The 461,373-nt window shown below is 53.8% G+C and carries 460 protein-coding genes, 4 tRNA genes, 1 other RNA gene and 1 pseudogene (2 of these 466 running past the window's edge); 249 read left to right on the plus strand and 217 right to left on the minus strand.

What is annotated here, in order from left to right; genetic code table 11:
• The 3 genes in view from RAL91_RS24970 to RAL91_RS00330 are tightly spaced (each overlapping or abutting the next) and all read right to left on the minus strand, a layout consistent with a single transcriptional unit that may run on beyond the window.
• On the minus strand, positions 1-1,066 hold the 5' portion of the coding sequence (locus RAL91_RS24970; protein ID WP_371932467.1) for a phospholipase effector Tle1 domain-containing protein. It extends 29 nt beyond the left edge of the window; the window shows 1,066 of its 1,095 coding nt (coding positions 1-1,066); its start codon is at positions 1,064-1,066; its stop codon lies off the left edge, out of view.
• Complete coding sequence (locus tag RAL91_RS00325; RefSeq protein WP_306258987.1) at positions 997-1,662, minus strand: hypothetical protein; 666 nt, start codon at positions 1,660-1,662, stop codon at positions 997-999. The genes RAL91_RS24970 and RAL91_RS00325 overlap by 70 nt, the downstream gene beginning before the upstream one ends.
• Positions 1,643-1,837 carry a hypothetical protein gene (locus RAL91_RS00330; RefSeq protein WP_306258988.1) on the minus strand — a complete coding sequence of 65 codons (195 nt, stop codon included), beginning with the start codon at positions 1,835-1,837 and terminating at the stop codon, positions 1,643-1,645. Before RAL91_RS00330 ends, RAL91_RS00325 begins: the two co-directional genes overlap by 20 nt.
• A gap of 403 nt (positions 1,838-2,240) precedes the next feature.
• Between RAL91_RS00330 and efp the strand changes: the two genes are divergently transcribed.
• Positions 2,241-2,804, plus strand: coding sequence for an elongation factor P (gene efp / locus RAL91_RS00335; RefSeq protein WP_306258989.1), 564 nt, complete (start codon positions 2,241-2,243; stop codon positions 2,802-2,804).
• Between the two features lie 11 nt (positions 2,805-2,815).
• Positions 2,816-3,607, plus strand: a complete 792-nt coding sequence (locus RAL91_RS00340) for an inositol monophosphatase family protein (protein ID WP_306258990.1) — start codon at positions 2,816-2,818, stop codon at positions 3,605-3,607.
• A gap of 786 nt (positions 3,608-4,393) precedes the next feature.
• Here RAL91_RS00340 and RAL91_RS00345 read toward each other — a convergent pair.
• The gene (locus tag RAL91_RS00345) at positions 4,394-4,939 is read right to left on the minus strand and encodes a L,D-transpeptidase (protein ID WP_306258991.1); all 546 of its coding nucleotides are present in this window, start codon (positions 4,937-4,939) and stop codon (positions 4,394-4,396) included.
• Between the two features lie 193 nt (positions 4,940-5,132).
• On the opposite strand from RAL91_RS00345, the gene RAL91_RS00350 reads away from it, so the two are divergent.
• Positions 5,133-5,816, plus strand: coding sequence for a response regulator transcription factor (locus tag RAL91_RS00350; RefSeq protein ID WP_306258992.1), 684 nt, complete (start codon positions 5,133-5,135; stop codon positions 5,814-5,816).
• Between the two features lie 69 nt (positions 5,817-5,885).
• Positions 5,886-6,341: a cyclic nucleotide-binding domain-containing protein gene (locus RAL91_RS00355; protein ID WP_306258993.1), complete on the plus strand. Its 456-nt coding sequence runs from the start codon at positions 5,886-5,888 to the stop codon at positions 6,339-6,341.
• A 178-nt stretch (positions 6,342-6,519) separates the two neighbouring features.
• On the opposite strand, the gene RAL91_RS00360 is transcribed toward RAL91_RS00355, so the two are convergent.
• Complete coding sequence (locus tag RAL91_RS00360) at positions 6,520-6,990, minus strand: MarR family winged helix-turn-helix transcriptional regulator (RefSeq protein WP_306258994.1); 471 nt, start codon at positions 6,988-6,990, stop codon at positions 6,520-6,522.
• 113 nt (positions 6,991-7,103) lie between these two features.
• Between RAL91_RS00360 and hmgA the strand changes: the two genes are divergently transcribed.
• Entirely contained in the window at positions 7,104-8,450 is a 1,347-nt protein-coding gene (gene hmgA, locus RAL91_RS00365; protein WP_306258995.1) for a homogentisate 1,2-dioxygenase, read from the plus strand.
• A 45-nt stretch (positions 8,451-8,495) separates the two neighbouring features.
• Here the strand turns inward: hmgA and RAL91_RS00370 are convergent, their stop codons facing one another.
• Positions 8,496-9,050 (minus strand): DUF2585 family protein, encoded by a 555-nt coding sequence (locus RAL91_RS00370; RefSeq protein WP_306258996.1) that lies wholly within the window; start codon positions 9,048-9,050, stop codon positions 8,496-8,498.
• Between the two features lie 21 nt (positions 9,051-9,071).
• On the minus strand, positions 9,072-9,659 hold the full coding sequence (locus RAL91_RS00375; RefSeq protein ID WP_306258997.1) for a DUF2585 family protein: 588 nt from the start codon (positions 9,657-9,659) through the stop codon (positions 9,072-9,074).
• Between the two features lie 77 nt (positions 9,660-9,736).
• Here RAL91_RS00375 and RAL91_RS00380 point away from each other — a divergent pair, with 77 nt between their 5' ends.
• From RAL91_RS00380 to RAL91_RS00400, 5 genes are all read left to right on the plus strand, one after another.
• The gene (locus RAL91_RS00380) at positions 9,737-10,744 is read left to right on the plus strand and encodes a fumarylacetoacetate hydrolase family protein (RefSeq protein WP_306258998.1); all 1,008 of its coding nucleotides are present in this window, start codon (positions 9,737-9,739) and stop codon (positions 10,742-10,744) included.
• Positions 10,744-11,694 (plus strand): MBL fold metallo-hydrolase, encoded by a 951-nt coding sequence (locus RAL91_RS00385; protein ID WP_306258999.1) that lies wholly within the window; start codon positions 10,744-10,746, stop codon positions 11,692-11,694. The genes RAL91_RS00380 and RAL91_RS00385 overlap by 1 nt, the downstream gene beginning before the upstream one ends.
• A complete protein-coding gene (locus RAL91_RS00390) occupies positions 11,673-13,280 on the plus strand; it encodes an FAD-dependent oxidoreductase (protein WP_306259000.1) in 1,608 nt (535 codons plus the stop codon). Before RAL91_RS00385 ends, RAL91_RS00390 begins: the two co-directional genes overlap by 22 nt.
• Complete coding sequence (locus tag RAL91_RS00395) at positions 13,277-13,462, plus strand: DUF2783 domain-containing protein (RefSeq protein ID WP_306259001.1); 186 nt, start codon at positions 13,277-13,279, stop codon at positions 13,460-13,462. The genes RAL91_RS00390 and RAL91_RS00395 overlap by 4 nt, the downstream gene beginning before the upstream one ends.
• A 68-nt stretch (positions 13,463-13,530) precedes the next feature.
• Positions 13,531-14,499 carry a tyrosine recombinase XerC gene (locus RAL91_RS00400; RefSeq protein ID WP_306259002.1) on the plus strand — a complete coding sequence of 323 codons (969 nt, stop codon included), beginning with the start codon at positions 13,531-13,533 and terminating at the stop codon, positions 14,497-14,499.
• A gap of 134 nt (positions 14,500-14,633) precedes the next feature.
• Here RAL91_RS00400 and RAL91_RS00405 read toward each other — a convergent pair whose 3' ends face one another.
• The 6 genes from RAL91_RS00405 to RAL91_RS00430 all read right to left on the minus strand — a co-directional run bounded on the left by RAL91_RS00405 (position 14,634) and on the right by RAL91_RS00430 (position 22,731).
• A complete protein-coding gene (locus RAL91_RS00405; RefSeq protein WP_306259003.1) occupies positions 14,634-15,311 on the minus strand; it encodes an outer membrane lipoprotein carrier protein LolA in 678 nt (225 codons plus the stop codon).
• A 96-nt stretch (positions 15,312-15,407) separates the two neighbouring features.
• Positions 15,408-18,263 (minus strand): DNA translocase FtsK, encoded by a 2,856-nt coding sequence (locus RAL91_RS00410; protein ID WP_306259004.1) that lies wholly within the window; start codon positions 18,261-18,263, stop codon positions 15,408-15,410.
• On the minus strand, positions 18,256-19,593 hold the full coding sequence (locus RAL91_RS00415; RefSeq protein ID WP_306259005.1) for an aminotransferase class I/II-fold pyridoxal phosphate-dependent enzyme: 1,338 nt from the start codon (positions 19,591-19,593) through the stop codon (positions 18,256-18,258). The genes RAL91_RS00410 and RAL91_RS00415 overlap by 8 nt, the downstream gene beginning before the upstream one ends.
• A 190-nt stretch (positions 19,594-19,783) precedes the next feature.
• The gene (locus RAL91_RS00420; RefSeq protein ID WP_371932567.1) at positions 19,784-21,133 is read right to left on the minus strand and encodes an ammonium transporter; all 1,350 of its coding nucleotides are present in this window, start codon (positions 21,131-21,133) and stop codon (positions 19,784-19,786) included.
• 45 nt (positions 21,134-21,178) lie between these two features.
• Complete coding sequence (locus tag RAL91_RS00425) at positions 21,179-21,517, minus strand: P-II family nitrogen regulator (protein WP_306259007.1); 339 nt, start codon at positions 21,515-21,517, stop codon at positions 21,179-21,181.
• Between the two features lie 314 nt (positions 21,518-21,831).
• Positions 21,832-22,731: an acyl-CoA thioesterase II gene (locus tag RAL91_RS00430; RefSeq protein ID WP_306263116.1), complete on the minus strand. Its 900-nt coding sequence runs from the start codon at positions 22,729-22,731 to the stop codon at positions 21,832-21,834.
• A gap of 174 nt (positions 22,732-22,905) precedes the next feature.
• On the opposite strand from RAL91_RS00430, the gene RAL91_RS00435 reads away from it, so the two are divergent.
• From RAL91_RS00435 to RAL91_RS00460, 6 genes are all read left to right on the plus strand, one after another.
• Positions 22,906-24,204 (plus strand): ubiquinone biosynthesis hydroxylase, encoded by a 1,299-nt coding sequence (locus RAL91_RS00435; protein ID WP_306259008.1) that lies wholly within the window; start codon positions 22,906-22,908, stop codon positions 24,202-24,204.
• 4 nt (positions 24,205-24,208) lie between these two features.
• On the plus strand, positions 24,209-24,412 hold the full coding sequence (locus RAL91_RS00440; RefSeq protein WP_306259009.1) for a hypothetical protein: 204 nt from the start codon (positions 24,209-24,211) through the stop codon (positions 24,410-24,412).
• A 32-nt stretch (positions 24,413-24,444) separates the two neighbouring features.
• On the plus strand, positions 24,445-24,717 hold the full coding sequence (locus RAL91_RS24975; RefSeq protein WP_371932468.1) for a DUF3291 domain-containing protein: 273 nt from the start codon (positions 24,445-24,447) through the stop codon (positions 24,715-24,717).
• A gap of 282 nt (positions 24,718-24,999) precedes the next feature.
• Positions 25,000-27,129 (plus strand): S8 family peptidase, encoded by a 2,130-nt coding sequence (locus RAL91_RS00450; protein WP_306259011.1) that lies wholly within the window; start codon positions 25,000-25,002, stop codon positions 27,127-27,129.
• 12 nt (positions 27,130-27,141) lie between these two features.
• The gene (locus tag RAL91_RS00455) at positions 27,142-28,269 is read left to right on the plus strand and encodes a ComEC/Rec2 family competence protein (RefSeq protein WP_306259012.1); all 1,128 of its coding nucleotides are present in this window, start codon (positions 27,142-27,144) and stop codon (positions 28,267-28,269) included.
• Between the two features lie 174 nt (positions 28,270-28,443).
• Entirely contained in the window at positions 28,444-28,914 is a 471-nt protein-coding gene (locus RAL91_RS00460) for a DUF2867 domain-containing protein (protein ID WP_306259013.1), read from the plus strand.
• Positions 28,915-29,096: 182 nt separating this feature from the next.
• Here the strand turns inward: RAL91_RS00460 and RAL91_RS00465 are convergent, their stop codons facing one another.
• Positions 29,097-30,074, minus strand: a complete 978-nt coding sequence (locus RAL91_RS00465; RefSeq protein WP_306259014.1) for an alpha/beta fold hydrolase — start codon at positions 30,072-30,074, stop codon at positions 29,097-29,099.
• A 137-nt stretch (positions 30,075-30,211) separates the two neighbouring features.
• On the opposite strand from RAL91_RS00465, the gene RAL91_RS00470 reads away from it, so the two are divergent.
• Entirely contained in the window at positions 30,212-30,688 is a 477-nt protein-coding gene (locus RAL91_RS00470; RefSeq protein ID WP_306259015.1) for a MarR family winged helix-turn-helix transcriptional regulator, read from the plus strand.
• An 82-nt stretch (positions 30,689-30,770) separates the two neighbouring features.
• On the opposite strand, the gene RAL91_RS00475 is transcribed toward RAL91_RS00470, so the two are convergent.
• The 3 genes from RAL91_RS00475 to RAL91_RS00485 form a co-directional block, all read right to left on the minus strand.
• Entirely contained in the window at positions 30,771-31,133 is a 363-nt protein-coding gene (locus RAL91_RS00475; RefSeq protein ID WP_306259016.1) for a DUF6768 family protein, read from the minus strand.
• On the minus strand, positions 31,126-31,686 hold the full coding sequence (locus RAL91_RS00480) for an RNA polymerase sigma factor (protein ID WP_306259017.1): 561 nt from the start codon (positions 31,684-31,686) through the stop codon (positions 31,126-31,128). The genes RAL91_RS00475 and RAL91_RS00480 overlap by 8 nt, the downstream gene beginning before the upstream one ends.
• Before the next feature lie 71 nt (positions 31,687-31,757).
• Positions 31,758-32,213, minus strand: a complete 456-nt coding sequence (locus tag RAL91_RS00485) for a MarR family winged helix-turn-helix transcriptional regulator (RefSeq protein WP_306259018.1) — start codon at positions 32,211-32,213, stop codon at positions 31,758-31,760.
• Between the two features lie 97 nt (positions 32,214-32,310).
• Between RAL91_RS00485 and RAL91_RS00490 the strand changes: the two genes are divergently transcribed.
• From RAL91_RS00490 to RAL91_RS00505, 4 genes are all read left to right on the plus strand, one after another.
• Positions 32,311-32,838: a hypothetical protein gene (locus tag RAL91_RS00490; protein WP_306259019.1), complete on the plus strand. Its 528-nt coding sequence runs from the start codon at positions 32,311-32,313 to the stop codon at positions 32,836-32,838.
• Positions 32,839-32,864: 26 nt separating this feature from the next.
• Entirely contained in the window at positions 32,865-33,176 is a 312-nt protein-coding gene (locus RAL91_RS00495; protein WP_306259020.1) for a hypothetical protein, read from the plus strand.
• Between the two features lie 115 nt (positions 33,177-33,291).
• A complete protein-coding gene (locus tag RAL91_RS00500; RefSeq protein ID WP_306259021.1) occupies positions 33,292-34,488 on the plus strand; it encodes an NAD(P)/FAD-dependent oxidoreductase in 1,197 nt (398 codons plus the stop codon).
• 152 nt (positions 34,489-34,640) lie between these two features.
• Complete coding sequence (locus RAL91_RS00505; RefSeq protein ID WP_306259022.1) at positions 34,641-35,180, plus strand: flavodoxin domain-containing protein; 540 nt, start codon at positions 34,641-34,643, stop codon at positions 35,178-35,180.
• Between the two features lie 50 nt (positions 35,181-35,230).
• Here RAL91_RS00505 and RAL91_RS00510 read toward each other — a convergent pair whose 3' ends face one another.
• The 5 genes from RAL91_RS00510 to RAL91_RS00530 all read right to left on the minus strand — a co-directional run bounded on the left by RAL91_RS00510 (position 35,231) and on the right by RAL91_RS00530 (position 38,526).
• Entirely contained in the window at positions 35,231-35,836 is a 606-nt protein-coding gene (locus tag RAL91_RS00510) for a TetR/AcrR family transcriptional regulator (RefSeq protein WP_306259023.1), read from the minus strand.
• Between the two features lie 96 nt (positions 35,837-35,932).
• Entirely contained in the window at positions 35,933-36,109 is a 177-nt protein-coding gene (locus tag RAL91_RS00515; RefSeq protein ID WP_306259024.1) for a Trm112 family protein, read from the minus strand.
• Positions 36,110-36,119: 10 nt separating this feature from the next.
• Positions 36,120-36,791 carry an LON peptidase substrate-binding domain-containing protein gene (locus RAL91_RS00520; protein WP_371932568.1) on the minus strand — a complete coding sequence of 224 codons (672 nt, stop codon included), beginning with the start codon at positions 36,789-36,791 and terminating at the stop codon, positions 36,120-36,122.
• Positions 36,792-36,823: 32 nt separating this feature from the next.
• Positions 36,824-37,837 (minus strand): thioredoxin, encoded by a 1,014-nt coding sequence (trxA, locus tag RAL91_RS00525; RefSeq protein ID WP_306259026.1) that lies wholly within the window; start codon positions 37,835-37,837, stop codon positions 36,824-36,826.
• A 179-nt stretch (positions 37,838-38,016) separates the two neighbouring features.
• A complete protein-coding gene (locus tag RAL91_RS00530) occupies positions 38,017-38,526 on the minus strand; it encodes a prolyl-tRNA synthetase associated domain-containing protein (protein WP_306259027.1) in 510 nt (169 codons plus the stop codon).
• 294 nt (positions 38,527-38,820) lie between these two features.
• Between RAL91_RS00530 and RAL91_RS00535 the strand changes: the two genes are divergently transcribed.
• Positions 38,821-38,895 (plus strand) — tRNA-Gly (locus RAL91_RS00535).
• Between the two features lie 226 nt (positions 38,896-39,121).
• On the opposite strand, the gene RAL91_RS00540 is transcribed toward RAL91_RS00535, so the two are convergent.
• Positions 39,122-39,592: an ester cyclase gene (locus RAL91_RS00540; protein WP_306259028.1), complete on the minus strand. Its 471-nt coding sequence runs from the start codon at positions 39,590-39,592 to the stop codon at positions 39,122-39,124.
• 98 nt (positions 39,593-39,690) lie between these two features.
• Here RAL91_RS00540 and RAL91_RS00545 point away from each other — a divergent pair, with 98 nt between their 5' ends.
• Both RAL91_RS00545 and RAL91_RS00550 read left to right on the plus strand, forming a co-directional pair.
• A complete protein-coding gene (locus RAL91_RS00545) occupies positions 39,691-40,584 on the plus strand; it encodes a LysR family transcriptional regulator (RefSeq protein WP_306259029.1) in 894 nt (297 codons plus the stop codon).
• A 493-nt stretch (positions 40,585-41,077) separates the two neighbouring features.
• Positions 41,078-41,233 (plus strand): hypothetical protein, encoded by a 156-nt coding sequence (locus RAL91_RS00550; RefSeq protein ID WP_306259030.1) that lies wholly within the window; start codon positions 41,078-41,080, stop codon positions 41,231-41,233.
• Between the two features lie 26 nt (positions 41,234-41,259).
• Here RAL91_RS00550 and RAL91_RS00555 read toward each other — a convergent pair whose 3' ends face one another.
• Positions 41,260-41,973, minus strand: a complete 714-nt coding sequence (locus RAL91_RS00555; RefSeq protein ID WP_306259031.1) for a GntR family transcriptional regulator — start codon at positions 41,971-41,973, stop codon at positions 41,260-41,262.
• A gap of 293 nt (positions 41,974-42,266) precedes the next feature.
• Between RAL91_RS00555 and RAL91_RS00560 the strand changes: the two genes are divergently transcribed.
• From RAL91_RS00560 to RAL91_RS00585, 6 genes are all read left to right on the plus strand, one after another.
• Positions 42,267-43,433 carry a UxaA family hydrolase gene (locus tag RAL91_RS00560; RefSeq protein ID WP_306259032.1) on the plus strand — a complete coding sequence of 389 codons (1,167 nt, stop codon included), beginning with the start codon at positions 42,267-42,269 and terminating at the stop codon, positions 43,431-43,433.
• Positions 43,430-43,738: a UxaA family hydrolase gene (locus tag RAL91_RS00565; protein WP_306259033.1), complete on the plus strand. Its 309-nt coding sequence runs from the start codon at positions 43,430-43,432 to the stop codon at positions 43,736-43,738. Before RAL91_RS00560 ends, RAL91_RS00565 begins: the two co-directional genes overlap by 4 nt.
• On the plus strand, positions 43,735-45,225 hold the full coding sequence (locus tag RAL91_RS00570) for a sulfatase-like hydrolase/transferase (protein WP_306259034.1): 1,491 nt from the start codon (positions 43,735-43,737) through the stop codon (positions 45,223-45,225). Before RAL91_RS00565 ends, RAL91_RS00570 begins: the two co-directional genes overlap by 4 nt.
• Before the next feature lie 310 nt (positions 45,226-45,535).
• Positions 45,536-46,489, plus strand: coding sequence for a tripartite tricarboxylate transporter substrate binding protein (locus RAL91_RS00575; protein ID WP_306259035.1), 954 nt, complete (start codon positions 45,536-45,538; stop codon positions 46,487-46,489).
• A 98-nt stretch (positions 46,490-46,587) separates the two neighbouring features.
• Positions 46,588-48,117, plus strand: coding sequence for a tripartite tricarboxylate transporter permease (locus RAL91_RS00580; RefSeq protein ID WP_306259036.1), 1,530 nt, complete (start codon positions 46,588-46,590; stop codon positions 48,115-48,117).
• Positions 48,110-48,580: a tripartite tricarboxylate transporter TctB family protein gene (locus RAL91_RS00585; protein WP_306259037.1), complete on the plus strand. Its 471-nt coding sequence runs from the start codon at positions 48,110-48,112 to the stop codon at positions 48,578-48,580. The genes RAL91_RS00580 and RAL91_RS00585 overlap by 8 nt, the downstream gene beginning before the upstream one ends.
• 11 nt (positions 48,581-48,591) lie before the next feature.
• Here the strand turns inward: RAL91_RS00585 and RAL91_RS00590 are convergent, their stop codons facing one another.
• Positions 48,592-50,037: a TrkH family potassium uptake protein gene (locus tag RAL91_RS00590; RefSeq protein WP_306259038.1), complete on the minus strand. Its 1,446-nt coding sequence runs from the start codon at positions 50,035-50,037 to the stop codon at positions 48,592-48,594.
• Between the two features lie 232 nt (positions 50,038-50,269).
• On the opposite strand from RAL91_RS00590, the gene RAL91_RS00595 reads away from it, so the two are divergent.
• The 17 genes from RAL91_RS00595 to RAL91_RS00670 all read left to right on the plus strand — a co-directional run bounded on the left by RAL91_RS00595 (position 50,270) and on the right by RAL91_RS00670 (position 66,773).
• Positions 50,270-51,478 (plus strand): MHYT domain-containing protein, encoded by a 1,209-nt coding sequence (locus RAL91_RS00595; protein ID WP_306259039.1) that lies wholly within the window; start codon positions 50,270-50,272, stop codon positions 51,476-51,478.
• 137 nt (positions 51,479-51,615) lie between these two features.
• Complete coding sequence (locus RAL91_RS00600) at positions 51,616-52,470, plus strand: xanthine dehydrogenase family protein subunit M (protein WP_306259040.1); 855 nt, start codon at positions 51,616-51,618, stop codon at positions 52,468-52,470.
• An 11-nt stretch (positions 52,471-52,481) separates the two neighbouring features.
• Positions 52,482-52,976: a (2Fe-2S)-binding protein gene (locus tag RAL91_RS00605; protein WP_306259041.1), complete on the plus strand. Its 495-nt coding sequence runs from the start codon at positions 52,482-52,484 to the stop codon at positions 52,974-52,976.
• A complete protein-coding gene (locus RAL91_RS00610; protein ID WP_306259042.1) occupies positions 52,973-55,390 on the plus strand; it encodes an aerobic carbon-monoxide dehydrogenase large subunit in 2,418 nt (805 codons plus the stop codon). The genes RAL91_RS00605 and RAL91_RS00610 overlap by 4 nt, the downstream gene beginning before the upstream one ends.
• 51 nt (positions 55,391-55,441) lie before the next feature.
• Positions 55,442-56,317: a MoxR family ATPase gene (locus RAL91_RS00615; protein WP_306259043.1), complete on the plus strand. Its 876-nt coding sequence runs from the start codon at positions 55,442-55,444 to the stop codon at positions 56,315-56,317.
• Complete coding sequence (locus RAL91_RS00620) at positions 56,314-57,495, plus strand: VWA domain-containing protein (protein ID WP_306259044.1); 1,182 nt, start codon at positions 56,314-56,316, stop codon at positions 57,493-57,495. Before RAL91_RS00615 ends, RAL91_RS00620 begins: the two co-directional genes overlap by 4 nt.
• Complete coding sequence (locus tag RAL91_RS00625) at positions 57,492-58,295, plus strand: XdhC family protein (RefSeq protein WP_306259045.1); 804 nt, start codon at positions 57,492-57,494, stop codon at positions 58,293-58,295. The genes RAL91_RS00620 and RAL91_RS00625 overlap by 4 nt, the downstream gene beginning before the upstream one ends.
• Entirely contained in the window at positions 58,288-58,893 is a 606-nt protein-coding gene (locus tag RAL91_RS00630) for a nucleotidyltransferase family protein (RefSeq protein ID WP_306259046.1), read from the plus strand. The genes RAL91_RS00625 and RAL91_RS00630 overlap by 8 nt, the downstream gene beginning before the upstream one ends.
• A gap of 111 nt (positions 58,894-59,004) precedes the next feature.
• Entirely contained in the window at positions 59,005-59,454 is a 450-nt protein-coding gene (locus tag RAL91_RS00635; protein ID WP_306259047.1) for a CoxG family protein, read from the plus strand.
• An 88-nt stretch (positions 59,455-59,542) separates the two neighbouring features.
• A complete protein-coding gene (locus tag RAL91_RS24980) occupies positions 59,543-59,755 on the plus strand; it encodes an XdhC family protein (protein WP_371932469.1) in 213 nt (70 codons plus the stop codon).
• Between the two features lie 164 nt (positions 59,756-59,919).
• On the plus strand, positions 59,920-60,894 hold the full coding sequence (locus RAL91_RS00640; RefSeq protein ID WP_306259048.1) for a tripartite tricarboxylate transporter substrate binding protein: 975 nt from the start codon (positions 59,920-59,922) through the stop codon (positions 60,892-60,894).
• Positions 60,895-60,959: 65 nt separating this feature from the next.
• Entirely contained in the window at positions 60,960-61,427 is a 468-nt protein-coding gene (locus RAL91_RS00645) for a tripartite tricarboxylate transporter TctB family protein (protein WP_306259049.1), read from the plus strand.
• A gap of 5 nt (positions 61,428-61,432) precedes the next feature.
• Entirely contained in the window at positions 61,433-62,929 is a 1,497-nt protein-coding gene (locus RAL91_RS00650; RefSeq protein WP_306259050.1) for a tripartite tricarboxylate transporter permease, read from the plus strand.
• Between the two features lie 2 nt (positions 62,930-62,931).
• A complete protein-coding gene (locus tag RAL91_RS00655) occupies positions 62,932-64,107 on the plus strand; it encodes an L-rhamnonate dehydratase (protein WP_306259051.1) in 1,176 nt (391 codons plus the stop codon).
• 17 nt (positions 64,108-64,124) lie between these two features.
• Positions 64,125-65,036, plus strand: coding sequence for a dihydrodipicolinate synthase family protein (locus tag RAL91_RS00660; RefSeq protein ID WP_306259052.1), 912 nt, complete (start codon positions 64,125-64,127; stop codon positions 65,034-65,036).
• A 1-nt stretch (position 65,037) separates the two neighbouring features.
• Positions 65,038-65,748 (plus strand): GntR family transcriptional regulator, encoded by a 711-nt coding sequence (locus RAL91_RS00665; RefSeq protein WP_306259053.1) that lies wholly within the window; start codon positions 65,038-65,040, stop codon positions 65,746-65,748.
• Between the two features lie 14 nt (positions 65,749-65,762).
• Positions 65,763-66,773, plus strand: coding sequence for a 4-hydroxythreonine-4-phosphate dehydrogenase PdxA (locus tag RAL91_RS00670; RefSeq protein ID WP_306259054.1), 1,011 nt, complete (start codon positions 65,763-65,765; stop codon positions 66,771-66,773).
• A 63-nt stretch (positions 66,774-66,836) separates the two neighbouring features.
• Here the strand turns inward: RAL91_RS00670 and RAL91_RS00675 are convergent, their stop codons facing one another.
• The 13 genes from RAL91_RS00675 to RAL91_RS00735 all read right to left on the minus strand — a co-directional run bounded on the left by RAL91_RS00675 (position 66,837) and on the right by RAL91_RS00735 (position 80,392).
• Complete coding sequence (locus RAL91_RS00675; RefSeq protein ID WP_306259055.1) at positions 66,837-67,289, minus strand: DUF302 domain-containing protein; 453 nt, start codon at positions 67,287-67,289, stop codon at positions 66,837-66,839.
• Between the two features lie 138 nt (positions 67,290-67,427).
• Complete coding sequence (locus tag RAL91_RS00680; RefSeq protein WP_306259056.1) at positions 67,428-68,807, minus strand: HD-GYP domain-containing protein; 1,380 nt, start codon at positions 68,805-68,807, stop codon at positions 67,428-67,430.
• 125 nt (positions 68,808-68,932) lie between these two features.
• Positions 68,933-70,462 carry a sulfatase gene (locus RAL91_RS00685; RefSeq protein WP_306259057.1) on the minus strand — a complete coding sequence of 510 codons (1,530 nt, stop codon included), beginning with the start codon at positions 70,460-70,462 and terminating at the stop codon, positions 68,933-68,935.
• 33 nt (positions 70,463-70,495) lie between these two features.
• Positions 70,496-71,596, minus strand: a complete 1,101-nt coding sequence (locus RAL91_RS00690; RefSeq protein ID WP_306259058.1) for an ABC transporter ATP-binding protein — start codon at positions 71,594-71,596, stop codon at positions 70,496-70,498.
• A gap of 21 nt (positions 71,597-71,617) precedes the next feature.
• Complete coding sequence (locus RAL91_RS00695) at positions 71,618-72,442, minus strand: carbohydrate ABC transporter permease (RefSeq protein WP_306259059.1); 825 nt, start codon at positions 72,440-72,442, stop codon at positions 71,618-71,620.
• Between the two features lie 3 nt (positions 72,443-72,445).
• A complete protein-coding gene (locus RAL91_RS00700) occupies positions 72,446-73,336 on the minus strand; it encodes a carbohydrate ABC transporter permease (RefSeq protein ID WP_306259060.1) in 891 nt (296 codons plus the stop codon).
• 174 nt (positions 73,337-73,510) lie between these two features.
• Positions 73,511-74,779 carry an ABC transporter substrate-binding protein gene (locus tag RAL91_RS00705; RefSeq protein ID WP_306259061.1) on the minus strand — a complete coding sequence of 423 codons (1,269 nt, stop codon included), beginning with the start codon at positions 74,777-74,779 and terminating at the stop codon, positions 73,511-73,513.
• A gap of 52 nt (positions 74,780-74,831) precedes the next feature.
• On the minus strand, positions 74,832-75,617 hold the full coding sequence (locus RAL91_RS00710) for a helix-turn-helix domain-containing protein (protein WP_306259062.1): 786 nt from the start codon (positions 75,615-75,617) through the stop codon (positions 74,832-74,834).
• Positions 75,618-75,886: 269 nt separating this feature from the next.
• Positions 75,887-76,549 (minus strand): MarC family protein, encoded by a 663-nt coding sequence (locus tag RAL91_RS00715; RefSeq protein ID WP_306259063.1) that lies wholly within the window; start codon positions 76,547-76,549, stop codon positions 75,887-75,889.
• A gap of 442 nt (positions 76,550-76,991) precedes the next feature.
• Positions 76,992-77,315, minus strand: coding sequence for a hypothetical protein (locus RAL91_RS00720; RefSeq protein WP_306259064.1), 324 nt, complete (start codon positions 77,313-77,315; stop codon positions 76,992-76,994).
• A gap of 27 nt (positions 77,316-77,342) precedes the next feature.
• On the minus strand, positions 77,343-77,918 hold the full coding sequence (locus tag RAL91_RS00725; protein WP_306259065.1) for a TRAP transporter small permease: 576 nt from the start codon (positions 77,916-77,918) through the stop codon (positions 77,343-77,345).
• Positions 77,915-79,216, minus strand: coding sequence for a TRAP transporter large permease (locus RAL91_RS00730; RefSeq protein ID WP_306259066.1), 1,302 nt, complete (start codon positions 79,214-79,216; stop codon positions 77,915-77,917). The genes RAL91_RS00725 and RAL91_RS00730 overlap by 4 nt, the downstream gene beginning before the upstream one ends.
• 144 nt (positions 79,217-79,360) lie before the next feature.
• Positions 79,361-80,392 (minus strand): TRAP transporter substrate-binding protein, encoded by a 1,032-nt coding sequence (locus RAL91_RS00735; RefSeq protein WP_306259067.1) that lies wholly within the window; start codon positions 80,390-80,392, stop codon positions 79,361-79,363.
• A gap of 222 nt (positions 80,393-80,614) precedes the next feature.
• Here RAL91_RS00735 and RAL91_RS00740 point away from each other — a divergent pair, with 222 nt between their 5' ends.
• The 3 genes from RAL91_RS00740 (at position 80,615) to RAL91_RS00750 (ending at position 82,975) form a co-directional block, all read left to right on the plus strand.
• The gene (locus RAL91_RS00740) at positions 80,615-81,457 is read left to right on the plus strand and encodes an alpha/beta fold hydrolase (RefSeq protein ID WP_306259068.1); all 843 of its coding nucleotides are present in this window, start codon (positions 80,615-80,617) and stop codon (positions 81,455-81,457) included.
• Positions 81,457-81,789 carry an antibiotic biosynthesis monooxygenase gene (locus RAL91_RS00745; protein ID WP_306259069.1) on the plus strand — a complete coding sequence of 111 codons (333 nt, stop codon included), beginning with the start codon at positions 81,457-81,459 and terminating at the stop codon, positions 81,787-81,789. Before RAL91_RS00740 ends, RAL91_RS00745 begins: the two co-directional genes overlap by 1 nt.
• 163 nt (positions 81,790-81,952) lie before the next feature.
• Positions 81,953-82,975: a LacI family DNA-binding transcriptional regulator gene (locus tag RAL91_RS00750; RefSeq protein ID WP_306259070.1), complete on the plus strand. Its 1,023-nt coding sequence runs from the start codon at positions 81,953-81,955 to the stop codon at positions 82,973-82,975.
• Positions 82,976-83,121: 146 nt separating this feature from the next.
• Here RAL91_RS00750 and RAL91_RS00755 read toward each other — a convergent pair whose 3' ends face one another.
• Both RAL91_RS00755 and RAL91_RS00760 read right to left on the minus strand, forming a co-directional pair.
• Complete coding sequence (locus RAL91_RS00755) at positions 83,122-83,868, minus strand: SDR family oxidoreductase (RefSeq protein WP_306259071.1); 747 nt, start codon at positions 83,866-83,868, stop codon at positions 83,122-83,124.
• A 121-nt stretch (positions 83,869-83,989) separates the two neighbouring features.
• Entirely contained in the window at positions 83,990-85,003 is a 1,014-nt protein-coding gene (locus tag RAL91_RS00760; protein ID WP_306259072.1) for a ketopantoate reductase family protein, read from the minus strand.
• A gap of 211 nt (positions 85,004-85,214) precedes the next feature.
• Here RAL91_RS00760 and RAL91_RS00765 point away from each other — a divergent pair, with 211 nt between their 5' ends.
• The 6 genes from RAL91_RS00765 (at position 85,215) to RAL91_RS00790 (ending at position 91,927) form a co-directional block, all read left to right on the plus strand.
• Positions 85,215-86,810, plus strand: coding sequence for an ABC transporter substrate-binding protein (locus RAL91_RS00765; protein ID WP_306259073.1), 1,596 nt, complete (start codon positions 85,215-85,217; stop codon positions 86,808-86,810).
• A 75-nt stretch (positions 86,811-86,885) separates the two neighbouring features.
• On the plus strand, positions 86,886-87,806 hold the full coding sequence (locus RAL91_RS00770) for an ABC transporter permease (RefSeq protein ID WP_306259074.1): 921 nt from the start codon (positions 86,886-86,888) through the stop codon (positions 87,804-87,806).
• A gap of 15 nt (positions 87,807-87,821) precedes the next feature.
• Entirely contained in the window at positions 87,822-88,667 is an 846-nt protein-coding gene (locus tag RAL91_RS00775; RefSeq protein ID WP_306259075.1) for an ABC transporter permease, read from the plus strand.
• Between the two features lies 1 nt (position 88,668).
• A complete protein-coding gene (locus RAL91_RS00780; protein WP_306259076.1) occupies positions 88,669-89,661 on the plus strand; it encodes an ABC transporter ATP-binding protein in 993 nt (330 codons plus the stop codon).
• Positions 89,658-90,647, plus strand: a complete 990-nt coding sequence (locus RAL91_RS00785) for an ABC transporter ATP-binding protein (RefSeq protein WP_306259077.1) — start codon at positions 89,658-89,660, stop codon at positions 90,645-90,647. Before RAL91_RS00780 ends, RAL91_RS00785 begins: the two co-directional genes overlap by 4 nt.
• A gap of 224 nt (positions 90,648-90,871) precedes the next feature.
• Positions 90,872-91,927: a LacI family DNA-binding transcriptional regulator gene (locus RAL91_RS00790; RefSeq protein WP_306259078.1), complete on the plus strand. Its 1,056-nt coding sequence runs from the start codon at positions 90,872-90,874 to the stop codon at positions 91,925-91,927.
• Positions 91,928-92,004: 77 nt separating this feature from the next.
• On the opposite strand, the gene RAL91_RS00795 is transcribed toward RAL91_RS00790, so the two are convergent.
• From RAL91_RS00795 to ccoN, 9 genes are all read right to left on the minus strand, one after another.
• Positions 92,005-92,934 carry an aldo/keto reductase gene (locus RAL91_RS00795; protein WP_306259079.1) on the minus strand — a complete coding sequence of 310 codons (930 nt, stop codon included), beginning with the start codon at positions 92,932-92,934 and terminating at the stop codon, positions 92,005-92,007.
• Between the two features lie 436 nt (positions 92,935-93,370).
• Positions 93,371-93,520: a cbb3-type cytochrome oxidase assembly protein CcoS gene (ccoS, locus tag RAL91_RS00800; protein WP_306259080.1), complete on the minus strand. Its 150-nt coding sequence runs from the start codon at positions 93,518-93,520 to the stop codon at positions 93,371-93,373.
• On the minus strand, positions 93,517-95,847 hold the full coding sequence (locus RAL91_RS00805; RefSeq protein ID WP_306259081.1) for a heavy metal translocating P-type ATPase: 2,331 nt from the start codon (positions 95,845-95,847) through the stop codon (positions 93,517-93,519). The genes ccoS and RAL91_RS00805 overlap by 4 nt, the downstream gene beginning before the upstream one ends.
• Positions 95,831-96,313, minus strand: a complete 483-nt coding sequence (locus RAL91_RS00810) for a FixH family protein (protein WP_306259082.1) — start codon at positions 96,311-96,313, stop codon at positions 95,831-95,833. The genes RAL91_RS00805 and RAL91_RS00810 overlap by 17 nt, the downstream gene beginning before the upstream one ends.
• A gap of 8 nt (positions 96,314-96,321) precedes the next feature.
• Positions 96,322-97,851 carry a cytochrome c oxidase accessory protein CcoG gene (gene ccoG / locus RAL91_RS00815; protein WP_306259083.1) on the minus strand — a complete coding sequence of 510 codons (1,530 nt, stop codon included), beginning with the start codon at positions 97,849-97,851 and terminating at the stop codon, positions 96,322-96,324.
• A 172-nt stretch (positions 97,852-98,023) separates the two neighbouring features.
• Positions 98,024-98,896, minus strand: coding sequence for a cytochrome-c oxidase, cbb3-type subunit III (gene ccoP, locus RAL91_RS00820; protein WP_306259084.1), 873 nt, complete (start codon positions 98,894-98,896; stop codon positions 98,024-98,026).
• Complete coding sequence (locus RAL91_RS00825) at positions 98,883-99,056, minus strand: cbb3-type cytochrome c oxidase subunit 3 (protein ID WP_306259085.1); 174 nt, start codon at positions 99,054-99,056, stop codon at positions 98,883-98,885. The genes ccoP and RAL91_RS00825 overlap by 14 nt, the downstream gene beginning before the upstream one ends.
• Positions 99,057-99,065: 9 nt before the next feature.
• Positions 99,066-99,797: a cytochrome-c oxidase, cbb3-type subunit II gene (gene ccoO / locus RAL91_RS00830; protein WP_306259086.1), complete on the minus strand. Its 732-nt coding sequence runs from the start codon at positions 99,795-99,797 to the stop codon at positions 99,066-99,068.
• 11 nt (positions 99,798-99,808) lie between these two features.
• Positions 99,809-101,455, minus strand: a complete 1,647-nt coding sequence (ccoN, locus tag RAL91_RS00835) for a cytochrome-c oxidase, cbb3-type subunit I (protein ID WP_306259087.1) — start codon at positions 101,453-101,455, stop codon at positions 99,809-99,811.
• A gap of 176 nt (positions 101,456-101,631) precedes the next feature.
• On the opposite strand from ccoN, the gene RAL91_RS00840 reads away from it, so the two are divergent.
• Together RAL91_RS00840 and hemN are read left to right on the plus strand one after the other, a co-directional pair.
• A complete protein-coding gene (locus tag RAL91_RS00840; RefSeq protein ID WP_306259088.1) occupies positions 101,632-102,156 on the plus strand; it encodes a hemerythrin domain-containing protein in 525 nt (174 codons plus the stop codon).
• Positions 102,153-103,538 carry an oxygen-independent coproporphyrinogen III oxidase gene (gene hemN / locus RAL91_RS00845; RefSeq protein ID WP_306259089.1) on the plus strand — a complete coding sequence of 462 codons (1,386 nt, stop codon included), beginning with the start codon at positions 102,153-102,155 and terminating at the stop codon, positions 103,536-103,538. Before RAL91_RS00840 ends, hemN begins: the two co-directional genes overlap by 4 nt.
• Positions 103,539-103,553: 15 nt before the next feature.
• Here hemN and RAL91_RS00850 read toward each other — a convergent pair whose 3' ends face one another.
• Positions 103,554-104,291: a Crp/Fnr family transcriptional regulator gene (locus RAL91_RS00850; protein WP_306259090.1), complete on the minus strand. Its 738-nt coding sequence runs from the start codon at positions 104,289-104,291 to the stop codon at positions 103,554-103,556.
• Positions 104,292-104,491: 200 nt separating this feature from the next.
• Here RAL91_RS00850 and RAL91_RS00855 point away from each other — a divergent pair, with 200 nt between their 5' ends.
• Positions 104,492-105,181 (plus strand): GntR family transcriptional regulator, encoded by a 690-nt coding sequence (locus RAL91_RS00855; protein ID WP_306259091.1) that lies wholly within the window; start codon positions 104,492-104,494, stop codon positions 105,179-105,181.
• Positions 105,182-105,195: 14 nt separating this feature from the next.
• Here the strand turns inward: RAL91_RS00855 and RAL91_RS00860 are convergent, their stop codons facing one another.
• The 7 genes from RAL91_RS00860 to RAL91_RS00890 all read right to left on the minus strand — a co-directional run bounded on the left by RAL91_RS00860 (position 105,196) and on the right by RAL91_RS00890 (position 112,475).
• Positions 105,196-105,945 carry an SDR family NAD(P)-dependent oxidoreductase gene (locus RAL91_RS00860; protein WP_306259092.1) on the minus strand — a complete coding sequence of 250 codons (750 nt, stop codon included), beginning with the start codon at positions 105,943-105,945 and terminating at the stop codon, positions 105,196-105,198.
• A gap of 45 nt (positions 105,946-105,990) precedes the next feature.
• The gene (locus RAL91_RS00865) at positions 105,991-107,301 is read right to left on the minus strand and encodes a TRAP transporter large permease (protein ID WP_306259093.1); all 1,311 of its coding nucleotides are present in this window, start codon (positions 107,299-107,301) and stop codon (positions 105,991-105,993) included.
• Positions 107,298-107,825 (minus strand): TRAP transporter small permease, encoded by a 528-nt coding sequence (locus RAL91_RS00870; RefSeq protein WP_306259094.1) that lies wholly within the window; start codon positions 107,823-107,825, stop codon positions 107,298-107,300. Before RAL91_RS00870 ends, RAL91_RS00865 begins: the two co-directional genes overlap by 4 nt.
• A gap of 73 nt (positions 107,826-107,898) precedes the next feature.
• Complete coding sequence (locus RAL91_RS00875) at positions 107,899-108,900, minus strand: TRAP transporter substrate-binding protein (RefSeq protein ID WP_306259095.1); 1,002 nt, start codon at positions 108,898-108,900, stop codon at positions 107,899-107,901.
• 223 nt (positions 108,901-109,123) lie between these two features.
• Complete coding sequence (locus RAL91_RS00880; RefSeq protein WP_306259096.1) at positions 109,124-111,175, minus strand: VWA domain-containing protein; 2,052 nt, start codon at positions 111,173-111,175, stop codon at positions 109,124-109,126.
• The gene (locus tag RAL91_RS00885; protein ID WP_306259097.1) at positions 111,172-111,705 is read right to left on the minus strand and encodes an RNA polymerase sigma factor; all 534 of its coding nucleotides are present in this window, start codon (positions 111,703-111,705) and stop codon (positions 111,172-111,174) included. Before RAL91_RS00885 ends, RAL91_RS00880 begins: the two co-directional genes overlap by 4 nt.
• A 71-nt stretch (positions 111,706-111,776) precedes the next feature.
• Positions 111,777-112,475 (minus strand): DUF899 domain-containing protein, encoded by a 699-nt coding sequence (locus tag RAL91_RS00890; RefSeq protein WP_306259098.1) that lies wholly within the window; start codon positions 112,473-112,475, stop codon positions 111,777-111,779.
• Positions 112,476-112,694: 219 nt separating this feature from the next.
• Here RAL91_RS00890 and RAL91_RS00895 point away from each other — a divergent pair, with 219 nt between their 5' ends.
• The 6 genes from RAL91_RS00895 to RAL91_RS00920 all read left to right on the plus strand — a co-directional run bounded on the left by RAL91_RS00895 (position 112,695) and on the right by RAL91_RS00920 (position 116,301).
• A complete protein-coding gene (locus RAL91_RS00895; protein ID WP_306259099.1) occupies positions 112,695-113,069 on the plus strand; it encodes a YciI family protein in 375 nt (124 codons plus the stop codon).
• The gene (locus tag RAL91_RS00900) at positions 113,066-114,304 is read left to right on the plus strand and encodes an RNA polymerase sigma factor (protein WP_306259100.1); all 1,239 of its coding nucleotides are present in this window, start codon (positions 113,066-113,068) and stop codon (positions 114,302-114,304) included. The genes RAL91_RS00895 and RAL91_RS00900 overlap by 4 nt, the downstream gene beginning before the upstream one ends.
• A gap of 73 nt (positions 114,305-114,377) precedes the next feature.
• Positions 114,378-114,764, plus strand: a complete 387-nt coding sequence (locus RAL91_RS00905; RefSeq protein WP_306259101.1) for a VOC family protein — start codon at positions 114,378-114,380, stop codon at positions 114,762-114,764.
• A gap of 93 nt (positions 114,765-114,857) precedes the next feature.
• A complete protein-coding gene (locus tag RAL91_RS00910) occupies positions 114,858-115,253 on the plus strand; it encodes an MAPEG family protein (RefSeq protein ID WP_306259102.1) in 396 nt (131 codons plus the stop codon).
• 28 nt (positions 115,254-115,281) lie between these two features.
• Positions 115,282-115,623 (plus strand): TfoX/Sxy family protein, encoded by a 342-nt coding sequence (locus RAL91_RS00915; protein ID WP_306259103.1) that lies wholly within the window; start codon positions 115,282-115,284, stop codon positions 115,621-115,623.
• 18 nt (positions 115,624-115,641) lie between these two features.
• On the plus strand, positions 115,642-116,301 hold the full coding sequence (locus tag RAL91_RS00920) for a DUF2461 domain-containing protein (protein WP_306259104.1): 660 nt from the start codon (positions 115,642-115,644) through the stop codon (positions 116,299-116,301).
• Positions 116,302-116,982: 681 nt separating this feature from the next.
• Here RAL91_RS00920 and RAL91_RS00925 read toward each other — a convergent pair.
• Positions 116,983-117,549 carry a hypothetical protein gene (locus RAL91_RS00925; RefSeq protein WP_306259105.1) on the minus strand — a complete coding sequence of 189 codons (567 nt, stop codon included), beginning with the start codon at positions 117,547-117,549 and terminating at the stop codon, positions 116,983-116,985.
• A gap of 382 nt (positions 117,550-117,931) precedes the next feature.
• On the opposite strand from RAL91_RS00925, the gene RAL91_RS00930 reads away from it, so the two are divergent.
• On the plus strand, positions 117,932-118,723 hold the full coding sequence (locus tag RAL91_RS00930; protein ID WP_306259106.1) for a MipA/OmpV family protein: 792 nt from the start codon (positions 117,932-117,934) through the stop codon (positions 118,721-118,723).
• 67 nt (positions 118,724-118,790) lie between these two features.
• Here the strand turns inward: RAL91_RS00930 and RAL91_RS00935 are convergent, their stop codons facing one another.
• From RAL91_RS00935 to RAL91_RS00945, 3 genes are all read right to left on the minus strand, one after another.
• Entirely contained in the window at positions 118,791-119,879 is a 1,089-nt protein-coding gene (locus tag RAL91_RS00935) for a substrate-binding domain-containing protein (RefSeq protein WP_306259107.1), read from the minus strand.
• A gap of 124 nt (positions 119,880-120,003) precedes the next feature.
• Complete coding sequence (locus tag RAL91_RS00940) at positions 120,004-121,026, minus strand: ABC transporter permease (protein ID WP_306259108.1); 1,023 nt, start codon at positions 121,024-121,026, stop codon at positions 120,004-120,006.
• Positions 121,013-122,542 (minus strand): sugar ABC transporter ATP-binding protein, encoded by a 1,530-nt coding sequence (locus RAL91_RS00945; protein ID WP_306259109.1) that lies wholly within the window; start codon positions 122,540-122,542, stop codon positions 121,013-121,015. Before RAL91_RS00945 ends, RAL91_RS00940 begins: the two co-directional genes overlap by 14 nt.
• 138 nt (positions 122,543-122,680) lie before the next feature.
• Here RAL91_RS00945 and RAL91_RS00950 point away from each other — a divergent pair, with 138 nt between their 5' ends.
• Positions 122,681-123,709, plus strand: a complete 1,029-nt coding sequence (locus RAL91_RS00950) for a LacI family DNA-binding transcriptional regulator (RefSeq protein ID WP_306259110.1) — start codon at positions 122,681-122,683, stop codon at positions 123,707-123,709.
• Between the two features lie 21 nt (positions 123,710-123,730).
• Here the strand turns inward: RAL91_RS00950 and RAL91_RS00955 are convergent, their stop codons facing one another.
• Positions 123,731-124,633 (minus strand): SMP-30/gluconolactonase/LRE family protein, encoded by a 903-nt coding sequence (locus RAL91_RS00955; RefSeq protein ID WP_306259111.1) that lies wholly within the window; start codon positions 124,631-124,633, stop codon positions 123,731-123,733.
• An 81-nt stretch (positions 124,634-124,714) separates the two neighbouring features.
• On the opposite strand from RAL91_RS00955, the gene RAL91_RS00960 reads away from it, so the two are divergent.
• Entirely contained in the window at positions 124,715-125,143 is a 429-nt protein-coding gene (locus RAL91_RS00960) for a heme-binding protein (RefSeq protein ID WP_306259112.1), read from the plus strand.
• On the opposite strand, the gene RAL91_RS00965 is transcribed toward RAL91_RS00960, so the two are convergent.
• A complete protein-coding gene (locus tag RAL91_RS00965) occupies positions 125,140-126,180 on the minus strand; it encodes an L-idonate 5-dehydrogenase (protein WP_306259113.1) in 1,041 nt (346 codons plus the stop codon). The genes RAL91_RS00960 and RAL91_RS00965 overlap by 4 nt on opposite strands.
• A gap of 171 nt (positions 126,181-126,351) precedes the next feature.
• On the opposite strand from RAL91_RS00965, the gene RAL91_RS00970 reads away from it, so the two are divergent.
• The 4 genes from RAL91_RS00970 (at position 126,352) to RAL91_RS00985 (ending at position 128,937) form a co-directional block, all read left to right on the plus strand.
• Positions 126,352-127,119 (plus strand): SDR family oxidoreductase, encoded by a 768-nt coding sequence (locus RAL91_RS00970; RefSeq protein ID WP_306263118.1) that lies wholly within the window; start codon positions 126,352-126,354, stop codon positions 127,117-127,119.
• A 7-nt stretch (positions 127,120-127,126) separates the two neighbouring features.
• On the plus strand, positions 127,127-127,660 hold the full coding sequence (locus RAL91_RS00975) for a gluconokinase (protein WP_306259114.1): 534 nt from the start codon (positions 127,127-127,129) through the stop codon (positions 127,658-127,660).
• Position 127,661: 1 nt separating this feature from the next.
• The gene (locus RAL91_RS00980; protein WP_306259115.1) at positions 127,662-128,537 is read left to right on the plus strand and encodes an NAD(P)-dependent oxidoreductase; all 876 of its coding nucleotides are present in this window, start codon (positions 127,662-127,664) and stop codon (positions 128,535-128,537) included.
• 61 nt (positions 128,538-128,598) lie between these two features.
• Entirely contained in the window at positions 128,599-128,937 is a 339-nt protein-coding gene (locus RAL91_RS00985) for a hypothetical protein (RefSeq protein WP_306259116.1), read from the plus strand.
• A gap of 11 nt (positions 128,938-128,948) precedes the next feature.
• On the opposite strand, the gene RAL91_RS00990 is transcribed toward RAL91_RS00985, so the two are convergent.
• From RAL91_RS00990 to RAL91_RS01010, 5 genes are all read right to left on the minus strand, one after another.
• Positions 128,949-129,668 carry a cytochrome b561 domain-containing protein gene (locus tag RAL91_RS00990; protein WP_306259117.1) on the minus strand — a complete coding sequence of 240 codons (720 nt, stop codon included), beginning with the start codon at positions 129,666-129,668 and terminating at the stop codon, positions 128,949-128,951.
• Between the two features lie 3 nt (positions 129,669-129,671).
• Positions 129,672-130,544 (minus strand): carbohydrate ABC transporter permease, encoded by an 873-nt coding sequence (locus RAL91_RS00995; RefSeq protein ID WP_306259118.1) that lies wholly within the window; start codon positions 130,542-130,544, stop codon positions 129,672-129,674.
• The gene (locus RAL91_RS01000; protein WP_306259119.1) at positions 130,544-131,461 is read right to left on the minus strand and encodes a carbohydrate ABC transporter permease; all 918 of its coding nucleotides are present in this window, start codon (positions 131,459-131,461) and stop codon (positions 130,544-130,546) included. Before RAL91_RS01000 ends, RAL91_RS00995 begins: the two co-directional genes overlap by 1 nt.
• A gap of 101 nt (positions 131,462-131,562) precedes the next feature.
• Positions 131,563-132,891, minus strand: coding sequence for an extracellular solute-binding protein (locus RAL91_RS01005; RefSeq protein WP_306259120.1), 1,329 nt, complete (start codon positions 132,889-132,891; stop codon positions 131,563-131,565).
• A 32-nt stretch (positions 132,892-132,923) separates the two neighbouring features.
• Complete coding sequence (locus tag RAL91_RS01010; protein ID WP_306259121.1) at positions 132,924-134,006, minus strand: ABC transporter ATP-binding protein; 1,083 nt, start codon at positions 134,004-134,006, stop codon at positions 132,924-132,926.
• A 154-nt stretch (positions 134,007-134,160) separates the two neighbouring features.
• On the opposite strand from RAL91_RS01010, the gene RAL91_RS01015 reads away from it, so the two are divergent.
• The 5 genes from RAL91_RS01015 to RAL91_RS01035 all read left to right on the plus strand — a co-directional run bounded on the left by RAL91_RS01015 (position 134,161) and on the right by RAL91_RS01035 (position 139,866).
• Entirely contained in the window at positions 134,161-135,213 is a 1,053-nt protein-coding gene (locus RAL91_RS01015; RefSeq protein WP_306259122.1) for a LacI family DNA-binding transcriptional regulator, read from the plus strand.
• A 102-nt stretch (positions 135,214-135,315) separates the two neighbouring features.
• Positions 135,316-136,353 (plus strand): LacI family DNA-binding transcriptional regulator, encoded by a 1,038-nt coding sequence (locus RAL91_RS01020; RefSeq protein ID WP_306259123.1) that lies wholly within the window; start codon positions 135,316-135,318, stop codon positions 136,351-136,353.
• Between the two features lie 107 nt (positions 136,354-136,460).
• Positions 136,461-137,690, plus strand: coding sequence for a sodium:proton antiporter (locus tag RAL91_RS01025; RefSeq protein ID WP_306259124.1), 1,230 nt, complete (start codon positions 136,461-136,463; stop codon positions 137,688-137,690).
• Entirely contained in the window at positions 137,687-139,309 is a 1,623-nt protein-coding gene (locus RAL91_RS01030) for a glutamate synthase-related protein (protein ID WP_306259125.1), read from the plus strand. Before RAL91_RS01025 ends, RAL91_RS01030 begins: the two co-directional genes overlap by 4 nt.
• Before the next feature lie 188 nt (positions 139,310-139,497).
• Complete coding sequence (locus tag RAL91_RS01035; protein ID WP_306259126.1) at positions 139,498-139,866, plus strand: PRC-barrel domain-containing protein; 369 nt, start codon at positions 139,498-139,500, stop codon at positions 139,864-139,866.
• 124 nt (positions 139,867-139,990) lie between these two features.
• On the opposite strand, the gene RAL91_RS01040 is transcribed toward RAL91_RS01035, so the two are convergent.
• Entirely contained in the window at positions 139,991-140,239 is a 249-nt protein-coding gene (locus RAL91_RS01040) for a hypothetical protein (RefSeq protein ID WP_306259127.1), read from the minus strand.
• A 191-nt stretch (positions 140,240-140,430) separates the two neighbouring features.
• On the opposite strand from RAL91_RS01040, the gene RAL91_RS01045 reads away from it, so the two are divergent.
• The 6 genes from RAL91_RS01045 to RAL91_RS01065 all read left to right on the plus strand — a co-directional run bounded on the left by RAL91_RS01045 (position 140,431) and on the right by RAL91_RS01065 (position 144,882).
• Positions 140,431-140,943 carry a DUF992 domain-containing protein gene (locus RAL91_RS01045; protein WP_306259128.1) on the plus strand — a complete coding sequence of 171 codons (513 nt, stop codon included), beginning with the start codon at positions 140,431-140,433 and terminating at the stop codon, positions 140,941-140,943.
• 195 nt (positions 140,944-141,138) lie between these two features.
• Complete coding sequence (locus tag RAL91_RS01050; protein ID WP_306259129.1) at positions 141,139-141,825, plus strand: hypothetical protein; 687 nt, start codon at positions 141,139-141,141, stop codon at positions 141,823-141,825.
• Positions 141,826-141,889: 64 nt separating this feature from the next.
• Entirely contained in the window at positions 141,890-142,102 is a 213-nt protein-coding gene (locus RAL91_RS24985; RefSeq protein ID WP_371932470.1) for a DUF6855 family protein, read from the plus strand.
• Positions 142,103-142,213: 111 nt separating this feature from the next.
• Positions 142,214-143,662 (plus strand): sodium:alanine symporter family protein, encoded by a 1,449-nt coding sequence (locus RAL91_RS01055; RefSeq protein ID WP_306259130.1) that lies wholly within the window; start codon positions 142,214-142,216, stop codon positions 143,660-143,662.
• Between the two features lie 732 nt (positions 143,663-144,394).
• Complete coding sequence (locus RAL91_RS01060; RefSeq protein ID WP_306259131.1) at positions 144,395-144,679, plus strand: hypothetical protein; 285 nt, start codon at positions 144,395-144,397, stop codon at positions 144,677-144,679.
• Positions 144,676-144,882 carry a hypothetical protein gene (locus RAL91_RS01065; protein ID WP_306259132.1) on the plus strand — a complete coding sequence of 69 codons (207 nt, stop codon included), beginning with the start codon at positions 144,676-144,678 and terminating at the stop codon, positions 144,880-144,882. Before RAL91_RS01060 ends, RAL91_RS01065 begins: the two co-directional genes overlap by 4 nt.
• A gap of 16 nt (positions 144,883-144,898) precedes the next feature.
• On the opposite strand, the gene RAL91_RS01070 is transcribed toward RAL91_RS01065, so the two are convergent.
• Positions 144,899-145,396 carry a DUF1993 family protein gene (locus RAL91_RS01070; protein WP_306259133.1) on the minus strand — a complete coding sequence of 166 codons (498 nt, stop codon included), beginning with the start codon at positions 145,394-145,396 and terminating at the stop codon, positions 144,899-144,901.
• 401 nt (positions 145,397-145,797) lie between these two features.
• Between RAL91_RS01070 and RAL91_RS01075 the strand changes: the two genes are divergently transcribed.
• The 3 genes from RAL91_RS01075 (at position 145,798) to RAL91_RS01085 (ending at position 146,513) form a co-directional block, all read left to right on the plus strand.
• Complete coding sequence (locus RAL91_RS01075; protein ID WP_306259134.1) at positions 145,798-145,959, plus strand: hypothetical protein; 162 nt, start codon at positions 145,798-145,800, stop codon at positions 145,957-145,959.
• 115 nt (positions 145,960-146,074) lie between these two features.
• Positions 146,075-146,236: a hypothetical protein gene (locus RAL91_RS01080; RefSeq protein ID WP_306257934.1), complete on the plus strand. Its 162-nt coding sequence runs from the start codon at positions 146,075-146,077 to the stop codon at positions 146,234-146,236.
• Between the two features lie 115 nt (positions 146,237-146,351).
• Positions 146,352-146,513 carry a hypothetical protein gene (locus RAL91_RS01085; RefSeq protein ID WP_306257934.1) on the plus strand — a complete coding sequence of 54 codons (162 nt, stop codon included), beginning with the start codon at positions 146,352-146,354 and terminating at the stop codon, positions 146,511-146,513.
• 232 nt (positions 146,514-146,745) lie between these two features.
• Here the strand turns inward: RAL91_RS01085 and RAL91_RS01090 are convergent, their stop codons facing one another.
• The 5 genes from RAL91_RS01090 to RAL91_RS01110 form a co-directional block, all read right to left on the minus strand.
• Positions 146,746-148,068, minus strand: coding sequence for a TRAP transporter large permease (locus RAL91_RS01090; protein ID WP_306259135.1), 1,323 nt, complete (start codon positions 148,066-148,068; stop codon positions 146,746-146,748).
• Positions 148,065-148,577, minus strand: a complete 513-nt coding sequence (locus RAL91_RS01095; RefSeq protein WP_306259136.1) for a TRAP transporter small permease — start codon at positions 148,575-148,577, stop codon at positions 148,065-148,067. Before RAL91_RS01095 ends, RAL91_RS01090 begins: the two co-directional genes overlap by 4 nt.
• Before the next feature lie 2 nt (positions 148,578-148,579).
• Positions 148,580-149,851 carry a flavin-dependent oxidoreductase gene (locus RAL91_RS01100; protein WP_306259137.1) on the minus strand — a complete coding sequence of 424 codons (1,272 nt, stop codon included), beginning with the start codon at positions 149,849-149,851 and terminating at the stop codon, positions 148,580-148,582.
• Positions 149,852-149,906: 55 nt separating this feature from the next.
• Positions 149,907-150,959 carry a TRAP transporter substrate-binding protein gene (locus tag RAL91_RS01105; protein WP_306259138.1) on the minus strand — a complete coding sequence of 351 codons (1,053 nt, stop codon included), beginning with the start codon at positions 150,957-150,959 and terminating at the stop codon, positions 149,907-149,909.
• 249 nt (positions 150,960-151,208) lie between these two features.
• The gene (locus RAL91_RS01110) at positions 151,209-151,676 is read right to left on the minus strand and encodes an Lrp/AsnC family transcriptional regulator (protein WP_306259139.1); all 468 of its coding nucleotides are present in this window, start codon (positions 151,674-151,676) and stop codon (positions 151,209-151,211) included.
• Between the two features lie 113 nt (positions 151,677-151,789).
• Between RAL91_RS01110 and hppD the strand changes: the two genes are divergently transcribed.
• Positions 151,790-152,884 (plus strand): 4-hydroxyphenylpyruvate dioxygenase, encoded by a 1,095-nt coding sequence (gene hppD / locus RAL91_RS01115; RefSeq protein ID WP_306259140.1) that lies wholly within the window; start codon positions 151,790-151,792, stop codon positions 152,882-152,884.
• 154 nt (positions 152,885-153,038) lie between these two features.
• Positions 153,039-154,001, plus strand: a complete 963-nt coding sequence (locus tag RAL91_RS01120) for a hypothetical protein (RefSeq protein WP_306259141.1) — start codon at positions 153,039-153,041, stop codon at positions 153,999-154,001.
• 78 nt (positions 154,002-154,079) lie between these two features.
• Here the strand turns inward: RAL91_RS01120 and secA are convergent, their stop codons facing one another.
• On the minus strand, positions 154,080-156,764 hold the full coding sequence (gene secA / locus RAL91_RS01125) for a preprotein translocase subunit SecA (protein ID WP_306259142.1): 2,685 nt from the start codon (positions 156,762-156,764) through the stop codon (positions 154,080-154,082).
• Positions 156,765-157,064: 300 nt separating this feature from the next.
• Between secA and RAL91_RS01130 the strand changes: the two genes are divergently transcribed.
• The gene (locus RAL91_RS01130; protein WP_306259143.1) at positions 157,065-157,934 is read left to right on the plus strand and encodes a peptidylprolyl isomerase; all 870 of its coding nucleotides are present in this window, start codon (positions 157,065-157,067) and stop codon (positions 157,932-157,934) included.
• Positions 157,935-157,987: 53 nt separating this feature from the next.
• On the opposite strand, the gene RAL91_RS01135 is transcribed toward RAL91_RS01130, so the two are convergent.
• On the minus strand, positions 157,988-158,251 hold the full coding sequence (locus RAL91_RS01135) for a BolA family transcriptional regulator (RefSeq protein WP_306259144.1): 264 nt from the start codon (positions 158,249-158,251) through the stop codon (positions 157,988-157,990).
• 159 nt (positions 158,252-158,410) lie between these two features.
• Between RAL91_RS01135 and RAL91_RS01140 the strand changes: the two genes are divergently transcribed.
• The 4 genes from RAL91_RS01140 to RAL91_RS01155 all read left to right on the plus strand — a co-directional run bounded on the left by RAL91_RS01140 (position 158,411) and on the right by RAL91_RS01155 (position 163,150).
• Entirely contained in the window at positions 158,411-159,040 is a 630-nt protein-coding gene (locus RAL91_RS01140; protein ID WP_306259145.1) for a J domain-containing protein, read from the plus strand.
• A gap of 84 nt (positions 159,041-159,124) precedes the next feature.
• On the plus strand, positions 159,125-160,135 hold the full coding sequence (gene cobS, locus RAL91_RS01145) for a cobaltochelatase subunit CobS (protein WP_306259146.1): 1,011 nt from the start codon (positions 159,125-159,127) through the stop codon (positions 160,133-160,135).
• A gap of 5 nt (positions 160,136-160,140) precedes the next feature.
• On the plus strand, positions 160,141-162,039 hold the full coding sequence (gene cobT, locus RAL91_RS01150; RefSeq protein ID WP_306259147.1) for a cobaltochelatase subunit CobT: 1,899 nt from the start codon (positions 160,141-160,143) through the stop codon (positions 162,037-162,039).
• Positions 162,008-163,150 (plus strand): esterase-like activity of phytase family protein, encoded by a 1,143-nt coding sequence (locus RAL91_RS01155; RefSeq protein WP_306259148.1) that lies wholly within the window; start codon positions 162,008-162,010, stop codon positions 163,148-163,150. Before cobT ends, RAL91_RS01155 begins: the two co-directional genes overlap by 32 nt.
• On the opposite strand, the gene RAL91_RS01160 is transcribed toward RAL91_RS01155, so the two are convergent.
• Both RAL91_RS01160 and rpmB read right to left on the minus strand, forming a co-directional pair.
• Positions 163,104-163,763 carry a VUT family protein gene (locus tag RAL91_RS01160; RefSeq protein WP_306259149.1) on the minus strand — a complete coding sequence of 220 codons (660 nt, stop codon included), beginning with the start codon at positions 163,761-163,763 and terminating at the stop codon, positions 163,104-163,106. The two genes, RAL91_RS01155 and RAL91_RS01160, sit on opposite strands and share 47 nt — an antisense overlap.
• A gap of 108 nt (positions 163,764-163,871) precedes the next feature.
• Positions 163,872-164,162, minus strand: a complete 291-nt coding sequence (rpmB, locus tag RAL91_RS01165) for a 50S ribosomal protein L28 (protein WP_306259150.1) — start codon at positions 164,160-164,162, stop codon at positions 163,872-163,874.
• 968 nt (positions 164,163-165,130) lie between these two features.
• On the opposite strand from rpmB, the gene RAL91_RS01170 reads away from it, so the two are divergent.
• The 5 genes from RAL91_RS01170 to RAL91_RS01190 all read left to right on the plus strand — a co-directional run bounded on the left by RAL91_RS01170 (position 165,131) and on the right by RAL91_RS01190 (position 171,485).
• Entirely contained in the window at positions 165,131-168,346 is a 3,216-nt protein-coding gene (locus RAL91_RS01170; RefSeq protein ID WP_306263119.1) for a helicase-related protein, read from the plus strand.
• 12 nt (positions 168,347-168,358) lie between these two features.
• On the plus strand, positions 168,359-168,745 hold the full coding sequence (locus RAL91_RS01175) for an RNA-binding S4 domain-containing protein (protein WP_306259151.1): 387 nt from the start codon (positions 168,359-168,361) through the stop codon (positions 168,743-168,745).
• A gap of 96 nt (positions 168,746-168,841) precedes the next feature.
• Positions 168,842-169,180, plus strand: a complete 339-nt coding sequence (fdxA, locus tag RAL91_RS01180; protein WP_306259152.1) for a ferredoxin FdxA — start codon at positions 168,842-168,844, stop codon at positions 169,178-169,180.
• A 645-nt stretch (positions 169,181-169,825) separates the two neighbouring features.
• Positions 169,826-170,422 carry a CarD family transcriptional regulator gene (locus tag RAL91_RS01185; protein ID WP_306259153.1) on the plus strand — a complete coding sequence of 199 codons (597 nt, stop codon included), beginning with the start codon at positions 169,826-169,828 and terminating at the stop codon, positions 170,420-170,422.
• 196 nt (positions 170,423-170,618) lie between these two features.
• Positions 170,619-171,485: an RNA polymerase factor sigma-32 gene (locus RAL91_RS01190; protein WP_306259154.1), complete on the plus strand. Its 867-nt coding sequence runs from the start codon at positions 170,619-170,621 to the stop codon at positions 171,483-171,485.
• A 433-nt stretch (positions 171,486-171,918) separates the two neighbouring features.
• On the opposite strand, the gene RAL91_RS01195 is transcribed toward RAL91_RS01190, so the two are convergent.
• On the minus strand, positions 171,919-174,510 hold the full coding sequence (locus RAL91_RS01195) for an ABC transporter permease (protein WP_306259155.1): 2,592 nt from the start codon (positions 174,508-174,510) through the stop codon (positions 171,919-171,921).
• Positions 174,507-175,241 carry an ABC transporter ATP-binding protein gene (locus RAL91_RS01200; RefSeq protein ID WP_306263120.1) on the minus strand — a complete coding sequence of 245 codons (735 nt, stop codon included), beginning with the start codon at positions 175,239-175,241 and terminating at the stop codon, positions 174,507-174,509. The genes RAL91_RS01195 and RAL91_RS01200 overlap by 4 nt, the downstream gene beginning before the upstream one ends.
• Positions 175,242-175,315: 74 nt before the next feature.
• Between RAL91_RS01200 and RAL91_RS01205 the strand changes: the two genes are divergently transcribed.
• Both RAL91_RS01205 and RAL91_RS01210 read left to right on the plus strand, forming a co-directional pair.
• A complete protein-coding gene (locus RAL91_RS01205; protein ID WP_306259156.1) occupies positions 175,316-175,975 on the plus strand; it encodes an arylesterase in 660 nt (219 codons plus the stop codon).
• 51 nt (positions 175,976-176,026) lie between these two features.
• The gene (locus RAL91_RS01210) at positions 176,027-177,079 is read left to right on the plus strand and encodes an aldo/keto reductase (protein ID WP_306259157.1); all 1,053 of its coding nucleotides are present in this window, start codon (positions 176,027-176,029) and stop codon (positions 177,077-177,079) included.
• Between the two features lie 267 nt (positions 177,080-177,346).
• On the opposite strand, the gene RAL91_RS01215 is transcribed toward RAL91_RS01210, so the two are convergent.
• Entirely contained in the window at positions 177,347-177,733 is a 387-nt protein-coding gene (locus RAL91_RS01215; RefSeq protein ID WP_306259158.1) for a nuclear transport factor 2 family protein, read from the minus strand.
• A 27-nt stretch (positions 177,734-177,760) separates the two neighbouring features.
• Entirely contained in the window at positions 177,761-178,387 is a 627-nt protein-coding gene (locus tag RAL91_RS01220; protein WP_306259159.1) for an FMN-binding negative transcriptional regulator, read from the minus strand.
• Between the two features lie 151 nt (positions 178,388-178,538).
• Here RAL91_RS01220 and RAL91_RS01225 point away from each other — a divergent pair, with 151 nt between their 5' ends.
• The gene (locus RAL91_RS01225; protein ID WP_306259160.1) at positions 178,539-178,946 is read left to right on the plus strand and encodes a VOC family protein; all 408 of its coding nucleotides are present in this window, start codon (positions 178,539-178,541) and stop codon (positions 178,944-178,946) included.
• Between the two features lie 14 nt (positions 178,947-178,960).
• On the opposite strand, the gene RAL91_RS01230 is transcribed toward RAL91_RS01225, so the two are convergent.
• The 4 genes from RAL91_RS01230 to RAL91_RS01245 all read right to left on the minus strand — a co-directional run bounded on the left by RAL91_RS01230 (position 178,961) and on the right by RAL91_RS01245 (position 181,156).
• Positions 178,961-179,770 (minus strand): endonuclease/exonuclease/phosphatase family protein, encoded by an 810-nt coding sequence (locus tag RAL91_RS01230; RefSeq protein ID WP_306259161.1) that lies wholly within the window; start codon positions 179,768-179,770, stop codon positions 178,961-178,963.
• 48 nt (positions 179,771-179,818) lie between these two features.
• A complete protein-coding gene (locus RAL91_RS01235) occupies positions 179,819-180,127 on the minus strand; it encodes a cupin domain-containing protein (protein ID WP_306259162.1) in 309 nt (102 codons plus the stop codon).
• A 108-nt stretch (positions 180,128-180,235) separates the two neighbouring features.
• Positions 180,236-180,610, minus strand: coding sequence for a GFA family protein (locus RAL91_RS01240; RefSeq protein ID WP_306259163.1), 375 nt, complete (start codon positions 180,608-180,610; stop codon positions 180,236-180,238).
• Between the two features lie 69 nt (positions 180,611-180,679).
• Entirely contained in the window at positions 180,680-181,156 is a 477-nt protein-coding gene (locus tag RAL91_RS01245; RefSeq protein WP_306259164.1) for a MarR family winged helix-turn-helix transcriptional regulator, read from the minus strand.
• 125 nt (positions 181,157-181,281) lie between these two features.
• On the opposite strand from RAL91_RS01245, the gene RAL91_RS01250 reads away from it, so the two are divergent.
• Both RAL91_RS01250 and RAL91_RS01255 read left to right on the plus strand, forming a co-directional pair.
• On the plus strand, positions 181,282-181,506 hold the full coding sequence (locus RAL91_RS01250) for a hexameric tyrosine-coordinated heme protein (protein WP_306259165.1): 225 nt from the start codon (positions 181,282-181,284) through the stop codon (positions 181,504-181,506).
• Positions 181,507-181,689: 183 nt separating this feature from the next.
• Positions 181,690-182,235, plus strand: coding sequence for a peptidoglycan-binding protein (locus RAL91_RS01255; RefSeq protein WP_306259166.1), 546 nt, complete (start codon positions 181,690-181,692; stop codon positions 182,233-182,235).
• A gap of 114 nt (positions 182,236-182,349) precedes the next feature.
• On the opposite strand, the gene RAL91_RS01260 is transcribed toward RAL91_RS01255, so the two are convergent.
• Genes RAL91_RS01260 through RAL91_RS01275 form a run of 4 tightly spaced genes read right to left on the minus strand, consistent with a single transcriptional unit; the run spans position 182,350 to position 185,264 of the window.
• The gene (locus RAL91_RS01260) at positions 182,350-183,330 is read right to left on the minus strand and encodes an alpha/beta fold hydrolase (protein ID WP_371932569.1); all 981 of its coding nucleotides are present in this window, start codon (positions 183,328-183,330) and stop codon (positions 182,350-182,352) included.
• A gap of 50 nt (positions 183,331-183,380) precedes the next feature.
• Positions 183,381-184,010: a pyridoxamine 5'-phosphate oxidase family protein gene (locus tag RAL91_RS01265; RefSeq protein ID WP_306259168.1), complete on the minus strand. Its 630-nt coding sequence runs from the start codon at positions 184,008-184,010 to the stop codon at positions 183,381-183,383.
• Positions 184,011-184,044: 34 nt separating this feature from the next.
• Entirely contained in the window at positions 184,045-184,509 is a 465-nt protein-coding gene (locus RAL91_RS01270; protein ID WP_306259169.1) for a nuclear transport factor 2 family protein, read from the minus strand.
• The gene (locus RAL91_RS01275; RefSeq protein WP_306259170.1) at positions 184,506-185,264 is read right to left on the minus strand and encodes a sensor histidine kinase KdpD; all 759 of its coding nucleotides are present in this window, start codon (positions 185,262-185,264) and stop codon (positions 184,506-184,508) included. The genes RAL91_RS01270 and RAL91_RS01275 overlap by 4 nt, the downstream gene beginning before the upstream one ends.
• Positions 185,265-185,492: 228 nt before the next feature.
• Here RAL91_RS01275 and RAL91_RS01280 point away from each other — a divergent pair, with 228 nt between their 5' ends.
• The 4 genes from RAL91_RS01280 (at position 185,493) to RAL91_RS01295 (ending at position 188,589) form a co-directional block, all read left to right on the plus strand.
• On the plus strand, positions 185,493-186,059 hold the full coding sequence (locus RAL91_RS01280) for a TetR/AcrR family transcriptional regulator (protein ID WP_306259171.1): 567 nt from the start codon (positions 185,493-185,495) through the stop codon (positions 186,057-186,059).
• 235 nt (positions 186,060-186,294) lie between these two features.
• On the plus strand, positions 186,295-186,720 hold the full coding sequence (locus RAL91_RS01285) for a hypothetical protein (protein WP_306259172.1): 426 nt from the start codon (positions 186,295-186,297) through the stop codon (positions 186,718-186,720).
• A gap of 126 nt (positions 186,721-186,846) precedes the next feature.
• Positions 186,847-187,281, plus strand: coding sequence for a PAS domain-containing protein (locus RAL91_RS01290; RefSeq protein ID WP_306259173.1), 435 nt, complete (start codon positions 186,847-186,849; stop codon positions 187,279-187,281).
• A 387-nt stretch (positions 187,282-187,668) separates the two neighbouring features.
• Complete coding sequence (locus tag RAL91_RS01295) at positions 187,669-188,589, plus strand: diguanylate cyclase (RefSeq protein ID WP_306259174.1); 921 nt, start codon at positions 187,669-187,671, stop codon at positions 188,587-188,589.
• Positions 188,590-188,870: 281 nt separating this feature from the next.
• On the opposite strand, the gene RAL91_RS01300 is transcribed toward RAL91_RS01295, so the two are convergent.
• Positions 188,871-189,578 (minus strand): AbiV family abortive infection protein, encoded by a 708-nt coding sequence (locus tag RAL91_RS01300; RefSeq protein WP_306259175.1) that lies wholly within the window; start codon positions 189,576-189,578, stop codon positions 188,871-188,873.
• Between the two features lie 513 nt (positions 189,579-190,091).
• On the opposite strand from RAL91_RS01300, the gene RAL91_RS01305 reads away from it, so the two are divergent.
• The 3 genes from RAL91_RS01305 to RAL91_RS01315 all read left to right on the plus strand — a co-directional run bounded on the left by RAL91_RS01305 (position 190,092) and on the right by RAL91_RS01315 (position 191,775).
• Complete coding sequence (locus RAL91_RS01305; RefSeq protein ID WP_306259176.1) at positions 190,092-190,649, plus strand: recombinase family protein; 558 nt, start codon at positions 190,092-190,094, stop codon at positions 190,647-190,649.
• On the plus strand, positions 190,646-190,909 hold the full coding sequence (locus tag RAL91_RS01310) for a hypothetical protein (RefSeq protein WP_306259177.1): 264 nt from the start codon (positions 190,646-190,648) through the stop codon (positions 190,907-190,909). The genes RAL91_RS01305 and RAL91_RS01310 overlap by 4 nt, the downstream gene beginning before the upstream one ends.
• 305 nt (positions 190,910-191,214) lie before the next feature.
• Positions 191,215-191,775: a hypothetical protein gene (locus tag RAL91_RS01315; protein WP_306259178.1), complete on the plus strand. Its 561-nt coding sequence runs from the start codon at positions 191,215-191,217 to the stop codon at positions 191,773-191,775.
• A gap of 143 nt (positions 191,776-191,918) precedes the next feature.
• Here the strand turns inward: RAL91_RS01315 and RAL91_RS01320 are convergent, their stop codons facing one another.
• The 4 genes from RAL91_RS01320 to RAL91_RS01335 all read right to left on the minus strand — a co-directional run bounded on the left by RAL91_RS01320 (position 191,919) and on the right by RAL91_RS01335 (position 196,187).
• Positions 191,919-193,028, minus strand: coding sequence for an NAD(P)/FAD-dependent oxidoreductase (locus tag RAL91_RS01320; protein WP_306259179.1), 1,110 nt, complete (start codon positions 193,026-193,028; stop codon positions 191,919-191,921).
• Complete coding sequence (locus RAL91_RS01325) at positions 193,025-194,317, minus strand: HlyC/CorC family transporter (protein WP_306259180.1); 1,293 nt, start codon at positions 194,315-194,317, stop codon at positions 193,025-193,027. The genes RAL91_RS01320 and RAL91_RS01325 overlap by 4 nt, the downstream gene beginning before the upstream one ends.
• A gap of 135 nt (positions 194,318-194,452) precedes the next feature.
• Positions 194,453-195,586 (minus strand): 3-dehydroquinate synthase, encoded by a 1,134-nt coding sequence (gene aroB / locus RAL91_RS01330; protein ID WP_306259181.1) that lies wholly within the window; start codon positions 195,584-195,586, stop codon positions 194,453-194,455.
• Positions 195,579-196,187: a shikimate kinase gene (locus tag RAL91_RS01335; protein ID WP_306259182.1), complete on the minus strand. Its 609-nt coding sequence runs from the start codon at positions 196,185-196,187 to the stop codon at positions 195,579-195,581. The genes aroB and RAL91_RS01335 overlap by 8 nt, the downstream gene beginning before the upstream one ends.
• A gap of 148 nt (positions 196,188-196,335) precedes the next feature.
• Between RAL91_RS01335 and RAL91_RS01340 the strand changes: the two genes are divergently transcribed.
• The 3 genes from RAL91_RS01340 (at position 196,336) to RAL91_RS01350 (ending at position 198,520) form a co-directional block, all read left to right on the plus strand.
• Positions 196,336-196,476, plus strand: coding sequence for a hypothetical protein (locus tag RAL91_RS01340; protein WP_306259183.1), 141 nt, complete (start codon positions 196,336-196,338; stop codon positions 196,474-196,476).
• Positions 196,477-196,492: 16 nt separating this feature from the next.
• Entirely contained in the window at positions 196,493-197,503 is a 1,011-nt protein-coding gene (locus RAL91_RS01345; RefSeq protein ID WP_306259184.1) for a site-specific tyrosine recombinase XerD, read from the plus strand.
• A gap of 63 nt (positions 197,504-197,566) precedes the next feature.
• Positions 197,567-198,520: an acetyl-CoA carboxylase carboxyltransferase subunit alpha gene (locus RAL91_RS01350; RefSeq protein ID WP_306259185.1), complete on the plus strand. Its 954-nt coding sequence runs from the start codon at positions 197,567-197,569 to the stop codon at positions 198,518-198,520.
• A 16-nt stretch (positions 198,521-198,536) separates the two neighbouring features.
• On the opposite strand, the gene ruvC is transcribed toward RAL91_RS01350, so the two are convergent.
• The 5 genes from ruvC to ssrS all read right to left on the minus strand — a co-directional run bounded on the left by ruvC (position 198,537) and on the right by ssrS (position 201,601).
• Positions 198,537-199,040: a crossover junction endodeoxyribonuclease RuvC gene (gene ruvC, locus RAL91_RS01355; RefSeq protein WP_306259186.1), complete on the minus strand. Its 504-nt coding sequence runs from the start codon at positions 199,038-199,040 to the stop codon at positions 198,537-198,539.
• A 52-nt stretch (positions 199,041-199,092) separates the two neighbouring features.
• Positions 199,093-199,842, minus strand: coding sequence for a YebC/PmpR family DNA-binding transcriptional regulator (locus tag RAL91_RS01360; RefSeq protein WP_306259187.1), 750 nt, complete (start codon positions 199,840-199,842; stop codon positions 199,093-199,095).
• 132 nt (positions 199,843-199,974) lie between these two features.
• On the minus strand, positions 199,975-200,805 hold the full coding sequence (locus RAL91_RS01365) for a TIGR00282 family metallophosphoesterase (RefSeq protein WP_306259188.1): 831 nt from the start codon (positions 200,803-200,805) through the stop codon (positions 199,975-199,977).
• Positions 200,802-201,419 (minus strand): 5-formyltetrahydrofolate cyclo-ligase, encoded by a 618-nt coding sequence (locus tag RAL91_RS01370; protein ID WP_306259189.1) that lies wholly within the window; start codon positions 201,417-201,419, stop codon positions 200,802-200,804. Before RAL91_RS01370 ends, RAL91_RS01365 begins: the two co-directional genes overlap by 4 nt.
• A gap of 21 nt (positions 201,420-201,440) precedes the next feature.
• Positions 201,441-201,601, minus strand: a non-coding RNA gene (gene ssrS, locus RAL91_RS01375) — 6S RNA.
• A 185-nt stretch (positions 201,602-201,786) separates the two neighbouring features.
• Here ssrS and RAL91_RS01380 point away from each other — a divergent pair.
• From RAL91_RS01380 to RAL91_RS01410, 7 genes are all read left to right on the plus strand, one after another.
• On the plus strand, positions 201,787-202,629 hold the full coding sequence (locus RAL91_RS01380; RefSeq protein ID WP_306259190.1) for a ComF family protein: 843 nt from the start codon (positions 201,787-201,789) through the stop codon (positions 202,627-202,629).
• A 108-nt stretch (positions 202,630-202,737) separates the two neighbouring features.
• Entirely contained in the window at positions 202,738-202,998 is a 261-nt protein-coding gene (grxC, locus tag RAL91_RS01385) for a glutaredoxin 3 (protein ID WP_306259191.1), read from the plus strand.
• Positions 202,999-203,009: 11 nt separating this feature from the next.
• Complete coding sequence (locus RAL91_RS01390; protein ID WP_306259192.1) at positions 203,010-203,918, plus strand: carbon-nitrogen hydrolase family protein; 909 nt, start codon at positions 203,010-203,012, stop codon at positions 203,916-203,918.
• Entirely contained in the window at positions 203,915-204,532 is a 618-nt protein-coding gene (locus RAL91_RS01395; RefSeq protein ID WP_306259193.1) for a DUF1178 family protein, read from the plus strand. Before RAL91_RS01390 ends, RAL91_RS01395 begins: the two co-directional genes overlap by 4 nt.
• 268 nt (positions 204,533-204,800) lie before the next feature.
• The gene (locus RAL91_RS01400) at positions 204,801-205,811 is read left to right on the plus strand and encodes a flagellar motor protein MotA (RefSeq protein ID WP_306259194.1); all 1,011 of its coding nucleotides are present in this window, start codon (positions 204,801-204,803) and stop codon (positions 205,809-205,811) included.
• A 13-nt stretch (positions 205,812-205,824) separates the two neighbouring features.
• Complete coding sequence (locus RAL91_RS01405; protein ID WP_306259195.1) at positions 205,825-206,853, plus strand: peptidoglycan -binding protein; 1,029 nt, start codon at positions 205,825-205,827, stop codon at positions 206,851-206,853.
• A 1-nt stretch (position 206,854) separates the two neighbouring features.
• The gene (locus RAL91_RS01410; protein WP_306259196.1) at positions 206,855-207,310 is read left to right on the plus strand and encodes a hypothetical protein; all 456 of its coding nucleotides are present in this window, start codon (positions 206,855-206,857) and stop codon (positions 207,308-207,310) included.
• Between the two features lie 9 nt (positions 207,311-207,319).
• Here RAL91_RS01410 and RAL91_RS01415 read toward each other — a convergent pair whose 3' ends face one another.
• Entirely contained in the window at positions 207,320-209,158 is a 1,839-nt protein-coding gene (locus RAL91_RS01415) for an ABC transporter transmembrane domain-containing protein (RefSeq protein WP_306259197.1), read from the minus strand.
• A gap of 321 nt (positions 209,159-209,479) precedes the next feature.
• On the opposite strand from RAL91_RS01415, the gene rpmE reads away from it, so the two are divergent.
• Positions 209,480-209,704: a 50S ribosomal protein L31 gene (rpmE, locus tag RAL91_RS01420; protein ID WP_306259198.1), complete on the plus strand. Its 225-nt coding sequence runs from the start codon at positions 209,480-209,482 to the stop codon at positions 209,702-209,704.
• Positions 209,705-209,833: 129 nt separating this feature from the next.
• On the opposite strand, the gene RAL91_RS01425 is transcribed toward rpmE, so the two are convergent.
• From RAL91_RS01425 to RAL91_RS01435, 3 genes are all read right to left on the minus strand, one after another.
• Positions 209,834-210,385: a DUF1465 family protein gene (locus RAL91_RS01425; RefSeq protein WP_306259199.1), complete on the minus strand. Its 552-nt coding sequence runs from the start codon at positions 210,383-210,385 to the stop codon at positions 209,834-209,836.
• 488 nt (positions 210,386-210,873) lie between these two features.
• Positions 210,874-212,046, minus strand: coding sequence for a 4-hydroxybenzoate 3-monooxygenase (pobA, locus tag RAL91_RS01430; RefSeq protein ID WP_306259200.1), 1,173 nt, complete (start codon positions 212,044-212,046; stop codon positions 210,874-210,876).
• Between the two features lie 138 nt (positions 212,047-212,184).
• Positions 212,185-213,657 carry an alginate lyase family protein gene (locus RAL91_RS01435; RefSeq protein WP_306259201.1) on the minus strand — a complete coding sequence of 491 codons (1,473 nt, stop codon included), beginning with the start codon at positions 213,655-213,657 and terminating at the stop codon, positions 212,185-212,187.
• A gap of 292 nt (positions 213,658-213,949) precedes the next feature.
• On the opposite strand from RAL91_RS01435, the gene RAL91_RS01440 reads away from it, so the two are divergent.
• The 8 genes from RAL91_RS01440 to RAL91_RS01475 all read left to right on the plus strand — a co-directional run bounded on the left by RAL91_RS01440 (position 213,950) and on the right by RAL91_RS01475 (position 222,931).
• A complete protein-coding gene (locus RAL91_RS01440; protein WP_306259202.1) occupies positions 213,950-214,822 on the plus strand; it encodes a 3-keto-5-aminohexanoate cleavage protein in 873 nt (290 codons plus the stop codon).
• Positions 214,819-215,880: a dipeptidase gene (locus tag RAL91_RS01445; protein WP_306259203.1), complete on the plus strand. Its 1,062-nt coding sequence runs from the start codon at positions 214,819-214,821 to the stop codon at positions 215,878-215,880. The genes RAL91_RS01440 and RAL91_RS01445 overlap by 4 nt, the downstream gene beginning before the upstream one ends.
• A gap of 552 nt (positions 215,881-216,432) precedes the next feature.
• Positions 216,433-218,034, plus strand: a complete 1,602-nt coding sequence (locus tag RAL91_RS01450) for an ABC transporter substrate-binding protein (protein ID WP_306259204.1) — start codon at positions 216,433-216,435, stop codon at positions 218,032-218,034.
• Positions 218,035-218,046: 12 nt separating this feature from the next.
• Positions 218,047-219,102, plus strand: a complete 1,056-nt coding sequence (locus RAL91_RS01455) for an ABC transporter permease (protein WP_371932471.1) — start codon at positions 218,047-218,049, stop codon at positions 219,100-219,102.
• 7 nt (positions 219,103-219,109) lie between these two features.
• A complete protein-coding gene (gene nikC, locus RAL91_RS01460; protein WP_306259205.1) occupies positions 219,110-220,048 on the plus strand; it encodes a nickel transporter permease in 939 nt (312 codons plus the stop codon).
• Positions 220,045-220,917, plus strand: coding sequence for an ABC transporter ATP-binding protein (locus RAL91_RS01465; RefSeq protein ID WP_306259206.1), 873 nt, complete (start codon positions 220,045-220,047; stop codon positions 220,915-220,917). The genes nikC and RAL91_RS01465 overlap by 4 nt, the downstream gene beginning before the upstream one ends.
• Entirely contained in the window at positions 220,914-221,681 is a 768-nt protein-coding gene (locus RAL91_RS01470; protein ID WP_306259207.1) for an ABC transporter ATP-binding protein, read from the plus strand. Before RAL91_RS01465 ends, RAL91_RS01470 begins: the two co-directional genes overlap by 4 nt.
• Before the next feature lie 2 nt (positions 221,682-221,683).
• Complete coding sequence (locus RAL91_RS01475; protein ID WP_306259208.1) at positions 221,684-222,931, plus strand: FAD-binding oxidoreductase; 1,248 nt, start codon at positions 221,684-221,686, stop codon at positions 222,929-222,931.
• Positions 222,932-222,937: 6 nt separating this feature from the next.
• Here the strand turns inward: RAL91_RS01475 and RAL91_RS01480 are convergent, their stop codons facing one another.
• Entirely contained in the window at positions 222,938-223,513 is a 576-nt protein-coding gene (locus tag RAL91_RS01480; RefSeq protein ID WP_306259209.1) for a hypothetical protein, read from the minus strand.
• 91 nt (positions 223,514-223,604) lie between these two features.
• Between RAL91_RS01480 and RAL91_RS01485 the strand changes: the two genes are divergently transcribed.
• The 7 genes from RAL91_RS01485 (at position 223,605) to RAL91_RS01515 (ending at position 231,765) form a co-directional block, all read left to right on the plus strand.
• Positions 223,605-224,195 (plus strand): Crp/Fnr family transcriptional regulator, encoded by a 591-nt coding sequence (locus RAL91_RS01485; protein WP_306259210.1) that lies wholly within the window; start codon positions 223,605-223,607, stop codon positions 224,193-224,195.
• A gap of 4 nt (positions 224,196-224,199) precedes the next feature.
• Complete coding sequence (locus RAL91_RS01490; RefSeq protein WP_306259211.1) at positions 224,200-225,090, plus strand: NAD(P)-dependent oxidoreductase; 891 nt, start codon at positions 224,200-224,202, stop codon at positions 225,088-225,090.
• Positions 225,091-225,148: 58 nt separating this feature from the next.
• Positions 225,149-227,014, plus strand: a complete 1,866-nt coding sequence (locus tag RAL91_RS01495; protein WP_306259212.1) for an ATP-binding protein — start codon at positions 225,149-225,151, stop codon at positions 227,012-227,014.
• Complete coding sequence (locus RAL91_RS01500; protein WP_306259213.1) at positions 227,011-228,369, plus strand: sigma-54 dependent transcriptional regulator; 1,359 nt, start codon at positions 227,011-227,013, stop codon at positions 228,367-228,369. The genes RAL91_RS01495 and RAL91_RS01500 overlap by 4 nt, the downstream gene beginning before the upstream one ends.
• 250 nt (positions 228,370-228,619) lie before the next feature.
• Complete coding sequence (locus RAL91_RS01505; protein ID WP_306259214.1) at positions 228,620-229,624, plus strand: DctP family TRAP transporter solute-binding subunit; 1,005 nt, start codon at positions 228,620-228,622, stop codon at positions 229,622-229,624.
• A gap of 78 nt (positions 229,625-229,702) precedes the next feature.
• Complete coding sequence (locus tag RAL91_RS01510) at positions 229,703-230,371, plus strand: TRAP transporter small permease (RefSeq protein WP_306259215.1); 669 nt, start codon at positions 229,703-229,705, stop codon at positions 230,369-230,371.
• Entirely contained in the window at positions 230,371-231,765 is a 1,395-nt protein-coding gene (locus RAL91_RS01515) for a TRAP transporter large permease (RefSeq protein ID WP_306259216.1), read from the plus strand. Before RAL91_RS01510 ends, RAL91_RS01515 begins: the two co-directional genes overlap by 1 nt.
• A 444-nt stretch (positions 231,766-232,209) precedes the next feature.
• Here the strand turns inward: RAL91_RS01515 and RAL91_RS01520 are convergent, their stop codons facing one another.
• From RAL91_RS01520 to RAL91_RS01555, 8 genes are all read right to left on the minus strand, one after another.
• The gene (locus RAL91_RS01520; RefSeq protein ID WP_306259217.1) at positions 232,210-233,172 is read right to left on the minus strand and encodes a hypothetical protein; all 963 of its coding nucleotides are present in this window, start codon (positions 233,170-233,172) and stop codon (positions 232,210-232,212) included.
• Positions 233,173-233,284: 112 nt separating this feature from the next.
• Positions 233,285-234,031 (minus strand): SDR family oxidoreductase, encoded by a 747-nt coding sequence (locus RAL91_RS01525; protein ID WP_306259218.1) that lies wholly within the window; start codon positions 234,029-234,031, stop codon positions 233,285-233,287.
• 12 nt (positions 234,032-234,043) lie between these two features.
• The gene (locus RAL91_RS01530; protein ID WP_306259219.1) at positions 234,044-235,501 is read right to left on the minus strand and encodes an aldehyde dehydrogenase family protein; all 1,458 of its coding nucleotides are present in this window, start codon (positions 235,499-235,501) and stop codon (positions 234,044-234,046) included.
• The gene (locus RAL91_RS01535) at positions 235,498-237,135 is read right to left on the minus strand and encodes an ABC transporter ATP-binding protein (RefSeq protein WP_306259220.1); all 1,638 of its coding nucleotides are present in this window, start codon (positions 237,133-237,135) and stop codon (positions 235,498-235,500) included. Before RAL91_RS01535 ends, RAL91_RS01530 begins: the two co-directional genes overlap by 4 nt.
• Positions 237,132-238,001 (minus strand): ABC transporter permease, encoded by an 870-nt coding sequence (locus tag RAL91_RS01540; protein ID WP_306259221.1) that lies wholly within the window; start codon positions 237,999-238,001, stop codon positions 237,132-237,134. The genes RAL91_RS01535 and RAL91_RS01540 overlap by 4 nt, the downstream gene beginning before the upstream one ends.
• Positions 238,001-238,948 (minus strand): ABC transporter permease, encoded by a 948-nt coding sequence (locus tag RAL91_RS01545; RefSeq protein ID WP_306259222.1) that lies wholly within the window; start codon positions 238,946-238,948, stop codon positions 238,001-238,003. The genes RAL91_RS01540 and RAL91_RS01545 overlap by 1 nt, the downstream gene beginning before the upstream one ends.
• An 85-nt stretch (positions 238,949-239,033) precedes the next feature.
• Entirely contained in the window at positions 239,034-240,521 is a 1,488-nt protein-coding gene (locus tag RAL91_RS01550) for an ABC transporter substrate-binding protein (RefSeq protein WP_306259223.1), read from the minus strand.
• A gap of 18 nt (positions 240,522-240,539) precedes the next feature.
• The gene (locus tag RAL91_RS01555) at positions 240,540-241,832 is read right to left on the minus strand and encodes an acetylornithine deacetylase/succinyl-diaminopimelate desuccinylase family protein (RefSeq protein WP_306259224.1); all 1,293 of its coding nucleotides are present in this window, start codon (positions 241,830-241,832) and stop codon (positions 240,540-240,542) included.
• 121 nt (positions 241,833-241,953) lie between these two features.
• On the opposite strand from RAL91_RS01555, the gene RAL91_RS01560 reads away from it, so the two are divergent.
• Both RAL91_RS01560 and RAL91_RS01565 read left to right on the plus strand, forming a co-directional pair.
• Positions 241,954-242,502: a PAS and helix-turn-helix domain-containing protein gene (locus tag RAL91_RS01560; protein ID WP_306259225.1), complete on the plus strand. Its 549-nt coding sequence runs from the start codon at positions 241,954-241,956 to the stop codon at positions 242,500-242,502.
• A gap of 496 nt (positions 242,503-242,998) precedes the next feature.
• Complete coding sequence (locus RAL91_RS01565) at positions 242,999-245,104, plus strand: EAL domain-containing protein (protein WP_306259226.1); 2,106 nt, start codon at positions 242,999-243,001, stop codon at positions 245,102-245,104.
• A gap of 43 nt (positions 245,105-245,147) precedes the next feature.
• On the opposite strand, the gene RAL91_RS01570 is transcribed toward RAL91_RS01565, so the two are convergent.
• From RAL91_RS01570 to RAL91_RS01590, 5 genes are all read right to left on the minus strand, one after another.
• Positions 245,148-246,530, minus strand: coding sequence for a sulfatase-like hydrolase/transferase (locus tag RAL91_RS01570; RefSeq protein WP_306259227.1), 1,383 nt, complete (start codon positions 246,528-246,530; stop codon positions 245,148-245,150).
• A 3-nt stretch (positions 246,531-246,533) separates the two neighbouring features.
• Positions 246,534-247,631 carry an ABC transporter ATP-binding protein gene (locus RAL91_RS01575; RefSeq protein WP_306259228.1) on the minus strand — a complete coding sequence of 366 codons (1,098 nt, stop codon included), beginning with the start codon at positions 247,629-247,631 and terminating at the stop codon, positions 246,534-246,536.
• 18 nt (positions 247,632-247,649) lie between these two features.
• A complete protein-coding gene (locus RAL91_RS01580) occupies positions 247,650-248,528 on the minus strand; it encodes a carbohydrate ABC transporter permease (RefSeq protein ID WP_306259229.1) in 879 nt (292 codons plus the stop codon).
• Complete coding sequence (locus RAL91_RS01585; protein WP_306259230.1) at positions 248,525-249,439, minus strand: carbohydrate ABC transporter permease; 915 nt, start codon at positions 249,437-249,439, stop codon at positions 248,525-248,527. Before RAL91_RS01585 ends, RAL91_RS01580 begins: the two co-directional genes overlap by 4 nt.
• A gap of 63 nt (positions 249,440-249,502) precedes the next feature.
• Positions 249,503-250,774 carry an ABC transporter substrate-binding protein gene (locus RAL91_RS01590; protein WP_306259231.1) on the minus strand — a complete coding sequence of 424 codons (1,272 nt, stop codon included), beginning with the start codon at positions 250,772-250,774 and terminating at the stop codon, positions 249,503-249,505.
• A 171-nt stretch (positions 250,775-250,945) separates the two neighbouring features.
• Here RAL91_RS01590 and RAL91_RS01595 point away from each other — a divergent pair, with 171 nt between their 5' ends.
• On the plus strand, positions 250,946-251,977 hold the full coding sequence (locus tag RAL91_RS01595; protein ID WP_306259232.1) for a LacI family DNA-binding transcriptional regulator: 1,032 nt from the start codon (positions 250,946-250,948) through the stop codon (positions 251,975-251,977).
• A gap of 40 nt (positions 251,978-252,017) precedes the next feature.
• Here the strand turns inward: RAL91_RS01595 and RAL91_RS01600 are convergent, their stop codons facing one another.
• The 6 genes from RAL91_RS01600 to RAL91_RS01625 all read right to left on the minus strand — a co-directional run bounded on the left by RAL91_RS01600 (position 252,018) and on the right by RAL91_RS01625 (position 258,808).
• Positions 252,018-253,346 carry a TRAP transporter large permease gene (locus RAL91_RS01600; RefSeq protein WP_306259233.1) on the minus strand — a complete coding sequence of 443 codons (1,329 nt, stop codon included), beginning with the start codon at positions 253,344-253,346 and terminating at the stop codon, positions 252,018-252,020.
• Positions 253,343-253,909, minus strand: coding sequence for a TRAP transporter small permease subunit (locus RAL91_RS01605; protein WP_306259234.1), 567 nt, complete (start codon positions 253,907-253,909; stop codon positions 253,343-253,345). The genes RAL91_RS01600 and RAL91_RS01605 overlap by 4 nt, the downstream gene beginning before the upstream one ends.
• Positions 253,910-253,995: 86 nt before the next feature.
• The gene (locus RAL91_RS01610; protein ID WP_306259235.1) at positions 253,996-255,051 is read right to left on the minus strand and encodes a C4-dicarboxylate TRAP transporter substrate-binding protein; all 1,056 of its coding nucleotides are present in this window, start codon (positions 255,049-255,051) and stop codon (positions 253,996-253,998) included.
• Positions 255,052-255,099: 48 nt separating this feature from the next.
• Entirely contained in the window at positions 255,100-257,481 is a 2,382-nt protein-coding gene (locus RAL91_RS01615) for a xanthine dehydrogenase family protein molybdopterin-binding subunit (RefSeq protein WP_306259236.1), read from the minus strand.
• Positions 257,478-257,978, minus strand: a complete 501-nt coding sequence (locus RAL91_RS01620; RefSeq protein ID WP_306259237.1) for a (2Fe-2S)-binding protein — start codon at positions 257,976-257,978, stop codon at positions 257,478-257,480. The genes RAL91_RS01615 and RAL91_RS01620 overlap by 4 nt, the downstream gene beginning before the upstream one ends.
• Entirely contained in the window at positions 257,975-258,808 is an 834-nt protein-coding gene (locus RAL91_RS01625) for a xanthine dehydrogenase family protein subunit M (protein WP_306259238.1), read from the minus strand. Before RAL91_RS01625 ends, RAL91_RS01620 begins: the two co-directional genes overlap by 4 nt.
• 134 nt (positions 258,809-258,942) lie before the next feature.
• On the opposite strand from RAL91_RS01625, the gene RAL91_RS01630 reads away from it, so the two are divergent.
• On the plus strand, positions 258,943-259,569 hold the full coding sequence (locus RAL91_RS01630; RefSeq protein WP_306259239.1) for a TetR/AcrR family transcriptional regulator: 627 nt from the start codon (positions 258,943-258,945) through the stop codon (positions 259,567-259,569).
• Positions 259,570-259,779: 210 nt separating this feature from the next.
• On the opposite strand, the gene RAL91_RS01635 is transcribed toward RAL91_RS01630, so the two are convergent.
• Positions 259,780-260,268, minus strand: coding sequence for a GNAT family N-acetyltransferase (locus RAL91_RS01635; protein WP_306259240.1), 489 nt, complete (start codon positions 260,266-260,268; stop codon positions 259,780-259,782).
• Positions 260,269-260,349: 81 nt separating this feature from the next.
• Positions 260,350-261,354, minus strand: a complete 1,005-nt coding sequence (locus tag RAL91_RS01640; RefSeq protein WP_306259241.1) for a LacI family DNA-binding transcriptional regulator — start codon at positions 261,352-261,354, stop codon at positions 260,350-260,352.
• Between the two features lie 75 nt (positions 261,355-261,429).
• On the opposite strand from RAL91_RS01640, the gene RAL91_RS01645 reads away from it, so the two are divergent.
• The 10 genes from RAL91_RS01645 to RAL91_RS01690 all read left to right on the plus strand — a co-directional run bounded on the left by RAL91_RS01645 (position 261,430) and on the right by RAL91_RS01690 (position 273,381).
• Entirely contained in the window at positions 261,430-262,668 is a 1,239-nt protein-coding gene (locus RAL91_RS01645) for an FAD-dependent monooxygenase (protein ID WP_306259242.1), read from the plus strand.
• Between the two features lie 24 nt (positions 262,669-262,692).
• Complete coding sequence (locus tag RAL91_RS01650) at positions 262,693-263,781, plus strand: ABC transporter ATP-binding protein (protein ID WP_306259243.1); 1,089 nt, start codon at positions 262,693-262,695, stop codon at positions 263,779-263,781.
• 66 nt (positions 263,782-263,847) lie between these two features.
• Entirely contained in the window at positions 263,848-265,158 is a 1,311-nt protein-coding gene (locus tag RAL91_RS01655; protein WP_306259244.1) for an ABC transporter substrate-binding protein, read from the plus strand.
• 67 nt (positions 265,159-265,225) lie between these two features.
• On the plus strand, positions 265,226-266,155 hold the full coding sequence (locus tag RAL91_RS01660; protein ID WP_306259245.1) for a carbohydrate ABC transporter permease: 930 nt from the start codon (positions 265,226-265,228) through the stop codon (positions 266,153-266,155).
• Entirely contained in the window at positions 266,155-266,982 is an 828-nt protein-coding gene (locus RAL91_RS01665; protein WP_306259246.1) for a carbohydrate ABC transporter permease, read from the plus strand. The genes RAL91_RS01660 and RAL91_RS01665 overlap by 1 nt, the downstream gene beginning before the upstream one ends.
• Before the next feature lie 8 nt (positions 266,983-266,990).
• Entirely contained in the window at positions 266,991-267,692 is a 702-nt protein-coding gene (locus tag RAL91_RS01670; protein ID WP_306259247.1) for a cytochrome b561 domain-containing protein, read from the plus strand.
• Positions 267,693-268,165: 473 nt separating this feature from the next.
• The gene (locus RAL91_RS01675; RefSeq protein ID WP_306259248.1) at positions 268,166-269,194 is read left to right on the plus strand and encodes a M12 family metallopeptidase; all 1,029 of its coding nucleotides are present in this window, start codon (positions 268,166-268,168) and stop codon (positions 269,192-269,194) included.
• Positions 269,195-269,321: 127 nt separating this feature from the next.
• Entirely contained in the window at positions 269,322-271,034 is a 1,713-nt protein-coding gene (locus RAL91_RS01680; RefSeq protein WP_306259249.1) for a hypothetical protein, read from the plus strand.
• Entirely contained in the window at positions 271,034-272,326 is a 1,293-nt protein-coding gene (locus RAL91_RS01685) for a hypothetical protein (protein WP_306259250.1), read from the plus strand. Before RAL91_RS01680 ends, RAL91_RS01685 begins: the two co-directional genes overlap by 1 nt.
• A gap of 44 nt (positions 272,327-272,370) precedes the next feature.
• On the plus strand, positions 272,371-273,381 hold the full coding sequence (locus tag RAL91_RS01690; protein WP_306259251.1) for a patatin-like phospholipase family protein: 1,011 nt from the start codon (positions 272,371-272,373) through the stop codon (positions 273,379-273,381).
• A gap of 43 nt (positions 273,382-273,424) precedes the next feature.
• Here RAL91_RS01690 and RAL91_RS01695 read toward each other — a convergent pair whose 3' ends face one another.
• Positions 273,425-273,745 carry a DUF1801 domain-containing protein gene (locus tag RAL91_RS01695; protein WP_306259252.1) on the minus strand — a complete coding sequence of 107 codons (321 nt, stop codon included), beginning with the start codon at positions 273,743-273,745 and terminating at the stop codon, positions 273,425-273,427.
• An 87-nt stretch (positions 273,746-273,832) separates the two neighbouring features.
• The gene (locus tag RAL91_RS01700) at positions 273,833-274,753 is read right to left on the minus strand and encodes a kelch repeat-containing protein (RefSeq protein WP_306259253.1); all 921 of its coding nucleotides are present in this window, start codon (positions 274,751-274,753) and stop codon (positions 273,833-273,835) included.
• A gap of 202 nt (positions 274,754-274,955) precedes the next feature.
• Here RAL91_RS01700 and RAL91_RS01705 point away from each other — a divergent pair, with 202 nt between their 5' ends.
• Positions 274,956-275,633 (plus strand): response regulator, encoded by a 678-nt coding sequence (locus RAL91_RS01705; RefSeq protein WP_306259254.1) that lies wholly within the window; start codon positions 274,956-274,958, stop codon positions 275,631-275,633.
• Positions 275,620-277,014: a HAMP domain-containing sensor histidine kinase gene (locus tag RAL91_RS01710; RefSeq protein WP_306259255.1), complete on the plus strand. Its 1,395-nt coding sequence runs from the start codon at positions 275,620-275,622 to the stop codon at positions 277,012-277,014. Before RAL91_RS01705 ends, RAL91_RS01710 begins: the two co-directional genes overlap by 14 nt.
• On the opposite strand, the gene RAL91_RS01715 is transcribed toward RAL91_RS01710, so the two are convergent.
• On the minus strand, positions 276,966-277,364 hold the full coding sequence (locus RAL91_RS01715) for a diacylglycerol kinase (RefSeq protein WP_306259256.1): 399 nt from the start codon (positions 277,362-277,364) through the stop codon (positions 276,966-276,968). The genes RAL91_RS01710 and RAL91_RS01715 overlap by 49 nt on opposite strands.
• 11 nt (positions 277,365-277,375) lie before the next feature.
• Entirely contained in the window at positions 277,376-279,079 is a 1,704-nt protein-coding gene (locus RAL91_RS01720) for a phosphoethanolamine transferase (protein ID WP_306259257.1), read from the minus strand.
• Positions 279,080-279,328: 249 nt separating this feature from the next.
• Here RAL91_RS01720 and RAL91_RS01725 point away from each other — a divergent pair.
• The 3 genes from RAL91_RS01725 to RAL91_RS01735 all read left to right on the plus strand — a co-directional run bounded on the left by RAL91_RS01725 (position 279,329) and on the right by RAL91_RS01735 (position 281,715).
• Positions 279,329-279,405, plus strand: a tRNA-Arg gene (locus RAL91_RS01725).
• Positions 279,406-279,437: 32 nt separating this feature from the next.
• Positions 279,438-280,004 carry a CAP domain-containing protein gene (locus tag RAL91_RS01730; RefSeq protein WP_306259258.1) on the plus strand — a complete coding sequence of 189 codons (567 nt, stop codon included), beginning with the start codon at positions 279,438-279,440 and terminating at the stop codon, positions 280,002-280,004.
• A 31-nt stretch (positions 280,005-280,035) separates the two neighbouring features.
• Positions 280,036-281,715 carry an AMP-binding protein gene (locus RAL91_RS01735; protein WP_306259259.1) on the plus strand — a complete coding sequence of 560 codons (1,680 nt, stop codon included), beginning with the start codon at positions 280,036-280,038 and terminating at the stop codon, positions 281,713-281,715.
• Here the strand turns inward: RAL91_RS01735 and RAL91_RS01740 are convergent.
• Complete coding sequence (locus RAL91_RS01740; RefSeq protein ID WP_306259260.1) at positions 281,672-282,829, minus strand: GNAT family N-acetyltransferase; 1,158 nt, start codon at positions 282,827-282,829, stop codon at positions 281,672-281,674. The genes RAL91_RS01735 and RAL91_RS01740 overlap by 44 nt on opposite strands.
• Before the next feature lie 210 nt (positions 282,830-283,039).
• Between RAL91_RS01740 and leuD the strand changes: the two genes are divergently transcribed.
• The 4 genes from leuD (at position 283,040) to RAL91_RS01760 (ending at position 285,811) form a co-directional block, all read left to right on the plus strand.
• Complete coding sequence (leuD, locus tag RAL91_RS01745; protein ID WP_306259261.1) at positions 283,040-283,645, plus strand: 3-isopropylmalate dehydratase small subunit; 606 nt, start codon at positions 283,040-283,042, stop codon at positions 283,643-283,645.
• 38 nt (positions 283,646-283,683) lie between these two features.
• Positions 283,684-284,070, plus strand: coding sequence for a RidA family protein (locus RAL91_RS01750; protein ID WP_306262721.1), 387 nt, complete (start codon positions 283,684-283,686; stop codon positions 284,068-284,070).
• A gap of 139 nt (positions 284,071-284,209) precedes the next feature.
• Positions 284,210-285,334 carry a 3-isopropylmalate dehydrogenase gene (leuB, locus tag RAL91_RS01755; protein WP_306259262.1) on the plus strand — a complete coding sequence of 375 codons (1,125 nt, stop codon included), beginning with the start codon at positions 284,210-284,212 and terminating at the stop codon, positions 285,332-285,334.
• A 3-nt stretch (positions 285,335-285,337) separates the two neighbouring features.
• Positions 285,338-285,811 (plus strand): GNAT family N-acetyltransferase, encoded by a 474-nt coding sequence (locus RAL91_RS01760; protein WP_306259263.1) that lies wholly within the window; start codon positions 285,338-285,340, stop codon positions 285,809-285,811.
• Positions 285,812-285,838: 27 nt separating this feature from the next.
• On the opposite strand, the gene RAL91_RS01765 is transcribed toward RAL91_RS01760, so the two are convergent.
• Entirely contained in the window at positions 285,839-286,747 is a 909-nt protein-coding gene (locus RAL91_RS01765) for a DMT family transporter (protein WP_306259264.1), read from the minus strand.
• Between the two features lie 167 nt (positions 286,748-286,914).
• Here RAL91_RS01765 and RAL91_RS01770 point away from each other — a divergent pair.
• A pseudogene (locus RAL91_RS01770) lies at positions 286,915-287,557 on the plus strand (NAD(P)/FAD-dependent oxidoreductase); the annotation flags it as partial.
• An 80-nt stretch (positions 287,558-287,637) separates the two neighbouring features.
• On the opposite strand, the gene RAL91_RS01775 reads toward RAL91_RS01770, so the two are convergent.
• The 12 genes from RAL91_RS01775 to hemE form a co-directional block, all read right to left on the minus strand.
• Positions 287,638-288,357, minus strand: a complete 720-nt coding sequence (locus RAL91_RS01775; RefSeq protein WP_306259265.1) for a DUF2161 domain-containing phosphodiesterase — start codon at positions 288,355-288,357, stop codon at positions 287,638-287,640.
• A gap of 48 nt (positions 288,358-288,405) precedes the next feature.
• Positions 288,406-288,810 carry a hypothetical protein gene (locus RAL91_RS01780; protein WP_306259266.1) on the minus strand — a complete coding sequence of 135 codons (405 nt, stop codon included), beginning with the start codon at positions 288,808-288,810 and terminating at the stop codon, positions 288,406-288,408.
• A gap of 11 nt (positions 288,811-288,821) precedes the next feature.
• Positions 288,822-289,367, minus strand: a complete 546-nt coding sequence (locus RAL91_RS01785; RefSeq protein WP_306259267.1) for a GNAT family N-acetyltransferase — start codon at positions 289,365-289,367, stop codon at positions 288,822-288,824.
• 78 nt (positions 289,368-289,445) lie between these two features.
• Positions 289,446-290,219: a Bax inhibitor-1/YccA family protein gene (locus tag RAL91_RS01790; protein ID WP_306259268.1), complete on the minus strand. Its 774-nt coding sequence runs from the start codon at positions 290,217-290,219 to the stop codon at positions 289,446-289,448.
• A gap of 195 nt (positions 290,220-290,414) precedes the next feature.
• Positions 290,415-291,311 carry a ParB/RepB/Spo0J family partition protein gene (locus tag RAL91_RS01795; protein WP_306259269.1) on the minus strand — a complete coding sequence of 299 codons (897 nt, stop codon included), beginning with the start codon at positions 291,309-291,311 and terminating at the stop codon, positions 290,415-290,417.
• Between the two features lie 19 nt (positions 291,312-291,330).
• Positions 291,331-292,194, minus strand: a complete 864-nt coding sequence (locus RAL91_RS01800) for a ParA family protein (RefSeq protein WP_371932472.1) — start codon at positions 292,192-292,194, stop codon at positions 291,331-291,333.
• 62 nt (positions 292,195-292,256) lie between these two features.
• Complete coding sequence (gene rsmG / locus RAL91_RS01805; protein WP_306259270.1) at positions 292,257-292,913, minus strand: 16S rRNA (guanine(527)-N(7))-methyltransferase RsmG; 657 nt, start codon at positions 292,911-292,913, stop codon at positions 292,257-292,259.
• 27 nt (positions 292,914-292,940) lie between these two features.
• Positions 292,941-294,794 carry a tRNA uridine-5-carboxymethylaminomethyl(34) synthesis enzyme MnmG gene (gene mnmG, locus RAL91_RS01810; RefSeq protein ID WP_306259271.1) on the minus strand — a complete coding sequence of 618 codons (1,854 nt, stop codon included), beginning with the start codon at positions 294,792-294,794 and terminating at the stop codon, positions 292,941-292,943.
• Between the two features lie 90 nt (positions 294,795-294,884).
• Positions 294,885-296,255 (minus strand): tRNA uridine-5-carboxymethylaminomethyl(34) synthesis GTPase MnmE, encoded by a 1,371-nt coding sequence (gene mnmE, locus RAL91_RS01815; RefSeq protein WP_306259272.1) that lies wholly within the window; start codon positions 296,253-296,255, stop codon positions 294,885-294,887.
• 80 nt (positions 296,256-296,335) lie between these two features.
• On the minus strand, positions 296,336-297,601 hold the full coding sequence (gene rho, locus RAL91_RS01820) for a transcription termination factor Rho (protein WP_306259273.1): 1,266 nt from the start codon (positions 297,599-297,601) through the stop codon (positions 296,336-296,338).
• A gap of 299 nt (positions 297,602-297,900) precedes the next feature.
• Positions 297,901-298,329, minus strand: a complete 429-nt coding sequence (gene hemJ / locus RAL91_RS01825; RefSeq protein WP_306262725.1) for a protoporphyrinogen oxidase HemJ — start codon at positions 298,327-298,329, stop codon at positions 297,901-297,903.
• A gap of 8 nt (positions 298,330-298,337) precedes the next feature.
• Complete coding sequence (gene hemE, locus RAL91_RS01830; RefSeq protein WP_306259274.1) at positions 298,338-299,372, minus strand: uroporphyrinogen decarboxylase; 1,035 nt, start codon at positions 299,370-299,372, stop codon at positions 298,338-298,340.
• A 530-nt stretch (positions 299,373-299,902) separates the two neighbouring features.
• Here hemE and RAL91_RS01835 point away from each other — a divergent pair.
• The 7 genes from RAL91_RS01835 (at position 299,903) to RAL91_RS01865 (ending at position 308,760) form a co-directional block, all read left to right on the plus strand.
• Complete coding sequence (locus RAL91_RS01835) at positions 299,903-300,739, plus strand: pyruvate, water dikinase regulatory protein (RefSeq protein ID WP_306259275.1); 837 nt, start codon at positions 299,903-299,905, stop codon at positions 300,737-300,739.
• Positions 300,736-301,356: a Maf family nucleotide pyrophosphatase gene (locus RAL91_RS01840; protein ID WP_306259276.1), complete on the plus strand. Its 621-nt coding sequence runs from the start codon at positions 300,736-300,738 to the stop codon at positions 301,354-301,356. The genes RAL91_RS01835 and RAL91_RS01840 overlap by 4 nt, the downstream gene beginning before the upstream one ends.
• Before the next feature lie 18 nt (positions 301,357-301,374).
• The gene (locus tag RAL91_RS01845; protein ID WP_306259277.1) at positions 301,375-302,250 is read left to right on the plus strand and encodes a shikimate dehydrogenase; all 876 of its coding nucleotides are present in this window, start codon (positions 301,375-301,377) and stop codon (positions 302,248-302,250) included.
• Complete coding sequence (coaE, locus tag RAL91_RS01850; RefSeq protein WP_306259278.1) at positions 302,247-302,849, plus strand: dephospho-CoA kinase; 603 nt, start codon at positions 302,247-302,249, stop codon at positions 302,847-302,849. The genes RAL91_RS01845 and coaE overlap by 4 nt, the downstream gene beginning before the upstream one ends.
• A gap of 83 nt (positions 302,850-302,932) precedes the next feature.
• Entirely contained in the window at positions 302,933-303,664 is a 732-nt protein-coding gene (gene dnaQ / locus RAL91_RS01855; RefSeq protein WP_306259279.1) for a DNA polymerase III subunit epsilon, read from the plus strand.
• Positions 303,665-303,856: 192 nt separating this feature from the next.
• Positions 303,857-305,284 carry an efflux RND transporter periplasmic adaptor subunit gene (locus RAL91_RS01860; protein WP_306262727.1) on the plus strand — a complete coding sequence of 476 codons (1,428 nt, stop codon included), beginning with the start codon at positions 303,857-303,859 and terminating at the stop codon, positions 305,282-305,284.
• Positions 305,281-308,760 (plus strand): efflux RND transporter permease subunit, encoded by a 3,480-nt coding sequence (locus RAL91_RS01865; RefSeq protein ID WP_306259280.1) that lies wholly within the window; start codon positions 305,281-305,283, stop codon positions 308,758-308,760. The genes RAL91_RS01860 and RAL91_RS01865 overlap by 4 nt, the downstream gene beginning before the upstream one ends.
• On the opposite strand, the gene RAL91_RS01870 is transcribed toward RAL91_RS01865, so the two are convergent.
• The 5 genes from RAL91_RS01870 to RAL91_RS01890 form a co-directional block, all read right to left on the minus strand.
• Positions 308,732-310,306: a TrkH family potassium uptake protein gene (locus RAL91_RS01870; RefSeq protein WP_306259281.1), complete on the minus strand. Its 1,575-nt coding sequence runs from the start codon at positions 310,304-310,306 to the stop codon at positions 308,732-308,734. The two genes, RAL91_RS01865 and RAL91_RS01870, sit on opposite strands and share 29 nt — an antisense overlap.
• A gap of 118 nt (positions 310,307-310,424) precedes the next feature.
• A complete protein-coding gene (locus RAL91_RS01875; protein ID WP_306259282.1) occupies positions 310,425-311,402 on the minus strand; it encodes a GNAT family N-acetyltransferase in 978 nt (325 codons plus the stop codon).
• Positions 311,403-311,552: 150 nt separating this feature from the next.
• Positions 311,553-313,085 (minus strand): YifB family Mg chelatase-like AAA ATPase, encoded by a 1,533-nt coding sequence (locus RAL91_RS01880; RefSeq protein WP_306259283.1) that lies wholly within the window; start codon positions 313,083-313,085, stop codon positions 311,553-311,555.
• Between the two features lie 138 nt (positions 313,086-313,223).
• Positions 313,224-313,460, minus strand: coding sequence for an excalibur calcium-binding domain-containing protein (locus RAL91_RS01885; RefSeq protein ID WP_306262729.1), 237 nt, complete (start codon positions 313,458-313,460; stop codon positions 313,224-313,226).
• 407 nt (positions 313,461-313,867) lie between these two features.
• On the minus strand, positions 313,868-314,467 hold the full coding sequence (locus RAL91_RS01890; RefSeq protein ID WP_306259284.1) for a TetR/AcrR family transcriptional regulator: 600 nt from the start codon (positions 314,465-314,467) through the stop codon (positions 313,868-313,870).
• Positions 314,468-314,557: 90 nt separating this feature from the next.
• Between RAL91_RS01890 and RAL91_RS01895 the strand changes: the two genes are divergently transcribed.
• Entirely contained in the window at positions 314,558-315,064 is a 507-nt protein-coding gene (locus RAL91_RS01895) for a DUF1772 domain-containing protein (RefSeq protein WP_306259285.1), read from the plus strand.
• A gap of 12 nt (positions 315,065-315,076) precedes the next feature.
• Here the strand turns inward: RAL91_RS01895 and gshB are convergent, their stop codons facing one another.
• From gshB to rsmI, 3 genes are read right to left on the minus strand one after another with little or no spacing between them, the layout of a single operon-like run.
• Complete coding sequence (gene gshB, locus RAL91_RS01900; RefSeq protein ID WP_306259286.1) at positions 315,077-316,015, minus strand: glutathione synthase; 939 nt, start codon at positions 316,013-316,015, stop codon at positions 315,077-315,079.
• Between the two features lie 9 nt (positions 316,016-316,024).
• Entirely contained in the window at positions 316,025-316,402 is a 378-nt protein-coding gene (locus RAL91_RS01905; RefSeq protein WP_306259287.1) for a YraN family protein, read from the minus strand.
• The gene (rsmI, locus tag RAL91_RS01910) at positions 316,399-317,301 is read right to left on the minus strand and encodes a 16S rRNA (cytidine(1402)-2'-O)-methyltransferase (RefSeq protein WP_306259288.1); all 903 of its coding nucleotides are present in this window, start codon (positions 317,299-317,301) and stop codon (positions 316,399-316,401) included. Before rsmI ends, RAL91_RS01905 begins: the two co-directional genes overlap by 4 nt.
• Before the next feature lie 275 nt (positions 317,302-317,576).
• Here rsmI and RAL91_RS01915 point away from each other — a divergent pair, with 275 nt between their 5' ends.
• The gene (locus RAL91_RS01915; protein WP_306259289.1) at positions 317,577-318,788 is read left to right on the plus strand and encodes a penicillin-binding protein activator; all 1,212 of its coding nucleotides are present in this window, start codon (positions 317,577-317,579) and stop codon (positions 318,786-318,788) included.
• Between the two features lie 425 nt (positions 318,789-319,213).
• Here the strand turns inward: RAL91_RS01915 and RAL91_RS01920 are convergent, their stop codons facing one another.
• The 4 genes from RAL91_RS01920 to RAL91_RS01935 are packed head-to-tail and all read right to left on the minus strand — an operon-like array spanning position 319,214 to position 325,274.
• On the minus strand, positions 319,214-321,499 hold the full coding sequence (locus RAL91_RS01920; RefSeq protein ID WP_306259290.1) for a hypothetical protein: 2,286 nt from the start codon (positions 321,497-321,499) through the stop codon (positions 319,214-319,216).
• A 2-nt stretch (positions 321,500-321,501) separates the two neighbouring features.
• Entirely contained in the window at positions 321,502-321,861 is a 360-nt protein-coding gene (locus RAL91_RS01925; protein WP_306259291.1) for a hypothetical protein, read from the minus strand.
• A 53-nt stretch (positions 321,862-321,914) separates the two neighbouring features.
• Entirely contained in the window at positions 321,915-323,750 is a 1,836-nt protein-coding gene (locus RAL91_RS01930) for a hypothetical protein (protein ID WP_306259292.1), read from the minus strand.
• Positions 323,751-323,771: 21 nt separating this feature from the next.
• Complete coding sequence (locus RAL91_RS01935) at positions 323,772-325,274, minus strand: VWA domain-containing protein (RefSeq protein WP_306259293.1); 1,503 nt, start codon at positions 325,272-325,274, stop codon at positions 323,772-323,774.
• 96 nt (positions 325,275-325,370) lie between these two features.
• On the opposite strand from RAL91_RS01935, the gene RAL91_RS01940 reads away from it, so the two are divergent.
• Entirely contained in the window at positions 325,371-326,135 is a 765-nt protein-coding gene (locus tag RAL91_RS01940; protein ID WP_306259294.1) for a helix-turn-helix transcriptional regulator, read from the plus strand.
• Between the two features lie 11 nt (positions 326,136-326,146).
• Here RAL91_RS01940 and RAL91_RS01945 read toward each other — a convergent pair whose 3' ends face one another.
• The 5 genes from RAL91_RS01945 to RAL91_RS01965 all read right to left on the minus strand — a co-directional run bounded on the left by RAL91_RS01945 (position 326,147) and on the right by RAL91_RS01965 (position 331,567).
• Positions 326,147-327,580: a sulfatase gene (locus RAL91_RS01945; RefSeq protein WP_306259295.1), complete on the minus strand. Its 1,434-nt coding sequence runs from the start codon at positions 327,578-327,580 to the stop codon at positions 326,147-326,149.
• A 2-nt stretch (positions 327,581-327,582) separates the two neighbouring features.
• On the minus strand, positions 327,583-328,407 hold the full coding sequence (locus tag RAL91_RS01950) for a carbohydrate ABC transporter permease (protein ID WP_306259296.1): 825 nt from the start codon (positions 328,405-328,407) through the stop codon (positions 327,583-327,585).
• Positions 328,400-329,287, minus strand: coding sequence for a carbohydrate ABC transporter permease (locus RAL91_RS01955; protein WP_306259297.1), 888 nt, complete (start codon positions 329,285-329,287; stop codon positions 328,400-328,402). The genes RAL91_RS01950 and RAL91_RS01955 overlap by 8 nt, the downstream gene beginning before the upstream one ends.
• 156 nt (positions 329,288-329,443) lie before the next feature.
• Positions 329,444-330,730 carry a sugar ABC transporter substrate-binding protein gene (locus tag RAL91_RS01960; RefSeq protein ID WP_306259298.1) on the minus strand — a complete coding sequence of 429 codons (1,287 nt, stop codon included), beginning with the start codon at positions 330,728-330,730 and terminating at the stop codon, positions 329,444-329,446.
• A 30-nt stretch (positions 330,731-330,760) separates the two neighbouring features.
• Complete coding sequence (locus RAL91_RS01965; RefSeq protein WP_306259299.1) at positions 330,761-331,567, minus strand: helix-turn-helix domain-containing protein; 807 nt, start codon at positions 331,565-331,567, stop codon at positions 330,761-330,763.
• A gap of 119 nt (positions 331,568-331,686) precedes the next feature.
• On the opposite strand from RAL91_RS01965, the gene RAL91_RS01970 reads away from it, so the two are divergent.
• A complete protein-coding gene (locus tag RAL91_RS01970; RefSeq protein ID WP_306259300.1) occupies positions 331,687-332,754 on the plus strand; it encodes an ABC transporter ATP-binding protein in 1,068 nt (355 codons plus the stop codon).
• Between the two features lie 93 nt (positions 332,755-332,847).
• Here RAL91_RS01970 and hemW read toward each other — a convergent pair whose 3' ends face one another.
• From hemW to rph, 3 genes are read right to left on the minus strand one after another with little or no spacing between them, the layout of a single operon-like run.
• A complete protein-coding gene (gene hemW, locus RAL91_RS01975; protein WP_306259301.1) occupies positions 332,848-334,104 on the minus strand; it encodes a radical SAM family heme chaperone HemW in 1,257 nt (418 codons plus the stop codon).
• Positions 334,105-334,131: 27 nt separating this feature from the next.
• Positions 334,132-334,773, minus strand: a complete 642-nt coding sequence (gene rdgB / locus RAL91_RS01980) for an RdgB/HAM1 family non-canonical purine NTP pyrophosphatase (protein WP_306259302.1) — start codon at positions 334,771-334,773, stop codon at positions 334,132-334,134.
• On the minus strand, positions 334,774-335,487 hold the full coding sequence (gene rph, locus RAL91_RS01985; RefSeq protein WP_306259303.1) for a ribonuclease PH: 714 nt from the start codon (positions 335,485-335,487) through the stop codon (positions 334,774-334,776).
• A 205-nt stretch (positions 335,488-335,692) separates the two neighbouring features.
• Between rph and hrcA the strand changes: the two genes are divergently transcribed.
• Together hrcA and grpE are read left to right on the plus strand one after the other, a co-directional pair.
• Positions 335,693-336,766 (plus strand): heat-inducible transcriptional repressor HrcA, encoded by a 1,074-nt coding sequence (gene hrcA / locus RAL91_RS01990; RefSeq protein ID WP_306259304.1) that lies wholly within the window; start codon positions 335,693-335,695, stop codon positions 336,764-336,766.
• Between the two features lie 79 nt (positions 336,767-336,845).
• Complete coding sequence (grpE, locus tag RAL91_RS01995; protein WP_306259305.1) at positions 336,846-337,526, plus strand: nucleotide exchange factor GrpE; 681 nt, start codon at positions 336,846-336,848, stop codon at positions 337,524-337,526.
• Between the two features lie 18 nt (positions 337,527-337,544).
• Here the strand turns inward: grpE and RAL91_RS02000 are convergent, their stop codons facing one another.
• Positions 337,545-338,150, minus strand: a complete 606-nt coding sequence (locus tag RAL91_RS02000) for an alpha-ketoglutarate-dependent dioxygenase AlkB (protein WP_306259306.1) — start codon at positions 338,148-338,150, stop codon at positions 337,545-337,547.
• 318 nt (positions 338,151-338,468) lie between these two features.
• Between RAL91_RS02000 and dnaK the strand changes: the two genes are divergently transcribed.
• The 8 genes from dnaK (at position 338,469) to RAL91_RS02040 (ending at position 345,353) form a co-directional block, all read left to right on the plus strand.
• Positions 338,469-340,385, plus strand: a complete 1,917-nt coding sequence (gene dnaK / locus RAL91_RS02005) for a molecular chaperone DnaK (RefSeq protein ID WP_306259307.1) — start codon at positions 338,469-338,471, stop codon at positions 340,383-340,385.
• 65 nt (positions 340,386-340,450) lie between these two features.
• The gene (locus RAL91_RS02010; protein ID WP_306259308.1) at positions 340,451-341,323 is read left to right on the plus strand and encodes an FkbM family methyltransferase; all 873 of its coding nucleotides are present in this window, start codon (positions 340,451-340,453) and stop codon (positions 341,321-341,323) included.
• 7 nt (positions 341,324-341,330) lie between these two features.
• Positions 341,331-342,488, plus strand: a complete 1,158-nt coding sequence (gene dnaJ / locus RAL91_RS02015; protein WP_306259309.1) for a molecular chaperone DnaJ — start codon at positions 341,331-341,333, stop codon at positions 342,486-342,488.
• Between the two features lie 31 nt (positions 342,489-342,519).
• Complete coding sequence (locus RAL91_RS02020) at positions 342,520-343,206, plus strand: class I SAM-dependent methyltransferase (protein ID WP_306259310.1); 687 nt, start codon at positions 342,520-342,522, stop codon at positions 343,204-343,206.
• Positions 343,206-343,796, plus strand: a complete 591-nt coding sequence (locus RAL91_RS02025; RefSeq protein WP_306259311.1) for an NADPH-dependent FMN reductase — start codon at positions 343,206-343,208, stop codon at positions 343,794-343,796. Before RAL91_RS02020 ends, RAL91_RS02025 begins: the two co-directional genes overlap by 1 nt.
• Complete coding sequence (gene pyrF / locus RAL91_RS02030) at positions 343,797-344,522, plus strand: orotidine-5'-phosphate decarboxylase (protein WP_306259312.1); 726 nt, start codon at positions 343,797-343,799, stop codon at positions 344,520-344,522.
• Entirely contained in the window at positions 344,515-344,829 is a 315-nt protein-coding gene (locus RAL91_RS02035) for a DUF1330 domain-containing protein (RefSeq protein ID WP_306259313.1), read from the plus strand. Before pyrF ends, RAL91_RS02035 begins: the two co-directional genes overlap by 8 nt.
• Positions 344,826-345,353, plus strand: a complete 528-nt coding sequence (locus tag RAL91_RS02040) for a GNAT family N-acetyltransferase (protein WP_306259314.1) — start codon at positions 344,826-344,828, stop codon at positions 345,351-345,353. Before RAL91_RS02035 ends, RAL91_RS02040 begins: the two co-directional genes overlap by 4 nt.
• Here RAL91_RS02040 and RAL91_RS02045 read toward each other — a convergent pair.
• Positions 345,334-346,236, minus strand: a complete 903-nt coding sequence (locus RAL91_RS02045; protein ID WP_306259315.1) for a DMT family transporter — start codon at positions 346,234-346,236, stop codon at positions 345,334-345,336. The genes RAL91_RS02040 and RAL91_RS02045 overlap by 20 nt on opposite strands.
• Before the next feature lie 207 nt (positions 346,237-346,443).
• On the opposite strand from RAL91_RS02045, the gene RAL91_RS02050 reads away from it, so the two are divergent.
• Positions 346,444-347,100, plus strand: coding sequence for a transglycosylase domain-containing protein (locus tag RAL91_RS02050; protein WP_306259316.1), 657 nt, complete (start codon positions 346,444-346,446; stop codon positions 347,098-347,100).
• A gap of 142 nt (positions 347,101-347,242) precedes the next feature.
• Positions 347,243-348,250 (plus strand): penicillin-insensitive murein endopeptidase, encoded by a 1,008-nt coding sequence (mepA, locus tag RAL91_RS02055; RefSeq protein ID WP_306259317.1) that lies wholly within the window; start codon positions 347,243-347,245, stop codon positions 348,248-348,250.
• A 23-nt stretch (positions 348,251-348,273) separates the two neighbouring features.
• Here the strand turns inward: mepA and gatA are convergent, their stop codons facing one another.
• Together gatA and gatC are read right to left on the minus strand one after the other, a co-directional pair.
• On the minus strand, positions 348,274-349,755 hold the full coding sequence (gatA, locus tag RAL91_RS02060) for an Asp-tRNA(Asn)/Glu-tRNA(Gln) amidotransferase subunit GatA (RefSeq protein WP_306259318.1): 1,482 nt from the start codon (positions 349,753-349,755) through the stop codon (positions 348,274-348,276).
• Positions 349,756-349,760: 5 nt separating this feature from the next.
• Entirely contained in the window at positions 349,761-350,048 is a 288-nt protein-coding gene (gene gatC / locus RAL91_RS02065) for an Asp-tRNA(Asn)/Glu-tRNA(Gln) amidotransferase subunit GatC (RefSeq protein WP_306259319.1), read from the minus strand.
• A gap of 204 nt (positions 350,049-350,252) precedes the next feature.
• Here gatC and ruvX point away from each other — a divergent pair, with 204 nt between their 5' ends.
• From ruvX to pyrC, 4 genes are all read left to right on the plus strand, one after another.
• The gene (gene ruvX / locus RAL91_RS02070) at positions 350,253-350,714 is read left to right on the plus strand and encodes a Holliday junction resolvase RuvX (RefSeq protein ID WP_306262731.1); all 462 of its coding nucleotides are present in this window, start codon (positions 350,253-350,255) and stop codon (positions 350,712-350,714) included.
• Between the two features lie 5 nt (positions 350,715-350,719).
• Entirely contained in the window at positions 350,720-351,646 is a 927-nt protein-coding gene (locus RAL91_RS02075) for an AEC family transporter (RefSeq protein ID WP_306259320.1), read from the plus strand.
• A gap of 81 nt (positions 351,647-351,727) precedes the next feature.
• Entirely contained in the window at positions 351,728-352,690 is a 963-nt protein-coding gene (locus RAL91_RS02080) for an aspartate carbamoyltransferase catalytic subunit (RefSeq protein ID WP_306259321.1), read from the plus strand.
• 2 nt (positions 352,691-352,692) lie between these two features.
• Positions 352,693-354,015: a dihydroorotase gene (gene pyrC / locus RAL91_RS02085; protein ID WP_306259322.1), complete on the plus strand. Its 1,323-nt coding sequence runs from the start codon at positions 352,693-352,695 to the stop codon at positions 354,013-354,015.
• Here pyrC and RAL91_RS02090 read toward each other — a convergent pair.
• The 3 genes from RAL91_RS02090 to RAL91_RS02100 are packed head-to-tail and all read right to left on the minus strand — an operon-like array spanning position 354,001 to position 355,402.
• On the minus strand, positions 354,001-354,381 hold the full coding sequence (locus RAL91_RS02090; RefSeq protein ID WP_306259323.1) for an MmcQ/YjbR family DNA-binding protein: 381 nt from the start codon (positions 354,379-354,381) through the stop codon (positions 354,001-354,003). The genes pyrC and RAL91_RS02090 overlap by 15 nt on opposite strands.
• Positions 354,378-355,040 (minus strand): peptide-methionine (S)-S-oxide reductase MsrA, encoded by a 663-nt coding sequence (msrA, locus tag RAL91_RS02095; protein ID WP_306259324.1) that lies wholly within the window; start codon positions 355,038-355,040, stop codon positions 354,378-354,380. Before msrA ends, RAL91_RS02090 begins: the two co-directional genes overlap by 4 nt.
• A gap of 50 nt (positions 355,041-355,090) precedes the next feature.
• A complete protein-coding gene (locus tag RAL91_RS02100; protein WP_306259325.1) occupies positions 355,091-355,402 on the minus strand; it encodes a hypothetical protein in 312 nt (103 codons plus the stop codon).
• Between the two features lie 207 nt (positions 355,403-355,609).
• On the opposite strand from RAL91_RS02100, the gene RAL91_RS02105 reads away from it, so the two are divergent.
• A tRNA-Ser gene (locus RAL91_RS02105) sits at positions 355,610-355,699 on the plus strand.
• Positions 355,700-355,943: 244 nt separating this feature from the next.
• On the opposite strand, the gene RAL91_RS02110 is transcribed toward RAL91_RS02105, so the two are convergent.
• Together RAL91_RS02110 and RAL91_RS02115 are read right to left on the minus strand one after the other, a co-directional pair.
• Entirely contained in the window at positions 355,944-356,570 is a 627-nt protein-coding gene (locus RAL91_RS02110; RefSeq protein WP_306259326.1) for an SGNH/GDSL hydrolase family protein, read from the minus strand.
• A 181-nt stretch (positions 356,571-356,751) separates the two neighbouring features.
• On the minus strand, positions 356,752-357,801 hold the full coding sequence (locus RAL91_RS02115; RefSeq protein WP_306259327.1) for a LacI family DNA-binding transcriptional regulator: 1,050 nt from the start codon (positions 357,799-357,801) through the stop codon (positions 356,752-356,754).
• A gap of 384 nt (positions 357,802-358,185) precedes the next feature.
• Between RAL91_RS02115 and RAL91_RS02120 the strand changes: the two genes are divergently transcribed.
• The 3 genes from RAL91_RS02120 to RAL91_RS02130 are packed head-to-tail and all read left to right on the plus strand — an operon-like array spanning position 358,186 to position 360,971.
• Positions 358,186-358,695: a TRAP transporter small permease gene (locus RAL91_RS02120; RefSeq protein ID WP_306259328.1), complete on the plus strand. Its 510-nt coding sequence runs from the start codon at positions 358,186-358,188 to the stop codon at positions 358,693-358,695.
• Entirely contained in the window at positions 358,692-359,975 is a 1,284-nt protein-coding gene (locus RAL91_RS02125; protein ID WP_306259329.1) for a TRAP transporter large permease subunit, read from the plus strand. Before RAL91_RS02120 ends, RAL91_RS02125 begins: the two co-directional genes overlap by 4 nt.
• Before the next feature lie 18 nt (positions 359,976-359,993).
• The gene (locus RAL91_RS02130; RefSeq protein WP_306259330.1) at positions 359,994-360,971 is read left to right on the plus strand and encodes a DctP family TRAP transporter solute-binding subunit; all 978 of its coding nucleotides are present in this window, start codon (positions 359,994-359,996) and stop codon (positions 360,969-360,971) included.
• Positions 360,972-361,165: 194 nt separating this feature from the next.
• Here RAL91_RS02130 and RAL91_RS02135 read toward each other — a convergent pair whose 3' ends face one another.
• Positions 361,166-361,435 carry a hypothetical protein gene (locus RAL91_RS02135; protein ID WP_306259331.1) on the minus strand — a complete coding sequence of 90 codons (270 nt, stop codon included), beginning with the start codon at positions 361,433-361,435 and terminating at the stop codon, positions 361,166-361,168.
• A 561-nt stretch (positions 361,436-361,996) separates the two neighbouring features.
• Here RAL91_RS02135 and RAL91_RS02140 point away from each other — a divergent pair.
• The 11 genes from RAL91_RS02140 to RAL91_RS02190 all read left to right on the plus strand — a co-directional run bounded on the left by RAL91_RS02140 (position 361,997) and on the right by RAL91_RS02190 (position 372,429).
• On the plus strand, positions 361,997-362,470 hold the full coding sequence (locus RAL91_RS02140) for a ferritin-like domain-containing protein (RefSeq protein WP_306259332.1): 474 nt from the start codon (positions 361,997-361,999) through the stop codon (positions 362,468-362,470).
• 557 nt (positions 362,471-363,027) lie between these two features.
• Complete coding sequence (locus tag RAL91_RS02145) at positions 363,028-363,630, plus strand: RNA polymerase sigma factor (protein WP_306259333.1); 603 nt, start codon at positions 363,028-363,030, stop codon at positions 363,628-363,630.
• Positions 363,631-364,126: 496 nt separating this feature from the next.
• Positions 364,127-364,753, plus strand: coding sequence for an EF-hand domain-containing protein (locus tag RAL91_RS02150; RefSeq protein WP_306259334.1), 627 nt, complete (start codon positions 364,127-364,129; stop codon positions 364,751-364,753).
• Positions 364,754-364,897: 144 nt separating this feature from the next.
• Positions 364,898-365,257: a hypothetical protein gene (locus RAL91_RS02155; RefSeq protein WP_306259335.1), complete on the plus strand. Its 360-nt coding sequence runs from the start codon at positions 364,898-364,900 to the stop codon at positions 365,255-365,257.
• Between the two features lie 183 nt (positions 365,258-365,440).
• Positions 365,441-367,792, plus strand: coding sequence for a copper-translocating P-type ATPase (locus RAL91_RS02160; RefSeq protein ID WP_371932473.1), 2,352 nt, complete (start codon positions 365,441-365,443; stop codon positions 367,790-367,792).
• Between the two features lie 16 nt (positions 367,793-367,808).
• Complete coding sequence (locus tag RAL91_RS02165; RefSeq protein WP_306259336.1) at positions 367,809-368,111, plus strand: DUF2933 domain-containing protein; 303 nt, start codon at positions 367,809-367,811, stop codon at positions 368,109-368,111.
• Positions 368,108-368,782 (plus strand): isoprenylcysteine carboxylmethyltransferase family protein, encoded by a 675-nt coding sequence (locus RAL91_RS02170; RefSeq protein WP_306259337.1) that lies wholly within the window; start codon positions 368,108-368,110, stop codon positions 368,780-368,782. The genes RAL91_RS02165 and RAL91_RS02170 overlap by 4 nt, the downstream gene beginning before the upstream one ends.
• Before the next feature lie 162 nt (positions 368,783-368,944).
• The gene (locus RAL91_RS02175) at positions 368,945-370,261 is read left to right on the plus strand and encodes an APC family permease (RefSeq protein WP_306259338.1); all 1,317 of its coding nucleotides are present in this window, start codon (positions 368,945-368,947) and stop codon (positions 370,259-370,261) included.
• Between the two features lie 165 nt (positions 370,262-370,426).
• Positions 370,427-371,149, plus strand: a complete 723-nt coding sequence (locus tag RAL91_RS02180; RefSeq protein WP_306259339.1) for an EAL domain-containing protein — start codon at positions 370,427-370,429, stop codon at positions 371,147-371,149.
• A 423-nt stretch (positions 371,150-371,572) separates the two neighbouring features.
• Positions 371,573-371,743, plus strand: coding sequence for a CbtB domain-containing protein (locus RAL91_RS02185; protein ID WP_306259340.1), 171 nt, complete (start codon positions 371,573-371,575; stop codon positions 371,741-371,743).
• A gap of 2 nt (positions 371,744-371,745) precedes the next feature.
• Positions 371,746-372,429 carry a CbtA family protein gene (locus RAL91_RS02190; protein ID WP_306259341.1) on the plus strand — a complete coding sequence of 228 codons (684 nt, stop codon included), beginning with the start codon at positions 371,746-371,748 and terminating at the stop codon, positions 372,427-372,429.
• 193 nt (positions 372,430-372,622) lie between these two features.
• Here the strand turns inward: RAL91_RS02190 and RAL91_RS02195 are convergent, their stop codons facing one another.
• A complete protein-coding gene (locus tag RAL91_RS02195) occupies positions 372,623-373,366 on the minus strand; it encodes a glutaredoxin (RefSeq protein ID WP_306259342.1) in 744 nt (247 codons plus the stop codon).
• 2 nt (positions 373,367-373,368) lie between these two features.
• Positions 373,369-373,845 (minus strand): DUF305 domain-containing protein, encoded by a 477-nt coding sequence (locus RAL91_RS02200; protein WP_306259343.1) that lies wholly within the window; start codon positions 373,843-373,845, stop codon positions 373,369-373,371.
• 493 nt (positions 373,846-374,338) lie between these two features.
• Here RAL91_RS02200 and RAL91_RS02205 point away from each other — a divergent pair, with 493 nt between their 5' ends.
• The 15 genes from RAL91_RS02205 to RAL91_RS02270 all read left to right on the plus strand — a co-directional run bounded on the left by RAL91_RS02205 (position 374,339) and on the right by RAL91_RS02270 (position 383,853).
• Complete coding sequence (locus RAL91_RS02205; protein WP_306259344.1) at positions 374,339-374,542, plus strand: hypothetical protein; 204 nt, start codon at positions 374,339-374,341, stop codon at positions 374,540-374,542.
• On the plus strand, positions 374,520-374,915 hold the full coding sequence (cueR, locus tag RAL91_RS02210; RefSeq protein ID WP_306259345.1) for a Cu(I)-responsive transcriptional regulator: 396 nt from the start codon (positions 374,520-374,522) through the stop codon (positions 374,913-374,915). The genes RAL91_RS02205 and cueR overlap by 23 nt, the downstream gene beginning before the upstream one ends.
• Entirely contained in the window at positions 374,912-375,352 is a 441-nt protein-coding gene (locus RAL91_RS02215) for a c-type cytochrome (RefSeq protein ID WP_371932474.1), read from the plus strand. Before cueR ends, RAL91_RS02215 begins: the two co-directional genes overlap by 4 nt.
• A 30-nt stretch (positions 375,353-375,382) precedes the next feature.
• Positions 375,383-375,742 carry a copper resistance protein CopC gene (locus RAL91_RS02220; protein ID WP_306259346.1) on the plus strand — a complete coding sequence of 120 codons (360 nt, stop codon included), beginning with the start codon at positions 375,383-375,385 and terminating at the stop codon, positions 375,740-375,742.
• A gap of 6 nt (positions 375,743-375,748) precedes the next feature.
• Positions 375,749-376,660, plus strand: coding sequence for a copper resistance D family protein (locus RAL91_RS02225; protein ID WP_306259347.1), 912 nt, complete (start codon positions 375,749-375,751; stop codon positions 376,658-376,660).
• Positions 376,661-377,099: 439 nt separating this feature from the next.
• On the plus strand, positions 377,100-377,519 hold the full coding sequence (locus RAL91_RS02230) for a hypothetical protein (protein ID WP_306259348.1): 420 nt from the start codon (positions 377,100-377,102) through the stop codon (positions 377,517-377,519).
• Positions 377,520-377,582: 63 nt separating this feature from the next.
• Complete coding sequence (locus RAL91_RS02235; protein WP_306259349.1) at positions 377,583-378,137, plus strand: L,D-transpeptidase; 555 nt, start codon at positions 377,583-377,585, stop codon at positions 378,135-378,137.
• Positions 378,134-378,442, plus strand: a complete 309-nt coding sequence (locus RAL91_RS02240; protein WP_306259350.1) for a DUF2933 domain-containing protein — start codon at positions 378,134-378,136, stop codon at positions 378,440-378,442. The genes RAL91_RS02235 and RAL91_RS02240 overlap by 4 nt, the downstream gene beginning before the upstream one ends.
• 152 nt (positions 378,443-378,594) lie before the next feature.
• A complete protein-coding gene (locus RAL91_RS02245; RefSeq protein WP_306259351.1) occupies positions 378,595-378,927 on the plus strand; it encodes a DUF411 domain-containing protein in 333 nt (110 codons plus the stop codon).
• Positions 378,924-379,613 (plus strand): L,D-transpeptidase, encoded by a 690-nt coding sequence (locus RAL91_RS02250; RefSeq protein WP_306259352.1) that lies wholly within the window; start codon positions 378,924-378,926, stop codon positions 379,611-379,613. The genes RAL91_RS02245 and RAL91_RS02250 overlap by 4 nt, the downstream gene beginning before the upstream one ends.
• 45 nt (positions 379,614-379,658) lie before the next feature.
• Entirely contained in the window at positions 379,659-380,117 is a 459-nt protein-coding gene (locus RAL91_RS02255) for a cytochrome c (protein WP_306259353.1), read from the plus strand.
• 2 nt (positions 380,118-380,119) lie between these two features.
• A complete protein-coding gene (locus RAL91_RS24990; RefSeq protein ID WP_371932475.1) occupies positions 380,120-380,659 on the plus strand; it encodes a disulfide bond formation protein B in 540 nt (179 codons plus the stop codon).
• A 7-nt stretch (positions 380,660-380,666) separates the two neighbouring features.
• Positions 380,667-381,443: a DsbA family protein gene (locus RAL91_RS02260; RefSeq protein ID WP_306259354.1), complete on the plus strand. Its 777-nt coding sequence runs from the start codon at positions 380,667-380,669 to the stop codon at positions 381,441-381,443.
• 148 nt (positions 381,444-381,591) lie between these two features.
• Positions 381,592-382,260, plus strand: coding sequence for a TVP38/TMEM64 family protein (locus RAL91_RS02265; protein ID WP_306259355.1), 669 nt, complete (start codon positions 381,592-381,594; stop codon positions 382,258-382,260).
• Between the two features lie 105 nt (positions 382,261-382,365).
• Positions 382,366-383,853: a multicopper oxidase domain-containing protein gene (locus RAL91_RS02270; protein ID WP_306259356.1), complete on the plus strand. Its 1,488-nt coding sequence runs from the start codon at positions 382,366-382,368 to the stop codon at positions 383,851-383,853.
• A gap of 202 nt (positions 383,854-384,055) precedes the next feature.
• Here the strand turns inward: RAL91_RS02270 and RAL91_RS02275 are convergent, their stop codons facing one another.
• Positions 384,056-384,949: a LysR family transcriptional regulator gene (locus RAL91_RS02275; protein ID WP_306259357.1), complete on the minus strand. Its 894-nt coding sequence runs from the start codon at positions 384,947-384,949 to the stop codon at positions 384,056-384,058.
• Between the two features lie 143 nt (positions 384,950-385,092).
• Between RAL91_RS02275 and RAL91_RS02280 the strand changes: the two genes are divergently transcribed.
• The gene (locus tag RAL91_RS02280) at positions 385,093-385,989 is read left to right on the plus strand and encodes a sulfotransferase domain-containing protein (RefSeq protein ID WP_306259358.1); all 897 of its coding nucleotides are present in this window, start codon (positions 385,093-385,095) and stop codon (positions 385,987-385,989) included.
• Between the two features lie 66 nt (positions 385,990-386,055).
• Here the strand turns inward: RAL91_RS02280 and RAL91_RS02285 are convergent, their stop codons facing one another.
• The 3 genes from RAL91_RS02285 to RAL91_RS02295 all read right to left on the minus strand — a co-directional run bounded on the left by RAL91_RS02285 (position 386,056) and on the right by RAL91_RS02295 (position 388,140).
• Positions 386,056-387,522 carry a pyridoxal-dependent decarboxylase gene (locus RAL91_RS02285; RefSeq protein ID WP_306259359.1) on the minus strand — a complete coding sequence of 489 codons (1,467 nt, stop codon included), beginning with the start codon at positions 387,520-387,522 and terminating at the stop codon, positions 386,056-386,058.
• Positions 387,523-387,627: 105 nt separating this feature from the next.
• Entirely contained in the window at positions 387,628-387,771 is a 144-nt protein-coding gene (locus tag RAL91_RS02290; RefSeq protein WP_306259360.1) for a DUF5368 family protein, read from the minus strand.
• 3 nt (positions 387,772-387,774) lie between these two features.
• A complete protein-coding gene (locus RAL91_RS02295) occupies positions 387,775-388,140 on the minus strand; it encodes a hypothetical protein (protein WP_306259361.1) in 366 nt (121 codons plus the stop codon).
• A 282-nt stretch (positions 388,141-388,422) separates the two neighbouring features.
• Between RAL91_RS02295 and RAL91_RS02300 the strand changes: the two genes are divergently transcribed.
• From RAL91_RS02300 to RAL91_RS02320, 5 genes are all read left to right on the plus strand, one after another.
• On the plus strand, positions 388,423-389,247 hold the full coding sequence (locus tag RAL91_RS02300; protein WP_306259362.1) for an RDD family protein: 825 nt from the start codon (positions 388,423-388,425) through the stop codon (positions 389,245-389,247).
• A gap of 418 nt (positions 389,248-389,665) precedes the next feature.
• Positions 389,666-391,201 (plus strand): sulfatase, encoded by a 1,536-nt coding sequence (locus RAL91_RS02305; RefSeq protein ID WP_306259363.1) that lies wholly within the window; start codon positions 389,666-389,668, stop codon positions 391,199-391,201.
• Positions 391,202-391,271: 70 nt separating this feature from the next.
• Positions 391,272-392,204, plus strand: coding sequence for a tripartite tricarboxylate transporter substrate binding protein (locus tag RAL91_RS02310; protein ID WP_306259364.1), 933 nt, complete (start codon positions 391,272-391,274; stop codon positions 392,202-392,204).
• A 127-nt stretch (positions 392,205-392,331) separates the two neighbouring features.
• On the plus strand, positions 392,332-392,799 hold the full coding sequence (locus RAL91_RS02315; RefSeq protein ID WP_306259365.1) for a hypothetical protein: 468 nt from the start codon (positions 392,332-392,334) through the stop codon (positions 392,797-392,799).
• A gap of 4 nt (positions 392,800-392,803) precedes the next feature.
• Entirely contained in the window at positions 392,804-394,267 is a 1,464-nt protein-coding gene (locus tag RAL91_RS02320; protein ID WP_306259366.1) for a tripartite tricarboxylate transporter permease, read from the plus strand.
• Positions 394,268-394,279: 12 nt separating this feature from the next.
• On the opposite strand, the gene RAL91_RS02325 is transcribed toward RAL91_RS02320, so the two are convergent.
• Entirely contained in the window at positions 394,280-395,233 is a 954-nt protein-coding gene (locus RAL91_RS02325; RefSeq protein ID WP_306259367.1) for a LysR family transcriptional regulator, read from the minus strand.
• Between the two features lie 236 nt (positions 395,234-395,469).
• Here RAL91_RS02325 and RAL91_RS02330 point away from each other — a divergent pair, with 236 nt between their 5' ends.
• Positions 395,470-396,930, plus strand: coding sequence for a sulfatase (locus RAL91_RS02330; RefSeq protein ID WP_306259368.1), 1,461 nt, complete (start codon positions 395,470-395,472; stop codon positions 396,928-396,930).
• A gap of 45 nt (positions 396,931-396,975) precedes the next feature.
• On the opposite strand, the gene RAL91_RS02335 is transcribed toward RAL91_RS02330, so the two are convergent.
• From RAL91_RS02335 to RAL91_RS02375, 9 genes are all read right to left on the minus strand, one after another.
• Positions 396,976-398,403 (minus strand): mandelate racemase, encoded by a 1,428-nt coding sequence (locus RAL91_RS02335; RefSeq protein ID WP_306259369.1) that lies wholly within the window; start codon positions 398,401-398,403, stop codon positions 396,976-396,978.
• A complete protein-coding gene (locus RAL91_RS02340) occupies positions 398,400-399,245 on the minus strand; it encodes a sugar phosphate isomerase/epimerase (RefSeq protein WP_306259370.1) in 846 nt (281 codons plus the stop codon). Before RAL91_RS02340 ends, RAL91_RS02335 begins: the two co-directional genes overlap by 4 nt.
• Positions 399,246-399,255: 10 nt before the next feature.
• A complete protein-coding gene (locus tag RAL91_RS02345) occupies positions 399,256-400,785 on the minus strand; it encodes a tripartite tricarboxylate transporter permease (RefSeq protein WP_306259371.1) in 1,530 nt (509 codons plus the stop codon).
• Positions 400,782-401,330 (minus strand): tripartite tricarboxylate transporter TctB family protein, encoded by a 549-nt coding sequence (locus RAL91_RS02350; RefSeq protein WP_306259372.1) that lies wholly within the window; start codon positions 401,328-401,330, stop codon positions 400,782-400,784. Before RAL91_RS02350 ends, RAL91_RS02345 begins: the two co-directional genes overlap by 4 nt.
• A gap of 83 nt (positions 401,331-401,413) precedes the next feature.
• Positions 401,414-402,430 (minus strand): tripartite tricarboxylate transporter substrate binding protein, encoded by a 1,017-nt coding sequence (locus RAL91_RS02355; RefSeq protein WP_306259373.1) that lies wholly within the window; start codon positions 402,428-402,430, stop codon positions 401,414-401,416.
• Between the two features lie 149 nt (positions 402,431-402,579).
• The gene (locus tag RAL91_RS02360; RefSeq protein ID WP_306259374.1) at positions 402,580-403,641 is read right to left on the minus strand and encodes a dihydrodipicolinate synthase family protein; all 1,062 of its coding nucleotides are present in this window, start codon (positions 403,639-403,641) and stop codon (positions 402,580-402,582) included.
• 16 nt (positions 403,642-403,657) lie between these two features.
• Positions 403,658-404,701, minus strand: coding sequence for an NAD(P)-dependent oxidoreductase (locus RAL91_RS02365; RefSeq protein WP_306259375.1), 1,044 nt, complete (start codon positions 404,699-404,701; stop codon positions 403,658-403,660).
• Positions 404,702-404,797: 96 nt separating this feature from the next.
• Positions 404,798-405,460 carry a TetR/AcrR family transcriptional regulator gene (locus RAL91_RS02370; RefSeq protein ID WP_306259376.1) on the minus strand — a complete coding sequence of 221 codons (663 nt, stop codon included), beginning with the start codon at positions 405,458-405,460 and terminating at the stop codon, positions 404,798-404,800.
• Positions 405,461-405,559: 99 nt separating this feature from the next.
• The gene (locus RAL91_RS02375; protein ID WP_306259377.1) at positions 405,560-405,883 is read right to left on the minus strand and encodes a hypothetical protein; all 324 of its coding nucleotides are present in this window, start codon (positions 405,881-405,883) and stop codon (positions 405,560-405,562) included.
• Between the two features lie 1,220 nt (positions 405,884-407,103).
• Here RAL91_RS02375 and RAL91_RS02380 point away from each other — a divergent pair.
• Both RAL91_RS02380 and RAL91_RS02385 read left to right on the plus strand, forming a co-directional pair.
• Entirely contained in the window at positions 407,104-407,886 is a 783-nt protein-coding gene (locus RAL91_RS02380; RefSeq protein WP_306259378.1) for a glycosyltransferase family 2 protein, read from the plus strand.
• The gene (locus tag RAL91_RS02385; protein ID WP_306259379.1) at positions 407,879-409,036 is read left to right on the plus strand and encodes an iron-containing alcohol dehydrogenase; all 1,158 of its coding nucleotides are present in this window, start codon (positions 407,879-407,881) and stop codon (positions 409,034-409,036) included. The genes RAL91_RS02380 and RAL91_RS02385 overlap by 8 nt, the downstream gene beginning before the upstream one ends.
• A gap of 30 nt (positions 409,037-409,066) precedes the next feature.
• On the opposite strand, the gene RAL91_RS02390 is transcribed toward RAL91_RS02385, so the two are convergent.
• The 9 genes from RAL91_RS02390 to RAL91_RS02430 all read right to left on the minus strand — a co-directional run bounded on the left by RAL91_RS02390 (position 409,067) and on the right by RAL91_RS02430 (position 420,057).
• Positions 409,067-409,471 (minus strand): septal ring lytic transglycosylase RlpA family protein, encoded by a 405-nt coding sequence (locus RAL91_RS02390; protein WP_371932476.1) that lies wholly within the window; start codon positions 409,469-409,471, stop codon positions 409,067-409,069.
• A 74-nt stretch (positions 409,472-409,545) separates the two neighbouring features.
• The gene (gene gyrB, locus RAL91_RS02395) at positions 409,546-412,002 is read right to left on the minus strand and encodes a DNA topoisomerase (ATP-hydrolyzing) subunit B (protein WP_371932477.1); all 2,457 of its coding nucleotides are present in this window, start codon (positions 412,000-412,002) and stop codon (positions 409,546-409,548) included.
• A gap of 126 nt (positions 412,003-412,128) precedes the next feature.
• Positions 412,129-412,746 (minus strand): LysE family translocator, encoded by a 618-nt coding sequence (locus RAL91_RS02400; protein ID WP_306259380.1) that lies wholly within the window; start codon positions 412,744-412,746, stop codon positions 412,129-412,131.
• Positions 412,747-412,859: 113 nt separating this feature from the next.
• A complete protein-coding gene (gene recF / locus RAL91_RS02405; RefSeq protein WP_306259381.1) occupies positions 412,860-414,008 on the minus strand; it encodes a DNA replication/repair protein RecF in 1,149 nt (382 codons plus the stop codon).
• Positions 414,009-414,014: 6 nt separating this feature from the next.
• Positions 414,015-415,133 carry a DNA polymerase III subunit beta gene (gene dnaN, locus RAL91_RS02410; protein ID WP_306259382.1) on the minus strand — a complete coding sequence of 373 codons (1,119 nt, stop codon included), beginning with the start codon at positions 415,131-415,133 and terminating at the stop codon, positions 414,015-414,017.
• A gap of 243 nt (positions 415,134-415,376) precedes the next feature.
• Complete coding sequence (gene dnaA, locus RAL91_RS02415; RefSeq protein ID WP_306259383.1) at positions 415,377-417,224, minus strand: chromosomal replication initiator protein DnaA; 1,848 nt, start codon at positions 417,222-417,224, stop codon at positions 415,377-415,379.
• Between the two features lie 115 nt (positions 417,225-417,339).
• On the minus strand, positions 417,340-417,891 hold the full coding sequence (locus RAL91_RS02420; RefSeq protein WP_306259384.1) for a rhodanese-like domain-containing protein: 552 nt from the start codon (positions 417,889-417,891) through the stop codon (positions 417,340-417,342).
• 907 nt (positions 417,892-418,798) lie between these two features.
• On the minus strand, positions 418,799-419,065 hold the full coding sequence (gene rpsT, locus RAL91_RS02425) for a 30S ribosomal protein S20 (RefSeq protein ID WP_306259386.1): 267 nt from the start codon (positions 419,063-419,065) through the stop codon (positions 418,799-418,801).
• Positions 419,066-419,244: 179 nt separating this feature from the next.
• Positions 419,245-420,057: a carboxylesterase gene (locus RAL91_RS02430; protein ID WP_306259388.1), complete on the minus strand. Its 813-nt coding sequence runs from the start codon at positions 420,055-420,057 to the stop codon at positions 419,245-419,247.
• Between the two features lie 146 nt (positions 420,058-420,203).
• On the opposite strand from RAL91_RS02430, the gene RAL91_RS02435 reads away from it, so the two are divergent.
• Positions 420,204-421,409, plus strand: a complete 1,206-nt coding sequence (locus RAL91_RS02435; protein WP_306259390.1) for a glycosyltransferase family 4 protein — start codon at positions 420,204-420,206, stop codon at positions 421,407-421,409.
• 240 nt (positions 421,410-421,649) lie between these two features.
• The gene (gene infC / locus RAL91_RS02440; protein WP_306262741.1) at positions 421,650-422,186 is read left to right on the plus strand and encodes a translation initiation factor IF-3; all 537 of its coding nucleotides are present in this window, start codon (positions 421,650-421,652) and stop codon (positions 422,184-422,186) included.
• Between the two features lie 136 nt (positions 422,187-422,322).
• On the opposite strand, the gene glpK is transcribed toward infC, so the two are convergent.
• Positions 422,323-423,816, minus strand: a complete 1,494-nt coding sequence (glpK, locus tag RAL91_RS02445) for a glycerol kinase GlpK (protein WP_306259392.1) — start codon at positions 423,814-423,816, stop codon at positions 422,323-422,325.
• 41 nt (positions 423,817-423,857) lie between these two features.
• A complete protein-coding gene (locus RAL91_RS02450) occupies positions 423,858-425,693 on the minus strand; it encodes a long-chain-acyl-CoA synthetase (RefSeq protein WP_306259394.1) in 1,836 nt (611 codons plus the stop codon).
• Between the two features lie 188 nt (positions 425,694-425,881).
• Here RAL91_RS02450 and RAL91_RS02455 point away from each other — a divergent pair, with 188 nt between their 5' ends.
• The gene (locus RAL91_RS02455) at positions 425,882-426,151 is read left to right on the plus strand and encodes a sulfurtransferase TusA family protein (RefSeq protein ID WP_306259395.1); all 270 of its coding nucleotides are present in this window, start codon (positions 425,882-425,884) and stop codon (positions 426,149-426,151) included.
• 93 nt (positions 426,152-426,244) lie between these two features.
• On the opposite strand, the gene RAL91_RS02460 is transcribed toward RAL91_RS02455, so the two are convergent.
• On the minus strand, positions 426,245-427,558 hold the full coding sequence (locus RAL91_RS02460) for a D-alanyl-D-alanine carboxypeptidase family protein (RefSeq protein WP_306259397.1): 1,314 nt from the start codon (positions 427,556-427,558) through the stop codon (positions 426,245-426,247).
• A 552-nt stretch (positions 427,559-428,110) separates the two neighbouring features.
• Between RAL91_RS02460 and RAL91_RS02465 the strand changes: the two genes are divergently transcribed.
• The 3 genes from RAL91_RS02465 to RAL91_RS02475 all read left to right on the plus strand — a co-directional run bounded on the left by RAL91_RS02465 (position 428,111) and on the right by RAL91_RS02475 (position 431,221).
• Positions 428,111-429,136: a hypothetical protein gene (locus RAL91_RS02465; protein ID WP_306259399.1), complete on the plus strand. Its 1,026-nt coding sequence runs from the start codon at positions 428,111-428,113 to the stop codon at positions 429,134-429,136.
• Positions 429,137-429,331: 195 nt separating this feature from the next.
• Positions 429,332-430,198 carry a hypothetical protein gene (locus RAL91_RS02470; RefSeq protein ID WP_306259401.1) on the plus strand — a complete coding sequence of 289 codons (867 nt, stop codon included), beginning with the start codon at positions 429,332-429,334 and terminating at the stop codon, positions 430,196-430,198.
• Positions 430,199-430,462: 264 nt separating this feature from the next.
• Positions 430,463-431,221 (plus strand): sulfite exporter TauE/SafE family protein, encoded by a 759-nt coding sequence (locus tag RAL91_RS02475; protein WP_306259403.1) that lies wholly within the window; start codon positions 430,463-430,465, stop codon positions 431,219-431,221.
• A gap of 378 nt (positions 431,222-431,599) precedes the next feature.
• Here RAL91_RS02475 and RAL91_RS24995 read toward each other — a convergent pair whose 3' ends face one another.
• Positions 431,600-431,647, minus strand: a complete 48-nt coding sequence (locus RAL91_RS24995) for a hypothetical protein (RefSeq protein WP_371932517.1) — start codon at positions 431,645-431,647, stop codon at positions 431,600-431,602.
• A 644-nt stretch (positions 431,648-432,291) separates the two neighbouring features.
• Positions 432,292-433,323, minus strand: a complete 1,032-nt coding sequence (locus RAL91_RS02485; RefSeq protein WP_306259407.1) for a tripartite tricarboxylate transporter substrate-binding protein — start codon at positions 433,321-433,323, stop codon at positions 432,292-432,294.
• A 358-nt stretch (positions 433,324-433,681) separates the two neighbouring features.
• On the opposite strand from RAL91_RS02485, the gene RAL91_RS02490 reads away from it, so the two are divergent.
• Positions 433,682-434,089 carry a DUF1801 domain-containing protein gene (locus RAL91_RS02490; protein ID WP_306259409.1) on the plus strand — a complete coding sequence of 136 codons (408 nt, stop codon included), beginning with the start codon at positions 433,682-433,684 and terminating at the stop codon, positions 434,087-434,089.
• Positions 434,090-434,605: 516 nt separating this feature from the next.
• Here the strand turns inward: RAL91_RS02490 and RAL91_RS02495 are convergent.
• Positions 434,606-434,692: transfer RNA gene (locus RAL91_RS02495), tRNA-Leu, on the minus strand.
• Between the two features lie 147 nt (positions 434,693-434,839).
• Between RAL91_RS02495 and RAL91_RS02500 the strand changes: the two genes are divergently transcribed.
• Entirely contained in the window at positions 434,840-435,814 is a 975-nt protein-coding gene (locus RAL91_RS02500) for a complex I NDUFA9 subunit family protein (protein ID WP_306259411.1), read from the plus strand.
• Between the two features lie 78 nt (positions 435,815-435,892).
• Here RAL91_RS02500 and RAL91_RS02505 read toward each other — a convergent pair whose 3' ends face one another.
• Positions 435,893-436,696 (minus strand): undecaprenyl-diphosphate phosphatase, encoded by an 804-nt coding sequence (locus tag RAL91_RS02505; RefSeq protein ID WP_306259413.1) that lies wholly within the window; start codon positions 436,694-436,696, stop codon positions 435,893-435,895.
• A gap of 287 nt (positions 436,697-436,983) precedes the next feature.
• Between RAL91_RS02505 and RAL91_RS02510 the strand changes: the two genes are divergently transcribed.
• Entirely contained in the window at positions 436,984-437,673 is a 690-nt protein-coding gene (locus RAL91_RS02510; protein WP_306259415.1) for a glutathione S-transferase family protein, read from the plus strand.
• Between the two features lie 55 nt (positions 437,674-437,728).
• On the plus strand, positions 437,729-438,760 hold the full coding sequence (gene queG, locus RAL91_RS02515; RefSeq protein WP_306259417.1) for a tRNA epoxyqueuosine(34) reductase QueG: 1,032 nt from the start codon (positions 437,729-437,731) through the stop codon (positions 438,758-438,760).
• A 207-nt stretch (positions 438,761-438,967) separates the two neighbouring features.
• Here the strand turns inward: queG and RAL91_RS02520 are convergent, their stop codons facing one another.
• Together RAL91_RS02520 and RAL91_RS02525 are read right to left on the minus strand one after the other, a co-directional pair.
• Positions 438,968-439,960 (minus strand): aldo/keto reductase, encoded by a 993-nt coding sequence (locus RAL91_RS02520; RefSeq protein ID WP_306259419.1) that lies wholly within the window; start codon positions 439,958-439,960, stop codon positions 438,968-438,970.
• Positions 439,961-440,465: 505 nt separating this feature from the next.
• Positions 440,466-441,755, minus strand: a complete 1,290-nt coding sequence (locus tag RAL91_RS02525; RefSeq protein WP_306259421.1) for a hypothetical protein — start codon at positions 441,753-441,755, stop codon at positions 440,466-440,468.
• A 360-nt stretch (positions 441,756-442,115) separates the two neighbouring features.
• Here RAL91_RS02525 and RAL91_RS02530 point away from each other — a divergent pair, with 360 nt between their 5' ends.
• From RAL91_RS02530 to RAL91_RS02550, 5 genes are all read left to right on the plus strand, one after another.
• Entirely contained in the window at positions 442,116-442,988 is an 873-nt protein-coding gene (locus RAL91_RS02530) for a DUF930 domain-containing protein (RefSeq protein ID WP_306259423.1), read from the plus strand.
• 7 nt (positions 442,989-442,995) lie between these two features.
• Positions 442,996-443,691: an aspartate/glutamate racemase family protein gene (locus RAL91_RS02535; RefSeq protein ID WP_306259425.1), complete on the plus strand. Its 696-nt coding sequence runs from the start codon at positions 442,996-442,998 to the stop codon at positions 443,689-443,691.
• Between the two features lie 82 nt (positions 443,692-443,773).
• Positions 443,774-444,229 (plus strand): GNAT family N-acetyltransferase, encoded by a 456-nt coding sequence (locus tag RAL91_RS02540; RefSeq protein WP_306259426.1) that lies wholly within the window; start codon positions 443,774-443,776, stop codon positions 444,227-444,229.
• Positions 444,226-445,128, plus strand: a complete 903-nt coding sequence (locus RAL91_RS02545; protein WP_306259428.1) for an SDR family oxidoreductase — start codon at positions 444,226-444,228, stop codon at positions 445,126-445,128. Before RAL91_RS02540 ends, RAL91_RS02545 begins: the two co-directional genes overlap by 4 nt.
• Complete coding sequence (locus RAL91_RS02550) at positions 445,125-445,682, plus strand: hypothetical protein (RefSeq protein WP_306259430.1); 558 nt, start codon at positions 445,125-445,127, stop codon at positions 445,680-445,682. The genes RAL91_RS02545 and RAL91_RS02550 overlap by 4 nt, the downstream gene beginning before the upstream one ends.
• Before the next feature lie 274 nt (positions 445,683-445,956).
• On the opposite strand, the gene RAL91_RS02555 is transcribed toward RAL91_RS02550, so the two are convergent.
• The 5 genes from RAL91_RS02555 to RAL91_RS02575 all read right to left on the minus strand — a co-directional run bounded on the left by RAL91_RS02555 (position 445,957) and on the right by RAL91_RS02575 (position 451,740).
• The gene (locus tag RAL91_RS02555) at positions 445,957-446,379 is read right to left on the minus strand and encodes a VOC family protein (RefSeq protein ID WP_306259432.1); all 423 of its coding nucleotides are present in this window, start codon (positions 446,377-446,379) and stop codon (positions 445,957-445,959) included.
• Positions 446,380-446,381: 2 nt separating this feature from the next.
• Positions 446,382-447,494: a TRAP transporter substrate-binding protein gene (locus tag RAL91_RS02560; protein ID WP_306259434.1), complete on the minus strand. Its 1,113-nt coding sequence runs from the start codon at positions 447,492-447,494 to the stop codon at positions 446,382-446,384.
• Positions 447,495-447,587: 93 nt separating this feature from the next.
• Positions 447,588-448,400 (minus strand): YiiX/YebB-like N1pC/P60 family cysteine hydrolase, encoded by an 813-nt coding sequence (locus RAL91_RS02565; protein ID WP_306262743.1) that lies wholly within the window; start codon positions 448,398-448,400, stop codon positions 447,588-447,590.
• Positions 448,401-448,447: 47 nt separating this feature from the next.
• On the minus strand, positions 448,448-450,265 hold the full coding sequence (locus tag RAL91_RS02570; protein WP_306259436.1) for a heme biosynthesis HemY N-terminal domain-containing protein: 1,818 nt from the start codon (positions 450,263-450,265) through the stop codon (positions 448,448-448,450).
• A complete protein-coding gene (locus RAL91_RS02575; protein WP_306259438.1) occupies positions 450,262-451,740 on the minus strand; it encodes a hypothetical protein in 1,479 nt (492 codons plus the stop codon). The genes RAL91_RS02570 and RAL91_RS02575 overlap by 4 nt, the downstream gene beginning before the upstream one ends.
• Here RAL91_RS02575 and RAL91_RS02580 point away from each other — a divergent pair.
• Positions 451,739-452,413 (plus strand): hypothetical protein, encoded by a 675-nt coding sequence (locus RAL91_RS02580; protein WP_306259440.1) that lies wholly within the window; start codon positions 451,739-451,741, stop codon positions 452,411-452,413. The genes RAL91_RS02575 and RAL91_RS02580 overlap by 2 nt on opposite strands.
• A 60-nt stretch (positions 452,414-452,473) precedes the next feature.
• On the opposite strand, the gene RAL91_RS02585 is transcribed toward RAL91_RS02580, so the two are convergent.
• Both RAL91_RS02585 and hemC read right to left on the minus strand, forming a co-directional pair.
• Positions 452,474-453,277, minus strand: a complete 804-nt coding sequence (locus RAL91_RS02585; protein ID WP_306259442.1) for a uroporphyrinogen-III synthase — start codon at positions 453,275-453,277, stop codon at positions 452,474-452,476.
• A gap of 12 nt (positions 453,278-453,289) precedes the next feature.
• Entirely contained in the window at positions 453,290-454,294 is a 1,005-nt protein-coding gene (gene hemC / locus RAL91_RS02590) for a hydroxymethylbilane synthase (RefSeq protein WP_306259444.1), read from the minus strand.
• A 100-nt stretch (positions 454,295-454,394) separates the two neighbouring features.
• Between hemC and tsaD the strand changes: the two genes are divergently transcribed.
• The 5 genes from tsaD to acs all read left to right on the plus strand — a co-directional run bounded on the left by tsaD (position 454,395) and on the right by acs (position 459,412).
• Entirely contained in the window at positions 454,395-455,507 is a 1,113-nt protein-coding gene (tsaD, locus tag RAL91_RS02595) for a tRNA (adenosine(37)-N6)-threonylcarbamoyltransferase complex transferase subunit TsaD (protein ID WP_306259446.1), read from the plus strand.
• Positions 455,504-456,508 carry an NAD(P)H-dependent glycerol-3-phosphate dehydrogenase gene (locus RAL91_RS02600; RefSeq protein ID WP_306259448.1) on the plus strand — a complete coding sequence of 335 codons (1,005 nt, stop codon included), beginning with the start codon at positions 455,504-455,506 and terminating at the stop codon, positions 456,506-456,508. The genes tsaD and RAL91_RS02600 overlap by 4 nt, the downstream gene beginning before the upstream one ends.
• Before the next feature lie 19 nt (positions 456,509-456,527).
• Entirely contained in the window at positions 456,528-456,812 is a 285-nt protein-coding gene (locus tag RAL91_RS02605; protein ID WP_306259450.1) for a YciI family protein, read from the plus strand.
• A gap of 23 nt (positions 456,813-456,835) precedes the next feature.
• Complete coding sequence (locus tag RAL91_RS02610) at positions 456,836-457,249, plus strand: EVE domain-containing protein (RefSeq protein ID WP_306259452.1); 414 nt, start codon at positions 456,836-456,838, stop codon at positions 457,247-457,249.
• Positions 457,250-457,444: 195 nt separating this feature from the next.
• Positions 457,445-459,412: an acetate--CoA ligase gene (gene acs, locus RAL91_RS02615; RefSeq protein ID WP_306259454.1), complete on the plus strand. Its 1,968-nt coding sequence runs from the start codon at positions 457,445-457,447 to the stop codon at positions 459,410-459,412.
• A gap of 119 nt (positions 459,413-459,531) precedes the next feature.
• Here the strand turns inward: acs and RAL91_RS02620 are convergent, their stop codons facing one another.
• Positions 459,532-459,762 carry a DUF1674 domain-containing protein gene (locus tag RAL91_RS02620; protein ID WP_306262745.1) on the minus strand — a complete coding sequence of 77 codons (231 nt, stop codon included), beginning with the start codon at positions 459,760-459,762 and terminating at the stop codon, positions 459,532-459,534.
• A 92-nt stretch (positions 459,763-459,854) separates the two neighbouring features.
• On the opposite strand from RAL91_RS02620, the gene htpX reads away from it, so the two are divergent.
• Positions 459,855-460,763: a zinc metalloprotease HtpX gene (gene htpX, locus RAL91_RS02625; RefSeq protein ID WP_306259455.1), complete on the plus strand. Its 909-nt coding sequence runs from the start codon at positions 459,855-459,857 to the stop codon at positions 460,761-460,763.
• Positions 460,760-461,373, plus strand: partial view of an RsmB/NOP family class I SAM-dependent RNA methyltransferase gene (locus tag RAL91_RS02630; protein ID WP_306259456.1) — the 5' portion only. Its footprint extends 766 nt past the window's final position; 614 of the gene's 1,380 nt are visible here — the first part of the coding sequence; it begins with the start codon at positions 460,760-460,762; the stop codon falls past the right edge of the window. The genes htpX and RAL91_RS02630 overlap by 4 nt, the downstream gene beginning before the upstream one ends.

Here is a 461,373-nt window from a genome sequence, read left to right on the forward strand (position 1 = left end):
CTGGTAGTTGCTCAGAGAGTAAAGCCGTGTGCTCTGAATGCTTGCATGTCGGATGAGCAAGGTGCTGAATTAGGTTCCATTTTTGTGGCAATCGTCGGAAGCCAATCCCAAAAAATTTGCGAATTAGCTTCGTCAGTCCACCGTTTCTTTTGCTTTCTTTGGGATCGTTGGAACTGTTTATGCCAGAGAGAATTTTGTGCAATTCTGCTGCGGGAAATCGGAGTTCTATTTCGGCTTTTTCTGCCGAAACCATTAGTTCTTCAAGCGCGGTGGCAAGTGCATGCGCGCTAAGAGAACTGTCCGCACTGTCTCCACCGACATCCGAGTGCTCACCAGGAAACCAAACACACTTCCTTGTATTTAGCATGTTGAGAGTGCGAAATGATGCCGTTCTGTCACTTGTAGAGTCTGCGTTTCTCGCCGAAGTGGCCAATTCCAACTTACTTCTGGCCGTACTCGATGCTGAGTAGCTATCGGATGAAAAACGAAATCTTCGCTCTCCGTATGCAAGAAGCTCGACATAATTTTTAACCCTGGGCTCAAGAAAGGCCTCATGGTTTCTTACGAAAGATCTATGAAATCGCGGCTTTCCCACGACTGGGTCAAAGAGGCACAAAAACTCAATCTGAGCGTCTATCGCTCCATAAATCCCATACCTACGTGCCGCGGCAATGAAGCTTTCCTTCGAGGTGATACACATAGCTAGAGTCCTAGCGATCACGGCGCCTCGCGAATAACCAAAAATATATAGGCGATCGTCATTCTTGAGATCAAGTGCCAAGAGCGTTTCGAATAGGTCCAAAGCCTTGATCTCCAGATTTGGAGCAAAAACTTTGTCAATCGCTCTAGCACGACTGACTACTCCAACCCCGGACGCATAGTGACTTTCATACCCTGCAGCTCTAGATAGCGAGTGAAGCTTCCCTATATTAGTTTCACTAAATATTGTGCAATTGGTCCCGTCGGCAAGAACAAAAACTTTACGCAATCGGGGCCTCAAACTAGGATCAATGTCAAAGTAATAATGGCCGCCCAAGTAAACGTGACACAGCTTACCGATTTCCAAAGTTTAATCCGCGCCCGATAATGCTCAATCTCCAAACCGAACAGTATCTCTGCATCCATAAACGAAAAATAATTGTCGGTAATCTCATCCGTTAACTTGACGAGATCCTGATAATTCGATTTGCGCTCAGACATTTTGGAGCGAGACAAAATTACAAGCCCACGCGCTTGCTGCAAATGCTCAAGAAGCTTGCCATACTCGGGGAACTCTTTACGAATAGTTTCTGCGCCAAAGCGAGCATTGAGGTCGTCGGTTTTCTTTTGATAAAAATAGACAAGAGCATCTGAAATGTCGTGCTCCGCGTTGGTGATATATTGGTTTGCGGTGACAATCGCGTCATCGAGATTTGGGACGCCGTTTTCATCGGTAGGCGATGTATTTGACATAGCCGCCACGAGCATCCTGCCAGCGTAGCGAAGCTCATTAATTGCCGGTGTCACTGCAAGCTGACTGATTTGCTCTGCACGTTTCAGTTGTCCTTGAACGCCGTTCCATCTCTCCAAGAGAAAGTTGATCTTGGCTTGCTGGTCAGAATTTAGGCTCTGGGGCGCTGGTGGCATTTCATCTTCTATGGGATCACTTAAGTTCTGAACCACCGTCACCGACTTCCTCTAGTTGCAGCAGCACGCTACCACGGCTCAAAGAAGAAATGACACCTTTTGCGCGATTCCTATCGGCTTCCAAAACCTGCTGTTTAAGCTTCAAGCGCCTACGATCCATAGGTTTTCCAGACATTGCGAACGCGATATCATCCAAAAACTCTCTAATCATATCTAAATTTCCTACCGGCTTCGGTAGTACTGGCCCCTATCTATGAGTCCGAACAACGCCCAAAAGCCCACTTACCGCATTTGGCGGTAGGAAGTTGCAATGCTTTGCGACAGGATCGCTCTAATATGTTATCAATTGCTAAATGAAAAGCCCTATCACTCCCCCAAACAAGGTTTTTCTTTATCTCATTGTGCGAATCATATTGGTAAAAGTACAAAAAAATCAAGAGATAGTTAGTCGGCTCGCCAGAATTATCGTTAAAACCTGCATTGCGAACGGCAACTGAGGGCCGGACAATTTATATTACGGCCTCCCCACCAAACACCCCCACCCCTTGCAAAAACCCACCAAATGTGGTGCAGACGCCCTCAATCATTTGAAAACGCCACAAAAGACAAAAACCATGAAAATCAACGGTAATGAAATTCGCCCCGGCAATGTGATCGAGCATCAGAATACGATCTGGGCTGCGGTCAAGGTTCAGCATGTCAAACCCGGCAAGGGCGGCGCGTTTGCGCAGGTGGAACTGAAAAACCTGCTGGATGGCCGTAAGCTGAATGAGCGGTTCCGCTCGGCAGCAACGGTGGAGCGGATACGCCTGGAGCAGAAGGACTTTCAGTTCCTCTATGCGGAAGGCGATATGCTGGTGTTCATGGACACAACAACTTACGAGCAGTTGGAATTGCAGGCCGAATTTGTCGGCGACCGCGCCGTGTTCCTGCAGGACGGCATGCAGGTGACCGTGGAAATGTATGAAGAGCGCCCCATTGGTGTGGCATTGCCCGATCAGGTGACGCTGGAAGTGTCCGAAACCGAGCCCGCGCTCAAGGGTCAGACCATCTCATCCTCCTACAAACCAGCGATTATGGATAATGGTGCACGCGTTATGGTGCCGCCTTTCATCACCGTCGGTGAGCGCATTGTGGTGGATACCAATGAGCTGATTTATCTGCGACGCGGCGAGTAGGGTTTTCAGGCATGGCACGTAGTGCACTTCTAAACGTCATGGTTCAGGCCGCCACCAAGGCAGGCCGCAGCCTCACCCGCGATTTTGGCGAGGTGGAACAGCTTCAGGTTTCCGTCAAGGGACCGGGGGATTTTGTCTCCGCAGCCGACACAAAGGCTGAAGAGATCATTGTTGAATCCCTGCAGAAATCCCGTCCCGATTGGGGCTTTCTTCTGGAAGAAGGCGGCGAGATCAAAGGCAGCGATCCACTGCATCGCTGGATTGTCGATCCGCTGGACGGCACCACCAATTTCCTCCATTCACTGCCCATCTTTGCCGTTTCCATTGGCCTGGAGCGGCAGGGTCAGATGGTGGCCGGTGTGATTTATAACCCGATTACCGAAGAATTGTTTACCGCCGAAAAAGGCAGTGGCGCTTTCATGAATGACCGGCGCATGCGCGTCGCCGCCCGTCGCAAATTGGCCGATGCCGCGCTGTGTACCGCCATTCCTCATATTGGCAGCAAAACCCTGGGGCGCTATCTGGAAGAGGCGAAGATCGCCTGTGCCAATGCCGCCGCCGTGCGTGGCCTCGGCTCCGCAGCCGTGAGCCTGGCCTATGTGGCAGCAGGGCGACTGGACGGGTATTGGGAACATAATCTCAAACCATGGGATATGGCCGCAGGCATCGTGTTGATCCGCGAAGCGGGCGGATTTTTGAGCGATATATCAGGCGGTGACCGCATGATCGAAACCGGCGGCATTATTGCCGGCAATGAAACCATGCGCGAAGCCATCCGCAAAAACATCATTGAGCGGCCCTAGGTCCTTTTTGAAGTCATTGCGCAGGTTTGGCCGCACCGCAAATGGACCCTCGGAACAAGTCCGAGGGTGACGATGGGAGGGTGTTGCAACACCGGCACGAAACTGAATCTGCTGCGATCAGCTCATGCCACCGCTAAAACCATCAACTTGAGCGATCACCTCATGCCACCCGCACCCGTCATTCTCGGACTTGTTCCGAGAATCCAGGCAACGCACTAACCAATTCGCAGATTTGAAATCATCGCGCAGGTTTGGCCGCTCCGCCAGTGGACCCTCGGAACAAGTCCGAGGGTGACGATGGGGATGTGTCGGCCAGACTGATTGCACGCCAACACCACATACCACCCGCTCCCGTCATTCTCGGATTTATTCCGAGAATCCAGGCAACACATCAACCAATCCGCATTTTTGAAATCATCGCGTAGGTTTGGCCGCACCGCAAATGGACCCTCGGAACAAGTCCGAGGGCGACGATGGGGATGTGTCGGCCAGACTGATTGCACGCCAACACCTCATGCCACCCGCTCCCGTCATTCTCGGATTTATTCCGAGAATCCAGGCAACGCACTAACCAATTCGCAGATTTGAAATCATCGCGCAGGTTTGGCCGCTCCGCCAGTGGACCCTCGGAACAAGTCCGAGGGTGACGTTGGGAGGGTGTCGCAACACCGGCACGAAACTGCTGCGGTAATCTCACATCACCGCTCACGCTATTAATTTGAGCGATCACCTCATGCCACCCGCCACCGTCGTTCTCGGACTTGTTCCGAGAATCCAGGCAACGCCCTAACCAATGCGCATTTTTGAACCACGCCGCGCAAACTCAAGGGCGTGGCGCATGGTGGCGTGTGAAACCGCAATGCAGCCTTCTGTCGGGGTGAAGCCCGTCGCGGCAATGTGGAAGAAAATGGCACTGCCCCCGCCCGGCCTGCGCGGATGGATATTCTGGTCCAGCACTACAACCACATCATATACTTGATCATCCCGCCACAGCCTCTCATGACTGCCCGCAAAGGGCAGCGTTATAAGCTGGTTGTAGCGCGCATCACGCGGGTCGTCGCACCAGCCATCCAGCTCCAGCATCGGCCGCATCGGCAACTGGGTGATGGGCTTGGCCAGCCGGTCCGCCCGGTAAAACCCGCATAGCAGCGTGTAGGCCCCGGCAGGGCTGGCGCCATCGCCTTCGCGCTTTTGGGAGGTGATGCCACTGCGTCCCAGCGCGCAGCCAAAACTGCGCCCGCCAAACTGCAATTGTCCTGTTGTGGCAGCCCGGTGCATGCACCGCACCTGAAAATCATGCTGCTTCACAGGATCAGGATCGGAAACCGACATAGAAAACCCTTTCCACCCCTTCACGCACCCCTCACAACGATTTGACAAAATGTCACCGCATCCACAGGGCACGCTTGCTTGCGCCATATTTCAAACAATGTTCTAAGACTGTTAAGCTTTTAACTCAATCGGACGTTTAATTTCCAACAACGCCCGGCTAGTTTCCCTGCCATTTTCGGTGATGAGGCCCCTGATGAATGAACGTAAAATTCTGATCGTCGATGATGACACAGATCTGCGCGAAGCCCTTGTAGAGCAGCTTGCGCTTTATGAAGAGTTTGAGATTGCCGATGCCGACACAGCTGCCACCGGCATGGCCGCGGCACGCGATGGCCGGGTCGATCTGATGGTGATGGATGTGGGCCTTCCCGATATGGATGGCCGCGAGGCGGTTAAACTGCTGCGCAAAAACGGCTTTCGGGCCCCCATCATCATGCTGACCGGTCATGACACTGACGCCGACACGGTGCTGGGTCTGGAAGCGGGTGCTAATGATTATGTCACAAAACCTTTGCGGTTTGCCGTTCTGCTGGCACGCATTCGCGCCCAGTTGCGCCAGCATGAGCACAGCGAAGACGCCACATTCTCCATCGGCCCTTATAATTTCCGCCCAAGCGCAAAGCTGCTGACCACCGAAGGCGGTGAAAAAGTGCGCCTGACGGAAAAGGAAACGGCGATTTTGAAGTTTCTGCATCGGGCCGGTGACAAGGTTGTCACACGCGATGTCTTGCTTCACGAGGTCTGGGGCTATAATGCTGGAGTAACGACCCATACGCTGGAGACCCATATTTATCGCCTCCGCCAGAAGATCGAGGATGACCCGTCAAATGCGGAAATCCTTGTCACTCAGGACGGTGGCTATAAGCTGGTGCCATAAGGCTGGTGGGTTCGCAGGCAACACGCATTAGGCAATATGCATTAGTGTATACATTGGGAAAGACATGTTGTGACAATCGAGCGCGACATTGAGGCACTGCGTCAGGTAATGATGTTTTCAGAGCTGAACAGCGAGCAGTTGCGTCTGCTTGCCTTCAGCGCGGAATCCGTAAAACTGGCCCCCAAGGAAATCCTGTTTCAGGAAGGCGATGTCGCCGGCTCCGGCTTTGTTGTCACCGAAGGCGAAATTCAGCTTTTGCAGCGCAGTGACGGACGGTCGGTTTCTGTGGGCCGCCTTGGTCAGGGATCCGTGGTCAATGAGCTGGCTTTGATCAGCGAAACATTGCGCCCGGCAACAGCCATTGCCACCCAGGCCAGCGAAGTCATCAAAATCCGCCGCTCCCTGTTTGGCCGCTTTATCAATGAATATCCCGATATCGCTGTACGGCTGGAACAAAGCCTGCGCGGACGGCTGCAGGAAACCATCGGCCAGCTGAAACGTGCCCAGCAAAAGCTGAAATACTAGAATTCGGACTCAACGCCCCTCTGTGCGCTTCGCTCTGTGGATACTCGGAGCAAGTCCGAGTATGACGGCGGTTGGTGGTAGGAGATGTGAGCGTGAGATGATGCGGTGAAATCCGTCCAGCCAACACACTCCTATCGTCACCCTCGGACTTGTTCCGAGGGTCCACAGATCACCAAAATTACCGCTGCTCCAGATGATCTAAACCTGACATCAGCGCATTTGATGGTCCATTCCCCAGGGCCTGCAGTAAATCCGCCTCGAATTTCCTGGCTTCCTCAATCAGCGCTGCGTAAACGCGCCAGCCCTTTTTCGTCAGGGCCAGATGCTCAATGCGCCGGTCAGACCCATCGCTGGTACGAACCAGCCATCCGCGCTGCTCCAGAGAGGCAACCGCACGGCTGACCTTGGTTTTATGCATGGAGGAATGCTGCCCGATAAAGGTGGCCGTTACTGTGCCAAATTGGCCAATCGTCGCGAAAGCCCGCCATTCCGGCCGCGTCATGCCGGTGTGTTTCTTGTAAATATCAGCAAATTCACGGCTCATGATTTCCGCCGCCCGCGCCAGACGATAGGGCAAAAATTCTTCCAGCTTCAGAACCGCCTCAATTTCAGGTGCAGATTCCTGTTTTCGCATATCCTGTTTTACCATGACCGGTTCTCCCCCGCGCGCCGGTTGATAGTTACATTTTCAATTGTTACAAATGAAACTAATAAAATCAATTGCGTGCGCGCCATGGCGCGCCACCCAAAAGGGGATGGAAAATGTCGGACCAGACCGCGGATAAACCTGCCGCCGCATCAAACGCCGTCGGCTATATGCCGGGCTTTGGCAATGATTTTGAAACCGAAAGCCTGCCCGGTGCCTTGCCTCAGGGCCAGAACAGCCCCCAGACATGCGCTTATGGCCTCTATGCCGAGCAATTATCCGGCTCACCCTTCACCGCACCACGCGGCACCAATGAGCGCTCATGGCTCTATCGCATCCGCCCCAGCGTGCGCCACACCAGGGACTTTGTCGCGGTTGAGCGCCCGAGCTGGAAAACCGCGCCCATTCATCTCGATAAAGCACCACCCCTTGGCCAATATCGCTGGGATCCGGTGCCAATGCCGAACAAGCCCGTCAATTTTCTGGATGGCCTGCAAACCGTTACAACGGCAGGCGATGCGCAGGGCCAGTCCGGTATGGCGTCTCACATCTTTGTATGCAATGCGCCCATGGTGGATGATTATTTCTTCAACGCCGATGGGGAATTGCTGATTGTGCCGGAAATGGGTGCTTTGCGCATTTTCACCGAAATGGGCATCATGGATGTGGCCTCCGGCGAAATAGCCCTGTTGCCGCGTGGCATGTTCTTCAAGGTGGAACCGCTGACAAAGAGTTGCCGCGGCTATGTCTGCGAGAATTACGGTGCCAAATTCACCCTGCCGGATCGCGGCCCCATTGGCGCAAACTGTCTCGCCAATCCGCGTGATTTCAAAACCCCTGTCGCTGCCTATGAAGACAAGGAGACCCCCTGCCGCGTCCACGTTAAATGGTGCGGCTATTTCTATCAGACCGAGATCGACCATTCGCCACTGGATGTGGTGGCCTGGCACGGCAATTACACGCCTTACAAATACGATCTGGCCACCTTCTCACCGGTTGGGGCCATCCTGTTCGATCATCCGGACCCATCCATCTTTACCGTCCTCACAGCACCCTCAGGCGAAGAAGGTACTGCCAATATCGATTTCGTGATTTTCCCGCCGCGCTGGCTGGTGGCCGAACATTCCTTCCGTCCGCCCTGGTATCATCGCAACATCATGAGCGAATTCATGGGCCTTATCTGCGGCCAGTATGATGCCAAGGAAGAGGGCTTTGTGCCCGGTGGCTTCAGCCTGCACAATCTGATGCTGCCTCACGGACCGGATCTGGATGCCTTTGAAAAGGCTTCCAATGTGGACCTAAAGCCGGTCAGGCTGGATAACACCATGGCCTTCATGTTCGAAACCCGCTTCCCGCAGCAGGTCACCGATCTGGCCATGCAGATGCCAACACTGCAAAAGGATTACATTGATTGCTGGGCGGGCCTGAAAAAACATTTCAACGGCACCAAAGAGGGGTGCTGAGTGGTCCCGTGTGTTGTGGTGACATGCGTTGCAGGCGCGCAGCGATCAGCCGCCCATTTGCCAGGTTTTTACCGCTTCAACCGGCCACAGCAGCATCAGCACATTCAAAGCCAATCCGTCGCGGATGATCCACATGGTCACCGCTTCAAACACCAGCACCAAGATCACCGTGGCGGCAACCGGCAACCGCCGCGCCAGGTAGAACCCCAGCAACATGGCAAAAATATCGGAGACGGAATTCAGCACGGAATCGCCAAAATAATCCAGCGAAATGGTCACTTCGCGATAGCGTTGAATGACGTAATTCGTATTCTCGGCAATCTCCCAGGCAGCCTCCAGCGCAATCGCAATCAGCGCCTTGTTGCCAACAGACCCCTTGCGCCAGACCAGCCACAGCACGAAATAGAAAATCATGCCGTGGATCATGTGGGACGGCGTGTACCAGTCACTGATGTGCTGGGAACTTTCCGAACTAAGCGCATCCCCGTGCCACAATTTGATGGTGCCGCAACTGCAGATCGGCTCGCGCCCCATCAACAGCAATATGATGGCGGTACCGACAATCAGCCCCAAGCCAATCAGAACGTGTTTAGACCGCATCCAACTGAAACCCATCTGGCTCTATTGCCCCCACTGCCACGCGCGCACCGCATCCATCGGCCAGATCAGCATCAAGGTGCTGAGACCAAGACCATCGCGGATCAACAGCATCATGCTGCCTTCCAGCGCCAATGCAAGCACAAGTGTCGCATAGATCGGCAGATAGCGCGCCAGCACAAAGCCAGCCATCATGGCGAACAGGTCAAACACGGAATTGATGATACTGTCGCCCAGATAATGCTGCGACACGGTGACAATGCGAAACCGCTCAATGACAAAATTCGTGTTCTCGATAATCTCCCATCCCACCGCCGTCAGCGTACCAATGGCAAACCGCGTTTCCAATACCATATCAGGCCAGAAACGAGCCAGCAGCGCATAGGCCAGAATGCCGTGCAATATGTGGGAAAACGTATAGAAATCGGCCACATGCTGAGAATTCTCATAGCTGAAAACCTCATGCTGCCAAAGTTTTACAGTGCCGCAAAAACAAATCCAGTCACGGCCCATCCACAACAGCAGCAAAGCCATGGCCAGGGTAACAAGAAGCCCACCGATAATCACGGGACCCACAGCCAAATTCGTGTTTTTGAGAGAAGGCGTCGACAAATGCACAAAAGTCCCCGAACATCACCCCAAGAATTCCTTGCAGACCCTGCAAGATAATCAAGAAGGAAAAATGGCGAATGAAACTTGCCTCACTCAGAAATGACACGCGAGACGGGCAATTGGTGGTGGTCTCGAAAGACCTGACCAAATGTTCGGAGGTCAGTCACATAGCCGAAACACTTCAGGAGGCACTGGACAATTGGCCCGTGCTGGCGCCGCGCCTGCAACGCGTTGCCGATGGCGTTGAAACCGGTGCCCAACCCACACAGCGCTTTCGTGAGCATGATGCGCTCTCACCCCTCCCCCGCGCCTATCAATGGGCGGACGGTTCGGCCTATGTGAACCATGTGGAACTGGTGCGCAAAGCGCGCGGTGCAAACATGCCTCCCTCGTTCTGGGAAGACCCGTTGATGTATCAGGGCGGCTCGGATTCCTTCATCGCACCCCGCGACCCTATCAAGCTGGCCGATGAGGCTTACGGCATCGATATGGAAGGTGAGCTTGCCGTTATTGTTGATGATGTTCCCATGGGCTGCGACATCGCCACAGCCAGCGCAGCCATCCGCCTTATCATGCTGGTCAATGATGTGTCCCTGCGGGCCCTGATTCCCGACGAGTTGGGCAAGGGCTTTGGCTTCTTCCACTCCAAACCCTCCAGCGCTTTCTCTCCAGTTGCTGTCACACCCGAAGAATTGGGAGATGCCTGGGATGGCAGCAAGCTTCATCTGCCTCTGGATGTGGATTTGAATGGCGAGGCTTTTGGCCGCGCCAATGCCGGCATCGACATGACCTTCGATTTTGGCCAACTCATTGCCCATGCTGCCAAAACACGGCCCTTGGGCGCTGGCACCATCATCGGTTCAGGCACGGTCTCCAACAAGCTGAATGACGGGCCCGGCAAACCGGTTGCTGAAGGCGGCGTCGGCTATTCCTGCATTGCCGAAATCCGCATGATTGAAACCATCGAAGACGGCGCACCGGCCACGCCATTCATGCAGTTCGGCGACAGTGTGCGCATCGAAATGAAAGACAAGAATGGCCACTCCATTTTTGGTGCCATTGAACAAAGCGTGGAGAAAGCATAATGGCCAAGGCATTCGCATCTGCCGGAGATATGGCAGACAAGAAAATCTCCTTTTCCGAAATCGGTGAGGGTCTGTGGGCGTTCACCGCAGAAGGCGACCCGAATACCGGCGTCATCATCGGCGATGACAGTGTCATGATTGTCGACGCACAGGCCACACCGCGCATGGCGGCACAAGTCATCGAGAAAATTCGCACGGTCACTGATAAGCCCATCAGCCATGTGGTCCTGACCCACTATCATGCCGTGCGCGTGTTGGGCGCGTCAGGCTACAATGCAACAGACATCATCATGTCGGAAAAGGCCCGGTCGATGGTGGTGGAGCGCGGTCAGGAAGACTGGGATTCAGAATTTGCCCGCTTTCCGCGCCTGTTTCAGGGCCATGAAAGCATTCCCGGCCTCACATGGCCAACGCTCACATTCAATGACCGCATGACGGTCTATCTGGGCAAGCGCCGTGTTGATCTCATGTTTATGGGCCGCGCCCATACGGCAGGCGATATTGTGGCCTATGTCCCTGATCAAAATGTCATGTTCACCGGTGACATCGTGGAGTATCACTCCGCCTGCTATTGCGGCGATGGCCATTTCCATGACTGGCCGGGCACATTGCAGAAAATCCGCAACTGGGATCTGGACGCCATTGCGCCGGGCCGTGGCGATGCGCTGGTTGGCACAAAAATGGTCAATGCTGCGCTGGATTCCACCGCAGATTTTGTCACCTCGACCTATCGCAGTGTTGCACGCATTGCCCTGGCTGGCGGCTCCCTGAAAGAAGCGTTCGAGGCTTGCCGTGCCGCCTGCGACAGCAAATTCGGCGACTATGCAATCTATGAACATTGCCTGCCGTTCAATGTTGCCCGCGCCTATGATGAAGCACGCGACATCGACACACCACGCATCTGGACAGCGGACAGAGACCGGGAGATGTGGGAAAGCCTTCAGGGATAATGGCCTACAGCTACAAGACACAGCCCTATGTGCCACCCAAAGCCCTGACAGAGGCCGAACAGCGCCACAAGGTCGCCATCGTCGGTGCGGGGCCCATTGGCCTTGCCATGGCCATTGACCTGGCCCTACGCGGCATTCCAAGCGTCATCTTTGCGCAGGGTGACAGTGTATCGGTCGGGTCGCGTGCCATTTGCTGGGCCAAACGCACCTTGGAAATTTTCGACCGGCTGGGCGTTGGCGACCGCATGCTGGCAAAAGGCATCACCTGGAAAATCGGCCGCCTGTTTCATGGCGAAAAGGAAGTCTATAATTTTGATCTGCTGCCCGAAGAGGGTCACAAAATGCCGGCCTTCATCAACCTCCAGCAATATTACGTCGAGGACTATCTGATCGACCGGATTGCAGATTTCCCGGACCTGATTGATCTGCGTTGGCAAAATGATGTGGTGAGCCATGCAGACAAGGGCGACCATGTTGCCCTGCAGATCAGCACACCCGATGGCACCTATGAGGCGGAAGCTGATTATTATCTGGCTTGCGATGGCGCGCGCTCACCCACCCGCAAACGCATGGGGCTGCGCTTTACCGGCGAAACCTTTGAAGAACGCTTTCTGATTGCCGATGTGCACATGCCGCAAAGCCCGTTTGGCGACGGCCCGGCAGAACGCTGGTTCTGGTTCAAACCGCCCTTTCATCAGGGCCAGTCAGCACTGCTGCACAAACAACCGGACGATATTTACCGGATTGATTTGCAGCTAGGTTTTGATGCAGATCCTGAAGCGGAAAAACAACCAAATCGTGTGATACCGCGCATTCGTCAAATGGTTGGCGATCTGCCCTTCGAGCTGGACTGGGTGTCCGTCTATACCTTTACCTGCGCACGTCTGGAGCGCTTCCTTCATGGCCGTGTGATCTTTGTCGGCGACAGCGCGCACATCGTCTCGCCCTTCGGGGCCAGAGGCGGCAATGGCGGCATTCAGGATGTGGATAATCTGGGCTGGAAACTGGCCGCAATACTGCAGCAACGCGCCAGTGAGGATTTGCTGGAAAGCTACAATGAAGAGCGCACTTTCGGCTCTGATGAAAACATCCGAAATTCAGCCCGCGCGACCAATTTCATGACACCCAAAACGGATATGGAGCATATTTTCCGTGATGCCGTATTGGATCTGGCCGAAACAGAACCCTTTGCCCGCAAGCTGGTCAATTCAGGACGCCTGTCGACACCTTGTTCCTTGAATGGCCTCAACCTCCAGAGCAGTGCAAATGACGCTCTGATCGGCCAGGCCTGCCCGGACGCACCGCTTGGTGAGCGCAGCCAACCAAACTGGTTGCTCACAGAAGTCGCTCGAACAGAAATGAACGCCTTCAAGCTCCTGCTGCCATATGGGTGGACCTGTCCAGATATGCCAGACATAGCCGTGATCAACATCGGCAAGGCAAACCCGCACTATCAGAACCGGTTTGGCCAGTCAGCCATATTGCTGCGCCCGGATCAGCATGTGCTGGCACGATTTGCCACACAGGCCGATCTTGAAGCCAGCTTGCTACGCACTGTGAAAACCATATTGGACCGACAATCATGACTGGTACTCCGGATAACCTCAGCCCAAACAGTGATGATTTCTATGCGGCCTTGATGGAGGCCCATGAGGGATTAACCTTTGCGGACAGCCAGGCGCTTAACGCGCGTCTTGTGCTATTGCTTGCCAATGAAATTGGCGATTTGAAGCTGCTGAAGCAGCTTCTCGACACAGCAAAACCATAATGCGCGCCCTTAACAATTGGGCAAGCGGAACCGGTTAATATGGTAGCAATCAAAACACCGGAGCCAGCATGTCCCAGGCCCTCACATTTGCCAATCCAAAGCTGCTTGAGCACAGGCGGGCCTGGCTCAGTCATCTTGAAAACGGCAAGCGCCTCACCCCAAAGACAATTGAGGCCTATGAGCGCGATTCCCGTCAGTTTCTGACTTTCCTGTCGCAGCATCTGGGGGAAGCAGCCGACGTGCGGCATTTGGGGGATTTGAGAATTACCGATTTGCGCAGCTTTCTGGCGGCTCGGCGCGGCAGCGGCAGTGGCGCACGCTCTTTGGCCCGCAGCCTTGCTGGCATCCGCTCATTTTTTGCTTTTTTGCGCAAACAGCAGATTGTCGATGTAACCGCTGCAAATGCGCTGACGACCCCCAAACAGCCAAAAAGCCTGCCCCGTCCGGTAGGCGCTTCAGAAGCCAGCGCAATGCTGGACGAAGCGCTGGAGCCAAACGCAGAGTCCGAGGCGTGGGTCGGTGCCCGTGATGCCGCCGTTCTCAGCCTGCTCTATGGCTGTGGATTACGTATCTCTGAAGCTTTGGGCCTGTCGTTGAAAGATGTGGATGCCCTCAAAACCGGGCTGATGAAAGTCACTGGCAAAGGCGGCAAGGAACGTCTTGTACCCGTTCTGCCAGCCGTCATCGAAGCGGTCAGCCTTTACGGCTCGCTCTGCCCCTTCATCATTGCCCATGCTGACAATCCCGAAGCACCCCTGTTTTTCGGTGTGCGTGGCAAGCGACTGAACCCGCGCATTGTCCAAAAAGCTGTAGAGGATTTACGCATGCGGCTTGGTCTGCCCTCCAGCGCCACACCTCATGCCCTGCGCCATGCCTTCGCGACCCATTTGCTGGCAGGCGGCGGCGATCTGCGCACCATTCAGGAACTTTTGGGCCATGCCAGCCTGTCGACGACGCAAATCTATACACAGGTGGATACGCGGCATTTGCTGGCGGTTTACACCAAAGCGCATCCCCGCATGATTGCGGGCGAGTGAGGAACATTTCAGGTGGTTAAGGCAGAATTCACGGAACAAATCCGGGAACGACCACTGGTTTTGGGTCGAAAAACATTTCCACCATCGTCATCCTCGGACTTGTTCCGAGGATCCATAGCAACGCGTCAGAAACCCTACTGCCGCTCGGAAATCGCGATTCGACCATAGGGAATCTTGAACAGTTCTTTGTTCCAGTCCATGCCGCCCTTCAGATTATAGACGGTGACCGTCGTATCCAACCCTTGGGCATCGGTCACGGTCCATTGTCGCAATTCCTTGCTGGCACGGTCAAACAGCAATGTAACCCGGCCTTTGCCGAACATGCTTTCCTCGACCATTGTGACGGTCACAATATCAGCTTCAACCTTGATATCATTGACTTTGGAATCGTTGAGGAAATCCACCTTGTCGGACAGCAGAAACCGCAAAGGCGTTTTTGACAGAGGCCACAAATCCCAGGTTTGCAGGGCGCGATCATGAATCACCACCGATTTGCCATCCGACATGATTTGAATCTTGGATGGAGAATCGTAACGGAAGTGAATCTTTCCAGGCCGATCCAGCGCAAACACGCCCTCTGCCTTTTCACCGTTGGGACCAAACTGTACAAAATCGCCACCCATGGTCCGCATGCCGTTCAGACTTGCAGCAATGTCCTGCACCACTTGGCCATTTGTCTGCGCCCGCGCCGGCTGGATCATCGTAGCGAGTGCCAGCATGAGCACAAACCACAGGGAGAACAGGCCAAAAGCCGGTCGCACATTTGATGTCACAGCTTTGACCCTTGCGGCCTGCGATGATCTTTGAGTCATGTCACTTTCCAATCGACAATGTATTTCGCTCTTATGAGTCAGCTAGGAAGCTACTGTGGCAAAATCACGGCTGCCACAAAATGGGTCCAATCCGACTCACATGGTCTCTTCAGCATTGCCAACCAGAATATCACGTTTTCCCGCATGATTGGGCCCACTGATCACGCCTTCTTCTTCCATTTTTTCAATAATGGACGCAGCCCGGTTATATCCGATGGAGAGCCGTCTTTGCACATAGCTGGTTGAGGCCTTCTTGTCCCGCAGCACGATGGCAACCGCCTGATCATAAAGATCACCTTCACCGCCGTCGCCGCTGCCACCAGTCATGGCCTCCAGAACCGCAGAGGTTTCAACTTCATCTTCATTGGTAATGGCTTCCAGATACTCCGGCACGCCCTGGCTTTGCAGATGTGCGACCACCTCTTCAACTTCATTGTCACCAACGAATGGACCGTGGACACGTTGAATACGCCCGCCACCGGCCATGAACAACATGTCACCCATACCCAGAAGCTGTTCAGCACCCTGCTCTCCAAGAATGGTTCGGCTGTCGATCTTGGACGTCACCTGGAACGAAATCCGGGTCGGGAAATTGGCCTTGATCGTTCCTGTAATCACATCAACGGACGGTCGCTGTGTCGCCATAACCACATGAATACCGGCCGCACGCGCCATCTGCGCAAGCCGCTGGACGGTGCCTTCAATTTCCTTGCCGGCGACCATCATCAGATCTGCCATTTCGTCGATGATCACAACGATATATGGCATTGGCTCCAGTTTCAGCTCTTCCTGCTCGTAAATCGCTTCACCCGTCTCATGGTCAAAACCCGTCTGGACGGTACGGGTAATCACTTCGCGTTTTTTGGAGGCCTGTTTCACACGGCTGTTGAAGCCATCAATATTTCGCACGCCAAGCTTGGACATTTTCTTGTAGCGGTCTTCCATTTCCCGCACGGTCCATTTCAGCGCCACAACTGCCTTTTTCGGATCAGTCACAACAGGCGTCAGCAAATGCGGAATGCCGTCATAAACCGACAATTCCAGCATTTTCGGATCGATCATAATCAAACGACATTCTTCAGGCTGCATCCGGTACAGGATCGACAGGATCATGGTGTTGATCGCAACAGATTTACCAGACCCTGTTGTACCGGCCACCAGCACATGCGGCATCTTTGCCAGATCGGCAATAACGGCTTCACCGCCAATGGTTTTGCCAAGGCACAAGGCAAGCTTCGCCTTGGTTTTCTCAAAATCGGTGGAATCCAGCAATTCGCGTAAATACACGGTTTCACGCTTTGAATTTGGCAACTCGATACCAATGGCATTGCGGCCGGGGATTACAGCCACACGGGCAGCAATAGCGCTCATGGAGCGGGCAATATCATCCGCCAGCCCGATAACGCGGGAGGATTTGATGCCTGGTGCTGGCTCTAACTCATAGAGCGTGACAACGGGTCCCGGGCGAACATTGATGATTTCTCCGCGCACGCCAAAATCTTCCAGAACACCTTCCAGCAGCCTTGCATTTTGCTCCAGCGCATCTGTGTTCAAATTGGCAGCGGCACTTGTTTGCACTGGCTCGGACAGAAGATGCAAAGATGGCAATTCATAGTCAGCATTACCCAGCAAATCCGGTTGCGCTTCACGGCTGGCGCGGCGGCCGGGTTTGGGCTTGAGCTTGGGCGCGGTGACGCGGTTTTGAGGCGCAGCCTGTGCCCGCTGTACTGGTTCTCGCTGTGCAGGAGCGCGTTGCGCCGGGGTTGGTTCCGCAGCTGTGCGCTGCATTGGCACAGGGCGCACCTGGGTGGCCAACGGGTTGATCCTGACCTCTGGCTCTTGATAAGGCGCTTCGTTGGCCCGGGCTCCGTCCTGCTGATCATATTGATCAAGTTCGGCCTGCTGGTCTTCATAAGCCGCCCACTCACCATCTGCCCACTCACCGTCCGGCAAGTCTGCGTCCTGGTCCCAGGCTTCCTGCATCTGGTCTTCATGATACTGAGCGGTTTCCTGTGGAGCCGTTTGGTGAGCCGTGGACATGACTGGCTCATTGCGATGCGCCACGCGCACACGCGAATTGTTATTGTCAGCTGATTTTGAACGGGCTGATACGATCTTTCTCAACGACCGCGCGCCCAGTGCTTTCGTGCTCAGCGCCATATGGGTCAGCGCGCCAAAACCATAGGCCACCGCAGATCCAACCCCAAAACCGCGAGAAGCCGGTTCGTCAAATTCATCGAGTGGCGAATCCATATGCGGTGGCAAATCCGGCTCAGCCTGCGGCGAGACAGACCCAGCAGCAGAACGGCTCCAGGCGGTCAGAATAAAGCAGGCCAGACTGGCCACACCCAGGATCAGGGCCGTCAAATACCCAATCACACCTTTGAACAAATCTCCAAAGGCGGCAACGGGAAGCCAGATCATGACGTCCCCGACCACACCGCCAAGCCCCATCGGCAACGGCCAGTTGGACGTCACCGGAAGCGCGGACATGGTGCCGGCGGCAAATACCATTGCCAAAACCGTGTAGCAAAGACGGCGCTTGAAACGATAAAGACTTTGGCCAAACATCAGGCGCCAGCCCCAGATCGCCAGTATCAGCACAAGAAGAATGGAGCCAAGGCCAAAGAACTGCATGAACAGATCAGAGGCAATGGCACCTGCCGCACCCAACGCGTTTTGAACCGGCCCAGAGGCGGCAAAATTGAGGCTGGGATCCTGAACCGACCATGTCGCAAGAGCCGCCGCGGCAGCCGCCGCTCCGGCAATCAGAATCAGCCCGGTGGCTGCCGACAAATTACGCCCAAGCCAATAGCGAAAGCCGCGTCGCTGGGACATTGCCGGTGCCTGATTGGCATAGGCCAACTGGTCTGCAATCTGTTGATCGGCATCATAATCCACATAATTCAGTGGGCCGGCTGTGTGGGCTTGAAATGAAGCAGCATTACGCATGAGACTTACCTGTCTGCTTGGATCGATATTGTGATTTTGAAGTATTTTTCTTCGGCAATTGGTCAAGACACTGCCTGAACCGGATCATGGCAATTTCCGTCGTTGCCAGATCGTGAACCAGCGCCACGCGAATCCGTCCATCGGATCGATTGATGGGCCGGTTAGTCGGATGCAGATCGTCCCCGGTGCGCGCGCTGTCAGGCTCGTCTGCGGTCAGATACGCGCCTGGTACAACCCGCAAACCTGCGCTTTTCCAAAGGTGCAGCGCCATGTCTTCACCGCACATATAGGGGCTGCAATCTGCCCAAAGGAAAAACCCGCCATCGGGAATGTCCAGCGGCAGCGCATCGGATAGAATGGCCTTGGCGAGTTCAAATTTTTCATTATAGAGCCGCCGGTTTTCGGCTACATGGGCTTCATCTCCAAAGGCCCGCACCGCAACAGCCTGAAGCGGCATTGGTACTTGTGGTGCAGCCATGTTGCGAAACTTCGCGACATCGCTCACGAACTGCGCATCGCCCGCCATAAAGCCCACACGGAGCCCCGGCAAACTGGAGCGTTTTGACAGGGAATTGAAGCTGATAATATGACTGGCCGAACCTGTCAGCTTGGCCGCTTCCAGAATACCCTGGGGCGCCACGTCACGATAGATTTCCGAGTAGCATTCGTCAGCGAGAATCATGAAATCATGCTGCCGGGCCAGAGCGATCAAATCCTGCCAGTAGCTCAACGGCGCACAATTGCCTTGCGGATTGGCCGGCGAAGCGATGTACACTGCAATTGTCTCTTTCAGAACAGCGGACGACAGGGCAGAAAAGTCCGGTAGTCCGTCCAGACTGTCTGACGCTGATTCTGGCGGGCTGAGAAAGCGGCATCCCGCTGCCTGCGCCGCAGCTGCATAGGTCTGGTAAAACGGATTTGGCGAGAATACCACAGGTGCAGCCACAGACTTGCGGCGTTTGGCCTCGAAGAGCGCGTAAAACAGACCTTCCCGCGATCCGTTCAGCGGCAGGATCGCGTCCTCATCGATAAAACCGTCCAGCCCGTATCTGTTATCCAGCCATTGGCGCACAGCCTTGCGAAAGTCAGGTGTTCCCTTGATTGCGGGATAGCGGCCAAAATCATTCACATTTTCTGCAACAACCGGCGCAACAAAATCTGGAATAGCGTGTTTGGGCTCACCAACACCCAGATCGATTCTGGACTGTCCAGGCTCATGCCCGCTCAAAAGCGCAGTTAGTCGCTGAAACGGCGACCCTGGCAACACCAGAGACACCGCACCATCAACTTCACCATCACTTATAGACTTATCGGACTGGGCCGAACGCATGAAATAATACCCAAAATACGCAGAACTAGCCTGAATAGTAGGGGCTTTTGGTTAAGCGCTCTTTAACCAAAAGAAAAACCCGGATTGGGGACCAATTCGGGTTTCATGCTCTGCCAAAGGAAGGAGAAAGCAGCGCAGTTTTGAAATTGTCCGGCAAGCCAGGCTCGCCGGACAATTGAAGTCAGAAAGATCAGAGGCGTTGGCTGCCCTGACCAAATTCAGGATAGGCTTCGACACCAACTTCTGCCTTGTCCATACCCATGGTTTCTTCTTCTTCGGAAGGACGCAGACCGATTGTGGCTTTCAGGATAGCCCAGACAATGCCTGACGCTACGAAGGTGAAGACACCGATGGCGGCAACACCAATAAACTGGACACTATAAGTGGCATCGCTGTTGCTGAGCGGTACAATCATCGTACCCCAGATACCTGCCAGAAGGTGGACAGGGATCGCGCCGACAACATCATCGATTTTCATTTTGTCAAGCATTGGCACTGCAAACACAACAATCGCACCACCAACAGAACCGATGATGATTGACGTGAAGATGCCAGGCGCAAGTGGCTCAGCAGTAATCGATACCAGACCAGCCAGTGCACCGTTAAGTGCCATGGTCACATCGACCTTCTTGTAGATAATCTGTGTCAGGATAACCGCAGTCACAACACCGCCACAGGCGGCAAGATTGGTGTTGACGAAGATGCGGGAAATATCTGTCACATCACTAATTGTGCCCATCGCCAGCTGAGAGGCACCGTTAAAGCCGAACCAGCCGAGCCACAGAATGAAGGTACCAAGTGTTGCCAGCGGAATGGAGGAACCGGGCATAGGATGGACCTGGCCATTTGGACCGTATTTGCCAATACGTGCACCCAACAGGATCGCACCGGACAAAGCAGCCCAACCGCCAACAGAGTGAACCAGTGTGGAACCGGCAAAGTCGGAGAAACCCATGCCGTCGAGCCAACCAGCGCCCCATTCCCAGGAACCCGTGATCGGATACAGAATACCGGTCAGGATTGCCGTGAAAATAAGGAAAGGCCACAGTTTGATGCGCTCAGCCAGTGTACCGGACACGATGGAAGCGGTTGCTGCACAGAACACCATCTGGAAGAACCAGTCAGAGGCTCCCGAATAACCCGCACCCAGATCGCTGCCGCCAACCGGCTCGATCATTTTTGGCGAAGGTGTTCCGAAATATCCACCATCAACTCCAGAATACATCAAATTGTAACCGACGATCCAGAACATCAGGCCGGCAATTGAATAAAGTGAGATATTTTTGAGGCACTGCATGGAGACGTTTTTGCTGCGCACCATGCCAGCTTCCAGCATGGCAAAACCGGCGGCCATAAACATCACCAGGAAACCACCGATCAAAAACAGCAGAGTGTTGAAGATATAGGCTGTATCAGAGGCAAGAGCATATTCTACCGCCTCAGCAGCTTCGGGAGCCGCCGCGTCCTGACCAAAGGCCGCCCCTGCGCTAAGCGCCAGGACCCCAACAGCCAGGCCTGTTGTTCTAAAAGTTGAAGACATCATGTTACTTATTCCTTGGGACTTTTTCGTTAAACCACGCCAGCTCTACAGAGCTTCGGAGTCGCTCTCGCCGGTACGAATGCGCACCGCGCTATCAAGCGCATAAGAGAAAATTTTGCCGTCACCGATCTGGCCGGTTTTCGCAGCAGCCGCGATTGCGTCGATAGCCTGTTCAGCCACGTCGTTATTCACAGCCACTTCAATTTTCAGCTTGGGCAGAAAACTGACCGCGTATTCTGTGCCGCGATAAATTTCGGTATGGCCCTTTTGCCGTCCATACCCTTTGACTTCGGTCACCGTCAGACCCTGTACGCCGATGCCTGTCAGAGCATCGCGTACTTCATCGAGCTTGAACGGCTTGATGATTGCCATGATGATTTTCATATACTCACTTCCCGTTCTATTGTGTCGGTTGCTGCCTCAAAGGCTTTGGAACGCCTCAGTTGGTCGACACTTCTAATTCACGCTCCGAGCGACGCAGTGTGCGCGTCGGACAAAGCTCACGAACCAGATATTCAAACATCGTGCCAAAACGGGAAAACATGATGTATTTTTTGATAAGATACTGTTTTTATTTATTTTTTAGGAAGGATTAGATTGTCGAAAAACCATGAGATCGTAAACTTCCTCGCCGTTGCACAAACCGCAAGCACGAGTCACGCCTAAAAAAACAGCAGGAAGTCAGGGATGCATATATTTTAGGCAACCCTGCGTATCAGACCTTCCTGAGCAACAGATGCAATCAGGTCTCCACCTTTGCTGTAGAAGGTTCCACGGCAGAATCCTCGTGCATTGGAGGAGCTTGGACTGTCTTGAACGTAGAGCATCCAGTCATGCGCCTCAAAAGGGCGATGGAACCACATGGCATGGTCCAGGCTGGCCATTTGCAACCGACCGGCAAACATATTCAGGCCATGGGCAAACAGGGATGTGTCCAGCAATGTCATGTCAGACATATAGGCCAGGGCACATTTCTGCAGCGCCGGGTCATCCGGCATTGGGCTGCTGCTGCGCACCCATATCTGCTGCCGGGGTGGCAGTTTTTCACGGCTCACATAATGGGTCAGATCAATCGGTCGAAATTCAATCGGCCGATCCCGTTCCCAGTAGCGTTTGACCGGCTCTGGAACATTCGGTCGGCTCAGCATCATGGCCTTCATCTCGGCTTCACCCGGCAGCGTCTCTGGCCCGGGAACAGTGTCCATATCGATATCTATCTGATGCTCCAGCCCTTCTTCAGCGATCTGAAAGGAGGCGGACATTATAAAAATTTCCTTGCCATGCTGAAAAGCAACCACACGCCGTGTGCAAAAACTTTTCCCATCACGCACCCGCTCAACCTCGTAGAAGATGGGGATGGTGGGGTCACCCGGACGCAGGAAATAGCCGTGCAGTGAATGCAATTGTCGGCCCGTAACGGTCCGTGAGGCCGCCACCAGCGCCTGACCGATCACCTGTCCGCCATAAACCCGTTGCCAGCCATCCTTCGGGCTTTGCCCGCGATAGCGATCCGCCTCAATCTGCTCCAGATCAAGGATCGACATCATACGGTCAACAGCAGAGCCGTTTGTGCCATGCGTGTCTGACTTGCCGGTCATGCGTTCGTCCGATTCAGGTCCACTCATACAACGCTCCATTCGCAATTCTGAGTGCACATGTAACAACTGCCCGGCACCACGCCAATCCACCAAAGGAAAATCTGTGCCCTGCGTTGAAAGCCGTGCTAGAAAACCCATCTCTAGCAAGAGAATTATACAACGCGGAACTGCAACATGGCCCAGACAAAATCTGCTGATCTAACCGAAGAACAACTACAAAAACCCTTCGATGTAGTCATTGCGGGCGCCGGATATGCTGGCCTTGCCATGGCGCTGGCCCTGAAGACCTCCGTGCCGGAATTCAACGTTGCAATTGTTGACCCACGTGACCCGCGCCAGGCATCGAAGGACCAGCGCTCATCGGCCATAGCCGCTTCGGGCAGAAACCTGTTTCAGGCCCTTGGTATTTGGGATGAGATGCTTGCCTCCGCACAACCCGTCAACGAAATGATTGTGACTGACAGCGAAACGGGTGATGCCGTAAGGCCGGTCTTCCTGACCTTTGAAGGCCCTGATGATAGCGACGCCGCGAATAGTGAAGCGCCCGATGCAGCCGCGCCCTTCGCCCATATGGTGCCAAACCAGACAATGGTGCGCGCTTTGGCCAAAGCCGGCGCGCAGCACGGGCTGCATTTCCTGGCCCCTGATCGCGTGACCCATTTCAGCGAGACCGGCCCCTTTCAACAGTTGACGCTCGACAGTGGCAAGACCATCAAAACCCGGCTTTTGATCGCTGCCGATGGCGTGCGCTCTGCCCTGCGCGAACTCTCAGGCATCAAAACCGTCGGCTGGCAATATGGTCAAAGCGCCATTGTCTGCACCATTGGCCATACAGAACCGCATAATGGCCGGGCATGGGAGCATTTTCTGCCCGCCGGGCCTTTCGCCATCCTGCCATTGCCGTCAGACGGAGAGCAGCATCGCTCCTCACTGGTGTGGACGGAAGCCAACACGGACGCACAGCGCCTGGTAAAGGGAGACGAATTCACCTTCCGCATGGAGCTGGAGCGCCGCATTGGCCATGAGCTTGGCACTCTGTCGGTCCTCAGCCCGCGGCAATGCTTTCCATTGGGTCTGATGGTCGCCCGCGATTTTGTAAGACCACGTTTTGCCCTGCTGGGAGATGCCGCCCATGGCATCCATCCCATTGCCGGTCAGGGACTTAACCTTGGCCTGCGTGATGTCGCTGCCCTGTCAGAGACAATTGTCGACGCTGCCCGGCTGGGTCTGGACTTCGGCGCAGAAGATGTCCTGAAAACCTATGAACGCTGGCGCCGTGCCGATACGGTGCAAATGGCCGCCACCACCGACATTCTCAACCGCCTTTTCTCCAACAATCTGGCGCCGATACGTCTGGCACGCACCATCGGCCTTGGCCTGGTGGATCGCATGCCCGGCCTCAAAAAACGCTTCATCGGTGAGGCCGCAGGATTTTCTTCACAGCCCAAACTTCTGCGCGGTGAGCTGATCTAGACCTGTGACGCACCGCCTCGCTGCCTATAATTTTGGTATTTTCACGCAGCGGGCAGAACATTCTGCCAATGAAGGCTGGCGTCAGCGCCACGATCCTCTCATGGAACTGGTCGAAACAGCCCCCGGCTTCATTGCCCGCTCCGGTTACGAGGGCGAGCCGGGCCCCAAAAGCTGGGGCAAGCAGAGTGTTCCACGCTTTACCAAGTAGGCGGTGATGGTTGGTCACCAGCCACACTGTCTTTGTGGAAAAACCCGCAATCCCTTTTCAACTTCACCTATAAAGGTCTCCACCGCGAAGCGTTTGCGCTCGGCAAAACCTGGTTCAAACGCGGTGAATGGCCACCCTATGTCCTGTGGTGGGTCCAAAGCGACCACACACCAGAATGGACCGAAGGCGTCAAAAAGTTCGAGCACCTCCACGACCACGGCCCGACCCCAAATGCCTTCAATTTCAAACAGGCGTTTGATGCGCAGGGGCAACCAGCATCATTGCGGCAATCTGAACAAGAGTAGTAGAGCAGTTCACTTGGATCAGCTTGGATTATAGAGTTTTAACTCTTTATTTCAGTCATATCCCGGCTCCATATTCTGTTAACCAAGAACCTGAACAGCCAAACACAGCATGGTTATCCTTCTTTCCAAGTTTGAACATATGAAATATTTCGAGAATATTTCTTAAAATTAGTTTTGAATTCAGCTAATTAACAATTTCAATGATCTATAAATACTGAAAACAAAATTGGACTGTTTGCCTCTGGCATGCCAACATAATATTGTTATTGGCGGTAACCAGACATGATAATTAGTAACAAGACAGATTCCGAAAAGCGGTCAAGAGCACTTCATCTTCTTGAAGATGTACTGATTACTTTTGGCGCATCCGAAAGCACCGAGCTTTTCAGCGATACACCCATACGCATGTCGGTCTGGCTGGAATTTGCTGCCAATCCTGATTTTCGCCACCGATTACTCATCGAATTGAACAACCGGGTACGTGCGGAACAGGCAATTGCAGATTTGCGCAAGGCATATCGAGCCTATGATGAAGATAGTTCTCCACCTCTTATCGCTTTCGGAAACATCGTTCTGACGTCTGCCAATATGGATGACATGATTGCTGCGATTCTGCCGCAGACCTACTGGTTTCGAAAACTCGATCCAAAGAAGATAACCAAATGGAGAAAATCTCTTACGCAAGCCTCCAAAAGCACCAATCTTGCACGATTGCGCAAGATTTTGGCCGAGTCCGAATTGCTCTCACTTTGGAGGTTCCTCGCGGCCTGGATCGCGATCCGAAACGCAGAAGAGATCAGCGAAGGCGTGCAGGACCAACGCTGGGACAGCATCATCAAGACATGCACCAGTCTTTTGAACGTGACTTCGAACGAGTTGATCCTCAATGCAAATGGCGCATCCCCAGACATTGACGAGAAAACGGACCTCGCTCGCGAGACTCACAGCGATGTGAGAGAGTTTCTGAGATCAATGCTGGAGGTTCATGGCGCAATGATCGACCGACTTGTTGCACTGCAGGCAGGTTCAGGTGCCGTGTCCACTGCTCCGATCTGGTCCATTGATCTAAACCGTCCGGCAGAGCTTGCAACCTCTCACTCTCGTCGAACGATTAAAGTCGATGCGGCGGAAAATGTCTTCGGAGTTTCCTCACGAGCCATCCGTTGGGCAATCATCGATTCAGGGATTGACGCGCGCCATCCAGCCTTTGCAAAGGCTAATGTCGCTGCATCGAAACCGTGGATGGACCGCAGCCGGATTGTCGCCTCTTACGATTTCCTGCGTCTCTTGCGTTTGTTTGAAAACAGATACGACAAGCTGTTGCCGAAAAAACAGACAGACGCAGCTCGAGCGTTGGTTGACCCCACAAACCCGGATGCTCCGGACAGTCTTGAAGAGGCCGTTCTGACCATGCTGCATGTCCTGAACTATCGCGATAGCGAACATGTGTCGGCAAGTGGACTGGCCGAACGGCTTGGGGACAGTCAAACGATGGCGCGCGCGAAAGAATATGTGGAAGATGTCAAACGCCGAATTACCGAGGGGCAAATTCTGGATTGGCCCCTGCTGGAGCCTATCCTTCGGATACCCCATAGTAACGATCACTATTATTCTCCCGGAAACGGCCACGGCACTCATGTCGCCGGCATTTTGGGCGGTCAACTCTCCAAAGGAGAATTGCGCGGTGAAGGGCCCGATTACGACCTGAAAGGCATGTGCCCCGATATCGGTTTATACGATCTGAGGGTCTGTGACGAAAACGGTCAAAGCGACGAGTTTCTCGTCATGGCCGCACTTCAACTCGTGGCCTACCTTAACCGGACCCGGGAACGCCAGATTATCCATGGCGCTAACCTCAGCCTGCAGATACAGCACCAGGTGCGCAACTATGGCTGTGGACAGACACCCGTATGCAAAGAGGCAAATCGCCTGGTCGACAGTGGCGTTTGCGTCGTTGCAGCAGCAGGCAATCGTGGCTTCAACACAATTCGAACCGAGAATTCTCTTGTCGACAGCTTCGCCTGGAGTTCGATTATGGATCCAGGTAATGCGGAGAAGGTGATTACGGTTGGTTCAACCCACAGAGCCAGCCCTCACACCTATGGAGTTAGCTATTTTTCGAGCAGAGGCCCAACAGCTGACGGACGCAGAAAACCGGACCTGATCGCGCCAGGTGAGAAGATCCTTGCGCCCGGACTGAAAGGGACACTCAAAGTGGACACAGGAACCAGCATGTCTGCGCCACATGTGAGCGGGGCCGCCGCGCTGCTGATGTCGCGCCACCCTGAACTGATCGGTAGCCCTGATTGGATCAAGGAAGTCCTTTGCAAGACGGCTACAGATCTTGGTCGAGGGCACGAATTTCAAGGTGCAGGACTTGTCGATATTCTGCGCGCTCTGGAATCCATTTAATAGGAGGAAACAGTGTTTCGGATAGATGTTCTCGGCTCCCGGCATGGGGATTGCCTGATTATTCATTATGGCACCTCGATCCCACCTAAACGTATTCTCGTCGATGGCGGCCCGCACAAAGTATACCGTCCTTTTTTGCGGCCACATCTGCGCAATTTGAAGGAGACCGAAGGCCTCAACAAGCCCGTCGAGTTTGAACTCGCCATGGTCAGCCATATCGATCAGGATCACATCATTGGTCTTATCGAATTAACTGACGAGATGATCGAAGAAGAGGACAGTACCCGCGATCCGGCACGGATAAAGCGCTTCTGGCACAATAGCTTCAGCGACCTGACGGGGGGCACTTCGCCGGCGGCCCTGACCGCAACGGTCGATGCCATAGTCGCCTCGGCCAATGTTGCGGGAACACCACCTTTTCAGGAACTGGCCAATAGCGATGGGCGGGCCACCGAAATCCTCGCCAGCGTAAACCAGGGACGCAAATTACGGGATAACCTCATAAGACTCGGGCTCGATGGAAACCGCCCTTTCAATAATGCGCTGGTCCTCTCGGGGAAATCCGCAGAGCTTCCCGGCAACATGAATCTAACCGTGATAGGTCCGGACAAGGAGCGGCTTGAAAAGCTCCAGAAAGAATGGAATCCGGCGCTCGATCCATCCGAAATTGCGGCAATCACAGATAATAGCGTCTCGAATCTGGCCTCAATTGTTGTACTCGCCGAGCATGACGGGAAGAAACTCCTTCTGACGGGTGACGCGCGCGGTGATGATATTGTGGAGTGGCTGGAAGAGCTTGGCCTCAAGGAGAAGAATAAGCCATTTCCGGTAGACGCACTCAAGGTTCCCCATCACGGCAGTAATAACAATGTTGACCCAGCGTATTTTAGAGCGGTCCCCGCCAAGACTTACATCTATTGCGGTGACGGAGGCCACGACAACCCCGAGCCCGAAACGCTGAAGATGATGCGCGAGGCGCGCCAGGGCGATAATTATCGTGTCATTCTGTCAAGCTTTGTCGAGATGGAACACAGCGCGAAACAACCAGAATTCGAAGCAGAACTCAAAAAACTTGCATCAGCAGGAATTGAGGTCGACGCTCGGGATCCTGATGATCTGTTCATTTCCGTAGACATGTGAGTGCAATCCAGCGCGGGGCGTGGATAGCGCGTTTGAAATTCCCACCAATTCTCACAGTTTTCTACGCGGCACCGCCAGAAATTTGGGCCAAAACCATCCTCGCGGTTGAAGCTTTCTTAACACGCACATATCTAGGGATTGTGAGCTTTCTGAACGTGCAAACCGGAGACAGTTTTGTCCCTTTACAGACCACAAGTCGTCGCTTGCGAATTACCTGCCAACAGTCATCTGCATGGCCGTGTTTTACCGCCGGATTTTCTGGATTGTTATTCGGTTTGCTCTGATGCCACACCGCGCCGAGCCGCCGAAATTATCACCGATTTTCCGGGGTGGGCGCGTTTTCTTCTGCTCATCCGCCGCGTGGTCACTGTGCCATTCGGCCTGTCAAATGATGGTCCCGAGGCGCCCGACAAGCTTGGTCCGTTTCCGGTTGAGCTGGAAACCAACTCCGAAATCATTGCCGGTTTCAACGACAGACATCTGGATTTCCGCGTTTCAGTCGTCTCGCAAAATGATCGGGTATCGCTGGCCACATGGGTTCATCCGCACAATTTTGGCGGCCGCCTTTATCTGAAAGCCATTTTGCCGTTTCACATTCTCATCGCCCGAAATGCCCTGCGCAGAGTTGCCGCTCAGCAGCGCTAAATTGAGAACCCGATTGGGACGATTGAGATAAACAAGAAACGTTCAATTTGCTGATGCAAGAATGGCTCGTTGAACAAAGTGAGCGTTGCAGATCCAGTGAGTAGATCGCTTGATGGAATCAATCAGTTTCAAGCCGCGCGAATTCAGAAAAAGGGTTTGTATTCGGTCAAGGGCAGCACCCTTTAGCCAGTTGCAACGCTGCCTGAAACTTCGGCATTGTCACTGACAAAGCCGGTCGCCGCACGAATGGTCGCGGCGGCATAAAGAATGCGTCGGTGACCCAGCCCCGGCAAAGGCAACAATGAGACATTATCGTTTGTTTTCGCCATGAATTCTGCACCTGAAAACGGTACTTCCTTATCATCCGGCGCATGCAACAGCAGGGTTGGCACAGCGGCTTGCTGCAACATGTTCGCGCTCTCAAATTCGGCAAGCGAGCGGCCGGCCAAAGGTCTCACAAGGCCGTCAAACAGCTTCTGGGTGCGTTCGTTGAGACCGATAGCCTGCCCAAACCCGTGAAAAATCCATTGCATCGAATGGGGGGATGCAATGAGGACAAGCCGCTCCAATGGCACTTTTGCGAATGAGGGAATAAAACCTGAGGCTAGGACGCAGGCCACCGCACTGCCAAATGAGTGGGAAATGATGCCGTGCCAGGGTCCGGTATGCTGATGCAATTCGCTCAGGGCATTAACAGCTTTCGGCAAATGCAACTGGCGCGCAGAAGACGCGCCATGGGCGGGCAAGTCCACCGCCAGTACACGAAAATTCTTCGCCAGCAGCGGGCCGGCAAAACCCAGCATGAAAGCCGATTTTCCTGTCCAGCCATGGAGCAGAACCACCGTTTTGGTATCCGCTGTCACTGTCTTGGGTTCGAACACATAATAGCGAAGTGTCTCATCCTTCGGCGCGTCATGCGTTTGATCATGTCCCGCATCATCGAAATACGGCCCCTTGCGATAGGCCACATCCATCGCCTGCGCAGCAGACAGCCGTTGCACTGCCCGCTGCGTCATGGCCGCTTCCTTTTGTGACAGGGAACGGTTTTGGGGCGGCGTGCAAAACAGTTTGAAGGTTGTTGTCGCAGTCAGCGTTGGTGCCAGAATATTCCCGATCCGGACAGCAATCCGAAGCGCTTTCAGGCCAAGGGACTTCACCATGTGTCACATTCCTGCTTAAACAAACTCGGAAGGCATAGATAATGTTCAATATTGAACAAAGTCAAGCCACCCCAAAGAGTTTATGCGGTTGATGCAATCAATTTGGCATAGGATTGTGGACTTATCTGGGAGAGATTATGGAACAGGACAGCCAGGACGCGGAATTGGTCTGGAACCATCCACGCTTTCAAAACTGGATCGAAGTGCCGAAAGCCTATCAAATAGCACGGCGACTTCTATCGGAGGGTCTGGCCACCATTGATCTGGATTTGCCGCGTTATGACGTATTGGCTACCATTCTGCGATTTCCCGGTCTGACCCAGCAGGAATTGGCTGACAAATTGCTGGTCGGTCGATCAAACCTGTCCATGCTGCTCCCCGACATGGAAAAGAAGAAATTTCTGGAGCGCCGCGAAGATGAGGCGGACCGACGCCTGAAACGTCTCTTTCTCACAGAGGCTGGCGAGGAACTGGCACGGTCGGGACTTCGGGTTCACGTCAAGCTGGTCGACCATATGATGGCGCCTTCCAGCGAGGAAGAATGCAAAGCGTTGGGCGACCAGATGCGGAAAATCCGCAAACACATGCTGGACTCACCATCACCGGACTGGTGAAAGCGCTTCACGCCTCACCAACAACAGGCTGCTCTGGAATGATCGCGCCGCCACCACGGTGGTAACGGCGCATTCCGGCCTCTCAGGATTTCTGTCGCGCAACCATCAATTCAATGCGCTTCAGTTCCCGGATAATGCGATCAGCCTGCATTTGCGGCATCAGGCTGAGCTTGAGTTGGATCGCCATCAGAGCCAGTGTGGCAGCCGACAGACCCCACTTCAAAGCGGGCAGGGTTTCAACGGCCTCAAAAAATTGAATTCCGCACCAGACTGCCGCAATGAACATGGCGGTCTGCGCAATCATCAACACCCAGGTCACCCAGCCCAGTTTGCCGGAGAACTGTTTCAGTCCAAGTGCGAAATATCCCAATTCTTCGGTCTGGTGCAGAATGTCACGATCCTGCTCCTGAAGGGCTTCTTCAATCAATCTATCCAATTTATTCATCATTCTCTCCTTTCAGAAGATCTTTCAATTTCTCACGCGCATGCATCAGCCGGGTTTTGATCGTTCCCACCGGCACATCAAGCGCAACAGCAACTTCCGCGACACTCATATCGTCCAGATAGAACAGGGCAATCGTAGCACCATGAACGGGCGGCAAGGCCTCAATGGCAGCGCGAACCCGTGTGGCATCGCAGGCTTCGTCAAAGTCAGGACTGGTGGCCATGGCAGCGGCATCACTTTCCACAATTAGTTCGTGCTCCAGCTGCCGCCGCGATGTTTTTCGCTGGATCAGTTGGGCACATTTTCGGGTTACAATCCGTGTTGCCCAGGCCGGAAAACTCATCGGGTCACGCAGTTTGGCAAGCCCACGATAAATATCTATCCAGCCATCTTGGACCGCATCTCTGGCTTCTTCACGATTGCCCAAAAGTCGGGTGGCATGGCTCAACAAGCGCGGACCACGCAAATCCACCAATCGGGCAAAAGCCTGCCTGTCCCCCAGCTTGGAGCTGGCAACCAGATAGTCTTCCAGAATGCGGCTTTTGCGGCGCATAACACCTCTCATAATCCCGTTTCTGTAGATAAGGTGCGCTGTCGGTCCATTTCGGTTCAATCCGGGGACGATTATTTTTGCAGGTCATCCTGATGCGCGATGATGGCACGCAAAGCGTCGGTCAGCCCATCCATGGCATCCCCCCCGATCAAATGTCGGTATTCATCTTCAATAGTCCGTTTCACATCATTGGCAACTGTCATCGCTTCAAAACCCAGAGCGGTAAAGCGAATGATCTTCCGGCGCGCATCATCCGGGTCGGGCACACGCTCAATGGCACCATCGCGCACCAGATCATCCAGATGTTGCTGCACAGCCTGTTTGGTCATCCCGGCCTTTGCGGCCAGAGCGGTCTGGGCAACGCCATTACGGCCAATATGTTGCAGCAGATTGCCACGCGCTTCCCCAAACCAGCCAAATCCCCGCACCACCATGTCTGTGGTGAAACGATTTTTCCAGCCTTCGGTCACGCGCCATAAATCCCAACCGATATGATCAATCAGCTCCGGTGAAGTGGTGGGTTTCATTTGGGCATCCTCATAATTTAGTCAAGTTACTTGACAGATTGAATTGCCAAGCCTATTTGTCAAGTAACTTGACGATAACTTAGCGGATAATTCACTCATGAACAAGCGGCAGTTTCTCTCACTGGCAACCTTTGGTCTTGGCACCTTGATCGGGGCACCGGGCTCACGAGCTGCTACCAGCCGCGTGAAGCCAGCCCGATCTGTGACACAGGACGACGTTACATTCTCATGGTGCCACGACAACATTTGTCTGATCGGCACATTGAGTGCCCCCACCAATGGCTGGATCGCAGTCGGGTTCAATGAAAAACCGGTGCTCAAAAATACACGCTTTATCATCGCTGCCACATCGCTCTCCCCCATCCGGGCAGAAGAACACATGGCACGCGTCCCGGACCATAAAACCGTCACAGAGCTTGGATTGAAACCGGCTCTGAAGCTGGCCCGAGGCAGCTACGCCGATGGCCGCTCACATCTTGAGTTTCAAATATCCCAAAGAATTGCGGGCCGTCCCGCCCTCTCCCTTGCGCCCGGCTCCCGGGTGCATGTGATGCTTGCATGGTCGCAGGCAGTTGCGTTTGACCACCATTCCGCGTGGCGCAAACATTTTCCACTCACCCTTTAAACCCAAATCCCAAAAAGGAATTCACAATGGTTCTCACCGGAAAAATTCTCGCCATTCTCATGATTGGCTCCACCCACTACATCGATATCGGCAAAGATACTGATGCGGTCATCTATTATCCCAGCGAAACCGTCGCCCATATGACGCTTCCCGACGGCCCGACCCTCAAGGGCGAACTGAAAATCAACGAGACCGGCTATTTCGTTGAGTGGCAGGGCGGCCCTGCAGGTGATTGGCAAATCATCTATGAGCCCGGCACATTCACCTATCACGGCCCCGACGGCAAAGCCGTTGGCACCATAACCAGAATCGTGCCGGGCAACGCCGCGAATTTTTAAACCCAAAGATCACCCGGCACTAACGTGCCGGGTGATCTTCCATCCATTACACCTTTCGGAACTGCTTCAGGGGCGTTATAGAGCCTCACCATCAGCCATCCGGACAACAGCTCAAATGACATCAAACCATTCCCGCTATGATGCCATTGTTCTGGGTGCCGGCGGTGCGGGCCTGATGTGCGCCGCCATGGCTGGACAACGCGGCAAGCGCGTCCTTTTGCTGGATCACGCGCCAGAACCAGGCCGCAAGATCATCATCTCCGGCGGTGGCCGCTGTAATTTTACAAACATCCACACCGCCCCGGACCGCTACCTCTCATCCAACCCGCATTTCGCCAAATCCGCCCTTGGCCGCTACACCGCCAGCCACTTTCTGGCGCTGGTCGAGCGCTATCGCATTGCCTGGCATGAGAAGACCCTCGGCCAATTGTTCTGTGATGAATCCGCAAAACAGATCGTCGCCATGCTGCTCAGCGAATGCGAAAAGGGCCGGGTGGATGTGCGCCTTGGCGCCACGCTGGGCGACATCACCCATGCTGACGGCCTGTTTCAGGTAAAATATGGCACACAAACCGCCTCAGCCCCTGCGCTGGTCATCGCCACCGGTGGCCCCTCAATTCCCAAACTTGGCGCAACCGGCTTTGCCTATGATCTGGCACGGCGCTTCGGCCTCAAGATTGTCGAGCCGCGTCCGGCCCTTGTGCCTTTCACACTTGGCGCGGATGAAGCGCTGTTTCGCGAGCTGTCCGGTGTGGCCACTGACATTGTGGCCAGTAGCGGCAAAACCAGCTTTCGCGAGGCTGCCCTGTTTACCCATAAAGGCCTTTCAGGGCCCGCCATTTTGCAGATTTCATCCTATTGGCGTCACGGCGAAAGCATCGGTATCAACTTTCTACCCGATTGCCCTAACGGCTGGCTGCAACAGACCAAACGCAACAAGCTACGTACCGCCTTGCAAAGCGCTCTTTCGGTGCATCTGCCGGACCGTCTGGCACAAACCCTGTCTGAAAAGTTGACGGACAATCTGGGCCTCAACAGTGAATTGGCCAATCTCTCTGACAAAAATCTGGCCAAGGCCGAGCAGAGCCTGGCTGACTGGCCTTTCCGCCCCAGTGGTACAGAAGGCTTTGCCAAGGCGGAAGTCACCATTGGTGGCATCAGCACTGCGGAACTCTCATCCAAATCCATGGAAGCCAAAAAAGTGCCGGGCCTTTATGTCATTGGCGAAGCAGTGGATGTCACCGGCTGGCTGGGCGGTTATAATTTCCAATGGGCCTGGGCCAGCGGCTGGGCCGCTGCACAGGATATCTAGAGCTTTTCCCTATAATCAAGAAAAGCTCCAGGCCCAAAAGACCTACATGAACGATTTCGGAAATCCGGCCATCATCGCATCGATTTGCGTTGATTCATGTCAATGCAGTGACCCCCCTCCCCACTAGGTTGCTATGGACCATGGAGGGGTACATGAAATTTCTGACAGCCTATGCCACCACAGAAGGCCAGACCCGTAAAATTGCACGGTTTTGCGCTGATCAACTCACTGATGCTGGCCACTCAGTCGAATTGCTGAACCTTTCAGACGACGACGAAATCGACATCCTGCGCTTTGACGCTGTGATTCTGGCTGGCTCTATCCATATCGGACATTATCAAAAGTCCCTGGAAAATTATGCAACCGCGAATCTGCACCATTTGAAACAACGCGACACACTGTTTCTGTCCGTTTCGCTGGCAGCGGCCGGACAGGAATTGGAAGACCGGGAGGGTTTGGAACACTGCATCGACGGTTTCACCAAAGCCACTGGCTGGGTGCCAAACCGTATTGAACACATCGCCGGTGCAATTCGCTTCACCAGTTACGATTTCTTTCGCTATTGGGCGATGCGCTGGATCGCCTCGCAAAAAGACGACGAGCCTGTCGATCCTCATAAAGACAAGGAATACACCGATTGGGATGGCCTGGCGGCCATGCTTGAAGACTGGGTCAGCTGCGTTCAGCAATAGGGTTCACAAGCCCAAACGACAGTCTCGTTCCAGACCAGGCTGCGCCAGATCTAACCGTCCTGATGAACTGCCCGCAGCAAGCCGTCGCGTTGTTCCGCACATAGCCGCATTAAAATCTGTGGATCAGCCGCTCCATGGGCCAGCACGATTGCACCCTGCCATAACGCAATGCTCTGCTGCGCTGCCATCATGCCATTGGGGTGCCCGGCTCGTGTCAGCTCACGGCCCAGAAACGCTGTCAACATGGTCAGCGCTTCAGTTGATTTGCGGGCAGCCTTGGGCGCAGCTTCGGCAAAGTCAGCCACGGAACGGGCAATCGGACAGCCCGCCTTGGCCCGGCTCATATGAGACTTTTCCAGCATATCGAAGAATGCGCCAATCCGGTCTCTCGCCACTTTGTGTGGATTCGCCGTGCCGGTTGGATACCGCGTTTCAATATCGTCCAGAGCGGCCTGCGATCCTTGCACAAACATCTCGGCCACAGCGTCAGCCAGATCGCGCTTGCTTTTGAAATAATAATAAACATTGCCAACCGGCACATCCGCCTGTTTGGCAAGGTCGGCAATGCTGGTGGCGGCAAATCCCCGGGACCAGAATAATTGCGCTGCCGCATCTTCCAGGCACTGCCGTTTTGAACGTCCTGATGGATCAGCCAAGACAGAATCTCCCGTAAAAAATCTTAGTCAGTCAACTGATTCTAAATCGGGATTTCAAAGAATGAAAGGTAAATCTTCCCGGCCAAAGCTGCGGGCTTAGTCAGTGAGCGGCTCGGCCTCATCCAGCAACATGATCGGAATGCCATCACGCACCGGAAATTTCAGCCTGGCTTTTTTGCTAAGCAGCCAGTCGCCGCTCTCGTCCAGCACCAGTGGCGAACGCGAGACCGGACAGACCAGCAATTCCAGAAGCTTCCTGTCCGGCTGCGTCATGCATCATATCCTATTGCAGCGGGCTGGTGCCGTCATCGCCGCGCGCCAGTTCCATTTCAGTAATGGCAATCAGCGTTTCAGCGCGGGTTTTCAAATCAGGTGCTTCCAGCAGCGCCTGCTTTTCTGCCGGTCCATACGGGCTCATCATCGACAGGGCATTGACCAGAGACTCGGTCGACGCCTCATTGATGCTGTCCCAATCCGCTTCCATATCATTGGCGTCCAGATAATCGCGGAAAGTTGCCAGCAACTCGTCCCGGTCCACTTCCAGCTCAGCCAGTTCGCCATCAATATCGCCCAAAAACGGCAACACCGATATCCGCGCCTGACGGTAAGGCGTCATGGTGGTCAGTTCCTGTTCCATCTGGAACCGGGCAACCCCCATCAGCGTGATGAGATAGCGCCCGTCACCGGATTCAGACCAGGCCACAATGCGCCCAAGACATCCACTGGCGCACAAGGCGTCCGGGCTGCCATCGCCGCTGTCTTCCAGCGCCGGCTGTATCATGCCAATCAGCCGATCGCCGGACAGGGCTGCATCAATCATGGACAGATAGCGCGGTTCAAAAATGTTGAGCGGCATCTGCCCCTTGGGCAGCAGCAAAGCGCCGCTCAATGGAAAAATCGGCACGGAGGATGGAAAATCCTCCGCACTCTCAAATGTTGTGTTGCCAATTTGCACTGACATGTCCGGCTCCTTTGCCTGAACCCGCCTTACGAAAACAGAAGCGCCGACAATTTGCGACGTCCTGCCTTTGTGGCTGGTTCCTTGGCACCCCAGGTTTCGAAGAATTGCAGCAATTGAGTCCGCGCTGCATCTTCATTCCAATCGCGGTCATGTTGGATAATATGGAGCAGTAGATCAGAAGCACCAGTCCTGTCGCCACGTCCATTCAATGCAACCGCCAGATCGAACCGCAACTGATGATTATCAGGGTCTGCCGCCAACTGCGCTTCCATCTCTCCGGTATCGCCCAGAGCTTCCGCCTGTTTCAGCAGCTCAATCTTGGTTTCCAGCGTTGCCAGAGCCGGGTCTTCTGCCAGATCAGGCATTTGCTGACGCACCATGTCCAGCAGTTCCAGCGCCTTTTCGGCTTGGTCTGTGCCAATATAGCACTCCATCATGCCGACAATCGCGGCCACGGTTTCCGGCTCGGCCTGCAAAATCCCTGCATAAATCTGCGCAGCACCGCCAAAATCTTCCGCATCCAGCGCTGCCTGGCCCTGTTCCAGCATCTCATCAATCGGCGATGGCCCCGCAGGACCGGCCACCTTATCGATGAAGGCCGTAATCTCGCCTTCAGGCACCGCGCCCATAAACCCGTCCGCTGGCTGCCCGTCCTTGAAGGCGACAACCGCAGGGATCGACTGAATGCCCATCTGCCCGGCAACTTCGGGAAACTCTTCAATATTCATTTTTACCAGCTTGACCCGGCCACCCGCCTTTTGCACGGCAGCCTCAATCAGTGGCGTCAATTGCTTGCAGGGGCCACACCACGGCGCCCAGAAATCCACCAGCACTGGCTGCTGTTTTGACGCTTCAATCACATCGGCCACAAAACCTGTCATGGTCGTGTCCTTGATCAGGTCACCGCCACCAGCAGCGGCGCCGCCGCCAATCATGCCGTCCGGTGCAGGTGCTGCGCCCGTCGAGGCCGATACGCCACCAGCATTACCCGTCATGGACGCGCCGCCAACCGGACCGCCCATCTGAAATTTCTCATCCATTATATGCTCGCTTGTCTGCCTGTATTATCTAACTGAATCATCAATCTATATTATCTATCTGTCACACCAATCTGCGTGTCACAATTTCACGTACCACTGCTCAAAATGGGGTTTTATTCCCACTCTGCAACCAATTGCTTTTCAACACATCTGCATTCGCTCTGTTGACGGTATAAACCCTATGCGCCCTGTGTGGCCAGCGCTGTAAAATCAAGCCTGTTGGCTGTAAACCCAATTGCCTCGACAAACCGTATCAGATCAGCGCTTTTCAGCGTTGTCGTCATGGTGTTTTCCAGCGGATGAAAATTCACCATTTCATGCCGCATCAGCGCCTCATCCAGCCAAAGCGTGCAGCGCTTGTCCGCATCATTCATCAACGCAAACGGATTCACTGATCCCGGTGTCATGCCCAGAACTTCCATCAACAAATCAGGCTTGCCAAAGCTGAGCCGCTGCGAACCGATATGGCGGTGCAGACCCTTCAGATCCACCTGACTGCCCTGCTCAGCCACCACCAGAAAAAGTTGCCCCTTTTTGTCCTTCAGAAACAGATTTTTGGAATGCCCGCCCGGCAATTCGTCATGCACCTTATGACTATCCGCCACCGTAAACACCGCCGGATGCGATACGGTCGCATGCGCAATATCCAGCCCATCCAGCTGCGCAAATAAACCATCTTTGGTAATCACCCGAACATACCCCTCAACCAACCAGTCCGCCAAACATCAGGTCGATGTCAGCCCCGCGCGCACCATCACCGTCGCGCCCGGAAGCCGATCCCTAAAACCCTTTCATTTACGCAAATGAGGCAGATTGCAACCGGCACCACAGCATTTCCCGCCAGTGCTGGCAAAACACCCGCATTTACCCTGTCCGGCATCATTTGGGCTGCACGCAAAAAACCTGAATCTTTAGCTTGCTTTTCCCAATATCTTACGCCATATGTGCCCTCGCAGCCAAATACGCTGTCATTACCCAAGGATGCGGGCGTAGCTCAGGGGTAGAGCACAACCTTGCCAAGGTTGGGGTCGGGCGTTCGAATCGCCTCGCCCGCTCCATTGTTTCTCCATTAAATTCAGTATGTTACGATATTGGCCACCTTCGGGTGGTCCATCGTCGTTTCAGGTATTGCGGAATGGGAACCCGCGCAGTCAACCTTTTCTTGGAGTCGATAAAGACGAGATGTCCGCTATGCAGACGAAGCTGTCTTTCGCTGCGCTTGCGCCAATGTCGGCTTTGGGAAAACGCCGGTGCAATACTGCACCGGCGTTTTCTGATGTTCGATTATTTGCCAGCGAGCTGCTGCAATGCGCCTGCCCAGTCTTCGACGTGGTAGGTGCGTACGATGACACCGTCTTCCAGTTCGTGGATGTCGATGGTCATGATGTCAAAGCTGCGGCCTTGGCCATCAACACCAAAAAATGGCGCAACAGGTGTGCCGGTGGCGCGGCTGCGCACGATCACTGTATCGCCATCTTGGTGCATGTCCTGAATTTCCCAGTTCAGATCGGGCATCAGTTGCGCAAAGCCACCCATTTGGCCCAAGAAGGACTCACGGGATTTGTTGTTGCCGGAATAGTCGCCCAAGCTGATCCAGTCCTCAGAGGTTGCCTCTTGGAAATCAGCGACACGTTCCTGCGACCCCGGATTGCTGAGCAGATCGTAGAAAGTCGTAACGGTTGCAGTGTCGTCGGCGAACGCGCCAGTGGCGAATGTCACGAGGGCAGCGGATGCGATGATGGATTTAAGTGTCATGATGTCTCTCCTTGTTTCTGATGAACCTAGAAATAGACAAAAGTGATCTTTTCGATTATCCCATAATGTGAGAAATCATTCTTACAGGAATTAGAAAGATGATTGATGACTACCGGAGCCTTGCCGTATTTGTGGCGATTGCCGATACAGGAAGCCTAAGCGCAGCGGGACGTAGGTTAAAGCTCTCCACCTCTGTCATAAGTCATCACTTGTCACGGCTGGAAGAACGACAAGGCGTGACTCTGTTTTTCCGTTCAACGCGGTCAATGTCGCTGACGCCAGAGGGCCAGATCGCCCTTGATCCTGCGCGCCGCATGGTGACGGCAGGTGAGGAAGCGCTGGATGCGATCCATGCAGGCAACGATGAACCCGTTGGCACGTTGCGCGTTGCAATGCCTGCGTTTGGTGAACAAGGCAGGTTGCACGCGGCGCTTTGGGACTTTGCGAAACTGCACCCAATGGTCGCGATTTCGCTTCATTGCAGCGATACCCCAACCGATCTGGTGAAGGACGGATTCGATCTGGCGATCCGTCTTGGTACCTTGCGCAACAGCAATTTGAAAAGCCGTCGCATTGCCAATTTTAAACGTTTGCTTGTTGCATCACCTGATTATTTGGTGGGACGTGCAGCGATTAAGTCGCCCGATGATCTGGCCGAGAATGATTTTATCTCAGTCACACAAATCCCGTCGTTGATGACTTTGGAACGAGATGGGGTGTCTATTCAGTTCGACCCCATCAATAAGCGTGTTGAGGTCAACACCGTGACAGCCGCAAAGGCTTCGGTGTTGGCAGGGCTTGGGATTTGGCACATTCCGCTTGGAGAAATTGAAAACGATCTGGCGCAAGGCCGTCTGGTTCGCATCCTCCCAGACTGGAACCTGCCTGACCTCGGCATCTATGCCGTCTGGCCGGACATTGGGCCACAAAAGGCGCTGACCCGTCGCCTGATTGACCATTTTCTGGAACACCGAACAGAGCTGATGCTTTGAGTTTGCTGCGCGGCCTGCCATTGGCCGAATGACAACAAAGCAGCCATTCAACAGTTGTGCAGCATCAGTCACTTTGGGCTCTAAGCGGCCATCTGACAAATCCTACCCCACTTGTATTTGAGTTCAATTGACCCTGATTAAGGCTCGTGTATTAGCTTAAGGGCCACCTTCGGCTGATACATACTCGTTTTGGATATTGCCAGATATCGCCGAAGCCATTCCGATATTCTCTGTTCCAAGCTAAAATACAGTCAAACAGTATCAGTTGAAATTTCCAACAATGCCTCCTAGACCCTTTTGTGCCGCACAACACATTGGGGACTTCGTGGGTATTTTCGGGCTCGTTTATTTTCTGCTTTTTTTTGGGGTGGCCGCTACAGCTTTCCAACCCCACGGGATTCCGACAACACTCGCTGTTGCGATTATTGGCATATTCGGATTTTGGGGGCCTACGAACAAAACCTATAGGGCGGTGTTTTTCGGTGATCGGTCTTTGAGTAAAACCAGAGTGGCCATTGGCGCTTTGGCAAATGTCGTGGTGGTTGTGATCGTGACGGATTTCAGGCTTTCGGTCTTACAGTATTTCGTATTGGCGCTGGCTTGCGGTGCGCTTTATTTTGATTTTGTGCGTAAGCAGGATGCATCCTAGCCAAGCGAAAACCATCAAAGACGCCCTCAGGCAATCCCCATAATCCGGCCTCTCGATCCATCCAGATGATCGTTCAGCGCTTGCGCCGCGCCCTCTTCATCGCCTGTCAGAACTTTTTCCAATATCGCAACATGTTCCTGGAACGCCCGAATATCCTGATAATTATGCAGACGGAAAATCAGGCGGGAGAGGCGTAATTTGCTCAGCACCCGGGTCATCATGTCGTTTACAATTTCATTGTCCAGCGCGCCAAGAAACAGCAAATGCATCTCGTGATCGAGATCAGCAAATTCGCTGATTTTTTGAAAGTTTGAAAGCTGTCGGCCCTGATCGCCATCGCTTGCCGCTTTGGTGCGGTCAAACAAATCCTGCACGCCCGTCATGTCAGCCTGTTTGAAAAAGGCACGCAGGCCCTGGATTTCCAGAATTTTCCGCAATTGAAACGCATCGGCCAGGAATTCTTCCTCAATGCCGAAAATCTGAATGCCGCGCTGGGGAATCAGCTGAACGAAGTTTTCTGCCTCCAACCGCTTCAGCGCTTCGCGCATGGGGTTCAGCGGAATATCGAGAATTTCGCAAAGCTCGCGCTGTGACACCATGGAGCCGGGACGAATATCGCCTGAAAACAGATGATCTATGAAAGCATGATAAGCCGCATCCCGCAGGGTCTGGCGGGGCTTGCTACCAGTGCCTGGGGAGCTTGGGGAGCTTGGTGTCTTGGGCGTGCTTGACGATTTCATGATCATCTCCTGACTGTCAGCTGCGACCTGATTATCCCTGGTTGGAACAGTCCGGTATCGTCCGTCTTCTGCGCGGTTGTTGCTGTTCATCTTCTACGCGGCAATCACGCTCAACCTCAACAACGATGTATCGAACCGCTCGATAAAACCAATGCAAACCCCGGCGACAAGCCGTTTTCGGCCATGCAGCACCCGTTTCAGACAATCAGTTCCGCAACAGAAAAGCAAAAATCGACTTGAATTACAACTGAGATGTCAGTAAAGATATCAGTTGTAATCATCAGGACGGCACATTGGCAACGCAACAATCATTTCTGGGCTATCAACGTCAGCAGGGCCAACCTGGAATTCGCAATACCCTGCTTATTCTCAATGTGTCCGGCCTCACCCAGCCAGCCGCCCGAAAAATCGAGGCCGCGCTTTCCGGTGCCGTACTGGTGTCCATGCCGCACGGAAACGGCATCACCGGCGACAATGATCAGCAGGTCAACCGCATTCTGCTCAACCTTGCGGCTAACCCGAATGTGGGCGCGGTTCTGATCCTCAGTTCCGATCAGCGACGGGCGGCGCTTTTCCAAGACGCCCGGTCAAACCTTGGCAAACCTTTTGAGTTTTTGTCTCTGGGCGATTGTGACCGCGATATTATCACTTTCACGGCCCGCGCCGTGCGGCTTGCCGCACGATTGCTGGTGGATATCAGCCGCCAGACACGCAAACCCTGCGCGGTTTCAGACCTCACGCTTGGCCTGCAATGCGGCATGTCAGACCCCTCATCCGGCATTGCCGCAAACCCGCTTCTGGGTGTTCTGTCTGATGCGCATGTCGACGCTGGCGGGTCGGTGATATTCAGCGAAACCGTTGAATGGCTCGGGTGCGAAAAAGCGGTCGCGGAGCGTGCGGCTTCCAAACCTGTATCAGATGCAATTTTAGAGGCTGTGTCCCGGCGCGAGCGTCTTGCGGTGGAAGCAGGAATAGATCTGTTGGGCAACAACCCCAATCAGGCGAATATTGATTCCGGCCTCAGCACCATTGAAGACAAGGCCATTGGCAGCATTGCAAAATCCGGAAACCAACCGATCACCTCCATGCTGGATTTTGGCGAACGCCCTGCAGCGGCGGGCCTTCATGCCATGGATGGGCCAAGCTTTTCGCCTGAATCGCTAACCGGTCTGGCCGCAGCGGGTGCACAGATCATCCTGTTCACAACCGGTTGCGGCAACAGCTATGTCAGCGCGCTTTGCCCCACCGTTAAAATCACCGCCAACCCGGGCGTGGCATCAGCCCTCACCGACCAGATTGATTTTGACTGTTCAGATCTGATTACCGATGACCGCAGCCTTGATGATGCAAGGGCCAGTCTGGAAGACGAAATCGCAGCCATCGCATCCGGTGCTCTCACCCTTGGTGAAGTGCTGCTGGAAGGCGATGAAGTGATCAGCCGCTTTGGGGAATCCCTATGAGCGGAAGCGACAAACAGGCCAGAGCACTCAAGGGAATGGCGCAAGACAACGTGGCCGTAATCCTCAGCGCAGCAAAATCAGGCGATGTCATTCAGATGGAGTGTCATGGCAACAGCGAAGCTTTGACCTGCGTCACTGATATTCCAGCGTTTCACAAAATTGCGACGGTTGGCATCAATCAGGGGGAAATCGTCATCCGCCGGGGCACACCCATCGGCGTAGCCACAAAAGCCATCGGCAAGGGCGAACTGGTGCATGTCCACAACATCAAATCGCAACGTGCGCAGAAAACGGCAGTGCTGTGACACAACCAAACATCATTTACATTCTCACCGATCAGCACAATCCATTCGTCACCGGCTGTTATGGCGACGACATTGTGCGCACGCCAAATCTTGACCGTCTGGCGTCTAAGGGCGTGGTTTTTGACAATGCCTACACACCCTCGCCGATTTGCGTGCCCGCGCGCATGTCGCTGCTGACAGGCTGCTACCCGCACAATCAGGAATGCTGGACAAACAGTGACATACTGCCATCTGACCGACCCACATTCGCCCACGCCCTTGGCGCCGCCGGATATAAAACACGGCTTGTGGGCCGCATGCACTCAATCGGCCCCGACCAGCTCCGTGGCTTTTCAGAACGTTTTGTTGGTGATCACAGCACCAATTGGGTCGGCGGAGCAGCGCATTCTTTGGGCATTCTAACTGGCACCAGCGGCCCTGCGCGCGTCAGCATCGACAAATCCGGACCCGGTCAATCTTCCTATGAAATTCACGACCATGATGTGGTCAAATCCTGTCAGGACCTGTCATCCATCATTGCCAAAGAACAGGCCGAAGCTGATGCCACGCCCTTCTTTTTGCATGTCGGCCTCATGCTGCCGCACCAGCCCTATGTCGGCAATCAAGATCTGTTCAACTACTATTACAACCGAATTCCCGACCCTGAAATCAGCGCGCCAAGCCCGGAAGATGAACACCCTTATCTGCGGGCCTGGAAGGAACAAACCGGTACAGCGGACATCTCTGCGGACGATACGCGCAGAGCACGTGCGGCCTATTACGCGCTGGTTGAAACAACGGACCGGATGATCGGTGATATTCTTGAAAGTTACCGGGACAAAGGTCTGCTGGAAAACACCCTCATCATCTATGTATCCGATCACGGCGACCAGATTGGCGAGCGCGGCCTATGGTGGAAGCAGACATTTTACGAGCAGTCCGTTCGTGTGCCCATGATCCTGTCATGGCCGGGCACCATTCCGGCCAATGAGCGGCGGTCACAGATTGTCAATCTGGTAGACATTGCGCCCACGCTCGCTGAAGCCGCCCATCACAATCACGGTGATCAGAGTGATCAAAAACCCGAAATTGACGGGTCTGGTCTCTTGCAGCTTGCCATCGATGAGCAAGCGCCATGGGACAATGAAACTTTTTCCGAATACTGCACCGACGGAATGAACAAGCGGATGCCGCAAAAAGTGCAACAGCGCATGATCCGCTCTGGCCCCTGGAAGCTGATTTACTATCACGGCTACCCGTCCCAGTTGTTCAACCTGGAAGACGACCCGCTTGAAATGCAGGACCTGATCGCAGCCTCGGACCATGCAGAATTGGTTCGCGCCCTTCAGGAGAAAATCCTGAAAAATTGGGACCCGGAGCAGATCTGCCGAACCATGGAGCAAAGGCGCTTGCGAAAAACTGTCCTGTCAGAATGGAGCCGTCAGACAAAGCCCGCAGATACCTATCGATGGGCCATCAACATAGACGACAATCGGCTCGATTCATGAGGATGCTGCATGACAGATTTTCCCGGCGAGAAGGAAGCCTGCAACAGGGGCCGAATTTGCAAAATCATGAGCATTTAACTAAGATGTCAGTTGCGTGCACAGTATTGGATTTTCTGATCAGGCCCACAGTCTGCCTGGCTGGTCCGTGGCCAATAGCCCGCCGGGGCAAGACATTCAGACATTCAAATTTGGCAACACGCAGTCTCGCATTATCGCCGTCTGCGATTGCCGGATCACCCAATCGTCTCCGGTGTTTGAAACCCGGAACTTTATCGAACCAAAATATCAAAACCCAAGGGAGGAAGTTTAAATGAAACAGTCATTCACCAGAAAAATTGCGATAGGTGTCGCAGCAGCCGTCATATCTGCGACAACTGCGTTTGCAGAATATCCGGAGCGGCAGATAGATTTGATCGTGCCATTTGGCGCTGGCGGCGGCAGCGACCGTGTCGCCCGTATTGTTGATGGCGGCTGGAGCGGCGAAACAGGCACAGGCTGGAATTTTCAGTACAAGCCCGGCGCAGGCGGCGCAATTGGTTCAAATGCAATCGCCACGGCCCGCAATGATGGCTACACGGTTGGCATTGTGAACCTGCCAAATCTGGCCATTCAACCCATCTCCGGTGCAGCTACCTTCGCGCTGGATGATTTTACCTATCTGGGCCGGGTCAATGTCGATCCAATTGCCCTGGTTGTCCCCAACAACAGTCCTTATACGACACTGGAAGAGTTTGCGGCAGCCGCTAAGGAAAATCCGAAAGTTCTGACCCTTGCCATCACCGGCACGCTTGGTACCGCCCATATTGCGGCGCTTGAAATCATGCGCGGATCAGAAATCGAAGTAACGCTTGTGCCAACACAGGGCGGCGCAAACACAGTTGCACGTGTTGCAGGCGGACACGTCTCTGCGGGCATCATTGGTGCTGGTCTTGCATCCCGTCAGGAAACCTTGCGGACATTGGCCATTTCCGGCGGTAAACGCTCGGAAGCCATGCCAGACGTACCGTCATTCTCGGAAGCGGGCTATAATGTGAACTCAGTCACCTCCCGCATTTTCGTCGGACCAAAAGGCATGCCGGATGAAGCCGTCAGCTTCCTGCGCGAAAAGCTTGGCGCTGTTGCCCAGAATGAAGCTATCCGGGCCGAGTTTCTGAAAAGTGGTCAGATTCCTGTCTGGCAATCTGGCGCAGATCTGGAAGCTGAAGTTCTGGCGATGGGCGATGAAATCCGCGCCCTCCTCGTCGAATTTGGCGTCCTGAAATAAAAACACGACCCTGACCGCCTGACCTTTGGTGGGGCGGTCAGATTGCGGGTGCGGGTGCTGCAGTTGCGGCCTGCACCTCATTTTCAAAGGTGGATTTCATGGACAGCATTTTATCTCTGACAGGGCTATTGGAGGCGTTAAAGCCTTCCACAGTGTTGCTCATTCTTCTGGCAACCACCTTCGGGGCCATCATCGGCGCATTGCCCGGCTTCAGCTCGGTCATGGCCATTTCCTTGCTGCTTCCTGTTGTCCTGCCAATGGACCCGGCCACCGGCCTGATCCTGCTCGGCTCCATCTACATGGGCGCCATGTATGGGGATGCAAATTCCGCCATTCTTCTCAATATTCCTGGCACCGCGTCTTCTCTGCCAACCACATTTGACGGCTACCCGATGACCCAGCAGGGCCGCGCTTACGAGGCGCTCCTTGCAGCTCTTTTCGGGTCTGTGTTTGGCGGCATTGTCGGCATTGTCGTCCTTATGCTGGCATTTACTGCGCTCGCACGCATTTCACTTTTGTTCGGCCCCCAGGAGTATTTCTGGATCACGGTTCTGGGTCTCACAACGATTGCCAGCCTCAAATCCGAAACGCTCGTAAAGGGGCTGTTGGGCGGCGCAATCGGTCTGGCGATCAGCATGATCGGCCTGGACCCATATTGGGGCACGCCGCGCTTCACCTTTGGCTCAAGCCATCTCATTGCGGGTGTAAATCTGATCCCCGCATTGCTGGGCCTGTTTTGTCTGGCGCAAATACTGGAAGCGGCCTCCGGCGGCGAACGCTCCAAGCCGGCACATCAGTTTCAGCGCAAGACATCCGATCTGAAACTGGTTTTGCGCAAAATGCTTCAGCGCTGGGATGTGATGATCCGGTCCAGCGCAATCGGCATTCTCATTGGTATTTTGCCGGGCGCGGGCGGACCCATTGCCTCCACCATTTCCTATAATGAAACACGCCGATGGGACAAAAACCCGGAGAAATACGGCAAAGGCGCTGTTGAGGGCGTTCTGGCCTCTGAAGTTGCCAACAATTCGATGGTTGGTGGCAGCCTGATCCCCATGATGGCGCTTGGCATTCCGGGCAATGTCAACGCTGCTGTCATCCTTGGCGCACTGCTGTCATTCGGGCTGCAGCCAGGGACAGCACTTCTCAACGACAGCTCCGGCACAGCTTTTACCTTTATGTTCGGGCTGCTGATTTCCAGCATTGTTCTTGCGCCCCTGGGCTATTTCATAATTGTGCGTCTTGGCACACAGATATTGCGTGTGCCGGCCGCAATTCTCACACCATCCATTCTGGTATTCGCGACCATAGGTGCTTATTCCGTCACCAATTCAATGATCTCGGTTGTCATCATGATCGTCTTGGGCATCGGTGGCTATTTCCTGCGGCGGGTTGGAATCGAGGCCGCACCCATTGCGCTCGGCTTGATTCTGGGGCCAATCGCTGAGCGGGAATTCACATCTTCAATCCTGATTGCACAAGCGCAAGGCAGTTATCTCACACTCGTCATGCGACCGATTTCCGCCGTTATCGTCGCCCTATGCCTACTGTCAATCATCTCGCCACTCATCGCCGCGCACAGACAACGCAAAAACAAAGCGGCTGCAGCGGAGACAACCGATGCTTAAGCGCGATCATTTTGATGCCTTGTGCGGGTTTTTAATTCTGGCCATAGCTGCGTATCTGTTGCTCGAAGCCAGCAAAATCAATGCGCCTGCACATGTCTATCCACTTGTCATACTCACCATAGTCATTGCCCTGTCTGCTGTTTCAACAGTATCGGCTGTTCGGCGCGTAGCGCGCTCGCGCAGCCGATCTGCAGCGAATGCATCTGATAAAAGCGAACCACCGAAATCCCTCAAAATCTGGGGCATTCTTATTGCCGTCATCCTCTATGCCTTCGGCATGCAGTTTGACTACACACTTTCAACGGGCGCGTTTTTGTTTGTAATGTTTCTGACACTTGGCCCCGGCCCGATTGCCGCTGCAAGAATTATCAAAAGCCTTTTGATGGCCGTGGCCATGACCACCTTCCTGTATCTGGCCTTCGCCGTCTGGTTGAACGTGTCAGTACCCAATATCTTTCAATAAGCGTATCGAGCTCAGTTCGACCAAAACCCGCGATCCACCATCACCAGAATTGTGAAAATTTCCAGACGGCCCAGGATCATGGCGAATGACAGCAGCCATTTTGCGCTGTCTGGCAAAGTCGCGAAATTGCCGGACGGGCCAATAATATCACCAAGACCGGGCCCCACATTGGTGATGGCGGTAATACTGGCAGACGCGGCGGTGACAATATCCAGCCCCAGAAAACCAAGTATCAGCGTACAAATGCCGATGGTGGCCACAAATACGGCCAGAAAAGCCAGAATTGAAAACGCGGCATCGTCCGGCAGAAGTCGACCATTATAACGAATCACAACGGTGCGGTGCGGGCTGACCAGCCGTTGCAGATGCGCATGAACCACCTTGATCAACACCTGAAACCGATAGATTTTGATGGCCCCGGATGTGGACCCGGAGCAGCCACCCACAAACATCAGAATGAGAAACAGACCCACCGCACCCGGCCCCCACAATGTATAATCAGTGCTGGCAAAGCCCGTGGTGGTGACAATGGATGTAACGTTGAATGATGTCAGCGTCAGCGCCTGCAACACATTCATATCGTTTTGGCTGCTCAGCCACACGGCCATAGCCACGCTTGTGACAGCCAAAAACCCGATCAGCACATGAATCTGGCTGTCGGTAAACAACGCCCGGATATTGCCGCGCACAGCCTTGACGTAAATGTAAAATGGCAGCGCACCGGAAATCATGAAAACAATGCTCGCCCAGTGCAGACCCCAGGCCTGAAAATGACCGAATGAGGCATCATGGGTGGAGTAACCGCCGGTGGAAACCGTAGCCATGGCGTGGCAAATGGCATCAAAAAAAGACATGCCCAAAGCCCAATAGACCAGAATGCAGGAGACGGTGAGACTGCAATACACAAGCACAATGTTGGACAGCAAAACGGTCCAGCGCGGTTCAACCTTTTCGTTGGTTTCAGAACTTTCGGTCTTGAACAGCTGCGCGCCACCAACCCGCAAAAATGGCAGCATCACCACCGCCATGATAATAATTCCCACGCCGCCGATCCACTGCAGCAGCGACCGCCACAACAAAATCCCCTTGGGCAGATTATCAAGCCCCGACAGAACAGTTGACCCGGTTGTCGTCAGTCCGGACGTTGCCTCAAAAAAGGAATCCACATAGCTGATGCCCAGTCCCAGAAACGGCAGGGCACCCACCAGTGGCACGGCAACCCAGATGCTGGCCGTCAGCAAAAAAGCAGTGCGAAATGAAATCGGGGCCTGCCACGTATCTCGTGTCGCCAGCACCAGTGACAGACCAACAAAAGCCATCAGTGTGGAAGACACAGCGAAAGACTGCCAGTCCTGATTGCTGTCAACCTTATCAAGGGCAGCCGGCAGCAATGCCAGAATGGAAATGCCAATCACAACGAAGCCAACCACATTGATGACCAGCCGGAACTTCAGCACAAAAACAGAACCTTCAGATAATGGAGAGAGTGTAGCTAACGCACAGAAATTGCGCCCTTTTTGACCGCTTGGCAACAGTCTTAAATGCATTTTGCAAGAATGACGCATCTCGTCAGGTCAGGACTTGTTCATCAGCCAGAACAAGCGATAAGCCCCCTCATCCGCCTTGACAACGACCTCCGGCACCTGCACGAAACTTGCTAGTTTTTCTACAAATGGGTAGTGATCCTGAATGCAGATTCTGGACTATTCACATAACCCAATGCTTGTATTTGCCTCACTTCTTGTGGCGATGATGGCGGGTTTTACGGGCCTGTCCCTGACAAAGGGATTGTCCGAGCGGAATGTTATGCACCGCAAAATATCGGTCGCGCTGGCCTCTGTTGCATTGGGTGGCGGCATCTGGTCGATGCATTTTGTGGCGATGCTCGGATTGCAACTTCCCATCCTGTTTTATTTTGACGCGGCTATCACGCTGGCCTCGGCACTCGTCGCAATTCTGGTGGTCGGTGTTGCCCTGCTGATCCTGCATTTCCGAAAACGCACACGTACCACCCTCGTCGTAGCTGGTACGATTGTCGGTCTGGGCGTGCTGGCCATGCACTATATCGGCATGTCAGGGCTGCAATTGTGTCAGGCGCTTTATACCCCATCTGGCATTGCTCTGGCGATTGTGTCTTCCTGCGCGCTCAACATCGCGGCTTTTTCCATTGCCTATGGCAAACGAACCAACCGCAACATCATCGTTGGAACCCTGTTTTTTGGCTTCGCGGTTTTTGCCGTGCATTTTATCGCCATTAGCGGAACTGATTTCGTGGCCATTGATGTTCTGAGCGAGGTTGGCCCGCTCATCAGCAAGGAAGTCATGGCAATTGGCGTTGTTTTGAGCAGCTTTGTCCTGTGCGCTGCCTTCCTTTTGACCGGCATTACTTTTTCAGCCTCGCCGCAACCTGCTGCAGCACTTCAAGCCAACGCAAACATTGCCCCTGAAGCTGGCCTGGAAGCCAAGCCAGAGTCTGACGAAGAAGCTGGCACCACCGTTGAGCCAGAGGCCTTGCCAGCGGCGGCTGATGAAAGTGTCACCGAGCAAACCACCAGTGTTACAGTGACCAACAAACAAATCCCCTATGAGCAGGGCGGACGCACCTTCTTTGTCGATGTGGACGCCGTTGCCGTGATCCGGGCGGAAGGACACTACACGCATCTTTACACAGAAACCGACAAACTGTTCTGCGTCTGGTCAATCACCGAAGCTGAAAAACGTCTCACACCAGGGCCCTTTATCCGGACCCACCGCAGCTTTCTGATCAACCCGTCCTTTGTCACAGGCTTTGAACGTCTCAAGGATAATGGTGTTTGCCATTTTAAAGTTGCCAGTCTTGAGAAAGTTCCGGTCAGCCGGTCGCGCCTGCGGGCGGTCCGGGACGTTCTCGGCATATGACCGGCGCGCATTTCGTGCGTGCCAATTCGCATCTCGTGTAGAAATTCTCTCGTTTCACTCATAAGCCAGTGCCGCAAGGCGCAGCCGTGATTAGCGTTCTCCGAAGCAAATTAATTGCACGTCGGGGAGGACCAGCAATGATACCAGCAGCATTCGATTATCATCGACCCACGAAAGTGGAAGATGTGATCGCCCTTTTGGAAGAACACGGCGATGATGCCCGTGTTATGGCGGGCGGGCACAGCCTGATACCCATGATGAAACTTCGGATGGCGGACATTCCCCATTTGATTGATCTTCAGGATGTCAGCGGGCTCGGCGGAATTTCCATCGAAGGCGGTCAGATCAAGCTTGGTGCCATGGTCACCCAGCACGAGATCATCAATCACGATGGGCTGGCGTCTGCTGCGCCAATCCTGCGTGAAGCGGCCCTTCAGATCGCAGATCCACAAGTGCGCTACATGGGAACAATTGGTGGCAATGTCGCCAATGGCGATCCGGGCAATGACATGCCAGGACTGATGCAGTGCATTGATGCACAGATCGAACTGATCGGCCCCGGTGGGACACGCAGTGTTGCCGCGCGCGACTATTATGAAGCGGCCTACATGACAGATCGCGAGGACGACGAAGTTCTGGTATCCATCAGCTTTGCAACACCTTCCGGCGGACATGCTTATGAAAAGCAAAAGCGCAAGATTGGCGATTATGCCACCGCTGCGGCTGCGGTTCAGATCGTCAAGGATGGCGGGAAAGTCGCATCAGCCTCAATCGCAATGACAAATCTCAGCGATGTGCCGGTCTGGTCTGAAGCTGCAGGGGCCGCATTGGTGGAAACCACATGCGACTCAACTTCGCTTAAAGCGGCCGTTACCGCCATGCTGGCTGACATTGATCCATCGGAAGACAATCGCGGCCCCGTGGCCTTCAAACGCCATCTGGCAGGCATCATCCTTTCACGTGCGGTCACACGCGCCTGGGATCGGGCGTAAGGAACAAAATCATGACAGAAAAAATGCAAGTCAAACTGAACGTAAATGGCGAAGACCGGGAGTTCCTTGCCGAACCACGCGAGCTGCTGATTTACGCGCTGCGCGAACATCTCAACATCACCGGGCCTCATGTGGGCTGCGATACCTCGCATTGCGGGGCTTGCACGGTGACACTGAACGGGAAATCCGTGAAATCCTGCACCATGTTCGTGGCACAGGCCAACGGTGCCGAGGTCACGACGATTGAAGGGCTCGGCAATCCGGCGAAGCTGCATGTGCTGCAGGAAAATTTCCGCGAGCATCATGGTCTGCAATGCGGTTTCTGCACGCCGGGTATGATCACCCGCGCGTCCAAACTTCTGGAAGAAAACCCCGATCCCACCGAAGAAGAAGTCCGGTTTGGCATGGCAGGGAATATCTGCCGCTGCACTGGCTATCAGAACATCGTGAAATCCATCCTTGCTGCGGCAAATGAGATGAATGCCGCGAAGGAGGCTGCAGAATGAATGACATGACTCCTGAGCGCGATGAACGCGCCGCCAACCTCAAGGGCCTCGGCTGTTCGCGCAAACGTGTGGAAGATGCTCGCTTCACCCAGGGCAAAGGCAATTATGTCGATGACATCAAATTGCCGGGAATGCTGCACGGAGATTTCGTGCGTACACCCTATGCCCATGCCCGCGTCATTTCGGTCAACAAGGACGCTGCCATGGCCCTGCCGGGCGTTGTTGCCGTTCTGACAGCGGAAGATCTGGCACCACTTGGCCTTCATTGGATGCCAACACTGGCCGGCGACAAACAAATGGTACTGGCCGATGGCAAGGTGCTGTTTCAAGGGCAGGAAGTTGCCTTTGTCGTAGCCGAAGACCGTTATATCGCGGCAGATGCTGTTGAGTTGGTCGAAGTGGAATATGAAGAACTACCGGTTCTGACCGATCCGTTCGAAGCGCTGAAATCAGATGTGGTTTTGCGCGAAGATCTGGCAGGCCAGACCGAAGGTGCTCATGGTCCCCGCAAGCACCACAATCACATCTTCACCTGGGAACAGGGCGATGAGGCTGCCACCAATCAGGTGATGGACAATGCTGAGGTCGTCGTGACTGAAAGCATGTATTATCACCGCACCCACCCTTGCCCGCTGGAAACCTGCGGCTCAGTCGCCTCAATGGATGCGGTCAACGGCAAGCTGACACTCTATGGGACGTTTCAGGCACCCCATGCCATCCGGACTGTGGTGTCTCTGATCTCCGGTATCGAAGAGCACAATATTCGTGTTGTCTCACCCGATATTGGCGGTGGCTTCGGCAACAAGGTTGGCGCTTATTCAGGCTATGTCTGCTCAGTCGTGGCCTCCATTGTCACTGGAAGGCCGGTGAAATGGGTTGAAGACCGTATGGAAAATCTGATGACCACGGCCTTTGCCCGTGACTATTGGATGACCGGCAAAATCTCAGCCACCAAAGAAGGAAAAATCACCGGACTGCATTGTCAGGTGACAGCCGACCATGGCGGGTTTGACGCCTGCGCTGATCCGACCAAATTTCCAGCTGGTTTCATGAATATCTGCACCGGGTCCTATGACATACCGGTCGCCTATCTGTCGGTGGATGGTGTTTACACCAACAAGGCACCGGGCGGGGTCAGCTATCGTTGCTCCTTCCGCGTCACCGAGGCGGTGTATTTCATCGAGCGCATGATTGAGGTTCTGGCCATCGAGTTGGATATGGATGCAGCAGATCTGCGCCGCATCAACTTCATCAAAAAGGAACAGTTCCCCTACCAATCCGCCCTTGGCTGGGAATATGACAGTGGTGATTATCACACGGCCTGGGACAAGGTGATGAAAGCGGTCGATTACGACGGCTTGCGCAAAGAGCAGGCCGAACGTGTCGAAGCCTTCAAACGCGGTGAAACCCGCACATTGATGGGCATTGGTCTGTGCCACTTCACCGAGATCGTCGGTGCGGGTCCGGTCAAGAATTGTGATATTCTTGGCCTTGGCATGTTCGACAGTTGCGAAATCCGTATCCACCCGACCGGGTCGGCGATTGCGCGGCTTGGCACGATTTCACAAGGTCAGGGCCACGCAACCACATTTGCACAAATCCTGGCCACCGAGATTGGCCTGCCTGCGGACAGCATCACCATTGAAGAAGGCGATACTGACACGGCTCCTTATGGGCTGGGGACCTATGGCTCACGCTCCACACCGGTAGCGGGTGCGGCCACGGCCATGGCCGGGCGTAAAATCCGTGCCAAGGCGCAAATGATCGCGGCCTATCTGCTGGAAGTTCACGACAATGATGTGGAGTTCGATGTGGATCGGTTCGTCGTCAAAGGCGCGCCTGAGCGCTTCAAGACAATGAAGGAAATCGCTTTCGCGTCCTATAATCAGGCCATACCGGGACTTGAGCCGGGGCTTGAGGCGGTCAGCTATTACGATCCGCCCAACATGACTTATCCGTTCGGTGCCTATGTCTGTGTCATGGACATTGATGTTGATACCGGCGTGCCTGAAATCCGTCGTTTCTATGCGCTGGATGATTGCGGCACCCGTATTAATCCGATGATCATTGAAGGGCAGATTCACGGCGGACTGACCGAGGCTTTCGCTGTCGCTCTGGGGCAGGAAATTGCCTACGATAAACAGGGCAATGTCAAAAACGCCACGTTGATGGATTTCTTCCTGCCAACAGCCTGGGAAGTACCGAACTACGAAACCGACCACACTGTCACCCCGAGCCCGCATCACCCGATCGGAGCCAAGGGTGTTGGCGAAAGTCCGCATGTGGGTGGTGTTCCGTGTTTTTCAAATGCGGTCCACGACGCCTTCCGCCCCTTTGGGCTGAAGCAGACCAACATGCCACACGACCATTGGCGGATTTGGGAAACAGCCAATAAGCTTGGCCTGCATGATTAAGTGAACGCCGGGCGGCCCTTTTGGCCGCCCGCCACCAATCGGGTATCAAAAATGAACTGGAACGCCCTGCAAACCGCTTTGGCGGACGAAGGCTATGTCGCCAATGACGATCTGGCCATGGCTGTGCATCTGGCAATATCTCTTGGTCGCCCACTGCTGCTTGAGGGCGCGGCTGGTGTCGGCAAAACCGATCTGGCCCGTGTCCTCAGCACTGTGCAAGACACCCAACTGATCCGCCTTCAATGCTATGAAGGACTGGACGCTGCACAAGCGATTTACGAATGGAACTATCAGCGACAATTGCTTTCCATTCGCGCGGCAGCCGAACATGGTGAAACCGGGCGTGTTGTCGAAGAGCGTATTTTTTCCGAAGAATTCTTGCTGGAGCGCCCTTTGCTCAAGGCAATTCGGCAGGATACACCGCCGGTTCTGTTGATTGACGAGATCGACAAGGCCGATGAGGAATTTGAAGCCTATCTGATGGAAATTCTGTCAGAATTTCAGGTGACGATCCCGGAACTCGGCACAATCAAGGCAACTTCTCGGCCCATCGTCATTCTAACCGCAAATGGAACACGCGATCTCAGCGATGCTTTGCGCCGCAGGTGCCTCTATGCCCATATTTCCTATCCGGACCGAACTACGGAACTGGCAATTCTGACCGCTCGCTGCCCGGAGGTAGAAGCAGCCTTGGCATCTCAGATCATCGGTTTCGTACAGTCTTTGCGCAAAGAGGATCTGGAGAAAAAACCGGGAATTGCCGAGATGCTGGACTTCGCCGCTGCACTGATGGGTCTTGGAATTGCAGATTTGACCCATGACCCTGTGGTGCTACAGGCCACTTTGGCGACGCTTCTCAAAACCCAGACCGACCGCGATAACATCACAACCGAAATCGCCCAACGCCTTGCAGGGAAAGCTGCATGAGTCAGGTAACTAAATTTGCTGCCCGTGATCCTGGACCCGCCGCCCGCATGGCCGGGTTCATGGCACATTTGCGGTCCAACGGCCTGCGACTGGGGGTGGGTGAAGCAAAGGCAGGGCTTGAAGCGCTGACCCATACGCAGGCCGCCAACCCTAAAGAGGCCCGCCATGCCCTGCGCGCTGTCTTCAGCGGTTGTGCAGAAGATGTCGAACGATTTGACGATCTGTTCAATGCGTTTTGGTTGAATGGCGGACGGGTTTCAGAAAAAACCATGCCGACCACAACAACCGGATTCGACAGCGTCCACACCTCACGCAATGCCAAAGGCGGGGAAGCTGCCAGCGGTGCTGGTGCGCCCACAGCACCGGATGGCGGGGAAGACGAAGCCGAAACCGATGGCGAAGGCAAGCTGGTCTCCAGCGTTATTCGGTCACTGACAAAGAAAGACTTACATGATCTGGTGCAGCCGGAAGACATTGCGGAGGCCGAAAAAATCGCCCGGCGTCTGGGTGCAGCCCTGCGCGACCGCCGCTCACGCCGCCGCAAACAGGCCCGCAAGGGAGACCAGATTCATTTTCGAAAACTGATCCGGAAAAGCCTGTCGACCGGTGGCGAGCCACTGCATTTGCCGATGAAACACCGCCCCGACCGACCGCTGAAAATCGTCACACTCTGCGATGTATCCGGGTCAATGACCGTATATGCCCGTGTGTTTCTATCTTTCATTGCCGGCATGATGCGCTCGGATGATGCAACAGATGCTTACCTGTTTCACACCCGCCTGGTCCGCATCGCCGATGCCCTGCGTGACAAGGATGCATTGCGCGCATTGGGCCGGATGTCCGTGCTGGCCGATGGCTTTGGCGGAGGTTCCAGGATAGGCGCTTCCCTGATGCAGTTTTCAAAAACCTATGCCCGCCGATTTGTCGATGGGCGCACGGTGGTTTTGATCCTCTCCGATGGCTACGACACCGATAATCCTGAACTGCTCGGCGACGCTCTGGCAAATTTGAAAAAACGTGGGTGCAAGATCATCTGGCTGAACCCGTTGAAGGGCTGGGATGACTATGAACCCGTGGCGCGCGGCATGGCAGCGGCCCTCCCGCATCTCGACCTGTTTCGCCCTGCCAACAAGCTGGCGGATCTTGGAGCGCTTGAGCCCGAGCTGGTGCGCCTATGACCCCGGCTGAATTAACAGACGCCGACATTGCCGAACTTGCACAGGAAATGCGGGCAAGCGGTGAACCTTTTGCAATTGCAACTGTGATCCGCACCGCCGGGTCAACCGCCGCCAAACCCGGTGCCAAGGCGCTTTTGGACGCCAGCGGAACTATTCTTCAGGGCTGGATCGGGGGTGGCTGTGTGCGAAGCGCATTGGCCAAGGCCACTGATCGCGCCATGAAGGAAGGGCAACCGCAGCTCATTTCCCTGCATCCGCAGGATGTGCTGGATGAAAAGGGCGTCGCAGCCGGGGACGATGTGGATGGCATGCGCTTTGCCCGCAATGGCTGCCCGTCAAAAGGCTCAATCGATATATTTGTCGAGATGATCTTGCCATTGCCAGAGCTGATGATCTTTGGAGCATCCCCGGTGGCCCAATCGCTTGTGGCACTGGCCAAAGAATTTCAGTGGACGCTTGCGGAAGGCACTTCGGAGATGCAGCCCCGCACGCTTGCGACTGGAGAAAAGCGCATGATCGTCATCGCCACACAGGGCAAGGATGACCTTGCAAGTCTGCGTGCAGCATTGGCGATGCAGGCAGACTTTATTGCCTTTGTCGGCAGCCGTCGCAAATTCGCAGCCTTGGCGCAAAAACTGACCAATGAAGGCATTTCACAAGAGCTTCTATCCAGAGTCAATGCGCCTGCCGGCCTGCCCATTGATGCTGTGACACCACAGGAAATCGCGCTTTCAATCCTAGCTCGGCTGACACAGGAACGTCGCCGGCACCTGCGCGGCGCAGGGGATAAAGATGCATAAAAGCGCGGCCATTATTCTGGCAGCTGGCCTGTCGCAGCGCATGGGGCCAATCAACAAGCTGCTGATCCCCATTGAAGGCGTTCCGATGGTCCGCCGGTCTGTTGCGGCTTATCTTGACGTTTGCAATGGCAAGGTCACTGTTGTCACCGGTTACCAGCGGACAGAGGTTGAAACCGCCTTAAATGGGCTGGACGTGCAGTTTGTTTTCAATCCTGATTTTGAACAGGGCCAGAAAACATCAGTCGCTGCCGGGCTTTCCGCATCTGCGCCAGCACAGGACACATTCATTGGCCTTGGGGATCAACCGTTTTTAACCGACAGTCATCTCGTTTGGTTGTTAGAGCAGCATCGCACAAACAAATCCGGCAAAATTACAGTGCCAGTTCAAGACAAAATGCGCGGAAACCCTCTGATCATCCCCTTGGATCTCAAAGCGCGGCTTCTGGCTGACCATCACAATCCGGGATGTTACAAATTCACCCGTGAGAACCCGGATCTCCTAAATTTGGCTGCAACCCAAACCACTGCTTTCTTCCGCGACATTGATACACCCCAGGAAGTCGCGGCGCTGTCGGTTCAGGAGGAGGCAACATCATGAAAGCTGTGATAGCCCGCTTGCTGGCCCGGTTCCCAAAACCCGATTTGAGCAAAGAGCAGGCCGAAATGCTGGCCTCGATAAAATTCCCCTGTTGTTAATAAGGAATTCCCCATGGAACTGAATGATGAAGTCACGATCAACGCCCCGAAAGTACGCGTTTATGAGGCATTGAACGACCCCGAGATACTGCAACAATGCATCCCCGGTTGCGAGGAACTTACACAGCACTCCGACACCGAACTGGAAGCCAAAGTTGTCTTGAAAGTCGGCCCTGTCAAAGCGCGCTTTAATGGCAATGTCGAGCTTGACAAGTCAGGCGCGCCGGATGCGTTTTCATTGTCTGGCCAGGGCAATGGGGGAGCCGCCGGTCATGCCAAGGGTGGAGCAGATGTGACCCTTGAGGAGACTGACGGAGTGACCACCCTTAAATACACCGCAAAGGCAGAAATTGGCGGCAAACTGGCGCAGCTTGGTGGCCGGTTGATACAAAGTACGTCCAAGAAGCTTGCTGCCAAATTCTTCAAGAAGTTCGCAGAAGTTGTTGAGATGGCCGAAGCCTGACGATGACCGATGGTGCCGACCCGCAATTTCTTGAACACGCCGCAGACACTCTTGCCTAAGCGAAAGACTGTCAAAGCAAAGCAATGCCGTGCCGTGTGCATTATGTGTCGTCACGAATGTCTCCGGTGGGTCCGCCCGGTCCATCGGAACATTGGTAGCGGTACGGGCCGATAGCGAGCTGGCAGGCTATGCCTCGCATGGATGCGCCGATGCCGATCTCCGTTTGCAGGCACAGGCAGCGATTGAAACGGCACAACCACGCTATTCGCGACATGGTTTAGACGGCTCCTTAAACCAATAACCTATACCTGAATCAACCGCAGGCGCACGGGAAGCCCCCCGAAACGTCGGGCACCCGCTTGACTCGGTCGAGAGCCTTCTTTAAGAAAAATATACTTTGGTATACCAAAATACCAAAACCTGACTGCTCAGCAGAACGGGTAAAGCTGCAACCGGGAGGAAATTATGAAAGACACCAGAAAACTGCGCGCACTAACGCTGATTGTTGGCGCATCGACACTTGCGCTCACCAGCTTCGCGCCTCAGGCACAAGCTCAAGACTACCCTTCAAAGACAATCGAAGTCGTCACACACGCCGGAAATGGCGGCGGTACTGACGTCACCACACGCATGATGATGCTGCGCGGACGCCGCGAATTGGGCGCTGACATGGTTGTGGTCAACAAAGGCGGCGGCGGCGGCGCTGTTGCCATGGATTACTATCTCACGCAGCCTGCCGATGGTCATTCCATTTTGACATTCACCATTGGTCACGCAGCGACGCTGGCCAAGAATGAAACCAAGATGAAACTGGAAGATATTCGCCCGATAGCACGCGGAACGGACGATCCCCAGATTCTCATGGTCAAATGTGGCGCTTACACAGATGCGGCCGATTTTGTTGCGAAGCAAAAAGAAGAAGCCATCATCTACGGCACGACCCATCTGGGCAATATTGATGATGTGTCCGCCTTCATGTTCACCAAAAAAGGCGGCATGAAAACACCGAAAATCCTTCCATTTGATGGCGGCGGCGAACTGGCCACCCAGCTTGTGGCAGGCGCGGTTGATGTTGCGGTTCTGAACCTGGCGGAAGCTGGAAGTCAGATCGATTCAGGCGATGTATGCCCTATTGTTGTTCTGGCCGATAAGCGCATGGCGGCATTGCCGGATGTTTCAACGGCGAAGGAAATGGGCATCCCGGTCAGCTTCTCGACCGTACGCGGATTTGTCGTCCACAAGGACACCCCTGATGACGTAGCGGCCAAGATTGAAGAGGCTCTTGTAAAGTCCATGAATCACGGCGTTTACCAGGGGTTCCTGACCTCGGTTGGCCTTGATGCTTCATCCGTTGCCGGATCAGAAGAATGGGGCAATCAGCTGCAGACCATGGTGACAGATATGTCAGCAGCACTGAAAGAGCTTGGTTTCATCGAGTAAATCAGACCTGCTTCCACACCAACTGCCCCTTGATCCCTGGATCAGGGGGCAAACCGGGCTGCGTCATGAAAACACAACTCAATCCTGACAGGCGGGCCAGATGGCTGGTTCCGATCTGCATTATCCTCTTTTGCCTTGTAGCGCTCTACTTCACCACAACATTCAAAAAGATGCCGCCAATCCTGAAGCGCGGCATCCAGCCGTCTGATTTCCCTCAGCTGGTCTGTCTGCTGATTGTCAGTCTGACCCTGTTGATGGTCTGGAAGGATCCGGTCAAAATTGTTGAGCGTGTCACATCCAAATCATGGATGACCATGGGTCTGATGATTGGGTTTGTGGCCTTGATGCAGGTCGATCTGTTTCTGGCTCTGGGCGCTTTTGCAGCGACCCTGACCATGCTGTGGGGCGAGCGCCGTCCGCGGAATATTGCCCTAGTGGGCCTCCTCATTCCGACATCGGTTTTCTTTCTCTTTGATCTCGTCTTCAAAATCCGCTTCCCCCGCGGATTATTGACCTCCCTCTGGTACGGATGAGCACAATGGATGCTTTTTTTAACGGCTTTCTGGCACTAACCGATCCAAGCCTGTTGCTTTTGCTGGTCGCCGCAACCCTTGGCGGCGTCATCATCGGCGCTTTGCCTGGATTGAATGCCACAACCGGCGCGGCACTGCTTTTGCCCTTCACCCTGACGATGGAGCCGATTGCAGCGATTTCGATACTGACTGCAATCTATTGCTCAGCTACCTTTGCTGGCGCAATCACTGCCATCCTTATCAACACACCCGGCACATCTGCCAGCGCAACCACCTGTCTTGATGGCTATCCCATGGCTTTGCGCGGCGAGGCTGGCCGAGCACTTGGCATGGCCGTTGTCGCCTCGACCTTTGGCGGTGTGCTGAGCGTTATCTGTCTGATGATTGCGGCGCCGGTTCTGGCGCGGGCTGCCTATAATTTTGCGCCACCGGAATATTTCGCACTGACATTATTCGGCCTGTCCATGCTGGTCAGTGTTGGTGGTGGATCACCGATCAAGAACCTCATTGCAGGTGCATTCGGCATTTTGTTGGCAACGGTCGGCGTTGATCTTCTGACATCCGTCAAACGCTTTACCTTCGACGTTCCGCAACTCCATGAAGGCATCGGTTTTGTTCCGGTCATGATCGGCGTATTTGGAATTTCCGAATTGCTGTCCCAGGCCTCCGCTCTGCATCAGAAGCGTGAGCAGGTCACAATGAAGGCCATTAAACTGCCCTCCATGGCGGATTACAAAAAGGTCTGGAAGACCATTCTGCGATCAACCGGCATCGGCACCTTCATCGGTATTCTGCCGGCAGAAGGGGCAACCGTTGCATCCATGATCGGCTACAATGAAGCGCGGCGATGGTCCAAGACACCCGAAGAATTTGGCAAAGGTGCCATTGAAGGCATTGCAGGCTCAGAGGCCGCGAACAATTCCGCAACAGGCGGTGCAATGGTGCCCACACTGGCTCTCGGCATTCCCGGGAGTCCAACCGCGGCGGTTATCCTGGCCGGATTGCTGGTCCATGGCCTGCGTCCCGGTCCTACAATGTTCACCGAACAGGCGGATTTCGCCTTCGCCATTTTCTGGTCGATGCTTTTCGTAAACCTGCTGTTTCTGGTCATCGGACTTTATGGAGCGAAGGTCTTTGCACGGGTCACCCTCATACCGATCCGGATGCTTTGGCCCAGTGTCTTCATCTTCTCGATTGTTGGTGCCTATGCTCTGGATCAATCCATGTTCGATGTCTGGATTGCCATCATTTCCGGGATCATCGGCTACTTCATGCGGGTTTACGGATTTTCCGTCGTACCGCTGGCGATTGGCCTGATATTGGGCGGCATGCTGGAGCAGCGCCTTGGACAATCCATGGTAATGCTGGACGAGCAATGGTGGCTGATCGCTACCCGGCCCCTATCGGCATTTTTCCTGATACTCACTGCTTTTGCCCTATTTGGGCCTGCCCTGTGGAAACTGATCACAGGGCCACGGCCAACGTTTAAAAAAGGTTCCTGATCATGAGTCGCATCAAATCCATTCGCACACGGGTCTGGAACTGGACCGGTCCAACCGTTCCGCCACAGGGCAATTTCTGCACCAATGCATCCGATGTCTTGTGGGAGCGCGGGGATGCCATGTCGTCCTTTCGGTTTTACCAATGGCTGACCTGCGAAGTCGAAAGCGAAGACGGCGCAATCGGCATCGGAAACGCAGCCCTTGCACCGATCGTGGTCAAAAAGGCAATCGACGAATATTACGCCCCTTTGGTGATTGGCGAAGATCCCTTTGACTATGCCTATATCTGGGAAAAAATGTACCGTCGCACCCATGCCTGGGGCCGCAAGGGCATCGGCATGACAGCCATTTCAGCAATCGATATTGCGATCTGGGATCTGATGGGCAAGCAGGTTGGAAAACCCGTTTTCAAGCTGTTGGGCGGACGCACCAAGGAAAAGATTCCGGTCTATTATTCCAAGCTCTATGCAGACACGGTGCCGGCCATGCAAAAAGAGGCCGAAGAGGCCATGAAAAACGGATACAATGCTTATAAGTCACGCTTTGGCTACGGCCCAAAGGACGGCATGCAGGGCATGCGCGAAAATCTGAAACGCGTTGAAGCGCTGCGCGAAGTCATTGGCTATGACAATGATCTGATGCTGGAATGCTATATGGGCTGGACGCTTGATTACGCCAAACGCATGCTGCCAAAGCTTGAAAAATATGAGCCGCGCTGGCTGGAAGAGCCGGTTATCGCTGATGATGTGGCAGGCTATGCCGAGCTGAATGCCATGGGCATTGTTCCCATTTCCGGCGGCGAACATGAATACTCGATCATTGGCTGCAAAGACCTGATCGAAAAGAAAGCCGTCAGCATTCTGCAATATGACACCAATCGCGTCGGAGGCATTACGGCCGCGCAGAAAATCAATGCTATTGCGGAAGCCAATCAGATTCCGGTCATTCCCCATGCGGGCCAGATGCACAATTATCATATGACAATGGCCAATGTGAATTGCCCCATCAGCGAATACTTCCCGGTCTTTGACGTGGAAGTCGGCAACGAGCTTTTCTATTATATTTTCGAGGGCGATCCGGACGCCGTAGATGGTTATCTGCAATTGGACGACAACACACCCGGTCTGGGAATTTCCATTTCCGACAAATATCTGAAAAACTTTGAAATCATCGAGTAAGCTCAGGAGCAGCGTCCATGGCAAACTTTCAAGGCATCTGGCCCGTCGCACCAACCCCGTTTGAACCCGGTGGTGCGATCGATGTTCATGGCATGAAGCGGGTTCTGGATTGCATGATAGATCAGCAGGTTGACGGAATTTGCATTCTCGCAAATTTCTCCGAGCAATTTCTCATCACCGATGAGGAGCGCCGGATTTTAACCCGCACATCTCTTGAACATGTCGCGGGCCGCATTCCGGTTATTGTGACCATCAGCCATTTTGCCACCGACATTGTGGTCGACCGCGCGCGGGAAGCCAGGGAACTGGGCGCGCAAATCGTGATGATGATGCCCCCATATCATGGGGCATTGATGCGCGGCACTGCCGAGCAGACCTTTGAGCAATTCGCCCGTGTCGGGGAAGTCGGCATTCCCATCATGGTGCAGGATGCGCCCTTGTCCGGTGTTGATCTTCCAGTGCCATTGCTTGTGAAAATGGCGCAGGAGATCGAGATGCTGAAACTCTTCAAAATCGAATGCGCCCAGACCGCTGGTAAATTGCGCGCTCTGATCGCGGCGGGTGGCAGCGCTATCGAAGGCCCATTTGACGGCGAAGAAGCCATCACCCTGATGGCTGATCTTGATGCAGGAGCCACAGGCACCATGACATCTGCCATGATTCCGGACCAGATCAAGCCCGTCCTTGCTGCCCATGCAGCCGGCGACAGACAGCAGGCTATGGCTCACTATGCGCGGGTATTGCCTGCGATTAATTTTGAGAACCGCCAATGCGGATTTCGCTCCGCCAAGGCCGCCATGATGGAAGGGGGTGTGATCCAATCCGATTTTTGCCGCCATCCAATCCCACCTTTGCATCCGGACACCCGGCAGCAATTACTGGAGTTGATCCGGCCACTGGATCCGGTGGTTTTGAATTGGGGGACCTGACGTGAGCAAAGTTGCAAACCTGAAAGGTCTGATGGGAACCGAAGGGCGCGTTTCCCGAAGTCTCAGCCTTGCTGAAGATGCAGCCCAGACCCTGCGCAGCATGATCCTTCTGGAAAAACTGCCGCCTGGTATCAGCTTGCCGGAACGCGATTTATCAGAAGCCCTCGGGATCAGCCGCACGCCCTTGCGTGAAGCCATCCGTCTTCTGGCAGGTGAAGGACTGATTCAGTTTACGGCTGCCCGCCGACCCTTTGTCGCCAATCCATCGCTTGAGGAAATCAACAATTGCCTGCGCGTTCAGGGCGCATTGGAGGCGCTTGCCGGCGAGTTGGCCTGCGTCCATTGCAGCGATGCCGAACTGCGCGAGATTGCAAACATCAACGCGGCCATTGCAGAGGTAAACACAGATGATGGAGACGGTAAGCTGGCCGGGTTTCAGGCAGATATGCGGTTCCATCAGGCCATCGTTCAAGCTGCAGGAAATCCGCCTCTGGCTGAAACACATGCCTCTTACAATGCACGTCTTTGGCGGGTGCGTTTTCTATCCTCTCAGCGGCGCGCCGGTCGCGACAGCACGCGCAAGGAACACTCTGAAATCGTTGCAGCACTTTCGGAGCGCGATGCAAAACGAACGGCGCAGGCACTGAAGACCCATTTGAAAACAGCTGAAACGAATATTGCCCAGGCTCTTGACGAGCGTGAGTCCACCTAACAGCGGAAAAATCCATGAACCGTCCCAAAATTGCAATTATCCCTGGTGATCCCTCCGGCATCGGCCCGGAACTGATTGCCAAACTGTTGAATGATGAGGGTGTCCGCGAAGCCGCCGATATCGTGCTCGTTGGTGATGCCCATTTATGGCAGCGCGGTGCCGAGCAGGCTGACCTGCCTGTGGAATTGAACACATTGCAAGAAGAAGACCTGCCCGATTTTACCGGTCTTGCCCATCTCGATCTCAACACCATTCAGCCGGATGAGGTGGAAATTGCCACTGTGTCCATAGCAAGCGGCACAACCGCTTTGCGTTGCCTCGACAAGGCCATGGATCTGGCAGTAGCTGGGCTTGTGGACGGCATTCTGTTCGCCCCCTTCAACAAGGGCGCCATGACGTCAGCTGGATTGAATGCAGAAGATGAGCACCGCTATATGGCACGTTATCTGGGCTTTACCGGCTATCACAGCGAAATAAATGTGCTCGATGAGCTCATGACCACGCGTGTGACCAGCCATATTGGCTTGAAGGATGTTGCCGCCAATATTGATCAGCCCGGCATTTTGCGCGCAGTCACTCTGGCATCCGACACGTTGAAACGGGCCGGGAAAACTCGCCCGGCCATTGCTGTCGCTGCCCTCAATCCGCATGCAGGTGATAACGGCAAATTCGGCCGCGAAGAGATCGACATTCTGGAACCTGCGGTGCGCGCCTGTCAGGACAAGCAAATGAATGTCACCGGACCCTGGCCATCTGACACCGTCTTCCTGAAAGCAATGCGCGGTGAAGTCGACGCTGTCGTCACCATGTATCATGATCAGGGACAGATCGCGATCAAGCTGCTGGGCTTTGAACGCGGTGTGACCGTGGCTGGTGGTCTTCCCTACCCGATTGCAACACCGGCCCATGGCACTGCCTTTGACATTGCAGGCCAAAACAAGGCGAATGTCAGCGCAACACGGCAGGCCTTTAATCTGCTCGTGCGCATGGCCCAGACACATCGGGATGAGCGCTCGGCGGCTTAAAACGCTTCTTGTTCATACAGAACCGCGCGACAGGTCCGCGCGGCTGCTGTAATAGAGTGGGTTTTAGTTGGAAGCTTGAACAGCGGCGTCTGTCAGCTTGCCCAAAGCACCGGCCATCATTGCCAGAGATTTCAGATCTGCAGGCACATTGTAACTTGCCGCAAACTGTTGCGGGTCGTGATAGGCCACCTGTGTATCGCCTGCAGCATCTTCAAAGATTACAACGCGGATCGGCAAATCGAGACCAGCCATCGGGTCGGCCTGCATGATCGGAGTTCCAATTTTTGGGTTGCCGAAGACAAGCATCTGATTGGGCTTCAGTTCAGCATCAATACCGGCAGCCCCTGCTGCATGGTCAACACGTGCAAAAACCGTCGCGCCGGCTTTTTCCACCGCTGCAACCAACTGGTCCATTGTGTCAGACACAGAATGTGGACTGCTTTTGGTAATAAGCTCTGCCGCATGGGCGGAAAAGGAAGCGACTGTCATCGCCAGAACCAGAATAAAAGTCTTCATGGGATTCTCCGAAAGTTAAAAGGGAAGCCAGACATGGAACAGCACCATGCATAAGCGTGTCCGCACCGAGACAACGCAGTTATCACAGTCCTGTTTCAACCGGAAATGTGGAGGCACAGTGTCGGCGGGAAAAGAATCTTAAGCAGCAATCTCGGATTCTGCAGTTAACCGCTGGAAACCGACCTTCAGCGCTGCCACGCAATCTGCATCAAACGCAGTTCCAATATCCTTTTCCAGAATCTCAAACACCTTTGCAATCGGCATAGCGTCCCGGTAAGGCCGCTCGGCGGACAATGCGTCGAACACGTCCGCAACGGTTAGAATACGCACTTCAAGGCACAATTCGTCGCCTGTCAAGCCGCAGGGGTAACCCTTGCCATCCAGCCTTTCATGATGCGCACCGGCAATCGGGGCGATGTCACTGAACACAGGAATTCGTTCGAGAATTTTCTGGCTGAGGCCCGGATGATTCTTAACCGCAACCCACTCATCATCGTCCAGCGGACCCGGCTTGTCGAGAATCTGATTGCTGACAGCCAGCTTGCCAAGATCATGCAGCATCGCGGCCCGCCGCAACCAGCGCCGATGGTCATCAGCCAGATTCAACTCCTCGGCAATGATATCTGTATAAAGCGTCACCCGGTTGCTGTGATCAGCGGTAAAAGAGCTTTTTGCATCCACCACATCAGAAAACGCTTCGGCAATTTCGTCCAGATAATCTTCATCAACCGGCTGCGAATGGCCCTCTGGAACCATGTTGAACAAATGTTCTTCCAGATCATCCCCGGCAAGAACGCCCCAAAACCGACTATCTTTCTGAGCTTCCAGAAATGCATCCACCAAACGCGGATCAAACCATTTGCCCGAGCGGGATTTTATCTCCTTGATCGCGGCTTCTTTACTCTGGTCGGTAGCAAACACGTCAATAACTTGCGCCATCAGAGCAATATTGGCGATCATAGGAATATCGTTGCCCTTGCGCGCTTCCGGCTGGCCAGAGCCATCCCAATGTTCATCAAGTGATCGAATGCCATCCTGCACCCGTTTTGAAAACCGCATCCTGGCGGCAATATCCGCACCACGTTCACAGCGGGTCTCGATCAGTTCCTTTGACAGCTCCCCACCGTTCTGGATGATATTGACCAAAGCGCGAATACGCTCACTCAAACCGGATTCCAGACCTGTTTTGGCAAACACAAAGCGCAGGGCAGAACTCATACTGCCATCAACAGTTTTAAAATCCCGTTTGAAACGGATGTCGTCGGTCAGATACAGACTACACACACGGGCGGCATTGCTACTGCAGCCCAGATCTTTCAGCAAAAGCGCGTAGAACAGATCAGCCGCTTCTGCTTCATCAAGACCAAGTTGCAATCCAATTGAAGAACCCATCCAGCAACACCGCATGCAGTGCCCCTCTGGCTGACCTTCGGTCATATCAAGTGCGTAGGAAAGTGTCCCAAGCAACTCAGCCAGATTAATCGTTTCAATTTTATGTTTCTTGTAACTTGATTTCACGGCACTCACCACTTTTACCTCTAAGCCAAAATAAGGCTGAAGTTTTAACAAGTGCTTGTCAGGATGCGTAAAACACTTGGTCCGATGGCCCAAGCGACATCAGGTCGCGGAGTGCTGAAGTGCCGCTAGAGTGCACCAACTTCGTGCTCTGGCACATCGCCAATTTCAGCCATCTTGGTATCTAGCTGCCGCATCAAATCCTGCACCACATCAAAATAGGCTTGATCCTCAACCACGTTGAAAAGCTCAAGCGGGTCTTTCTGGCAATCAAACAATTCCCACTCGCGGTCTTCACCACCATGATTGGTACCCGGCAAATCAAAGCCCTCATTATACCAGTAAATGAGTTTGTAACGCTGATCGCGAATGCCGTAATGCGAATAGGCATTGTGGTCCGGATCGCGGTGCATCCAATAGCGGTGATAGGCCAATTGCGACCAGTCTTCAGGTGTATTGCCACTGAACAGATGACGCAAACTCTTGCCCTGCATATAGGAAGGTACTGTCAGCCCGGCATAATCCAGAAAGCTGGGGGCGAAATCCACATTACACGCCATGTCGTCACACACTGTGCCTGCGGCAATCTCTTTGGGATAGCGCACCAGAAACGGCATTTGAAAAGACTCTTCATACATGAAGCGCTTGTCGAACCAGCCATGCTCGCCCAGAAAAAAACCCTGATCGGACGTGTAAATGACAATCGTATCTTCGGTCAGACCTTCCCGATCCAGATATGTCAGCATCCGCCCGACATTTTCATCAATCGAGGCAATCGTGCGCAAATAGCGCTTCAGATAGCGCTGATATTTGAAATGTGCCAATTCAGCCTGTGTCTCAAAGGTAAACACTTCTCCGGTTGCCCGGTCGATGAGACGCAGATCTGATGGATCTTCCGGATGCGGTATCTTGCGTTCAACATCGCCGTCCTTGACCCGCACGCCGACTTCCGACCCGCCCTCTGGCTGAACGAGACCGAGATCCCGGTATTTCATATCATTGCGAATACGCATTTTGGCTTCGCTCGCGGCTTTGGCGCGATTGCGATAATCATCATCAAACGTATCTGGAACAGCAATATCATCCTGATAAAGACCGGCATGTTTGGGATGATGCTCCCATTCCCTGTGAGGGGCTTTGTGGTGACACATCAAAAAGAAGGGTTTTTCCCGGTCACGCCCATCCAGCCAGTTCAGGCATTTGTCGGTAATGACATCGGTCACATAGCCTTGCACTTCAATATCTTCGCCCATCTCAATCATATAGGGATCAAAATACTCGCCTTGGCCCGGCAGAACGGACCAGAAATCAAACCCGGTTGGCTCATGGGCTTTGCCTTCACCCAAATGCCATTTGCCGACCATTGCCGTTTGATAACCGCCAGTTTTGAGATGCTTGGCAACATTTGGCAGACGGTTGTCGATATGGGTTTCCAGCGTTGAAACACAATTGACGTGATTATAGGTACCGGTCAAAATCGCGGCCCGGCTGGGCGTGCAGATTGAATTGGTGACGTAGCAATGATTGAGGCGCATGCCTTCATTGGCAATGCGGTCAAGATGCGGCGTCTGATTGATCCCCGCACCATAACAACCAATGGCCTTGGATGCATGATCATCGGCCATGATGAACAGAATATTGGGTTGTTTCGCCGTCACAGTTTTCCCCTCAACAATCTCAAATAATGCAAATCAGTGTTTCTGAATTCTGGGCAACGCCTTGCCCGTGTCCGGATTGAACGCATGCAAGCGCGCCGGTGCAATTCGAATCCCGATCTCATGGCCACGTTCCGGGTGGTCCACCCCGCCAACGCGTGCCAGCATGTCCTCGCCATCCACGGCCAGATTCAACAAAGCATCAGCACCCAGCAATTCGGCCAGACGAATGTCTGCATCAAAGCACCATGGATCGTCTTTACCGCTTTCACGGGCTACCACGTCAATGTCTTCCGGGCGGATGCCAAGCGTCACCGACGTAACACCCGCTGTATCAAAACCGGTTAACTCCGGAATGGCGAAAGATGAATTCTGACTAGTCCAGCCACGATCACCGGAGCGCTCGATACTGATAAAATTCATCGCAGGACTGCCAATGAAGCCGGCTACAAATTCCGTTGCCGGATGATCATAGACTTCGCGCGGCGTTCCCACCTGCGCCACAACACCAGCATCCATAATGACAATTCGGTCTGCCAGCGTCATGGCTTCAACCTGGTCATGGGTGACATAGATGGATGTCACTCCCAGTCTTTCATGCAATTGCTGCAGCTCCATACGCATACGCACCCGCAGCTTTGCATCCAGATTGGACAGCGGCTCATCAAACAGAAACACCTCGGGCGTGCGTACAATGGCGCGGCCAATGGCGACGCGCTGACGCTGACCACCGGACAAAGCCGCCGGTTTGCGTTCCAGAAAATCGGTCAGGCCCAGCATCTCAGCCACGCCGCCGACACGGCGCTGGATTTCGTCAGCTGGCACACGCTGCAACTTCAGGGCCATCGCCATATTGTCGAAGACCGATTTATGCGGATACAGCGCATAATTCTGGAACACCATGGCCACGCCCCGATCTTTCGGATCAACCGCATTCATGGTCTTGCCACCAATTTCCAATGTACCTTTGGAAATGCTTTCCAGCCCGGCAATCATCCGCAGGGTGGTGGATTTTCCACAGCCGGACGGGCCAAGTAGCACCAGGAATTCACCGTCATTAATAGTCAGATCAAACTCATGGACGGCGGTCACCGAACCATAATCCTTGCCGATTTGTTGAAGCGAAACAATTGCCATGATTGAGAGAGTTCCTGAGCGTTATTTACCAGCACCGGCGGTCAGTCCGCCAACAATCTGTTTTTGAAAAATAGCCGTGATGATGAGGATCGGTATGATCGCAATCACCGTGGCCGTTGAAATGGTTTCCCATGGAAAGGCGTATTCACCGGGATAGAGCGAAATGCCGACCGGCGCCGTGCGCATGGCGTTTTGGGTCATCAGAACCAGCGCCAGCGGAAACTCGTTCCAGGAGAAAATGAAGACAATCAGACCAGTCGCCACAAAGCCGGGCCACGACAGCGGCAGGACAATGGTGAGGAATATCCGCAGAAAGCCCATGCCGTCCATGCGGGCAGCCTCTTCAATTTCCACCGGCAGCGTCGCAAAATAACTGGCCAGCATCCAAACCGTAAACGGCAGAAACAAGCCGGCATGCGCCAGAATAAGCCCGGTATAAGTGTTCAGCAGTCCAAGCTTCAGGAAATTCTGAAACAGGGAGGGCAGCAGCGAGACCGGCGGGAACATTGACACAGCCAGAATGCCGACCATCAGGAAGCCTGCAAATTTCAGGTTCAGCCGCGACAACGCATAGCCAGCAAGACCACCGAAAACCAGTGTCAGTGCAGTACACCCCACGCCGACAATAAAGCTGTTCAGCACATAGCGCAGCAATTCCGGCGACTGGGTGATGATCGTCCAGTAATTCTCAAAGGTCACGGGCGTCGGCCAGTATTGTGGAGGCCATGCATAGATGCCCGCTGAGGTTTTGATCGATGTCAGAATTAGCCAGACAATCGGAAAAAACGAAATCACAACCGAGATAATCACAAGCAGATAGAGGCCAATTCGGGGACGCTTGGTCATCGGTCAGTTCCTTGTCCGCAGGACGAAGATATAGGCAAGGCTCATGGCAAAGATCACCAGAAACTGAACCACCACAATCGCAGCGCCAAAATTGAAATCAATAAAGTCGAAAATCACCTTGTAGGCGTAAAGCGACAGGCTTTCTGTCGCGATGACCGGCCCGCCATCGGTCAAATTGAAGGGCAGTTCAAACGTGCGCAGCGCATCCATCGACCGGATAATCAGAGCCACCAGAATCGGCCCTTTCAGCAGTGGCAATGTAATTTGTGTAAATTCCTGCCAGCGGCTCATCCCATCCATGCGCCCGGCTTCATAAAGATCGCGGGGAATGGATTGCAGACCTGCCAGAATAATCAGTGCCATGAAGGAACTTGTTTTCCACACAGCCACCACAACCATGGAGAACATGGCAAGCCATTCATCGCCAAGAAAGTTGATTGGCCGGTCAACAATGCCGGATTGCAGGGCAACCGCGTTAAAGAGCCCATAATCCGCATTATACATCCAGCGCCACATCAACGTGTTGAGCGCCGTGGGCAACGCCCATGGAAACAGCACCGCAAGCCGCGCAAGGCCTTTGCCGCGAAAGCTTTCATTCAGCAGCACGGCCAACCCGATGCCCAGCATCAGTTCCAGCGGAATGGAGATCGCCGTGAAGGTGAAGGTCACAGCCATTGAATTCCAGAATCGCTCGTCGCCCATCAGCTTGGCGTAATGAGCGAAACCAACAAATTCATAGGGTTCAGACCCATCAATGCTGGATTGGCCAAAACTCAGAACAACCGACTGGATAATCGGATAGATCAAAATGATCGCGATCAGCAAAACCGTTGGCGCCACGAATGACATGCCTGTCATTTGCCGTCGATGATCGAGGCTATATGCGGCGTTCATGAAAGGCTCCATACGCTAAAAATTGGGTGGAGAAGTCGCCCCGAACCTGGGAATTCAGTGCCAGTGGAAGAGGTGACACCGAACATAATGTCCGGGGCGATGCAGGATCAGAAGACAGGGCAGCAGAACCGCCCGGTCTTCTGACTGTCTGTTCCAGATCAGTTGACCAGAGGCCTATTGACCCAGGATTTCCTTGACCTGTCTGGCCGCATCACCCAGCGCCTCTTCAGGTGTTTTGCGTTGATGCAGAGCATTGGTGATTTCAAGCTGCATGACTTCCGATACACGCGGATACAGATTACCGGTCTGGGCAGAAGGCCGCACGACACCAACATCATAATTGGCACCAAGCTTTGCCAGAATACCGGCATTGGCCAGCTTTGCATCCGTATAGACATCAGACCGGCCAGGCGCACGGTTCGCGTCAAGCGCCGCTGCCAATTGGCGGTCATAGGCGGTAAAGGTCTTGATCAGCTCAGCCGCTTTTTCCTTGTTCTCGGAATTGGCATTTACAGCCAGCAACCAGCCACCCATCGCGGTGGAATGTCCATCTGGATGGCCTTCGAAATAGGGATTACGCTTGAAGTCAAACTTGCCGGCAACAGGGCTGTCGGCAGCACTCAACGGTGCATGGACAAAATCCTGCACCATCAAAAACACGGCACGGCCTTGCTGGAACAAAGTGCGCGCATCATCAGGACGCATGTTCAGGATCGATTGCGGCGCAATTTCATGCTTGTGCAGAATGTCGACCATGACCTGTGTGGCCGCAATGGCTTCAGGCGAATCCACAGCAACATTGCCATCTGCATCAAAGAAGCTGGCCCCATTACCGCCTGTGAAGGACAGCCAGTTCATGAACAGGCCTTCGATTTTGGCCCACATGGATACAAAACCGTAAAGCTGCGGATTATCCTCGCCTTCCATGACGGTTTTTGAAGCTGCGATCAGCTCTTCCCAGGTATTTGGTGGCGCGAGGTTATATTTTTCGAGCAAATCAGTTCGATAGAACAAATGCGTTCCATCAACATAAAGTGGCGCGGCATAGACTGAACCATCAACTGTGGCAGCAGACAGGAAGGACTGATTGAAAGCGCCCAACTCGTCAGCGGAAAAATACTTGTTCAACGGCTCCAGCCAGCCACGCTGGGCAAATTCGCCAGCCCAGATCACATCAATGGCAAACACATCCGGTGTCGGGCTTTTGGCGGTAAGGCCTGTGACATAAAGCTTGCGGGAATCGCCAGGAACATCGGAAACCTTGAGCCACTCAACCGACATATCCGGGTTTTGTGCTTTAAACGCCTCAATGTTCGGCTCCACCATTTGGCCATAGCCACGTGACCCGATTGACAGAACCAGATCCTCGGCACTTACCATTTGCGGTGCAGCCATGAACGCGGTCGCCACAATGGCGGCAGCATGAATAAGGGTTTTTTTCATAATATCCTCCCAGGATGATGTGCCATGGCCCGAACTCGATTGAGCTCAAACCTTAGCCGGCGAACCGTTCGCCTTGTTCTGCATTTGCAGTATCGCGGCCAGTCTCAAGCGCAATCTTTGCCTCGAGGAGAACTGTCCGAATTTCTGTTAGATGTGCGTCTTCATTCGCAATCGGGGTTGCCGCCTCGGCAACGGTCAGAAGACACAGAAGATCGCCATTGGCGTCATTGATGGGAACGCAGAAGCGGCGCACGCCTTTGGCATTCCCCTGTAAATCATATTGCAGGATTTCTTCACGTGCGCTCACCAGACGCTCTCTGGCGGTTTGCCAGGACACTTTTGCGCCGGCAACACCAACGTCAAAGAAACCGGCCAAATCCCATTGCGCTTCGATTTGCTCTATCGGCCACGACGCCAAAGCCACGCGGGTAATGGAATCCAGCTCATAAGTTGATCGCAGAAAGCCCGGATGAGCCCTAAGCCGCAATGCCATTTGCGGATGCTCCTCACGCAAATGCCAGCGCAGATTCTGGCCGCGCAGCAAAATGATCTCAGCGGCAGAAAAAAGCTTACTGGAAATATTCTGACACGCTGAGCTGAGCTGAGCTGGCGAAATCGATCCAAAGGATATGTGCCGTTCAAACGAGAAATTGGGATGAATGCGTCGGTCAGCAGAACGATAGACATGCCCCGACGCCTCAAGATCACTCAGCAACCGGTACAAGGTCGAGGGCGGCATATCCAGCCGCGCCACAAGCTCCGAGGTCAGAAACCCTTCGCTTGAGGTGTCCGACAGACACTCCAGCACACTGATGATTCGTTCGACGCTATTTGACATCATAAATTCCCAATATTTAGAATTTAATTATCAAATATGAGAATTGAGTCAAGCCAAATCTGGGAATTGGCGATAATGAGGGCCGGAAATGGCAGAAGGTCATGGAAAAGGGCGCTACAGTTTTCAGCAAGGATTCGTCTGGCGCGTGTCAGAGCCCATTCAATTCACACGCATCAATTGACCGGATCAGCTCGGTTCATCATGGGCGCTTATGCGGCTCTGCCACGATGTTCCATATACTCATTTGTGCAACATTAGCCTGACAGCTTTTATGGTTGCAACGCGCCGTCATGAAACGCGCTTTCGACGTTCAAAACGCCCAAGGCATCGAAGCCGCCTAACACAGCATCAACAGCTATTGTAGCCAGCACAATTCCCATTACTCGACTAATTATGCTTGCACCCGTTTTGCCGATGTAGGGGTAAATTAGCGACGCGCCCAAGAGCAAAATAAGCGTAAAAAGAAGAATGAGTATGAGGAAGACTGCCGTCACAGCTTGCTCTGAAATCGTCTGGCTGTGATTGTCTGTTAAAACCACAATGGCCAGCATTGCTCCTGGTGATGCAATGGATGGCATCGCAAGAGGGAATACCGCCCCCGAGAGGTCGTTACTTCCTGCAGCAGCTATTTCCATATCTGGTTTTGAATCACCGAAAATCATAGTCAGCGCAAACAGGAACAAGATAATTCCGCCCGCAATCTGAAAAGACCCTAGCCGCAATCCAATTGCTTCCAGAACAAACTGCCCACCTACGAGAAAAAACAGCAGAACAAACCCTGCAATGGCTACAGCACGTATTGCAAATCTTCGGTGAAGGCTTGGCGGAACGCTGGCAACCGCAAAAAGAAACACGGGGATAGAACCAATCGGGTCGATAACCACAAACAGCGTTACGAATTCTCGTGCAAGACTAACCCAATCCAAGACCATTCCTCGCCATCGAATAATTTTTCTTTTTCAGAACCACGAGGTAACAAAACTGCTGATTTTTTTCAAATTATTCTGCTGACGTCATCGCAAAACCCATCCTTTTTGCAATGGTCCTTGTGAGTCAATGAAAACAAATTGCTTGGCTGTGGCAAGATATCTGGTCACATCAATCTGAAGTTTGATGCATTGGCTTTGCGGGTTTTCAGGCAGAACCGCTTGACCGAAGAGAGAATGTCGTCGGCGGACTAAAACCATTGATAAGGTTTTGGATTTTGGTTGTTTTCATCACTGAACGCAATTACATCGGCATCCAGCCCTGCGCTTGAACAATGCGCGCAGCAACTGCTTGCAGGTCAATTCAGACAGGACAAACTTCCATCGTTTGCAACACTGAATCTGATTTTCTCATCAAGGAAAAGCCGTTGACCCACAGGGCCTGACCCTAGCTGTCAGTTTCCATGATGTGGTGGTGGAGTGTGCCCACGAAAAAATCTGCCATCACCTTGTCCGCTTCAAACTTTGTTTGTTCACGTTCCACACTGGCAAGTGCGTCCTCCATCGCATCCCGGTCCGGATAGCTGATGGCCACGATCATAGGATATTGGGGAGCACCGTCATCACGCCCCACTTCAAAATTGACGGATACAGTTTGAACATTTGGCATTGCTTTCCAGCGCGGCACCACACGCTCCAGAATCGCATTTCTGAAATTCTGCGCATTTCCTGCATGCACAGTGCCTTCAAACACAGCAAATCGGACAATCATATGGGACCTCTGGAAGCGTGGTGAATGTCAGGTATCACTCAATTGACCGCCAGCTTCCGGCATAGCGTCATTGTCATCTTTGTCTTCCAGAAAATCGATCAGTGCCCGCCCCATCATTGTTAAGGACTGCAGCAATAAAAGCAGGCCGCCAATGGGTACGGACAAGCGTGCGTGAGAGACAAACAGATAGCTTGATGGGCTTACCTGGCCCCATCCAAGTTCTACAAATTTCATGCCGTATTTCATCAGATACAGAGCGAAGACAGCGACCACCGCCATCAGAAAGACTCTGTGGAGCTTGCGCAGCCGTGTGGGTAAGAGTTGGACCAGAAGATCCACCTCAAGATGGTAGCTTGCGCGCAAGCAGACCGACATGCCGACCAAGGCCACATATCCGGACAGGTAAACGGCAACTTCTTCAACCCAGGGAGCGGGAAACGGCAAGACATAGCGTATGAGGATTTGCAGCAGAAGCATGCAAAGAACGCCGAGAAGAGCCATTCCCATGAACCAGCGACTGACGACGTCTACAAACCCTGTAAAACGGTCCCATGGCGCAAAAATTCTTGCAAAAGTGCCTGATCCTCTTGGTGAAACGGTCATGGTATCAGCCCTCCCAGTTCAAACATTCTGGGCAGAAATTCGGTTATGGCCGGGATGAAGATAATAATTATGGCAAGCACAACTTCCAGAATAATAACGGGCCACATATATTTCATGATATCGGCGATCGTGACCCGCCCGATCAGACAGGCTGTCAGAATTGCCCCACCGACGGGTGGTGTCAGGTGGCCCACGCCAAGAACGATGATGATGATCATGCCGGTATGAACCGGCGTAAATCCGAATTCGTAAAAGATTGGAATGATGATCGGGCCAAACAGCAGAATGTTCGCAGTTCGCCCGACAAACATGCCCGCAATCAGCAAGACAGCAATTATCATCGATATGATGGCAAACTGATTGGACGTAACGCCAAGCAATGCGTCCAGCACAATTTCAGGAATGTTCTGGATTGCAACAATGTATGAAAATGAAAGAGCAACACCTGAAATGATAACCACTGCGGCCGATGTAACTGCGGCGCTTATCAATATCGGCCCCAGTTGGGCAATGGTCACAGTTCGATACACCAGCATGGTTGTAATCATGGCGTAAAGAACGGCGATTGATGCAGATTCAACGGTGGTGAAAAGCCCGCCAAAAATCCCGAACAGGATGATAAACGGCATGCCCAGAGGCACCAGGCCTTTGCGAAGTGCCGAGACAACCTGTCTCCATGACGCCCTTGGATGTTTTGGTATTTTGTATTTCAGGGTCATGAAATAGGCGCACACCATATAGGCGCAGGCCATAAAGAAACCGACGGTAATGCCAGCGCCGAACAAAGCTGCGACAGGAACCCCGAAGACTGCCCCATACACAACCATAACAATACTGGGTGGCAAGGTCGGAGAGAGGGTTGCAGATTGTGCAGTTACCGTTGCCGCATAGGCACGCGGGTAACCTTCCTTCTCCATCGCCGGCATCATGGTGGAGCCCATGGCCGCAATGTCCGCTTGCCCTGAACCTGAAATGCCAGCGAAAAATACGCTTGAAAGGATATTTACCTGGGCAAGGCCGCCCTGAAGATGGCCAACAAAGGCACGGGCAACATCCAGCAGCCGATCAATCAATGCGCCTTTCGTCATGATTTCTCCAGCCAGGATGAACATCGGCACGGCGAGAAATGTAAAAGACGTTACGCCATCAAAGAGGCGCTGATTGAGAATAATTAGGGTGGATTCGCGGCCCGTCTCAAAGAAGTGAGACATTGTCGACAGGCCCATTGCAGCGAAAATGGGAAGCCCGATCAGGACGCCTACAATCAGCGCCAAAAGCATTATGGATGCAACGAGCATCGTATTTCCTTCAAAGGTGGGGACACAGGCTATGATCCGGTAGCGGCTGGTCCAGGTTTATTCGACTTGATCTGGCGGCAGGCCTTGATCCCGTGGCCAATTAATGGGCCACGGGATCAAGGATGATTAATGAGCTTTATGGCATCAATCCAGATTTGCTCTCACACGCTCGAGCGCATTGATCACTGTAGATGTGAAGTCCGCATCTACATTTTCTTTCACAAAATTCTGGCCAACAGGATAGGCAATTTCCTGCCATGCTGCTTTTTCATCGGCAGACAGAACTGTGATGGTTGTGCCCTTTTTCTGCAGCTCTTCGATGGCAGCAAATTCTTCCGACATCGCCGAACCATTTTGAACGATGATTGACAGGTCAATCGCTTCTTTCAAGATGGATTGGTGTTCGTCAGACAATCCGTTCCAGAAATCATTGTTCGCCAGGTAAGCCATGTAAGAAAAACTGTGGCCGGTAAACGAGACATGATCCAGAATGTCCAGATGTCCATTGCCAACCGCGCCGGAAAGGCTGCCTTCAACACCATCAATCAGGCCCGTTTGTAAGGCTTGATTTCGCTCAGAACCCGAGAGGCCAACAACACTGCCGACACCAAGGCCTTGCCAGACAGCAATATTAAGCGGGCCTGGTGGTACGCGCAATTTGACGTTTTTCAGATCTGCCGGTGTGCGGATCGGACCTGCTTTTGAATACAGGTTACGCACTGAGTTTTCGGCAGCGCCAAAGAAGCGAACGGTGTTGTTTGATGCTTCCAAAAGGTAGTCATTGACAAAACTTACAAGCTCTTTGTCCTGCATCAACCCGTAAAACTCACGGCGATCCTTGAAGACAAATGGTGCATCAAAAAGCTGAAAATTCGGGGCAATGCCGTTCAGGCCGTGTACACCAACGACATAAAACTCAAGTTCACCCAGGCGCAATTGATCCACAACATCACGATCACTCCCAAGAGCTCCATGAATGACGCGGTTGACCTGAATTTCTCCGCCGGACTTGCCTTCAACGATGGCCTCAAAGGCGATGGCGGCTGTTGTTGAACTCGGATTTTCCGAATGCGCGTAAGTCATTTCTATTGTTTCGGCAAAAGAAACCGTCGACGCAAACGCGCCAATACATAAGGCAAACGAACTTTTTGCCATAAATGAAGATATGTTATTCATTTAAACTTCCTCCCATTTCATAAATATTTTTTAGATTGCTGTGTTTACCATGACACTCCATCATGTTAACGTTAACACAGCATCTTAAAAAAAATATGTCAAATTGTTTTTTTGGATATATATCACGCTAGTTGATCGGGCTGCCTTCAAACGGCTTGCTCACAGAGAAGCTGAAACGAGGGAAACCACCGTGTTAAGAACTCAATTTACAAGGGATATCGTATGAGCTCTGTCGCTCCAAAATTCGTCAAAATAGATGAAAAAAATCAGATTCACGTCATCCACCAAGCACCTTCACAGGGGAAACAAACATTTGTTTTCCTGAATTCCATGGGGGCCACAACCCGTGCTTGGGAAGACAGGATTGCGCCTGCCCTTCGCGCCCGGGGTTACGGGACGCTGAGTTTCGACTATCGCGGGCAAGGTGAAACACTTTATGGGTCTGATGCACGGCTGGAGCCTGAAGAAATTGTTTCGGATATTGTGCATGTGCTGGATGATCAGAAGCCTCAGCGGCCCATTATGTGTTGTCTGTCGATTGGCGGGCTGTTCGGTGTCAGAGCCTTGGAAAAAGGCGCGAATGCAGAGGCAATTGCGCTTATAAACACGCTTCGAAAGTCGAATGCGCAGGTCGAATGGATAAACACTCTTGAAGCGCGATTGATTGCCATGGGCGGCATGCCACTTGTGTATGATGTATTGCGTCCCGTGCTTTCAAGTGCGGCGGAACTTGAGAAAATGCGGGAAACGCACCTTCCCGAAGAAGGTTATACGCCCTGGCCTGCAGATCATCCTCGCCGCCGCCTGGCCGATGGCGTCAACAAGGCGGATTGGGATTTTCCTTGGGAAACACTCACGATACCGGCGTTGGTTTTTGTTGGCCTGCATGACCGGCTTTTCAGAATTCAAAAGGATGTGGACGACATTTTAGAGAGAATTCCCAACGCAAAAGTTGCGGAATACTCCGATGGCGGGCACTCTTTGCAAGCGGAGTTTCCGGACGAATTTGTATCCGACCTGGTAAAATTTGCAGAAGAAGTTGATCAAACGGAAGGCAGGAAGTGATGTTTATTCGATGTGCTTTTTTCAAAGGCAAGGTCAGGGACGGATATCAGGAGAAATTTGACGCCTATATCAGCGAGGTCCTGACCGATACATGGCGCGCATTTCCAGGTGCGCAGGAAGTACGTGTCATGCGCGAGGTTGAAAGCGATAACCCGGATATGCCAATGGAATTGGTGATTGCGATCAAATTCGACTCGCGCGAGGCCATAGATGCAGCCTTGAATTCTCCTGAACGTTTTGACAGCCGGGAGAAATCAAAAGCACTTATAGACATGTTTGACGGAGAGGTGTTTCACACTGTGTTTCGTGCAGAGCACTTTCCGTTGATGTAGCGTTATTTGGCTCCAAGGTTTGTTTTGCCTCAGGATATTAAAAGGAATAGAGTCGAGGCCGGACGATAAAATGGGTCTTATTGCCACTCAGCTTCATTGGGCTGGTATCAGGGTCGATCGCATTCTCCCTCGATTTTGAACCAACTGAATGTAAGGTGATATTTTGGCGAACACATTCGGCTCCAAGCCAAGAAATGCGACCCAAACCGACGTCGCAAGACGCGCGGGTGTCAGCATAATGACAGTTTCGCGTGCTATGACCGGGTCTTCCAGAATATCACCTGATACCAAGGAACGCATTAAAAGCGCCGCTGAAGAACTTGGCTACGTGTCTAACATTTTTGCCGGTTCACTTCGAAACCAGCGCAGTTCAATGGTCGCGGTCGTCATTCCGTCAGTGAATGACCTGGTCTTTGGCGAGATACTAAGCGGGATCAATTCCGTACTCCGTCCAAGAGGTTACTTCACAACTATTGGCGAGTCGTTTTTCGACCCCGAAGAAGAATTCAAAGTCATCAAGTCAATGCTGGCAATGCAACCGGCGGGGATCATTCTGACCGGAGGAATTCATCATAAGCCCGAACTTTCCGAATTGTTGAAGAAACGCAGTTGTCCAATCCTTCAGGTCTGGGACACCGATCACCTGGATTTTGACTATCATGTAGGCCCTTCTCAGATTGAAGCCGGCCAGATAATCGCTGACCACTTTATCAAAAAAGGATTCAAAAAAGTGGCATATGTTGGTGCCGAATTATCAATTGACGTATGTGCATTTCAGCGGTTCCGGGCATTTCGGGATAGGCTGTCAGAAGCGGGAATTTCGGTTGAGGTTGAGACGGATGACAACATTCCACGCCAACCGGAATCAGGTAAAATCCTGACCCATCGGCTCCTCTCCAAAGCCGCTGATATTGATGCCATTTATTACCTGAATGATCCAATGGCTGTGGGAGGGCTGTCATATCTTGCCGACAAGGGCCTGTCTGCGCCCGAAGATGTGGCTATTGCCGGATTTAACGGCTCCATGCAGAAATTTTCCATTCGGACCAAACTCACGACAGTGGATGTGCCGAAATATGAGATTGGCAAAGTCTCTGGGGAAAAATTGCTGGCCCTGTTGACTGACGATGTGGAAGGCCAGTTTTACCGCTCGACGCTTCAGCTTATTGAAGGTGATACAACCTAGCCAGCTTGCCAGATGCGCCGCATGTCCACGTGCTGCCGTGCTGCGCCCTATACCGGCTTTCTCGCCACTTTTAATCAAGGTCCGGTTTACAACAGCGGCGGCTGATTGATTTCACAGTCGCCACTGCGGTTTGTGGTCTTGCCAGCCTAACCGCGGCCGACAAAGGGCATCTGATTGGCCATGACCGTCATAAACAGCACATTGGCATCAAGCGGCAGATTTGCCATGTGTAAAACAGACGACGCCACATTGCCGACATCCATTGTAGGTTCCGGCTTTAACGATCCGTCTGCCTGGGGAACACCACCTGACATCCGCGCTGTCATATCGCTTTGCGCATTGCCGATATCAATCTGTCCGCAGGCGATATCGAAGGGTCGCCCGTCCAGCGAGAGTGTACGCGTGAGGCCCGTTATCGCACTTTTTGTGCTGGTGTAGGCTACTGATCCCGGCCTTGGGACTTGCGAGGAAATGGAGCCATTGTTGATGATGCGTCCGCCTTGCGGCTTCTGCTGGCGCATGATGCGAAAGGCTTCCCTTGCGCAGAAGAACGCGCCGGTCAGATTGACATTGACCACCTCCAGCCAGTCCTCTGTTGAGACCTGATCAATCGTCTGTGATTTTTTGCTCAGACCGGCATTGTTGAACAATACGTCAATGTGGCCCCAGTGCTCATAGGCTTTGTCAAAGGACGCGCGCACAGAATCCGGATCTGTTACATCGCATGCCAGAACCAGTACGTTATCATCCCCGGCAGCGAGCTCCTGCATAGGGCCAGGACGCCGCCCGATCAGGCCAACCCTGTAGCCACTTTTGAGAAATAATTCTGCGCAGCTTCGGCCAATGCCACTGCCTCCACCCGTTATGATAATTGACTTGCGATGGCCACTCATACTTGAATTCCTTTCAAAATAGCTGCTTGGACGTGTGATGATTTGCAAAAGTTTTCAGCCAGAAAATTCACTTTTGCAATAGGCTTCGGACGATTGTTTATTGCCCGGATTGCGAGTTGATTTACGGATTTTCTGGCTGCTGCAGGTCCTGGGCCGGGTAGCAACCGGCCAGTCGCGCGCGCAAGATAACCAGCGCAACCACAGTATCCAGAGTTGGTGTCTTCACGCCGCTTTGCCTTGCGAAATCCTGCACAATACGCAAAATATTGTCGATTTCCATCGGGCGTTTCAGATCATAATCCTGACACATGGACGGTTTTTGACGGGCGCCGCCTCCCCGTTTGAATACGTGTTCCACATCGCCTTCCAAACCCGAAAATCCATGCGCTGTTGCAACAGCAGCCCCTTCCAGAAACAGGGCTCGTGCGACATTTCTTGCATGATCGTCATTCAATATGTCGTAGGCTTCGCCACCTGTCAGGACCGATGACGGTGCCGTTGACAGATTGCGCAGCAATTTTCGCCACATGGTCAGGCGTATGTTTGCGTCTGTTTCAAACAGCACACCGGGTACTGTAAGCTGCGCGGCAAGTTCTGCTGCCAGGTGACTTGCTTCAGCCGTTGCCGGACCCAGCACAAATCTGTTCTTGCTGCTCCGGTTTTGTATGATTCCCGGCTCTACAACTTCATTTGTTGAATGAATCACCACGCCCATTGTCTGCTCAATAGGAAGCATGGCTGCAATGGTGCCATTGGGGTCAAGACGAGATGTATCCGGCGCTGAACCAGAGATGTCCAATCCGTGTCCATACCACCAAAAAACACCATTCATGGCGGTGATCACGGGTGTGCCAACTTCTATCACCGGACGGATTTTCTGTAAGATGTCCGGCAGCGCAGGGGCCTTGACGGTGGTGATAATCAAATCCTGGGGCCCCAGTGTTTCAGGGGCGTCACTTGCATTGAGATGAACCGTTATTTCTGTAGCGTCCACACTTCGCAAACGCAGGCCCTGTGCCTTGATCGCGTCCAAATGCGGACCTCTTGCAACAACGCTGACGTCATGCCCGCCCTCGTGTAGACGGCACGCAAGAAAGCCGCCAATAGCGCCCGCACCAACGATCATTATTCGCATTTTTTGAGCTTTCCATGTGATGAAAATCAGGAATTTTGTGACCGGTTGACGAAACGAATTTGTTTCTCTACCGTAAATTAGGTTATCGCTAACCTTTAGGAATATCAATAGAGATATCGATATCATTTTCCGGGTGAATGGGTGTGAAGTTTTGCATCATGGAAATTCACCGCAGAATTTAAACAAGCAAATTGCTCTTTGGGAGGATGCTGTGCTTCATAGAAAGATTACTACATTTGGCGTGTCAGCCATGTTGGCTTTCGCCGCACTTAGTTCGACATCTGCGCTGGCTCAAACCATTAAAATGGTCATGAGTCCGCCAGCCGTTGAAACAAACCGATATTGGAACACTCCGGGTGACTTTGCGCTCGGGCCGTCCATGCAAGGCCTGGTCGGGCACAACCCGAAAACCGGGATTTATGACAGTAGCAGTCTGGCTGAAAGCTGGACGCATAATGATGACTTTACCGAATGGACTTTCAAGCTGAAACCAGCTGCCGAGTTTCATTTCGGTTGGGGTCCGGTTACCGCCGCAGATGTGATCCACAGCCTGGAGCTTCATACTGGGCCGGATACGACACTAAACGGGATCAGCCAGCTCGAAGGCGCTGTTGCAGAAGCCATTGATGATCACACCGTCAAATTCACACTGCCAAAACCGCAAGTGGATTTTCTGTTTGTTCATGGCGGACGTGGATCATTGGTCATCTATTCCAAAGCCCAGTTCGATGCTGAAGGGCTTGAGGGCTATGATGCCAAACCTGCCGGAACTGCCGAATTGCAATATGTTGAACGCCTTGTTGGTCAGGGCTTGACCTTTGAGAAAGTTGAAAATCACTGGTCTGGTAATGATGCAGAGTTCGACCGTCTTGAGCTGACATTCATTGCAGAACCGGCAACCACATTGGCAAAACTTCTTGCCAAGGAAGCTGACATCGTGATTTTGCCACGGGAATTGCAAGGCGATGCACTCAACGCAGGTTTCCAGGCGATACAATCCACAAACGCCTCGAACCAGACAACAATGCTGTTCAACGGTGCATTCCTGACGCCGGGCGATGAAGGTTTGGATAAAACTCTTCCTTGGATCGACATCAGAATTCGTGAAGCCATAAATCGGTCGATTGATCGCCCAACCATGATTGATGTTCTCTATGATGGCAGAGCCGACATTCTTCCTGTCTTCGGCATGGATCCGCGCCACGAAGGGTATGTTCCGGAACTGGCAGAACGGTTCGAAGGTGCCTACGGCTATGATCTGGAAAAAGCGCGGGCTCTGATGAAAGACGCCGGGTATCCTGAGAAATTCTCAAATCCGGTTATTCCGATCCTGTCGTCTACACTTGCAGGCAATCCGGAATTCCCGGCCATGGCTGAATTGATGCAGGTTTTCCTCGATGAGGCGGGCTTCCAAACCGAGATCGTTGAAATGGATTGGGCAAGCCTTGGTGGATTGCGTTCCAAGCGCAGCGCCAAGATGTTCCACCCCATGCGTAACCTTCCGGTGAAACCAAGTGCTGTTGGTATCCGCAACTACTACTCGGCTATGGGTCGTCCAAAGAACAATTATGAGGACCCGGTCATTGAAGAACTGATGGCACAATATTCTGTATCAATTGATCCTGCGGAACGTGACAAACTGGCGGGAGCTATATTCACCCAGGTGTTTGAGCAATACGCAGTCGCGCCTCTTGCGAGCATTTCTGCCGAAGTGATCGTGAATCCTGAGACTGTTGGCAGCTGGGTCTTTCCTGGTGCCACCTCGGTCGGGGTGAGTCATTTCTCATCAATTACGCCCGCTAAATAGGCGGTTCTGACACCGAGTTCCGGGCATGATTTTGCCCGGGACTCGACCTGCAAATTAGCTTTGAAGGACGTGTGAATGCTTCGTTTCCTTTTAACGCGACTTTCTCAACTGATTGCTTCGCTGTTGGTCATAACGGTTATTGTTTTCAGTCTGAGCCATTTGACCGGGAGTCCGGTCGACGCCCTTCTGCCGGATGACGCAACTCCGCAGCAGATTGAGTCTCTGACCGAGCATCTGGGTCTGAACCGGCCCTATCACGTTCAGTATTTTACCTTTCTCAAGAATGCAGCTGTCGGCGATTTTGGCGACTCGACAAAATGGAAGGGCAGCACAGCAGCGCAAGTTGTGGTGGAGCGATTGCCTGCAACACTGAAACTGGGCGGCCTTGCCATGCTCATCAGTCTCGTTGTCGCCATTCCCCTTGGTGTTCTGGGCGCTGTCAAAAAGAACAGCATCTTTGATACCGCTGCAAATATTATCGCTCTTCTCGGGCAGTCACTTCCCGCGTTCTGGCTTGGCATCGTCCTGATGTGGATTTTTGCTGTGACTTTGGGCTGGTTTCCAACATCGGGCTATGGCGGATTGTCACACATGATTTTGCCAGCAGTCTCCATGGCCTGGTTTCAAATTGCCGCGCTGACGCGGTTGACCCGTTCTGCCATGCTGGAAGTCCTGGATGCGGAATACATTAAGCTTGCAAGGGTCAAGGGCGTGTCGGAACCGTGGGTCATCTGGAAACACGCTTTTCGAAATGCAGCAATCATACCCATCACCTATTTTGGTGTGCTCGCCGGATCGCTGCTCACCGGGTCTGTTGTCATTGAAACGGTTTTTGCGTGGCCCGGCACCGGATTGCTGGCCATCGATGCCATTCGCGGTCGGGACTTTCCGGTCATCCAGTCGGTGGTGCTGTTCTTCGCTGTATTCTTTCTCTTCGCAAATTTTCTGGTCGATGTTTTATACGCGGTCATTGATCCGCGCATTCGGTATAGTTAAAGGAGCAATCATCGCATGGCTCGAAAACAGAAGCGTTTTGGCGGATTGCCAATCATACCTATCATCATCCTGATGGCAGTTCTGATCATCCCGGCATTGTTCGCGGATTTTATTGCTCCGTACGATCCTTACAAGGCTCATTTGCGGGACCGGTTGGTGCCACCGATGTTCTTTGGTGGCACGTCCGAGTTCATTTTCGGCACTGACCGTCTGGGCCGGGATGTCCTTAGCCGCATCCTGCATGGTGCAAAATATGCACTTGTCATCTCATTGGCCGGCATCTTGCTCGGCGCTGTTGTCGGCACCATTCTGGGGTTGCTTGCAGGGTACATGCGTGGCTGGGTCGACATCATCATCATGCGCATTGTGGATATCACATTTGCACTGCCAAGCATCTTGTTGGCGCTGGCATTGGCATCTGTGTCAGGACCGAGCTTTCAACTGGTTATTTTTGTCGTTATTTTCGTCATCTGGGGATATTTTGCGCGCCAGGTAAGAGCAGAAACGCTGAGCCTCCGGGAACGTGATTTTGTGGCACGGGCACGTGTGGCCGGAGCCTCGGATTTTCGTATTTTGCGCAAATATATTCTGCCCAATATCGTCAATACGATTGTGGTACTGGCAACCCTGCAGATCGGTGTTGTTGTCATATTGGAGGCGACACTCAGCTTTCTGGGAATTGGCATCCCCCGACCGACCCCGGCATGGGGTCTTCTGGTTGCCGATGGTCGTCAGCTGATTATTTCAAATTGGTGGATCTCGTTCTTTCCCGGCATGGCAATTTTGCTGACAGTTCTGTGTGTCAACATGCTGGGTGACAGTTTGCGTGATTGGCTGGACCCAAAGTTGAGGCAGGTCTGACATGACTGACAACACCGTTCTGGAAGTAAAAAACCTGCATACGACACTGAATTTTTCGACTCAATCCGTGTCCGTTGTTGATGACGTCAGCTTTTCCGTTGGGGCTGGAGAAACGTTGGGCATTGTCGGGGAGTCAGGCAGCGGCAAATCCATGACGGCCCTTTCCATCATGCAAGTTCTGCCAAGCCCTATTGGCCGCATTGAAGGCGGAGAAGTTTGGCTGAACGGCGAAAATCTGGTTGGAAAGACCGCCAGGGAAATGACTGCGATACGTGGCAACGAAATTGGCATGATTTTGCAGGATCCTCATACATCGCTCAATCCCGTTTACACTGTCGGCAATCAGGTCATTGAAGCCCTGCGCATTACGGACCCAACGGCACCGCGAGGCTCACTGCTCACACGGGCAATTGATGCTTTGAAGAAGGTCAACGTGGCTGATGCCGAACGACGGATCAGCGCTTATCCGCACCAGATGAGCGGTGGCATGAAACAGCGCATTGTCGGGGCAATTGCCATTGCCGGCGCGCCCAAGGTAATCATCGCTGACGAACCCACGACAGCGCTGGATGTGACGATCCAGTTGCAATATCTGAACTTGTTGCAGGAGATACAAAAAGAAACCGGCATGGCGATCGTGTTCATCACCCATGATCTGGGGATCGTCGCCAATCTCTGTCACAAACTGGTGGTTATGTATGCGGGGAAAATTGTTGAATCCGGAACCGTAAAAGATGTTTTCGAGGCCCCGTCGCACCCCTATACCGAAGCCTTGCTCAACTCCGTACCATCCGTCGACAAAAAGGTTGATCGTCTGTATGCCATTGAGGGCCAACCTCCATCCCTGTTTGCCGGGAAAACCGGATGCAGCTTTGCTCCTCGCTGCCCTCACGCTGATGATATTTGCAGGTCACAGGCACCGCCAGAAACACAAGGCCTGAGTGGTGCGGAAAGCCATTTGGCAAAGTGCTGGAAAGTTGAGCGCACATTATGACATTGCAACACATTCTGGACGTTAAGGGACTGACCAAGCATTTCCCCATTTCTCGCGGGCTGTTCGGCGGGAATGAAGCCATTGTGCGGGCAGTGGACAATGTCAGCTTCAATTTGGAGCACGGCAAAACACTGGCACTTGTTGGGGAATCCGGCTGTGGCAAGACCACACTGGCGCGCATGTTGCTGAAACTTCTGACGCCGACAGCAGGACAGGTCATTATTGAAGGCAAGGATGTCGGGGAGATGACCGGCGCGGATTTGCGCACGTTCAGAACCAATGTACAGGCAGTCTTTCAGGATCCATGGGCGTCGCTCAGCCCGCGTATGCGTGTGTTTGATATTGTCGCCGAGACTTTGGTCATCAACCAGAATCTTACCAAAGGTGAGCTGACGAAGCGCGTTGATGAAGCACTGCTTGCGGTTGGCTTGCGTCCTGAGCAGGCCAAGAACTTCCCGCATGAGTTTTCCGGCGGTCAGCGCCAGAGGATCGCAATTGCCAGCGCCATTGTCGCCAAGCCAAAACTGATTATTCTGGACGAACCGGTGTCCGCGCTTGATGTGTCAATCCGCTCGCAGATCATGAATCTCTTCAAAGACCTGCAACAGGAATTTGGCTGCTCCTATGTTGTGGTCGCACATGATCTGGGCACCACGCGTTTTATGGCTGATCAGATTGCCGTCATGTATTTGGGAAAACTGGTGGAAAATGGTCCCACAGACCAAATGTTTGATGCGCCGCAACACCCCTATACTCAGGCGCTTTTATCTGCCGCCCTTCCCTTGAGGGTTGATAAGGCCCACGACCCGATCATTTTGCGCGGGGAAGTTCCATCGCCAGTTAATCCGCCGTCCGGTTGCGCCTTTCATCCCAGGTGCCAGAGCTATCTGGGAGAAATATGTCAGACCAACGAGCCAAAACGGTTGGTAACCAATGATGCAGGTCATTCCATTACCTGCCACCGGGTGGAAGCAGGTTTGGATTGAGCCGAGCCGTATAGTCTATCGGACAATTGTCAGACTGCATCTGATTGTGTCTTTGTTATTGCAGAGGTGGCAATCCTTTTTGTCTGCTGCATTTTTTAAGCTTAACCGCAACTTCCGCGCCCGTCGTTCATACCCTAGGTAAAACACATGTCTTTGCACCGACATCCCAATACCCGATATGATATCAAAAGCCCGTTTTTCGGGTCACCTGATACGGGCACTTTATGAATATTAGGAAAAACGGTTCCGCAAAGCGCGGGCGTTTGTCGGGTATTGGAAAAACCAAAAAAATCACTCTGTCAGATGTCGCCAAGCTGGCGGATGTCAGCACAATGACAGTTTCCAAAGTTATCCGTCAGACAGGAAGCATATCTGCCCCAACGCGCAATCGCGTGCATGAAGCCATTGCAGAATTAGGGTATCTGCCAAATCTGATCGCTGGCTCCTTGAGTTCTCAAACCAATTTGATGGTCGCCGTTATTATTCCATCGCTGGGGAACAATGTGTTTGGTGAGGTGTTGGGCGGCATCAACACCGTCCTGACAGGCGCCGGCATGCATACGTTCATCGGTGCCTCGGATTTCCACACCGATATCGAAGAGGAACTCATTCGCACCATGCTGCCTTGGCAACCATCGGGCATGATCCTGACAGGCGGTATCGCTCACAGTACTTCAACAGACAAATTGCTTGCGGCAAAGCCTTGTCCAATTGTGCAGATTTGGGACAATGATGTTCCGGAATTTGATTTTAATGTCGGGTTTTCGCACATTGAAGCAGGCCGGATGATGGCACGACATTTCTTTGAAAAAGGTTTTCGCAAAATTGGCTATGTCGGCTCACAGCATACCAAAGATGTGTGTGCAGCAAGACGCTATGAGGGGTTTTGCAACCAGCTTCAGGAGCATGGTTTGACCGTGACTGCGGAAATTGTCGAAGACGGTAATCGTGAACCATCCTTCGGCTTGCAGAGCACACGAGACTTACTGGCCCGCGCCGGCGATCTGGATTCGATCTACTTCCTCAATGATTCTCTTGCAATTGGCGGTTTGACTCATTTGCACCGCGCAGGAATATCAGTGCCAAAACAAATCGCCGTTGCTGGCTTCAACGGCTCATCCATAGGAAAGTTGATATCAACTGAACTAACGACGATCGACACGCCCCGTTGGAAAATCGGTGATACGGCGGCACGCTGTTTGCTGGACTGTATTGAGGGCAAAAATGTATCTCAAAAGATCGATATCGATGTGGAACTGATTGTAGGTAACACAACCTGACAAGTGTCCGATGGCACAATGCCCCCATAGAACTGCGGGTCAGTCCTATGGGGGCTCATTTGTGCTTCAATGGTCTCTCAATGGCCCATAAGCGCCCGGACACGTGAAACAGTGTCCGGGTCGGGTGTTACGCCCGCCACGTGATCGCAGATTTCAACGACCTGTTCTTCGCTGTTGAGCCCCACGATGACACTGGCGCAATTGGCTGACATCAGCGGAAAACGTATGGCAAAGCGGGTCATGCCGTCAGCTGCTTCAGGAATCGCCTCTGCCAGTTTCTGCCGGGCGTTAAACGCATCGGCATATTTTTCTTTGGCCAGGCGATGCCCCTCTGGCACGTCCGCATGACTGGCATAACGGTCCGTCAGCACACCCTCATAGAGCGGGCGGATGGCCAGAAAGCCCCGTCCGTCATCATTCAGTGTGTCGATCACCGGCGACATTTCCATCTCCAGCGGATTGTAATAGGCAATCAGGGCTTCTTCAGCCGGATGCGCCATGGCCGTGGCAGCGCTTTCGGGGAAATACGGGAAACAGGCCAGATGACCAACCTTGCCCTTCTGGCGCAATTGCTCGAAGGTTTCAGCAACCTTATCGTGAATGTTGGCCAACAGGGGAAGTCTGTGTTCCTCGTCATGCGGACGACAGCGCCACATCCACTGCACCATGGCAATACGGTCGGTGCACAGATCGCGCAGGGCATCATCAATGATCAGCTCAAGCTTGGCAGCATCAAAATCCGGGTCGTCCCAATCAGGCACCGGTGCCTTGATGACGTGCAGCAAATTGTGCCGCTCCGGGTGATCCTTCAAGACCTCATGCATCATCCAGCGCACGCCATATTCATAACTTGAGTGAATGAAGTTTATGCCATGATCAATTGCGGCATGCATTGCACGCAAGTGTACTGGCAGGTCTGGATCGTCTTGGCTCTGCGCAATACGCATCGGCCCGTAACAGATTACGGAAACCTCCAGGTCGGTGCCGCTGATAATTCGTTTTTCCATCGAAGTGCCCTTTATCTGAATGCTCTGAAAACTTGGCTTCTGGACGTGCGATAGCCTGACTTTCTTCAAAAAGCCTGTCCGTCCAAAAAAACGGTCCGAATTTCAGTTAAGTGAGTTTCTTCCATGCAATCAGGTCGCCGCTTTGGCCACCGTCACAGGGCACAGAAGACCGTCATAGGCATCGTGGAGCGGTACGCAGAAACGGCGCATGCCTTTGGCATAGCTCTGCAACACTGTTGCAGCGTTTCATCCCGCGCATTTACCAGACGCTGTTTGACAAATAAATTCCTGATAGCTGAAATTTATTTGTCAAATCTTGAAATGTCAAAGAGATACGGGATGAAGTAGCTGAAATAAATGCAAAAAACATATGAGCCCAAAGTATTCAAAGCCAGGATTCGCGGGCAGCCAGTCTGAAAAAATTCAGATCTGCACCTCAAAGAGGGTCATCATCATCCTGTAAAATACGTTCTGCAGCCCCTTCCGGGTCATCATACTGGCCGGTCCGCAGGCTCCACAAAAAAGCGCCGAGACCCAAAAGGCCAAGGCCAAGCGCAACTGGAATGAGGAATATCAGAAGATTCATGCAGATGCCCCCAGCGTTTTTGTGGACCGCATCCATCGCGGCCTGTTGCTGACAAGAGCAGCGGTTTGCGCGCGCAGACCTTTGTCCCCCAGCAATCTGAGACTGTTGGCAACCACAATGATTGAGGAAGCCGACATGGCAATAGCGGCTACCAAAGGCGTCACATATCCTGCCATCGCAAGCGGCACGGCAATGCAATTATACAGAATTGCCAACGCAAAATTACCCCGCACCAGACGCCCGGCACGCCGCGCAATGCCAATGGCAAATGGAACAGCTTCAAGACTGTCGCGGGTAAACACAAAATCTGCGGCCTGTCGGCCAATATCCGATGCGCTGGCGGGCGCTATCGAGGCATGACCTGCCGCAAGGCTGGGGGCGTCATTAATGCCATCGCCGACCATCAGAACCTTGCGCCCCGAGGCCTGCAATTCATTGATGCGGGCAAATTTGGAAGCCGGTGTCTCACCAACGCCGAAATGCTCAATTCCAAGCTGATCTGCTATCCGCTGCACCGGCACCACGCTGTCACCGGACAAAATTTCGCTGGATATGTTTTGCTGTTGCAAAGCGCCCAGAGCATCCTGTGCCCCGGTCCGCATGGTTTCCTCCAGCGCAAACCAGACGGGCGCAGCGTCAGCACATGCAAAGCTGAGGGGGTAGCCGTTTGGCGTTTCATCCCTTGGCGTTGCAATCTCCGCCACCCAGTCCGAACGGCCAAGCCGCATCAGTGTCCCGTCAATCCTGGCTTCCACACCAAAACCGGGTTTTTCCACCACGCTTTGGGTGCCAAGGTCCGGCGCATCGCGCAACAGATGGGCAATTGCCTTTGAAGCCGGATGCGAGGAGTTGCTGGCCAGAGTTTTAATGCGGGCCCGGTCCTGCGCGCCCATCTTTGCAAATGGCGTCACACTGGCGTTCCCCATGGTCAAGGTGCCGGTCTTGTCGAACACGACATGATCGACATCAGCAAGCCGTTCCAGCGCCGACCCATCGCGCATCAAAATACCGTTTTGGAAGAGCCGCGTTGCGCCCACCACATGCACCACCGGCACAGCCAGACCCAAAGCACAGGGACAGGTGACAATCAGAACCGCAATGGCAATTGTCAGCGCCCGGTGCCAGTCGCCACCAGAGATGATCAGCCAGCCAATAAAAGCGGCAAGCGCCAGCAGATGCACGGCCGGCGCATAGATACGCGCCATTCTGTCGGCAATGCGCACAAAGCCGCCGCGTCCATTTTCGGCAGCTTCCAGCATTTTCATGACTTCAGACAGGAAGGATTGATTTGCCGTTTTGCTCACCAGCAGATCCAGCGATCCGGTGACATTCAGCGTACCGGCCTCAACTTCATCACCGGCTGCGGCAGGCACCAGGGCGCTCTCGCCTGTGACAAGAGATCGATCCAGGTCGCTGCCGCCCCGCAAAATAGTCCCGTCGACCGGAATGCGGTCCCCGGGAAAAACCCGCAAATTCATATCGGGCAGAATGGCATCAAGCGGCACATAGACCAGCTTGCCATCCTCTTCGATACGGGTTGCGCCCTTGGCGGACAACCGACTGAGACTGACAACGGATTTGCGCGCCCGCTCCCGCATATTCTGATCCAGATAACGCCCGATCAACAGGAAGAACAATAGGGTAACCGCCGCATCAAAATAAGCATCCGCACCCCCGGTCAAGGTCTCAAACAGGCTCATGCCTAGCGCCAGCAGAACCGCCAGCGAAATTGGCACATCCATATTCAAATGCCCGCCGCGCAACGCCCCAAGGGCCGAGCGAAAGAACACCTGTCCGGAATAAATCACCACGGGAATGGCAATCAGTGCAGAAATCAAATGGAACAGATCACGGGTCGGACCATCTGCACCCGACCAGACCGAGACGGACAGCAACATGATGTTGCTGGCAGCAAAGCCGGCAACAGCCATAGCCTTCAGCAAAGAGGAGGCTTTTTTAGCGCCTTCCGCTTCACTCACATCACCAGGCTCGATTGGGACAGCCGGAAAGCCAAGACGCGTCAGAGTGTTTTCAACTGGAATGATGTCGCGTTGCCTACCCACCACCACACTGAGCCGTTTCAAGGTCAGATTCACCCGCGCTGTGTCCACCCCCGGCAAAGGCGACAAGGCCCGCTCTATTTTGGAGATGCACCCGCCACAGTGGATGGATGGCACTGAAAATGTGAATTTGAAACCGCCTTTGGGCAAAGCCTCACCGGCGTGAAGCAACGCATCGTGCTGCGCAAGTTCTGCGCCCGCCTCTTCGGCGATATCAGACTTTTCCTGCGCGCCACAACAGCTCATCGCGTCAGCTTTCGACTTCAAAACGAATGATCCGGCTCCAGGCAACGATACCATATTGAGAGACAATCAATTGAGCCTCCCAGATACCGGCCCCCAGATCTGTTTCAACCGTGTAGCCACCGGCATTCGAAGGCTGCATTTCCAGACTGCGATCATCGCCTTCATGCACAGGCCGGCCAAGACCCACAGTTACTTCGCTTTGCTGCACAGGGTCCCCGGCAAAGTCTGTCAGCGCAAGAGAAAACACACCGTCAGAGTAACTGGTCTCCGCATGCCAGCCCAGCTCTGCCTGACGCTGATATTCAGCCGATTTGGCATTGAAGTGCTGACTTTCTACATAGGTATTCTTCACCACCAGTCCGGTCCATGTAGATCCTGCGGAATAGGCCAAAAACATGTTGACGGAAATGATGGTTCCGAAAAACAGGCACATCACACCGAACATATGCCAGCCGGTAAATTCATCTGGATTAAAAACGCGTTTCATGGACAACATCACTTGACCTCCGGTGCTTCAAAGACGGCTTCATAGATATCCATCTCATTTGACTGCTTGTCCTCTGCAATCAGATTGAATTGAGTAGACCCGCCCTCAACATGGGAAGCAGGCTGGCGCACAAAAACGCGCAGGGCACGGAGCTTGTCTGGCTCGACCGGCACTGCAAAGGACACACCATCCGGCTGGTCCAGACCATTGATCGACATGGTGGCCCCGGGCAGCCCCTCAAGGGACAGGTAGATGACCCTCGGTTCCTGCACCATGTTCAAAATCTTGACCGTGTAGCCATTGCGAATGCCACCATCGCTCATCTGGACAAAAATCGGATTGCGGTCATGCTGCACGTTGACGCCCAGCCGGTCACGCAAGACAAGTGCGGTCAACAGGCCAATGCCGATCAGCGCCCAGACCGAGAAATACAAAAGCGTACGGGGCCGCAAAAAGATGCGCCAGTCAAAACGGCGAATGCCGTCAATGAACCCGTTTTCATCACGTATCCGATCCGGATTGATCGTCGTCGTACCCGGCTCGGTGGCCAGCGCCATATTGGTGTTGTAATCGCTCAGGGTTGAGTAGGAGATCAGGCCTTTTTCCCGGCCAAGCTTGCCCATGATATCGTCGCACGCATCAATGCACAGAGCGCAGGTAATGCACTCCATCTGCTGACCTTCGCGAATATCAATGCCGGCAGGGCACACCACGACACAGGCACTGCAATCCACACAATCGCCCATCGGATCGCCTGCAGCTGCAGCCTTTTTACGTCCATGTGTGCGTGGCTCACCGCGCCAGTCATTATAGGTGACAACAAGCGAATCTTCATCCAGCATGGCCGCCTGAATGCGTGGCCAGGGGCACATGTAATTGCAGACCTGCTCACGCATATGGCCGCCAAAAATATAGGTCGTGGCGGTCAGCACACCAACCGTTGCATAGGCCACAAACGCGGCCTCGCCGGTAAACATCTCCACCAGCAAAGTTGGCGCATCGGCAAAATAGAAAATCCAGGCGCCGCCTGTGGCAACGGCAATCAACACCCAGATGACATGTTTGATCACCCGCTTGCGAAGCTTGTCAAAAGTATAGGGTGCGGCATCCAGCTTCATGCGGGCATTACGGTCCCCTTCCATGAAACGCTCTACCACCAGAAACAGATCGGTCCAGACCGTTTGCGGGCAGGTATAGCCGCACCAGGCGCGGCCAACCACAGACGTCACCAAAAACAACCCAATGCCGGCCATCACCAGCATACCGGCGACAAAGTAAAATTCCTGGGGCCAGATCTCGATGAAGAAGAAATAAAACCGGCGATTGGCGACATCCACCAGAACCGCCTGATCCGGGGCGTAGGGGCCCCGGTCCCAGCGCAGCCAGGGCGTCACATAATAGATCGCCAAAGTGACGATCATGATGATCCATTTCAGCCGCCGAAAATCACCCGTGGCGCGCTTGGGAAAGATTTTCTTGCGCGCCGCATAGAGTTCCTGAGGGTCTGAGGGGTCGTCTAGTGTTCCAATGTTGCTCATGTGATCTCTGGCCAGCTGGATGTTTCAAACATATGCGCCTTTGCGCCGATTTCAGCCTTGATCCAAATCAAGCTGAACGCCGCAAAACCCATTCAAAAACAAACCTCAAAAGCATCATGCATCCAGAGGCATTGCCTCGGGATGCATGATAGCAGATTTTGAAATTTCTGGCCTATTCACCACCGCCAAGACTGTGAACATAAACAGCCAGCTGTTTGGTTGTGGCTTCGCTCAAACGACCAGCCCAACCCGGCATCACACCTTGTTGCGGTCTGACTATCTGGGCAACGATGTCCGCATGAGAGCCACCATAAAGCCAGATTGCATCACTGAGGTTAGGCGCACCAAGTTCGGGGTCCCCCTCACCGCTGTCACCATGACAGGCAGCGCAGTTATCCTCATAAACAGTCTGGCCCCGAAGGGCGGCTTCGGCATCGCTTTCCTGACCGGAAAACTGTCGCACATACCAGGCCGCATCGACAATGTCGCTGCGCTCCAGTATTTCGTCGGCCCCAAAGGCCGGCATGTCAGAAAACCGCGTATCATCGTCAGCATCGTAGCGAATGCCGTGTAGCAGTGTCAGATAAATCTGCTCCACATCACCGCCCCAGATCCAATCATCATCCAGAAGGTTTGGATAGCCGCCACCACCGGCGGCTCCCGCCCCGTGGCATTGCGAGCAATTGACCTTGAAAGCCGAACTACCACCTGCAATGGCAAATTGCAGCAGATCCGCATCCGCCTCGATCTCCGCCAGTTCCATGTTGAGGATCTTCTCCGCAAAGGCGGAGCGAGAGGCTTCAACAGCGGCAAGATCCGCGCTGACATTGGCCCGGCTGGACCAACCCAGCAGCCCCTTTGAGGCGCCCGAAATACCGGGCCAGGCCGGATAGGCAATCGTATAGCCAATAGAAAACACAATCGTGGCATAGAAGGTCCACAGCCACCAGCGCGGCAGTGGGTTGTTCAATTCCTTGATGCCGTCCCAGTCATGGCCCGTTGTCTCAACACCAGAGAACTCGTCAATTTCTTTATTTTCGGCCATGATTCTCGTCCTCGTTGAAAGGGATGCGGGCCGCATCTTCACTGTGTTTCTTTGAGCCGGGCCGGAAGGTCCACAGCACTGCGATTACAAAAATCACAAACATGTAGAGCAATCCCCAACTGTCTGCGAATGTCCGCATGGACTGATATGTTGATTCCATGATCGCCTCCTATCGCTCGTTTTTTTCCGGCTCATAGGCCGAGAAATCCACCAGCGTACCGAGCATTTGCAGATAGGATACAAGGGCATCCATTTCGCTCAGTCGCGCCGGGTTTCCGTCAAAGTCACCCAGAACCGCTTTTGGATAACGCTCAATAAGATCATCTGTATCCGCATCAGGATCAGCCTGATCGGCCAGGTCCCTGGCCGCATTTTCGATCATCTCATCACTATAGGGCACGCCCACCCGGCGGTTGGCGACAAGATGTGCTGAAGGGTTCTCGACGTTCAGCCGGGTTTCTTCCAGAAAGGCGTAGGATGGCATGATGGATTCTGGAACAACCGATTGCGGGTTCACCAGATGCTGCACATGCCACTCATTGGAATAGCGGCCACCGACGCGTGCCAAATCTGGCCCGGTCCGTTTGGAGCCCCACTGGAACGGATGGTCATACATGGACTCAGCCGCCAGAGAGAAATGTCCATAGCGCTCCACCTCATCACGGAAAGGCCGGATCATCTGACTGTGGCAGGTATAGCAGCCTTCCCGCAGATAGATGTTACGCCCGGCCAGTTCCAGCGGTGTGTAGGGCCGCATGCCCTCCACTTTTTCGATGGTGTTTTCCAGATAGAACAGAGGTGCAATCTCGACGATACCGCCAATGGTGACCACCAGAAGCGACCCAGCCAACAGCAAAGATGCATTTCTCTCAAGGACTTTATGTTTGCTCAAAAATGACATTGTTCTATCTCCTATTCGGCCGGGCTGGCGGCTTTGAGTTCACCAGACGTGGGAGACCTATCGGCCAAAGGCACCTCGTCCCGCAGCTTGCCCTTAATCGTCATGAAGATATTGAAGGCCATGATCAGACCACCGGCCAGATACAGAACGCCGCCAAATACGCGCATTACATAATAGGGGTGCATGGCCGCAATACTCTCCGCGAAGGAGTAGACCAGGTAACCCTGTGAATCATATTCGCGCCACATCAGACCCTGGGTAATCCCGGAGACCCACATCACCGCTGCGTAGACAACAATGCCAAGGGTCGCGAGCCAGAAGTGCCAGTTGACCATGCGCATGGAGTAAAGCCGTGTCCGACCCCACAATTTGGGCACAAGGAAATACAGCGCACCAAATGTGATCATGCCGTTCCAGCCCAGCGCACCGGAATGCACGTGACCAATGGTCCAGTCGGTGTAGTGAGACAGGGAATTGACGGATTTGATCGACATCATCGGACCTTCGAAGGTCGACATGCCGTAAAACGCCAGGGAAATAACCATCATCCGCAATATCGGATCAGTCCGCACCTTGTCCCAGGCACCGGAAAGGGTCATCAGACCGTTGATCATACCACCCCAGGACGGCATCCACAGCATGATGGAGAACACCATACCCAGTGTTTGCGCCCAGTCCGGCAACGCGGTGTAATGCAAATGGTGAGGTCCGGCCCAGATATAGAGAAAGATCAGACCCCAGAAATGGATGATTGAAAGACGATAGGAATAGATTGGTCGATTGGCCTGTTTGGGCACGAAGTAATACATCATCCCCAGAAAGCCGGCGGTCAGGAAGAAGCCCACCGCATTATGGCCATACCACCACTGGGTCAGCGCATCCTGAACCCCTGAAAAAGCGGAATAGCTTTTGGAACCCAACAAAGACACCGGCATGGACAATCCATTGACCAGATGCAGCATGGCAACCGTGACAATGAAGGACAGGAAGAACCAGTTAGCGACATAAATATGCGGCTCCTTGCGCTTGACCAGAGTGCCGAGGAACACCAGCAAAAACGCGACCCAGACAATCGTCAGCCACAAATCCACATACCATTCCGGCTCGGCATATTCCTTTGACTGGGTGATGCCCAGCAAATAGCCGGTTGCTGCCATGACGATGAACAACTGATAGCCCCAGAACACGAACCAGGCGAGATTTCCGCCCCATAACCGTGCGCGGCATGTGCGTTGAACAACATAAAACGCCGTACAGATCAGCGCATTGCCACCAAAGGCAAAAACCACTGCAGATGTGTGCACTGGCCGCAACCGGCCAAAGTTCAGCCATGGCTCAATATTCAGAACCGGCCAAGCCAATTGCGACGCTGCAACCACGCCAACCAAAAAGCCAACAACGCCCCAGAACGTCGTTGCGATCACCCCATAGCGGATGACGTCATCCATATAGGCGCTCTGATCGATTTCGATTTTGGCGAATGCTTTGCCGGATGGTGCAAATTGCACTCGGCGCATAAGCACAATTGTGGCCAGGCCCATGACCAGAACCAGGACCCACATATGGGCCCGAAACTGATCATCCTGGCCAAACCCGACGGCCATGAAAGCTATAAGCGTGGCCAATCCGCACACAATGGCGGGTGTTGCATATCGCATGATGTTTACCTCTGACGAATTCAAACATCAGGAGTTTCTGCATGCCGATGCCTGCAATACCTGATGCTTGAATTTGCTAGAAGCCCCGGCAACTCCGTGCATTGATCTGGATCAAGGTGACGGTGCTTGTCTGACTGCAGTCTGCTCTCAGTTAAATGAACTTTGGAGCAGGCGGTATGCCGCAAACCGTTGGCGGGAATGGAGAAAGTCCAGACACCCGTTTTTCCTCGACAAACGGTCAAGAGACCCAGCAATTGTCGGAAACTGAAATTCGCCAGAAACTGGCGAGGAATTTCAAAAGCCAACTTGGCTTGTGCGCTCTGCTGGAAGATATAGCGGATTCGCTGCCGCACAATGTCAGCCGCAACAATTGCCGCCTTGCAGCTCAAAACATTCAACCAATTGTCCAGGTTTCACATAAATTCGAAGAGGAATATCTGTTCCCGCTGTTGTTGTCCGACGGTCAGAAACATCCTGAGTTGGAACCCATCCTCACCCGGCTTCACGCCGAACATTGTGAAGATGAAAGCTACTGCAATGAGATTGTTGATGCGCTGGAAGAACTGGCGAGCAACCAGCTCGCCAATATTGACAAGCTTTCTTACATGCTGCGCGGCTTCTTTGAGGGCATGCGCAGACATATCGCATTTGAGCAAGAGCATCTCTTGCCCCTTTTGGCCAAGGACAATGATCCCCAGTGAAACAGCCCACAGCTATTGACCATAAAGCCGTTCTGGCGACCCATAAGGCATCTGTTCCCCGTTACACCAGCTACCCGACGGCACCTCAATTCCAGGCCGGTGCCGGACCGGCACTGATGGACCGCATGTTACGCGATCTGCCTGCGGGCGACCCGGTTTCCGTCTATATCCATATTCCCTTTTGTGACCGGCTTTGCTGGTTCTGCGGTTGTCACACAAGACACACGCTGAAATATGCGCCGATCAAGGGATATCTGGCTTATCTCAGCCAGGAAATACGGCTCTTGTCCCAGCGGCTGCCAGTCAGGCCCCGGCTGAAAAGCCTACATTTGGGCGGTGGCTCTCCAAGTCTTCTGAAACAGCAGGACATGGCCGATCTGCGGGCTGATCTGGCTGAAGTTTTTCAATTCGAGCCGGACACCGAAATCAGCATTGAGATTGATCCGTCGGACGCCAATGACGAGATGTATGACGGGCTGCTGGCACTTGGCGTAACCCGCGCCAGCATTGGCGTTCAGGATTTTCACCCTGATGTTCAGGCCGCCATCAACCGACCGCAAAGCTTTGAGCAGACACAAAAAGTCGTGCAGCGTTTGCGCCAGATTGGCATTGGCTCAATCAATGTTGACGCGCTTTACGGTCTGCCATTGCAATCGACAGATCGCTTGCGTGACACATTGTCAAAATGCATCGCCCTTGAGGCGGATCGCATGGCGCTGTTTGGCTATGCCCATATTCCTTGGTTCAAGAAACATCAAAGATTGATCAACGAGGCCGACCTGCCGGACAATCTGATGCGGTTTGAGCAGGCCGAAATGGCCGGACACTATCTGCAGGATGCCGGCTATCATGCCATTGGCATTGATCATTTTGCCAAACCCCATGACGCGCTGTCCCTTGCCGCCCAAAGCGGAAATCTGCATCGGAATTTTCAAGGCTATACGACTGACAATTGCAAAACCCTGTTCGGTCTTGGCGCTTCATCGATTGGTCGCTTCGAAGGTGGTTATGTTCAAAATCTTGTGGCAACAGGCCAGTATCAGGACTGTGTTGCCAATGGGCGATTGCCGACCGACAAGGGCGTGGAACTCAGCCTCGATGATAAAATCCGCGCCCACATCATTGAACGGCTGATGTGCGACTTCCGCATTTGCTTTGACACGCTGGAACAACGTTTCAGCGGCAGGCAGGAAAAGTCCCTGCTGCAAGGCTACAGACAAGAAGCTACAAAACTGGCAGCGCAGGACCAGTTTGGTCTTTGCCAGTTTTCTGACAATATGCTCAGCATCCCACGCGAAGCGCGCGCCTTTACCCGCATCGTAGCATCCGGCTTTGATGCATATTACCACCGGGAAACAGCGCAATATTCAAAAGCGGTTTAGGATCACCCTATCCGCCTATTGCGCTTCACAGGCATCCTCAAGTGCCTCAAGTCTGGGCACCAGAATTGTCCGGTTGTTTTTGATATCAATGATCCCGGCTTTCCGCAGCTTTGTCATCTGGCGGCTGACTGTTTCAATTGTCAGTCCCAGAAAATCGGCAATATCCGCTCGTTTCAAAGGCAATTCGAACTCGATTTTCTGATCCTCATGTTCCAGCTCCGGATCATTGTGGATGGCAATCATATGCAGAAAAGTCGCGACCTTTTCATTGGCCGTTTTACGGCCCAGTGTCAGCATCAGATCGCGCGCTTCATCAAGTTGCTTCAGGGCTTGCTCATGCAACCTGTGTTCAAGTTGCGGTGATTGTTTGACCATATTATCCAGCACGTTGCGCGGAAATGAGCACAGATGCACATTGTTCGCCGCCTCGGCATAGGAATCATTCTGCTTGCGAAAAGGCCGCCCCAGAAAATCCGGTGAAAACTGCAGGCCAACAATCTGCTGGCGTCCATCCGCCATCAGTTTTGTCAGCTTCACAACGCCCTTGATGACATTGGAATAATGATGCGATTCTTCACCCGAGGCCAGCAATTCAGTGTCCGGCGTGTGGCTGGTTTTGTTCGTATGCTTTGACAGTTGCAACAATTGATCCGGTTTCAAAGCGCCACAAATACCCTTGTGCCGCGCTTCGCAGGAGCGGCAGATAATGGGAAGGTCCGAATTATGAATGTCCTTGCGAGAAGTGTCCGACACAATGTGCTCCTGCTATGGCCAATGATTTGTGCCATTTTGAAGTCTGGTGCGAGTCTTACCTTAAACCATATTCTGAATCTAAGAAATAAAACCGGCACACCAAGAGCGTCGATCGAAAGTTTGGGACATTATTCGCCGTTTCTTGCCATCAAAGGGTTTCAGCCATATTGTTGGTGCAAAGACGTATCACAGGGCTTTCCATGAACTTCCAGACGATTGAACGCAATTTTGAAAGACGCACGGCTGCGGACGACATTTTTGAACAATTGCGCTCCGAAATCATCTCACTGCGGCTGACGCCCGGCACCAGAATTTCCGAAATTGAATTTGCCAATCAGTTTGAAGTGTCACGCCAACCGGTGCGGGAAGCCTTTATCCGGCTCAGCAAGATGAAATTGCTGGAAATCCGGCCCCAGAAAGCAACGCTTGTCCGGAAAATCTCCGAACGCGAAATTCTCCATGCACGCTTTTTGCGCGTTGCAGTGGAGGTGGAAGTCATCCGCCTTGCCTGCAAAATCGAGGGCAATCCGTTCCAGGCCGGTTTCGAGGAAAATCTCAAGGCCCAGGAAAGCGCATTATCTGCTGGCCAGATGTTGGAATTTCATGACCTTGATTATGACTTTCACAATCTCATCTGCGCCACGGCACAGTGCGAATTTGCATTCGACACCATTGCTGACAGCAAAACCCATGTCGACAGGCTGTGTCTGATAAGCCTGTCCACCGAACGCGGTATGTATGAAATCTTCCAGGATCATCAGCAGCTTTATCAGATGCTGCAGAAGCATGACGCCAGTGAAATGGAACGCCTGATCCGCCTGCACATCTGTCGCCTTGACCAGACCCTCGCCGATGCGCGGGAACGTCACCCGGAATATTTTCAGGATTAAGCGGAAAACTGTCCTTAGGAGAACAGAATTCCGCCATTGATATCCACACAGGCACCGGTCATGAACGCCGCCTGATCTGAACTCAGGAACACAGCAAGATTGGCCGTATCCACCGGCAGGCCTTCACGCTTCAATGGCGTGACATTAACAACATGGGCACGCACTTCATCCTTCGTGAAGATGTTGTGAAAATCGGTGTCAATCATACCGGGGCAAATCGTATTCACGCGAATACGTGGCCCAAGTTCCTTGGCAAAACCACGCGTCATGCTCATCATTGCGCCTTTGGATGTGGCATAGGCGACCGCACCCGGACCGCCGCCATCCCGGCCAGCTTGTGAGGCGAACGAGACAATGGAACTGCCGTCCGGCATGTGCGGCTCCACGACCTTGATCATGCGGAACAGGGATGTGGTGTTGAGGCTCATCACATGATCCCAGAATTCCTCATCCATTTCGGAAACTGTCTTGCGCGCCACAAGACCGCCGGTCACATGAACCAGTGCATGGATTTGAGACCCAAAGCGCGATTGTGTTTCCTCCACCAATTTCTGTGCGTCCGCCATCCTGGTCAGATCACCCTTCAGCGCAAACGCCTCACCACCCTTGCCCGTGATCTCGTCAACGGCGGAAACCGCGCCATCGGCACTTGCGTAATAGTTGATCGCCACTTTGGCCCCTTCTTCGGCAAGCCGAAGGGCACAGGCACGTCCAATATCCCGACCACCGCCGGTTACGATTGCAGTCTTGCCTTTTAGGGTCATGAATTCTCCTGGTGTTGGAAGGACGCGCCACGCTTTGGCATGGGGCTAAATTACAGATTTTGGCATCAGCAGCTTTGGCAGCCACAGAATGATTTCGGGAAAGAGAATAAGCAACAGAAGGATGAATACCATCGGAATGAGAATGATCACCACATCGCGCAGGACATGAACCACATTCATTTTTCCAATGGCGGCCGAGATTAATAAACACAGCCCATAGGGCGGCGTCACAAGACCAAAGGCCAGCGAAACAATGCCGATAATGGCAAAGACAATCGGGTGAATGCCCGCTGCCGACGCCACCGGGAACAGAACGGTGCCAAGAATGATGATCGTTGGAATGGCATCAATAAACAACCCGAAAAACAGGAACAGTGCTGCGATGAGCAGAGACGTACCAAACACGCCAAATTCGTAAGCCGTGAGCGCTTCCACAATCAACCGTGGCACATTGTAGAACGACAGCATCCAGCCAAATACCGAAGCTGTGCCAATGGCAAACAGCGAGATGGAGGCAAACCGTCCGGTGTCATACAACACATCGACAAGCTGCCAGGGGCTGATGGTGCGATAGACAAAACAACCCAGAACAAAGGAGTAGAAGGCCGCAATAATCGCGCTTTCTGTTGGCGTTACAATGCCGCCAACAATGCCGCCAATCACAAACACCGGTGTGAGCAAAGCAAGAGCAGCGCCTTTGAAAGCGTGCCAGAAATCAGCCCAGCTGGGGCGGACTGCAATCGGGTAATCATAGACCTTGGCATACCCATAGACCGTCGCCATCAGAGCGGCCGCAATCAGAAAGCCGGGAATGGCCCCTGCCAAAAACAACGCGCCAACGGAAATCGACATGACCCCGCCCCACACCACCATCAAGATGCTGGGTGGAATAATGACGCCCATCACCGAGGAACAGGCGGTAATGGCGATAGCAAAGCGCGGATCATAACCCTGCTTGGTCATGGCGGGGATCAAGATTTTCCCGCAGCCGGCTGCATCTGCCGTGGACGAGCCGGAAATGCCTGCAAACAGCATCGAGACAGCCACATTGACCTGCCCCAACCCGCCCGGCATCCAGCCAGTCAGCACCCGCGCAAGTTCAATGAGCTTGTCAGTTGTCTTGCCGGAATTCATGAGATTGGCAGCCAGCAGAAAGAACGGCACGGCCAGCAGAATAAAGGAATTATAGGACTGGAACATCCTGTCCATGATCAGGAACGGCGTCAGCCGTAAATCCAGCAACACCACCGGAATGGTGGCAATGCCAAGTGCAAAGGCCACCGGCACGCGCAGAGCGACCAGAAAAATGAAACAGCCGACCAGCAGCATGGAAGCGTGAAGTGTGGAGACAATCATGAGGTCTGCCTTCTGGTGGCCTGGTATTCGGCAAAAACCTCATACAACCGGTACAGCGCAAACATCGCCCAGCCTGCACCGGCAATAGGAACGGTGACATAGGTCACGGCCAGATTAGCGCGCATCATCACCGAATTCTGAATGGATCCGAATTTGACGTAATTAATGCCGTGATAGGTGAAAAATATGGCAAACAGGCTGATCATCAAAAGCACAAACCCATTTTGTATGAGACGCCCAAGGGGACTTTCCGCATCCGGGATCACATGCACATCAAAATGCGTGCCTTCCCAGACAGCAATCATCGAGCCCAGCATGATGATCCAGACAAACAGAAAGGTCGCCAGTTCTTCGGTCCACAGATAGACCGGAATAATACCGGTATACCGGGCCACAACCTGCATGGCGACCGGCACCAGAAGTGCCACAATCAGGGCGCCCACAAGAAAGCGCAGAAGCTGGCAGAAATGCTCTAGAAAGCGTCCAATCATGGCCATATCCGGTGCGGGGAATCTGTCTGGCAATCAGGGTCGCCCCCAATCGCCAATGGGTCAGAATGCCTCCGGCCCTGATGGCCGAAGGCACTCAGCAATGCAATTACTTGCTGCGGATTGCAGCCAGCAGATCTTCTGCACCCAGTTCCGCCGCATAGGCGTCCTGGACCGGCAGAACCAGATCGAGCAATTTGTCACGATCGGCAAATTCATGAACCTGAATCTGATCGGCATCAGCCATCTGTTTCAGCTTTTCTGAATCCTGCTCAGATTCGATCTTGCGACCATATTCACCAGCTTCTTTGCCAGCTTTGAGGACAATCGCCTGCAGCGCTTCCGGCAATTTGCGGAAGCTTTTTCCACTGAATACAATCGGACGCACAGTGATGGAATGCTGGGTCAGTGTCACATGTGGTGCCACTTCGAAGAATTTATATTGCAGCAGGCTGGCAGATTCATTTTCCAGACCATCAACAACACCGGTTTGAATGGCGTTGTAGACTTCCGAATAAGCAATGGCTGACGGGCTGGCTGTTATCGCATCAAAGATACGTGCCTGAATGGGCGCGCCCATAACCCGCATTTTATGACCGCCCAACTCGTCGATATTGGAAATGGCTTTGTTGGAAATCAGATTGCGGGTTCCGCCACCTGCATAGCCAATAATGACCATGTCGGCTTTTTCCAGCAACTCATCTTCCAGTGGCTTCAGAATGTCGCTGGAAAGGACAGCATTCCAGTGATCAAGATCACGGAAGACAAAAGGCATGTCCATCAGGGGTACGGAGGGTGCAAAGCGCGCCAGATTGGAAGGTGCGATGATGGCGTAATCAATGGCAACGCCCTGATTGAGGAAGTTCACATAGTCCGGCTCAATGCCAAGTTCGCTATTGCCGCGAAGATCAAACGTAATCTCGCCGTCATTATATTCGTTGACCAGCTCGCCAAAACGGATCAGCGTTTTGCTGTAGGCGTGCTCATTGTCAAAAAGGCTGGCGCCGCGCAACGTCATGTCCTGCGCCTGTACAGCACCTGAAGCCAGTGTCATGGCGCCCGCAAGTGCGGCGCCCGCCAGGAAAGTCCTGGTGGATGAAAAAGCAGTCATTCTGGTTCCTCCCATTTGCCCGAATTCGCGCACAAAAACCACTTCTGCGCGCATCCTCCTCGGGCATGGAAAGCAAAATAATCACGATTTTTCGGATCGGTCAAGCATCTTGTATGCTAGTATGGCTTTCTAGTATGGTAGAATTTCAAAAGATCAACCCAACCCGGCTCTGCAACTGCAAAGCCGGGTTGGGCATCATCCAAGATTGCCTGGAGCACCGTAATCAGAACTGTTTTGCCAACCGAACAAGGTTAATGAACTCGCTGCGATAGCCGAACTCATCTTCGCCTCTTGCGCCACCGGCCAAGGAGATGACATCGTCAAATCCGTAAGATCCAAGGTATTGACCACCTGTCAAAAGCTGACCGAATGCTGCCACGGACGCGGCAAATCTGGCGGCTTCCGGTGCAGCGTCCAGCCGGTCAACTTCCACTGCCTTTGTAATCGGCGTTGAGATCAACTGGCTGGTGTCTTCTCCGGGCAATTTGTAGCGGATTTTGAGGAAGCCATATTCGTTCACATCGCCAGCGACTGAAGGAGCATCTTCAGAGCTGTAACGCAGTTCATCCATCAATTGGCTGGTCGATCCGACCGGCGTCACTTCATAAAGCGCTGTAACCGTGTGGCCGGCCCCAATGTCGCCCGCATCCACCTTGTCATTGTTGAAATCCTCACGGGCAAGAACACGCGTTTCATACCCGATCAAGCGGTACTCGCTCACCACAGCCGGGTTAAATTCAAGCTGCAGTTTTACATCTTTGGCAATGGTGAACAGTGTCGATCCGGCCTCTTCCACCAGCACTTTTCGCGCCTCGCTCAGCGTATCGATATAAGCAGCATTGCCATTGCCATTCTGGGCCAGCGCCTGCATCAGCGCATCATTGTAATTGCCCCGGCCAAAGCCCAGAACCGACAGCGTGACACCACCATCCCGCTTGCGCTCGATATAGTCTTTCAGACGGTCAGGATCGGAAATGCCCACATTGAAATCACCATCCGTCGCCAGAATGACCCGATTGACGCCGCCTTCAATCATCTGGCTTTCCGCCAGTTGATAGGCCTGCTGAATTCCAGCTTCGCCAGCCGTTGACCCGCCAGCCTGAAGACGATCCAGCGCCGCAAGAATGCTCTGCTCATCAGAGGCGGATGTTGGCTCCAGCACCGTCCCTGCACTGCCTGCATAGGTCACGATGGAAACTGTATCATCAGGTTTTAACGTCGACAGAAGCAGCTTGAAGGAGTTTCGCAGCAAAGGAAGTTTGTTCGGCTCATTCATCGAACCGGACGTATCAATCAGAAAGACAAGATTGGCACCGGGAATCTCGGCAGCTGGCAGATCATAACCCTGAATACCAATGCTCAGCAATTTCGTGCCGCTGTTCCATGGCGTTGGCATGATGGACAGCGTTGTGGAAAATGGCTTCGATGTATTCTGAGGCTGTGGGTAATTATAGTCAAAATAATTGATCATCTCTTCCACCCGCACACCAGCCTGCGGTGGCAGGGAACCCGCATTGATGGCAGAGCGCATGAAGGCATAGGAGGCTGTATCAACATCGACCGAGATGGTGGACAGAGGATCCTCTGTCACCCGCTTGACCGGATTTGAATCAGCAACCGGAAACAACTCCCCGTCCGTGGGCAGGACAAATACGGGTTCCGGTGCAACCCTTCCCCGACTGGCCTGACTGGCTACGCCATCAGAGACAGTCGCTCCGGACATCCGCTGTTTCTGGTTTGCAAGACCGCCAACCACGCCTGTTACGCGAGACCTGTTATCCAGGCGTGGGGCTGCTGTTGGTGCCGGCGCAAAGCTTGGCTTTGCGGCCATCGTTGAAGTTTCATCCTGAAAGACCGTCTGGGGTGAAGGTGGGCTTGCCGCCATATCTTCTTCCATCTCAACGGTTGCATTCCCGCCCTGTGAACGGAACAATTGAGACACTGTATCGGCAGAAGTCTCCGGCTGCGGCGAAAAGCTGGTGTTAATATTTGTTACGGCAAAGGCCAGCACCAACAGGCTCACACCACCGGCAGCGGCATAGGCAAATTTTGGTTCAAAAGTTTTCATCAGGCGTCTCCAATCAAATGAGCGGTAAATTTTGTTACCCTGCTCAGTCAGACGTTGCCCGGCTGCATTTCCTTGGTCAGCTTGTAAGTTTTCTGCGTCAAACACATCCATAGCGGCTTGAATAGCCGCATCACGCGCGTCGTTGCGCGGCGCATTTACTGGCTGCTTGCGGAACATATCCTCAACTTGTTTCAATTCGTCACTCATGTGCTCGCCATCTGTTTCAGGTGCTTGCGCAATTCATGCATGCGCCAGGACACGGTGGATTCCTTGATCTCCAGAATTGCGGCGGCTTCCGCGTGGCTCAGCCCTTCGGCCAACACCAGAACAGCCGTCTCCTTCAGCTCGCCGCCAACCTCATCCAGCATCTCGTAGAGCCAGATCAGATCGCGGTTGCTGGCGGCTTGTTCACCGCGTTCCAGTTCCGCTACTTCGCCATAGGTTTTGGTGGCTTTATCAACCGTCATGCGTTTGCGATGCGCATCCCGCGCGGCATTCATGACAACGCGATAAAGCCACGTGCTGAATTTTGCATCCCCGCGAAAAGACCGGATTTTACGGGCGAGCGAAGCACAGACATCCTGTGCCAGATCCTCGGCATCCGCCCGCTGACCCGAAAATCGAAACGCAATCCGGTAAACGCTGTCATAGTGGCGCTCCAGCAGCAGCCGAAACGCCGCCGCATCGCCCTTTGCAGCCCGTGCTGCCAGCTGATTATCGTCGGTCACCATATCCATATGTAACCATTGGACGTGTGACGACAGCAATTCCTTGGCAGTTTTTAATTTTTTTGAAATTATTCTAAAGATCAGCCATAGGCATCACGGCGTCGCAGCCAGGACATCGTCCCATCCAACCCGTCTTCCTGCCGTCCCAAAGGCGTCAGATCGAGCATGTGATAGGTGCCATTCATCATATCCAGCCCGCGTGAATAGGTGGAGTAGCTGTGCAGCACCGTATCGCCATCGCGGATGAAAACGCTGATGCCGGGCATTTCTTTGCCATAGATATTGCCTGAGTAATTGTAGCCCGTTCCGGTCAGGCCCTCATCGCCCTCATGAAAGCTGACGGCAAAGTCCGAACTGAAACTCGTATCTTCTGCGGAAACCCATTTAAAATTCCAGCCCAGACGTTTGCGATAGGCCAGGAGTTTTTCCAAAGATGCATTGGAGACAAAGGCGAGCGCAGTATCACGCGCCGCAAGATGGGCATCAATACCATCCAGATTATCAGCCCAGAATGAACAGCTGGGGCAGCCTTCTTCCCAATCCGAACCAAACATGAAGTGATAGATGATCAGCTGCTTGTTGTTGCCAAACAGGTCCAGCAGGGATTGATCACCCGTTTCGGAGTGAAATAGATAAGGCGTCTCAACCTTGACCAGTGGCAGCTCGCGCCGCAATGCGCTCAGCGCATCACGCTCACGGGTAAAAGCCTTTTCGCGTTGCAGAAGCGCCTTGCGCGCGTCCAGCCATTCGTCTCTTGAAACGGGCTTTTGAAAATTCATGATGTCCTCCCGGCGGGGGTTTTAAACCTGCAAAAATGTGAATTCTGGACAAAAGGGTTGCACAATCGGAAACTGAAGCAAGTCCGGAATTTTATTTTTGAGCGATTGTCGGAAACGCCAGACACCAGACGTCTTGAAGGAATTGGCATCTTGATAGATGGACACGAACAGAGGGCCGAATTTTTGACTGAAGGCCAAACTTTAACTGAAGGGTGAGACATGGACTATGCAATCCTGATTTACGGAACCGAAGGCACCTTCGAGCGACTGCCACCAGACAAGCAGGAAGAGGCCATGAAAGGCCATTATACCTTGCAGGCCGCACTGGAAAAACGCGGCGCTTATGGCACGGTCAAACTGATGCCGACCACCAGTGCCGTCACTTTGCGGCCGACCTCTGAAATCGGTGAAAAACCCACACTGATGGATGGGCCCTTCGCAGAAACCAAGGAACGCTTTCTGGGCATCTATATGGCGCAGTTCGATACGCTGGACGAGGCAATCTCATTTACCGAAATGATCAGCTCTCCCTATGTCAGCCTTGAAATCAGACCCATCGCATGGGCCGGAGGCGTGTTTGGGGCGCCGGAGTGACACACCATGCCTGGCTTGAGGCACGATTTGCGGACATTCGCCCGCAGGCCCTGGCCGCACTGACACGTCAGTTCCGCAATGTCGATCTGGCAGAGGAAGCCTTTGCCAGCGCCTGCATACGAGCCGTCCAGACATGGCCCAGGTCAGGCCTGCCAAATGACCCTCTGGCCTGGCTGCTGAGCGTGGGCCGCAATGCGGGCATTGATATCATCCGCAAAAATCAGCGCATCACCGCCTTGTCGCCAACACCCACACCTGATGCGGACATAGAAGGCGTTTATGCCGAACAGCTCGACAATGACGGGTTGCGTGATGATGTGCTGCGGCTTTTGTTCATCTGCTGCCATCCGGCTCTGTCGGCGCAGGATCAACTGGCTGTTGCACTTAAAACCATTACCGGCATGTCGGTGGCGCAGATCGCAGACGCCTTTGTCGTCAAACCCAAAACCATGGAACAACGGCTGACCCGCGCCAAACGCACCATCGCCGATGCGGCCATCCCCTTTGAAACACCGGATTTGACCGAGCGCGCCCGCCGGCTGAAAACGGTCAGTCTGATGCTCTATTTGCTGTTCAATGAAGGCTGGTCAGCCAGTTCAGGCGAAGTGCAGATCAAGGAACCCTTGTGCGAGGAAGCCATTCGGCTGACACGCCTGCTGCTTAATTTGTTTTCGGGCATGGGAGAGCTGATGGGGCTTTTATCCCTGTTCCTGTTCCAGCATTCCCGCCGCAAGGCACGTTTGGATGCAAGCGGAAATCTGGTGCCGCTGGATGATCAGGATCGCAAGCTGTGGGACTGCCCCATGATTGCAGAGGCAAAGGCATTGCTGGAAAAAACCTTGCGGCGTGGCCCCTCCGGCCCGCTTCAGGTCCAGGCCGCCATTGCCTCCATCCACTCTCTCGCCCCCAGCCCAGTGGATACTGACTGGCAAGAACTCGCACGACTTTATGCGCTTTTATATGCCATGGAACCCACACCCATCATCCGGCTTAATCAAGCAGTCGCGATTGAAAAAACCAAAGGACCGGACGCAGCACTGGCCATGCTGGAACCACTGGCAGCAGAGCTTCAAACCTATCGCTGGTATCATGCAGCCCGCGCCGCTTTCCTGTTTGATCTGGACAGATTTTCAGACGCGCAACACGCCTATGAAACAGCCCTGAGCCTTCATCCAACCGAGGCAGAGCGTCGCCTTTTGCTGGAAAAAATCAATAGCTGCAAAGAAAATTCATGACAATGTCGGATTGAGCAAACTTCGTCCGTCCTTGGGGCACTGCAACACGCAGAACCCACTTCAGGAGGACATCATGAGCGACATTAAAATGACAACACCCGGCAATGCAGGCTGGATTGGACATTCCGGCCCCGACAGCGCAGCTGCCATGAAATTCTATCGCGAAACCATTGGCTGGACCATCGGTGACATGCCCATGCAGGACGGCTCCAGCTTTCCGGGCATCATGATCGGCGAGGAGCCCATTGGTGGTTTTTCACCCATGCCACAGGAAAACGGCGCCTGGCTCATTTATGTGACTGTCGAAGATGTGGATGCCTGCGTTGAAAGGGTCAAAAAATCCGGCGGAACGATTGTCAGCGAACCAATGGACATGCCGGGCGTTGGCCGCATGAGCACCATTGCCGATCCGCAGGGCGCACAGATTGCCGTGATTACATATGAAAGTATGCGCTCTTAATCGCTAAAAATCAGCGGTGAAGTCTGAAGGTAAAGTCTGGAGCGGATGCGACCAGTACACCACAAACTCTGTTTGCAAAATCAGGATACGAATATGTTGATACCAATCACACTTGTGTTTGTTGCCATGCTGGCACTGCTCCAGATTCCCATGACAATTGCGGTCGGGCTGAAGCGCGTCCATACCGGGATCCGGTTTATGGATGGTGGCGACGCGGACCTTATGCAGCGCATGCGCTCCCATGGAAATTTCACCGAAACCGTTCCCATAACCCTGTTGGCCATGGGCGGTGCCGAACTGGCTGGCACGCCCCCATCGCTTATCTGGGCAGGCGGGCTGATACTTCTTGGCGGTCGGCTTATACACTACACCACAATACGCCTTGTCGGGTGGGGCAATGGCCGTGCCATTGGCATGTCAATGACGTTCCTTGCCCTTGCAGGATTTGCGATTTGCATTCTCGTTGCCATTATTCGTAACTTTATCTGACATCTGATTGAGCTGGAGGGACCAAATCATGGCCTATGATGAAGAACTGACAGATCGTTTTCGCAAAGCGGTTGATGGCTTGGGCGGCATCGTGGAAACGCGCATGATGGGCGGCGTTTGCTTTATGCTAGATGGAAACATGCTCGGCGGTGCCAATCGGCAAAAAACCGGCGAAGGCCGCTTCATGTTCCGGGTCGGCAAGGATAATGAAGCCGAAGCCATGAAGCGACCCGGTGCCATGACCATGGAACAGGGCGGCCGGAAAATGACCGGCCTTATCTTCGTCTACGAGGATGATTGTGATGCAGAAAGTTTGCAAAGCTGGATCGCGCTTGCCCTGACCTTTGTTGGTAATCTTCCGCCAAAATAATCAAAAAGGGATCCTGTTTTGAACGAGGAATTATTTTCCGGATTCACAAACCGAACCATCACCTTCATGAAGCAATTGAAGGCCAACAACAATCGCGACTGGTTCAAAGATCAGAAAAAGACCTATGAGGAAGATTACAAAATACCCGCGCTAACCTTTGCTGATGTGATGACAGAACAACTGCGCAGCTTGACCGGCTTGTCGCACACATCAAAACTGTTCCGCATCCACCGCGACGTGCGCTTTGCAAAAGACAAGACACCCTATAACAGCCACATGCACATCTCCTTCACGCCGGAACACCCCATGGCAAATCCGCCCTGCTGGTTTTTCGGCCTGGACACAGAAAAGCTGACCCTTGGCTGCGGTATTTTCGGCTTTGATGCTTTACAATTGCAGGCCTTTCGCACTCGGGTCGATGGGGCAGAAGGCAACGACATCGCGGCCACTTTGCAAAGCCTGACCAAAAAAGGCGCGCGTATCAGCGACCCGGAGCTAAAGCGCGTCCCATCCGGCTTCGCGAAGGATCACCCGCAAGAAGAATTACTGCGGCACAAGGGTCTCGCCATCTGGTCAGATCTGGGGGATGCGAAAACTGCCCTTGATGACAATCTGATTGCTACCTGCAGAAACGAGTTCAAACGCGTGAAACCGGTGTTTGACCTTTTGTTGGTTTGAAAAAATACCATGCCGGACGGCGGTGCGGCCAACGGCTGCAATGCCGGAATATTCCAAACGAGGACGTTTCCAGCTTGGTCAAGAAAGCAACACGTCTATTGCGGTTTTTCGCAACGGTCGGGATAACCGGCAGGAAAAAAAGGGCAGCATCCCTATCAACTAGTGCGTACCGAAGAGGTACTTGGTGCCCTTACATCATCTTGTCAGGCACGAATGAGAACAGGCCTACGTAGCTTGGTTCACAGCTTTGGAACGGCACCACACGCGATTATTCACCAAGCCTCGTGGCTCTTGCAATACAGCTGACCAAAGGTCTGCTGTGCGGACCTTTCTGACCTTTTCTGCAACTGCGTCAAGGTCTCCTTTTGACCAAGGACTTATTGACCTTTTAAAAGGTCGATATGGTTGGAGTAAAATTCTATCTGGAAAACGATCTCACGACAGTTTGGCCATTAATCTGTATTGCCAATGGGGTTAAATGGGACTTACCCCAATGGCGACAATGTGGGTCCCCAAGAATGATTCACAGACGTGCTTAGTCGTATCTGAAAGCTCAAGATCAACCATATTGACCAGCAGTTGTCTCGGAACTTCCTTGCTGCTGAGTGACCATTTACGCGCTTACTATCAGCAGATATTTCGTTCATTTTGAATCTAGATAGAGGCTTCTACTGATTGCCGCTAATTCACTTTTGACAGATAGGCAATAATACGCTCTTCTTTACTTCTCGATAAGAGGTTTATCTCGTAAATTCCGATAATTGAATATAGGTCAGGATACACCTCGTATCCAGCAAATGCAGTTGTTTCAGCATCTGTAATACGAGTAGCAACTAGTGAATTTTCATCAAGGAATATGTGACTGGCAATTATGCAAGCATCCATATGTTGACTTGTTGATAAGCCAATTTTTATCCGATTTCCTTGCGTTCTAAGATACTCCTTTCGACAAAGCGCACTTTTTCCCAATTCGCTTTCTTTTTGGTACCATTTAAATTCAACATTGATTTTCACAGTGCTACCTTGGTGTTCGTGAAGAAATTCTACGAATTTTTTATTGCTGTGAGCGCATCCATCTTCTGTAATGTTGCATATCTTTCCATGGAAGGATGGTGTTGGTAGTATATTTCGTATTAGTTCCAAAATATTACTTGAAGCTGAAAGAATCCCGCCCAGCAGCAATAAGAGAGCTATTGGCCACCACTTTTTGACATTTTCAATTGTATAGATTTGTTTTTCACTACGCATGATTTTGAACCGCATTATGGCAACCGTGCTTTCAATTTTGTTCTTAACGGTCGATGATAAAAGCCTGTGTGTAGCATCCAATGACCTACTTCGGGAAGCCGCCGTTCGCGGCATAGCTGAGTCAAGGTAAAAGGGCGCTTTCCAGACATTGGCGGGCGGACGGTGCAGTCGCAGCATCCCTTTGATCACGATTGACACTTGTCCATGTAAGAATGGGCCTGCTCTGTCAGCGGCCACCAACACCCATTGCGCAATTGTTTCAGACAGCACCTTGAAATTGGTTTTTTTAACGCTTTATTTGAGTGTATGGGCGCAATTGGGAGACTGAAATGGGTCAGTCTCGCGCCCGCCCCGAACGCCTAGCAAAATTTAAAGGACCACCATGAAGTCAATCGACAGGCAGACGTCTAAACGCGCCATTGCCGGAGGCACCGCATTGTTGGTCTCCATGTGCTTCAGCGGCGCATCGGCGCAAGAGATTCTGGCGCCGGGTCTGGAATTTGAATTGGGTGCCGGAGTTCTCGTAGCGCCCGCTTACGAAGGCTCAAAAGACTATAGGGTCTCACCTTTTCCGCTCTTCAACTTTGGCTATCTGGCAACCAGAAACGGTTTCACACTTGGTGGTGGCGATGGACAAGGCCTGTCTGCGCGTCCGTCATTTCGATTTCTGGGCCCCCGCGAAGCATCAGACCATTCTGAGCTCACTGGTCTGGAAGATACAGATGCAGCGCTCGAATTGGGCGCCGGGGTGGCTTACACAATGGGCGCGGCCAGCGCTTTTACTGACGTGCGCTATGGCGTTATCGGCCACAATGGATTTGTCGGCGAATTTGGGGCCGACTATGTAATGCGTCCGGAAGCCAATACGACAATTACTGTGGGGCCACGAATCTCTTGGGCTTCCGGCAATTACATGGACGAATATTTCAGTGTGAGCTCAGCCGAAAGCGGGGCTTCAGGACTTGATCAGTTCGATGCGGATGCAGGTTTCAAATCCATCGGTCTGGAAGCTTCTGTCCGGCACGACTTCAATGAAAACTGGGCTCTTGAAACAGGCGCTGGTTACAACAGACTTGTCGGTGATGCGGCAGATTCACCCATAACCGATGTGGGATCAAAGGATCAGTTCAGCGGCAAAATTGGCATTGTGCGCAAATTCCGCTTCGGCTTCTAAGTCGCAAAGCTTCTATAAAAAGGGCGGCCCAATGGACCGCCCTTTTCTAAGTGTCAGATGGGAAAAATTATTTGCCCCAGATTTTCTTGTATTCGTCGCGATAACCATTGCCCGGGTCAAAACTGTTTTTGTCGCCACCATCAAAGGCAATGTTTTCGCTGGTCACCACATGCAATGGGGATGTGTAGCCGGACCATTCTGCACCCTGCATGGCGCGGTTCAGCTCATCAACCAACTGCCAGCCCTGCAGATTAAGCGGCTCGGCAACGGTGACTGACTGATACTGGTTGGCGCGAATGCGCTGATAAGCACTTTCAGATCCATCACCGGCAGCAACCTGTTTCGGCTGACCGTCACCCTTGATGCCAGCCGCGGCAAGAGCCGGGCTCATGAAATCAAAATAGATGTCATTGATGGCAAGGCTGTGAGTCCATTTGTCACCATAACGCTGCAACAGAGCAGTGGTCAGAGTTGGCATGCGGTTGGAGGTTTCAGCAATCGGTGTATCGACATATTCCAGAACTGTACCACCCAGCTCTTCAATGGTTTCCTTGATACGATCCGCTTTGGCAATGGCAATGGCGTAGGTGGAATCGGTGAAGATGATCACACCCGGCTTGCCACCGGCATCTGCAAACGCCCATTGCGCAGAAGCTGCAGAAACTTCCATTGCATCAGTGGAAACATTGACGAAGACGCCAATATCAGGATTGGGACCGATGACAGGTGAGGAATGCCAGCTGACCAGCGGTATACCGGCGGCCTTGGCGGCATCCATGCCAACCTGTTGCTCAACAGAGTCAAACCCGTTGATGATAATACCGTCCGGCTGTAGCGCCATGGCCTGACCGAAGGATGCGGTACGGCCAGAAACAGTACCAGCACCATCAAGCACCCGGACTGTCCAGCCAATGGCGGCAGCGGCTTCTTCAACACCGTTTGTGGTGCCCAGAATGCCGCCATTTTTCAAATCGCCTGCCAGTACCACAATGGTTTTGCCTTCAGCAGCTTTGGGACCGGTGGTTGGTCCGTCCCATTCCAGTTTTTGCCCGGCATGGCGTTTGACCATGTCCATGGCATCCGAAACCTTGTCCGCATGGGCTGGTACGGCAACGCCCAGCATCAGCAGACCGGCAATAAATGATCTTCTCAGCATAATTTCCTCCAGGATAATCAGGGGTCCACGCGGACGCCTGTGATATAGATCCGCCTCCCAGCGCATCTGATGTCTGCAGCCCAACGGGCTGCTTTATTTATGGCCGCGCGCACACGGCCAAAATCTATTTTTTAGCCGCACCCTTGCGGCGCTGGGCGTAACCGGCGATGCCAATCGCCACCAGCAAGGTGACCCCGTTGAACATCGGTTCCACCCAGAACGAGCCACCAATTTGTTGAATGCCGGAAATGCCAACGGCCAGAATTGTAACGCCCACTATGGTGCCCCAGACATTCACCCGTCCCGGTTTGATTGTGGTTGAGCCCAGAAACGCCCCCACCAGTGCAGGCAGGAGATATTCAAGGCCAACGCTGGCCTGACCAATGCGCAATTTTGAAGCCAGCAAAACACCGGCCAGTGCGGCCAGAACGCCTGAGGTCACAAAGGCCCCGACAACAAATTTACGTGTGGGAATTCCATTCAGTTCGGCGGCGCGCGGATTGGCGCCAATGGAATACAGATACCGGCCAATGGGCGTGTATTCCAGGATCAGCCACATCGCCAAGGTGATCGCCAGAACATAATAGCCGGTGATCGGCAGGCCGAAGACAAAGGTGCCATTCAGGGCATAAAACCCCTCCGGCAACACGCCCACAACCTGGCGTCCACCCGTATGCCAAAGCGCCAGCGCATACAGCACAGTACCGGTGCCAAGGGTTGCAATGAACGCATCAATCTTGGCGACTTCCACAAGCAGACCATTGAGAAAACCAACAGCCGCACCCAGCAGCAGTACAATGATGACGGCCATCGGCCATGGAATGCCATAGAGTGTCTGCAGTGAGATCGCCAGAATGTGCCACAGCACAATGCCATACCCGACGGTCAGATCGATGCGCCCCGCCACCATTGGTATCATCGCAGCCAGACTGAGCAGAGCAATGATCGATTTGTCTGAAACAATAGCGCGCAAATTGAGAAGGGTCGGAAACGTATTCGGCAGCAATACGGAGAACAGGATAATCAACCCGAACATCAAAATTACCAGCCCGTAAACCGGAGCCAGGCGGATCAGACGTGTGAACAGGGACTGGCCTGCCAGTTCCGCTTTGGTTGGCTCCAGCGCATTTGATTTAATGGACTGCATGGTCGGTCTCTCCGCTAGTGGCCGCGCCGGTCTCGCCGGTTGATGCGGCCTGGATCAGGGATTCGGTGGATAATTCAACACCGGATAATTCGCTCACAATTTGACCCCGGCTGAATACAATGGCGCGGTGGCAGATGGCAGCGACTTCTTCAAAGTCGGTCGACACAACAAGAACGCCCATGCCGGAGGCCAGCGCATTGTACAAAAGATTATAGATCTCGGCCTTCGCGCCCACATCAACGCCCGCTGTCGGATCTTCTGCTATGAGAAATTTCCGGTTGGTGCCAAGCCAGCGACCGACCACAACTTTTTGCTGATTGCCCCCGGACAGGGCTTCAATGGCAAGGGTGGGATCATTCGGGCTGAGCCCGACAAGCTCTCCCAACGCTTTGGCCTGTACAGCTTCTTTTGACGGCAAAAGGAGGCTGAGCGGCGTGCGGCCCGTGGCCGCTGGATTGATAAAAGCGTTTTCCCGAATGCTCAGAACCGGCGCGATGGATTCCACAACACGGTCGCGCGCCACAAAGCCAAAACCGCTTTCCATTGCGCTGCGCGGTGACGACAGATCAGGCGTTTGACCGTCCAGAATAATCTCGCCCTGATGTTCGATCACGCCAAACAGACTGCGGCCAACATCCTCATGCCCTGCCCCGCGCAAACCGACAATGCCAAGCAGTTCACCATTGCGAACGGATAAATCAACCGGACCTACATTGACTGTGGTCAGACCCTTCACGGTCAGGATTTCACCGCCGGTCTGAATGACGGGTTTTGAAATTTCGCGGGTTTTGCGGCCGACGATCAGACTGACAAGCTCTTCCGGCGTGGTATGGGCAACATCACGCACACCCACCAAATTACCATCGCGCAGCACAGACACACGGTCGGCAATGCGAAACACCTCATCCAGCCGGTGTGAGACGTAAATCATGCCCACACCTTTCTGGCGCAAGGGGCGCAATGCTGCAAACAGGCGTTCAACTTCATCAGCTGGAAGACTGGCTGTCGGCTCATCCAGCACCAGAAAATCACACTCAACAGCCAAAGCGCGTGCAATCGCGACCAGCGATTTTTCTGTCCGGCTCAGACTGGACACCCGGGCAGAAGGATCAAAATCACAATCCACCAGTTTCAGCGCGGCAGCCGCTGTCGCCTCGGCCTTGTTCCAGTCAATCAATCCGAATTTTCGCGAATAGCCGATGGCCAGCGCAATGTTTTCCGCAACACTCATCCACTCGATCAGACCCAGATCCTGATGGATAAAAGCAACCGCTTGTTTTTCATTGATGCGGCCTGGCGCATGGGCATAGTCAGCACCGTCAATCAGCACGCGTCCACTGTCTGGTTTGTGAATGCCGCCAAGGACTTTGATGAGCGTGGATTTACCTGCACCGTTCTCGCCGAGAAGCGCGACAATCTCACCACGGTCCACATGCATGGACACACCGCCCAGCGCTTGCGTGCCGCCAAACGATTTTTCGATACGATCAAAAAAGAGCCCGCTATCCGGTCTCATATCGCAACTTCCTCCCGGTGAGTTCCAGTAATTCTTGACATACGTTACCGGTAACCTACTGTAACTTTCATCACGGTGCTTCCAGAGTCAAGCGGAAAATGTTATCGGTAACGTAACCCTTAAAACAGCTTGGAACCAATGTCGAAAAAGACACCAAAAACAGCCCGAAAACTAGGTGCCAATCTTGCACAAATTGCAGATGCAGCTGGCGTTTCCAAAATGACAGTGTCCCGCATACTGCGTGACAGTGGTGGGTTTTCCGAGGAAACCCGTGAACGCGTCATGCGCGAGATTGACCGGCTTGGTTATGTGCCAAACCGCTTGGCTGCCACGTTTGGATCGGAAGCTGCGTCAACATTGGTTGGTGTTTGCGTGCCACGCGTGACCAGTCGCCTTTATGGCGAGGTTCTGGAAAGCATCGATCGCACCCTTTTCCGCTTCGGCTATCAGACCATGATCGGGGTCAATGACGAATTGCCCGATGTGGAGGAAAAATGGCTGCGCGGTCTGCTGTCCTGGCGGCCTGCCGGTGTTATTCTGTCCGGCAGAAATCACTCCTCTTCCACGCTGGAACTGCTCAAGGCCACCTCAATACCGGTTGTTGAAATCTGGGATCTCAACACCAGCCCGCTGGATGTGTCGGTCGGCTTCAACCACTTTGATTGCGGCCATGAAATGGGCCAGTTTCTGATTGGTCGCGGGCGACGGCGGCTTGGTTATGTCGGTATTCAGCCCACCACCACCACTATGGGATCAATCCGCTCTGACGGTTTCCAAAAGGCGCTCTCGTCTGCCGGTCATCCGCTGGTTGCCTCGGAACTGCTCCACGATAAATCCAGCTTTTATGCCGGATATTACGGTACGGAAAATTTGTTGAGCCGGGAAACCAATCTTGACGGCATTTACTATCAGGACGATGAAATGGCGATCGGTGGCCTGTTTTTCTGCCAGGCGCGCAACATAGATGTGCCCGGCCAGTTGGCCATTGCCGGCTGGGGCGGCATGGAAGCCGCTTCAATCCTGCCGCAACGTCTCACCACCACCATGGTGTCCACACAGGGCGTTGGAAAACAGGCAGCGGAAATGCTGGTCGCGCGTCTGCGCGATGAGCCCTGTCAGGATGTTGTGGTGGTTCCCACCCGGCTCGTTCCAGGCGCAACAGCATAGTTTAGCAATGCTTTGGTGCCCTTACGGCCACTGCACCCCTTGCCGGTTCAGGCTGATCATATAGACACTCGTCGAAGCGGTAATAAACAACTGATGTTTTGACCGCCCGCCAAAGCACACATTCGACACCAGTTCAGGAACCAGAACCTTGCCGATCAAATCACCCGATGGCTTGATGCAATGCACACCATCGGCGGCGGACGACCAAAGATTGCCGTCACTATCCAGCCGAAACCCATCTGCAAACCCTTCGCTGATTTGGTGAAACACAGCACCGCCACTCAGACGATTATCTGCATCCACATCAAACACACGGATATGTCGCTCTGCATCCTCGTCAAAGATCGCGCCCGTATCAGCCACATAAAGCTTGTCTTCATTGGGTGAAAAGGCAAGTCCGTTGGGACCAGAAAAATCGGTCAGCACCACATCAATTGTGCCCTTGGACGGATCAACGCGGTAAACCTGACAGGGCAGTTCCTGCTCGGATTTGAACCCTTCATAATTGGTCTTGATGCCGTAATGCGGATCGGTGAACCAGATGGTCCCATCGGATTTCACAACAACATCATTGGGCGAATTCAGCCGCTTGCCCTCAAAACTGTCGGCAATCACAGTGACCGAGCCATCAGCCGCTGTGCGCGTGACGCGCCGCGTGCCATGTTCGCAGGAAATCAATCGCCCCTGACGATCCCGCGTATGCCCATTGGCATAATTGGAAGGTTCGCGATAAATGCTTGTGCCAAGCCCGGGTATCCAGCGCATGATCCGGTTGTTGGGAATATCCGAAAACAGCAGGCAATTGGCATCGCCAAACCAGACCGGTCCTTCAACCCAGTCAAACCCGGTGGCAATTTGCTTGACCGGCGCATTTCCAAGTACATAACTGCCGAAGGATTTATCCAGAACCTCAAAAAATGCCATTCAAGCCTACCCTTTTTGTATCAATTCACGACAAATATGTTATCGATATCATATCCATTCGTTTCTGCAAGGAGCCTTAGCATGAGTTTCACCGCCGCCAAAACCCAACTGACCCATCAGGGCGCCATGGCAATGCTGAGCGCCGCCATAGCCGAGGCGGACCGGATTGGGCAGCCACAATGTATTGTTGTGGTCGATGTCAGCGGCGAGCTGATTGCGGAAGTCAGAATGACCGGTGCCAAATTTCTCAGCCGAAAAAGCGCCTTTGCGAAAGCCCAGACAGCTGCGTCCATCGGCGCACCCAGCGCAAATATTCCTGCCGATTTCCGCCCCGGCATTGCTGCGGCAACCGGCGGAAGCGTCACAGGATTACCGGGCGGACTGCCGATCAAAATCGGCGATGATCTTCTGGGCGGCATTGGCGTAGGCTCGGGAACCGGCGAACAGGATATTGACGTTGCCAACGCGGCCCTTTCCGCAATTGGCGCTGATACGTTTCCGCAAGCCTAGGCGCTTGCAGAAAACTGAATTTGCGTCTTCATGGATTGACCACGATCGGTCGCCACGTCAAAAGCTTCCACCGCATCATCAATGCCAAATGTGTGGGAAATCAGTGGTTTTACATCAATCTGTCCGCTTTGCATCAATTGCACAGCCGTGGGGAATTCCTCGTGGAAGCGGAATGAACCGCGCAAATCCAGTTCCTTGGCGGTCAGCAACAACATCGGCAAAGTCATATTACCGCTCATTCCAAGCTGCATCACCACGCCGCGCGGACGCATGACCGCCATGCCGGCAGCCAGCGCAGGAGCCGCGCCTGAACATTCAAACAGCACATCAAAATAACCCTTATCCGGCTGGTAGGCTTCCAGAGCATCCGGCGCTGTCACCACATTGATGGTCCGGTCCGCACCAACTTTCGTGGCATAAGCAAGAGGCTGATCTGACAGATCGGTCACCACAATTTCGGCAGCACCAGCGGCACGCGCGGCCAGAATGCAAAGTGTTCCAATGGGCCCGCTTCCGGTAATCAGAACCTTCTTGCCCAGCATTTCCCCCACGCGCCGTACCGCATGAAGTGTCACCGACAAAGGCTCGGAGACAGCAGCCTCACCTGCCGTCAGGCCATTGGCTTTCACACATTGGCTGGCATCTGCAATCAGGCTTTCCTGAAAGGCACCCTGAATATGCGGGAACGGCATTGCTGACCCGTAAAACCGCATATTGAGACAATGATTGCGCTTTCCTTCTGCACAATATTTGCAGCTTCCGCACGGACGTGATGGGGAAATCGCAACCAGATCGCCAATTTCAAGCCCCTCCACCCCGTCGCCCAGAGCGCGGATATAGCCGGAGACTTCATGACCCAGTATCATCGGCTCCTTGATGGTGATCGGCCCGAAGCCACCATGATTGTAATAGTGCAGATCGGAACCGCAGATACCGCCCGTCGCCAGTGTAATGGCAACTTGCCCCGCCTTGGGGCTCGCTTCCGCACGCTCTTCGACACGCAGATCCTTGGCTTTGTGAATAACGATGGCACGCATGATGTATGACTTTCCTGACTGGACGGGGGTTTAAACTCGTATTTGAGTTCAGACCCTAAAGCATTTCACAGAGAAACGCATTTTCCGCAAAGTTACCCTTGAAGATGTTATCGATAACATATACAGAAGTGTGAACTCCTGTCGAGATGAAAAAGGACCCTTGGTGTGACAATTGGAACGAAGCTTTTTGACCTGACCGGGCGCACTGCGCTGGTAACCGGATCGTCGCAAGGAATTGGATTTGCGCTGGCAAAAGGTCTGGCGGAAGCCGGAGCTGCCATCATTATCAATGGCCGTGACAAAACGAAAATTGCCAGCGCCGCTGCTGAGCTGTCCTCCATTGGCCCGAAAGTTCACCAACTGGCCTTTGATGCCACCGATCATCGCGCTGCCAAAACAGCCGTGGACGGATTTGAAGCTGAAACCGGGCCCATCGACATCCTCATCAACAATGCAGGCATGCAACACCGCACGCCGCTGGAAGATTTTCCGCCAGAGGTTTTTGAAAAGCTGCTGAGCACCAATATTTCCACCGTATTCAATGTCGGACAGGCCGTTGCCAACCACATGATCAAACGCAATGCTGGTAAAATCATCAACATTGCATCGGTGCAGACCATGCTGGCACGGCCTGGCATTGCCCCTTATACGGCAACAAAGGGCGCTGTCGGCAATCTCACCAAAGGCATGGCCACGGACTGGGCGCAATATGGCATGCAGGTCAACGCCATTGCGCCGGGCTATTTTGACACCCCGCTGAACGCAGCTCTGGTGGCCGATCCAGACTTCAGCGCGTGGCTGGAAAAGCGCACACCAGCCGGGCGCTGGGGCAATGTGGACGAATTGGTCGGGGCCTGTATTTTCCTGAGCTCTGCAGCATCTTCCTTCGTCAATGGCCACACGCTTTATGTCGATGGAGGCATCACTGCCTCACTCTGATCAATCCATGTCCGACAACAAATCAGTCAAAGCACGCCTGTTCGTCGTAATGGGCGTTGCCGGCTCCGGCAAATCATCCATTGGTGAAGCCCTGGCCGAGAAGCTGGGTGGCCTTTATCTGGATGGCGACACCTATCATCCGCAGGCCAATGTGGAAAAAATGAGCCGGGGCGAACCGCTCACCGATGAAGATCGGTGGCCGTGGCTGGAGCGCTTTGCCAAAGAGATGCAACAACGTGAAGGCATCATCATTGGCGGCTGCTCGGCGCTGAAACGCGCCTATCGTGACCACATTACAGCGGCAGCGGGTGAACGTACCACCTTCGTCCACCTGTCCGGTAGCCGCGAATTGATCCGAAACCGCATGGGTGCCCGCACCGGCCACTTCATGCCGGTCACCCTTCTGGACAGTCAATTTGCAACCCTGGAGCTGCCAGCCCTGGATGAGGATGCTGTCACCATAGATATTGACGCGCCAGTGGACACCATTGTCGCCAACGCAATTGCCGCGCTGCAAAGCAGCGGCCACGAAAGGGAATAGAATGTCAAACAAGGTTGCACTCATCGGTGCCGGCGTTATGGGCAGCGCCATCGGCACACGCCTGCTGGAAACAGGAAACCAACTGGCGGTGTTTGATCTGGATAAGGACAAGGTTGCGGCTCTGGTCTCCAAAGGCGCAACAGCACCGGCCTCTGCAGCTGCTGCGGCAGAAGCATCAGACTTCGTCATTCTCAGCCTTAATTCGCCAAACATTGTGCGCGCTGCCGTCTTTGGCAAAGACGGTGTTGCAGCAGGCGCGAAGCCCGGCACGCTGATCATTGACATGTCATCCATTGATCCTGAATCCACCAAGGCCCTGGCTACCGAGGCGGCAGAGCACAAGCTGGAATGGCTGGATTGCCCGCTGTCTGGCGGCGCGCCCAAAGCAGCCATCGGACAATTGGCGGTGATGGTTGGTGGTCAGAAAGACGCCTTTGAACGCTCAAAAATTGTGATGGATCATCTCTGCGCCAATTACACCCTGATGGGGCCAAGCGGCGCAGGCCAGACCACAAAGTTGATCAACCAGGTTCTGTGCGCGTTGAATTTTGTGGCCGTGGCAGAAGCAACCCAACTGGCCCTGGATGCCGGGGTTGATGCGACCCAGATTCCAAAAGCCATTGCCGGTGGCCGTGCCGACAGCGCCATTTTGCAGGAATTCATGGCCAAATTTGCACGCAAGGATTATACGCCGACCGGCAACATCAACAATATGGTGAAAGATTTGAACGGTGTGCAGGACCTGGCCCGGATCACCGGCACTTCCATGCCATTGACTGCGGTCTGCGCGGAAATTCACCGTGTTCTGGTCGCAGCTGGCCTTGGCGAAGCCGACAATGCCGTTCTGATGAAGTATTTTGAAGGTCCTGCCGCATAGCGTGCGGCCCAACGGGCAAACCCCTTTCATTCAACAACTCATACAAACAAGGAATATGCCCGTGATAACCCGATACGCATTGTTCGAAGGAACCGTGAAAGAAGGCCAGACACCCGCCTTCAGAAAATTTGTGAATGAAAAACTGGTGCCGATATGGACGCAGTTCGACGGCGCAGTGGAAGTCCGGGTCATGTTCGGCGAAGACCGCGATGAAGGCGCACCGGAATTCCCGCTAATCCTTGCCATAAGCTACGAAGACACGGCCGGTATGGAAAAAGCACTGGCCTGTGACGCCCGTTTCAAATCACGCGAAGTGACCGGTGAAATGGTGGAACTCTATTTCGACGGACGCATCCATCACCATGTCATGGCAGCCAACGCACATCCGCTAACGGCCTGACGCACATTACTCTATTCGTCGGCTTCCTCGTTCAGCCGACGAATTCCCGGACCAATCGGCTTCATGCGATTGCCGGGATGGACAGGGTCCGGGCCCCAGATCGCCTGATAGGTATCGATGGTTCGGCCCTTGGCTTGCAGGCGGATAAACACAACCGCCAGAACACACCACCACAACGCAATACAGATCCACATCCAGCGCGGTGCATTGCTGTCCCAAAGCCCGGTAAAAATAGTCCCGATTGAGAGCAAAATCGCGCCATAGCCAGCTGATTTGTGGACATACTCGAATATGCGACGCCGCTTGGTCATGTCATAATGATCGCCGTGCATGGACCCGTCAGCGCCGATCTCGGTTGGCCCACCCTTGGTGCCACGATAAATCCCGGCAATGAACTGAAGCAGGCATAACACCACAACAGTCCAGCCAAGAACCGCATGCGGATGAATTTGAAAGACGCGGCCCGGATTGGTGAGGATCAGCAACAGCGCGACAAGCACCACCACCCCACCGGAAATCTGCAGATAAAGATGCGAGCGCCACCACGCCAGATTATCTATTTCCCGTGGCCAATCCTGCCGCGGCATAATTTTGAAAAAGCGGGCAATGATAATGCCGATGGGCAGCAGAAATGCCCAGGCCAAAACCATCAGGCGTCCATGCCATGCAACGTTAAAACCAACTTCGTGCAATCGCGATGGATCAATTGGTAATAACAGCCATTCAATCATGCATCAGCCTTTAACAGCGCCTGCTGTCATACCGGTAATGATCTGCCGTGAGGCGACAAAGGTGAAGATGATCGGCGGCACAGCCAGCAGCATGCCGGTTGCCATGATCACACCCCAGTCAATGTCATATTCGGTCAGAGAGTTCACGATGGTTACGGGTACTGTGCGTGAATTACGATCCGCCAGCGCGTTAGCCAGCAAAAACTCGTTCCAGGCAATTCGGAAGGTGAAAATCGAGGCGGCTGCCAAACCAGGTTTGATGATCGGCAGCACCACCAGAAAGAACACCTGGAAAGGTCCGGCACCATCCATCCGGGCAGCTTCTTCAAGCTGGATAGGCACCTGAATGATGAAGCTTTGCAAAATCCAGATCACAAAGGGCAGGTTCATGGCGACATAGACCAGAATGATGCCCGCTTTTGTGCCGTCAATCTGGAACTGGAAGGTCCAGATTCCAAACACCGGCACCAGCAGAACTGCCGGCGGCACCATGCGCATGACCAGCGTGGTCAACGACACCGTATCCCGGCCCATAAAGCGGAACCGCACAATTGCGTAGGCCGCCATACAGCCAATCACCAATGTCAGTGCAGTGGACACAATGGCAATCGTCAGAGAGTTCATCAGCGCACGACCAAAGGTCGGATCGCAATATTCCACATGCTCCGGCGCGTACCACAACATGTCGCACAGCGCGGTTTCGTAGTTGCGCAGCGTCGGCATGAAAATCAAGCTGGTCGTGTCAGACATAATGTCCACATTCAGCTTCAACGAGGTCATCAGCATCATCAAGATGGGTCCGACCGACATGATGACCAGTGCAACAATCAGCGCGTAAAAGGCCGGGTTTTGTTTATCGTAAACCTTGTCAGCCATCAGTCATCTCCCTCAGCTGCAGCCCGCAATCGTGCCGTGCGCATTTCAGAAACCTTGTTGTAGAAGAACATCGCCAGCGTCAGCAGCAGCAGGACGATCAGCAAATAGTTGGACATCGCCGCAGCTTCGCCAAGTTCGCGGAATTCCGACGCTGTGCGCGATATGCGCAAGGACAGAATTTCGGTCGACAGCCCCGGTCCGCCATTGGTCAGCACCAGCACAACTTCCAGAACCTTGAAGGCATCAATCAGGCGCAGAAGACAGGTCACAATCAAAACCGGCATCATCAGTGGCAGTTTGATATGCCAAATCTGCTGCCAGCCGGTCGCCCCGTCAATACGGGATGCCTCCAGCGCAGATTGCGGCAGCGACTGCAAGGCCGCCAGCGACAGAATAAAGATGAAAGGCGTCCACTGCCACACATCGGCAATGATCACCGAAGCAAAGGCCCAGCTGCCATCCGACAGCCAGGGAACCGACTCAAAGCCCAGCGATTTCAGCGTGCGGTTAAAAATACCAACAGTCGGGTGATACATGTAGCGCCACATCAGACCGACAACGATGGGAGCGATCATCATCGGCAGAATAAACAGCGTGCGCAGCGCCGACATGCCTCTGATATTGCGGTCCAGCAACAGCGCCAGACCAACGCCGACAAGCATTTCCAGAAAGACAACAATTCCGGCAAATTTCAGGGTAACGGAAAGACTCTCACGAAAGCTCTCATCGCCCAGAAGGTTGATGTAGTTCCGCAGGCCGACAAACTCAGCTTCGCCAATGCGCTGGCTTGGGTTCCAGTCCAGAAAACTGGCATAAATCATGTAGCCAATGGGATAGAGCAGCGCGATAACAAGGATCACAACAGCCGGAGCCAGAAACATATACGGGGTCAACCGATTGACATTTGCCATTTGCATGATGAGCGCCTGCGTTTCCCTGGAGTGAGAACAGTGTTTCGGGGGTCCGGAACGGGGCTGAATGTGCCCCGTCCCGGTTATCGAGTTCTAATCCTGGGAGATCAGTTCCAGGTGTAGTAGCCGGCCTCGTCCATGATGGCCCGGGCACGCTCGGCAACACCATCCAGAGCTTCCTGAGGATCAAGATCTTCCGTCAGAACCTTGGACATTGAGGTTCCGATATCGGCATTGATCTTGCCCCAGGTTGGGATGATTGGACGCCAGTCAGGATCAGCATATTTCAGGGCTTCACCGAAGGTTGCGGAATAAGGATATTTCTCATTCAGCCCGGCATCTTCATAGGTTGAGAAGCGTGATGGGTTTCCACCAGCCATGGCAACCATCAGATCACCTTTTTTGGAAGTCAGCCACTGCATCAGCAGGAAGGCAGCTTCCTTGTTCTGGGCGTTCTGCGGAATGGCAATACCAAATCCACCTGTCTGGGAGCCGCGACGGACGCCTTCAGGATGAAGGGCATAGCCAACTTTACCGGCCACTTTGGATTTGGAAGGATCTTCAAAACCGGCAGCAAAGGCAATCGAGTCCATGAACATGGCAGCCTGACCCTGCGAGAACGCAGCAGCCGCTTCAGCAGGTCCGAATGTCTGTGCACCTTCCGGACCACAATCCACGATAGTTTTCAGAGCATTTGCAGCAGCAACACCGGCTTCATTATTGATGATCGGGTTCCACTCACCGTCAAACACACGGCCACCCAACGGCGCCAGATGCAGGAGGAATGCGTGGCTGGCCTGATGGCCTGAGGCTGCACGGGATGCCATGCCACCAACGCCTGGCTCAACTTCTGGAATTTTGCAGGCTGCATCAAGAAGCTGGTCATAGGTTTCAGGAACCGCGATGCCATGCTTTTCAAAGATATCCTTGCGATAGGCCAGAACGGATGTTTCTGATCCGAATGGAATACCATAAAGGGAGCCGGTTTTGCCGGGCAGATAACCCTTCGTGCCACCGGCAACGCCGATATTCTGCACATAACCGTCAATCAGATCATCTGCATCATACTTCGGATCAGACAGTTTCGGGTTCATGAAATAGCGTGCAAGGTTCTCAAGCTGATCTGCAAATACGTAATCGGCTTTGGAGAACACCACATAGGCGATCAGATCGTAATCGCCTTCATCCTTGGTCAATTCCAGGGTCTGGCGCTCGCGCATTTTCAGATACTGCAATTGATCGACTTCAACGCGAATACCGGTTTCCTTGGTGAATTCCGGCAGAATTTTCATCACTGCATTATAGTGCGGATGGGCTGGAAAGTTCACCACCAGGGTGGTGCCTTCATAAGGCTCGTATGGGTTTGCCAGAACAGTGGATGACATCATAGCCAACCCAGCTGCCGCAGCCGTTGTGTATTTCAGGAAATTCAGCATCAATGTTTCCTCCCTTAGTGCTGAGAACAGGCTCAAAGCCGCTTTCCGGACGTATGGTCGAAAAGCATTATTTCGTCCGTGCGAATTGCAAACTCGTTGATTTCGCCCGCTTTGACAGGTGAAGAACTTTCGTACTCCACAAGAACATCGGCAGCGCCACAGCGCGTTACCAAAACAGATTGGGCACCCAGATATTCCGAGACGATGATCCGCAGGGAAATGGGCGCGCCTTGTGAGACATCTGATGAGAAAGACGATGGACGGATACCGACAGAAACTGACTTGTTGGTATAGCTGGCAAGCCGCGTGGACTGCTCGTCCGTCAAAGGCAATGAGAAGCCATCGCCCTTGACAGTCAGCTGGCCGCTTTCAGTCATCAACTCGCCATCAAGGAAATTCATGGTCGGGCTGCCAATGAAGCCGGCGACAAATTTATTGGCCGGAGATTTGAACAGCTCTTCCGGCGTGCCCTGCTGTTGAATAATGCCTTCGGACATCACCACAATACGGTCGCCCAGCGTCATCGCTTCAATCTGATCATGCGTCACATAGACCATGTTCTTGTCGAGCGTGTTGCGCATTTCCGCCAGCTCGGTGCGCATTTTAGCGCGCAGCTTTGCATCCAGATTGGACAATGGCTCATCAAACAGGAACGTCGAGGCATCGCGCACCAGGGCACGGCCCATGGCCACCCTCTGGCGCTGCCCGCCTGAAAGTTCGGCCGGCTTGCGTTGCAGCAGATGATCAATATTCAGCATCGTTGCGACGCGCTTGACCTTGTCATCAATCTCGGATTTTGGCACCCGCGCCAGTCGCAGCGCAAAGGACATGTTCTTTGCGATGTTCATGTGCGGGTAAAGCGCATAATCCTGAAACACCATGGCCAGATCGCGCTCTTTGGGTTCCAGATGGCTTATCGGTTTTTCATCGAAGTAAATCTCGCCACCACTGAGCGTTTCAAGCCCGGCAAGAATACGCAGAGTCGTGGACTTGCCGCAGCCTGAAGGCCCGACGAGCACAGTGAACTCACCATCACTAAGTTCAAGGTCGACCGGTGGCAGCACGCGAACACTACCAAAACTCTTCTCAATCTTTTCGAAACGGATATTCGGCAAGCCACCCTCCCAAGCATGCTTCCACAAATTGTTACCGATACCAAAGCCGATAAATTATCTCGCATACAATTGAATTCTGAAAAAACTACGTTAGCGCTAACGTAAAATCTCTGCTACATTGACCGGGCGATCGACCAGTCAAATGGACACTGAAATGCCCGCTGGAATACCATCAAATCGCCCTGCAAAAATTGAAGATGTTGCGCGTGCCGCCGGCGTCAGCATCATGTCGGTGTCCCGTGTCATGCGCGGCGTTGAAGGCGTGTCACCTGCCAAAAGAACCGAAATTCGCCGCATTGCGCGCAAATTGAGCTATTCACCCAGCAGTGTGGCCGGTTCTCTGGCCGCAGCAAACTCCACCCTGATCGGCATTTCCATGCCCACATTGTTTGAGGCTGTCTTTGCCGAGATTCTGGATGGCATGCGCGGCATCTTCAACAAGGCCGGGCTGCAGGCGATTGTCGAAACCACCGATTATGTGGAAAGCTTTGAGGAAAAATGGGTGGAACGCATGATCGCGTGGCATCCGGCAGGTGTGATCCTCAGCGGCGTGTTTCACAGCAAAACCACCGAGGAACGCTTGCGGAATTCAGGCATTCCGACCCTGGAAATATGGGATTATACCGACACGCCAATTGATATGTGCATTGGCGTTGATCATTTTTCGGCCGGTTATGAAATGGGGCTTCATCTGGTGCGTCTTGGTTACAGACGCCCGGCCTATGTGGGCGTGAAACTGAACAAGGATCCGCGCGCCGAAGATCGCGTTGCCGGATTGTCCAAAGCCTTTTCAGAAGTCGGATCAGGCATTCATGCAAACTCCAGACTGGCGGATACCGCATCCTTTGAAGGCGGGATGAAAGGCACCATTGAAATTCTCAACAATACGGCACCGACACCGGATGTGATCTGCTTCCTGAATGATCACATGGCCTTTGGCGGCACAATGGAGTGTGAACGGCGCGGCTTTTCGGTGCCTGACGACATTGGCATTGTCGGCTTTAACGGCCTGAACATAAATGAGGTTCTGTCAAAACGTATCACAACATCGGTCACGCCCCGCACCTTGATGGGGGCAACGGCCGCCCGCATGCTGGTGGCGCGCATCTACGGTGCCAAGACCGAGGAAAAAATTTTGATGCCCGTTGAAATCTTTGCTGGAGATACAACAAAAGACACGACGAAAACCGGCGATACCAACACATAAGTGCCGCGGCGTGCCTTGCCTATTGCTGCAAAATGCGATCAGATGATATCGATAACAGTTTCCAGAATTTGCTGGAATTTGCCAAAACCTGAGTATCGCCGCATGTCGAACAGTCCAAAGCAACCCACCATGATGGATGTGGCGCATCTGGCAGGTGTGTCACCGATGACCGTGTCACGCGCTTTGAAACCCAACACCTCTGTCAGCGAAGCCACACGCGCGAAAATACGCGCGGCAGCCGATGAACTGGGTTATGTTCTGGACAGCACCGCAGCTGGCCTTTCATCGCGCCGCACAGGCTTTATAGCCGTCACCATTCCCTCTATTAACAACGCCAATTTTGCCGATACATTGCGCGGCCTCACGCAGGTTCTGCAGGAAACCAGTATGCAGGTTCTGCTGGGTTACACCGATTATGACGTGGCTGAGGAAGAACGGCTGGTCGAGCAATTTCTGCGCCGCCGCCCGGAAGCCATCATTGTCACCGGCCATGCCCATACCGATCGGTGCAGACGCATGCTGGAAAAATGCGGGGTTCCGGTCATTGAAATGTGGGACCTGCCCGAAAATCCCATTGGCCAGGTTGTCGGCTTTTCCAATGCCCACGCTGCAAAACTGATGGTCGATCATTTTGTGGCGCAAGGGTACCGCAAAATCGGTTTCATTGGCGGCGACCCGTCACGCGACACACGTGGCCAGGACAGGCGACGGGGGTTTCTGGCCGCATTGGAAGCCCATGGCCTCGACACGTCCCGCATGATCGCGGCACAGCGCCCCCCGATCACCATGCGTGAAGGCGCACATTCCATGCGCCTGATGCTGGAAAAATGGCCAGATATCGAGGCGCTGATGTGCGTGTCCGACCTGTCAGCCTTTGGTGCCATGACCGAATGCCAGCGTCAGGGATTGCGCATACCCGATGACATCGCCATTGGTGGGTTCGGCGCTTATGATTTGTCTGAGCAGGCCCTTCCCCCGATCACCACCATTGATGTGAGTTCAGAAGACATCGGCCGCATTGCTGCGAATGTCATTCAAAACCTTCTGTCTGCAGATGCCGGCAAAACCTATGAGACCATACATCGCATTGAACCAAAACTGTTGGCACGAGACAGTTCGCTGCGTCACAAAGAACGGTAACGTCAAAGTTAAATGACTTAAACATCATTGCAGTGCCATCATAATCAAATGCTGATGATGTCTCACATTCACGATCCGGGAGCCGCGCAACAGGAGGCCTCAATTCAATGATCGGTCTGCTGGTTCTGGCGCTCTTCACCATTGCATATTCCATGCTGGCAAAACGTCTTGCCAACACCATGGTCACAGCACCCATGCTGTTTCTGGGCTTCGGCTTCTTTCTGTCAACCACCGAGCTGATGCCCAAAGCGGGTGCAGAAGAAGCGCTTCATCTGGTCGCTGAACTGGCGTTGATCGTCCTGCTGTTTCTGGATGCGGCACAGATCAATTTGAAAATACTGCGCCAGCATCACGTCTGGCCCTTGCGGATGCTTGCAGTCGGTCTGCCGCTGTCACTTGTCATCGGCACGCTGGCAGCGTGGCCCTTTCTGCCGGGTTGGCCTCTTGTGGCCGTTGCACTTGTCGCAGCCATTCTGACCCCAACCGATGCAGCCCTTGGCCAGGCCGTCGTGACGAATGAGTCTGTGCCGGGTCGGGCGCGCCGCGCGCTTTCGGTCGAAAGCGGACTGAATGACGGCCTTGCCTTGCCCGCAATATTATTGCTTGCCAGCCTTGCCATATCTGAGACAGGCCAAGACGGCACCAATTGGGCCTGGTTTGGTGCAAAGCAGTTGATATTTGGCCCGCTGGTTGGATGCGCTGTCGGCCTGTTGGGCGGCAAAATTCTGATCTGGGCCAAAGACCACAATACCACAGCCGACACTTATGAAGGGATCGGAGCCCTGGCGCTGGCCGGGGCCGCCTACATGGCGGCAACCGCGATTGACGGAAACGGATTTATCGCCGCCTTTGTTGCCGGCATTGCCTTTGGCCATGCGGTCAAAGGGCGTTGTAAATTCGTCTATGAATTTACCGAAGGCGAAGGTCAGCTTCTGACATGGGCCGCCTTCTTTCTTCTGGGTCTGACCCTGATGCCGGAAGCTCTCCAGCATCTGTCACTTCCCATGTTTGGTCTGATCATGGTCAGCCTGTTTATTGTTCGCCCATTGGCGATTTATCTCTCGCTGATCGGGACCGATGCACAGACAAGCACCCGGCTTTTCTTCGGTTGGTTTGGCCCAAGAGGGTTGGCGACGGCCTTGTTTGCGCTGCTCGTTATCCCCAGGATTGATACGGGCCTGGCCGAACCTGTCCTTCACATCGCCATCAATGCTGTTTGGATCAGTGCCTTGTTGCACGGCATCAGCGCCGCCCCCGGCGCGCATTTTTATGCCTTGGTCACAAGCCGAAAATCACCTCAAAAGAACACTCAGAACAGGGATCAGGAAACCTCATGAAGAAAATATCAATTGCGACATATGGCAAGATTGAAGACCGCAAACCGGAACATGCCTTCGTCGCAGGAATAGATCTGGTCATCGTACGATTTGACGAAGATATTTCGGTTTTCTACGGCCGTTGTCTTCACCGTGGTGCGCTTATGTCTGATGGCTTTGTGCGTGGCCAGAACCTTATTTGCGGGCTGCACAATTGGGATTACCGCCTGGATTCAGGCGTGTCCGAGTATCAAAATTCAGAGGTTCTGCCCAAATTCAAATCCTGGGTTGAGAACAACGAAATTTGGGTCGATGAGGATGAAATTGCTGACTGGGCTCTCGAGAACCCGCAACCCTTTGACCGCGACGCCTATCTGGGTGTTTACGCAGATACGTCACATGGCACAGAGGAGGAGCCTTATAAGGGCCTGATCCAGGGTTATGCCCGAAATGGCCTGTCAAAGACCGGCCACCATGGCCAGATTGATGCCATGGGCGTGCCGCGCAACCAATTGCCCGACTGGGATGATATTCAACTTCTGACAGCCCAATTGCACAAGCCGCCATTGCTGGATGATGTGCCCGTGGGCACGCAAACCATCATTGGTCCGAACGCACAGAAACCGCTCAAACTGGATATCCCGCTCTTCGTCTCGGATATGAGCTTTGGTGCCTTGTCCGAAACCGCAAAAGTTGCATTGGCGCGCGGTGCCGAGTTGGCGGGCACCGGCATTTGCTCCGGCGAAGGTGGGATGCTGCCGGAAGAACAGGCCGAAAATTCGCGTTATTTCTACGAACTGGCGTCCGGTCGGTTTGGATTTGAATGGGAAAAGCTGGACAAGGTTCAGGCCTTTCACTTCAAGGGCGGACAGGGCGCAAAAACTGGCACAGGCGGGCATCTTCCGGGCAATAAGGTGGTTGGCAAAATTGCTGAAGTGCGCGGTCTGGCAGAAGGCGAAGCAGCAATCTCCCCCGCGCGCTTTCCCGATTGGACGGATGTCAGCCAGATCAGGGAATTTGCCGACGAGGTGCGGGACCGCACAGGCGGCATACCCATCGGCTACAAACTGTCGGCGCAACATATCGAGAAGGATATTGATGCCGCGCTTGAAGTCGGTGTGGATTACATCATCCTGGATGGCAGAGGGGGTGGCACCGGCGCAGCGCCCGTCATCTTCCGCGACAATATTTCGGTTCCCACCATTCCCGCTCTTGCCCGCGCAAGGCGTCATCTGGACGCTTCGGGCCGCAGCGATGTCACGCTTGTCATCACAGGCGGCCTGCGAAAACCAGCTGACTTCATCAAGGCCATGGCACTGGGCGCGGATGCCATAGCCGTCTCGAATTCAGCCATGCAGGCCATCGGCTGCATTGCCATGCGCGCTTGTCACACCAATAACTGCCCGGTTGGCATCGCCACGCAGAAGCCGCATCTGATCAACCGTCTGATTGTGGAAAAATCCGCGCAGCAATTGAAGAACTTTTTCGAAGCATCAGTGGAACTGATGCAGGTCATGGCGCGTGCTTGCGGACATGACCACCTTTCACAATTCAACGCGGACGATCTGACAAGCTGGAAACGCGACATGTCCGATTTATCGGGCGTGGCATATGGAGGCTTCTCCAGCCAGTCAAACTGACAATTGGTAGCACGCGTGAGGCTCAAGGTCTGTCACGCTTTGGACTGCGCGGTTTTGAGATTTGACGTTTATGGTGACCCTTGCAATTTGCTCCGGATTTCAGAAATTATTCAAATTTTGCGGAACCACCGACAGGGATCAGGCGTTATTTGGGTGTACTGAAACGCGACAGCGGAGAGGAGATTAAGATGTCTGATTTAAGCATCCAAGAAAATAACATCCCTGCCTCCAAGGTGAAGGGCACTGATGTCTATAATTTCAAGGGCGAGCACCTTGGCGAGATAGATGACATCATTCTGGCAAAACAGAGCGGCAAAGCACAATACGCCGTTATGTCCTTCGGTGGCTTCCTTGGAATCGGGGAGGATTATCACCCGGTGCCATGGGACCAATTGCGTTACGACGCCGAAAAGGGCGGTTATCTGATCGACATAGATCGAGATCGTCTGGAAGGCGCACCACGTTACGCGGCCAACAAAGAGCCTGACTGGAATGACAAGGCGTATGGCGGACGGCTTAACGATTATTGGGGCGTGCCACCGGTTGGTTACATCTGATAAGGGCCAGACCCAGGTAGCGACGCTTCGCGCATCCAGGGCATAGGATAAAATGAAAGGAACCGGGCTGATCGCCAGCCCGGTTCCTCCAAATGTCATCAATAGGTAATCAAACTGGCGGAATTTACAGGGTCGCGGCACCATTGTCTTCAGGGGATTCCGGCTTGTGGCCAAGGTCCTCCAGGGCCTGATCAAGATGTTTCAGCTCCGCTCCCACATCATTGTCATTGACCATGGCGCTCTCAGTGGCCGCCCTCATTTCAGCACGCACATCCTCCCTCAATCTCACCAAGTGATCAATCTTCGCGTCTGCTGACAAGTTTGTATCAGTTACGATATCTTCGATTTGTTTTTTCACACCTGTTTCGTCCATGGGCATCTCCAATGCTAAATTACGAATGTCTCGAAAAATCTGAGACATCCCTTCACAAATGCCCGTCATCGCGGTTGGTTCCATTATTGCCGTATGTGCGATCCGCCACGGCAAGGCACCGAGCCTGACGGAACCAAAAAGCGTCAAGACCATTTTATCTGAAGAGCTAACAATGGTGAGGTTCAAATATAATGGAAAAATTAGCTGTTTTTGACACCACGGCCAGCCGACCGGTACTCGCAGCAAGTCTGTTTGCGGTGTTGGGCCTGGCGGTCTTCACACCCGACAGTGCCTGGTCGCAGGCGGACGCACTGTCCAACGCAGGCACACTGACATGTACGGTGGCGCCGGGAGACCATTTAACAAACACGGAGCCCCGCAGTACATCCTGCCAGTTCGAACCGCTTTCAGGACCCAGGATAAACTTCTCCGGAACTTTGAAGCGTCTCAGCGACCCGGCGCCAACGGCTGATCGCATCGTTCTGGTGTGGACTGTGTTCACTGAGGATGGCGAGATTAGCGGTGTTGACCTGGAGGGAGACTACAAAAGCGCAGCAGATAGCGAAGCGACGGAGCGCCATGGCCACTTGATTGCCCAGAGCAATGACCAGATCGAATTACGACCGCTGGTCACAGTGCCTGATGCAATTCCCGAGGATGCTTCGCTGGTGCTGGAGCTCGATTTGAAATATGAACGGGCCTAGCATCAACCTGCAGATGACGACCGCCCGCACCGCGTCCTTTAGGACTTGATGCAGATCATGGTGACAGGTTTCTGACAGGGCCATAATTCCGGCATGTAGCAGCGACTTGCGCATCTGGAACCGGGGTAAGCCCAATGTGTCTCGTACCAGTGGGCTTACCGACATCGGCGTCTGGACAGGATTGAGGTCAGAACAATGGGTGCAGCCCTGACAATAGCCGTTTTGCTGATGATCTCGCTGCTGATCATCAAAGTGGCAACGGTTGCCATGCGGCTGACCGGCCTGCCGGAGCCGGTGGCCCGTTTCCAGTGCATCTCTGCGCTCACAGGGACGGGCTTTACCACCAGCGAAGCTGAAATGATCGTCAATTACCCGATCCGGCGGCGCATTGTGATCACACTGATGGTTCTGGGAAATTTCGGCCTCGTCTCGGTCGCATCAACCTTCATTGTGGCTTTCACGGATGCTGGCGGCAACGGAGAGACAATTATGTTTCAGGTGATGCTGATTGTTCTGGCCATCGTTCTGACCTTTGTCATTATGCTGAACCAGACACTTGATCGGCTCCTGTCGAAAATCACCGGTCGGATTCTGTCTCACACCACCGATATCGAGCATCGCGGATACCACCGGATATTCCAGCTCAGCGATGGCTACAGCATTGTTGAACACGTTTACAAACACGAGACCCCAACAACGTTCGATGCAATAGATCATCACGGCCTGAAATTGCTGGCCATCCAGAGCGCGGGATCAAAGCAGACGCTGACTGTGGAGACAGACCATCCGATAGAGTCCGGCGACGTTCTGGTTTATTTTGGTCATGACGAGGCGCATGAGCAGCATGCAAAGTATGTAAATTCTTCAGCCATGCCTGACTGAGACTTGAGGCTTGAGGCTTGGCCTGATTGCGGACGAACCCTTCAGGGTCCACCAAAAGTCTTCGATGAAATGTTCAGATCGTGACACTCACTCAGTGGGATCGGGTTTTCCAGCTCACGCGCATCAAACCGCACCAATCCGATTTGCGACAGATGAGGCCAACAAGGATGGCACGGTTGAGGCATGGGCGCGCAGCCAGACAAATCCGCTGGGCAGCTATTATGGTTTGCGCTGGCCTTCTACAAGGTTAAAACGATGCAACAGGACAAAGAAATAAGCAAAATGTGATACTTACTGGATTCCCTTAAGATGCTCTGGACTTAGCCAGAAAAATGGTAAAAGCTCGGCGGTTCTAGGCAAAAACACATCAATTAGGGGACTGTGTCGCATGAGCTTTCTAGATCCCATATTCAATCTCATAAATGATCTGACCTGGGGGTGGGCACTGATCCCCATCCTGGTTATTTTCGGTCTGTTCTTCACATCCGCCAGTGGCTTTGTGCAGTTTCGCTTTTTCAAACGCATGTTCGGCGTTCTCACTGGAAACAGCGAAACGTCAGATCCGACGAAGATCAGCGCGCGTGAAGCGCTGTTCGTATCGGTCGGCGGACGTGTCGGCGGTGGCAACATTGCAGGTGTGGCTGTCGCCATCACAGCAGGTGGCCCCGGCGCGGTATTCTGGATGTGGATGATTGCTCTGGTTGGTATGTGTACCGCACTGATCGAAGCAACTCTGGCCCAGTTATACAAACGCACCACACCGGAAGGCGACTATCGCGGCGGACCGGCACGCACGATCATACATGGTCTGGGTGAAAACTATCGCTGGCTCGCAATTATCTATGCAGTCTGTCTCATTGCATCCTTCGCCATTGGGTTTAACGCGTTTCAGGGCAACACCGTAGCCGGCGCTGCGCTGGACAGCCTGTCCATCCCACGCATTTACACCGGAGCCGTGTTAGCCATTGCAACCGGCTTCATAATCTATGGCGGTATTCACCGCATCGCAAAGACCGCAGATGTCGTCATTCCCATTATGGCAATCGGCTATATCGCAATGGCTCTGATCGTCATTGTAATCAATATTACGGGACTTCCCGCTGTCATCTGGGACATTGTTGCAAATGCATTTGGCTTTCGCGAAGCCGTTTCCGGGGGCATTGGTGCCGCCATTGCACAAGGGCTGCGCCGCGGCCTGTTTTCAAACGAGGCCGGCCTTGGCTCCGCCCCTAACGTGGCCGCAACAGCCTATGTCAAGCACCCGGTCAGTCAGGGCATCACACAGAGCTTTTCGGTATTCATTGATACCATCATCATCTGTTCATGCACGGCCTTTGTGATCCTTCTGGGAGACGTCTATCAACCAGGTGTGGAAGGCATTGACGGAGTGGCGCTCACTCAGCAATCCATGGTCAGCCATGTGGGCAGTTGGGCGGCGTATTTCCTGACCTTTGCCATCTTGCTCTTCTCCTTCTCATCCATCATGTACAATTATTATCTGGGTGAGAACGCGTTGACATTTATGACCAGCAATCCGATGGCACTGCACGTTCTGCGCATTGCAATTGTTGGCATTGTCTTCCTTGGAGCTGTCGCGCCGGGGGCAACGTCGATCTTCTCATTCTCTGATCCGATGATGGGCATTTTGGCGGTGGTCAACCTGTTGGCCCTGATGATGCTGTTCCCGGTGGCGATGCGGATAATCACCGACTTCCGGCAACAACTTGCCGCCGGTGTCGCAAAGCCGGTGTTCGACCCCAAAAAGTTTTCTGATCTGGATACAGATCACACAGCTTGGCCGGACGCTCCACAAGTTGAAGCACAAAAGAGCAGCTAATCCGCTTACGAACGCCGTCCAGAGAATTGACTTTCAATACGTCAATATCTCTGCGATGGCGTTCGGCCTGCCGTGTTACCGCACGGCCATCATTGTGGCATTGATAAAAACGCGTCTTGACGGTTTTGATACATTTGGAAAATCGCAAGGGCGCACAAATTCGACTGTTGCCTGAAACGCCACTCAAATGAATGTCTTGAGAAAGCGTGCTGCAGGACGCCTGCTCAATCCGGGATTCTGATTTTCGCAAATCAATACTTCTTACAACAGTCATCTTCTCCAATAAGCCTGAGCATCTTCAGAAAGAGATTCCAGAACGGCATCAAGACGCGGTTCATCTACTGAGGCATGGGCATGACGTTATATACCAGAGCGGACCTTGCCCACCAAGGTGTCTCAAAACCATCTGTCGGACGACTCTGACAAACAGCCAAACTTGGATGCCTTTTTCAGTTATGAGGCTATGAAAAGAGTTTGATCGCCCGATTGAGTCCATCCCCAAAAAACAACGCATTTATGACAACAATACCACGGCGCTTACAACGCTGATGACCACGGTCAGGCTCGAATGCATGGCCACTGAACTTATGCCGTTCATGACGGATGCAGGTTCAAACGCAAGAATTCCAGAAGTCACAGTAACGAAACAGATCAGCTTGCGCTGCAACTGCGATCTGTTGAGCGCGCATAAATTCCGGGCTCTTCCAATCAGGGGTAGTGAAAGGTCAAATCATGCAAATGCATTCTCATCAGCCGCTCAAACAGGTTCACGGTCTGGCACTGCCTTGTCGCCGGAGCGCCTCAAAAACCCGCCTGGTTATCACGGCCGTTCGCGGGTTGCGCACAATAGCCCGTTTCATTATCGCCTACATGGCTTACCGGGCGGTGCTCAAAACCCATCAGTTTCTCCTCAAAAGCCCACACCCATTGCTGAACGACATCGGGCTGACTCACGCCGATTTATTGCGCACCCAAAATGCAATCAGATTTTCAGATTTCTGGCAGGCAAAGCCGTGACAGCAAGTTCGCTTTTTGCGGGCTTGCCGATCATTCTATGCGGGTGTCTTGCTGTCATTTATCTGATGATGACCCCGTTCTTTGAAAACCATCACCCAATCCTGATAAAACGAATGGCAGCTGCTCTTGCTTTCGCATCCCACTATGCATTTCTTGGCATTGCCGTTGCATCAATGGTGAATTTGATTGGTCTGCTGTCCTGACAAGGCCAGCAGATGGTCATCCATAGATATGAAACCCATCAAAATCAGCCTTGCCAATTTTCATACCGCCATGGCGCAATCCGGCATAGCTGATACTCATATGAAATATCATGTTGGGTAAGGCGAAACAGCTGACATACTCTGCCGTAGTTTGAACCAGTTCGGCATCGCCTGCCCTGTGCGAAACAATTGGCGCAACATCTGCCTCGGAAATTGGTTCAATGAGCCGCGAGACCTCGTCTGAAAACCCGAGAAGATCCGCAACAGTATATGTGTCTGGTATTTCAGGCAGGTCAATCTTTGCCGGAAGACACAACGCACGTGCTGCAAATTGAATGGCGATGGCAAGGTTAAATCCCGTCTCAAACATATCCGGTGCCAGGCGCACGGATAAAAGACGCTCGGCCTCTGGCTCATTTTCAAGCAGCAACAAAATTTGGCCGATGCGATGAAGATAGTGTTTTACAGTCTTGGGAATGGACCCGGCCAGGTCCAGATGCTGCTTGTCTTCCATAATACCCTCCGAATGGCGTTCGCGGCTCGATGATAAAGCTCTTTGGGCGAAAAACAGACCCGTATTTTGTCCTGACAACAGGAATCATGGTTTGGATCGGGGTGATTTTTCCGCCATGCACGGCGAATTCCCCTTATTTTTCAAACACAGCTTTGTCACATCGATACACAGGGTTGTGAGGTGTTTCTGTATTTCTGTGAGGTCGATTTTGGCGATCCGCAGAGTTCTGCGGTTTGGCTCTGCCGGTCTCACGCGTCTGTGAATGTTCAGGTTTCGCGAACGAATTGTCGCTGTTTAAATCTCAGAACTTCTTCCTTAAATCCAACTCATCGAGAGGCCAACACCACTCGCAACAAACAAAACAAGACGACAACCGAAAATCAACAATAAGGAATAATAAAATGACTTTTCGTAAAATCGCAGCACCAATCCTGATCCTCGGCTCCATCGCACTTGGCGCATCTGCAGCTTCTGCAAATGTCTACAACCCAGCCAATGACAGCTCACCCGATGCCATGACACCAGGTTACACTGGTCTGGCTAAAGACCTGTACGGCAAATAAGCCAGACACACTCTCCACCGGATGCCGATTGTCTCTCTGCACCCCTCCCTGACAGATGAGATGACCGGCAACCGGAACACCAAACAAACGTCAAGCAAGAACAAGGAACAATAAAATGACATTTCGTAAAATCGCAGCACCAATCCTGATTCTCGGCTCCATTGCACTGGGCGCATCTGCAGCTTCTGCAAATGTTTACAACCCGGCCAATGACAGCTCACCTGATGCCATGACCCCAGGTTACACTGGTCTGGCCAAAGACCTGTCCGGCAAATAAGCCAGACACGCCCTCTACCGGATGCCGATTGTCTCTCTGTTCTCCTCCCTGACAGATGAGATGACCGGCAACCGGAACACCTGACAAACGTCAAGCAAGAACAAGGAATAATAAAATGACATTTCGTAAAATCGCAGCACCAATCCTGATCCTCGGCTCCATTGCACTGGGCGCATCTGCAGCTTCTGCAAATGTATACAACCCAGCCAATGACAGCTCACCCGATGCCATGACCCCAGGTTACACTGGTCTGGCCAAAGATCTTTCCGGCAAATAATAGCTGGAAGAACGCAACAGATACGCTTTGTTGCGGCAAGGATCTCGTCGCCTAACGCGCCCCCTAAGCAGGGCGACGGGATCTGAGCTTAACGGCTCACAAACACCACCGACCACAAGGCCGCCAATAACAAAAATAAAATGGCCAATGGTTGGGTGATGCGGGCCACAAAAGCTCCACCTTCAAAGCCTCCCGATACCCATCGGCGGGCTTTCTTCTTTTGGGGAAGGCTTCAGTATAAAAGCCGGACGAGCGCCAGCGTAATAATCGGAAAGCTCAGTAAGATTCCAACCCGCACAATATCAGTCAGCACGAATGGCAAGACGCCGCGATAGGTCACAGACATCGGCGTACTCTTATCCATGGAATTGATGACAAACAGATTCATGCCCACAGGCGGTGTGATCAGTCCGACCTCCACCACAATCAGCACCAAAATGCCAAACCACAGAGCAAACTCCTCGGTGGTCATGCCGAAATCCAGCCCGGACACAATCGGGAAGAAAATCGGTACCGTGAGCAGGATCATCGACAGGGAATCCATCACGCAGCCAAACAACAGATAGAGCACCAATATGCTCAACAAGATGGCCCAGGCATTGATGTCCTGTTCCAGCACATAATTTGCCAATTCCTGCGGCACCTGAGACAGCGCCAGAAACCCGTTAAACACCGCGGCACCCAGAATGATGAAGAACACCATGCCCGTTGCCGAAGCCGTTGCCAGAATGGCACCCTTGAGCGTCTTGAAGGTCAATCCACCATTAAAGAACGCGATCAAACCCGTGCCAAAAGCCCCGACAGCTGCAGCCTCCGTTGGCGTGAAGACGCCAAGATAAATACCACCAACCACAGCCAGAAACACCAGCAGGGCTGGCCAGACCGGCACCAGCGCCTTGAAACGCGCTCCATACGCCATGCGGTCCCGCACACCACCGGATTTGGGATCAACACGCACATAAATTGCAATGGTAATCATATAGCTCACCGCTGCCAGAATGCCGGGAATGAAGGCCGCAACAAACAGCTTGGCGATGTTCTGCTCGGTCAAAATGGCATAGATCACCAGAATGACAGAGGGTGGAATGAGAATGCCCAGCGTGCCACCGGCAGCCAGAGCGCCGGTCGACAGCGCGGGCGAATAGCCATAGCGTTTGAGTTCCGGCAGAGCCACCTGCCCCATGGTGGCCGCCGTTGCCAGAGATGACCCGCAAATGGCACCAAACCCTGCACAAGCGCCAATCGCCGCCATGGCCACACCGCCTTTGCGATGCCCAAGCCAGGCTTCTGCAGCCTTGAACAAGGCCGTAGAAAGTCCCCCCAGCGTAGCAAATTGCCCCATCAGCAAAAACAGCGGAATGATGGACAGGGAGTAGCTGGAAAATGTTCCGTAGGTCTGGTTCTTCAACTGGGCAAACGCCATCAGCGTCGTTCCATTGATGGCATAGCTGCCCCCCAGTCCGACCAGCAGCATCGAAAGGCCAATGGGCACACGCAAGAAAATCAGGCCAAGCAGCACCGGAAATGACCACAATCCAATTTCAAAACTGCTCACGCCGGCGCCTCCGAACGCACCATCTGCCTCAGACTGCGCAGCAAACAGAACCCTGCAATAAGTACGAAGACCAGCGCACCCGCCAGCGATGCCGCATAAGCCCACCACAGCGGAAACTGAAGAATGAAAGTGGTCTCTCCGTAACGGGTTTTATCGAGCGTACCCAGATAATGCTGCCGGAACAGCAATACGGCCACGCCAAACATCAGCAACTCAATCGTCACATCCAGCACCTGGTTGATACGCGTTGGCAGAAATTGGGTCAGTATTTCCACACTGGCGTGCCCTCGGTTAAGCTGACACCAGGGCAGGAAGGTAAATATGGCAAAGGCCACACCGGCTTCCACCAATTCAAAATCACCTGGAACCGGGCCAAGCCCAAAAGGAATCAGAGCGCGTCCGCTGACGCTGGCCACAGTCAAAAGGGTCAGTAGAACGAGCACAAAACCACCCAGCAGGGCAAACAGGAAACTCAGAGCGTAAGCTGCTCGGTTCACAGCTGAATACATGGTCAGATCACTTCTGCTAGAGCAGGATCAATTATGGGCGGCCTGGCATTCAAGGCGTCAATGCTGAGACCCGTGAGGGCTTTGTAATGCGCTGCGTGATCCTGCAACTCCACATTGGATATAACAAGTTCGGGATTAACATTCTTACCCTTGCTGCGCTGCTCAACCAGTTCCATGATCTGGTCAGGGCCATTGCCACGATTGGCAAGCACGATGGCGTTGGTCGGCGCGCGTCGCTCCGCTTCATAGGCGACCAGCGCAGCTTCACACGCCCCACGCTGTTTCAGCATTAACCCAAGAACCCTTGCATCGATGATGGCTTGCGACGCACCATTGGAACCGATTGGATACATGGCATGGGCCGCATCCCCCATCAGCGTTGCCCGGCCAAAGGTCCATTGCGGCAGCGGATCACGGTCGACCATGGGATATTCCAGAATTTCCTGAGCGCTTCGGATCAAGGCCGGTGCATCAAGCCAGTCAAAAGACCAGCTTTCAAAGGCTGGCAGGAAATCAGCCGGATTGCCGGTCCGGTTCCAGTCTTCCTTGCGCCAGGCCTGATCCGGCGCAAACTTCAACTCGGCGATCCAGTTAATCAGCGCCATTCCGGTGACAGGGTCAGCTTTGCTGATGGGATAAGTGACAAATTTCTGATGTTCATGACCGGCCATGGCCATCGTGGCACCGTCCAGAAATGGCCGCGCGATGCTGGTACCACGCCACAGCACGGCACCGCCCCAGATTGGCGAACCTTCACCGGGATAGAATTGACCACGCAAAGCAGAGTGAATGCCATCAGCACCAATCAGAACGCTGCCACCCTCCTGCCATTGCGCCCCACCTGCTGACCGAAAATGGGCTGTCACACCGTCCTCTTCCTGATCGCATCGCAACAAAAAAGCATCGGTGACGAGGGCCTCGGCGCCCAATCGCTCGAGCACGGTCTCGAAAAGCAAACGTTGCAGATTACCGCGATGAACGGAATATTGCGGCCAGTTATTGCCTGCCGCCATGCCGCGTGGCTCGCCCCAGATGAGTTGCCCGTATTTGGTGAAATAGGTTACCTGCGACGTGCGCAAGCCAAGACCATCGAGGTCCCGCTCAAGGCCAAGATCAAACAGTTCGCGCACGCAATTGGGTTGCAGATTGATGCCAACGCCCAAAGCCTGGATGGATTGGCTGCGTTCAAAAATGCGAACTGGCAGCCCAAGCTGATGGCAGGTTAGGGCAAGCGACAGGCCGGCAATACCGGCACCGGCGATGAGAATGGTCATAGCTGGGCCATCATGGCAGGACGGGCATCAATGCACCCGCCCTGTCAAAAGAGAACTACATGGAATTCTTTTCAATGAGCCCCTTGGCCTTGTCCAACAGGGCCTGACCATCAATGCCTTTTTCATCCATTTCAGAAATCCAGCGCGCAACAACAGCTTCTGCCACTGTCTGCCAGCCGGCAAGCGCATCACCATCAATCACCACAATATCATTATCGGAATCTTCCGCAATCTTGCGACCCGGCGCATCATATTCCTGCATCAGGCGGCCAGCCATGGCTGAAAATTCCAGGCCGGTATTGTCATCGAGAATGGCCTTCAGATCATCCGGCATGGCATCGTAACGCTGCTTGTTCATGGCCAGAACGAATGTGGCCGTATAAAGCGCACGATCGCCGCCAAATTCTGTGTGCGTATCAACAAGTTCGGCTATTTTCAGCGCAGGCGCCACTTCCCAGGGAATAACCGCACCGTCAATCACACCTTTGGACAGCGCCTCGGGAATGGCAGGAACCGGCATACCCACGGGCGTTGCACCGGCCTCTTTCAGCAGATCATTGATAACCCGTGTCGGGCCGCGCAGTTTCTTGCCGCTCATATCAGCCAGACTGCGCACGCCATCGCCCTTGGAGTGAATAACGCCGGGACCATGGACCCAGGCACCCAGGATTTTGAAATCCTTGAAATCAGCGTCTTTCATCTCGTCATCAAAAAGCTGCCAATAGGCACGCGACGCAGCTTCCGCATTTGTCATCATGAACGGCAGTTCAAAAACCTCAGCGCGCGGAAAACGGCCCGGCGAATAACCCGGCAGGGTCCAGACAATATCGACCACACCATCTCGCGCCTGATCGATCAGTTGGGGCGGTGTTCCACCCAGCGCCATTGCGGAAAAAATCTCTATTTTGATGCGCCCCCCAGAAGCCTTTTCCACGCGCTCGGCCCATGGAAACAAAATCTGCTTCGGCACATTGGCCTGGGGCGGTAAAAACTGATGCATCCGTAACGTTACATCCTGCGCAAAGCTGGCGGATGAAACGACGCCAAGTCCCGCAACAGCCATGGCCGCGGCGCCCAGAGAGTTAATCAAAAATCGGCGGTTCAGCATTAAGTGTCCTCCTCAATAGTGTCTGACTTTGGGGCAGTTGGATAATCTCCAATCCACCCATTATTTTTTATCCCAATTTCGGCATCCCAGTTTCAGAAACTTGATTTGCATTTTCAGGACGATGCGCCTCAAGACGCTGATGCACATAACATGGCAGCAGTTTATGTAACTATCCAGCGCTTTGTATTCCGCAATGCATTTCCAGCTTACGGGCAGGAATTCTTGGGACCGAAATTCCTGAAGTCTGCGTCACAATGGCAAGCCACCGCCTTCCTTGACGGTCTCCAGCACAATCGCCGTTTTGACGTTTTGCACGCTCTCATGCGGCAGCAGATACTCATTTACGAAGATTGACAGGCCCTTGAGATCCCTGGTGACGACTTTCAGCATGTAATCCATTTCGCCGGTCAGCGCATAGGCATCCATGACCTCCGGCAATTCCCCGATCAATTTGGTAAATTGCCTGGCATTGTCGCGATTATGGGTTGATAGGGTAACAGAGATCAGATTGACCAGACCAAAGCCCAACCGTTCCCGGTCAAGCGCCGCATGATAGGCCCTGATCCAGCCCCCCTCCTCCAGCCGCACCCGTCGGCGTGCACATTGAGAAGCCGACAGATTTACCTTGTCCGACAAATCGGTATTGGACAGGCGCCCGTCATCCTGCAGCGCTACCAGTATTTTCCGGTCAAATTCATCGATGCTTGATTCCTGCATATTTTCCCAATGTTTGCGTTGATTTAGCCGTATACTAGCTAATACCGGTGCAAATTGCGAGAATTACGCGCAAGTTATGCGTTATTATTGGCGTCACCAACAGGAGAATACATATGGGACCCTTTCCGCACGATGTTGTTGCCGAAATCAGCGCAGACAATCCCGCAGGAACCGACGGCTTTGAATTTGTTGAATTCGCGCATGAAGACCCAGCTGTTCTGGAAGAGCTGTTTGCAAAAATGGGCTACGCCAAAGTTGCGCGCCACAAGACAAAAGCAATCAGCCTGTGGCGGCAGGGCGACATCAATTATCTGGTCAATGGCGAACCGGGTTCATTCGGTCAGGAATTTGTCGAAAAGCATGGTCCCTGCGCGCCTTCCATGGCGTGGCGTGTGGTCGATGCAGCCCATGCCTTGCAGCACGCCCTGGCTAATGGTGCCGAAGAATACACTGGCGACGGCAAGGTGATGAACGCGCCGGCCATCATCGGCATTGGCGGATCACTTTTATACTTCATCGATGCCCATGGCGAAAAAGGCTCAGCCTACGACACCGAATTTGAATGGTTGGGTGCCCGTGACCCAAAGCCGGAAGGGGTTGGTTTTTACTATCTCGACCATCTGACCCACAATGTGTTTCGCGGTAACATGGACAAATGGTGGGCTTTCTACCGAACCCTGTTCAACTTCAAACAAATCCATTTCTTTGACATCGAGGGCAAACTGACGGGACTCGTCTCCAGGGCCATCACATCACCATGCGGGAAAATCCGCATTCCCTTGAACGAATCCACCGACGACAAAAGCCAGATCGAGGAATATCTCAAGAAATACAATGGCGAGGGCATACAGCACATAGCTGTAGGCACAGAACGTATTTACGACGCCACCGACACACTTTCTGCCAACGGCCTTCGGTTCATGCCGAAACCACCTGCCACCTATTACGATCAGTCCATTGAACGGGTGCATGATCACACTGAGCCACTGGACCGCATGAGCAAACATGGCATCCTGATTGACGGCGAAGGTGTCATTGACGGTGGCACAACCAAAATCCTTCTTCAGATATTTTCAAAAACGGTTATCGGGCCCATTTTCTTCGAATTTATTCAGCGCAAGGGTGATGAAGGATTCGGCGAAGGCAACTTTCGAGCGTTGTTTGAATCAATCGAGGAAGATCAGATCCGGCGCGGAGTCCTGACGTAAAAACAATAACTTGACTTTCCTGGCTTCCAGGATGCGACAAATATACGCACCTACTCCAGGTTGAAAGCTTCCCGGGAATGGCGGAAACCTTGTCATTTCGAGGTATTTATGCCAATCATTAACACCTGTTAATATCTTTTCAGGTGGGGATTTCATGAAAGATACGATTTTTCGGGCTGTCATTGGCATGGGAATTGCCTCTGCCAGCCTTATGGGTGTTTCTGGCACAGCGGCTTATGCACAGGCAGTCTCTCAGGCAGAATTAAATGAATTTGCCGACCTTAGCTTCAAGAGCAATAAAACGGCCGGGGAACGGCTCAGGTATGATATTCTGCGGGCCAAGATAAAGGCGAACCCGCCGATCGAAGCTCTGGAAAGTGAAGATGAAGTAGACATTGCTTCAACTCAGTCACTGAAACTGCCTTACTTGGAAGTCGCTCCGGATTTCGGGATTACGCGGCTAAGCGCGGGCATCAGATATAAAGACACTTTCTACTCCGGGCAGTCGGACAAAGCTGATGCCAGCGGAACAGCCGCTCGCGTAGGGCTTGATGTTAGATTGAATATACCGATCAATGACAATCTGGAAGTCTTCGTCGGTGGCTGGAGCTTCGCGAATTTCGGCGGCAACACTGGTCTTCACAATGAAGAAGAGGAAGAGTTGAACCTTGGCGGCTCTGGTGGACATTACGGTATTTTAGGTTTCTCCGTAAACAACTTGATCACCGCCTATGCTGGTCTCTCCCTGCCCTTTTACGAACATTTCTGTGAATGCTTTGGTCCGGTCCAGTTCTCATTGAACCCATATATAGGTGCCCGTATCGGAACCATTGATCTGGATTTGGATTACCAAAATGGTAACGGAAGCGATAGAGCATCTGAAAAAGAGACCTATATTGCACCTCTGGGTGGCATTGAAATAAAAGCCAGATCAGCCAGAGTGTTCGACAGCCATTTCAGCCTGGCCGCAGCCATCGGTTATCAGTTTCAGGGCGGAGCGGACGCGACCATCAAGGGTCAAGACAGTACTATAAACCCTGAAACCGGCACATTTGATTTCGAGATTGAAAACCAGCAACATTTTTATGGCAGCATCAGAGCGGGCTTTAACTTTTGATGGTTTATGCACAACCAAACAACAAGAGCCGGCTTTTTCAGCCGGCTTTTTTATGTCTGTCTTTCAGGAAATAAATTCCTAGGCAAACTGCCCATGGCAATGTTTGAATTTCTTTCCTGAACCACAAGGGCAGGCTTCATTACGGCCCACCTTGCCCCAGCTGGAGGGGTCATCAGGATCGCCCGCTGCATTACCAGCTGTGTCCTCGCCGGTGACAGGATCAGGCCGGGATTCAAACATCTCGCTCTCATCCGGGTCTTCCGGCATTTGTGGCAACTCGCGGGATAATTCAATGTGCGCCAGTTGCATGGTCACCGACTCGCGCAGACTGAGCAGCAAGGTCTCAAACAGTTCAAAGCTTTCCGCCTTGTATTCATTCAGCGGATCGCGCTGACCATAGCCACGGAAGCCAACAACCTGGCGCAGATGATCAAGGTGCACCAGATGTTCCCGCCACAAATGATCCAGGGTTTGCAGCAGAACGGCTTTTTCAACCTGACGCATGATTTCCGGTGTAAAACGTGCAGCCTTGGCGGCAAAAAACTCGTCGGCCTTGCGCATCAAACGCTCGCGGATTTCCTCATCCGCAATGCCGTCCTCATCCACCCATTCCAAAACAGGAAGATCCATATTCAGCTTGGTCTTGACGTCTTCCTGAAGGCCGGGGCCATCCCATTGCTCCGCATAGGCTTTTTCAGGAATGTGCTTTGCAACCATTGCCTCCACCATATCGTGGCGCATATCGGCAGCAGCTTCAGACAAATCTTCATCGCGCATGAGTTCCATACGCTGTTCGAAAATCACACGACGCTGGTCATTCATCACATCATCGAATTTCAGAATATTCTTACGAATATCGAAGTTCCGGGCCTCAACCTTTTGCTGCGCCTTTTCCAGCGCGCGGTTGATCCAGGGATGGACAATGCTTTCATCTTCCTTCAGGCCAAGCTTCTGCAGCATGCCATCCATGCGATCAGAGCCAAAGATGCGCATCAGATCATCCTGCAGGGACAGGAAGAACTTTGAACGGCCAGGGTCACCCTGACGGCCCGCACGACCACGCAACTGATTATCGATGCGCCGGCTTTCATGGCGCTCAGTGCCGATGACGTAAAGACCACCAGCAGCCAGTGCGCCCTGCTTCTTCTCTTCGATCTCGGCCGTGATTTTTGCAATCGCGGCGTCACGGGCTTCACCTTCGGGAAGATCAGATAATTCCTGATCTATGCGCATATCCAGATTACCGCCGAGCTGAATATCCGTTCCGCGACCCGCCATGTTGGTGGCAATTGTAATCGCCCCTGGCACACCGGCCTGCGATATGATGGCCGCTTCCTGCTCGTGATAACGCGCGTTCAGAACCTGCACATCCTTGATTTTTTCCGTTGTCAGAAATTCAGCCAGCAATTCGGATTTTTCAATGGATGTGGTGCCAACCAGAACGGGTTGGCCCTTTTCACGCGCTTCGATAATGTCGCGGACAACGGCCCGGTATTTCTCTTCAACAGTCCGGTAAACTTCGTCATCTTCATCAATACGAGTGATATCCCGATTGGTGGGCATATCGACCACGCCCAACCCGTAAATATCACCAAACTCTTCCGCTTCGGTCGACGCCGTACCGGTCATCCCGGCCAGCTTTTCATACATGCGGAAATAGTTCTGGAAGGTAATCGACGCAAGCGTCTGGTTTTCCGGCTGGATTGCTACATGTTCCTTGGCTTCCAGCGCCTGATGCAGACCTTCAGAGAAGCGACGGCCCGGCATCATACGTCCGGTGAACTCATCAATGATCACGACTTCATCATTGCGGACAATGTAATCCTTGTCGCGCTGGAACAGTTTATGGGCTTTGAGCGCCTGATTGAGGTGATGCACCAGAGTGACATTCTCCACATCAAACAGAGAGTCACCCTTCATGATACCGGCTTCAGTCAGAATTTTTTCAAGCTTTTCAGTGCCATCTTCCGTGAAGTTGGCACTGCGTGCTTTCTCGTCAATTTCAAAATCCGCATCATCCAGATCCGGAACATACGCATCCATCTGAACATACAGGTCGGATTTATCTTCCAAAGGTCCGGAGATAATCAGCGGTGTACGCGCCTCATCGATGAGAATGGAATCCACCTCATCGACAATCGCAAAATAGTGCCCGCGCTGAACCATATGGTCGATCTGCGACTTCATATTGTCGCGCAGATAATCAAAGCCGAACTCATTATTGGTGCCGTAAGTCACATCGGCGGCATAGGCGGCTTTGCGGCCCGCATCATCAACACCGTGGACAATCGTTCCTGTGCTCAGGCCAAGGAACTCATAGATTTCACCCATCCAGTCAGCATCACGCGCGGCAAGATAATCATTTACGGTAATAACGTGAACGCCGCGCTCGGTCAGCGCATTAAGGTAGACCGGCAAAGTCGCAACCAGCGTTTTACCTTCGCCGGTTTTCATTTCTGCGATCGAATTTGAGTGCAGCACCATGCCGCCGATCAGCTGAACATCAAAGTGCCGCTGTCCAAGCGTTCGTTTTGCCGCTTCGCGAACCGTCGCAAAGGCGGGTACCAGCAGATCATCCAGCTTGGCACCATCTTTCAATTGCTGGCGGAATTCGCCAGTACGCGCGCGCAATTGCTCATCACTCAGAGCTTCCATTTCTGGCTCAAGTGCATTGATCTCATCCACTTTGGGCTGAAAAGACTTTACGAGCCGATCATTGGCGGAGCCAAACATTTTCCGGGCAAGGGAGCCGAGGCCAACCATGTGCCATTCCTTAAATTTCTATGTGGTCGCAAATGCGGGAGAGCTTTGCGGCTTCCAATTGTAATAACGGCTGACAGATAAGAGGGGCCATGGGGCATGTCAACGCGCTAAGCTATCTTCATGCGCCCGGTGGCCACGATATCACGCGATTCTGATCTGTTTTTCACCAATTCGCCATGATGATTGCAGAAAATGACGAAATGATAAGGATGCGCGTCACCAAAAAATGGTTTATGGCTGGCGCCCAATATTGATCCACACAGTTAAATCTGACCAATTCTGAGTTATAAGGAACACATTATGCTGGCCATTCGCCATTCATTCGCAACCCTTCTGCTGACAGGCGTTCTTGCCGTCGGTTTTGGCCAAAACGGATTTGCGCAAGACGCCTCCGCCGAAAAGCCGATGGAAGAAAAACCAATGGAAGCCATGGCTGACCCCGCTGCCGTGGTTCTGACCATCGGAGACACCGAAGTCACTGAACTGGACCTGACGATTGCGGGAGAAGATTTCGCGGAAGTGCTGGCAGAGGTTCCCGAGAACCAGAAGCGCGAGAAATTGATCGAGCTGATGATTGATCTGCACACTTTTGCTCAGGAAGCCAAAGCCAAGAATCTTGACGAGTCCGAGACCTATGCGCGCCGCATCAAGCTGATGGAAGCCCGCGCCTTGCGCAATGCGTTCTTCGAGCAGGAAATCATGGAAAATGTGACCGACGAGGACGTAAAAGCACGCTTTGATGTGGAAATGGCAAAAATTACGCCCGAAGTCACTGTCAGCGCCCGCCACATTCTGGTCGCGAAAGAAGAAGAAGCCAAGAAAATCATCGAAGAACTGCAGGGTGGCGCGGATTTTGAAGCCCTTGCCAAAGACCGTTCAACTGGCCCGAGCGGCCCCAATGGTGGCGATCTTGGTCAGTTCTCAAAGGGTCAGATGGTACCGGCTTTCGAAGCAGCAGCCTTTGCGCTGGACGCAGACTCCTTTACTGCTGAGCCTGTCCAGACCCAGTTTGGATGGCACATCATTCAGGTTTATGAAAAAGGCAGCGCGCCCCTTCCCGAATTCGCACAGGTAGAAGAACAGGTTCGTAATCTTGTCATCAGCGAACGCTTCACCGAGCAGTTGCAAGCCTTGCGCGGAAAATACGAAGTGAAACGCGCAGCGGAATAAATTGTCCAATCTGTCATCTGGCCCGACACAAAGGGCGGGCCGGATGACACGCCTTACGCGCTGGCTTCTGCGCGAATGGCCAGTGCATGAACCGGGCCGGCAAGCTCATCGGCAAGGCATTCATTGATCGCACGATGACGCCCGACACGGCTCATATCGGCAAAAGAAGGTGCCGTGATTTCGACACGAAAATGTGTTTCACCGCCCTCTTTCCAGCCGGAATGACCAGCATGAAGATGCGATTCATCCACAACTTGGAGGGCAGTGGGTTGAAAGTGCTGCGTCAGCTTTTCTTCAATTTTTGTTTTGACGGACATTCCGTATGCTCCAGTATGGCTTCAGTGATTCATTCTTTATGCGTCAACCTCGCTGGAAGGTCTTGAAACACAAGCCGCAAAGCGGCACAACATTGCGTCGGAATTTTCCGAGCCTAAAAATATTCGATTCGCCATTGTCATTCGGTCTATAAGAGCATTATGAGCGCTAACGATAATTTGTTCGATAAAATACGTATTTCGCCAGCGAAAGCACGCAAGCGGAAGAAAATGGCGGCTGAAGAAAAGCCGGCAAAGGATACGCTGTGTTCGCATCCCGATTGTTCTGAAACCGCAACCCACAAGGCCCCGAAAGGCCGTGGCAAGGACAATGATTATCTGTGGTTCTGCCTGCAGCACGTGCGCGACTACAACAAGACATATAATTACTTTTCCGGAATGGAAGATGGCGATATCGCCAAATATCAGAAGGACGCGTCCTTCGGTCATCGCCCGACCTGGAAAATGGGTGTGAACGGCAAAGACGGCCCGAACACCGCCAAACCGCATGATCCATATGCATTCATGGCACACCGGGCCCGCCAGAGGGCAAAAGCTTCGGAACAGGAAAGCCCCAATCAGCGCGGCCGAAAGCTGCTGAATGTGGAAAAACAGTCTCTGGAAACGCTGGAGCTGGATGGCACTGCGACCAAAGATGACATCAAAAAACGCTTCAAGGAACTTGCCAAGAAGCACCATCCTGATGTGAATGGGGGTGACAGGGGATCGGAAGATCGCTTGCGCGAAATTATTCAGGCCTATAATTACCTCAAGGCCGCAGGATTCTGCTAGTCCCGATCCCGCTTCCATGGGGTCTGTACTCAACGAACGACACTAACTTATGAGCCGGTCTTAACGGTCGCGCTGGAGACATTCATGACTGAAGCCGCATTTTCCACGTCCCCTGCAACGCCGGATTCCGGCATGCCGGACATTCAGGTTTCTGTGCGCGATACGTTTGGCATAGACAGTGATCTGATGGTCCCCGCCTATAGCGAGCCAAACGAATATGTGCCGGATCTGGACCCCGATTACCTGTTTGACAAAAACACCACGCTCGCGATTCTGGCGGGCTTTGCCCATAATCGCCGCGTCATGGTAACTGGCTATCACGGCACCGGAAAGTCCACCCATATTGAACAGGTTGCAGCCCGCATTAACTGGCCGACCGTTCGGGTTAATCTGGACAGCCATATCAGCCGCATCGATCTCATCGGCAAGGACGCTATTGTCATTCGCGATGGCCAGCAAATTACCGAATTCCGTGACGGCATTCTGCCATGGGCGCTGAAGCACAACATCGCGCTCGTCTTTGATGAATATGATGCAGGCCGTCCCGATGTGATGTTCGTTATTCAGCGTATTCTGGAACTGCAGGGCAAATTGACGCTGCTGGATCAGAACCAGGTCATTCGCCCGCATCCTTGTTTCCGCCTGTTCTCGACAACCAACACCATCGGCCTTGGAGATACATCCGGGCTGTATCACGGCACCCAACAGATCAATCAGGGCCAGATGGACCGCTGGTCGATTGTGACGACGCTCAATTATCTGCCGCATGATGAGGAAACCGCGATCATTCTTGCCAAGGCCCCACAATACAGGAACGAAGAAGGCCGGGAGACGGTCTCCAACATGGTGCGTCTGGCTGATATGACCCGCAGTGCTTTTATCAATGGCGATCTGTCGACCGTGATGAGCCCGCGGACTGTGATTACATGGGCAGAAAATGCCAATATCTTTGGCGAATTGGCATTTGCCTTTCAGGTAACCTTCCTTAACAAATGCGACGAATTGGAGCGACCACTGGTTGCTGAATTCTATCAGCGCTGTTTCGGTGAGGAACTGCCTGAATCGTCTGCCAATCTGGTCTTAAGCACCAACTGACATCGATGGCCCATCCTCAGCGTAAAACCGGACAGGGTGCCGCAGCCAACAAGGAAGCGGCAGAAGCAACCGAGGCGTTCAAGCGCAGCGTTGCAACAACCATGCGTGCCATGTCCGGTGAAGCTGAACTGGAAGTCACCTTTGCCGCAAACCGGCCCAGCCTCGCGCCGGGGCGCGCGCGCCTGCCGGAACCGCCACGCGGTGCCAAGGCGCAGGATATTGCCACGGCCCGTGGCATGGCCGACAGCATGGCACTGCGCATCGCGGCCCACGATCCCGAATTACATGCCAAGCGCGCACCGAGCAGTGATACTGCGCGCGTCATTTTCGACACGCTGGAACAGGCAAGATGCGAGTCCCTTGGGGCAACACGCATGTCCGGCGTTGCCCAGAATCTGTCAGCCATGCTGGAAGACAAATTCGCCAAAGCGGATTTCGGAACTATAGAATCCACGCAGGATGCACCGCTGGAGCACGCTTTGGCCCTGGTGATGCGCGAAAAGATCACCGGGCAGAAGCCGCCGGAAAGCGCCAGTGATCTCGTCGAGGTCTGGCGCACAATCATCGATGAAAAAACCGGTGACCGCCTGTCCGGGCTGGGTGACGTTCTGGATGACCAGACCGCCTTTGCCGACGCTGTGCGTGATGTGCTGACTGACTTCGGCATGGGCGATGATTTTGACGGCAGCGCCGACAATGATGACCAGAATGACGATGACGGTGAAGATGGCGATAGCGGCGATGATGCCGCCCAGGGCGAAGCCAACGAAAGTGACGGCGATAACGCTGAGACAGACAGCCAAAGTGAGGCTACCGGAGACGATCAGGAAGCTGGCGAATCGGAAGCCGGAGAAGCAGATTTCTCTGATTCTGATGACGATGCCTCCGCTGAAATGGACGATTCCGGCGAGACCACACGCCCTAATTCGCCGCGCTCCATGCGCGAAGATGAGGATGCGTACAAGGTTTACTCCCACGAGTTTGATGAGACCATTGCGGCGGAAGATCTGTGCGATGCCGCCGAGCTGGAACGCCTGCGTGCCTATCTCGACAAGCAGCTGATGAGCCTGCAGGGTGTCGTCGCCCGTCTTGCCAACCGCCTGCAGCGCAAATTGATGGCAAAGCAGAACCGGTCCTGGGAATTTGATCTGGAGGAAGGTGTTCTCGACAGTTCCCGTCTGACACGGATCGTCATTGATCCAACAGCCCCTCTGTCCTTCAAACATGAGCAGGACACGGATTTCCGCGATACAGTGGTCACACTGTTGCTGGACAATTCAGGCTCCATGCGTGGACGCCCTATCACGGTTGCCGCCACCTGCGCTGATATTCTGGCACGCACGCTGGAGCGTTGCGGTGTCAAAGTCGAAATTCTGGGCTTCACCACCCGCGCCTGGAAAGGTGGTCAGGTACGGGAAAAATGGTTGAAGGACGGAAAACCCGCAATGCCGGGCCGCCTCAATGATCTGCGTCATATCATCTACAAAGCGGCTGATGCGCCCTGGCGCCGTGCCCGCCGCAATTTGGGCCTGATGATGCGCGAAGGCCTGTTAAAGGAAAACATTGACGGTGAAGCACTGGATTGGGCGCATAAGCGCCTGTTGGGCAGACCGGAAAGCCGCCGCATTCTGATGGTCATTTCAGACGGTGCACCGGTTGATGATACAACCCTGTCTGTCAATCCCGGCAATTACCTGGAAAAACATTTCCATCAGGTGATTGAAGAGATTGAAACCCGTTCGCCGGTACAGCTGGTGGCCATTGGTATCGGACATGACGTCACAAGGCATTATCGCCGCGCTGTGACCATTGTCGATGCCGAGGAACTGGCCGGAGCAATGACCGATAAATTAGTGGAGCTGTTTGACGAAGATGCAAACAAGCGCGGATCAAAATACAGGTAAGCATGGCAGGCGCTCACGCGCGCCTTTGTGGATTGCTGTGCTTGGTCTTGGCTGCCTGTTTTCAGGCGTCCACCAGCCTGCACAGGCCCAAACCCTTCCCTGGTCTATAAACGGCAGCACGCCTGCTGAAATCAAAACTGTGCCCGTTGAGCAGTTCATTGTCGGCAGCGATAAAACCGAATTCGGCGCCTTGCGGTTTATCGGCGGCATTGTGCTGTCGGGCGGGGCAGAATTTGGCGGTTTTTCCGGTCTCATTGTGACTGAAGACGGCAAAGGCCTGCTTGCGGTGAGTGATGTCGGCCAATGGTTCAGCGCAGAAATCAATCGGGAAAACGGCCGGATTTCAGGGCTTGAGAATACGGTCATCGGACCCATACGCGATGCAAATGGGGATGCCTTGAACAAGGGGCGGAAATGGTACGCTGACGCTGAAGGCCTGGCCTGGAACGACGGTCAGGTTATCATGTCCTTTGAACGCCAGAGCGGAAAAGTTCGAACGGCTGACCTTGCTAAAAAAGGTTTTCTGGCTCCAGCCTCCATTTTGCCGGAAAGCAAGCCGCTCAATTCAATCAAGGGAAATCGCGGCATTGAAGCCATTGCGGTCCCGCCGGCTGGCTCCGCCTTTGACGGCTCGCTGATTGCAATCGGAGAGCGTATTCTGTCCGCCGGCCATCATTCCGGCTGGGTTCTGACCGGCGCTAAATCCCGCCGCTTCAAAATTCGGCGACGCGGTGATTTTGACATTACGGATGCAGAATTTTTACCCAATGGTGATTTGCTGATTCTGGAGCGCCGTTTTTCACTCACCCTTGGCAGCGCGGTGCGCATTCGCCGTATCTCTGCCGCTGACTTCACGCCCGAACGGCTGTCCACAGGCATCATACTGGACGGTCTTGATCTTATGACCGCCGATCTCACCCATCAAATTGATAATATGGAAGGCATGGCTGTGCGCGTCGCTCCCGACGGCACACCCATCATCCTCTTGATTTCAGATGATAATCTGAATTTCTTCCAGCGCACGCTTTTGCTGGAATTTGCTCTGCGTCCCGAAGAGTTCGGCGTTATACCGCAGCCTCGTCCGGCTGCGGCGAACCTGCCTCGCGGATAAAGCCCATCAGCAGGCGATAGGGCAGCAGCAGCAATGCCACTGCCAGAACCTTCACCGCCAGATCACCCAATGCCCAGGACATCCAGCGCGGCGCTTCAACACCAAACGCAAACAGGGGTGCCGCCTCAATGGCGAAATCATCATTGGCGCCCAGCACCACCAGACCTGCAGCAAAAGCCAGCGTGAAAAACAGGGCTGTATCGAGAACAGACGCTGAAATCGAAGATATCACCGGCGCTTTCCACCAGCTCTTGCTGTGACGCAGACGGTTGAACAGCGACACGTCGAGCAATTGTGCAATCAGGAAAGCTGTTCCCGAGGCAATCGCAATGCGCGGCGTCGCCAGCCAGAGCGACAGGATGACGGCCAGTGCAAAACCGGCAAGCACCACAATACGTGCCCGGTTCGGCCCGTAGCGCCGATTGGTGATATCAGTTACCAGAAACGCAATTGGATAGGTAAAGGCACCCCAGGTGAACAAATCCGCCATGTTGAACCCGGCCACCACAAAACCGACCGGGAACTGCACCAGATAGTTTGAGGCAAGAACAACACAAACCATTGCAACAATGGCCAATGGAAGTTTGGAAGGGATGCTTGAAGATGCGGACATGACAGCGCTCTCAGGATGAATTGCACAACAACAGAAAACGCGCTGCATCATCAGATGAAGCGCGTCTGTCAGACTGACAATAATCCCAAATGGGATTATCTAACCGAATTAAGCGGCAGCAAGCTGTTTCTTGGCAACGAGTTTCTTGACCCGCAGAGCTTCGGATGACAATTCTTCATCCTTCGCTTTGGCCAGAAACGCATCCAGACCACCACGGTGTTCGACCGTGCGCAGTGCAGCAGCTGAAACGCGCAATTTGATCTGTTGGCCAAGCGTTTCACTTGTCAAAGACACATCGCACAGATTCGGCAAAAAGCGCCGGCGCGAACGATTCTTCGCGTGGCTTACATTATTTCCTGTCAGGACCGCTTTACCGGTCAATTCGCAGCGTCGTGCCATGGCACAAACCTTTCGAAACATATTAAACGACGAGCCACCCTGTATGGTCAAATCCGGTTCGAATGAAACCGACGCGGGCAAAGGTTCATTGGAAACCACCAATGTGGAGCCTGACGTAAGGCCCCTGCACCGTGCACCCGAACGCGTAGGGAGGTAATTCGCAGCGGTCATAAGGCAGAATGCAGCCACGCGTCAAGGTTTTCCTTGGGAAGAGGCCGATTCTCTTGGGCTTGGTGAAGTCACGCAATGACATGAAAATTCAATAGCTGCGATTTTACAGATTCCGAGTGCCCGGAGCCACTCGAAAAACAGGCGGCGATGGTCCGTTCCATTTTGAAACGATTTCGTTAACACATCCGGGCTTCAGCACACCCCAATCCACATCGACCCTGCAATGCGCCTCTAGATGATGCAAGGCGGAAACGTGAACACACCCCATGTAGTGAGAACAAAAAAGCAACAAGCTGGTGTCAGTGATTCGTCGCCAATCTGTTCTCTATCCGATCCATTTCTTAACAAAAGCCGGAACCGTATGACTCCAGCCGGATTGCAGACCTGGTGCCATGTTCCATTTTGAAACAGGTTCCTGAACAAAAGTCGGATCACACGCCTTTAACGGATCGCTCGAAACCCGGCACTTGTGGCCCGCTCGACCTCAAACCACAATTTGTTGTGGTGAACAAAAGCTGAACATAATGGAATCAGCGATTCGGGCACGGTTTGTTCCGCTATGGTTCCTTTTCTTAATGGACAGAAAACAAAGGCTTGAGGGTAAATGAAGGATGGGTGCTGGCCCGACAAATCATAATGACGGCTTGAATCAATTCGCAGTACTTCAAGACTCTGACTAGCAAACGCAGCTTGTGAGTGCTATCAACCCGCCCGATACTGCAGATTGGTGCAGCGTCGACCTTACAATCCGGCTGAACGCGCAGCGCTTGCTTTAAAGAATTGTGCGTTTGTCCCGCATGACAGAAAGTGGCACCTCATTGACCCTGTTTGATGCCCTGCCCAGCGGTTCCACGCAAAATGGTTCCCACCTGAACGCTTCCTTACAGCCGGAGGCACCGACGCGCCTTAAAAACCGGAATGTGACGGCGGTCCTCGGTCCAACCAACACCGGGAAAACCTATCTCGCCATCGAGCGCATGCTGGGCCATGAGAGCGGCATTATCGGGCTGCCCCTGCGTCTGCTCGCCCGCGAGGTCTACAACAAGCTGGTCATGCGCGCTGGCGAAGAAAACGTTGCGCTGGTCACTGGCGAAGAAAAGATCATGCCCAAAGCGGCACGGTATTTTGTCTGCACCGTAGAAGCGCTGCCGAACTACACACAATGCGCCTTCGCCGCCATCGATGAAATACAGTTGGCCTCCGACCTGGATCGGGGTCACATTTTTACCGACCGGTTGCTCAATCTGCGCGGGACACAGGAAACCCTGCTGCTGGGCGCAGAAACCATGCGCCCCATTATCGAAAAACTTCTACCGGGCGTGAATATCGTCACCCGGCCGCGCATGTCGGTGCTGGCCTATACCGGGTCGAAAAAGCTGACACGACTGCCAACCCGTTCAGCCATTGTGACATTTTCCGCCAATGAAGTTTATGCCATCGCCGAGCTGATTCGTCGCCAGCGTGGCGGCGCGGCGGTCGTTCTTGGTTCGCTCAGCCCCCGCACACGCAACAAGCAGGTGGAGCTTTATCAAAACGGCGATGTGGATTTTCTCATCGCCACGGATGCCATTGGCATGGGTCTAAATCTGGATGTCGACCATGTCGCCTTTGCCGCGGACAGCAAATATGACGGGTTTCAGTTCCGCAAGTTGAATGCGGCTGAAATTGGCCAGATTGCCGGACGTGCCGGGCGTCACTTGCGCGACGGAACCTTTGGCGTCTCCCACGCAGTCCCGCCCCTGGACGAAGAAATGGTGAAAGCCATTGAAAACCATCGCTTTCAGCCCGTAAAAATCCTGCAGTGGCGCAATCGCACACTGGATTTTTCAACCATTGACGATTTGCGCAGAAGCCTGGAGGTCACCCCGGATATGCCGGGCCTGACCCGCGCACCGCCATCGGATGACTGGGAAGCTCTGGACCGGTTATCACGCGATCCTGAAATCACCGATCTGGTGACCAGTTCGGACCGGGTTGAACTGTTATGGAATGCCTGCCGCATTCCCGATTTTCAGAATATCTCACCGGCCCAGCATTCAGATCTGGTCAATCATATTTTCCGTTTTATCGCCAAGGATGGCAAAATAGACGAAAACTGGTTTGGCAAACAGGTAGAACGGGCAGATAAACCCGTCGGTGATATTGACACTCTGGCCGGACGGATTGCAGAAATTCGGACCTGGACCTTTGTAGCCAACAGGGCCGACTGGCTGGAAGATGCATGGACCTGGCAAGAAGCAACCCGCGCTGTTGAAGACCGTCTGTCGGACGCCCTTCATGATCAGTTGACCCAACGATTTGTCGACCGCCGCACAAGTGTGCTGATGCGGCAATTGAAAGAGAAGACTATGCTTGATGCAGAGATTACAGCAACCGGAGATGTCCTGGTTGAAGGCCACCATGTTGGCCAATTATCCGGCTTCCGTTTCCAGCCTGACCCGTCAGCCGAAGGTGTTGACGCAAAGGCGGTTCGCGCAGCAGCAGATAAAACACTGGCAGATGCAATTGCCAAAAAGGCAAGCAAGGCTTCCATAAGTCCGAACGAGGATTTCACCCTGGCCGCCGACGAATCTATTCGTTGGCGCGGCGAGGTGATCGCCCGCGCACTGGCCACCGAACAAATGCTGCAGCCCCGCACATTGCTGCTGGCAGATGAACAATTGAATGGCGCGCCACGTGACCAGATCCAGGCGCGGCTTGATCTGTGGCTGGATACGCACATCAAGACTTTGCTGAAACCGCTGTTTGATTTGAAAGAAGCAGAAAACCTGTCCGGCATTGCACGCGGCATGGCCTTTCGTCTGTCAGAAAACAATGGCGTCATGGCACGTGCCGACATTGCAGATGACGTAAAGGCGCTGGATCAGGAAACCCGCGCTGGTCTGCGGCAACTGGGTGTGCGGTTTGGCGCATTCCACATTTTCGTGCCGCAATTGCTGAAGCCCGCTCCGAGCAAATTGCTGGTGGATTTGTTTGCGCTTCACAAAGGTGAGGCTGAACTGCCGGGCCGGGAAGAAATTCCTGCCATGTCGGCAGCCGGGCGCACATCGGTTCCTGTCGATCCCGCCTTTCAGGCCGATATTTACCAGATGGTCGGCTTCAAAATATGCGGCAAGCGTGCGGTGCGGATCGACATTCTGGAACGACTTGCAGATCTCATCCGGCCATTAATGGCGTGGAAACCCGGTGGTGAGAGCGCAAAGCCGCAAGGTGCTGTTGATGGACCCGGCTTTACCATAACGGTTGATATGACATCCCTGTTGGGCTGTGCCGGTGAAGACTTCAATGAGGTTCTGAAATCCCTTGGCTATCGCATGGAGCGCAAGCCGGTTGAAAAACCGGTTGAGCCAAAGCCTGCCGAAGGGGCTGCACAAGAAGTTGCTCCAGAAACTGCAACGGAAGAAACGGCATCGGATGCTGCTTCGGAAAGCCCCGCTGTAGCGACTGAAAAAGCCTCAGTAGAAACAACTTTGGTTGAGCCGGCTCCAATTGAACCAGACTCAGTTGAATCGGCTCCTGCAGAACCACCAAAAGAAGATCCAGCACCGGTCGAAGCCGTTGCGCAAGCGGACGCACCATCCACGGAAGAGCCTGCAGTTGCGGACGCAACTCCGGAAGTGACCCCAGAAGTTGTCCCGGAAACTGCCCCTGGAACTACCTCAGATACTGCCTCCGAAGCGGCTCCGGAAGAGACCAATGGAACGACGGCAGAGACAGTTGCTGAAGAAGAAGCCTTTATTGAAATCTGGCGGCCAAAGTCGCGGTTTCACAATGAACGCGCTGGCGGCAGACGCGATAACAAACGCAACCAGAATCAGAAACCTGGCAACAACAATAAGGGTGAGAAGCAGGGCAAGGGCAAACGTCCGTCCGGCAAGCGCGATCAGGATCGCAATGCCAAAAACAAGGGCGCTCAGGGCAATCGGCCACCAAGGCCGGAAAAGAAAATTGATCCCGATTCCCCATTTGCAGCGCTGGCGGCCCTGAAACAGGATTTGATCAAAAAGAAGTAGGGTGCGGTCTTTATGGGGGATGATGCCCGTCAACGGCTCGACAAATGGCTCTGGTATACCCGGATCGTCAAGACCCGCAGCCTTGCACAGAAACTGGTGAAGGGTGGGAAGGTCCGCGTTAACAATGAACGTGTTTCATCACCCAGCCATCCGCTGAAAACAGATGATGTGTTGACTGTAACCTTGGCGCGGCAGGTCAAAGTCCTGAAATTCGTCGGTGCTGGCACACGGCGCGGACCGGCTGTGGAAGCTGTTACGCTTTATGAGGATTTGACGCCGCCACCGGTTCCAATGACAGCGGAGGAACGCGCGACAAAGGGGCGTGCGCCGGCCCCAGAAAAACGACCCGATAAGCGCGCCCGTCGCGATCTGATCCGCCTGAAAGGAACAGATGACTAAATTCCGGCCATTCGCCGCATTGCTTTTGCTTGAGCTTTGCCGGAAAACCGGATAGCAAAACTGGAAATTCAGAATGCCCGTCTCAGGAGCCGACACTTGACCTACATCGTCAACGACAATTGCATTAAGTGCAAATACATGGATTGTGTTGAAGTCTGTCCCGTAGACTGTTTCTACGAGGGTGAAAACATGCTCGTGATTCATCCAGACGAGTGTATCGACTGCGGAGTCTGCGAGCCTGAATGCCCAGCGGAGGCCATTAAACCTGACACAGAGCCCGGCCTGGAAAAATGGCTGCGGATCAACACGGAATACGCCGACAAATGGCCAAATATTACAATCAAGCGTGAATCGCCCGAAGACGCCAAGAAATTTGATGGCGAAGAAGACAAGTTTGAAAAATATTTCTCGGAAGCACCCGGCGAGGGTGACTGATCGATCCTTTCGCACATGCGAAATAAGTGACGGCTGACCGATCTCATTGCCATCTAATTGGCAAAAATCGGCAGCGAATATGTCAGCAATATTTACCCTTAATTTGTGCAGTGCCAGAAATCGTTGATTTTTCCGGTTTTTTTTGCTATATATAGATTGACATCAAATTTTATCGAGTAGGTCTCAGGTCGATTTTCGAATCTGCTGACGGCAAAGTGTCTCATGATACCTTCCATTGGGCAGTTTTTTGATCCGCTTGAACTGCACGATTTGAATTTGAAACCAGCCTTGCGCCTGTCACTCATGCAAGAGGGTCCGAGAGCGGATCACTTCTTGAAGGATGACGGAGTGTAAAGTTGGACTTAATCGCGGTCACGCGGGTTTTAGGGACCTTTCGATATTATGATTTGGTTGACGGAAAAGTGCAAAGAATCTGGCAATGCAATCATCGACAGAGATGATGTCATTTGCGTGGGTACCGTGAACAAGACGAACGTCGGAACACCGTCAATCCTGAAACGAACCATCTAACAAGCAGGCATAGCAACAAAGATAAGGCAGAGTTTCATCTGTCTTTTCCAGTGTGCATAAAACCGTCCGGTCTGACGGAACTGATCAGTGACCGGACAGAGGAGTAGAAAGCGTATGGCAGTCAAGAAAACAACACAGCGTCACGGCTTCAAAGTAAGCGAGTACATCGTCTATCCGGCCCATGGTGTCGGCCAGATTACCGCTATCGAGAAGCAGGAAATCGCTGGCATGGAACTGGAACTCATTGTTATTGATTTTCTCAATGACAAGATGACTTTGCGTGTTCCCGTTGCGAAAATCGATAGTGTCGGCATGCGCAAATTGGCAGACGAAGCGACCGTCGCCAAAGCATTGAAGACCGTTGAGGGCCGCGCCCGCATCAAGCGGACTATGTGGAGCCGTCGCGCGCAGGAATATGAAGCAAAAATCAATTCAGGCGATCTGATTTCAATTTCTGAAGTTGTGCGCGATCTGTTCCGCTCCGAAAATCAGCCGGAGCAGTCCTACAGTGAGCGTCAATTGTATGAAGCGGCTCTGGAACGCATGTCCCGCGAATTGTCTGCGGTGAACAAGCAGACTGAAACCGAATCTGTTCGTCTCATTGAATCACATCTGGCAAAAAGCCCACGCCGTGGACCAAAAACCGCGGAAGAAGATACGGCCGAAGAAACGACTACGGAATCGCCCAGCGCGGCAGTTGCTGCTGCATAGGCAGTCGGTTTCGGCGCTGCTGTTCTCTGGCAGGCATCAACAAAACAATTTGGACCGGGGCTGTTATCCAGCCCCGGTTTTTTTATGCATTCCTCGTTTCGGGGCTGGCCTTTATCGTGCGCCCAATTGACTCACAGGTGATCCAGTTTCGAACATGATGCGTAAATAAGACAAAGAACCGGTAGTGGAGTGTCTTATGAGCGACGATCATTCAGCACGCAGAAAGTTCGTGCGAAGCGCCATGAAAGCGCCGTATCTGGAACGCGAAGAAGAACATCAACTCGCGGTCCGCTGGAAAGAAGCAGGCGACCAGGAGGCTTTGCACAAGCTCACATCCGCCCACATGCGGCTGGTGATATCCGTCGCTGGCAAGTTCCGCTATTTCGGCCTGTCCATGAGCGACCTCATCCAGGAAGGCCATGTCGGGCTTCTGGAAGCGGCGGCGCGGTTCGACCCGGCGCGTGAAGTGCGGTTTTCAACTTATGCGACCTGGTGGATCAGAGCCTCCATCCAGGATCATATCCTGCGCAACTGGTCTATTGTGCGGGGCGGAACCAGTTCTGCTCAAAAATCCCTGTTTTTCAATCTGCGGCGGCTGCGCGCAAAACTGACACAGGCCAATGGCGGCGTTCCCACCCATGAGACTTTCACAGAGATTGCCAGCGCTATTGGCGTTTCGGTGAAAGATGTTGCCAATATGAATTCTCGCCTCTCCGGACCGGATATGTCCCTGAACGCACCGCTCACTGAGAGCGATGGCGAAAGCGCTGATCGCCAGGATTTTCTGGTGGATGAAACGCCAAACCAGGGTGTGACTGTTCCCGAGGCGATGGACCGCGAACGCCGCTCTTCATGGCTGAAATCCGCCATGACCGTGTTGTCCGAGCGTGAATTGCGCATCGTCCGCGACCGCCGCCTCAGCGAAGAGGGCGCAACGCTTGAATCACTTGGAAATTCACTTGGTATTTCCAAAGAACGCGTCCGCCAAATCGAGTGTCGCGCTCTGGAAAAGCTGAAAACCGCTCTGGTTGAAAACCAACCCAATGACGCTGCCTTTATCTGATCTTGATAACGGGTTCCGGATTGAACCGGGACCCACAGCCAAAGCTGACCGATCCGGGTGCCGGTCACATACAGCTTAACAGCTCACAAATCCTCCGGATCCGCACAGGATTGAAAACCTTTCGACAACAGACCGAGATGATTTTTCGGCATTACGACGCGCACAAAATGCGAACGCGTTGACGCTGAAAGCCAAGTTGATCAAAGCTCAAATTCTCGGTTTTTTCAAAACAAACAAAAAGCTGAACCTGACTTAAGCTTTAGCTTATTTCATACGACGCCACCGTGGCACGTAACGTCACTGATAACCTCGTTTTCATGTACCCGGCAACACGCCGAAATCCGGCCCGGTTGATCGCATCTACGATAATCGGCACCACCGCAGCAAAGACCACTGGCCCAATTATCCAGGGCGCAAAGCTGGCGATAGAGCGCTACAATTCACGCAACACCGGTGCAGCTTTCTGACCAAGCAGCCGCCATGTGCCTGCCAGGCCGAAGCCCACCGTCAACACAAGGGCGGTCAACAGGGCTGAGAATGCGACAGAAGGCAGGAAGGTGAAATCAGCGCCCATGATACGCTCCAGCACAAACCAGGATGCCGCTGAACCGGCAATCAGACCGAACACCGCTGTAACCGTGCCCAGCAGCAGATATTCAAGACCAAAGGCCTGGATCAGCTGTCGCCGCGTGGCACCCAGTGTTTTCAGAATAACTGCATCATAGACACGGTGTCGCTGGCCTGCCGCCAAAGCACCACCCAGCACCAGAATACTGGCTACCAGCGCAATGCTGGCCGCTACGCGCACGGCCAGCGCCAATTGGCCGATGACTTCGTTCGCCTGATCCAGCGCATCCTTCACCCGCACACTCGTTACTGCCGGAAAGGCCGATGTGATGGATTTCAGCACGGCAAACTCGGCATCTTCCGTCGAGCCTTCCGGATAGGTCAGTGTGGCCAGATGCGTATGCGGCGCACCGGCGAACGTATTGGGCGAAAACACCAGCACAAAATTGATCGCCAGTGTTTCCCATTCCACTTCCCGCAGATTGGCAATTTCGGCTGTGATTTCGCGGCCAAGCACATTCACCGACACTTCGTCGCCGATCTTGAGGCCAAACTCACCGGCCAGTTCTGAATCATAGGATACCAGCGGCTTGCCCTCATAATCGGCAGGCCACCATTCACCCTCTGTCAGCTTGGAATTATCCGGCATGGTTGCGGAATAGGTTATGCCGCGATCACCCCTGAGGGCCCATGCGGACCCCGGAGGAGCTTCAATTTCCGACACCGGAACGCCAGCCAAAGACATCATCCGCCCACGCAGCATCGGCACACTTTGCACATCGCCAGTTGGCGCGACAGCGCGCACGCCTTCCTTGAAGGTTTCCAGATCATCGTTCTGAATATCCACAAAGAAAAAGCTGGGCGCCTGCTCCGCAATTGTGGAGCTGAGTTGGCGTCGTAAATTGCTGTCGATCAGCGTCAGACACACCAGAAGCGCAAGGCCCAGACCCAGCGACAGAACCACACTTGGCGTCAACGCACCCTTGCGGTGCAGATTGCCAATGGCCAGCCGCCATGGCGTGGATTTCGGGCGCGGTACGCGTTTGGCAATGGCCATGATAATCTCGGCAACCACCCGCAACAAAATAAACGCAGCCGCACAGGCGCCCACAAATACGGTTGCAATAAAGGGATCATAGGACAGAAAAATGGCTGCACTGGCCAGCGCTACAGCTGAAGCCAGAAAGGCAATCAGGTAAGGCCAGCCCGGCAGTCCGGACCCGGCACCGGCCCCATCACGAAACAGGGCCGTCGGCGAGATATCCTGGATTTTTCCAAGCGGCCAAAGGGCAAAAACCAGCGTCGTCAGAACACCATACAAAACCGCCAGCGCCAGTTCCTGCGGATAGATGCCCATCGCCGTTTCCACCGGCAGCACATTGCGCAAAAATCCGCTGGCCAAAAACGGTATGGCAGCACCAGCCACCAGACCTATGGCGATGCCAACAAGAGCCAGCACCATGATCTGAAACAGATAGATGCGGAACACAAACCCGCCTGATGCACCCACAGATTTGAAGGTCGCAATGACTTTCTGCTTGGTGTCCAGATAGGCGCGAACCGCATTGGCAATACCAACGCCGCCCACAACCAGCGCCGTCAGCCCGACCAATGTCAGGAACTGGGCAAAGCGTTCAATATTGCGGCGCAGACCCGGAGAGGCATTGTTGCGCGTATCGATATCCCAACCCGCCAGCGGAAATTTCTCTTCCGCATCGGCCTCAATGCGTTTCAAATCAGCATCTGAATTGCCATTTGCAGGCAAATTCACCCGATAAACCCAGTCCATCAGACTTCCAGGTTGAATCAATCCGCTATCCCGCAACGCGGGTTCCGAGAGCATCAATCGCGGTCCGAAACCAAATCCAGTCGAAAGCCGATCCGGCTCCAGCGTCAAAGTATCCGTAATGAGAACTGTCAAATCACCGATTTGCAACGTGTCGCCCACAGCCAGATCAAGCCGCGCCAGCAATTCAGGAGCCGCCAACGCACCCCATTGGCCATCAGCAGTTGATTGCGGTGCCAACAGGCTGGCAAAATCCGCACCGGAGGCTGTTTCAACCGTACCGGTCAGAGGATACAACCCATCAACCGCTTTCAGCTCCACAAGGGTTTGATCAGCCCCGTCAGAGCGCCGCGCCATGGCACGTGTGGTTGCAATCTGGGATACCTTGCCCAGAGCCTTGATATAGGCCAGTTCTTCGGCAGCGGCTTCGCGGTGCACCAGCTCAAAGGAAATATCACCGCCCAGAATGGTGTTACCACCCTGCGAGATGCCTTCGCTGAGCGAGCGTGACACCGAGCCAACACCGGCAATGGCCGTCACACCCAGTGCCAGACAGGCCAGAAAAATGTAAAACCCTTTCAGGCCACCGCGCAATTCCCGCAAGGCAAAGCGCAGAGACAGGCCTGCACGGCGCGAACCAGCAATCGGTTGAGGCATCGCGGGCGCACTCATGCGCTTTGCAGCAGCACGTCGCCCGCTGCGCGATCTTCAAAAATCTCGCCGGAACGAATGGCGACAACGCGCTCGCAGGAATTTGCGAGACCTCCATCATGGGTCACCAAGACAAGTGTCATGCCGCGCTCTTTTTGAATTTTGAACATCAGATTGGTAATTTCCTGGCCGGTTTCATCATCCAGATTGCCGGTTGGCTCATCAGCGATCAAAATGGCTGGTCTGGGTGCAAGGGCTCTGGCGATGGCAACGCGCTGCTGCTCCCCGCCCGACAGTTCAGACGGGTAATGGGTCACACGCTCTCCAAGTCCGACACTTTCCAGCTCACTGCGCGCCCGGTCAAAAGCGTCCGGCACACCGGCCAGTTCCAGCGGCACGGCAACATTCTCCAGAGCTGTCATGTTGGCAATCAGGTGGAAGGACTGGAAGACAATTCCGATATGCCGTCCGCGAAACACAGCCAGCTGATCTTCACTGAGTTTCTCAAAGGATTGTCCGGCAATCTCCACAACGCCGCTATCAGCCCGCTCCAGTCCGCCAATCACCATCAACAGGGTCGACTTGCCGGATCCACTGGGACCAATAAGTCCTAGCGAGGTGCCACGTTCGACTTCAAACGAAAACCCTTTCAGAATATGTACCCGGCCCGCACCGGAGCCTAGGCTTAGATGCACATCATCAAGACGGATTGCGGGCGCTGCCAGCTGATCAGTGTTCTGGGAAGAAGGTATTTCGTTCACGGATTAAAGCCCTATATAGTTCGGAAGCGGCATGAAAAGACTGTTGGTCATATGGGACACTTCTGATGCATTACAAAATAATACCTGTTGCGTTTCTGCTTACGTGGCTAACAGCCATCTGGACCGGTCCAGCCATGGCAGAGGAGAAGATCATTCTCGCAGCCTTCGGCGATAGCTTGTCAGCCGGCTACCAATTACCGCCCGAAGCGGCCTTTCCCGTACAGCTGCAAAAGGCGCTGACTGCAAAAGGACTGGATGTGGAAGTCCGCAATGTCGCCGTTTCTGGAGATACCACAAGCGGCGGCTTGGCGCGGCTCGACTGGTCAATTAGCGACGATGTGGACGGCGTGATTTATGAACTGGGCGCCAATGATGCCCTGCGTGGCGTGAACCCCGCCATCACGCGCGATGCGGTGGACGCAGCTCTTGCCCGGTTTACCGAGCGCGATATTGAAGTGCTGGTTGCCGGAATGCTTGCCCCGCCCAATCTGGGCACTGAATACGGCAATGCCTTCAACACCATTTTTCCGGACCTTGCCAAAAAATATGACACTGTGTTTTATCCGTTCTTTCTGGACGGTGTTGCTGGCGATGCAACATTGAACCTGCCAGACAGAATTCACCCCACTGCAGAAGGTGTCGCCATCATTGTGGAGCGCATTCTGCCGGATGTGGAAGCCCTGCTGGCAAGAATCGAACTGGACAGAACCAAAAACGCCTCGTAAAATTTCGGTCCACTCAAAAATTCCCTCAAGAAATCTCAGGACATCACCTCTATGGACATGCGCAGGCTTGGCCGCACTGATATAACTGTTTCTTCCCTTTGCCTTGGCACCATGACCTTTGGCGAGCAGAACACACGGGCCGACGGCTTTGCCCAGATGGACCGCGCCCTTGAGGGCGGCATCAATTTCTTCGACACCGCAGAATTATATGCCGTACCGCCAAAAGCCGCGACGGTCGGACGCTCCGAGGAAATTGTTGGCGACTGGTTTGAAGCACGCAACAACCGCGATCAGGTGATTCTTGCAACCAAAGTTGTGGGCCGCAGCAGCAATAAATGGTTTCGGGAGGATGGCGCGCTGCCGAAACTCGACCGCCAGAACATAATGGAGGCGGTCGACGGAAGTCTGACCCGGCTCAAGACCGATTATATCGACCTTTATCAGATTCACTGGCCGGACCGGAAAATGCCAAGCTTCGGCGCCAGCCCCATGCAGTTCAAGAAACCGGAACCGCATGAAGACGAAGTTCCAATCGAAGAAACACTGGAAGTGATGAGCGAGTTGGTCACCGCCGGGAAAATCCGCGCCATCGGCCTGTCTAATGAAAGCAGTTGGGGTGCCATGAAATATCTGGAGGCCCATCGCCACAAGGGTCTGGAACGCGTCCATTCCATCCAGAACACCTATAATCTCGTCAACCGCACCTTTGAGGTCAATCTGGCAGAACTGGCTATCCGGGAAGATGTTCGGCTGCTGGCCTATTCCAGCCTCGCCCAGGGCTATCTAACGGGAAAATACCTGAACGGTGCCCTGCCCAAAGGCGCAAGGCGCACCCTGTTTGACCGTCAGGACCGCTATGAAGGCCCCGGTGCCGAAGAGGCCTATACCGCTTATGTGGCGCTGGCAAAAGAGTTTGGCATCGATCCCGCCCAGATGGCCATTGCCTTCGCCGCATCCCGCCCTTTCGCCACCGCCAACATCATCGGCGCGACAAATCTGGAGCAATTGGACAATGCGATTGCGGCAGCCGATCTGACCATCACCGAAGAACTGGAAAACCGGATTAACGAATTACACGTCATACACGGCAATCCCTGCCCTTGATGGGAGCGGTGCCCGCGCGTGTGGAATAACGGCGTTTAGAGTTTCAGTGACGATACCCAAATCAAACGGCACTGGTTCACCAATGCAATTGTAAAACCCGTTTCAAACGTATCAAGCCTTGTTCGAACTATGGGTCCTCGGAATAAATCCAAGGACGACGATGGGCCCGTTACCATAAGGCTGGTTATACACCCGCATCTCATGCCGTCGTCCTTGGATTTATTCCGAGGACCCACACCGTCAACGCCTGCTTTCCCAAGAATCCCGTCAGAACAACCCATTGTCATTTGCGGACCCATCCGTAATCACCTGCAACACGTCCCAGTGCTCAACGATTTTCCCGTTTTCATCAAAGCGAAAGATATCGATACCGGCATAATCATCACTGCCCGGCCATAGCTGATGGCAGTGCAGCACCACTATATTGTCTTCCGCAACAGCTCGTTTGAAAATGGTTTTCTTGCCGGGATAGTCCCGCGCCATGCGCTCGAAATACGCAATAAAGGCTTCTTTGCCATCCGCAACATGCGGATTGTGCTGGATGTATTGGTCACCCACATAGGCTTCGATAGCTGCGCGCGGCTGACATTGATTGAACATCAGATCATAAAAGGCCTGTGCATTGATCTTGTTCTGTCCCGGGTCTGACGCCATGAAAATTTCCTTTTTCAGCCCTTCAACTTATGCAGTTCCAATCAGATTTGAAATTGCATCAGCATCTGCTGTTTGTTCCCGCAAAAGCCCTTCCTGAACTCCGGCCCTGTCGCGCATGTCGCGGTTCTGGCTGACCTTCCAGACGCCCTCAAGGCTCTCGATAGTCAGTTCCACGCCGACAATTCCGCGCAATTGCCGCGACACATAATCGGCGGGCGCATCGGAAACGGCCCAAGGCTCGGCTCTGTCTTGCTCATGCTGACGGGTCAGCTCAGCAAGATGAACCATCAGCCAATCAGTATCATCAACAAACCGAAACGCACCGCGCGCGTGAACCACCACATAATTCCACGTCGGCACGACCTTGCCGTGCGCCTGCTTCGATGGGTACCATGAGGGCGTGACATAACTCTGCGGTCCCTGAAAGATTGCCATCACAGTTTCCAGTTCAGCCCGATTGCGCCACAACCCATTGGCTTTGGCAACATGACCACGCAGCAGGCCCTTATCAGACTGGTCCGCATGCAAAACCAACGGCACATGGTCCGCCTGTAATTGGCCTGCCGCAGACGACACCAGTGTCGCCAAGGGCTGCGCACATATCAAATCCTGCATCACATCAAGACGGTCTTCGCGGAACAAAGGCTGGTACATGATTCACCACACTTTCTGGTGTTTGCATTTCCGGATTTGCATCCATAATCCGGGAAAATTCATTTGCCAACCATCTGAATTCAGGTGTGTATGGCTGCCAGACTTGTTGTGCCACCCATCCACACCGCCACAAAACAGAGAAGTCTGTCACATGAAACCAAGAATTAGCATGATCGCACTTGCCGTTGCAGATGTGCAGCGGTCCGTCGCATTTTACCATGATGGGCTGGGATTTCCCAAAATGGATTCACCGCCTGGCGTCGCTTTCTTCAATCTGAATGGCACATGGCTTGGTCTGTCTGAACGAGAGGCATTGGCCGAAGACGCGACGGTTTCGGCAGAAGGCAGCGGCTACAACAATTTCAGTCTGGCCCACAATGTAGCTTCCAAAGAGGAAGTCGACGCTGTTTTCGCGCAGGCCCTGAAGGCTGGCGCAAAAGCGGTAAAACCTGTGCAGGAAGCCTCCTGGGGCGGCTATCACGGCTATGTCAGCGATCCGGACGGGCATCTTTGGGAAATCGCATATAATCCGTATTTCTGGATCGGGCCAAAAGATTAAAGGCGGCAAACCTTTCAGCAATCTCCGAGCTTCACAACCAACGGGCAATGGTCAGAAATCTCGGGGTCTCTCACAATTTCGAAGGCCGAGACATGCGCGGCAGAATTAACAAGCAAGTAATCTGCAAAACGGCCCGGCTTGGTATAATGCGATGTTCTAGTACCGCCAGCGCCCGCACTTTGCACAAGGTCGGTCAGGCCCAATTCACCCAGAATTTCAAAAGTTTCGCTGTCGGGCAGAACATTGAAATCTCCGCATACAATTATGGGATCACCCGGCTGGGCAACAGACTGCACCAGTTCCGCCAGTTTGCGCGCCTGCGCCAGCCGCTCTGGCGTATCGTGTTTGCCGGCAAGGTCACGCAACCCATGCATATGTGCGATGACAACAGGTACTTGCTGTTCGAAATCAAACAGCCGCACAGCGTGCGCGCTTCTGGAGCGCGGATGCGCGCCATACCCGTTTGCTGAAAATGTGCCATGAACAAAACCCTGATACTGGGCGATGACGGGCATGGTATCGCGGATGAAGGTCGCCAGTCCCCATTGTGAAGGAATGCGCTCTGCGCCATCCCACAAATCACCCTGTGCTGCGGGGCAGAAAATCGCCCTGTGGTTCGGAAGTGATTTTGAAACTTCGGCAAAGAAATTGGCTTTTTGGGGCAATTCCAAACCCTGGTCGCGATAGCTCAACCAGTCCTTTTGCGTGCCGGGCGTATGCACCACTTCCTGAAGGCACAGAACATCCGGGTCAGCCTGACGAACATAGGCAAGCAATTCGTTGCCCAGCCGACCGCCCCAACCATTTAAAGACATGATTTTCATATCAAAAGCCTACCAGCCACGGATCCGCACCATCAAGGCCGGAGGCGTCTAGCGATCCAGAAATTCGATCTCGACGAAAGCACACTCAAAATCATTGCCATTGATCACATCATGCTCCACGCCCAACGCACGGAAATAGGGAACGCCGTTTTGCATGGCAGCGATACTCCGCTCCCCGCCTGCTGTTTCAATTTCCAGATTTCCGTCAAACAGCGGCACAACCACATAATCATATTCATGCCTGTGCCAGCCAGTATTGTCGCCCCGTTTTGGAAAGCGCCATTCGGTGACCCGTGTTTTGGCATTTTCAATCTGGATGGTCGGTCTGGCCGTCCCGGCGTTGTTGTCGCTGCACATACTATCAAGTCTCCATTTTGAGCTGATAGAGACTCACCCTGCGAGCTGACACAACATAGGTCCAGTTTGCATCAGACTGAATGCCAGACAGAGTCTAGGGTGCGCACCCTAGCTCTTGTCCCAAGGCTGACGGGAGGCTTCGTAAATTTTGGTCTCGGTGGAAAAAAAAGCCGTATCATCCAGTGAGCCTGCCATCACGAAAACCTTGTCGGCCAGCTTTGAATTGATATTGCAAATGGGCGAGGCGCAGTTTCCGCAAAACGTCAATTCCAGATCATTACCGGTCTCGGATTTTCGGGAATGGGTTTTCACCGGACCGGTCACTGAGAAACAATCACGCGGAACCACATAGAGTGGCAGATTGCCCGCCCCCGAAATGCGCTGACAATCCCGGCAATAACACTGGATCGTAAAGGCAGGTTCGCCGGTGATTTCATAACGCGTTGCGCCGCAAAGGCACCCGCCGGTGTGTGGTAACGCCATGATTTGCTTTCCAACAGGCTACTGATTTCAGTGTAAAGCGTAACATTCACACCAGCTTCGGGACAAATCCTAGCCAGAATCCGCAGTCAGATTTTCTGTCAATTCACCAAGTGTCGCTACCAGCACCTCCAACCGCTCCATATCAAGCCCCGTTGCGGAAATCAGACATTCCGTAATCCGGGGCGCATGTTCTTGCAGCGCCTTGCCACTTTCGGTCAAACTGACAAAAACCTGCCGCTCATCCTCAATGCCGCGTTTACGGGTTACAGAACCAAGCTTTTCCAACCGTTTGAGAAGCGGCGTCAGGGTGCTGGATTCCATCTTCAGGCGGTTGGCCAGCTGCCCCACGCTCTGCCCATCCTCTTCCCACAAAAGGGTGAGCGTAATGTATTGCGGATAGGTCAGCCCCAACGGTTTCAGCAATGGCGTATAGGCCCGGTTGATCACATGTGCTGCGCTATAGACATAAAAGCAGAACAGCTCATCTGCTTTGGCTGGCGCTTTGGCCAGCACTTTGGTCGGCACTTTGGTTGAAATGTCAGTCATGGGCGAAGGCTCCAGCATCAAACCATTTTACATCGTGCACGATATGATCGTGTTGACAATCAATCACAATGCTACTTATTCATAAAGCATAATAAATCGTCCACGATATAAATAGAGGAAACGCCATGTCCTGGTTGCCAACACTCATCACCAAAACGCCTGAAGAGGGCTACGAGCTCGCCATAAAACTGTCCCGCATGGCCGTCAAAAAAACCCAGCCCGACGACGCAGCCCGCGGCCGCATGCGCCCCGACTATTCCAATAATGCCGACAGCCTGACCATGGCCTCCCATGTGGTGGCGACAAATTTCCAGACAGTGGCACAGGCGAATGATTATTGGCGGGGGTAAATACCTCTATCCCAACTTCCTTCCTGCGCAGCTAGCGGCTGCGTAATGAACAGTCTATGGAGAGGCAACAATTTGGTCTGCTGATCGTTGTCACTCCGCTAAGTCGATCAAATTCGACTGATCATTCAAACGGCCACTTACTTGAAGGGCCACGGGGCTCATAGTCTCAAGAAGGAAACAACAATGTCTATTTTGAAACAGGGAATGTCCGGTGCCCCGGTCAAGCGTCTGCAGGAAAAGCTTGGCATCGGCGCCGACGGTATTTTCGGTAGCGGCACTAAAAAGGCCGTCATGGAGTACCAAAGGGCCAATGGCCTGGCCGTTGATGGCATTGCCGGACCGGATACATTCACAGCCATGGGCTTGCAGGAACTGGTCCTGTTGCGCGTCGGGTCCCGTGGCGCGGCGGTGAAGCAGCTGCAGGAAGCACTTGGCATCGGTGCTGACGGCATCTACGGCAAGGGCACCAGGCAGGCGGTCATGGATTATCAGAAAGCCAACAACCTGAGCGCAGACGGCATGGCAGGTCCTTCAACCCTTGCCAGCATGGATTCCTTTGCCGATTTCACAACCGAGACGGTTGCACGCGCAGAAGTCCAGCCCGACGAAGATCATTTCGACAGCGAAGACATGCCAGAAATCAAAGGCAGCGACCCGGTCCAGGGATCAGCTGCAGAAGCTGCACCCGATAAATCCCTCTGGGGCAAGGTCACAGGTTGGTTTGGCTGAACCATATTTGAACTAAACGGAATCATTTGACCGGCTTTGAACTTTGAATTTCACTCAGAGCCGGACACCGCTCCTTCACAAAAAGGAGCGGTGTCCGCGGTTTGATTTGAGCGCTTACCGCTTGGCGTTTCGATCTAAAAAATCGATCATCTGACTTGCAATCTCGTTGCCGTATTCCTCAAGCGCGAAGTGACCGGTATCAAGCAGATGGAACTCCAGATTCTCGAGATCTCGCTTGTAGGGATGCGCGCCATCCGCTGGAAAAATGTGGTCGTTTTCACCCCACATAAGCAACGTCGGTGTCTGGTGTTCCCGAAACAGGGCCTGCCACTTCGAATATTCAGCGACGTTGGTTCCATAATCCAGGAACATCTCAAGCTGAACCTCTTGGTTGCCAGGCCTGTCTAACAGATACTGAACATGCCAGAAATTATCGGGGCTGATGGCCTCAGGATTTTGGGTACCGTGAGTGAACTGCCACTTCGTCGCATCCATCTCCAAAAAGCCACGCAGCGCGTCACCATTTTCAGCAGAAGGATCAGCCCAATAAGCTTTGAGCGGATCCCAGAACTCCTGCAAACCCTCCTCATAGGCGTTGCCATTTTGGATAATAAAGCCAGAGACCCGTTCCGGGTTTTCCGCAAACATCCGGAACCCGACAGGTGCGCCATAATCCATCAGATAGACAGCGTAGTCATCAACGTTCTTCTGATCCAACAACTCCGTTATGATTGCTGCCGTGTTAGCAAATGAGTATTCGAAATCTGCTGCGTCCGGCATATCGGATGCACCGTAACCGGGATAATCTGGCGCGATGACGTGATAGGTTTTTGCAAGTTCGGGAATCAGGTTGCGGAACATATGCGACGACGTTGGAAATCCGTGCAGCAATAGAACCGTTGGATTTGTCGGATCGCCCGCTTCACGATAAGCGACACTTAGACCGTCAATGATTTCGTATCGAAACGCCGTCTGCGAAACATCGAGCATGGTTGCAGTCTCTGCGGCGAGTGCAGACGAAGGCGTTATGCTTGGCATCGCTAAGGTCAACGCCAAAAGGCTGGTGCTCAATACGGATTTGAAGACATGGGGCATTGGTTTTCTTCCTTGGTTTGTGAGGTGAGGTAAATGGGTAGGAGCCTTGATCAATGGTCGTGACCAAGAGCCGATCTCAGTTGTTCGTTTTCTGATTTAAGTCGCGAAAGTTCGGCGCGAATGGGCGCTAACTGGGGTTTCAATTCTTCAAGCGTCATCCGTTGCGGGATGTGCTGCGGGCAGTTCCAGTCGAGCGCTTCAATGGTGATGATTACTGCGCGCTCCACTCGACCGCGATAAGACAGGTCTTGCAGTTGCTTTATCAATTCTGGATTCTTGGATGCACCGACCAGCTTTGCATTCCCCCAAACCTTGAGCCTTCGACGGTTGGGGTAATCCATCAGGATCAGCGAGATTCGGCCGTCATCCATCAGATTGCCCGCGCTCAAATATTGGCGGTTCCCGCGGAAATCGGCGTAAGCGATGGTTTGGTGGTCCAGCACCTTGAGGAAGCCTGTGGGGCCGCCGCGAAACTGTACATATGGCCAGCCGTTATCAGTGACAGTGGCTTGATAAAAGCCATCCCTGCCCGATATGAATTCAGCCTCGTCAGGGCCGATACGGTCAGCGCGATCAGCGTCAGGGTTCAAAAATTTTGCATACCCCTCAGCCGATCCGTTTTGCGCCTGCAATGCGCGGACGGAGGGAGTGAAGCTAATCTCTGCGAATGCGCGTGACATAGTGCTCTCCTGTTTCAATAGGTGGAAAATAGAATTAAAGGTCCAAACTGGTGAGCCCGGGGTGTTCATCTGGCCTGCGGCCAAGCGGCCAATGAAACTTGCGCTCAGCTTCTGAGATGGCGAGATCATTGATGCTGGCGATGCGCCGCTGCATTAGCCCACTTGCATCAAATTCCCAGTTTTCATTTCCGTAGGATCGAAACCAGTTGTGGTCGTCATCGCGCCATTCATAGGCAAAACGCACAGCGATGCGATTGACAGTAAACGCCCATAATTCCTTGATCAGGCGATAGTCCAATTCTCGGGACCATTTGAGCGTCAAAAACGCCTCTATCTGATTTCGACCTTGCAAAAATTCTGACCGATTTCTCCAAGCACTGTCCTGGGTATAAGCGAGTGCCACTTTAGCCGGGTTGCGTGAGTTCCACCCATCTTCTGCTGCGCGCACTTTTTGGATGGCTGTCTCTTGCGTGAAAGGAGGGAGCGGTGGACGGGTCAATGTGCGATCCCCCGGGCGCGCGTGGATGCCACAGGCAAGCGCAGCATGAACGCGGCCCCTTTTTTGACACCGTTGCTCTTAGCCACAAGCTCGCCTCCGAGCGAATTGATGATGCGTCTGGCGGACCAAAGCCCAAGTCCACTCGATTTTTCTCCTGCCGATGGTTTTGCCGAAAGCTGCTGAAATGGCTTGCCTAACTCTGCCAGATCATGTCGCGTCAATCCCTTGCCATGGTCCGTGACCTGGATGAAAGCCGAGCGTGCATCCTGCCCGATGCGACAGCTGACCTCGCCATCAAAGGGAGAGAATTTAACCGCATTGCTGATAAGATTATCGACAGCCTCGACCAACAGATCATCGTCAACATCTGTCAAAATGCCGGGGCCGCTTACGTGAATACGAATGCCCTTTTTCTGAGCATTCAACTGACTGTGTTCAATTGCATCTCCGACAACTTTCGTCAGATCGGCTGGCGCAGTCTTTATCGTCGCCGAAGCTGATTTCGAACGCCCGTTGTCGAGCAGCCTTTGGATCATTCCGTACATGCGATCAGCAGCGCGCAGACCACGTTGAACGATTTTGCGTAATTCGTCTGGAGCAGTCTCTCCCGTCCGGGCCTCAATCAACTCCAAGGTTAGAACCAGGCAGGAGAGAGGGTTGCGAAGATCATGAGCTGCCATAGTGATTTCCGCATGCGAGACGTTGGCGAAAGGTGGAGCCGGCGGTTTTACGGTAAGTTCGAGGCGAGACGTCATGGTCATGTTTCTTTCAGAGGTTGGATATAAAGGTTACTGATCGGTACACTTTATGACTGCGTTAATGTACTGATCGGTAATCTTTGTCAAGAAAAATATCGTGGTGAACGCGGTTGATCATCAAGAATTGGACGTTAAGCAGCATCAACTGTGCGATTCAGCAGCAATCTCTTGAATATTTTCCGTCATTTCTTTATGTACAGAGCAGTTAATGATGAGGTGAAGAAAGTGAGACCTACCAAAAGAGATGAGCTGGTTCAAAAGGCACTGCAGACGTTCTATCAGAACGGCTTCAATGCCACTGGCATGGATATGCTCGTCAAAGAGACCGGCATTTCAAAAACCTCAATGTACAAGCACTTTCGAACCAAGGAGGATTTGATCCTCGCTGTTCTGCGTCTGCGCGATGAGCATTTTCGAAACTGGCTTTATCGTCGGATGGAGGAATTGGCCGATGAACCTCGGGCTCAGTTAATCGCTATGTTCGATGCTCTGGAAGAATGGTTCCAGGAACCGGGTTACAGAGGATGCTTGTTCATTAAAGCGTCGTCGGAATATCAGGATTCCACGCATCCCATTCACATGCAGTCTGCAGATCACAAACGTATGCTGGAAAGACATGTCACAGAACTGGCCCAGAAGGCTAAGATAACCGACCCTGCTGGGTTGGCACGCCAACTCTTGCTGTTGAAAGAAGGTGCGATCGTCACAGCGCATCTCGGGCACACAGAAAATCCGGCACAGGACGCCAAGTCAGCAGCTATTGCTCTGATTGCAGCAAATCACGGACAATAGAATATCAACCTATGTGCTCTCACGGCATTCCAAATACTTCGTGATGTAAAGGCTCAAAACCATTTGTATATCCAGATGCCCGGACTCACTGTGGCACGCGCCAAGCGCAATCGCCTGCAAAGTACTTTTTGCGTCCCCTTGAAGGGAGGCAATGCGGATTTTTCTTCTAAAGTTGCAACACCTTTGTAAACAACTCAACAAGTCCCCATGTCAATTCCCGATAGCGGAGCACCCTGTGAGAAAACTTGTAAAATCTGTTTTTTGCTTCTTGTTCCTTGCAGCATTTACGTCATCTTCCGTTGCTGATCAGTCGCTTGGAATGACAAGTCTTGATGTAGCTGGAGGGGACCATGAGCGTCCATTGCAGCTTTCGCTTTGGTATCCAGCGGAAGGAGGAACGCCCTCACCCGTCGGAGGCAATGCCGTTTTCCTGGGAACAAATGCGGTTCGCAATGCTCCCATAACAGGTGAAAAACATCCCCTTGTGCTCATTTCTCATGGCGGATTGCGGTCGGCAGCTGATTCAGGGGCATGGTTAAGTGCCAAACTTGCCGAATCCGGCTTTCTGACCATAGAGGTCAACGCGCCGCGACCGGGTTCAGCTGCAGAAGCTGCACCGGATAAATCACTCTGGGGCAAGGTCACAGGTTGGTTTGGCTGAACCATATTTGACTTAATTAGACCCTAACCCGCCAAAACCTCAAACTTCCAACCTCAACTCTTGCGGTAGGGAAGTTTGGGGCAATTTGGCGTAAATGCTGTTGCCAACAAAAAGGGTTTTGATTTTGTGCTCCGACTGCGTCGGGCCGACGGCAAAATGCGGTTTGTTCAGGCGGTCGCATCGGTTGAACTGGACGCTAACCAAAGCACCAAAACGGTTTACGGGATATTTCGGGATGTGACCCAAAGCGCATCTGAAAAAGCCATTTCGAAAAATCGAGCGCAATTAGTGACTTCCATGATCGCCAATTCCCCGTCTCCAATCGCAATTTTGGACCGGAAACTGTGCTATCTTCAACTGAGCCCGGCCTGGCTGGAATATCACGGCTTGAAAAATCCAAAATCTTACATTGGCAAATCGCACTATGCAGCCATACCGGAAATTCCCCAGAAGTGGCGGGAAGAACACCAGCGGGTTCTGCGAGGTGAAACTATCTACCGCTCACAATCCATTCAAAAGCGCGAGACAACGCTAGAATCCGGTGCCTGCATGTTTCCTTGACGTACAGCAATGGCGAAATAGGAGGGATCATCATAATGGTCACGGCTCATGGCAATAGAGAAATTGCGCAAAGCAAAGCTGCAGCGAATGTTGAGCGGCTTATGCAGAAAACGGATCACAAAGCACATCGTTTGGGCGAGTTCAGAAAATAGCCGATTTTAAAGCGGCTGATCGAGGCCGATATTTAATTGCTGTTACCGCTCCCATTAGGAACAGTATGCGGTAGTTTTAGTTATACCCAAATAATTTTCACCGCAATTTTGTAGCGAGTTCCGGTAAATAACTTGGAACCTTCAGTTGAATTTAACGTCTTACTTTCTAGAGTCGGGCAGGGCCTCGCGTGCAGTTCAAGCTCGTCATCATTAGTCCTAGGAGAGAGCGACAATCATGACCTTTCATTCGACGTCTGAAGAAAGCCTGATCTGGTTTGGGATATTCAAAGAGTCGATCGATTCCGCCTTTGATGGCATCTTGATTACGGATGCCGTTTTGAATGAGCCCGGTCCTCACATTGTTCATGCCAACCCCGCCTTTTGTCGGTTAACCGGCTATAGCCTGAAAGAGGTAATCGGCCGCAACCCTCGATTTTTGCAGGGACCAGAGACCGACAGACAAGTCATAGAACGGTTGCGGTCCGATCTGGAGAACGGGCGCATCTTTGAAGGCAGCACCCTGAACTACCGAAAAGACGGATCATCCTTCCAGATGCACTGGACAATCTCGCCCGTAAAGAACGAGCAGGGTGAGACCACCCATTATGTCGCCATACAACGCGATGTTACGGAAATTAAGAAAATGCTTTCCATATTAAGACACCGAGCAGTGATCGACGGACTGACTGGCGCTCTGAACAGGGCTGAGTCGGAAACAATCCTGGAAACCGAGATCGAACGAGCCGAGCGGTACGAATCCGCGCTCTCATTGGTCATGCTCGATTTCGATCATTTCAAGAAGATCAACGACGTCCACGGTCATAATGTGGGCGATATGGTTTTGACCAAAGCGACCGAGTTGATCCAATCCTCTATTAGGTCATCAGATCATGTGGGTCGTTGGGGCGGTGAGGAGTTTATAATCATCTTGCCGCAAACAAAAGTCGAAGACGCACAACGCCGCGCCGAAAACATTCGTAGTTGCATTGAAGCAGCAAATATACACGAAGACCTGCAGGTGACGGCAAGTTTTGGCGTTGCTGGGCACAAGCGGGGACTAGACCGGGAAGCGTTGGTCGGGCGGGCAGACAAATGCCTTTATGACGCCAAGAATACAGGTCGAAACCGGGTCTGTGCCATGACTGAAAAGACATAAGCTGTCGCAGGCTTCAAGATTCGACTTCAGGTCCGACGATATTACGGGGTGGAGGCCGCGAGGATGTAAAGCATCTGTCATTAATAAACTGCCAGCCAGTAATTAGCGCGAAGCTGGAGTGAATCATCGATAACGCAAGTCACTTGCATGAACACTTTGAGACGCCTTGAATATCCTCAAAAACTGTTGCAAAAACGATCGTACTTGCGACAACGAAGGTCTACTTCCCAATCGAGTGTTTCTCCGCTGTTTAGGAAGGGTGCAACGGACTGAATGTTCGTTTACTGCGCGGCACGGAACGGCGTTCCTGTCTTGATGTGATCCCGCTCATATCCGAGAACCGCTTCCACGATATCTTGCTGGCCTGCTTCCATGCGCGAGATGTAGTACCACCAGAAGTCTTCGGAGTTCAGCACCTCCTGAGACTTTGCAGACTTCATCGTGAACAGCCTGTTCTGTGCGAATGTGAACCTTGATGGTATCTTTTCGCTCACTTGGCGGTGTGCATAGGCGAGACAGTCCTCGGCCAGCCTTATACAATCCTTTGCGGCGTTGGCGCGTACGACCTCGCGAGGCGTCTGCACCCGATCCGGATTGGTACGTAGGTCACTGTACATCGACGGTTCGCGCCCGCGCTTAAGGTGGAAAATCAGATCAAGCGCCACCTTTAACGATTCGCGCGGGTCAGAGCTGCTCAAGGCCCAACTGCTCAAGGCGTAGCTGATCTTCTGGGCGTGACTTTCCATGACCGCTTTCAGCTTGGTGCAAACTGCTGGATCAGATAGGTTGCGGTTCTGGGCATCGAAACCGAACAGCGCTTTGCCCGCTTCCTCAATGCTCGCCACTGCCAAGAAGTAGGCCCGCGCCATGTGATCATGGTCACGCAAGAGCACCGCTTCAACAAGCAATTCATCGGCGTTACGGAGCGCGGCCTCACTGTAGGAACGTAGAAGTTCTTTAGTGATCTTGGGTATGTGCGGTGAGCCCACGGCTACTCCTGTCGCAAGTGTGGTGAGATGAACCTGCAAATCGAGTTATTTCATACCCATCTCGAATTCTCCAAGTTTTGGAAAATTTGGAGAATCTTTTTGCGACAAAGTTTTGCGACATCTAAGCTGTTGATATAGCTGGGTGCGAAAAACCGTTGCAAAAACCTTCGATTTTGCGACACTTGAGACACAAATTGTCAATTAGGAATAATGAAGATGTCCAATCCATACTCCGCCGCGCATCCCTATCATGGCGACGATTTCGAAATTGAATGCCCAAAATGTGGCGCGAAAAACCGAGTGAGCGTGACTAAACAGGACGGACATAACGAACCGGAAGAATATCACTGTGCCGGATGTTCCGCGCAAATTGGCAAAATTCGAGCATCAATAACTCCAGAAACCTCCCTTATTACTGACTAGGCAATTCAGCTCTTCCTTTTTGCAACGCCTTTTGTGGGTAAGTGAAATCAATCACTTGGCTGTCGCAAAATCTTGTTGCAAAATATCCGCATGAGAATTGGATATGCCCGCGTCTCAACCGTTGACCAAAATCCAAACGCACAGCGCGATGCGCTAAAGGCGGCTGGCTGTGAAAAGGTCGTCACCGAGAAAGTGTCTGGTGCATCGCTCAAGCGGCCAAAACTGGAAAAGCTTTTGCGCTCCCTCGATGCTGGCGATGTTCTGACAGTCTGGCGATTGGATAGGGTAGGGCGGTCATTGCCGCATCTTCTTCAAGTGGTGGCAGACCTCAAAGTGCGGAATATAGGTTTTCAATCACTCAATGAGACAATCGACACGACCACGGCCAATGGTGAACTGATATTCCACCTGTTTGCGTCTATGGCGCAATTTGAACGCTCCCTGATAGTCGAACGCACCCAAGCAGGACTTGTGGCTGCAAAAAAACGCGGCGTGCGCCTAGGGCGACCTTCTGCGCTCACTGCGGCACAAATTAAACACGCTCGCAAATTGATTGAATCAGGCGAACGTCCATCTGCCGTAGCAGAAACTTTAGAAGTTGATAGATCAACGCTCTATAGATATCTAAAAGGGGAGGTCAGCGCATGAGATATCGACTTGAAGGCAATTGGAAAAAGGGGCTTGCATTCGATCTACACACCCTTGCAAGCACTTACCTCGGCACTGATGAATTCGGACATGATAGATGGGACACAACCCGCAGTGAAATGGGCGAATTGGTCTACCAGTTAAAATACCAAAACGATAAATCTGTAGTACCAAAGATTATCGAACTTTTGAAACCCATCGGCAAAATCGAACAGTTCGATGCAATTATCCCCGTACCGTCATCAAAAGATCGCCCTTAGCAACCTGTAGACGAAATAGCTAAAGCTTTGGGGGAACAGAGAAGTGTTCCTGTACTTCAAGGCTACCTAAAAAAAGAAACAGGCATAGAACTAAAAGGCATTGATGATCCTGATGAACGAAAAGAGGCTTTGATGAATTCAATTTCAATACAGGGTGATACCGACATTTCAGGAAATCGTGTACTATTGATAGATGACCTCTATCGATCCGGTGCTACACTGGAAGCATGCTGCCATGTACTTACAGAACAATCAAAAGTCGAATTTGTTTCTGTCTTAACAATGACTAAATCAAGGAGCAAAAGATGACCATCGTTTTTCTATCTGGTTCGCGAAAAATCAATCGAATCAACGACACTGTCAGAAGTCGAGTTCAAAACATGATTGACCAAAATTTTCAGATTGTGGTCGGTGATGCAAATGGTGCAGACAAAGCTCTTCAGGTATTTCTGGATCAAAACCACTATCGGAACGTCACGGTTTTTTGTGCAGGAACCACCTGCCGAAATAATGTCGGTGATTGGCAAACAGATCAAGTTCTGGTCGATAAAAAATTAAGTGGTAGAGATTTCTACACCGAAAAGGACAAAAAAATGGCGGCGGTTGCTGACTATGGGTTTGTGCTGTGGGACGGGAAAAGTGCCGGATCAATCAACAATGTTTTTGAACTTCTAAAGCGCGGTAAGAAAGTAGTGGTCTACCTCTCCCCAAAGAAGGAGTTTTTGACCATCACAGAACCACATGATGTTGATTCACTTCTACAGAACTGTGACAGTGCCGATTATTTATCGCTCAATAAGAAAATCAATATGCGCCGACATATGGACGATTTACACTCAACTTCGCAAGGTTCATTCAGCATTTGACACGCCAGTAATCAGAACAGATTTTCGTCGCCGTTTGGCCTCTAAAAAGTTCCATAATGAACGTTATGCGCCACTGGGCATATTTTAAGTCCCTCAAAACAGACATGAAACTGTATGCTTACAAGCAAAAAGGTGCCGCACACCTAATCCGCCAGCTTCCCCGCAAACTCCTCAAACGATCCGCCACCACCCTTGCGGTGGAAATACAGCCTTTGCGCCAGCGCTCGCAGGGGCGGGGTGCCGATGAGCAAATTATACATCCAGTTTGGCGGGCCATAGCTCAGCGCGCTGCGGAGGGCGGATTTGATGCGGAAGCGCGGCAGATCACTATCGATGATTTGTTCCGGCGGCGGGCCTGCATTCAGCAGATGGTCGGCAATGGCGTGGGCGGAGCGGCGGCCGAATTCGAAGGAGAGTTTGATGCCGCCTGCTGTCAGCGGCGAGACAAGGCCGGCGGAATCCCCCATCAGCATCACACCATCAGTGGCGTAAGGGCGCACCAGCCCGCCGCAGGGGATGACGCCTGAACGACGTTCGACAATCTCGGCCTTTGAATATTTGAACCGCGCTTCCGTCTGGTCGATGAAGCGCTGCAGCGCAGGTTTGGCGTCGCCTTTGGTGGCGAGGCCAATCTGCGTTACTTTTGGCCCCGGCGCGGCCCAGGCGATGTAGCCCGGCGCGATGCTGGAGTCCAAAAAGCAGTGCAGAAAGCGCGGATCGAAACTGTCGAGGCCAGCATATTCCGCCTCGACCCCGATTAGAAATTTAGTGTTTTTGGCAAGGCCAAAAGCGTCTGCCACCTGGGATTTGGCCCCATCGCAGCCCAGCAGATAGCGCGCTGTGATCGCTGGCTGCTCCAGATGCACCAGACCGCCCTCATAGCGCCCTGTCGTAAAGCGGGTATCGCAGAGGATTTTAACGCCAGCACGAATGGCCTCATCTGCCAGCCAGCGCATCAAGGCCGCGGTATCGGTGGTCAGGAACGCGTAGCCAGGGGCAAACAAATCCATATGTTTGGTAGAGGGGGCATAGAGCCGTATGCCATGCACGCGCCGCGTCACAGTATGTGGAATATCCACCGTTTCGGCCGCTTCGCGCACCACAATTCCGGTGGTGTGAATGCGCGCACCCGGGTCCTTCTTGGCTTCAATCACCACCACTTTCAGCCCGCGCAAAGCGGCTGAGCGGGCAGCTGTCAGCCCGGCAAAACTGGCACCCACAATGGCCAGATCATAATCGGCGACCACACTCATGAAGCAGCTTTCAGGGCCCCGGCATCTTTGGAGAGCGGGGTTATTCTAAGCGAGGTAATGCGGTTTCTTTGCCGGCGTAATATACGGAAACGAAAGCCGTAAAACGTAAAGGCCTGCCCCGGTTCCGGAATGGTTTGCACCGCATGAATGACAAGACCGGCAATGGTCGTTGCCTCTTCATCCGGCAGCGACCAGTCCATGGCGCGGTTCAAATCGCGCACCGGCACCGTGCCTTCCACATTCACCGAACCATCGGGTTGCGGAACCACACCCTGAATCTCCAAATCATGCTCGTCGGCAATTTCCCCGACAATTTCCTCCAGAATATCTTCCAGCGTTACCAGACCCTGCACTTCGCCATACTCATCCACCACCAGTGCAAAATGCACCTTGCGTTTCAAAAAGGCGTTGAGCTGTGCCTTGAGGCTGGTCGTATCCGGTACAAACCAGGGTTTTGTGGCAATCTCGGTGATGTCCAGCTTTTCCACATTACCACTTTGCGCCTGCAGCGAGCGCAGCAGATCCTTGGCATGCAGCACGCCGACAATATTATCCGGATCACCGCGCCAGATGGGAATGCGCGTATAGGGGCTGGCCAGCGCCATATCCACCAAAGCGGATGGGCTTTCATCCGCGTTCAGCACCATCATGCCGGTGCGGTGAACCATGATGTCGGAGACTTCCAGCTCATTCAGATCCAGCAGACCACCAATACGGTCGCGATCATCCTTCACCAGACCACCTTCTGAATGCTGCAGATCAACGGTGCCACGCAGTTCTTCATGGGCGGACAGAATATCCTGATCGCCGATATTGGCGCCAAATCTGTTGAGAACCAGTTTCACAAACGCTTCAATGGCAATCACCACCGGGCTGAAGACAGCAACGATAACGCGAACAACCGGAGAAACCGTCAGCGCAAAGCGGTCAGGGTTGGAAATCGCCAGCGTCTTGGGCATGACCTCGGCAAACACCAGCACAACGGCTGTCATGACCAGGGTGGCATAGACCACACCGGTGTCGCCAAACAGGGTGATGAACAGGCTGGTTGCCAGAGCCGAGGCCAGAATATTGACCAGATTATTGCCCAGCAGCAACGCCCCGATCAGCCGTTCACGTGTCTGAATCAAGCGTTGAACAATCGCGGCTCGTTCATCGCCGGCTTTTTCAAAAGCGTGCATCCGCGCCCGCGAAGCAGCGGTCAACGCCGTTTCAGAGCCTGAAAAGAACGCCGAGACAATGATCAGCACCATGATGGCAAGGATCGTCAACCAAAGGGCAGAGGTCATAGGGGTTCGGGTCTCCAGTAAAAAAACATGTGGCAAGAAATTGTGTCGCAAGAAAGCATGCGAGTATCAGACATATAGAGCGTATTCGGTGCATATAGAAGGTGTTCCGCCATCGGTGGTTACCACCATGCAGAATTAGCCATCAAGCGTTTGGCGCAGAAAATCCTCAACGGCGCTGGGTGGCACGTCATTGGAGACAAATGCTTCGCCAATGCCGCGTGTCAGAATAAAGGTCAAAGCGCCTCTTTGGACCTTCTTGTCCTGACCAATAAAGCGCAGCAGGGTTGGTGCATCCAATTTGTCGCCGGCAATTTCAGCCACCGATGTCGGCAGGCCAACGGCCTTCAGATGCGCCACCACCCGGGCGCCATCATCAGGCGAGCACAAATTCATATAGGCTGAAAATTGATGGGCCAGCACCATGCCGATCGCCACACCTTCACCGTGAACCAACCGGTTCGAATAGCCGGTGGCGCCTTCCAGCGCATGGCCGAATGTATGGCCAAGATTGAGCAAAGCACGTTTGCCATGTTCCTGCTCATCTTCACTGACAATGCGCGCTTTGGCGCGGCAGGAACTGGCAATGGCATGAATGCGGGCTGACACATCGCCTTCTGTGAGCATCGCCGCATGATTCTGCTCCAGCCAGACAAAGAAATCTGGGTCATCAATCAGCCCGTATTTGGCCACTTCCGCATAGCCTGCCCGCAATTCGCGCGGCGACAATGTGTTCAGCGTGTCTGTATCGGCCAGCACCAGACCGGGCTGATAAAACGCTCCGATCAGATTCTTGCCATGGGCAGAATTGATACCGGTCTTGCCACCAACCGAACTGTCGACCTGCGCCAAAAGTGATGTCGGCACCTGAACAAAGCCGATGCCCCGGCGCACGGACGCGGCCACATAGCCCGTCAGATCACCAACAACGCCGCCACCAAGCGCAATCAGCACATCGCCGCGTTCCAGCCTTTCGCCCACCACATCTTCCACCAGCGCTTCAAACACAGTCAGGCATTTGGAAGCTTCACCGGCTGCAATTTCAAAAAATACCGGCTCAATTCCAGCCTGTTTCAAGCTGGCTTCAACCCGGGCGCGATAAAGCGGCGCAACAGTGCTGTCAGACACAATGCCGGCCCGCACAGCCCCATAACGCGCCACAATCTCATTGCCCAGATTGTCCATAAGCCGGGACCCAATGAGAATATCATAAGAGCGCGCACCCAGTTCCACCCGCACCTGTGTCGGGTCCGTCTCAACAAATTCACTCATGTTTTGTCCCCATGGCCTGTTTGCCATCATCGGCCATATAGGCATTCAAAGCGGCCAGAATATCATCCACAACAACCTCATGGGGCACATCGCGGGAGGTGATGGTAATATCAGCCAGCGCATAGACCGGGTTGCGTTCCTCCAGCAAATCCGCCAGCACCTTTTCAGGGTTGGGCTGCTGCAACAGGGGCCGCGTTGGCTTGCGTTTGACCCGCCCGATCAGAACCGACAATTCCGCATTCAGCCAGATGGAGATGCCTTTGTCGGCAATGTCCGACCGGGTCTCATCATTCATGAAAGCCCCGCCGCCAGTGGCCAGAACCTGCGGCCCTTCGGCCAGAAGGCGCTGAATGACCCGCTTTTCACCATCGCGGAAATGGGCTTCACCATAGGTCTCGAAAATTTCCACTATGCTGCGATTCGCCGCTTCCTCAATCTGTTTGTCTGCATCAACAAAGGGCAAATCCAGTGCGTTCGCCAGGCGGCGGCCAACGCTGCTTTTGCCAACGCCCATCATGCCCACCAGGACCAGACTTCTGGACCCCAAAAACTGTTTCAGTTGAGCGCGATCCGCAAAGGTTTGGTACTGTGAAACGGCCATGTCAGGCAAACATCCGAATATAAAAATTGCACGCGGATCGGTGCTTGCGCTTGCCAAACCCGCTTTGGGTGATGAATAAACCTGTTTATCAGATCAACGCAACGCCGTTTGCGGCAAATATCTGAAGTTTTGGGAGCCGAACCAGCCTATGCGAAGCCTGATTATCCTGTTGATTTGTGTCGGCCTCATTGGGGCAGCAGGTTATGGCACGCTGTTCTATCTGGCCAATCTGGAACCGCGCACACGGGTTATCGAAGAACCGGTTGACCCCGACCTGCTGAACCGTTGACCCTGCGCCCGTGTCGATGCAGACAGATCCCGTTCTGATCGATTTCTTCCTGGAGATGATGGTTGGAGAGCGCAACGCTGCCGACAATACAATTCAATCCTATCGGCGCGATCTGGAAAATGCAGCCTCACAGCTGCGGCGCAAGAAGCGGACCCTGGGCAGCGCCCGTATCGAAGATGTCGAACACTATCTGGAAAGCCTGTCGCTGGACGGCTTGGCCGCAACCACTATTGCCAGACATTTATCTGCGCTGAAGCAGTTTTTCCGCTTTCTCAACACCGAAAGCCTGAGGGAAGATAATCCGACACTTAACATCGAGACACCCAAAACCCGAAAGCCGCTCCCAAAAACCCTGGAAGGGTTCGAAGTGGATCGCATGCTGTCCACTGCCCTTGCTGAGGCGCAACATGCCGATGAAGCCGCACAGAGCGATCCAAAGGCTGCAGGAAAACCACCACGCCGCGATGCACCGCTCCTGGCCTGGCGGCTCTATGCGCAATTGGAAGTGCTCTATGCCACCGGGCTGCGCGTTTCCGAACTGGTGTCCCTGCCCAAAACCGCAGCCAATACCAAAGGCCCTTTCATAATGGTGCGTGGCAAGGGCAACAAGGAACGGCTTGTGCCGCTCACACCCCAGGCCAAAACGTCCATGGAAACCTATCTGCAAAGGCTGGCTGCCTATCAAAAGACCATGGGGCGCGAGAGCAAAAGCCCGTATCTGTTTCCTGCCGGCAGCAAGACCGGGCATATGACCCGGCAGAACTTTGCAGTGGATTTGAAACAGCTGGCACAAAGAGCCGGGATCAAAAACACGGTTTCCCCGCACATCATGCGCCACGCCTTTGCCAGCCATCTGCTGCAGAACGGGGCTGATCTGCGCGCCCTGCAAACCCTTCTGGGCCACAGCGATATTTCGACCACGCAAATCTATACCCATATACAGACCGATCATCTGCGCGAAACGCTGGAAGCCCTGCATCCTTTGTCAAAACAAGGCAGACAAACTGACCCGGACGCGGAAAATTAAACGACTTTGCTTGCAATGCACAACAGCCGATGAAATAAGCTGAAGGTAACAATTGAGGCACTGATGTACAGCTATCTGGAATTTGAAAAGCCCGTCGCGGACCTGGAAGGTAAAATCCAGGAATTGCGCGCAATGTCATCTGAAGAAGACGGCGTCGGCACTAGCGATGAAGTGTCACGGCTTGAAAAACGGGCCTCTGATGCTCTGCGGGAAATCTACGCCAATCTGACCCCATGGCAGAAGACCCAGGTTGCGCGTCATCCCGACCGGCCCCATTGCCTGCAATACGTCTCCAAATTGATTGAAGACTTCACCCCTTTGGCGGGCGACCGCTCCTTTGGCGAAGATCACGCCATCATTGCCGGTCTTGGCCGCTTCAACGGCGAAGCTGTTGCCATTATCGGTCAGGAAAAGGGCGAAGATACGCAGGACCGCATCAAACGCAATTTCGGCATGGCTCGTCCCGAAGGCTACCGCAAGGCTGTCCGGATTGTAGAAATGGCAGATCGTTTTGGCCTGCCCATTATCTCTCTGGTGGACACAGCCGGTGCCTATCCCGGTATTGGCGCGGAAGAGCGCGGACAGGCCGAAGCCATTGCCCGCTCTACAGATGCCTTTCTCGGCGTCGGCGTTCCCACTGTGTCAGTAATTATCGGCGAAGGCGGCTCCGGCGGAGCCATTGCCATTGCCGCAGCCAACAAGGTTTTCATGCTGGAACACGCCATTTACAGCGTGATTTCCCCGGAAGGCGCAGCGTCGATCCTGTGGCGTGATTCCGCACGGGCCAAAGAAGCCGCGACAGCCATGAAAATCACCGCTCAGGACCTCCTGAGATTTGGTGTGATCGAAGGCATTATCAAAGAACCCATGGGCGGCGCTCACCGGGCCGTCGATGATGTCATCAACATGACAGGCCAGCGGATTGACGCCGCCATGCAAGAAATGGCCGGCCAGGACGCAGCCTCTCTGCGCCATGCCCGCCGCGAAAAATTTCTTGAAATTGGACGCTCTCTATAAGAGCACCGAACCCGCCTCAAGCAGCCGGAATGCGGGACATGGCGCCACGGTGATGGGCATGGCAGATGGCGATGGCCAGCGCGTCAGCTGCATCATCTGAGTCAAACACCGCCTTCGGCAGCAAAATTTTCACCATCATGCGGATTTGGCCCTTGTCACCATGGCCAGCACCGACGACGGTTTTCTTCACCTGATTGGGCGCATATTCGGCAACATTCAACCCAGCCAGCGCGGGAACCACCATGGCAATTCCCCTAGCCTGTCCCAGCTTCAGGGTCGATTTGGGATCCTTGTTGACAAAGGTTGCCTCCACGGCAGCTTCGTCCGGCTTATGTGAGCTGAGAATACCGTCGAGCCCGCGATAGAGCTGTTCCAGCCGCACGGCCAAATCCGCCTTGTCGGCAGATTTGATTGTCCCGGAAGCGATAAACCGCAGCGAACTGCCCTCGCTCTCAATCACGCCCCACCCTGTGCGGCGCAGCCCCGGGTCAATGCCAATAATACGAACACAATGGGTCAAGCTGTTGCCTTTGGCATCAAATGGCAGGTGTTAAAAGTTCGCAACGGTCCGTTTATTCAGCCGCCAGTTTTTCCATGATTTCATCGTCAATTTCGAAATTGGAATAAACATTCTGCACGTCATCATCATCTTCCAGAATGTTGATGAGCTTCATCAAAGTCCCGGCCTTGTCTTCCTCAACCGGAGTGCCGGTTTGCGGCTTGAAGGTTGGATTGACCGAAGCGCCTTCGCCAAGTGCGGTTTCAAGAGCGGTGGACACTTCGTTGATGTCTTCAAAGCCGCACAAAATTGTATGGCCATCCTCATCTGATTGCACATCTTCGGCACCCGCCTCAATGGCAGCGTCCATCACGGCATCAGCATCACCAGCCTCGACCGGAAATATGATCTCGCCAACCCGGTCAAACATGAAGCCGACCGAGCCTGTTTCACCCAGTGATCCGCCGAATTTGGTAAAGGCTGCACGCACATTACTGGCTGTTCGGTTGCGATTATCGGTCAGCGCTTCCACGATGATTGCAACACCGCCGGGGCCATACCCCTCATAGCGAATCTCATCATAGGTTTCCGCGTCGCCGCCTTCCGCCTTTTTGATGGCCCGCTCGATATTATCTTTCGGCATGGACAGCGCTTTGGCGTTTTGAATGGCCAGGCGCAGGCGTGGATTGCCATCCGGATCGCCACCGCCCATTTTAGCCGCAACCGTGACTTCCTTGGATAATTTGGAGAAGGCCTTGGAGCGTTTTTTATCCTGCGCACCCTTGCGGTGCATGATGTTCTTGAATTTGGAATGGCCTGCCATGAGATTACCTGAATGGGATTATCTGGTTGGAACGAGGGTTTGAACTCAAATCAGAGATCAAACTGTTGCGAGGCTTATAAACTTGCTTGTGCGGAAAATCCAGCACCGCTACCGCTTGATCCGCTTCTTGCATCAATCCTGCTCAACCCAGAATGATGGAATATGCTCCTGCAAACGCCCGCCAAGCCGCACGGGCTCGATCTTCTGCGCAAGCCCCGTATCATCATCCACCAGCACGGCAACACCGCTCAGGGTCGCCTCACCCAATGCAGGCTGAAACCGCCCGGTGGAAATTGCGTTCGTCATGCGCTGCAGTGGTTCAGCATGATCCATACCAATGATGGAGTTATAATCGCCACTCATGCCCGCATCGGTCATGAAGCCCGTGCCACCGTCCAGAATCTGATGATCCGCCGTCGGCGCGTGGGTGTGGGTGCCAACCACCAGCGAGGCCTGACCATCTACAAAATGGCCCATAATCTGTTTTTCACTGGTGGCTTCAGCGTGAAAATCAATCAACACGGCATCGGAAACCTTGCCCAACGGTGCTGCATCCAGCTCACGCTGAACCGCTTGAAACGGGTCATCCAGCGGGTTCATGAAGACCCGCCCCATGGCATTCATCACCAGCACCTGCGCCCCGTTTCGTGCAGTGAACAGCCCGGCGCCCTTGCCGGGCGTGCCAATTGGATAATTCAGTGGTCGCAGAAAATTGTCATAGCGGGCGCAAAACACCAGTGCTTCGCGCTGATCCCAGACATGATTGCCGGTTGTAACCACATCGGCTCCCGCATCGATCAGATCAATGAAAATCTCTTCGGAAATGCCAAATCCGCCAGCAGCGTTCTCACCATTGACGACCACAAAATCCAGCGCGTAGTCAGAAACCAGATCCGGCAGTCGTTCCTGCACAATTGTGCGGCCAGCGCGGCCCACGACATCTCCTACGAATAGAAGCCTCATGCGTTCACATCCATCGCGTTCATAATTCCATTTTCTGTAACAATTGCCGCCAGCGGCATATCATGCGGTTCAGCTGGCACCTGCGGCACATTTTGCGCGGCAAAGCCGATCCCGATGGTGATGGGTGTCAGAGACTTTTGCAGCAAGCGCTCTATCGCTCGATCGTAATGACCGGCTCCATAACCGATGCGCGCGCCTTTTGTATCAAATCCTGCAAGCGGCATCAGCAAGAGTGTCGGATCAACAGTTTCAGCGTCTGCCGCTGGCCCTGTTGTTCCAAAGCCGGCAGACTGCAAAACATCGCCGGATCGAAAACGTCGGAATACAATTTCAGTTTTGCTCAAAACCACGGGCAATGAAATCAGGGCTCCAGCGCTTTCGAGTTGCGGTATCAAATCTGATAAATCAACTTCGGAGCGGATCGGAAGATAGGCCGAAATCTCAAGCCCCTTCATCTCAACGCCCTTTAACAGCGCGTGATTTGAAAAAAAATCCATCACATGACGGCAGATCTGCCGCGATGCCTTTTCACGAAATTCTGGTGACAGGGCGTTGCGCCGATCCAGACACATGGCGCGCATGGCGGATTTATCGAGAGCCTGAGAATTGTCCAAGAAGTCCGTCCATGGGTAACAAGCGAAGCCGCGGCGACCGTGATGCGGTGAACAATCCTGAGAACCTACTTTGTAGGTGGGCACCGTGTGGCCCGGCCCACGAGCCAGGTCAGGAACAGCTCCCGTTTGGATTGATAAGGCCCCAGGGATAAGTCGTGCAATCACGAGAAGCGCAGCTTCCTGACCTATATAGGATGGAAGGCGGGCAAGATAAAGCCCGCCCGGCCCTGAGGGCGTAAATAAGCTCTGGTGATCGAATCTGGAGACTGGCTTTGGGTGCCGCTCTTTGGGTCAGTGGCTTTGGGTGACTGGCTTTTCGGCAATATCAATCCTAAACTCCGGGCGCTACATAACGCGATCACGGAAAATGAACCCGATACCAGATCTGATCAGCCGTTCCCTGCCCGCAACTCTGTCCCGAATTGCCAGATTTACGGGCCGCTTTGCGCTGGATCTTGCCATTCCACCGGCCTGCCTGTCCTGCGACGAAACGGTGCTGGAGCCCGGGGCATTGTGCCCGTCCTGCTGGAACCAGTTGCGGTTCATAGCCAAACCCTGTTGTGCGGTGCTGGGCACGCCTTTTTCATATGATCTGGGACCGGGGATTGTCAGCGCCCAGGCCATCGCCAGCCCGCCACCCTATGAAATGGCCCGTGCCGCGGTTCTTTATGATGAAATCGCCCGCAAGCTGGTTGCCAGGTTGAAATACGAAGACCGACCGGACCTTGCCTCGGTCCTGGGCCGATGGATGGTCCGCGCTGCACGGGAGGCAGATGCTGACTTTCTGTCCGGCAACCCGATCATTGTTCCGGTTCCGCTGCACCGCTGGCGTTTGCTGCGTCGACGCTACAATCAGGCAGCCTTGCTGGCGCGAGATGTCTCAAACCGGCTGCAACTGGACTTTCAGCCATTGGCACTTGACCGCATCCGCAAAACAGAGCGGCAGGTTGGATTGTCCCGCAACGAACGCGCCAATAATGTGCGCGGCGCTTTTCGGGCAACGCCCACAGGCGCCATGCAGATGTCCGGGCGCACAATTCTGCTGATTGACGATGTCCTGACCACCGGCGCCACTGTGGAAGCGGCCACGCGCGCCTGCCTGCGCGCAGGGGCTGCACATGTACGGGTTCTGACATTCGCACTTGTGTCCGATCCAATAGGATCGGAAGCGGAAGGTCTGTTGTCGGATACAGACCCGATTGATCTCTGAGGTTTCGATGCCTACCTGTTGCAACACGGCTTGTGAAAAAGACCGGTGCGCGCCTATATACCAGTGTACGCCAGAACATAAGCCACCCTGCAGCACAAAAGGACTGCCATGACGAATGTGACCATCTATACCCGCGCCATGTGCGGTTATTGCTCTGCCGCCAAATCCCTGCTGGATCGCAAGAGCGTTGCCTATAAGGAGCATGATGCGACCTTTGATCAGGCCTTGCGCAGGGAAATGATGCAGCGTGCCAATGGCGCCTCCACTTTTCCGCAGATTTTCATTGGGGACATCCATGTTGGTGGCTTCGATCAGATCAACGCGCTGGAACGTGCTGGAAAACTTGATCAACTTCTGAACGCTGCATAAGGGTGAAAACCGTGTCGCAGAACAGCTTCAAGGCAGCCTGCATTCAGATGAACTCCGGAACATCTGTTTCAGACAATATGGCAGCAGCCACAGAGTTGATACGCGCGGCTGCGGCCCGGGGTGCGCATTACATCCAGACACCGGAAATGACGACAATTGTGCAGCAGAAACGCTCTGCACTGCTAGAGGCCATTGCACCTGAACAGAACAATCCATCTGTAACTGCATTTGCCAAACTGGCTGGCGAATTGAAAATCTGGCTCCACATCGGTTCCATGGCGGTAGCCCTGCCGAAATCCGATGGCGGGCCAACCATTGCCAACCGGGCCTTCCTGTTTCAGCCCGATGGCAATATTGCTGCCAGCTATGACAAAATCCATATGTTCGATGTGGATCTCGACAGTGGCGAAAGCTGGCGTGAATCCAGGGCTTATCGCGCCGGTAGCGAGGCGGTTCTTGTAGAGATCACATCGATTCCGGGCCAGATGCGGGATCAAATACAAGTTCAGACATCGGTCAAACTCGGCCTTTCGATCTGTTATGATCTGCGTTTTGCAGCGCTGTTTCGCACTTACGCACAGGCCGGTGCGATTGTGCTTGGAGCCCCGTCAGCCTTTACCCGGCAAACAGGCGCGGCCCATTGGCGTGTGCTACAGCGCGCGCGCGCCATTGAAAACGGTGCGTTTATGATATCGGCCGCACAGGTCGGCACACATCAGGATGGCCGCGAAACCTACGGCCATTCCGTAATCATAGACCCCTGGGGCACCGTTCTGGCAGAAGCTGATGGTGAAAACCCTGGCTTCATTACAGCCGATATTGACCCTGATCTGGCAAAAGCTGCGCGCCGCAAAATCCCGGCTTTGACCAATGATCAGCCTGCTATACTGCGCCTGACAACACAAAGCGCTGCGGCATGATCCGTTTTTCACTCCAATGCAGCGATACCCACCGCTTTGACGGATGGTTCCGGTCGGGCGATGATTTTCTGACACAACAGAAGCGCGGCTTGCTGGCCTGTCCCGAATGCGGATCGACCAGCGTTGAAAAAGCTCTGATGACGCCGTCCGTTCCCAAGAAGTCCAACCAGACGATGGAGGGCATGGTCGAGCAAGCTGACAGCGAGCTACAAGCAAGCGCTGCACCAGCAGCGCAGCCGGCACCCGGATCAGCTCCAAAATCAGCGCGCGAATCGGCATCAGAAGTGACCCCTGCGCCCTCGCAGAACGCGCCTCAATCGCTTCAGTCGCCCCAAGCGCTCCAATCGCAATCGACGCCACCCAATCCGCTCGCCAACCTGCCGCCTGAATTAAGGGAGAAGGTCATGACCGCCGTCAAGGAATGGCGCGACTCCGTAATTGCAAATTCAGAACATGTCGGCCCGCGCTTTGCAGACGAGGCCCGCAAAATCCACTTCAACGAAGCCGATGAACGCCCCATCTATGGGGAAGCCTCTGCCGATGAAGTGCAGGAATTGCTGGAAGATGGCATCCCTTGCGCGCCCTTGCCGGTTCTGCCAGAGGACCACAATTAGGTGACGCCGCCGGAAGCGCCTCGGATATCAGCGCCCCACAATTAAGAATCATTCGCATTTAGTGCTATTTTGACCATTTATCCGGCCAAAAACAGGACAATTTCGAAATCTGCTTTTGCTTGGCCACAAATTCGCGCTATTCCTTGTGGATTGACAAAATTCGTCCAATGCAAGATTCGCAAATCCCGGCCTGGTTAAGGGTCGATCCGGCCAGGGCGAACAGAACAGACTGGTGGCTGGGCAGTGTCTGACGGAGTACGATCTATTTATGGCGCGTGACTACGATCCTTATCGGCTTTCATCGCCGCAGGTATTTCTTTGGCGTATGATCATATTTCTGATCATCGTTGGTTTTATTGCCTTGGTCCTCTATCAACAGATCATCACTGCTTTTGTCAGCAATCCCGGGCTGAACGGGCTCATCCTTGCGGTTCTCATTATCGGTATTCTTCTGTCGTTGCGGCAGGTCCTGTTGCTGTTTCGCGAAGTGCAATGGGTCAACGGATTCCGGCGATCCGATCCCAACATTGAATATGCAAGGCCCCCCATTTTATTGGCGCCAATGGCTGCCATGCTGGGAGACCGTCTGGGTGCGATGGCTATCAGCCAGCAAACCATGCGGTCAGTGCTGGAATCGATTGGCGTTCGGCTCGACGAATCGCGCGAGATTTTACGATATCTCACAGGTCTTCTTGTGTTCCTTGGTCTGCTTGGTACCTTTTGGGGCCTGCTGCGCACCGTTGGCTCGGTTGGCGATACAATTCAGTCGCTGAATGTAGGCTCGGGTGACGCAGGCGTTATTTTTGAAGATCTGAAAACCGGCCTGGAAGCGCCGCTGTCCGGCATGGGCACGGCCTTTTCATCATCCCTGTTCGGTCTGGCTGGGTCCCTTATTCTGGGCTTTCTGGATTTGCAGGCGGGTCAGGCGCAAACCCGCTTTTACACCGATCTGGAAGATTGGTTGTCAACGGTCGCCGAACTTGAAGATTCAATTGGTGAAGGCGAAGGCACCAATTCTCTGGTGCTGGATGATTTGCGCCTTGCAATCGACAAGCTGAGCCGGTCCATGGCTCAAAATAACAGCAGCGGTAACGCGGCTCAGCCGACGAGCGTGGCAATGGCAAGTCTGGCCGAGGGAATTCAGGGTCTGGTGCAGCACATGCGATCTGAACAGCAGGTGGTGCGCAGTTGGGTGGAGTCCCAGTCTGAACAACAAAATCAGGTCAAGCGTCTGCTCGAGGCACTTGTACAACGAGACCGCAATACAGGCGGCAATTAGGGTTTAAACCAGAATGGCGCTGGCACGAGCAAGACGGCGGGAAACGCGCGGAGATTATTGGCCAGGCTTTGTCGATGCCATGGCCTCGCTTTTGCTCGTCATGATTTTCCTGCTGTCGCTGTTCATGCTGGCACAGTTTTTCCTCAGTCAGGAAATTTCGGGCCGTGATACGTTGCTCAGCCGCCTGCAGTCCCAGATTTCCGAACTGACCGAATTGCTGGCACTGGAACGCACGGGCCAGAATGATCTGCGGCAAAGCCTGTCTTTGATGGAATCCAACCTGTCGGAGGCGGAAGAGGAACGGCGACGTTTGCAGCAATTGCTCAGCAGCCAGTCCGGGGCAACCGCTGAACGGGATTCAGCACTGGATCAGGCCACTGCGGATCTGAATGAGGAACGCAGGCTCAGCGCCCGGGCTCGGTCTCAGGTCGATCTTTTGAACCAGCAGCTTGCAGCCCTACGCCGCCAGATTGCCTCTTTGGAAACGGCCCTCGATGCCTCTGAGGATCGCGACCGGGAAAGCCAGACAAGAATCGCCGATCTTGGCAGCCGCCTGAATGTCGCTCTGGCCCAACGGGTGCAGGAATTGTCGCGTTATCGGTCCGACTTTTTTGGCCGCCTGCGCGAAATTCTCAGCGACCGGTCTGATATCCGCGTCGTTGGTGACCGGTTTGTATTCCAGTCAGAAGTTCTGTTTGCCTCTGGTGCCAATGAATTGTCACCTGTAGGTGTGGAAGAAATGCGCAAACTGGCCGATGCCATTATCCAGTTGAGCGCTCAGATTCCCGATGAGATCAACTGGGTCCTCCGGGTTGATGGCCATACCGATGCAAGACCGGTCAGCGGCGAGCGCTTTGACAGCAACTGGGAGCTTTCATCGGCCCGGTCTATTTCGGTCGTTGAATTTCTGGCGTCGCAAGGTGTCCCGCCCAACAGATTGCTGGCCGCCGGTTTTGGCGAGTTCCAGCCTATCGATCCCGGCGATTCGCCGGAGGCATTGGCACGAAACCGACGTATTGAGCTGAAACTGACGGAGCGCTGATGTGTCTCAGTTACCCGTGTCACACGATGCCGGGCGCAAGGCCGGACCGGTCATTCTTCGCTTTGCTCTGCTGCTTGCCGTTTTAAGCCCTGCCATATTATTCGGCACGGCCACCTATGTGCTCTATCAGGCTGAGAAGGTGGCCCATGGAAAACCCTTCTGCGTGCAATATGCAAATCAGACAGGCGGAGGGCGCTACACGCCAGTCCGGTCTTTATGGCAGCTTACCTTCGTTGCCATGCATGCACGCTATCTTGGTCTTGGGGGATCGGATTCAGATCAATTCTCGCTGCCCGGCGTTCTTGTAATAGATCAGGCAGAGCGCGCAGATTTGTGGCGTTGGTCCTGGAGCAGTCTTGGCTGGCACAAGCTCACTGAGGGTATCCGGCAGGGCCTGCGTCTTGAACCCGTCTGTACGCCACATGTCAATTACGGCGACGATCTGCCGGTTGTCTGAAATCAGACCCTATTCCGCAGCCGTACGAACCTGAAATTGTAAATCCGCAAGACGCGCATACAGCCCGCCCTGCTTTTGCAGAGATTGATGCGTGCCGCTTTCCACAATACGTCCCGCTTCCATAACCAGAATGCGGTCAGCTTTCAGAATTGTGGCCAACCGATGCGCGATGACCAGCGTTGTGCGGCCTTCCATCAACTGCTCCAGCGCATGCTGAACCAGTGTTTCGCTCTCCGCATCCAGTGAACTGGTGGCCTCATCCAGCAACAGCACAGGGGCGTCTTTCAGGATAGCGCGAGCAATCGCAATGCGCTGGCGCTGGCCGCCCGACAGGGTAATGCCGCGCTCACCCACGACCGAATCATAACCGCCAGCCATCTTGATGATAAATTCATCGGCCCGTGCAGCTTTGGCCGCAGCTTCAATGTCATCCCGTCCGGCCTGCGGGTTGCCAAGGCCAATATTCTCGGCAATGGAAGCGCCAAATATCACGGTTTCCTGCGGGACAATCGACAGATGTTTCCGCAACTCCTCCGGTTCAAGCCTTCGGATTTCCGTTCCATCCAGCAATACCGCGCCACCGGTCGTATCGTAAGCCCGGGTCAGCAGGGAAAACAGGGTCGACTTGCCTGCACCGGACGGTCCGACAAGCGCAACCGTTTCGCCCGGAGCAATATCAATCGTGACATTGTGCAAAATCGGCGCATTTGGCACACCGGGATAGGAAAAAGAGACATCCTGAAAAGATACAGCGCCCGTTATCTTGTCCAAAGTGGCGGGATTGGCAGGTGCTGCAATAACCCGGTCAATGGCCAACAATTCTCCGAGGCGCTCAGCCGCACCGGCCGCCTGAGCCACCTCGCCCCATACCTGGGACAGAGCCCCCAAAGAACCGGCTGCAAACACTGAATACAGCACGAATTGCGACAAGGACCCTGGCGAGATGTTGCCAGCCAGCATATCGAGCGAGCCATACCACAACACTGCAACCACACTGGCAAACACCGTAAAGATTGCAAATGCTGTCAATGCGGCGCGCGCGCCGACAGCTGCGCGGGCGGCGTCAAACGCCTCGTCAACAGCACCGGCAAAGCGCGCTGAAGCGCTTTTTTCAGCGGTAAAATTCTGCAACGTACGCACCGCGCCAATGGCTTCAGAGGCATAGGCAGTTGCATCGGCCAGTGTATCCTGCGCCGCACGGGACCGTTTGCGCACGTTCCGCCCGAAAGCCACCATTGGCAGCACGACCAACGGGATAGCAGCCAGCACCAGAAGAGACAGTTTCGGGCTGGTAATGACCATCATCACAACCGCGCCGATAAACAAAAACAGATTGCGCAGGGCGATGGATATGCTCGATCCCACGACAGATTTGATCTGCGTCGTGTCAGCGGTCAGCCGTGAAATAATTTCCCCGGATTTGGCCCCATCAAAGAACGCTGCGTGCAAACGCATGACATGGGCAAACACGTCGCGCCTGATATCGCTGACAACCCGTTCGCCAAGCCAGGACACGAAGTAGAAGCGGGCAGCACTGGCAGCAGCCAGAAATCCGACCAGAACAACCAACATTGCGAAATACTGATCAATCAAGGTGTTGTTTTCCGGGTCAAACCCGAAATCGATCATGCGCCGCACAGCCATGGGAACCGCCAGCGTCGCGGCGGCGGCAGCCGTCAGGGCCACTACAGCCATGGCCACACGCTTGCGATAGGTTTTCAGATAAGGCCAAACCATAGCAAGAGAGCCGACCCGGCCCTTGGCCTCAGCCTGTAGTTCAAGCGTCTTGGTGGTCCCAGCCGGGACCTCTGCCCCTTGGGCAATTGTAGGTGTTGTCTGATCGTTCATCGCGGCTCATTCAACAGGTGAAATAGGTAACGCCTTTTCCAACGAATGGCAGTCAATGGCAAGCACAACCCACTTGAGAGTGAGATTTGGACCACATTAAGAGCCAAAATACGCAATCACAGACGTTAAAAGAATGAACTGCGCAGATTCTCGTCATTTCAGCTTGCGAAAGACCACCACATTGGCCTATAGGAACGGCGAGTTTACACGGATCGGGCGTCATGCCCGGTTTTTTGTTTGCGGTATGCTGTGAAAGCAGCGATGCCTGCCCTTGAGACACGTCTTCGGGATACCCCTGGACACCATTGGAGTTTGAAGCTCATGAAAGCTGATATACATCCCGACTACCACACGATTAACGTTGTGATGACTGACGGAACTGAATACACAACCCGCTCCACCTGGGGCGCAGAAGGCGACACCATGCGCCTTGATATCGACCCGACATCCCATCCGGCCTGGACCGGTGGTGGTCAGCAACTGCTTGACCGCGGTGGACGTCTGTCCCGCTTCAACAACAAATTTGCCGGTTTCATCGGGAAATAAGTACTGCCAATTCTGGTTTGCAGAATTTAAGAACCCGCTCGGGACTTTTGGTCCCGGCGGGTTTTTTCATGGCCTGGACATTCCGTCAGCGTAAGTCCAGGGCGTAAGCTCTGGACGCGATAATTGATGTCAGAGATCGTCCTGTGTCTTGAAGGCAGCGCTCAAGCGGGCCATCTGATCGGCCAGCGCGTCTTTGGGGCCGGACTGGGGTACAGGTGGCGGGGCGCCAAACGACTCGCCGCCCAGCCCAACGTCCAGATGCCGAACCCGTTCCTCCAGACGTGCGGAACGATCAATCAGATCCTTCAATTGATCCGGCAGTTCTTCCCAGCCAGATCCTGTGCGAGACGGCTGAAGACCGCCAAGGCGCACTTTTGCTTTCTCATCCCGGCCTTGCCCATCTGTCATTTCGCCATCATTGACGGCTCGCTGCAGCAGCAGCCAGGACGCAATTTGCATCAACCGGGTTGTCAGACGCATGGATTCGCTGGCATAGGCAACCGAACCAAGCCGCGACAGGGCCTTTGATTCATCACGTCCGGGACCATCCAGATAGGAAGCTGTCTCCTCGATCAGGCGCATACCATTATTGAACAGGGCCAAAAAGCCGTCCCGCTCCGCTAGGCGGTGCGCAATGGCTATAGCGTTGCCCGCATGTGGCGTCTGGTTGTTGCGCGTCATGATCTGGTGCTCACGTGTGGTGGATTCGACCCGGAACCCACTATCATGATCATGATAGGCAGATAAGTGTCAAAAAGGAACTATGAGGCGAGCGGACCCGCCATGCAAGCTGCCGATCCGATAGAGTTAATTCTTCGTTAATATCCACATGCACGCCTGAAGTGCTGCATTTCACCACCCGGAGTGTGACCCGAATCTGGCCCGAATCTGACCAAATTCTGAATTGAACACAAAAAAAGAGCCGCGGGAGGGAGCGGCTCTGTAAGTCTAACAGGGAGGCGTCCAATCAGATGGGGGAGTGACCATCTGACAGTTCGGAATGTACCGAACACACTTTAAGGTAGAGAATAAAGGTTAATGTTTACTTAACGCAACAAATTTTTTTGAATCAAGCCGATTAAGGAACTGTCAACCATAGGCGCCGGTCAGATAAAGCTGGCCAAGACCCGAGGCCTCATCTGAGTGTTATTCCGGTTAAAATAGCCGGTTCAAAATGGAAGGCCGACATAGTTTTCAGCGATGGCAGCCTGTTGCGCTTTGGAACGGCTCATATAGTCAAGTTGCGCATCCTGCAGGCGATCATCGAAACTGTCAGGCCCTTCAAAATTATGCAGCATCCTTGTCATAAACCAGGAAAAGCGGGTGGCTTTCCAGACCCGGGCCAAGGCCTTTTGGGAATAGGCGTCAAGCCCGGTTTCAGAGCCCGATTTATAGAAATCAATCACAGCATTGCTGAGATAGAAAATATCTGAAGCGGCCAGATTCAGCCCTTTTGCACCTGTCGGAGGCACAATATGAGCTGCATCCCCGGCCAGAAACAGACGCCCATGGCGCATTGGCTCGGAAATGAATGCCCGCAGGGGTGCCATGTTTTTTTGAAGAGATGGCCCGGTGTCCAGCTGATCTGCAATCGAAGCGGGCAGACGCGCGCTTAACTCACTCCAAAACCGGTCGTCCGACCAGTCTTCGAGCGTATCCGTTACCGGGCACTGAATGTAATAGCGGCTGAGCGTGTCAGAGCGCATGGAGCAAAGCGCGAAACCGGCCTGAGACCTGGAATAGATGATTTCTTCGCCAGCCGGACGTGTTTCCGACAGGACACCGATCCAGGCAAAAGGACAGACTTTTTCGTATTCAATGCGAAAAGTGTCCGGGATCGAGCGACGACAGACACCGTGAAACCCGTCACATCCAGCGACAAAATCACAGTCAATGCGCTGCGTTTCACCATTGTGCAAAAATGTGACGAAGGGCGCTTCACCATCCAGATTATTCAGCTCAACATCGTCAACTTCATGAAGTATTGTGCCATTCAACCGGTCACGTGCTTCATGAAGATCCCGCGTCAAATCGGTCTGACCATACACCAGAACCGTCTTTCCGCCCGTCAGACCTTCCAGATCAATCCGCGCAGTCCGGCCACCAAAGGCCATCAAAAATCCGTTATGGGTTTTCCCAAGTCGGTCCATTTGCGCGCCTGCATCTGCGGCACGCATAAGATCGCAGGTCCCTTGTTCCAGCACGCCTGCGCGAATTCTGGACAGCACATAAGCTCTGCTTTTGCGCTCAAGAACAATGCTGTCCACACCCGCCAGATGCAACAACTGCGACAGCAACAAACCCGAAGGCCCACCGCCAATGATGACGACCTGCGTCCTCACACTTTCCCCCTTGCAGCTTGTTGAGTTGCTTCAACTGCAAAACTGGATGCAACCAGCATTCCAGACCTTAGACGCTATCAGCCTGTGGGGGAAGTCTACCGGCAAGTAGGAGTGGGGCTCGGGCGCTGGGCTCTGGCTTCAGAACAAATCTTCAGCGGTAGAGAGGAAGCACCCGGAATTGAAGCCCATAGCCGGATTAAAGACGGCAACTTTTGATGTATTATCCAGCAACATCGCCCGCAGCGTCAGAGGCGGCGGGCCAGCTTGCGCGCACCAGGCCCTATCAACACGGCCTTCGGCAATATGCGCCGGCGAACACACCACGGGGTCAATCGACACGCCATTCATCAAAGACAGGTTGGGATGGTTTTCAAAGCGGCGCGCATAGGCAGGCAACCATCCAAATCCGTAGGTAAATTTCTCTATCGCCGCACTGCTGGGCGTCATCGGTGCATCAGCATTTTCACTGGCATATTTCAGCACATGCTTGCTCCAATTGGACCAGCCACGCAGCATATATGTAATGGCCCTGTGCAAATCCTGCCCCTTTGGCCATGTCACTTCATACAGATCGAAATCCTGAGATTTGGCAATTTCGGCTATTGCAAACAGATAGGACAATTGCAGTCCCGAATAATGCAGCGCAAGAGACCCGCGTTTGGTCGCCGTAGGAAAGCTGCCATCTGGCCTTTGGCTCAACAAAGCAGCCTCAAATTGCGGAAAGCCGCGCTCAAACAGCTCCACATCGCCAATGAACGCACCCAGTGTCATGCTTGGCAAAACAGCTGCAAGCGCCTGGTGCCGGGCCAGCGTATTATCCGCATCCCCCACCAGCGTATTTTTGTCAGAGATGAAATGGTACTGATTGACCCGCCCATACAGCCAGTCAAGAAAAGGCGCGAGTTCTTCCAGTGGAGGGTTCTGGGTTTCAACCAGAACAGCGGTGGCCATCACCATTGGCTGCAGAACCGTATTGGCAAGATAGGCCGTGCGGTTGAACTTTTCGGAATTTTCAACCTTCTTGGCGGCAGTGCTGAGACCGTCCGCCGCCGGCCATTTCTTCAAATACGACCACAAGACTTCGCACTGGGCGGTATCGCCAGCAATACAATTTGCTGATGCAACTGACACGCCTTCGGCGATCTTCCAGGACCAGTTTTCGCTCCCGATTGGTGAAGGCCCGGCAAAGGAGACATCTGTTTCGGAAAAACGCGTAACAGGCGTCCAGTTAGCACCAACCGAGCGCAGGTTCAGCCTGTTGTTGCAGTACCGCTCGCGGACGAGGCCACGTTTCTGAAGAAAGGCTGCACGGTTGTCCAACCCTTCCAGAACGCGCCCCGGATACGGCAAAGTCTGTCCGGCGGCAACTGATCGGTGAAGGCTGTAGAGAGATGAACCGGTTACATCTTCCATTTCAGGAAGGTTAAGTGTGGCGCGGTATTCGTTCAGCGCCTTACGGGTTCGCCGACCCCAGGAACCGTCAGCGGTTCCCGGATCATATCCCAATTCCTGAAGAGCTTCCTGAACATAGGCGACAGTCTCATTGGACTGGGCATGGACACCAGAAACACAAAAATAGAACGCCACCAGAAAAAGAGTAATTTTACGCAACTTGAAACCCTTGCCTATGCACCCCCTGCACTGCCTGTTAACCATAGATTAACACTAATCCATGACGCATGGTCAACCGGCTGCACAACATATCCAGACAATTCAGCCCATTGTGCTGCGACATTTGGAATCAGACACCACTTAAGGCTTCATATGACAGATTTCACGTGGTTTTTCTGGACATTTGTCCCCGACTGATTTCAACATGGATGTGAACCGATAACGACCCAAGCCCGAAGCCGCGTGAACGCCAAAAGATAAAAATAGATATAAAGAGACATACAGAACCATCATGGCAGCAGAACCAGTACAGCACGCACAGAAGCCGCAGGACCCTTGTATCATCTGTGTTGCAATTACCGGTTCGGTGACGGGCAAACACCACAATCCAGCCGTACCGCTTTCGATATCTGAACAGATCGAAAGCACACACGAAGCCTTTGAAGCGGGCGCATCAATCGTCCATTGCCATGTGCGGGATGATGATGGCGCGCCGACATCCGATCCCCAGAGATTTGCCCTGTTACAACAGGGCCTGCTGAAACATTGCCCCGGCCTCATCATCCAGTTTTCCACAGGCGGTCGCTCCGGAGCCGGGCGTGAACGAGGCGGCATGTTGCCGCTGCGGCCCGACATGGCGTCCCTGACCGTCGGCTCGAACAATTTCCCCACCCGCATCTATGAAAACAGCCCGGATCTGGTGGATTGGCTAAGCCTTGAAATGCTGGCTCACGATATTCGCCCAGAGGTCGAGATCTTTGATCTCTCTCACATATTCAAGGCGGCGGAAATGCAGGCTGCGGGCCGGTTTAACGGCCCGCCCCATGTGCAATTCGTTATGGGGGTGAAAAACGCCATGCCCCTGGACCGGGACGTGTTTGATTTCTACCTGGAAACCACTAGACGTTTATTGCCTGATGCCACGTGGTGCGGAGCAGGCATTGGACGGGACCAGAGTGTCATGAATGAATGGTGCGTTGCCGCAGGCGGTCACGCCCGCACCGGGCTTGAAGATAATGTTCGCATGGACAAAACCACTTTGGCCCCGTCCAACGCCGCACTGGTTCGCCGACTTGTTGAAATCTGCCACGCCCATAATCGCGCGCCGGCAACCCCTGCCGAAGCCCGTACTTTGTTACATTTGCCGGAGAGAAAAGCTGCATGATCGACCAAACCAAACCACCTGTGTTCGATGGTCACAACGATGTTCTGACAAAGCTTCTGCGCAAGGGACAGGCTGATCCGGAGCGTCATTTCATCAATGGCGATGCCGGCCACATTGATCTGCCCAGAGCAAGGCTTGGTGGTTTTTCCGGTGGCTTTTTTGCCATCTGGGTTCCCTCCCCGGCCGACAAGGCATTCCGCTATGAACAAATGGCGAAGCCAAGCTATGACATTGAATTGCCACCTGCTTTGGGGCAGCCGGAAGCCCTCAAAATTGCCCTTGCAGAAGCGGCCAGCCTGCTGCGCCTGGAACAGCTCGGCGCGCTCAAAATCTGTAAAACCGCCACCGAATTGCGGCAAACCATCGAAGCTGGAAAGATCGCTGCAATTTTTCATCTGGAAGGTGCCGAGGCCATTGACCCGGACTTTACAGCGCTTGATGTGTTCTACGCAGCGGGGCTGCGCTCTCTGGGGCCGGTCTGGAGCCGTCCAACCATCTTTGCCCATGGTGTTCCGTTTCGCTACCCAAGTGATCCGGACATCGGAGACGGCCTGACTGATATCGGCAAGGACCTGATCCGCGCCTGCAATGCCAAGAAGATCATGATTGATCTGTCGCACCTCAATGAAAAGGGTTTTTGGGATGTCGCCGAGCTGAGCAATGCCCCGCTTGTGGCCACCCATTCCAACGCCCATGCCATCTGTCCCACAGCACGCAATCTGACAGACCGGCAATTGGCAACCATTCGCGAAAGCGATGGCATGGTCGGTCTCAATTTTGCAGTCGCCTTTCTGCGTGAAGACGGCCGGATGTCACCCGATACGCCTGTTGAAATCATGCTGCGCCATATCGATCACCTGATGGAGCAAGCAGGCGAAGACCGGGTTGGATTTGGCTCCGATTTCGATGGCGCCATTGTCCCCAAATCCATCGGCGATGTGACCGGACTGCCCGTTTTGCGCAAGGCCATGCGCGCCCATGGCTACGGCGAAGAGCTGATGGAAAAGCTGTGTTACAAAAACTGGCTGCGCGTTTTGGAGAAAACCTGGGGTCAATGAAGCAGATTGGCCGCCCGCGTAGCTGAATTCTGTTGCCAGAGACCGTCAAAAAATTCGGCCCGCGGTCTATGGATTCTCGGAACAAGTCCGAGAAAGACGGGGTTTGCAGGGGTGGATCGAAAATGCACTCCCGGGCAACAGGCCACCTCTCCAACGTTAAACAGCCCACCGCCGTCTTTCTCGGACTTGTTCCGAGAATCCATTCGCCTGACCCATTTCAAAATCCTGAATCTGCATTCAAAATATGACCCTAACGAATTGTAAATTCGCTGACGGCTATGCCGTCATGGGTGTGGCTGGCGTAAAAATATTGATTTAGGCGCTTGTTGCGTGAAGACGGGCAGGTATCCGGTGATCCACTCATTGAAACCATACTTCGCCACATCGATCATCTGCGGAAGCAACCGGGTGATTGATGAGAAGCCATCAAACCATTAAGCCGGATAAGCACAAACCGGTTCTAGTTTAACCTTGCATAATGGCAGAAATTAGCGTGGGATGATCGCTTGGGCGGGCATCACTCGCTCACCCCATTTCTGTAAGGAGAGTTCTATGAACCTGATTAAAACACTGGTTGCCGGTGTTGCGCTTGGCGCAGTTGCGTCAACTGCAGTGATACCGGCTTTTGCCGATACGCCGCCGAACATGCTGATTATCGCCAACCGGATTGATGATATCACGACGCTCGATCCACAAGAGAGCTTCGAGTTTGCCGGATCAGATGTGCTGCGCAATATCTATGGCCGTCTCGTCAATTTCGACCCTGCAGATCTTGCAGCGGGCTATCAGCCTGACCTGGCCGAAAGCTGGGAAGTTTCTGAAGACGGTAAGACAATTACCTTCACGATGCGCGATGGCGTGACTTTCCATTCTGGAAATGCTGTCACTGCAAAAGACGCCGAATTCAGCCTGCGTCGTGCGGTTACGCTCAACAAGACTCCAAGCTTCATTCTCACTCAGTTTGGCTTCACACCGGAAAACGTCGGTGAAACCATCGTTGCAACCGATGACAAAACTCTGACAATCACAACCGACAAGCGCTATGCAACGTCATTTGTCCTCAACTGCCTGACAGCTACAATCGGTGGCATTGTCGACAGTAAGACTGTCATGGAAAATGAAGTCGATGGCGATCTGGGCAATGAATGGCTGAAAACCAATACAGCTGGTTCCGGCCCTTACAAGGATGTTACCTGGAAGGCCAATGAATCAGTCACCATGCTGGCAAATCCGGACTATTATGGCGGCGCGCCTGCCATGGCCCGCGTCATTGTTCGCCACGTTCAGGAAAGCGCGACACAGCGTCTGCTGCTGGAACGCGGTGATATTGATGTTGCCCGTAACCTGAACCCGGAAGATGTGGCTGGTATTTCAGACGCTGAAGGCATTACCGTCGACAGTGAACTGCGTGGCCGGTTGATGTATTTCTCACTCAACCAGAAGAACGAAGCGCTCTCCAACCCGAAAGTCATCGAAGCCACTAAATATCTGGTGGATTACGAAGGCATGCGCGACAGCTTCCTGAAAGGTCAGTACACCATTCAGCAGGCGTTCCTGCCACAGACCTATCTTGGCGCAATCGATGATCTGCCATACAGCCTGGACATCGAAAAAGCCAAAGCCTTGATGATGGAAGCCGGTTACGGCGACGGCATTGAAATCGAAGTGGGTGTTCGTGAAGCGCAGGAGCGTATTGAAATCGCTCAGGCCCTGCAGAACAATTTTGCCCAGGCCGGTATCAAGCTCAACATCACGGTCGGAACGGCCAAACAGATCCTGGCCCGTTATCGTGCACGTGAACTGGATATGTATCTGGGTGCCTGGGGACCGGATTATCCCGATCCACACACAAATGCAGCGACCTTTGCAATGAACCCGGATAATTCTGACGAAGCAGGCAACACTGGTTTCCTGGCTTGGCGGAACGCATGGGATATCCCGGAAATGACTGAAAAGACTGCTGCAGCTGTTGTCGAGAATGACCGCGACAAACGCGCTGCAATGTATCAGGAAATCCAGCGCGAACATCAGGCGACATCACCTTTTGGCGTCATGTTCCAGAAAATCGAGCAGACTGCACGCAAAGACAACGTTCAGGGCTTCTCAATCGGAGCGGCTATTACCGCTGCAGCCTACTGGAAAGTATCCAAGTAAGGGTTCGCCGAAATGGCAATTAACGACACAGGGAAAGGGCGCCAGATGGTGCCCTTTCCACCCATTCTGATCAGCATCGCCAAAATACTGCTGACCATTCTGGTCACCATGCTTGGCCTCATTTTTATCACCTTTATCATTGGCCGGATCATGCCGGTGGATCCGGTTCTTGCCATTGTCGGCGAGCGGGCTGCAAAAGATGTTTATGACGCCGCTTACATTAAGCTTGGCCTCGACAAGCCACTGCTGGTGCAGTTCTGGTATTATTTGAGAGATGTCTTCACGGGCGATTTTGGAAAATCCCTGCTCACCGCAAGACCGGTTGCGGATGATATTATCCGCGTCTTTCCAGCGACACTCGAACTGGCAACAATTGGCACGATTTTCGGCGTTGTGCTGGGTGTGCCACTGGGCGTCGTCGCCGCCGTTCGTCGTGGCACCTGGATTGATCAGGTTGCCCGCGTCGTGGCACTGGTTGGTTATTCCATGCCCATCTTCTGGCTTGGCCTGATGGGTCTTTTGATCTTTTACGGCATTCTGGGCTGGGTTGGTGGACCAGGACGCTTGGACTTTTTCTATGACGGCGTTGTCCCGACCAGAACCGGCATGATCCTTATTGACAGTGCCATTGCCGGTGACATGACCATATTCTGGAATGCGGTTTCCCACATTATTCTGCCCGCTTCGCTGCTGGGTTATTATTCGCTGGCCTATATCAGCCGCATGACCCGCAGTTTCATGCTGGAACAACTCTCAGCCGAATATGTCACCACCGCACGGGTCAAGGGCATGTCGGAGCGGCAGGTCATCTGGGGTCACGCTTTCAAGAATATCCGCGTTCAGCTGATTACCGTGATTGCCCTGTCCTATGCAGGCCTCCTCGAGGGTTCGGTGCTGACCGAAATCATCTTCTCCTGGCCGGGCATTGGATCCTACATCACCACCGCACTTTTATCGGCAGACATGAATGCCGTCATTGGCGGCACCGTTGTTGTCGGGCTTGTCTTCGTGCTGTTCAATGTTTTATCGGACCTGCTTTATCAGGTCTTTGATCCCAGAGCGAAATAGGCACGCAATGTCACAAACAGATCTCGCTGCTTCTTCGCAAAACACCGGCTGGCGTGCCTGGCTGCTCAGCGACACACCCACATCCAGACGCCATGCCAAGCTGGCATCCCTGTATCAGAGCTGGTTGCAGTTTCGCGGCAATCCAATGGCCATGTTCGGCCTGATGATTCTTATTGGTCTTGTGCTGATGGCGACCTTTGCGCCGCTGATTTCACCTTATGATCCATTCGTTCAGGAATTGGGCAACCGGCTGCAGCCGCCGGGTGCTGAAGGCCATATTCTGGGCACCGATTCCCTTGGGCGTGATCTGCTGAGCCGCATCATCTATGGTGCACGGATCACCCTCTACATCGTGACACTGGTGGCCATCATCGCGCCTTTGGTGGGCCTTTTGGTCGGCACTGTTGCCGGTTACACAGGCGGATTTATTGACGTTGTGCTGATGCGCCTCACCGACATATTTCTGGCCTTCCCGCGTCTGGTTCTGGCGCTGGCCTTTGTTGCCGCACTTGGTGCGGGGATTGAAAACGCCGTTCTTGCCATTTCCCTGACAGCATGGCCGCCCTATGCGCGCATCGCGCGGGCAGAAACCCTGACCATTCGAAATTCCGACTATATTCATGCGGTGCGCCTGCAGGGGGCAGGGACGTTCCGCATCATCACCAAACACATATGGCCGCTCTGCATTTCATCGCTCATTATCCGCGTGACTCTGGATATGGCCGGCATCATTCTGGTGGCAGCCGGACTTGGCTTCCTGGGCCTTGGGGCGCAGCCACCTTCTCCCGAATGGGGCGCTATGGTGTCTGACGGACGCAAATTCATTCTCGATCACTGGTGGGTGGCAACCATCCCCGGTCTCGCCATCTTCATCGTCAGTCTGGCCTTCAACCTTCTGGGTGATGGTCTGCGTGATGTTCTGGATCCCAAGGAGAGCGGCGAATGAGCGACCCGTCCAAGCCGAACCTTCTGGAAGTCGAGGATCTGTGGGTCCGCTTTCCAACCCGCAGCGGCGTCTTTGACGCTGTGCGTGGCATCTCCTTTTCGCTCGGCAAAGAACGTCTGGGCATTGTCGGGGAAAGCGGCTCTGGCAAATCCATGACCGGTCGCGCCATTCTGCGGCTTATCCGCAAGCCGGGCCGTGTTGAGGCCAAGCGCATTGCACTGGAAGGACAGGACCTCATGTCCCTGTCTGAAAAGGAAATGCGCGCCGTGCGCGGCTATCAGATTTCCATGATCATGCAGGACCCCAAATTCTCGCTGAACCCGGTGCTGAAAGTGGGAAAGCAAATCATGGAAGCCTATCAGGTCCACACAAAGGGCAGCGCCGCTGAAGCACGTCAGAAGACACTGGATATGCTGGAGGCTGTTGCCATTCGTGATCCGGAACGCGTCTTCAATGCCTATCCGCACGAAATGTCCGGCGGCATGGGCCAGCGCGTCATGATTGCCATGATGATGATCCCCGATCCCAAAATCCTGATTGCCGATGAACCAACCTCGGCCCTTGATGTTTCGGTGCAGACACAGGTTCTGGACATTATGGACAAGCTGGTCCGCGACCGCGGCATGGGCCTCATCTTCATCAGCCACGATCTCAATCTGGTTGCCTCATTCTGCGACCGGGCGCTGATCATGTATGGCGGACGCGTTGTGGAAGTCTGCGACGCAGACAAATTGCACGAGGCAAAACACCCCTATACGCGCGGCCTGCTAAATTCGCTGCCCCAGCTGGATAAGCCCCGTGAAAAACTGGAAGTCCTGAAACGTGACCCGGCCTGGCGGGACGAACCAAGCGTCAGTGGTATGTTATGAGCGGGATCATTCTGAAAAATTTGGATGTCTGGTTCGGTCAGGGCGTAAATCGCGTTGATGCGGTGAAGAACGCCAATTTCGCAGTTCCGCTTGGCGAAAGCTTTGGGCTGGTCGGCGAATCCGGCTCCGGTAAATCCACGATCCTGCGTGCCATTACCGGACTTGCAGAAACCTGGAGCGGCGCTATCACCATTGATGGCAAGGCACTGGGTCCAACGCGCGACAGCGAGTTTTACAAAACGGTTCAGATGGTGTTTCAGGATCCTTACGCATCCCTGCATCCACGCCACACTGTCGATCAGGTGTTGAGCGAAACCCTGTCACTGCATGGCTTCGACAATGTTGAAGAGCGCATTGAAAAATTGTTGCTTGATGTCGGGCTTGGCCCCTCATTCCGCTTCCGCTATCCCCATCAATTATCAGGTGGTCAGCGCCAACGCTTGGCCATTGCCCGTGCTTTGGCACCGGAGCCGCGCATTTTGCTTTTGGACGAACCAACATCTGCATTGGACGTGTCGGTTCAGGCTGAAATTCTCAATCTGCTCACCGATCTGCGGGCCAGGCGCGGCCTGACCTTTCTGATGGTCAGCCACGATCTGTCCGTTGTCAGCCATATGTGCAGTCGCATGGCGGTTATGCAACACGGCTATATCGTCGAAATTCTATCGGTGGAAGATATGCGAGCGCAAAATGCGAGCCACGAATACACCCAGCACCTGCTGGCAAGCTCGTTGGGTTTCACACCGTCTGAGGCAGCGCAGTAATCATGCGAAAGGCTGAGGTTCTGGTCCTGGGTGCCGGTATTGTCGGCGTTTCAACGGCGCTGGAGCTGCAACGGCGCGGCATCGGCACAATCCTGATCGACGTCCAGCAGCCCGGCTTGGGTGCATCCTTCGGCAATAGCGGCGTTATTCAACGCGAAGCGGTGCTGCCCTATGCCATGCCCCGCAACGCCCTCACGCTGATCAGCACTATTATGGGCCGCAACACCGCAGCGCGCCTGCATTGGCCTTCCATACCCGCAATGCTGCCTTTTCTGGCCCGCTACTGGTGGCATTCCTCAAAGACACGCCATCATGCTTTGGCCAATCCCTACGCAACGCTGATTGAACGCTGCATGGTTACCTATGAGCGGGCCATGGAGGGCACGGATGCAAAGAAGCTGATGTCACCGGATGGCATTCTGGATGGTTACCGGTCCAGACGGGCTTTTGAAGCTGCGCGCCGTGAAGCGGATTTGATGGCCGAGCGCTTCAATCTGCCCCTGACCCATCTGGAAGGGACAGAGGCCATTCGGCAAGTCCTGCCCCACATCGCCCCGGAATTTTGCGCTGTCACTCAGTATTATCAATCGGTGATCATCAGTGATCCCCATGCATTGCTGATAAAACTGTTCAAGAAATTCAAAAAGCTGGGCGGGCAATTTGCATTGGCGGATGCCATGGATCTGACCCGGACCCAGACCGGCTATAGCGTCCCCGGCAAGGCCCGTCCTCTGGAAGGCACCCATGTGGTCAATGCGCTTGGGGCACATGCTGCATTGCTCAGCGCAAAGTTCGGCCTGAAACTACCGATAGGTCTCAAACGCGGTTATCACATCCACTTTGAACCAGACCCCGACGCACCATTTACCGCCACATTGGCGGATCAGGACTATGGTTATGTCCTGACGCCCAAAGCTGCCGGCATACGGCTCACAACCGGTGCGGAGTTTGCGTCACTTACCACCCCGCCTTCACCGGTTCAGGTCGAGCAGACCGAACCGATTGCACGGAAACTGCACCCTTTGGGCCGCCGACTGGAAACCACGCCCTGGATGGGCAATCGCCCCTGCATGCCGGATATGATGCCTGTCATTGGGCAAATGCCCGACCAGAAAAACCACTGGTGCGCCTTTGGCCATGGCCATCAGGGCCTGACGCTGGGTCCCGTCACAGCGGATATCATCGCAGACGCGATTGAAGGCAAATCCCCGAAACTCAATCTGGAACCGTTTTCACCCAATCGCTTTTGAGCCGCTTTAATGCCCATGCAACGTGCCTTTTGCCATGGCCAGATGATGCGGCTGGTGGTGCGCACCGGTCGCCATAAGACCAAAAAAGCCAAGGGCGCTGACCATCTCCAGATCATCCTTGTTTTCTGGCGTCACAATGAGAAGTGCCCCGTCATCTGTTGTGCGAGCAGAGACGGCCCAACGCGCCATTTTGTCCAGCTCGCTTGCATGCGCGGGAACCATCGCCTGAATGGCCCGTAGGGTTTTCCCCTCGCCTCGAATGGAGAACTCCACCCGATCAGACTGCATCACTTGTTCAGCTTCTGCCTCCAGCGTCAGTTCACTCATATCCACCAGATGCGCCCGCAAGGCAGATATATTGACCTTTGACCAGTCAGTCTGGGGATCATCTGACAGCAGCGCCACGATTTCCGCAATCGCGACAAAAGCCGACTGCCCACCTTCGCTCGGCAGGTTAGAGGCTGTGGCCCTAAGGTCGGCATGGTCGGCATGATCCTGGTGACTGTCCATGGATAATGCCAGTCCGCCCGTGACCAGCATCAAGGCACCTGCTGCGGCGATACCGATAAACTTCCAGCGCATGATGTATTCCTTTTGAAGAGGGGTTCATTATTTGTGTCAGCATAGAGCGGTTCGATTTGCCTCCATATGATTTCAATCATATGATGGAAGGATGTTACCCATCCCTTTCAACACGCTTCCTCAAATCGCCCTGAAGCCTAAAGCCCTGCAAAAGGGCGAATTATTGTTTCGCCAGTCGGACCCGCCTGAATTCCTCTATTTCCTGCGCTCCGGACACATTCAATTGCTGCGTCATACAGAAGCTGGAGACGGGCTGGTCATTCACAACGCCCATGCCGGTCAGACCTTTGCAGAAGCCTCTTTGTTTTCCAGCAACTACCATTGTGATGCTGTCGCCTGCGAGGCCAGTGAACTGATCGCAATGAGTAAAACGCAGATCCTCAAAACCATGCGGCAGAACTCCCTGTTTGCTTTCGCCCTCTCCGCCCGTTTTGCCGGAGAGATACAGGCCCATCGCCGCCGGCTGGAATTGCTTTCCATTAAAAATGCGCCACAGCGCGTTTATGCCGCCCTTGCAGATGGGCTGCTCACGGGCAGTGTGACGGCGATGGCGGCTGAAATCGGCCTCACCCATGAAGCCACCTATCGGGCCCTGTCTCAATTGACGAAAGAGGGCAGGCTGGTCAAAACCGGGCGCGGCAGATATCACGTGTCTTCAACGCAGATCTCAACCACAGGATAACACCATGACGGCCAAACGAATTCTCTTCACTGGCGGCTCCGGCAAGGCCGGCAAGCATGTCGTGCCCTATCTGCTGGATCAGGGCCACCAGGTGCTCAACGTCGATCTGAAACCGCTGGATCATCCCGGCGTTGATAATCTGATCGCCGACATCACCCAATCCGGCGAGATGTTCAACGCCATGACCTCCTATGCCAATTTTAGTGAATTGAAGCCGGGAACAGGTGTTCCAAAATTTGATGCGGTGGTTCATTTTGCAGCGGTTCCGCGCATTCTGATCAATCCTGATAATGAGACATTTCGCGTCAACACCATCGGCACCTACAACGTCATTGAAGCTGCCGTAAAACTCGGCATTCCCAAAATTGTCATCGCCTCATCAGAAACTACCTATGGCATCTGCTTTGCTGATGGCGAGGTTGATCTGGATTATCTGCCGGTGGATGAAGACTATACGGTCAATCCCATGGACAGTTATGGCCTGTCCAAAGTGGTCAATGAAGACACCGCCCGCGCCTTTCAACGCCGTTCCGGCTTCGACATATATGCCCTGCGCATCGGCAATGTGATTGAGCCCCATGAATATGATCGCTTCCCCGGCTTCTTTGAAAATCCGATCCAGCGTCGCCGCAATATTTTTTGCTATATTGATGCACGTGATCTGGGCCAGATTGTTGATCTTTGCCTTGCGAAAGACGGTCTTGGTTATCAGGTCTTCAATGCGGGCAACAACAACAATTCAGTTGATATTCCAAGCCCGGAAATCGCCAAACGTTTCTTCCCGAATGTGCCTTTGACCCATGAACTGGAAGATGAGGAAGCGCTTTATTCAAACCGCAAGATCCGGGACATGCTTGGCTTCAAGGAACAGCACAATTGGCGCAAATATGTCTGATGTCCCGCTCCACCGGCACCATCTGTGCAAAATGCAAGAATGATTCCATAGTGAGGTCATGACGCAAACAGCTAAATCCAGGCTCTTTGGCCTTTGGCTTGCACTGGCCGTACTTCTGTCAATAGCCATTGGCAGTGCCGGATTTTCGCTTGTGGAACGCAGTTTTCAAATCCGGTCCGCCGAGCAGGCTCAGGGCACTTTGCGCCTGACCGTGGCGGGCCTGCGCGGCGCATTGAACCGTTATGAGCCATTGCCGTCTCTGATCGCTGAAAAGCCATCTATCAAAGCGCTGCTTAGCGACACAACCAATCCGGATCTGGCGAGTTCGGTCAATCTGGAATTGAAACAGATCGCCGAAGATGTGGGGGCATCCGATATCTATGTCATTGACGCGAACGGCTACACTTGGGCTGCCAGCAATTTTGACCAGACCCACTCCTTTGTGGGCCTCAGCTACGTCTATCGACCTTACTTTCAGCAAGCCATTGAAGGCGGTCTCGGCCGGTTCTTTGCTCTCGGCACGGCCTCACTGAAACGCGGCTATTATTTTTCAGCCCCGATCAGGCTGCAGGGTCAGATAGCAGGGGTGGTTACGGTCAAGATTTCAGTCGATGCGCTGGAAGCGGATTGGCGGGGCGCTGACAGTGAAATTCTGGTGACCGACCAGTTTGGCATTATTTTCATGTCCAGCCGATCAGACTGGCATTTTCAAAGTCTGCAGCCCTTGCAACCGGCAACCCTTGATGAAATCAAGGCGTTCCGGCAATACCCCATCGATCAGCTTGGCCTTCTGAATTTGCAACGCAAGCCGATTGGTAATCAGGGTGCGGAACGTTTCACCATCGGTGTCGGGGGAACAGAAAAACACTTTGTCGCCAATGCCATGGCCATACCGGAGGCGGGTTGGAACGTCCATATTCTGACCCCCACAGCCGCCGCGCGTACCCAGGCCATAACCGTCATTGTCATTGCCGTTCTTGTGCTGCTGCTGACGATCCTGGTCACGGCCTTCCTGCTGCTTCGGCGCGCGCGTATGGTGGAGCGCATTGCAGCCCAGCATGCCGCTCAGGAATTGCTGGAAAACCGGGTTGCCGAGCGGACTGTTGACCTCAATCAGGCCAATACCCAATTGCTGCAGGAAATTGAGGAACGCAAACAGGCCGAACGGCAATTGCGCAAAACCCAGTCGGAGCTGGTACAGGCCGGCAAACTGGCTGCTTTGGGACAGATGTCAGCAGCGCTTTCCCACGAATTCAATCAGCCTCTGGCCGCTGTCAAAACCTATGCCGATAATGCGGCCACCTATCTGGATCGCAACCGGATTGATGAGGCCCGCGATAATGTGGGCCGCATCTCACAAATGGCCGACCGTATGGCCGCCATCAGCAAGCATCTGCGCAATTTTGCTAGACGCCCACAGGAAAAGATCGGGCCTGTGCCGCTACTGCCGATCATCAGTGATGCGCTGGCTATTCTGTCTGCAAAACTGCGCGACCGGAATGCAAACATCGTCTTCGACCCGCCGCTCAAAGACATCTGGATCATGGGCGGGCGCGTGCGCCTGCAGCAGGTGCTTGTAAATCTCATCTCCAATGCGCTGGATGCCAGTACGCTGGATAACCCTGCGCATAACGGTCGCGAACCCGATATTCATCTGACTATCGAGACAACATCTGACCGGGTGCGCATTAAAGTCCGCGATCACGGATCAGGACTGGCGGCTGAGACGAAAAGCCAGATTTTCGACCCTTTCTATACCACCAAGGGTCCGGGCGAGGGCCTTGGATTGGGACTGTCCATTTCCTACAACATCATCCGGGATTTCGGCGGACGTCTGCTGGCCGAAAATCATCCCGATGGAGGAGCAATCTTCACCATTGATCTGGCAGCGGCAGACCAGTTGACGGAAGAGGCTGCAGAATGAATGAGCCAACCATTCTGTTTGTTGATGATGAGGAGCATTTGCGGCTTGCCGCCAAACAGACGCTGGAACTGGCAGACCTGAAGGTCACCTGCCTTCCAGAAGCGACCCTTGCACTGGATCTGCTCGACCGCAGCTTTCCCGGCATTTTGATGTCCGACATCCGCATGCCCAAAATGGATGGGCTGACACTCATGCAGCGCGCCCTTGAGATTGATGCCGAACTGCCGATCGTTCTGATTACCGGTCATGGTGATGTGGCATTGGCCGTGGATACCATGCGCCGGGGTGCTTATGATTTTATCGAAAAACCCTTTGCGGCAAATCATCTGGTCGAAGTGGCGCGCCGCGCCCTCGACAAGCGCCGCCTGACGCTGGAAAACCGGCATTTACGGTCCGCTGTCGGCGGGCGCGACCGCCTGGAAGCGCGCTTGATGGGCCGTACCAAAACCATGGTCCAACTGCGCCAGCAAATCAGGGCGGTTGCGCAAACCGACGCGGACGTTCTTCTGATAGGCGCGACCGGCACCGGCAAGGAAGTGGCTGCCCGCGCCCTGCACGCCATCAGCGAGCGGGCCGATGCGCCTTTTGTGGCCATAAATTGCGCCGCCCTTCCCGCCGATCTGATTGAAAGCGAATTATTCGGCCATGAAGCCGGGGCTTTTCCCGGTGCAACTCGGTCGCGCTATGGCAAATTTGAACATGCCAGAGGCGGCACGATTTTTCTGGACGAGATTGAAAGCATGCCCATGACGCTCCAGGTCAAGCTACTGCGCGTGGTGCAGGATCGCAGCATCATGCGCCTTGGCTCCAACGACCCGGTTCCGCTGAATGTGCGCTTTATTGCAGCCAGCAAGCTCGATCTGGAAAGTGAGGCCGAAGCGGGCCGCTTCCGCAGCGATCTGCTCTATCGTCTCAATGTGGTCACCCTGCGTATGCCAAAACTGGCAGAACGACGGGAAGATATCCCTCCGCTCTTTACGCAATTGGTGAGCGAGGCTGCGGCGCGCTACAAAAGCACGCCACCACCCATTCCGTCCTTTCTGCTTGTCTCGGTCGCAGAGCGGGACTGGCCGGGAAATGTGCGTGAGTTGCGCAATGCGGCAGACAGATACGCGCTTGGCCTTGATCTTGATTTTGTGCAAACCGTGCCAGACCAGACCAAAACCCTATCAGATCGAGTTTCCAGCTTTGAACGCAACGCCATCGCCACTGCGCTCACAACCCACCATGGCCGCCTGAAGGAAACCTATGAAGCGCTGGGCCTATCGCGAAAATCACTCTATGAGAAAATGCAGAAATACAATCTGAGCCGGGAAGATTTTGGCGTGGCGAGCAATGAGAACTCGCCAGAGTAGCGCCAATGGGTGGAAAAGCGGATAGGTTGAAGCCTCTAATGTACCCTTTTCCACCCATGGCGTCCCGAAACCGAAAGAAAACATCGGTTTTCACTTCTTTTGATCTTGAAGCCATCACCCAAAACCTGTGCAAAGCCGCCAGCACATATTCCAAAAGTCGTTAAGGCATGGCGCAAAGCCAAATTGTGCTTCTGTGAGATTTCAGCTTCTGGAATGTGTCTGACAGATTCAAACGCTAGGGAGGATATTCATGCGTTTCCTGAAAACCGCAGCGGCTGCCGCTGCAATCATGGCTGTTGCCACAACCGGTGCACTGGCCAGCTGTGAAGATGGCGAAATCGTCATCAAGTTCAGCCACGTCACCAACACTGACAAACACCCCAAAGGCATCGCCGCCACTTTGTTGGCCGAGCGTGTCAATGCCGAGATGAACGGCAAGGCCTGCATGGAAGTCTTTCCAAGCTCGACCCTTTACACCGATGAAAAAGTTCTGGAAGCCATGCTCCAGGGCGATGTTCAACTAGCCGCACCATCGCTGTCGCTGTTTGAAAAATTCACCAAGAAATACCGCATCTTCGATCTGCCTTTCATGTTCAAGAACATCAATGCAGTGGATGAGTTCCAAAACTCTGAAACCGGTAAGGCCATGAAAAATGACATGCAGCGCCGTGGCCTGCAGGGTCTGGAATTCTGGCATAATGGCATGAAGCAGATGTCTGCCAACAAGCCTTTGATCCTGCCAACCGATGCAGAAGGCCTGAAATTCCGCGTCCAGCCATCTGACGTGCTTGTTGCACAGATGGAAGCTATTGGCGGTAGCCCGCAAAAAATGGCGTTTGCCGAAGTTTATGGCGCTCTGCAGCAAGGTGTTGTCGACGGCCAGGAAAACACCTGGTCCAACATTTTCGGTCGCAAGTTCTTTGAAGTTCAGGACGGCATTACAGAAACCAATCACGGCATCATCGACTATATGGTTGTGGCCAGTGTCGATTGGCTCGACGGTTTGGACGCCGATATCCGGGACCAGTTCCTGACCATCCTGAATGAGGTCACCGTGCTTCGGAACTCTGAATCCACCGCTGTCAACGAAGGGGCCAAACAGTCCATCATCACGGCTGGTGGCGAAGTGCGCCAGTTGGATGCTGATCAGCGTGCAGCCTGGGTTGAAGCCATGAAGCCGGTGTGGACGCAGTTTGAAGGTGATGTCGGCGCCGAGGCGATTGCCGCGGCACAAGCCATCAACGAAAACCACTAACAAACACGATCGGGCGGTGTTTTGGCACCGCCCGAAATTCCTGAATGAATGTCTGAATGCATGTCTGGGGAGGCACAGATGCAAGCCAAGGGAAGACGCATAACGGATGCAATTGAGGAAACTTTGATTGCAGCCATTTTAGGCGTTATGACGCTCATCACCTTTGCCAATGTGCTGGTGCGCTATGCGCTGAACTCCAACATCTTGTGGGCACTTGAGGCGACTGTTTTTCTGTTTGGCTGGCTCGTGCTTCTGGGTGCTTCCTACGCCGTCAAAAAGAACATCCATCTGGGTGTCGATGTCATCATCAACATGCTGGCCCCAAAGACACAACGCGTGCTGGGCCTCATCTCTGTCAGTCTATGCATCATTTTTGCCGCCCTGCTGCTGAAGGGCAGTTGGGATTATTGGGCGAATTTCGCCAATCTGCCGCAGACAACAGGCCGCTGGTTCCCAACCGGATTTGAAACCGAATTTCGTGGCCGCGCCTGGTATGAGGTCGGTGATGTGCCGATGCCCGAATGGTTGCGCTGGATGGAGGACGTCTTCAATGAAGGCGAAGAATACGAAAAAATTCCCAAACTCATTCCCTATTTCGTCATGCCCTTATCCATGGCGCTGCTGCTGTACCGTTTTCTGCAGGCCGCTTTGCGCATCTGGAGCGGAAAATCCGACCGGCTGATCGCCTCGCATGAGGCAGAGGACGACATTGAAGAAGCCGCAGCCCGGATTGAGAGTGCGAAATAATGGACGTCATCTTTCTCTTTGTCATGGTCATCGGCCTGCTGTTGATCGGCGTTCCCATTGCCGTCTCGCTGGGTCTTTCCTCAATCCTGTTCCTGCTGCTGTTTTCCGATACGTCGCTTGCCTCGGTCGCACAAACCCTGTTTTCCGCCTTTGAAGGCCACTTCACCCTTCTGGCGATTCCGTTTTTCATTCTCGCTTCATCCTTCATGTCCACCGGCGGCGTGGCCCAACGGATCATTCGCTTTTCAATTGCCTGTGTGGGCCATTTCCGGGGCGGTCTTGCCATTGCCGGTGTCTTTGCCTGCATGATGTTTGCCGCCCTTTCCGGCTCATCACCAGCCACCGTTGTCGCCATCGGTTCCATCGTCATCGCTGCCATGCGTCAGGCTGGTTACACCAAGGAATTTGCTGCAGGCGTTATCTGTAATGCAGGCACATTGGGCATTCTCATCCCGCCATCCATCGTCATGGTGGTGTATGCTGCAGCGGTTGATGTCTCTGTCGGGCGCATGTTCCTGGCGGGCGTTATTCCCGGCATTCTGGCAGGCCTGTTCCTGATGATTACGATCTACGTCATTGCCACATACAAAAAAATGCCGAAAGGCACCTGGGCCGGTTGGCGTGAAATCTGGGCCTCCTTCCGCGATGCGGTCTGGGGCCTGATGCTGATTGTCATCATCATGGTTGGCATTTATGGCATTCCCGGCGTCACATCGGCCATCTTCACCCCGACAGAAGCCGCCGCTGTTGCCTCGGTCTATGCCTTTATCGTTGCCGTCTTCGTCTATCGCGACATGGGCCCATTGGCCGAACGCGATGGCCAGGAAAAGAAGAACCTGCTGCAAAAGCCGACGGCCCTGATCACTGCCTTCTTCCACAAGGACACCAAGCACACTTTGTTTGAAGCCGGTCGTCTGACCATCGTCCTGATGTTCGTCATTGCCAATGCGCTGATCCTGAAACACGTCCTCACCGACGAGCAGGTGCCGCAGCACATTGCCGGTGTCATGCTGGATGCGGGTCTGGGACCCATTGCCTTCCTGATCGTCGTCAACATAATCCTGCTGATCGGCGGTCAGTTCATGGAGCCATCAGGCCTGCTGGTCATCGTCGCCCCACTGGTGTTCCCGATTGCCATGGAACTTGGCATTGACCCGATCCATCTCGGCATCATCATGGTGGTCAACATGGAAATCGGCATGATCACACCGCCGGTTGGCCTCAATCTGTTTGTCACCTCAGGCGTTGCCCGAATGCCCATGATGGCCGTCGTCCGCGCAGCCCTGCCGTTCCTGGCCGTGCTGTTCGTCTTCCTGATTCTGGTCACCTATGTGCCAATCATATCAACCTGGCTGCCAACCCTGCTGATGGGGCCGGAACTGATATTGAACTAGGGAGCAGGAAAAAGCGGTTCATTGCCGTTTAAAATTGTCGTTGCTGGATCCTCGGAATAAATCCGAGGACGACGGGACCTGCTTGTCAATAAAACTGAATTTACGTCCACATCCGATGCCGTCATTCTCGGATTTATTCCGAGAATCCAGTGGTCAAGGCGCTTGGATCGGGCGAACTCATCCGGTCAAATACACCGCCCGCCATACACACGCCGGTCAACATGCTGGCTTCGTCTGAGCGCAGAAAGCAAGACACCCGCGCCCATATATATCTTCCGGCGTTTAGAAGAGAGCGAGGGGGATGGTGGCAAGAAATTTGACGGGGATTTCCGGGGTATCATCACCCATGAAGTTTTCTCAACTGATTGGCATGATCCGCTTCAACCCAACTACCAGTCCCGCCAATGGGCCCGGAGCTCATAATTCACAATCTTAATGCGCTTTTTAGAGAAAATCATCATAATTATTGTATATCTCAAGAATAATATTGTAATCCTCTTCTTTTATGAGACTCTTTATTTCCTCTGAATTTACTGCAAAAATGTATAAATCGACATCCGTATAAAATTCATTATTGCTGATATATGAAATGTAGCTGAAACATTTATCAAATATACTAAAATTATGTATATTTGCATTACCCAAATGGCCACCATAACCGCATTTTCTATCCAATATACCAATTGTACGTAACACTAATATTTGTTGCCATATATCGATATTTTCGCAATCAAAAATAGATCCAAATTTATTTGGACCCAATTTAAGAAACGCGTATTTAGCTGAAAATTCATCATCAATACTGCATATATCAAAAGATTTCTGAACACATATATCATCACAATACGGCGATAATTCAGATATATTCATTGCTCTTACATCTTTATATTTATATATATTACTCAAATTTACGCCATATTCACCAAAATTAATTTCCAAATTTGATAATAAATATGGAATGAGAATAGAAGAGATATCATCAACATTCTGATACTCTCTTTCAATAAGATTTTTTAAAGAATTAATGAATATTTCCATATCCATATCATCACTTATTTCTATATTAATTGCATAGGAACCTATTAGGTTAAAAATTTCCTTTATATCGTCATGTTCTGAGTAAGCGATTGCATCATCAAAACCATCAAATATAAACATAGGATAATATTTTTTATCAAATGTTAAATCAGAGTTAAATATTTTTAAAAGACAGGATCGAGACATTGCTCGCTTCAATTCTCCGAGCAACTCCCTTTTTTTTATATGCTCATGAACACCTTTGAAATCTCCTGTTTCACAGGACAGAACCGATCTGGATACATGCTCATCGGCGGCACTGAGGTTTGAGGCTGCCAAAAATATCATTGATAATGAAATTAGCATCACAATTGTTTTAATATTGACCATGGCAATCCCTTCCAATTTTTAATATTGATCTATACAACTATTTATATTGGATAGATTATTTATACAAATTAAACTGAGATATCTTCGCTATAAACTGCTTTGCTTATTCTGTTCAGATACACCGCCCGCCATCCACTTCCATACACACGCCCGTCACCATGCTGGCTTCATCGGAGCACAGGAAGCAGGACACCGCTCCCATATCTTCCGGTGTGGAAAACCGGCCAAGGGGAATGGTCGCCAGGAATTTGGCGCGGATTTCTGGCGTGTCTTCACCCATGAAGGATTTCAACAATGGGGTTTCACCGGCCACCGGGTTGATGGCATTGACGCGAATGCCCGCAGGGGCCAGCTCGACCGCCATGGTGCGTGTGGCAGTGATCATCCAGCCCTTGCTGCAATTATACCAATTCAGGTTCGGGCGCGGGCTGACACCGGCTGTAGAGGCCACATTGAGAATAGCGCCTGTGGACCGGTTTTTCATATGGGGCACAAGGTATTTAGCCGTCAAATAAACCGATTTGACATTGACTGCCAAAACCCTGTCGAAATCCTCTTCACTGACATCTTCCATAGGTGCCGGGAGATGGGTGATTCCGGCATTATTGACCAGAATATCGACACCACCAAAGGCTTCTATCGCAGCGTCTGCCATAGCTTTCACCTGATCGGACCGGGTCAGATCAACATGGAAAGACATAGCCTGATCGCCCAATTCATTCGCCGTGGCTTTTGCACCCGCCGCATTGATATCCGCGACCATCACCCGCGCACCCTCAGTGATGAATTTGCGCACAATGCCTGCACCAAAGCCGGACGCTCCGCCTGTCACAATGGCTGTTTTGCCCTCTAAGCGCATGATTCTCTCCTGTTATCCGTGAAAGGCTGCAACGGTTTTCAACCTGGAAAACCCGTAAAGCGCCTCAAACCCTTTTTCCCGGCCATGACCTGATTTGCCAACTCCGCCAAAAGGCAGTTCCACACCGCCGCCCGCACCGTAATTATTGATAAACACCTGTCCGGAATGGATAGCCTTTGCAGTGCGCATCTGTCGCGCTCCGTCGCGGGTCCAGACCGAGGCAACCAGGCCGAAATCCGTGCCATTGGCAATGGCAATGGCCTCTTCCTCATCGTCAAATGGAATGATGACCTGCACCGGCCCGAAAATCTCGCTTTGCGCCAACACATGCTCCGGCGTGACGGCTGCAAACAGGACGGGTGCAACATAGTGGCCATTGTCAGGCGCATCCCCGACAATGCTGCCGGTAGCCACCTGTTCCAGATCACTGCCATTTGCCAAAAATCCGGTAACAATCTCTTTCTGACGTGCCGAGATCAGCGGCCCGATATCCAGATCAGACAGCGCAGGCCCCACCTGCAGCGCGCCATAGCGCGCGGCCATAGCTGCCACCACACGGTCATACTGACCGCGCTGCACCAGAATACGCGAAGAGGCAGAGCAGGTCTGCCCGGCATTTTGAATGCCGGCATTCACAAGGAATGGCAGCGCCGCATCCAGATCCGCATCATCAAACACCAGCTGAGGCGATTTCCCGCCGAGCTCCAGTGTCACAGGCACACAATTTGGCGCAGCCGCGCTTTGAATCATGGATCCCACGGCAACAGAGCCGGTAAAGGAAATATGGTGAACACCCTTATGCGCTGCCAGCGCCGCACCGGCCTCTTCCCCAAGGCCGGGCACCACATTCAACGCGCCTGCGGGCAGACCCGCCTCATGCGCCAAATCCGCAAAGGCCAAGGCGGTCAGGCAGGCTTCTTCAGCCGGCTTAAGAACGGCGGCGTTGCCCATAGCCAGCGCCGCCCCAACCGAGCGTCCGATAATCTGCATCGGGTAATTCCAGGGCACAATATGGCCCGTCACACCATGCGGCTCACGCAGGGAATAGACGGTGTAGCCATCGAGATACGGGATCGTTGTGCCGTGTATCTTGTCGGCCGCTCCGCCGTAAAACTCCATATAGCGCGCCAGTGCCAGCACATCAGCGCGTGCCTGTTTCAAGGGTTTTCCGACATCCAGCGCTTCCAGCTCGGCCAGTTCATCTGTCCGGTCAAGGATGAGATAGCCCAGCCGCGTCAGAACACGTCCGCGCTCCGGTGCTGTCATCCGCCCCCATTCACCCGCGCTGGCGTTGCTGGCCGCTGCAACAGCTGCATCAATATCTTCCTCATTGCCGCGCGCAATCTCGCACAAGATTTCGCCATTGGACGGGTTTGCAAGTGGCAGCAATCCACCTTGAACAGGCGGAACCCAGCGCCCCCCGATAAAGCAGAGCGATGGATCAAACCAAAGGTCTTGAAGGCCTGTCATATGGAAACCTCGTTCTGCGTTGCCAATTCGGCTGGTAGTTCGGCCGGCAGTTGGGAAAGCCGTGGCGCGGCTTCAATCAGTGATTTTGTGTAAGCATGTTGCGGATTGTCAAAAACAGCATCGGTTTGGCCTTCTTCCACAATCTGCCCTTCCTTCATGACCAGAACCCGGTCGGTAATAGAGCGCACCACAGACAGATCATGAGAGATAAACAGATAGGTCAGGCCAAACCGGTCTGACAGATCTGCCAGAAGGTCCAGAATCTGCGCCCGGATCGAAACATCCAGCGCCGAGACCGCCTCATCCAGCACAATCAGCTTTGGCTTGATAATCAGCGCGCGGGCAATGGCAATACGCTGACGCTGACCGCCGGAAAATTCGTGAATATATTTCCGCCCGTCCGAACCCTCCAGGCCCACGCTTTCCAGCGCTTCTGCTATGGCCTCTGCCCGTACCACACCACTTGGCTGCCTATCCAGAAGATGAAACGGTTCCGACACCAGCCGCGCAACCCTGTGCCGTGGGTTGAAAGAACCATAAGGGTCCTGAAACACCACCTGCATTTTTCGCCGCACAGAACGTTGCACCTGATGGCCGGAAAAAACCGGTGTGCCCTCGATCAGAATTTCACCTTCCTGAACCTCTTCAAGGCCCAGAATCGCACGGGTCAATGTCGACTTGCCACACCCGCTTTCCCCCACCAGACCAAGGCTTTCACCCTGTTGGATCGAGAAACTGACATCATTCACCGCGCGGAATATAGGCGGCGATGCCAACAGGGATGTGCGCGGCAGAACATAATCCCGCGAGACATGGCTGACCTTCAGCAACGGTGCAGCTTCCGCATCGCTGTCCGCCTCCCTGTCCGGCACATGTGACGAGGCTTCGAACAGCGCTTTGGTATAAGGATGCTTCATCGACTGAAACAGGGTTTTTGCTGGTCCGGTTTCAACCACCTCACCAGACTTCATGATAACAATATCATCTGCCAGATCAGACACCACGGCCAGATCATGGGTGATCATCATCAGCGCCATATTGTCTTCGCGCACCAGCCGCTGCAGAAGTTTCAATATCTGCGCCTGTGTGGTGACATCCAGCGCCGTGGTCGGCTCATCAGCAATCAGCACCTTGGGGCGCAGGGCAATCGCCATGGCAATCACCACGCGCTGACGCTGCCCGCCGGATAATTCATGCGGATAGCGCGACAGCGGAAAGCGGTCCGCCGGCAGCTCCACCCGGTCCAGCGTTTCGCGGGCAATGCGCAAGGATTCAGCGCGTGAAGCCTGCCGGTGAATGCGCACCGTTTCAGCCACCTGATCGCCGATGCTTTTGACCGGGTTCAGCGCTGTCATCGGCTCCTGAAACACCATGCCCAGCTCATCACCGCGCAACGAACACATCTGTTCTTCAGACAGGCTGAGAAGATTATCGCCATTTAACGAAATGGCCCCATCTGTCCGCGACCCTTCCGGCAATAATTGCATCACCGAATAGGCCGTCATGGATTTTCCAGACCCGGATTCGCCAATCACCCCGACTATCTGACCTGCATCCAGATCAAACGAGATATCACGCAGAATGGGTGTTCCATGAATGGCAAGGCTGAGGTGATCGATCTGCAAAAGGCTCATCGGCGTGCATTCCGCAGGCGAGGGTCCAGCAGATCGCGCAGCCCGTCCCCCATCAAATTGAGGCCCAGAACCGTCAGCAAAATGGCAAAGCCGGGAAACAGCGCCATATGCGGGGCCAGCGTAATCAGGGTCTGACTATCTGCCAGCATACGGCCCCAGCTTGGAATCGGTGGCTGTGCGCCAAGCCCCACATAACTGAGGCCCGCTTCGGCCAGAATGCCGAGCGAAAACTGGATCGTGCCCTGAACAATCAGCAAATTCATGATATTCGGCAAAATATGCTCAATGGAAATGCGCAAGACGCCCTTACCGGCAACCCGCGCTGACAGCACATAATCCCGCGTCCAAAGTGACAGGGCCGAACCGCGAGACAGCCGGGCAAAAACCGGAATATTGAAAATACCAATGGCAATGATTGCGTTCACCGCACTGGGGCCAAAAACGGCGGTTATCATGATGGCAATCAACAGCGCGGGAAACGCAAACACCAGATCATTGCCGCGCATGATCACCTCATCCACCCAGCCGCCACCGCGTGCAGCAGAGGCCAGACCCAGCGGCACGCCCAGCAAAATGCCAATGCCCACAGCTATCAGTGCCACGGCAATAGAGGTTCTGGCTCCAACCATGATCATGGAGAAGATATCGCGGCCAAAATGATCCGTGCCGAACCAGTGTACCGCATCGGGTGATTTCAGCTTATTGGGAATATTCAGCGCTTCCGCGTCAAATGGCGTCCACACATAGGACACCAGCGCCGCGCCGATAAACACCGCGCTCAGCACCAGACCAATGATCAGACTGCGGGACCGCAGTACCTGCCGCAGAACGCTCGCATCATTCGGGGAGATATCAGAAGCCGCCATCAGCTGCGCCTCCGCAAGCGCGGATCAACCAGCGCATAAGTAATGTCGACCGAGAAATTGACAATGACCACGGCGAAAACCAGCAACATCACAACGCTTTCCACCACAATCAGATCGCGCTGGGATATGCTCTGAAACACCAGACGCCCCAGTCCCGGTAGAAAAAACACATTTTCAATGATGATCGCGCCAGCCAGCAGAAAGGAAAACTGCAATCCGATAATGGTCAGAACCGGGATCATGGCATTGCGCAAAGCATGCCGCCACAGCGCCTGACGCCGCGTCAGACCCTTGGCCCGCGCGCTGCGGACAAAATCCTCACCCAGCGTATCCAGCAGCGCTGAACGCATCACCCGTGCCAAAATGGATGCCTGCGGCAAGGCCAGCGAAATAGCCGGTAAAGTCAACGCTTTCACCGCCAGCCAGAAGCCCCCATCCCAACCGGGAAAGCCGCCGGCGGAAAACCAGCGCAGATTGATGGCGAACACCAATACCATCAGCATCGCAAACCAGAAATTGGGAATGGCGACGCCCAGTTGCGTAATCCCCATGACCAGCGTATCGGCCACGGAGCCGCGCTTGCTGGCGGCCAGTATACCGGCTGGAAAGGCAATCAGCGTGGACAGCAAAAGCGCATAAAGCGCCAACGGCAGGGAAATCCACATGCGGTCGCCAATCATATCCGCGACAGGCGTGCGATAGGTATAGGATGTGCCGAAATCGCCCGTCAGCATGCCACTGACCCAGTTCACGTAACGCTGAAACGCCGAGACGTTGAGGCCAAGCTCATCACGAAGCGCCGCAATCGTATCGGGCTGCGCATTAATGCCCAGCATGTAGGAAGCCGGATCGCCGGGAACCACTTCGATGGCGACGAAAATAACCATGCTGGCGACCAAAAGGCTGACGCTTAAAGACAACAACCGTTTCAGCGTGTAGCGCAGCATTCAATAGGGTTCCGCTCAACAATGTTAGCACGACATCCCGGCCACAAAAGCCGGGACGCCGTGCAATTTTCTAGTCGGTCCGGCTTCAGTCAGTCCATGAGACGCCTGTCAGATCAACGGCCTGTGTCGGCGCATTGGCCCACAGACCTTCAATCATGGTATTGGCAACACCTGTATTGGCCAGCTGAAACAGATATCCATTGACATAATCTTCAGAAATCATGGTCTGTGCGGCCTGCAGAATGGTGGTCCGCTCTGCCGGGTCTGTCGACGCATTGAGATCGGCCATCAGCGCCTGGAATTCCGGCTTGCCATACTGGAAGTAATAATCCTCACGGCCATAAATTCCAATATCCATCGGCTCGGTATGAGACACGATGCTGAGACCAAAATCCTTGCCCCGGAACACCTGCTCCAGCCACTGCGCCCATTCCAGATTGCTGATTTCAACTGTAATGCCGACAGCTTTCAACTGGGAGGCAATAATCTCGCCGCCGCGCCGCGCATAAGACGGCGGTGGCAATTTCAGCGTCGTCGTAAAGCCATCTGCAAGACCCGCCTCCGCCAAAAGTGCTTTGGACTTCTCCGGATCATAGGCAGAATTTGCGGTCAGATCGAGATAGGCCGGATTGTGAGGTGCAAAATGGGTGCCAATCGGCGTGCCGTAACCAAACATTGCACCGTCAATAATCGCCTGACGATCAATTGCATGGGCAACCGCTTCGCGCACTTTCACATTGTCAAATGGCGGTAGCTTGTTGTTGATCGCCAGAATGGTCTCGCCTTCGGTTGACCCGACCAGAACCTTGAAACGGGGGTCAGCGTCAAACTGCGGCAGGTTTTCAGGGGCCGGAAACGCCATGAAGGCATTAACATCTTCTGCCATCACGGCTGCAAAAGCGGCTGTTGGGTCAGAGATGAATTTGAACGTTGCTTTTTCAAGGCTGACGGCTTCACCCCAATAATTGGGATTCTTAGCCAGCTCAATACGATCACCTTGCACCCAGTTCGACAGAACAAAAGGTCCGGTGCCCACCGGCTTGGTTTTGATGTCGGCAATGCTTTCCGGAGCCACGATCACCGCATCGCCCCAGGCCATGTTGAACAGGAAACTGCCGTTTTGCTTCGACAAAGTCACCTTGACGTTCATCGGGTCCATCACCTCAACCGAGGCGATATCTGCAAACAGCGGCTTCTGGGCGTTGGTGCTGTCTTCGGCACGGGCGCGATCAAGCGAGAATTTCACATCCTCAGCATCCATCGCGCTGCCATCATGAAAGGTGACGCCCTCATTCAGCTGAAAAATGTAGCTCAGCCCGTCGTCGGAAATTTCCCAGGATTTGGCCAGACCCGGAACAATAGAGCCATCCGAAGCAAAGCGGGTCAGTCCCTCAAACACATTGGAATAAACCACCTGATCAATGGCGCCGGCGGCAGCACCCGTTGGATCCAGATGCGGCGGCTCCAATTGCAGCCCAACCACAATGTCGGTTTTGGCGGCCTGTGCGGCCCCGCCGGTGAGGGCAAATGCCAATGCGGCTGCAACCGCAAAACCTGTCTTTCCATAAATCATGTAAAGTACCTTCCCTGATCAGTCATCACGATCTGTCAAAAGCGCCAGAAGTGTGCGTCCCATCACTTTCGCAGAGTCAATCATATCATCCACCCCGACATATTCGTCGGGCTTATGTGCCAAATCCAGAATACCGGGACCATAGGCAATGCAGTTTTTCAGCCGTCCAATACGGTCAATATGCTTCTGGTCGTAGGTTCCCGGTGACACCACATATTGCGGCGCTACTCCTAGCACCTCTTCAATCGCCCTTGAAACTGTTTTTACAATGGGTGCATCGCGATCCGTCATGCTGGGCAGAACCTGATGCATGTCTGTGATGTCATATCTGAACCTGTCGCGCCTGGCTTTCACCCGCTCCAGAACATCGCTGATTTCCTGTTTGACGTCTTCAATGGTCTCTTCAACCAGAAACCGTCGGTCAATCACCATGCGGCAGCTATCAGGCACGCAGGCAGAGGGCCAACCGGTAAAATCGGCGGGCGGTTCAGACTGTCCGCCATGCAGTGAATTGATGTTCAGCGTCGATTGTTTGGCCTGTTCCGGCACCACCGGCATGGCCGTGCGCTTGTGCGCGAGGGCCGGAAACAGGCTGGTTTCCATCTCATCCAGCACCGCTCCCATATGGCGCACTGCGCAATCTCCCAGAAATGGCATGGAGCCATGGGCAATTTCGCCATGGGTCTCGATTTCCGCCCACCAGACCCCGCGATGGCCCAGACAGACCCGATCCTTGTTCAGGGGTTCCGGAATAATCACGTGCTGGACGCGCTCTGGAGAGAAAAAACCCTTTTCCGCCAGATAGGCGACCCCGCCATAGCCACCGGTTTCCTCATCCGCTGTGCCGGATATCTCAATGGCGCCGGAAAACTGCGGGCATACTTCCAGAAAGGCCTCAGCGGCAATGATCGAGGCGGCCATGCCACCCTTCATGTCGCAGGCACCACGGCCATATATTTTACCGTCGTCCAAAGTTGCGGCAAACGGGTCAAAGCTCCAGCCACGGCCCACTTCCACCACATCGATATGGGAGTTGAAATGCACGCATTCCCCGGGGCGGTGTCCCGCACGGCGGGCAACCACATTCCAGCGTGGATATCTGTCACTGTCACCCGGCGTGCCTTCTGCCCGGATCAGTTCTATCTCAAACCCGCTGGCGCGCAGCCGAACGGCCAGATATTCACAAATCTCCAGATAATTATCGCCCGGCGGATTAAGCGTTGGCATGCGGATCAGATCCTGCGTCAGCGCAATCAGATCATCCCGGCGCGCCTCAATCAAGGCGCTCAGTTCCTCTGCAATATCCGCCATTTGCATCCCTCCATCCAGAGGACCACTATCAGCAGATTTCCCTACGGTATCAATACCGTATAAACACGGATAGTCTGATAGAAAGGTGCAATATCCATGACTACGAACATGACCTATGACCATGACCTATGAATTGGCCATGCTCGCCTTTGACGAAGCACCCATCGGGATTGTCCTGACAGAGCGCCGCATTATCAAAAGCTGCAACGTCACCTTTGCGGCGCTGTTTGGCTATGACAGATCTGAATTGATCAACCAGTCTTTCCGCATGCTCTATTCCACGCGCAAGGAATTTGATGCCATTCGCGACATCGGCCTTAAACCCTTGCAGGAAAAAGGCATCTATTCAGACGAACGCATTATGAAACGACGCGACGGAACGCCCTTCTGGTGCCGCTTCCGCGCCCATACGCTGACCCGAGACGACCCGCTGCAACGCACTGTCCTGAGCTTTGCAAAAATTTCGGATACCGTGCCAAAGAGCCAACTGACGCCAAGAGAACGCCAGATCGTCCTGCAACTCAGCAAGGGCCAGACCAGCAAGGACATCGCCCGCATTCTGAACCTGTCCCCCCGCACCATCGAAGACGTTCGCAGCCGTCTCCTGAAAAAATTCGGCGTCAGAAACGCCGCCGAACTTCTGGCCCACATGACCGGGCTGGATGTTTGAATGGGAGCACATTCGGCAAGCGCCATCAGGCGCCACTTGATCTTCGGGAGAACAGCTCAGAAAGATGCTCAGAGGCCCTTCCCACGACCAAACCAGTTTAAAAAAGCCCTTAGCAGCTATCCGGTATTCTCGGAGCCATATTAGCGAGTTCTTAATGAGCGCTACTTATGATTGCGGTCCAACGCATATGAAAGCGAACACTTTGGCGGTGGCCTGGCAATTCGACCTGGCCCGACATCCAGTCATCACACCGCGACGAGGTCAAATACAAGTCATTGGGGAGGGCCATGCCCGGAAATATGTCTCAAAACCAGGGTCAGGAACCATGTGGCATACATTCAATGCCATTTTGCAGGGGCATGGCCTCACGCAATCCTGTTGAGGGGTTGAAACCGTGATTGACCCGGATTCCAGGGCACAGCCGTATTCTTCCAGGGCCCAGCCAGATGCAATGGCAAAGAAAGACCACCAGTCAATTAGGTCACGATTTGCCCACATGAATTTCGACGACTTGCCCCAAATGCAGGCCATCGTTGAACTTGCAGTCAACAGCCTTGGATGCCCGAGTGCCATGCTGTCGATGATAGAAGATAATCAGCATCGGGTCATCACCTCCTTTGGATTGATGGCTGACGATATTGCAACAGCCAAAAGCTGCGCAAGCCAGGTCACCGATGACAGCCAGCTGTTCATAGTTGAAGATGCATCCTCCGATGAAGGCTTCTGTAAACATGCGCTCCATGACAACCATTCAGACATATGCTTTTACGTGGGACTACCGCTATTCATAGACAAATCAGGCATGTTGGGTGTCCTGTCTGTTTTCGACAGCAGGCCACGTACCCTTTCTGACTCTGAACGCCATGGGCTTTTCAATCTTCAACTGATCGTCAACTCCCTGCTGGCCAGTTATGAAGCAAATCGAATTGCGCAGGAAATTCAGGATGAGTTGCACATTACGCTGGAAAATATGGACCAGGGCGTGACCGTCTTCGATGCGGACGCCAATATGATTTTGTGGAACCAGAGATACATAGATATCTTCGAAAAATCGCCGGACGATATCTACAAGGGCGTATCGCTTCGAAAACTGATTGAAGTCCAGGATCTGCAAAATGGCTTTGAGGGCTTTGACGGCGGTTACGACCAGATGCTCGCCGAATTGCGCGCGGGACTGGCGAAGGGAGAAATCGTACCCGGTGGCGTGCGTCTCAACAGTGGTCGCATCATCTCATCCATTCATGCCGCCATGCCGAATGGTGGCTGGGTCGCAACCCATTCCGACATCACCGAGCGCGTGCGTGCGCAAGAGAAAATTGAGCATGCATCACTCCATGACAGTCTGACGGGACTGGGCAATCGGGCCAAGTTCGCAAGCGAGTTTGAAACCAGGGCAGCCGACACATCAAAGCGAATGGCCGTCATGCTGATCGATATTGACGAGTTCAAGCAGGTCAATGACAATTTCGGCCATGGTGCCGGTGACGCTGTGATTGTGAGTGTCGCTGACCGGCTGATGGGCTGCGTGCGCAGCGACGATGTCGTGGTGCGCCTGGGCGGGGATGAATTCGCTGTACTGCTTCAGATTGATCAGGATTGCGATGACGACATAGTCATCTCAATCGCCCGAGATGTGGTCGAGCTTATGCGCAAAGAGTTGCTATATCGGAAAAGCATTATCAATTTCAGTGTCAGCGTAGGCTGCTGTGAAGCCAGATCGCAGACAACAGGTTTGGAAGAAATACTGACCCGGGCCGACTTTGCACTTTACAAGGCCAAAGCAAATGGCCGTTCCAGATTTCAGATGTTCAATCGCAGGATTGAAGAGGAACTCTCCCGCACCAGGCGTATACAAACAATCGTTCGCAGCGCCGACTCCACTGATAATCTCACGCTGAACTATCAGCCGATTGTATGTCTGAACCGCCAGCAGGACTATGGTTTTGAGGCTCTCATTCGCTGGAACGGTGATTCCGATGATCGTATTTCTCCGCAGGATATTATTCTGGCAACCGAGAAGGACGGGTTCATCGGGCATGTCGGTAACTGGGTTCTCAACAAGGCCATGCAACAGGCCGGCCAATGGGATGAAGCCATTCATTTGTCCGTCAACGTCTCACCGAAACAATTGGGCCAGGGCGATTTTGTAGACCAGGTCCGCAGGGCGCTGAAGCGCTGGAAGTTCGCGCCCGAACGTCTTGAACTGGAAGTGACTGAAACCGCACTTTTGCAGGATCGGGCATCGATCGCCGAATTGCATGAGATCAAGAGGCTCGGGGTACGCATCGCGCTTGATGATTTTGGCACGGGCTATTCATCACTCTTGCATCTGCAACTGTTTCCATTCGACAAGCTGAAAATTGATCGCTCCTTTGTTGATCGGGCCGATACTGACAAGCTTTCAAACGCGATTGTTCGGTCCATTGTGCACCTCGCTGAGGAATTGAACATTCAAACCGTTGCCGAGGGCATCGAAACCAGCGAACAACTCTCTTTGATGACGTCAATTGGCTGCACGATGGGTCAGGGTTATTTGTTGGGCAGGCCCATGTCGAGCGAACAAGCCCAACAACGGATTCACGCAATGAGCCTCGTTGCCTGATTGCCTGTTGCTGGAGAAGTCCGGGCTCTGAATGTAATCGGCTCTAGGACGGCAGACCACAGTGATCGCCCATTTTCAGCTGCCAGTTCTCCATTGCCCCTAAAAGTCGATCACGTGTGGCATGGTGTGCCGGCATAAAGGCAAGATTGATCAGCTCGTCAGGATCGGTTTGAAGATCGAACAACTGTAACAAGTCTGATCCGGGCGTCGGGCTGTTACTGGTCGAGGCGCGATGTTTCGTGTCCTTGTAATAACGAATAAGCTTGTAGCGATCATCACGAATCATACGTTGTGATTCACGGTAAACCGCGCCGAAATATTGACGTCCGGATCCAACCGTCTGGTCATCGTCCTGCCCCACAAGATTGGCGCCACCGCATTCGGGAGCAACGTCAAGTCCGGCAAGGGAAAGCACTGTCGCATGGGTATCGCCATGCCACACAAGATCATCTGATTGCTTGCCTTCCGGAATCTGTGGTCCGGCGAATATCAGCGGAATATGAAGACTGTGCTCATACAGATTTTGTTTGCCCATCAGACCGTGATTGCCCAACCCAAGCCCATGATCTGCTGTGTAGATAATAATGGTATTTTCAAGCAGACCCTTGTCTTCGGTCGCTTTGATGATGTGGCCGATAGCGTCATCCATATGTGCAATCATGCCATAATAGTCTGCAATATGTTGCCGAATGGCGTCCGGCGAGCGCGGAAATTTCTCCAGCATTTCGTCACGGATAAGCGCTTCACCATTGTCGAACGGATGGACCGGCATGTAGGATTTTGGCAAGGTGACACCTGAAGGATCAACCGCCCAGTTTTTGGGTGGGGTCCTGGGATCATGCGGTGCCGTGAACGCAATATAGAGGAAAAATGGTTCATCACGGTCGGCTGTTTCAATAAAGTCCAATGCGGCATCTTTGAATATGTCGGTTGAATATCCGGTTACCTTACGCGCACGGTCTTCGGCATAAATTCCACTTGGATCATGATCCTGCAGGACCATTTCTTCGTGTTCAGACATCCCGTCAAAAAGGATTTTGTCTGCTGTTGAAAAACTGCGTGCAAAAGATTGTTTGTCATTGTGCCATTTGCCGATGGAATGGGTTTTGTAGCCCGCTTCGCGCAATAATTGCGGCATGGTGGGGATACTGGGTGGGATAATTGCGCCAACACTGAAGTCGTCAGCACAGCGATTATCAGGCGGCGTTAAATCAAAGACGCTTCGACCGGTCATGACAGTTGCGCGCGAGGGCGTACAGACAGCAGCATTGAAACCACCCTGGCAATGCGCACCACGAAAATCAGTGCCGCGTTTTGCCAATGCGTCCAAATTGGGTGTCGAGACTTCATCGCAGCCATGCGCGCCGATTGAACTGGAGCGATGGTCATCTGCAATAATAAAAATGAAGTTTGGTTTCGTTCCCATCGTCTATCCTTTGCTCGGTGTTTTCGCAGGCGGTACGATGCGCTCACCAGTGTCAGGTGAGAAAAAGTGAAGCGCGTCAACGCTTTCAATATCAATGGAAACTCTGTCACCGGTGTTGAACTCGACGCTGCCCTTTTCGCGCAGAATTATCGGCGTGCCATCACCCAAACGGCCATGAATGACGCTCTCATCTCCAAGATATTCGACAATTGAAACTTCGATTTGACCAATACCCTTGCCTTTGTCTGCAAGCATCAGAGATTCTGGACGTACGCCTAATGTGGTCGCACCGGATGCAATCTGGCCGAGGCCTGTAACCGATAGGTCTGCAGATTCAAACGTTGCATCACGTATGGTGCCCGGGACGAAATTCATTTTTGGTGAGCCAATGAAACCCGCCACAAACGCATTCTTCGGCTCGTTATACAATTCCTTGGGGGTGCCCATCTGCTGTATTTCACCGGCATTGAGAATGATGATCTGATCAGCCAGAGTCATCGCTTCCACCTGGTCGTGCGTGACGTAAATCATGGTTGCAGCGAGCCGTTGGTGGAGCTCAGCCAGTTCAACGCGGGTTTCGGCACGCAACGCCGCATCAAGATTTGAAAGCGGCTCATCAAACAGAAACACTTTGGGCTTTCGGACAATCGCGCGGCCAATCGCTACACGCTGTCTCTGCCCGCCAGAGAGTTGCTTGGGGAGCCTTTCGAGGAGTTCCTCCAATTGCAGGGCGCGGGCGGCCTCCGCCACACGGCTTTCAATCTCCGCCTTTGGCCGTTTTGCGATTTTGAGTGAAAACGCCATGTTTTCACGGACCGTTTTATGCGGATACAGCGCATAGGATTGAAACACCATTGCAAGGCCCCGTTCGCCTGCGGACGCTTCAGTCACGTCTTCGCTGTCCAGCCATATCTCGCCGTCAGTTGTTGCCTCCAGGCCTGCAATCAAGCGCAAAAGCGTAGACTTTCCGCAACCTGATGGGCCGACAATTGCGACGAAAGCACCATGCGGCACAGAAAAACTGAGGCCCTGCAGGGCGACAAAACTGTCGAAACGCTTTTCCACGTTTTTCAGCTCAAGGGCAGGATATTTGCTAGTCAATATCGCGGTTTCCATTTTTTAGCCTTTGACCGAACCAGCAGACAGACCAGCCACAAGGCGGGACTGAACCGGCAGGAATAATAATAATGCGGGCAAAGTTGTGAGTGCAGAGGCAGCCATCACGGCACCCCAATCAACGGTTTCTTCGCCAAAGAACAGTGCCAGACCGAGCGGGAGTGTTTTCAGTGACGTTTTTGTCAGCAGCGCAATAGCCAGCAGAAATTCTGTCCACATCAGGAGAAATGAATAGGTTGCGGTGGCGACGATACCCGGAGCGAGCAGCGGCAGAATGATGTGGCGCAGCGTTTGAAAACGCGAGCATCCATCCATCAAAGCCGCTTCATCAAGGTCTCTGGGCAGGGCTTCCAGATAGCCAACCATGAGGTAGATCGAAAACGGAAGGGTGATCGTGACGTAGCAAAACATCAGGGCGAAGTGATTGTTGATCAGATCAAGTTTGGCAAACATGATGAACAATGGGGTCATCATTACGATCCACGGAAAGGTCTGGGTCAGCACAAGAAAGCCGAACAGCCACTTTTTATAGGCAAAACGATAGCGCGATAAAACGTAGGACGCGCAGACCGCAACACTGGTGGAAATAATGACCGAAATGCCACAGATAAACAGACTGTTGAACATGAAGCGGCCGAAGTCATTCTTCCAAACATTTCTATAGTTTTCAAACGTGAAAACAAGGCCTTGCGTGCCAGTACCGATCAATGAGGCACTGGGTTTGAATGACGCCCAATAAATCCACACCACAGGCGAGGCAAAAAAGAAAATGAGCAAGGCTGCAAAGACGAGTGCTGCTGATGTTTTGACAGGGCTGTGCTTGCGGGTCAGGCCACGCTTGCGTCGTTTCACGGTCGACCGGTTTATTGCGACATCGGTCACATCAGCCCTCCAAATCTTTTTGTGACAACATATCGGAAGTAGATGATGCCAAATACCAATGCGAGCGCGGCCATGAATGTGCCAATTGCTGATGACAGGCCAAGCTTGAAGTTCACGAATGCCTGGAGATAAACTTCCGTTGCCAGAACATTTGAAAATGTGCCGGGTCCAGCACTTGTAGACATCCAGACATAGATGAAATTGTTGAACGTCCAGATGGTTGTGAGGAGTCCCAGCACGGCCAGAGCCGGCAGGGCATGGGGGAACGTCACATGCCAGAATTTTATCCAGCTATTGGCCCCGTCAATGTCTGCTGCTTCATACAGATCGCGCGGCACGGTTTGTAGCGCTGCGGCCATTGTCAGCACGATAATGGGCAGGCCATTCCACACAATGATCGTGATGACGGAAGGCCAGACATAAGATGGATCTCCGAGAAAAATGATGGGTTGGTCAATAAACCCCCACTCAACCAGCTTGTTATTGATGGCGCCGGTGCGTCCATCGAAAATCTGCTTCCACACTGTGACGGCCACAATATCGGGTGTCGCCCATGGCAGAAGCGCGGCCATACGAAGCGGAACTGTCAGGCGCAAACGGCGCACAAGCTGGGATTCAATGAAGAGCGCGATCGCAAAGCCCAGAACCAGCCGAATGCTGACCGAAACAAATGTCAGCCAGAACAACGTATTGAAGACGACTTTCTTGAAATCGGAATCATTAAATAGGTCGATGTAATTTTCCAGGCCAACCCACTTGCCACCATCGCGCAGACCCAGAAGACTGAGGTCTGTAAAGCTGTTTTTGATGTTGTAGATTGTGGGCCAGAGGAAAAATGCTGCTGTCATGCCGAACGCTGGCAACAGCATCAGCAAGACAAATTTTCGCTGATCCTTGGAATAGCTGAGCATATATTCCTCGTGGATAAGGGCAGGCCAGCCAATTGGCTGGCCTGATTTGGATAACCGGTTTGATTAATCGTCCAGCATGTCGTTGATCGTATCAATCAATGACTGGGCAGCTTCTTCGGGTGTTTTATCACCGACCAGAATTGCGCCGAACTCTCGACCCGCTTCGCTCCACATGGTTCCGATAGGCGTCTTGCCATTGGCGTACGCACCCCAAGTCCGGGCATTCGGCAATTGCATGCCATACCCTTCAAGTCCCGCCGGATATTCCAGAGCAGCAAGAGCAGACTTGCTTGCCGGGAACTGTGCCGTCAGAAAGTCGGAGAAAAACTCGTTGGAAATCAAAAACTGAATGAACTTGTAAGACTCATCAGCATATTCGGTATTGGCATTGATGCCGAGCATACGTCCGCCCATATGGCTCACACCACCAACTGAACCCGCTGGAATACCGCTCGAAGCAAAAGGCACATCATTCGATCCGCTTTTCTCCTTATAAGCCGCAATCACGGCTTTCGCGACATTTGGCGGCACTATTGCGAAGGCTTGATCGCCTTCAACCATAGGCGCCAGTGAGCCTATATCTGCCAGGCCACCCAATGCGATGTTGGACTGCGGGTTACCGCCTTCACCCATAAAGTCTGCAAAGAATTTGAAGCTGTTGGCAAGAGATGCTGTATCGACACCAACCCGAAAACCGCCATTGCCATCTTCTTCAACCAATGCATGACCGTTCGACCACAAGTGATAGTTCAGCAAAAACCAGGCTGTATTTGTCGCACCGCTACCAGCGGGAAAGCCGAAGCCGACTTTATCGGTCTTTTCTGTCACCATGCGGCTTGCTGCCTGCAGATCATCCCAGGTCTTTGGAACCTCAACGCCCGCTTCCTCCAGGACTGCAGGCGTATAGATCAGCGTCCACGTATCGGCGGTCCAGGGAAGGCCGAATATGTTGCCATCCGCGTCGCGCGCCAGATCAGTCGCGATGAAGTTCTCAAAGCCTGACCCTGCACCATTTTTTTCGATCAGATCATTCAATGGCAGCAATGCACCGGCACTGCCCATTTCCAATGGCCAGACGAAAGCAATGTGGACGATATCAGGACCTGTGCCCACGGCAGCTTCACGCAGGAATTGTGTCCGTGAATCGCCCCAGGATATACGCTCCAGTTCGACATTGATGTCCGGGTTTTCCGCCTCAAAGGCTTCAATCGCGGCCTCGATGACCTCTGGGTCAGGGTCATTATATCTGAAACTAATCGTTGTTTCTGCAAATGCCGGAAGCGCAATAAAGGCGCTGCAACCAATCAGCAGAGCCGTTTTAAACATGTTTTGCATTTCTGTTTCCTCCAATGAAACGCTGGTCGTCAAACCATTTATCGAACCGGTTCGATAATTAAGGTAGCGTGTTTTCCCTGAATTTGTCAACATAAGCCAGCTATCGGTTTGTATCTGGAACAATTGTCATTCTATTATCGAACCGATTTTATAAAGTGTAGGGAATCCAGAGTGGCTATCATTTCAAGTCGCGCAACAGCAGCTGACATTGCAAAAAGTGCTGGCGTTGCGAAATCGACCGTGTCACTTGCGTTCAGTGCGCCAGAGCGCGTTTCAGCCAAGACCCGTGAGCGCATCCTTAATGCCGCCGCGGCCGCCGGTTACACGCCAAATCCGGTTGCTCAAAGCCTCAAAACGGGGCGCAACAATATTGTTGGCATCATTTTAGCCGATCTGACGAACCCGCATGGTGGAGCCGTTTTGGGACAGGCTCAACAAACGGCGAATGACATAGGTTATATGGCCATGACCGCGACAGCTTCGCATGATCCCAAGCGAGACCTGGAGTTCGTTCGTAAATTTGAGCAATTAAACATCCGCGCCGCAATTATCATGCCTTCTGGTTCGGGTCATGAATATGTCAAAGCCCTCGCAACCAGCTCAATTCGCTTTGTCACCTACGGTCATAAACTCTCGGGTCTGGCGTGCGATCATGTTGGATTGGACAATCGTCTGGGAATGGAATTACTGGTCCGACATTTGGTGGAACTTGGCCATCGGCGGATTGGCCATGTCGCAGGCAACCAACGCCAATGGAGCGGCACTGAAAGACTCGACGGGCTGCGTGAGAGCCTGTCAGAGGCCGGTTTGACACTGGAAGACAAATATCTGGGCTTTGGCGAATATGATGAGGACGCATCTTATCGCGCAGCGCTTAAATTACTGCGCAAGAAGGATCGGCCAACCGCACTGATAACGGCGAACAATGTAACTGCAATAGGGGCCTTGCGAGCGGCGAGAGACCTGAAGCTTCGCTGCCCGGAAGACATATCCATTGCGACAATTGATGAAGTCCCCTGGAGTGAACTCATATCACCCACCCTGACCCACGCTGCCCAACCAATCGGAGACATGGCAGCGTGCGCTGCAACCTGGTTGATCGAAAGACTGGAAGGTCAAAACAAAACCGAATTGCCTCGCTTCATTGAATTTCCACCAAAGTTGATTGTCGGCCAATCAACTGCATCAATCGATGGACATTGAGACTGCTCAACAGCCCTCGCCAGGCTTGGCCGACCTTCGCTTACAGGAAAGCTGTTGCCGTGATTGGAAACAAGGCGACCACAAGCAGAACAATCAACATCACACCGACAAATGGCAGCGTCGCTGCAAAAATCTGCTCAACGGAGACATTCGGATCATCAAGCGTATTGTGCACGGTAAACACCGATATCCCGAAGGGCGGTGTCAGCAAACCAATCTCGACGGCAAGGACCGTGATGATTCCAAAGTGGCTCAGATCAATGCCCATGCCCTGCGCGATCGGGGCCGCAATCGGCACCATGATCAGCAGGATTGATGTGCTGTCGAGGATCATGCCCATCAGCAGGATGATCACCGCATAAAGCAACAGGAACTGCATCGGTCCAAACCCGGAGCCCTGCACAAGGTCTGCAATCGCATTCGGCAGCCCGGCAATCGACAACATGCGCGAATAGAAGCTGGCCGCGATCAGCAGCAACAGGATCGATACAGAGATAATCGCCGTTTGCTTCATCACCTCCCACAGGCGCTTCCGATCCAGAGACCTGCGCGACAGGGCCACGATCAGCGCACCAAACGCGCCAATGCCACCTGCCTCGGTTGGGGTGAAGTATCCGGTATAAAGCCCGCCCAGCACCAAAACGACCAGCAAAGCAATCGGCACCAGCTTGCCCAACATTGTGAGCAGCGGCATTGGTTCGATATCAATGTCCTGCCGCCGTGCCTTGGAAACGTCAGGATCCGTCAGCACAAAGCGCGGGAATACAATGGTGATGCCAATCAACATCGCGACGAACCCGCCAGCAAGCAACAGCCCTGGCACGATGCCAGCCAGGAACATGCCGCCGATCGAGACCTCAGCCAGAACGCCGTAGATGATCAGCAACAGGCTTGGAGGAATCAACATGCCCAGAACTGACGACCCGGCCACAGTCCCGGCGGAGAACGCCGGGCGATATCCATGGCGCGTCATTTCCGGCACAGCGACCCGCGTGAAGACAGCAGCCGAGGCAATGGACACGCCTGTAACCGCCGCAAAGATTGTGTTGGCCGCAACCGTGGCAACGCCAAGTCCGCAGATCATTCGGCGCAACAGCTGTTCCGCTACCTCGAACGTATCGCGCCCCACATTGGAGACGCTCACCAGAAGCCCCATGAGAACAAACAGCGGGATTGTCGCAAAGAGGTAATCAGCAATCCCACTATAGGCGGTCAGTTCCAGCATCTTGAACGCCAGATCGACATTGTCGCGAATGATCCAGATACCGACAAACGCCACGGAAATAAGCGCATAGGCGATCTGCATACCTATCAGGACCAGCCCGACAAGAACGACAATCAGAATGAAACCGATGGCAAGGGTGGTCATGTGGCATTGCTCCGAAGACTGCGCACTTCATCGGTCATGCGATAGAGCGCCGAAAGCGACGCCACAGCGGAACCGAGCACTGTGATGGCTCGGAAGGGAAAGGTGGGGATGGTGAAAACGCCTTGCACGCCAAAGAATTCAGCGCCGGTCCAGGCATCCATCATCTTGGGCCAGGAGGCCCAGAAGATCAGGCCAAACACGATCGCCCCGGTCAGGGCAAAAAACACCTCAAGCCAGCACACCGCGTTGGGCGAAGCCCGCTGCAACCTGCGCACCAGAAAATCCGCCCGTGTCAGCCGCTTCTGCTGAATCGCCGCAGCCACCTGCAGGAATACGATGGCCACCACTGTGCGGGCAGCAATCTCGGACACACCCGTGATGGGTGAGTCAAAGAAATTGCGGCCCAGAACATCGGCCACAACCAGCGCCATCAGTCCGCCGATACACAGCGTTCCAACCGAGAACATGATCGCCGCCACACTGCCCAGAATGGCCCCCACCGGGGCCTCGGCAAAGCTGGGGACAAATCGGTCCTGTTCGTTGCTGGGATAGTGCTTGCTCATATCAACAGGCTCATGGCTTTCTTCAAAGGGCAAAAGGCTCCGGTCGCAGTTTGAGCGACCGGAAGCCCATTGTTCAAGATCGAAATTTAGCGACCTTCATCCCAGTTGCGCAATGGAGTGGCACCCCGCTCACGCAGCGCATCGAAATAGGCCTTCAGAACCACTTTGCCGGCGTCGCCTGTTTGCTCAAGCCATGGCGCTACGATGTCGGGAAGACCCTCGACCCACGCGGTTTTCTCAGCCTCGGGCAATTCGTGAACCGTCAATCCTGCGGCCTGCATTTCGGTCATCGCACGTTCTGCCAGATCAGACACATAATCACCATGTGCAGCCGACGTGGCTTTGGCCGCATCGCGAAACGCCTGCTGGACAGGTTCCGGCAGTCCGTTGAAGAAGTCTTCATTGGCAGCAATCCCGCCAAAATACATCGACCCGATACCCACACGGGTTAACTCGGGTGCGACTTCATAAACACGCGTGGGCAGGATGCCGGAGGCAAACGACAATGTGCCTTCGGTTACACCGGTCTGAATGTTGGTGTAATATGTGGTCAGCGCGCCATCGACGGGCGTCGCGCCTGTTTCCCGGAGCCAGTTGGCCGACGTACCCGGGGCATTCAGCTTGCGGTTTTGCAGGTCAGACATCGCCATCACCGGAAAGGTGGCGTAAATGTCATAGCTATCCGTGATCAGTGATGACAGATGCACCATGCCATTCTCGGACCAGCTGTTGGCCAGTTCGGGCAGGTTCTGACTCAAATCGTCGAAAATTTCGATGATCATCTTATGATCGGACGTCGCGAAAGGCGTGAAATAGGTGACGTTCTGGAGCGGCATGTTTGCCCCTTCCCAGACCGTGCCCACCATGCCGACATCGACGATTCCATCCATCACCGCTTCGCGGGTGTCAGTGAACTTATAAAGGGTTCCGGCATAGGCCTCGTTCCAGTTGACCTGATACGCGCCTGCTTCGGCCAGAATACGGTTCACCTCGGGTTGAAAGGTGTTCTTCATTGCGTAAACCCAGATATTGGCCTCAGGGTGTGAAGATCCGATATTGACCGTAATCTGCTCTTGGGCCGAGGCCCAACCTGCGGCACTGATCCCGAGTGCGGCAACTGTAGTGAATAAGCTATATTTCATGTTTGTTCCTCCCAGAACACGGATGCTCTTGCGCATCCTTCGGTGGTGTTAATCTTCAATAGAACCAAGCGCGCGTAAAATGCGCTCTGGTGTGAAGGGCATTTCCGTCACTTGCGCACCCAGCGGCCGCAAAGCATCATTAATTGCATTCATCACGGCTGCCGGTGCGCCAGCCGTGCCAGCTTCGCCCGCCCCTTTGGCGCCAAGCGCGCTTTCTTTGGTCGGGGTTTCCACATGGCCCACGACCATGTCAGGCATCTCGCCCGCCATCGGCACCAGATAATCAGCCATCGAGCCGTTGAGCAGCTGGCCTTCCCTGTCGTAGTGAATTTCTTCGAAAAGCGCGCCGCCAAGCCCTTGCACGATGCCGCCCCTGATCTGTTCATCAACCAATTGCGGGTTGATGATCCGACCGCAATCCTCCACGCACCAATGTTTCAGAAGCTTTACGATCCCGGTATCTGTATCGATCTCAAGGTAACTGGCTTGCACCCCATTGGTGAACGCAAACGGGTATTCGGATGTGATGTAATGCCTGGTCTGCACCAACTCGCGCGGCAGACCATCGGGCAATGTATCGCCGCGGAAATAGACAATGCGCCCAAGCTCTGCCAGCGGCATACGCTCTGCGCCGGTTTCGACGTCCACGACGTTGCCATCCTGAATATCCAGAGACGCCACTTCGGCCTGTAGCATAGCGGCTGCGACTTCGAGGATTGAGTCCCGCAGTGCCCGCGCTGATCGCAAGGCCGCTTCTCCGCCAATGCCCGCTCCGCGAGATGCCCAGGTGCCCCCACCATATGGCGTGACTTGGGTGTCACCGGTGATGACCCGCACATTGCCCGGATGCACACCCACACCTTCGGCCACGATCTGCGACAGCATCGCTTCGGTGCCCTGTCCCTGCTCCGTCACCCCGGACAGCGCCACGATGGACCCGTCCGGATCCATGCGCACAGTGCAGCCATCCTGCGCCGAGATGCGCGCGCCGCCAATGCCGTACATAAATGGCGACGGGTTGGTCAGTTCGATGAAACTGGCAATGCCGATGCCACGATGAACACCCCGCGCACGCGCCTCTGCCTGATCGGCACGCAGCGCGTCGTAATCCATCAGCGCCACCAGCTTGTCCATGCTTTGGTGATGTGACAGTCCTTCGAACCGCATCTTTGCGGGCGAGGTGACGGGATAGGCATCATCGGCATATAAATTCCGGCGGCGTATTTCGACCGGGTCCATGCCCAACTCCGCCGCCGCCATATCAACCAGACCTTCGGTCACAGCCACAGCAATTGGATGCCCGACTGCGCGGTATTGGCACGTCGGTGTCTTGTTCTGGAAAACCACGGTCGTCTTGGCGCGGTAATTGGCGAAATCATAAGGACCGCCGCACAAATTCACGACCTGATTGCCCTCAATCGCCGATGTCCGTGGGTAAACTGAGTAGGCACCAATTGCCGTCCAGTCATCCACATCAATCGCCAGGATTTTGCCCTCGGCATCAACGGCGATTTTCGCCTCTATCTCATGGTCACGCGCATGAATATCGCTGGTGAAGCTTTCCAGACGGTCGGCGATGAATTTGACGGGGCGCGCCATGATTTTTGAAATCGCGGCAGTCGCAACTTCGTCTGGATAGACATGCACCTTGATGCCGTAAGACCCACCGACATCGCCACAGATGACCCGCACGCGGGATTCCGCAATATCCAGATGTTTGGCCAGAACGGTCTGCATCATATGCGGCGCTTGCGTGGCATGATACGCCGTCATCTGTCCTTCAGCCGGGTTCCAGTCGACCAGAATGGACCGGGGTTCCAGAGTGACACCCGTGTGCCGCCCTGTCTTGAAGCGCGCCGACACGACCTTGTGGGCGGTCGCGAAAACGCCGTCGACATCGCCCTCTTCGTGCAGCCTTTGGAAGGCCAGGTTATCACCCATCTCGGAGTGCAGCACAGGCGTTGCTGCATCCAGCGCAGTCATCATGTCAGCAACAGCGGGTAGAGGATCATAAGCCACTTCAACCAATGCAGCGCCATCTTCGGCCGCAGCGCGGGACGTTGCAACCACCGCAACCACAGGCTCGCCAACCCAGCAGGACCGGTCGATTGCCATAGGATGCTCCGGCGGTGATTTCATTCCTTTGAGATGTTCCAGCACAGCCACCCAGGGCGTACAGACCTCAGCCAGATCAGCGCCGGTGAAAATCCGCAGGACGCCTTTCACCGATTTGGCCTCTTCTGCATCAATGCCCAGGATTTTGGCATGGGCGAATGACGAGCGCACAAAGACCACATGCACCATGCGCGGCAAGGTGATGTCGTCCACATATTTGCCCCGACCTTCAACCAGTCGCCCGGCATTGGGGCGCGGGACAGTCTTGCCGATATAGGAATTTGGGCGATCGGGATTGCCAAACTGAATGGTCATGCCTGCACCTCACCAGCCCGTTGTCGTGCCACCGTCTCCACCGCATCGACAATGGCCTCATATCCCGTGCAACGGCAGTAATTGCCCGACAGATGCTCGCGGATCGCCGCCCGTTCGGGCACCCCGCCCTGCGCCAACAGTTCTTCCGCCGCAACCAGCATTCCGGGCGTGCAGAATCCGCATTGCAACGCGTTGCGTGCAATAAACGCCTCTTGCAGGTCGCGAATAGCGTCGCTGTCAGACAGTCCTTCGATGGTCCAGACATCTGCACCGTCCAACTGAGCGGCCAGCATCAGACAGCCCCGCACGGACGCTCCATCCACGCGAATTGTACACGCGCCACACACACCGTGCTCACAACTGGCATGGGCTCCGGTCAGGCCAAGATCCTGGCGCAGAAAATCAATGACATGCTGTCCGGCAGGCACACGCGCCTCAACCGGCTCACCATTAACCGTCAGATCGATATCAATCTGGTCAGCAAAACTCTTGGTCATGCGCTGTCTCCCTTCGCCTGTGCCACAGCACGGCGCAGCAGAATGCCTGCGATATGGCGGCGATAACTGGCGCTGCCCTGCGTGTCCGAGGCCGGATCAATTTCGGCGCGCAAAGCCGTGACAGCGCCGTCAACATTGCCCTGGTCAAGCTGCGCCATCGCATTGCGCGCCAGTATCGGCGTCGACCCGACAGACAGTAATGAAATCCGGTGCCCGGTGCTGCGCGCCACGAGGCACAGGCCCACCAAGGCATAATCCCCGGATCGGCGCGTGACCTCCTGCAAGACCTGCTGCTCGTCTGCTTCTGCCTTTGGAACAGTAATCGCAGTCAAAATCTCACCGTCTTCAAGCGAGGTCTCAAAAAGATCCTCAAAGAAATCTTCGGCGGCAACACTCCGCTCCCCGTCCGGGCCGTGAATGTGCATCGTCGCCCCGAGCGCCAGCATGCAAGCCGGGAATTCTGCCGCCGGATCGGCATGAGCCAGCGCTCCACCAATGGTGCCTCGATTGCGAATGGCAGCATGGGCAATGTATGAGACGGCCTCTGCCAGCAATGGAACATGCGCTTTGATTAAAGGGTCGACGCCAATTTCTACGTGCTTTGTCAGGGCACCAATGCGCAGGGTTTCTGCTTCTTCGGTGACGCCCGAAAGCTCTGCAATACGCGAGATATCGACAAGCATGTCACCGGTCGACAGCCGCATATTCATGGCCGCAATGAGGCTCTGACCACCGGCAAGCACACGGCCCATGCCGTCGGACGACGCCAAAAGCTCCATCGCATGCGACAGGTCATTTGCTCGAGCATATCCGCCCGCCGAAGCTTTCATGCGCTGTCCTCCCTGAGCATCAATGCTCCCCGCATTGACTATTGATCAAATGATCACTCTTATTGATCATATGATCAACAAAAGGATTATGATTGCAAGAAGAATCTTTTTTGATCACAAACAAGGTCATGGATATGGACAAGACCGATAGCATCGACCCAAAGGCAAAACGACGTCGGCTGCCACCCGACGAGCGGCGGCAACAGATTGTCGACGGGGCTGTGGCATTCTTTGCCGAAGTCGGGCTTGAGGGCAAAACCCGTGATTTGGCCAAGCGCGTGGGAATCACCCAATCTTTGCTTTTCAACTATTTTGAAAACAAGGAATCCCTGATCGAAGCCGTCTATGCCCAAGTCTATATTGACCGGCTTGCGCCGGAATGGAGCCACCGCCTGGTCGACCGAAAGGTCCCGCTGAGATCTCGGTTGCTGGCCTTTTACAAAGACTACAGCACGCTGATTTTCGAATATGAATGGATGCGGATTTTCATGTTTTCGGGCCTTGCCGGAGCCGAGTTGAACCGGCGTTATCTTGAACATCTGAACAAAATGATTTTGCATCCTTTGCTCGACGAGATGCACGCGGCATCGTCCCATTCGATGATGCCGGACATGGAAGATCTTTGGAATCTGCACGGTGGCATCGTCTACATAGGAATCCGCCAGCACATTTACCGAATGCCGTGCCCGGATGATCCCGGCCCGGCCATTGAACATGCGATTGACCGGTTTTTGCAGGCTTTCGCAATTGAGCAGGATTGACGCATTTCTTCGACAGGCACACTGATCCGAAAGCTGGTGCCGCACCCACAGCCATAGCGTTTGTCGACCATATGGATTAGCTGTACCGTCTCGTCAGGCCAAGCGGGGAAAGGTGCATCTGAATGCTTAGAGGCTAAGTTCAGAACCCATTAAATTGACTGTGGCCGAGCGGCTGGATTGCGTCCGAACCTGCCGATTGCTTCACCTCGTTTACCGCCTCGCCCGCATTGGCAAGATCAAGCCCCACTGAGTTTCCTGAGGTGGCCCAAACGGTTCGAAACCCAGTTTCCTGTAGACAGCAATCGCCCGCTTGTTGTCAGGATGAGGATCGGTCGCGATCACCGGCGCACCCTCATCGAAAAGAGTCTTCATTCTTGCACCGATAAACGCTGATCCGTGCCCAACACCGATCATGTCAGGGTCTCCGATGTATTGGTCAATTCCTCGCGACCCCTGGGGAAGCTTGGTAAAATGATGATCTTCCCACCCATGCACGGTGTAGTCTTGCATGAAGGCAAAGGGGCGTTCATCGGTAGAGACAATCCATCGCGATACACGAGGATCGTTTATTTCTTCCCGATCGTATGACTCATCCAAGCCCCACCACTCGCGAACATGCGAATGTGCTTGCCACTTCTGAAGCAAATCGAGGTCATCCATGGTTACTCGGTGAAAACCATAGGTTTTGGCAGTCATCATCCAAACAGCCTATCACATTGCCTGTTGGCAGTTTGAGCTCCAGTCCGTCATTCGAGGTGTTGGATTTTATTGGCCCCGACCCTAGGCCGTCTGACCTTTGTTCAGTTCAAATTTCAGATCGCTAATGGCTGTCGTTGGCGCGCCTTCCAAGCCACGTATGATGCTGCGTGCCGAAACCCGGCCAATATCATGCCGTTTTGTAACAATCGTTGTCAGCTTCTGCGGCATGTTTTGGCCTGTGGGCAGGCCGCTGAATCCGGCTATTGCCAGATCATGCGGAATCCGAATTCCGGCCTCAATACAGTGCATCATTCCGCCAGTGGCCGCTGTATCATTGGAGAAGATAACAGCATCCCGGTCGGGCGCAATGTCCAGCAATCTGCTCAATCCCCGTTTTCCATCTGCAAAATTGGGTGGGCTTGCGAAAAGATCAGGCGCAATGATTTCCAGGCCCGCATCTTCAATCAGTAGCCTGATCTCTTCAAACCGATCCGCTGCTGAATAATCCTCTTCGTTCCAACCCACATACCCGAACCGTTCGTAGCCACGGGACAAAAGGTATCTGGCGATTTCCCGACTGGCTGCGCGTTGATCCAAGCCAACACACATATCAATTGGCGTGTCCGTTAAACTCATCATTTCCACAACGGGCACGCCGGAACTGGCCAGCATATTCCTGGTTTTCTGGGTGTGATAAATATTGGGCACGATGATCCCGGCCGGGCGCCAGGACATCATTGAATACAGCAACGCCTCTTCCTTCTGAAGGCTGTAACCCGATATGCCGACAATTGCGTGATAATCCGCTTTTTCAAGCTCTGAAGTAATGCCTTCCATAACTTCGGTAAACACGTTGTTGACCAGGGAAGGTATGATGACAGCTATCTGATTGGAGCGGGTCGTGGCCAAAGACCCCGCCAACTGGTTTTGCACATATCCCATCTTTTCCACCACGGAAATGATGTGAGCGCGCGAGCGCGCGGAGACCACGCCGCTGCCACGCAGCACCCGGGATACGGTCATTTCCGAGACACCGGCAACCTCCGCAACATCACGAAGTGTCAGGCGTCGCTTTTTTTGTGTCATAGTTGCTGACCTAATTGTTAGCGCCAGACAATCTAACAATGGAAATGGAAAAAAACAACGTATAGCCTTCGGTGCATGGCAAATGGACACTCATATCGTATTGCAATCATTGGCGGCTCAATTGCGGGCTGCACAGCCGCGATTCTTATGCGAAAGGCCGGTCATCAGGTCGAAATCTTCGAGCGCTCGAAGCGCGGGTTGATTGGACGTGGCGGTGGAGTCACAACGACGAGTGACATGCTGCGCCAGCTTGCAGAGTTGGACATTATTGACGAAGATTTCCCGTCGTCACCCTATTCTGAACTGCATATGTCCAAAGTCTCTGATGAAGATGGCGACCTTGGGCGTTGTCCGCTTATCCGTGCCCTGGACATGAATTGCGTTCACTGGAGCGGGCTTTGGGAAAACATGCGCAAGCGTATTCCCGACGATATTTACAAGCGCGGTTATGAATTGGTATCTGCCGAAAATCGTGATGACGACGTCGTGCTTCAGTTTCAAAATGGCGAGATCGTCACGGCCGATCTGGTTCTGTTCGCAGATGGATACAATTCACTTGGCCGCAAGTTGATGTTCCCTGAAATTGGGCTGGAGTATCGGGGATATTCGGTCTGGCGCGGTGTCGTACCTGAAAGCGAGATCGAAAACGGTGACCAATTATCCATTCACCCCCGGTTCTCGTTTCGCGATCAGCAAGGAAGCTTCATCTGCTACATGATCCCTGACCGGGACGGCAGCAATGAAATCGGCGAACGACAGTTCAACTGGGCCTGCTACCTTCCCGTAGCTGACGCTGAACTGGCCTGGTTCATGACCGACAAGGACGGCAAGCAGCGCACTGGAACGATTTCCGCAGGCTCGATGCGTCAAGACCAGGACGACGAATTGAAGGCCCTCGCAAAAGCGCAACTGCCTGCTTACTACTCAAAAATTATTGGACAATCTCAAAACAACCAATTGCAGCAGATTTACACAAGTCAGTTGCCCGCCTATCGCAAAGGCAGGATGTGCCTGATTGGCGATGCAGGTATCATGGTGCAGCCACTCACAGGCGCAGGTGTCTTCAAATTATTCTCCAACGCGCGCGATCTGGCACATGCCATCACCGAAAACTCCGACCTTGAAACCGCGCTTGAGGGCTGGTCAGTCGAGCAGACACGAATTGCAAATTCGATTCTGTCGATGGGACTGGATATGGAACAAGCGTTTATCTGGAACACGATTGATCTGGCCAAGGCCGACCCGCAGGAGTGTGAACGCTGGTTTGACCGCTCGATCAATATCGCCAAGGAGTATTCCTATTTTGCGACCTAATGCATTTTCATCGGATCAGAACCAATGAGCGGTGTCTCTTTAAGAAATGTCACAAAGAGATACGGCAATGTAACAGTGATCCCCGATCTCAGCCTCGATATTGCTGAAGGCGAGTTCGTGGTGTTTGTCGGCCCGTCCGGCTGCGGGAAATCCACAACACTGCGGATGATTGCCGGCCTGGAAAAGGTCACCTCCGGGCGCATCGATATTGCCGGGCGTGACGTGACATGGGCACGTCCCAAAGAACGGGACATTGCAATGGTGTTCCAGTCATATGCGCTCTACCCGCATATGAATGTGGCCAGGAACATGTCGTTTGCGCTGCGTCTTGCCGGCCGCCCGAAAGACGAAATTGCCGAACGCGTGCGCATTGCAGCTGATATGCTGGAGTTAACACCATACCTTGAGCGCAAACCCAAAGATCTGTCCGGCGGACAACGCCAACGGGTTGCGATGGGCCGGTCTATCGTCCGCGATGCCTATGTATTTTTGTTCGATGAACCACTCTCCAATCTTGATGCAAAACTGCGTTCTTCAATGCGAACAGAATTGGCTTTGCTGCATAAAAAGCTTGACCGCACAATGGTTTACGTAACGCACGACCAAATTGAAGCCATGACGATGGCCGACCGGATCGTCATTATGAAAGACGGCCTGATTCAGCAGGTTGGCTCGCCCAAGGATGTCTACAACACCCCGGTCAACACATTTGTCGCAACTTTCATGGGGTCACCATCAATGAATCTTTTGCCGGCGGATCTGAGTGATGAAGGTGGCGATGTCTTTGCCACAGGTGCCGGTTTCAAACTGCCTTTGCCGGATCGTCTGCAAGAGGCAGCGCGCAACTCTGCCAGAAAGGGCATTACCCTTGGTATGCGCCCGGAGCACTTCTCAGCGGAGGCACGGGCACCCCATTTTTCCGCCGTCGACCTGCATGTGAAAGTGGCCGAGTACATCGGATCCAGCCAGTACCTTGCGGCCGATCTGGGTGGTCAGGCCGTGACCGCTGCCGTCGAGGTCGGGCCAGAATCCGATCTCATGACCGACGGCACGTTTTTCTTCGACACATCACGACTGTATCTTTTCGACAGAAAAACCGGGGATGCATTTTAAAGCAACCCGGCACAAAGCGCGGATTAACCGCAAAATTTCATTGAAAACCTGGGAGGGGAAAAAACAATGATTGGACTAATACGAAACGGCGTTTTGGCCGTCAGTGCACTGGCACTCAGTGCAGGAATTGCTGCTGCAAACCCTTACGAGAAATACGCGGGCACGACGATAGTTGTATCATGGCCTGCGCTTAGCCACTTCAACAAAGCAGAAACACTGGTCGAAGAATTTACGGAAGAGACCGGAATCGATGCTCTGCAATATCTGAAATTGAGAGATCGCCAGCTTTTGGAAATGTCCAAGGATGAAGGCGAATATGATGTCGTCTCCTGGGTCGTCATGTGGAAAGGCGAGTACGTTTCCAAGGGGCTTTTGACACCATTGTCGCAGTTCTACACATCGGGAAGCCTCGTTAATCCTGACTATGACATCAACGACATTGCCGAGGCATATTTGCAAAACGGCGGCATCGTTGGTGGTACGAAGGGATACATGCCCGGCATTTCCGGTGCCATGTACGGCGTACCTTTTGGAGCTGAAACATCGATCCTCGCCTATCGCAAGGATATCTTTGACGAGCAGGGAATTGAGGTTCCCGAAACATATGACGAGTTGCGCGCCGCTATGGCGAAGTTGAAAGCGGCTGGCATTCCGGCATTAACGTCCAGGGGCAAAACCGGCCACCAGGTAACAGCGGCATGGCTGCTTCACCTTGCACCATTGGGCGGCAAGATCTTTGATGACCAGTGGAATCCGGTGATCAATTCGCCTGAGGCGGTTGAAGCGGCGCAGGTTCTGCGTGAAGTGGCACAAACCGGCCCGGCGGGCATCCCGACTTTCGGCTTTGGCGAGGCAGCAGCAAGCTTGCTGCAAGGCGAAAGTGCCATGCACCTCGATACACTGAAAATTGCGGCCATGTCTCGCGATCCGAAACTGTCAAAAATCGACGGCAAGGTCGGCTTTGCTCTGCATCCCACAGGCACGCGGTGCGGTTCTGAAACAGGCGGTTTTGCCGCCGGTATTCCAGCAAACAGTCAGAACAAGGAGGCAGCCTTTCTCTTCCTGCAATACATCACCTCAAAAGCCGGTGATCAGCGCATGGTGGAGCTTGGCGGCGATCCAATTCGTATCTCGACCCTGAAAAACAACGCCGACAAATTCGACGATTACAGCATTGTGGCAGAGCAACTGCCTTGTGCCGATCCCGATTGGCGGCCGTTGATTCCCGAGTGGAACGAACTGAACATCGACGTCCTGGGCCAGGCCCTGACCGAAGTGATCACCACAGACAAACCGATCCAGCCGATCATGGATGCGGCAAATGAAAAAGCTCGCGCCATTATGGAGCGTCAAGGCTACTACGTCTGGCAGAAGTAATGCCGTTCAGGTGGGGTCATTCATGGCCCCACCTGCCATCCTCAACCTGAAGGCTCGTTAAAAAGCTATGGCGCAAACCGACACCATCATGGCTCCTGCCACAAAGCCCCGGTTCGAGCCCGGCTTCATGACCCCCTATGCCTTCATCATGCCAGCTATTCTCGTCATGGCCGGTGGGCTTCTCTACCCTGTTTTCATGGCCTTTTACCTGTCTTTTTATGACTGGCAAATCGGCCTCGATCTGGAAGACGCTCCCTTTGTGGGTATGACAAATTTCAGCCGCTTGTTGACAGACCCACAGGTCTGGGAGGTTCTCTGGGTCACAATCCGCTTCGGGTTTTGGACCATCACAATCGAGATGACACTTGGTGTCGCACTTGCCCTGCTTTTGGAAAAACCCATACGGGGCGCAAGTGTTTTCCGCACCATCTTCATCCTGCCCCTTATGGTATCGCCAGTGGTCGTCGGCCTTATCTGGCGTTACCTATTTGACGCCCGGGTGGGGTGGATCAATTACTACCTTGGCACGTGGTTTGGGATTGAGCCGCAAGTCTGGCTCGGCGATGCGCAACTTGCCTTCTTCGCCATCGTCTTTACCGACATCTGGCAATGGACGCCGTTCATCTTCATCATCGTGATCGCGGGCCTTCAGGCGCTGCCATCGGAAGTTGTTGAGGCATCAACCATTGATGGCGCCAACTGGTATCAGCAGATTTTCCTCGTAAAATTACCAATGATCCAGTCGATCCTCGTCATCGCTCTCCTCATGCGCTTGATCGACGTTTTTCGTGGCATGGAGGTCATGCTCATCATGACTGGAGGCGGGCCGGGACGAAGCACCGAACTTCTGAGTTTGCACATCTACAACCGCGCTTTTGAAACCCAGCAGCTCGGCTATGCCTCAGCGATCTCGGTTCTGCTGATCGCTATTGTCTTCGGCATTTCCTCCATGATCCTGACCATGGCCAACCCAATGAAAAGCAAATCGGACGTGTGATGAACCAAAGCTTTGGACGCCAGTTTTCACACTACATCGCGCTGTTCTTTCTGGCGTTTTTCGCGCTGGCTCCAATTTGGGTGATGGTTGCAACATCGTTCAAAAACGATCTCGACGTGCAAAGCGCTCAACCCCTGTGGTTCTTCTTCGTGCCGACCTTCGACAATTACGAATATATTATGACACGCGGCAAGTTCGACCGCTATCTGGTCAACTCCATCATCGTGGCCTGTTCTTCGACTGTGATGACCTTGTTGTTGGGCGGATTTTGCGCCTATGCCCTTGCGCGCCAGGACTTCAAAGGCCGCAATTTGATGGCAAACTCGACGCTGATGGTGCGTATGGTTCCGCCCGCCGTGCTTGCAGTACCGGCCTTTGCATTTGTATTGATCTCCGGCATCAAGAACGACCTGCTTGTGCTGACCTTCCTCTACACGGCATTGAACCTGCCCTTTGCAATCTGGCTTCTGTTTGGCTTCTACAAACAAATTCCTGTCGAACTGGAAGAAGCGGCCATTGTTGATGGCGCATCCCCCCTGCAGGTCTTTTTTCAAGTGCTTCTGCCGCTCATGAAATCAGGCTATGCGGTTGCAGGCATCTTCACCTTCCGCATCGCCTGGAACGAGTTCATTCTGGCGCTGTTGTTAACGGGGCGCACCACCCGCACACTTCCTGTGGGCGCGGCAGGCTTTATCACCGATACCGGCGTTGAGTGGGGGCGCATCATGGCGATGGGCACACTTATCGTGATCCCACCACTGCTATTCACCTTCTTTGCTGCGCGCCAGATTATCTCCGGCATGACAGCTGGGGCGGTCAAGGGTTAGGCGAACCCATGGGCGATTTGTTCGGGATTTCTGTGGAATGGCTTATGGGTTCCATCGACGCCGCAAGGCCCCACTACATCACCCCGGCGCAGGCATGGCACGGTCGATTCATGCTGTTGGCCTGGGGCATCTGCATACCTTTTGGCATTCTCATTGCCCGCTATCTGAAGGTGACTCCTGGTCAAAACTGGCCCGACGAGTTGGACAACAAATTCTGGTGGCGCTCTCACCTCCTCTTGCAGATCGGCGGAACAAGCATAATGCTTTTCGCATTGGCTATCATTTTGGCCTTCGGAAATTCAGATACCAGCGCACAACCTAATTGGCACGGCTGGCTCGGTTGGAGCATCATTACCCTGGCTTGCATGCAGATTGCGTCTGGCTATTTGAGAGGATCGAAAGGCGGCCCGACCGACCCGTCCGCAGAAGACCATCTGCACGGCGACCACTACGACATGACCCCACGACGGGTTTTGTTCGAAAAATTTCACAAGACGGTTGGCTATGTCTTACTTCTGGGCGGTGCGTCTGGCGTTCTGCATGGCATGTGGACCGCCAACGCGCCTCGATGGATGTTTGTCTGCATCATCGCTTTTTGGGGCCTGTTGGGCCTTTCGGTTTTTGTCATGCCCAAACGGTTTGTGGTTAGAAACTCTTATCACGCCATCTGGGGCCCCGATGCGAACCTGCCGGGCAATCAGAAGAGTTAAGGCCGCGATCTGGACAGTGCGCCTTATAGACTGCAGTGTCCTTGCCACCCCAGCGCATTCCGGCAAGCCCATAAACGCTGACGGGCACCTCATTGCCCCAATTTACGATCCAACCAGAATTTCGAAAAAACACCATTCGAAATATTGTGCTGCTTCAAATAATGTGATTACATAAAACTACTTTGGATTGTAAAGCTTATTGAAATAATGGCATTGCAATCAACGATATTCTTTTGGCAAGTTCGCAGAATACACGGTAAAGATGCAGATCAGAAGATCGCAACATTTACACGTTTCAGTTGTTTACAACCAGCGGACCTATTGGAGGGCCCCTGCCGAGCGATGATCCTGATCATGCCAATATGCTCACGCGCCTCAATTATGCTCACACGTCGCATGGGAAAATTCAAGGAAAAGCCCCGATAGCCGGACACACGCACAACTTCAACTGACCCACGTGAAGGAGACCGAAAATGTCCAAAGCTGCAAAAATGTGTTTCGATAAAATTTTACCCTGGGATCTTCTGAAGCCGCATCGGATGCGTGTCGATGGAGCCGGAAAGACAGCCGCGATATCGCCGGTGGGCAAACAATGGGTCAATGGAAGCAATCTGCGCATCCGCTTCATGGACGGCACCAAGGCCCAACATGATCTGGTCAAGAAACATGCACCGGAGTGGACCGAACACGCCAATCTGTCATTTGAGTTTACCGATGACCCGAATGCTGATGTGCGCATCTCGTTCAATTCAAGCGATGGCGCGTGGTCCTATGTTGGTCTCGATAACAAGAATATTCCAATTCATGCTGCCACGATGAATCTTGGCTGGGTCGACCGCGCTGTGATTCTGCATGAATTCGGCCATATGATCGGCCTTGGCCACGAGCATCAGAACCCGGACGGTGGCATTATCTGGAACGAACAGGAAGTCATTCGGGCATTGGCAGGCCCGCCAAACTTTTGGAGCGAAGCACAGACGCGCCACAATGTGCTCCGCAAATACTCCGCTAATCAGATACACGGCACAAATTTCGATCCAAACTCGGTGATGCTGTATCAGTTCCCGGGATCGTGGACTCATAATCTGCCCGGCGGAACACAGGGCAATGATGATTTATCAGATGTCGACAAAGGCTTCGTGGCCGGAGCAAAAATGTATCCAGGACAGGAGGGCGGCGGCGGAACGGAGGCAACCGAGCTTCCCATTTTCAAACCAGTCGACGGTGCCATTGGCCAGGCAGGCGAAGAGGATCTGTATGTCTTCGACGTTGATGACGCGGGAAAATACGTGGTCGAAACAACCGGCGGTCAGGACCTGTATCTGTCTCTGTTCGGCCCCGGCAGCATGACCGATCTCATTGCACAGGATGATGATGGCGGTTACGGACGCAACTCAAGGGTCGCAGAGATCCTGAGTCCCGGAAAATATTTCGCCACGGTGCGCCATTTCGATGAGGCAGCGACCGGATCATATCAAATACAGGTGATAGCCCAAAACTGAAAAAGCAGAACAACGCCCAACCGAAAAGAGACACCGAGGGACATTCGGCATAACGCAGCCAAGCAGGGGGAATGGCCATGCCAGGGAATACGCTGTGCATTTGAACCAAAGGCACGCGACGCGACGTATGACAGTCCTGGCGCAGGACCCTGATATTCTGAACGATGGGCATGCTGTCACAACGCAAGTGGTGGTGCCCAATGAACCGCTGTTTCCAGGCCCACGGGGCAGCCGGATTGAAGTGGTGGATTATGATGTATCGGCAGATACATTCTACGGACCCTTCGAAATACCACCTGATGACGTTCCGTATTCCGATGAAAAGGATATTGAAAAACTGGTGGCTGACCCGGTCTTTCATGCGCAAAACGTCTATGGCGTCGTTGCGTCCACGCTGTTTGAATTTGAGCGGTCCCTGGGGCGCCATTTATCATGGGGTTTCGACTATCGCAGCCACCAATTGAAGGTGTTTCCCCACGCATTTGTCGATGCAAACGCCTTTTATTCAAAGCATGATGAATGCCTTGCCTTTGGCTATTTCCCCATTCGTGGGCCGGACAGTGAGCGGGTCTATACGTGCCTCTCGCACGACATTGTTGCCCACGAAACAACCCACGCTCTGATAGACAGTCTGCGCAGCCAGTTGATGCGGCCATCATCAGATGACCAAGCTGCCTTCCACGAAGGGTTCAGCGATATAGTCGCCCTTTTGAAGACGCTTCAGAACGAAGAACTGGTTCGCTTTGGCGTGCATAAGGAATTGCGTGTTTCGAATGCCGGGACCGTCTCTGTTTCCGATGCGCTTGTGGCCATTAAAAAGGGCTCCTTCCTGCTTGGCGTTGCCGCCCAGTTGGGTCGTGCCGTCATTGGAATGGGGCGCGATGCGTTGCGTCGGTCCATTGATCTGCCGCCGGATCCGCAACATTATCTCGGCAATGATTTTCGCGAGGCCCATGATCGCGGTGAAATTCTGGTTGCCGCAGTCATGCGCGCCTATTTGCGCGTCTGGGGAAAACGACTTGGCGGTAAACTGAAGAAGGAAAATGGTCCAACACGGTCAGACCGTGTGGCCGCCTGGCGCGTCGAGGAAGAGGGCAGCAAGGCTGCACGGCATCTGCTGCAGATATTCATTCGTGCGCTGGATTACCTCCCGCCGGTTCATGTCGATTTCGGCGATTTTCTGAGCGCAGCATTGACGGCGGACTGGCAGATTTGTCCGGATGATGAACCCTATGGCTACCGCGCCATTTTGATAGAATGTTTCGCCGAATTCGGCATTCACCCCACATCAACTGCGAGCGGACCGGAGCCTGGGGTCTGGGGCACTGGCACCGGTGACAGGGAGATACGATTTATCGCAGGCAATATGGAATCCATGCGCTGGAATCCGGAGAGCATATTCAGGCTGATCTGGGAGAATTACGATGTGCTTGATGTCCCGCGTGATATTTTCATGCGCGTCAATTCTGTACGCCCGGTCCAGCGCATGGGACCAGACGGCTTCATGCTGCGTGAAACTGTGGCGGAGTATTATCAGCTGAACAAAAGGGCTGACAAAGCCGATCTGCGCAAACTCGATATTGAGGTGCCCGGATTCATGGGCCATTCCGATACCGTGGAGCTGGTTGGCGGCGGGACACTTATCTTTGATGAATATGGCCGCTTGAAATTTCACATTCACAACCGCATCAGCAATGCAAAAGACCAACACAACAGGCTGATGAGCCTTTGGCGCAAAGGAGGGCTGAGGCCCCCCAACAAGGGCGCTTTGCATTTCGCTGATTTGCATAGCCGCAAAGGTAATGGCGAACCAACCTTCAAAAATGAGGTGTGGGACTGATGACAAACACACCTGTTTCCGCAACTTTGTTTGCCTTCAATGTTGGATTTGGTGACTGTTTTTTGCTGCGATTCCAATATGATGACAATACGCGCCGTCATATCCTGATCGACTTTGGCTCAACACGCTACCCCAGCAACCGCCCCTCCAATTTTCTCACCCGTGTTGCCACGCAGATCAAAGAATTGTGCGGCGGTAAGCTGGACATAATTGTCGCGACCCATCGACACAAGGATCACATTTACGGATTTCGCACCAACAAATCCGGAACCGCACCGGGCAATGTGATTGCGACCTGCGACCCAACGCTCATTCTGCAGCCATGGACTGAACATCCTGATGCGCCGGTTGATGCATCCGCCAGTCCAGATCAATTGGAAGAATCGCGCGCCTTTGCCGGGGCGCTGAAAAACATGAGCAGTTTTTCAACCGCGATTTACAAAATGGCCAAAGCTGACGAAAAGCGCGGTGTGTTCAAACCCCAAACCCGCGCCGCTCTGTCTTTTCTGGGCGAGAATAACATTGCCAACAAAAGCGCAATCAAGAATCTGCTCGCGATGGGGCAGAGCCGACGTTATCTGGCATTTGGTCAGGACCCCGGAACGGAAGACATACTGCCCGGTGTCAAGGTTGAGGTGCTGGGTCCCCCGACGCTGGAACAAGGCCCGCAAATTGCCCGACAACGCAGTCGGCATGAAGAAGAATATTGGCATCTTCAGGCGGCTGCTTCCCGTGGCGAGCTGGCCGCATCACAAGGCAGGCCAGCCTTTCCCAACCATGTTGCGAAAGACATACCCCAATGGGCGCGGTGGGGGCGGTATCGGCTGCGCCGTATGCGTGAAAACATGCTGATGCCGATTGTGCGCCGCCTTGATGCACAGATGAACAACACAAGCCTGATCCTGCTGTTCACCGTGGGCGACAAGTCACTCCTTTTCCCGGGAGACGCCCAATGGGAAAACTGGTCTTATGCGCTCAGCCAACCGGAGGTGCGCGAGAAACTCAAATCGGTTGATATTTACAAGGTTGGCCATCACGGCAGCCTCAATGCCACGCCAAAATCACTCTGGAATCTGCTTGAGAACAAGGGCGTTGAAGTCAAGCCAGACCGGCTGACCTCAGTCCTATCGACCAAGCACGGCGTGCACGGTCACTCGCACGATACCGCCGTGCCACGCGAAACCCTGGTCGAAGCGCTGACTGAGCACAGCCATTTTCACACCACAGAGGACCATGAGATCAGCTCGGACTCTGAAAAATACTACACGGAAATTGAATTGGCGTTTTCCTGAGCGCAATCATGCAGGTCGCGAAAACACCGTGATGGAGGAAGATTATGAGCCTGGTGATCAATGGTGAAGAGAAACGGATCGGGCTTGCCCTTTCCGGGGGTGGATTTCGTGCGGCGGCCTATCATCTTGGGACATTTCGTAAGCTGGATGAACTCGGCTTGCTCGATAAACTGGACCTTTTATCCTGCGTCAGCGGCGGCAGCATTGCGGGGGCATTTCTATGCGCCAACTGGGGCGCACCCGACGTACTGGACCGGCTGGAAACCTATCTGAACACCAGGTCCATCGCAGTCAGTTCTGTCCTTGGTGGATTGATCAACCCGTTCTCCTCAAGAGTGGACGAATTGGCAAAAACGTATGACCGCGACCTTTTCGGTGGCGCTACCATGGCCAGCCTGGCAGGCGGTCCGCGCATTTATATCAACGCGACAAACCTTGCCACCGGCAACATGTTTTTCTTTGTTGCCGGTGGTGGCAAACCTGAGGAACTCGGCGAACACGAGCTTGGACAACACGGCGCATCAGATATCAATATAAGCCACGCAGTGGCTGCATCATCGGCTTTCCCGCCTGTCTTCCCACCCTATCGTATTGATGATGACCGGTTCCCCAACAATGACACGGAGTACATCACACTTACAGATGGCGGAGTGTACGACAATCTTGGTGTCAATCCGCTGCTGCGCCTTGAGCGCCATAATCTGGACTACGCGCTTGTCAGCGATGGCGGAAAGCCATTTGAAATCGCCAGCGACCCGACTGAAGCGGGAACCGTTGTCCTGAAAGAGGCCATCGGCATTTTGATGGAACAGGTGCGCGGCCTTCAGTTCCAGCGATTAAGGCTCACGCATCTGGCAGAGAACGGCCCCAAGGCGATATGGTTCTCAATCGACAGTGAAAGCGGTGCCGCGCATGCAAACGATGCGCGCGAAGCATCACGCATCGGGACCAATCTGAAACGCTTATCCGATCATGAACTGGCACTTCTGACGCGGCACGCTGGCTCTCTTTGCCAGCACCGCATCAGCCAATTCGCACCCGAGCTGATTGCTTGAAACCACACGGGATCTCGCGGCAAACTTCCACAATGCTGCGAGATCAAATTGCAAACGCCTGCTTGAGAAAATTCCGCGCGTCTTTGGCCTCCACATCCTTCAAAGCCTGAAACTTCAAATGGCGACGGTTCTTGCCTTTGCCTTCCAGCTGGCCGTCCGGATCGTTGAACGAGGCGCCTTCGGAGAATTCCAGCGACACATGCTCTTTGTAGCTAAAGATGCCGCCGACAAAATGCTTGTCATCATCCGGGTCGGGGACAATCACCTCCCCGCCATACTTGGAAAAATAACCGGCATCAGGCGCAATCTCTTCGACAATCTGTTTGAGCGCACTTTCAATTGCGTCAAATTCTGCTTTTTCCATCTTTTGAACTCCCACGATTTCAGCTGGTTCTATCGCTCTCACCCATCAGCCATGTCATGGCCATGCTGTGTGCAGGTCCTGCCCTGCCTAAGGCGTATACCGCTCCAAAGATGTCAGTTCCGGCTCGCCGCCCCGCGCGCCACTACCGACAGCAATCCATAGAGAGCCATCAAAAACGCAGGCATTTGTGCCGTGGCGGGCGCGGTTAAGGGGTGGTCCGGACTGCCAGCTTTCTGTCGCCGGGTTGAAAATCTGTAACTCCGTAAACGCTTCGGGGCGTCCGGCTTCACCGCCCACATAGTGAATTTTACCATCTATCACCCCGGCCCCGCCAGCGGCGGTTTGAATGGGGATCGGGTCAGCCAGAGTGGACCATTCACAAGTGTCGAAATCATACACATCAATTTCCGGAATGGTGGCGAAAAAGAACCGCTCATAATCCGCTCCATCATAGCGACCGGTTTCCCGGCCTCCGAAGAAATACAGCTTGTTGCCAACAATCGCCGCCGGCGCGTGATCGCGTTTATGGGGCGCATCGGGCAGGATTTGCCATTCGCCGGTGTCAGGATGAATGCGGTCGAACCAGGCCTGTGTGCCTGAATGATGCCCGTCAATGATCCCGCCAATGACATAAATCCAGCCATCGGAATGCAGAACACATCCGGCACCGCCTCTGCGCCGGCCTTCCGGAATAGCCGGTCCGGTTTTCCAGCTGTCGGTTTTCGGCTGATAGATGTAGACGGTTTCCAACGGCGTTTCGCGCGGAAACACGCCGGTCATAGTGCCAAGCAACCATAATTCATCGCCGATGATGACCGGTTGAAAATGGTGAATCTCCATCGGTGGCGGACTGGCATGAGTCCAGCTGTCGGTCGCTGGATCGAAAATATCCACCGGCTGTATGCGCCGCCCGCCAAACAGATAGAACTTGCCGTCAAACTCGGCAAACCCGTTTTCATGGCGCGCATGGGGCGTGCCTTTGCAATCAATTGTTTCCCAAGACGCCATTGTCAAAATCCTGTGTAAATAAGGTTGTCCTGTGTCCAGATAACAGCGCTGTTTGAAGTAATCCTACCTTACAGTCGGATTTTCTCGAATTGAAACAAATTGAAGTGCATTCAGAGCGTTTTTGCTGTCTAATTCCACCCAGATCGTTACGGTTGAACATCTGCGATAAACCGCAGAAACAAAAGGTTTCCATGAGTTTTGCATGCGCATTCTGATTGTCGAAGACGACACACCCACAGCTGAATTTATCGAACGGGGTTTGCAAGAACTTGGTCACGTGGTGGATCGTGTGAGCAATGGCAAGGATGGTGTCATCTATGCTCTGGAGGACGCCTATGATCTGGCTGTGATTGATCGCATGTTACCCGGACTGGATGGTGTGTCCATTGTCAAATCCCTGCGTGGGTCCGGGTCGAGCCTGCCCATCATTCTGCTCACCGCCATGGGCGGGGTTGATGATCGGGTTGAGGGGCTTGAGGCAGGCGCTGATGATTATCTGGTCAAACCCTTTGCATTTTCCGAATTGATGGCGCGCATCAATGCTTTATCCAGACGGCCATCGCTGAAAGCCCAGATCACCGAAATGCATGTGGCAGACTTAACGCTTGATCTGGTCCGGCGCACCACCACGCGCTCAGGCCAGAATATTGATCTGAAGTCGCGTGAATTTGCCGTTCTGGAAGTGTTGATGCGCAATGAAGGCCGGGTTGTTACCCGCACAATGTTGCTGGAACAGGTCTGGGACTTCAATTTTCTGCCGCAGACCAGCGTTGTTGAAACCCTGATCTCCCGGCTGCGGGCCAAAATCGACAAGCCTTTTGATACGCCATTGCTCCACACAATCCGCAATACAGGATATTCGGTTCATGCACCTCGATAGGCTGTATCGCAGCACTGCTGTAAAACTGGCCGCGATATTTTTCGGGCTCTTCCTGATCCTGTTTCTGATTGCGACAGCTGCCAGCTTTCTACTGGTGAGTCACGAGTTAACCGATGCTGTGGATGACAGAATAAGGGCAGAATACAAGATCATCTCGGCTCAGCTCGACCCTGAAGTTCCAGAGAATTTTGCCCAAAATGTTCAAAACCTGTCAGATTTACGCGATCCCCAACTCGGGATTCTGTTGCTCACTGACAAAGATGGTGAGCGGCTTGCAGGTAATGTAGAGGCCTTTCCTGTTGCAGAAGGCGGCTCAACCAACGCACTTCCCCAGATAAAACGTGGCGACGATTACGCCTATCGGCTCTATTCAAGAGCCGTGGGCGACATGCAATTGACTGTGGGTCAAAGCCTGGAGGATTCCCATGAATTGCTGGAAATCACTCTGGTCAATCTGGCCTGGACGTCCGGAATTGCAATCTGCCTTGCTGTGATTGGTGCGATATTGCTGAGCCGCAAGGTCCAACAGCGCCTTCGCCCCGTTGCCGACACCATGAACCGCGTTGCGGGCGGAGATTTAACGGCGCGCATTCCCCGTCTGAAATCCGCTGATGATCTCGACACATTATCAGGCAGCATCAACAATGCGTTGGATCGATTGGGCTTACTGGTCAACGGAATGCAGCAGGTTACGACAGATATTGCCCATGATTTGAAAACCCCCCTGAACCGATTGTCGATCCTCATCGAGGATGCAGCGCAGCAGGAAAAGTCAGGCAAAACTGTTACGCCAAAACTCGAAGCTGCGCAGCAGGAATGCGACAACATCAACCAGACCTTTGAAGCCCTGTTGCGCATAGCCCAGATTGAGGCAAGCGCCCGCAACAAATCGCATGTTACAAAAGTCGACCTCTCCAGCCTGATCGAGACCGTTGCGGATATGTATTCAGATGTCGCCAGTGACGCGGGTATGAGTCTTCACATGGCTCCCTGCCATGAACCGGTTTTGACAAAGGGTGATGAGAGGTTGCTGATGCAGATGCTGGTCAATCTGGTTGAAAACGCTATTCGTCACTGCCCGGCACAAACAATAATCACCATGGCTGTGAACCTGGACGATGGGATTCCCGCAATCTGCGTGGCGGATAATGGTCCCGGTATTCCAGAAGCTGAACGCGAAAATGTGCTGCAGCGGCTTTACCGGCTGGAACAAAGCCGAACCACCTCCGGAAATGGTTTGGGCCTGGCACTGGTTAAAGCTGTAGCGGATTTACACGGCGCACAAATTCATTTGTCTGACAATAATCCCGGCGATCAGAAAAAGCCCGGCCTTCAGGTCAGAATTACGTTTCCCCGCGCAAGCGATTCAAAGATGACATAGGCGGCATAAGCGGCGTTTGCCAAAAGCAGACAGAGCACGGCAAACGACCCAAGATCCTTGGCGTCTCTTGCGGCAACAGACCAATGCGGTGAAATCTGATCCACGATAATCTCGATAGCAGTGTTCAATGCTTCAGCTGCAACCAGAATGAAAAACAGGCTTGCAGCTACGAGATAACTACCAAGCCGGGCGCCGGACAAGCCGAAACCCAATAGAATCAAGCCGAACAGAACACACTCATGACGAAAGGCTGTCTCACCAAGCAGCCGCCCTGCGCCACTTGCGGAGTATTTTGTGGCGGCCAGAATATGGGCCAGCCCGTGTTGTCGTGGAGGTACAGAAAGAGACATTAGAATATCCTTCACGGAAGAAGGTTGAGCTTTGAACTGTTATCAAGATCTCCGGACAGTGCAGCATACGGAACGCGCGCTTGAGGAACCTCAGGCGCGATGCAGCTGCCAAACAAATCCAGCTCCGAATCATGTATTTTGGTCTCAATATCCAGAAGGCCAAGCATGGAATGGAACAGATTATCATGGGTCACCGGATCATCTTGTTTGGCCCGCACACAATTCCGGTTCAAACCCATCTGATTTGTAAATTCATCAGAAAACCAGACCATAAAAGGAACCTTGGTTTGTTCTTCAGGCGCGATGAAATAAGGCGCGCCATGAAGATACAACCCGGTCTCTCCCAAAGACTCCCCGTGATCCGAAACATAAATCACGGCGCTGGCCAGCTTCCCGCTATATTCGTTCGCCAAATCGATAATGTCGGCAACATTCTTGTCAGTATATAATATCGTATTATCATATGCGGCAATTATCTCTGCCTGGCTGCAATCGGCAAACTGTGCGGTTCGGCAAGCAGGTGAAAACACCTCCATAGCTGGTGGGTAACGCAGGAAATACGCTGGCCCGTGACTGCCGACCTGATGCAGGACCAGCAGCGTGTCGCTGTCGGCCTTTGCTATATAAGAACGTAGGGCGTCCGTCAGAATACCATCATCGCACTCCCCTTCACGGCAGAAGTCCGGGTTTGTGCCGACGGAGAATTTCCGGTTTGAGACGCGTTTGGCAACGCCCTTGTGGCCCGTATTATTATCCCACCATTCAACCTGAAATCCGGCACGTTGAGCAATGTCCAAAAGGTTTTCCCACCCCTTGGCCTTACGATTGTTGAATTTTGTTCTGGGAAAATGAGAAAACATGCAGGGCAATGATACCGCTGTTGCCGTACCACAGCTGGATGTATCGGTGAAATTGATCACGTCGCGTTGTTCCAGTTGCGGCGTCGTGTTTCGGGCATATCCGTTCAGGCCGAAATTTTGCGCCCGTGCAGTTTCCCCGACGACCATCACAACAAAGAGCGGTTTTGACGCACCGCTCAGAACCGGGCCTGGCTTTGCATCCGTGCCAAACGGCTTGGCCACCACATTGGTTTCACGCATGGCCTTGCGCACATATCTGACTGCGCCGGCAATGGGTGCACCAGGGTTTACAACCCCCATGAAATCCTGCCGGTCGCGAAAAACAGACGAATAGGACGGAAAATTCACATAGATAATCGCAAGACCAACCAGCAGACAAGTGACGATATTGCCACCGGTCCGCGCAATTTGTTGGCGCGGCGGATCACGTTTCACTGAAACGGCCAACACAGCAAAAATCGGCAGAAGGGCATAGAGCAGCATGTGCACCCAGAAAGCCGAAGTCAGCAGGTGCCTGGCTTCGTTCATATCTGTTGCGACTGCGTTTCGAATCATCTGGTGGTTCACAATGACCCCGAACCCATCGACAAAATAGGCCGCAGCCGCAGCCACAAAAATGGCGAAAACGAGGACCGGTTTGAACAGATATTTTGCGGAAAACAACAACATTCCAGCAATGTGTGCCAGCAGTAAGGCGGCGGCCAACAGGGTCAACTTGACTTCATGACTTGCAAAAACCGAGGCACCCCTGACCCAAAAAGTGTTGTTCAACGCCACCAAAAGATACAGAGAAACAATAATACTCAATCCGGCAGGCGTAACTACAGGACGATTCTGCCGGAGAAAACGCAACATGACAAACCTCTAACAAAACACATGGAGCGAAGAGCACATCCCTCGCCAACTGTATTCTGCCTAAAGGCCAGCCCTTTCTGCTTCATGACATCCGCTTTACATCTGTGTAAGAAACCGGTCTCTGGAGGAAGCCCCTTCAGGAGTGGCAATTGATATGGTTCTGTTGGTCTGCGGCCAAAAATCTTCAATACAGCTTGCCACTTTGATTTCCTGTCAGCCTTTGCTAACAAGGGCCGGTAAACGTGCTGGGGTCCCGTAGCTCAGCAGGATAGAGCATCAGATTCCTAATCTGAGGGTCACTGGTTCGAATCCAGTCGGGATCACCACTTCATAATCCGCGCAGAGGAACAGAACAGTCATGGCCGATCCAAGCCGACGCAATCTGCTGAATTATATGGTCCTGGCAGGGCTTGCACCGGCAGCGCTGACACTGAGCGGATGTGTGGGAACCGGTGTTGATCTGACCACGCCCGGCAAAAGCAAATCAGACGGCCTCGACCCGTCACAAGGGCGTATCATCACAACGTCCCGCCATATTTCCAGAGGCGCATCGCTGACATCTGCCTATCGCCGCCGCAACGGACAAAGCGCCGTCACACCCAATGCCACATTGCAACGTCTGGCAGAGCGCCATGCTCTGGTCATGGCGAGAACGGGAAAAGTGAAACACGCCATCGGCTTTGGCGACAGTTTTGTGCGCCGTCTGCATGCATCTGGCTATTTTGCGCAGGAAGCCGCTGAAAACATTTCGGGCGGATTTGATACAATTGAACAGGCCATGGTTGGGTGGCAGGACTCACCGGGACACCGCAAAAACATGTTGAAACCTGCCGTTCGTGAAATCGGTCTGGGTGTTTCCAACAATCCTACCACAGGGTTAAAGACCTTTTGGGTCATGGTCCTGGGCGTGCAGGTTCAGGTTTAGCCCAGATCGCCTCAGTATAAACAATCAGCTTATGCTCAACCCCGCTTCCACATATGATGAGTTAATCACAAAATTCCGCTGGAAAATTCCGGACCGGTTCAACATTGCCCATGCCTGTTGCGAGGTTTGGCAAAACCATGATCCGGATCGGCTTGCGCTGAGCCATATCACGCAGGATGGCAACGTTGAAAACTGGACGTTTAGCCAACTAAGTAAAATATCTAATAAACTGGCTAATTACTTTGTTGAATCGGGTTGCCAAGAACAAGACAGAATAGGCGTATTGCTGCCACAGGGTCCGGAAACTCTGATCTCCCATCTTGCAACCTATAAGGCCGGAATGATTGCGGTTCCGCTGGCACTCCTGTTTGGCGCAGATGCCCTGAGCTATCGACTTGCCGACGCTGGTGTTTCCTGCATCATCACCAATCAGCAAGGCTATGAAAAACTCGCTGAACTACAGAGCCAATTGCCCAAACTTCGCGCCATAATAGTCACAGATATGCCAACCGGTATACCGGCTCCGGCGCATGTCATTCACTATGAGGATATTCTCAAAAAAGCCTCCGACCGTTTCCAGACCAAGATGACGACACCCGATGATCCGGCCATGATGATCTACACCTCCGGCACCACCGGACCGCCCAAAGGTGCACTGCATGGCCACCGGGTGCTGCTGGGTCACCTGCCCGGAATGCAGATGTCGCACAATTTTCTGCCGCAGGCCGGTGACCGCATCTGGACACCAGCCGACTGGGCCTGGGCCGGTGGCCTGCTGAATGTGCTGCTGCCATCCCTGATGCTGGGCGTTGCGGTGCTCTCCAGTGCCACCCAAAAATTTGATCCTGAAGACGCTTTTCATCTGATGCAGACCCATGGCGTGGTGAATGCCTTCGTGCCTCCCACCGCCTTGAAAATGCTGCGCGCGGTGCCGGACCCGGCAACGCGCTACGATTTGCGTTTGCGATCGCTCGCCTCAGCCGGAGAGGCACTGGGCGCGGAAACCTATAGCTGGGCCAAAGCTGCGCTGGGTATCTCTGCCAATGATGCCTATGGCCAGACCGAGTGCAATCTGGTGCTTGGATCCTGCGCTGCTCTGGGTATGAACCGGGCGGGCGCCATTGGCCGGGTGGTTCCAGGCCACCATGTCGCCATTCTGGGCCCGGAGGGACTGGTACTCCCCCCAGGCCATCAGGGAGAAATCGCCATTCGCGCGCCGGACCCGGTGATGATGCTGTCTTACTGGAACCGGCCGGATGAGACTGCGGCTAAATTCAAGGGGCCGCAGAAGGACTGGTTTGCCACAGGCGATCAGGCTGTCATGGATGAGGACGGCTATGTCAGCTTTGTCGGGCGGGATGATGATATCATTACATCTGCGGGCTACCGCATAGGGCCCACAGAAGTGGAAGACTGCCTGCTCAGCCATGAAGCTGTGTCTTTGGCGGCCGTTATCGGCAAGCCTGATGCCCTGCGCACAGAAATCGTCAAGGCCTATGTAGTACCAGCGCCCGGCTTTGCGCCCTCACCCGATCTGGCAAGCCAAATCCAGACTTATGTGCGTGAACGCTTGTCCGCCCACGCGTATCCGCGTGAAATTGCCTTTAAAACCGAACTGCCGCTTACAACATCTGGAAAAATCATTCGCCGTGAATTGCGCGAAGAAGCTATCCGCGAAGCCGCTGACGCAGAGCCCGGGCCATTGATCTGAGGCGTGTTTCCGCCGCGTAAAACCGGGACAGGCTTCTGGCTGCCAACGCGGAGTTTCCAAGCGGAATGGTCAGTGTTCCCACAGTCAATCGTCCAGGCCACAGCCATCCGACCATTGGATGCTCGGGACCCGCCAGAGAATCGATAGAAATTGCGGTACCAGCCGCCGTAAAACGCTCTGACGCGGCTAAAATAACCTGATAGCCCGGTGATACGGCGTCATAATCCGTATGATGGCCGATTTTCCAGACAACACCGCGCCCGGCCTGCGCAAAACTCACAACCATGGCAACCGCCTGATCACCGGTACGGGCCGGGTCATCCAGACTGTCTATCGACAGCGTACCGCGGGCCGCATGTCCGGCCACCAGTTCGGTGGCAAAATTGAGGGCCGTTTCAGTCTGCTTCAAAGCCGAGCCTGCAGCCCCCTTCCAGCCCATGGCCTCAAGATCACAGAATTGACGGAATCCATCATTCTGCGCCTCAGAACCCTGCAGCACAGTATGCACCAGCGGTATTTGCCGCTGCATTTTGCGCAATTTCTTTTTGCGCTGCTTGGAAAGCGCAGAGGCCTGCGTCCAGTCAGATGTCAGAACAACACGATCAGCCTGCCCGGACCAAAATCCCTGCAGTTGGGCGCCGCGATTTTTAACCGCTTTGGCCAAAATACTGTCGGCCTCCAGCCAGGGGCAGACAAACGCTGAAAAACCCTGCCGCGCTAATTCATCCAGCAACGCATCAGCCTGAAACGGATCAGCAATAAGCGGCGTTCCAAGTGGCGCGTAGGTGTGTGTCCAGATTTTCAGAAAGGAAAACCCGCCAACCCGCCGCACCACAACAGGGGCTGCAAAGCAAAGCCGGTTTTGCTGGGACCACAAAAGCCAGTGTATCGGCTGCTTTGACAACGGACATGAAGCCAGAACCGCACGCGGCTCAAAAAAGACATTGCCGGAGTGGCTGTCACCAGCCCTTCGCATCAAATCATCAAGAGCCGCCAGATCCTCATCATCCAGGGCGCGCGCGTCTTTCAAAGTCAGCGACCAGGGCATAGCAATCCCGGCAGCATCTGAAACACTGTCATCTTCAAAATCTGCAAGTGTTGCCGTCGATGGCATGGGCGCACCAAAGTCTTTTCAATCACGTTGCCAACATCGCTTCGCGCCGTAAATTACGCGTTAATTGCGCTTTTGCGATCAATGCCATGGTTAACAGGGTCTGATTCCCGGACTTTCTGACCATCAACCGAGTCAGATTCAGCAACTCACCGCTTCACAAATGCCCAAAGCTGGGCTAAACCGGCGCGCAATCACATAAGGGAATAGAAAATGGACAAGTTCGACAAATTGACCGCTGTTGCAGCACCAATGCCGTTCATCAACATCGACACGGACATGATTATCCCAAAACAGTATCTGAAAACCATCAAGCGCACCGGTCTGGGAACAGCTCTGTTCTCTGAAATGCGCTACAATGATGATGGTTCGGAAAATGAAAGCTTTGTGCTGAACAAACCAGCTTACCGCAATGCCAATATTCTGGTGGCGGGCGATAATTTCGGCTGTGGTTCAAGCCGCGAGCACGCGCCATGGGCGCTGAAGGATTTCGGCATTACCTGTGTCATTTCCACCAGCTTCGCTGACATTTTCTACAATAACTGCTTCAAGAACGGCATTCTGCCCGTCGTGGTGACGCCGGAAGAGCTGGATAAATTGATGGATGACGCCGAGCGCGGTGCCAATGCGACATTGAGCATTGATCTAGAAACCCAGCAGATTCGCGGCCCTGATGGCGGTGTCATCAATTTCGAGATAGATGCCTTCAAAAAACATTGCCTGCTGAACGGACTTGATGACATTGGCCTGACGATGGAAAAAGTCGCCAGCATCGATGCGTTTGAAGCCAGTAAGACCGAAACACGCCCCTGGGCCTGATAATCTGGGCCTGAGGATCAAGCTTTAGGGCCTTTATGATGAAACGCCAGCTGATCTCCACAGGGTCCCCCTTTGAGGAAACAGCTGGCTATTCCCGCGCCGTGGTGCAGGGCAACTGGTGTTTCGTTGCAGGCACCACTGGTTTTGACTACGCAACAATGCAATTGCCGGAAGCTCTGGATGCACAGGTGGCGAACATCTTCGCCACCATTGACAACACCCTGCATCAGGCCGGTTTCCAGCGCACAGATATTGTCCGCGCCGTTTACTACGTGTCTGACCGCACATATGTGAGCACGATATTCAATCTGGTCGGCACCTATTTCACAGACATCCGCCCGGCGGCGACCATGATCATCTGCGATCTGATTGATCCGGCCATGAAGATTGAAATTGAAGTCACCGCACTGAAGGCAGATGGCTGAACCGACTTTTTGATGGTTCAAATGGGCGCTTCTGGCCAGAAAATTGGTGTTTTGTCCGGCTTCAATCCCGCACCCTCTTGCCAGCGCATTCAAGCCGCATTATCCACCCACTAACAATCATGCGACCAAGGATTTCATTATGACCACCCACAAGCTCCTTCTTCTTCCCGGCGACGGCATTGGCCCCGATGTCATGACCGAAGTCCGGTCCGTTCTGGCCTGGATTGAAAAGGCCGGGCTGGCATCGTTTGAGATCGAAGAAGATCTGGTCGGTGGAGCTGCCTACGACGCTTACGGCAGTGCCGTGTCCGATCAAGCTGTTGATCTGGCACAACAGGCAGACGCCGTTCTGTTTGGCGCTGTTGGGGGTCCTAAATGGGACGATGTGCCTTATGAGGTGCGTCCGGAGGCTGGCTTGCTGCGGTTGCGCAAGGATCTGCAATTATTTGCCAATCTGCGCCCTGCCATTTGCTACGGCGCACTGGCTGATTCATCTTCCCTGAAGCGGGAAATCGTAGAAGACCTTGATATTCTCATTGTACGGGAGCTGACAGGCGGCGTTTACTTTGGCGAACCCAAAGAGATTATTGATCTGGGCAACGGCCAGCAACGTGGCATCGACACTCAGGTTTATGACACTTATGAAATTGAGCGCATTACCCGTGTTGCCTTTGATTTGGGGCGTACCCGCAACAACAAAGTCACATCCATGGAAAAGCGCAATGTGATGAAGTCCGGCGTGTTGTGGAATCAGGTCGTAACCAAGGTTCACGCGGAAGAGTACGCAGACGTAGCACTGGATCACATGCTGGCAGATGCCGGTGCCATGCAATTGGTGCGCAATCCAAAGCAGTTCGATGTGATCGTAACCGACAATCTGTTTGGCGATGTGTTGTCTGATATTGCGGCCATGTTGACCGGCTCACTTGGCATGCTGCCATCTGCGTCACTGGGCGCGCCAGACGCCAGGACTGGCAAGCGAAAATCCATGTATGAACCTGTCCACGGGTCTGCTCCCGATATTGCTGGCACGGGTCAGGCAAACCCAATCGCGATGATTTCAAGTCTGTCCATGGCCCTACGCTATTCACTGGATATGGGCGATACAGCCACATTGGTTGAAAAGGCCATTGCCGGTGTTCTTGAAAAAGGCCTGCGTACCGGCGATATCTATACTGATGGGATGACGAAGGTCGGGACCAAAGGCATGGGCGAAGCCATTCTGGCAGAACTGGATGTGCTGGCCGACGCAGCGGGAGCATAAATCATGGCCGTTAAAGGGCTCAGCATGCGAATTCTTGTCGACAGCGACGCGCTTACACTCGCGCCGCTTGTCGCTTCTTACGCGCAGATGCTGCGCCGGGGCGCACCGCGCCGCCCCGACCAGTATTATGCCGAGACCCTTTTACAGGATTCCACCGCAGAAGTTCTGGGTGCCTTCCGGGATGAAGAACTGGTTGGTTTTGCCATTTTTTTCGATTTGCCCGAGGCCATCAGCGGTCGCCGCACCGGCCAGTTGGATGACCTTTTCATTGCGCATGAACACAGGGGTCTGGGCATCAGCACCGAACTCGTCCGGGAACTGACCGGGATTGGCAACACCCGCAACTGGACTTATGTGCGCTGGCTGGTATCGGAAAAGAACGATATTGCCATGCGCATCTACTCCAGCCTGGCAGAGCCTGCAGCCTTCAAGAGCTTTGTCATTCCGGTGAATCCCTCAACCGAGTTGAGCGCCTGAATATAGCCGGCTAATTACTGATTACGATCATATTTCAACCATCACAGCGCCTGCAGCAATCAAACCGATCAGCAACAGGCGGGACGCCGTTATCTGCTCTTTGAAAACAAAGACGCCCAATGCGGTTGCAAATATGATGGATGTCTCACGCAGCGCAGCGACTGTGGCGACCTGTCCAAGCCGTGTCGCCAGCATCACGGAACCAAAACTGATAACAGCGATAATGGCGCCCAGCAAACCCCGTGCGAACAACGCAACCTTGTCAACAGGCACCTCCAGGCGTCGGTATTTCAATATTGCAATAATGGGAGAGCTGAACAGGCCCATGAAGAAAAACCATGCCAGGAATGTAAACGGATTGTCCGCCAATCTGATGCCATAGGCATCAATCGTGGTGTAAACCGCAATCAGAAAGCCGGTTCCAAGGGCAAAGCCGATGGCCAGATGCAGCCCGCGCATATTCTCACCCTTCAAAAGCGCGCTTTTCAGATTGACTTGAGCCAGACCCAGAATGCCGCCGGAAATCATCAGAATTCCAAGCCATTGATTCCAATATAGTTTTTCTTGAAACACGACAATGGCCGCAAGAGCAATCAGCAAGGGTCCGGAGCCGCGTCCAATCGGGTAGACCAGCACAAAAGCACCATGCTCAAACGACTTCACCTGAAACCATTCATAGGCAAAATGCACCAGATAGACGAGAAACAGGATCGGCCATAATTCATCTGACGGCCAGGGTGCAACAAACAGGGCAAGGGGCGCTGCGGCCAATCCGTAACAGACATTGATGGCTCCGCGATTGAGGATCGGATCGCCGGATTTCAGCACCGCACCGAACAGCGCATGGGCCATGGCAGACAGCAGGGCCAGAACCAGAGCCACCAACGCTCCGGTTTCAGTTCCCTCAATGGATTTGATGATGTCGACAATGTCCATGAGGGGAGTGCTTTACCCTGCTGATTGTGAATACGAGCTGCGCCTATAGAGACCGACAACCGCAGCAAATCGGACCATACTGCTCACAAGCTTGAGAAGATATGTCTGTTGGAAAGGGCCTACGAGATTTCGACCATTATTGTCGAGGAAAAACAATCTGTGCGAAGGCGGTCATTGTTGCAACAGGCGTTCAATACAGGCGACTGCCTTTAAAGGATCTGGAGCGCTTCGAGGGCGCGGGCATCTACTATGCTGCGACAGAGATAGAGGCGCGCTATTGCCGCGATACAGAAGCCATTATTGTCGGTGGTGGAAATTCCGCCGGACAAGCCGCCATGTTCCTCAGCCGTGCCGCCAAACATGTCCACCTGCTCGTGCGCGGGGCGACACTGGCGGCTTCCATGTCAGACTATCTGTCCAACCGACTTGAGGCAGACCCTGGGATTACCATTCATTATCACAGCGAAATCGCAGAGCTTAACGGCGAAGATTACTTGCAATCCGTAGCGGTTTTGGACATGAACAGCGGCAAGACGGAAACCATATCCGCCCGCTCCGTGTTTTTCATGGTTGGAGCTGCGCCTAATACGGATTGGCTGTCCAATATTGTCGATCTGGACAAACGCGGCTTTGTGAAAACCGGAGAGGCATGCGGTGAAGCGTCCCCGTACGCAGCGTCGTTTCCTGGCATCGTATCCTGGCATCTTTGCCGTAGGAGATGTGCGCGCAGGATCGGTAAAACGCGTCGCCTCAAGCGTTGGAGAAGGATCAGTCGTCATCTCGAAGGTCTGGGAATTTGTAAATAAATGATGTCAAAACCGCAGAGTTCTGGCATTCCCACTAATCGGTATACCGGTGGAGCATAATAATAAGCCGTCTTAGTAAATTCATCAGACAGGTGTGGTTTCTGTCGCTGCGGCAATGGTTTTTAAATCATTAGCATAGTTTGAAACCGCCTCAACGCCGTTCGGGGTCAAAGCATAAATGCCGGTTGAAACACGTTCAAACCAGCCATAATGATCATCTGCCATGATATTTCTTGCCCGATTCACCCCGGACTGCGCGGCAACGTTTGCAGCCTTCATAGGGCCATTGGCGGACAGGATGGACAGGCAGCGCAATGCATCCTGCCGATAGGCCGTCACCAGGCCCTTACGGGTAGCCCCGCCTTCATTGGGATCGCCAACCCGTTTTGCAAACTCTCTCAGCAGACGCGCTTTACGAGCCTTCGATCCGCGGGGCCTGTAGGGCGCTGGATCAAGATGTATCTCAACAAACAAATCCTTCAGCCGGACCGTAATAAGACCCAGACCCAGGCGCCGGCACAGGGCTTTGTTGTTTTGCAGCATCTTTAAAAACATCCGGCCGGTGCTGCGCGGCACAGCCACATAGACAGCATCGGTCATCGATTGCCGCTCAATGGCCTGATGAAACAGGTTCAGGGAAAAGCCCGTTTTCAACTCAACAATGACAGGGACTTCCGAACCGCGCACACCGACCACATCAGCCGCGCCGATCTCTCCCTTGACGTCATAGCCCTGATTTTCAAGAAAGGCCTTGATCGGAGGATAGAGTTCCGTTTCTTTTGGCTTTGGTTTTGACTTGGCCATCAGATCGGGCACCGCTTCATAAAGTTTGTCATCCGGTGACGGCCCGCATCACCGCAATTCCTTGCGGATTACAAGTTTCAGTCCTGACCAGATATCGTCGACAGCGCAGACCTTCACATCAACCAGACCGGATGGCAGACAGACGGAGCGAATGGTATCTTCCGTTATGTCGGTTGGAACCTTTGAGGCTTTCTTGGGCCAGGAAACCCAGATCATTCCATTGGATTTGATCGATCTCTGGCACGCAGGCAAACGCGCCTGTAGCTCAACCTTTGACTTTGTGAACAAATGGACGAAATCGCACCCGGTGCTGAGACTATCAAGCCAGTCTGGTGCCAGGGCGTCCGGTCCCAGCATAGTCAGGTAATTATCGGGTGCATTGAGACACACCGCTTTCATATCGGGTTTCAGGCCGAGCTTCTTGAAAAGAGGTGTTTTTGAATATCCAGCCATTGGCAATCCATTCAGCTTTCAGCAGGCGTCCTTGCGCCCTCACCCAGAAATCGTTGCATCAAAACAGTATCGAGCCAACGATTTCGTTTCCAGCCAACATCCCGAAACACGCCTGTATGTTCAAAGCCAAGCCGCTGGTGCAAGGCAATTGAGGCTTTATGCTGACTATCGCCAATCACGGCGATCATTTGCCGAAAGCCCTTATTGGTCGCGTCTTCAATGACACGGGACAAAAGCGCCCGCCCAATGCCAAGACCCTGGGCCTCGGTCGCGATGTAAATCGAATCCTCTACGGTAAACCGATAGGCTGGGCGTGCCCGATAGAGGCTGGCATAGGCATAACCCAGCAAATTTCCAGTCAAATCCTTGGCGACAAAATAGGGGAAATCATGATCTACCAGCGCATGATAGCGCTGGGTCATTTCTGTCAGATCCGGTGGTGTCAGCTCAAAGGATGCGGTGCCGGTCAGAACAGCGTGCTCATAGATGGCATGGATGAACGGCAAATCCGTGGACTGAGGTAATAGGATCTCAAAGGCTGGGGAGGTCTTTGTCATATGACGGGTTTCGTATCCGAATCAAAAAGCGCGGCCCAATGGACCGCGCTTTAAGTTTATTCAAATATCCGCAGAATGTTAATTGCGATTGCCGAACAGGTGCAACAACATGATGAAGAGATTGACGAAGTCGAGATAGAGCTTCAAAGCACCCATGATCGCTTTGCGACCAGAGGCCGTGCCATCATCATTAACATCATACATGTTCTTGATCTGCTGCGTGTCATAGGCGGTGAGGCCAGCAAACACCAGAACACCGATCACCGAAATGGCGAATTGCAGCGCGCTTGAACCAAGGAAGATATTCACGATCGACGCAAGGATAATGCCGATCAGGCCCATCATCAGGAATGAACCCCAGCCGGACAGATCCTTTTTGGTGGTATAACCATAAAGGCTAAGTCCCAGGAAGGACGCCGAAGTGACAAAGAACACCTGCGTGATGCTCTCAGGCGTGTAGATGACGAAAATTGAAGACAGTGAAACGCCCATCAAGGCCGCATAAGCCCAAAATGTGGTTTGTGCTGCGCTCACACTCATGGTCGGAACCTTGGCAATCAGAAAGAACACCAGGCCCAAAGGTGCCAGCATCACGACCCAACGCAAAGGTGATGTGAACAGCATCACACCGAAATCGGTCAGCATCTTGCCATTCGGCAATTGTGCAGCAGCAGCGGATGCATCACCCGTCGTTGCCAGATTGGCAAACATCAGGGCAGCAACGCCTGTCAGCGCAAGGCCGATGGCCATGTAATTATAGACTTTGAGCATGTAGGCGCGGAGGCCTTCATCAATATCCGCCTGCGATTGAACGCCTGCCTGCCCAATTGTACGACGATTTAGATCAGCCATTATATCCTCATAAAAACAAATCAAGGGATGGGAGGAGCAACCCCGGGTAAAACTCATTTTCAATATGGTGTCATTTCACCACAAGGACAAGGGTTTACCGACGGAATCCTGATTCAATTGGGCGCCGCCACAATTCAGCGTTAAGAAGCTGTTTGATTGCAGGAATCCAAATTGACCGATGCCAACAGGCGAGGATCAGCTTCTCAATTTTGCCGTAATGAAATCGAGCTGATCAAGTGTTTTGTATTTGACGCGCAATTCACCGGTTCCATTTGGCTTATGCCTCAGATCAACCAGCAAGCCCAGAACCTCGGACAGACTGTTTTCAAGCGCCTGCGTATCTGCATCCTTCACAAGGGCAGAAGCGGTCGATTGCGATGAACCGGAGCCTTTTTGGCCCTCACCAGCACTGCGTGCCAGGGTTTCGGCGGCACGGACACTCATATGGCCATCAACAATCTGGCTGGCAAGCGCCGCAGGATCATCTGCCGCGACCAGTATTTTGGCGTGGCCAGCTGTCAATTCACCATCCTGAAGCAATTTTTGCACACCATCAGGCAATTTCAGAAGGCGCAATGTATTGGCAACGTGACTGCGGCTTTTGCCAATGACGGTGGCAAGGTCTTGCTGGGTGTAGTCGAACCCGTCCAGTAATTGCTGGTAGCCGCGCGCTTCCTCAATGGGGTTGAGGTCAGAGCGCTGAACGTTCTCGACAATTGCAAGTTCCAGAGCTTCCTTGTCGCTAACTGCCTGTATTAAAACAGGTATTTCATGCAATCCTGCCGCCTGAGCAGCACGCCAGCGACGCTCACCGGCGATGATTTCATAGCGATTATCGCTGATCGGCTTTCCCGGTTGAGGCCGTACAAGGATGGGCTGAACGATTCCCTTTTCACGCACGGACCGGGTCAGATCTTCCAGATCATCAGCCGCAAAGCTACGCCTTGGATTATTTGGATTGGGGGTGACAAATTCAATCGGCACCCGGCGCTGCGACCGAGCGCGTTCAACCGCTTCCGCATCTGTGTCCACATCTCCCAGCAATGCTGCAAGACCACGACCGAGCCGCTTTTTGGAAATATCGTCCGCCATGATAAGGGCTCTTTTGCTTTTAGGCCGCACGCAGGGTGCGCTCACGTTGAATGATTTCTGAAGCAAGCTTCATATAGGCCTGACTGCCACGACATTTCAGGTCATATAACAGGACCGGCTTGCCATAGGAAGGCGCTTCGGACACCCGCACATTGCGCGGAATAACCGTCTTGTAAACCTTGCTGCCCATATGGGCACGCACGTCTTGCGCCACCTGATGCGATAGATTGTTGCGGTCATCCACCATGGTCAGCACAACACCATGAATTGAAAGACCCGGGTTCAAGGTTCGCCGCACCTGCTCGACAGTTGTCAGCAGCTGGCTCAAACCCTCCAGAGCAAAGAATTCGCATTGCAGCGGCACCAGAATGGCATCAGCAGCCGTCATGGCGTTGATGGTCAGCAGGTTCAGCGAGGGCGGGCAATCCACCAGAACATAGGTGTAAGGCTCACCAGCATCACCGATAGCAAGCTTAAGATCATCAATGGCGCTGCGCAGCCTGTGGGTCCGATCCGGCATTTGTGCAATTTCCAACTCAAGACCCAGAAGATCCAGGGTTGAGGGCGCGACATCCAGACGCGGCACTGACGTATGCATGGCAGCTTCCGCCATAGTTACGTCGCCACACAAAACATCATAAGTTGAGCTTTTACGGGTTTTGCGATCAATGCCCAGACCTGTGCTGGCATTCCCCTGCGGGTCAAGATCAACGATCAACACGCGCTCGCCTATGGCGGCCAGCGCTGTTCCCAGATTAATGGCTGTCGTGGTTTTACCCACGCCACCCTTCTGATTTGCAAGGGCAAGCACCCGCGGGCGCGCCTGTGGCGCATCCGGAGTCACCGGGGCAGAGTCGTCTTTTGCGGCTTGTTGGTCGATCAACACGATATCTCATCCAAAATAGAAGCAAATGCATGTCAACTGTATCAGGCCACTCGGTCGATCTACGTGTGTAAACGCAACCCCGAAAGGGCAAGAATCACACTGCGATTATCCAGCTGACTTTTGTGTTGTATCACATCGAAATCACAATATTTAGATGCTTTTTCAATTTCAGACGCAAAATCTTGTCCCTTGTGGACAAGTGCGACTGTTTTTGGCTGCATCAAAGGGACCATCATTTCGGTCAGTTTTTCCAGCGGTGCCAGCGCTCTTGCCGTGATATAATCCGGGCTATGAGGCAGATCCGCAATCGATACGGATTCGATTCGATTATTCAGGATGGTCACAGGCACATTTGTTTCACGTGAAACAGCCCGCAGGAAGGCGCATTTACGACCATTCGCCTCGACCAGCGTGACTGATCCGTCTTGCAAGTTTTCTGTGGATTCAGATCTGCCCAACGCAATCACCAGCCCCGGAAGACCTGCGCCACTGCCCAAATCAACCCAATGACCGTCCGCACGGCCAAGCTGTAACAGCTGATAGCAGTCAAACACATGCCGCGACCAGAATTGATCCAAAGTTGTGTTTGAGACCAGGTTTTTCGCGCGCTGCCAGTGTCTCAAAAGATCTGCAAAGACCTCCAGCCGCTCCATGACGACAGGGGAAACGGCATAATGGCGTTGAAACCGCTCGCGGTCTGCTTCCAGGAAAGACATTATCTACTGCGACCAATCATAAAATAATCAAGCCGCGTTGCCACGTCGTTTGACATAGGCCAACAACAGGGTGATAGCCGCCGGCGTCACCCCTTCAACACGCGAAGCCTGCCCCAAGGTTGCCGGTTTTGCTGCTGTCAGCTTTTGACAGACTTCATTGGAAATGCCCGGCAATGTGCTGAAATCCAGATCCATCGGCAGTGCGATCTGTTCATCCCGCTTGAAGGCCTGAATGTCAGCGCGCTGTCGGTCCAGATAGACCGCATATTGCGCTTCCGTCTCAAGTTGCTGCTTCAATCGGGCGCTGAAATCGGAAATCTGTGGCCAGAACGGCGCGAGCGCGTCAAGTGAAACGGTGGGATAGGACAGCAAACCAAACAAATCCCGGCGCCGCCCATCCTGATTAACCTTAATTCCTGCACCGGCCAATGCAGTGGGCAACACCTCAACCGCCTTTGCATGCGCGACCACCGACGCAAATTCCGCCTGCCATTCACTGAATCGCTCCCAGCGTCTGGAACCAACAATGCCACAGGCGTGGCCTTTTGCCGTCAGACGAAGGTCCGCATTGTCAGCGCGAAGAGAAAGACGATACTCGGCGCGGGAGGTAAACATGCGATACGGCTCGGTGACGCCTCTGGTGGTCAGATCATCCGTCATGACGCCAAGATAGGCCTCGGACCGATCAAAAATGATCTCATCCGAACCACCGGCACGCCTTGCTGCATTCATTCCGGCAATAAGACCCTGTCCGCCTGCCTCTTCATACCCGGTGGTCCCATTAATCTGCCCAGCCAGATACAGCCCGGGCAACGCAATGGTCTCAAGCGTCGGCTTCAACTCACGTGGATCCACATGGTCATATTCAATCGCGTAACCATATTGCAGGATTTCCACTTTTTCCAAGCCCGGAATACTGCGCACATACAGATCCTGCACATCGCGGGGCAGGCTGGTGGAAATACCGTTCGGATAGATCGTATGGTCATTCAGACCTTCCGGCTCCAGGAAAATCTGATGATGATCCCGATCTGCGAAGCGAACGACCTTATCTTCAATAGAGGGGCAATAACGTGGGCCAACACCTGAGATATTTCCGGAATACATGGCTGATTTGGTCAGATTATCCGCAATGATCTTATGGGTTTCGGCAGTGGTCCGTGTCAGATGACAGGGCACCTGCGGTGTTGTGATCCGATCATTCAGAAATGAAAACGGAACCGGAATATCATCGCCAGGCTGCTCCTGCACCTGGCTCCAGTCAATCGTCCGACCATCCAGACGCGGCGGAGTTCCTGTCTTCAAACGCCCCAGTTTGAACCCGTGGGACAGAAAGGAATGCGCCAGGCCGACAGACGGGGCTTCACCAACACGGCCAGCCTCAATCCGCTCATCACCCATATGAATGAGCCCGCGCAAGAATGTGCCTGTTGTAATGACAAGGGCCCCACAGTGCAGCGTTTCGCCAGAAGCCAGTTGCAGCCCGCAAATTCCAGAATCATCCGTCAGGATAGCCTCAGCAGACCCCTCAACCACGGTCAAACCGGATTGCGCCGAGATTTCACGCTGCATGCCAACTTTGTAAAGCGCCCGATCGATCTGCGCCCTTGGTCCCTGAACAGCCGGACCCTTACGTTGGTTCAGCATTCGGAACTGAATACCCGCCTCATCCGCAACACGGCCCATGAGCCCGTCAAGAGCGTCAATCTCACGTACAAGGTGTCCTTTGCCCAGGCCGCCAATTGCGGGGTTACAGGACATCGCGCCAATTGTATCAAAGGAATGTGTCACAAGGGCTGTATCGGCTCCGAATCGAGCAGAAGCTGCCGCTGCTTCACAGCCGGCATGGCCGCCGCCAATTACAATAACATCAAAGCGCATGTTTACAGTCACTCTTGCAAATCATCTCGGTGGTCTGATTGACCATCACGAAGAATAGGGACCCATAGGCAATCGCCGCAAATCCGGCGTTTATTTGCCAATACAGAATTCAGAAAAGATATGGCCGAGAATGTCTTCAACGTCAATGCGGCCTAGGATCTGGCCGAGGGAATCGGAAGCCGTCCTGAGATATTCGACACGAATTTCCAACGGCAGTTGATCATCGCCTGCAGACTGCAAGGATGTAACGCAGCGTTCTAATGCAAGCCGGTGCCGCGCCCGCGTGATAAGGGGACTTGTCGTAACATCGCTTTGCCCGGTGATAGGTACGGAGCCGAATCGAGCCAGTTCTGACATGAGCTTATCAAGCCCCGACCCATCTCTAACCGAGACGTCAATATCAGTGTCGCCCGAAGGAGTCCCACCAGCATCACTGTCTGGCAGAAGATCACATTTCGTGCGTACTTTTAGGATTGAAGGAAAATCGCCCTCATCGGAATCCCGAAAAGCGACATGGAAGCCCGGTTGATCGGCCGGACAAAGCGACAGGATCAGGTCTGCACTCCGCGCTGCCTCTTCTGCGCGGCGCATACCCTCGATCTCCACAACATCATAACTGTCCCGCAGGCCGGCAGTGTCGGATATGTTTATCAATTGGTCGTTGAGGTTCAGGGAAACGGACAAGACATCACGCGTTGTGCCAGGTACATCCGTGACAATGGCAACATCGCGTTGTGCCAGCGCATTCAAAAGGCTGCTTTTGCCCGCATTGGGCAACCCAACCAAAACAACACGCAATCCGTTCCGGATAATTTCGCCCCGACGCCCATCATTCAAATGGGATTCGATCTGGCGCGAAAGGGAAAGCGCATCACCTGACACGAATTCCGCGACTGAACCGGGAACATCTTCCTCATCGGAGAAATCGAAATCTGCTTCTACAGCGGCTCTGAGAGACAGTAATGCTTGTCGCCATCCATCATACAGCATCCGCAATGATCCGGTATACTGGTTCAGCGCCTGCCGTCGTTGGGCTTCTGTCTGTGCCGCCAGAAGGTCGCCAAGACCTTCAACTTCGGTGAGGTCCATACGACCGTTTTCAAAAGCGCGCCTGGTAAACTCACCAGCCTCGGCCATGCGCCAGTTTCGCAGCGTACCAAGTTGCTGGAAAACAGCGTCCAGCACGGCTGCACTGCCATGGAGATGGAATTCGACAACATCTTCACCGGTGAAGCTGGCAGGTCCTGGAAACCAGAACACAAGCCCCTGATCCAATGGTCTGCCGTCTGCATCGGTCAGGACGGAGAGCTGCGCGTGTCTGGGCTCGGGTTGTTTCACGTGAAACACGTCCAAAGCCGAGCGCGCATCCCGTCCGCTGACACGCACAACGGCCACTCCGCTTGGGGTCTGGCCACTGGCAAGCGCAAATATTGTTTCTGTGAACAGGGCTGGTGTATTCATCGTCTCATCCAACCGTCAATCCCAGGTCCATCATTAAAGGTTACGGATACGAATCGAACCCTTTGGAGTGTGGTTTGGGATCAGGTGTTCATTGAATCAAAGAAGTCATCATTTGACTTGGTCTGTTTCAGCTTATCCAGCAGGAACTCGATAGCATCCACCGTACCCATGGAAGACAGGATGCGGCGCAGGACAAAGACTTTCTGCAACTCCGATTTGCCCATCAACAAATCCTCTTTCCGTGTACCGGATTTGAGAATGTCCATCGACGGGAAGGTGCGCTTGTCTGCAACCTTGCGATCCAGAACCAGCTCGGAGTTACCAGTTCCCTTGAATTCTTCAAAGATGACTTCATCCATACGACTGCCGGTATCAATCAACGCGGTCGCGATGATGCTCAAGGAGCCACCTTCTTCAATATTACGCGCGGCACCGAAAAAGCGTTTCGGACGCTGCAAGGCATTTGCATCAACACCACCGGTCAATACCTTGCCCGAACTTGGGACCACCGTGTTGTAGGCGCGGCCCAATCGTGTAATCGAATCCAGCAGGATGACAACATCGCGTCCGTGTTCAACAAGACGCTTGGCCTTTTCAATCACCATTTCAGCAACCTGAACATGTCGTGAAGCCGGCTCATCAAATGTGGAGGATATAACTTCGCCGTCCACAGAGCGCTGCATATCTGTCACTTCTTCCGGGCGCTCATCGATCAACAAGACGATGAGGTAACACTCGGGATGATTGGCTGCGATAGAATTGGCGATGTTTTGCAGCAGGACCGTTTTACCCGTACGCGGCGGCGCAACGATCAATGCGCGCTGGCCCTTACCGAGCGGAGCAACCAGATCGATGACGCGACCTGACAAATCCTTGCGCGTTGGATCATCGATTTCCATGTTAAAGCGCTCATCGGGATAGAGCGGTGTCAGATTGTCAAAATGGGTTTTGTGCCGTCCCTCTTCAGGATCTGCAAAGTTGATTGTGTTGACACGCAGCAGCGCAAAATAGCGTTCGCCATCTTTTGGGCTTCTGATATGGCCCTCAACCGTATCTCCGGTGCGCAGAGAGAAGCGGCGAATCTGAGAGGGAGATATATAGATATCATCCGGGCCTGGCAGATAATTCGACTGCGGCGATCTGAGAAAGCCGAAGCCATCCTGCAAAAGCTCCACAACACCTTCGCCGATAATTTCGACTTCTTCTTCCGCCAGTTGCTTCAAAATGGCAAACATCAATTCCTGTTTGCGCATCGTACTTGCGTTTTCGATTTCATGCTGTTCCGCAAGCATCAGCAATTCGGTCGGGCTTTTCAGTTTCAGATCAGACAGCTTCATCTCGGCCATGTGTTTGTTTAAATCCTTGCGCGTCCAGCGCGCATATATCTGTTGATTGATTGACAGGTGAAAATTTGAAGCGATTTAAGCGAAGCAGATAAATATGCAATTTCTTGCACAATGCCTGTTTCAGCTAATTAAGTCGCTTTTTTGTCCGACGATGGGAAATACGCAGAACATTTGTTATGTTTTTGAAAGCGCCCCAACTGGGCCAAAGGTAGGTTTTCTCTCAGATAGCGATAAAAGTCGGAAATCACAAGGGCTTTTTATAGATCAGCAGAAAACGCCTCGTGACAATTACCCATAAATCAGAACGGTCGCACGACAACCAAAACAACAATTGCCACCATCACAACCGCTGGGGCTTCATTCATAAACCGGAAATAGCGCTCGGAGTGTTTGTTCTCGTCTGCCGCAAATCGCTTCACGTGCCAGGCAAACCGCATATGAAGCGCCGACATCACGATCACCAACAGAATTTTCAGATGTGCCCAAAACGTCCCGTCAGACAAATAGCCACCATCAGCCACAAGGTAGAGCCCCAAAACCCAGGTAACAATCATCGCGGGAGTGCCTATGCCACGCAACAAACGCCTTTCCATGATTTTAAAGGTTTCTGATTGCCGGCCTCCAGCCTCCGCACTGCAGTGATACACCATCAGCCGTGGCAGATAGAGCAACATCGCCATCCAGGAAATCACTGCCAGAATGTGAAACGCCTTGATCCAGAGATACATCATCAATCCTAACCCGCTCGAACCAGTTCAATCATCTCGGCCACATGATCAATCGGCGTTTCCGGCGTAATGCCATGTCCAAGATTAAAGATAAATCGGGATCCTTTTGCCTCTGATAAAATCGTTGCTACTCCCTCGCGCAGCGCTTCCCCGCCAGCTACCAGACGCGTGGGATCCAGATTTCCCTGAAGAACAGCCTGTGTGCCAAAACGCTCGCGTGCCAGCTTCATCGGATATGTCCAGTCAAGTCCGACACAATCCACACCTGTCTCCTCAACGTAGCGCTCATAATGCAACGACGCACCTTTCGGAAAACCAATGATCGGTGTGTTGGGATGACGGGCTTTTACACCCGCCACAATCCGTTTCATCGGCCTGAGACAAAACTCGTTGAAATCTGGTTCGCCAAGAATACCTGACCAGCTGTCAAACACCTGCACCGCGTCAGCACCGGCATCAATCTGCGCAGACAGATAATCAATCGAGACATCCGTCAATACATCAATCAAATCGAGGAAAGCTGCGCGGTGTTGATGCGCAAACAAACGTGTCGGTGCCTGGTCAGGCGTTCCACGACCGGCCACCATATAGGTTGCAACGGTCCAGGGCGCGCCGCAGAAACCCAAGAAAGTTGTTTCAGAGGGTAGGGCTGCGCGAATATCATTCACCGCCTGAAAGACAGGTTTCAAATGCTCCAATGCGTTCGCGACAGTCAGTTCCTTAATTTCATTGACTTTAATGGGATCAAGCCTTGGCCCAACACCGGGTTCAAAGGTGACCCGTCGTCCCAACGCATCAGGCACCACCAGAATATCCGAAAACAGAATAGCTGCATCAAAGCCAAATCGGCGAATGGGTTGCAACGTGACTTCGGTGGCAAACTTTGGCGAATAACATAAATCCAGAAACGAACCTGCTTCCGCTCTGGTTTCTTTGTACTCGGGCAGGTATCGTCCAGCTTGACGCATCATCCAGATGGGTGGCGGCCACATGGCTTCATCATCCGGACCACTGCGTAAAACCTGTAACATGCGTCTGTTCATAAATAATCCGATATCGCAAAATGTTTGCTGCTCAGCCAAATGAGACCACCAGGCCCGTCCTTCTGTGCCTCAGTAACTAGCATAAGCCCAAGCGGTTTCACTCCCCAAAAATTCCCTAATAAATTCTTAATTTCTTTCTATTTCTATTATTAGGGTGTGGGGAACGGGAATTAAAAATCATCCACAAAACGTCGTGAATTATCCCCAACGCGGAGAGGCCAGGAACTACCAGCATAAATTATGAAGCTTTTGCCAAAAATACGGGAACTTCCAGAAATTCAAATTGTAAACAAAAGGTTAACAGCGTCAAAAGCCTTGTCTGATTGTGGACTGTTCAGGGAAAACTCAGGATAAGAAATGGTCCACAATTTTCGCGTTTCAATCAGCAGCGTTATCCACCCCTAACAAAATGTTAATGTTTTATTAACCATTGCGCATAAAGTGGCCGGGTGGACATTTCGCCAAGACTTCTCCAAAACTCATTCATGATTCGTCAACAGGCGTAACCCACAGTTTGTGGATATCCAACCGTGAAAAAATCCACCTTTTTCCATCTTCATCTGATTTCAGATGCCACCGGCGAAACGCTGATTAATGTCGGCCGTGCCGCTGCTGCCCAATATGATTCTGCGCAGGCGCGGGAACATATCTACACCATGGTGCGCAGTGAAAAAGACATTGCCCAGGTGGTTGAGGATATTGAGGCGTCGCCAGGTATTGTCCTTTACACATTGATAGAGCCGGACCACGCCGCGCTGCTGGAGGAGCGGTGTCGCGAGTTGGGAGTTCCGGCCCTGTCAGTGCTGGATCCGATCTTGTCTTTGTTCCAGACCTATCTGGGTGCAAAATCGGCGCAGCGCGCAGGCGCACAGCATGCCCTGGACACAGAATATTTCCGCCGCATTGATGCGCTCAATTTCACCCTGTCTCATGATGACGGCCAGATGAGCGACGATCTTGAAGAAGCTGATGTTGTCATTCTCGGCATCAGCCGCACTTCAAAGACGCCCACATCCATCTATCTGGCAAACCGGGGTGTGAAAGCTGCCAATATACCTTTGGTGCCTGATGTGCCGCTGCCGGATGTCATAGAGAAGATGACCGATGCGTTTATCGTTGGCCTGATTGCGAGTCCGGACCGTATTGTGCAGATCCGGCAGCACCGTCTGCTGTCGATTAATGCAGAGAGCAAGGATACGACCTATATCGACAAACATGCTGTGGCAGAAGAAATTGCCCAGACCCGGCGTCTCTGCGCCCGCCGGGGATGGCCGATCATCGACGTTACAAGACGCTCAATTGAAGAAACCGCCGCTGCGATTCTGACCCTTTATGGCGCACACAAAGCAAGACAGGATAATCCATGACTGAATCCTTCGGAGAATTTCAGACAGAAGCTCTGATATTGGCATCTCAAAGCCCGGTCCGGGCCAGCCTGTTGCGGGATGCAGGCTTGAAGATTTCCACAACAGCCGCCTCCATTGATGAACGCGCCGTCGAGGATGCCATGGGGTCAGACGTGAATGGAGAGGATCTGGCGCAGGTACTGGCCGAGGCCAAGGCGGGCGATGTGTCGTCACGCTTTGCAGATACATTGATTATTGGTGCTGACCAGACACTGACCTGTGAGGGGCAAACCCTGCACAAAGCCAGCGATGATGAAGATCTGCGCAAAAAGCTGCTTTGGCTCAGTGGCCGAACCCATACGTTGCATGCAGCCATTGCGGTGGTTCGCAATGGTGAGACAATCTGGCGTCACACCGAGCAGGCGCATATGCGGATGCGCAAGCTGTCTCCGGAATTTGTCGGGCGCTACATGGCAGAGACCCTTCCGGAATCGCTCAGCAGCGTGGGCGGCTATCAGCTGGAAGGCCTCGGGTCTCAATTGTTTGAGAAGATAGAGGGCGACTATTTTACCATTCTCGGTCTTCCTCTTTTGCCACTTCTGGCCTGGTTGCGGGCTGAAGACGTTTTGATGTCCTAGTGTTGCGGTTCCGAATCGATGGTTGAGTCCACTGGTAAAAATGCCTGCGTTATCGGGTACCCGATCAAACACTCCCGCTCGCCGCGCCTTCATGGCTTCTGGCTTCAGCATTATGGCATTGAGGGCTGTTACGCTGCCGAATCGATTGCCCCGGACGCGTTGCCCACTTTCATGGACTCGCTTAAAAATGGCACGCTGCAATATTGCGGTGGCAACGCCACAATTCCCCATAAGGAAGCGGTTCTGGCTCTGGCAGATCATGCAGATGAAACAGCCAAAGTGCTGGGCGCTGCCAATACCTACTGGGTGGAAGACGGCGCGCTTCATGTCAGCAACACCGATACATACGGGTTTCTGGGCAATCTCGATGAGGGAGTACCGGATTGGGATGCCCCGAAAAAATCGGGCATTAAAACGGCCATCGTCCTGGGGGCAGGCGGCGCTTCACGCGCCATCGTCTATGGGCTGATGACACGCGGCTTTAAATCCATCATTCTGGCCAATCGAACCGTGAAGCGTGCGCATGCATTGGCTGACCATTTCTCAGAACTGGCATTGGCCAATGACTGCAAGATCATGCCGCACAGCCTGCTGCAGGCTGAGGCATATCTGTCGCAAGCCGACTTGCTGGTCAACACCACCAGCCTTGGCATGGTTGGTCAGGACGATCTCGTCTTTTCCCTGAAATCCATTCCCATAACCACTGTTGTGACCGACATTGTCTATACCCCGCTTGAAACAGATTTGCTGAAGGAAGCCCGTGCAAATGGCAACCGGACGGTCGATGGGCTTGGCATGCTGCTGCATCAGGCGGTGCCGGGATTTGAAAAATGGTTTGGCGTCCGGCCAGAGGTAACAGACGCATTGCGCAATCATGTTCTGCAGGATCTATGACCGCGCCGGGACAAAATATGCTGGTCCTCGGCCTGACTGGTTCTATCGGCATGGGCAAATCGACAACCGCCAATTTGTTCCACGAAGAAGGTGTTCCTGTTTTTGATGCAGATGCGGCCGTTCATGATCTTTATCAAGGCGCGGCTGTTCCAGAAATTGGCAAACGGTTTCCAAACGCCGTCAAGAACGGTATTGTCGATCGGGCAGCGCTTGCACAATCCGTCATCGGACATGCAGACGCTTTAGCTGATCTGGAAAAAATCATTCATCCGCTGGTTCGCGCAGCGGAACTGGACTTCATCCAGCACCATCGGGATCATCGCTCGAAATTTGTTCTTCTGGACATTCCGCTACTGTTCGAAAGTGGCGGCGATGCCCTGTGCGACAAGATTATTGTCGTGACCGCCCCGGCAGATGTTCAGCGTGAACGCGTGCTGGCACGCGACGGCATGACACCGGAGAAATATGACGGTTTGCTGGCACGGCAAATGAGTGATGCTGACAAGCGCGCCAAAGCCGACTTTATTGTCTTTACGGATAAGGGGATTGAAGATGCGCGGCAACAAATCCGCAAAGTTCTGCAAAACCTCAACGCGTGATTCACGTGAAACAATCCCTGTGCTAAATTCCATCAAAGTGGATTCGATCAGACCAGACGGTCCTCAACGGAGTGACAAAACCCATGCGTGAAATTGTTTTTGATACGGAAACCACAGGGCTGGATGCGCGCAAGGGTGACAAGCTGATCGAGATTGGCTGTGTGGAACTCATCAACCGCTTTCCTACTGGAAAGACCTATCATCAATACATCAACCCGGAACGGGATGTGAGCCAGGGTGCGTTTGATGTGCATGGCATGTCCTGGGACAGTTTGAAGGAAAACCCGGTCTTCGCCGATGTTGCAGCGGGATTTATCGACTTCGTTGGTGATGACGGGATTCTGGTTGCCCATAATGCCAGCTTCGATATGGGCTTCATCAACACCGAATTGAAGGCCGTCGGCCGCCCGGTTTACTCTGATGAGCGTGTCGTTGATACGCTGATGCTGGCCCGCAGGAAAAACCCGGCTGGCCCGAATTCCCTTGATGCGCTTTGCTCGCGCTATGGCGTCAACAATGATCACCGTACCTTTCACGGCGCGTTACTGGATGCGGAGCTTCTTGCAAAGGTCTATCTGGAACTGCTGGGCGGTGCACAGGCTGACCTTGGTCTGAGAGCGGATAATCCGGAGGAGGGGTTGGATGAAGATGGCAATGCCTGGCATCCGAAGCCTCGTGAAAAAGCGCTTCCGCCGCGCTTGAGTGAGGCTGATCAGGCGGCACATACCGCTTTTGTTGCGACGTTTTCTGCTGAACCGATCTGGTCCAAATACATTTCCATTGATCGCGATACAGCCAAATCCGGTCGGAATTGAGCATTTTTTCAATTCCCCGACCGACTTCAAACCCTAAATAACCGGAATTTCATTTTGTTTTCTGCCGCAGATGCGCCAGATATGAGTGAGGCCCAATGAAGACGCGCCGTCTGTAAAGCGTATATGATCGCAAGATCAGCTGACGTGAGCAGGCTGTCATAATCCAGAAGCGCGGATAGGGAGGTGGCCTTGATGGATACCGAAGTGCCGGCTCAACATTCTGACAGACCGTCAAAGCAGATCAGCCAACCTGATGCTGCCCAGATCTATCCGTCTGTTGCCCCGTCTGGTCCAAAAAGGATACGTCCGTTCTTTCTGTTTCTGCAGGCATTGATCGCCATAGCGATTGTCTTCGGTGCCGGTGTTTTCATGCAGCGCATGCTGGCGGATAAGGAGCCGCCACGCCAGCGCCCGGTACGTGAACAGGTCTTCACCGTTGAAACGATCTCTGTGCAGCGGGGGGATTTCCAGCCTGATATTCAGGTTTTTGGAACCATCATTGCCGGTAATATGATCGAAGTGCGGACAGAACTGTCCGGTCCTCTGGTTTCGGTCAATCCACAACTACGCAGCGGCGCTGTTTTGCGCACGGGAACGGAAATCGCTGCGATTGATCCGTTCGAATTTCAGACCGCCATTGCCGAAGCTGATGTGGACATTCTGGATGGCGAAGCCAAATTGCTGGAGGCCGAAGCTCGGCTTGCTGCGGTCAAAACCGACCTGGTCAATGCCCAGGCCCAACTGGCTCTGGCCGAGCGGGATGTGGAACGCGCCGAAGCGCTTGTCACCCGCGGCTCGGTCACGCAACAAACGCTTGATCAACGCCAGCAGGCGCTGCTGCAAAGCAAGGCGTCAGTTGACAGCGGCCGTGCCAATTTAAAGGTTGAAGAGGCCAAGCTGGCACAACAACGCGCCGCCCTGGATCGGCTTTCATTAAATCGCACACGCGCTGAGCGGGATCTGACCCTGACCAGCCTCATTGCGCCAACCAATGTGGTGGTTGAAAGCGAATCCGTCACTCTTGGCCAGATGGTTACAGCCAATCAGGTCATTGCAGAGCTGATTGATCTGGCAGCATTCGAAGTTCAGTTCACCTTGTCGGATGGCCAATATGGGCGTTTGACCGGACAGGACCGCCCATTGCTGGGAACCGAGATGAGCGTTGAATGGACAGTGGGCACGCGGCAGGAAACAGTTTCGGCCACGATAAACCGCATCGCTTCGTCGATTACGGCGGATCGTGGAGGTGTGACGCTATTTGGAAAACTTGAAAATCTGACGCCCGACATGGATCTGCGCCCGGGGGCTTTTGTGAAGATCAGCCTGCCCGATCAAATCTATTCCAATGCAATTCAAGTGCCTGAAACCGCACTTTATGATGAGCAGCGTATTTATTTGGAAGAGGAAGGTCGGCTGCGATCAGTCCCCGTTTCGGTTCTGGCCTTCACCGGCACGAATGCCATTTTGCAAGCCGATCTCGAAGACGGTGCGAAGGTGCTGAAAACCCGCATTGCGGAAGTGGGCGATGGGCTGCGTGTGCGTGAAGCAGGCGCAGAAGCGCCGTCAGGGCCACGTCCCGATGGGGCCCGTGGTGGTGGAGAGCGGAGACCAAGGCCATGAACCAGCCGCAAATACCACCTGGCGGATCAAGTGGGCCAAATGGATCTGGCGGGTCAGGCGGGTCAGGCGGATCTGGTCTGCCCAGCCAGAACAACCCTGTGCCCCGAGTCAACGCGTCCTATGATTTTGCACCAAAACGGCGTGGTCTGATCAGCCTGTTTGTGCGCCATAAGAACGCCGCTAATCTTCTCATGGTCCTTATGATCCTGGGTGGCATCGCGGCGATCAGCCGTATCAACACCCAGGTGTTTCCATCCATCGAGATCAACTCTGTCACGGTGACGATCAACTGGCCCGGTGCCAGCGCCGAAGATGTGGCCGAAAACATTCTGGCCAATGTGGAACCCAGCCTGAGATTCATCGAGGGCGTGGAGGATATGACCTCCAGCGCCCGTGAGGGCGCGGCCTCCATCCGTCTGGAGCTGGAACCGGGCACCAACATGCAGGATACACAGGACAAGGTGGAGCAGGCCCTGAACGCCATCTCCACCCTGCCGGATGAAGCAGAAACGCCAAAGCTTTCAGTTCCGCGCTTCTTTGACAATCTGGGCCGCATTGCCATTTCAGGCCCGTTTCCGGAAAGCTCGCTGAAAATTTACGCCAAACGCATCCGCGATGACCTGCTGGAACGGGGCATCGACAAGGTCAATTTCTCCGGATTTCGCGATACCGAAATCGGTGTGGAGCTGGATGAAACCAGTCTGCGCCGTGTCGATCTGACCGTCTCGGATGTCGCCACAGCCGTTCAGGCCAATACGCGTGACAGGCCCTCGGGCACGCTGGACAGCGATGTGGAGCGCCAGTTGCGGGTTGTTTCCGAGGAGCTGGATGCGGAAACTCTGCGCAATCTGCCGCTGCGCGCCACACCTGATGGTGAGACCATCCGCTTGGGCGACATTGGCCGTGTCGTCAAAGGGTTCAATCAGGATCAGACCCGTGGTCTGGCCAATGGTCAAACGGCTATTCAGATGACTGTCCAGACTGGCAAGGGCAAGGATACACTGGAAACCGCAGCTATTCTGCAAACCTATTTGGATGAGCTGAGGCCCACATTGCCGCGTGACTTGAATCTGCAACTCTATGATCTGCGCTCAGACCGGCTCAATGAACGCATCATGCTGCTGGTCAAAAATGGGTCAACGGGTCTGGCGCTTGTGCTGATCATTCTGTTCGTGTTCCTGAATGCCCGCACCGCCTTCTGGGTGGCCGCCGGTATACCGGTTGCCATGATGATCACAATCGGTGTGCTTTATCTGTTGGGTGAAACCATCAATATGCTGTCCCTGTTCGCGCTGATCATGATGCTGGGCATTATTGTGGATGACGCCATTGTCGTGGCCGAGCACACGGAAACCCGGTTCAAAAATGGCGAACCACCTTTTATGGCAGCTGAAAACGGTGCCGAGCGGATGCTGGTGCCTGTAATGGCAGCAGCGCTGACAACGGTTGCGTCCTTTGCGCCTATCCTTCTGATGGGCGGGACCATAGGTGCCTTCATGGGCGTGCTGCCTCTGGTCGTAATCGCAGTTCTGATTGCCAGCCTGATCGAGTGTTTTTTGATCCTGCCGGGTCATTTGGCTCATGCCATGTCGTCGTCCGGTGCCAAGCGCTGGTCGCATTGGCGCATGATCTTCATCAGCCTGTCCTTGTTGGCGCTGGTTACGATCGCCAATACGCTGCCGCTTTCCGGAACCGCTGGCGCATTGCAGGCCAGCGTTGAAGACTGGCCGCCAATGCTGCTCACCGCTGTGTTCGCCTTGGTCAGCCTGCTGATGGCTGCTTTAATTGAAGCTGTGATCCAGCAAGTGTCAAAACCCAATGCCTCCGGCAGGCCCGGCTTTGGAACACGCATGCGCAACGGCATCGATGGAGCTTTCGACTGGTTCCGTGATCGACCTTTTGCTGCCATGGCAGAGGCTGCCTATGCCGGTCGCTACATCACCATTGCCTTCACAATTGCTGCCATGATCGTGGCACTGGCCTTCGTCCAGTCTGGTCGGGTGAACTTTACCTTCTTTCCATCGCCCGAAGCGGAATCCATCCGTGCCGGCGTGGAATTCAATGCCGGCATTGCCGAAGAGGATGCGCTCGAAAAACTTCGCATTCTGGAAAAGGCTCTGTTTTCCGTTGAGGAAACTCTGGCCGCACCGGGTGCTTTGATCCGGTCAAGCTATTTGACCCTGGGCAGTTCCGGCCGCAGCCGAGGCGATAATGTGGCCAGTTTCCGCGTTCAGCTGACGGCGTCGGAAGATCGCGAAATCCGAACTTCCGAGATCATTTCCAAATGGCGCGAAGCCGTTCCCGATATGCCGGGCCTAAAACGGTTTTCCATCTCGCGCAATAGGTCGGGCCCTCCAGGGCGTGACATTGATGTGCGGCTGAAGGGCAGTGATCCGGGCACGCTGAAAGAAGCTGCCGCCGAACTGATTATCTTCATCAATTCCTTTCCCGGTGTCAGCGGTGCGGAAGATGATTTGCCCTATGGCAAACCGGAACTTGTCATGCGTCTGAAAGACCGCGGTGCCTCTCTTGGCTTTACGGTTGATCGTGTGGGCGAGCAGATACGCAATGCGTTTGAGGGAACCATTGCCCGCAGGTTCTCTGATGGCGAAGAAGAAATTGCCATTCGCATCAGCGAAAGCCGAACCACGCAAGGCAGCGCTGCCTTGCGCGAGCTTGATCTGCGGGCACCCGATGGACGTTATGTGCCACTGAGTGAAGTCGTCAGCCTGTCTGAGCGTCAGGGCTTTGCCGCCATTCAGCGCCGTGATGGACGGACCACCATTTCCGTCACCGCCGATGTGGACGACAAGGTGACAAATGCGAATGCCATTTTGGAACAGCTTGAATCCAGCGGCCTTGAGGAAATCACCACCCGCTACGGGCTGGATTACAGACTGTCCGGCCGTGCGGAAGAACAGGGCAGATCGTTTGGTGAATTGCGCGCCGGAACAGCTGCAGCCATGCTGGTGATTTACATCATTCTGGCCTGGGTATTTTCCAGCTACACACGCCCCTTTGTGGTGATGATGATTATTCCCTTCGGTTTTGTGGGAACGGTGTTCGGCCACTGGGTTCTGGGTTTTGATCTCACCGTTCTGTCGATTATTGGCCTGTTGGGCCTGTCTGGAATTCTGGTCAATGATTCCATCATTCTTGTCAGTCGGCTGGAAGAACGTCTGGCCAGTGGTGATGGTCCACGTGCCGCGGCAACCGGTGCCAGCCGCGATCGCCTGCGTGCGGTCCTGCTGACTTCTTTGAGCACCATAGGTGGTTTGACACCTCTGCTGTTCGAAACCAGCCGTCAGGCCCAGTTCCTGATGCCCATGGCCATCACCATGGTGTTCGGACTGGCCTTTGCAACGCTTCTGGTGCTGTTTTTGGTGCCTGCGCTGATCGGTGTGGGTGAGGATCTCAGACGGCTGCGCCAAACCATTTATGGTCGGCCTATGAGCGCCAGAAGCGCGGCAGAATAAGCACAAGCATTGTGAAGAATTCCAGCCGGCCAACCAGCATGCCCAGGATCAGCAACCATTTTGCCGTATCGCTCAAGGGCTGAAAATTGCCCGCCGGTCCGATGATTTCCCCAAGTCCGGGACCCACATTTGACAAGGATGTGGCAGCGCCGGACATGGCTGCCAGTGTACTCATGCCGGTTAAGGACAGCAGGACGGCCAAAATCGCAAAGCTCAGCAGATAGAGAAAGAAAAACGCCATCACAGACAGCGAAACGCTGGTTGGGATCGGGCGACCGTTAAAACGGCGGATAAAAATTCCGTGGGGGAAGGCAAGGCGGTTCAAATGCTGCCGCAAATCCATAAACAGCACCTGAATGCGAAACACTTTCATGCCGCAGGAGGTCGAGCCTGCACAGCCGCCGATAAAGGTAATGACAAAGAACAACGCGATGGAAAACTGGCCCCAGGAACCATAATCATCATTGGCATAGCCGGTTCCGGTCATGATCGAAATCACATTGAAGGCACCGTAGCGCAGCCCTTCAAGTCCGGGATGAACCCCCCGTATCGTCTCATAGCCCCATATGGCAAGAATGAACAAAAGCAGAATGCCGAAGAAGCCCCGAACCTGCTGGTCGGTGAGCATGGGTTTCATGCGCCCCTGAAAGGCTTGAACCCAAAGCAGAAAGGGCAGGCTGCCTGCCAGCATGAAAACAATGCAGATTGTATCGATCAGGGCACTGTCAAAGTACGCCAGCGAGGCATCCTTGGTGGAAAACCCGCCTGTGGCGACCGTCGTCATGGCATGAAACAATGCATCGGCAGCACCCATCCCGGCGACGGAATAGGCAAAGGCACACATCACTGTCAGCGTGATGTAGATCATGGTCATGGCCCCGGAAATCTGTGTCACGCGCGGCAGAATGGCATCGGTGGAATCAAAGGCTTCCGCCTTGAATATCTGCATGCCTCCAATCTGCAGCATTGGCAGAATGGCAACCGCCATAACGATGATTCCAAGACCGCCAAGCCATTGCAGAATGGCGCGCCAGAACAGGATACCGGGCGGTGTGGAGTCCAGATTGGTGATCACCGTGGCACCGGTTGTGGTCAGGCCGGACATAGACTCGAAAAATGCATCCGTGAAGCTTGGCACAACACCGGAGAAGTAGATCGGCAGGGCACCGAAAGTGGCCAGCGCCAGCCAGGCTGAAACAGTCATCAGGAAAGCCTGCCGTGTGCCAAGGCCCCGAACCGTGCCACGGGTTGCCAGCCACAATCCAAGCCCGAACGAAGTGGTGACCAGCGACGCCACGGCAAAGCTGCGCCAAGCGATATTGCCAAGAGCGGCATCCATAATGGCGGGGGCCATCATGGTCACACCCAAAATCGCGGTCAGAATGCCGATAACCAGCAAAACGGGCCTGAAATCCAGCGCCGATTGCGCCGGTATCAGCGGATCAGTCGCAAAGGTTGCGCCAGCCCGATTATCTGCCAGTCCGCCTAGAATGTCCGGCGGCTGTATGCGGTTGCTGGCAATTTTAGCAGGTGGCAATTCAGCCATAAAAGAGTTTGCCGGTCTGATGATAACAGGAAGACCCTGTTTAGCCGTTTAAGACGGGTTTGTCCCCCACCTTAATTGTGCGGCTAAATGACCGATAACAGATTGTGGAAAATACTCTTTAAACTGCGTAGCGCGTCGCTTCAGCACCAAAATGCTTGATGTAGCGCTCATCAATGTCTGACACAGGCAGCACAATCAGCACATCTGTCGTGCCGAATTGATGGTCAATCACCGCCCCGTCGCCGATTTTGGCTCCGATTCGCAAATAGCCCTTCACCAAAGGTGGCAGTTCCCGAAGCGCAGTTCTGGCGGATACCGCGTCCCGGGACAAAAGATTCATATCCGCATAGCGGCCTGGCAGCGCTTTCACCGACCATTCAGGTGCAGTCCCGGCATGATGATGCAAAAACGAGAGCGCAGTTGCATTGTCTTGCGGGTCTGTTCCGGCAAAGGAGGCGCAGCCAAACATCACATCCAGATCATGCGCCCGCACATAGGACCAGATGCCATGCCACAACAATTCAACCGTTCGGCTGGTGCGGTATTCCGGCAGCACGCATGAGCGCCCCAATTCCAGAAACTTCAAATGGGAATGGCGCGCCAGAAGCGGCGCAATATCATATTCATCAGCAGTGTAAAAACTACCATGCAGCTCGGCAACTTCTTGCCGCAAAAGGCGGTAGGTCCCGACAATGCGGGGTTTTTTGCTGCGACTCAGTGACTCGTGATCCAACACTAAAAGATGATCGCAAATCCGGTCGAACCGATCCTCGTCTCGGCGAAAAAAGCGTGTTTTGGCATCAGCCACTGCAGCCATTTCGCCGTAAAACACCTTGTAACGCAGTGCTTGCGCCTTGCGCAGCTCCCGCGGTGTTTGGGCCAGACGGACTTCCAGATTGCCAATACGCCCGCCAACAGACCCTTTGAGGCCCCCGAACAGGCCCGCAAAATTGGGAAGCACGCGGTTCGGCAATTGCGGAAGCGGTAAAAGCGCCCGTGGGGAAAAACCCTGAAGCGCCCGCGGCGAAAATCCATGACGTGAGGCAGAGCGCAGGCGCTGCCAGGTCGATAGTGGTGTACCCAACCCCGTTCGCATCACAAGTTCCCACCCTTATGGACTGCAGCTCCTCATCGAAGCACACTCAATCAGCAAATCCGCTGCTTTGCATATAGGCGCGATTCGCCCCTGCACAAACCGCTTTATCCCGATTTGTTGAACATCCGATGACAGTTTTGTAGGTAGCACTCAAGCCTGTGACGTGCCGCCATCTCCAACCATGCGGTAACTCAGGGCTTCAGCCAGATGTACCCGGCCCAGCGCGTCTGATCCGTCAAGGTCCGCGAGGGTGCGCGCTATCTTCAGCACACGGTGATAGCCCCGCGCACTGAGTTTCATCGCTTCAGCGGCATCTTTCAGCAGGGTCAGACCAGCTGCATCGGGCGCGGCGACTTCACTGATGAGATCGGCAGGGGCGGCAGCCATGGTGCGGATATCGGGATGGCCAATTGCGGCAAAGCGCTCGGCCTGAAGGGTTCGGACTTTTGCCACACGCGCTGCAACAGCTTTGCTGGCTTCGCTGGGTTTGGGCGTAATGAGATCGCTCGCAGTCACCGCTGGAACTGCAATGCGAATATCAATCCGGTCCAGAAACGGGCCGGAAATACGCGCCTGATAATCATTGGCGCAGCGCGGCCCGCGCGGGCATTTATAGCCCGGTTCTCCAGCGTGCCCGCATTTGCAGGGGTTCATGGCTGCAATCAGCTGAAAGCGTGACGGGTAGGTGAGCCGGTAATTCACACGAGCGATGGAGGTTTCGCCGCGCTCCAAAGGTTGACGCAGACTGTCCAGCACTTGCGGGGTGAATTCGGGCAATTCGTCAAGAAACAGAATGCCATTATGCGCCAGCGACACTTCGCCTGGCTTGGCGCGTATGCCGCCCCCGACCATGGCCGCCATGGACGCGGAGTGGTGCGGTTCGCGGAACGGACGGCGGTCCGACAGACCACCGACAGAGAGGCTACCTGCAATGGAAGCGATCATCGAGACTTCCAGAAGCTCCTTGGGCGAAAGGGGTGGCAGAATAGAGGGCAGTCTGGCAGCCAACATGGATTTTCCGGCACCCGGAGGCCCGACCATCAACATATTGTGGCCTCCTGCAGCGGCCACTTCCAGCGCCCGACGGGCGGTTTCCTGTCCCTTGATGTCAGACAGATCGGGCAGGTTTTCTGCCGGCGCATGGATCGCAGGCTCGGGGTTGGACAGGACTTGTGTCCCTTTGAAGTGATTGGCCAGTTGGATCAGGTTTTCCGGCGCCAGCACCTCCAGATCAGTTCCGGCCCAAGCGGCTTCCCGGCCACTGGCAGCAGGGCAGATCAGCCCCTTATCCATGGCATTTGCGGCAATCGCAGCGGGCAAAGCACCAGTGACGGCGGCAATACTGCCATCCAGTGCCAGTTCACCCAGAACCACAAAGCGGCTGAGAAATTCTGCGGGCAGGGCACCAATTGCCGCCATCAGACCCAGTGCGATTGGAAGGTCATAATGGCTGCCTTCCTTGGGAAGATCCGCCGGTGCCAGATTAACCGTGATCCGGCGCGGTGGCAGCGACAGGCCGGACGCATGCAAAGCCCCGCGCACCCGCTCACGGCTTTCAGCCACGGCCTTGTCCGGCAGACCGACAATGGTGAAGGCAGGCAAGCCTGGTGCCAGCAGAACCTGCACATCAACCGGCACGGCTTCAATGCCCTGAAAACTGACAGTGGTGACGTGTGCAACCATGCGGGGAGGGTCCTGATTCGAGATAAGGTTCGGCTGCAATATTGCAGGGAAACAAGACGCTGGCAAAACCACTGATTGATCGTGCCATCAACCGGCAACAAATGCCATCGCACGGTCAGGCCGCATAAAGTTTCCAGATCACCATCGAAGGGCTCTGTCTCCTATCTGCGGTATCTCGTCGACAGTTCGGTGTATTCGACCGCCGAAGAATAACTCACAGGCAATTCCGTCTTCGTCACGATCATGAGGGCCCCAGTATCCCGGTTGACCGATGAAGGATGGAGCCAGGCCTACGGCTCTGGCAGCATCGCAGTTTGGTGCAGACGCAATATGTTTGATCGTTGTGAGCGGCGGCCAGGGACTTAACAAAAACATACCGCCGCAGACAACACCGAGCAAAGAGCCAACAATGATTGGTTTGCCAAACGACTTCCACCAACCAGACGAGCGCTTTGAAGGGATATTTGCGTTGGTAACCTTGGCAAATCGGTCTCGAAGTTCGAGCGACCGTTCATCCGGATCATAGCCTGTTCGCTCTAGTTTCCATGGAGTTGGACTGTTAGCATCCTTTGGGGGCACCGGGTCAACCTTCTTGGTCTGCCATTTGCTTTCAGTCCAAGAGTGTATTTTAGGCAGGAAAATATCGCGTAAAGCATTTATTGAAAATTGAAGATAACCCAAATTGCCAGCGCAGTTCCCTGACACAGGCCGGGATTTTCACGTGACGCTGGCAAACCACTGATTGATAGAGTCATCAACCGGCAACAACGGCCATCGCACGGTCAGGCTGCGTAAAGTTTCCTGAGCAGCATCAGCGCCCGGTCAGACCGGGCGCTGCAAGCGGCTTCGGATAAGGGGTCCAATTGCCCGATTACCCGGCGTATCTGCAGATCACCGATCAGCAGGCCCAGATAGGTTTCGGTGGCCTCAGAAGGGTTTTCAACCTTCAGAACACCGGTCTGCATTATACTGTCAAACAGCCTTTCTATGAGCGGCGCTATCGTTCCGCGACCGGCCTCCGTGATGGCTGCACCAAGTGCGCCAGTGCTGTCTGACGCTGCGGCCCGGTTGAGGGCAATTGCGCGCTCGCTGGTCAGCAGCGTCAACAGTTTCGCGCCGATCTGTTCAAGCGCTGCGAGCGGATCGCCTTCCGCTGTCAGGCTGGCCTCCAGCTCGGCTTTCACAACCGCTGCATTGTCCTGAACCATGGCTGCAAACAGGTTTTGCTTGTCCCCGTACCAGCGATACAGCGTCTCATTTGAGGCACCCGCTGCTTTGGCAATGCTGAGCATCGATGTGCCACCATAGCCGTGCTTCGACAGCAGGGCATAGGCTGCCTCGGCAATCTCCTGATGCCGTTTTTGTTTCTTGTCGTTCCGCATATCAAATTCCAATTTTGACTTGCCAATTACCGTACACATCTATACGGAATAGTAAATACGTACATATATGTACGGTAAAGGAGTTCGAACATGCCAATAATGATTTCAACCATGATCTCCCTGTCTTTAATCCTGTGCGCGGCGATTTTTGGCTTTTTCTATGCCTGGATCTGTTCCACCATGTGGGGACTGGACGCAGCAGATCCGCGCATAGCGATTTCTGCCATGCAGGCCATGAATGCCTCTGTTCGAAACGCCGTCTTCGCGCCGGCATTCTTTGGCACGCCACTGGTTTTGGCAGCCACCGCAGCGCTGCTCTGGGCGCGCGATTACAAAACAAGTGCAAAGCTTTTTGCGCTCAGCGGCGCGGTCTATCTGTGCTTTGGTCTCATTCTGACAATGCTCGTCAATGTGCCCATGAATGAAGCGCTGGCGCGCATCGTGGTTCCGGAAGATCTCGATGCCGCTAGCGCGATCTGGCAGGACTATTCAAAACCCTGGCAGTTTTGGAACCAGTCGCGCACGGTCGCGTCCGGTTTTGCATTTCTGCTGGCTGTAATCGGGACGCTTAAACTGTCCGTCAGACCGTTAGAGTGAAGAGGCGACTATTCAGACTTTCGCTTCAATCGCATCCCAGATGAGGGCCGCAATATCCGCGCCGCCAAATTTCTTCACTTCGCGAATGCCGGTTGGAGAGGTGACGTTGATCTCGGTCATGTAGTCGCCAATGACATCGATGCCGACAAAGATAAAGCCGCGCTCTTTCAGGGCAGGACCGATGCGCTCGCAGATTTCATGTTCGCGGGCAGTCATGCCAATGGCTTCCGCGCGGCCACCCACATGCATGTTGGAACGTGCTTCGCCTTCTGCCGGTACGCGGTTGATGGCCCCAACGGCAACGCCGTCGACCAGAATGATGCGTTTGTCGCCTGCCCGAACGTCTGGCAGATATTGCTGAACCATAAAAGGCTCTGGAAACATCTGTTCGAACATTTCCAGCAGAGAAGCCAGATTCTGATCATCCGATGTCAGGCGGAATACGCCAGCGCCGCCATTGCCATAAAGCGGTTTTAGAATGATATCGCCAACTTCTTCCCGAAACGCCCTGATATCGTCCCCATTGCGCGAAATCAGGGTTTTGGGCATCAAATCGGGAAATTCGGTAACGAAAATCTTTTCCGGCGCATTGCGCACATGGGCCGGATCATTGACCACCAGTGTTTGCGGATGCACCCGCTCCAGCAAATGGGTGGTTGTGATGTAATTCATGTCAAAGGGCGGGTCCTGACGCAGCAGAACACTGTCCATATCAGTCAGTTCCAGCATTTCCTCGCTGCCCAGCGTGAAATGATCACCCTCCACATCCTGCACAGTCAGGGGGGCCATGCGGGCTTTGACCTTGCCATCCAGCATCATCAGCTGATCCGGCTCGTAATGGAACAGACTGTGCCCGCGTTTGGAGGCCTCCAGCAACATGGCAAAGGTGGAATCGCCACCAATTTGAATGGTGGAGATGTGATCCATCTGGACCGCGACTTTGAGTGACATAGAATTACCTCAGATGTGATCGGAAAGATCAAAAGCCTGTTTCAGATGGACCGGCCACCGCCATGGCGCAAGGGCTATCACATCAAATCGTGTGTTGAAATTTGCAAATTTGGACTGTCGGCTGAGCCAATGTGCAGCCGCTTGCCCGATACGCGCCTGCGCTTTGGGGTGAACGGATTCAAGGGCCATGTCCAAAGTGCTGCGCCATTTAACCTCGGTAAAAACCACCAACCGGCCACGGCAGGCAACCAGATCAATTTCGCCAACCGGCGTTTTATAGCGCTGATTCAAAATACGATAACCCTTGACCCGCAACAAAAGCGCCGCTGCAGTTTCGGCGTGCCGTCCGCGCGTTTCCGCCCGCTGTCGTGTGCGGGATCGGTTCACTGCGCGTCTCTCAACTGAAGCGCGCGCTGATAGACGTCCCGGCGTTTCAGACCGCTCATGCCAGAAACCTCGTCAACCGCCTGTTTCAGCGGCACTTTGGCCATACGATCCTGCAAAGCCGCATCCAGATCAAACATCTCTTCCTGAGGCGCGCCGCGCCCGATCAACAGCACAATTTCCCCTTTGGGCGTGTCTGAATTGGCAAATTCCTCTGCCAGTTCCCCAAGAGTGCCGCGATAGAAGGTTTCAAAGCGCTTGGTCAATTCCCGGCCCACCACAGCCGGACGATCATTGCCCAGAACAGAGGCTGCATTTTTCAGGCAGGCTGCAATCCGCTTGGGACTTTCATAGAAAACCAGCGTTGCGTCACTGCCGCCAAGTGTCTGGAAAACGGCGCTGCGCGCTTTTTCCTTGGTCGGCAAAAAACCCACGAAATGAAACTGATTGTCACCAAGATCCGCCGCCACAAGCGCTGCCAGAACGGCTGAGGCACCGGGAATGGGAATAACCTTGTGGCCCGCTTCCAGCACCTGTGTCACCAACCGGCTGCCCGGATCAGACACCAGCGGCGTTCCCGCATCGCTGATAAGCGCCACCGGTCCGTGCTTCAGAGCTTCGATGATTTTGGCACTGGCAGTATCAGCATTGTGCTCATGATAGGCCATGACGGGTGTTGTGATGCCGTAATGCGACAGCAACACGCGGCTGACACGTGTATCCTCGCATCCAATCAGGTGCGCTGCTGCCAGAGTTTCCAGTGCGCGCAGCGTAATGTCTTTTAAATGCCCGATTGGTGTGGAAACAAGATACAACCCGTCTTCCAAACGCGGGGCATGCAGGCCATAACCATTGATGGAAAACCCACCTTTTTCCGGCGATTTGTCGGCGGGTTGTGGCATGTGGTCTCCTTGGGAAGCGCTTGGTCTTGTCCCGGTGCTGTACCTGAATCTGCCAATTCCTGTTAAGGAATATGAGTTAATATCGACATATTTACTAAAATCTCCGACGATGGAGATCGGAAAAGAAACAAATAATGCGAATAATCGCCTTGTTGTGTTCACATTTCTCGCGCTTTTGCCCTAAAAGGCAAGAGCGGTGTCTCTTCAGGTTCCGCTTTTGATGCTTCGTCCAAGCGTCCGGTCAACAACAGACCGCAAAATTATATGGTGTTGCTATGGCCTTTATAGATTTGTCTCGTCGTAAATGGGTTCGTGCTGCTGCGGTTCTGGCCGCTGGTGCAGTGCTCAGCGCTTGTGTGCCATCCGGCTTTGGTGGTGGTAACGGATTTCGCAATCAGGGCTCGCCGTTTGGCAACACCACCCAGAATGCCACGGGGGAGGTGATCGGCAATGGCGAGGTGCGTGTTGCACTGCTTGTGCCGCTGACGGCCACGGGCAATGCAGGCACAGTTGGAACATCTTTCAAAAACGCGGCCGCTCTGGCGCTGCGTGAATTTCCCAACGCAAATATACAGCTTTTGGTAAAAGACACGCAGGGTACGCCGGAAGGCGCGCGTGCGGCTGCCAGTGCCGCCTTGTCGCAAGGGGCGGAACTGATTTTGGGGCCTGTCTTCGGCAGTGCAGTTGGCCCGGTCACCACATTGGCCGTGGCGCGCTCCGTGCCGGTTATTTCCTTTTCAACGCGCACGGAAGTTGCCACCAGAGGCGCTTATCTGATGGGCTTCCTGCCACGGGATCAGGTCTATCGCGCTGCGGCCTACGCCGCGCAGAAGGGTAAAAAGTCCTTTGCCGTTCTTGTCCCGAACAACCAGACCGGCCTGATCTATGAAGGGCTGTTCCGCGAAGCTGCATCCAACTTCGGAATTCGCGTGGCCACCATCGAACGCTATGCGCTGGATCGCACCTCCATGCAGCAAAAGGTGGCGGAAGTTGCCAAATTGTCGTCTTCGATCGATGGCGTGTTCATGCCGGACAGTGCAGCCTCCGTCACGTTTATGGCGCAGCTTCTGGCTGGCGCCGGCCTGACAGCACCGCGTGTGCTCTATGTCGGATCCGGCCAATGGGATGAACCGGAAATTGCCGCGGAACCGGCTTTGCGCGGCGCAATCTATGCCTCTGTGCCCAACGATCGCTTCAATCAGTTTGCCGGCCGCTACCGGCAGGCCTATGGCTCGGCACCACCCCGCAATGCTTCGCTGGCCTTTGACGCAACCATTCTGGCCGCTGGCCTGACAGCGCGCTTTGGCAATGATAAATTCAGCCGCCGTGTTCTGACCAACACTGATGGATTTGCCGGTGTTGATGGTGTGTTCCGCTTTAATACAGATGGCACTAACACACGCGCCATGGCGGTTTATGAAGTTCAGTCCGGCGGTGCCCGTGTGGTCAGCCCCGCGCCAACCAGTTTGAACAATCGGGGCTTCTAGAACCGGCAAGGATTACGGGTCTCTTGCCTCTGGCACACAATCAGAAGGTGGGCCTCCACCGCAGACACACAAAATTCCCGGCGGGCAATAACACGGTCCTGCCGGAACAAATGAACATCCTGTCCGTGCTTCGCAATGTGTCTTTGCATCATAATCCGTATCCAGACTGCCATTGTCCAGAAATCGGCTTTGGTGGAATGCCTGGCAGGAATTGACGATCTGGCGACACTGATAGCTTTTATCCTCAGCCAATGCTGAAATACAGGCCGGGCTAGAAGTGCAGGTTTCACGATCCATCACGGCACAAGCTGTTTCGGCCCAAACCGGGACCACGAACAAGCCCGCCCCGAATAATGACAGGGCAATGACCACCATGCCAAATAGGCGGGAGGGTGAGTCACACAACATGATGGATCTCCGTTGCCTCATTTGATTCTCTGTTTTGCCAAAACGCCTTCAAAAGACGCTTCGATTGTCATGGCTAGATCAAGCAAGATCTCATAACACCGGTCTGTTCCCGGATCGAAGAACAGGAACCCCTCACTTGCAAGTTTTGGCACGGCAATGCTGGCCGGTGAGGCATCCAATTGCTGGCCTGCCATATCGATTGCGGAAATTTCGATCATCGCAGTTTCAAATGCTCCGCCTATATCTTTCACCGGCAGCGTTCCGGTCCACTCCAATAGACCAGCAGGACCCGCCTGTGCATCAAACACAATTGTGGCCCCTGCAATTTTTACGACCGGTGGGCGTGTAAGCGGTTTTGAAAAGACAACCAAAAACGTGTGGTTAGCCTCAGGCTCGTCAATCACATTGTCGCTTAAAACAGTGAGGCGTCGGTTCAGATGCCTGCCAGTCAATAAGGCTTGCAGACGCAATTCCAGGCCTTTAACCAACACTGCAACATCTCTGACTTTTATTTTGACGACTTCCCGGTCAAGATACAGTCTTTCATAGACAGCGCGCAGGGAGACATCCTGGTTCATCAATTGCACGGCTTTTTTGGTTTCAGTCTGAATTTTAACGCCAATGCCATAGGCAAAGGCTGCCTTGGTAGCGGCCCCGACAAAACCCACTATATCGGCTGGTTTCTTGGGTATGAGCTCACTCAGGCTGTCAGGTTTGATGGAGGCCAGCGCAGCGCTGACCCGCTTCCAATCTTTGCCGGACGCAGCCAGTTTTTCATAACCGCCATAAGCCGCTGCACCAAGCAGCTTGTCAAAACCGACCTCGCTCAGATCGGATGCAACACTGCGTAAGGCGCGCCCCTCAGGCGTTGAAGGATTACCAGCTACAACATTCACAACAGTCTGCGCATTGGCATTCATCAGGCGCCGGTTAAGAATGACGCCGGCATTTGCTCCCAGTCGGTCGTTGAAATAGTCTTTGAACGCCTTCTCTGCCACATCATCGAACAGTCGCCCCGCTTGGGCCCGCATCTGATCAAGCGGCATGTCAGAGCCGCGCTTTGTCACATGCGCCAATGCATCCCGTACCTGTGCAGAATAAGCAGTTATGAATTGTCGACGCGCAACAGCTTCCCCCTCATCAAAAATTTTCCCCGAAATTTTGCGACGTACGTTGGTGGACAGGCGTTTTGCAACAAGCTTGCCCAATTGATCCGCACCAATCTCCACGCCTTTTCTTGCGACAGTTGCAGCACCGCCCGTCAGCAGTAGCTCAGCCACAACGACACCCATATCAACAACAGTGTTGATCGCCAGTTCTGTATTTTTTAACTCGCTGATTTTTAGGTATTGCAAGGCGTAATCATCGCCCAGCTTTTTCAACTCCACGACATATTCATCCGCGCGTCCGTCCATCTGGTCAATGACGGCTTCCAGTGTTTTCTGTTGAGACTCAGCTCCTTTCAGAAGCCCGCGCAGTTCTACTTCCAGAGCTAACGCACCATCCTGCGTGGGCAGCGTTTCGGTGGATTCACTCTCCGTTTTCTCCTGTTCAGGAAATCCGCACATTCGGTCATCCGGCTCGCGGGATGCAGTCTCTGAGCGCCACTCGGCCTCATATAAAACCCCGTCTGACCCGCTAATCCTGACCCGTTCTACAAGTGCCGGAGCGCTTTGGCCCGCAAGGGAGACAAAACGAGCAAAGGCCTGGCGAGACCTGTCCTGCCCGGCTTTGAGCTCAATCTCCTGCTTTCTGTGATGGTCCTCCATTGCGATGAACTGTTGTTCAAGCAAACCCCGTTCACCAATAAAGTCTGAATCGATGGACGCCTTTTGAAGCGCCTCTGCGCGCACAAGAATTTGTTTGTTCAAACTATCAATTGTGGTTCTGGCAGCAGCTGTTTGTCTGTTCTCTTCAGCCAGATCGTTCCGGATCTCACGCTTTTGCGCGGCGCTGGACGCAAGGGGATTGGCCAGCATGTCGCGCCATACCCGATTGAGCAGGCGAATGCCTTCAGCACGTTTTGCCAGTTCCAGCTCCAGAGCAACTTTGCGCTGCAACAGCGTGTCTCGTTGTTTGGCAACTTTTGCTATCAAATTCTGCCGCTGGTTAACCTTTGCGGTCAACGCATCATGAGCATTGCGCTTTTCGGCCAACTTCGCCGCACTTGTCGTTTCCAATTTTTTGAGCGTCGCTTCGCTGTCCAGATAGGCCTGCCGTGCGTTTTCCAATGGCCCGGCATAACTGTGGTTCATTCCGGATATAAATAGCGCGCTGGCGCATAGCAGGGCTGTAAATCTCATGGCTAATCCTCCAGCCTTTCCAGCGTTATGGCTTCAGATAGATAGCGCTCTGGTTCCTTCGACTGACGCAAAACGCGAACAGCCAGTGCGCGACCATCACCCAGCGTCACCATGACATCCAGTGCGTCCGGATCTTCTGCATTTGTGAATACAAGCTCCACATGGAAAGGTGTCCCAAATTCCAGTTCTGGATCGGGTTCCCGAAACTTCCCTCCCGTTTCAACCAGAAATTTGAGGCTTTGAACCTGACGTGATGTGCCAACCTTTGCGCTGACTTTTGCTTGATCCAGCACACCGGTAATTTCGGTGTTTTCCGGAACGGTAATTCGCCGTATCCCATCCTGTGCCATTGCAGGAAGCATCAGCATTCCTATGCAAACGCACAGCATAATACGAATGGAGTTTATCACTGCCCTCATTTGTCTGCCTCATCCGCAGGGACAGCAGCCTTTTCTTTCGAAGCCTCAAGAATAAACGGCTCACTGTGATAGATTTTTGGTCTGTCGGCTGAGCGGAACACATCAAGTAAGGTGCCGCCGGGCCCGGCAGCTTTCCATGACAATTGCACGGATCGTTTGGCCTGTTCCGGCACGTCGTCAAATTCCGCCTCGATCCGGATCGGCTTGCCGAAAGGCAACTCCCCGCTGAAAGGCTGGTTGTCCATGTTGACGAATTGCAGGCGCACCGCCGTTGCTGCCTTGGTGAGAGATAAAACCTCATCTATGTAAGGGTCCTGAATGCTGGAAACAGTGTAATTTCCGCCACCGAAAAGGTCACCGTCGGCGCTGTAGTGCAGGCGCCATACTTCCCCGGCCAGCACCACATCTCTGGTTCGTGGCCTGAAGTCCGGCTTAAGTTCTACCCATTCCGGCGGGGACCATTGTGCGATCAGTTGCTGCGCGACGCCTGCGGGATATGAGTCAACATCCACATCGTGCATGTCGCGCAGAGTTCGCTTGCCAGTGAGCCGCTTGCCATCATAAGAAACCGTTTCATAGGCATATTGATACCCGTCCAGCCTGGAGATCTTGAGGCTTGCCGCGCGTACCTGCTTTCCTTTCCCGCTGGCCTTCAGCGGATCGAACCGGTCGACAGGCAGGGCTTCACTGCTTGTTTCGCGATCGTGGATTTCCCGTTCCAGCAGCTCGATCTTGTCTTTGTAGAAATTTCGCGACAGGTCTTTCATATAGACAAAGGGCGACTTCAGCCGCTTGTATTTATACTGGATTGTGTTCTTGCCTGTCTCTTCATTGATCCAGATGTGTATTGTTTCGCCTTTGAGCTTTTGCAATTCCGATTTCATGCGTTTGATTTCGGCGGCAACAATATCTTCCTCTGCCTCCGGTGTCTGCGTACCATCGGCGGCCTCAATCAGCCATCTCGACCCGTCCCTTGGGTTGATCCATTCCCCGAACAGAGCTCGGTTGACGGCCTCGCGCTGTTCCTTGTCCATAATGGTGACCGGATCGCCATCAAGCTTGAATACGAGCTTTGGGGCGCCGCCATCGAATTCGACGCTGACGCCGCCATGGAGCACGATTTCATCAGAACCGTCGGATGGCTGGATACGGGTGACAAAATCTCCGCGATCAGGATCCCATTCAAACAGCACCCGGTCGCCATCATCGATGGTCTCCATCCCGGCCCGAGTTTGCTGATCAAAATAAGTTTGAGCCATGAATTTGGTGAATTTCGCAAGCGCTTTCTGCCTTTCTTCAGAACTGGGATTGTCGACGCCGGATAGCTTCAGAACGTCCCGCAGGCGGGCCTCTCTCTGCTTCTGGTCCGTTGCCGCCAAAAGAGCTTCGACCGCCTCACGGTGGCGGTCATCGTTGAATGTCAAAAGCCCGTAGGCATCGCCAAGTTGCTCGACAAATATCGAATGGCTGGCAAGGCGTTTGGCGGATTCGCTGTCAAAGTCTTTTGGCACGATCGGCCCGGCTTTCCAGCTCGGCAATCTGGATTTTTTCAGGATTTCGAATACCAGGCGAGCGGTTTCCGGGTCCTTGAAATGTGTCTTCTCAAGTTGCTTCATCAGGCCTTTCGCCAGACCAACCACATGAGGATCAGGTGCCGACAGGGCCGCTTCGTCTGCTTCGGATGGCAGGCCATTGACCTCGTCGGCAAAAGACGTTTGTGCCAATGTAAGTGCAGCCAGCAGAATCGTCAAAATGGCAATAATGATCAATGCAACATTGCCAGAATGCCGGCCTATCGCATTTCCTGATATCAGCTGACCGGACCGAAACATCGTTTCGCCTTTCGAACGCACTTACTTTGACAGGGTCCGCACACGCACATAATTGACGATAATGTTGCCTTCACCCTGGTTGTCGCTCTCGTTACGAATGAGGCCGAAAGCAAGGAAAAGCTTCTTCTTGCCACGTAGCATTTTAAGAGATTCACTTTGAAAGGATTTATAATCCTCGTCACCTTCTTTGGCATAGGTGCCAGACATATCGTACGAACGGCCGGTTTTGCGGAGTATCAGGACAAAGTCTTGTTTGCTGTATTTGTCACCAAGGCCGGCGTTCCGCCATCTATTTGTCGAGTCGTTGGAACCAGAGTCGCCAAACGCGTCAAACGAAGCCTCAAAACCGGATTGTTTTCCGCTTTCATTCTTGGCGATGAATGTTTTGAAAGTCGCCTCGCCCATTGCTAATAGCGGCCTTACGCCAGCAGCCATCCATCCATCGTGATCGTTCCTTGCGCCAAAGTAGAAGGCCTCCCAGCCATGCTGGGCTTCCAGTTTGAAGCTAACCTCGATCTCCCAGTTTCCCTCGGGCAACGCGTCTGGATGGGTGATGACGTTTTCCATCTCCTCCTGCGAGGGAGTGCTGGCCGGCGAGCCGGCAATCACCAACAGCTCACCCTGTTCAGCGATGTAACGATCCGGGTTTGGGTTTTCGACTTCCCATCCCTCTGCCAGATCATCGCCATCAAATTCATCTTCAAAAAATAATTCCGCAACTGGTTCCGGTTCAGGCTCTGTCTGGACAATAACAATTGGTTCAGGAATGGCGACTTCCTTTTTCACGTCCGCCATTACCACCTGCAGTTCATCGGCGTTTTGAGCGTCAAAATATTTGCCATTGCCGTTGGCCGAAATGCATTCCACCTTAGCCCTCTCTTCCGGTGACAGGTCAAATCCGACCACATGAACACGCGCCCCAATGCCTGCGTCTGCTAGCGCCTTGGCGGCGCTGCAGGGATCGCCATCACAGGTTTCCACACCATCGGTGATCAGAACCACAGTTGGGTTTTCCGGATTGTCCCTCTGAACCCAGGCAATGCTCTCGGTCAGGGTTTGGGCAATCGGGGTCTGACCTTTTGGTGTGACATAGTTCAGCAATTGATCAATGTTGGTACCCATATTAGGGTCCCAGCCGCTGATCAGCTCCATGTCATCACAGTTCTTGTGCTTGAAATCAAAACGATGACCATAGGCAATCAGCCCACTTGATGTTCCCTCTGGCAGATCACGCACCAGATTTGCCAGGACAGACTTCGCAATTTCGATTTTCGGCCGCCCGTCTATCTGCCCCCACATGGAGTTGGAGGCGTCCAGAATGAACATGATGTTACCGGGACCCGCAGCAGCTGCGGGAAGTGCAGTGACAGAGGCAAGGAGTGATGCCGCAAACAGAGATACAATTGGTCCGGATTTCATAGAGCGGGTCCTGATGCCGGTCTGTTTGGGTCTGCCAATGTGGATGGCGATCATGCCCGACCGGCTTTCGAACATTTCGCGAACACATTGATTTGTAAATCGCATGTTTGCGTTCGTTCATTCCAAAGTCGTCATCAGAACTGGTGATAAGGCGGTATCATCTGCTAGTCTCTGCCAATGTGAACTCCAGAGAGGTGATCGATGAGCGACCTTGATGATATGGTTTTACTGGCAGATCGATTTTTTGCGGCGTCCAGCGGTGAAGCCGATTGGGAATCCGTACTGTCCGAGTTTGCCGATTTTTTCTCAGCTGATTCAGTCGTTCTGGAATGCACAGACCGCAACACCGGCAGGCCGCTTCTGGTGAAGGATGCAAGGGTGAACAAGGATTGCATGGCGGACTATGTTTCGCATTATCAGCATGTATCGCCACGACAAGCACTAACCTATTGGCAAAATCCACTGACGGTCGCCCATGATTCGATGTTTATCAATGAAGAGGAAATGGACAAAAATCCCTTCTACGCCGAATTTTTGGCCGGCCATGGTTTGCGCTATTTCATGTCATGTCACATTGATCCAGCGTCCAATGTCAGTGCTGCGCTGGCATTGCAGAGACGCGCCGATCAAGGCCATGTGCAAGATCACGATATAGCGTTGCTCCAGGCACTCCGCCCGCTCTTGCAGCGCGCCTTTTCTCAATTTTGGAGTTTGCAGCAAGCTGGGCAGTCCGGAGAGGATCTGGATATCACTTTGGCCCGGTTTGGGCTGACACCTGCAGAGCGTCGTTTAGCGATTGCAGTTGGTACTGGTGAACGTGTCACCGCCTACGCGGCGCGCAACGGCATTTCCGTCAATACTGCCTATTCCCACTATGCCCGCGTCAAACACAAACTTGACTGCCGATCACAGCGTGACCTGGTGCTGCGCATCGCGAATATGGGCCGTTCTGACCGACCAAATTAAGATGCCAGACCCTAGGCGTCGGCCAGCATTTGCACAAAACCCTGAGTCGTGCGTGCGCTTTCAATGCGCCATGTCAGGATTTCACCGATTAGTCTTTGGCATATCTCCGTGTGGTCCGGATCATTCCATAAATTGATCCGTTCTTTCGGGTCCGCCTCCAGATCGAAAAGTTGCCCCTCTTCACAATCCACAAAATGCACCAGTTTCCAGCGATCCTCGCGGATCATGGTCATGAACCGCGTTTCTGTGAGAATGGCATCGTCAGAATGTTCAGCAAAGACCCTGTCACGCGGATCGCTCGCAGTTTCGAACAGCAAATCCGATAAAGACCGTGCTTCCATCCATTCCGGGACCGGCGCACCGGCCATTTGTAAAATGGTGGGTCCGAAATCCATTAAAGACACCAGCTCCGGAATGGTTTTACCCGGGCTGATTTGACCCGGCCAGCAGATCACAGCTGGCACATGGACGCTTTGTTCAAACATGTTCCATTTTTGCGAATGGCCATGATCATTCAGGCAATCGCCGTGGTCCGAGGTGAAAATAATCACCGTATTGTCCAGCACACCACGCGCATCCAGCGCTTTGATGATGTTGCCGACCTGCGTGTCGATCATGGTGACATTGGCATAGTAATGCGCCCGCTGGCGATGCAGTTGCTCCGGCGTCGGGTCTTTCAAATGCACCACCGCATCATGGCCCTCGGTCAGGTGGTTCTGGCGCAAGGCGCGCAAGGGCGCTGGCTGGCTGTCGAGATCATAATCCAGAATGGCTTCCGGCAGATCGCGGTCCAGATATGGGTCCAGATATTCCAGTGTTGGATCATAAGGCGGGTGCGGGCCGGGCAATCCGACCTGCAGGAAAAACGGCTCGTCGCCCGGATAGCGCTCCAGCCACCAGCACGCGGTCTCGCCAACAAACACATCCGGGTGCAGATCTTCCGCCTGTTCCCAGACGAAGGCACCCAGACTAGTATCGTAATCAGCGCGCTTGGCATAACTCACGCGGGAGGGTTTGGCCGCACCCCGCGCGTGCAAGGCCTTGTCCCAATTATCCAGGTAAAATGGCAGGTTGGGGTGATCACGGTCCTTGTTTTCCACCACATGACGTTCATGAAACCCGAAAGCGCCTTCAATGGGCATGGTGTGCATCTTGCCCACATTCACACATCGATAGCCCGCTTCCGCCAGATCCTTCACCCAACAATAGTTCCAGGGCTCATCATTGCGGAAGACGCCATTTGTATGTGGGTAGGTGCCGCTGAATAAAGAGGCTCGGGAGGGAGCACAGGAAGGCGACGTGACATACATGTTTTCAAAAGTGGCGCCCTGTTGCACGAGGGCGTCAATATTGGGCGTGATCATATGGTCATAGCCATGGGCCGCAATCGTATCCAGACGCTGCTGATCGGTCAGGATGAAAACAATATTGGGTTTCTGCGACATAATTACCCTTTCACAGCTCCGCCCATGGATTGAACGATATATTTGTTGGCGAAAATGATAACGGGGACAGTTGGCAAGGTCAGCACCACGCTGGCAAGCGCAATACTACCCCAGTCAACGCTGGCATAGGACACAAAATTCATCACCGAGACCGGGGCCGTTACGGTGGAGGACCGTGTGATGATCAAAGCAAAGAAGAAATCATTCCAGGCGATCAGAAAGGCCAGCACGGCCGTGGCAACAATACCGGGCCGTGCCGCAGGCAAGACCACTTTGATAAGGGTTTGAAACAGGGTCGCGCCATCCAGCAGTGAGGCTTCGATCAGCTCATCGGGAATCTGCGCAAGTGATGTCCAGGACGACCACACCACCAGAGGCAGGGTCAGCACCATATAGGCAGCGATCAAACCGGCCCAGGTATCAAGCAGACCAATGTTGAGATAGATCAGAAACAGCGGAATGACAAAGCCGACCGGCGGTGCCATGCGCAGCAGCAAAAGCGCCCAGGAGGCAATGAATTTGCGATGAGACCGGCCCTTTGCCAGTGCAAAACCTGCTGGCACGCCAATGATCATGGCCAGTACAGTGGATGATCCGGCGGTCACCAGACTGTTGAACAGCGCGATTGGAAAATCAGACCGCGCCAGCGTGTTGAAGTTATCGAGCGTCAGAAAAGTCGGCGATTCCCAGATTGGCTCAAACAGATGTGTGGTCGGGCGAAATGACAGGATCAGCGCCCAGATGATTGGCAGAAGCGTGAAGCCGACAAACGCCAGCATCATCGTAACGCCGATAATCTGTTTTGGACCGGTGCGCGCCTTAGGCATCGGAAATCCTCATATTGGCGCGCGCGACATAGAAGCTGATCACGGCAGCAAACAGAAACAGAAACACGGCAATAGCAGCGCCATAGGACACGTTTGATGACTGGAAGGTCTGGATGTAGGCGTAGTAATTCGTCGCCTGTGTGGTGCGACCGGGGCCACCATTTGTCATGATGAAGATCAGCGGAAAATGCTTCAGTGTTTCAATAAAGCGGAACAGGGCCACCATCAGCAGCGCCGGTTTCAGCAGCGGCAAGGTGATGCGGAAGAAAATCTGCATTTTGGTGGCGCCGTCAATCGAGGCGGCTTCATCCAGATCCCCGGAAATACCCTGAAGAGCGGCAAGGATCAGCAGCATGACAAACGGGTAGCTGGCCCAGGTATCGGCAATGACAATGGCTGCAACTGCCCCATATCGGGTGGTCAGAATTGCAGGTACCGTAATGCCGAATAAATCAAAGAACGCATTAATGGGGCTGAGCGTCGGCGTGAAGAGGCTCAACCAGATCAACGCCACTGCCACCGCAGGAACCACAAAGGGCACCACGAAAATACCGCGCATGAAGCGCCATTTAGGAACAATTTTCTCAAGGCCGACGGCAATCAGCAGGCCCAGAAGCACCTGAAATATCACGCCGAAAACGCTGAGCAGCATCATGACATTCAGCGAACCCATGAAGCGTCTGTCATTCCACAGGCGAATGAAATTCTTCAGACCGAATTCCCTGTCCCAGCCATTGATCAGATGAAAATCCGTCAGCGACAGCGCCACCATGCCTGCCAGAGGCAGCACAGCGAATACGCTGACCGCAATCACAGCTGGTAACAGCATGCGATTATAGTTTCTCTGAAAGACCGGCTGAACGCCGACATAATCTTGCATGGCTGATGTCTTCAATGGGTCCTGGAGAAGTGTCTGCCTGAAGCGGTGTCTGAATGTTGTGTCAGGACCCTGATTATCTAGCCCCGGATCAGACGTTTGAAAAGTTCTCCCCGGGGGAGGAGACACCCCGGGGAGACATATGCTGCGGAAGGTCGCTTACTCCGCGAGGATGTTTGCAATCTCTTCATCAGCGGCTTCCAGAGCTTCCTGATTGCTCATGATGCCGTTCACAGCAGCATTGATATTCTCGCCAACAGCCTGACCAATTTGCGGCCACTCAGGGATCAATGGACGGTAGTGGCCGATCGCATCATTGAGCATCTGAACCCGCAGGCTCAGAAAGTCAGGATGGATGGATTTGAACCGTTCCGTAACGTCCGGATTGTCCGCCACGGAGGCGCGTGTGAAATCGGCAAAGCCTGCAGAAATCGCAATTTTTGTCAGTGTTTCTTCACTGGTCGCCCATTCAATGAATTTGAACGAGGCGTCTGCATTCGGTGCGTCCGCTGGAATACCCAGACCATGCACTGCAATGGCCGGCGAGCGGCCAGCGGGTCCACTTGGAACTGCTGCTATGCTGATCTTGTCCGCAAACTGGCTTTTTTCCGGATCAAGCGTTTGCGCAATCAAGCCGCTTTCGTCAATGATCATAGCAACCTGACCGGATTGCATGGCGGCGGTCACTTCACCAAAATTGAAATTGCCAATGCCTTCAGGGCCATAATCATTCATCAATTTTGAATAGATTTCGAGCGCCTGCAGCCCTTCCGGTGTGTTCATGGATGGTGTCAGATCGGTTGGATAGTCAGCGAAGAACTTGCCGCCATAGGCCCGCATGATTTGCGGATAGACGAACATGTTAAAGCCTTGTCCCGGTGCAACACGCATGGCCAGCGCAGGTGTGCCCTTTTCCTTCACAGCCGCCGCAACGGTCAGCATGTCTTCCCAGGTTGCTGGTGGTTCATCAAAACCGGCTTCTGACAGAAGATCTGTGCGATAGGCCATCATGCCGGTTCCGGCGAGAAACGGCAGTCCCCATTGTTCGCCATTTACGACGAAGGAATCCAGCGGACCGGCAAGAATGTCATCCTTGGTGGCCATTGCAGCGGTTTCAGCTGTGATCGGGCGCAACCAACCGGCTTTCACCCAGCGTTGCAGCTGAATTACCGGCGCATGGACCACGTCCAGATCTCCGGTTTTTCCTGTAAATGACAGGGTGATGCGGTTTTCAAAGACATCCTGCCCGATCACCTCAATATTTGCGGTCAGGCCGGTCGCAGCTTCAAAGTCTGCTTCCAGTTCGGCCAGCGCCCTTGTGAACGGCATTGAGAACAAAAGGACTTCCAGATCCTCGGCGACCGCCTGTGTCGGGGTCAGGGCAAAGCTGGTAATTACGGCGAGCGATGCCGCTGATAATTGCATCAGTTTCTTGTGTATTGTCATAACTTCCTCCGTGTGTGGTGTTTCAGATAGTCACCCGATGTGAGGCGGGCTTAATTCATGCTTTCTGGTACCACCGTCAGCAATGGCTTCTGCCCTTATCTGGGCTTGCAGTGTTGCCCGGGCCTTCTGCAAAACGTCGCGTGCATGGGCGATGTGGGCGTCATTGTTCCGAACCGGAACCGCCGCTTCGGCAAGGCTGAGCAGATGCAGGAAATTGCCTGCTTCATCTTCAATGATGGTTGCAAAACGCCGCACCCCGACGTGGTTCCCGTCAAAGTCCAGATCAAATTCACCCTTGGCACTTTGCTCGATGATGCGCCGTGCTTCGCTGGGCGCCAGACTGCCCATCTCCAAGCCGGTTTTGAAAAAGCCACCGGGGAAAAATTTGTAACTGACCTCGTCCCAGCCAACCCGGCCGAGATAGAGCCGCGCCATGGCATCCAGTTCATAAAGACTGCGCCGGAATCCTGTGGCCGCACGGATTGCGACACTCGCATCCGGCAATTGGGTGCGTGAATGCCACAGCAAATCGAAGCCGGAGACCACAACAGCCTCAACCGACACACGTTCAGCCGCAGTGATCTCATTCATCAGATCACTGAGGAATGACAGATAGCTTTCCGACATGGGAACATTTCGGATCAAACGGAAATTGCGCACGCAGTATTTTTCACTGGTCCGGAACAGATAGCCGCGTTCCGATAAAGTCCGAACAATCCGGTTCACCGTGGCTGGTGAAATACCAAGATCACGGGCGATTTCTATCTGTTTGACCGGTTCAGGACCGGCTGCCATCAGATATTCCATCACTTGCAACAGGCGCTCGCTTGGATTCACGATTGGGGTTCCAATATTTCACATTTGGAATTATAAATACTAATATTGAAATAATAGTCAATCGAAATTACAAACACCTACTTCCTGGAATCCAATTTCAAAGCTTGATCGGAACTCGCATGGCAGACGTCACATTAACAGAAATCACAAAATCCTTTGGCAAGGTCGATGTGATCCATGGCGTCTCAATCACCATTGCCGACGGTGAGTTTGTGGCTCTGGTCGGACCGTCTGGCTGCGGCAAATCCACAATGCTGCGCATGATTGCAGGCTTGGAAGATCCCACCACCGGCGAAATTGCAATTGGTGGCCAGATTGTGAATGACCGTCTGCCAAAAGACAGAAACATCGCCATGGTGTTTCAGTCCTATGCGCTTTATCCGCATATGACGGTGCGCGAAAATATGTCCTTTGCGCTGGAACTGGAAAAACGGCCGAAGGAAGAGATTGCCAAAGCTGTTGCGGAGGCAAGTGCCATTTTAGGCCTGGATGATTATCTCAATCGCCGGCCCAAGGCCTTGTCCGGTGGTCAGCGCCAGCGTGTGGCCATGGGCCGCGCCATTGTCCGCAACCCGGAAGTCTTTCTGTTTGACGAGCCCTTGTCCAATCTCGATGCCAAGCTGCGCACATCCATGCGCAAGGAAGTAAAACTGCTGCATCAACGGCTTAAAACCACATCCATCTATGTGACCCACGACCAGACCGAGGCCATGACCATGGCCGACAGGATTGTTGTGATGAATCACGGCAAGATCGAACAGATCGGAACGCCGCTTGAACTGTATAACAAACCTGACAATCTGTTTGTGGCCGGTTTCATCGGCGCGCCTCAGATGAATCTTTTGGAAGGAGAGGTGATAATCGAAGGCGGAAACAGGCATCTGCGGTTCCCCGCCGGAGAAATCCGACTGCCTGATGCAGTGCCGGCCGGGGCGGGGCAGACAATTGTCCTTGGCATCCGCCCGGAACATCTGCGCACCGAAGCGGAAAGCGCATTGTCAGTGGTTCTGCAAGTCAGTGAGCCCATGGGCAATGAGACCCATCTCACCTGCGCTTTTGGCGATGAGGAAATCAGGCTCATTGAAGACGCTGAATATGATGCAAAACCGGGAAGCACCATCCATCTGGGTTTTGACCCGGTAAAGGTGCATGTCTTTGACGCGGTAACGGGCCTGCGGCGCACGTAACTGGGGAGGCAGATCGGGCTGTTGGATTTGACCCCATGGTTCATGAAACATGCCAGAACATGTCAACAGTGCCCGGTCAACAATAACCGGCCTCTAGATCGCGAGATCAGCCACAACCGCATCCAGCACCATGGCGCCATCGCGTGTGGCGCGCACCCGGTCTTCGCTGTTGGAGCCAGAGGTACGCGGCGCGAGGCGTTCGATCATTTTGTGGGTGAGCAGGTCTTCTACCCGGCGTGGGTCAATGCGGCGACCGGACAGGGCCTGATAGCGGGCCATATCAATGCCTTCATGCAGCCGCAGGCCCATCACCAGAAACTCATCACCCTGTTCCTCAGCCAATAGCTCATCATCTGTGATGGTGCCATGACCATGGGACTCCACCAGCGACAGCCACCGCTCCGGATTGCGTTCTGTCGCGGTTGCGAAGCGCGATGTGCCATTGGCACCCACCAGCCGGCCATGCGCGCCCGGACCCACGCCGACATATTCGCCATAGCGCCAATAGATCAGATTATGGCGGCTTTGAGCGCCGGGGGCTGCGTGATTTGAGGTTTCATAAGCTGGTAAACCTGCTTCTTCACAGATTGTCTGTGTCGCGCGGTATAGCTCCGCTGCTTCATCCTGATTTGGGACCACCAGCTTGCCGGCATCCTGAAGCGCCCAGAATGGCGTTTCCGGCTCAATCGTCAATTGATAGAGCGACAGATGATCAGCAGCATATTCCAGGGCGCGGTTCAGCTCGTCACGCCACGCAGCAACGCTTTGGTTGGGCCGCGCATAAATCAGATCGAATGACAGGCGTGGGAATGTGTCCCGCGCAATCGCAATGGCGTTGGTCGCCTCTTCGACATTGTGCAAGCGACCCAAAAACTTCAGATCAGCATCATTCAGCGCCTGAACACCGAGTGACAACCGATTGACCCCCGCCTTGCGATAGGCTTTGAACCGGCCAGCCTCAACCGATTGCGGATTGGCTTCCATGGTAATCTCGGCACCCGGATCGACCGGCCAGTGCCAGTGAATTGCATCCAGAATACCGGCTATGGTTTCCGGGTCCATCAGCGACGGCGTGCCGCCACCAAAAAAGATGCTGGTGACACGGCGGTCAGGCGTTCGGGCGGCGAAATGCGCAATCTCTGTCTTGAAGGCCGCCAGAAAGCGGGCCTGATCAACCGGCTTGTGCCGCACATGGGAGTTGAAATCACAATACGGACATTTGGCCGCGCAGAACGGCCAATGCACATAGATGCCGAACCCGGCATCCCGCGTTGGATGATCGGGGCCATCCAGTGCACCATGCGGCTGGCTGCTTGCTGCCGGCTTCTGATTGTCTGTGTTTTGTTCCATGAGTTTCAAACGACCGAAGCCCGGATCCTACAGCGCATATTTCTCAAACAGGGCAAATGCCCGCGCCCGGTGTGACAGGCCCGGTTCCCCATCGGGGCGCGGTCCGTGTTTCTCCTGCGGCGTCATCTCTCCAAATGTCTTATCATGATTCTCGGGAAGGAAGATGGGGTCATATCCAAAACCCTGCGTGCCACGCGGTGGCCACACGATCTCGCCTCGTATGATACCCTCAAAAACGAAGGCCTCACCATCAGGATAGGCAAGACACAGGGCACTGACGAATTGCCCGCCCCGCTTTGCAGCCTCGGTTGCGCCCTTGGCCAGCATGGCTTCCTGCACATTGCGCATGGCCATGGAAAAATCCTTATCCGGACCTGCCCATCTGGCTGAATAAATGCCCGGATCCCCGTCCAGGCAATCAACCGACAGGCCGGAATCATCAGAGAGTGCGGGAAACCCGGTGGCCGTGGCGGATGCCAGCGCCTTCAGTTTTGCATTGGCGGCAAATGTGGTGCCGGTTTCTTCCGGTTCCGGCAAATCCAGCTCGGCTGCAGACACGACTTCGATACCGTGAGGCACGACAAGATCGCGAATTTCGCGCAATTTTCCTGCATTGTGGCTCGCCAGCACAAGTTTACCGCCAGTCAGTCTGCGAACCAGGTTGCTCATTTACATGATCGCCATGTTCTGCAACGAGACAAGCTGCTTAATACCGTCTTTCGCCAGATCCATCAATTGTTTCAACTCGTCTTCGGAAAACGGTTCCTGCTCGGCAGTACCCTGAATTTCAACAATGCCGCCAGCGCCGGTCATGACAAAATTGGCATCGGTTTCCGCAGTGGAATCCTCGTCATAATCCAGATCCAGCACAGGTGTGCCCTTGTAAATTCCGCAGGAAATGGCGGCCACATTGTCTTTCAACACAGTGCCTGTCACCAGATTTCGCTGGCGCATCCAGGCAATACAGTCGCTGAGTGCCACCCAGGCACCAGTAATCGCCGCTGTCCGTGTTCCGCCATCAGCCTGTATCACATCACAGTCGAGGGTAATCTGTCGCTCACCAAGGGCCTGCATATCAACAACGGCGCGCAGGGAGCGTCCAATCAGGCGTTGAATTTCCTGTGTCCGGCCGGATTGCTTGCCGCTGGCCGCTTCCCGGCGCATACGCCCACCGGTGGAGCGGGGCAGCATACCGTATTCAGCTGTCACCCAGCCCTTACCGCCGCCACGCAGCCAGGGTGGAACATTTTCAGCCAGACTGGCAGTGCACAACACATGCGTGTCACCAAACTTTACCAGGCACGAGCCTTCAGCATGTTTTGAAACGTTGCGTTCCAGCGAAACGGCACGCAGGGCATCGGGTTCGCGATTGGATGGTCTCATGAGGCTCTTCTCTAAAATGGCTTCGAATCATCGCTCTTGATAGACAAGCCTGCGCCGAATGCAAAGCGCAGAAAACAAACATGCTGAACCGGCTTGCCGAAGTTTCACTTTCCATGAGGCTTGGCAGACACTAAGTTTGTAAAAGGCAAGATGCCTGACCGGGATGAAAGTCTGGCTAAAACCAACTGTCTGCGGGATGAGAAGAATGGCCACCGACACGCGCTTTTTTGATCAGGATATGGATGAACGCTCGCATCAGGTATTTCGCCGGATTGTCGAAGCCTATATGGAGGACGGCGCGCCTGTCGGGTCGCGCAATCTGTCCCGCACCCTGTCGCTAAACCTATCGCCAGCCTCGGTCCGCAATGTGATGTCCGATCTGGAGCAGATGGGCCTTATCTATGCGCCGCATATCAGCGCAGGACGTCTGCCCACGGAACGCGGCCTGCGTTTCTTTGTCGATGCGATGATGGAAGTGGGCGATCTGGATGAGAACGCACGCCAGCAGATCGATGCCCAGTTTGAGAGCAACAGGGCCGAAAACTCGGGAGACACGCTTCTGGCAGATGCCAGCCGCATGTTGTCTGGTGTCTCCAAGGGCGCTGGGCTGGTGCTGACCGGCAAGCGCGAAGTGCCGCTGAAACATATAGAGTTTGTCCGCATTGAAGACGGGCGCGCGCTGGTTGTGCTGGTGGCGCAGGATGGCGCGGTGGAAAACCGCATCATCGATATTCCCAAAGGCATGCCTGCAGCGTCGCTTGTTCAGGCCTCCAATTACCTGAATGAAGGTCTGCGTGGCCGCACGCTGCCGGAAGCGCGTGTCGAACTTCAGCAATTGCTGGAATCCCAGCGCCGTGAACTGGATGACCTGACGGCCCGGCTGGTGGAAGAGGGACTTGCCACATGGGCCGGTGTCAATGAGGGCGCCAGAAACGCGCAAAATCTCATCGTTCGGGGCCGCGCCAATCTGTTGGAGGATGTCGGGCAGGGCGAAGATCTGGACCGCATCCGACTTCTGTTTGAAGATCTGGAGAGCAAGTCCGACCTGATTGAGTTGCTGGGGTCTGCTGAAACCGGCGATGGTGTGCGCATCTTCATCGGCTCCGAAAACAGCCTGTTCTCCATGTCCGGCTCATCGCTGGTGGTCGCCCCCTATCACAATGCGGAAGACAATGTCGTCGGCGTGCTGGGTGTCATCGGCCCGACACGGTTGAATTATGGCCGCATCATCCCCGTTGTGGATTATACAGCCCAGCTTTTGGGAAAAATGCTCAGTTAACGAGATTGGCGGTTGATTTTTTACCGCCAAGCTTCGATATCCCCACCACCAGATTAAATCGAAAAGACCGTGATCGATCATGAGCGACGAAACCAAAAAAGCTGACCCATTGAAAAACGAAGCAGACGACAGCGAATTGTCGAACACTGAAGCCTCTGAAGAGGGCTCGTCTGAAGAACAAGAAGACGAGACCCCGACCGGCAAGCGGACACCGGAAGAGGTGATTGATGCTTTGCTTGAGGAAAACCAGAGTTTGCGGGATGAAAAGGAAGCCCTGAGAGACCAGATGCTGCGTGTGGCCGCCGACATGGAAAATCTGCGCCGCCGCACCCAGCGTGAAGTGGCCGATTCCCGGCAATACGCAATTTCCAATTTTGCCCGCGACGTGTTGAGCATTGGCGACAATCTGGATCGTGCCATTTCAACGGTCTCTGAAGAAGAGAAGGAAACGGCCGGAACCACATTGGCAGCGCTTGTGGAAGGCGTTGAAATGACGGGCCGGGAAATGGTGCGTGTGTTCGCCAAACACGGCGTCACCAAGGAAGAGCCGGAAGGCGAGAAATTCGATCCAAATCGCCATCAGGCTGTGTTTGAGGTGCCAAACCCTTCTGTTGCCAGTGGCATGGTGGTTCAGGTCATGCAGGCGGGCTATATGCTGGGTGACCGAGTTTTGCGTCCCGCCATGGTTGGTGTGTCCAAAGGCGGCCCAAAATCAGGACCAAAAGCTGTTCCAGATGACGAGTCAGATGTAGAAGACTGATCTCAGCGCACCGACCCGTCAGGCAGTGACCCGTCTTAGGGTCAAATTGATTCGTCCCGGCGCTTTCAGCAAAGTGGAAGTGCCGGGGTAAATCCGGTCCACGCCGTGAAATGCCAGTCGGCTTTCACCGCCCATCACCAAAACATCCCCGGAATGCAGCTTGAAGCTTTTTGTCGGACCGTTGCGCTCGGTCGTGCCAGTGCGGAACCGGCAATCATCTCCCAGAGATACGGAAACAACCGGTGCTGTAAACACCGCCTCGTCCCGATCCTGATGCAGACCCATTTTGGCGCTGGGTTGATAATAATTGATCAGACAGGCCTGTGGTCTGGGAGCTTCTTTCGCCACGGCATCCCACAATGTCAGCAGCTCTGGAGGCATGTCAGGCCAAGGCGCATTCGTCACCGGATGGGTCTTCTGATAGCGATAGCCTGCCTTGTCCGCCACCCAGCCCAACGGACCGCAATTGCTCATTTTAACGGATAATGGCTTCCCGGTTTTCGGCATGGTTGGCTGAAACAAAGGCGCAGCATCAACAAGTGTTCGGATCATGTCGCGCAAGTCTGCCTGAGCGCCGCGATCATAATATCCGCTATAAAGAAACAGGCCCGGTTCAAGCTCCATTTTCCAATTCCATGTTTAAGCTTCACAGCCCTCATATGGGGCAGGCAGCGGTGTTGGCACTGAAAAAAGTCAGGTCTTGGGATAAATCCGCGTAATCCGGCGCTTGCAGGCTTCGCTCTGCTCTCTTATATACCCGACGAAGCACAGTGATGCCGGGTCTTTTTCTCTGTTCAAAAGACAATAACCGGCTCACAAAGTGTGCATGGTAAACGGACACGTTAAAAAAGGGGATTTGTTCCTGCTTCGTGAACAGAGAAGCCGATGCTTTAAGGTCGGTGCGATAGCAAGGTTCATGTCTGCCAAACAAGGAGAGTAAATATGGCGAAAGTCATTGGTATTGATTTGGGAACCACCAATTCCTGTATCGCTGTCATGGACGGCAAAAATCCAAAAGTGATTGAAAACGCTGAGGGTGCCCGCACCACACCATCCATGGTGGGCTTCACCGAAGATGGCGAGCGGCTGGTTGGCCAGTCTGCAAAACGCCAGGGCGTAACCAATCCTGAAAATACAGTCTTTGCTGTCAAACGTCTTGTCGGTCGCCGGTTCAACGACCCGATGGTAACCAAAGACAAGAAGCTTGTGCCTTATCAGATCGTCAAGGCAGAAAATGGCGATGCCTGGGTCAAGGCGCAGAATGAAATCTATTCTCCCTCACAGGTCTCTGCGATGATTCTTCAGAAGATGAAGGAAACCGCTGAAGCCTATCTGGGTGAAAGCGTGACACAGGCCGTTATCACTGTTCCCGCGTACTTCAACGATGCTCAGCGTCAGGCAACCAAGGATGCCGGTAAGATTGCCGGTCTGGAAGTTCTGCGCATCATCAACGAGCCAACCGCAGCCGCTCTGGCCTATGGTCTGGACAAGAATGATGGCAAGACCATTGCGGTTTACGATTTGGGCGGTGGTACGTTTGACGTATCCATTCTGGAAATCGGCGACGGCGTGTTTGAAGTGAAATCCACCAATGGTGACACATTCCTTGGTGGTGAAGATTTCGACATGCGTCTGGTTGGTTATCTGGCCGACGAATTCAAAAAGGATCAGGGTATTGATCTGCGTGGCGACAAGCTGGCTCTTCAGCGTCTGAAGGAAGCAGCTGAAAAAGCCAAGATTGAATTGTCTTCGTCCACCCAGACCGAAGTCAATCTGCCATTCATCACCGCTGATGCGTCAGGCCCGAAACATCTGACCATCAAACTGACCCGCGCCAAGCTGGAATCGCTTGTGGATGATCTGGTGCAGCGCACTGTTGGTCCATGCAAATCAGCACTGAAAGATGCTGGTCTGTCAGCTGGCGAGATCGATGAAGTGGTTTTGGTGGGCGGTATGACCCGCATGCCGAAAATCCAGGAAGTCGTGAAAGAATTCTTTGGCAAAGAGCCGCATAAGGGCGTGAACCCGGATGAAGTTGTTGCCATGGGCGCGGCGATCCAGGCTGGCGTTCTGCAGGGCGATGTTAAAGACGTTCTGTTGCTGGATGTGACACCTCTGTCTCTTGGTATTGAAACATTGGGTGGCGTCTTCGACCGTTTGATCGAGCGCAACACAACCATTCCAACCAAAAAGCAGAAGGTCTATTCAACGGCTGAAGACAACCAGAATGCTGTAACCATCCGGGTTTTCCAGGGTGAGCGCGAAATGGCCGCGGACAATAAGGTCCTTGGGCAATTCGATCTGGCCGGAATTCCACCCGCACCCCGTGGCATGCCTCAGATTGAGGTTACATTCGACATTGATGCCAATGGCATCGTCAATGTGTCTGCCAAGGATAAGGGCACCGGCAAGGAAATGCAGATCCAGATCCAGGCATCGGGCGGATTGTCTGATGACGAGATCGACAACATGGTCAAGGATGCCGAGGCCAATGCGGATTCAGATCAGAAGCGCAAGGAATCTGTCGAGGCCAAAAACCATGCCGAAGCCCTGATCAACACCACCGAGAAATCGATGGAAGAACATGGTGACAAGCTTGCTGATGAAGATAAGGAAGCCATTGAAATGGGCCTTGCTGATCTGAAAACAGCAGTTGAAGGTGATGATGCCGAAGAAATCATGACCAAGACCCAGGCGCTTGCATCTGTGTCAATGAAACTTGGCGAGGCGATTTACAAATCCTCCCAGGATGAAGCTTCCGAAGAGGAAGATGACGACAATGCAGATGATGAGGAAATCATCGACGCAGACTTCGAGGAAGTCGCCGACGATGATGCGGATGAGCAAAAATCCGCATAAGGCCAATCACAGGCTTATCAAGCGGGCGCATTTAGCGCCCGCCTCTTTTCGGATAGCTCTTGTTGATGACCGATACCATTTCTCCAGTGTTTGGAACCTACGGCCTTCCCGCCTTGCGGGGAGCGCTGTTGGGTCTGTGCAACTCTGCAGCTGATAACAAGCTGGGCCGCTGGTATGTTTCATTGCTGCGCAAGACGGCCCTGGCGGGTCTTTCCGGACCCTTTGATATCACCACACCTCAGGGTCTGAACCTGCGGCTGCATCCGTTTTCCAATCGTTGTGAAAAACGTATGATTGCGGGCTCTCATCTTTGGGATGCCCCGGAGCGTGCCGCATTGGTTGAGGCCATACACGGTAAAATTTCTCCCGATCCATTCATATTTTTTGATGTCGGGGCAAATGTCGGGCTGTACTCCCTGACATCGTGGAAAGCTGCCAAGGACGCCGGTAAGGTTCTGAAAGCATTTGCTGTGGAACCGGATGACACCAATGGCGGGCGCTTGTGTTTCAACACCCAGGCAAGCCATGCGGATATTGTTCATATTCCATGTGCGGTTGGTGGCAGTTCGGGCGTTGGAAAAGCGGTCGGTGGCGAAACAAATCGCGGTGAAGTGCGGATCGCAGAGGCAGATAAACCCTCAGATGATGACACTGATGATGGCTCCATCATCATAAAAACCCTTGCAGATATCGTCGACAATCAACATGTCGATGAAATCGACGCAATGAAGGTTGACGTTGAGGGGCACGACTTTGCCGCTTTGGAGGCGTTCTTTCAGCAGGCGCCAAAAACCATGTGGCCAAAATTATTGATTATTGAAACGGGACGAGGTCCATCGAAAGTTCTGGAATTGTGCGTTGCGAACGGTTACTCACTGGATCGACGCACCCAGATTAATGCTATCCTGACCCTTTCTGATCCCGCCGGAAACGAGTAAATTTCAGATGTCCAAAGCCGATTTTTACGACACATTGGGAGTTGATCGGGGTGCCGACGACAAGACTCTCAAAAGTGCCTATCGCAAAAAAGCCATGCAGTATCACCCGGACCGCAATCCGGGAGACGCTCAGGCGGAAGCCAATTTCAAAGACGTCAATGCCGCCTATGAGGCACTGAAAGATCCGCAAAAGCGCGCCGCCTATGACAGGTTTGGCCATGCTGCTTTTGAACAGGGCGGTCCTGGTGGCCCCGGCGGCGGTGGCGGCGATTTCGGCGCGTCCATGTCGGACATTTTTGAAGATATTTTCGGCGATTTCATGGGCGGCGGCGGCGGTGGCGGTGCCCGGCGTGGGCGCACAGCCAGCAATCGTGGGGCCGACCTGCGCTACAATCTGGAAATTTCTCTGGAAGAAGCCTTTGCTGGCAAAACCGTTGATATTGATATCCCGTCTTCGGTATCCTGTGAAAAATGCTCAGGTAGCGGCGCCCGTCCCGGCTCGGAACCAACGGCATGCGGCACGTGTGGCGGTATTGGCAAAGTGCGCGCAGCACAGGGCTTTTTCACCATTGAGCGGACCTGTCCTACGTGCCAGGGACGTGGTGAAATCATCACTGATCCTTGCGACAATTGCTCAGGCGATGGACGGGTTCACGAAGAACGGTCCCTGTCCGTCAACATTCCTGCCGGCATAGAAGATGGCACCCGCATCCGCTTGGCCAATGAAGGCGAAGCTGGCGAGCGTGGCGGTCCTACTGGCGATCTTTATATTTTTGTCTCATTAAAGCCTCATGATTTCTTCCAGCGTGATGGGTCCGATATTTTCTGTCGCGTTCCAATCTCACTGACAACGGCTGCTCTGGGTGGCCAGTTTGATGTGCCGACGGTGGATGGAGGCAAGACCCGTGTTAAAGTGCCTGATGGCAGTCAAAGCGGCAAACAGTTCCGCTTGCGGGGCAAGGGTATGAGTGTCCTGCGCGCCAAACAACGCGGCGATATGTACATTCAGATCGCGGTTGAAACGCCGTCCAATCTGAGCAAGCGCCAACGGGAATTGCTTCAGGAATTCGAAAAAGAAAGTTCCGCTGACAACAATCCGCAATCGCACGGTTTCTTTGCAAGAATGCGCGATTTTTTTGAAAATCTGGGCGGTGAGGCCTCCTGATAATCGGTCAGGTCTCACAAGGAGGGTTTTCGTGGGAAAAGGTGATGATGAATCTGGCGAAGAACGCCCCTCGGAAGAGCAGGGCGGCTCGCCGGAGCATTGCCATACAAGCCATCGCCGGATTCACCAGCGTCGTGACCGGTTGCTGAGTGGGCTGAAAGACGATGCCAGGTTTCTCAGAAACTGGGCCTCCAAACCATTGACCACTGGCGCTGTGTCGCCATCGGGCAAGGCGTTGACGGAACGCATGGCCGAGACTGTGAATATCCAGTCTGATTTACCGGTTGTGGAACTTGGCCCCGGAACCGGAGCTGTTACCAAAGCTCTGCTGAAACGGGGCGTAAAACCGCAGCGTCTGTTCGCGGTGGAGTTCAATCCTGATTTCTGCAAATTGCTGCGCAAGAGATTTCCCGAATGCAATATTCTGCAGGGCGACGCTTATTCCTTGAGAAAAACACTCAAGGACCACGGAATTGTTGAAGCGGCCAGTATCGTGTCCAGCCTTCCCCTGTTCACCCGTCCAGTGGCCGACCGGATTAAGCTGATCAGCACCGCTCTGTCCCTGATGCCCAAGGGAGGAGAGTTCATTCAATTTTCCTATGCGCTGGTTCCACCGGTCAAAATTTCGGAACTGCCTCACGGGTCTGAGCTGACATCCAGTCCCTGGATCATGATGAACTTGCCGCCTGCGCGCGTGTGGCGTTACAAGGCCACCTGATGACAGATTCTTCCATCCTGATTTTTTCCGGCTCCATCCGAAAAGGCTCAACCAACACCAGGCTTGCAAAGGCAATTGCTGTTGCGTTGCCCCTTTATGGCGGGAGACCGAACCTCGTTTCTCTGCGCGATTTCCCCATGCCAATCTATGATGGTGATCTTGAAGCGGAAAGCGGTCCACCTGAGGCAGCCCGTAAACTGGCACGATTGATGTCAGATCATGACGGCATCATTATCGTCTCACCGGAATACAATGCAGGCCCCACGCCGTTGCTGAAAAACACACTGGATTGGGTCAGTCGGGTCAAACCCGGTGAGGGCGAAAAGCTGTCACCTTTCAAGGGACCTGTTTTTGCCTTGGCCGGAACCAGCCCGGGCGCCATCGGCACATTGCGCGCCATGACAGCGACCCGGACCATGCTGCAACTCGGCTATGGCACCCTCATTGTCCCCGAACAACTGGCCGTCCCCCAATCGGGGCAAGCCTTTGACGAGGACGGAGCGCTAATCGCTGATCGTCCCCGCCTGATGATGCAAAACATGCTGACTTCTCTGGTCCACAAAGCCGGAGCTTTAAAGGAGAAAACCTAAATGCGCACTGCCAACCTTGCCCCCAGAGACCGTGTTATTGTTGCTTTGGATTTTCCCACTATCGGCAAGGCCAGCGCATTGGTTGAAACCCTGGGTGACAGCGCTTCTTTTTACAAAATCGGTCATCAACTGGCTTTTGCCGGCGGTCTGGCGCTTGTGCCGGAGCTGAAAGCTGCCGGAAAGCGCGTCTTTCTGGATTTGAAACTCCTCGACATCGACAACACCATCAGGGGCGGCGTTTCCAGCGTTGCAGCGCTGGGTGCGGACATGTTGACACTGCACGCCTATCCAAAGGCCATGGCAGCCGCTGTGGCTGCAAAGAAGGCAAGTCCAGGCGCTACCGACCTGACGCTGCTGGGCGTCACCGTGTTGACCAGCATGGATGATGAAGATTTGCGGGATGCGGGCTACAGCCTCACCGCTTCCGAACTTGCGGCAAGGCGAGGCGCGCAGGCACTTGCGTGCGGTATGGACGGTCTGGTCTGTTCAACTCTGGAAGTAGCCGCTTTGCGCAAAATCGTCGGCGACAGCATGGCGCTGGTTGTGCCGGGCATTCGCCCCAGGGGCAGTGACCATGGCGACCAGAAGCGGGTGATGACACCTGCAGAAGGCTTGCAGGCGGGCTCGGACTATCTGGTCATTGGCCGCCCGATCAACGCGGTCGACGAGCCAGTGGCTGCTATGGAAGCAATTGTTGAGGAAATGGAAGGAGCCATCAATGGCTAAAGGATACTGGATTGCACGGGTCGATGTGAAGGATAAGGATCTGTATCAGCAATATGCGACTGCTATCGCAGGCCCGCTGACCAAATATGGTGCCAAATTCCTCACGCGTGGCGGTGCCTATGAGGCGGTTGAAGGCGTTTCACGGTCCCGCAATGTGACCATTGAGTTCCCCTCTTATGAAGACGCATTGGCTTGCTACCGGTCTGACGAATATCAGGCGGCCATTTCGCTGCGCCAATCCGCAGCAGATAGCGAATTGGTCATTCTGGAAGGCTATGATGGTCCGCAACATGGCGATCCTGCTTGAGCAAAACCACCGTCAGAACGGCCATTGCTGATGATCTCCCACATATTCTGACCATCGAGCGCCGGGCCGCTGCCGCTTTTGCAGATATTGGTTATCCCGATATTGCAAATGGTGCGGAAATGCCTGTGGCCCTGTTTGAAGCCGGGCTGCAGGACGGTCTGTTGTGGGTGGCACGTGATGCTGCAGATCATCCCCCAGATCATCCCGTTGCCTATGCACTTGCGGCGATGATTGATGGCATTTTCTATCTGGAAGACATCAGCGTTGACCCGGATCATCAGCGCAAAGGTCTGGGTGATGCTCTGGTGGCAAAAATCATCGACCATGCCCGGTTTCTCTATTGTCCCGCGTTGGTGCTGTCCACATTGGAAGCGGCACCATGGTCAAGCGCACTTTACCGCAAGCACGGGTTTCTGAAAGCAGATATGGACCGTTTGCCAACGGCCATTGCGAAGAGATTTGCAGTCGAGACAGAGCTTGGCCTACCGGCAGAAGGCCGCATTGTCATGGTGAAGCAGCTTTGATCTCTCTGGCCTTGGACTGTTTCATCTTTTGCTCGCGATACAGCGTGAACAGGCCACTGGCGACCACAATGATACTGCCGATAATCATGGGCACATCCGGTATGTCGCCAAAAAGCATGTAGCCCAGAACAATCGCCCATATCAAAGACGTATAGCGAAAGGGTGAGGTAAAGCTGACCTCACCGAAACGCATGGCCTGTATGGACCAGAAATAGCCGGCCATCAAAAACAGGGCCGAGGCTGTCAGTTTTAGCAAGGTCAGAGCCGAAACAGGCTGCCACTCGCCAAACAGGGTCACAATCGCGCCCATGATCATGACAGAAGCAGCTGCCACAAAAGAAATGAAATTCGACGACATATCGCGCGGAATGCCGCGTGTCGCAAGATCGCGCAAAACCAGACAGAACACAGCAGCCAGTGCCGACAGAGAGAAAATATTGAACCCGTCGCCGCCCGGCCGGATGATGATCAGCACACCCAGCAGCCCAACCGTGATGGCGCTGTAGCGCCGCCAGCCCACAGTCTCGCGCAGGATGAGCGCTGCAGCCAGTGTTACGACCAGCGGCATGGCCTGTAAAATGGCCCCCGCATTGGCCAGTTCCATATTGAACAGGGCGGTCAGGAAAAACACTGTGCCGCCCAATTCGCCAATGGTGCGCAGGACAACAAACTTGTTTGTTGCATTCCGCGGCGTGGCAAACCCGCCGCTGCGCCATGCCAAAAATCCCATCATCGCCGTTGCCAGCACGCCGCGCAGAAAAATCGCCTGATACAGATGCAGATCAGAACTGACCAGCTTCATGATGGCGTCATTCAGCACAAAGCCCAGCATGGCCAGAACCATATAGGCGGCACCGCGCAAATTATCGCTGAATTGAGGCATCGGGAGCTTTCTTGCAGGACTGAAGCCCTTTCAACCAATTAGGGCCCAGACCGTAATGTGGCATGAAAGGGTTCTGAAACAGGCTTATCTCTCAAGAGGCGGTTGAGGAAGTGTAAAACGCAATTTGCCATAAACTGATCCAAATATGAGCATCAAACAGTCGAAATCGCAGACCTATGATTGGTTTTGGTTCGGAAGATGAGACCCATGCGAAAACTCCTGCTCATAATTGCCGTACTTCTTGTTGCGGCCATGTCACTGGCCTTCGTTTATGGCGCCAAAGGCTGGTATGACGCACAGCAGAGCGCAGAGCCATTGAAGGCAAGAGCCCAGGCCCTGATTGGTTCGGACCGTGGTGCCAACAGCCTGACACCGGAACGCCTGGCCGTTTTGCTGAAAGTTCAGGACCCTGGCTTTTACGCGCATTCCGGGGTTGATCTCACCACGCCCGGTGCGGGTCTGACAACGCTGACACAATCCCTATCCAAACGACTGGTCTTTGAAGAGTTCAAGCCGGGTATTCAGAAAATAAGGCAATCCGGCTATGCCATTGGTCTGGATTCCGTGCTGACAAAAGAAGAGCAGATTGCATTGTTTCTGGATACCGTTGGCATGGGCAACAGCCGGGATGGCTGGGTCACCGGCTTTCACAGGGCCAGCCAGACTTTCTTCAATGCGGACCCGAACGACATCACCATTGAGCAATTCTACGCATTGGTTGCCGTGCTGATTGCGCCCTCCAGATTGAAATTGAACGCGCCGGACCAGGTGCTGCAGGAGCGGGTTCAGCGCATTGAGCGTCTGGCCGAAAACAACTGCCAGCCAAACGTCTTTGACGATGTTTGGCTTGAAGGGTGTGCCTGAACGCACGGCTCCTGAAAGATCAAAAATTTGCAAAATCTGCGCGGCAGAGGCATCATCCGCTCCAATATGAATCTGTGATTGAAAGCCAAAACCCTTATGGGCGGCGAAATGGCAGATTCCTTATGAGAATTCGGAGTGTTTGATGCCTGAAATACGTTCTCTAGTATCAAAGGGGCTTATGCTTTGTACGGCCCTGGCGTTTGCCACGATTGATGCCTCGGTTTCATTTGCTGCTGACCCGGTTCCGGCAAAACAGCTTTTCGGGCGTCGTGACGTTCCAGCGGATATGCGTGCCCGCTCGATCGGGTCTTATACCAAGGGTTGTCTGGCCGGTGGCGCAGCGCTGCCGGTCGATGGGCCCTACTGGCAGGCCATGCGCCTGTCCCGCAATCGCAATTGGGGTCATCCGGTTCTGGTATCCTATCTGGAAAAACTGGCCGAGACTGTCGCCACAAGCGATGGCTGGAATGGTCTGATGGTTGGTGATCTGGCGCAGCCGCGCGGTGGCCCCATGCTGTCCGGTCATGCGTCTCATCAAATTGGCCTGGATGCTGATGTCTGGTTGCGGCCCATGCCGGACCGTGTGTTGTCACGCAAGGAACGCGAAGAGATCTCAGCGATTTCGATGCTGAAAAAAAATACTCTTTATGTGGATGATAATGTGTGGACTGACGCGCATCTTCGCGTTCTGAAACGGGCCGCCTCCTATGATGAAGTGGCGCGCATCTTTGTCCATCCCGGCATCAAGAAAAAACTGTGCGAGACGGCAGGCAATGACCGGACATTTCTGAGGAAAATCCGGCCCTGGTACGGCCATCACTACCATTTTCATGTGCGTTTGAATTGTCCGACAGGGTCAAAGGGTTGCAAGAATCAGGCAACACCGCCAGCGGGCGATGGTTGCGGTGCGCCACTGGACTTCTGGTTCAAGAAAATGAGCGAAAAACCGGCCAAACCGACAAAACCCAGCACAAAGCCGGCCAGGCCCGTCAAGCCGCGTTACACCAAGCTGAGCGATTTGCCGCAGGCGTGTGGCACAGTGCTGGATGCCCCTGCGCCGGGCGGGGTAGCTGTGCGCAAGCTGGCGCTGACCTGGCCTCCACACCCCTGGACCAATGCCCCACCGCCAAGGTCGCGTCCGATCAGGTAATGGATTTGGTCAGATAGCTCTGACTACCACCACTGTTTGGGTGAGAAGCGACCGGCGGCCTGTTCCAGAACTTCACCAACGGAGAACAGGGTTTCCTCGTCAAATGCTTTGCCGATGACCTGAAGGCCGAGCGGCAGCCCGTCCTTGTTGATGCCCGCTGGCACGGAAATGCCTGGCAGACCGGCCATGTTGACCGTCACGGTGAAAATATCATTGAGGTACATTTTCACAGGGTCTGCGGTCATGGTTTCATCGCCAATGGCAAAAGCAGCAGACGGTGTGGCCGGTGTCAGAATGGCATCGACACCACCGGCAAAAACCGTCTCAAAATCACGCTTGATAAGAGTTCGGACTTTTTGCGCGCGCAGATAATAGGCATCATAATAGCCTGCTGACAGCACATAGGTGCCGATCAGCACGCGGCGCTTGACCTCATCCCCAAACCCGGCGGCGCGGGTTTTTTCATACATGTCGATAATATCATCGCCCTCGACACGCAGCCCATAGCGCACACCATCATAACGCGCCAAATTGGACGACGCTTCGGCCGGAGCCACAATGTAATAGGCCGGCAGGGCGTATTTCGTATGGGGCAGCGAAATCGGCACAATTTCCGCACCGGCGTCTTTCAGCCAGGCTTTGCCCTGTTCCCAGAGCGCCGTAATTTCTTCCGGCATGTCGTCGGCTACATATTCAGCTGGAATGCCAATGCGCATGCCTTTCACGCTCTTGCCAATAGCAGCCTCATAATCCGGCACGGGAATGTTAGCGGATGTCGTGTCTTTCTCATCCACAGAGGCCATGGATTTCAGCATGATGGCTGAATCGCGCACGGACCGGGTAATCGGTCCGGCCTGATCCAGTGATGAGGCAAAGGCCACAACGCCCCAGCGCGAACAACGCCCATAGGTTGGCTTGATGCCGACCGTGCCGGTAAAGGCAGCAGGCTGGCGGATAGAGCCGCCCGTATCTGTGGCAGTGGCGCCAGCGCAAAGCTGGGCCGCAACAGCAGAGGCTGATCCACCGGAGGAGCCGCCGGGCACCAAAGCCTGATCGCTGCCATTGGCACGCCATGGATTGGTCACCGGCCCATAATAGGACGTCTCATTGGACGATCCCATGGCAAATTCATCCATGTTCAACTTGCCCAGCATGACAGCCCCGTCAGCCCACAGATTCGCTGTTACGGTGCTTTCATAGCGCGGCTTGAAACCGTCCAGAATATGGCTGCAGGCCTGACTGTGAACGCCCTGTGTGCAGAACAGATCCTTGATGCCAAGGGGAATGCCTTCCAGCGCACCACCTGAGCCGGATGCCAGTCGCTCATCGGAGGCTTTTGCCATGGATCGCGCCTGATCAAAGGTCAGCGCCACATAGGCATTGAGGCTGTCATTGGCCGCTTCAATGGCGCCAATATAGCTCTCTGTCAGTTCGGCAGAGGAAATCTCTTTCTGCGCCAGCTTTTCGCGGGCATCGGAAATCGTCAGTTTGGTCAATTCGGTCATCGGGCTTACTCCACCACTTTCGGCACGGCAAAGAAGTGATCTTCCGTCAGCGGTGAATTGGCGACAATATCATCGGGTTTTCCGCCGTCATTGATCACATCCTTGCGCTGTTTGGCAGCCATCGGCAAAACGGACGTCATGGTCTCGACCCCGTCGATATCGACCTCGTTCAATTGCTCGACAAAGCCCAGAATTGTGTTCAGTTCGCCGGTCATGGTCTCGGCCTGTTCTTCGCTGACGGCAATGCGGGCCAGCCCTGCAACGCGCTTGACGGTGTCTGTATCGACGGACATGGAATTCCCTTAATCGTTCGGGCCGGTTTTTCAGGCCAGATTTTCAGATCAGATTGATGTGAAGTGCGACCCGGCAATAGCAGAAGATTTGCAGGCGATGCAATGGTTTACAGCGTTTCCGGTCCGCTTCGCCCTAGAAAATTGCAGTCACACCCTAGCGCACAGCACGAAACGGGTGCTACCCCCTTGAAAAAGAGAATTGTGATGCTCCTGTCAGACCTGTCCGAATTTGCCACGCTCACCGCTGGTCGCCGCCTGATCGGCCTTGACCTTGGCACCAAAACCATCGGGATTGCCCTGAGCGATGCCGGGCATCGCATTGGCACACCCATGGAGACGATTCGCCGTGTCAAATTCACCAGGGATGCCGAGCGCCTACAGGAAATCTGTACCGAGCACGATATTGGCGGTCTGGTGATCGGCCTGCCGCTGAATATGGATAACAGCGAAGGGCCGCGGGCGCAGGCGACACGGGCCTTTGAACGCAATCTGTCGCAAAAAATAGAGCTGCCCATGTTGTTTTGGGATGAGCGGCTGACGACGGTTGCCGCCGAACGCGCCATGATCGAAGCCGATCTGTCTCGCAAGAAGCGCGCCGCCCGTATTGATGCAGCAGCGGCGGGTCTGATCCTGCAGGGCGTCCTTGACCGTTTGCGTGTGGGATAGGGCACTTGCTGCAAAGTTTTGAATCCCTGCTACCGGTTTTTGCCATTATCATTCTGGGCGTCATCTTGCGCCGCAAGCTGGTCACCGATCCGGCCCTGTGGCTGGGCGCGGAACGGCTGGCCTTCTGGGTTCTTTTTCCGGCACTGCTGGCCAAAACACTCATCAATGCTGAATTGAAAACCGGTCAGACCGGAACATTGGCAACCATGCTGATTGTCGCGGTCATCTGCTACGGTATTTTCATGCTCGCCTTAAAGCCGTTATTGGTGCGGGGGCTTGGCATGAGCCTGCCCGCCTATTCGACCATCTATCAGGTCTCGACCCGCTGGAACGGTTTTATCGCTCTGGCCATTGTGGAAAAACTCTATGGTGAGAATGGCATAAGCCTTGTTGCCGTGGCGTTGGCGGCCATGGTGCCCATCGTCAATGTGCAGAATGTAACCCTTGTCACGGTGCTCCTGTCTGACCAGAGGCCGACAATTCTACGCTTGCTGAGGTCGGTCGTCACCAATCCGCTGGTTCTTGGCTGCGCTGTTGGCTTGTTTGTCAATCTGCTTTCAATCCCAGTCTATCAACCCGTGCTGACCACGCTGGAGATATTGGGCAGCGCCGCACTTGGCGTCGGCCTTGTTCTGGTTGGCACGGGGCTTAGACTGCGCACGGCCCTCAAACCATCGCGCGATGTCTGGTTGGGCGTTGTCCTGAAGTTGATTGTCTTTCCCGCCTTTGTCGCTGGCCTTGCCCTGGTATTCGGCCTCACCGGAGATGCACTGGTCATTGCCATCATCTGCGCCAGCGTCCCCACGGCCATGAACGGGTATCTTCTGGCCAAGGAACTGGGCGGTGATGCACCGCTTTATGCAGCCGTGGTCACCATCCAGACGGCGGTCAGTTTTGTCACCATTCCCCTTCTCATCACATGGGTGTCCTGAGCGGTTTCCTGTTCATATTGCAGCCGAATGCACTTCTGGTGCTTGCGCGATTAAAAATTTGCCCTTAAACGTCAGCTTTTAATGAGCACATTAAAAACACCCCCCTTTTTTCCGCACCGCCATCTTCTCGGCATTGAAGGCTTGTCACCGCAGGACATCGCCGCCCTTCTCGATTTTGCCGAGGAGGAAATCGACGTCAGTCGACAGGTTGAAAAGAAAAAATCCGTATTGCGCGGACGCACCCAGATCAATCTTTTCTTCGAAGCTTCCACCCGCACCCAGTCTTCGTTTGAGCTGGCAGGCAAGCGCCTTGGCGCGGATGTCATGAATATGTCGGTCTCATCCTCATCGGTCAAAAAGGGTGAAACCCTGGTCGATACGGCGATGACGCTGAACGCCATGAATCCGGATATTCTGGTCATGCGCCACCATTCAGCCGGCGCTGCCGCCTTGCTGGCACAGCAGGTTGATTGTTCGGTGATCAATGCTGGCGATGGTGCCCATGAACACCCGACACAGGCCCTGCTGGATGCGTTGACGATCCGCCGCCACAAAGGCTCGCTGGCGCGTTTGACCGTGGCCATTTGCGGAGATGTGCTGCACAGCCGCGTCGCCCGGTCCAATATTCTGCTGTTGAACGCCATGGATGCGCGCGTGCGCGTCGTTGCCCCCTCGACCCTTCTTCCTGCGGGTATTGAACGCATGGGTGTCGAAGTGTTTCGCGATATGAAAGAAGGCCTGCAGGGCGCAGATGTGGTCATGATGCTGCGTTTGCAGCGGGAACGCATGGCCGGTGCCTTTGTGCCGTCCGTGCGCGAATATTTCCGCTATCACGGGCTGGATGAGGAAAAGCTGGCCTGCGCCAAGCCCGATGCGCTGGTAATGCATCCCGGTCCCATGAACCGTGGTGTCGAAATCGACCCCGCCGTGGCTGATGGCCCTAACAGCGTTATCCGTGAGCAGGTTGAAATGGGTGTTGCTGTGCGCATGGCGGTTCTGGAAGCCCTGTCACAGCATCTGCCCAATCGCGGCGGGAGAGGATGAAAATGGCCCATCCCTCAAACAATAGGCCGTCCAACTCTGTCCATATTCGCAATGGCCGCGTTATCTGCGCGCGCCAGAAGCTGGATCAGATCAGCGATCTGCTGATTATTGATGGCCGCATTGCCGCCATGGGTCCCGCTGGCAAACTCGCTGTTTCCAATGAAAACATTCCGGCACTGGATGTTGCTGGCAAAGTGGTTCTTCCCGGCTTTGTCGATATGCAGGTCAATGTGGGTGAGCCGGGCGAAGAGCATAAGGAAACCCTGGCCACGGCCAGCGCTGCTGCTGCTGCCGGTGGTATTACAACCATTGTCACGACACCGGATACCGATCCGGTGATTGACGATCCGGCTCTGGTCGATTTCATGCTGCGCCGCGCCCGCGATACAGCCATCGTCAAAGTCCATCCCTCTGCCGCCCTCACCAAGGGTCAGGCGGGTAAGGAGATGACGGAATTCGGGCTGCTGAAGGAAGCTGGTGCCGTGGCTTTTTCCAGTGGCCACAGGGCCTTGCAAAATGCCGTGATCCTGCGCCGCGCGCTGACTTATGCCCGGGATTTTGACAGTCTCATCATCCACCATGCCGAAGATCCAAATCTTGCGGCGGACGGTGTTATGAATGAGGGTGAAAATGCCTCGCGGCTTGGTCTGCCGGGCATCCCGCATGAGGCGGAGCTGATCATGATAGATCGGGATATCCGCATGGCGGCGTTGACGCAGAGCCGCTGCCACATTGCGCAGCTGTCCACCGCTGCCGGTGTTGCTGCAATTCGCACCGCCAAGGCAGCCGGTATACCGGTGACGGCTGGCGTTTCCATCAATCATCTGTCGTTGAATGAGATTGATATTGGCAGCTACCGGACCTTCTTTAAATTGTCCCCGCCCTTGCGGCTGGAAGACGACCGTCAGGCCTTGATTGACGGTGTGGCAGACGGCACCATTGATGTGGTGGTGTCAAACCATGATCCGCAGAATGTGGAAGCCAAACGCCATCCCTTTGCCGAAGCGGAAAGCGGTGCCATTGGTCTGGAAACCCTGTTTTCAGCGGCGATGCGGCTGGTCCATGACGAACGCCTCAGCCTGCTTGATCTGGTCCGTGCCGTCAGCGATACGCCAGCGCGTCTGCTGGGTCTGCCGGCTGGATCACTGGAAGTCGGCACTGATGCTGACATTGCGATTGCAGATCTGAATGAGCCCTGGATCGCCAGTGAAGACCAGTTCCGCTCCCGTTCCAAAAATACGGCCTTCGAAGATGCCCGCTTCAGTGGCCGGATTGTGCAGACATTTGTCAACGGGCAATCCGTGTTCAGCCTAGATCAGACCTAATTCGGCCTGCAGCTTTTTGGTCAGCTTGGCGCTGATAATCCGGTGGGCCTCGGCCATATAGGTTTTGCGGTCATCATCGCCAAACTCAGCATCCGGCTCGACGCGCACCCATTTGGCGCGTGCCAGATAGGGGGCAGGAATAATGCCCGGCAATTCGGTCAGCATCCGATACGACATATCAGCGCATTTGAAGGCAATGGCGACAGAGCCATCCTGACCGGGTTCAGCCTTGTCCGGCCCGGTACCGAGCTCTGAAATGGCAAAAATCTTGCCGCCAACTTTCCAGACATGCGAGCCGCCCCACTGGACCACATGAGTGGTACCAGTGAGACTTTTGCAGAATGCATTATAGTCATCAAGTGTCATGAGGCCATTGCATTAGGGATCGGACACGAGACGCCTGTGCCGCCAATACCGCAGTAACCACCGGGATTCTTCGCCAGATATTGCTGGTGATAGTCTTCAGCATAAAAGAATTCTGGCGCTTCCATCACGTCACTGGTGATTTTATCACGCCCGGCGCTGACCAGCGCCTGCTCATAAAGGGCACGGCTTTCCTGTGTCGCCGTCAACTGGTCCGGCGACGTGGTGTAGACACCAGAGCGATATTGCGTACCTGTATCATTGCCCTGCCGCATGCCCTGCGTAGGGTCATGGCTTTCCCAGAAAACCTTCAAAAGATTTTCCATTGAAATGATTGCAGGATCGAACACCACCAGCACCGCTTCGGTATGGCCGGTGCCGCCGCTGCACACTTCCTGATAGGTCGGGTTTGGCGTATGGCCCGCCATGTAGCCCACTGCGGTTGTGTAGACGCCATCCAGCTTCCAGAAAATCCGCTCCGCGCCCCAGAAACAGCCCAATGCGAAATACGCCGTTTCCAGATGATCCGGGAATGGGCCTTTCAGCGGGTTGCCATTGACAAAATGATGGCTCGCCGTTGGCAAAGCATCTTCGCGACCGGGCAGGGCCTTCGCCTGTGCCGGCATGCTCAGCTTGTTCCGCAGCTTATTGAGTAAAAACATATGTGTTCCTTTCCGTTCGCATGGAGGGGCTGAACTTCAGATGTTGGCCCCTAGCCTTCGACAACACCGCGCCGTTTTTTGCCTACGGCAATGAACAGCAGGGAAATGATACCAATCACCAGCCATGTCGGGGCTGCCAGAATGGAGATCATCACCGGGTCCCACACATATGGGTGCACATTGCGCTGAATAACAGCCTGCGCCAGATTGAGGGAATCGGAATGCAGCGCAAACCAGGTGCTGCCCATAGGGGTGATGATCAGATCACCGCTGGTAATGGAACGCGCGCCATCCAGTACCAGCGCGACAAAGGCACCGGCAAACAGCCAGAAGCCGAGAATGCGAAAAATAAAGCGTATCATGTGGGAGGTCCTGTTTCGTTTGCTGGCATATAACGGGCCGTCCTTTTACCAGCAAATCAAGCCTGTTCACAGTTCTGAGAGAAAAAACTTAATTCCACCCCTAAAAGATGCCCTCAGCACCTTGCGCGGTGCCATGTGATCAGTATAAAGCTCTCGCGCTGATGAAATGGTTATGTCCTCTGGACCTCTTGCATATTTCTTCCTCTAGGAGAGGTGGCCGAGTGGTCGAAGGCGCACGCTTGGAAAGCGTGTAGGCGGGTAACTGTCTCCAGGGTTCGAATCCCTGTCTCTCCGCCATTTTCCTTATCTCGCGCAAGTTCGCTTTGCTCACGGCTCCGATGGGGCGGTCACGAAATTGACCGGCGGCAGTTGTACCGCTTGGCTCAAAGTTCCAACTTCATCCAGAACTCTCCGCAACGCACCCTGATAACTCAGTGTTCCAGATGAGTAAGATTTTGCAGTATGGCATGTGCCCCACAATTGGTGCCGCACTGGGCTGCACTGATTTGGCCGGGTGTTTGCTGCTGAGATCCGAAGAAACTCACAAACCGATCAAATCTCCAATCGCAAGTCCCAAACTCCTTGCACCCGTGTTGTCTATGTGGAAGCCGTCAACCGGACTGCAGCTTGCATGATCGCCTGCATTAAGGAAGCCAACGCCTTGTGCCTTCGCAACAAGCGCATATTCACTCGCCAAATTCCTGGATTTTTCAAATCCTCCTTCAAATACTTTGTCCCACGTGCGCAGGTCTCGTAAAATCGGGGGCGGGGAGACAAGTATGATTTCCGGCACTTCAGTAGACGTTCTGAACGCAACTTCACGAACATCGCCTACAAGAGCCGCCATGCCGAGGCCAATGTCATGGGCCGTGCTTCGAAATCTTGCCTTAAGGTCGTTCGTCCCCAGCATGATAACAATCAAGTCAAGGGGGCGGTGGCTTTCCAGGCATGGGCGAAGATAGGTCCTGCCATTGAGATGCGCCCCCTCAATGGGATCATCGCGGCTGGTGGTGCGGCCTGAAAGACCCTCCGGGATAACGAGCCATTCCCGCCCGAGCATGTCCTGCAGAACGCCTGGCCATCGATCACTGAACCCATAGCGCGTGCCGGGCCGACCGGGAATTGATCCGAAAGTATTTGAGTCACCGTAGCAAAGTACCGACTTCATGAGCGAGCCCCTGTTCTGTTACACTTATGACGCAGTGAGCTGCGATTTCGACCAGGAAACACATGATTTCAAAACCCGTAATTCATCAAGCAATCGCCAGATCACCGCCAGAATATATCAGCTTGCAAAATACAGCGGCTTGCGCGAGCTTAATCCCAATGCGCGATTTGTGAGGCAGAGCCTAAAGCCATTTCTGCGCATTCTCTTCACTCAAATCCGCCCCGCAGGATTGCCGTATGATCAACCGCGTTGGAATGATGATGCGCTCGGAGGGCATCTTTGGATCTGCGATGCGACGCAGCAGAAGTTGCCCAGCTTCGCGCCCGATATCCAGACCGTGTGTTTCAACGGTGGTCAACGCCGGAAAGGCCTCAGCGCCAACATCTATGTTGTCAAACCCTGCCACCGCAATATCACGTCCCGGAGTGAGACCGGCTGCACGAACTCCCGCCATCACGCCCATTGCAACGTGATCATTGAAACAGACGATGGCCGTGGGTGGATTGTCTTCAACCAGCAACTCAGCTATTGCGCTTCGGCCTCCGCGACTATCATTTGTCTCCCGTACAATGCGGCCAGCGTCCAGTCTGGCGCGGCCCAAAGCTGTCTGAAAGCCTTTGATCCGCTGTCGCGTCGCCAGGTGATCCAGTGCGCCGCCAACAAACGCGATATGCGTATGTCCAAGCCTTATCAGATGGGCGCAAAGCGCCTCTATGCCGGACTGGTAGTCTGCGCTGACAAAATCTCCCTTTGTTTCGGAAACTGAGCGCATCACCTGAACAATAGGCATATTCCACTTATCCATTGTTTCCAGGAGATGCCGGGAGGTGCCGGGAGCGGGACACAGTATCAGGCCATCGACCGATTGTTCGCGCATTCGGGTCAAAAGGTCGTTCTGCCGGTCGGGGTCTTCACGGGTATTCAACAGAAACGAAATTTTTTGCACGTCACCGATGACGTCATCGACACCACTGACCAATTTGCCGAAGAAGTTATTTGATACGGTTCCAACGACGATCCCGATTGTATTTGATAGCCCTGTACGCAGTAGAGCTGCACTGCGGTCATAGATATATCCCAGCCGGTCTGCTGAATTCTGAACCTTTTCCCGTGTGCTCGAGGAGACACCCGAACCGCCACGCAAGGCCATTGAAACCGCAGCCGTGGAAAGGTTGGTGTCTTTGGCAATATCGCCAAGGGTCACGCGATTGGCCAGAACGGGTTTTTTCATTTGCTAGCCTATCATCCTCGTGAAAAATCCCGATTTCCGGTAAGGCGGGCTATTTTTGCACACATGATAGCTTTCATAACTTAATCGATAAAGTAGGTCAATCTGATTTGGAAAACCTGATGCTTGGGGATGCCTCCAGAAGAGGTTTCCTTATGTATACGGCATCGTAACATGGTCTCTTGAACAAGAGGGTCGGGATTGGCTCTATTGAACGGTTTCGACATGCGCATACAGATAATTGGGTGGGCGATGCCTTGTTTCAGGAGGCGCTTTTGTTCGAGGCTGTCAGGCCTCTTTTGAAGGGCGGCAGTGGAAGTTGAGCTTGACAAAGCTTAAACGATTAAGTAATTTTTCTCCGGGAGACTGAATTAATAAGAGGACGTCATGCACGCTTTGCTCAGATGGATCTGGAGGGTCGCCGACATCTTCATTGCAGCCATTATGGTCGCGATGATCGTGATGGTGTTCGTCAATGTGGTGCTGCGCTACGGTTTTTCTTCCGGGCTGAGAGAGTCGGTTGAGCTTTCGCGCCTCGGCCTCGTCTGGCTTGTGATGATTGGTGCCGCGGTGACACTGCGACGTGATGAACACCTGGCTGTCAAAGACGTGGTGATGATGCTTCCCGGACCAGTCGCCGGGGTTCTGCGTCGTCTGGCATATGTGATAATTCTGGTCTCGGTGCTGATGCTTTTTTGGGGCGCTTTGCGCCAAACAACGGCCAATTGGAACAATATATCGCCGCTGACAGGCCTGCCATCATCGGTTTTCTACCTTGCCGGGGTCTTGTCATCAATCATGATGACGGGCATCGCACTTGTCCGCATCATCGACCCGGACGCAAAGCTCGACGGTGGCTATGACGATGAATTCGTCAACGGGGAGCCCCGGCTGTGATCCTGACAATTTTCCTGGTCGTTCTTATTACGGCAATCATTCTGGGCCTGCCGGTGGCCTTTGCTTTGCTGCTGTCGGCCATGGCTCTGATGCTGACCATGGACCTCTTCAGTGCGGATATTCTTGCGCAGTCTATGATCAATGGCGTGAACAGCTTTCCGTTGTTGGCGATCCCGTTCTTCCTGGTTGCCGGCGAAGTCATGGCTGCCGGCGGGCTATCCCAGCGGATTGTGCGCATGGCCATTGTCATGGTCGGCCACCGCAAGGGTGGCCTGGGTTATGTCGCCATCTTCACAGCAGTCCTCATCGCGGGGCTGTCCGGATCGGCTGTGGCAGACCTTGCCGCGCTGGTGTCAATTATTTACCCGATGATGAAGAGTGCAGGTTACCCAAATGGGCGGTCGCTTGGACTTTTGGCCTCGGGTGGCATTATCGCGCCTGTGATCCCGCCATCTTTGCCCCTGATCCTGATCGGGGTGGCTGGTGGAATTTCGATCAAGGACCTTTTCCTTGGCGGGATTGCGCCCGGGATGATGATGGGCGCCACGCTGATGATCACGTGGTATCTGCTGATGCGGTCAGAAGATTTGGAAACCCTGCCGAAAGCCTCTGTAGCTGAAAAACTGAAGGCGTTTCGTGAGGGAATCTGGGCACTTTTTCTTCCGATCATTATCATTGGTGGCATCCGCTTCGGGATATTCACCCCGACCGAGGCCGCCGTTGTCGCAGCAGTTTATGCGATCGTGATCTCCGTCGTCATCTATCGAGAGTTGACGTTGAAGGTCTTCTTCAACGTTCTCATATCTGCAGGACGCTCGACAGCGATGGTCATGTTTCTGGTCGGCTGCGCCATGGTCGCCGCCTGGCTGATCACGGTCGCGCAGTTGCCGCAACAATTGGCGGATCTGCTGAGCCCTCTGATCGACCAGCCCCGGATGCTGATGCTGGTCATAATGATCTTCGTCTTTGCCATTGGCATGGTCATGGATCTCGCGCCGACCGTTCTCATCCTCGTGCCGCTGATGATTCCAATCGTCCGCGAAGCAGGCATAAACGAAGTCTATTTTGGCTTGATGTTCGTCATAAACACGTCAATCGGGTTGATCACACCACCTGTGGGTAATGGTTTGAACGTTGTGTGCGGCGTCAGCCGCGTACCGATGTCGCAAGCTGTACGCGGTACAGCTCCGTTCATTCTGGCATACCTAATTCTTTTGGGACTGTTCATAGCGTTCCCAAGCCTCATCATCGTTCCGATGAAATGGTTCATCGGGGCCTAAAAGGGAGAAATAAACATAATGAAAACCTTCATGAGAGTAGGTGTCCTGGCTGCAGCCATGGCCCTGGCCACACCAGTGGCAGCAAAGACCGTGCTGAAATTTGCACACCCCACACCCGAAAGCGACATCCAGCACCTGATGGCTGAGTTCTTCGCTGAAAAGATGGACGAGCGTACCAACGGCGAAATTACCGTGCAGATCTTTCCGGCAGGCCAACTGGGCTCGGACGTACAGGCGCTGGACGGCACCCGTTCCGGCATCATCGATTTCCAGCTTGCCGGCCTGAATAATTTTACGGGTCTCGTTCCCGAAGCAGGGGCCTTTACCTTGCCATTCATGTTCCCGGATCGCGAGACTGCCTACAAGGTTCTTGATGGCGATGTCGGCAAGGGTCTGGGTGAAAAATTCAAGGAATTCGGATTGGTATTGCTGGGCCTTCCGGAAAACGGCTTTCGCAACATGACCAATGATCGCGGCCCCATCGTGGAGCCGGCAGATGTCGCAGGACTTCAGATGCGGGTTAACAACTCTCAGGCATTGAGCGATATGTTTGAAGCGTTGGGCGCGAACCCTATTCAGCTTGACGTCAATGAGCTTTACACGGCCCTGGAAACCGGTGTCGTCGATAGTCAGGATCATCCGATTCCGGTGACGCTATCGTTTCGCTTCTACGAAGTGCAGAAATTCCTGTCTCTCACGCGACATGCCTACTCGCCGGTCGGCTGGGTCATGAACCTGGATGCGTTCAATGAACTATCCGAGGAGAATCAGGCAATCATGATGGAAGTCGCCGCTGAAGCGGTCGATTATCAGCGCAATCTGGCTATCTCCGGCGAAGAAGCAATGCTGAAGACGCTCAGCGCCGATATGGAAATCAACGACAACGTCAATTCGGCTGCTTTCCAGGAAGCAGCGCGCCCGGCCTGGGACCAGTTTGTTGAGAACTATGGGTCGGATATCATTGACGCGATTCTGAAAGCTTCAGCCGCCAAATAATTTCCCGCTACGAACGTGTGAGTTTCTGGATGGGTCGGCCCGAGATTGGCCGGCCCATTTTTTTATCATTATCAGGATGCATTATCCGTCATACCCGACGCGGCAAGCCCCCAAGACGCGGAGCCCGATGCTGCCAACCACCAATGCCCGTGAGCTCAGCCGTTGCGTTTCAAAGTCTGCTTTTCAAAATCCGATTATTCTTGTCTCAGCTCATTGAGAATGCTCTGCCATTCGCGCTCAAGTTCATGACTTGCTTGCGTTTTCCCGGCTCTGCGATACCAGTAGGAAGCGTTGGACTTATCGCCTTCGATCAGATGAACCAATCCATGAACCCAGTCATAGTCCGGACTTCCCTCCCTGGATTGGCAAAGATCATGACATGAGCTCCAGTTCGGGCCCGTTTCAAAATTATCATCCTTAAGACGTTCAACTGCATCTATGAGAAGTGCTCTTGTTTGGCTCATCGTTCTTGTCCCAACTCCAATAGGTTTCAGGCAGGCCCACCATGGCAGTTAATCCGCCATGGTAATTGAAGGTATCGATCTTGATTTCATTGGCAGCACTATAAGACCCAAAAGCAAATTGACACAGGAAGAAAGCTGGTTATCCAGACCCTGAGGTCTGGGGTCTGAACTCAATTCACCCTGTTGATGCTGGCTGTCTCACCGTCATGCACAACCGTCAGCGGTCCCGGAAGAGGGCCGTCGAAAGTCATTGCCTGCAACTTTGCGCCATTTTTGCTTATCTCCTGCAATTTCTTGATGATCAACATCTCAAGTTCAAAGATACCGAGCGGATCTTGCGTTCAAATAAGGTGCATTGTCGGAACCAATCTTTCCTGCCCTGCGTTAGCAGCTTGAACCGCAGTTGATTGTAACAGACCAGGCACCGCGTCTCCCATGCCGCATCCTCACACATTTCTGTCATGCGCATGCGCTGCACTTGATTAAGTCACGCGACGGACATGCGACTGATGCCAATGCTGAAGGTTCACGCATTAACCAGTATCAGAAGGAACAACCACAATGAAAACTCTCTCCGATGCATTCGAACACACACTTCAAGACATCTACTACGCAGAGAATGCTCTGACGAAAGCGTTGCCGAAAGTTCATAAGGCTGCAAACGGCAAGGAACTCAAAGCCGCTATAGCCGATCATCTTGAAGAGACAAAAAACCAAGTCAAGACCTTGGATAAGGTCTTTAAATCCCTTGGAAAAAAACCGTCCGGCGTGAAATGCGACGCGATCGAAGGACTGATCAAGGAAACTGAGGGCATCATCGAAGAGGCCAGCGGTGTTGCGAAAAACGTGGCTCTTATTGCAGCTTGTCAGGCTGTCGAGCACTACGAGATTGCCCGTTATGGCACCTTGCGCGAGTGGGCAAAGGTTCTCGGACACAGTGAAGCTCACGATCTACTGACCAGCATTCTGGATCAGGAAAAAGCCGCCAACAGCAAGCTTACAAATCTGGCTGTGTCCTCAATCAATAAAAAATAGGCGGAAACGCTTTGGCTGCAACGACGGCGATCCTCACCGACTATGCATCGCCGTCGTTGCCGACCTGCAGCAACGATATTGGCGCGGTTTTGACGAAGCCTCGCGCATCGCAACAGGCGACATACATTCGTTTGTCGACAACACACAGTCGATGACGTGATCTTCTCCCTGCTTGAGGCCTAAACCGGGTCAGGAACGGGCATACACAACCATCAACTAAAATCAGCGTTCGTACAGGTGCGCCAAACCGCGGTTCCAGAAATTGGCAAGCCCTATGAATACGTGTTCACGAAATTCAGCAGGCAATAATCGCAGGGAGGTTGCTCCGGCATGTGTCGCCCGCCGGCCTTGTAGCCAGCCCCCCACCTGCTTTCCTTCGGAATACACATTTGGCGGCTCCGAAAAAGGGTCCGCAAATTTTGGCCGTTGGACGATCCCTTGATGTTAAGAACGTAATCCTTACGTTGATATGCATCAAAGCGTGGAATTTTGATCAGTGCGACTATCTCGCCTTGGCGCCCGATAACTGGGCTCGCATTTGAAATGGGATTCGTCTTATGTCCAACTCTGCGAAGATTTTAGCGGACAATGTGAGATCAACCGAAACCGCATTGATAGATAATCGTGCCGAGTTTCTGGGATTTCTGACAAAACGGCTTGGAAACCGCACCGATGCAGAAGACGTGTTGCAGGAGTTTTGTCTTCGTGTGTTGGCTCGGAAAGACCAACTGCGCGAGGTTGAACGAATGGGGGCGTGGCTATATTCGGTCTTGCGTTCCTCGTTGAACGATCACTATCGCAAGAATGCTCGGCGGACCCGCCTTGCTGATGCCGTTTCGCGGGAACCGGAGACCTGGGCCGAGGACGCCTCTGATCAATTGGCGAAATTGTGTTCCTGCGCGGGCGGACTGATTTCCGAACTGCGTCCGGTCGATGCCTCATTAATCCGCAGGATAGATTTCGGTGATGAGGATCGCGCAAGCGTCGCGGCCGATCTCGGGCTGCATCGCAATGCGCTTGGCGTACGTCATTATCGAGCGCGTATAGCATTGCGCGACGCGGTTGTTCGGCATTGCGGCCCGTGCTGCAAATCTGACCGCGACGATTGTTACTGTCCGCCTGCTGGCTGCCAGAACAACGCTCATCGCCCTGTTAGCTAGCTCAGCGCAGAGGCATTGTGACCCGTGGCGAGAGACGGGGTTTTTTCCGAGCAATGATTTTCAGCTTTTTCTCTATCTCATAAACCTCGCCTGAACTTGGCGCAGGCTGCCATCTGGCATGTGTCGACGCCGCGCTGGCCGATCTCTGAATGTGGAAGACCGCAGGTTTAGAGCCTCTATGGGAATTCTTTTTGTAATGTCTCGCGTCCAGAGGCGTCTACAGATCATACCCCGATAAAGGAGGCCCAAATGGACCAGACCAAGACAACCCGTTTAACAACTGCCACCGTTTCCGAAAACACCTCGAATTCAGGTGGATGCTGCTGCAAAGCGGCTTCTGAAAAACCAGAAACCGCTTCTCGCCCTTCAACTGAAAGCTCGGCCAAACCGCAATCGGTGAAGTCGACCAGCAGCTGCTGCGCTGGCGGTTGAGGCTTCTGAATACAAGCATTCCAAACGCAAACCGCAAACAATCACACCAATCTGGAGAATGACGATGAAGTACCTTCCAATATACGCGGCGACAGTTGTCGCATTGCTGACCTCGACAAGTTTCGCAACCGCACAGGCTGATCATGGACACGGCACCAACCCGCCGGGTGAGACTTCCTCTGGCGCCGCCGACCCTGGAATGATGGGCGGTGATCACAGCCAGATGATGCAGATGATGAAGGGTATGCACGCCCAGATGATGGCCGGCAAAGACATGGCCGGCAAAGACATGGGCGGCAAGGACATGGGCGGCAAGGACATGGGCGGGATGGGCACCGGCGCACCATCGGGCATGGCGACCATGGACAGTGACATGATGCGTATGATGGTGGGTTCGACAATGATGGGCGCGCCTGGGTCTGAAGATGCCAGCGTCGCAATGCAGTCGCGGCTTGTCGAATTTGACGCTGATGGTGACGGCAGCTTGTCGCTTCCTGAGTTTCAGGCTCTGCACACGGCCATGATCCGGGAAGCCATGGTTGACCGGTTTCAGCATCTTGATGCTGATGGCGATGGGAAGATCAGCACAGACGAGATGGGTGCGCCCATGCGGCGGATGGAGATGCGCGGAATGACGGGTGGCGCAGGCTCGATGATGGACAACGTAAGTGAAGGCAACACCCTGAACTAAAACCGGGCCTGGCAAGGGACCGGCATCATCTGACGGTGTTGGCGGTTCTGACGGTTTTGGCGGTCATTGCCGGTCCTGGGCGATCTTTGACGCAATATCGGACACCCAATTCAAGAAAGTGAGAGAGATATCGTGGTACCCTTCATGTATTTTACAGCCGTCGCGGCGGTCCTTTTCCTTGCCTTGCGCGTTAGCTGTGGCGCGCGCGTGATGGGTCTGGGTAGAAGCGGAACCCCGGGCGCAGCACATATGCCTGTCATTCCGCTGGGCTGGGCGCTGAGCCTGTTTCTGATGCTGACCTTTTTGGTGTGCGTTGCCTTTGATTTGATCTTCCCTGGCTATGCGATGTACGAATCCTGGGCAGGCTTGTTGCCCGGCTTTGTCTGGCTGACGCCTCTGGGATTCGCGATAGGCCTCATCGAAAGCTTTCTCTACGGCTGGTACGTTGCGTTGACTTTCGGCAGTCTGTTCAACGCCATCGCCGCCCGGACCGCCGTCGCCTGATCCGCTCAGCTCACGCCTTGCGGCCGGTGTCAGGTTTGCAGGCATCTGCCACCGGACGATCGGTTTTGGCCGGCATGTGCCGGGTCATCACGGTCGAAATTGTAATGCCATTTGCCAGATAGCTTGACCTTCCAGTTACTGGAAGGGGTAAAAATTATCCATGCTGCCATGAAGGACGCCCCAATGTCAGACCACTCTCATCACTCATCCGCCACATCAGACACCACAATCTTTGTTTGCCCGATGCACTCGGAGGTGCGGCAGGAAGGGCCCGGTAATTGTCCGAAATGTGGAATGCATCTGCTTCCCGAAAGCGAAGTTGATGATCACGCCGGACATGACCATCACATGCATGACCATCATAGTTCCGGTGCAGATCCCGCGAGCGACTTTGACACCGTGCCCGCAGGGCATGACGGTGTGGTTTACACTTGCCCGATGCACCCCACCGTGCGCCAGACCCATGCTGGCTCCTGTCCAATTTGCGGCATGGGGCTAGAACTGGAATCTGCGGCAATGGCGGGAGACGAACCGAACCCCGAACTTGCAGATTTCACACTGCGATTTTGGGTTGGTGCTGTCCTGACCCTCCCTCTGCTAATCCTGACGATGGGGCCCTATCTCGGTCTTCCCATACGCGAAGTCTTTGGTGAGCGTGCCACGCTCTGGATCGAACTGGTGCTCGGCACACCGGTGGTCCTTTGGTGCGGCTGGCCATTCCTTGAGCGCGGCTGGAATTCGTTCAGGACGATGAATCTCAACATGTTCTCGCTGATCGCCATGGGCGTGATGGCGGCTTGGCTGTTCAGTATTGTGGCAGTGCTGGTGCCGGACATTTTCCCCAGCGGCTTTCGAACGGCGGAAGGTCATGTTGGCGTTTACTTCGAGGCGGCGGCAGTTATCGTCACACTTGTGCTGTTGGGCCAGGTGATGGAATTGCGTGCGCGAGAGGGGACCGGCAAGGCAATCCGCGCTCTTTTAGACATGGCGGCCAAGACCGCGCGTGTCATCCGCAAGGATGGCAGCGAAGAGGAAATTCCGCTTGAGGAAGTGCAGGTCGGTGATCGTCTGCGGGTGCGTCCTGGCGACAAGGTGCCGGTCGATGGTGTTGTTGTGGAAGGCCATTCGTCCATCGATGAAAGCATGATTTCAGGCGAACCCCTGCCCGTCGAGAAGGTCGCTGGCGATGCCGTGACCGGGGCAACGATCAATGGCACTGGCAGCTTCGTGATTGAGGCAACGCGGGTCGGTGCGGATACAATGCTGGCGCAGATCGTGGAAATGGTTTCCAAAGCGCAGCGCAGTCGTGCGCCGATCCAGAAATACGCTGATCGGGTCGCTGGCTACTTTGTGCCTGCGGTGATTGTCATTGCAGCACTGGCCTTCATTAGTTGGGCCCTTTTGGGGCCGGCTCCTGCGCTCAGTTACGCTCTGATTGCTGCGGTAGCGGTGCTGATTATTGCGTGTCCCTGCGCGCTGGGCCTTGCCACGCCAATGTCAATCATGACTGCGACAGGACGCGGCGCACAGGCAGGTGTTCTGATCAAGAATGCCGAGGCTTTGGAGCGGTTTGAGAAGGTCGATACGCTGATCGTCGATAAGACCGGTACGCTTACAGAAGGCAAGCCAAAGCTGGTCGCTGTTCTACCCGAACCCGGTCATGACGAGACCGAGGTGTTGCGTCTTGCCGCCTCGCTGGAACGGGGCTCGGAACATCCGTTGGCCGAAGCCATTGTGCGCGGCGCTGAAGAGCGTGGCGTGAACATGGCCGACGCGTCCGACTTCCAGGCGGTTACCGGAAAAGGGGTTCAAGGCACCGTTGACGGCAAAGCCGTAGCGCTTGGCAATCTGGCGATGATTACGGATCTTGGCCTGGAGGGCGGTGCGCTGACCGATAAGGCCAATGGGCACAGAGATGAGGGTGAAACGGTCATGTTCGTCGTTCTTGAAGGCGCCGTAGCAGGTCTGGTCAGTGTGGCAGACCCGGTTAAGGAAACAACGCCTGAGGCGCTCAAGGCGCTGCATGGGCTGGGCTTCCACATTATCATGGCCACCGGCGACAATGAGCGAACGGCAAAGGCCATTGGCGCGCGACTGGGGATCGACGAGATTCGCGCCGACGTGATGCCGGAGGACAAAGCCCGCATCATTCGCGAATTGCAGGATATGGGTCGCAAGGTGGCCATGGCGGGCGACGGTGTGAATGATGCGCCTGCATTGGCGCAGGCCGATGTCGGTATTGCCATGGGCACCGGTGCAGATGTGGCGATTGAAAGCGCTGGCATCACACTGGTCAAGGGCAATCTCGATGGCATCGTCCGCGCCCGGCGTCTGGCACGCGCCACCATGCGCAATATTCGACAGAATCTGTTCTTCGCGCTGATCTACAACGCCTCCGGAGTGCCCGTTGCAGCCGGTTTGTTGTATCCGCTTTTTGGAATCCTGATCAGTCCGATGTTTGCCGCTTTCGCGATGAGCGCCTCGTCCATCTCGGTGGTGCTGAATGCGCTGCGGCTGCGGCGGGCCAAGGTATGAGGAAAGGATAACCAGCATGACAAATCCTCCTGCACAGGATGATCGGCACGGGCAAGACGCGCCGACGCAAGTACCGTCCTTTTGGCGATCACGGGTTGGCATTTACTTGATCGGCGCGCTCGTGATTGGTGGCGTGATGCTGATCTACGAACATCGCATCCATATTCTGGGCAGCGCATGGCTGCTCTGGCTTCCGCTCCTTCTGTGCGTTGGCATGCATTTCTTCATGCATGGCGGCCATGGCGGCCATGGCGGCCATGGCGGTCATGGCGGTCATGGAGGGCGCGGCGGGCATGGGCCGGACGTCGACAAATCATGACCGATGCTGGTTCTGCCTACGGGCTTTGGACGCTGGTCGTGATCAATTCGGCGGTGTTCATTATTTTCGCTTTCAGTTTCTTCAAGCCGCAGACCCGGCGCGACTGGCGCAGTTTTGGCGCATTCAGTGCCTTTATCGTCGCGCTTTTTGCAGAAATGTATGGCTTCCCTTTGACTATTTTCTTCCTCTCGGGCTGGCTGCAATCGACCTGGCCGGACATTGATTGGTTCGCTCACGACAGTGGCCATCTGCCCGAGATGATGTTCGGCTGGAGCGAAAGCCCGCATTTCGGACCATTCCACCTGCTGAGCTTTGCCCTGATCGGTGGCGGATTCTGGCTGATGTCAGTGGCATGGCACCATCTTTGGGCAGCACAACGGCAGGGGCGGCTGGCTGATACCGGCCCATATGCGCGTGTCCGCCATCCGCAATACATTGGCTTCGTGCTGATCATGGCGGGTTTTCTCGTGCAGTGGCCAACTTTGCTGACGCTCGCCATGTTCCCGGTTCTGATCTGGATGTACGCGCGTCTGGCGCGCAGTGAAGAGGCAGACAGCCGTGCCCGTTTTGGCGAGGATTATAATCGTTACGTAGCAAAGGTTCCGGCGTTTGTGCCGCACCTGAAAGCTGCCCGGCACGATGATGGCCGCAGTCAGGGCTCCGATGCCTGAACGCTTCCACGAAGCTAAGCGGCTTTTCCTGGTCAGCGGACCGGATGTCGGCGGGCCGCTGACTGATGATCTTTTGGCTGATGCGGATGGACAGGAACCTTGTCCTGTTCACGCGAATTGGCAAAATAAATACGGCCCAGGGCAGGCATAGGAGACAGCACAATGCAGCACGATCATTCAAGTAGCGAATACAAGGAAGGCTCCATCACACTGGGTGGAGCCGTCGCCATGGGGACCGGCGTGATGATCGGTGCGGGAATCTTCGCTTTGACCGGCCAGATCGCACAGCTTGCCGGGCCGCTGTTCCCGCTGGCGTTTATCGCAGGTGCTGTCGTGACCAGCTTCAGCGCCTATAGCTATATCAAGATGTCGAACGCCTGGCCCTCGGCTGGCGGAATCGGGATGATCTTGCAAAAGTGTTACGGGCCTGGCGCGGTTGCCGCTGGCGCTGCCTTGCTGATGGCGCTCAGCATGGTCATTGCAGAAAGTCTTGTGGCGCGGACCTTTGCCACATATGTACTGCGGCCATTTGATATTACGGGCGGGCCACTCGTTCCGGTTCTTGCGGTCGCAGTTATCGTCTTTGCCTTCATCGTGAACATTGCCGGCAATCGATCCGTCGGGCTCTTTTCGCTGGTGATGGCGGCGATCAAGATCGGTGGCATTGCGTTATTCGGTATTGCGGCACTCTGGTCGAGTGGCTTTCAGTTTGCTGCTGCCTCGGAGTCTGGACAAACGACGAGTTCAGTCGGATTCATAGCATCCGTGGCGCTGGCAATCCTGGCTTTTAAAGGCTTCACCACGATCACCAATAGTGGATCTGAGGTCACTGATCCGCATCAAAATGTGGGCCGGGCAATCACGATTTCAATCGTGCTATGCGTTGTCATATATCTGCTCGTTGCCTTTGGCGTGGGGGCCAGCCTGACGATTGATGAGATCGTTGCCGCACGGGATTACTCACTGGCCGAAGCCGCCGAACCGGCACTTGGGCGGGTCGGCTTTTACCTCACCGTGCTTCTCGCTGCCGTTGCCACAGCGTCGGGCGTGCTGGCCAGCGTCTTTGCGGTGTCACGAATGCTGGCGATGCTGACGGATATGAAAATGATTCCGCACAGCCATTTCGGCATGTCGGGACCCATTCAGCGCCATACACTTGTGTACACGGTTGTTATTGCTTCGATACTGGCGGTGTTTTTTGACCTTGGCCGGATTGCATCACTGGGGGCGTTTTTCTATCTCATCATGGACATGATCATCCATTGGGGTGTCTTCCGTTACAAACGGCACGAAATCGGCGCGGCAGCACCGGTCATTTTGATGGCATTGGCGTTCGATGCGGTCGTGCTGGTGGCGTTCACAGCCATGAAACTGGAAAGCGATCCTTCCATTGTGCTTTATGCGGGCATCGCCATTGCGGCAGTCTTTGCCTTCGAACGGTTTTATCTTTCCGGTTGGATTGCTCCGCAACGCGGGTAGAACAGGTAAAAACACAGTCTGCGCGCGGTCCATATCGGCCCGAGCGCTTTATCCTACCTTAAGAGGTTGCTTCTATGTTTTTAGCATGAGTTACCCAAAGGTATTGTGATGAAAAGCCGAGTAAAATGCCAAGCCTGTCGTGACGGCATAGGCTTTGAGGTCCCAATGACCATGGCTTTTCAGCCGATAGTTAACTGTAATACGGCCTCAATCTTTGCCTATGAGGCACTGCTGCGCGGGACTGATGGTGCGGGCGCAGGCGCTATCCTGTCTCAAGTCACAAATGACAATCGGTATGCATTTGACCAGAGTTGCAGAGTGACGGCAATCGAACTGGCTGCCGAGCTCGGTATGGCGCAGGACGGTGCATTTCTTTCGATTAATTTTCTGCCAAATGCAGTCTATGAACCAAAGGCGTGCATCAGACTGACGCTGGAGACCGCCATGCGGACGGGATTTCCGGTTGACCGCATCCTGTTTGAATTTACGGAAGTTGAACGTCTCGACACAGCGCATGTGCTGAATATCCTGCGGACCTACCGAAGTCTTGGCTTTAAAACTGCTATTGATGACTTTGGCGCAGGGTTTGCGGGATTGGACCTGCTTTCAAAGTTTCAGCCCGACGTCGTCAAACTGGACATGGGACTGGTCCGGGCTATCGACCAATCGCGCGTCAAGCGCATCATGGTTAAGAACATATTAAACATGGTTCAGGATCTTGGCATTGTATTGGTCTGCGAAGGTGTGGAAACACAAGCGGAATTTGAGGTCCTGAGTGATTTCGGTGTCGAGCTGATGCAAGGGTACTTCTTCGCCGAACCTGAAATCAAATCACTTCCCAAACCTGTTTGGCCCAATCTGCACATGAAGCAGGCCGCGGCATCATGAGGATCCTATTGGCCGAACAAGGTCAGCCGTCGCTGTGAATTGGACCCAATGCTGGATTGTCCGCTTGGTGGCGGTGTGAGCGCACACGCTACAGAAGAGATAATTGATCCACGAGTTGACACCGCGACTGTTTGCCAAAATCCTTTGACTTGAGCGGCAATAAGCTGCTGTCAAACTTTGAGTTTGATAGTTAGCAGCCCCAATCCAAACCATACTTGGTTTGCAGATTCTGACAGTCGCACATTGCGCTTGCAAAGACCGGATGAAAACCACATAAAGTCAGCTCTTACCGTTATTATCGCCGCCTGAACACTTGAACACCTGGACAGTGCAGTGTGGTAAAAAACGATCCGCATGCCGGTAAATCTAACAAGCTGTTGCTTAAGCCAATTATTGAGTGTGACAGTAAAAGGAACCGAAACAATGACTGCCGTAAATGCTTCCAGTGTAACTTCCAGTTCCCGTCTATTGCCGATTTTTGCATCAGCACTTATCGGTGTTTTGATGATTTTCACTGTGGGGCACCTGCAGGCAAATGTCCTGCACAATGCGGCGCATGATACCCGCCATGCTACCGGTTTTCCCTGTCACTAACTGTGTTTAGACGTATTGCAATCAGCGCATTGTTTGCAGGCGGTGCTGCCGGTGCAATTGCCGGTGCGCTACAACTCGTCTTTGTGCAACCGATACTGCTTCATGCTGAACTGTATGAAAGTGGCCAACTTGTGCATTTTGGCGGATCTGCCGTCAGTGCAGCCCAGGATGTGCTCGGCATGGACATCATGCGGGACGGCTTGAGTATCATATTCTCGATGGCGATTTACATCGGATATGCTTTTTTGCTGGCAGCGGCAATTGCACTGGCCCAAGAGCAGGGCCACAGCGTCTCGGTGCGTCAAGGCCTCTTATGGGGACTGTCAGGGTTTGTTGCGACGCAACTCGCGCCGGGTTTTTCACTGGCTCCCGAGGTTCCAGGTGTTGCTGCTGCCGAAATAGTTGATCGACAAATATGGTGGTTCTTGACCGTAGCAACGGCCGCTGTTGCCATGTGGTTAATCGGACTCAGTAAATCCTGGCGCATGTGGAGCCTGGCAATTTTTTTACTTGCTGCACCGCACTTGATTGGCGCGCCGCAACCGGAAAGTTTTGCAGGGCCTGTGCCGCCGGAATTGGGGTCGCTGTTTGTGGTGCGAGCTTTGGGCGTTGGACTGGTTGCCTGGGTATTGACCGGTTTATTTGTCTCCTATTTCATGAAGCATGAACACGCAGGAGCGACTTGAGCCAAAGCAGCGGGCCGATTAACGGTAACCCCTGCTTTAGCAAAAGCCTCAGGCCAAAACTGTTATTCCCGTGAAACACGCCCAATATCCAGCAAAGCATGGCCGCAGCAAATGCGTCATCCATCATGCGAATATGTTTCAGTGCGGTGCAGACCAATTTATCGGCCATGTCTGCGCGTAAAGCGACTGCGTATTACAAAAGAAAAGCCTTTGTTCCCATCCAAAGTCCCATGACAATCATCATCAAATTCTCTGTCAGTGACACAAAGCCAAGCGGCACATTCGACTCGCCGCCAACACACGCGCATTTCAACTCACGCTTGTCGATATAAACAGCCTTGAAGACAGAGATGGCACCGATCGTTCCTATGAACAGAGCTACAGGGACTGATAGGAAGGGAAGGATGCCGCCAACCATAAGAATACCGGCTAGCGCTTCTCCAAACGGGTAGATTTTTCCATAAGGCACCCATTTGCGCGCGAGCAGGTCGTAGTTCAGAAACATGGTCGAAAAACTCTCCACATCCTGCAATTTCTGGACAGCGAGAAAACACATGGAAATGGCAATGAACCATTCAAGGACCCGAATATGCAGCACGGTACCCAGACTGCCGACAGCCAGAGCCAATGCCATCAGGGCCGCCACCGAAAAAATCGCGATTATCGGCCGATAGGTCGTCTCACCCTCCTCGCGAACGTCCTGCCCAAAATGCTTTTTTAATGCATCATGCCCGCCAATCCGCTGGCCATCAATGAAGGTTTGCGGCGTAGTGTCCACACCGTGTTCTTTTTTAAACGCATCGGTTTCCTCGCGAGAGGACAGGTGATTGTCATCCACCGCAAAGCCCTGCCTTTCAAGCAGGTCTTTGGATTTCAAACCATAAGGACAGACATGATCCTCCATCACCATGCGGTAGAGTTGAGCCGTTTGTGTCATGATTATTTCCCGTCTATTTCGGGTGTTGCTGTCGGGCCACCATTCAGGTCAGCGATAAGCGCCTTCATTTCCGCGATCTCCAACTCCTGCGCCTTGATGATCTCATCGGCCAATTGGCGCACACGAGGATCTGAAATATTGGCCCGGCTGCTGGTCAGGATTGCAATTGAGTGATGCGGAATCATTGCTTTCATCCACGAGACGTCTTCGACCGTGTCCTGGCTGCGAACCAGATAAAGGGACCCTGCGAACACAAGCGCGGCTGCCACGAAAATACCGATATTAAGCGTTGTGTTAGTGTACATGCCGAGCATGAAAGCGAGCATGACGATCGCCATAACTGCACCCATATACAAGGCCATGTAGGTGCGTGTTTCACTGAAGAATACATGATCCCAAGCATAGGAATTCAGGTACATAAGACCCAGCATGAGGATGGTTGATGTTGCGATCATGGCAAAGAATCTTGAATAGGCCATAGATTATCTCCTTTATATGTCTCTGGTCGTTAACGACCTTCCAGCGCTGGAGGGTTCCCAAGAAATCAAATTTTTTTTGCGTGCCCCCTTAGATCGGAAGTTTTGGAGACATTTTCACACGCAAGGAATCAGCCAGTGGATAGGGCAGGTCGCAGCCCGTGCATCGCAGAAGAACATGGTTTTGCGGTATCGTTAATTCTGGCGGCAGCGCTGATACTCAACATGACACGTAGCTGAATTTGCAAAGCCGGTGAGTATCATAACGCAGCAAGGCTATGAACAATGGAGCGGTGAAAATCCCATATGGGACATCAATGCCAGGTTTTGTGATCCTGAACTGGATCAACCGCATTTTACAGAACCGTCGTCGGTATCAAATAAACCCTGTTTTACCGACCGGCTGCCTTAATTTAGACACGCTGATCGCGGTCGTAAAGATTACTTATTCTTAATAGAAACAACGGGTTGACCTTACCGCTGGGGGAAGCCCTAAATGACTTTTATGAACCGCAATAAATCACATCACACCCCACCGTCCAGTAAGAAGCACGACCAATCCAGTGACAGGAAGGACGACGCAGATTTCGCGTTCCTTGCTGCAAAAATTGGATTTGACGAGCGCGAGATTGCTGAAATGGAAAAGCTCTACCAATCCCAGTTAGAGGAGGCCAAGCATGAACATCGGTCAAGCATCTGATACGACCGGCCTGCGGGCCAAAACCATCCGCTACTATGAGGAAATCAAGCTGGTAAAGCCGGTGCGGGCCGCCAATGGATACCGTGACTACGCAGATGAAGATATTCATCGGCTGGCTTTCGTACAGCGCGCACGCAGTCTTGGCTTTACAATTGTGGAGTGCCGTCTGCTGCTGTCGCTTTATGAAGACACAGACCGGGCCAGCGCCGATGTAAAGGCTTTGGCGCTCGACAAGATCAATGAAATAGATCGCAAACTCACCGAGCTGAATTCGCTGAGATCAATACTCAAAAACCTGGCCAATCATTGTCACGGTGATGGCCGTCCTGATTGTCCGATCATTGATGATTTTGCTGGAATCGCAACCAAATGAACCCAAAATATTTTGTAATCGGCTTTTTTGGCCTCGGCATTGTCGTGGCGATCAGTAAAGCCTTCATGCCTGCAGCTCAGGATCCGCATTCGGTTCAACGCACGTCCGGGGAGCAAGGCGCACCTTTGGTAGCAGTAAAATTACCGAAGCTTTCATCCGCTGCTGAAGTCGGAAAAAACGTATTTGAGGCGAATTGCGCAGCTTGCCACGGGGTAAACGCCGCCGGGCAGGATGGTGTTGCGCCGCCATTGGTGCACAAAATTTACGAGCCGAACCACCACGCGGATATTTCCTTTGCACTGGCAGCAAAGAATGGTGTCCGCGCGCATCATTGGCGCTTCGGCAATATGCCACAAATCAAAGGCGTGGACGACGAAGAGGTCGCGCAGATTGTAACATATGTGCGTGAACTACAACGCGCAAACGGAATTCAATAAACATCGGCGGAAGCTAAATTGGAGACTAAAATGAAACTGAAATCAATCATCTTGCCTGGCTTGGCTATTCTGTTTTCTTCATCAGCGGTGCTTGCCCATTCACCCATGAAATCGACATCGCCAGCGAATCAGGCGATGTTGGATGCAGTACCCGAAACTCTGTATTTGAAGTTTGCAAAACCTTCCCGGGTTTTGAAGGTAGTGATGACGCATTCCGCTGACGATGCGTTGCATGAAGAGCGGCTGAAACTGCCAACGAAAAAAGCTGTCGAAGACATGCAACTGACCCCCGAATTTAAAGGTTCGGGCGAGTACAAGGTTGAATGGCGTGCGCTCGGCGAAGACGGACATGTGATCAAAGGTGACTTCACCTTCGATGTCGTAGGATAAGCTTGAGTGGAAAATGTCGTCTCCTCGTGGAGCACAATAGCCGCAACGGTTTTGACGCCGTGGGCTATGGTCGCAAGCCTCTCAAAGTTTCTGATTTACATTACAAGCTTAATGGCTATCGGGCTGCTTCTTTTTCGGATGGCGTTGCCCCGCGCTGGCGATGAGATATCAAATACTCTGAGACCCCTGGCCCTGGCTGCTGTCATCCTGGCGGCCCTGGCTACGGTCTCCCGTGTCCTCGTGCAGGCCGGGCGTTTGATGGACGATGGCATCGCCGGCATGCTTGATCCTGAAATCATCGCAATCAGTCTGGAAGGGCCTTTGGGCCAATCGACCTATGTACGTCTTGGCGGCCTTTTACTGCTTCTGATCGCTGTTCTGGCGCGTCCTGTGCGCGCGCCGGCGACGCTTTTCGGCGTCATCATGGTTGCGGGTTCCTTCGCTTTAACCGGACATGCGACGCGTGAGCCGCAATGGCTTCTTGGCGGTCTCATTACATTTCATCTACTGGCTGTAAGCTATTGGTTCGGCGCATTACCGCCTCTTTATTTGTTGGCGCATCCGACGAAAGATGCGGCCCATGCAGCTGAAGTCGCTGACAAGTTTGGCAAGCAGGCAACCATTATTGTTCCCATGCTTATTGTGGCGGGGGTCACGTTCTCATGGTATATTCTGGGGGGTCTGGAAAAACTGTTTGGCACAAATTATGGGATAGTTCTTCTGGTCAAGCTGGGCATCGTGTCGATTGTTTTGCTGTTCGCTGCGCTGAACAAACTGAAATTCGTTCCTGATCTCGCGCAATCAGCGCCTGGCGCTGCCCTTCGTTTTCGGCGTTCATTGCGATGGGAAGGGCTTGTTTTCATGTTGGTTTTTGCCATCACCGCCATCCTCACAACCTCATTCACAGTTCCCGCATAAGGTGACGATTTATGATTTCTCGCCGTAACATTTTGATCGGAATTGCGGGCACTGCAACCTCCACATAATCGCCCGGGCGGAGCGGAGTCCGGTTTTTGGACCAATAATGGCCCTGCGGCTGGCCCTGCGGTTGGCCCGGCGACTGGAATGAAAACCTGATTGAACGGAAGTTGATGCGGCAGGCCGTGATTTTTAAAACCTTCTTAAGTCTTGAACTGCAAGATGGCGTCTTCGGCACAGTTGCTCTGATTACGGCCATATTTGTCGCACAGACACCGCACATCAAGCTCCGATGCCCGCAGAATAATAGATGAGCTGGATGGTGGGTTATTTGGCCCACCATTCTGCGAACCAGATAAATATCTTGATCAAGTTAGTTTGATTAAGCAAATGCCTTACGGCTATGGAAAAGCCTTGGAGAAAAGTGTAATATATTTCTATGCGTAGTTTTGTTGCTGCATTGATGGTGTTGGCTTTGACTATGGCTTCATTGCCGTGGGAGGAGACCCGTGCCGACCATTCCGGGATGACATATGTAGCTGCTGCTGTCAGTGACAACGCCGCTGAAGACATTGCCGCTGAAGACATTGCCGCGAAAGACATTGCCGCGAAAGACATTGCCGCGAGAGACATGGCTGCAAAAGAAAATGCCGCCGAAGACAAATTTGCCGGTTGTTGCGATATGCCGGCGAGTTCCGTGTATCATGGTAATATTCATTGCTCCATCGACTGTTCTGCATTAACTTTTTCGTCAGGCATTCTGCCTGCTGCGCACATCGTTAGGTTTCCCAGCGCCATACACGATCACCGCATAGTTGAAACCGCTTCAACCCCTTTTAGACCCCCGATTTTTAGCTAATCAAATATAGCTGACGCCTGAAATGGCGTCTGATCCGATTAGTATAAAATTATAGGGTATATCATGCTTACAAAGCGCAGTTTTGTGCTTGGCCTCGGGGCCATGGCATTTGCGCCTGCCGCACCGGCGATGGCGCATAACAAGTTTAAGCTACTTGAAAAATATCAACCGCAAACAGTTGGCTTTTCCGGCTATCCGCCGGGAACCATTATTGTCGATCCGCGTGCTTATTTTTTGTATCTGCAACTGGGTGACGACAAGGCTCGCAGATATGGTGTCGGTGTTGGTAAAGCAGGCCTGGCTTTTCGTGGAACCGCAACCATTGGCAGAAAAGCTAAATGGCCAAGCTGGACTCCGACATCCAACATGATCCGTCGAGAGCCAAGAAAATACGCAAAATTCGCTGGAGGTGTTCCCGGTGGGCCAGGAAATCCGCTGGGCGCTCGTGCGCTTTACCTCTATCGCGAGAATAGAGACACCATGTACCGGATTCACGGGACAACGGAACCCGCCTCGATTGGAATGTCCGTTTCAAATGGATGCATTCGCATGATCAATCAGCATGTTGAAGATCTTTATGAACGCGTACCGGTCGGCGCAAAGGTGGTGGTGCTATGATCGAGAAAACCCAGGAAGATCTAACGCTGACCAACCATACCAGCGGTGTTCCCGCGATCAGGAAACCCGTAAAGGCACAAGAAGAAAAGAAACGAACGGTCATGAATATGTTCATGATGGCTTGTTGCGTACCAATGGTTATTGGCGGCGCGCTGATCTTCTTTGCCTTTCCTGCTGATCAGTCATTTGGCGCACGATTGCTTGCCTTGGCTCCCATTGCCGGTTGCCTGGGCATGCATTTGGTCATGCATAAATTCATGGGCAAGGCATGCCATGAAAAATCTCCTAGAAAGGAAGCGCAGTGAATTTCTCAAAAATTTGTGTATCGGTTGGCTTTGGGGTTCTCTTTGCTTTATCGGCAGGCTCGATCTCCCATGCATCTGCAGGTCACGATGATAAGACAATCGTTGTTTTCAAGACACCATGGTGTGGTTGTTGCCAAGTCTGGGCAAAAGCCATGGAAAAAGCAGGGTATGTCGTCGAAATCAACGATCTCGACGATCTGTCCGGCATAAAAAAACAGGCCGGTGTCAGCAAGGATCTGGAAGCTTGCCACACGGCAGTCATTGGCGGAGACCGTACCTATGTGCTGGAAGGGCACATTCCGCTGGCGGCGGTTGAAAAACTCAGATCCGAACAACCAGCCATCAAAGGTATTTCAACTCCGGGAATGCCCATGGGTTCTTTGGGAATGGGCTTTGATGCGCAAGCCAAGTACAAGGTCTATGCCTATACCAACCAGTCAACTGATAAGCCGACGGTATTTTATGAGACTGGTGGTGGTAAATGACCGGTGTAAAAAAGCGCATTAGCAGGCGGATGTTTGTATCAGGGTCAGCAAGTCTTTTGGGGCTTGCTGTGAGCGGTTGCACGACAAGCAATGTGCGTGTGGCAAATCCTGTCTCACCGCGAAAGATGGCAATTCCCCAGAGTTATGTTGCTGCCTACGGCCCGATGCCGCAAGAGCGGTTTCCTGTTCCTGCTGTGGATTTGAACAAGGTTCCGGAAAAGTTCTGGCGGCGCCAGGTGGCTTTTGAAACGACGTATCCGGTTGGGACGATTATTGTCAATACCAACACTTTTTTCCTGCACCTCGTGCAAGAACAGGGCACGGCGATGCGATATGGCGTCGGGCTTGGTCGTGCCGGTTTTGCATGGTCGGGCGAAGGGCGGATTGCCTGGAAACAGGAATGGCCTAAATGGACGCCTCCGGCGGAGATGATCGCTCGTGAACCCGAGCTGGAAAAATGGAGCGCTGCCAATGGCGGCATGCCACCTGGCCTTAGTAATCCGCTCGGCGCACGCGCTCTTTATATATTCCAGGGAAATGTAGACACGCTTTACCGGATCCACGGTACGGCGGAATTCTGGTCCATTGGAAAAGCGGTATCAAGCGGCTGCGTGCGATTGATGAACCAGGATGTTATCGACCTGTATGATCGCGTGCCGGAACGTTCGACGCTGATCGTGATCTGATGGCGGTTTCAATTGATTAGCAAACAGACCCGCCTGGCAGTATTTATGCTCATTTGCGCAGCTCTTGGCGTCACCGCTGCCGGTCTTTGGCTGCTTCCCGGCGAAGCAGAGCGGGCCGGTTTATTTCTACCTGAAAATGCCGAGTACGTTTTGATGGGCAAACAGATTTATCGGGGAAGTTGTGCGTCGTGTCATGGCGTAAATCTGGAGGGACAGGTGCCAGACTGGCAAACCCCTGGAGCTGATGGAAAGTTGCCCGCACCACCTCATGATGAAACCGGCCACACATGGCATCATGCAGACCGGGTTTTGTTCGACATCACAAAACTGGGTGTCGCCAAAGCGGCCAATCTGAAAAACTATGAATCCGGCATGCCAGCATATGAAGGCGTGCTGTCTGACGATGAGATCGTGGCGGTTCTCTCTTACATCAAAAGTTCATGGCCCGAGGAAATTCGAAACCGCCATGATGAATTGAACAAGCAATTTCAAGAAAGGGACTGATTATGATCGCCAGCTTTCAATTGGTCGCGCGAAAGAACCCCGCTTTCGTTACATTTTTCCTGGGTATATCTGCACTGGCGGTTGTCGGGTCCGCCTGGTTGTTTCAATTGGCAGGTTACCTGCCATGCCAATTGTGCCTATGGCAACGAATACCATATTACATCGCGGGTCCAATTTTGTTGGGAGCAGCATTAATTGCGATTTTCGGCTTTTGGAGCACAAGTGCGCTGAGAGTTGTTCTGCTTTTCGTCGGTCTGATTTTCATTGCAAGCACTTTCCTGGCGGCCTTTCATTCAGGTGTTGAATGGGGGTTCTGGCCCGGACCCACCAGTTGCGGCGCTGGAGGCGACTTTTCGACCATAAATGCCAGTGACCTGTTGGACGTATTATCCACAACACGGCCCGCATCATGCAACGAGGCGGCGGGCCGCTTCCTCGGGCTGTCATTTGCCGGATGGAACACAATAGCCAGCATTGCTCTGTCGGCAGCCAGCTTTGTGTCCGCCGCGGCAATTTCAAACCACCCCAATAACACGAAATGAGATGACAATGACTTCAGGACGTAAAATGTTGCCATTCACCAAAGCGTTGTTTTGCATTCTGCGTGCGTCTTTCGTAGTGCTGCTGCTGGCATTTGTGCACGCTCCCGCAAGCGCAGATACAAACCTGACTGAAGATCAGATCAAAGAGCTTGCGCTTGAGGCGATTCTGGAAAACCCTGAAATCATCCAACAGGCTTTTGAGCGTTTGGAACAAATTGAGCAACGGCGTCAACAAGCGCAGATGGCAACCGTCCTGTCTGGCCGGCGCGAGTTGTTGGAGCGGGATGCAAATGCACCGGTTTTGGGCAACCCGGACGGCGATGTTACAATCGTCGAGTTCTTCGACTATAATTGCCCCTACTGCAGACGGGTAAAACCTGAAATGTCAGCGCTTCTGGAGCAGGATCAGAATGTGCGCCTGGTTTATCGTGAATGGCCAATTCTGGGAGCAGGATCAGTCTTTGCTGCACGCGCTGCGTTAGCCTCTCGCAACCAGGGTAAATATGAAGAATTTCATTGGGCCCTGATGTCGCTTCAAAGCCGGGCAAGGGAGCCCACAGTTCTCAAAGTAGCAGCAGACATTGGTTTGGATATTGAGCTATTACAGCGGGATATGAACGCTCCGGAAATCGAAAGTCATATCGCGCTCTCGATGGAACTCGCTGACGGACTAAATATTACCGGGACGCCAACGTTTGTGATTGGCAGATCAATTGTACCGGGTTTGGTACAGGTGGATCGTCTGGTTGAGCTGGTTGATCAAGCGCGGCTTGAAAACAAGTAGGAATGTTTTTCAACGCTTTGAAAACACGGTCACAAGGTTTGGCAAGTTCACAAGGTTTGGCAGGCAGCGCAAAACATCCTGATCGGCAGCCACCGGGGAAAGTCACAAAGATTCCGCGCCCTTGTAGGGCCGAAAATTGGATAAATTGATGTCGAGGGGATTAATACTGAAAGCAGCATTAGCGGTGATCGCAATTGCGGTCCTGGCATATCTTTGGCAGAGCGGATTTATAAAGGCCTTTGTCGAAAACCTGGATTCAGCACAGATCTCCATCTGGGTAGACACTGCGGGACCTTGGGGCCCGCTGATGATAATCGGTTTGATGATGGCAGCCGTTGTTGCCAGCCCGATACCGAGCGCACCAATTGCAATTGCTGCAGGGGCAGCCTACGGCCACAATCTGGGAACTGTTTACGTCATCATTGGTGCGTTTATGGGGGCGATGATTGCGTTTTATCTCTCAAGGTGGCTTGGTCGAAATGCCATTCAAAAGTGGCTCGGTGAAAAAGCCGACAGAGGCCTGCTTGGCTCACAAAATGCACTGACCGCGACTGTATTTTTTAGTCGCCTTTTGCCATTCGTTTCGTTTGATATGATTAGCTATGCTGCCGGATTGAGTAAAATCAAAGCCTGGCGGTTTGCTTTGGCCACATTTGTCGGCGTGATGCCAACAGCCTTTTTGATGGCCCATCTTGGAGAGATGGCAATTGATGGAAGCACCGATATCGCCGTTTGGTTTTCAATAATATTGGGCATCGTGGTGGCGATACCCTTGTTGGCACTCATTTACCAAAAGATGCAAAAACCGTCAGCTTGAAAGACCCGTCTGCTGACTCAAACCGGGTTGGCACAAGCCCACTGTATTGATTTTCTATCAGGTGGAACTCGGGGACTGTGAAGAGATAGATTTAGGATATTGATCATGAACCGTCGTAATTTTCTACTCGGTACCGGAGCGCTCGTTGCTGCAGGTGGCGCATTTGCCTGGGCAACAAGTCCCAATGATTTTGGTGTCGATACAAGTCAAAGAGTGGCGCTCAAAATGCCGCCGCTCCTGGATACGCGTGAGAGCAGGAAGCTTGAACTGACGGCACAGGAGGGAGAGACGTCCTTTTTTGAAAATGCTGCGTCGAAAACCATCGGGTTTAACCAGAACTATCTCGGGCCAACCATAAAGGTGAAGAATGGCCCGCTAGGTGCCAAAGTAAGCAATCAACTCCAGACACCGGTAACAGTTCACTGGCATGGGCTCTTGGTGCCCGGTGAACATGATGGGGGACCGCACCTTCCCATAGCATTTGGCAACAACTGGCAGCCTGATATGCAAATCCAGCAAAGCCCGGCAACAGCTTTCTACCACACCCACATACATGGGCGCACAGCGTCAGACGTCTATGCAGGTCTGGCCGGTATCATTCATGTTGATGATGGCCGCGATGATGACCGCGGAATTCCCAATTCCTATGGTGTCGATGACCTGACATTGCTCATCCAGGATCGCAGGTTCACAGACAGCGGACACCTGAGCTACAATTTGTCAATGATGGATGCCATGCACGGTTTTACTGCCGACACGGTATTGGTAAATGGCCAGGCAAATACGCGTGCTGTGGTGCCAAAAGGAATTGTACGGCTGAGACTGATCAACGGCTCCAACGCTCGTATTTACACCTTTTCCGCCGATGACAACCGCCCGCTTCATCTGATCGCGACTGATGGCGGTTTTCTCCAGGAGCCAAAGCCGATTCAAGAACTGCGCCTTTCTCCCGGAGAACGCGCGGAATTGCTCGTAGACTTCGGCAATGGTGAGTCCATGACGATGCTGTCATCCGGTGATCCGAACAGCGGTCCGGGAGGTATGATGGGCCGGGTACGCGGAATGCTCGATCTTGTTGTTAGTCGCTCCTTCGTTGTTCTGCCATTTGTTGTCGATGATAGAATGCCCACCAGATTCAATGCTTTGCCCGACAGGCTGAATGGCGATGAACCGGATCTCGAAGGCGAAGAAATTGTAGCAACCAGACAGATATCGCTTGATATGAACACCGGATCCAGTGGGATGATGGGAGGCGGTATGATGAGCAATATGGGTATCAACGGCCGAAGCTTTGACATGTCGCGAATGGACCTTGGCGTGGGATTGGGAACGGTTGAAAAATGGGTCGTTTCAACATCAATGCTTGCCCATCCTTTTCACGTTCACGGCGTTGCGTTTCAGGTGCTCAATGAAAACAGCGGTGAACCGAAACCGGAAAGTATCGGCTGGAAGGATACGGTCGTCGTCGACGGTGTGACGGAGTTGCTTGTGAAGTTTAATATGCCAGCTAGCCGAGACAACCCATTCATGTATCACTGCCATATTCTCGAACACGAAGATCGTGGCATGATGGGTCAGTTCACAGTGGCTTAGTGGCGTTGAGATCAGTAAGGCATATTTCGGAATGGTCGATCTGCAAGATTCAGATTTTCAATTTCAAATAAGGGCCTTTGGTGGTCGCGCACGGCGCTGCATTTTCAGCCGCTGAAGGTCGGCTTGGCGAGATAAGGCATACGCGTCTGTCAGCGGATTTCACTGCCATCAGGATGCCGGTCTTTGCAGTCTGGGCGTCTCCTCAAAACTTCGCCTCGCCTCCATCCCGTGGGAAATTCTCACCAAGGAACTTCATGAATTTTCGCACGCGCGGTTCTTGATAGGACTCTCTTGACGCAACAAGCCAGAGCCCGCTGGTCAGGTCTTCCGTTGTGAAGCACATGACAAGGTCGGGAAGCTGGTCGCCTTCCACACATGGGAGCACACCGATGGCCTCTTCGGTCCGCAATGAAGCCGACATGGTAATGATGGAATCCACCGTGCTGACGACCTTTGTTCTGTCGACATATTGATCCAGCCACTTCAGGAGTTTTACACCTTTAATCATCGCCTCGGGGTAGCTCAGAACCGGATGGTGGATCAGTTCATCTATCGACCGTGGCATCCCGTTCGCCGCAAGATAGGTTTTGCTGCAATAGATTCCCCACCTGACGGATGGCAGCTTTTTGACGATCAGAGTATCGCCCTCAATCCTGTCGGCGGCGCGAATTGCAATATCTGCTTCGCCATTTTCCAACGACACATAATGTTCTGCCGAATTTGTCTCAAAATGGATATCCGGACTGTGTTTTCGAAATTCCGATATCAATGGAAGCACCCAGTGGGCCATGCTGGAATGTGCAGCAGTAACCCGGATTTTCCCATCTACCGTGCGCGCCAAATGGCTTGCCCGGGCTAAGACATTTTCAGCAGCTTCCCCCATATTCGCTGCAACTTCCATCAATGCGCTGCCTTGAGACGTCAGCGAATATCCGCGTGTGTCACGTTCAAACAGCGTCAGCCCCAAGGCGGTTTCCAGCGCATGCATGCGTCTGCCAACGGTCGTCTGGTTGATGTTCAATTTTCGTGAAGCCGCCAGTGTCGATCCTTCGCGCGCGACAGCAAGAAAAATGCGTATGTCGTTCCAGTCAAGCATGGCCCCTCACTCCAGACCCCTCACTCCAGGCCACAGACTCCAGTCTGCACGGATGCCTAGCTGTTATGCAAGAGCGTGGATACCCAACGTGCCTTGCCGGGATCATGCTGAATGTGCAGCCCAATCAAGCAAGGAGACAGCAAATGACCGCGATACCAGCCAAAACCCGAGAAATGCACAATCATCACATGGACAGCACGGTGTGGAACGATATCGACTTTCGTGACGATGACATTGTAATCGCGACTTATGCCAAATCGGGCACATCCTGGATGCAACAGATTGTCAGCCAGCTGATTTTTCAGGGGCAGGAAGGATTGCCAGTCGCTGAAATGTCGCCCTGGGTTGATCTTCGTGTGCCGCCGAAAGAAGTCAAGCTTCCAGCAATTGCTGGCCAGGAGCATCGTCGATTCATGAAAACGCATCTGCCAGTCGATGCTCTGGTTTTCTCCGATAAAGCCAAATATCTGTATGTCGGGCGAGACGCCCGGGATGTCATGTGGTCATTGCACAATCACCACGCCAATGCGAACGACATGTGGTACCAGGCATTGAATGAAACGCCTGGGCGCGTTGGCCCGGAGATTGGCAAGCCGCCCGAAAGTAGGGCTGAGTATTTCACCTACTGGCTGGACAATGACGGTGCACCGTTCTGGCCCTATTGGGAAAATGTACGCAGCTGGTGGGAAATCCGCGATCTTGCCAACGTCAAACTGCTTCACTTTGCCGATCTCAAGCGTGATCTGCCTGGCCAACTTCGTGACATTGCCGCGTTTCTGGATATCGACATCGCTCCGGACACGATGGACGATATCCTGCATCACTGTTCCTTTCACTACATGAAGGAACATGCGCCTGAGTCAGTTCCTCTGGGCGGCGCGTTTTGGGATGGTGGTGCGAAGACCTTCATTCACAAAGGCACCAACGGGCGTTGGCGCGACGAACTGGAAGCTGAGGTGAGTGAGCGGTATTTATCTCGTGCCGAGCAGGAACTGGGTCCGGACTGCGCCAGGTGGCTGGCTCAGGGATCACTTGGCTGAGCCAATACCAGATGAGGGGCGCAACAGGCGTCCCTCATTATTATGCAGGTCTCCACAACGTTTTATCTAAGACCCATTTGCAGCCTGAAGTTCCAAGTCTGCGCCACACTCCAGAACCTTGTCGATGAAAAAGTCCAGATCTTCCCGTTTGGTGCGATGGTTGTTGATTGCCACCCGCAGGCAGTGCTTTCCTGCGATCGTCGTATCAGAGGGAACAGCGAAGCCAGACTCCTGTAATCTCAGCATTATTTCTGTATTGATTTCTCTCAGCGCCGCTTCATCGGTGGTATTGTTTACGTATCGGAAACAAATGATGTTGAGCCCGACAGGAGCAACGATTTCCAGTTTCGGCTGGCTACGAACAAGTTGTTCCAGATACTGCGCCTGCTCGATATTCTGATCGATCAAGCGACCGAATTTCTCAACACCGTTTTCTTTCAGTGACATCCAGATTTTAAGGGCCTTGAAGCCACGACTAAGCTCAAACCCATAATCACCCAAAAACTTGCCGGCTATGACGCCTCGGGTCTGCAACTGAAGATATTCGCCATGCATTTCAAACGTTTCATAATGCTGTTTGGCATCGCGTAAAAGAACGCATCCGGCCTCAAACGGAGTATGCAGCCACTTGTGTGGATCAAGCGCAATTGAATCTGCCAACTCCATTCCATCAACGAGAGCCTTGTGCTTGGGCGCGATCCGCAAAAGCGCACCAATACACCCATCGACATGAAACCAGATCGCATGTCGTTGACATATTTCAGCAATCGCATTGAGGTCATCAAGCGCACCGGTATTCGTTGTACCGGCCGTGCCAATGACGCAGGCAGGCTTGATGCCGGCAGCAATGTCTTCAAGAATGGCCTTTTCAAGGGCCGCAATATCCATTTTCTGATGGTCGTCACTTGGGATCTCGGCCAGGGACCTTGCGCCCAACCCCAATGATTCAAGCGCTTTCTGATGGCAGCTATGCACCTGGTCCGATGCGTAGAACCGCAACGGTTGAGGCATTGCCATAATTCCGTCCGCACGCACGTCAATCCCAGCCATGACATTGCGGGCAACCGTATGTGCCACCATGTTCGCCATGGAACCGCCGCTGGTTAATGTGCCGCTGGCGCTGGGCGGAAACCCCATCAATTCTTTGAACCAGTCAACAACTTGACTGTCCAGCATGACCGCAGCTGAGTTGCCGCCACCCAGGTTCGACCCCTCCACTGCAGCCAGAAAATCCCCCAGCGCTCCGGTAAAATTGCCGGACCCCATATACCAACCCCAAAAGCGCGGTTGAATATTGCCCATCGAATACGGAAGAAGGTTTTCTCGCAATTCCTCATAAACGGCTTCAAGCTCCTGCGGGCCCATTGGTGCAGGAGTTTTGAAATGAGCTCGCACATGGTCTGGCATCTCCTGCCAAACACCGCGCTCGCGCACAGTGTCGAGATGCCGGATCGCATCATCAACCATGTCATGTGCCAATCTGCGAGAGGGTTCCCAGTCCTCGGGATCAAGTGTTTCCTCAAAGTTGTTCATAATCCAGTTAGCCCCATTGGATGTCCCGACAAAGACCGCCATTGGAATGGTTGTGGGCCAAATGCGCAAGGCAACTATGCAAACTGGTATCAAACGGGGTTCAAATCATAATGCAGGAAGAAAGCCGATTGCCCCGAACGGCATTGCAAGTTGAGCCCAGAGAAATTTGCGCATGGACATGGCTCGGTCGCGGATCTGGACTGAGGCCTTTTGGTGAAAGCTCTGCAAAATATGCGGCGCGTCGTCCATGGATTACCCGTGTTGCACGATCACCGATACAAAGTCTTCTTCGCTTGTGACCGCCGTGTGATGGCCCTTGCCGTGATTGTCTTCCATGCACCAGACATCGCCGCAACCTATGTCCCGCACCTCACCGTCACTGGCGGTTACTCGGACGCTTCCGGAAAGGCAGATAAGCTTTTGTCGAACGGGTGTCGGGTGAATGGGCTCATTCCAACCGGAGCGAAGCCTGAGGAACATCATTTGTGTGACGGGTTCCGGCTCAGAGACTTCGATTTTTTGCGCCGGTGGAGCAAATACGCGCTCCTCAAACGCGACTTCAACATCTTGCCAATGACTTTCGCCTTCAGCATCGGAGTATAATCTCTGGAATTTCAACAGACTTCCTCTCTGAAAATGCCTTCAATAAAACTTTAGCGCCGCGCATTTTTTATGTCCATGCAGACATTGGGATTGCGCATCTGGAAGTCGTGCCAAACGATATGGCCTGTAGTGGCATCGGCTGTCATTATTGGCCCCGTTAGCGGCCAGGTTTTTCAACGCTCATTGGATAAGACACTACGATTGATCAATGGGGCGCTTCCAGAGAGCCAAATTTGATATATTGGTGATTTCAATTTAAAAAAGATCAATGTTAAATTGAATTTTGGGGATTCTACCTTGGCAAACAGATATTTCATCCGCAGAGCATTTGCCCATTTGATAGATTTCATACTTGTTTCTATCGTGTTTGCGTTCATCACCGTCGCGCTAAATTCAGTATTTGACGTTCAATTCATCGCCCCGGGTTTCTACAAATCCACAGCATGCGTACCCCAACAAATAGTCTCCGCCGAAAGAATGCAGGAACTGTTGCCGACATCTGCGGGGCAGGTACTTCATCAGTCAATCTGCAGAACAACCAACATGGGTTTGACGACCCATAACACCGTGGTCCTGCGTCGCTCGGGGATAGCCGATAATGGCAATACAACAACAACCATAGAATATTTGGTGGATGAAAGTGGCAAGCAGACCGTTGCGTATTCCATGGAACCGTTTCTGGTGCTTTTGGCTCCATTGATATTTGCGGGTTTGATCACGATGAGAGGAAAAACATTCGGGAAACAGGCTCTCGGTCTCGTAATTTTTGACAGCCACCTGGAAAAACCCAAACTGTTGGCAGCACTCAAACGTGAATACCTTAAAGCACTGTTTTTTGTATTAGGCGGGCTGATTGGCATTTATGGAATGTTCCAAAATTCGAATGAAAACCTTGATCAATTGGCTGCCGATTTAGATTCATTGGCAGCTTCAATAGGCGGGGCAGGGTTCTGGCTGATCATGGGTGTCGGGTTGGCGGTGTTGCTGGGGTTGTTTTGGTACACATTTGGCTCGTTTATTCGCTGGAGAGGGCGCACATATTGGGACAAGTGGAGCAATTTGGACGTGGGCACAAATAATGATCTGCTTGATTTAATCAGTGCCAGGGACCGCAACGGCTAACTTGCCGATGCGCACTTTGGTGCGCCTGACCCATCATGGTGACTGTTCGGGCCTCACGACCAAAAGGCTAATCATCGGGTTTTGCCAACACAAATGCCTCGTCTACCACTGCCGCAAACAGTGGCACCCGGCGCTATGGACGACGTGAGGAAAACAGACACAGCATTGCCGTCTTCAATATTGATATCTGCAATGTTGATATCAGTTCTGCTCAACACCGGTTGCGCCAATAAGGACTGCCAGCGCGAAATCCTGTTGGCTGAAGAGCCCAGGCAGTGCTGGATCATTCTCCGACCGTATTCCCGGCACTTCGTCTGAAGGGAGATCTAATGTGATAGGCGGAGCCTATCAACTAATCCAATATTATTATTTGCGCTGATGAGCATATTCGGTGATTCCTAATACAGGAGGACCCACGATGCGAAAAAGCAGACCAAACATCATCCTTGTGACCACAGATCAGCATCGCGGAGATTGCTTTGGTTTTGAAGGGCGTGCCGTCAAAACACCACATCTTGATGAATTTGCCCGCAAGGGAACGCGGTTCTCCAATTGCACAACAGCCAACCCGATTTGCCAGCCCTCCCGTGCTTCAATCCTGACCGGGCTTTTCCCATTGACCCATGGTGTCAAGGATAATGGCATCGATTTGCCGCTGGAAACCGGCGAAAATGGCTGGGCTGGCAAGTTGGCCGCTTCGGGCTACGCAACCGGCTTCATAGGCAAGCCGCATCTGTCAACGGTTCGCACGTTTGAACCCACTGGCCGTCCGGAATGCCTGTCCAGTACGCCGGATTACAATATGGACGAATGGTCTGGTCCCTATATGGGCTTCGATCATTGTGAGTTGATGCTGATGGGGCATTTCAATCTCAAACCCAGCCCGCCGCCCCATGTGCTGCACTATGAAAACTGGTTCTTTGCCGATGGCCGTGGTGCGGAAAAACTGGAAGCACATGAGACACGCCTGCCGCCGGAATCCGGCTTTGAGCAGGTCTGGCATTCTGCATTGCCGTCAGCCTGGCATACATCCTCCTGGTGCGGTGACCGTGCGGTTGAGTTCATCAAAGGCAAGCATGAAGACCCCTTTGCGCTTTGGGTGTCGATTCCTGACCCACACACGCCCTTCGATGCGCCCGAGCCGTGGAGCCGGATGCATGATCCCAAAGACGTGGATTTACCGCCAGAACGCGTGCGAGACTTTACAGGCAAGCCATGGTGGCACGAGGCGTCACGGAAAAACGAGCCGGTCATGGAAGACGAAGTGTTCCGCAAGATCCGGGCGAACTGGTCGCGACCCGAGCAGCTTGAGGATGATGTTCTGCGCGAAGTCATCTCCAATTATTACGGTATGATTTCGCTGGCCGACCACACATTCGGACGCATCATGAATGCGGTGAGGGAAGCTGGTCTCGACGACAACACCTATGTCATTTTCACCTCTGATCATGGCGACTGGCTGGGTGATCATGGTCTGCTGCTGAAAGGACCGATGCTGTATGACGGACTGATCCGTGTTGGCTGTCTGATAGCCGGTCCCGGCATTCCTGAAAACAACATAATCGATACACCCATCTCACTCGTCGATCTGCTCCCCACATTCCTTGAACTGTCAGGTGCAAAGGATGACCGGGACCGGCATGGAAGAAGCCTCATGCCGGTAATCCGAGGAGAGGAAGAACGTACGCATTCCTATGTGGAATGGGGATTGGCGGCCTCGCGCTGCGGGGTGGAGCTGGAATTGCGCACAGCCCGCACGCCGGACTGGAAACTGACAGTCGATATGTTGTCGGAAGTAGGTGAAATGTATGATCTCTCGAACGATCCTTATGAGGTGAATAATCTGTGGGAAAAGTCCGAACACAGAGATGAGAGGCAGCGACTTATGGGCCTGATAAATGAGCGCCCGGACGATATTTTGAAGGAGCCTCTGCCCGTTGTGGGGATGGCCTGACTTTTAAGAAAGCCGGCTAAGCAATGGTCAGAGACGATGAACAAAGAAACTTTAGGTGAGGAGAAATATCATGAAAAGTATAATTGCAGCCGTGGTCGCAACGGTGTTGGCAGGGCCAGCAATGGCGGAATTCCCGGAAAAGGAAATCACACTGGTGGTGCCCTCTGCACCGGGTGGTTCCGGTGACAGGGTGGCGCGCACGCTGTCGAAATACAATCGTGAAATCAAGGCCTTCGGTCAGGAAATCACGGTAAAGAACTCTCGCGGTGGCGGTGGCTCTGTCGCCTCTCGCCAGGTCAAGGAGGCTGATCCGGATGGCTACACGATCCTTTTGTTGCATCAGGGTCTGATTACGGCCAACGTTCTGGGTGTCACAGATTATGGACCGGAAGCGTTTGAACCGCTGGCAGAGGTTGCCCAGCAATGTCTGGTCTATGTCGGTGCGCCAAAATCTCCCTATGCGGACTACAAGGCTGCGGTTGAGGCTGTCAAAGGCGGAACCAAAATGCGCGAAGCGGCCAACATTGGCGCGCCGGCCCATTTTGCCTCCATGTATCTCAATGAAGTTGCAGGGATCAATGTATCCCTTGTTCAGGCAGGTCAGGGCTCCGAGCGCCTGGCATCTTTGATGGGCGGTCATACCGATGTTTCGATTTTCGCTGTTTCCGAGGCCTTGGCCTATCAGGAAAATGGCTTGAAGCCACTTGTGATCATGTCAGCGGAACGCGACCCTGTTTTGCCCGATGTCCCGACCGCAAAAGAGCTTGGTTACGACGCTGAATTTTGCATTGGAAACTGGATTCTCGCTCCCAAGGGCACACCGGATGATGTGCTGGCCAAGCTGCAACAGGGCCTGGAAACCCTGATGACTGATCCCGCGCTCGTGAAAGAAATGACGGAAGGCGGGTTCAAGCCGGTTTTTGTGTCCGGGGATATGCTCGCAGACAAGATCGAGGCCGCGACTGAAACGATCACACGTCTGGGCGAAAAAATCGCCAAATAGGGTGACTTGACACTTCTGGATCGCCATCCTGTTGATCCGGAAGGTGTTAGCAGACTATCTGCAAATGGCCAGAAGTTGTTTGCAGACTATCTTTAGATGGAATGCCCGTTTGAACCATGGGGAGGCTATGGTGCGTTATCTAGCGAATGCCACACTTTGCCTGATCGTTGCGATTGTCACATTGAGTTCAGTTGGCTCCATTCGCGAATTCGGGTTTGACAGTCTGGGTGGGCGCGCTTTCCCACGCGCCCTTGCAATTTGTTTGATTGTTCTGGCCCTGGTGCAACTGGTCAGAGCCTTTCAGACTTTTCGGCAAACCGGTTCTGATCAATTCAAACAGTTTTTTGGCACATTGAATCTGCCGCCCAGATCCAATGTAATCGTCACGTTGGCAACGGTGTTTTACGGTCTGGTTCTGCTGTCCGGCAAGGTGGATTTCATCTGGCTATCAACAGCCTATGTGCTGTGTGCCGGTTTTCTGGCACGTACCAGCCGACACAATTTTACAGTTGCAGCGGCCACCGCCGGTGCCATTTGTGTGCTGCTTCTGGGGGCCGATATAGGCCTCGGATTCAAGATGATCGGGCAGGGCTAGCCATATGTTCAGCTTCTTCGGCCTGTCACCAATCCTCTTCGCCATCATAGGCGGGCTGGCCGGGCTTGTGGTTGGCGTCATCCCCGGTATCGGTCCTGCCACCCTGATTGCCGTCATGGTTCCGCTGACCCTGTCAATGTCCAGCGTCGATGCGATTGTAATGCTTGTCGGCATGTATGTGGGCGGTGTCAGCGGTGGCATGGTCAGCGCTGCGCTGTTGCGTATGCCGGGCACGCCGTCGTCAATCATGACCACGCTTGATGCCTTTCCCATGGCGCAAAAAGGTCAGCCCGAACGCGCGCTTGCAATCTGCATTGTTGCATCACTAACCGGCGGGTTGATTGCCGGACTGGTTTTGCTGCTTCTGGCCCGTCCGCTCTCCATCTGGGGAACCTATTTTGGCCCGTGGGAGTATTTCGCGCTGATAACAATGGGGCTGGTTTTGATGGCATCCCTTATTCGCGGAAACATGACCGGTGGCTTGATTGCAGGCATTTTGGGCCTGTTGGCCTCGGTGCCGGGCGTCAGCGCAGCAGATGGTGCCTTGCGGCTTGATTTTGGCATTGGTCAAATGGTTGGCGGTCTGGACACGCTGCCTGTTCTTCTCGGGTTGTTCGTCATCGGCACATCCCTGAGCGCTCTGTTGAGCAAAGAGCCTGAAGTGGAATCCGTATCACTGACCGGCAATGCGGTGAGTGGCATGCGTGACATTTTCAAGGACAATTGGGTCAACCTGCTGCGCTCGTCTTTTGTCGGAGCCTGGATCGGAATTCTTCCCGGCGTTGGAGCCAGCATTGCGTCCACAATCTCTTATTCGGTGGCAAAAACCTTTCACAAGAACGGTGCCAAATTCGGCACCGGAGAGCCGGGCGGCATCATCGCTGCGGAATCGGCCAACAATGCCAATGTCGGCGGTGCGTTGATCCCGCTTGTGGCTCTGGGCATTCCCGGCAGCGCTGTTGACGCAATACTTCTTGGCGCGTTGATCCTCCACAACATTACACCAGGGCCGCTTCTGTTCACCAATTCACCTGATCTGGCCTGGGGCGTCGTCTTCGCTTATCTGTTCACGACAATCCTGTGCGGCATTGTTCTGTTCACTGGCATGCGCGCCTTTGTGTCGCTGGTCCGGGTGCCTCGGGAACTGCTCTATCCGATCATGATCGTCTTTGCCGTATTGGGTTGCTATTCGCTGCGCAACGAGGTTTTCGACGTGGTTGTTCTTTTCATTTTTGGAATTCTTGGCCTCGTCTTCGAGCGGCTTAAAATTCCGCTGGCCCCGTTCGTTATCGGGTTTGTTCTGGGCGGACTGGCAGAAACGCAGCTGCGGTCAGCGCTGATGTGGTCGGAAGGGTCCTATCTCGGTATCCTAGAGCGCCCGGTTGCCGTGATCTTCATTGTCATTGCGACAGCAACCCTGCTGTTACCGCCTCTGGTCACGTATGTCCTGCGGCGCAGAGCGGCGTAGTTTCAGATGAGTCTACAGCACATCCTGCAGCTTCATGACCGGCAAATCTCCATGGTCAGGATCGGAAGCTTGTTTTCCGTAATGGGCCCTCAGGGCCTCCCGCACCACGGGTATATAGGCCCAATCAACACTGACTTTCCTATAAAAAAGACCAACACCACGGATCCAGGTAATATCCCGCAAATTGAGAGACATGAGGTTTTGCGATCTCAGGACGCGCGTATGCTCCAGTGGAATAAAAGCAAAATAATCACTTTCACTCAGCAGACGCAGAGCAAGGGCGGTATTATCGGTCTCAACAACCACTTTTGGCCGCGCAATCTCTCCGCTGCTGAAAAAATTCTCAAACCGTTCTTTCAATTCGGTCGCACGCACCATGGTGACCCATTTTTGATCCGACAGATAGGCAAGACCTTTATCCTCCAGCGCCGATTTATGATGACGCTGACAGATTGCGGTAATGGTGGAATTGCCCAAATGTTCGTAAGCCAGCGCTTCATCAGCGCAGCCGGGATTCCACAGATAGCTGACAGCAAGATCGATTGCGCCTTCCCGCAAGGCAGGAATCAGAGCATCCGACGTTCCTTCATTCACATGGACCGACGTTGCAAATCCGCCATCCACCAAAGCCGCTGTAATGGCTGGCAAAGCGCCGGCGCAAATACTCGCCGAAGCGCCAATTCTGAGCGACACATCCCGGCGCTCTCGGATGGCAATCACCGCATCCTTCAGAAGCGACAAATCATTGGACAGAACATTTGCATAGACAGCGAGTTGTCGGCCCTCGGGGGTGATGCTCAAACCACGCGGCGTGCGTTCAAAAAGCTGAAATCCAATTTCAAGCTCAAGTTCCCGAAGGCTTTGGCTCAAAGCCGGTTGGCTGATATTGAGAAATTCAGCGGCCTTGCGCATGGAGCCCTTTTGCCAGATTTCCAAAAAACGGATGAGAGACAGCGGGTTCGTCATCGCAGGTTTTTCCCCTTTTCAACCATTCTTTCCCCAGTGCGTGTGCTGTTGTCAGTGCGTGTGCGGTTGCCAGTGCCGTATGCTGCACCATTACCTGTATTGCGCAGAATTGCAGGAAGCCATAATCTGAATTGCAAGCCTAGGCCAGCGCCTTGTTCCAGTCTATCCAACCCGCACTATCTCCAGCTCCCTCGGTGTGAGAACATCGCAAATTCCAACCTGTGTGATCCTTCCGTATGACAAAAACCAATCATCCCAATATTCTGTGGATCTGCACTGATCAGCAGAGATTTGACACAATTTCCGCCCTTGGAAACCAGCATATTTCCACGCCAAATCTGGATCGGCTTTGTGCTCAGGGCACAGCCTTTACAAGGGCCTATTGCCAGGCACCCATCTGCACACCCAGCCGATCAAGTTTTCTAAGCGGCATGTATCCATCCACCATCGGTGCAAGCCGCAATGGCAATGCCTATTTTGCAGACCGGTTTCCTCTGTTGCCAAAAATTCTGGCAGATGAAGGGTATCGCTGCGGCAATGTCGGAAAGCTGCATCTGGCATCGGCATCGAACGGTGTGGAACCGCGTGTTGATGATGGTTACAGCGAGTTTTACTACAGTCATGCCCCACGTGATGATTGGGAAATTGGCCATGACTATGCTGACTGGGTGAACGAAAAGGGCCAGAATCTCGGTGAACTCTCCATGAATATTGACGGGATTCCCGCCGAGTTTCATCAGTCCGCCTGGATGGCAGATCGCAGCATTGAGTTTATGTCCCGCAACGATGCGCGTCCCTGGTTTTTGAGCGTCAATGTCTATGACCCGCACCCACCGTTCAATCCACCCAAACAATATCGCGACATGTTCCCGCCAGACTCGGTGCCGGCCCCGCATTTCCAGCCAGGCGATTTGGAGCAGCAGAAATATCTTGAGGACATTGATTTTCAGTCCAAGGCGCAAAGCCCGGACATGTTGGACATTCCAAATCCTGTTCTGCCGGTGGATCCCGCGCCCGACCCGGATAATCCGGGAGGCGAGACCGCAGGTGAACGTGATGCGCAAACACTGATCAGTGCCTATTATGCAATGATACGTCTGATTGACGACCAGCTAGGCCGAATTCTGGATGCTTTGGAAGAAAGCGGGCAAGCCGGGAACACAATTATTGTCTTCACCTCAGATCATGGTGAAACGCTCGGAGATCATGGTCTTATTCTTAAAGGCTGTCGGTTCTATGAAGGCTTGGTCCGCGTGCCGATGATCTGGAGCTGGCCCGGACATATCAAGGCAAATGAAGTGCGCGATGATCTGGTCGAATTGACCGATATTGCCCCAACCCTGATGGCGCTTGCCGGTCTGGACCCGCTGGAGCGGATGCAGGGTCTTTCACTCCAGCCAACCTTGGAACATGGTGCGGTGGTGGCGCGGTCCGGGGTCAGGTCCGAGTTTTATGATGCTCTTGATCTGCCACACCACAACCGGGCCACCATGTGGCGCACAGACCAATACAAGCTGGTGGTCTATCATGGCACCGGTAAGGGAGAGCTGTTTGATCTTGATGCTGATCCCTGGGAACATGACAATCTGTGGCTTGATCCGGCGCATGCGGGCATCAAAAACGCATTGCTGGCCGAAAGCTATGATCACACAGTTGCGTCTATTGACCCAGGCCCGCCGCGCTCCGGTTCTTATTAAAGTTTTTTACGTGGGGTCGATGAGTGCGTAATAGAGAGCACCTTCTCAAATACTGTCAGTAAGCCGGCTCAAGGATTCCCAGTCCGGATGAGTTGCAACAGCAAGTCCCGGCACGGAAAGTGATTTCAGCGACACAGAGCCATCTTCAATCCTGAGCCGGACGCGCCCATCCGTATCGGTGGTGTAAAGGTCCTCATGGGCGGCGGCATAGCGCTGTTGCTCGGACAAGGGGGCTTCGCCAAAGCCGTGGACATAGTGATAGCCGTTGCGCTCCACATGGGTAGCCCCGATCAGGGCTGCCAGCGCAAAATCCTGTTGGGTGGAAATACCGGGCATGGTGGTCAGGTCTTCTGCAATCATGAAATGATCATCTCTGCCTGCAGCCGCATTCCAGTGGCGCACACGCACCGCATTCAAAATGGCCTTGTAGAATCCCTTGCAGGATTTTGAGGACATGCCGCGATAACCAAGCGCGCGGGCAACCGGGAAAATACCAATATGTGAATCAGATTCGTCCACTGCGACGGGCTTGTGGGCGGCAATGGCGTGAACCGGTTTTTCCAGCGCCTTGGCGCGGGCAATGGGCTGCTCCAGATAGAGCGTTGCGGCCCACAGCTTTGCCAATTGTGGCGTGTTCTCGACCACATCAATCCAGTCCACGACGGCATCCGCATCGGTAAATTGTTCATTGCCATCAAGGCTGACATTATACGGCGCTCCGCTCTCATCCAGCAAAGCGGCAATCCGGCTGAGGCGGTCGATATCCGCCTTGGTATCACCGCTGACTTTCAGTTTGAAATAGTGCTGACCATACATCGCAATGACGGCTTCCAGACTTTCCGGCAGGCCATCATTGATGCGCTTGGTTAAATCCGTTTCCACAATCGCATCGGCCATTCCGACCGTATGCCGTATGGCAATCCGCTCCGGCGCCGACAGTGTTTTCAAATGGCTGGCAATATCAACGCCATACAGATCAGGCGTTGTCGCGGCAACGATGCCGGGCAGATTATTCTGCACGGCCTGAAAGATGGAAACGCCTTGCGATCGACAAAGCGCATCCAGCACGGCGCGGTCCATCAGGGCCGTGCCATAGGATGCAATCAGCCCGTTCTGATCGCGCTTGGCGCAGGCTGCAAAATGGCCGGCCTGCAATGCGGCATGAAGCGCGAAGGCAGACGGGAAGCGCCCAGCCTGCTGATAACGCTCGGCCGCAAGGCTCATGGAAGTGCGCAATTGCTCGAAATTGTCTTCGTTGGAGAGGTCCGGGTTTTTGTCGAACCATTTGGGAGCCAGAAGTTCTGCTGCAACGCCGGTTTCTTCCACGCCATTGCAGACGATTTGCGCACGGACAAAAAGTTGCGGCGTCGCGGTGAGTGTGACTGCGCCAAATTTGAAGGGCAGGCGCAAGGTCACCGGACGTTCAAACAGTTCAACGGAACGAACGTCGATAGTTGGTGTTTGGTCACTCATGATGCAGTTCCCGCTTTCGCGGCCTGTTCAAGCGCTCTTATGGTGCCAATGGCACGGGCGGCAGAGGTAGGACCATCCGGTACATAATCAAACGGCTCAACACCAATCCAGCCATCATAATTCAGCGCGAGAAGCCGTTTCACGATTGGCAGAAAATCAAGCTCTCCCTGTCCCGGCCCGCGCTTATTGGGATCGTTGAAATGCACATGACGAATGAGACCGCTCGGCAAATGCTGTGACAGCAGATCGGGAATTGATGTGCTCTCAGTCGGTGCAGCAGAACAACAATCAATCATGGCGGAAAAATAAGGCTGATCCACAGCGTTCACGATGGCGGCTGCATCTGCCAGCGTGTTTACATAGGCGGTTTGTGCCGGGGACAATGGTTCGAGCAGATAATGAACTTTTGCGGTGTTCGCAGCCTCTGCTGCGTGCCGGAAATGAGTGAGTGCCCGCGCCTTGGCCGCCTCAGCACCGCTATCCGGCAAAACCCGTTGCGCCGGGGAACCGTGAATGACATAGCTGCCGCCAAGAGCGGCACACATTGAGACAAGCGCATCAATGGTTTGCTTCGTTCGCTGCTGCGTAGCCGGGTCAGCATCCGTGATCGACAATCCATCGGGTGCCACCAGCAACCAGTGCAGCCCGGAAACGGCAATGCCTTCCGCCTCGACTGTGTTGCGGATTTTGGCCAGGGCATCTGCATCCAATGCCGATGGGCCATTTTCATTCAGCGTGAAGGGTGCGATTTCCAGACCGTCATAACCAAGTTCGGCGGCAAAGCCCGCTTGTCGGCCGATCTCCCAATCGCGGATGACTTCGTTGCAGAGGGAGATTTTCATGGCAAAGCCTTCATTGTTTTGTCTCGGATGGTTTTTTTCGCAGAGAGCCAAGAAGCGCAGTTACGCGGCGGCGCACTGGCGGAATAGCACCCAGCAGCATCAGCACACAGGCCAGCGCCAGAAAGGCTGATATGGGCCGGGTGAGAAAGGCGACAAAATCGCCGTCTGACAAGGTCATGCCCCGCCGAAAGCTCTTGTCCAGCAAGTCACCCAGCACAATGCCCAGCACCAGCGGTGCCATGGGATACTTCATTTCCCGTAAGGCAAAGCCGATAAGGCCGAAGGCCAGCATGACGTAAATGTCAAAAATACGCCCGGCAATGGCAAACGAGCCAATGGTGCACAGCGTGAAGATCAGCGGCATCAGATAGGCGCGCGGCACGGCCAGAACCATCAGCAACGGACGGGTCAGCAAAAGGCCGATAATGAGCATGGCAAACATCGCCATGGCGACCATCGCCACCACTTCAAATACAAAGGATGGAAACTCAATCATGATCATGGGTCCGGGCCGGATGCCATGAATAAACATCGCGGCCAGCAATACGGCGGCTGGCGCAGAGCCTGGAACCGCCAGCGTAAGCACCGGAATAATGGCACCTGGAACCGCAGCATTATTGCCGGTTTCCGCAGCCATCAAGCCATCGAGTGAGCCTTTGCCAAAGGTTTCCTTCACCTTGCTGGCGCGCTTGGCGGCGGCATAGGACATCCATGCCCCCATATCTTCACCCACGCCGGGCAACAGCCCCATGAAAGTACCGATGAGGCCGGAGCGGACAATGGTGCGTTTGTAACGCCATATATCAGCCATGCGTGGCAGTATCCGGTCAGAGGCATCGCGCACTGATTGGAAGCCACGTGCTTTCATAACGGTGAGAATTTCCGCAAAACCGAAGGCACCAACCAGCGCAGGCAGCAATCCAATGCCACCTGAAAGATCTGACGAGCCATAGGAAAAGCGTTGATAGGAATGAATGCCTTCCTGTCCGATCATGGCCACGAACAGGCCGATAAAGCCTGCAATCCAGCCTTTCAGGGCATCGCCCGTGGTTGTGATCTGCCCGGAGATCAACACGCCGAACAGCGCCAGCCAGAAAAATTCGTAAGAGCCGAAGGACAGGGCAAAATCACCCAGAACGGGCGCCACAAGTGCCAGCGCCAGCATGCCGATCATACCGCCGGCAAATGACCCCGCCGTGGCAATGCCCATGGCCTTTCCCGCCTTGCCAGCGCGCGCCAGCGGGAAGCCATCAAGGGCTGTGGCTGCATTGGCAGGCGTTCCGGGAATGTTGAGCAGAATGGCAGAGCGCGAGCCGCCATAAATCGCCCCGACATACATGCAGATCAGGATCAGAATGGCCTGTGTCCCGTCCATGCGAAAGGTCAGCGTGGTTAGAAGGGCAATGCCAAGTGTGGCCGTCAGGCCCGGCAGGGAGCCTACAAGAATACCGAGAAATGTGGCCCAAGCCACATTGAACAGGGTCATCGGGCTGGTCAGAAAACCACCCAGCGCATCGAGGAAAAAACCAAGTCCGCTCATGGCAGACGCACAAAGAAAACGTCTTCAAAGACGGTGGTGATGGTCCATGCAGCGACCGCTGCCACAGTGAAAGCAAGCGCTATACGTTTGACAAGCGGTTTGCCGGTCAGCGGTTTGCCTTCCACGCGCCGGTCCTGCAGATCAAATATCATGATGAAGGAAAACAAAAACAGAAACGCGGCCAGAACAAAGGGAATAAGCCCCACGGCCACAAAGGCAAAACCGAAGCAGAGCCCCAGAGTTATCAGCACGCGCAGCTTGGCGCCAGGCTCACCCTTGGGCGGTGCAATGTTGAGCGACTGCCGGGAGCGCATAAACAGGAAGAAACCCATCAATGTCAGGCAGAGGCCAATCATGCCGGGAACGACACCCGGAGCCGACCAGATGTTGGAGCCGAACTCCTCCATGCGCGGCATGCGCCATGCCTCGAATGTGATGATCAGTCCGAAAAAGACAAAAACAAGGCCCATCAAGGCATCTGCTCTTGTGGGCTGATCAGAAGGTGGCGAAGCTTCTGCAACTGTTACGCCAGTATCATCGACCATAGTGCCGATAGACCTCCGCTGCGATAATGACCCCGGCGAAATTCAGGAAACCCGCCGGGGCATATCTGCCTTTGAAAAAAGGCTTATTTCATGCGTTCGATACCAACAGTAGCAGGATCGACTTTGGCTTTGCCAGCATCAAACAACAGATAGGCATTGTTCTGGATGGCAGGCAGGACGCGCTTTTGTGCATCTTCACCATAGAAGGGTGCGAACACGGCACCGCGACCGGCAGCATAGTCTTTCAGCGCCTGACTGTTGGCGATGGACTCAGCCCAGACCTTATCAAGAGCAGCCACAACTTCAGCCGGAGCCGTACCAGGTACGAACACGCCGAAATAGTTCGGTGCAATTGGCACACCGTCCACGAAATCCGTGATCGGCGGGATTTCACCATAGCCTTCCAGAATCAGCGGCTCGCCATTCAGGACAGCCAATGGACGAATGCGCTTGGCGCGGATCATTTCAGCCTGTTCCACGGCCAATTGTGTTGTCGCAACGGTTTCACCGGAGACAGTAGCGATAACCGCTGGGTTACCACCATCATAGGTGACGTGCTTGTAACCGCCACCGGCAGCAGATTTCAAAGCTTCCATGGCATTGTGACCACCGGAATTGAGGCCAGCCGTTGCCACGGAGATGGCATTTGGATCATCCTTCATGGCTTTCAGGAAATCATCCATTGTCTGATAGGGCGAGTCTGCATTCACGCCGATCACCGCCACATTGGCAACGTCGAGATAAAGGTTCCAGTCACCAATGGATGTGTCCAGCATGCCGAGCACCTTGTAGGTGCCAAGATCCTGCGCCGCACCGGCTGTCCATGTGTAACCGTCCGGGTCTGACTCAAGCGCGCTTTTGGAGCCGATAGAGCCGGATGCGCCGGGCTGGTTCTGAACGACAACGGTTGCGCCAAGGGCTTTTTCCAACTCAGCAGCCACAACGCGGGTCACCTGATCGGTTGATCCACCGGCTGACCATGGCACAATGATGTTAATCGGTTTTTCCGGTTTCCAGTCCATGGCTGCAGCCGTTCCGGCTGCCGCGCCAAGGGCAAGACCTGCCCCTACAAATAGACCTGTTACGCTTTTAATGTTCATGCGATATGTCCTCCTGTTGAATTTCGGAACCGGTATACCGCAATGCTTTGCACGCAAGTAACCAGTTGGTTATGGCAGAATGAAACGCTCCTCATTCCATGTCAAGTTTGCCGCCCTCACAATACGGAAGGCCGCAATCAATCAGTAAATCAATCATCCAGCCAGCGCTCCAGATGCGCGGCGACAAATGCATCATCAGTCAGATGCGGATAGTCTTCGGTAACGCGGGTCAATTCATCGGCCTGTCCGGGAGAGAGCGTTTCGTTTGGATCAAGACACCAGATGCCGGCGAGCAGACCCTGCCGGCGTAAAATTTCATGACAGCCGGCGATCACGCCCGCAAAATCATGGGCCACATCAAAGACAGCCGCGTTGATATCGGTCATTTGCGAATCCAGCGCCAACAATTCGGCAGGCAGGTCAGCCTCTGCCTGAACGGCTGCACGGCAGCTTGTATGTAAATCAACAGCCGCTTTGGTCCAGACCGACCATTGGCCAAGCAGACCGCCAACAATGCGCAAAGTCACGTCTTCACCCCTGCGCCGATGGGTAAAGGGCAGCAACAGATCAGCAACAATATGATCATCATTGCCAGTATACAGCGCCACCCGGTCCTCGGCATTGGCCGCAATCACACCGCGCACCACATCAATGGTCCGGTGCCGATGAAATGGTGCAATCTTGATGGCGATGACATTGTCGAGTGACGCAAATCTTTGCCAGAAATCCACTGACAACACGCGACCACCAACCGCTGGCTGCAGATAGAAGCCGATAATCGGCATGATGTCCGCAACTGCGCTGCAATGTGCGATCAACTCATCTTCACTGGCATCGCGAAAGGGAGCCGGACTGACTAGTGCAGCATGATAGCCAAGCGCCAACGCGGTCTTGGCTTCCGCCACCGCCTGGGCCGTTTTGCCAGCCACACCGGCAATCATGGCCAGCGGGCGTTCCGTCCAGTCAGAGGCGGTTTGCGCGGCCAGTTCCAGCACCGGTGCATAGAGCCCGGCCTCCCGGATTTCAAATTGTGTGGTGTGCACACCAACAGCCAGACCACCGCTGCCCGCGTCGATATAGTACCGCGACAGCGCCCGTTGGCGTCGACGGTCCAGCACCCGCTCGGCATCAAGCGCCAGCGGATGGGCCGGGATAGCCGTGCCCTCTGCAATCAATTGGCGGATGTCGGTTGGAAGATCAGCGATTTTCATAAAATGAGTCCCGGCCCTAATACTTCCCGTCACGCGCTTCAAAATGGGTGGGCTTGTCCAGACTTCTGCCACCGCGGATCAGCCAGTCCGCCTGCCAGTCAATCATATCTTCCAGCGAGATCGCTAAAGGACCAAAGGCTTTCATGGAGGCGCTGGCATCATTCAGCCATGCAGTTGGCGCTTCCGTACCGACAATATTTGCCGGCTTATCAAATCGTTTTGCAAAGGCCTCGGCAATGTCCCGCACGGCAATGACATGCTCGCCAGTGACGTTGATCGGGCTGGTTGGCGTGGTGGTCTGTGCCAGGCTGCGCAGGGCGCGGGCATTGGCCTCTCCCTGCCAGATCAGGGTCACATGGCCCATCGACACATCGATAGGTTCTCCCGCCAGCACCTTTTGCGCCAGATCGTGCAGCACGCCATAACGCACATCAATGGCGTAGTTCAGCCGGAACAGCCGCCCCGGCGTGTTGTGAACCACACTCATATGCTCAAACATGCGCTCGCGGGCAACGCAGGACCAGGCATAATCGCCGGGCGGCGGATTGGGAGCCACGTCTTCCGTTGGCCCGGATAGGGCATCAACAGGCCAGAACGGATAAACACACCCGGTCGAAAAGGCGATGATGCGGGAACTGGCATAACGTTCTGCAACCAGCGCCGGGCAAAGAGCATTCATGGCCCAGGTCAGGTGTTCCGCGCCGGAAGAGCCGAATTTGCGGCCTGCCATGAACATCACATTTTCCGCATCCGGCAAGGCCGCAACCGCATCACGATCAAGCAGGTCAGCGGCAATGGTTTCAATGCCATCGCGCTCCAGAGTGTCGCGCAGTCCGCTTTCGGAAAAGCGTGCAACAGCAATGACTTTCCGATCCTCTGCCATGGCATTGCGGGCAAGCCGCGCAAGGCTGGGACCCATTTTACCACCGGCACCAAGAACAATCAGATCGCCAGAGGTCTTTGCCAAATCAGCGCGCAGTGCAGCGTCCGGCGCGGCAAGGGCGGCTTCAAGGGCGGCTTCATCCATGAAAGGTCCGCGCGCCGCATTATCCTGGGTCATCAGGTCCTCCCAAAGGGCCAATTTCATAAGTAACCAAATGGTTACAATAGAGATGTCAAAACCTGTGTGTCAAGCCGTGAACCCGTTTTGGTGAAGTCAGGCGCGCAGAAAACATGTGATGACAGCCACCACATGTTCACGCCGCCGATCGAGCGCATCCGGTGATGCCAGTTCCTGATTGAAAATAACCGACAATGTGTGCCGGTTCGACATGTGAAAGAAGCAGAGCGACGCGATCGTAATATACAATTCAACCGGATCGACATCGGCGCGCAACACACCATCAACCTGCCCGCGTTTCAGCACATCCTGAATCTGTGCCACCAGAGGTGAGTGCATCTGCTGAATCTTGGCAGACTTTTTCAAATGCCGCGCCTGATACATGTTCTCGATATTGAGAAGGGTCAGAAAATCCGGGTGTTCAAAAAAATGATCATAACTGAACCGGACCAGCCGCTCGATGGCCTGCATCGGCTGCAGATGATCCAGCTCAAGCGTGCGTTCGCCGGTCCGGATCTGCGCGTAGGTGGATTCCAGAACCGCCAGAAACAGCTCTTCCTTATTGCCGAAGTAATGGTAGAGCATGCGCTTATTGATGGCAGCCCGCGCCGCAATTTCATTGACGCTTGCGCCGGAAAACCCGTGCGCCACAAACTCATCCGTCGCCGCTTTCAAAATAGATCTGCGACTGCGCTCCGGATCGCGGGTCGCGGTCTGTTGTTTGCCAGGCCGTTTGCTGACCTGAGAAGGCGTCTGCATGTCTGATCTACCCTTACCGGTCTGCGCGGAACAGATGGTCAGGTCTATAGCCGACAGCGCCGGGAAATCAAAATGCCGGTATCCGCTAAAGTAGAAAAATCAGTTAAACTGCTTGAAAAAAGGCCTGCGCGGTTCCCGGCAAATGAAAAGCGCACACATGCCACTTTTGGTCGGCACGCTGTGGCGCGTATGCACATTGGAAATCGGGCATTGATAATTGGGCGCGTAGAATTTGCGATAGACGTGACGGTTCTTGGTGTTCATCACCACCGTACCTTGTTGATCGACAAAGGCACGCACGCCTGCACAGGTATAATTCTGCGTATTGGGACGCGCTTCAGCGGCACCACCGGACAAGGCCATAATGGTGAAAAATGCACCCAGAAAGGTGAGGAAAGGTGTGATGGATCGGGTCAAATTCATATGCGGATCTCTGATATGCTAATTTTAAAAACGCCCATATCATAATGTAAACAGGAAATTTTGTCAGAAATACGCGGGCGTTTTGAGTGCCCCTAATCGGATAAGTGATAGGAAATCGCAGAATTTGTGAAAAACCTTTGCGTGAGGCACTAGCAGGATCTATGATTCACAACACGTCGGGTGTTGGAATCCCGACGTGTTGCTCTAAGTTTCCTTTTGGAAGGGAATCCCAATATGTGTGTGGCAAATCAGGCGTCCCTGAACTGCCTTATCCCCTACGGGACTGCCGGATGTTGGCCTAGGCCTAGGCCAACATCCGCGATGGTGGTTATATAGGCACGGTGTGCTCCACAACTGGCGGAAACACTCTTTCCGCCCTTTAGTCCGCTTGCACGGATTACACGAAATAGACCGTCTATTTCGTGATCAACCGACAAAGCCAATTTGTCGGAGATTTAGAGACGTAGGCGTATTTTCGCCTACGTCTTTATTACTTTCGGCGTTTCTAACTGCATCGACGCTTTCTAAGCCGCTAGGTAAGAGTCCATTTAGTCCTTCCCGCAGCATCTGAAACAGTCTTCAGCGAACCTCTATCTTTGCAACGAGATAGGAAGGTTCGAAACGCCCCATTGCTCATTTTTTCATCCGAAGACATCAGTTCCCTATACATCCGCGAACTACTCATACCTCTATTCCCAGCAGTGCTTAGCATTGGGACAATTTTGTCATCGAAAAAAGCTCGATCAAGTCTTGTGTGCCGGAGGGGATCAGCTTTCTGAATTTCTGATTCAACCAACCGGATTTCGAGTTCCAATAGCTTTTGCATTTCCAAAAGGCGCATTTTCCGATCTTTGAGTTCGTTCAGTTTTAGCATCGATTCTCAACTAGTGCTTCACAATTGGACTAAACGTAACAGAGATGCCATAAAAAAAATAGGAAATCTGCAGAAAATAAAGGCCCGGCAGATTGCGTTTGTATTTTATATGTGATAGATGCTTCTTTCTTCAGCATCTATCACATATAAGTATTATTTAAATCTTGCTGATTTTCTCATTTTCCTTTGTCGATGCAGCTATGCCCCTAGCCGCTAAGTTGATTCGCGCACACCGGAAGCCTAAAACAGTTACATTCTTCTCTCAATTGTGGCTATTGCGAGTTGAATGTTTAATGCGATATAGGCACGGTATTCGCGACCAGATTTGAGATGAAGGTGTTTATTGGTGCTTGTTTCACACCCTCTATCAATATTCATAATCACGCTCAATGAAGCGGACCGGTTGGGCGCAACGTTGGAAGCCGCCCGGCAATTATCTGATGATATTGTGGTGGTGGATAGCGGGTCGACAGACAACACGGTTCAGGTTGCAAAAGATCTTGGTGGGCGGGTCATTCACAATGACTGGCAGGGCTTTGGCCCGCAAAAACGCTTTGCCGAAGAGCAATGCCGCCATGACTGGCTGCTTAATCTGGATGCGGATGAAGTTTTGAGCGATCAGGCAATAGCGGAGATCAAAGCGCTGTTCGCCAACGGCGCGCCACCAAAGCCGGGCTATTATCTGAATGTGGTTACAATCTATCCCGGCAAGACAAAGCCAAGACCCATTGCGGATTTTTACCGCATCAACCGGCTCTATGACCGACGTGAAATGCGCTACTCAGACAGCCGCACCGATGACCGGGTGATCGATGACGGGCAGACACTGGGTCAGATCGACGGCCCGGTCTGGCATTACAGTTTCAGAGATATTTCCGACATTGCTCCAAAAATGGAAACCTATGCCCGGCAACAAATTCATGAAAAGGCGCATAAACGCACCGTAGCAGGTCTGAGGGCACGGATGCTGATTGAATATCCGGTCAATCTCATGCGCTATCTGTTTGGACGCAGACACATTACCGGCGGTGTTCAGGGCGTTCGCTATGCTCATGAAATTGCCAAATCCAAAAGAAAGCGCCTAAAAATTTTTCTCCAGGCGCTTCAGAGTGGAAAAGACCATGAATGAGTTCACTTTCAACACAGCCAAGAGCATCAGATTTGGGTCCGGCCAGCTGGACTTGTTGGGGGACATCACCAAAACACTGACGGATGACAAGCTACTGTTGATTACCGACCCCGGTATGATGGCCACCGGCATCGTGGACCGCGCCATAAATATCCTCGGGCAAAGTGGGTTCGAAATTGTTCTGTTCAATGAAGTCGAGGCTGACCCGCCGGAAGTTAAAATCCTGCAGGCCGTGGAGCTTGCAACAAGTCAGAAAATTGGATGTGTTATCGGCCTTGGGGGCGGATCGTCACTGGATGTTGCAAAGCTCGTTGCCCTGCTGGCCGTTGGTAAGGAAAAGCTCAGCGATATCTACGGGGTGGGCAATGTCAAAGGCCCGCGATTGCCTCTTATTCTTGTACCCACGACGTCCGGTACAGGGTCTGAAGTCACGCCCATTTCGATTGTGACCACTGGAACAAATGAAAAAATGGGTGTTGTTTCGCCCATTATCCTGCCGGATATTGCAGTTCTTGATCCCGTTTTGACAATCGGACTGCCACCACACATCACTGCGGCGACCGGGATTGATGCAATGGTTCACGCAATTGAGGCATACGCATCGGCCAATCCCAACAACAATCCTATGTCGCGCATGTTGGCCGAGAAGGCTTTGACGTTGACGGGCGGCTCTCTTCTCACCGCCGTGCAGGATGGGCAGAACCTGACAGCAAGATCTGACATGTTGCTGGGCTCATTGCTGGCGGGGCAGGCCTTTGCGAATTCTCCCGTTGCAGCGGTGCATGCGCTGGCCTATCCGCTTGGTGGGCGTTTCCACATACCACATGGATTGTCGAATGCGCTGGTTTTGCCGCACGTGTTGCGCTTCAACGCCGAATTGAAGCCTGAGCCTTATGCGGAACTTGCCCCATTTGCATTTGCTGAATTGGCACAAATTGACCCGCAGAAACGCGCCAATGCCTTCATCGAAAAATTGGTTGAATTGTCATGTGATTGTGGACTTCAACAAAACCTGCGGCAGATGGGAATAGCGCAGGAGGTCTTGCCGGACCTTGCAGATGACGCCATGAACCAGTCACGTCTGCTGGTCAACAATCCGCGCGCTTTAACGCGCGAGGATGCATTGGCGATTTATAGCAGTGCGTTTTAGCTTGAAAAAGACAACAGCGAGGAACAGACCCTAGCTGTTGACGCAACCACGTGCGCCTTTGATTTTTTTGCCATTCAATGCGGTCACCTTGACCGCCGCAACGCCAGCACGCACCAGACCGATTTTTTTGGCAGCGCCTTTTGACACATCTATCACCCGACCTTTGATGAACGGGCCACGATCATTGATCCGCACAACAACGGATTTGCCGTTTTTCATGTTGGTTACCTGCACCCGGGTGCCGAATGGCAAGGAGCGGTGCGCGGCTGTCAACAGGTTCGGGTTCATCATTTCACCACTGGCAGTACGGCTGTACAGCGCATACCAGGAGGCTTTTCCGCACTGCGTCGGAGCAGCTGCCTCAGCCGGGGTGGTGTTGATGCCAAGCAAGGCCAGCATCATCAGCCCGTAGGCCGCGAAAACGAGTTTAATCATGAGTCTACTTTACTTCTCTTGGGGGTAAGAGAGTGTCTTATGCTGCGGTGCGGCAAAAATATGGCAGAAAGCGCTTAAATGTCCAGATTCGCGACATTCAGGGCGTTTTCCTGGATAAAAAAGCGCCTTGGCTCCACATCATCGCCCATCAGCTTGCTGAAAATATCGTCAGCATCATAGGCTTCACCAATTCTGACCTGCAGCAAGGTGCGGGCATCCGGGTCCAGCGTGGTTTCCCAAAGCTGATCGGCATTCATTTCGCCAAGACCCTTGTAGCGCTGCAGGGAAATGCCCTTGCGGCCCACCAGCAGCACAGCCTCCAGAAGACCGGATGGCCCATATACGAAGGTTTCAAGTTCTTTGCGCCTCAGCACGCCCACACCGTCAAAGGCGTCAGCAAAGCGGGCGGCCAGTGTGTGCAGGCGCCGCGCATCGGCACTGTCAAACAGGCCGGCATCCAGCATCAGGGCTTCCCGAACGCCGCGCACTTCGCGGGACAGGACAAGCGTTCCATCGCTGCGCAATTCGCTGCTCCAGCCGCGCTCGGTTTCTTCCGACAATTCATCAAGACGCACCACAAGCTGTTCGATCAGCGCGCTTGCATCACCCTCTTCCACCAATCCAGGCTCAAGCAGGCCAACCAGCGCTGCCTGCTCCACCACACGACGATCATAGCGGCTGTGAAGTCCGGCCAGAGTTTTGGCAAAGGCGCGCACGTCGCTGAGCAGGCCATTCAGATCGCCTCCAGAGCGCACTTCGCCGCTCTGCAGCGTGAAAGTGGTGTCATCAATGCCTGACAGGATCAGGTAATCCTGCAGAGCCTCTTCATCTTTCAGATAGCTTTCTGACGATCCGCGTTTCACCTTGTAAAGCGGTGGCTGCGCAATATACAGATGGCCGCGCTCAATCAGCTCCGGCATTTGCCGGAAGAAGAAGGTCAGCAGCAGCGTACGAATATGCGCGCCATCCACATCCGCATCGGTCATGATGATGATTTTGTGATAGCGCAGCTTGTCCGGATTGAACTCTTCCTTGCCGATGCCCGTTCCAAGAGCGGTAATCAGCGTTCCGATTTCAACAGATCCCAACATGCGGTCAAAGCGCGCGCGCTCCACATTCAGAATTTTACCGCGCAGGGGCAAAATCGCCTGATTGGCGCGACTGCGGCCCTGTTTGGCGGACCCGCCAGCGGAATCACCCTCCACCAGGAAGATTTCTGACTTGGCCGGATCGCGTTCCTGACAATCGGCCAGCTTTCCGGGCAGGGAGGCAACATCCAGCGCGCCTTTGCGGCGTGTCAGCTCGCGCGCCTTGCGGGCAGCCTCACGGGCCGCTGCCGCTTCCACAACTTTGCCGACCAGAATTTTTGCTTCAGTGGGATGCTCTTCCAGCCAGGTCTGCAGCGATTGGTTGACCGCGCTTTCTACAACAGGCCTCACTTCCGAAGACACCAGTTTTTCCTTGGTCTGTGAGGAGAATTTCGGATCAGGCACTTTCACCGACAGCACGCAGGTCAGCCCTTCGCGGCTATCCTCGCCGGTGACACTGACCTTTTCCCTCTTGGTGATGCCGGATCGGTCGGCATAACCCACCATTTGCCGGGTCAGGGCACCACGGAAACCGGCCAGATGCGTGCCGCCATCGCGCTGTGGAATATTGTTGGTAAAGCACAGCACATTCTCATGATAGCTGTCGTTCCACCACATGGCGACTTCAACCGTAATGCCGTCTTTTTCGGTCAGCAGGGAAATCGGCTTGTCGATCAGCGGATGCTTGGCCCGGTCCAGATAGGTCACGAACGCTTCAAGGCCGCCTTCATATTGCATTTCCTCAATGCGATCTTCTGTGCCGCGCTTGTCGGTCAGAATGATGTAGACGCCGGAGTTGAGGAAAGCGAGCTCGCGCAGCCGGTGTTCAAGAGTTGAAAACACAAACTCTGTCTGTGTGAATGTATCTGTACTTGGCAGGAAGGTGACTTCGGTTCCGGTGCGGTCACCCGCATCGCCGGTCTCTTTCAGGGGACCGTTTGCAACCCCGTGGGTAAAGCTCATTTCATGGGCTTTGCCAGCACGCCAGATTTTCAGCGTCAGCAAAGATGAAAGGGCATTCACAACCGAAACGCCCACGCCGTGCAGACCACCGGAAACCTTGTAGGAATTCTGATCGAACTTTCCGCCGGCATGAAGCTGGGTCATGATAACCTCAGCCGCCGATATGCCCTCTTCTGAGTGAATATCGGTCGGAATGCCACGGCCATTGTCTTCGACAGTCACCGAGCCATCGGCATTGATCGCGACTTTGACGAAATCCGCATGGCCAGCCAGCGCTTCATCAATGGCGTTATCGACCACCTCATAGACCATGTGGTGCAGCCCAGTGCCATCATCGGTGTCGCCGATATACATGCCGGGCCGCTTGCGCACCGCATCGAGGCCGCGCAGAACCTTGATGGAATCCGCACCGTATTCCATGTTTTCCGGTTCATTGGTGGCTTCAGTAGCGGCGTCAACAATCGGCTCGGAATCGGCCATAACGAATCACTTTCAGGTCTGTCAAAAAGGCTTGAACCCTTATATGGGGTTTCTGCCCACTTTCAACCACCCAAACAAGGCGCTGTAGGGGCGAAAACCGCAGAAATCCGCCAAAGCGCGGCGAAATCAGGCTTTGGTTGCGATGCCCACGGCAGCCCCGGCCAGAAATGTCGCCGCAACCCGGTTCATCCGCTTCAGCGTTGAGGGTTTGCTAAACAGGGACCGGGCCTTGGCCGCCAGCGCCACGTAACAGGTTATAACGCCGCTCACCACAACAAACACAACCAGCGCCAACTGGCCGTAACTGACCAGGGTGATTTTGGTGATGTCCAGCAATGTGGGCACCAGCGCCAGATAGAATGTGATGGTTTTCGGATTGCTCACTGTGACTGCCAGCCCGGCCAGAAAACTGGACACCACAGAGTTGGATTTAGCCTCTGTCACCTGCGACAGCGCGCGTGGCTCAGCATGCCAGAACTTCCAGGCGAGATAGGCCAGATAGGCAATGCCTGCCCATTTGACGATGATGAAGAAAGTGCCCAGCCCCTGTGCAATGAATGCCAGGCCAAACACGGCCAGCGTGAGATAACTCAAATCTCCGGCAACCAGACCGAGCACCATCGGCAATGTCGGCCAGAAACCGGTTGCCAGCGACCGCCCCACCAATGCGGCAATGCCGGGCCCCGGAATGGCAGCGGCAATCGCCAGCGGAATTGCAAAAGTTGAAAGGGTGACAATATCCATCGGGTTTCCAGTCTATCTGCATGTCCAACTATCTGCATGTCCAAATTTCGCCATGCGCACCCATCCATGTCAGATCGACCGAAACCTATCAACACCACTTTGTGTCAAGATGCTTACACCACCGGTGACACAGAGCCCTGATCCACGCGAAAGTGCTGAGCGCGGTCTCCCAATGCTTCAAACAGGATTGGATCCGTGCCTGTCATCCACGCCTGTCCGCCCAGTGTCAGCAAGGCTTCAAAAAGGGCCGCGCGCCGTCCCGGATCAAGATGCGCTGCGATTTCGTCCAGCAGCAGAACAGGGCTGCGCCCGTCAATCTCGCTGACCAGCTTGGCATGTGCCAGCACCAGCCCGATCAAAAGGGCCTTCTGCTCACCGGTTGAGGCCAGTGCTGCAGGCATATCCTTCTCGCGGTGGCGCACCAGCAGATCGCTGCGTTGTGGCCCGTCCAGCGTGCGTCCGGCAGCGGCATCGCGGCGGCGATTACTCCGCAGCAGCCCGCAAAAATTTTCCTCCACCTCAAGCGCTGGTCCGTTCTGCTGTGCCAAAAGCTCCTCGAAAGGCCCGGCCAGGGTCAGCATAGCGCTTGGGAATGCATTGGATGGGCGTTGGTCAGCCGCCAGTCTTGCATCCAGCTGTTCCACCAGCTGCTGGCGCGCAAAGCCAATGGCAACGCCCAACTCGGCAATCTGGATTTCAAGACCGTCCAGCCAGGATGCGTCGGGCTGTGGCGCATCCAGCAACCGGTTGCGGCCGGTGAGCGCTTTTTCATAGGCGCTGACGCGACGTCCGTGACCGGGGTCCCCTGCCAGCACCAGCCTGTCCAGAAACCGCCGCCGATCCCCTGCCGGGCCGGTGAACAGCCCATCCATGGCAGGTGTCAGCCAGAGAATTCGCAAATACTCCAGCAGCGCATCTGAACTGTTGGCATTGGCCTGATTGATGCGCAGCCTTTTGCTGCGCTCAGTGCCATTGGGCGTGGACTGCAGCCCGATACCAATTCGGGTAACCTCGTCGCCTTCGGTAATGTCGGTTGAGACAGCCCATTGCCCGTCGCCGCTAACGCGGGCCACCTGATCCTGCGCCGCACGGCGCAAACCCCGCCCGGGCGAGAGAAAGGAAACGGCTTCCAAAAGGTTGGTTTTTCCCGCGCCATTGGCACCGGTCAGCACCACTGGACGCGCATCGAATGTCAGGGACAGCTGGTTGTAATTGCGAAACCCCGTCAGCGACAGACGGCTGATATAGGGCGCTTCTGCCAAGTGTGCCTAGACCCGCATTGGCATCAGAACGAACAGGGTCGTCGGATCAGCCTCATCGCAAACCAGTGTCGGCATGCCCGGATCAGAAAATTTGAAGAGCGCCGCTTCGCTTTGCAGTTGACCGGCAATATCCAGCAGATATTTGGCATTGAAGCCGATATCCAGACCTTCGGCGCCATATTGCACCGCAAGCTCTTCAGTCGCCGTTCCAGAATCCGGATTGGTCACGCTCAGCACAAGCTGATCTTCGCTCAGCGACAGTTTGACAGCACGTCCGCGCTCGCTGGAAATGGTTGAAACGCGATCAACCGCCTTTTCAAACGTGGCACGGTCCAGACGCAATTCACGGTCATTATTGCGCGGTATGACGCGCTCATAATCCGGGAATGTTCCATCAATCAGTTTGCTGGTCAGGACCACAGTGCCCAAGGAAATCCGAATTTTGCTTTCGGACAGTTCGACCTGAACCCGCTCTTCCGAGCCATCGAGCAATTTCTGAATCTCGCCAACGGCTTTGCGCGGCACAATAATGCCCGGCATATTCTCGCAGCCGCTTGGCGCTGGAATGTCGGCAAGTGCCAGTCTGTGCCCGTCAGTGGCGACAGCGCGCAGCACCAATTCGCCAGCCTGGTCTTCGGCATGAAGATAAATACCGTTCAGATAATACCGGGTCTCTTCGGTCGAGATGGCAAACTGGGTGCGATCAATGAGCTTTTTAAACTCCTTCGCATCCAGCGAAAATGTGTGGCTGAACTCGCCGGCCGTAATGTCGGGAAATTCACTGTCCGGCAGCATCTGCAATGTGAAACGGGATTTCCCGGCGCTCAGCGCCATGGTGCCGTCTGAGCCTGACGTGTCGAGACTGACCTCTACGCCGTCAGGCAGTTTGCGAATGATATCATGCAGAATATGTGCGGGAACTGTGGTTGCGCCGGTTTGTTCCACCATTGCAGGCACATGTTCCACAACTTCCAGATCCAGATCAGTGGCCTTCAGCTCAACATTGCCCTCCGCACTTTTGATCAGCACGTTGGACAGGATGGGAATGGTGTTGCGCCGTTCGACCACCCGATGCACATGACCAAGTGATTTCAGCAGATGGGAGCGTTCCAGTGTGGCTTTCATGGAGATAACCGATTTTCAAAACTTAAAGACAAGATACGAAGCGATAGAGATACGAAGCGATAGAGATACGAAGCGATAGTTAGAAAGCAATAGAGACACGAAAGACCTCCGCTTGGAACGGAGGCCTTTGATTTGTTTAAATTTGGCGTGCCCAAGCCAAAAGTGCAAGGGGTATTCGGTTTTCTCGTAAAACTTGTCGCTCAATCGGCCCAGAATCGGTCCCGATTGGGTCTTGAATGAGACCTATTCTTCAACAAGTCGGCGCAGCAATTCAATCTCCTGGCTCAGCTTCTTGTCAGTCTGCAACAGGCCTTCAATCTTGCGGACCGCATGCAGAACCGTGGTGTGATCGCGATTGCCGAACCGCCGACCGATTTCGGGCAGTGATCTGGGTGTCACATTCTTGGCAATGTACATGGCGATCTGGCGCGGCAGGACGATCGTCCTTGTACGGCGGGCCGACAGCATATCGGTACGCGACACATTGTAATGTTGCGAGACGATTTTCTGAATGTCCTCAATCCGCACTTTCCGGGGTTCGCGTGAACCCAGCAAATCGGCCAAAGCCTTTTCCGCAACGGCAATGGTCACCGGTTCCCGGCTTGTCTGTGCATGACAGATCAGCCGGTTCAGAGCACCATCCAGATCACGTCCGTTGGTGGTGATCAGATTGGCCACATAATCCAGCACCGTATCGCTGATTTCCATGCTGGGATGATTGAGGGAAACAGTCTGGCAACGACGTGTCAGAATATCCCGGCGCAACTGGGTATCAGGCGTATCAATCTGAACGGCGGCGCCGCCCTGAAGCCGTGAACGCACCCGTTCTTCCAGGGCATCCAGCTCTGATGCCGGGCGGTCCGCCGCAACGACAACCTGTTTGCCGCCATCAATCAGCGCATTCAGCATGTGGCAGAATTCCTGCTGGATCGCCTTTCCGGTCAAAAACTGCATATCGTCAATCAGCAGCAGATCAATGGCCCGCAATTGCTCCTTGAACTGCAGGGCCCGCTCACTGCGCAGGGCCTGAACGAAGTTGGACATGAACCGCTCGGCAGTCAGATAGACCACCTGCCGCGTTCCAGTGCTGGCTGCCTGATTGGCGATGGCCTGCAACAGATGCGTCTTGCCAAGGCCGACACTGCCGTGAAGATAGAGCGGATTATACAGAACCGGCGAGCCGGGAAGCGCCATGGCAACGGCGCGGGCTGCTTCAAACGCTACTTTGTTGGCAGCTCCTGCACAGAAATTGTCGAACACGTAACGCCGATCAAGGGCACTGCTGAGTGACTGGACCAGTGACAGGGAATTGCCGGTAATGGCCATTCCGCTCTGTCCGCCAAATCCTGCCTGTGCGCCTGATGCGACACCGGAGGGTTTTGACGTCTTATAGGCCCGTGCACCGGTTTCAAACCGTGTGCCGCGCTGGTCGCCCACATGGGACGGGCTGACACGCATATCTGCAAGGCGACGAGCCGCTGCGGATTTTCCGCCCTGTGCGTTTTGTTGATCACCGGCATTGAGGTTGGTTCCCGGAGCCTGAACATGCAACGCGCTGCGGACACGCACATCCAGCTTGTAAACAGTTCCGATCTCATCCTTCCAGAAGCCGATCAGCGTTTCCTTGAAATGCGACATAATCCAGTTGCGCAGAAAACGTGTTGCCGCAGACAGGGTAACCACACCGCCGGAGATATCTTCCAGCTCAACGCGCAAAAACCACGATGTAAAGACATCTTCACCAAGCTCGGCACGCAAGCGAACCAGTATCCGCTTCCAGATTTCCTGTAAATCTTCGTCTGTTGCGTCACAGTCGATCTGATCGGTCATATCGGGGTGGGCCTGTTTGGCTGCGGTGTTGGTGGGTGTCTTCGAATTTGAAGAGCACAATGATTGTTCAGCGCTGTGAGACGCCTCTCCCCCCGCGTCTAAAGACGCCAGTTTTGTTGGGCCATTATATGGCCCTTCGTCTGTTTTGATTTGCAAACTCATCTGCTGCCCTTCGACATCGCCCGTGCCATTCATATTGCCCCCAAATTCGCCTAAAAGTTCTTCTGCACCATCATGCGTGTGTCGTTCATCTTCGCCCATGATTCAGTCTGCTTTTCTCTCAGTTCATTTCGTCTTTCGGCCAGTCTTCGCTGAGTCAACTGGTTCCAAGCCAACTGGCCCCAAATCAACTGGCCTCAAATCAGCCCGCTATCAGTCAACCTTGACGCCATGGCAAACCATCGACCTTCCAGCCATTGACGGTGCCGCGATGGCCATCCGCGTCTGGATCTCCTTCAAACCCGTTTTTGATGTTGAAACATTTTGGAAATCCGGCCTGCGTCATAGCCAGCGCAGCTGATCGGCTGCGCGCGCCAGATCGGCACAGAAAATACACCTCCGGTGCATCTGCCGGAGCCTCTGCGGTGCTACGAGCCAGAATTTCTTCACTCACCTTGGCAACAAAACCGGGGTTCCGCTGCATGTCCGGATAGGCCTGCCATTCACACACCACCAGTTGCTCGGGAGACAGTGCGGGAAGTCCCACAAAATTCCATTCCGCAATTGTGCGCACGTCAACAATGATCGCGTTGCTGGATAGAGCGGCATAGGCATAAGGTGCTGCCACATCACCGGCATAGCCGGTGGTGTTGACGGCATCCTGTATGGCGCTTTCCGAAAGCCGGTTAGCCTGATTATTGGCCTGATTATTGGAGTGCGGAGCATCTGAGGACGAGGCTGATGTGTTGTCAATCTTGGAGTCAGTCATTTCAATCCACATTTCTGCTGCGCCGTCATCGGCGCTTTTTTCCGCGTGCCCGACCAGCACATTCACCAAATATCACCCGGCGATTTGTAGAACCCAGGACAACATCCTGCGCCAGCACGCCAGACGATCAATACGCAACGGTCAAGGAAGCTTTCCCAAACCGTATCTCTCAAGCACATTCACAATTACAGTCCGGCTAATACTTGAGCCGAATAATATTCCTGCCATAAGGCAAAAAAATACCGCTTGCGCAAAGTCCAATAAATGGGCTTGGCGCATTGTGAATACTCAATCAGGAACTAATTTTACTTGAAAGCACTCTGTACAAGAGTGTGTGTACCGCTGTTGATAGGGTGAAGATACACACTGATTTTTGCCTCGGCAAGCCGACTCAGCCAAGATTCTTTTTCGTTTTTTGAACCTCGCGGCGGATTCCGATGAGTCAACTGCGACCCTCAATATGTTAAGGCTTTGCGACTCAATGTTTTTTATGTCAAGCGCCACTTCTGACGCGCTTGCGACGATCTCTCCAAAAATATTTTTTGCCCTGATAGTTGACAAAAACAGAATCGCCAAATCGTCTGATCCTTAGGCTAAATTGGTGTGTGGGCGGTTCGTAACATATTGAAATATATGGACAAAAAAAGACAACTTGGTAGCCGAGTAAGATTCGTCGTGAGTCTTCAATGACTTAGTTCAAGCTGCGCTGATGCAGGTTCGGAAGGGGGCTTGGGATCGCAAAACCCGAAACCAAAAATGGCCCGCCTTGAAGCGAGCCATTTTCGTAATTGTATCAGTAAGTTCTACTTAAAGTTCCGGCTCTGAAGCCAGGCAAAAGTCAAAAAATATTTAACCAGCATTCATCAGCGATGGCTGAGCTGCATCTCGGACCATTCGGCAAGGAAGCTTAAGCGCTGAGCGCTTTTACTCTGGCCGCCAGACGGGATACTTTCCGTGACGCGGTGTTTTTCGGCAGTACGCCTTTACCCGCAGCGCGCATCAATTCAGGTTGAACATCCTTAAGCGCGGCTGCAGCATCAGTCTTAACGCCGGAAGCAATAGCTTCCTCGACTTTGCGCAGGTAAGTGCGGATACGGCTACGGCGCGCTTTGTTCACTTCGGTGCGTGCAAGAATCTTACGCGCGGACTTTTTGGCTGAAGGTGTATTAGCCATGGGCTTGAGCCCCTCTATTTGCATAGGGCAATTCAGACTGGCCATTCCGGCAGTCATTCATCACCCGGTGATTAAAACGAAAAGGGCGGCAATCACGGTTGCCACCATATGGCGCGCCTTATAGGGGTAAAGCGGTTCATCCGTCAATGGTGGAATCCCCCTGCCGGGCCAATTTTACATCATATCAGCAAGGTGTCGATGCTGCGTGTGAGCCGTTGCAGGTCTTCTGGCCGCGAAAGCCTGTGATCACCACCCGGTATCATTGACAGAACCACATCATCCAAAGGCAACTGGCTGGCCAGCTTCAGGGCATGGGATGGCGGAACATCTGTATCAAGACCACCCTGTAGAATATGAACAGGACATCCCATCTCCATAATGTCCGCCCCAAACAGATGTTGCCGTCCATCCTCGATCAGATCGCGTGTCAGAATGTAAGGGTCATCTGAATATTCGCTGGGTTTTTCAATTTGGCCATCTTGCATCAGCGTGGCCCTGACCGCATCCGGCATCTTGTCCCACATCAGATCAGCCGTCATATCCACCGCCGGTGCAATCAGCACGAGACCATGGACTGACACATCATCGCTCCGCCGCAGCTTCTGCGCCAGCAACAGCGCAATCCAGGCCCCCATGGAAGAGCCGATCACAATGCGCTTTTCACCGGTATTGGCTGTGGCTTTGACAATGGCTTCTGCTTCTTCCAGCCAGCGCGAAATCGTGCCATCCAGAAAGTCGCCGCCAGACTGGCCGTGGCCGGAATAATCAAACCGTGTAAAGCTGAGGCCGTTCACTCTGGCATAGTCATCAATGGCAAGGGCCTTGGACCCATCCATGTCGGATTTGAAGCCGCCCAGCCAGAAAAGGCCGGGCTTGGCGTTATTTGTTGCGGGTCTGTGACGATAAGCAATATCCCGGTGCTCCGCACCATGGCCAATGTCATGGTGCTCAGGCGGCGGCAGATCATTTGGCATGTCAGTTATATCGGGCATATCGGGCTCTCGCACTGGCTGGTCTTTCGGTTCGTTTGATGCCATAGCGGGACGATCAGAACAAGAATGCAAACACACTTATGCGCCGGCACCAATTTCGCTCCTGAATAACTGGCCCAATTAGAAATTATGACCAACTAGAAATTATGAAAAGAACGACCGATCTTACGGGCAAGACCATCTTGCAGATTATTCCGCGCCTGGAAGCTGGCGGCGCGGAACGCACGACGGTTGATATTGCACAGGCCATTACCAACGCTGGTGGCAGAGCCATTGTGGTCGCAGAGCATGGCGGCATGGTATCGGAGCTGGAAGCGGCCGGTGGCGAGTATATCGCCATGAAAGCCGCCAGCAAAAATCCGGTCCAGATGGTGATAACCGCATTCAGGCTGCAAACGCTGATCCAACAGAACAATGTAGATATTATTCATGCCCGCTCACGCGCACCGGCATGGCCGGCGCTGTGGGCGGCCCGCTGGACCAGGCGCCCTTTCGTCACCACCTATCATGGCAATTATAACCAGACCAATAAGCTGAAGGCGTTTTACAATTCGGCCATGACCCGCAGTGACGTTATCATCGCCAATTCCGGCATGACTGCTGCACTTGTTGCGGAACGCGCACCAGCAGCAAAGCAGCGGATCAACAAGATTTATCGCGGCACGGATATAAAAGCATTTGCACCGGATGCGGTCTCTCTGGAACGCAGTGAAGCACTGCGGCGGAAATGGGGTCTGAAACCAGCGGACACCGGCCGCCCAATGATCCTCAATGTTGCCAGATTGACCGGTTGGAAAGGCCAGGAAGTGTTGATCGACGCCATGGCCGAGGTACTGAAAACCAGTGGGCCAGATCAACCCCTGCTGATCCTGGCAGGCGGCAGTCAGGGCGATGCCGCCTATGAAACGCGACTGCGCCAAACCATTGAAACGCGTGGATTGAGCGATCATATCCGTCTGGTCGGCCATTGTGATGATGTGCCGGCAGCGCTGAGCCTGGCCACATGCATGGTTGTGGCCTCTACGCGACAGGAGGCGTTCGGGCGCGCCGCTGTCGAGGCAGGCGCAGCCGGAGTTCCGACCATCGCAACCGATCATGGCGGCGCAAAAGAAACAATTCTGGCACCGCCGGATGTGAGTGAAGCTGAGCGCACTGGCTGGCGCGTGCCACCGGGCGATGCGGATGCGATGGCTCAGGCGTTGCAACTCGTTCTGAGTATGCGGCCGGAAGCGCGTGGCCTCATTGGCGCACGGGCAAGGGAGTATGTGTCCAGACATTTTTCTTTGCAGGCCATGTGCGCGCAGACATTGGAGGTTTATAGCGCTCTTTTAAGCGCCAAAAAGCAAAATTGAATCCCGTAGCGGCACAATGATTGCAAAATTTTAATGTTTTATGCCTTCAGAACAGCAGAGTTCTTGACTTTTTCGTCGCAGCACAGGATTTTAAGCACGTGTGGGCGGAGGACTGCCGACAAATTGCCGGAAACTTTGTTCAGGATGATGAAACTGCATTCAATATGCTACACAACACTGGACTAATGACTCGCCAACACCAATCTAGCGCATATCTTTAATAATCAGGAGTAAACCACCATTCGCCGTCCCCATAGAGCCGCTCCGGCAGTGAAAGAAGGCCCTCGGGCCAACAAGGAAATTACATCAGCCGATGTCCAGCTGATTGATGATCAAGGTGAAAACCACGGCATCGTGCCAACCGCACGCGCATTGGAAATGGCCGCTGAAGCAGGGTTGGACCTTGTAGAAATTGCAGCAAATTCCAAACCGCCTGTCTGTAAAATTTTGGACCACGGTAAATTTAAATATCAGGCCCAGAAAAAAGCTGCGGAAGCCCGCAAGAAGCAGAAGACCGTCGACGTCAAAGAAATCAAGATGCGACCCAATATCGACATCCATGATTATGAGGTCAAGATGCGGTCAGTGAACCGGTTCTTTGAAGAGGGCGACAAGGTCAAGGTGACCATGCGTTTTCGTGGCCGTGAAATGGCCCACCAGGAACTGGGCATGCAGGTTTTGATGCGCGTCAAGGAAGCCACCAAGGATATTGCCAAGGTAGAGATGCCGCCAAAGCTGGAAGGCCGCCAGATGACAATGGTGCTGGCACCGGTCTGATCAGGCTTCAGTGCAGTGAGGCCTTATCCCAGTCTGGCCTTATCGCAGTTTGGCCTTATCGCAGTCTGAAATGATTGAAATTTGAAATGACAGCAAACCCGGATCATCCAGATCCGGGTTTTTGTTTGAGCAAATCTCAGGCTGGCTTGCTCAGTGTCCGGCTGACAGCATCTTTCCAGCCCGCATATTTTTGCGCGCGCATGTCTTCATCCATGTCAGGGGTAAAGGTCCGGTCCAGACGCCAGCGCGCTGCAAAGGCCTCCTGATCGCCCCACACACCAACCTGATGGCCTGCCAGCCATGCAGCTCCCAATGCCGTGGTTTCCAATATGGTCGGACGATCAACCGGGGCATCCAGAATATCGGCGAGAAACTGCATGGTCCAGTCGCTGGCCACCATACCGCCATCAACCCGCAACACCGTATCCGCATCTGCCGCCCAATCCTTGTGCATGGCTTCCAGCAGATCACGGGTCTGATAACACACCGCCTCCAGCGCTGCGCGGGCCAGCTCATTGGGGCCTGATCCGCGTGTCAGGCCGAAAATGGCACCCCGTGCCTCCGCGTCCCAATAAGGCGCGCCAAGTCCGACAAAGGCCGGCACCAGATAGACATTTTGATGCGGATCAGCCGCCTCTGCCATGGCACCACTCTGGCTGGCATCGCCCAGCATTTTCATGCCATCACGCAGCCATTGAACAGCAGCGCCAGCGATGAAGATAGAGCCTTCCAGCGCATAAGTGACCTTGCCATTCAGCCGATAGGCAATCGTTGTCAGCAGCCTGTTATTGGAAGGAACCGGCTTGTCGCCTGTATTCAAAAGGGCAAAGCAGCCGGTTCCATAGGTGGATTTGAACATGCCGGGTTCAAAACAGGCCTGACCGATTGTAGCAGCCTGCTGATCGCCCGCGACGCCGGCAATGGGAATCTCAGCCCCGAAAATATGAGCTTCTGTGGTGCCGAAATCACTGGCGCAATCCAGCACATCAGGCAGCAAAGCGCGGGGGATCTTGAGAATGTCCAGCAATTCATCATCCCAATCCTGGGTGTGAATGTTGAAAATCAGGGTCCGGGCTGCATTGGTGGCATCTGTGACATGGGATTTGCCGCCGGTCAGACGCCAGATCAGAAAACTGTCGATAGTGCCAAACGCCAACTCACCCGCCTCTGCGCGCGCACGGGCACCCTCTACGTGATCCAGCATCCAGGCCAGCTTCGTTGCCGAAAAATAGGGGTCCAGCAGCAAGCCGGTTTTTTCCGTAAACAAAGGCTCATGACCTTCGGATTTCAGTTGTGCGCAAAACTCTGCTGTGCGCCGGTCCTGCCAGACAATAGCCTTGTGGATGGCAGCCCCGCTATTGCGGTCCCAGACCACAATGGTCTCGCGCTGATTGGTTATGCCGATGGCGGAAATTGCGTCTGCACCCAGTCCGCAATCAGCAAGGGCGGCCTGACCGGTGGCCACAACACTGTCCCAAATTTCCTCCACATCATGTTCCACCCAGCCGGATTTAGGGAAAAACTGCGTGAATTCCTGTTGGCTGGAGCCGATGGATGCCAGTGAGGCGTCAAAAATGATGGAGCGGCTCGATGTCGTTCCCTGATCGATTGCGAGAATATTGCCTGTCATGATGTCCCAATTCGAAAATTTGCCGAAAACCAAACGGCCATTTAAAGCCGCCTTTTACCAGAGCATATGTCCTCGTAAAGCGCCGGTGTCAGGTTCACATAGGATTGTGCCCCGTCGTCAATGATAAACAGCGGATCTGAAAGCCCATCAGGATTAAAACCCTGTTTCACCAGTTCAATCTTGCGCTGCTTGAACGTGCCTGTGACTTCAATGTGGTTTTGCAGGCGCAGAAATACTGGATGCGCGTAGTCGGGCAGGGCCTTGCGCACATGGGTGTAGAAGGCAGCCGGATCGAAATCATCCTCCACCACAAGAGCCACCATGCCTGCACGGCCTTCGATCCCGGGAACCGAAACGCCATAGACATTGGCTTCATGGACGCCGGCAAAATTGGTCAGGCTTTCCGACACCTCTGACGTGGCAACATTTTCGCCTTTCCAGCGGAATGTATCCCCGATGCGGTCGATAAAGTAAAAGTACCCCAGCGCATCCCGGCGCATGAGATCGCCGGACCGAAACCAGCGGTCCCCCGGTTCAAAAACAGAGCCCAGAACCTTCTGCTGGCTTTCCTGGCTGTTGCTGTAGCCCTCAAAGCGTTGGCTCGGTCGTTTCGGATCATTGAGAATCTGCGATATGACCTCACCGGTCTCACCAGGGTCGCAGATTTCACAAAATCCCTGTGCATTGCGTTTCGGCGCTTCGGTTTCGTAGTCAAACCGCACGACTTCCGTGACGAATTTATGCTCGGCCCATTTTGGAATACGGCCAATAGCGCCGACCTTGGCATCGAAATTGAAGAAAACCGCATTGCTTTCCGTGGCAGCATACCACTCAAGAATGTGTGGAATCTGAAACCGGCTTTGAAACGCCTCCCAGATATCAGGCCGCAAGCCATTGCCATTGCACATGCGGATCTTGTGGGATCGTTCCTTGGCATGGGGCGGGGAATTGAGAAGATAGCGGCACAACTCACCAATATATTGAAACATGGTGCAGTCATTATCGACCACATCGTCCCAGAAAGTGCTGGCTGAAAAGCGTTCGGCAATAAACACGGAACCGCCACGGGTCAGAACCGAGCCTGTGGCAATCAACCCGCCTGCCGAATGATACATTGGCATGCAATCATACATGCGGTCCTGATCGCTGGCACCTGTGGCCGCAGAAAAGCCATGCATGATCGCCTGAACCCGATAATGATTGATGTTTGCTGCTTTCGGCAGACCGGTGGTGCCACTTGTATAGATGTAGAGGCATTTATCATCGGTGGTGATGGCGGGCCGGTCTTCAGGGGGCAGCGGCCCGGCATCGGCCGCGTCCACCAATGGCTTCAGGGGCTTGAATGTTCCCTCCGAGCTGGCACCATTTTCTGCAGCGTTGCCATAGACCCAGAGCTCGGGCCGCTCTGATTCCGACCCGTATTCCAGATGCTGCTCGGCATCTGTAAATTGTCCGGCCAGCGCTGCATCAACGATGATATGCTTCGGCGTGACAATGTTCACGCAATGGGCCAGGGACGTCTCCCGCAAATTGGTGTTCAACAGAGCCGTAACACCGCCAGCGCGTGCAATTCCGGTCCAGACAGCCAGAAATTCCGGACAGTTCGGCATCAGCAGTCCAACCACATCGCCCTTTTGCAGGTTTTGTGCTTTGGCCCAATGCGCATATTGGTTCGCGCGGCCCATAAAGGCGGCATAGGTGAGTTGCTGATTGTGGCTGAGCAGCGCAGGCTTGTCACCGTACCTGTCGGCCAGCTCTTCAAGCACATCCGGCCACAGGCGTGTCTTTTTCTCGACAACCGGTTTCAGACGTCGCAAAGTGCGGATTGCGCCGGACAGATAGGCATATTCACTGCGTATCCTTGCAAAAAGGTCCACGCATCCTCCCTTGTTACGGCCCCCAACCGGTAGGTCCCCGATTAATAGGTATTGACCACCTTTGCTACTCAATATTTTGTGTTCGGATTGAACGATACCGTGCAGAATCACCAAGTTCAACAATTGCTTTCTTGGTTGGTTTTCTGCCAGAACAGCACAAATGACTTGGAAGATTGGTGCAGACCCTTATGAGCGATACAGGCCAGGCCGCTAGTGGCGGAACACCGAATGAAAGCAGCGTCACTGTGCTCGATGTGACGGGCCTGCAATGTCCGCTGCCCGTGCTCAAAGCCCAGAAAGCATTGCGTCTTCTTGCTGCAGGCGATGTGTTGCAGGTGATCAGCACCGATCCCATGGCAACCATCGACATACCGCATTTCTGCACAGAACATCGCCACAAACTGTTGCGGCAGGAGCCGCATGGGGACGCTGTCCATTACTTTGTTGAAAAAGGATAGAGACAAGCAGTCAGATCAAACAGATCGGACCGGAAGCCCGGATCTTGAGGCCCGGAAGCTTGAGACTTTAGGCCCGCGAGCCTGAAGCCCGCCTCATTGTACCTGATGACCTGCCGCGGAATTGGCCGATACTTCTCCGGTTTTGGAAAATGCGGGGCGACTGACCGGGAGCGGAATACCGCCCGGCGTTGTTTTAGACGTTAATTGGCTTTTGTCGCCATCACCATCGCCGGTATCAACCTGATCGGCCGCTGAGTTATCGGATGTTGCAGCGCTGCCTGATGCATTGGCCACAATCGGCTTCGGCAAAGATGTCAGGACAATGTTGGGGCGCGGCACTGGTGTGGGCGCATTGCGCAAATTGGCTGCGATGGTCTTGATCGCATTGCCAGTGCGCACAACAATCGGGGCTGTGCTGACCAGAACATTTTTGCTGAGCAGGGATTTACCTTCACCCATCTTGTAGGTTTCCAGGCGCTTGAAACGTTCTGTACGCGCTTCCTTGCTACAGATTTGCGGGCGCAGATCAACGGGCTCTGTGGTCAGGCCGGACGCCTTGAACTTGCTCACATTCCGGCGGCCTTTGAAGCCAAAGGCCCGAAACCCCTTGTTCAGCAACCTGGCAGCCTCTTCCGCACGTTCCTGCGAAGAGGGCGCGCCAAAGACGACCGCGATCAAATGCTTGTTGCCGCGTTTGGCTGTCGCAACCATGTTAAAACCGGAGGAGCAGATGAAGCCTGTTTTCATGCCGGTGGCGCCGCTGTAGCGCGTTAGCAATGGGTTGTAGGAGCGCAGGACTTTTTTGCCGGCCTTGATGGCGGTGATTTTGAACAGATCGCCATGTTCCGGGAAACGCTTTAATATGGCTTGTGTCAACACAGCCATATCCCGTGCATTGGTCGTCTGACCCTTGGCAGGCAAGCCGTTTGGATTGCGGAACCGCGTGCCGGTCATGCCCAGTCTTTGCGCCGTCGTGTTCATGCGGGCGACGAATTTCGCCTCGGTGCCGGAGACCGCTTCTCCAAGTGCCACCGCAATGTCATTGGCCGATTTCACCAGAACCATTTTCAGAGCATTTTCGACGGTAATTTCGGTGCCGACTCGAAAACCCATCTTGCTGGGTGGCTCGTTCAGTGCGTTTTGCGAGACAATCACAGCGGACCGCATGGTCAGTTCGCCGGCTGCCATGGCTTCAAAAGTCACATAGGAGGTCATCAGCTTCGTCACGGAAGCCGGGTACCAGGGGGTCAGCCCGTCTTTTTCTTCAAGAATGCGACCACTGTTCATATCAACCAGAATGTAGGGAGCAGCAATGGCGGGTTGGGACGACACCAGCACGAAAGGCAGCAGCACGAAAGGCAACAGGGCGATAATTGCCCGTCGACCGAGCACTTGGCGTGTCGGCATTTCTGTTATCATCTGCCTGATTATGCGTACAAGACTCACGGCCAGCTCCACGGTTCTGGTTGTCTATCAATTGATCACAATCAGATATAACTCGGTCTTGCGGTTACAAGAGCGTCAGCGTGCATCGGAAATATCAGAGTGCATCAGACACGTGCCGGTTAGTCTTTCCCAGAGTGATTTGTTATCTCCATAGCTGATTTGCCATGGTGTTGGCAAAGGTTAGCACGGGTCTTGCTACCGATTCAGCTTACATATTGGCAAGAAAGCAACAGTTGCTGAGTCGGGTGACGTTGTTTGTGACGCTGTAGAATACGAAAACTGATACATCTCGTTCGTGACACGACGCCATTAATGCTGGCCCGAAACGCAATGTTTAGCTGTGAAAACCCCATTCATTTTATCAGTATTGCCGCCCACCACCGGGCTGTTAGCTAGAAAAAACTGATCCAGACTAGCCGCGCGAGCGTTCCATCTGGCGGGCCGATCTTTGGTTGAATTCGCAACTCTACCTCTCCGGGGCGTTAAGATTTTTGACGTATCTATGATTGTTAAATGACTGTTTTTATTGAAAAAATCGCGTTTTTTGGTGTGGGTGGGCTTGTTATTCAAGCAGCGTCTGATACCCACCAAGCTGATTTTAAGTGGGGTTTTATGTCTTTACGAAATGTGTTTTTTATCTCTGCTGCGTTATTTAGTGGTGCAGCTTTTGCGGGTTCCGCTTTGGCGGCTGATATGTATCTGGAAGGAACGCCTGTTGCGCCAAGTGTGCTGCCCGCGGTTTCCGGTATCAACGGTAAGATTTCCGTTTTAGGTGGTTCTTTGTTCGACGAAGGTTATGGCGCTCTGGCCGGATCGATCACGATCCCGGTAGGTGTCAGATACGGTCTGCAATTGGATGGCGCCGTTGGCACCCATGATGGAGAGTTCATCGGTGGCGGCGCGGGCCATCTGTTCTGGCGTGATCCAGGCATGGCGTTGCTGGGTGTGTACGGCTCTCATACCTATCATGACAATTTGGGTGGCAGTGTCAGTCGCATTGGTGTGGAAGGCGAATATTATTGGAACCAGATAACCTTCAAAGCTGTTGTTGGTGCTGAGTTTTTCGATGTTGATGTTACCACTGACGTAGATGATGAAAACTTCTTCGCATTCAGTGATTTGTCATACTATCCGCTCGACAATCTTGAGCTGAGTGTTGGTCACCGTTACACAGCTGAGACCCATGCATTGGCTCTGGGCGTTGAATATCAACTCGACCAACAGGTCTTCTCCAGTGGAGTTGCCCTGTTTGCAGAAGGCCGGATTGGTGAAAATGATTATGAAGGCATCTGGGGCGGTGTGACCTTCTACATTGGTGACGACAAGTCTCTCATTCGCCGCCATCGTGAAGATGATCCGGATGATTGGGGCGAAGACAATCTTCTGGGAGCGATTTTGGGCGGTACCTGCGATTCTGGGTCAACGTCTGAAGGATCGTCGTCGGGTAGAGATATAACGGTTCTTGACAAACCTATTTTCTACAATAGCTGCACAGGCGAACCGCGTAAGAAAATGGTTACCGAAGTCGACCCTGCCTAAAACTTCTGATATGCTATTCAAGGCGCTGAGAACCAGACTGGGTTTTTAGCGTCTTTTTCAATTTATACGTGTGATATGTCGAAAAGCGTTGCAATTCTATCGCAGCATCAAAAAAACGAAATTTCCACAACTTTAAGGAATTGATAGTCGTAAAATTCCTTGTTAGAAATGTTCAACAATTATTTGGGGAAACTTATGTCTATCCGAAACGTATTTCTAGTATCGACAGCACTGGTGACAGGTGTGGTGTTTGCCGGACCAGCCGTTGCAGCCGATCTGTATCTTGAGGGAACGCCGGTTGAGCCAGTTGTGTTGCCCGCTGTTTCGGGCATCAACGGCAAGATTTCTATTCTCGGCGGCTCTTTGTTCGACGAAGGCTATGGCGCTCTTGAAGGGTCGCTCTCGGTTCCCGTCGGCACCCGCTACGGCTTGCAATTGGATGCTGCGGTTGGCGTTCACGATGAAGACTTTGTCGGTGGCGGTGCAGCCCATCTGTTCTGGCGCGATCCGACGATTGGTCTGCTGGGCCTCTATGGGTCTTACACACATCATGATGATTTGGGTGGAGGCATCAGCCGCGTTGGTGTGGAAGCCGAGTATTACTGGGACCGGGTAACCGTCAAAGGTGTTGTCGGTGCCGAGTTTATTGATGTTGATAATGTCATTGAAGTGGATGAAGAAAATCTGTTCGCATTCAGTGACATTTCTTACTACGCGATGGATAATCTTGAGCTGAGTGTTGGCCATCGCTACACCGCTGAGACCCATGCGCTTGCACTGGGCATTGAGTACCAGCTTGACCAGCAAATCTTCTCCAGCGGCGTTGCCCTGTTTGCAGAAGGTCGGATCGGCGAGAACGATTATGAAGGCATCTGGGGCGGCGTAACCTTCTATATTGGTGACGACAAGTCCCTCATTCGCCGTCATCGTGAAGATGATCCGGATGATTGGGGTGAAGACAATCTTCTTGGACTTATTTTGTCTGATGCTTCCTGCGTGCCAGAATCGTTCGACTTGAGCGAAGGCTTCAATACCTGTGAAGGTGAAGAGTATATTCCCTAATTCGGAACTCCAGGGTTCGTACTCTGGATAGCAAGAATTCAAGACGCCGAGAGCTGTTTGGGCTCTTGGCGTTTTTTTTGAGTGCTCAGAATTTCGGGTGTGACCTTTTGCAGTGATGAGATGCGCCAGATCATCCCACAAGCGATCTACGTCACAGAGCTGAGTGCACTTGTGCAATTTTCAACTGCGCGTTAGATTGAACACCCCTCCCACCGGTCTCATCTGGATTCCGACATGTACTCCAAACATCGAAACGCAAGCTAAGTGCTGGCGTCCTTTTTACCTGATTCCGTTGAGCCGTGGTTCGCGCTCATTCTGATGATTGCAAGCTTTGGAACATCGGCCATTTCAGCAGCCTTTGGTCTGGGCGGTGGTGTTTTGCTGATCGCGATTATGGGGCTGGGCATGCCGCTGAGCGCGCTGGTGCCTGTCCATGGGGCTGTACAACTTGGCTCGAATGCCGGGCGCGCCATGTTGCAATGGCGTAATGCAACGCCATGGATACTGGTGTGGTTTGGAGCGGGCAGTGTGCTTGGTACAATGTTCGCCGGTCGGCTGACCCTGGAGGTGCCGGAAACCCTTTGGCGGCTTGCTCTGGGCCTCTTCATTCTGGTGATTACCTGGATGCCCAAACCGAAATTCGGAAAGACCGCAAAGCCGGTCGTGTTTCTGAACGGCGTGCTTGCAGCCATCTTGACCATGTTTTTCGGGGCCACCGGGCCGCTGGTGGTGTCCATCAACGCGCCCCATTCAAAAACCCGTCACGGTGTTGTCGCCACCCACGCCATTGCCATGACCATGCAGCATTTCCTGAAAATACTAATGTTTGGCTTTCTTGGTTTTGTCTTTGCCCCTTGGGTGCCGCTGATTGTTGTGATGATCCTGTCTGGCTATCTGGGCACAGTCCTGGGCACCCGCATCCTCGACCGCTTGCCTGAAGCCTTTTTCCGCACGGCATTACGCGCCGTCGTAACCGCGCTGGCGCTTGCTTTGATTGTCCAGGGACTGCTCATTTTATTCTAGAGGACTGTCTTGGCAGCCTGTCAGCATTGTCAAAAGGTGCTGTTTGGTGGCGCCGCTTTGCGCGCCGGGAAAATATTCGACAAGCGTTGGATCATACAGGGAGATATTTTCGGCGAGCTAACGGATACTAATGCAGGTGACAGCTACGACTACGGTATTGGGGGTGCGGTACATATTGCAAAGCGGTCCGACACTCATCTGTTGGGTGTTTTCGGCGGGTACCTTCATACAGACCAGGATAAGGAAGACGACAGCGAAACCAGTGGCCGGATTTTCGCCGGAGTGGAAGCGCAGCGCTATTACGACTACACCACACTATACGGGCAGCTCGGGTGGATTGACGGACACTGGGGCAATGATGACGATGGATATGATTCTTTAAGCCGTGCGGTTTTTGCACGTGCCATGGTTCGGTATTTCGTAAATCCTGCAACACGGCTAGATTTATCAGCCGCAGCATTTTACGGAAAAATGGACGATGATTTCAGCGATGATGCAAAGGGCGGTGGTCTGACTGCCGGCATTGAGCATCGACTGCACAACAGTAGTTTTTCAATCTTTTCAGGCTACGAAATCGGTTACTACAATCAGCTTGAAAATGGTCACGATGAGATAGTTGAGCAAACTGTCTGGGCGGGCTTGAAATACCGCTTCGGTGTTGACGGCACCTTGAAACAGCAGGATCGTGATCGTCCAAGCCTGGACCTGCCACAATTGTTGCGTTGGATGGCACAAACCGCCGGACCGCTTGATTAGAGCGTATTCACACAGGGACGTTACGGCACATAGTGCTTGAACAGTCACAATTGCGAATATAGTGCTGTCGCAGCGATGAAACGACCTTAGGCAGACAACCATTCATTGACGCTATGGCTGAAAAAGCTCCGCTGTATCTGCCACGGCGTCAATGGAACTGAGTATAAATGGAACTGAGTATAGAAGGCCCGGCATCGGCTCCATGTCTGTCGCCACCCTTTGTGCTCCCATGATCACGCTCTAAAACATGCCACCGAGCAGCGCCGGAAAAACGGCAGGGGTGAGCAATGGCGCGATATCATACAAAGGCTACCTCAGAAGTATTTTTGCCCCAACACGGTCAGCAGCGCATCCCTGTCAACATTTGATGCCGGATCCAGAACCGAGTTTGTGGCGCTGGCAATGGCACCGGCTGTCACAAAATTGATGGCGCGGCCGCGTTCGGCTGCTGACTTGATGAAATCCGGATCAGTGAGAATGCGTTGCAAAGCCTGGCGCAGAAAATCCACATTTGCTTGCGGAGTACCGGGCGCAATTATCAAAGCTCGGCCCAGCGTGGACAGATTGACCTGGTAGTCGATCCATTCGCGGCTCGCTGGATGCATATCCATTTCATACAGCGTTGGCAGATCAGGTGCCAGTTTCGACCTTTTGTCCGACAGCACTGCAGCAATGGTAAGGTCGGTCTCATGCACGAAATTCATGGCGGTCTCAATGGAAACCACAGTTCCGTCTGCTTCGCCGCGCAACAAGGCCGCAATGGCTTCGTTGCTGCCCTTGTAACCTGTAATGATTTTGGAATTGAAGCCAAAAGCCTCTGAAAGCAGCGCAGCAGACAGCGCCAGATTGTCTGTCTTGCCGCCAGCGGCCCAGCGGATCAGCGCCGGGCTTTGCGGTGTGGATCGCCAATCGGCAAGGCTGGTTCCCGCTGCCATCAGCAAAACGCGTTTGTCGGATGAAATACCGCCCAGCCAGACAAAATCAGTCACACTAAACCGGGCCGCTTCAGAACCGATCAATTTCGCATTAACCGCTGCCGAAACATTGGCAATGGTCAGTGTCGCAATATCAGAATCTGTGCGCGCTACATCATTCAGCACCGCCAGCCCACCCGCGCCGGACTTGTTCTGAACCACCACATTGGCCCCTGTTTCCCGCTCCAGCTCTGGCGCAATCAACCGGGCAAACGCATCATATCCGCCGCCTGCGCCATAGCCGACAATCAGTCTGATTGTCCTGTCAACATAGGCTGCCTTCACATCATCGGTTGCAAACGACTTTGATCCGGTTGTGAAAAGAGCCAGCAATACGGCAAAAAGCAGTGTAAATCCTGTACTTATCTTCATAGGCGCTCCGGTCTTTGGGGCTGTTGTGATCCATGACGCAGGCTTTAGCCTATTGATGGATGTATGCAAATACCAGTTGCATTTTCCTTGCGGCATTGCCGCGCTTGCGAAGCGGTTCGACGCTTATCACAAGCATTTTGCAACTGATACTCCGATGCTTGAAGTCCGTTATCAGCACATTGGGCGATCTTGGTGAGAGCAAATGACAATACTCCACTTCAGTTTGCAGCTGGTCTTCACGATGGCCGTTCTAATGTTTTTCAACTCGGCAGCTCCGGTACCCCCGCCTCCAAACTATTTGCCATTGCAGGGGCGGTAGCGGATTATGCTCCATACGAATGAATGGAAATGGGACGCAATGGCCAAAATACAGCATCCGTTTGAAGACCCTGCCGTCAAAGCAGTATTTGCCAGCTACCCGGAGCCGGAGCAATCCAGCCTGCTTGTGATACGCGACCGGATATTCAGAACAGCCGGGCAGACGGCAGGTGTTGGAAACCTGCTGGAGACGTTGAAATGGGGTCAGCCTGCCTATCTGACACCGGATACCAAATCGGGGTCAACACTTCGGCTGGGACTGCCCAAAACCGGCGGTTACGCCATTTATGTGCATTGCCAGACAACAATCATGTCCGATTTCCAGCAGGTATTTCCCTCTGACTTTACCTATGAAGGCAATCGCGCAATTCATTTCAGTACTGACAACCCGCCAGAGCTGTCAAAACTGGAATTGCTGATCAGCCGGGTATTGACCTATCATCTGTGACCTGCCGGACTTGAGAATGATGGAAGACCGATAGAATGGAATGGCGATGCTGCACACGAGACAACAGAATACACGAAACCGGCACCAAGACGCTCAACCGAGCGTCCGGCGCGTGTGCGCCGCCCCATCGGAGGCGTTTGCGTCGCACACTGCCGTGAGATCGATAATGGTGCGGGTGAGGGGAACAACCTCAAACCGGACCCAAGGCGCTCAACCGAGCGTCCGTCGCATATGCGCCGCCCCATCGGAGGCGTTTGCGTAGCAAACTGTCGTGAGATAAATGATGGTGCGGGTAAGAGGAACAACCTCGACCCAGCACCAAGACGCCTGACCGGGCGTCCGGCGCTTTTGCGCCGCCCCATCGGAGGCGTTTGCGTAGCAAACTGTCGTGAGATAAATAATGGTGCGGGTGGGGAACAATCTCAAACCTGAACCAAGACGCCTGACCGGGCGTCCGGCGCATATGCGCCGCCCCATCGGAGGCGTTTGCGTAGCAAACTGTCGTGAGATAAATGATGGTGCCCAGAAGAGGACTCGAACCTCCACACCCTTGCGAGTACCAGCACCTGAAGCTGGCGCGTCTACCAATTCCGCCATCTGGGCATTGGCGATGGAATAAGGTTCACATGGGTCTGTGTCAATGGTCTTTTGGGCGATGATACAGAATCCTTGAAATTTCCACATCCGCACCCTTGGACGGCGCCACACTTCTGCTATAGATCATGCAACAAGCAAGACTAAGGTGTCAGCATGCAGCAGTTCAGCGGTTCAGAAAAACGGGTTACGGTTTTTGGTGGCTCCGGCTTTGTCGGTCGCCATGTGGTGCGCGCGTTGGCCAAGCGCGGCTACCGTGTGCGGGTGGCCGTCAGGCGGCCCGATCTGGCCGGACATTTGCGTCCATTGGGCGCGGTGGGGCAGATCCAGCCGGTTCAGGCCAATCTGCGCTATCCGGACTCCGTGATTGCCGCCGTGGCTGATGCGGATTTTGTGGTCAATCTGGTTGGCATCCTGCATGAAAGCGGTGCCCAGAAGTTTGACGCGGTTCAGGCCGGTGGTGCTGCCATTGTCGCACGTGCTGCCAAACAGGCCGGTGTTGAACGTCTGGTTCATATGTCGGCGATTGGCGCTAATGCCGATTCAGAAGCCGCTTACGCCCGCTCCAAGGCGGAAGGCGAAGCAGCCGTTTTACGTGAATTTCCCGAAGCGATGATTGTGCGCCCGTCCATTGTCTTTGGCCAGGAGGATGCTTTCTTCAACCGCTTTGCAGCCATGACACGTATTTCGCCGTTCCTGCCGTTGATTGGTGGCGGTAAAACAAAGTTTCAGCCGGTTTTTGTGGGTGATGTGGCCGAGGCCATCGCCATGGGTATTGATGGCAAGATGCAACCCGGCAAAGTGTATGAGCTGGGTGGACCGGATGTTGCCAGCTTCAAGGAATGCCTGGAGTTGATGCTGAAAATCACTTTGCGCAAACGGCTTTTGCTTTCCATTCCCTGGGGCCTTGCAGAGTTTCAAGGCAAAGTGCTTGGCCTGTTGCCAAATGCGCCTTTGACCCATGATCAGGTGCTGATGCTGAAAAGCGATAATGTCGTCGGCACGGCTGCGAAAGCGGACAAGCGCACATTGACCGGCCTCGGCATCAGCCCCCATTCAATGGAAGCCATCCTGCCAACCTATCTGATCCAGTATCGCGAACGGGGTCAGTTTGAGCCGGAAATCAGTTAAACGAGCTTCCGAATTCTTTTTCTTCGCCGGTTAAACAGGACGCGGTGCGGTGTCGCCCGACGCCCGACGCCATGACGCCTAGAGCAGATAAAGCCCGATCAAACCCAACGTTCCAACCGCAATGCGCCAATAGGCGAAGGGTGCAAATCCGTGTTTTGTCACGAAAGCCAACAGGCTGCGCACCACCACTATGGCGGCAAAAAACGCCACAATGAACCCCACGGCGATGATCGTGATATCATCACTGTTAAGAGCGTTGCGGTTTAGCCAAAGATCATAGGCAAAAGCACCGCCCATTGTGGGCATCGCCAGAAAAAATGAAAACTCTGCAGCGGAGCGTTTGTCTGTGCCCATCAACAGGGAGCAGGCAATGGTTGCGCCCGAGCGCGACACGCCGGGAATGAAGGCAATACACTGGAAAAGTCCGATTTTGAACGCCAGTGAGGGCGGGTATTCGCGCACATCGGTATAGCGCACCGTGGTTTCCCGGCGGTCCACCCACAGCAACACGAAACCACCCAGCACCAGCATGACGCAAATCAGGGTGGGGGCTTCAAACAACACGGTCTTGATGATGTTATGGGCAAAAATGCCAACCAGGGCAGCTGGCAGAAACGCCAACAGGATAGCAAGGACAAAGCGGCGGCTGGTAGCCGATGTCGGCAAGGTAACCGCAATATCCCAAAGCCGCCTGAAATAAACCAGCAGAATCGCAAGAATGGCTCCGAATTGAATCAGAACCTCAAACACCTTGCCTTCGCTCTCAAAGCCAAGGAAATGACCTGCCAGCAGAATATGCCCGGTTGAGGAGACCGGCAGAAACTCGGTTACCCCTTCCAGCAAACCCAGAATGGCGGCTTCGAAGAGTGTCTGTTGATCCATATCGGGCAATTCATGAATTGAGATGGCGGGGCAAAAAGGATTTCTTCCCGGCGTTTAATCATTTCTATGTGACAGAAACATAGCGAAAAAAGTGTAAAGTTTTACATACCGGAGGCAGAAAATGCCTGTTTCGACACAACGTCTCGCGATCTGCCCAATTTTGCCCGCATTGGCGCGGCACGAAACCCAAGTCTGCGATCGTGCAGCGCGCGTCTCAATGGTTTGGAAAGTTTTTCTGTTTAGAAAGTCTTCACCAAAGTTCCCTCACCTGCCAAGAAGAGCCACCCTTGAAGCTATATCATCATCCTATGTCTGCCGGATCGCGCTTGGTGCGCATGGCCATTGGTGAATATGGCGCGAGTGCTGAATATATTCTGGAACGCACTTGGGAACGCCGCGAAGAGTTTTTGCTGCTGAACCCGGAAGGCACCTTGCCGGTGCTCGTTGATGAGGGTGATGTGCCGATTTGTGGCGCTAGCACCGTTTGCGAATATCTTGACGAAACCCGTGGCTTTACCCTGGAAGACCGTCGGTTGATGCCAAGCCATCCGCTGGCCCGGGCTGAAGTGCGGCGTTTGTCACACTGGTTTCTGGTCAAGATGGAAACCGAAGCAACGCAGTATATCGTCAATGAAAAAGTGACGAAGCGGGAAAAACCGCGCGATGCCGGTGGCGGTGCCCCTGAGTCCAGTGTGCTGCGGGCTGCGCGCGCCAATCTGCGCAATCATCTGGGCTATCTGGAATATCTGGCCGCGGAGCGCAATTGGCTGGGTGGCGATCAATTATCCTATGCCGACTTTGCCGCAGCGGCTGCAATTTCCGTCATTGATTACCTCAATGAAATGCCCTGGGGCGACCATGAAGCCGCTAAAACCTGGTATGCGCGCATCAAATGCCGTCCAGCCTTCCGGGAAATTCTGGCGGATAAAATGCGCGGCATTCCTCCCCCCGCCCACTACACCGATCTGGATTTTTGACGCTCGGGACTCTAGGCTTGCGCATTGTCATTCGTAACCGCCTTGGCCCTGTCTGATGTCCATGGAAAAAATCCTGTCTGACCTGCGAAAAGACGTACAGGAATACGGCTTTGACGCCATGGCAATTTGCCCGGCGCATCTGCCCGATCATATTGCCGAAAATCTTGCGACTTTTCTGGGCGACAAGCGGCATGGCTCCATGGCGTGGATGGAAGAGACAGCGGCACGGCGCGCAGACCCCCGGACCCTTTGGCCGGAAGCAAAGAGCGTTATCATGCTGGCCATGAATTACGGCCCGGACGATAATCCGCTGCCGCAATTGCAGCGCAAATCCGAAGGCACGATTTCCGTCTACGCTCAAAACCGCGATTATCACGACATCATCAAGGGCAAGCTGAAAACTGTCGCTGGTCGCTTTGCCAGCCGCAACAAGGCGGATGTCAAAGTGTTTGTCGACACCGCTCCCGTCATGGAAAAACCGCTGGCCGCTCAGGCCGGGTTGGGCTGGCAAGGCAAGCACACCAATTTGGTATCCCGCGAATTTGGCTCCTGGCTGTTTCTGGGTTCTATTTTTACGGACATGGATTTGCCGTCGGATACGCCCGAAATCGATCATTGTGGTTCATGTCGTGCCTGTCTGGATATCTGTCCGACAAACGCCTTTCCCGCGCCCTATCAGCTGGATGCAAGACGCTGCATTTCCTACCTGACCATCGAGCATAAGGGGCCGATCCCGCAAGAATTTCGCACCGCCATGGGCAATCGTATTTATGGCTGTGATGATTGCCTGGCGGTTTGCCCCTGGAACAAATTTGCCGCCGAGGCGAGGGAAGCAAAACTGCAGGCACGCGCTGATCTGAAACATCCGGATCTGGCTTTTCTCGCAGGGCTGGATGACGCCGCTTTTCGCAAGCACTTTTCTGGCTCCCCGATCAAACGCATCGGCCGGGATCGGTTTTTGAGAAATGTGCTGATTGCCATTGGCAATTCTGGCGATCCGGATTTGGCAGAGACCGCCCGAACCCACCTAACCGATCCGGACCCGGTGGTGCGCGATGCTGCGGAATGGGCTCTGGATCAATTCTGAGAATAAAGCGCTTTTCAGGTCAAAACTGGAAAGGCGGTATCCTTAGATTGTGGATTCTCGGAACAAGTCCGAGAACGACGGCAGAGGGCTGTCATCCGTTGGAGAACTGTCCGCTCACCACCCCCAAACCCCGTCATTCTTGGACTTGTTCCGAGAATCCATGATCAAGGTTTGTAGCCATCTTCAAATCCAGCGCTGTCAAACCGCCTAACAGAAATTTTCCACGCCGAGCCATTGGGTGCGGGTGTAGCGGTCGCCATGGGCCCAGCCGACGGGCAGAATTTTCTCAATCTCGGCCATGATGTCAGCTGTCATCTGAAAATCACTCGCGGCGGCGCATTCTGCAAGATGGTCTGCGCTGCGTGTGCCGGGAATGGGAATAAGATGGTTGCCTCGTGCCAGACACCAAGCCAGCGACAGGGTGATTGGTTTGGTGCCCAGATCCGCCGCATAATTCTTGAAGCCTTCGACCTTTTCGGCATTATAACTGAAATTCGGCTCTACAAATCGCGGATTGGCTTTCCGGAAATCCGTGTCCTCAAATTGGTTGGGATCAGGTGTTTTCGTTCCGAACATACCGCGCCCGACAGGCGAGAATGGCACAAAGGCAATTTCCAGCTCTGCGCAGGTCTGAACCATCCCCAGATCAGCCGTTCGGGTCCACAGGGAATATTCGCTTTGTACGGCGTCAACGGGTCCGACGGCTGTGGCGCGTCGCAGGGATGCGGGGGAAATTTCTGAAAACCCGATGCCGCCAATTTTGCCTTCAGCCTTGAAAGCCAGAAGCGTTTCCATCACCTCCTCGATCTCCAGATCCGGATCACGGCGATGGATGTAATAAAGCGAGACGTGATCAACCCCGAGACGTTTGAGAGATTTTTCCAGCTCGGATCGCAGATAATCCGGCTTGTTGTTGAACCCACGCACGCCGGTGTCCGGATCGCGTCCGATACCTGCTTTTGTGGCAATGGTAAATTTGTCTGCATTGCCCTTCAGGAAAGAACCAATCGTCGCCTCTGATTTGCCCATACCATAGACATTGGCCGTGTCGAGAAAGTCGATGCCAAGGTCCAGAGCTGCGCTCAGCGTGGCATGGGAGGTGGTCTCACTGGTTGGACCGTAAAATCCTGCAAAACTCAGGCAACCCAAGCCTATCTCGGATACTTTGGTGCCGTCTTTCAAAAGTTGACGTTGTTTCAAGAGTTCAGTCCTTTTGCTGGCCAACACGGTGTTGTTAAATCATCTGGTTAAACTGCATCATCCAGGCTTCGGGCTCAACCTGGTTGCCGTTAAAATAGTTGCACCCGCGCGCCTTTTGCAGCGGTGGTGAATCAGCAATGATGAATATGTCTGCGATGCCATCAGGAAGAAGCCAATCATGGTTTCCGATGTGGCGATACCGCAGGCATTTTCGGTCTCGAGAAAATCAATGCCGAAGTTCAAAGCCGGGCTCAGCGTTTCATGGAAGGTAACTGCACTGGTCGGGCCGGAATACCCGGCAAAACTCAGGCAGCCAGATCAATCTCCGCCACCAATGTGCCATCGTTCAAAAATTGACGTTGTTTCAAGAGCGAGTTTTCGTTGAATTCAGGGGGGTCAGCTTCGTTTCACGAAATTACTTTTGCGACAAAAATCTGCCCATCCATGCCATTTGGATCGGGTTCAGATATCAGGCCAATTGGGGTGCATCAGTGCGCAGAAACACTCAAGAGTAAAAATATGATGGCACTCGTTTGTTTTCTGAAGTCGGTTTGGAGGCGGGATCGACCGTCTCAACAAACTTACTCCTCGTTGCATTCGAAAACTCAAGATATGTGGCTTTATCTACGATAATTGATGCGGCATCACGTGGACCAAGGTCGCAAACTATTTTTGCCAAAGAAGCAGTTCGACCCAATATGCTGGTCGTTCGCATTTGGCCAAACGAAAAACCGATGGAGTGAATCACACCAGTCGACAGGCCGAACCTTAAAAACAATTCGGCTTTCAGATGCAAAAGATCAGCCCGATAGTCTTGCATTAGACGGTCGAATTGCCGTTGGATGCTGAGAGCGCAATTCATTGCGCGGTCTGCAGAGCATTCGTTTTGGGCATTGTCGTCATCTACAAATGCCGCAAGAAATCCATCTCCAGTGTAGCTTTCAAACATCCCATTGAGTTTTGCCATCTCAATTGATGAAGCACCAATGACTTCCTGTATCAGGTGCATTGTTACCGCGCTGCGTGCCTCGTCTATGAAAAGTCCGGATGAATTTGAAATATCCATCGAGAGTACAGTGCCGCGCCGGGAAGTGCTGGGAATTTTCAGGCCAATCTTCTCAATATTCGATTGGTTGTCGCCGCAAAACACCTGGCCAAGAGAGACCAGTTTGTCTCGATGTGATTGGATGGCCTTTGTGGCTTGGTTTGCGTCAATCCCATTGGTGGAAGAGGACAGCAACTGGACGACGCCTACTTTACTGCGACTACCAGAAAGCGCGCTGGTTTGCAGACATTCAGCGTAAGTGGAATTTGGGCTGAAACCATCAAATTTAAAACTCGTATTTTGTGATGAAACGCTTGCATTTGTGAAAAAAGACTCGACCGCACGTGCGTCTTTTCCAGAAAATACCGTGCCGATAAATAGATTTTCAGACAAATCGCTTGGTGCCGTTGCCAACACAATCAAGCCAAGAAAATTTCCATCGGCATTTTGCACCGGCACATAAAATGTTGCGCGCTCGGCGTCGGAATGAGCAAGCACATCATTCAGCGTTGAGACCAACGCGCTCTTATTGGCGATTTGTTCTGCAAAAGAATCATTCGTATCGCGGGCAGAATTCTCCAATTCGCCAATGCGCTTATCACGATACAACAGTTGATTTTTGAGGTTTTGTAACTCGGTCTCTACTAGTTTGGTGCGATGCCGATTAATTAAAACAGCGGCGAGCGCGGTACAAAGTGCTGGTGCCAAAGCAACAAAAACTGGAGAAGATAGTATCTCAAGATAATTCAAAGCCAAAGCCTTGCTCGAGTAATGTTTGAATTTCCGTTGCGGATACCGAACTATCGATATGATACAATTAAATTGGATTCATCGCAAATGTATCTGGTTTTCACATATGAATAGTGCTGAAGAGTGAGTTGGGATAATATCCGCTGCTTCGCAGACATTGCATTGCGTCTGTGAAGCGCATTCCTGGCAGCACTAACCCTGCTTTCAAGCTGACCCACTGGCGTGGTATGTAATCTGTTGCTGCCTTTGGCGGACACAAATCAGCCATAAGCCAAAAGCAGTCTGACTGAAAAGCGCGAACCCGACATCAACCCAAACACCAACACCAACCCATATGCGGCACCAAAACCAGTTTCAGTGATGAGTATTGCAGGGATTTCCAAAATTGGGCTTGAAGCGTGGTGCTTGCTGGCCTCCGTAACGGCCCATGCGTTGGTCGTGGCCATGATGCTTGCGCTTCCGGCCGTGGCCCAGCCTGAAGTGGCGGATGAGGAGCGCGTGTCCGTCGAGGTTGTTACGCCGGAAGAGTTGCAGGAGATCATCGAAGCTGCGCGCGTTGAACAGCCCGAGCCAGAGTTGGATCCGTCCGTTCTGGAGCCAACTCCCGAACCGCAGGTGAATGTGGAGGAAGAAGCTGAAGAGGACGCGGAATCAAAGCCTGAAAACACCACCGGAGCGGATGCGGAGCCAGCACCAGAGGCGGCTGAGGCATCCAAGACTGGAAATCAGGACGTGGTGGACCAGGCTTCGCCAGATGCAGAAAAGCCAGAAGCAGTCAAACCTCGCATAACACCCGGTGGCCCGGCAGCAATAGGTCCCAAATCAGAGGCAGAACCCCGTCAATTGGCGCGGACATTGCCGTCAATACCGCGGCCCGGTCAGCCTATTGTCATTCCCCGCAAGCGCGTGGCGCCACCGGAAGAAGAAGTGGTTGTTGGAGATCGCAAGCGCGAGACGCTTTGTCATGACGCTGCCAAATCCGAGATCAAAAAGTCCCGCCCGGAATTAAATCCGGACGTTGTCATTTCCTCAGCCATTGTTGGTTCGGAAGCCGCAGCCAATGTCATAGTTGCCAATGGCGCAGCCTTTCGAAGCGACGGTCGCTGGTACAATTTCAAATTCCGCTGCGAAGCCGACCCATTTGAGGAAAAGCTGATTGCATTTGATTATCTCATTGGCCCGGCCTTTCCTGAAGGGGAAGTGGTTGAGGTCAAGGTCGCGGAAGAGAATTGAGGACGTCATGAAAACCATTGGCCTGATTGGCGGCATGAGCTGGGAAAGCACTGTGGTTTACTACCAGTTGCTCAACCGCGGGGCGCGCGAGCGGCTTGGTGGCCTGCATTCGGCCAAGCTGTTGCTGTGGTCTTTTGACTTTGCCGACATAGAAGCCATGCAGGCAAAGGGTGATTGGGACGCAGCCACCAACGCCATGATTGATGCCGCCTGCGCGCTGGAACGCGGCGGCGCTGACTGCGTGGTTATCTGCACCAACACCATGCATAAAATGGCAGATGCTGTGCAGCAATCGGTGGAAATCCCGCTCATTCATATTGCCGATGCCACCGCCGTGGCCATCAAGGCTTCGAGAGCTAAAAAACCTTTGCTGCTGGCAACGCGCTACACCATGGAGCAGGATTTCTACAAGGGGCATTTGCGAGACCGCCATGGCGTGGAGACAATGGTGCCTGATGAGGCCGGACGAACGCTGGTCCACGACATTATCTACAATGAATTGTGCCAGGGCATCGTCCGCAAGGATTCCAGAGAAGCCTATCTGGAGACCATTCAGCGCGCTCAACAGCAGGGCGCTGATGGCGTTATTTTCGGTTGCACGGAAGTAGGCCTGCTGATCGCACAGACGGATTTTGATCTGCCTGCTTTTGATACCACAGCACTTCATGCAACAGCGGCTTTGGACTTTGCTCTGGACAATTAGAAGTTGGCCATCACAAGCGGCTTCACGCGGTTAACGCAATCGCGTATGAAGCTGGCGGTTTCCGCATCTGTAAGGATTTGAAATGTCCATAAAAGTTCGGCCTGTAGCTGAAAGTGATAAGCTGGTCTGGCGGCAAATGTTTGATGAATATGCCACTTTCTACAAGACGGCGGTGCCCGATGGCGGCCATCAAACGGTCTGGGACTGGATTTTTGATCCGGCAGCGGACTTCTGGAGTGAAGTTGTTGAAGATGCTGACGGAAAGCTCATCGGTTTCACCCAGTATCAGTTGATGTTCCGCTCTCTTGGTGGTGGCAAGGTTTGCTATATGAGCGATCTCTATGTCCGGCCCGGCAATCGGGGCAGCGGGGCAGGTCGCGCTCTGATTGACCACGTCGTCGGCTTTGCCAAGGCAAACGGGATTGCAAATGTGCGTTGGCTGACCCAGGATTTCAACTATGACGCCCGGCGCCTGTATGACAGCTATGTCAGCAAATCCGATTTTGTCCTTTATTCGATTCCGATTGAGACCCAGTGACCAAAAACCTTTTCATCTTCGGGCTTGGTTATTCTGCCCGTGTTTTCGCTCAGATGATGCATGCTGATGGATGGCAGTTGATCGGGACAACCCGCAGCGAAGAGAAAGCTGCGGATCTGGCGAAAGCCGGATTCAAGCCAATCATCTATAGCGGCAGTGTTTCTGATGACATCACAACAGCATTGCACGAGGCTGACGCCGTTTTAATGTCTATCGCGCCCGACCCGGATGAGGCGGAGGCGCACCCCGAATTTGGCGGCGATCCGGTTCTGAGAGATTTTGCGGATCAGTTGAAAACCCTGCCGAAAAAGCCATGGCTTGGCTATCTGTCCACTGTGGGTGTTTATGGCAATCATGATGGTGCATGGGTGGATGAAACCACGGATTGTCGACCTGTCTCCAGACGCTCTAAAGCGCGGATTGCTGCCGAGACAGCCTGGCAGACTATGGCCGATGCAGCGGGCCTGACGCTGGGTATTTTTCGCCTCTCGGGCATTTACGGGCCGGGGCGCAACCCGCTTGAAAAAGTCGCGCGTGGCCAAGGCCGCCGCATCAACAAACCGGGACAGGTTTTCAACCGCATTCATGTCAATGATATTGCCTCAGCGCTGGCGCTGGCCGTAGCGCAGAACAACGGCGGCATCTTCAACATCACCGACAATGAACCGGCCCCACCGCAGGACGTCGTGGCATTTGCCGCCAAGCTGCTGGACGTCGATGTGCCGCCGCTGATTCCGTTTGATGAGGCGGATTTATCGCCTATGGGGCGCTCTTTTTATGGCGAGAACAAGCGCGTTTCCAACGCAAAATCCAAAGCTGAACTGGGTTTGCGCTATAGTGTTCCGGACTATCGCACTGGCATGAATCTGGCTCTGAAATCTCTAAGGGCGCGCGGATGACGCCGACGCACACCATAGACGGTTACGCAATTGTCTCGGATAATCACTGCATTGCCGATGCAGATGGCAACATGCCCGAATGCCTGAAAAATGAGGCTGACTGGGCCTATTTTCAGGCAGCGCTTGATGCGGCGACACTGACAGTCATTGGCCGCAAGGGCCACGCCGCCAATCCGAACCACAAGAACCGCAGGCGCTTGATCCTGTCGCGGTCGGTCAAAGCTTTGGAACACCGTGCAGATGGCTGGTGGTGGAACCCCGCCGGGCATGATTGGGCTGATGTGCTGCGACAAGTGGCACCGGAAGGCGGAGCGATTGCTGTTCCCGGTGGCCGTGATGTGTTCGATCTGTTTTTGCAACTGGGCTATTCCAGTTTTCATCTGGCGCGGGCGCAAGGCACACACGTGCCAGATGGTACAAAGTTGTTTTCAAACCTTGAGGTTACAACGCCGGAACAAATGCTTGTCAGCCATGGCCTGCAGCAAGAACCTACCGGATGGCTGGATAAGGCCGAGCGCATCAGCATGACCATCTGGCGTGGGAACAGGCGCTGAACTGACTAGGGCTGTTGGGGCGTTTTGTCTGTTTGTGGACCCTCGGAACAAGTCCGAGGGTGACGGGTGGTGTGGCTTGTTTGGAGGATTTGCAGCGGTGGCGCTTCGCAGGTCTTCTAAATAAATGCGTAGATGACCGCTGCCTCATTCGGAGCCATACTGATCTGTCCCGACAAGCTATCGCCGCCCGTAATCAAACCCGCCACCGTCATTCTCGGACTTGGTCCGAGAATCCATCAGCGACACGAGAACCAGTGCCAAGTCAGCTCAGAACCTAACTGGCAAACACCCGTTCAAAATCCCGAAATGTTTTGAATTCCAGCGCCACATCGCCCGGTGCATCGACAAAAAATGTGCCCTGTTCACCCGGTTCCCCTTCAAACCGCATTTGCGGCTCAATGCGAAAGTTGACGTTGGCGTTGCGCAGTCGTTGGGTCAGTGCGTGCCAGTCATCCCAGGCCAGCACCACGCCGAAATGCGGCATGGGCACGGATTTGTTGTCGACCGCGCCTGTGCCGCCTTCTGCCATCATGGATCGGCCCTGATGCAGCGAGAGCTGATGCCCGAACAGATCAAAGTCGATCCACGTATCTGCTTCCCGGCCCCGCTGGCAGCCAAGGACGTCCTCAAAGAAGGCCGCAGCGGCTGTCAGGTCGGTGACCGGAAAGGCCAGATGAAAGGGGGTGAGCTGTCGCAAATCTATTTCAAAACCCGCTCACGCATATCAAGTGCCCGCTTTTCGGAGACGGAGGAATAGGCATTCGCTTCGGCCCGGAATTCGGTGAAGGATTTGAAGATATCCCCGGCCAACGGGCTGCTTTCACCCAGTTCCTGCAACACAACTTCGGCTTCAATCCCAAGAGCATCGACCACATCATCGGGCAGGAATTTCACCTGAACCCCTTCCTTCTCGAGCAAAGGTTTGTAGGAGGTGATGTTGTGGAAGGTGAAATCAGCAAGAGATTCATAGGACGTTGCCATGGAGGCATTGCGCACAACGGCTTGCAGATGGTCTGGCAAATCCATGAATTCCTGACGGTTCACCAGCATTTCCAGTGCAGGACCAAGCTCATGGAAGGCTGGCATATAGTAGTATTTCGCCACTTTGTAGAGACCAAAGGCCAGATCATTCCACGGACCGATCCATTCGGCGGCATCAATTGCGCCGGACTGCATGGCCGGGAAAATCTCACCCGGCGGCAGCAGGACGGTGTTCACACCAATCCGCCGCATCACTTCGCCGCCCAATCCGGCGATGCGCATTTTGATGCCCTTGAAGTCATCCAGTGAGTTCAACTCCTTGGTGAACCAGCCGCCCGCCTGAGGGCCGGACGATCCGGCGTAAAATGGCAGCACGCCAAAAGGCTCATAGGCTTTTTCCCAAAGCGCCTGACCGCCACCAAACTGCACCCAGGCAGCGTGCTCATGCGCCAGCAGACCAAAGGGAACACCGGTGAAAAAGTGGAAGGACGGATCCTTGCCCTGCCAGTAATATGGCGTGGCATGGCCCATTTGCGCGGTGCCTGAAGAGATGGCGTCGAACACCTCAAAGGGTGGAACCAGTTCTCCGGCAGCGTAGAGTTCTACGGTCAATTCGCCATTCGACATGGCGGTAATCTTGTCGGCCAGTCTTTGCGCATTCACACCAACGCCGGGCGCATTTTTTGGCCAGCTTGTTGCCATTTTCCAGGTGCGCCCCGAGCTCTGTGCCAGAGCCGGTGTGGCCAGGGTTGCTGTGGCTGCTGTCGCCGCAGCGCCGCTTGCCAGGAATTTGCGGCGTGAAACTTTACGCTTTGCATCAGTGTTGGACATGAAATGCTCCCGTATGGTTTTAGCTTTAGCCCGTATGGTTTTTCGCTTCAGGTTGTGAATTAGTGAGTAAATTTAGGGCCGGTGTAAACAGTTTTATTTGGTTGGCGTGCCGCCCGTGTCGCCCCATTTCAGGGTTCGGTAGTCAAAGCCGCGTTCGATGGTTGGCTTGATGATAGAAAAATAGGGCGACAGATCAAAGTCACGTGGTGCGAAAAGGGAATGATGGCGGATATGCAGAATTTCCCGGCGGGTATAGTACATATGTTGACCGCGCCAATCGCGCGTAACTGCTTTGTCAGTCACCAGTTCAACCCGTGGCAGAATGGGATATCGCACTTTCTGGAAAGCCTGCGCGATCAGGGTTGAGCAAATGGCACGGGTGGGGTCTCCCGAGCCCAGCGCCAGCATACGGCGACGCCAGCGCACGGGTACGGGCGGCGTTGGCAGGAAATAGCGCAGCATGTCAAAAATGTTTTTCAGATCATATTTCAGGCCAATGCGCGCCACCATATACTGCACCACCTTTTCAACATCCTCATCCGTCAGACCCACGGGCCGGCAGATGCGGGTGTTGAAATCGCTGTATTTGGAGAGCTTTTGGGTCACACAGCCTTCGCCAAGATTGACTTCGATCAGGCGATGCCGTTCCCCGTTCTCTTCCTGGACATCCACTGCATCCCCCACGTAAAGGGCTGCATGAGACCAGGTGGACTGGGTCAGATATTTGATCGCGGCGGAGATTTTCTGGTTGCCCTCGACCAACAAAATATCGCCCGGCCGCAAACAGGCTTCCAGCGTATTGGTATCTGAAGGCGTATAGGGCTTGTAGCCGCTGGACTCGCTGCGCAACCGGCCGGCGATCCAGCGTCCAACCCTGTCCAGCAGCGTATCTGCCGGAAGCTTGATTTTTCTAAATGCTGCGCTGCTTTTCCGATCTCCAGACATTGCTTTCTCTAAAACAACTTGAAGCGCTTATCCGTGTCAGCGTCTTCCTTGACAGTGCCTGGGTCATCAGGAATGGGTGACATTGAATCGGGCGATACGAAATTGGGTTCGGATTTGCGGTCCTTTCCGTCCTTGCCATCCTTTTCAGACCCGTCCTGTGCCGCGCCATTGCCTGAAGCTGCCTCCGGCTCCGGCTTGGCACTGTCCACCGCTTTCTCAGCCTCAACAGGATCAGATTTTTGCCCGGAATTTGGCTCAGCTTCTCCCTCGGTTTTTGGCTCAGCCTTGGTACCAGTCTCTGCTTCGATCACGGGGACTGTTTTTGGCTCCGGTTTTTCCGTTTTCTCGGGCGCTTTGGCCTCAACAATTTCCGGCTCTGCAATTGGTGCGGGTTTTTCCGCCTGTGCCTCTGGTTTGGGTTCCGGTTTTGGTATTTCGACAGGCTTTGGCGGCTCGATTTCCAACGGCGCAAGCAGCACATCATCGTCGCTGATGATCACAGTTGGCTTTGCCAGCGCAGATTGTGGCACTTTCCACTCATAGGCATCCAGCAGGCCGGTAACAGGCGAAACAGGTGCCCAATGATCGGAGACAACTCCGTCTGCAATCCAGACCGGATCAGCAGCGGCGTGAACAGCCTTTGACAGCCATTCGCGAACGCGGCCCTTGTCACCATGTTCGCCCTCTTCAATGTCGGCCATCAACAGGCAGGCCCGCTGGGTCGGAATCGACAAATGCGGCAGAAGAGCGGCACGTGCGCCATCCCAATCCTGCGCTTCAATGGACGCTTTTGCCAAAGCGATTGCGCTTTCCACATGATCCGGCAACAGACGTGTCAGGGTCTTGATGCGCTTCACCCGATCACGCGGCGAATCGCCCGGACGCACATGGGCGTAGGTTTCAGCCAGATCCGGATGCGGATTCAGCTTCCATGTGGATTCCAGCGTTTTCACAGCGCGGCGCAATTCTCCCAGACGCGACAGAACGCGGCCGGCAACCACAGCGGCAGGCACCAGATCCGGGGCATGCTTGTGGGCTTCCAACGCGGCAAGCTTCGCTTCCTGCGGTTCCCGGTCCTCATGACTAAGAGCTTTGGCCACCAGAACAACAGCGCGTCGACGCTTGACTTCTGCGCGGTCAATCAGCCCGGCCGCATTATTGGCCGAAATGGTTTTTAACGCACCATCCCAGTCTTCCGCTGCCGATTGATACCGCAACACGGCAGGTCCGGCCCAACTGGCAACGGTGGCGCCATCATTGGGGCGCGCCGGGTGCTTTGCGGCTGTGTCCATAGCACTCAATGCCAGTTGCAACGCAGCTCTGGGATCATTGGTGCGTTCCGCTTCCATGAACAATCCGCGCAGGCCGAGCAATTTGGTTTCCGGCTCATCCATCATGGAATGGAAGGTTTTGCGGGCCGTCTCATGTTCACCTGCCAATTGGGCCGCCTGGGCCTTCAGCAGCAGGGCAAGCGGTGCGTCATTGAGGTATTTATTGGCGCTGTTGGCAGCCTTCTGGGCGCGTTTTGCATCGCCTTCACCCACGGCAATCAGACCGTTGGACAGCGCGTTGTAGCCCTTGTCCCGCCGCCGCGCAGAAAAATACCCTTTCAGCATGTGTGGTGAGCGCCAGATCGCGCGCAATACGCCCCAGATAATGGCAATCACAATCATGAGCACCACAAACGCAATGGCGAAAACCATCAGACTGGTCTCAATTTCACGCCCGGCCCAGTTGAACTGGACATTTCCCGGATTATCGGCAAGCCACGCGAACCCGGCTGCAAATGCCAGAAAGACCGCTACGATACTAAAAACGCGGATCATGAAGGATCTCCCTTGCTGGTTTCAGCCCAGATTGATTGCTGAACCGCATCAAGCTGATCCTGAAGACCGGCTGCACTTTGATGGTGCTGTGTCTGAACCTGCCAGAGCGAAACTGATTGTTGCAGAGTGTCTGATGCTGCAGCGTTAGCGGCAATCTCATCCAGAAACGCACTCAACTGTGAAAGGTCGCCTGCACTGGCGGCGTCTGCTGCAGACCCCAACTGGGCAGACAGAACGTCGGGTGGTGCTGCCTCCGTATTGTTGGTGTTGCGTATGGTAACCAGTCCCTGAGCGCCTTTCATAATGCCGTCAAACAGGCCCTTGGCCGTAACATTGTCATCATTTGCTGCAGTTTCTTCGCTCGTGGTTGCGGATGCAAGAGTTGCATCATAGGCAGCGCGTGCGTCTGAAATCTGGCTTGCCAGAACGGGCAGAGGCGTCAGGCCCGCTGCTGCTGCCTGCAGGAACTCTTCGGGCAGTTCGACAGTGCTGCCACGGTCGGCCAACAGAGTGCGCGCCTGCGTTACAAGACCTGCGAAAGGCATGCCCTCCGCTATGGCTGTATTGAGGGCGCCTTGAACATAGGCCAGTCTGGCCCCATCCATTGCAGCATCCGGTTGCTCTTCAGGCGGTGCAGCAACGGTTTCTTCCAGACGGTCTGTTTTGCCGGCCACGCGCTTGACTGTTCCTGCCACACCCTCGACGGTGTCTGTCAGCGATTGCAAATCCAACTGCTGCTGTTGCGCCGTGAGTTGCATTGTTTCCATGATCGCCAACTGATCCTGCAGGTTGGTGACCATGTCGCCCATCGCGTTAAGCTCTTCGCGGACGGGCACTGGAATGTCCGTGCTCTGCACACCGATCTGATCAGCTTGAGCACCAATCATCTCGCCCTGAGCGTTGATCTTATCGGCCTGAGTGCTGATCTCGTCGGACAGCGCCGTCAAGCGCCCTTCCAATGCAGCCAGGGCGGGCCCTTCGCCGGCTTCGCCTTCAGCGACAGAATTTTCCAGCGCGTTTTGCTGATCGGCCAGCCGGGACAATTCACTGGCAACAATTTCATTTTGCGAAATCATCTCACCAGACAGCGTCGCCAATTGAGCGTCCAGAGCTTCCAGCGCCGCCTGCACTTCGCTCTGCGCGGCATTTGCTGTCTCCAGACTGCCCTGACCTGCGGCAAGCGCTTCGTTGATCTGCGTCCGCAGCGCGTCAAGGTCGGCCTGCAAAGCCTCAGTGCCGCTTGTATCAACAGGTTGCTCAGCCAGTGCTTCGATGCGCGTGTTCAGATTGGTGATGCTTTCAGAAAGGGCAGATGACTGATCGGACAATCCACTGACAGTCCCGGACAGTTCGGACATTTGTGTCTGCGCTGCGTCAACGCGGCTGTCATCTGTGGTTGCCAGCAGGCCTGAGCCAAGCACGGCATAGGCACCCAGTAATGTGATAATGCCGCCGACACCGCCTGCAAGAACCATGGCAAGTATACTGGTGCCACCACCTCTTTGCGATTGCGCGCGCGCCGGAGCAACATTCGCACGGGGCGGCGGCGCTTTTGATGCTTGTGTCGGCTTTGACGCTCCGGTGGCAGTTGACGCTGAAGCCGAACCAGTGGCTGGTTTTGCATCTGGCTTTTTGCTGCTGGCCTGCGCCGTCCCAGTCGATCCAGTTGTGGTCGTCGCGGCGGTCTTAGCTGCTGTGGCAGCCGCTTGCTTTGCAGCCGGGGTTGGCTTGCCTGCAGCGGCATCCTTGGACGGTTCAGATTTCGTTGGCGCGTTCGCCGTGCTTTTCGCAGCCGTCGTCTTCACCTCATTGGGTGCCAGATCAATGGTGGTTGGTTTGGGCGTAAGCTGCGTTGTCCCGCCAGCGGGCTTGGAAGCTGATGGTGTGGACTTGGCTCCTGACGGTGCAGGTTTCGCACCAGGCCCGGAGCCATCCGGTTTGGGCGTCGATGTTGCTGCAGCGTTGGGGGTGCGGGATCGCGCTGACCCTGTGGAGCCAGAGGAACTTGTGGACCGAGAGGACCCAGTGGACCGGGATTTTGAGGTCGGGCGTCTTGGTGATTTTGCCATTCTATGGTCCCTCTTGCACTGCTTTTGGATGGAAGAGACAGTTTTGCCAACTTCAACCCGCTACATAAGGCAGATATAAGCAGTTGCAATCCGGGATCACAAGACAGGTCGGTCCGGATTCAGCTCTGATCCGGGCAGTTCAGATCGAATTGGATGATTTACGGTGAATATTTAGTTGTTTAACTAACTTATCTACCACGGAATCTGATGATTCCATGGTTGCAACTGCAATCCTGTTAAACCCGGATTGGCGCGCCCGGTCTGCCACGGCCTGTGAAATACACACAGTCAGAAGCTGATCCTGAACCTGCTTTGCGCTGCCCCCAAAATGGCTCTGAAGCAACGTAGCGGCCTGCATAGCGGAGCGACTGGAAAACAGCGTTGTGGCCACAATTTGTTGGTTTTCAAATGCCTCTCTGGCGGCATCAGAAAGCTGATGTTCAAACTCGGCTTCATATAATTCACTCAGAGTCAGATCGAAATCCTGGGACAAAGCCTCCTCCAGAATTGGCGTTCTGGACCTCCCGGCAAGGTACAGCAGGTTTGATGGTGAAGCGCCCAAACGCCTTGGCAGCTCGTCGCGCACAAGGGCCACCATTCCGCGGCTGCCCTGATGGTCCGAACACAGCACCTTTTGAAATCCCATGTCCCGGGCCAGGTTTTGCGTTGTGGTTCCCGAGACAAAAACCGGATGCGCCACATAGTCCGCCATCCAGTGTTTGGGAAAATGCAGCAATCCATTGACGCTGGTGAAAATCAGGCCCGAAGTCTCAACGGGCGGCAGCGGCGGCCTGTCGGGAACGGGCAGTGGTTTGATGCTTATCACCGGACTGAGCAAAGGTCTGAACCCTGCCGCTGCAAGTGCTCCGGCGTGGTCGTCGGCCTGGGGGAGTGGTCTTGTTACCCAGACAAATGGCTGGTGATCCTGACCCTGAAATTCCATGACAATCCTGGCCTATCGTGTTTCCAGAACATGCTGATTGTGGATGATATCTTTCAGGAAAGTCTCACCCGCTTCCTTGCGGATGCTCTGTCCCGCCTCTCGGCCAAGCGCGGCAGCACTGCTATCATCAGGCGCTTTCAGACCGCGCGCGGTTTCAAACGATGTTTGACCATCGGTGGACAGCACGATGCCGCGAAATGACATTATGTCATCTTCTATGGTGGCAAAGGCTGCAATCGGTGTGCGGCAGGACCCGTCCAGTTCCCGCAAAAAGGCGCGTTCTGCCCACAGGCACAGTCCCGATTCGTGATGATGAATCGGGGCAAGAAAATCTTTGACGTCGGAATTCCGGATGCAAACCTCCACACAAACTGCGCCTTGACCGACGGCGGGCAAAAACGTCTCGGTGGAAAGCCGTGTGGTAATGTGCTCGGAAAGTCCGGTGCGGTTCAGTCCGGCCGTCGCCAGCAAGGTTGCATCAACGTCACCATCTGCCAGCTTGCGTATGCGTGTATCCACATTGCCGCGCAGATTGACGAGTTGCAGATCCGGCCTCTGGCGCTTGATCATGGCCTGACGGCGCAGGCTGGCAGACCCGACCACTGCACCCTGGGGCAGGTCTTCCAGCCGATTGGCCTTGTGGCTGAGAAAAGCATCTGTCGGATCTTCGCGCGGCAAAATGGTAGAAAGTTCCAGCCCCTCGGGAAGAACAGTTGGCATATCCTTGGAAGAATGCACCGCCATGTCCAGCTCGCCAGACAAAAGCCGCTCTTCAATCTCTTCGGTAAACAGGCCCTTGCCGCCCAGTTCGTTCAGCGCCCGGTCCTGAATCCGGTCACCGGCTGTGCTGATCACATCAATGGAAAAGCAGTCTTCACTCAGATCATGAACCGCCATGAGCCGGGCGCGCAACTCGGCAGCCTGTGCCAGCGCCAGAATACTTCCTCGTGTGCCAATGCGTATCGGCTTTTCGCCAGTGGGTCTCAGAACTGTTTCAGCTTTTGTTTGCAGGGTCATGGGGGCAATGCTAGGTGATAGCGCACATGCGCAGACTGTTTTCGCGTTGTTGCATAAACTATTGTGACAGTGGCCCCAAGCGCAATTTTGGAATTTTGCCATGCGCCTTCTCGGCATTGAAACCAGTTGTGATGAAACGGCCGCTGCTGTTGTGGATGGTAGCATTGCTCCGGACGGACAGCCAGAGGGCCAAATTCTCTCAAATATCGTGCTCAGTCAGAAGGACCACGAAGCCTTTGGCGGCGTGGTACCGGAAATTGCAGCCCGCGCCCATGTGATGGCAATTGACAGCGTCATCATGGCAGCCATGAAGGAAGCAGACTGCGATTTTTCCGATCTGGATGCGCTCGCTGTCTCCTCCGGCCCTGGCCTGATTGGCGGCCTGATCGTGGGCCTGATGGCGGCAAAAACCATTGCCCTTGCACATGATCTGCCATTTCTGGGTGTCAATCATCTGGAAGGTCATGCCCTGACGGCGCGTCTCAGCGATCAATTGCCCTATCCGTATTTGCTGCTTTTGGTATCAGGTGGCCATTCCCAGATTTTGCTGGTCAGCGGGCTTGGCCAATATCATCGCCTTGGCAGCACCATCGACGATGCCCTGGGCGAGGCGTTTGACAAGACCGCCAAGCTGCTGGGTCTGGGCTATCCGGGCGGCCCCGCAGTCGAGCGCGCCGCATTGCAAGGTGATCCTGAACGATTCAGGTTCCCCATGCCTCTGCGTGGAAAGATGCCGCCCAATTTTTCCTTTTCCGGCCTGAAAACAGCGGTGCGTCAGCAGGCAGAGGCACTGGTGCAGGAGGGGTCTTTATCAGATCAGGATGTCGCAGATATCTGTGCCAGCTTTCAAAAGACGGTTGCCGCCATCATTGAGGACCGGCTGATACGCGCTTTTGATCTGGCCGCGAATCGAAGCGATGTGCTGGCTGCACTGGACGGAAAATCCCTGCCATTGGTGGTTGCTGGCGGTGTCGCGGCCAATCAGGTGCTGCGTGACCATCTTGGCCGTGTGGCCGACCGGTTGGATACACAAATCATAGCACCCCCGCTTAATCTGTGCGGCGATAATGGTGCGATGATAGCCTGGGCAGGTCTGGAACGCTTTGCAACCGGTGAAAGCCACGATTTCGCGCTGGCGCCGCGCGCCAGATGGCCGCTCGACATGAATGCGCAAACCATGATCGGCCACGGCAAGGCAGGGGCCAAGGTATGAGCATTGCCAAAAAAATCGGCGTTGTCGGTGGTGGTGCCTGGGGCACCGCATTGGGCGTGGCCGCGCTCAATGCAGGGGCTGAGGCCACGCTGTGGGCGCGTGATGCAGACCTTGTGGACAGCATCAACACAGATCACGAAAATCCGATCTATCTGCCAAATGTCAAACTGCCGGAGGCTTTGAGAGCCAGCACCACTTTGGAAGATCTGGCAGATTGTGACGCGCTTTTGATGGTCATCCCCACACAGCAAATGCGGTTGGTCTTCACCACCTTGATGAAATACTGGCCTGCTGAAAGACCGCTGATCCTCTGTGCCAAGGGCATTGAGCAGGCAAGCGGCCTGTTGCCGGCAGGAATCATAAGGGATTTGCGAGTTGATCAGACGCTGGCCGTTTTGTCCGGACCGAGCTTTGCGGTGGATGTTGTGGCCGGCAAACCCACTGCGGTGACGCTTGCAGCCGATCAAATTGAGCGCTCTGAAGCGCTGTGCCGGATGCTGGCAAGCCCGCTGTTCCGCCCTTATGCGGCAGATGATCTGACAGGTGTGGAAATTGGCGGCGCTTTGAAAAATGTGACCGCTGTTTGCTGCGGCATTGCCGCCGGCTGCCAATTGGGCGCCAGCGCAGGGGCTGCCCTGATGGCGCGCGGTTTTTCCGAAATGGTGCGTTATGGTGTGGCCCATGGCGCACAGGCACAAACCTTTATGGGGCTGTCCGGATTTGGCGATCTGGTCCTGACCTGCTCCAGCACACAATCGCGCAATTTTTCCTTTGGATTTGGTCTGGGCGCAGGCACAGTTGATATTTCCGATGCGCTTGAAGGACGGGTGCCGCTGGCCGAAGGCGCTTTCACCGCTGGCGTTGCGGCGCACACGGCCCGAACAAAAAACCTTGATTTGCCGATCCTTCAGACCGTATCTGAAATCCTGGACGGAACCATCAGTGTCGATGCGGCGATTCACCGCCTGTTGGATCGTCCATTGAAAGCTGAGAAACTATAAAGCGCGCAGGGAGACAAAAATGTATTTTATCGTTTATGCCAAGGACAAGCCCGGACACACAGAGATGCGTGCCAGCAACCGCCCGGATCACGTGGCCTGGCTGAAATCCTGGTCTGTCCCGGTGGCAGGGCCTCTGCTTGCTGATGACAATGAAACCATGATCGGCTCCATGCTGATTGTCGAGGGCGACAGCCGGGAAGAAGTTGAAGCCATGTTGCCCAACGACCCTTATGCAAAAGCCGGCTTGTTTGAAAGCGTGGAAGTTCGCCCTTGGATATGGGCGCTCGGCGCACCAACTGCATAGTTCCCAAGTATCAGGAGATATCTATGGCCTATTGGCTTTTTAAATCCGAACCCTTCAAATGGTCCTGGGACATGCAAAAGGCCAAGGGCGACGCTGGAGAAGAGTGGGATGGCATCCGCAATTATCAGGCGCGCAATTTCATGCGGGACATGAAAGTCGGCGATCAGGGTTTTTTCTATCATTCCAATGAGGGAAAAGAGATTGTCGGTATTGTGGAAATCAGCAATGAGATTCATCCTGACAGCACCACCGATGATCCGCGCTGGGAATGTGTGGATATCAAAGCCGTCAAGGATGTGCCGAAACCGGTTACATTGGCTGATGTGAAGGCCACTCCGGAACTGGCGGAAATGGCATTGGTCAAATCCATGCGCCTGTCTGTGCAGCCGGTTCGCCCCGAAGAATGGGCGCTGGTGTGTAAAATGGGTGGGCTTTGACCCACTTCAGCTGACCCGCCTGATCTGACCCGCTTGATCTGACCCGCTTGATCTGACCCGCTTGATCTTAAATGTATCACAACCAAAGTTGCCCTACCAAAGTTTCAGGTGGCAAGACTGGATTCTGCGGCGTAGCTTTGCATAATGGCGGCAACCGATAGTGACACGACATAATTCCGTCTGGGAGGACAATTCATGAGCAACTCTGATCTGCATCCGGTATCCGATACCTGGGCAAAATCCGCCCATATCAATGATGAAAAATATCTGGAAATGTATCAGGCATCGGTGAGTAACCCGGATGCGTTTTGGGCCGAACACGGCAAGCGGGTGGATTGGATCAAGCCATTCACCAAGGTGAAAAACACCTCTTTTGACTATCACAATGTTTCCATCAAATGGTTTGAAGACGGCGAATTGAACGTCTCCGCCAATTGTGTGGACCGGCATGTGGCAACCCGTGGTGACCAGACGGCCATTATCTGGGAACCGGATAGCCCGGACGACGAAGCCCTGCACATCACTTACAAGCAATTGCAAACCCATGTGTGCCGATTTGCCAATGTGTTGAAAGACATGGGCATTGCCAAAGGTGACCGCGTTATCATTTACATGCCGATGATCCCGGAAGCAGCCTATGCCATGTTGGCCTGTGCCCGGATCGGGGCCATTCATTCCATCGTGTTTGCCGGGTTTTCACCTGATGCGCTGGCTGACCGGGTCAGAGGTTGTCAGGCCAAACTGGTTATCACCGCAGATGAAGCGCCACGCGGTGGACGTAACACGGCGCTGAAATCGAATGTCGACAAGGCACTTGAGAAAGCCCAAAACGCGGCTCAGGGCGGAGCATCCGTTACCACCAAGGCGCTGGTGGTCAAACGCACCGGCGGTGACGTTGCCATGAAGGATGGCCGCGATGTCTGGCTGCATGAAGCAGAGGCCAATGTGTCTGATGAGTGCACGCCTGAGGCGATGAATGCTGAAGATCCGCTGTTCATTCTCTACACCTCCGGCTCTACCGGCATGCCGAAGGGTGTGGTTCACACCACGGGCGGCTACATCGTCTACGCCTCAATGACCCATCAATATGTCTTCGATTATCAGGACGGCGACATTTACTGGTGTACCGCTGATGTGGGCTGGGTCACTGGCCACTCCTATATCGTCTATGGCCCGCTTGCCAATGGCGCAACGACGCTGATGTTTGAGGGCGTACCGACTTATCCGGACGCCTCACGCTTCTGGCAGATCTGTGACAAGCACAAGGTCAACCAGTTCTACACCGCACCCACAGCAATCCGCGCCCTGATGGGCAAAGGCAATGACTTTGTCGATAAATGCGATTTGTCATCTCTGAAACTGCTGGGCTCCGTTGGCGAGCCGATCAATCCGGAAGCCTGGAACTGGTATGATGAAGTGGTCGGCAAGGGCAAGTGCCCGATTGTCGATACCTGGTGGCAGACCGAAACCGGCGGCATTCTGATTACGCCTTTGCCCGGTGCAACAGCCACAAAGCCCGGCTCGGCAACCCGCCCCTTCTTTGGGGTGATGCCCGTTATTCTGAACGATCAGGGTGAAGTACTGGAAGGCACGGCAGAAGGTATTCTGGCGATGGAAGATTCCTGGCCGGGCCAGATGCGCACGGTCTGGGGCGACCATGACCGCTTTGTGTCCACTTACTTTGAACATTTCAAAGGCTACTATTTCACAGGTGATGGCTGCCGCCGCGACGATGATGGCTATTACTGGATCACAGGCCGTGTTGATGATGTGCTCAACGTCTCCGGCCATCGCATGGGAACGGCGGAAGTGGAATCAGCCCTTGTGGCCCATCCCAAAGTGTCAGAGGCCGCAGTTGTCGGCTATCCCCATGATATCAAGGGCCAGGGCATCTATTGCTACGTGACTTTGATGGAAGGTGATGAGCCGTCGGATGAGTTGCGTGTAGAGCTGCAGAATTGGGTGCGCCAGGAAATCGGTCCGATAGCCAAGCCCGATGTGCTGCAATGGGCGCCCGGCCTGCCAAAAACCCGCTCCGGCAAGATCATGCGCCGGATTCTGCGCAAGATCGCCGAAAATGAAACCGGTTCGTTGGGGGATACGTCCACATTGGCTGATCCCTCAGTCGTGGATGATCTGATTGCCAATCGGGCCAATAAATAGCGGCGGCCTTTAAACATTGCCGCTTCTCCAGCTTTGGACCCACTAACATTGTCGTCCTCGGATTTATTCCGAGGACCCACACTTTACGATGGTCAACCCGGCGTTCCCTTTAACAGGGATCAAAAGTCAATGGCGCGACCGTTGATTTCCCAATCGCCATACCGCGCCGGGTCATGCCCGCCGCGGCCACCCTCTTCTTTTGGCAGGCTCGCAGCATCAGCTTTTGCCTGATTGCGGCGTGCCTGTGCTTCGGCCAGCGCGCGCTGCGCTGCAGGCGACAAGACTTTGGCAGCCTCATCGTCAGCTTCAGCTACGCTGTTTGGTTCCAAATTTTCTGTTTTTCCGGTCATGGCGTGGATATAAGGCAGGCGGGTCCACTTGCAAAGTCGCATTTATGTGCCCAATTTGAGCGCTACACAGAGACTCTCGAAAGCTGACAAAGATGAACTATACCAAAACGGCCATGCTTCTGGCCGCTATGACGGCCCTTTTCATGGGTATCGGATATCTGCTGGGCGGTGCTGGCGGCGCAATGATTGCGTTCATTATTGCGCTTGGAATGAACCTCTTCAGCTATTGGAAATCCGACAAGATGGTGCTGCGCATGCACAATGCGGTGGAAGCACACGAAGAAAATGCGCCGGAGTTTTTTGCCATCGTACGGGGTCTGGCCGAAGCGGCTGATTTGCCGATGCCAGCGGTCTATCTGATCAAGAACCCGCAGCCAAATGCGTTTGCAACGGGCCGCAATCCGGAAAACGCGGCTGTTGCTGCGACCACTGGCCTGCTGGAGCTTCTGGAGCCGGAGGAAGTGGCCGGGGTGATGGCCCATGAACTAGCTCATATCCAGAACCGTGACACGCTGATCATGACCATGACAGCAACCATTGCGGGTGCCATTTCCATGATTGCGAATTTCGGCCTCTTTTTTGGTGGCAATCGCAATAATAATGGTATTGGCATCATCGGTGCGATTCTGGCGGCTATTATTGCGCCAATGGCGGCGGGTATCGTTCAGATGGCAATTAGCAGAACACGGGAATATGCTGCGGACAAACGTGGCGCAGAAATCTGCAATCATCCTTTGTGGCTGGCATCCGCGCTCAAAAAAATTGCCAGCGGGGTGAGCAAAGTTGAAAATATGGATGCCGAGCGCAATCCTGCCTCGGCCCATATGTTTATCATCAACCCGCTGTCAGGTGCCCGGATGGACAATCTGTTCTCTACGCATCCCAACACAGATAACCGCATAGCCGCCTTGCGCGCCATGGAACAGGACTGGGACCAGACTTATGATGAGGTGGATGACCAGCATGGTGGCGAATCGCAGAATGCCGGGCCCTGGGGGTGAGTAACGCAAAAGCCGGCGGCGCATCCACCGATCAAAGACGTACCCGCAAAAGTCAGGGACAGGGAAACAACCGCCGCAATGCGCCAGGCCTTGCGCCGCGCAAGGTTGCAGCTCATCTGATCAGCCAGATCATCAGCAAGCGCAAGGCGCTGGAAACGCTGCTGGAGGATGGCAAGGACAGTGGTTATTCCAATTTGCAGCCGCAGGATAAAGCACTGGCGCGGGCAATCGCGTCGACAACATTGCGCCATTTTGGCGAGATTCAGGAGCTCATCAAGAAGCGTTTGACCAAACGCCTGCCGGTCTCTGCTCCCTATCTTCCCGGTGTTTTATACACCGCTGTTGCACAGATTCTGTTTATGGAAGTGGCAGATCATGCCGCCGTTTCTCTGGCTGTTGATGCCGCTGCATCCGACCCGAAAGCAAGGCATTTCAAACCTTTGGTCAATGGCGTTCTGCGCGGCCTCTTGCGTGAACGCGAGGCATTTGAGCCAGACACCACGCTGAATACGCCCGAGTGGTTGCGCACCATGCTGATCAGTCAATATGGGGCCGACAAGGCCCATGCGATCATGCAGGCCAATATGCAGCGTGCTGATTTGGACCTGAC

Origin of the sequence: Pararhizobium sp. IMCC21322 (assembly GCF_030758295.1) — a bacterium.
GTDB lineage: Bacteria > Pseudomonadota > Alphaproteobacteria > Rhizobiales.

Coding starts and splice junctions, on each gene's coding strand:
- RAL91_RS00545 (WP_306259029.1), top strand. CDS start 39,691: ATGATTGATGACTACCGGAGCCTTGCCGTATTTGTGGCGATTGCCGAT.
- RAL91_RS01640 (WP_306259241.1), bottom strand. CDS start 261,354: ATGACACAAAAAAAGCGACGCCTGACACTTCGTGATGTTGCGGAGGTT.
- RAL91_RS00575 (WP_306259035.1), top strand. CDS start 45,536: ATGAAACAGTCATTCACCAGAAAAATTGCGATAGGTGTCGCAGCAGCC.
- RAL91_RS02365 (WP_306259375.1), bottom strand. CDS start 404,701: ATGACCCAGGATAATGCGGCGCGCGGACCTTTCATGGATGAAGCCGCC.
- RAL91_RS00350 (WP_306258992.1), top strand. CDS start 5,133: ATGAATGAACGTAAAATTCTGATCGTCGATGATGACACAGATCTGCGC.
- RAL91_RS00775 (WP_306259075.1), top strand. CDS start 87,822: ATGGCTCGAAAACAGAAGCGTTTTGGCGGATTGCCAATCATACCTATC.
- pyrC (WP_306259322.1), top strand. CDS start 352,693: ATGGCCCATCCCTCAAACAATAGGCCGTCCAACTCTGTCCATATTCGC.
- RAL91_RS01710 (WP_306259255.1), top strand. CDS start 275,620: ATGCACCTCGATAGGCTGTATCGCAGCACTGCTGTAAAACTGGCCGCG.
- RAL91_RS02305 (WP_306259363.1), top strand. CDS start 389,666: ATGCGAAAAAGCAGACCAAACATCATCCTTGTGACCACAGATCAGCAT.
- RAL91_RS01735 (WP_306259259.1), top strand. CDS start 280,036: ATGCTCAACCCCGCTTCCACATATGATGAGTTAATCACAAAATTCCGC.
- RAL91_RS00620 (WP_306259044.1), top strand. CDS start 56,314: ATGAGTCAGGTAACTAAATTTGCTGCCCGTGATCCTGGACCCGCCGCC.
- RAL91_RS02560 (WP_306259434.1), bottom strand. CDS start 447,494: ATGTCCAACACTGATGCAAAGCGTAAAGTTTCACGCCGCAAATTCCTG.
- RAL91_RS01715 (WP_306259256.1), bottom strand. CDS start 277,364: ATGTCTCTTTCTGTACCTCCACGACAACACGGGCTGGCCCATATTCTG.
- dnaJ (WP_306259309.1), top strand. CDS start 341,331: ATGTCCAAAGCCGATTTTTACGACACATTGGGAGTTGATCGGGGTGCC.
- RAL91_RS01185 (WP_306259153.1), top strand. CDS start 169,826: ATGGCAGTCAAGAAAACAACACAGCGTCACGGCTTCAAAGTAAGCGAG.
- RAL91_RS01730 (WP_306259258.1), top strand. CDS start 279,438: ATGGCCGATCCAAGCCGACGCAATCTGCTGAATTATATGGTCCTGGCA.
- RAL91_RS01215 (WP_306259158.1), bottom strand. CDS start 177,733: ATGGCGTCAGACCCGGGACAGAACAAGATCAATGCACAGGCCTTTTAT.
- RAL91_RS01665 (WP_306259246.1), top strand. CDS start 266,155: ATGAACCAAAGCTTTGGACGCCAGTTTTCACACTACATCGCGCTGTTC.
- RAL91_RS01025 (WP_306259124.1), top strand. CDS start 136,461: ATGATCGGTCTGCTGGTTCTGGCGCTCTTCACCATTGCATATTCCATG.
- RAL91_RS00675 (WP_306259055.1), bottom strand. CDS start 67,289: ATGAAGACTTTTATTCTGGTTCTGGCGATGACAGTCGCTTCCTTTTCC.
- RAL91_RS02540 (WP_306259426.1), top strand. CDS start 443,774: ATGTCCATAAAAGTTCGGCCTGTAGCTGAAAGTGATAAGCTGGTCTGG.
- hemW (WP_306259301.1), bottom strand. CDS start 334,104: ATGGAACAAAACACAGACAATCAGAAGCCGGCAGCAAGCAGCCAGCCG.
- RAL91_RS01400 (WP_306259194.1), top strand. CDS start 204,801: ATGGCGCGTGACTACGATCCTTATCGGCTTTCATCGCCGCAGGTATTT.
- RAL91_RS00860 (WP_306259092.1), bottom strand. CDS start 105,945: ATGACCCTAAAAGGCAAGACTGCAATCGTAACCGGCGGTGGTCGGGAT.
- RAL91_RS01510 (WP_306259215.1), top strand. CDS start 229,703: ATGCAAGCCAAGGGAAGACGCATAACGGATGCAATTGAGGAAACTTTG.
- RAL91_RS00760 (WP_306259072.1), bottom strand. CDS start 85,003: ATGCGAATAATGATCGTTGGTGCGGGCGCTATTGGCGGCTTTCTTGCG.
- RAL91_RS02025 (WP_306259311.1), top strand. CDS start 343,206: ATGACAGATTCTTCCATCCTGATTTTTTCCGGCTCCATCCGAAAAGGC.
- RAL91_RS02460 (WP_306259397.1), bottom strand. CDS start 427,558: ATGCCGACACGCCAAGTGCTCGGTCGACGGGCAATTATCGCCCTGTTG.
- RAL91_RS00865 (WP_306259093.1), bottom strand. CDS start 107,301: ATGATTGTCTCCACACTTCACGCTTCCATGCTGCTGGTCGGCTGTTTC.
- RAL91_RS01395 (WP_306259193.1), top strand. CDS start 203,915: ATGATCCGTTTTTCACTCCAATGCAGCGATACCCACCGCTTTGACGGA.
- efp (WP_306258989.1), top strand. CDS start 2,241: ATGAAAATCAACGGTAATGAAATTCGCCCCGGCAATGTGATCGAGCAT.
- RAL91_RS01015 (WP_306259122.1), top strand. CDS start 134,161: ATGCCCGCTGGAATACCATCAAATCGCCCTGCAAAAATTGAAGATGTT.
- ccoS (WP_306259080.1), bottom strand. CDS start 93,520: ATGAATCTTCTGATATTCCTCATTCCAGTTGCGCTTGGCCTTGGCCTT.
- RAL91_RS00555 (WP_306259031.1), bottom strand. CDS start 41,973: ATGAAATCGTCAAGCACGCCCAAGACACCAAGCTCCCCAAGCTCCCCA.
- RAL91_RS01535 (WP_306259220.1), bottom strand. CDS start 237,135: ATGAGCCTTTTGCAGATCGATCACCTCAGCCTTGCCATTCATGGAACA.
- RAL91_RS02535 (WP_306259425.1), top strand. CDS start 442,996: ATGAAAACCATTGGCCTGATTGGCGGCATGAGCTGGGAAAGCACTGTG.
- RAL91_RS01785 (WP_306259267.1), bottom strand. CDS start 289,367: ATGACAAAGACCTCCCCAGCCTTTGAGATCCTATTACCTCAGTCCACG.
- RAL91_RS02435 (WP_306259390.1), top strand. CDS start 420,204: ATGAAAAGAACGACCGATCTTACGGGCAAGACCATCTTGCAGATTATT.
- RAL91_RS00595 (WP_306259039.1), top strand. CDS start 50,270: ATGCAGATTCTGGACTATTCACATAACCCAATGCTTGTATTTGCCTCA.
- RAL91_RS00965 (WP_306259113.1), bottom strand. CDS start 126,180: ATGCGTGCCATCGTTATTCACAAAGCCAAGGATCTGCGTGTCGAAGAG.
- RAL91_RS01780 (WP_306259266.1), bottom strand. CDS start 288,810: ATGGCTGGATATTCAAAAACACCTCTTTTCAAGAAGCTCGGCCTGAAA.
- mnmE (WP_306259272.1), bottom strand. CDS start 296,255: ATGAATACACCAGCCCTGTTCACAGAAACAATATTTGCGCTTGCCAGT.
- glpK (WP_306259392.1), bottom strand. CDS start 423,816: ATGACAGGCAATATTCTCGCAATCGATCAGGGAACGACATCGAGCCGC.
- RAL91_RS00715 (WP_306259063.1), bottom strand. CDS start 76,549: ATGGTCTTGGATTGGGTTAGTCTTGCACGAGAATTCGTAACGCTGTTT.
- RAL91_RS01865 (WP_306259280.1), top strand. CDS start 305,281: ATGAACCAGCCGCAAATACCACCTGGCGGATCAAGTGGGCCAAATGGA.
- RAL91_RS01670 (WP_306259247.1), top strand. CDS start 266,991: ATGGGCGATTTGTTCGGGATTTCTGTGGAATGGCTTATGGGTTCCATC.
- RAL91_RS02290 (WP_306259360.1), bottom strand. CDS start 387,771: ATGGACGACGCGCCGCATATTTTGCAGAGCTTTCACCAAAAGGCCTCA.
- RAL91_RS01700 (WP_306259253.1), bottom strand. CDS start 274,753: ATGGCGTCTTGGGAAACAATTGATTGCAAAGGCACGCCCCATGCGCGC.
- RAL91_RS02345 (WP_306259371.1), bottom strand. CDS start 400,785: ATGAGCGGACTTGGTTTTTTCCTCGATGCGCTGGGTGGTTTTCTGACC.
- RAL91_RS01565 (WP_306259226.1), top strand. CDS start 242,999: ATGAATTTCGACGACTTGCCCCAAATGCAGGCCATCGTTGAACTTGCA.
- aroB (WP_306259181.1), bottom strand. CDS start 195,586: ATGAGTGAATTTGTTGAGACGGACCCGACACAGGTGCGGGTGGAACTG.
- RAL91_RS02490 (WP_306259409.1), top strand. CDS start 433,682: ATGGCCAAAATACAGCATCCGTTTGAAGACCCTGCCGTCAAAGCAGTA.
- RAL91_RS00880 (WP_306259096.1), bottom strand. CDS start 111,175: ATGAGTGACGAATTGAAACAAGTTGAGGATATGTTCCGCAAGCAGCCA.
- RAL91_RS01515 (WP_306259216.1), top strand. CDS start 230,371: ATGGACGTCATCTTTCTCTTTGTCATGGTCATCGGCCTGCTGTTGATC.
- RAL91_RS01190 (WP_306259154.1), top strand. CDS start 170,619: ATGAGCGACGATCATTCAGCACGCAGAAAGTTCGTGCGAAGCGCCATG.
- RAL91_RS02260 (WP_306259354.1), top strand. CDS start 380,667: ATGACTTCAGGACGTAAAATGTTGCCATTCACCAAAGCGTTGTTTTGC.
- RAL91_RS01540 (WP_306259221.1), bottom strand. CDS start 238,001: ATGGCGGCTTCTGATATCTCCCCGAATGATGCGAGCGTTCTGCGGCAG.
- RAL91_RS00720 (WP_306259064.1), bottom strand. CDS start 77,315: ATGATTGTCCGATTTGCTGTGTTTGAAGGCACTGTGCATGCAGGAAAT.
- RAL91_RS00905 (WP_306259101.1), top strand. CDS start 114,378: ATGAGCGACATTAAAATGACAACACCCGGCAATGCAGGCTGGATTGGA.
- RAL91_RS02150 (WP_306259334.1), top strand. CDS start 364,127: ATGAAGTACCTTCCAATATACGCGGCGACAGTTGTCGCATTGCTGACC.
- RAL91_RS02455 (WP_306259395.1), top strand. CDS start 425,882: ATGAGCGATACAGGCCAGGCCGCTAGTGGCGGAACACCGAATGAAAGC.
- RAL91_RS01550 (WP_306259223.1), bottom strand. CDS start 240,521: ATGATTTATGGAAAGACAGGTTTTGCGGTTGCAGCCGCATTGGCATTT.
- RAL91_RS01675 (WP_306259248.1), top strand. CDS start 268,166: ATGTCCAAAGCTGCAAAAATGTGTTTCGATAAAATTTTACCCTGGGAT.
- RAL91_RS01645 (WP_306259242.1), top strand. CDS start 261,430: ATGGCAAATGGACACTCATATCGTATTGCAATCATTGGCGGCTCAATT.
- RAL91_RS00810 (WP_306259082.1), bottom strand. CDS start 96,313: ATGAAACGCGTTTTTAATCCAGATGAATTTACCGGCTGGCATATGTTC.
- RAL91_RS01505 (WP_306259214.1), top strand. CDS start 228,620: ATGCGTTTCCTGAAAACCGCAGCGGCTGCCGCTGCAATCATGGCTGTT.
- RAL91_RS01630 (WP_306259239.1), top strand. CDS start 258,943: ATGGACAAGACCGATAGCATCGACCCAAAGGCAAAACGACGTCGGCTG.
- RAL91_RS00840 (WP_306259088.1), top strand. CDS start 101,632: ATGCCGCAAACCGTTGGCGGGAATGGAGAAAGTCCAGACACCCGTTTT.
- RAL91_RS02050 (WP_306259316.1), top strand. CDS start 346,444: ATGCGAAAACTCCTGCTCATAATTGCCGTACTTCTTGTTGCGGCCATG.
- ccoN (WP_306259087.1), bottom strand. CDS start 101,455: ATGCGATATGCAACACCCGCCATTGTGTGCGGATTGGCCACGCTTATA.
- RAL91_RS00740 (WP_306259068.1), top strand. CDS start 80,615: ATGAGCTCTGTCGCTCCAAAATTCGTCAAAATAGATGAAAAAAATCAG.
- leuB (WP_306259262.1), top strand. CDS start 284,210: ATGACCACCCACAAGCTCCTTCTTCTTCCCGGCGACGGCATTGGCCCC.
- rdgB (WP_306259302.1), bottom strand. CDS start 334,773: ATGAGCAACCTGGTTCGCAGACTGACTGGCGGTAAACTTGTGCTGGCG.
- RAL91_RS02325 (WP_306259367.1), bottom strand. CDS start 395,233: ATGACGAACCCGCTGTCTCTCATCCGTTTTTTGGAAATCTGGCAAAAG.
- RAL91_RS00420 (WP_371932567.1), bottom strand. CDS start 21,133: ATGTCTTCAACTTTTAGAACAACAGGCCTGGCTGTTGGGGTCCTGGCG.
- RAL91_RS02250 (WP_306259352.1), top strand. CDS start 378,924: ATGACCGGTGTAAAAAAGCGCATTAGCAGGCGGATGTTTGTATCAGGG.
- RAL91_RS24985 (WP_371932470.1), top strand. CDS start 141,890: ATGAAATGTTCAGATCGTGACACTCACTCAGTGGGATCGGGTTTTCCA.
- RAL91_RS00500 (WP_306259021.1), top strand. CDS start 33,292: ATGACATCAAACCATTCCCGCTATGATGCCATTGTTCTGGGTGCCGGC.
- RAL91_RS01250 (WP_306259165.1), top strand. CDS start 181,282: ATGTCCTGGTTGCCAACACTCATCACCAAAACGCCTGAAGAGGGCTAC.
- RAL91_RS02355 (WP_306259373.1), bottom strand. CDS start 402,430: ATGAACATTAAAAGCGTAACAGGTCTATTTGTAGGGGCAGGTCTTGCC.
- RAL91_RS02035 (WP_306259313.1), top strand. CDS start 344,515: ATGGCTAAAGGATACTGGATTGCACGGGTCGATGTGAAGGATAAGGAT.
- RAL91_RS02505 (WP_306259413.1), bottom strand. CDS start 436,696: ATGGATCAACAGACACTCTTCGAAGCCGCCATTCTGGGTTTGCTGGAA.
- RAL91_RS02385 (WP_306259379.1), top strand. CDS start 407,879: ATGAATGAGTTCACTTTCAACACAGCCAAGAGCATCAGATTTGGGTCC.
- RAL91_RS01440 (WP_306259202.1), top strand. CDS start 213,950: ATGGCAGCAGAACCAGTACAGCACGCACAGAAGCCGCAGGACCCTTGT.
- RAL91_RS00630 (WP_306259046.1), top strand. CDS start 58,288: ATGCATAAAAGCGCGGCCATTATTCTGGCAGCTGGCCTGTCGCAGCGC.
- RAL91_RS00650 (WP_306259050.1), top strand. CDS start 61,433: ATGGATGCTTTTTTTAACGGCTTTCTGGCACTAACCGATCCAAGCCTG.
- RAL91_RS00790 (WP_306259078.1), top strand. CDS start 90,872: ATGAATATTAGGAAAAACGGTTCCGCAAAGCGCGGGCGTTTGTCGGGT.
- RAL91_RS00430 (WP_306263116.1), bottom strand. CDS start 22,731: ATGACCGGCAAGTCAGACACGCATGGCACAAACGGCTCTGCTGTTGAC.
- RAL91_RS01405 (WP_306259195.1), top strand. CDS start 205,825: ATGGCGCTGGCACGAGCAAGACGGCGGGAAACGCGCGGAGATTATTGG.
- RAL91_RS00645 (WP_306259049.1), top strand. CDS start 60,960: ATGAAAACACAACTCAATCCTGACAGGCGGGCCAGATGGCTGGTTCCG.
- RAL91_RS00755 (WP_306259071.1), bottom strand. CDS start 83,868: ATGAGTGGCCATCGCAAGTCAATTATCATAACGGGTGGAGGCAGTGGC.
- RAL91_RS02100 (WP_306259325.1), bottom strand. CDS start 355,402: ATGATACGCTTTATTTTTCGCATTCTCGGCTTCTGGCTGTTTGCCGGT.
- RAL91_RS02170 (WP_306259337.1), top strand. CDS start 368,108: ATGACCGATGCTGGTTCTGCCTACGGGCTTTGGACGCTGGTCGTGATC.
- RAL91_RS01245 (WP_306259164.1), bottom strand. CDS start 181,156: ATGACTGACATTTCAACCAAAGTGCCGACCAAAGTGCTGGCCAAAGCG.
- RAL91_RS01720 (WP_306259257.1), bottom strand. CDS start 279,079: ATGTTGCGTTTTCTCCGGCAGAATCGTCCTGTAGTTACGCCTGCCGGA.
- RAL91_RS00770 (WP_306259074.1), top strand. CDS start 86,886: ATGCTTCGTTTCCTTTTAACGCGACTTTCTCAACTGATTGCTTCGCTG.
- RAL91_RS01760 (WP_306259263.1), top strand. CDS start 285,338: ATGGCCGTTAAAGGGCTCAGCATGCGAATTCTTGTCGACAGCGACGCG.
- RAL91_RS01035 (WP_306259126.1), top strand. CDS start 139,498: ATGTCTGATTTAAGCATCCAAGAAAATAACATCCCTGCCTCCAAGGTG.
- RAL91_RS00345 (WP_306258991.1), bottom strand. CDS start 4,939: ATGTCGGTTTCCGATCCTGATCCTGTGAAGCAGCATGATTTTCAGGTG.
- rpsT (WP_306259386.1), bottom strand. CDS start 419,065: ATGGCTAATACACCTTCAGCCAAAAAGTCCGCGCGTAAGATTCTTGCA.
- RAL91_RS00410 (WP_306259004.1), bottom strand. CDS start 18,263: ATGCGTAATGCTGCTTCATTTCAAGCCCACACAGCCGGCCCACTGAAT.
- RAL91_RS00580 (WP_306259036.1), top strand. CDS start 46,588: ATGGACAGCATTTTATCTCTGACAGGGCTATTGGAGGCGTTAAAGCCT.
- queG (WP_306259417.1), top strand. CDS start 437,729: ATGTCCATGGAAAAAATCCTGTCTGACCTGCGAAAAGACGTACAGGAA.
- rsmI (WP_306259288.1), bottom strand. CDS start 317,301: ATGCCACAACCCGCCGACAAATCGCCGGAAAAAGGTGGGTTTTCCATC.
- RAL91_RS01740 (WP_306259260.1), bottom strand. CDS start 282,829: ATGCCATCGACGGCAACACTTGCAGATTTTGAAGATGACAGTGTTTCA.
- RAL91_RS01485 (WP_306259210.1), top strand. CDS start 223,605: ATGTTACCCATCCCTTTCAACACGCTTCCTCAAATCGCCCTGAAGCCT.
- RAL91_RS02470 (WP_306259401.1), top strand. CDS start 429,332: ATGTCTATCCGAAACGTATTTCTAGTATCGACAGCACTGGTGACAGGT.
- leuD (WP_306259261.1), top strand. CDS start 283,040: ATGGACAAGTTCGACAAATTGACCGCTGTTGCAGCACCAATGCCGTTC.
- RAL91_RS01480 (WP_306259209.1), bottom strand. CDS start 223,513: ATGCGCTGGAAGTTTATCGGTATCGCCGCAGCAGGTGCCTTGATGCTG.
- RAL91_RS01340 (WP_306259183.1), top strand. CDS start 196,336: ATGCGAAGCCTGATTATCCTGTTGATTTGTGTCGGCCTCATTGGGGCA.
- RAL91_RS00505 (WP_306259022.1), top strand. CDS start 34,641: ATGAAATTTCTGACAGCCTATGCCACCACAGAAGGCCAGACCCGTAAA.
- rpmB (WP_306259150.1), bottom strand. CDS start 164,162: ATGGCACGACGCTGCGAATTGACCGGTAAAGCGGTCCTGACAGGAAAT.
- RAL91_RS02200 (WP_306259343.1), bottom strand. CDS start 373,845: ATGGCCTATTCAAGATTCTTTGCCATGATCGCAACATCAACCATCCTC.
- RAL91_RS00425 (WP_306259007.1), bottom strand. CDS start 21,517: ATGAAAATCATCATGGCAATCATCAAGCCGTTCAAGCTCGATGAAGTA.
- RAL91_RS01885 (WP_306262729.1), bottom strand. CDS start 313,460: ATGTTTTTGTTAAGTCCCTGGCCGCCGCTCACAACGATCAAACATATT.
- RAL91_RS01950 (WP_306259296.1), bottom strand. CDS start 328,407: ATGCCTAAGGCGCGCACCGGTCCAAAACAGATTATCGGCGTTACGATG.
- RAL91_RS00875 (WP_306259095.1), bottom strand. CDS start 108,900: ATGACTGCTTTTTCATCCACCAGGACTTTCCTGGCGGGCGCCGCACTT.
- RAL91_RS00990 (WP_306259117.1), bottom strand. CDS start 129,668: ATGATTGAATGGCTGTTATTACCAATTGATCCATCGCGATTGCACGAA.
- RAL91_RS02600 (WP_306259448.1), top strand. CDS start 455,504: ATGAGCATTGCCAAAAAAATCGGCGTTGTCGGTGGTGGTGCCTGGGGC.
- RAL91_RS01170 (WP_306263119.1), top strand. CDS start 165,131: ATGACAGAAAGTGGCACCTCATTGACCCTGTTTGATGCCCTGCCCAGC.
- RAL91_RS00480 (WP_306259017.1), bottom strand. CDS start 31,686: ATGCGCCGCAAAAGCCGCATTCTGGAAGACTATCTGGTTGCCAGCTCC.
- RAL91_RS02605 (WP_306259450.1), top strand. CDS start 456,528: ATGTATTTTATCGTTTATGCCAAGGACAAGCCCGGACACACAGAGATG.
- RAL91_RS00955 (WP_306259111.1), bottom strand. CDS start 124,633: ATGGCATTTTTTGAGGTTCTGGATAAATCCTTCGGCAGTTATGTACTT.
- RAL91_RS01005 (WP_306259120.1), bottom strand. CDS start 132,891: ATGCTGAATTTCCTGAAATACACAACGGCTGCGGCAGCTGGGTTGGCT.
- RAL91_RS01350 (WP_306259185.1), top strand. CDS start 197,567: ATGTACAGCTATCTGGAATTTGAAAAGCCCGTCGCGGACCTGGAAGGT.
- mnmG (WP_306259271.1), bottom strand. CDS start 294,794: ATGCGCTTTGATGTTATTGTAATTGGCGGCGGCCATGCCGGCTGTGAA.
- rsmG (WP_306259270.1), bottom strand. CDS start 292,913: ATGTCTTTCCTGGAAGCAGACCGCGAGCGGTTTCAACGCCATTATGCC.
- RAL91_RS01445 (WP_306259203.1), top strand. CDS start 214,819: ATGATCGACCAAACCAAACCACCTGTGTTCGATGGTCACAACGATGTT.
- RAL91_RS00695 (WP_306259059.1), bottom strand. CDS start 72,442: ATGACCAAGCGTCCCCGAATTGGCCTCTATCTGCTTGTGATTATCTCG.
- RAL91_RS00745 (WP_306259069.1), top strand. CDS start 81,457: ATGTTTATTCGATGTGCTTTTTTCAAAGGCAAGGTCAGGGACGGATAT.
- RAL91_RS01840 (WP_306259276.1), top strand. CDS start 300,736: ATGACTGAATCCTTCGGAGAATTTCAGACAGAAGCTCTGATATTGGCA.
- RAL91_RS01955 (WP_306259297.1), bottom strand. CDS start 329,287: ATGCAAGATTATGTCGGCGTTCAGCCGGTCTTTCAGAGAAACTATAAT.
- RAL91_RS01210 (WP_306259157.1), top strand. CDS start 176,027: ATGGACATGCGCAGGCTTGGCCGCACTGATATAACTGTTTCTTCCCTT.
- RAL91_RS00930 (WP_306259106.1), top strand. CDS start 117,932: ATGAAGTCAATCGACAGGCAGACGTCTAAACGCGCCATTGCCGGAGGC.
- RAL91_RS01525 (WP_306259218.1), bottom strand. CDS start 234,031: ATGCGCTTAGAGGGCAAAACAGCCATTGTGACAGGCGGAGCGTCCGGC.
- RAL91_RS00885 (WP_306259097.1), bottom strand. CDS start 111,705: ATGGATATGGTGACCGACGATAATCAGCTGGCAGCACGGGCTGCAAAG.
- RAL91_RS01560 (WP_306259225.1), top strand. CDS start 241,954: ATGACCTATGAATTGGCCATGCTCGCCTTTGACGAAGCACCCATCGGG.
- coaE (WP_306259278.1), top strand. CDS start 302,247: ATGACCGCGCCGGGACAAAATATGCTGGTCCTCGGCCTGACTGGTTCT.
- RAL91_RS00925 (WP_306259105.1), bottom strand. CDS start 117,549: ATGCGTAGTGAAAAACAAATCTATACAATTGAAAATGTCAAAAAGTGG.
- RAL91_RS01130 (WP_306259143.1), top strand. CDS start 157,065: ATGCTGGCCATTCGCCATTCATTCGCAACCCTTCTGCTGACAGGCGTT.
- RAL91_RS02620 (WP_306262745.1), bottom strand. CDS start 459,762: ATGACCGGAAAAACAGAAAATTTGGAACCAAACAGCGTAGCTGAAGCT.
- RAL91_RS01230 (WP_306259161.1), bottom strand. CDS start 179,770: ATGAAAATCATGTCTTTAAATGGTTGGGGCGGTCGGCTGGGCAACGAA.
- RAL91_RS01520 (WP_306259217.1), bottom strand. CDS start 233,172: ATGGTCAATATTAAAACAATTGTGATGCTAATTTCATTATCAATGATA.
- RAL91_RS00360 (WP_306258994.1), bottom strand. CDS start 6,990: ATGGTAAAACAGGATATGCGAAAACAGGAATCTGCACCTGAAATTGAG.
- RAL91_RS02010 (WP_306259308.1), top strand. CDS start 340,451: ATGACCGATACCATTTCTCCAGTGTTTGGAACCTACGGCCTTCCCGCC.
- hemE (WP_306259274.1), bottom strand. CDS start 299,372: ATGAACAGACGCATGTTACAGGTTTTACGCAGTGGTCCGGATGATGAA.
- RAL91_RS01140 (WP_306259145.1), top strand. CDS start 158,411: ATGAGCGCTAACGATAATTTGTTCGATAAAATACGTATTTCGCCAGCG.
- RAL91_RS01960 (WP_306259298.1), bottom strand. CDS start 330,730: ATGACAATACACAAGAAACTGATGCAATTATCAGCGGCATCGCTCGCC.
- RAL91_RS02230 (WP_306259348.1), top strand. CDS start 377,100: ATGCGTAGTTTTGTTGCTGCATTGATGGTGTTGGCTTTGACTATGGCT.
- nikC (WP_306259205.1), top strand. CDS start 219,110: ATGTCACAAACAGATCTCGCTGCTTCTTCGCAAAACACCGGCTGGCGT.
- mepA (WP_306259317.1), top strand. CDS start 347,243: ATGCCTGAAATACGTTCTCTAGTATCAAAGGGGCTTATGCTTTGTACG.
- RAL91_RS02350 (WP_306259372.1), bottom strand. CDS start 401,330: ATGGTCGATGATACTGGCGTAACAGTTGCAGAAGCTTCGCCACCTTCT.
- RAL91_RS01070 (WP_306259133.1), bottom strand. CDS start 145,396: ATGGAAGACAAGCAGCATCTGGACCTGGCCGGGTCCATTCCCAAGACT.
- RAL91_RS02270 (WP_306259356.1), top strand. CDS start 382,366: ATGAACCGTCGTAATTTTCTACTCGGTACCGGAGCGCTCGTTGCTGCA.
- RAL91_RS00565 (WP_306259033.1), top strand. CDS start 43,430: ATGAGCGGAAGCGACAAACAGGCCAGAGCACTCAAGGGAATGGCGCAA.
- RAL91_RS00795 (WP_306259079.1), bottom strand. CDS start 92,934: ATGGAAAAACGAATTATCAGCGGCACCGACCTGGAGGTTTCCGTAATC.
- RAL91_RS02430 (WP_306259388.1), bottom strand. CDS start 420,057: ATGCCCGATATAACTGACATGCCAAATGATCTGCCGCCGCCTGAGCAC.
- RAL91_RS01155 (WP_306259148.1), top strand. CDS start 162,008: ATGCAAACAAGCGCGGATCAAAATACAGGTAAGCATGGCAGGCGCTCA.
- RAL91_RS01890 (WP_306259284.1), bottom strand. CDS start 314,467: ATGCGGAACGACAAGAAACAAAAACGGCATCAGGAGATTGCCGAGGCA.
- RAL91_RS00370 (WP_306258996.1), bottom strand. CDS start 9,050: ATGCGGTCTAAACACGTTCTGATTGGCTTGGGGCTGATTGTCGGTACC.
- RAL91_RS00465 (WP_306259014.1), bottom strand. CDS start 30,074: ATGGTGAAGTCCCTTGGCCTGAAAGCGCTTCGGATTGCTGTCCGGATC.
- RAL91_RS02500 (WP_306259411.1), top strand. CDS start 434,840: ATGCAGCAGTTCAGCGGTTCAGAAAAACGGGTTACGGTTTTTGGTGGC.
- gshB (WP_306259286.1), bottom strand. CDS start 316,015: ATGTCACTCAAAGTCGCGGTCCAGATGGATCACATCTCCACCATTCAA.
- RAL91_RS00825 (WP_306259085.1), bottom strand. CDS start 99,056: ATGGAATCAACATATCAGTCCATGCGGACATTCGCAGACAGTTGGGGA.
- RAL91_RS01610 (WP_306259235.1), bottom strand. CDS start 255,051: ATGAAATATAGCTTATTCACTACAGTTGCCGCACTCGGGATCAGTGCC.
- dnaK (WP_306259307.1), top strand. CDS start 338,469: ATGGCGAAAGTCATTGGTATTGATTTGGGAACCACCAATTCCTGTATC.
- RAL91_RS01895 (WP_306259285.1), top strand. CDS start 314,558: ATGCCAATAATGATTTCAACCATGATCTCCCTGTCTTTAATCCTGTGC.
- RAL91_RS01295 (WP_306259174.1), top strand. CDS start 187,669: ATGACCTTTCATTCGACGTCTGAAGAAAGCCTGATCTGGTTTGGGATA.
- RAL91_RS02375 (WP_306259377.1), bottom strand. CDS start 405,883: ATGAATTTGACCCGATCCATCACACCTTTCCTCACCTTTCTGGGTGCA.
- RAL91_RS01875 (WP_306259282.1), bottom strand. CDS start 311,402: ATGCGAACGGGGTTGGGTACACCACTATCGACCTGGCAGCGCCTGCGC.
- ccoG (WP_306259083.1), bottom strand. CDS start 97,851: ATGAGCAACATTGGAACACTAGACGACCCCTCAGACCCTCAGGAACTC.
- RAL91_RS01345 (WP_306259184.1), top strand. CDS start 196,493: ATGCAGACAGATCCCGTTCTGATCGATTTCTTCCTGGAGATGATGGTT.
- RAL91_RS00700 (WP_306259060.1), bottom strand. CDS start 73,336: ATGAACGCCGCATATAGCCTCGATCATCGACGGCAAATGACAGGCATG.
- RAL91_RS02585 (WP_306259442.1), bottom strand. CDS start 453,277: ATGGAATTTCAGGGTCAGGATCACCAGCCATTTGTCTGGGTAACAAGA.
- RAL91_RS00605 (WP_306259041.1), top strand. CDS start 52,482: ATGACAGAAAAAATGCAAGTCAAACTGAACGTAAATGGCGAAGACCGG.
- RAL91_RS01100 (WP_306259137.1), bottom strand. CDS start 149,851: ATGACCATTCTCATCGCCGGTGCCGGTATTGCCGGCCTGTCGCTTGCC.
- RAL91_RS01220 (WP_306259159.1), bottom strand. CDS start 178,387: ATGTACCAGCCTTTGTTCCGCGAAGACCGTCTTGATGTGATGCAGGAT.
- RAL91_RS00935 (WP_306259107.1), bottom strand. CDS start 119,879: ATGCTGAGAAGATCATTTATTGCCGGTCTGCTGATGCTGGGCGTTGCC.
- RAL91_RS01690 (WP_306259251.1), top strand. CDS start 272,371: ATGAGCCTGGTGATCAATGGTGAAGAGAAACGGATCGGGCTTGCCCTT.
- RAL91_RS00495 (WP_306259020.1), top strand. CDS start 32,865: ATGGTTCTCACCGGAAAAATTCTCGCCATTCTCATGATTGGCTCCACC.
- RAL91_RS02165 (WP_306259336.1), top strand. CDS start 367,809: ATGACAAATCCTCCTGCACAGGATGATCGGCACGGGCAAGACGCGCCG.
- RAL91_RS00615 (WP_306259043.1), top strand. CDS start 55,442: ATGAACTGGAACGCCCTGCAAACCGCTTTGGCGGACGAAGGCTATGTC.
- secA (WP_306259142.1), bottom strand. CDS start 156,764: ATGGTTGGCCTCGGCTCCCTTGCCCGGAAAATGTTTGGCTCCGCCAAT.
- pyrF (WP_306259312.1), top strand. CDS start 343,797: ATGCGCACTGCCAACCTTGCCCCCAGAGACCGTGTTATTGTTGCTTTG.
- RAL91_RS02420 (WP_306259384.1), bottom strand. CDS start 417,891: ATGACTGACTCCAAGATTGACAACACATCAGCCTCGTCCTCAGATGCT.
- RAL91_RS02130 (WP_306259330.1), top strand. CDS start 359,994: ATGAAAACCTTCATGAGAGTAGGTGTCCTGGCTGCAGCCATGGCCCTG.
- RAL91_RS02175 (WP_306259338.1), top strand. CDS start 368,945: ATGCAGCACGATCATTCAAGTAGCGAATACAAGGAAGGCTCCATCACA.
- RAL91_RS00910 (WP_306259102.1), top strand. CDS start 114,858: ATGTTGATACCAATCACACTTGTGTTTGTTGCCATGCTGGCACTGCTC.
- RAL91_RS01195 (WP_306259155.1), bottom strand. CDS start 174,510: ATGAGTGCGCCCGCGATGCCTCAACCGATTGCTGGTTCGCGCCGTGCA.
- RAL91_RS02370 (WP_306259376.1), bottom strand. CDS start 405,460: ATGCAGACGCCTTCTCAGGTCAGCAAACGGCCTGGCAAACAACAGACC.
- RAL91_RS01120 (WP_306259141.1), top strand. CDS start 153,039: ATGAAAGATACGATTTTTCGGGCTGTCATTGGCATGGGAATTGCCTCT.
- RAL91_RS01790 (WP_306259268.1), bottom strand. CDS start 290,219: ATGGCTGATCTAAATCGTCGTACAATTGGGCAGGCAGGCGTTCAATCG.
- RAL91_RS02580 (WP_306259440.1), top strand. CDS start 451,739: ATGGCAAGTATACTGGTGCCACCACCTCTTTGCGATTGCGCGCGCGCC.
- RAL91_RS02340 (WP_306259370.1), bottom strand. CDS start 399,245: ATGAAAATCTCCCTCTGCAACGAAGTCATCCGCGATTGGGAGATCGGC.
- RAL91_RS00945 (WP_306259109.1), bottom strand. CDS start 122,542: ATGAGACCGGATAGCGGGCTCTTTTTTGATCGTATCGAAAAATCGTTT.
- RAL91_RS01920 (WP_306259290.1), bottom strand. CDS start 321,499: ATGAGATTTACAGCCCTGCTATGCGCCAGCGCGCTATTTATATCCGGA.
- RAL91_RS00995 (WP_306259118.1), bottom strand. CDS start 130,544: ATGGCTGACAAGGTTTACGATAAACAAAACCCGGCCTTTTACGCGCTG.
- RAL91_RS02280 (WP_306259358.1), top strand. CDS start 385,093: ATGACCGCGATACCAGCCAAAACCCGAGAAATGCACAATCATCACATG.
- RAL91_RS02575 (WP_306259438.1), bottom strand. CDS start 451,740: ATGGTTCTTGCAGGCGGTGTCGGCGGCATTATCACATTACTGGGTGCC.
- RAL91_RS02335 (WP_306259369.1), bottom strand. CDS start 398,403: ATGAGTGACCAAACACCAACTATCGACGTTCGTTCCGTTGAACTGTTT.
- RAL91_RS01335 (WP_306259182.1), bottom strand. CDS start 196,187: ATGGCCGTTTCACAGTACCAAACCTTTGCGGATCGCGCTCAACTGAAA.
- RAL91_RS01585 (WP_306259230.1), bottom strand. CDS start 249,439: ATGCTCAGCTATTCCAAGGATCAGCGAAAATTTGTCTTGCTGATGCTG.
- RAL91_RS00405 (WP_306259003.1), bottom strand. CDS start 15,311: ATGACTCAAAGATCATCGCAGGCCGCAAGGGTCAAAGCTGTGACATCA.
- RAL91_RS01500 (WP_306259213.1), top strand. CDS start 227,011: ATGAATGAGCCAACCATTCTGTTTGTTGATGATGAGGAGCATTTGCGG.
- RAL91_RS01030 (WP_306259125.1), top strand. CDS start 137,687: ATGAAGAAAATATCAATTGCGACATATGGCAAGATTGAAGACCGCAAA.
- RAL91_RS00625 (WP_306259045.1), top strand. CDS start 57,492: ATGACCCCGGCTGAATTAACAGACGCCGACATTGCCGAACTTGCACAG.
- acs (WP_306259454.1), top strand. CDS start 457,445: ATGAGCAACTCTGATCTGCATCCGGTATCCGATACCTGGGCAAAATCC.
- RAL91_RS02570 (WP_306259436.1), bottom strand. CDS start 450,265: ATGATCCGCGTTTTTAGTATCGTAGCGGTCTTTCTGGCATTTGCAGCC.
- RAL91_RS00635 (WP_306259047.1), top strand. CDS start 59,005: ATGGAACTGAATGATGAAGTCACGATCAACGCCCCGAAAGTACGCGTT.
- RAL91_RS02530 (WP_306259423.1), top strand. CDS start 442,116: ATGAGTATTGCAGGGATTTCCAAAATTGGGCTTGAAGCGTGGTGCTTG.
- RAL91_RS01470 (WP_306259207.1), top strand. CDS start 220,914: ATGAGCGGGATCATTCTGAAAAATTTGGATGTCTGGTTCGGTCAGGGC.
- RAL91_RS02155 (WP_306259335.1), top strand. CDS start 364,898: ATGTATTTTACAGCCGTCGCGGCGGTCCTTTTCCTTGCCTTGCGCGTT.
- RAL91_RS02160 (WP_371932473.1), top strand. CDS start 365,441: ATGTCAGACCACTCTCATCACTCATCCGCCACATCAGACACCACAATC.
- RAL91_RS01940 (WP_306259294.1), top strand. CDS start 325,371: ATGAGCGACCTTGATGATATGGTTTTACTGGCAGATCGATTTTTTGCG.
- RAL91_RS01080 (WP_306257934.1), top strand. CDS start 146,075: ATGACATTTCGTAAAATCGCAGCACCAATCCTGATTCTCGGCTCCATT.
- RAL91_RS00975 (WP_306259114.1), top strand. CDS start 127,127: ATGTCCGACAACAAATCAGTCAAAGCACGCCTGTTCGTCGTAATGGGC.
- RAL91_RS02090 (WP_306259323.1), bottom strand. CDS start 354,381: ATGACACTTGATGACTATAATGCATTCTGCAAAAGTCTCACTGGTACC.
- RAL91_RS00640 (WP_306259048.1), top strand. CDS start 59,920: ATGAAAGACACCAGAAAACTGCGCGCACTAACGCTGATTGTTGGCGCA.
- RAL91_RS01415 (WP_306259197.1), bottom strand. CDS start 209,158: ATGAACGATCAGACAACACCTACAATTGCCCAAGGGGCAGAGGTCCCG.
- RAL91_RS01045 (WP_306259128.1), top strand. CDS start 140,431: ATGGAAAAATTAGCTGTTTTTGACACCACGGCCAGCCGACCGGTACTC.
- RAL91_RS02110 (WP_306259326.1), bottom strand. CDS start 356,570: ATGAAGTCGGTACTTTGCTACGGTGACTCAAATACTTTCGGATCAATT.
- RAL91_RS02145 (WP_306259333.1), top strand. CDS start 363,028: ATGTCCAACTCTGCGAAGATTTTAGCGGACAATGTGAGATCAACCGAA.
- RAL91_RS00380 (WP_306258998.1), top strand. CDS start 9,737: ATGAAACTTGCCTCACTCAGAAATGACACGCGAGACGGGCAATTGGTG.
- RAL91_RS02245 (WP_306259351.1), top strand. CDS start 378,595: ATGGAAAAAGCAGGGTATGTCGTCGAAATCAACGATCTCGACGATCTG.
- RAL91_RS00540 (WP_306259028.1), bottom strand. CDS start 39,592: ATGACACTTAAATCCATCATCGCATCCGCTGCCCTCGTGACATTCGCC.
- RAL91_RS01240 (WP_306259163.1), bottom strand. CDS start 180,610: ATGGCGTTACCACACACCGGCGGGTGCCTTTGCGGCGCAACGCGTTAT.
- RAL91_RS01680 (WP_306259249.1), top strand. CDS start 269,322: ATGACAGTCCTGGCGCAGGACCCTGATATTCTGAACGATGGGCATGCT.
- RAL91_RS01365 (WP_306259188.1), bottom strand. CDS start 200,805: ATGAGGCTTCTATTCGTAGGAGATGTCGTGGGCCGCGCTGGCCGCACA.
- msrA (WP_306259324.1), bottom strand. CDS start 355,040: ATGTTTTTACTCAATAAGCTGCGGAACAAGCTGAGCATGCCGGCACAG.
- RAL91_RS00470 (WP_306259015.1), top strand. CDS start 30,212: ATGGAACAGGACAGCCAGGACGCGGAATTGGTCTGGAACCATCCACGC.
- grxC (WP_306259191.1), top strand. CDS start 202,738: ATGACGAATGTGACCATCTATACCCGCGCCATGTGCGGTTATTGCTCT.
- RAL91_RS02080 (WP_306259321.1), top strand. CDS start 351,728: ATGAGCACATTAAAAACACCCCCCTTTTTTCCGCACCGCCATCTTCTC.
- RAL91_RS00585 (WP_306259037.1), top strand. CDS start 48,110: ATGCTTAAGCGCGATCATTTTGATGCCTTGTGCGGGTTTTTAATTCTG.
- RAL91_RS01915 (WP_306259289.1), top strand. CDS start 317,577: ATGGCCTTTATAGATTTGTCTCGTCGTAAATGGGTTCGTGCTGCTGCG.
- RAL91_RS01465 (WP_306259206.1), top strand. CDS start 220,045: ATGAGCGACCCGTCCAAGCCGAACCTTCTGGAAGTCGAGGATCTGTGG.
- RAL91_RS01040 (WP_306259127.1), bottom strand. CDS start 140,239: ATGGACGAAACAGGTGTGAAAAAACAAATCGAAGATATCGTAACTGAT.
- RAL91_RS00735 (WP_306259067.1), bottom strand. CDS start 80,392: ATGAATAACATATCTTCATTTATGGCAAAAAGTTCGTTTGCCTTATGT.
- RAL91_RS00890 (WP_306259098.1), bottom strand. CDS start 112,475: ATGAATTTTCAAAAGCCCGTTTCAAGAGACGAATGGCTGGACGCGCGC.
- RAL91_RS01545 (WP_306259222.1), bottom strand. CDS start 238,948: ATGCTGCGCTACACGCTGAAACGGTTGTTGTCTTTAAGCGTCAGCCTT.
- RAL91_RS00490 (WP_306259019.1), top strand. CDS start 32,311: ATGAACAAGCGGCAGTTTCTCTCACTGGCAACCTTTGGTCTTGGCACC.
- RAL91_RS01315 (WP_306259178.1), top strand. CDS start 191,215: ATGACCATCGTTTTTCTATCTGGTTCGCGAAAAATCAATCGAATCAAC.
- RAL91_RS01935 (WP_306259293.1), bottom strand. CDS start 325,274: ATGCGATTTACAAATCAATGTGTTCGCGAAATGTTCGAAAGCCGGTCG.
- RAL91_RS00670 (WP_306259054.1), top strand. CDS start 65,763: ATGAACCGTCCCAAAATTGCAATTATCCCTGGTGATCCCTCCGGCATC.
- RAL91_RS00600 (WP_306259040.1), top strand. CDS start 51,616: ATGATACCAGCAGCATTCGATTATCATCGACCCACGAAAGTGGAAGAT.
- RAL91_RS00385 (WP_306258999.1), top strand. CDS start 10,744: ATGGCCAAGGCATTCGCATCTGCCGGAGATATGGCAGACAAGAAAATC.
- RAL91_RS00515 (WP_306259024.1), bottom strand. CDS start 36,109: ATGACGCAGCCGGACAGGAAGCTTCTGGAATTGCTGGTCTGTCCGGTC.
- RAL91_RS01255 (WP_306259166.1), top strand. CDS start 181,690: ATGTCTATTTTGAAACAGGGAATGTCCGGTGCCCCGGTCAAGCGTCTG.
- RAL91_RS01075 (WP_306259134.1), top strand. CDS start 145,798: ATGACTTTTCGTAAAATCGCAGCACCAATCCTGATCCTCGGCTCCATC.
- RAL91_RS01530 (WP_306259219.1), bottom strand. CDS start 235,501: ATGACAGGCCTTCAAGACCTTTGGTTTGATCCATCGCTCTGCTTTATC.
- RAL91_RS01945 (WP_306259295.1), bottom strand. CDS start 327,580: ATGTCGCAGAAACCCAATATTGTTTTCATCCTGACCGATCAGCAGCGT.
- rph (WP_306259303.1), bottom strand. CDS start 335,487: ATGAGACCATCCAATCGCGAACCCGATGCCCTGCGTGCCGTTTCGCTG.
- RAL91_RS00980 (WP_306259115.1), top strand. CDS start 127,662: ATGTCAAACAAGGTTGCACTCATCGGTGCCGGCGTTATGGGCAGCGCC.
- RAL91_RS01655 (WP_306259244.1), top strand. CDS start 263,848: ATGATTGGACTAATACGAAACGGCGTTTTGGCCGTCAGTGCACTGGCA.
- RAL91_RS02390 (WP_371932476.1), bottom strand. CDS start 409,471: ATGATTAAACTCGTTTTCGCGGCCTACGGGCTGATGATGCTGGCCTTG.
- RAL91_RS00660 (WP_306259052.1), top strand. CDS start 64,125: ATGGCAAACTTTCAAGGCATCTGGCCCGTCGCACCAACCCCGTTTGAA.
- RAL91_RS02045 (WP_306259315.1), bottom strand. CDS start 346,236: ATGCCTCAATTCAGCGATAATTTGCGCGGTGCCGCCTATATGGTTCTG.
- hemC (WP_306259444.1), bottom strand. CDS start 454,294: ATGACCCTGCAAACAAAAGCTGAAACAGTTCTGAGACCCACTGGCGAA.
- RAL91_RS01105 (WP_306259138.1), bottom strand. CDS start 150,959: ATGCTGAACCGCCGATTTTTGATTAACTCTCTGGGCGCCGCGGCCATG.
- RAL91_RS01225 (WP_306259160.1), top strand. CDS start 178,539: ATGAAACCAAGAATTAGCATGATCGCACTTGCCGTTGCAGATGTGCAG.
- ccoO (WP_306259086.1), bottom strand. CDS start 99,797: ATGTCATTTTTGAGCAAACATAAAGTCCTTGAGAGAAATGCATCTTTG.
- RAL91_RS02315 (WP_306259365.1), top strand. CDS start 392,332: ATGGTGCGTTATCTAGCGAATGCCACACTTTGCCTGATCGTTGCGATT.
- RAL91_RS01050 (WP_306259129.1), top strand. CDS start 141,139: ATGGGTGCAGCCCTGACAATAGCCGTTTTGCTGATGATCTCGCTGCTG.
- RAL91_RS01660 (WP_306259245.1), top strand. CDS start 265,226: ATGGCGCAAACCGACACCATCATGGCTCCTGCCACAAAGCCCCGGTTC.
- RAL91_RS01615 (WP_306259236.1), bottom strand. CDS start 257,481: ATGACCATTCAGTTTGGCAATCCCGATCGCCCAAATTCCTATATCGGC.
- dnaN (WP_306259382.1), bottom strand. CDS start 415,133: ATGAAAGCCACACTGGAACGCTCCCATCTGCTGAAATCACTTGGTCAT.
- RAL91_RS01310 (WP_306259177.1), top strand. CDS start 190,646: ATGAGATATCGACTTGAAGGCAATTGGAAAAAGGGGCTTGCATTCGAT.
- RAL91_RS01870 (WP_306259281.1), bottom strand. CDS start 310,306: ATGGCTGAATTGCCACCTGCTAAAATTGCCAGCAACCGCATACAGCCG.
- RAL91_RS24990 (WP_371932475.1), top strand. CDS start 380,120: ATGATCGCCAGCTTTCAATTGGTCGCGCGAAAGAACCCCGCTTTCGTT.
- cueR (WP_306259345.1), top strand. CDS start 374,520: ATGAACATCGGTCAAGCATCTGATACGACCGGCCTGCGGGCCAAAACC.
- RAL91_RS01765 (WP_306259264.1), bottom strand. CDS start 286,747: ATGGACATTGTCGACATCATCAAATCCATTGAGGGAACTGAAACCGGA.
- RAL91_RS00450 (WP_306259011.1), top strand. CDS start 25,000: ATGATAATTAGTAACAAGACAGATTCCGAAAAGCGGTCAAGAGCACTT.
- RAL91_RS02195 (WP_306259342.1), bottom strand. CDS start 373,366: ATGACACAAACGGCTCAACTCTACCGCATGGTGATGGAGGATCATGTC.
- RAL91_RS00785 (WP_306259077.1), top strand. CDS start 89,658: ATGACATTGCAACACATTCTGGACGTTAAGGGACTGACCAAGCATTTC.
- RAL91_RS00960 (WP_306259112.1), top strand. CDS start 124,715: ATGAGTTTCACCGCCGCCAAAACCCAACTGACCCATCAGGGCGCCATG.
- RAL91_RS00395 (WP_306259001.1), top strand. CDS start 13,277: ATGACTGGTACTCCGGATAACCTCAGCCCAAACAGTGATGATTTCTAT.
- RAL91_RS01000 (WP_306259119.1), bottom strand. CDS start 131,461: ATGCAAATGGCAAATGTCAATCGGTTGACCCCGTATATGTTTCTGGCT.
- cobS (WP_306259146.1), top strand. CDS start 159,125: ATGACTGAAGCCGCATTTTCCACGTCCCCTGCAACGCCGGATTCCGGC.
- RAL91_RS01845 (WP_306259277.1), top strand. CDS start 301,375: ATGGTTGAGTCCACTGGTAAAAATGCCTGCGTTATCGGGTACCCGATC.
- RAL91_RS02275 (WP_306259357.1), bottom strand. CDS start 384,949: ATGCTTGACTGGAACGACATACGCATTTTTCTTGCTGTCGCGCGCGAA.
- RAL91_RS00705 (WP_306259061.1), bottom strand. CDS start 74,779: ATGAAAAAAACCCTTATTCATGCTGCCGCCATTGTGGCGACCGCGTTC.
- gatA (WP_306259318.1), bottom strand. CDS start 349,755: ATGACCGAATTGACCAAACTGACGATTTCCGATGCCCGCGAAAAGCTG.
- RAL91_RS01060 (WP_306259131.1), top strand. CDS start 144,395: ATGCAAATGCATTCTCATCAGCCGCTCAAACAGGTTCACGGTCTGGCA.
- dnaQ (WP_306259279.1), top strand. CDS start 302,933: ATGCGTGAAATTGTTTTTGATACGGAAACCACAGGGCTGGATGCGCGC.
- RAL91_RS01880 (WP_306259283.1), bottom strand. CDS start 313,085: ATGGTTGCACACGTCACCACTGTCAGTTTTCAGGGCATTGAAGCCGTG.
- hrcA (WP_306259304.1), top strand. CDS start 335,693: ATGGCCACCGACACGCGCTTTTTTGATCAGGATATGGATGAACGCTCG.
- RAL91_RS00340 (WP_306258990.1), top strand. CDS start 2,816: ATGGCACGTAGTGCACTTCTAAACGTCATGGTTCAGGCCGCCACCAAG.
- hemJ (WP_306262725.1), bottom strand. CDS start 298,329: ATGTATCTCTGGATCAAGGCGTTTCACATTCTGGCAGTGATTTCCTGG.
- RAL91_RS01490 (WP_306259211.1), top strand. CDS start 224,200: ATGACGGCCAAACGAATTCTCTTCACTGGCGGCTCCGGCAAGGCCGGC.
- RAL91_RS00725 (WP_306259065.1), bottom strand. CDS start 77,918: ATGACCGTTTCACCAAGAGGATCAGGCACTTTTGCAAGAATTTTTGCG.
- RAL91_RS01160 (WP_306259149.1), bottom strand. CDS start 163,763: ATGTCCGCATCTTCAAGCATCCCTTCCAAACTTCCATTGGCCATTGTT.
- RAL91_RS01380 (WP_306259190.1), top strand. CDS start 201,787: ATGAACCCGATACCAGATCTGATCAGCCGTTCCCTGCCCGCAACTCTG.
- RAL91_RS01275 (WP_306259170.1), bottom strand. CDS start 185,264: ATGACGTCTCGCCTCGAACTTACCGTAAAACCGCCGGCTCCACCTTTC.
- RAL91_RS02115 (WP_306259327.1), bottom strand. CDS start 357,801: ATGAAAAAACCCGTTCTGGCCAATCGCGTGACCCTTGGCGATATTGCC.
- RAL91_RS01775 (WP_306259265.1), bottom strand. CDS start 288,357: ATGGCCAAGTCAAAACCAAAGCCAAAAGAAACGGAACTCTATCCTCCG.
- RAL91_RS02360 (WP_306259374.1), bottom strand. CDS start 403,641: ATGAAAATCGCTGATCTTCCAACCGACATCCGCCAATTGATTGCAGAG.
- RAL91_RS01555 (WP_306259224.1), bottom strand. CDS start 241,832: ATGGCGGATATTGCAGAGGAACTGAGCGCCTTGATTGAGGCGCGCCGG.
- RAL91_RS00655 (WP_306259051.1), top strand. CDS start 62,932: ATGAGTCGCATCAAATCCATTCGCACACGGGTCTGGAACTGGACCGGT.
- RAL91_RS01055 (WP_306259130.1), top strand. CDS start 142,214: ATGAGCTTTCTAGATCCCATATTCAATCTCATAAATGATCTGACCTGG.
- RAL91_RS02550 (WP_306259430.1), top strand. CDS start 445,125: ATGACGCCGACGCACACCATAGACGGTTACGCAATTGTCTCGGATAAT.
- RAL91_RS01600 (WP_306259233.1), bottom strand. CDS start 253,346: ATGACCACCCTTGCCATCGGTTTCATTCTGATTGTCGTTCTTGTCGGG.
- RAL91_RS02485 (WP_306259407.1), bottom strand. CDS start 433,323: ATGAAGATAAGTACAGGATTTACACTGCTTTTTGCCGTATTGCTGGCT.
- RAL91_RS01795 (WP_306259269.1), bottom strand. CDS start 291,311: ATGGCGGACGATATTTCCAAAAAGCGGCTCGGTCGTGGTCTTGCAGCA.
- RAL91_RS01685 (WP_306259250.1), top strand. CDS start 271,034: ATGACAAACACACCTGTTTCCGCAACTTTGTTTGCCTTCAATGTTGGA.
- RAL91_RS02285 (WP_306259359.1), bottom strand. CDS start 387,522: ATGAACAACTTTGAGGAAACACTTGATCCCGAGGACTGGGAACCCTCT.
- cobT (WP_306259147.1), top strand. CDS start 160,141: ATGGCCCATCCTCAGCGTAAAACCGGACAGGGTGCCGCAGCCAACAAG.
- RAL91_RS00690 (WP_306259058.1), bottom strand. CDS start 71,596: ATGGCAATTGTTTCGCTTCAACAAATCGGCAAGGATTATGGTTCGGTG.
- dnaA (WP_306259383.1), bottom strand. CDS start 417,224: ATGGGCGAAGATGAACGACACACGCATGATGGTGCAGAAGAACTTTTA.
- RAL91_RS02140 (WP_306259332.1), top strand. CDS start 361,997: ATGAAAACTCTCTCCGATGCATTCGAACACACACTTCAAGACATCTAC.
- htpX (WP_306259455.1), top strand. CDS start 459,855: ATGAACTATACCAAAACGGCCATGCTTCTGGCCGCTATGACGGCCCTT.
- RAL91_RS00730 (WP_306259066.1), bottom strand. CDS start 79,216: ATGCTCGTTGCATCCATAATGCTTTTGGCGCTGATTGTAGGCGTCCTG.
- RAL91_RS01020 (WP_306259123.1), top strand. CDS start 135,316: ATGTCGAACAGTCCAAAGCAACCCACCATGATGGATGTGGCGCATCTG.
- RAL91_RS00485 (WP_306259018.1), bottom strand. CDS start 32,213: ATGAAACCCACCACTTCACCGGAGCTGATTGATCATATCGGTTGGGAT.
- trxA (WP_306259026.1), bottom strand. CDS start 37,837: ATGGATGAGAAATTTCAGATGGGCGGTCCGGTTGGCGGCGCGTCCATG.
- RAL91_RS01930 (WP_306259292.1), bottom strand. CDS start 323,750: ATGTTTCGGTCCGGTCAGCTGATATCAGGAAATGCGATAGGCCGGCAT.
- RAL91_RS01590 (WP_306259231.1), bottom strand. CDS start 250,774: ATGCAAAACATGTTTAAAACGGCTCTGCTGATTGGTTGCAGCGCCTTT.
- RAL91_RS02180 (WP_306259339.1), top strand. CDS start 370,427: ATGACCATGGCTTTTCAGCCGATAGTTAACTGTAATACGGCCTCAATC.
- RAL91_RS02330 (WP_306259368.1), top strand. CDS start 395,470: ATGACAAAAACCAATCATCCCAATATTCTGTGGATCTGCACTGATCAG.
- RAL91_RS00610 (WP_306259042.1), top strand. CDS start 52,973: ATGAATGACATGACTCCTGAGCGCGATGAACGCGCCGCCAACCTCAAG.
- RAL91_RS01320 (WP_306259179.1), bottom strand. CDS start 193,028: ATGAGTGTGGTCGCCGATTATGATCTGGCCATTGTGGGTGCCAGTTTT.
- RAL91_RS01325 (WP_306259180.1), bottom strand. CDS start 194,317: ATGACCTCTGCCCTTTGGTTGACGATCCTTGCCATCATGGTGCTGATC.
- RAL91_RS02240 (WP_306259350.1), top strand. CDS start 378,134: ATGATCGAGAAAACCCAGGAAGATCTAACGCTGACCAACCATACCAGC.
- RAL91_RS01970 (WP_306259300.1), top strand. CDS start 331,687: ATGGCAGACGTCACATTAACAGAAATCACAAAATCCTTTGGCAAGGTC.
- RAL91_RS01570 (WP_306259227.1), bottom strand. CDS start 246,530: ATGGGAACGAAACCAAACTTCATTTTTATTATTGCAGATGACCATCGC.
- RAL91_RS01625 (WP_306259238.1), bottom strand. CDS start 258,808: ATGAAAGCTTCGGCGGGCGGATATGCTCGAGCAAATGACCTGTCGCAT.
- RAL91_RS02255 (WP_306259353.1), top strand. CDS start 379,659: ATGCTCATTTGCGCAGCTCTTGGCGTCACCGCTGCCGGTCTTTGGCTG.
- RAL91_RS00940 (WP_306259108.1), bottom strand. CDS start 121,026: ATGCAGTCCATTAAATCAAATGCGCTGGAGCCAACCAAAGCGGAACTG.
- RAL91_RS01650 (WP_306259243.1), top strand. CDS start 262,693: ATGAGCGGTGTCTCTTTAAGAAATGTCACAAAGAGATACGGCAATGTA.
- grpE (WP_306259305.1), top strand. CDS start 336,846: ATGAGCGACGAAACCAAAAAAGCTGACCCATTGAAAAACGAAGCAGAC.
- RAL91_RS01235 (WP_306259162.1), bottom strand. CDS start 180,127: ATGTGCAGCGACAACAACGCCGGGACGGCCAGACCGACCATCCAGATT.
- RAL91_RS01925 (WP_306259291.1), bottom strand. CDS start 321,861: ATGCTTCCTGCAATGGCACAGGATGGGATACGGCGAATTACCGTTCCG.
- tsaD (WP_306259446.1), top strand. CDS start 454,395: ATGCGCCTTCTCGGCATTGAAACCAGTTGTGATGAAACGGCCGCTGCT.
- gyrB (WP_371932477.1), bottom strand. CDS start 412,002: ATGGCCGATTCCGAGCCGATTGTTGACGCCGCTACTGAAGCCACCAAT.
- RAL91_RS02220 (WP_306259346.1), top strand. CDS start 375,383: ATGAAACTGAAATCAATCATCTTGCCTGGCTTGGCTATTCTGTTTTCT.
- RAL91_RS01750 (WP_306262721.1), top strand. CDS start 283,684: ATGAAACGCCAGCTGATCTCCACAGGGTCCCCCTTTGAGGAAACAGCT.
- rpmE (WP_306259198.1), top strand. CDS start 209,480: ATGAAAGCTGATATACATCCCGACTACCACACGATTAACGTTGTGATG.
- RAL91_RS02205 (WP_306259344.1), top strand. CDS start 374,339: ATGACTTTTATGAACCGCAATAAATCACATCACACCCCACCGTCCAGT.
- RAL91_RS02235 (WP_306259349.1), top strand. CDS start 377,583: ATGCTTACAAAGCGCAGTTTTGTGCTTGGCCTCGGGGCCATGGCATTT.
- RAL91_RS01260 (WP_371932569.1), bottom strand. CDS start 183,330: ATGCCCCATGTCTTCAAATCCGTATTGAGCACCAGCCTTTTGGCGTTG.
- RAL91_RS01085 (WP_306257934.1), top strand. CDS start 146,352: ATGACATTTCGTAAAATCGCAGCACCAATCCTGATCCTCGGCTCCATT.
- RAL91_RS00710 (WP_306259062.1), bottom strand. CDS start 75,617: ATGTCAAATAGCGTCGAACGAATCATCAGTGTGCTGGAGTGTCTGTCG.
- RAL91_RS02310 (WP_306259364.1), top strand. CDS start 391,272: ATGAAAAGTATAATTGCAGCCGTGGTCGCAACGGTGTTGGCAGGGCCA.
- RAL91_RS00435 (WP_306259008.1), top strand. CDS start 22,906: ATGGCCCAGACAAAATCTGCTGATCTAACCGAAGAACAACTACAAAAA.
- RAL91_RS00895 (WP_306259099.1), top strand. CDS start 112,695: ATGGACTATGCAATCCTGATTTACGGAACCGAAGGCACCTTCGAGCGA.
- RAL91_RS00915 (WP_306259103.1), top strand. CDS start 115,282: ATGGCCTATGATGAAGAACTGACAGATCGTTTTCGCAAAGCGGTTGAT.
- RAL91_RS02120 (WP_306259328.1), top strand. CDS start 358,186: ATGCACGCTTTGCTCAGATGGATCTGGAGGGTCGCCGACATCTTCATT.
- RAL91_RS01635 (WP_306259240.1), bottom strand. CDS start 260,268: ATGATGACTGCCAAAACCTATGGTTTTCACCGAGTAACCATGGATGAC.
- RAL91_RS01695 (WP_306259252.1), bottom strand. CDS start 273,745: ATGGAAAAAGCAGAATTTGACGCAATTGAAAGTGCGCTCAAACAGATT.
- RAL91_RS00400 (WP_306259002.1), top strand. CDS start 13,531: ATGTCCCAGGCCCTCACATTTGCCAATCCAAAGCTGCTTGAGCACAGG.
- RAL91_RS02265 (WP_306259355.1), top strand. CDS start 381,592: ATGTCGAGGGGATTAATACTGAAAGCAGCATTAGCGGTGATCGCAATT.
- RAL91_RS01450 (WP_306259204.1), top strand. CDS start 216,433: ATGAACCTGATTAAAACACTGGTTGCCGGTGTTGCGCTTGGCGCAGTT.
- hmgA (WP_306258995.1), top strand. CDS start 7,104: ATGTCGGACCAGACCGCGGATAAACCTGCCGCCGCATCAAACGCCGTC.
- RAL91_RS00780 (WP_306259076.1), top strand. CDS start 88,669: ATGACTGACAACACCGTTCTGGAAGTAAAAAACCTGCATACGACACTG.
- rho (WP_306259273.1), bottom strand. CDS start 297,601: ATGGCCGAGATGAAGCTGTCTGATCTGAAACTGAAAAGCCCGACCGAA.
- RAL91_RS00855 (WP_306259091.1), top strand. CDS start 104,492: ATGAACTTCCAGACGATTGAACGCAATTTTGAAAGACGCACGGCTGCG.
- RAL91_RS00475 (WP_306259016.1), bottom strand. CDS start 31,133: ATGAATAAATTGGATAGATTGATTGAAGAAGCCCTTCAGGAGCAGGAT.
- RAL91_RS02215 (WP_371932474.1), top strand. CDS start 374,912: ATGAACCCAAAATATTTTGTAATCGGCTTTTTTGGCCTCGGCATTGTC.
- RAL91_RS01135 (WP_306259144.1), bottom strand. CDS start 158,251: ATGTCCGTCAAAACAAAAATTGAAGAAAAGCTGACGCAGCACTTTCAA.
- RAL91_RS01110 (WP_306259139.1), bottom strand. CDS start 151,676: ATGCAGGAATCAAGCATCGATGAATTTGACCGGAAAATACTGGTAGCG.
- ccoP (WP_306259084.1), bottom strand. CDS start 98,896: ATGGCCGAAAATAAAGAAATTGACGAGTTCTCTGGTGTTGAGACAACG.
- RAL91_RS01605 (WP_306259234.1), bottom strand. CDS start 253,909: ATGAGCAAGCACTATCCCAGCAACGAACAGGACCGATTTGTCCCCAGC.
- RAL91_RS01265 (WP_306259168.1), bottom strand. CDS start 184,010: ATGTCACGCGCATTCGCAGAGATTAGCTTCACTCCCTCCGTCCGCGCA.
- RAL91_RS00950 (WP_306259110.1), top strand. CDS start 122,681: ATGTCGAAAAAGACACCAAAAACAGCCCGAAAACTAGGTGCCAATCTT.
- RAL91_RS01095 (WP_306259136.1), bottom strand. CDS start 148,577: ATGTATTCAGCTGTGAACCGAGCAGCTTACGCTCTGAGTTTCCTGTTT.
- RAL91_RS01860 (WP_306262727.1), top strand. CDS start 303,857: ATGGATACCGAAGTGCCGGCTCAACATTCTGACAGACCGTCAAAGCAG.
- RAL91_RS01175 (WP_306259151.1), top strand. CDS start 168,359: ATGGGGGATGATGCCCGTCAACGGCTCGACAAATGGCTCTGGTATACC.
- RAL91_RS02610 (WP_306259452.1), top strand. CDS start 456,836: ATGGCCTATTGGCTTTTTAAATCCGAACCCTTCAAATGGTCCTGGGAC.
- hppD (WP_306259140.1), top strand. CDS start 151,790: ATGGGACCCTTTCCGCACGATGTTGTTGCCGAAATCAGCGCAGACAAT.
- RAL91_RS02185 (WP_306259340.1), top strand. CDS start 371,573: ATGACTGCCGTAAATGCTTCCAGTGTAACTTCCAGTTCCCGTCTATTG.
- RAL91_RS00415 (WP_306259005.1), bottom strand. CDS start 19,593: ATGCGTTCGGCCCAGTCCGATAAGTCTATAAGTGATGGTGAAGTTGAT.
- RAL91_RS02320 (WP_306259366.1), top strand. CDS start 392,804: ATGTTCAGCTTCTTCGGCCTGTCACCAATCCTCTTCGCCATCATAGGC.
- RAL91_RS01360 (WP_306259187.1), bottom strand. CDS start 199,842: ATGGCAGGCCATTCCAAATTCAAGAACATCATGCACCGCAAGGGTGCG.
- RAL91_RS00330 (WP_306258988.1), bottom strand. CDS start 1,837: ATGATTAGAGAGTTTTTGGATGATATCGCGTTCGCAATGTCTGGAAAA.
- RAL91_RS01475 (WP_306259208.1), top strand. CDS start 221,684: ATGCGAAAGGCTGAGGTTCTGGTCCTGGGTGCCGGTATTGTCGGCGTT.
- RAL91_RS01205 (WP_306259156.1), top strand. CDS start 175,316: ATGCATTACAAAATAATACCTGTTGCGTTTCTGCTTACGTGGCTAACA.
- RAL91_RS02465 (WP_306259399.1), top strand. CDS start 428,111: ATGACTGTTTTTATTGAAAAAATCGCGTTTTTTGGTGTGGGTGGGCTT.
- RAL91_RS02400 (WP_306259380.1), bottom strand. CDS start 412,746: ATGGATATTGTCACCCTTTCAACTTTTGCAATTCCGCTGGCGATTGCC.
- RAL91_RS01495 (WP_306259212.1), top strand. CDS start 225,149: ATGACGCAAACAGCTAAATCCAGGCTCTTTGGCCTTTGGCTTGCACTG.
- gatC (WP_306259319.1), bottom strand. CDS start 350,048: ATGTCCGTCGATACAGACACCGTCAAGCGCGTTGCAGGGCTGGCCCGC.
- RAL91_RS01305 (WP_306259176.1), top strand. CDS start 190,092: ATGAGAATTGGATATGCCCGCGTCTCAACCGTTGACCAAAATCCAAAC.
- ruvX (WP_306262731.1), top strand. CDS start 350,253: ATGCTCCTGTCAGACCTGTCCGAATTTGCCACGCTCACCGCTGGTCGC.
- RAL91_RS01705 (WP_306259254.1), top strand. CDS start 274,956: ATGCGCATTCTGATTGTCGAAGACGACACACCCACAGCTGAATTTATC.
- RAL91_RS01455 (WP_371932471.1), top strand. CDS start 218,047: ATGGCAATTAACGACACAGGGAAAGGGCGCCAGATGGTGCCCTTTCCA.
- RAL91_RS01425 (WP_306259199.1), bottom strand. CDS start 210,385: ATGACGCGCAACAACCAGACGCCACATGCGGGCAACGCTATAGCCATT.
- RAL91_RS01620 (WP_306259237.1), bottom strand. CDS start 257,978: ATGACCAAGAGTTTTGCTGACCAGATTGATATCGATCTGACGGTTAAT.
- RAL91_RS02000 (WP_306259306.1), bottom strand. CDS start 338,150: ATGGAGCTTGAACCGGGCCTGTTTCTTTATAGCGGATATTATGATCGC.
- RAL91_RS02135 (WP_306259331.1), bottom strand. CDS start 361,435: ATGAGCCAAACAAGAGCACTTCTCATAGATGCAGTTGAACGTCTTAAG.